Annotated in this window: 408 protein-coding genes, 5 tRNA genes and 4 pseudogenes (1 of these 417 only partly in view); 191 read left to right on the top strand and 226 right to left on the bottom strand. The window is 74.2% G+C overall.

Features of this window, described 5'->3' with window-relative positions:
* From VEW93_12375 to topA, 3 genes are all read right to left on the bottom strand, one after another.
* A protein-coding gene (locus tag VEW93_12375) for a hypothetical protein (GenBank protein ID HYI62588.1) crosses the window boundary here: on the bottom strand, positions 1-842 show its 5' portion. It extends 274 nt beyond the left edge of the window; the window shows 842 of its 1,116 coding nt (coding positions 1-842); the start codon lies at positions 840-842; the stop codon falls past the left edge of the window.
* A gap of 98 nt (positions 843-940) precedes the next feature.
* On the bottom strand, positions 941-1,552 hold the full coding sequence (gene tmk / locus VEW93_12370; protein HYI62587.1) for a dTMP kinase: 612 nt from the start codon (positions 1,550-1,552) through the stop codon (positions 941-943).
* Between the two features lie 10 nt (positions 1,553-1,562).
* Entirely contained in the window at positions 1,563-4,301 is a 2,739-nt protein-coding gene (gene topA / locus VEW93_12365; protein HYI62586.1) for a type I DNA topoisomerase, read from the bottom strand.
* A 105-nt stretch (positions 4,302-4,406) separates the two neighbouring features.
* Here topA and VEW93_12360 point away from each other — a divergent pair, with 105 nt between their 5' ends.
* On the top strand, positions 4,407-4,940 hold the full coding sequence (locus VEW93_12360; GenBank protein HYI62585.1) for a hypothetical protein: 534 nt from the start codon (positions 4,407-4,409) through the stop codon (positions 4,938-4,940).
* Between the two features lie 6 nt (positions 4,941-4,946).
* On the opposite strand, the gene arfB is transcribed toward VEW93_12360, so the two are convergent.
* A complete protein-coding gene (arfB, locus tag VEW93_12355) occupies positions 4,947-5,363 on the bottom strand; it encodes an alternative ribosome rescue aminoacyl-tRNA hydrolase ArfB (protein ID HYI62584.1) in 417 nt (138 codons plus the stop codon).
* Between the two features lie 51 nt (positions 5,364-5,414).
* Between arfB and VEW93_12350 the strand changes: the two genes are divergently transcribed.
* Entirely contained in the window at positions 5,415-6,626 is a 1,212-nt protein-coding gene (locus VEW93_12350; protein HYI62583.1) for an acyl-CoA dehydrogenase family protein, read from the top strand.
* 172 nt (positions 6,627-6,798) lie between these two features.
* Here VEW93_12350 and VEW93_12345 read toward each other — a convergent pair whose 3' ends face one another.
* Together VEW93_12345 and VEW93_12340 are read right to left on the bottom strand one after the other, a co-directional pair.
* Positions 6,799-7,257, bottom strand: coding sequence for an ATP-binding protein (locus tag VEW93_12345; protein ID HYI62582.1), 459 nt, complete (start codon positions 7,255-7,257; stop codon positions 6,799-6,801).
* A 45-nt stretch (positions 7,258-7,302) separates the two neighbouring features.
* Positions 7,303-7,644, bottom strand: coding sequence for an STAS domain-containing protein (locus VEW93_12340; protein ID HYI62581.1), 342 nt, complete (start codon positions 7,642-7,644; stop codon positions 7,303-7,305).
* 163 nt (positions 7,645-7,807) lie between these two features.
* On the opposite strand from VEW93_12340, the gene VEW93_12335 reads away from it, so the two are divergent.
* A complete protein-coding gene (locus tag VEW93_12335) occupies positions 7,808-10,108 on the top strand; it encodes a DEAD/DEAH box helicase (protein HYI62580.1) in 2,301 nt (766 codons plus the stop codon).
* A gap of 81 nt (positions 10,109-10,189) precedes the next feature.
* On the opposite strand, the gene VEW93_12330 is transcribed toward VEW93_12335, so the two are convergent.
* Positions 10,190-11,182 carry a glycerate kinase gene (locus tag VEW93_12330; GenBank protein HYI62579.1) on the bottom strand — a complete coding sequence of 331 codons (993 nt, stop codon included), beginning with the start codon at positions 11,180-11,182 and terminating at the stop codon, positions 10,190-10,192.
* Between the two features lie 127 nt (positions 11,183-11,309).
* On the opposite strand from VEW93_12330, the gene VEW93_12325 reads away from it, so the two are divergent.
* Entirely contained in the window at positions 11,310-12,677 is a 1,368-nt protein-coding gene (locus VEW93_12325; protein HYI62578.1) for a trehalose-6-phosphate synthase, read from the top strand.
* 149 nt (positions 12,678-12,826) lie between these two features.
* Here the strand turns inward: VEW93_12325 and otsB are convergent, their stop codons facing one another.
* Positions 12,827-13,579 (bottom strand): trehalose-phosphatase, encoded by a 753-nt coding sequence (gene otsB, locus VEW93_12320; protein HYI62577.1) that lies wholly within the window; start codon positions 13,577-13,579, stop codon positions 12,827-12,829.
* A 97-nt stretch (positions 13,580-13,676) separates the two neighbouring features.
* A complete protein-coding gene (locus VEW93_12315) occupies positions 13,677-14,219 on the bottom strand; it encodes a LytR C-terminal domain-containing protein (protein HYI62576.1) in 543 nt (180 codons plus the stop codon).
* 211 nt (positions 14,220-14,430) lie between these two features.
* Here VEW93_12315 and VEW93_12310 point away from each other — a divergent pair, with 211 nt between their 5' ends.
* The 3 genes from VEW93_12310 (at position 14,431) to VEW93_12300 (ending at position 18,440) form a co-directional block, all read left to right on the top strand.
* Positions 14,431-14,667: a CsbD family protein gene (locus tag VEW93_12310; protein ID HYI62575.1), complete on the top strand. Its 237-nt coding sequence runs from the start codon at positions 14,431-14,433 to the stop codon at positions 14,665-14,667.
* A 53-nt stretch (positions 14,668-14,720) separates the two neighbouring features.
* Positions 14,721-15,743, top strand: coding sequence for a hypothetical protein (locus tag VEW93_12305; GenBank protein HYI62574.1), 1,023 nt, complete (start codon positions 14,721-14,723; stop codon positions 15,741-15,743).
* Between the two features lie 162 nt (positions 15,744-15,905).
* On the top strand, positions 15,906-18,440 hold the full coding sequence (locus VEW93_12300) for an EAL domain-containing protein (GenBank protein ID HYI62573.1): 2,535 nt from the start codon (positions 15,906-15,908) through the stop codon (positions 18,438-18,440).
* 45 nt (positions 18,441-18,485) lie between these two features.
* Here VEW93_12300 and VEW93_12295 read toward each other — a convergent pair.
* A tRNA-Thr gene (locus VEW93_12295) sits at positions 18,486-18,558 on the bottom strand.
* Positions 18,559-18,768: 210 nt separating this feature from the next.
* Between VEW93_12295 and egtB the strand changes: the two genes are divergently transcribed.
* The gene (gene egtB / locus VEW93_12290) at positions 18,769-20,043 is read left to right on the top strand and encodes an ergothioneine biosynthesis protein EgtB (GenBank protein ID HYI62572.1); all 1,275 of its coding nucleotides are present in this window, start codon (positions 18,769-18,771) and stop codon (positions 20,041-20,043) included.
* A gap of 64 nt (positions 20,044-20,107) precedes the next feature.
* Complete coding sequence (gene egtD, locus VEW93_12285; GenBank protein ID HYI62571.1) at positions 20,108-21,157, top strand: L-histidine N(alpha)-methyltransferase; 1,050 nt, start codon at positions 20,108-20,110, stop codon at positions 21,155-21,157.
* A gap of 60 nt (positions 21,158-21,217) precedes the next feature.
* Here the strand turns inward: egtD and VEW93_12280 are convergent, their stop codons facing one another.
* The 5 genes from VEW93_12280 to VEW93_12260 all read right to left on the bottom strand — a co-directional run bounded on the left by VEW93_12280 (position 21,218) and on the right by VEW93_12260 (position 25,877).
* A complete protein-coding gene (locus tag VEW93_12280; protein ID HYI62570.1) occupies positions 21,218-22,009 on the bottom strand; it encodes a formate dehydrogenase accessory sulfurtransferase FdhD in 792 nt (263 codons plus the stop codon).
* Positions 22,010-22,633: 624 nt separating this feature from the next.
* Positions 22,634-23,281, bottom strand: coding sequence for a sigma-70 family RNA polymerase sigma factor (locus VEW93_12275; protein ID HYI62569.1), 648 nt, complete (start codon positions 23,279-23,281; stop codon positions 22,634-22,636).
* A gap of 276 nt (positions 23,282-23,557) precedes the next feature.
* Positions 23,558-24,298 carry a 23S rRNA (guanosine(2251)-2'-O)-methyltransferase RlmB gene (gene rlmB, locus VEW93_12270; protein ID HYI62568.1) on the bottom strand — a complete coding sequence of 247 codons (741 nt, stop codon included), beginning with the start codon at positions 24,296-24,298 and terminating at the stop codon, positions 23,558-23,560.
* Between the two features lie 410 nt (positions 24,299-24,708).
* Positions 24,709-25,182, bottom strand: coding sequence for a 2-C-methyl-D-erythritol 2,4-cyclodiphosphate synthase (gene ispF, locus VEW93_12265; protein ID HYI62567.1), 474 nt, complete (start codon positions 25,180-25,182; stop codon positions 24,709-24,711).
* The gene (locus VEW93_12260; protein ID HYI62566.1) at positions 25,182-25,877 is read right to left on the bottom strand and encodes a 2-C-methyl-D-erythritol 4-phosphate cytidylyltransferase; all 696 of its coding nucleotides are present in this window, start codon (positions 25,875-25,877) and stop codon (positions 25,182-25,184) included. The genes ispF and VEW93_12260 overlap by 1 nt, the downstream gene beginning before the upstream one ends.
* 72 nt (positions 25,878-25,949) lie before the next feature.
* On the opposite strand from VEW93_12260, the gene VEW93_12255 reads away from it, so the two are divergent.
* Positions 25,950-26,609, top strand: coding sequence for a Crp/Fnr family transcriptional regulator (locus VEW93_12255; protein ID HYI62565.1), 660 nt, complete (start codon positions 25,950-25,952; stop codon positions 26,607-26,609).
* Positions 26,610-26,657: 48 nt separating this feature from the next.
* Here VEW93_12255 and VEW93_12250 read toward each other — a convergent pair whose 3' ends face one another.
* Positions 26,658-27,467: an adenylate/guanylate cyclase domain-containing protein gene (locus tag VEW93_12250; GenBank protein ID HYI62564.1), complete on the bottom strand. Its 810-nt coding sequence runs from the start codon at positions 27,465-27,467 to the stop codon at positions 26,658-26,660.
* 358 nt (positions 27,468-27,825) lie between these two features.
* On the opposite strand from VEW93_12250, the gene VEW93_12245 reads away from it, so the two are divergent.
* Together VEW93_12245 and VEW93_12240 are read left to right on the top strand one after the other, a co-directional pair.
* Positions 27,826-30,990 (top strand): Ig-like domain repeat protein, encoded by a 3,165-nt coding sequence (locus VEW93_12245; GenBank protein ID HYI62563.1) that lies wholly within the window; start codon positions 27,826-27,828, stop codon positions 30,988-30,990.
* 219 nt (positions 30,991-31,209) lie between these two features.
* The gene (locus tag VEW93_12240; protein ID HYI62562.1) at positions 31,210-31,854 is read left to right on the top strand and encodes a dienelactone hydrolase family protein; all 645 of its coding nucleotides are present in this window, start codon (positions 31,210-31,212) and stop codon (positions 31,852-31,854) included.
* 17 nt (positions 31,855-31,871) lie between these two features.
* Here VEW93_12240 and disA read toward each other — a convergent pair whose 3' ends face one another.
* From disA to VEW93_12215, 5 genes are all read right to left on the bottom strand, one after another.
* Entirely contained in the window at positions 31,872-32,945 is a 1,074-nt protein-coding gene (gene disA / locus VEW93_12235; GenBank protein ID HYI62561.1) for a DNA integrity scanning diadenylate cyclase DisA, read from the bottom strand.
* 56 nt (positions 32,946-33,001) lie between these two features.
* Entirely contained in the window at positions 33,002-34,375 is a 1,374-nt protein-coding gene (radA, locus tag VEW93_12230; GenBank protein HYI62560.1) for a DNA repair protein RadA, read from the bottom strand.
* Positions 34,376-34,385: 10 nt separating this feature from the next.
* Positions 34,386-37,052 (bottom strand): helix-turn-helix transcriptional regulator, encoded by a 2,667-nt coding sequence (locus VEW93_12225; GenBank protein ID HYI62559.1) that lies wholly within the window; start codon positions 37,050-37,052, stop codon positions 34,386-34,388.
* 306 nt (positions 37,053-37,358) lie between these two features.
* A complete protein-coding gene (locus VEW93_12220; GenBank protein HYI62558.1) occupies positions 37,359-39,899 on the bottom strand; it encodes an ATP-dependent Clp protease ATP-binding subunit in 2,541 nt (846 codons plus the stop codon).
* Between the two features lie 190 nt (positions 39,900-40,089).
* Complete coding sequence (locus VEW93_12215) at positions 40,090-40,680, bottom strand: TIGR00730 family Rossman fold protein (GenBank protein HYI62557.1); 591 nt, start codon at positions 40,678-40,680, stop codon at positions 40,090-40,092.
* A gap of 61 nt (positions 40,681-40,741) precedes the next feature.
* On the opposite strand from VEW93_12215, the gene VEW93_12210 reads away from it, so the two are divergent.
* Together VEW93_12210 and VEW93_12205 are read left to right on the top strand one after the other, a co-directional pair.
* Complete coding sequence (locus tag VEW93_12210) at positions 40,742-41,827, top strand: ATP-binding protein (GenBank protein ID HYI62556.1); 1,086 nt, start codon at positions 40,742-40,744, stop codon at positions 41,825-41,827.
* A gap of 21 nt (positions 41,828-41,848) precedes the next feature.
* Positions 41,849-42,478: a response regulator transcription factor gene (locus VEW93_12205; GenBank protein ID HYI62555.1), complete on the top strand. Its 630-nt coding sequence runs from the start codon at positions 41,849-41,851 to the stop codon at positions 42,476-42,478.
* An 84-nt stretch (positions 42,479-42,562) separates the two neighbouring features.
* Here VEW93_12205 and VEW93_12200 read toward each other — a convergent pair whose 3' ends face one another.
* From VEW93_12200 to ccmA, 20 genes are all read right to left on the bottom strand, one after another.
* Positions 42,563-43,165: a methylated-DNA--[protein]-cysteine S-methyltransferase gene (locus VEW93_12200; protein ID HYI62554.1), complete on the bottom strand. Its 603-nt coding sequence runs from the start codon at positions 43,163-43,165 to the stop codon at positions 42,563-42,565.
* The gene (locus tag VEW93_12195) at positions 43,162-44,031 is read right to left on the bottom strand and encodes an alpha/beta fold hydrolase (GenBank protein ID HYI62553.1); all 870 of its coding nucleotides are present in this window, start codon (positions 44,029-44,031) and stop codon (positions 43,162-43,164) included. The genes VEW93_12200 and VEW93_12195 overlap by 4 nt, the downstream gene beginning before the upstream one ends.
* Before the next feature lie 100 nt (positions 44,032-44,131).
* Entirely contained in the window at positions 44,132-44,770 is a 639-nt protein-coding gene (locus VEW93_12190) for a hypothetical protein (protein HYI62552.1), read from the bottom strand.
* 89 nt (positions 44,771-44,859) lie between these two features.
* The gene (locus tag VEW93_12185) at positions 44,860-45,831 is read right to left on the bottom strand and encodes an NAD-dependent epimerase/dehydratase family protein (GenBank protein HYI62551.1); all 972 of its coding nucleotides are present in this window, start codon (positions 45,829-45,831) and stop codon (positions 44,860-44,862) included.
* A 1-nt stretch (position 45,832) separates the two neighbouring features.
* Positions 45,833-47,458, bottom strand: a complete 1,626-nt coding sequence (gene lysS, locus VEW93_12180) for a lysine--tRNA ligase (GenBank protein HYI62550.1) — start codon at positions 47,456-47,458, stop codon at positions 45,833-45,835.
* A 51-nt stretch (positions 47,459-47,509) separates the two neighbouring features.
* Positions 47,510-48,325 carry a type III pantothenate kinase gene (locus VEW93_12175; protein ID HYI62549.1) on the bottom strand — a complete coding sequence of 272 codons (816 nt, stop codon included), beginning with the start codon at positions 48,323-48,325 and terminating at the stop codon, positions 47,510-47,512.
* A 104-nt stretch (positions 48,326-48,429) separates the two neighbouring features.
* Complete coding sequence (locus tag VEW93_12170; protein ID HYI62548.1) at positions 48,430-49,305, bottom strand: amino acid ABC transporter permease; 876 nt, start codon at positions 49,303-49,305, stop codon at positions 48,430-48,432.
* On the bottom strand, positions 49,302-49,949 hold the full coding sequence (locus VEW93_12165) for an amino acid ABC transporter permease (protein HYI62547.1): 648 nt from the start codon (positions 49,947-49,949) through the stop codon (positions 49,302-49,304). The genes VEW93_12170 and VEW93_12165 overlap by 4 nt, the downstream gene beginning before the upstream one ends.
* Before the next feature lie 55 nt (positions 49,950-50,004).
* The gene (locus VEW93_12160) at positions 50,005-50,916 is read right to left on the bottom strand and encodes a glutamate ABC transporter substrate-binding protein (protein HYI62546.1); all 912 of its coding nucleotides are present in this window, start codon (positions 50,914-50,916) and stop codon (positions 50,005-50,007) included.
* A 22-nt stretch (positions 50,917-50,938) separates the two neighbouring features.
* Positions 50,939-51,679: an amino acid ABC transporter ATP-binding protein gene (locus VEW93_12155; protein ID HYI62545.1), complete on the bottom strand. Its 741-nt coding sequence runs from the start codon at positions 51,677-51,679 to the stop codon at positions 50,939-50,941.
* Positions 51,680-51,752: 73 nt separating this feature from the next.
* Positions 51,753-52,625: a carboxylating nicotinate-nucleotide diphosphorylase gene (gene nadC / locus VEW93_12150; GenBank protein ID HYI62544.1), complete on the bottom strand. Its 873-nt coding sequence runs from the start codon at positions 52,623-52,625 to the stop codon at positions 51,753-51,755.
* A gap of 149 nt (positions 52,626-52,774) precedes the next feature.
* Complete coding sequence (locus VEW93_12145; GenBank protein HYI62543.1) at positions 52,775-53,662, bottom strand: hypothetical protein; 888 nt, start codon at positions 53,660-53,662, stop codon at positions 52,775-52,777.
* 413 nt (positions 53,663-54,075) lie between these two features.
* Entirely contained in the window at positions 54,076-54,567 is a 492-nt protein-coding gene (locus VEW93_12140) for a cytochrome c-type biogenesis protein (GenBank protein ID HYI62542.1), read from the bottom strand.
* A complete protein-coding gene (locus VEW93_12135; protein ID HYI62541.1) occupies positions 54,564-55,226 on the bottom strand; it encodes a TlpA disulfide reductase family protein in 663 nt (220 codons plus the stop codon). Before VEW93_12135 ends, VEW93_12140 begins: the two co-directional genes overlap by 4 nt.
* Positions 55,223-57,310: a heme lyase CcmF/NrfE family subunit gene (locus VEW93_12130; GenBank protein ID HYI62540.1), complete on the bottom strand. Its 2,088-nt coding sequence runs from the start codon at positions 57,308-57,310 to the stop codon at positions 55,223-55,225. Before VEW93_12130 ends, VEW93_12135 begins: the two co-directional genes overlap by 4 nt.
* A gap of 37 nt (positions 57,311-57,347) precedes the next feature.
* The gene (locus tag VEW93_12125) at positions 57,348-57,890 is read right to left on the bottom strand and encodes a cytochrome c maturation protein CcmE (protein ID HYI62539.1); all 543 of its coding nucleotides are present in this window, start codon (positions 57,888-57,890) and stop codon (positions 57,348-57,350) included.
* Positions 57,881-58,054: a hypothetical protein gene (locus tag VEW93_12120; protein ID HYI62538.1), complete on the bottom strand. Its 174-nt coding sequence runs from the start codon at positions 58,052-58,054 to the stop codon at positions 57,881-57,883. Before VEW93_12120 ends, VEW93_12125 begins: the two co-directional genes overlap by 10 nt.
* Positions 58,024-58,842, bottom strand: a complete 819-nt coding sequence (gene ccsA / locus VEW93_12115; protein HYI62537.1) for a cytochrome c biogenesis protein CcsA — start codon at positions 58,840-58,842, stop codon at positions 58,024-58,026. The genes VEW93_12120 and ccsA overlap by 31 nt, the downstream gene beginning before the upstream one ends.
* A 94-nt stretch (positions 58,843-58,936) precedes the next feature.
* The gene (locus VEW93_12110; GenBank protein HYI62536.1) at positions 58,937-59,605 is read right to left on the bottom strand and encodes a heme exporter protein CcmB; all 669 of its coding nucleotides are present in this window, start codon (positions 59,603-59,605) and stop codon (positions 58,937-58,939) included.
* Positions 59,595-60,356: a heme ABC exporter ATP-binding protein CcmA gene (gene ccmA / locus VEW93_12105; GenBank protein HYI62535.1), complete on the bottom strand. Its 762-nt coding sequence runs from the start codon at positions 60,354-60,356 to the stop codon at positions 59,595-59,597. Before ccmA ends, VEW93_12110 begins: the two co-directional genes overlap by 11 nt.
* Positions 60,357-60,518: 162 nt before the next feature.
* Here ccmA and VEW93_12100 point away from each other — a divergent pair, with 162 nt between their 5' ends.
* Positions 60,519-61,643, top strand: coding sequence for a class E sortase (locus VEW93_12100; protein HYI62534.1), 1,125 nt, complete (start codon positions 60,519-60,521; stop codon positions 61,641-61,643).
* Between the two features lie 24 nt (positions 61,644-61,667).
* On the opposite strand, the gene VEW93_12095 is transcribed toward VEW93_12100, so the two are convergent.
* The 3 genes from VEW93_12095 to glnII form a co-directional block, all read right to left on the bottom strand.
* Positions 61,668-62,405 carry an enoyl-CoA hydratase-related protein gene (locus VEW93_12095; GenBank protein HYI62533.1) on the bottom strand — a complete coding sequence of 246 codons (738 nt, stop codon included), beginning with the start codon at positions 62,403-62,405 and terminating at the stop codon, positions 61,668-61,670.
* A gap of 213 nt (positions 62,406-62,618) precedes the next feature.
* Positions 62,619-64,055: a type I glutamate--ammonia ligase gene (gene glnA / locus VEW93_12090; protein ID HYI62532.1), complete on the bottom strand. Its 1,437-nt coding sequence runs from the start codon at positions 64,053-64,055 to the stop codon at positions 62,619-62,621.
* Positions 64,056-64,325: 270 nt separating this feature from the next.
* Positions 64,326-65,333 carry a glutamine synthetase gene (glnII, locus tag VEW93_12085; protein HYI62531.1) on the bottom strand — a complete coding sequence of 336 codons (1,008 nt, stop codon included), beginning with the start codon at positions 65,331-65,333 and terminating at the stop codon, positions 64,326-64,328.
* Between the two features lie 213 nt (positions 65,334-65,546).
* Here glnII and VEW93_12080 point away from each other — a divergent pair, with 213 nt between their 5' ends.
* Together VEW93_12080 and VEW93_12075 are read left to right on the top strand one after the other, a co-directional pair.
* Positions 65,547-66,890, top strand: coding sequence for a glutamine synthetase family protein (locus VEW93_12080; protein HYI62530.1), 1,344 nt, complete (start codon positions 65,547-65,549; stop codon positions 66,888-66,890).
* 14 nt (positions 66,891-66,904) lie between these two features.
* On the top strand, positions 66,905-67,585 hold the full coding sequence (locus VEW93_12075; protein HYI62529.1) for a response regulator transcription factor: 681 nt from the start codon (positions 66,905-66,907) through the stop codon (positions 67,583-67,585).
* A gap of 25 nt (positions 67,586-67,610) precedes the next feature.
* Here the strand turns inward: VEW93_12075 and VEW93_12070 are convergent, their stop codons facing one another.
* From VEW93_12070 to VEW93_12060, 3 genes are all read right to left on the bottom strand, one after another.
* Positions 67,611-67,769: a hypothetical protein gene (locus VEW93_12070; GenBank protein ID HYI62528.1), complete on the bottom strand. Its 159-nt coding sequence runs from the start codon at positions 67,767-67,769 to the stop codon at positions 67,611-67,613.
* A 79-nt stretch (positions 67,770-67,848) separates the two neighbouring features.
* Positions 67,849-68,193, bottom strand: a complete 345-nt coding sequence (locus VEW93_12065) for a RidA family protein (GenBank protein ID HYI62527.1) — start codon at positions 68,191-68,193, stop codon at positions 67,849-67,851.
* Between the two features lie 217 nt (positions 68,194-68,410).
* On the bottom strand, positions 68,411-70,051 hold the full coding sequence (locus VEW93_12060) for a 2Fe-2S iron-sulfur cluster-binding protein (protein HYI62526.1): 1,641 nt from the start codon (positions 70,049-70,051) through the stop codon (positions 68,411-68,413).
* Positions 70,052-70,316: 265 nt separating this feature from the next.
* On the opposite strand from VEW93_12060, the gene VEW93_12055 reads away from it, so the two are divergent.
* The 5 genes from VEW93_12055 (at position 70,317) to VEW93_12035 (ending at position 75,573) form a co-directional block, all read left to right on the top strand.
* Positions 70,317-71,282, top strand: coding sequence for a hypothetical protein (locus VEW93_12055; GenBank protein ID HYI62525.1), 966 nt, complete (start codon positions 70,317-70,319; stop codon positions 71,280-71,282).
* A gap of 165 nt (positions 71,283-71,447) precedes the next feature.
* Entirely contained in the window at positions 71,448-72,419 is a 972-nt protein-coding gene (locus VEW93_12050) for a hypothetical protein (protein ID HYI62524.1), read from the top strand.
* 97 nt (positions 72,420-72,516) lie between these two features.
* Positions 72,517-73,611, top strand: coding sequence for a hypothetical protein (locus VEW93_12045; GenBank protein ID HYI62523.1), 1,095 nt, complete (start codon positions 72,517-72,519; stop codon positions 73,609-73,611).
* Positions 73,612-73,862: 251 nt separating this feature from the next.
* Complete coding sequence (locus tag VEW93_12040; protein ID HYI62522.1) at positions 73,863-74,714, top strand: hypothetical protein; 852 nt, start codon at positions 73,863-73,865, stop codon at positions 74,712-74,714.
* Positions 74,715-74,847: 133 nt separating this feature from the next.
* Positions 74,848-75,573, top strand: coding sequence for a sigma-70 family RNA polymerase sigma factor (locus VEW93_12035; protein ID HYI62521.1), 726 nt, complete (start codon positions 74,848-74,850; stop codon positions 75,571-75,573).
* 31 nt (positions 75,574-75,604) lie between these two features.
* Here the strand turns inward: VEW93_12035 and erpA are convergent, their stop codons facing one another.
* A complete protein-coding gene (gene erpA / locus VEW93_12030) occupies positions 75,605-75,925 on the bottom strand; it encodes an iron-sulfur cluster insertion protein ErpA (GenBank protein ID HYI62520.1) in 321 nt (106 codons plus the stop codon).
* Positions 75,926-76,184: 259 nt separating this feature from the next.
* A complete protein-coding gene (locus VEW93_12025; GenBank protein ID HYI62519.1) occupies positions 76,185-76,973 on the bottom strand; it encodes a helix-turn-helix domain-containing protein in 789 nt (262 codons plus the stop codon).
* 162 nt (positions 76,974-77,135) lie between these two features.
* Between VEW93_12025 and VEW93_12020 the strand changes: the two genes are divergently transcribed.
* The 5 genes from VEW93_12020 to VEW93_12000 are packed head-to-tail and all read left to right on the top strand — an operon-like array spanning position 77,136 to position 82,353.
* On the top strand, positions 77,136-78,440 hold the full coding sequence (locus VEW93_12020; GenBank protein ID HYI62518.1) for an Mrp/NBP35 family ATP-binding protein: 1,305 nt from the start codon (positions 77,136-77,138) through the stop codon (positions 78,438-78,440).
* Between the two features lie 10 nt (positions 78,441-78,450).
* Entirely contained in the window at positions 78,451-78,801 is a 351-nt protein-coding gene (locus VEW93_12015; protein ID HYI62517.1) for a hypothetical protein, read from the top strand.
* On the top strand, positions 78,801-80,237 hold the full coding sequence (locus tag VEW93_12010; GenBank protein HYI62516.1) for a GMC family oxidoreductase: 1,437 nt from the start codon (positions 78,801-78,803) through the stop codon (positions 80,235-80,237). Before VEW93_12015 ends, VEW93_12010 begins: the two co-directional genes overlap by 1 nt.
* 11 nt (positions 80,238-80,248) lie before the next feature.
* Positions 80,249-81,307 (top strand): NAD-dependent epimerase/dehydratase family protein, encoded by a 1,059-nt coding sequence (locus VEW93_12005; protein HYI62515.1) that lies wholly within the window; start codon positions 80,249-80,251, stop codon positions 81,305-81,307.
* Positions 81,304-82,353 carry an NAD-dependent epimerase/dehydratase family protein gene (locus VEW93_12000; GenBank protein ID HYI62514.1) on the top strand — a complete coding sequence of 350 codons (1,050 nt, stop codon included), beginning with the start codon at positions 81,304-81,306 and terminating at the stop codon, positions 82,351-82,353. Before VEW93_12005 ends, VEW93_12000 begins: the two co-directional genes overlap by 4 nt.
* 75 nt (positions 82,354-82,428) lie before the next feature.
* Here VEW93_12000 and VEW93_11995 read toward each other — a convergent pair whose 3' ends face one another.
* On the bottom strand, positions 82,429-83,229 hold the full coding sequence (locus tag VEW93_11995) for an enoyl-CoA hydratase/isomerase family protein (protein HYI62513.1): 801 nt from the start codon (positions 83,227-83,229) through the stop codon (positions 82,429-82,431).
* A 104-nt stretch (positions 83,230-83,333) separates the two neighbouring features.
* Here VEW93_11995 and VEW93_11990 point away from each other — a divergent pair, with 104 nt between their 5' ends.
* Both VEW93_11990 and VEW93_11985 read left to right on the top strand, forming a co-directional pair.
* Positions 83,334-84,872, top strand: a complete 1,539-nt coding sequence (locus VEW93_11990) for an FGGY-family carbohydrate kinase (protein ID HYI62512.1) — start codon at positions 83,334-83,336, stop codon at positions 84,870-84,872.
* 44 nt (positions 84,873-84,916) lie between these two features.
* Complete coding sequence (locus VEW93_11985; GenBank protein HYI62511.1) at positions 84,917-85,198, top strand: hypothetical protein; 282 nt, start codon at positions 84,917-84,919, stop codon at positions 85,196-85,198.
* 31 nt (positions 85,199-85,229) lie between these two features.
* Here the strand turns inward: VEW93_11985 and VEW93_11980 are convergent, their stop codons facing one another.
* The gene (locus tag VEW93_11980; GenBank protein HYI62510.1) at positions 85,230-86,171 is read right to left on the bottom strand and encodes an alpha/beta hydrolase; all 942 of its coding nucleotides are present in this window, start codon (positions 86,169-86,171) and stop codon (positions 85,230-85,232) included.
* Between the two features lie 117 nt (positions 86,172-86,288).
* Between VEW93_11980 and VEW93_11975 the strand changes: the two genes are divergently transcribed.
* The 6 genes from VEW93_11975 to VEW93_11950 all read left to right on the top strand — a co-directional run bounded on the left by VEW93_11975 (position 86,289) and on the right by VEW93_11950 (position 93,424).
* Complete coding sequence (locus VEW93_11975; GenBank protein HYI62509.1) at positions 86,289-87,392, top strand: Zn-dependent alcohol dehydrogenase; 1,104 nt, start codon at positions 86,289-86,291, stop codon at positions 87,390-87,392.
* A gap of 113 nt (positions 87,393-87,505) precedes the next feature.
* Positions 87,506-88,096, top strand: a complete 591-nt coding sequence (locus tag VEW93_11970) for a TetR/AcrR family transcriptional regulator (protein ID HYI62508.1) — start codon at positions 87,506-87,508, stop codon at positions 88,094-88,096.
* 35 nt (positions 88,097-88,131) lie between these two features.
* The gene (locus tag VEW93_11965; protein ID HYI62507.1) at positions 88,132-89,835 is read left to right on the top strand and encodes a DUF885 domain-containing protein; all 1,704 of its coding nucleotides are present in this window, start codon (positions 88,132-88,134) and stop codon (positions 89,833-89,835) included.
* Position 89,836: 1 nt separating this feature from the next.
* Positions 89,837-90,814, top strand: coding sequence for an aminoglycoside phosphotransferase family protein (locus VEW93_11960; protein ID HYI62506.1), 978 nt, complete (start codon positions 89,837-89,839; stop codon positions 90,812-90,814).
* A gap of 51 nt (positions 90,815-90,865) precedes the next feature.
* Complete coding sequence (locus tag VEW93_11955) at positions 90,866-92,590, top strand: molybdopterin-dependent oxidoreductase (GenBank protein HYI62505.1); 1,725 nt, start codon at positions 90,866-90,868, stop codon at positions 92,588-92,590.
* A gap of 132 nt (positions 92,591-92,722) precedes the next feature.
* A complete protein-coding gene (locus VEW93_11950) occupies positions 92,723-93,424 on the top strand; it encodes a fasciclin domain-containing protein (protein HYI62504.1) in 702 nt (233 codons plus the stop codon).
* Positions 93,425-93,575: 151 nt separating this feature from the next.
* Here VEW93_11950 and VEW93_11945 read toward each other — a convergent pair whose 3' ends face one another.
* The 3 genes from VEW93_11945 to VEW93_11935 form a co-directional block, all read right to left on the bottom strand.
* Positions 93,576-94,820, bottom strand: coding sequence for a glycosyl hydrolase family 28-related protein (locus VEW93_11945; protein HYI62503.1), 1,245 nt, complete (start codon positions 94,818-94,820; stop codon positions 93,576-93,578).
* Positions 94,821-95,045: 225 nt separating this feature from the next.
* Complete coding sequence (locus tag VEW93_11940; GenBank protein HYI62502.1) at positions 95,046-98,348, bottom strand: Ig-like domain repeat protein; 3,303 nt, start codon at positions 98,346-98,348, stop codon at positions 95,046-95,048.
* 396 nt (positions 98,349-98,744) lie between these two features.
* Complete coding sequence (locus VEW93_11935; protein ID HYI62501.1) at positions 98,745-99,338, bottom strand: TetR/AcrR family transcriptional regulator; 594 nt, start codon at positions 99,336-99,338, stop codon at positions 98,745-98,747.
* A gap of 172 nt (positions 99,339-99,510) precedes the next feature.
* Here VEW93_11935 and VEW93_11930 point away from each other — a divergent pair, with 172 nt between their 5' ends.
* A complete protein-coding gene (locus VEW93_11930; protein HYI62500.1) occupies positions 99,511-101,148 on the top strand; it encodes an MFS transporter in 1,638 nt (545 codons plus the stop codon).
* Positions 101,149-101,265: 117 nt separating this feature from the next.
* Here the strand turns inward: VEW93_11930 and VEW93_11925 are convergent.
* The 3 genes and pseudogenes from VEW93_11925 to cysS form a co-directional block, all read right to left on the bottom strand.
* Positions 101,266-101,442: pseudogene (locus VEW93_11925) on the bottom strand (type II toxin-antitoxin system PemK/MazF family toxin).
* A gap of 463 nt (positions 101,443-101,905) precedes the next feature.
* Positions 101,906-103,141 (bottom strand): acyl-CoA dehydrogenase family protein, encoded by a 1,236-nt coding sequence (locus tag VEW93_11920; protein ID HYI62499.1) that lies wholly within the window; start codon positions 103,139-103,141, stop codon positions 101,906-101,908.
* A gap of 361 nt (positions 103,142-103,502) precedes the next feature.
* Positions 103,503-104,939 (bottom strand): cysteine--tRNA ligase, encoded by a 1,437-nt coding sequence (gene cysS / locus VEW93_11915; GenBank protein ID HYI62498.1) that lies wholly within the window; start codon positions 104,937-104,939, stop codon positions 103,503-103,505.
* 100 nt (positions 104,940-105,039) lie between these two features.
* On the opposite strand from cysS, the gene valS reads away from it, so the two are divergent.
* Positions 105,040-107,637 (top strand): valine--tRNA ligase, encoded by a 2,598-nt coding sequence (gene valS / locus VEW93_11910; protein ID HYI62497.1) that lies wholly within the window; start codon positions 105,040-105,042, stop codon positions 107,635-107,637.
* A 15-nt stretch (positions 107,638-107,652) separates the two neighbouring features.
* On the opposite strand, the gene VEW93_11905 is transcribed toward valS, so the two are convergent.
* The 5 genes from VEW93_11905 to VEW93_11885 form a co-directional block, all read right to left on the bottom strand.
* Positions 107,653-109,005, bottom strand: coding sequence for a family 43 glycosylhydrolase (locus tag VEW93_11905; protein HYI62496.1), 1,353 nt, complete (start codon positions 109,003-109,005; stop codon positions 107,653-107,655).
* A complete protein-coding gene (locus tag VEW93_11900; GenBank protein ID HYI62495.1) occupies positions 109,002-109,622 on the bottom strand; it encodes a hypothetical protein in 621 nt (206 codons plus the stop codon). Before VEW93_11900 ends, VEW93_11905 begins: the two co-directional genes overlap by 4 nt.
* A 217-nt stretch (positions 109,623-109,839) precedes the next feature.
* The gene (locus VEW93_11895) at positions 109,840-110,151 is read right to left on the bottom strand and encodes a hypothetical protein (GenBank protein ID HYI62494.1); all 312 of its coding nucleotides are present in this window, start codon (positions 110,149-110,151) and stop codon (positions 109,840-109,842) included.
* A 74-nt stretch (positions 110,152-110,225) separates the two neighbouring features.
* A complete protein-coding gene (locus tag VEW93_11890) occupies positions 110,226-111,212 on the bottom strand; it encodes a mechanosensitive ion channel family protein (protein ID HYI62493.1) in 987 nt (328 codons plus the stop codon).
* Positions 111,213-111,271: 59 nt separating this feature from the next.
* Positions 111,272-111,565, bottom strand: a complete 294-nt coding sequence (locus VEW93_11885) for a hypothetical protein (protein ID HYI62492.1) — start codon at positions 111,563-111,565, stop codon at positions 111,272-111,274.
* A gap of 118 nt (positions 111,566-111,683) precedes the next feature.
* Between VEW93_11885 and VEW93_11880 the strand changes: the two genes are divergently transcribed.
* Positions 111,684-112,286, top strand: coding sequence for a TetR family transcriptional regulator (locus tag VEW93_11880; protein ID HYI62491.1), 603 nt, complete (start codon positions 111,684-111,686; stop codon positions 112,284-112,286).
* A 120-nt stretch (positions 112,287-112,406) separates the two neighbouring features.
* Here VEW93_11880 and VEW93_11875 read toward each other — a convergent pair whose 3' ends face one another.
* Positions 112,407-113,177, bottom strand: a complete 771-nt coding sequence (locus tag VEW93_11875; GenBank protein ID HYI62490.1) for an FKBP-type peptidyl-prolyl cis-trans isomerase — start codon at positions 113,175-113,177, stop codon at positions 112,407-112,409.
* Between the two features lie 98 nt (positions 113,178-113,275).
* Positions 113,276-113,659 carry a hypothetical protein gene (locus VEW93_11870; GenBank protein ID HYI62489.1) on the bottom strand — a complete coding sequence of 128 codons (384 nt, stop codon included), beginning with the start codon at positions 113,657-113,659 and terminating at the stop codon, positions 113,276-113,278.
* A 129-nt stretch (positions 113,660-113,788) separates the two neighbouring features.
* On the opposite strand from VEW93_11870, the gene VEW93_11865 reads away from it, so the two are divergent.
* The gene (locus VEW93_11865; protein ID HYI62488.1) at positions 113,789-115,342 is read left to right on the top strand and encodes an NAD(P)/FAD-dependent oxidoreductase; all 1,554 of its coding nucleotides are present in this window, start codon (positions 113,789-113,791) and stop codon (positions 115,340-115,342) included.
* 26 nt (positions 115,343-115,368) lie between these two features.
* Positions 115,369-116,322, top strand: a complete 954-nt coding sequence (locus tag VEW93_11860; GenBank protein ID HYI62487.1) for a hypothetical protein — start codon at positions 115,369-115,371, stop codon at positions 116,320-116,322.
* Between the two features lie 36 nt (positions 116,323-116,358).
* On the opposite strand, the gene VEW93_11855 is transcribed toward VEW93_11860, so the two are convergent.
* From VEW93_11855 to VEW93_11845, 3 genes are read right to left on the bottom strand one after another with little or no spacing between them, the layout of a single operon-like run.
* Positions 116,359-117,402 (bottom strand): alcohol dehydrogenase catalytic domain-containing protein, encoded by a 1,044-nt coding sequence (locus VEW93_11855; protein ID HYI62486.1) that lies wholly within the window; start codon positions 117,400-117,402, stop codon positions 116,359-116,361.
* Between the two features lie 54 nt (positions 117,403-117,456).
* Positions 117,457-118,200 carry an acyl-CoA dehydrogenase family protein gene (locus VEW93_11850; protein ID HYI62485.1) on the bottom strand — a complete coding sequence of 248 codons (744 nt, stop codon included), beginning with the start codon at positions 118,198-118,200 and terminating at the stop codon, positions 117,457-117,459.
* 2 nt (positions 118,201-118,202) lie between these two features.
* Positions 118,203-119,084, bottom strand: a complete 882-nt coding sequence (locus VEW93_11845) for an acyl-CoA dehydrogenase family protein (protein ID HYI62484.1) — start codon at positions 119,082-119,084, stop codon at positions 118,203-118,205.
* A gap of 83 nt (positions 119,085-119,167) precedes the next feature.
* Here VEW93_11845 and VEW93_11840 point away from each other — a divergent pair, with 83 nt between their 5' ends.
* The 4 genes from VEW93_11840 to leuA all read left to right on the top strand — a co-directional run bounded on the left by VEW93_11840 (position 119,168) and on the right by leuA (position 128,456).
* Positions 119,168-119,617 carry a heme-binding domain-containing protein gene (locus VEW93_11840; GenBank protein HYI62483.1) on the top strand — a complete coding sequence of 150 codons (450 nt, stop codon included), beginning with the start codon at positions 119,168-119,170 and terminating at the stop codon, positions 119,615-119,617.
* Between the two features lie 48 nt (positions 119,618-119,665).
* Positions 119,666-122,887, top strand: coding sequence for a PD-(D/E)XK nuclease family protein (locus tag VEW93_11835; GenBank protein HYI62482.1), 3,222 nt, complete (start codon positions 119,666-119,668; stop codon positions 122,885-122,887).
* Positions 122,880-126,437 carry a UvrD-helicase domain-containing protein gene (locus VEW93_11830; protein HYI62481.1) on the top strand — a complete coding sequence of 1,186 codons (3,558 nt, stop codon included), beginning with the start codon at positions 122,880-122,882 and terminating at the stop codon, positions 126,435-126,437. The genes VEW93_11835 and VEW93_11830 overlap by 8 nt, the downstream gene beginning before the upstream one ends.
* Positions 126,438-126,740: 303 nt before the next feature.
* Positions 126,741-128,456: a 2-isopropylmalate synthase gene (gene leuA, locus VEW93_11825; GenBank protein ID HYI62480.1), complete on the top strand. Its 1,716-nt coding sequence runs from the start codon at positions 126,741-126,743 to the stop codon at positions 128,454-128,456.
* Between the two features lie 15 nt (positions 128,457-128,471).
* On the opposite strand, the gene VEW93_11820 is transcribed toward leuA, so the two are convergent.
* The 3 genes from VEW93_11820 to VEW93_11810 all read right to left on the bottom strand — a co-directional run bounded on the left by VEW93_11820 (position 128,472) and on the right by VEW93_11810 (position 131,507).
* Positions 128,472-129,959 (bottom strand): GGDEF domain-containing protein, encoded by a 1,488-nt coding sequence (locus VEW93_11820; GenBank protein ID HYI62479.1) that lies wholly within the window; start codon positions 129,957-129,959, stop codon positions 128,472-128,474.
* Positions 129,960-130,068: 109 nt separating this feature from the next.
* Complete coding sequence (locus VEW93_11815) at positions 130,069-130,698, bottom strand: sterol desaturase family protein (GenBank protein HYI62478.1); 630 nt, start codon at positions 130,696-130,698, stop codon at positions 130,069-130,071.
* A complete protein-coding gene (locus tag VEW93_11810) occupies positions 130,695-131,507 on the bottom strand; it encodes a TetR family transcriptional regulator (protein HYI62477.1) in 813 nt (270 codons plus the stop codon). The genes VEW93_11815 and VEW93_11810 overlap by 4 nt, the downstream gene beginning before the upstream one ends.
* Positions 131,508-131,682: 175 nt before the next feature.
* Between VEW93_11810 and VEW93_11805 the strand changes: the two genes are divergently transcribed.
* Complete coding sequence (locus VEW93_11805) at positions 131,683-132,576, top strand: LLM class F420-dependent oxidoreductase (protein HYI62476.1); 894 nt, start codon at positions 131,683-131,685, stop codon at positions 132,574-132,576.
* A 40-nt stretch (positions 132,577-132,616) separates the two neighbouring features.
* On the opposite strand, the gene ligD (VEW93_11800) is transcribed toward VEW93_11805, so the two are convergent.
* The 5 genes from ligD (VEW93_11800) to VEW93_11780 form a co-directional block, all read right to left on the bottom strand.
* Entirely contained in the window at positions 132,617-133,594 is a 978-nt protein-coding gene (ligD, locus tag VEW93_11800; GenBank protein ID HYI62475.1) for a non-homologous end-joining DNA ligase, read from the bottom strand.
* 171 nt (positions 133,595-133,765) lie between these two features.
* Entirely contained in the window at positions 133,766-136,090 is a 2,325-nt protein-coding gene (locus VEW93_11795; GenBank protein HYI62474.1) for a heavy metal translocating P-type ATPase, read from the bottom strand.
* 1 nt (position 136,091) lies between these two features.
* Positions 136,092-136,295, bottom strand: a complete 204-nt coding sequence (locus VEW93_11790) for a hypothetical protein (protein HYI62473.1) — start codon at positions 136,293-136,295, stop codon at positions 136,092-136,094.
* Complete coding sequence (locus VEW93_11785) at positions 136,292-136,501, bottom strand: cation transporter (GenBank protein ID HYI62472.1); 210 nt, start codon at positions 136,499-136,501, stop codon at positions 136,292-136,294. The genes VEW93_11790 and VEW93_11785 overlap by 4 nt, the downstream gene beginning before the upstream one ends.
* Positions 136,502-136,589: 88 nt before the next feature.
* Complete coding sequence (locus VEW93_11780) at positions 136,590-137,150, bottom strand: TMEM165/GDT1 family protein (protein HYI62471.1); 561 nt, start codon at positions 137,148-137,150, stop codon at positions 136,590-136,592.
* A 389-nt stretch (positions 137,151-137,539) separates the two neighbouring features.
* On the opposite strand from VEW93_11780, the gene VEW93_11775 reads away from it, so the two are divergent.
* Complete coding sequence (locus VEW93_11775; GenBank protein HYI62470.1) at positions 137,540-138,220, top strand: alpha-ketoglutarate-dependent dioxygenase AlkB; 681 nt, start codon at positions 137,540-137,542, stop codon at positions 138,218-138,220.
* Between the two features lie 61 nt (positions 138,221-138,281).
* Positions 138,282-139,091 carry a nitrilase-related carbon-nitrogen hydrolase gene (locus tag VEW93_11770; GenBank protein ID HYI62469.1) on the top strand — a complete coding sequence of 270 codons (810 nt, stop codon included), beginning with the start codon at positions 138,282-138,284 and terminating at the stop codon, positions 139,089-139,091.
* Here the strand turns inward: VEW93_11770 and VEW93_11765 are convergent, their stop codons facing one another.
* Complete coding sequence (locus tag VEW93_11765; protein HYI62468.1) at positions 139,092-139,874, bottom strand: SDR family oxidoreductase; 783 nt, start codon at positions 139,872-139,874, stop codon at positions 139,092-139,094.
* The gene (locus VEW93_11760) at positions 139,867-140,451 is read right to left on the bottom strand and encodes a carboxymuconolactone decarboxylase family protein (protein ID HYI62467.1); all 585 of its coding nucleotides are present in this window, start codon (positions 140,449-140,451) and stop codon (positions 139,867-139,869) included. The genes VEW93_11765 and VEW93_11760 overlap by 8 nt, the downstream gene beginning before the upstream one ends.
* Positions 140,452-140,678: 227 nt before the next feature.
* Here VEW93_11760 and VEW93_11755 point away from each other — a divergent pair, with 227 nt between their 5' ends.
* On the top strand, positions 140,679-141,224 hold the full coding sequence (locus VEW93_11755) for a DUF4214 domain-containing protein (protein ID HYI62466.1): 546 nt from the start codon (positions 140,679-140,681) through the stop codon (positions 141,222-141,224).
* 20 nt (positions 141,225-141,244) lie between these two features.
* Here VEW93_11755 and VEW93_11750 read toward each other — a convergent pair whose 3' ends face one another.
* From VEW93_11750 to VEW93_11730, 5 genes are all read right to left on the bottom strand, one after another.
* On the bottom strand, positions 141,245-144,328 hold the full coding sequence (locus VEW93_11750) for a UPF0182 family protein (protein ID HYI62465.1): 3,084 nt from the start codon (positions 144,326-144,328) through the stop codon (positions 141,245-141,247).
* A 107-nt stretch (positions 144,329-144,435) separates the two neighbouring features.
* A complete protein-coding gene (locus tag VEW93_11745; GenBank protein ID HYI62464.1) occupies positions 144,436-146,766 on the bottom strand; it encodes a DivIVA domain-containing protein in 2,331 nt (776 codons plus the stop codon).
* 88 nt (positions 146,767-146,854) lie between these two features.
* A complete protein-coding gene (locus VEW93_11740) occupies positions 146,855-148,429 on the bottom strand; it encodes a hypothetical protein (GenBank protein ID HYI62463.1) in 1,575 nt (524 codons plus the stop codon).
* Positions 148,426-151,125 carry an ATP-binding protein gene (locus tag VEW93_11735; protein ID HYI62462.1) on the bottom strand — a complete coding sequence of 900 codons (2,700 nt, stop codon included), beginning with the start codon at positions 151,123-151,125 and terminating at the stop codon, positions 148,426-148,428. The genes VEW93_11740 and VEW93_11735 overlap by 4 nt, the downstream gene beginning before the upstream one ends.
* A 12-nt stretch (positions 151,126-151,137) precedes the next feature.
* Positions 151,138-152,337 (bottom strand): PDZ domain-containing protein, encoded by a 1,200-nt coding sequence (locus tag VEW93_11730; GenBank protein ID HYI62461.1) that lies wholly within the window; start codon positions 152,335-152,337, stop codon positions 151,138-151,140.
* A 96-nt stretch (positions 152,338-152,433) separates the two neighbouring features.
* Here VEW93_11730 and VEW93_11725 point away from each other — a divergent pair, with 96 nt between their 5' ends.
* The 5 genes from VEW93_11725 to VEW93_11705 all read left to right on the top strand — a co-directional run bounded on the left by VEW93_11725 (position 152,434) and on the right by VEW93_11705 (position 157,092).
* Positions 152,434-153,126, top strand: coding sequence for a HEAT repeat domain-containing protein (locus VEW93_11725; protein HYI62460.1), 693 nt, complete (start codon positions 152,434-152,436; stop codon positions 153,124-153,126).
* Positions 153,123-153,767 (top strand): hypothetical protein, encoded by a 645-nt coding sequence (locus VEW93_11720; GenBank protein HYI62459.1) that lies wholly within the window; start codon positions 153,123-153,125, stop codon positions 153,765-153,767. Before VEW93_11725 ends, VEW93_11720 begins: the two co-directional genes overlap by 4 nt.
* A gap of 130 nt (positions 153,768-153,897) precedes the next feature.
* A complete protein-coding gene (gene bioA / locus VEW93_11715; GenBank protein ID HYI62458.1) occupies positions 153,898-155,208 on the top strand; it encodes an adenosylmethionine--8-amino-7-oxononanoate transaminase in 1,311 nt (436 codons plus the stop codon).
* A gap of 7 nt (positions 155,209-155,215) precedes the next feature.
* The gene (locus VEW93_11710; GenBank protein HYI62457.1) at positions 155,216-156,391 is read left to right on the top strand and encodes an 8-amino-7-oxononanoate synthase; all 1,176 of its coding nucleotides are present in this window, start codon (positions 155,216-155,218) and stop codon (positions 156,389-156,391) included.
* Positions 156,388-157,092 carry a dethiobiotin synthase gene (locus VEW93_11705; protein HYI62456.1) on the top strand — a complete coding sequence of 235 codons (705 nt, stop codon included), beginning with the start codon at positions 156,388-156,390 and terminating at the stop codon, positions 157,090-157,092. Before VEW93_11710 ends, VEW93_11705 begins: the two co-directional genes overlap by 4 nt.
* Positions 157,093-157,286: 194 nt before the next feature.
* Here the strand turns inward: VEW93_11705 and VEW93_11700 are convergent, their stop codons facing one another.
* From VEW93_11700 to VEW93_11665, 8 genes are all read right to left on the bottom strand, one after another.
* Positions 157,287-158,669: an ABC transporter substrate-binding protein gene (locus VEW93_11700; protein HYI62455.1), complete on the bottom strand. Its 1,383-nt coding sequence runs from the start codon at positions 158,667-158,669 to the stop codon at positions 157,287-157,289.
* Positions 158,666-159,751, bottom strand: coding sequence for a branched-chain amino acid ABC transporter permease (locus VEW93_11695; GenBank protein HYI62454.1), 1,086 nt, complete (start codon positions 159,749-159,751; stop codon positions 158,666-158,668). The genes VEW93_11700 and VEW93_11695 overlap by 4 nt, the downstream gene beginning before the upstream one ends.
* The gene (locus VEW93_11690) at positions 159,748-160,668 is read right to left on the bottom strand and encodes a branched-chain amino acid ABC transporter permease (protein HYI62453.1); all 921 of its coding nucleotides are present in this window, start codon (positions 160,666-160,668) and stop codon (positions 159,748-159,750) included. Before VEW93_11690 ends, VEW93_11695 begins: the two co-directional genes overlap by 4 nt.
* Positions 160,669-160,671: 3 nt before the next feature.
* Complete coding sequence (locus VEW93_11685; GenBank protein HYI62452.1) at positions 160,672-161,379, bottom strand: ABC transporter ATP-binding protein; 708 nt, start codon at positions 161,377-161,379, stop codon at positions 160,672-160,674.
* Positions 161,372-162,226, bottom strand: coding sequence for an ABC transporter ATP-binding protein (locus tag VEW93_11680; protein HYI62451.1), 855 nt, complete (start codon positions 162,224-162,226; stop codon positions 161,372-161,374). The genes VEW93_11685 and VEW93_11680 overlap by 8 nt, the downstream gene beginning before the upstream one ends.
* Positions 162,227-162,380: 154 nt before the next feature.
* The gene (locus VEW93_11675) at positions 162,381-163,385 is read right to left on the bottom strand and encodes a rod shape-determining protein (protein ID HYI62450.1); all 1,005 of its coding nucleotides are present in this window, start codon (positions 163,383-163,385) and stop codon (positions 162,381-162,383) included.
* A 3-nt stretch (positions 163,386-163,388) separates the two neighbouring features.
* Entirely contained in the window at positions 163,389-163,628 is a 240-nt protein-coding gene (locus VEW93_11670; GenBank protein HYI62449.1) for a hypothetical protein, read from the bottom strand.
* Positions 163,625-164,206 carry a molybdenum cofactor biosynthesis protein MoaE gene (locus tag VEW93_11665; protein HYI62448.1) on the bottom strand — a complete coding sequence of 194 codons (582 nt, stop codon included), beginning with the start codon at positions 164,204-164,206 and terminating at the stop codon, positions 163,625-163,627. Before VEW93_11665 ends, VEW93_11670 begins: the two co-directional genes overlap by 4 nt.
* Before the next feature lie 99 nt (positions 164,207-164,305).
* Between VEW93_11665 and VEW93_11660 the strand changes: the two genes are divergently transcribed.
* Positions 164,306-165,463: a trypsin-like peptidase domain-containing protein gene (locus tag VEW93_11660; protein ID HYI62447.1), complete on the top strand. Its 1,158-nt coding sequence runs from the start codon at positions 164,306-164,308 to the stop codon at positions 165,461-165,463.
* A gap of 42 nt (positions 165,464-165,505) precedes the next feature.
* Here the strand turns inward: VEW93_11660 and VEW93_11655 are convergent, their stop codons facing one another.
* Positions 165,506-166,570, bottom strand: coding sequence for an NAD-dependent epimerase/dehydratase family protein (locus VEW93_11655; GenBank protein HYI62446.1), 1,065 nt, complete (start codon positions 166,568-166,570; stop codon positions 165,506-165,508).
* Between the two features lie 112 nt (positions 166,571-166,682).
* On the opposite strand from VEW93_11655, the gene VEW93_11650 reads away from it, so the two are divergent.
* Positions 166,683-167,876 (top strand): zinc-dependent metalloprotease, encoded by a 1,194-nt coding sequence (locus VEW93_11650; protein HYI62445.1) that lies wholly within the window; start codon positions 166,683-166,685, stop codon positions 167,874-167,876.
* 19 nt (positions 167,877-167,895) lie between these two features.
* Here the strand turns inward: VEW93_11650 and VEW93_11645 are convergent, their stop codons facing one another.
* From VEW93_11645 to VEW93_11555, 19 genes are all read right to left on the bottom strand, one after another.
* On the bottom strand, positions 167,896-169,578 hold the full coding sequence (locus VEW93_11645) for an MFS transporter (GenBank protein ID HYI62444.1): 1,683 nt from the start codon (positions 169,576-169,578) through the stop codon (positions 167,896-167,898).
* Between the two features lie 132 nt (positions 169,579-169,710).
* Positions 169,711-170,409, bottom strand: a complete 699-nt coding sequence (locus VEW93_11640; protein ID HYI62443.1) for a response regulator transcription factor — start codon at positions 170,407-170,409, stop codon at positions 169,711-169,713.
* Positions 170,406-171,611, bottom strand: coding sequence for an ATP-binding protein (locus VEW93_11635; GenBank protein ID HYI62442.1), 1,206 nt, complete (start codon positions 171,609-171,611; stop codon positions 170,406-170,408). The genes VEW93_11640 and VEW93_11635 overlap by 4 nt, the downstream gene beginning before the upstream one ends.
* A gap of 2 nt (positions 171,612-171,613) precedes the next feature.
* Complete coding sequence (locus VEW93_11630; protein ID HYI62441.1) at positions 171,614-172,426, bottom strand: 5'/3'-nucleotidase SurE; 813 nt, start codon at positions 172,424-172,426, stop codon at positions 171,614-171,616.
* A 31-nt stretch (positions 172,427-172,457) separates the two neighbouring features.
* Positions 172,458-173,225 (bottom strand): phosphate signaling complex protein PhoU, encoded by a 768-nt coding sequence (gene phoU / locus VEW93_11625; protein HYI62440.1) that lies wholly within the window; start codon positions 173,223-173,225, stop codon positions 172,458-172,460.
* Positions 173,225-173,347: a hypothetical protein gene (locus VEW93_11620; GenBank protein ID HYI62439.1), complete on the bottom strand. Its 123-nt coding sequence runs from the start codon at positions 173,345-173,347 to the stop codon at positions 173,225-173,227. Before VEW93_11620 ends, phoU begins: the two co-directional genes overlap by 1 nt.
* 14 nt (positions 173,348-173,361) lie before the next feature.
* Entirely contained in the window at positions 173,362-174,234 is an 873-nt protein-coding gene (gene pstB / locus VEW93_11615) for a phosphate ABC transporter ATP-binding protein PstB (GenBank protein HYI62438.1), read from the bottom strand.
* Positions 174,235-174,275: 41 nt separating this feature from the next.
* On the bottom strand, positions 174,276-175,199 hold the full coding sequence (gene pstA / locus VEW93_11610; protein ID HYI62437.1) for a phosphate ABC transporter permease PstA: 924 nt from the start codon (positions 175,197-175,199) through the stop codon (positions 174,276-174,278).
* Between the two features lie 8 nt (positions 175,200-175,207).
* Complete coding sequence (gene pstC / locus VEW93_11605) at positions 175,208-176,128, bottom strand: phosphate ABC transporter permease subunit PstC (GenBank protein HYI62436.1); 921 nt, start codon at positions 176,126-176,128, stop codon at positions 175,208-175,210.
* Positions 176,129-176,245: 117 nt separating this feature from the next.
* On the bottom strand, positions 176,246-177,301 hold the full coding sequence (locus VEW93_11600; GenBank protein HYI62435.1) for a substrate-binding domain-containing protein: 1,056 nt from the start codon (positions 177,299-177,301) through the stop codon (positions 176,246-176,248).
* A 123-nt stretch (positions 177,302-177,424) separates the two neighbouring features.
* Complete coding sequence (locus VEW93_11595; protein ID HYI62434.1) at positions 177,425-178,456, bottom strand: substrate-binding domain-containing protein; 1,032 nt, start codon at positions 178,454-178,456, stop codon at positions 177,425-177,427.
* Positions 178,457-178,575: 119 nt separating this feature from the next.
* Positions 178,576-181,314: an FtsX-like permease family protein gene (locus tag VEW93_11590; GenBank protein ID HYI62433.1), complete on the bottom strand. Its 2,739-nt coding sequence runs from the start codon at positions 181,312-181,314 to the stop codon at positions 178,576-178,578.
* Position 181,315: 1 nt separating this feature from the next.
* Positions 181,316-182,047 carry an ABC transporter ATP-binding protein gene (locus VEW93_11585; GenBank protein ID HYI62432.1) on the bottom strand — a complete coding sequence of 244 codons (732 nt, stop codon included), beginning with the start codon at positions 182,045-182,047 and terminating at the stop codon, positions 181,316-181,318.
* Positions 182,044-182,589, bottom strand: coding sequence for a helix-turn-helix transcriptional regulator (locus VEW93_11580; protein HYI62431.1), 546 nt, complete (start codon positions 182,587-182,589; stop codon positions 182,044-182,046). Before VEW93_11580 ends, VEW93_11585 begins: the two co-directional genes overlap by 4 nt.
* A gap of 34 nt (positions 182,590-182,623) precedes the next feature.
* A complete protein-coding gene (locus VEW93_11575) occupies positions 182,624-183,037 on the bottom strand; it encodes an NUDIX hydrolase (GenBank protein ID HYI62430.1) in 414 nt (137 codons plus the stop codon).
* A 7-nt stretch (positions 183,038-183,044) separates the two neighbouring features.
* Positions 183,045-184,553: a CYTH and CHAD domain-containing protein gene (locus tag VEW93_11570; GenBank protein ID HYI62429.1), complete on the bottom strand. Its 1,509-nt coding sequence runs from the start codon at positions 184,551-184,553 to the stop codon at positions 183,045-183,047.
* Between the two features lie 64 nt (positions 184,554-184,617).
* Positions 184,618-186,756, bottom strand: a complete 2,139-nt coding sequence (locus VEW93_11565) for an RNA degradosome polyphosphate kinase (protein HYI62428.1) — start codon at positions 186,754-186,756, stop codon at positions 184,618-184,620.
* A gap of 40 nt (positions 186,757-186,796) precedes the next feature.
* Entirely contained in the window at positions 186,797-187,075 is a 279-nt protein-coding gene (locus VEW93_11560) for a hypothetical protein (GenBank protein HYI62427.1), read from the bottom strand.
* A gap of 100 nt (positions 187,076-187,175) precedes the next feature.
* The gene (locus tag VEW93_11555; protein ID HYI62426.1) at positions 187,176-188,234 is read right to left on the bottom strand and encodes a trypsin-like peptidase domain-containing protein; all 1,059 of its coding nucleotides are present in this window, start codon (positions 188,232-188,234) and stop codon (positions 187,176-187,178) included.
* Positions 188,235-188,974: 740 nt separating this feature from the next.
* Between VEW93_11555 and VEW93_11550 the strand changes: the two genes are divergently transcribed.
* The gene (locus VEW93_11550) at positions 188,975-189,235 is read left to right on the top strand and encodes a WhiB family transcriptional regulator (GenBank protein HYI62425.1); all 261 of its coding nucleotides are present in this window, start codon (positions 188,975-188,977) and stop codon (positions 189,233-189,235) included.
* A gap of 16 nt (positions 189,236-189,251) precedes the next feature.
* Here VEW93_11550 and tatA read toward each other — a convergent pair whose 3' ends face one another.
* Entirely contained in the window at positions 189,252-189,503 is a 252-nt protein-coding gene (gene tatA, locus VEW93_11545) for a twin-arginine translocase TatA/TatE family subunit (GenBank protein ID HYI62424.1), read from the bottom strand.
* Positions 189,504-189,574: 71 nt separating this feature from the next.
* Here tatA and VEW93_11540 point away from each other — a divergent pair, with 71 nt between their 5' ends.
* Positions 189,575-190,372, top strand: coding sequence for a hypothetical protein (locus VEW93_11540; protein ID HYI62423.1), 798 nt, complete (start codon positions 189,575-189,577; stop codon positions 190,370-190,372).
* Positions 190,373-190,391: 19 nt separating this feature from the next.
* On the opposite strand, the gene VEW93_11535 is transcribed toward VEW93_11540, so the two are convergent.
* Positions 190,392-190,691 (bottom strand): WhiB family transcriptional regulator, encoded by a 300-nt coding sequence (locus VEW93_11535; GenBank protein HYI62422.1) that lies wholly within the window; start codon positions 190,689-190,691, stop codon positions 190,392-190,394.
* Positions 190,692-190,838: 147 nt separating this feature from the next.
* On the opposite strand from VEW93_11535, the gene VEW93_11530 reads away from it, so the two are divergent.
* Positions 190,839-191,429, top strand: a complete 591-nt coding sequence (locus VEW93_11530; protein HYI62421.1) for a DNA-3-methyladenine glycosylase I — start codon at positions 190,839-190,841, stop codon at positions 191,427-191,429.
* 9 nt (positions 191,430-191,438) lie between these two features.
* Here the strand turns inward: VEW93_11530 and VEW93_11525 are convergent, their stop codons facing one another.
* Positions 191,439-193,445, bottom strand: coding sequence for a hypothetical protein (locus tag VEW93_11525; protein ID HYI62420.1), 2,007 nt, complete (start codon positions 193,443-193,445; stop codon positions 191,439-191,441).
* A gap of 96 nt (positions 193,446-193,541) precedes the next feature.
* Between VEW93_11525 and VEW93_11520 the strand changes: the two genes are divergently transcribed.
* Positions 193,542-194,900, top strand: a complete 1,359-nt coding sequence (locus VEW93_11520) for a hypothetical protein (protein ID HYI62419.1) — start codon at positions 193,542-193,544, stop codon at positions 194,898-194,900.
* Between the two features lie 61 nt (positions 194,901-194,961).
* Here the strand turns inward: VEW93_11520 and VEW93_11515 are convergent, their stop codons facing one another.
* Positions 194,962-196,365, bottom strand: coding sequence for a sigma 54-interacting transcriptional regulator (locus VEW93_11515; protein ID HYI62418.1), 1,404 nt, complete (start codon positions 196,363-196,365; stop codon positions 194,962-194,964).
* 84 nt (positions 196,366-196,449) lie between these two features.
* Here VEW93_11515 and VEW93_11510 point away from each other — a divergent pair, with 84 nt between their 5' ends.
* The 7 genes from VEW93_11510 (at position 196,450) to VEW93_11480 (ending at position 205,037) form a co-directional block, all read left to right on the top strand.
* The gene (locus VEW93_11510; protein ID HYI62417.1) at positions 196,450-198,627 is read left to right on the top strand and encodes a hypothetical protein; all 2,178 of its coding nucleotides are present in this window, start codon (positions 196,450-196,452) and stop codon (positions 198,625-198,627) included.
* A 64-nt stretch (positions 198,628-198,691) separates the two neighbouring features.
* Positions 198,692-199,264 (top strand): Uma2 family endonuclease, encoded by a 573-nt coding sequence (locus VEW93_11505; protein HYI62416.1) that lies wholly within the window; start codon positions 198,692-198,694, stop codon positions 199,262-199,264.
* Between the two features lie 44 nt (positions 199,265-199,308).
* Positions 199,309-200,850 carry a carotenoid oxygenase family protein gene (locus tag VEW93_11500; protein HYI62415.1) on the top strand — a complete coding sequence of 514 codons (1,542 nt, stop codon included), beginning with the start codon at positions 199,309-199,311 and terminating at the stop codon, positions 200,848-200,850.
* Between the two features lie 43 nt (positions 200,851-200,893).
* Positions 200,894-201,469 carry a GNAT family N-acetyltransferase gene (locus VEW93_11495; protein ID HYI62414.1) on the top strand — a complete coding sequence of 192 codons (576 nt, stop codon included), beginning with the start codon at positions 200,894-200,896 and terminating at the stop codon, positions 201,467-201,469.
* A 114-nt stretch (positions 201,470-201,583) separates the two neighbouring features.
* A complete protein-coding gene (locus VEW93_11490; protein HYI62413.1) occupies positions 201,584-202,327 on the top strand; it encodes a succinate dehydrogenase cytochrome b subunit in 744 nt (247 codons plus the stop codon).
* A gap of 20 nt (positions 202,328-202,347) precedes the next feature.
* On the top strand, positions 202,348-204,270 hold the full coding sequence (locus tag VEW93_11485; protein HYI62412.1) for a fumarate reductase/succinate dehydrogenase flavoprotein subunit: 1,923 nt from the start codon (positions 202,348-202,350) through the stop codon (positions 204,268-204,270).
* Entirely contained in the window at positions 204,267-205,037 is a 771-nt protein-coding gene (locus VEW93_11480; GenBank protein ID HYI62411.1) for a succinate dehydrogenase/fumarate reductase iron-sulfur subunit, read from the top strand. Before VEW93_11485 ends, VEW93_11480 begins: the two co-directional genes overlap by 4 nt.
* 4 nt (positions 205,038-205,041) lie before the next feature.
* Here the strand turns inward: VEW93_11480 and VEW93_11475 are convergent, their stop codons facing one another.
* On the bottom strand, positions 205,042-205,815 hold the full coding sequence (locus tag VEW93_11475) for a class I SAM-dependent methyltransferase (protein ID HYI62410.1): 774 nt from the start codon (positions 205,813-205,815) through the stop codon (positions 205,042-205,044).
* 257 nt (positions 205,816-206,072) lie between these two features.
* Between VEW93_11475 and VEW93_11470 the strand changes: the two genes are divergently transcribed.
* Both VEW93_11470 and VEW93_11465 read left to right on the top strand, forming a co-directional pair.
* A complete protein-coding gene (locus VEW93_11470) occupies positions 206,073-208,448 on the top strand; it encodes a sodium-translocating pyrophosphatase (protein HYI62409.1) in 2,376 nt (791 codons plus the stop codon).
* Between the two features lie 113 nt (positions 208,449-208,561).
* Positions 208,562-208,963: a RidA family protein gene (locus VEW93_11465; protein HYI62408.1), complete on the top strand. Its 402-nt coding sequence runs from the start codon at positions 208,562-208,564 to the stop codon at positions 208,961-208,963.
* A 19-nt stretch (positions 208,964-208,982) separates the two neighbouring features.
* On the opposite strand, the gene VEW93_11460 is transcribed toward VEW93_11465, so the two are convergent.
* Entirely contained in the window at positions 208,983-209,936 is a 954-nt protein-coding gene (locus VEW93_11460) for a hypothetical protein (protein HYI62407.1), read from the bottom strand.
* Positions 209,937-210,072: 136 nt separating this feature from the next.
* On the opposite strand from VEW93_11460, the gene VEW93_11455 reads away from it, so the two are divergent.
* The 3 genes from VEW93_11455 (at position 210,073) to VEW93_11445 (ending at position 212,679) form a co-directional block, all read left to right on the top strand.
* Positions 210,073-210,468 (top strand): SCP2 sterol-binding domain-containing protein, encoded by a 396-nt coding sequence (locus VEW93_11455; protein ID HYI62406.1) that lies wholly within the window; start codon positions 210,073-210,075, stop codon positions 210,466-210,468.
* Positions 210,468-211,304 carry a DNA-formamidopyrimidine glycosylase family protein gene (locus VEW93_11450; GenBank protein HYI62405.1) on the top strand — a complete coding sequence of 279 codons (837 nt, stop codon included), beginning with the start codon at positions 210,468-210,470 and terminating at the stop codon, positions 211,302-211,304. The genes VEW93_11455 and VEW93_11450 overlap by 1 nt, the downstream gene beginning before the upstream one ends.
* A gap of 316 nt (positions 211,305-211,620) precedes the next feature.
* Positions 211,621-212,679 (top strand): hypothetical protein, encoded by a 1,059-nt coding sequence (locus VEW93_11445; GenBank protein HYI62404.1) that lies wholly within the window; start codon positions 211,621-211,623, stop codon positions 212,677-212,679.
* 117 nt (positions 212,680-212,796) lie between these two features.
* On the opposite strand, the gene VEW93_11440 is transcribed toward VEW93_11445, so the two are convergent.
* Both VEW93_11440 and VEW93_11435 read right to left on the bottom strand, forming a co-directional pair.
* Positions 212,797-213,528, bottom strand: a complete 732-nt coding sequence (locus VEW93_11440; GenBank protein HYI62403.1) for a serine protease — start codon at positions 213,526-213,528, stop codon at positions 212,797-212,799.
* Positions 213,512-213,970, bottom strand: coding sequence for a hypothetical protein (locus VEW93_11435; GenBank protein HYI62402.1), 459 nt, complete (start codon positions 213,968-213,970; stop codon positions 213,512-213,514). Before VEW93_11435 ends, VEW93_11440 begins: the two co-directional genes overlap by 17 nt.
* A 553-nt stretch (positions 213,971-214,523) precedes the next feature.
* Between VEW93_11435 and VEW93_11430 the strand changes: the two genes are divergently transcribed.
* Positions 214,524-215,453: a GGDEF domain-containing protein gene (locus tag VEW93_11430; protein ID HYI62401.1), complete on the top strand. Its 930-nt coding sequence runs from the start codon at positions 214,524-214,526 to the stop codon at positions 215,451-215,453.
* A gap of 44 nt (positions 215,454-215,497) precedes the next feature.
* On the opposite strand, the gene VEW93_11425 is transcribed toward VEW93_11430, so the two are convergent.
* Together VEW93_11425 and VEW93_11420 are read right to left on the bottom strand one after the other, a co-directional pair.
* Positions 215,498-216,163, bottom strand: a complete 666-nt coding sequence (locus VEW93_11425) for an alpha/beta fold hydrolase (GenBank protein ID HYI62400.1) — start codon at positions 216,161-216,163, stop codon at positions 215,498-215,500.
* Positions 216,160-217,128, bottom strand: coding sequence for an alpha/beta hydrolase (locus VEW93_11420; GenBank protein HYI62399.1), 969 nt, complete (start codon positions 217,126-217,128; stop codon positions 216,160-216,162). Before VEW93_11420 ends, VEW93_11425 begins: the two co-directional genes overlap by 4 nt.
* Positions 217,129-217,228: 100 nt before the next feature.
* On the opposite strand from VEW93_11420, the gene VEW93_11415 reads away from it, so the two are divergent.
* The 4 genes from VEW93_11415 to VEW93_11400 all read left to right on the top strand — a co-directional run bounded on the left by VEW93_11415 (position 217,229) and on the right by VEW93_11400 (position 221,670).
* Positions 217,229-218,608: a hypothetical protein gene (locus tag VEW93_11415; protein HYI62398.1), complete on the top strand. Its 1,380-nt coding sequence runs from the start codon at positions 217,229-217,231 to the stop codon at positions 218,606-218,608.
* Positions 218,609-218,683: 75 nt separating this feature from the next.
* On the top strand, positions 218,684-219,499 hold the full coding sequence (locus VEW93_11410) for an RNA methyltransferase (GenBank protein ID HYI62397.1): 816 nt from the start codon (positions 218,684-218,686) through the stop codon (positions 219,497-219,499).
* A 90-nt stretch (positions 219,500-219,589) separates the two neighbouring features.
* On the top strand, positions 219,590-220,399 hold the full coding sequence (locus VEW93_11405) for a glucose 1-dehydrogenase (GenBank protein HYI62396.1): 810 nt from the start codon (positions 219,590-219,592) through the stop codon (positions 220,397-220,399).
* Positions 220,400-220,575: 176 nt separating this feature from the next.
* Positions 220,576-221,670: a DUF222 domain-containing protein gene (locus VEW93_11400; GenBank protein ID HYI62395.1), complete on the top strand. Its 1,095-nt coding sequence runs from the start codon at positions 220,576-220,578 to the stop codon at positions 221,668-221,670.
* A gap of 69 nt (positions 221,671-221,739) precedes the next feature.
* On the opposite strand, the gene VEW93_11395 is transcribed toward VEW93_11400, so the two are convergent.
* A complete protein-coding gene (locus VEW93_11395; protein HYI62394.1) occupies positions 221,740-222,972 on the bottom strand; it encodes an acyl-CoA dehydrogenase family protein in 1,233 nt (410 codons plus the stop codon).
* Positions 222,973-223,166: 194 nt separating this feature from the next.
* Here VEW93_11395 and VEW93_11390 point away from each other — a divergent pair, with 194 nt between their 5' ends.
* Entirely contained in the window at positions 223,167-224,678 is a 1,512-nt protein-coding gene (locus tag VEW93_11390; GenBank protein HYI62393.1) for an adenylate/guanylate cyclase domain-containing protein, read from the top strand.
* A 54-nt stretch (positions 224,679-224,732) separates the two neighbouring features.
* On the opposite strand, the gene VEW93_11385 is transcribed toward VEW93_11390, so the two are convergent.
* A complete protein-coding gene (locus VEW93_11385; GenBank protein HYI62392.1) occupies positions 224,733-225,122 on the bottom strand; it encodes an MmcQ/YjbR family DNA-binding protein in 390 nt (129 codons plus the stop codon).
* Positions 225,123-225,165: 43 nt separating this feature from the next.
* Complete coding sequence (locus VEW93_11380; protein ID HYI62391.1) at positions 225,166-225,720, bottom strand: sigma-70 family RNA polymerase sigma factor; 555 nt, start codon at positions 225,718-225,720, stop codon at positions 225,166-225,168.
* A 101-nt stretch (positions 225,721-225,821) separates the two neighbouring features.
* Between VEW93_11380 and VEW93_11375 the strand changes: the two genes are divergently transcribed.
* The 7 genes from VEW93_11375 (at position 225,822) to VEW93_11345 (ending at position 233,475) form a co-directional block, all read left to right on the top strand.
* A complete protein-coding gene (locus tag VEW93_11375; protein ID HYI62390.1) occupies positions 225,822-226,439 on the top strand; it encodes a hypothetical protein in 618 nt (205 codons plus the stop codon).
* Positions 226,440-226,600: 161 nt separating this feature from the next.
* Positions 226,601-228,256, top strand: a complete 1,656-nt coding sequence (locus VEW93_11370) for a copper resistance protein CopC (GenBank protein HYI62389.1) — start codon at positions 226,601-226,603, stop codon at positions 228,254-228,256.
* Positions 228,257-228,366: 110 nt separating this feature from the next.
* Positions 228,367-229,128, top strand: a complete 762-nt coding sequence (locus VEW93_11365) for a YcnI family protein (GenBank protein ID HYI62388.1) — start codon at positions 228,367-228,369, stop codon at positions 229,126-229,128.
* A 125-nt stretch (positions 229,129-229,253) separates the two neighbouring features.
* Entirely contained in the window at positions 229,254-231,290 is a 2,037-nt protein-coding gene (locus VEW93_11360; protein ID HYI62387.1) for a protein meaA, read from the top strand.
* A gap of 9 nt (positions 231,291-231,299) precedes the next feature.
* Positions 231,300-232,286, top strand: coding sequence for a methylmalonyl Co-A mutase-associated GTPase MeaB (locus VEW93_11355; GenBank protein ID HYI62386.1), 987 nt, complete (start codon positions 231,300-231,302; stop codon positions 232,284-232,286).
* A gap of 101 nt (positions 232,287-232,387) precedes the next feature.
* A complete protein-coding gene (locus VEW93_11350) occupies positions 232,388-232,933 on the top strand; it encodes a peroxiredoxin (GenBank protein ID HYI62385.1) in 546 nt (181 codons plus the stop codon).
* On the top strand, positions 232,933-233,475 hold the full coding sequence (locus VEW93_11345; GenBank protein HYI62384.1) for a carboxymuconolactone decarboxylase family protein: 543 nt from the start codon (positions 232,933-232,935) through the stop codon (positions 233,473-233,475). The genes VEW93_11350 and VEW93_11345 overlap by 1 nt, the downstream gene beginning before the upstream one ends.
* A gap of 111 nt (positions 233,476-233,586) precedes the next feature.
* Here the strand turns inward: VEW93_11345 and VEW93_11340 are convergent, their stop codons facing one another.
* Together VEW93_11340 and VEW93_11335 are read right to left on the bottom strand one after the other, a co-directional pair.
* Positions 233,587-234,348, bottom strand: a complete 762-nt coding sequence (locus tag VEW93_11340; GenBank protein ID HYI62383.1) for a redoxin domain-containing protein — start codon at positions 234,346-234,348, stop codon at positions 233,587-233,589.
* Entirely contained in the window at positions 234,345-234,899 is a 555-nt protein-coding gene (locus tag VEW93_11335) for a disulfide bond formation protein B (protein ID HYI62382.1), read from the bottom strand. Before VEW93_11335 ends, VEW93_11340 begins: the two co-directional genes overlap by 4 nt.
* Before the next feature lie 252 nt (positions 234,900-235,151).
* Here VEW93_11335 and VEW93_11330 point away from each other — a divergent pair, with 252 nt between their 5' ends.
* Together VEW93_11330 and hrpB are read left to right on the top strand one after the other, a co-directional pair.
* Positions 235,152-236,897: a PQQ-binding-like beta-propeller repeat protein gene (locus VEW93_11330; protein ID HYI62381.1), complete on the top strand. Its 1,746-nt coding sequence runs from the start codon at positions 235,152-235,154 to the stop codon at positions 236,895-236,897.
* A 49-nt stretch (positions 236,898-236,946) separates the two neighbouring features.
* On the top strand, positions 236,947-239,550 hold the full coding sequence (hrpB, locus tag VEW93_11325) for an ATP-dependent helicase HrpB (protein HYI62380.1): 2,604 nt from the start codon (positions 236,947-236,949) through the stop codon (positions 239,548-239,550).
* A gap of 23 nt (positions 239,551-239,573) precedes the next feature.
* On the opposite strand, the gene VEW93_11320 is transcribed toward hrpB, so the two are convergent.
* The 3 genes from VEW93_11320 to VEW93_11310 form a co-directional block, all read right to left on the bottom strand.
* Positions 239,574-240,176 carry a hypothetical protein gene (locus tag VEW93_11320; GenBank protein HYI62379.1) on the bottom strand — a complete coding sequence of 201 codons (603 nt, stop codon included), beginning with the start codon at positions 240,174-240,176 and terminating at the stop codon, positions 239,574-239,576.
* A gap of 98 nt (positions 240,177-240,274) precedes the next feature.
* A complete protein-coding gene (locus VEW93_11315) occupies positions 240,275-240,721 on the bottom strand; it encodes a hypothetical protein (GenBank protein ID HYI62378.1) in 447 nt (148 codons plus the stop codon).
* Between the two features lie 1,064 nt (positions 240,722-241,785).
* On the bottom strand, positions 241,786-243,156 hold the full coding sequence (locus tag VEW93_11310; GenBank protein ID HYI62377.1) for a Glu/Leu/Phe/Val dehydrogenase: 1,371 nt from the start codon (positions 243,154-243,156) through the stop codon (positions 241,786-241,788).
* 229 nt (positions 243,157-243,385) lie between these two features.
* Between VEW93_11310 and VEW93_11305 the strand changes: the two genes are divergently transcribed.
* From VEW93_11305 to VEW93_11295, 3 genes are all read left to right on the top strand, one after another.
* Positions 243,386-245,479: a RecQ family ATP-dependent DNA helicase gene (locus VEW93_11305; GenBank protein HYI62376.1), complete on the top strand. Its 2,094-nt coding sequence runs from the start codon at positions 243,386-243,388 to the stop codon at positions 245,477-245,479.
* A 135-nt stretch (positions 245,480-245,614) separates the two neighbouring features.
* The gene (locus VEW93_11300) at positions 245,615-246,781 is read left to right on the top strand and encodes a Fic family protein (GenBank protein HYI62375.1); all 1,167 of its coding nucleotides are present in this window, start codon (positions 245,615-245,617) and stop codon (positions 246,779-246,781) included.
* 100 nt (positions 246,782-246,881) lie between these two features.
* Positions 246,882-247,910 carry an oxygenase MpaB family protein gene (locus tag VEW93_11295; GenBank protein HYI62374.1) on the top strand — a complete coding sequence of 343 codons (1,029 nt, stop codon included), beginning with the start codon at positions 246,882-246,884 and terminating at the stop codon, positions 247,908-247,910.
* On the opposite strand, the gene VEW93_11290 is transcribed toward VEW93_11295, so the two are convergent.
* The 3 genes from VEW93_11290 to VEW93_11280 all read right to left on the bottom strand — a co-directional run bounded on the left by VEW93_11290 (position 247,898) and on the right by VEW93_11280 (position 249,659).
* Entirely contained in the window at positions 247,898-248,707 is an 810-nt protein-coding gene (locus tag VEW93_11290; protein HYI62373.1) for a family 1 encapsulin nanocompartment shell protein, read from the bottom strand. The genes VEW93_11295 and VEW93_11290 overlap by 13 nt on opposite strands.
* A gap of 27 nt (positions 248,708-248,734) precedes the next feature.
* Positions 248,735-249,142 carry a ferritin-like domain-containing protein gene (locus VEW93_11285; protein ID HYI62372.1) on the bottom strand — a complete coding sequence of 136 codons (408 nt, stop codon included), beginning with the start codon at positions 249,140-249,142 and terminating at the stop codon, positions 248,735-248,737.
* Between the two features lie 91 nt (positions 249,143-249,233).
* The gene (locus tag VEW93_11280; GenBank protein ID HYI62371.1) at positions 249,234-249,659 is read right to left on the bottom strand and encodes a PaaI family thioesterase; all 426 of its coding nucleotides are present in this window, start codon (positions 249,657-249,659) and stop codon (positions 249,234-249,236) included.
* A 120-nt stretch (positions 249,660-249,779) separates the two neighbouring features.
* On the opposite strand from VEW93_11280, the gene rsgA reads away from it, so the two are divergent.
* Positions 249,780-250,820 (top strand): ribosome small subunit-dependent GTPase A, encoded by a 1,041-nt coding sequence (gene rsgA / locus VEW93_11275; protein HYI62370.1) that lies wholly within the window; start codon positions 249,780-249,782, stop codon positions 250,818-250,820.
* A gap of 103 nt (positions 250,821-250,923) precedes the next feature.
* On the opposite strand, the gene VEW93_11270 is transcribed toward rsgA, so the two are convergent.
* The 5 genes from VEW93_11270 to VEW93_11250 form a co-directional block, all read right to left on the bottom strand.
* Positions 250,924-251,853: a DUF4214 domain-containing protein gene (locus VEW93_11270; protein ID HYI62369.1), complete on the bottom strand. Its 930-nt coding sequence runs from the start codon at positions 251,851-251,853 to the stop codon at positions 250,924-250,926.
* The gene (locus VEW93_11265) at positions 251,850-254,153 is read right to left on the bottom strand and encodes an Ig-like domain-containing protein (GenBank protein HYI62368.1); all 2,304 of its coding nucleotides are present in this window, start codon (positions 254,151-254,153) and stop codon (positions 251,850-251,852) included. Before VEW93_11265 ends, VEW93_11270 begins: the two co-directional genes overlap by 4 nt.
* Positions 254,154-254,283: 130 nt before the next feature.
* Positions 254,284-255,726 carry a sensor domain-containing diguanylate cyclase gene (locus VEW93_11260; GenBank protein ID HYI62367.1) on the bottom strand — a complete coding sequence of 481 codons (1,443 nt, stop codon included), beginning with the start codon at positions 255,724-255,726 and terminating at the stop codon, positions 254,284-254,286.
* A 112-nt stretch (positions 255,727-255,838) separates the two neighbouring features.
* Positions 255,839-256,417, bottom strand: coding sequence for an HD domain-containing protein (locus tag VEW93_11255; protein ID HYI62366.1), 579 nt, complete (start codon positions 256,415-256,417; stop codon positions 255,839-255,841).
* Between the two features lie 208 nt (positions 256,418-256,625).
* Complete coding sequence (locus tag VEW93_11250; GenBank protein ID HYI62365.1) at positions 256,626-258,185, bottom strand: amidase; 1,560 nt, start codon at positions 258,183-258,185, stop codon at positions 256,626-256,628.
* A 111-nt stretch (positions 258,186-258,296) separates the two neighbouring features.
* Here VEW93_11250 and VEW93_11245 point away from each other — a divergent pair, with 111 nt between their 5' ends.
* A complete protein-coding gene (locus VEW93_11245; GenBank protein ID HYI62364.1) occupies positions 258,297-259,274 on the top strand; it encodes an LLM class F420-dependent oxidoreductase in 978 nt (325 codons plus the stop codon).
* 12 nt (positions 259,275-259,286) lie between these two features.
* Here VEW93_11245 and VEW93_11240 read toward each other — a convergent pair whose 3' ends face one another.
* Complete coding sequence (locus VEW93_11240; protein HYI62363.1) at positions 259,287-260,741, bottom strand: MFS transporter; 1,455 nt, start codon at positions 260,739-260,741, stop codon at positions 259,287-259,289.
* 62 nt (positions 260,742-260,803) lie between these two features.
* Between VEW93_11240 and VEW93_11235 the strand changes: the two genes are divergently transcribed.
* The 8 genes from VEW93_11235 (at position 260,804) to VEW93_11200 (ending at position 268,423) form a co-directional block, all read left to right on the top strand.
* A complete protein-coding gene (locus VEW93_11235) occupies positions 260,804-261,721 on the top strand; it encodes an alpha/beta hydrolase (GenBank protein ID HYI62362.1) in 918 nt (305 codons plus the stop codon).
* Positions 261,722-261,801: 80 nt separating this feature from the next.
* The gene (locus tag VEW93_11230; protein ID HYI62361.1) at positions 261,802-263,277 is read left to right on the top strand and encodes a M1 family metallopeptidase; all 1,476 of its coding nucleotides are present in this window, start codon (positions 261,802-261,804) and stop codon (positions 263,275-263,277) included.
* Positions 263,278-263,371: 94 nt separating this feature from the next.
* Positions 263,372-264,481 carry a pirin family protein gene (locus tag VEW93_11225; protein HYI62360.1) on the top strand — a complete coding sequence of 370 codons (1,110 nt, stop codon included), beginning with the start codon at positions 263,372-263,374 and terminating at the stop codon, positions 264,479-264,481.
* The gene (locus tag VEW93_11220) at positions 264,478-264,885 is read left to right on the top strand and encodes a glutaredoxin domain-containing protein (GenBank protein ID HYI62359.1); all 408 of its coding nucleotides are present in this window, start codon (positions 264,478-264,480) and stop codon (positions 264,883-264,885) included. Before VEW93_11225 ends, VEW93_11220 begins: the two co-directional genes overlap by 4 nt.
* Before the next feature lie 48 nt (positions 264,886-264,933).
* The gene (locus tag VEW93_11215) at positions 264,934-266,328 is read left to right on the top strand and encodes an FAD-dependent oxidoreductase (protein ID HYI62358.1); all 1,395 of its coding nucleotides are present in this window, start codon (positions 264,934-264,936) and stop codon (positions 266,326-266,328) included.
* Positions 266,329-266,446: 118 nt separating this feature from the next.
* A complete protein-coding gene (locus VEW93_11210; protein HYI62357.1) occupies positions 266,447-267,166 on the top strand; it encodes a TetR/AcrR family transcriptional regulator in 720 nt (239 codons plus the stop codon).
* Positions 267,167-267,198: 32 nt separating this feature from the next.
* On the top strand, positions 267,199-268,077 hold the full coding sequence (locus VEW93_11205) for an LLM class F420-dependent oxidoreductase (protein ID HYI62356.1): 879 nt from the start codon (positions 267,199-267,201) through the stop codon (positions 268,075-268,077).
* 58 nt (positions 268,078-268,135) lie between these two features.
* Entirely contained in the window at positions 268,136-268,423 is a 288-nt protein-coding gene (locus VEW93_11200; GenBank protein HYI62355.1) for a DUF2277 domain-containing protein, read from the top strand.
* A 34-nt stretch (positions 268,424-268,457) separates the two neighbouring features.
* Here VEW93_11200 and VEW93_11195 read toward each other — a convergent pair whose 3' ends face one another.
* Positions 268,458-270,095 (bottom strand): hypothetical protein, encoded by a 1,638-nt coding sequence (locus tag VEW93_11195; GenBank protein ID HYI62354.1) that lies wholly within the window; start codon positions 270,093-270,095, stop codon positions 268,458-268,460.
* Positions 270,096-270,265: 170 nt separating this feature from the next.
* Between VEW93_11195 and VEW93_11190 the strand changes: the two genes are divergently transcribed.
* Positions 270,266-272,068 carry a DUF4214 domain-containing protein gene (locus VEW93_11190; GenBank protein ID HYI62353.1) on the top strand — a complete coding sequence of 601 codons (1,803 nt, stop codon included), beginning with the start codon at positions 270,266-270,268 and terminating at the stop codon, positions 272,066-272,068.
* A gap of 37 nt (positions 272,069-272,105) precedes the next feature.
* Here the strand turns inward: VEW93_11190 and VEW93_11185 are convergent, their stop codons facing one another.
* Positions 272,106-273,032: a hypothetical protein gene (locus VEW93_11185; protein HYI62352.1), complete on the bottom strand. Its 927-nt coding sequence runs from the start codon at positions 273,030-273,032 to the stop codon at positions 272,106-272,108.
* Between the two features lie 280 nt (positions 273,033-273,312).
* On the opposite strand from VEW93_11185, the gene VEW93_11180 reads away from it, so the two are divergent.
* From VEW93_11180 to VEW93_11165, 4 genes are all read left to right on the top strand, one after another.
* A complete protein-coding gene (locus tag VEW93_11180; protein ID HYI62351.1) occupies positions 273,313-274,143 on the top strand; it encodes an SDR family oxidoreductase in 831 nt (276 codons plus the stop codon).
* 68 nt (positions 274,144-274,211) lie between these two features.
* Positions 274,212-275,411, top strand: coding sequence for a sterol desaturase family protein (locus VEW93_11175; protein HYI62350.1), 1,200 nt, complete (start codon positions 274,212-274,214; stop codon positions 275,409-275,411).
* A 264-nt stretch (positions 275,412-275,675) separates the two neighbouring features.
* Positions 275,676-276,557, top strand: coding sequence for a hypothetical protein (locus VEW93_11170; protein HYI62349.1), 882 nt, complete (start codon positions 275,676-275,678; stop codon positions 276,555-276,557).
* Positions 276,558-276,622: 65 nt separating this feature from the next.
* Complete coding sequence (locus VEW93_11165) at positions 276,623-277,123, top strand: hypothetical protein (protein ID HYI62348.1); 501 nt, start codon at positions 276,623-276,625, stop codon at positions 277,121-277,123.
* A 21-nt stretch (positions 277,124-277,144) separates the two neighbouring features.
* Here the strand turns inward: VEW93_11165 and VEW93_11160 are convergent, their stop codons facing one another.
* Entirely contained in the window at positions 277,145-278,593 is a 1,449-nt protein-coding gene (locus VEW93_11160; GenBank protein HYI62347.1) for an NAD(P)/FAD-dependent oxidoreductase, read from the bottom strand.
* 244 nt (positions 278,594-278,837) lie between these two features.
* On the opposite strand from VEW93_11160, the gene VEW93_11155 reads away from it, so the two are divergent.
* A complete protein-coding gene (locus VEW93_11155; protein HYI62346.1) occupies positions 278,838-283,802 on the top strand; it encodes a PKD domain-containing protein in 4,965 nt (1,654 codons plus the stop codon).
* A 74-nt stretch (positions 283,803-283,876) separates the two neighbouring features.
* On the top strand, positions 283,877-284,641 hold the full coding sequence (gene gpmA / locus VEW93_11150) for a 2,3-diphosphoglycerate-dependent phosphoglycerate mutase (protein ID HYI62345.1): 765 nt from the start codon (positions 283,877-283,879) through the stop codon (positions 284,639-284,641).
* Between the two features lie 16 nt (positions 284,642-284,657).
* Here the strand turns inward: gpmA and nhaA are convergent, their stop codons facing one another.
* The 3 genes from nhaA to VEW93_11135 all read right to left on the bottom strand — a co-directional run bounded on the left by nhaA (position 284,658) and on the right by VEW93_11135 (position 287,735).
* A complete protein-coding gene (gene nhaA / locus VEW93_11145) occupies positions 284,658-285,911 on the bottom strand; it encodes a Na+/H+ antiporter NhaA (protein ID HYI62344.1) in 1,254 nt (417 codons plus the stop codon).
* Between the two features lie 188 nt (positions 285,912-286,099).
* Positions 286,100-286,438, bottom strand: a complete 339-nt coding sequence (locus VEW93_11140) for a P-II family nitrogen regulator (protein ID HYI62343.1) — start codon at positions 286,436-286,438, stop codon at positions 286,100-286,102.
* A gap of 28 nt (positions 286,439-286,466) precedes the next feature.
* Entirely contained in the window at positions 286,467-287,735 is a 1,269-nt protein-coding gene (locus VEW93_11135) for an ammonium transporter (GenBank protein HYI62342.1), read from the bottom strand.
* Positions 287,736-287,892: 157 nt separating this feature from the next.
* Here VEW93_11135 and VEW93_11130 point away from each other — a divergent pair, with 157 nt between their 5' ends.
* The 5 genes from VEW93_11130 to VEW93_11110 all read left to right on the top strand — a co-directional run bounded on the left by VEW93_11130 (position 287,893) and on the right by VEW93_11110 (position 293,443).
* Complete coding sequence (locus VEW93_11130; GenBank protein ID HYI62341.1) at positions 287,893-288,318, top strand: cyclic nucleotide-binding domain-containing protein; 426 nt, start codon at positions 287,893-287,895, stop codon at positions 288,316-288,318.
* 87 nt (positions 288,319-288,405) lie between these two features.
* Entirely contained in the window at positions 288,406-288,972 is a 567-nt protein-coding gene (locus VEW93_11125; protein ID HYI62340.1) for a winged helix-turn-helix domain-containing protein, read from the top strand.
* A gap of 60 nt (positions 288,973-289,032) precedes the next feature.
* Positions 289,033-291,282, top strand: a complete 2,250-nt coding sequence (locus tag VEW93_11120) for a (Fe-S)-binding protein (GenBank protein HYI62339.1) — start codon at positions 289,033-289,035, stop codon at positions 291,280-291,282.
* A gap of 293 nt (positions 291,283-291,575) precedes the next feature.
* Positions 291,576-292,559: a DUF1385 domain-containing protein gene (locus tag VEW93_11115; protein HYI62338.1), complete on the top strand. Its 984-nt coding sequence runs from the start codon at positions 291,576-291,578 to the stop codon at positions 292,557-292,559.
* Complete coding sequence (locus VEW93_11110; protein HYI62337.1) at positions 292,556-293,443, top strand: hypothetical protein; 888 nt, start codon at positions 292,556-292,558, stop codon at positions 293,441-293,443. Before VEW93_11115 ends, VEW93_11110 begins: the two co-directional genes overlap by 4 nt.
* Before the next feature lie 23 nt (positions 293,444-293,466).
* Here the strand turns inward: VEW93_11110 and VEW93_11105 are convergent, their stop codons facing one another.
* Positions 293,467-294,189, bottom strand: coding sequence for a DedA family protein (locus VEW93_11105; GenBank protein ID HYI62336.1), 723 nt, complete (start codon positions 294,187-294,189; stop codon positions 293,467-293,469).
* A 177-nt stretch (positions 294,190-294,366) separates the two neighbouring features.
* Between VEW93_11105 and VEW93_11100 the strand changes: the two genes are divergently transcribed.
* The 6 genes from VEW93_11100 to VEW93_11075 all read left to right on the top strand — a co-directional run bounded on the left by VEW93_11100 (position 294,367) and on the right by VEW93_11075 (position 299,320).
* Positions 294,367-295,452 (top strand): iron ABC transporter substrate-binding protein, encoded by a 1,086-nt coding sequence (locus VEW93_11100; protein ID HYI62335.1) that lies wholly within the window; start codon positions 294,367-294,369, stop codon positions 295,450-295,452.
* Positions 295,453-295,517: 65 nt separating this feature from the next.
* Entirely contained in the window at positions 295,518-297,035 is a 1,518-nt protein-coding gene (locus VEW93_11095) for an iron ABC transporter permease (protein ID HYI62334.1), read from the top strand.
* Positions 297,036-297,198: 163 nt separating this feature from the next.
* Positions 297,199-298,317, top strand: coding sequence for an ABC transporter ATP-binding protein (locus VEW93_11090; protein HYI62333.1), 1,119 nt, complete (start codon positions 297,199-297,201; stop codon positions 298,315-298,317).
* Between the two features lie 87 nt (positions 298,318-298,404).
* Positions 298,405-298,478 (top strand) — tRNA-Gly (locus VEW93_11085).
* Positions 298,479-298,688: 210 nt separating this feature from the next.
* The gene (locus tag VEW93_11080) at positions 298,689-299,162 is read left to right on the top strand and encodes a hypothetical protein (GenBank protein ID HYI62332.1); all 474 of its coding nucleotides are present in this window, start codon (positions 298,689-298,691) and stop codon (positions 299,160-299,162) included.
* 20 nt (positions 299,163-299,182) lie between these two features.
* The gene (locus VEW93_11075; protein ID HYI62331.1) at positions 299,183-299,320 is read left to right on the top strand and encodes a hypothetical protein; all 138 of its coding nucleotides are present in this window, start codon (positions 299,183-299,185) and stop codon (positions 299,318-299,320) included.
* A gap of 14 nt (positions 299,321-299,334) precedes the next feature.
* Here the strand turns inward: VEW93_11075 and VEW93_11070 are convergent, their stop codons facing one another.
* Positions 299,335-301,110 (bottom strand): hypothetical protein, encoded by a 1,776-nt coding sequence (locus VEW93_11070; protein ID HYI62330.1) that lies wholly within the window; start codon positions 301,108-301,110, stop codon positions 299,335-299,337.
* A gap of 589 nt (positions 301,111-301,699) precedes the next feature.
* On the opposite strand from VEW93_11070, the gene VEW93_11065 reads away from it, so the two are divergent.
* Complete coding sequence (locus VEW93_11065) at positions 301,700-302,176, top strand: hypothetical protein (GenBank protein ID HYI62329.1); 477 nt, start codon at positions 301,700-301,702, stop codon at positions 302,174-302,176.
* 119 nt (positions 302,177-302,295) lie between these two features.
* Here the strand turns inward: VEW93_11065 and VEW93_11060 are convergent, their stop codons facing one another.
* A complete protein-coding gene (locus VEW93_11060; protein ID HYI62328.1) occupies positions 302,296-303,210 on the bottom strand; it encodes a tyrosine-type recombinase/integrase in 915 nt (304 codons plus the stop codon).
* Between the two features lie 237 nt (positions 303,211-303,447).
* Positions 303,448-304,050 (bottom strand): hypothetical protein, encoded by a 603-nt coding sequence (locus VEW93_11055; protein HYI62327.1) that lies wholly within the window; start codon positions 304,048-304,050, stop codon positions 303,448-303,450.
* Positions 304,051-304,074: 24 nt separating this feature from the next.
* On the opposite strand from VEW93_11055, the gene VEW93_11050 reads away from it, so the two are divergent.
* From VEW93_11050 to VEW93_11025, 6 genes and pseudogenes are all read left to right on the top strand, one after another.
* Complete coding sequence (locus VEW93_11050; protein ID HYI62326.1) at positions 304,075-304,278, top strand: hypothetical protein; 204 nt, start codon at positions 304,075-304,077, stop codon at positions 304,276-304,278.
* Positions 304,279-304,600: 322 nt separating this feature from the next.
* The gene (locus VEW93_11045; GenBank protein ID HYI62325.1) at positions 304,601-305,704 is read left to right on the top strand and encodes an IS110 family transposase; all 1,104 of its coding nucleotides are present in this window, start codon (positions 304,601-304,603) and stop codon (positions 305,702-305,704) included.
* Positions 305,705-306,303: 599 nt separating this feature from the next.
* Positions 306,304-307,401, top strand: a pseudogene (gene mobF / locus VEW93_11040) (MobF family relaxase).
* A gap of 173 nt (positions 307,402-307,574) precedes the next feature.
* Positions 307,575-308,423: an AAA family ATPase gene (locus VEW93_11035; GenBank protein ID HYI62324.1), complete on the top strand. Its 849-nt coding sequence runs from the start codon at positions 307,575-307,577 to the stop codon at positions 308,421-308,423.
* 563 nt (positions 308,424-308,986) lie between these two features.
* Positions 308,987-309,739 carry a hypothetical protein gene (locus tag VEW93_11030; GenBank protein ID HYI62323.1) on the top strand — a complete coding sequence of 251 codons (753 nt, stop codon included), beginning with the start codon at positions 308,987-308,989 and terminating at the stop codon, positions 309,737-309,739.
* Positions 309,740-310,062: 323 nt separating this feature from the next.
* Positions 310,063-310,941, top strand: coding sequence for a DUF4231 domain-containing protein (locus VEW93_11025; GenBank protein ID HYI62322.1), 879 nt, complete (start codon positions 310,063-310,065; stop codon positions 310,939-310,941).
* 8 nt (positions 310,942-310,949) lie between these two features.
* Here the strand turns inward: VEW93_11025 and VEW93_11020 are convergent, their stop codons facing one another.
* The 6 genes from VEW93_11020 to VEW93_10995 form a co-directional block, all read right to left on the bottom strand.
* The gene (locus VEW93_11020) at positions 310,950-311,507 is read right to left on the bottom strand and encodes a TIR domain-containing protein (GenBank protein HYI62321.1); all 558 of its coding nucleotides are present in this window, start codon (positions 311,505-311,507) and stop codon (positions 310,950-310,952) included.
* A gap of 5 nt (positions 311,508-311,512) precedes the next feature.
* The gene (locus VEW93_11015) at positions 311,513-312,025 is read right to left on the bottom strand and encodes a hypothetical protein (protein HYI62320.1); all 513 of its coding nucleotides are present in this window, start codon (positions 312,023-312,025) and stop codon (positions 311,513-311,515) included.
* Positions 312,026-312,871, bottom strand: a complete 846-nt coding sequence (locus VEW93_11010; GenBank protein HYI62319.1) for an AAA family ATPase — start codon at positions 312,869-312,871, stop codon at positions 312,026-312,028.
* A 103-nt stretch (positions 312,872-312,974) separates the two neighbouring features.
* Positions 312,975-313,454, bottom strand: a complete 480-nt coding sequence (locus VEW93_11005) for a hypothetical protein (protein HYI62318.1) — start codon at positions 313,452-313,454, stop codon at positions 312,975-312,977.
* 28 nt (positions 313,455-313,482) lie between these two features.
* Positions 313,483-313,848, bottom strand: a complete 366-nt coding sequence (locus tag VEW93_11000; GenBank protein HYI62317.1) for a hypothetical protein — start codon at positions 313,846-313,848, stop codon at positions 313,483-313,485.
* A gap of 996 nt (positions 313,849-314,844) precedes the next feature.
* Complete coding sequence (locus VEW93_10995) at positions 314,845-315,435, bottom strand: dihydrofolate reductase family protein (protein HYI62316.1); 591 nt, start codon at positions 315,433-315,435, stop codon at positions 314,845-314,847.
* On the opposite strand from VEW93_10995, the gene VEW93_10990 reads away from it, so the two are divergent.
* On the top strand, positions 315,343-315,969 hold the full coding sequence (locus VEW93_10990) for an MGMT family protein (protein HYI62315.1): 627 nt from the start codon (positions 315,343-315,345) through the stop codon (positions 315,967-315,969). The two genes, VEW93_10995 and VEW93_10990, sit on opposite strands and share 93 nt — an antisense overlap.
* A 74-nt stretch (positions 315,970-316,043) precedes the next feature.
* Here VEW93_10990 and VEW93_10985 read toward each other — a convergent pair whose 3' ends face one another.
* The 4 genes from VEW93_10985 to VEW93_10970 form a co-directional block, all read right to left on the bottom strand.
* The gene (locus VEW93_10985; protein HYI62314.1) at positions 316,044-316,763 is read right to left on the bottom strand and encodes a class I SAM-dependent methyltransferase; all 720 of its coding nucleotides are present in this window, start codon (positions 316,761-316,763) and stop codon (positions 316,044-316,046) included.
* 409 nt (positions 316,764-317,172) lie between these two features.
* A complete protein-coding gene (locus VEW93_10980) occupies positions 317,173-317,418 on the bottom strand; it encodes a KTSC domain-containing protein (GenBank protein ID HYI62313.1) in 246 nt (81 codons plus the stop codon).
* A gap of 209 nt (positions 317,419-317,627) precedes the next feature.
* Positions 317,628-318,041: a VOC family protein gene (locus VEW93_10975; protein HYI62312.1), complete on the bottom strand. Its 414-nt coding sequence runs from the start codon at positions 318,039-318,041 to the stop codon at positions 317,628-317,630.
* Positions 318,038-318,571, bottom strand: coding sequence for a GNAT family N-acetyltransferase (locus VEW93_10970; protein HYI62311.1), 534 nt, complete (start codon positions 318,569-318,571; stop codon positions 318,038-318,040). The genes VEW93_10975 and VEW93_10970 overlap by 4 nt, the downstream gene beginning before the upstream one ends.
* 235 nt (positions 318,572-318,806) lie before the next feature.
* Here VEW93_10970 and VEW93_10965 point away from each other — a divergent pair, with 235 nt between their 5' ends.
* Complete coding sequence (locus tag VEW93_10965; protein ID HYI62310.1) at positions 318,807-319,613, top strand: VOC family protein; 807 nt, start codon at positions 318,807-318,809, stop codon at positions 319,611-319,613.
* Between the two features lie 112 nt (positions 319,614-319,725).
* Positions 319,726-320,460 carry an SAM-dependent methyltransferase gene (locus tag VEW93_10960; protein HYI62309.1) on the top strand — a complete coding sequence of 245 codons (735 nt, stop codon included), beginning with the start codon at positions 319,726-319,728 and terminating at the stop codon, positions 320,458-320,460.
* A 126-nt stretch (positions 320,461-320,586) separates the two neighbouring features.
* On the opposite strand, the gene clpB is transcribed toward VEW93_10960, so the two are convergent.
* From clpB to dnaK, 6 genes are all read right to left on the bottom strand, one after another.
* Positions 320,587-323,070 carry an ATP-dependent chaperone ClpB gene (gene clpB, locus VEW93_10955; protein ID HYI62308.1) on the bottom strand — a complete coding sequence of 828 codons (2,484 nt, stop codon included), beginning with the start codon at positions 323,068-323,070 and terminating at the stop codon, positions 320,587-320,589.
* A 69-nt stretch (positions 323,071-323,139) separates the two neighbouring features.
* Entirely contained in the window at positions 323,140-323,352 is a 213-nt protein-coding gene (locus tag VEW93_10950) for a hypothetical protein (protein ID HYI62307.1), read from the bottom strand.
* A gap of 23 nt (positions 323,353-323,375) precedes the next feature.
* Positions 323,376-323,747, bottom strand: coding sequence for a MerR family transcriptional regulator (locus VEW93_10945; protein ID HYI62306.1), 372 nt, complete (start codon positions 323,745-323,747; stop codon positions 323,376-323,378).
* Between the two features lie 18 nt (positions 323,748-323,765).
* Positions 323,766-324,905 carry a molecular chaperone DnaJ gene (dnaJ, locus tag VEW93_10940; protein ID HYI62305.1) on the bottom strand — a complete coding sequence of 380 codons (1,140 nt, stop codon included), beginning with the start codon at positions 324,903-324,905 and terminating at the stop codon, positions 323,766-323,768.
* 5 nt (positions 324,906-324,910) lie between these two features.
* Complete coding sequence (locus VEW93_10935; protein ID HYI62304.1) at positions 324,911-325,630, bottom strand: nucleotide exchange factor GrpE; 720 nt, start codon at positions 325,628-325,630, stop codon at positions 324,911-324,913.
* The gene (gene dnaK, locus VEW93_10930) at positions 325,630-327,492 is read right to left on the bottom strand and encodes a molecular chaperone DnaK (protein HYI62303.1); all 1,863 of its coding nucleotides are present in this window, start codon (positions 327,490-327,492) and stop codon (positions 325,630-325,632) included. Before dnaK ends, VEW93_10935 begins: the two co-directional genes overlap by 1 nt.
* Positions 327,493-327,626: 134 nt before the next feature.
* Here dnaK and VEW93_10925 point away from each other — a divergent pair, with 134 nt between their 5' ends.
* Complete coding sequence (locus VEW93_10925) at positions 327,627-328,109, top strand: glutathione peroxidase (GenBank protein HYI62302.1); 483 nt, start codon at positions 327,627-327,629, stop codon at positions 328,107-328,109.
* 375 nt (positions 328,110-328,484) lie between these two features.
* A complete protein-coding gene (locus tag VEW93_10920) occupies positions 328,485-329,657 on the top strand; it encodes a DUF4041 domain-containing protein (GenBank protein ID HYI62301.1) in 1,173 nt (390 codons plus the stop codon).
* A 209-nt stretch (positions 329,658-329,866) separates the two neighbouring features.
* Here the strand turns inward: VEW93_10920 and VEW93_10915 are convergent, their stop codons facing one another.
* Complete coding sequence (locus VEW93_10915; GenBank protein ID HYI62300.1) at positions 329,867-331,054, bottom strand: DUF222 domain-containing protein; 1,188 nt, start codon at positions 331,052-331,054, stop codon at positions 329,867-329,869.
* Positions 331,055-331,166: 112 nt separating this feature from the next.
* On the opposite strand from VEW93_10915, the gene VEW93_10910 reads away from it, so the two are divergent.
* Complete coding sequence (locus tag VEW93_10910; protein HYI62299.1) at positions 331,167-334,223, top strand: class I tRNA ligase family protein; 3,057 nt, start codon at positions 331,167-331,169, stop codon at positions 334,221-334,223.
* 132 nt (positions 334,224-334,355) lie between these two features.
* On the opposite strand, the gene VEW93_10905 is transcribed toward VEW93_10910, so the two are convergent.
* From VEW93_10905 to VEW93_10895, 3 genes are all read right to left on the bottom strand, one after another.
* Positions 334,356-335,585 (bottom strand): hypothetical protein, encoded by a 1,230-nt coding sequence (locus VEW93_10905; GenBank protein HYI62298.1) that lies wholly within the window; start codon positions 335,583-335,585, stop codon positions 334,356-334,358.
* Entirely contained in the window at positions 335,575-336,075 is a 501-nt protein-coding gene (locus VEW93_10900) for a SigE family RNA polymerase sigma factor (GenBank protein HYI62297.1), read from the bottom strand. Before VEW93_10900 ends, VEW93_10905 begins: the two co-directional genes overlap by 11 nt.
* 109 nt (positions 336,076-336,184) lie before the next feature.
* A complete protein-coding gene (locus VEW93_10895) occupies positions 336,185-337,564 on the bottom strand; it encodes an NAD(P)/FAD-dependent oxidoreductase (GenBank protein HYI62296.1) in 1,380 nt (459 codons plus the stop codon).
* Between the two features lie 102 nt (positions 337,565-337,666).
* On the opposite strand from VEW93_10895, the gene VEW93_10890 reads away from it, so the two are divergent.
* The 3 genes from VEW93_10890 to VEW93_10880 all read left to right on the top strand — a co-directional run bounded on the left by VEW93_10890 (position 337,667) and on the right by VEW93_10880 (position 343,543).
* Positions 337,667-340,330 carry a hypothetical protein gene (locus tag VEW93_10890; GenBank protein HYI62295.1) on the top strand — a complete coding sequence of 888 codons (2,664 nt, stop codon included), beginning with the start codon at positions 337,667-337,669 and terminating at the stop codon, positions 340,328-340,330.
* 77 nt (positions 340,331-340,407) lie between these two features.
* Entirely contained in the window at positions 340,408-342,954 is a 2,547-nt protein-coding gene (locus VEW93_10885; GenBank protein HYI62294.1) for an alpha/beta hydrolase, read from the top strand.
* Between the two features lie 121 nt (positions 342,955-343,075).
* A complete protein-coding gene (locus VEW93_10880; GenBank protein HYI62293.1) occupies positions 343,076-343,543 on the top strand; it encodes a VOC family protein in 468 nt (155 codons plus the stop codon).
* Positions 343,544-343,625: 82 nt separating this feature from the next.
* Here VEW93_10880 and VEW93_10875 read toward each other — a convergent pair whose 3' ends face one another.
* The gene (locus VEW93_10875; protein HYI62292.1) at positions 343,626-345,554 is read right to left on the bottom strand and encodes an ABC transporter ATP-binding protein; all 1,929 of its coding nucleotides are present in this window, start codon (positions 345,552-345,554) and stop codon (positions 343,626-343,628) included.
* 60 nt (positions 345,555-345,614) lie between these two features.
* On the opposite strand from VEW93_10875, the gene VEW93_10870 reads away from it, so the two are divergent.
* A complete protein-coding gene (locus tag VEW93_10870; protein ID HYI62291.1) occupies positions 345,615-346,772 on the top strand; it encodes a hypothetical protein in 1,158 nt (385 codons plus the stop codon).
* A gap of 55 nt (positions 346,773-346,827) precedes the next feature.
* Here the strand turns inward: VEW93_10870 and VEW93_10865 are convergent, their stop codons facing one another.
* From VEW93_10865 to VEW93_10835, 7 genes are all read right to left on the bottom strand, one after another.
* Positions 346,828-348,705 carry a DUF4214 domain-containing protein gene (locus VEW93_10865; GenBank protein HYI62290.1) on the bottom strand — a complete coding sequence of 626 codons (1,878 nt, stop codon included), beginning with the start codon at positions 348,703-348,705 and terminating at the stop codon, positions 346,828-346,830.
* A gap of 243 nt (positions 348,706-348,948) precedes the next feature.
* Positions 348,949-349,332, bottom strand: coding sequence for a hypothetical protein (locus tag VEW93_10860; GenBank protein ID HYI62289.1), 384 nt, complete (start codon positions 349,330-349,332; stop codon positions 348,949-348,951).
* Between the two features lie 260 nt (positions 349,333-349,592).
* Positions 349,593-350,528: a non-homologous end-joining DNA ligase gene (gene ligD, locus VEW93_10855; GenBank protein ID HYI62288.1), complete on the bottom strand. Its 936-nt coding sequence runs from the start codon at positions 350,526-350,528 to the stop codon at positions 349,593-349,595.
* Positions 350,529-350,665: 137 nt separating this feature from the next.
* A complete protein-coding gene (locus tag VEW93_10850; GenBank protein HYI62287.1) occupies positions 350,666-352,111 on the bottom strand; it encodes a hypothetical protein in 1,446 nt (481 codons plus the stop codon).
* A gap of 206 nt (positions 352,112-352,317) precedes the next feature.
* Positions 352,318-353,226 (bottom strand): haloalkane dehalogenase, encoded by a 909-nt coding sequence (locus VEW93_10845; protein HYI62286.1) that lies wholly within the window; start codon positions 353,224-353,226, stop codon positions 352,318-352,320.
* Between the two features lie 15 nt (positions 353,227-353,241).
* Entirely contained in the window at positions 353,242-355,533 is a 2,292-nt protein-coding gene (locus VEW93_10840; GenBank protein ID HYI62285.1) for an arylsulfatase, read from the bottom strand.
* 98 nt (positions 355,534-355,631) lie between these two features.
* Positions 355,632-356,246: a TetR/AcrR family transcriptional regulator gene (locus VEW93_10835; protein ID HYI62284.1), complete on the bottom strand. Its 615-nt coding sequence runs from the start codon at positions 356,244-356,246 to the stop codon at positions 355,632-355,634.
* A gap of 139 nt (positions 356,247-356,385) precedes the next feature.
* On the opposite strand from VEW93_10835, the gene pepE reads away from it, so the two are divergent.
* The 3 genes from pepE (at position 356,386) to VEW93_10820 (ending at position 359,717) form a co-directional block, all read left to right on the top strand.
* Complete coding sequence (pepE, locus tag VEW93_10830) at positions 356,386-357,171, top strand: dipeptidase PepE (protein ID HYI62283.1); 786 nt, start codon at positions 356,386-356,388, stop codon at positions 357,169-357,171.
* Between the two features lie 156 nt (positions 357,172-357,327).
* The gene (locus tag VEW93_10825) at positions 357,328-358,524 is read left to right on the top strand and encodes a DUF1611 domain-containing protein (protein ID HYI62282.1); all 1,197 of its coding nucleotides are present in this window, start codon (positions 357,328-357,330) and stop codon (positions 358,522-358,524) included.
* Entirely contained in the window at positions 358,524-359,717 is a 1,194-nt protein-coding gene (locus VEW93_10820; GenBank protein HYI62281.1) for an alanine/ornithine racemase family PLP-dependent enzyme, read from the top strand. Before VEW93_10825 ends, VEW93_10820 begins: the two co-directional genes overlap by 1 nt.
* 96 nt (positions 359,718-359,813) lie before the next feature.
* Here the strand turns inward: VEW93_10820 and VEW93_10815 are convergent, their stop codons facing one another.
* From VEW93_10815 to VEW93_10805, 3 genes are read right to left on the bottom strand one after another with little or no spacing between them, the layout of a single operon-like run.
* Entirely contained in the window at positions 359,814-360,671 is an 858-nt protein-coding gene (locus tag VEW93_10815) for a trypsin-like serine protease (protein ID HYI62280.1), read from the bottom strand.
* Between the two features lie 52 nt (positions 360,672-360,723).
* Positions 360,724-361,797 (bottom strand): macro domain-containing protein, encoded by a 1,074-nt coding sequence (locus VEW93_10810; protein HYI62279.1) that lies wholly within the window; start codon positions 361,795-361,797, stop codon positions 360,724-360,726.
* Positions 361,798-361,810: 13 nt separating this feature from the next.
* Positions 361,811-362,434: a DUF4433 domain-containing protein gene (locus tag VEW93_10805; protein HYI62278.1), complete on the bottom strand. Its 624-nt coding sequence runs from the start codon at positions 362,432-362,434 to the stop codon at positions 361,811-361,813.
* A 238-nt stretch (positions 362,435-362,672) separates the two neighbouring features.
* On the opposite strand from VEW93_10805, the gene VEW93_10800 reads away from it, so the two are divergent.
* Positions 362,673-363,371, top strand: a complete 699-nt coding sequence (locus VEW93_10800) for a response regulator transcription factor (GenBank protein ID HYI62277.1) — start codon at positions 362,673-362,675, stop codon at positions 363,369-363,371.
* Positions 363,368-364,708 carry a HAMP domain-containing sensor histidine kinase gene (locus VEW93_10795; protein HYI62276.1) on the top strand — a complete coding sequence of 447 codons (1,341 nt, stop codon included), beginning with the start codon at positions 363,368-363,370 and terminating at the stop codon, positions 364,706-364,708. The genes VEW93_10800 and VEW93_10795 overlap by 4 nt, the downstream gene beginning before the upstream one ends.
* Before the next feature lie 195 nt (positions 364,709-364,903).
* On the opposite strand, the gene VEW93_10790 is transcribed toward VEW93_10795, so the two are convergent.
* The gene (locus VEW93_10790; GenBank protein HYI62275.1) at positions 364,904-365,404 is read right to left on the bottom strand and encodes a hypothetical protein; all 501 of its coding nucleotides are present in this window, start codon (positions 365,402-365,404) and stop codon (positions 364,904-364,906) included.
* A 147-nt stretch (positions 365,405-365,551) separates the two neighbouring features.
* Between VEW93_10790 and VEW93_10785 the strand changes: the two genes are divergently transcribed.
* From VEW93_10785 to VEW93_10770, 4 genes are all read left to right on the top strand, one after another.
* Positions 365,552-366,049, top strand: coding sequence for a DUF2975 domain-containing protein (locus tag VEW93_10785; protein ID HYI62274.1), 498 nt, complete (start codon positions 365,552-365,554; stop codon positions 366,047-366,049).
* Positions 366,049-366,273, top strand: coding sequence for a helix-turn-helix transcriptional regulator (locus tag VEW93_10780; GenBank protein HYI62273.1), 225 nt, complete (start codon positions 366,049-366,051; stop codon positions 366,271-366,273). The genes VEW93_10785 and VEW93_10780 overlap by 1 nt, the downstream gene beginning before the upstream one ends.
* Positions 366,274-366,458: 185 nt before the next feature.
* Positions 366,459-366,854: a hypothetical protein gene (locus VEW93_10775; GenBank protein HYI62272.1), complete on the top strand. Its 396-nt coding sequence runs from the start codon at positions 366,459-366,461 to the stop codon at positions 366,852-366,854.
* Positions 366,855-366,955: 101 nt separating this feature from the next.
* Complete coding sequence (locus VEW93_10770) at positions 366,956-367,741, top strand: TIGR04086 family membrane protein (protein HYI62271.1); 786 nt, start codon at positions 366,956-366,958, stop codon at positions 367,739-367,741.
* A gap of 117 nt (positions 367,742-367,858) precedes the next feature.
* Here the strand turns inward: VEW93_10770 and VEW93_10765 are convergent.
* From VEW93_10765 to VEW93_10735, 7 genes and pseudogenes are all read right to left on the bottom strand, one after another.
* A pseudogene (locus tag VEW93_10765) lies at positions 367,859-368,026 on the bottom strand (SRPBCC domain-containing protein).
* Between the two features lie 368 nt (positions 368,027-368,394).
* Positions 368,395-368,676, bottom strand: a complete 282-nt coding sequence (locus tag VEW93_10760; protein ID HYI62270.1) for a metalloregulator ArsR/SmtB family transcription factor — start codon at positions 368,674-368,676, stop codon at positions 368,395-368,397.
* A 516-nt stretch (positions 368,677-369,192) separates the two neighbouring features.
* A complete protein-coding gene (locus VEW93_10755; GenBank protein ID HYI62269.1) occupies positions 369,193-369,579 on the bottom strand; it encodes a hypothetical protein in 387 nt (128 codons plus the stop codon).
* 116 nt (positions 369,580-369,695) lie between these two features.
* Positions 369,696-370,622, bottom strand: coding sequence for a hypothetical protein (locus tag VEW93_10750; protein HYI62268.1), 927 nt, complete (start codon positions 370,620-370,622; stop codon positions 369,696-369,698).
* 230 nt (positions 370,623-370,852) lie between these two features.
* Complete coding sequence (locus VEW93_10745; protein ID HYI62267.1) at positions 370,853-371,194, bottom strand: HepT-like ribonuclease domain-containing protein; 342 nt, start codon at positions 371,192-371,194, stop codon at positions 370,853-370,855.
* Complete coding sequence (locus tag VEW93_10740) at positions 371,184-371,489, bottom strand: nucleotidyltransferase family protein (GenBank protein ID HYI62266.1); 306 nt, start codon at positions 371,487-371,489, stop codon at positions 371,184-371,186. The genes VEW93_10745 and VEW93_10740 overlap by 11 nt, the downstream gene beginning before the upstream one ends.
* A 114-nt stretch (positions 371,490-371,603) precedes the next feature.
* Positions 371,604-371,873, bottom strand: coding sequence for a hypothetical protein (locus VEW93_10735; GenBank protein ID HYI62265.1), 270 nt, complete (start codon positions 371,871-371,873; stop codon positions 371,604-371,606).
* A gap of 327 nt (positions 371,874-372,200) precedes the next feature.
* Here VEW93_10735 and VEW93_10730 point away from each other — a divergent pair, with 327 nt between their 5' ends.
* A complete protein-coding gene (locus VEW93_10730) occupies positions 372,201-373,076 on the top strand; it encodes a TIR domain-containing protein (GenBank protein HYI62264.1) in 876 nt (291 codons plus the stop codon).
* Positions 373,077-373,183: 107 nt separating this feature from the next.
* Here VEW93_10730 and VEW93_10725 read toward each other — a convergent pair whose 3' ends face one another.
* Positions 373,184-373,390, bottom strand: coding sequence for a hypothetical protein (locus VEW93_10725; protein HYI62263.1), 207 nt, complete (start codon positions 373,388-373,390; stop codon positions 373,184-373,186).
* Between the two features lie 351 nt (positions 373,391-373,741).
* On the opposite strand from VEW93_10725, the gene VEW93_10720 reads away from it, so the two are divergent.
* Positions 373,742-374,032, top strand: coding sequence for a hypothetical protein (locus tag VEW93_10720; protein ID HYI62262.1), 291 nt, complete (start codon positions 373,742-373,744; stop codon positions 374,030-374,032).
* Between the two features lie 104 nt (positions 374,033-374,136).
* On the opposite strand, the gene VEW93_10715 is transcribed toward VEW93_10720, so the two are convergent.
* Positions 374,137-374,358 (bottom strand): helix-turn-helix domain-containing protein, encoded by a 222-nt coding sequence (locus tag VEW93_10715; protein ID HYI62261.1) that lies wholly within the window; start codon positions 374,356-374,358, stop codon positions 374,137-374,139.
* Between the two features lie 417 nt (positions 374,359-374,775).
* Here VEW93_10715 and VEW93_10710 point away from each other — a divergent pair, with 417 nt between their 5' ends.
* The 5 genes from VEW93_10710 to VEW93_10690 all read left to right on the top strand — a co-directional run bounded on the left by VEW93_10710 (position 374,776) and on the right by VEW93_10690 (position 379,518).
* Positions 374,776-375,273: a relaxase domain-containing protein gene (locus VEW93_10710; GenBank protein HYI62260.1), complete on the top strand. Its 498-nt coding sequence runs from the start codon at positions 374,776-374,778 to the stop codon at positions 375,271-375,273.
* Between the two features lie 14 nt (positions 375,274-375,287).
* On the top strand, positions 375,288-377,270 hold the full coding sequence (locus tag VEW93_10705) for an AAA family ATPase (protein ID HYI62259.1): 1,983 nt from the start codon (positions 375,288-375,290) through the stop codon (positions 377,268-377,270).
* A protein-coding gene (locus VEW93_10700) for an IS3 family transposase (GenBank protein ID HYI62258.1) occupies positions 377,159-378,354 on the top strand; the annotation gives its coding sequence in 2 pieces (ribosomal slippage) (positions 377,159-377,426 and positions 377,426-378,354; 1,197 coding nt in all). The genes VEW93_10705 and VEW93_10700 overlap by 112 nt, the downstream gene beginning before the upstream one ends.
* A 418-nt stretch (positions 378,355-378,772) precedes the next feature.
* Entirely contained in the window at positions 378,773-378,997 is a 225-nt protein-coding gene (locus tag VEW93_10695; protein ID HYI62257.1) for a hypothetical protein, read from the top strand.
* Complete coding sequence (locus VEW93_10690; GenBank protein HYI62256.1) at positions 378,994-379,518, top strand: hypothetical protein; 525 nt, start codon at positions 378,994-378,996, stop codon at positions 379,516-379,518. The genes VEW93_10695 and VEW93_10690 overlap by 4 nt, the downstream gene beginning before the upstream one ends.
* Positions 379,519-379,584: 66 nt before the next feature.
* Here the strand turns inward: VEW93_10690 and VEW93_10685 are convergent, their stop codons facing one another.
* The 7 genes from VEW93_10685 to VEW93_10655 form a co-directional block, all read right to left on the bottom strand.
* A complete protein-coding gene (locus VEW93_10685; protein ID HYI62255.1) occupies positions 379,585-380,109 on the bottom strand; it encodes a site-specific integrase in 525 nt (174 codons plus the stop codon).
* Positions 380,106-380,747, bottom strand: coding sequence for an Arm DNA-binding domain-containing protein (locus tag VEW93_10680; protein HYI62254.1), 642 nt, complete (start codon positions 380,745-380,747; stop codon positions 380,106-380,108). The genes VEW93_10685 and VEW93_10680 overlap by 4 nt, the downstream gene beginning before the upstream one ends.
* A gap of 134 nt (positions 380,748-380,881) precedes the next feature.
* Positions 380,882-380,958 (bottom strand) — tRNA-Arg (locus VEW93_10675).
* 68 nt (positions 380,959-381,026) lie between these two features.
* Positions 381,027-381,269, bottom strand: a complete 243-nt coding sequence (locus tag VEW93_10670) for a hypothetical protein (protein ID HYI62253.1) — start codon at positions 381,267-381,269, stop codon at positions 381,027-381,029.
* Between the two features lie 166 nt (positions 381,270-381,435).
* Positions 381,436-383,847, bottom strand: a complete 2,412-nt coding sequence (locus VEW93_10665) for a hypothetical protein (GenBank protein ID HYI62252.1) — start codon at positions 383,845-383,847, stop codon at positions 381,436-381,438.
* A gap of 515 nt (positions 383,848-384,362) precedes the next feature.
* A complete protein-coding gene (locus tag VEW93_10660) occupies positions 384,363-385,289 on the bottom strand; it encodes an acyl-ACP desaturase (GenBank protein ID HYI62251.1) in 927 nt (308 codons plus the stop codon).
* A 124-nt stretch (positions 385,290-385,413) separates the two neighbouring features.
* Positions 385,414-385,764 (bottom strand): transglycosylase SLT domain-containing protein, encoded by a 351-nt coding sequence (locus tag VEW93_10655; protein HYI62250.1) that lies wholly within the window; start codon positions 385,762-385,764, stop codon positions 385,414-385,416.
* 417 nt (positions 385,765-386,181) lie between these two features.
* Between VEW93_10655 and VEW93_10650 the strand changes: the two genes are divergently transcribed.
* Positions 386,182-386,493 (top strand): DUF4499 domain-containing protein, encoded by a 312-nt coding sequence (locus VEW93_10650; protein HYI62249.1) that lies wholly within the window; start codon positions 386,182-386,184, stop codon positions 386,491-386,493.
* A gap of 150 nt (positions 386,494-386,643) precedes the next feature.
* Here VEW93_10650 and VEW93_10645 read toward each other — a convergent pair.
* Positions 386,644-386,736 (bottom strand) — tRNA-Ser (locus tag VEW93_10645).
* 165 nt (positions 386,737-386,901) lie between these two features.
* Between VEW93_10645 and VEW93_10640 the strand changes: the two genes are divergently transcribed.
* Together VEW93_10640 and VEW93_10635 are read left to right on the top strand one after the other, a co-directional pair.
* Positions 386,902-388,014, top strand: a complete 1,113-nt coding sequence (locus VEW93_10640) for a DMT family transporter (GenBank protein HYI62248.1) — start codon at positions 386,902-386,904, stop codon at positions 388,012-388,014.
* A 28-nt stretch (positions 388,015-388,042) separates the two neighbouring features.
* Positions 388,043-389,674 (top strand): DUF4214 domain-containing protein, encoded by a 1,632-nt coding sequence (locus VEW93_10635; protein ID HYI62247.1) that lies wholly within the window; start codon positions 388,043-388,045, stop codon positions 389,672-389,674.
* 141 nt (positions 389,675-389,815) lie between these two features.
* On the opposite strand, the gene VEW93_10630 is transcribed toward VEW93_10635, so the two are convergent.
* A tRNA-Ser gene (locus VEW93_10630) sits at positions 389,816-389,900 on the bottom strand.
* A 66-nt stretch (positions 389,901-389,966) separates the two neighbouring features.
* Positions 389,967-390,944, bottom strand: coding sequence for a fatty acid desaturase family protein (locus tag VEW93_10625; GenBank protein ID HYI62246.1), 978 nt, complete (start codon positions 390,942-390,944; stop codon positions 389,967-389,969).
* A 75-nt stretch (positions 390,945-391,019) separates the two neighbouring features.
* Here VEW93_10625 and VEW93_10620 point away from each other — a divergent pair, with 75 nt between their 5' ends.
* The 3 genes from VEW93_10620 to VEW93_10610 all read left to right on the top strand — a co-directional run bounded on the left by VEW93_10620 (position 391,020) and on the right by VEW93_10610 (position 394,631).
* Positions 391,020-391,886, top strand: coding sequence for a hypothetical protein (locus VEW93_10620; protein HYI62245.1), 867 nt, complete (start codon positions 391,020-391,022; stop codon positions 391,884-391,886).
* Between the two features lie 59 nt (positions 391,887-391,945).
* On the top strand, positions 391,946-393,775 hold the full coding sequence (locus VEW93_10615) for an ABC transporter ATP-binding protein (protein HYI62244.1): 1,830 nt from the start codon (positions 391,946-391,948) through the stop codon (positions 393,773-393,775).
* A 139-nt stretch (positions 393,776-393,914) separates the two neighbouring features.
* The gene (locus tag VEW93_10610) at positions 393,915-394,631 is read left to right on the top strand and encodes an MBL fold metallo-hydrolase (protein HYI62243.1); all 717 of its coding nucleotides are present in this window, start codon (positions 393,915-393,917) and stop codon (positions 394,629-394,631) included.
* A 20-nt stretch (positions 394,632-394,651) separates the two neighbouring features.
* Here VEW93_10610 and VEW93_10605 read toward each other — a convergent pair whose 3' ends face one another.
* Complete coding sequence (locus VEW93_10605; protein HYI62242.1) at positions 394,652-396,541, bottom strand: APC family permease; 1,890 nt, start codon at positions 396,539-396,541, stop codon at positions 394,652-394,654.
* 206 nt (positions 396,542-396,747) lie between these two features.
* Here VEW93_10605 and VEW93_10600 point away from each other — a divergent pair, with 206 nt between their 5' ends.
* The gene (locus tag VEW93_10600) at positions 396,748-397,416 is read left to right on the top strand and encodes a TrkA family potassium uptake protein (GenBank protein ID HYI62241.1); all 669 of its coding nucleotides are present in this window, start codon (positions 396,748-396,750) and stop codon (positions 397,414-397,416) included.
* Between the two features lie 46 nt (positions 397,417-397,462).
* Positions 397,463-398,182 carry a TrkA family potassium uptake protein gene (locus VEW93_10595; GenBank protein ID HYI62240.1) on the top strand — a complete coding sequence of 240 codons (720 nt, stop codon included), beginning with the start codon at positions 397,463-397,465 and terminating at the stop codon, positions 398,180-398,182.
* Positions 398,183-398,210: 28 nt separating this feature from the next.
* Here the strand turns inward: VEW93_10595 and VEW93_10590 are convergent, their stop codons facing one another.
* From VEW93_10590 to VEW93_10570, 5 genes are all read right to left on the bottom strand, one after another.
* Entirely contained in the window at positions 398,211-398,561 is a 351-nt protein-coding gene (locus VEW93_10590; protein ID HYI62239.1) for an OB-fold nucleic acid binding domain-containing protein, read from the bottom strand.
* A 93-nt stretch (positions 398,562-398,654) separates the two neighbouring features.
* Complete coding sequence (locus tag VEW93_10585; protein ID HYI62238.1) at positions 398,655-399,569, bottom strand: L,D-transpeptidase; 915 nt, start codon at positions 399,567-399,569, stop codon at positions 398,655-398,657.
* Between the two features lie 128 nt (positions 399,570-399,697).
* Entirely contained in the window at positions 399,698-400,621 is a 924-nt protein-coding gene (gene gluQRS / locus VEW93_10580) for a tRNA glutamyl-Q(34) synthetase GluQRS (GenBank protein HYI62237.1), read from the bottom strand.
* Positions 400,622-400,664: 43 nt separating this feature from the next.
* On the bottom strand, positions 400,665-401,453 hold the full coding sequence (locus tag VEW93_10575; GenBank protein HYI62236.1) for an ABC transporter permease: 789 nt from the start codon (positions 401,451-401,453) through the stop codon (positions 400,665-400,667).
* Positions 401,450-402,406 carry an ABC transporter ATP-binding protein gene (locus VEW93_10570; GenBank protein ID HYI62235.1) on the bottom strand — a complete coding sequence of 319 codons (957 nt, stop codon included), beginning with the start codon at positions 402,404-402,406 and terminating at the stop codon, positions 401,450-401,452. The genes VEW93_10575 and VEW93_10570 overlap by 4 nt, the downstream gene beginning before the upstream one ends.
* A 136-nt stretch (positions 402,407-402,542) precedes the next feature.
* Between VEW93_10570 and VEW93_10565 the strand changes: the two genes are divergently transcribed.
* On the top strand, positions 402,543-402,980 hold the full coding sequence (locus VEW93_10565; GenBank protein HYI62234.1) for a hypothetical protein: 438 nt from the start codon (positions 402,543-402,545) through the stop codon (positions 402,978-402,980).
* 20 nt (positions 402,981-403,000) lie between these two features.
* Here VEW93_10565 and VEW93_10560 read toward each other — a convergent pair whose 3' ends face one another.
* The 6 genes and pseudogenes from VEW93_10560 to VEW93_10535 form a co-directional block, all read right to left on the bottom strand.
* Positions 403,001-405,703, bottom strand: a complete 2,703-nt coding sequence (locus VEW93_10560; GenBank protein HYI62233.1) for a replicative DNA helicase — start codon at positions 405,701-405,703, stop codon at positions 403,001-403,003.
* Between the two features lie 493 nt (positions 405,704-406,196).
* The gene (rplI, locus tag VEW93_10555) at positions 406,197-406,643 is read right to left on the bottom strand and encodes a 50S ribosomal protein L9 (GenBank protein ID HYI62232.1); all 447 of its coding nucleotides are present in this window, start codon (positions 406,641-406,643) and stop codon (positions 406,197-406,199) included.
* A 179-nt stretch (positions 406,644-406,822) separates the two neighbouring features.
* Positions 406,823-407,074, bottom strand: a pseudogene (rpsR, locus tag VEW93_10550) (30S ribosomal protein S18).
* Positions 407,074-407,592 carry a single-stranded DNA-binding protein gene (gene ssb, locus VEW93_10545; protein HYI62231.1) on the bottom strand — a complete coding sequence of 173 codons (519 nt, stop codon included), beginning with the start codon at positions 407,590-407,592 and terminating at the stop codon, positions 407,074-407,076. Before ssb ends, rpsR begins: the two are co-directional and overlap by 1 nt.
* 15 nt (positions 407,593-407,607) lie before the next feature.
* The gene (rpsF, locus tag VEW93_10540; GenBank protein HYI62230.1) at positions 407,608-407,952 is read right to left on the bottom strand and encodes a 30S ribosomal protein S6; all 345 of its coding nucleotides are present in this window, start codon (positions 407,950-407,952) and stop codon (positions 407,608-407,610) included.
* 184 nt (positions 407,953-408,136) lie between these two features.
* On the bottom strand, positions 408,137-408,598 hold the full coding sequence (locus tag VEW93_10535) for a DUF192 domain-containing protein (GenBank protein HYI62229.1): 462 nt from the start codon (positions 408,596-408,598) through the stop codon (positions 408,137-408,139).
* A 613-nt stretch (positions 408,599-409,211) separates the two neighbouring features.
* Between VEW93_10535 and VEW93_10530 the strand changes: the two genes are divergently transcribed.
* Genes VEW93_10530 through VEW93_10505 form a run of 6 tightly spaced genes read left to right on the top strand, consistent with a single transcriptional unit; the run spans position 409,212 to position 414,093 of the window.
* Positions 409,212-410,738 carry an AMP-binding protein gene (locus tag VEW93_10530; GenBank protein ID HYI62228.1) on the top strand — a complete coding sequence of 509 codons (1,527 nt, stop codon included), beginning with the start codon at positions 409,212-409,214 and terminating at the stop codon, positions 410,736-410,738.
* Positions 410,735-410,980: an acyl carrier protein gene (locus VEW93_10525; GenBank protein HYI62227.1), complete on the top strand. Its 246-nt coding sequence runs from the start codon at positions 410,735-410,737 to the stop codon at positions 410,978-410,980. Before VEW93_10530 ends, VEW93_10525 begins: the two co-directional genes overlap by 4 nt.
* A 5-nt stretch (positions 410,981-410,985) precedes the next feature.
* Positions 410,986-411,930, top strand: a complete 945-nt coding sequence (locus VEW93_10520) for an amidohydrolase family protein (protein HYI62226.1) — start codon at positions 410,986-410,988, stop codon at positions 411,928-411,930.
* Entirely contained in the window at positions 411,927-412,868 is a 942-nt protein-coding gene (locus VEW93_10515) for a hypothetical protein (GenBank protein ID HYI62225.1), read from the top strand. The genes VEW93_10520 and VEW93_10515 overlap by 4 nt, the downstream gene beginning before the upstream one ends.
* Positions 412,865-413,320, top strand: a complete 456-nt coding sequence (locus VEW93_10510) for a GNAT family N-acetyltransferase (protein HYI62224.1) — start codon at positions 412,865-412,867, stop codon at positions 413,318-413,320. The genes VEW93_10515 and VEW93_10510 overlap by 4 nt, the downstream gene beginning before the upstream one ends.
* Positions 413,321-413,334: 14 nt before the next feature.
* On the top strand, positions 413,335-414,093 hold the full coding sequence (locus VEW93_10505) for a 4'-phosphopantetheinyl transferase superfamily protein (GenBank protein HYI62223.1): 759 nt from the start codon (positions 413,335-413,337) through the stop codon (positions 414,091-414,093).
* A gap of 5 nt (positions 414,094-414,098) precedes the next feature.
* On the opposite strand, the gene VEW93_10500 is transcribed toward VEW93_10505, so the two are convergent.
* Positions 414,099-414,383, bottom strand: a complete 285-nt coding sequence (locus VEW93_10500; protein HYI62222.1) for an acyl carrier protein — start codon at positions 414,381-414,383, stop codon at positions 414,099-414,101.
* A gap of 77 nt (positions 414,384-414,460) precedes the next feature.
* Here VEW93_10500 and VEW93_10495 point away from each other — a divergent pair, with 77 nt between their 5' ends.
* From VEW93_10495 to VEW93_10465, 7 genes are all read left to right on the top strand, one after another.
* Entirely contained in the window at positions 414,461-415,678 is a 1,218-nt protein-coding gene (locus tag VEW93_10495) for a GNAT family N-acetyltransferase (GenBank protein HYI62221.1), read from the top strand.
* Positions 415,679-416,196: 518 nt separating this feature from the next.
* Positions 416,197-417,564: a hypothetical protein gene (locus tag VEW93_10490; GenBank protein ID HYI62220.1), complete on the top strand. Its 1,368-nt coding sequence runs from the start codon at positions 416,197-416,199 to the stop codon at positions 417,562-417,564.
* 13 nt (positions 417,565-417,577) lie between these two features.
* A complete protein-coding gene (locus tag VEW93_10485; GenBank protein ID HYI62219.1) occupies positions 417,578-418,273 on the top strand; it encodes a hypothetical protein in 696 nt (231 codons plus the stop codon).
* Between the two features lie 32 nt (positions 418,274-418,305).
* Entirely contained in the window at positions 418,306-419,598 is a 1,293-nt protein-coding gene (locus tag VEW93_10480; GenBank protein HYI62218.1) for a diaminopimelate decarboxylase, read from the top strand.
* A gap of 1 nt (position 419,599) precedes the next feature.
* Positions 419,600-420,436 carry a 2,3,4,5-tetrahydropyridine-2,6-dicarboxylate N-succinyltransferase gene (locus tag VEW93_10475; protein HYI62217.1) on the top strand — a complete coding sequence of 279 codons (837 nt, stop codon included), beginning with the start codon at positions 419,600-419,602 and terminating at the stop codon, positions 420,434-420,436.
* Positions 420,437-420,439: 3 nt separating this feature from the next.
* Entirely contained in the window at positions 420,440-421,720 is a 1,281-nt protein-coding gene (locus VEW93_10470; GenBank protein ID HYI62216.1) for an aminotransferase class I/II-fold pyridoxal phosphate-dependent enzyme, read from the top strand.
* Positions 421,713-422,621 (top strand): TauD/TfdA family dioxygenase, encoded by a 909-nt coding sequence (locus VEW93_10465; GenBank protein HYI62215.1) that lies wholly within the window; start codon positions 421,713-421,715, stop codon positions 422,619-422,621. The genes VEW93_10470 and VEW93_10465 overlap by 8 nt, the downstream gene beginning before the upstream one ends.
* On the opposite strand, the gene panB is transcribed toward VEW93_10465, so the two are convergent.
* Positions 422,603-423,481 (bottom strand): 3-methyl-2-oxobutanoate hydroxymethyltransferase, encoded by an 879-nt coding sequence (panB, locus tag VEW93_10460; protein ID HYI62214.1) that lies wholly within the window; start codon positions 423,479-423,481, stop codon positions 422,603-422,605. The genes VEW93_10465 and panB overlap by 19 nt on opposite strands.
* A gap of 135 nt (positions 423,482-423,616) precedes the next feature.
* Between panB and VEW93_10455 the strand changes: the two genes are divergently transcribed.
* On the top strand, positions 423,617-423,811 hold the full coding sequence (locus VEW93_10455) for a hypothetical protein (protein HYI62213.1): 195 nt from the start codon (positions 423,617-423,619) through the stop codon (positions 423,809-423,811).
* Here the strand turns inward: VEW93_10455 and VEW93_10450 are convergent.
* Positions 423,808-425,997, bottom strand: coding sequence for a PBP1A family penicillin-binding protein (locus tag VEW93_10450; GenBank protein HYI62212.1), 2,190 nt, complete (start codon positions 425,995-425,997; stop codon positions 423,808-423,810). The two genes, VEW93_10455 and VEW93_10450, sit on opposite strands and share 4 nt — an antisense overlap.
* 184 nt (positions 425,998-426,181) lie before the next feature.
* On the opposite strand from VEW93_10450, the gene VEW93_10445 reads away from it, so the two are divergent.
* Positions 426,182-426,595: a DUF5318 family protein gene (locus VEW93_10445; protein ID HYI62211.1), complete on the top strand. Its 414-nt coding sequence runs from the start codon at positions 426,182-426,184 to the stop codon at positions 426,593-426,595.
* 40 nt (positions 426,596-426,635) lie between these two features.
* Positions 426,636-427,421, top strand: a complete 786-nt coding sequence (locus VEW93_10440) for a class I SAM-dependent methyltransferase (protein HYI62210.1) — start codon at positions 426,636-426,638, stop codon at positions 427,419-427,421.
* A 22-nt stretch (positions 427,422-427,443) separates the two neighbouring features.
* On the opposite strand, the gene VEW93_10435 is transcribed toward VEW93_10440, so the two are convergent.
* Positions 427,444-429,000: an acetolactate synthase large subunit gene (locus VEW93_10435; GenBank protein HYI62209.1), complete on the bottom strand. Its 1,557-nt coding sequence runs from the start codon at positions 428,998-429,000 to the stop codon at positions 427,444-427,446.
* Between the two features lie 48 nt (positions 429,001-429,048).
* Complete coding sequence (locus tag VEW93_10430) at positions 429,049-430,440, bottom strand: FAD-linked oxidase C-terminal domain-containing protein (protein HYI62208.1); 1,392 nt, start codon at positions 430,438-430,440, stop codon at positions 429,049-429,051.
* Positions 430,441-430,621: 181 nt separating this feature from the next.
* On the opposite strand from VEW93_10430, the gene VEW93_10425 reads away from it, so the two are divergent.
* Complete coding sequence (locus VEW93_10425) at positions 430,622-431,035, top strand: hypothetical protein (GenBank protein HYI62207.1); 414 nt, start codon at positions 430,622-430,624, stop codon at positions 431,033-431,035.
* Positions 431,036-431,076: 41 nt separating this feature from the next.
* On the opposite strand, the gene VEW93_10420 is transcribed toward VEW93_10425, so the two are convergent.
* The 3 genes from VEW93_10420 to VEW93_10410 form a co-directional block, all read right to left on the bottom strand.
* Complete coding sequence (locus VEW93_10420; GenBank protein HYI62206.1) at positions 431,077-432,495, bottom strand: CCA tRNA nucleotidyltransferase; 1,419 nt, start codon at positions 432,493-432,495, stop codon at positions 431,077-431,079.
* A gap of 161 nt (positions 432,496-432,656) precedes the next feature.
* The gene (locus VEW93_10415) at positions 432,657-433,739 is read right to left on the bottom strand and encodes a PilT/PilU family type 4a pilus ATPase (GenBank protein ID HYI62205.1); all 1,083 of its coding nucleotides are present in this window, start codon (positions 433,737-433,739) and stop codon (positions 432,657-432,659) included.
* Between the two features lie 102 nt (positions 433,740-433,841).
* Positions 433,842-434,852, bottom strand: coding sequence for a histone deacetylase (locus tag VEW93_10410; protein ID HYI62204.1), 1,011 nt, complete (start codon positions 434,850-434,852; stop codon positions 433,842-433,844).
* A gap of 122 nt (positions 434,853-434,974) precedes the next feature.
* Here VEW93_10410 and VEW93_10405 point away from each other — a divergent pair, with 122 nt between their 5' ends.
* The 10 genes from VEW93_10405 to VEW93_10360 all read left to right on the top strand — a co-directional run bounded on the left by VEW93_10405 (position 434,975) and on the right by VEW93_10360 (position 444,939).
* The gene (locus tag VEW93_10405; protein ID HYI62203.1) at positions 434,975-435,733 is read left to right on the top strand and encodes a GNAT family N-acetyltransferase; all 759 of its coding nucleotides are present in this window, start codon (positions 434,975-434,977) and stop codon (positions 435,731-435,733) included.
* A complete protein-coding gene (locus tag VEW93_10400; GenBank protein HYI62202.1) occupies positions 435,730-437,817 on the top strand; it encodes a DUF6049 family protein in 2,088 nt (695 codons plus the stop codon). The genes VEW93_10405 and VEW93_10400 overlap by 4 nt, the downstream gene beginning before the upstream one ends.
* Positions 437,818-437,900: 83 nt before the next feature.
* On the top strand, positions 437,901-438,743 hold the full coding sequence (locus VEW93_10395; GenBank protein ID HYI62201.1) for a DegV family protein: 843 nt from the start codon (positions 437,901-437,903) through the stop codon (positions 438,741-438,743).
* Positions 438,744-438,821: 78 nt separating this feature from the next.
* The gene (locus VEW93_10390; GenBank protein HYI62200.1) at positions 438,822-440,414 is read left to right on the top strand and encodes a protein kinase; all 1,593 of its coding nucleotides are present in this window, start codon (positions 438,822-438,824) and stop codon (positions 440,412-440,414) included.
* Positions 440,411-441,022 (top strand): sigma-70 family RNA polymerase sigma factor, encoded by a 612-nt coding sequence (locus tag VEW93_10385; protein ID HYI62199.1) that lies wholly within the window; start codon positions 440,411-440,413, stop codon positions 441,020-441,022. Before VEW93_10390 ends, VEW93_10385 begins: the two co-directional genes overlap by 4 nt.
* Entirely contained in the window at positions 441,019-441,951 is a 933-nt protein-coding gene (locus VEW93_10380; protein ID HYI62198.1) for a hypothetical protein, read from the top strand. Before VEW93_10385 ends, VEW93_10380 begins: the two co-directional genes overlap by 4 nt.
* Positions 441,952-442,006: 55 nt before the next feature.
* Complete coding sequence (locus VEW93_10375) at positions 442,007-442,384, top strand: hypothetical protein (GenBank protein ID HYI62197.1); 378 nt, start codon at positions 442,007-442,009, stop codon at positions 442,382-442,384.
* A 109-nt stretch (positions 442,385-442,493) separates the two neighbouring features.
* Positions 442,494-443,453 carry a thioredoxin-disulfide reductase gene (trxB, locus tag VEW93_10370; GenBank protein HYI62196.1) on the top strand — a complete coding sequence of 320 codons (960 nt, stop codon included), beginning with the start codon at positions 442,494-442,496 and terminating at the stop codon, positions 443,451-443,453.
* A gap of 81 nt (positions 443,454-443,534) precedes the next feature.
* The gene (trxA, locus tag VEW93_10365; GenBank protein HYI62195.1) at positions 443,535-443,861 is read left to right on the top strand and encodes a thioredoxin; all 327 of its coding nucleotides are present in this window, start codon (positions 443,535-443,537) and stop codon (positions 443,859-443,861) included.
* A 55-nt stretch (positions 443,862-443,916) separates the two neighbouring features.
* On the top strand, positions 443,917-444,939 hold the full coding sequence (locus VEW93_10360; protein HYI62194.1) for a peptidoglycan-binding protein: 1,023 nt from the start codon (positions 443,917-443,919) through the stop codon (positions 444,937-444,939).
* 211 nt (positions 444,940-445,150) lie between these two features.
* Here the strand turns inward: VEW93_10360 and VEW93_10355 are convergent, their stop codons facing one another.
* The 8 genes from VEW93_10355 to rpmH form a co-directional block, all read right to left on the bottom strand.
* A complete protein-coding gene (locus VEW93_10355) occupies positions 445,151-446,041 on the bottom strand; it encodes a ParB/RepB/Spo0J family partition protein (protein ID HYI62193.1) in 891 nt (296 codons plus the stop codon).
* A complete protein-coding gene (locus VEW93_10350; GenBank protein ID HYI62192.1) occupies positions 446,028-446,783 on the bottom strand; it encodes an AAA family ATPase in 756 nt (251 codons plus the stop codon). Before VEW93_10350 ends, VEW93_10355 begins: the two co-directional genes overlap by 14 nt.
* A gap of 4,095 nt (positions 446,784-450,878) precedes the next feature.
* Positions 450,879-451,520, bottom strand: coding sequence for an RsmG family class I SAM-dependent methyltransferase (locus VEW93_10345; GenBank protein HYI62191.1), 642 nt, complete (start codon positions 451,518-451,520; stop codon positions 450,879-450,881).
* Between the two features lie 30 nt (positions 451,521-451,550).
* Positions 451,551-452,555 (bottom strand): RNA-binding cell elongation regulator Jag/EloR, encoded by a 1,005-nt coding sequence (gene jag, locus VEW93_10340; GenBank protein ID HYI62190.1) that lies wholly within the window; start codon positions 452,553-452,555, stop codon positions 451,551-451,553.
* Positions 452,556-452,559: 4 nt separating this feature from the next.
* On the bottom strand, positions 452,560-453,759 hold the full coding sequence (yidC, locus tag VEW93_10335) for a membrane protein insertase YidC (GenBank protein ID HYI62189.1): 1,200 nt from the start codon (positions 453,757-453,759) through the stop codon (positions 452,560-452,562).
* A complete protein-coding gene (gene yidD / locus VEW93_10330; GenBank protein ID HYI62188.1) occupies positions 453,759-454,022 on the bottom strand; it encodes a membrane protein insertion efficiency factor YidD in 264 nt (87 codons plus the stop codon). The genes yidC and yidD overlap by 1 nt, the downstream gene beginning before the upstream one ends.
* Complete coding sequence (locus VEW93_10325; protein HYI62187.1) at positions 454,019-454,351, bottom strand: ribonuclease P protein component; 333 nt, start codon at positions 454,349-454,351, stop codon at positions 454,019-454,021. Before VEW93_10325 ends, yidD begins: the two co-directional genes overlap by 4 nt.
* Positions 454,351-454,485 carry a 50S ribosomal protein L34 gene (gene rpmH / locus VEW93_10320; protein HYI62186.1) on the bottom strand — a complete coding sequence of 45 codons (135 nt, stop codon included), beginning with the start codon at positions 454,483-454,485 and terminating at the stop codon, positions 454,351-454,353. The genes VEW93_10325 and rpmH overlap by 1 nt, the downstream gene beginning before the upstream one ends.
* Positions 454,486-454,901: 416 nt before the next feature.
* Between rpmH and dnaA the strand changes: the two genes are divergently transcribed.
* From dnaA to VEW93_10295, 5 genes are all read left to right on the top strand, one after another.
* Positions 454,902-456,344: a chromosomal replication initiator protein DnaA gene (gene dnaA, locus VEW93_10315; GenBank protein ID HYI62185.1), complete on the top strand. Its 1,443-nt coding sequence runs from the start codon at positions 454,902-454,904 to the stop codon at positions 456,342-456,344.
* Between the two features lie 349 nt (positions 456,345-456,693).
* A complete protein-coding gene (gene dnaN / locus VEW93_10310; protein ID HYI62184.1) occupies positions 456,694-457,785 on the top strand; it encodes a DNA polymerase III subunit beta in 1,092 nt (363 codons plus the stop codon).
* Positions 457,786-457,808: 23 nt separating this feature from the next.
* A complete protein-coding gene (gene recF, locus VEW93_10305; GenBank protein ID HYI62183.1) occupies positions 457,809-458,888 on the top strand; it encodes a DNA replication and repair protein RecF in 1,080 nt (359 codons plus the stop codon).
* A gap of 56 nt (positions 458,889-458,944) precedes the next feature.
* Positions 458,945-459,295: a DUF721 domain-containing protein gene (locus VEW93_10300; GenBank protein ID HYI62182.1), complete on the top strand. Its 351-nt coding sequence runs from the start codon at positions 458,945-458,947 to the stop codon at positions 459,293-459,295.
* A gap of 221 nt (positions 459,296-459,516) precedes the next feature.
* On the top strand, positions 459,517-461,373 hold a 1,857-nt coding region (locus VEW93_10295), incomplete at its 3' end, for a DNA gyrase subunit B (protein ID HYI62181.1).

Here is a 461,373-nt window from a genome sequence, read left to right as displayed (position 1 = left end):
CGGGCCCCCGAGCCCCGCTGCCCGTAGCGCTCGATGCGGGCCGTGAGGTCGGCCACCTCCACCACCTGCCGGGCCTCCAGCGGCCGGGCGGCGTCGTCGAGGGCGGCCCGCAGCTCGTCGACCACGGCGGCCACCGTGGCCCCGGTGCCGTCGATACGGGACGGCACCGCCCGCCACTGCTCCATGCGCAGGGCGAAGCGCTCGTCGCCAGCCAGGAGGCGGGCCCGGTCGACGTCACCGTGGGCGGCGGCAGCCAGTAGGGCGGCCTGCGCCGGCTCGACGCCGTCGCCCTCGAGCACCGCGGCCACCACGTCGTCACCCAGGGCCGGGAACGGGACCCGGACGCACCGGGATGCGATGGTGACCAGCTCGTCGGGCACCTCGTCGGCCAGGACCACGAAGACGGTGCCGCCCGGGGGCTCCTCGACGGTCTTGAGCAGCTTGCCGGCCGCGGTGTCGGCCACCAGGTGGAACTCGTCGAGGACCAGCACCTTGCGGGAGCCCTCCACCGGCTTGAGCGACGACAGCCGGACGATCTCGACGGCCTGGGCCACCGTGATGGACGCCCCCTCCCGCCGCACGACCACCACGTCCGGGTGGCCCTCGGAGCCGGCCAGGTCGCGGTGGCGGTCGGCCTCCTCGGCGGTGGCGCTGGTGGCGGCCAGCACCTCGCCGGCGAAGACGCGAGCCGCCTGCTCCTTGCCGCTGCCCGGGGGGCCGAGGAAGAGGTAGGCGTGGACGGGGTCGGCCGTCGCGGCTCGCAGCTGGGCCACCGCCGCCTCCTGCCCGGGCACGGCCCGCCAGGGGTCGGTGGCGGGAGCGAGGGAGGGGGGGGCCGTCACCTCGCCATGGTGCCCCATCCCCCACCCCGCCGGGGACGGCCGCCCCGGGCCGGGTCCGGTGGCCTCTCGTCGCCGCGGTGCGGGATCGGGCGGCGGGGTCAGCCCAGGGCCAGGCGATCGGCCACCACGGCCTGCACCCGGGCGGTGACCTCGGCCACCGTGCCCCCGCCGGGCACCAACACCCACCGCTGGTCACCCTCGGCCAGGGCCCGGAAGCCGTCGGCCACCGCCCGGTGGAAGGCCGAACCGGCCTTCTCCAGGCGGTCGCGGGCCCGGCCGATGCGGGCCTGGGCCTCGGCCTCGTCCACGTCGAGCAGGACGACCAGGTCGGGCTCCAACCCGGCGGTGGCCCACAGGGACAGGCCGCGGATCTCGTCGACGGGCAGCCCCCGGCCGTGGCCCTGGTAGGCCAGCGACGAACCCAGGAAGCGGTCGGTCACCACGTGCCGGCCGGCGGCCAGGGCGGGGCGGATCACCTCGGCCACGTGCTGGGCCCGGTCGGCCGCCATGAGCAGGGCCTCGGCCCGGTCGACCAGGCCGTTCTCGTCGTGGGCCAGCACGATCTCGCGCACCCGGGCACCGATGGGCGTGCCCCCGGGCTCCCGGGTCAGCACCGCGCCCAGGTGCTCGGCCAGGATCCGGGCCTGGGTGGACTTGCCGGTGCCCTCCCCCCCCTCGAAGGCGACGAAGCGGCCCGGAGCGGTGCCCACCGCCGCCCGCTCAGTCGCCGGAAGGGGCAGCGGCCGGGGCCGCCTTCGCCGCCGGGACCTTCTCGGCCGCCGCCTTCTTGGTGGCCGACTTCTTGGCTGCCACCTTCTTGGCCGGGGCCTTCTTCTTGGTGGCCTTCTTCTTGGCCGCCTTCTTGGTGCCCTTCTTCTTGGACACCGGGCCCCGGTCGCGGCGGGCCTGGAGCAGCTCGGAGGCCCGCTCCGGGGTGATGGTCTCCACCTCGTCCTCCCGGCGGAGGCTGGCGTTGGTCTCGCCGTCGGTCACATAGGGGCCGAAGCGGCCGTCCTTCACCACCATGGGCTGCCCCGACACCGGGTCGTCCGCCCCCAGCTCCCGGAGGGGGGCGACCGGCGTGGCCCGGCCCCGCCCCTTCTTGGGCTGGGCGAAGATCCGCAGGGCCTGGTCGAGGTCGACGGTGAACATCTGCTCCTCGGCGTCCAGGCTGCGGCTGTCGTTGCCCTTCTTGATGAACGGGCCGTAGCGGCCGTTGCGGGCCGTGATCTCCTCGCCGGTGGCCGGGTCGACGCCCACCACCCGGGGCAGGGACAGGAGCCGCAGGGCCTCGTCCAGCGAGATGTCGTCGACGGTCTGGTCCTTGAGCAGCGAGGACGTCTTGGGCTTGTCCTTGGCCCCCTCCACCATCTCGCCCAGCTGGACGTACGGGCCGAAGCGGCCCGGCTTCACGTAGACCGTGAGGCCGCTCTCGGGGTCCGCCCCCAGCGGCTTGTCGCCCTTGGGGGCGGCCAGCAGCTCCAGGGCCTTGGGCACGTCGAGCTCGTCGGGGGCCAGGTCCTCGGGCACCGAGGCGGTGTCCTCGCCCCGTCGCACGTAGGGCCCGTAGCGGCCCGGCTTGACCACCACGGGGACGCCGTCGTCGTCGGCGCCGATGGTGATGGTGTTGATGGCGGCGGCGTCGATGGTCTCGAGCCCCTCCTTCACCAGCCGGTCGAGGCCGAGCTTGCTCTCGGGGGAGGGCGCCGTGGCGGTGCCGTCCCCGTCACCGTCGCCGAACCAGAACTGGCGCAGCCACGGCTCGCGCTCCAGCGAGGCGGCTGCGATCTGGTCCAGCTCGTCCTCCATGCGGGCGGTGTAGGCGTAGTCGACCAGGTCGGCGAAGTGGTCCTCCAGGAGCTGGACCACGGCGAAGGCCGTCCACGACGGGACCAGGGCGGTGCCCTTCTTCCACACGTAGCCCCGGTCCTGGATGACCTGCATGATCGAGGCGTAGGTGGACGGGCGGCCGATGCCCAGCTCCTCCAGCCGCTTCACCAGCGACGCCTCGGTGTAGCGGGCGGGGGGCGAGGTGGAGTGGCCCCGCACGTCGACCTCGGCCGCAGCCAGGGTCTGGCCCTCCTGCAGGTTGGGCAGCAGGCTCTCCCGGTCGTCGAGCTGGGCGTCGGGATCGTCCGCCCCCTCGACGTAGGCCCGCATGTAGCCGGGGAACAAGATGGTGCGACCCGAGGCCGCCCACTCGGTGGCCGTCGGCGAGGGCGCCCCGGCCTCGGCCGAGTCTGCGGTGAGGCGCACGGCCAGGCTGCGGCCCCGGGCGTCGGACATCTGGCAGGCCACGGTGCGCTTCCACACCAGGTCGTAGAGGGCCAGGGCATCGCTGCGCAGCTCGCCCCGGAGCGACTCGGGGGTGCGGAAGGTCTCGCCCGCCGGACGGATGGCCTCGTGGGCCTCCTGGGCGTTCTTGACCTTGCGGGCGTAGGTGCGGGGGGCCTTGGGCAGGTAGTCGGGCCCGTAGAGCGACTGGATCTGCGAGCGGGCCGCGGCCACCGCCGTCTCCGACAGGTTGGTGGAGTCGGTCCGCATGTAGGTGATGTAGCCACCCTGGTAGAGCTCCTGGGCCACCCGCATGACCTGGGCCGCCGACATGCGCAGCTTGCGGCCCCCCTCCTGCTGGAGGGTCGAGGTCATGAACGGCGGCTTGGGGCGGGACGTGAAGGGCCGCTCCTCCACGCTGCTGACCGTGAAGGTCGCGCCCCGGAGGCCGTCGCGCAGGGCGGTGGCCCGCACCTCGTCGAGCACGACCACGCCGTCGCGGCCCACGGTGCCGGAGGCGTCGAAGTCGCGACCCTGGGCCACGCGGGCGTCGCCCACGCCGACCAGGGTGGAGCCGAACGCCGGGTCGGAGGAGGTGAAGGTGGCGCTCAGGTCCCAGTAGGCGGCCGACCGGAAGGCCATGCGCTCCCGCTCGCGCTCGACCACCAGGCGCACCGCCGGGCTCTGCACCCGGCCGGCCGAGAGCCCGTGGTTGACCTTGCGCCACAGGACGCTGGAGACCGGGTAGCCGAACAGCCGGTCGACGATGCGGCGCGACTCCTGGGCGTTGACCAGGCCCATGTCGATCTCGCGCCACTGGTCCACGGCCTGCTCGATGGCCCCGCGGGTGATCTCGTGGAACACCATCCGCTTCACCGGGATGCGGGGCTTGAGCTCCTCCAGGAGGTGCCAGCTGATGGCCTCGCCCTCGCGGTCCTCGTCCGTGGCCAGGTAGAGCTCGTCCGCGTCCTTGAGCGCCGCCTTCAACCTCCGGATGACGTCCTTCTTGCCCGGATAGACCTCGTAGGTGGGGGTGAACCCGTGGTCGATGTCGATGCCCAGGCCCTTGGACGGCAGGTCGCGGATGTGCCCGATCGACGACTCCACGACGAAGTCGTCGCCGAGGATCCCCTCGATCGTGCGCGCCTTGGCGGGTGACTCGACGATCACCAGAGACCTAGCCATACGCGGGGAAGGGTACGGGTGCCGTCCGTCGCCTTGTCAAGCACGGGGTGCGCGGGGAGGGTCACGGCGCGCCGTGATCGGGCCGGCGTCGGCTAGGAATCGGGCATGCCGGCGCCCCGCCCCCACCCCGACGAGATCGTGGTCAGCACCTCGCCCACGGTCCGCCGCCGGCGCGAGGCGCGCCTGCTGGTCCTGGTGGTGGCCGCCTCCCTGCCCCTGGCCCTCATCCTCTGGCTGATCGTCAACCCGGCCGTGGCCGCCCTGTTCGTGGCGGCGTGGACGCTGTTCTTCTGGTTCGGCATCCGTCGCCGCGGCGAACCGGTCCTCCGCCTCTCGCCCGACGGCATCTCGTACGAGCCCGGCCAGTTCCACATCCGGTGCACGTGGGCCGACGTCGACGCCCTGGGCCCCGTCGACCTGCCCGACGGCCGGGTCGAGGCCCTGATCCTCTCCGAGGGCCACCTGCACTGGGCCACCGACGCGGCCATGCGCCGGCAGGTCCAGGCCCGGGGCTGGGACCGCATCGTGCCCATCGGCTCCTTCGAGCCCGAGTGGGAGTGGGGCCGCATCGGCACCGCCTTCCGCCAGTGGGCCCCCTGGGTGTTCGAGCTGGAACCTCCCGACGCGCCCCGGCCCTGAGCGCTCCTACTCCTCGGGGGCGGGGCGGCGGCGGGAGGACTTGCGCTCGGACTGCTGGCGCTTCCCGGCCAGCCGCCGCTCCTTGCTCCCCCGCGACGGCCGGGTCCGCACCCGGGGCCGGGGCGGGACCAGCGCCTCCCGGAGGGCGGCGGCCAGGCGCTCCCGAGCCAGCTCGCGGTTGCGGGCCTGGCTGCGCTCGTCGTCGGCCACCACCCGCAGGGCCGGCCCCAGCCGGCCCGTCACCCGCCGCTTCTGGGCCGGGCTGAGCGCCGAGGAGGAGGCCACGTCGAAGCGGAGCTCCACCCGGGTGCTGGCCTTGTTGGCGTGCTGGCCGCCGGGGCCGCCCGAGGTGGTGAAGGCCTCCACCAGCTCCCACCCGGGCACGGTGACCCGGTCGTCCACCCGGAGGTCGTCGGCGGCCATGGGCCCCATCGTCCCACCCCGGCCCGACCACCGAGGGCCTACCGTCCGGCCATGGACTTCGCCTTCTCCCCCACCTGCGAGCGCCTCCGCACCGAGCTCCTGGCCTTCATGGACGAGCACGTGCTCCCGGCCGAGGCCACCTTCGAGGCCCAGCTGGCCGAGGGCGGCGATCCCCACGGCCACCCCCCGGTGATGGAGGAGCTGAAGGCCGAGGCCCGCCGCCGGGGCCTGTGGAACCTGTTCCTCCCTCACCGCACCCAGTGGACCGAGGGCCTCTCGAACGTCGACTACGCCCCCTTGGCCGAGGTCATGGGCCGCTCCGGCATCGCCTCGGAGGCCTGCAACTGCTCGGCCCCCGACACCGGGAACATGGAGGTTCTGACCATGTTCGGCACCGACGAGCAGAAGGAGCGCTGGCTCCAGCCCCTGCTGGAGGGCGAGATCCGCTCCGCCTTCGCCATGACCGAGCCGGCGGTGGCCTCCAGCGACGCCACCAACATCGAGTGCCGCATCCGCCGAGACGGCGACGACTACGTGATCGACGGTCGGAAGTGGTGGATCTCGGGGGCCATGTCCGAGCGGTGCGAGGTCTTCGTGCTGATGGGCAAGACCGACCCCGACGCCCCCCGGCACCTCCAGCAGTCGCAGGTCCTGGTCCCGGTGGACACGCCGGGTGTCACCGTCGAGCGCAACCTGACCGTGTTCGGCTACACCGACGTCGAGGGCCACGCCGAGATCACCTTCGACGGGGTGCGGGTGCCGGCCACCAACGTGCTGGGCGAGGAGGGCGGCGGCTTCGCCATCGCCCAGGCCCGCCTGGGCCCGGGTCGCATCCACCACTGCATGCGCTGCATCGGGGCCGCCGAGCGGGCCCTGGAGCTGATGGTGCGCCGGGTGCAGAGCCGGGTGGCCTTCGGGAGGCCCCTGGCCGAGCAGGGCGTCATCCGGGAGTGGATCGCCGATTCCCGCATGGAGATCGAGCAGGCCCGCCTGCTGACCATGAAGGCGGCGTGGCTGATGGACACGGTGGGCAACAAGGGGGCGGCCACCGAGATCTCGGCCATCAAGGTGGTGGTGCCGAACATGGCCCTGCGGGTCATCGACCGCGCCATCCAGGCCCACGGGGCCATGGGCGTGGGGCCGGACACCGCCCTGCCCCGGCTCTACGCCGGCATCCGCACCCTGCGCCTGGCCGACGGGCCCGACGAGGTCCACCGCCGCCAGGTGGCCAAGCGGGAGCTGGGCCGGCACCCGGTGGCCTGACCCGCCACCACCGCCTCAGGACCATCCCCGTCCTCCGCGCCATCCGTTCTGAGGCGCCAGGGGCGACCGGAGCGTGCGGTGGCGCCCCAGAACCGCGGAGGTCCGCTTCTGAGGCGCCAGGGCCCGTGGACACGGGCCGGGGCGCCTCAGAACGGGAGCGGGCCCGCAGCGGTCAGCGGCTGGGGGTGGCGGCGTGGAGGGCCACCCGGACCAGGGTGCCCTCGGCCCCGGAGCGGATCTCGGACTCGTCGGAGAGGGCCCGGATCAGGGGCAGGCCCAGGCCCCGCTCGAAGCGCAGGCGGGCCGGGTCGGACGCTGCCGGCAGGGCCTCGAGGTCCTCGGGGTCGAACCCGGCCCCGGTGTCGGACACCAGCACCTCGACCTGGGCGTCGCTCAGGCGGCACTCGACGGTGATCATGGGGATGCGGCCCCGGTCGTCGAGGGGGGCGTGGCGCTCGGCCATGGCCTCCATGGCGTTGGTGCAGGCCTCGGACACGATGACCCGCAGGTCGTCGACCCGCTCGTCGTCCAGCAGGGGGTCGATCCGGGCCGTGCCGGCCACCACCATGCGCACCAGGGCCAGGTACTCCGGGAGGGCGGGGACCTCCAGGCGGACGACGTCGGCCCTCACCGCGTCACTCCGGCGGTGGGGGAGAGCACGGCCGGGGGGGTCGGGTCAGCCGACGCTGGTGGCGTCGTCGACGCTGCGGTGGATGGTGAACACCTTGGTCAACCCGGTGATCTCGAAGACCTTGAGGATGCGGGGACCGGTGCACACCAGGGCCAGGTCGCCGTCGTTGGTGCGCACCCGCTTGAGCGCCCCGACCAGGACGCCCAGGCCGGTGGAGTCGATGAAGTCCACCTGCTCGAGGTCGACCACGATGCGGGTCCGGCCCTCGCCCACCAGGCCCACCAGCCGCTCCCGCAACCGGGGCGCGGTGGCCACGTCGACCTCCCCGGACACGGACAGGACCGCCCAGGCGTCCCGCTCCACGACCTCCAAGCCCAGCTCGATCACGTCCTGCTCCTCCGGGGCCGGGCCCCTGACCACTGCACGTCGGCGCCACGGTACACCGCAGGCCCGGTCGCCCCGGTTGGACAGGGGTGTAGTTACGGGGATGTCGTTAGCATCGGGGGCGGACCGGTGTTCGCCCGACCCGCCGGCCCGCCCGGGACCCGCCGTGACGCTGCTCGTCGATGCCCACCCCGACTCGCTGCTCGACGTGCTGGACGGGCGCGCCGAGGGCCTGGTCCACGTGGAGCGCCTGGCCGCCCGCCCGGCCCGGCACGGCGCGCTGGCCACGCCCCTCCCCGACCGGGTGGCCGGCCACGTGGCCCACCCGCTGTGGTCCCACCAGGCCGAGGCCATCGACCGGGCCCGGGCCGGTCACCACGTGGCCATCGCCACCGGCACCGCCTCGGGCAAGTCGCTCTGCTTCCAGCTCCCCATCGCCGAGGCGGTCAGCGCCCCCATCGCCGCCGGCACCGCCCTGCTGGTGGGCCCGACCAAGGCCCTGGCCCAGGACCAGCTCCGGGCCCTGGCCGCCCTGGGCGTCGATGGGCTGGTGGCCACCACCTACGACGGCGACAGCTCGCCCGAGCAGCGCACCTGGGCCCGCCAGCACGCCAACGTGCTCCTGACCAACCCGGAGATGCTGCACTGCGGCCTGCTGCCCCACCACGACCGCTGGGCCACGTTCCTGCACCGCCTGCGCTACGTGGTGGTCGACGAGCTCCACACCTTCCGGGGCGTGTTCGGCAGCCACGTGGCCCACGTGCTGCGCCGGCTCCGCCGCCTGTGCGCCCGCTACGGCTCGGACCCCACGTTCGTGTTCGCCTCGGCCACCATCGGCGACCCGGCCGGGTTGGCCTCCGCCCTGTGCGGGGCCCCGGTGGAGGCCGTCACCGACGACGGCTCGCCCCGGGGCGAGCGGGTCGTGGCCCTGTGGAGCCCGCCGCTGCTCGACGCCGGCACCGGGGCCCGGGTGTCGTCGCACAAGGTCACCGCCGGCCTGCTGGCCGACCTGGTCACCGCCGGCCACCGGACCATCGCCTTCTGCCGGAGCCGGCGGGGCACCGAGGTGGTGGCGGCCGACGCCCAGCGCCGCCTGCCCCCCGACCTGGCCGGGGCCGTCCGCCCCTACCGGGGGGGCTACCTGGCCTCGGAGCGCCGGGAGATCGAGGCCGCCCTGTTCGGGGGCAGTTTGCGAGGCGTGGTGGCCACCTCGGCCCTGGAGCTCGGGGTCGACGTGGGCGGGCTGGACGCCTGCGTGCTCGACGGCTTCCCCGGCACCATCGCCTCGCTGTGGCAGCAGGCGGGCCGGGCCGGGCGCCACCAGCAGCGCTCCCTGGCCGTGCTGGTGGCCGGCGACGACGCCCTCGACCAGTACCTGGTGGCCCACCCCGACGAGGTCTTCACCCGGCCCCCGGAGCCGGCGGTGGTGAACCCGTCCAACCCCTACGTCCTCGACGCCCACCTGGCCTGCGCGGCCTACGAGACGCCGCTGTCGCCGGCCGATGAGCGCTGGTGGGGCGACGACCTGGCCGAGGGGGTGCGGCGCCTGGTGCTGGACGAGCGGCTCCGCATCCGGGCCGCGGCCCGGATGGGCTCTCGGTTCGACGACGGCCCCCGGGCGGTGTGGGCGGCCCGGGGCTACCCGTCCCACGGCGTCGGGCTGCGCAGCGGCGGCGGGCGGGAGGTCCGCATCGTGCGGGGCGACGGGTCGCTGGTGGGCACGGTGGACGAGGGCCGGGCCCCCGAGGTCGTCCACCCCGGGGCCGTCTACCTCCACCAGGGCACGGCCTGGAAGGTCGACCGCCTCGACCTGGACGACGCCGCCGCCTGGGTGGAGCGCACCGACGGGCGCGAGGCCACCCAGGCCCGCTCCACCGTCCAGATCCGGGTGCTGGACGACGAGGTGTCCCGCCCCGTGGGCGCCGCCCGGCTGCACCTGGGCGTCGTCGAGGTGACCTCGCAGGTCACCGGCTACCAGCGCCGGGACGTGGCCAGCGGCGAGGCCCTGGGCACCATGGACCTGGAGCTGCCCCCGTCCCGGCTGGTGACGCGGGCCTTCTGGTACGCCTTCGACGTGGGCCTCCTGCGGCGGGCCGGCCTGCCCACCTCGGCCTGGCCCGGCACCCTGCACGCGGCCGAGCACTGCGCCATCGGCATGCTGCCGCTGTTCACCATCTGCGACCGCTGGGACGTGGGCGGTGTGTCCACGCCGTGGTCCCCGGACGTGGGCGGCCCGGCGGTGTTCGTCTACGACGGCTACCCGGGCGGGGCCGGCATCGCCGAGCTGGGCTACCAGGCCGCCCACCGGCACCTGGCCGCCACCCTGGAGACCCTGCGCCGCTGCCCCTGCACCTCCGGGTGCCCGTCGTGCGTGCAGTCCCCCAAGTGCGGCAACCTCAACGAGCCCCTGGACAAGGCGGGCGCCATCGCCCTCCTCACCGCCACCCGCCTCCCCGACCCGACCTGACCTCCCCTCCGGGACGGGACGCCGTGTCAGCCGGCGGCGAGCCCGGAGCGGTCACCGGTGGTGCGCAGTGGGTGATCGCGCTCAGGACCCGAGGGCGCGGAGGTGGTCAGCCACCACGGATTCCACGGCGGCCGCGGTGTCGGCGTGGGCCCGCTCATCGCCCACCTGCTCCACCAGCGACACGGCGTCGACCCGGCCGCCGGCCCCGTCGAAGACCTGGCCGGCCACCACCAGCACCGGCACCGACAGGGCGGCGGCCATCTCGACCACGCCGCCCACGGCCTTGCCCTCGAAGGACTGCTCGTCGAGGAAGCCCTCCCCGGTGACCACCAGGTCGGCGCCCTCGATCTGCTCGTCCAGGCCCAGCTCGTCGGCCACCAGGTCGAAGCCCGGCACCAGCTCGGCCCCGATGGCGGCCAGGCCCCCGGCCAGGCCCCCGGCGGCACCGCTGCCCTCCAGGGCGGTCACGTCCCGGCCGTGGTCCTCCTCGTACACCTGGGCCAGGCGCTCCAGGCGCCGGCGCAGCAGCTCCACCTCGGCCGCGGTCGCCCCCTTCTGGGGCCCGAACACGGCGGCAGCGTCGAGGAACCGGGTGCGCACGTCGCAGGCCACCACCAACTCGATGCCGCGCATCCGGGGCACCGGGTGCAGGGCCCGCAGCGCCCCCAGGCCGCCGTCGGTGGTGGCCGACCCCCCGACGGCCACGATCACCCGCCGGGCCCCCAGCTCCACCGCGGCCCCGATCAGCTCGCCGGTGCCGTAGGTCGAGGCCGACAGGGCGTCGTTGCCCTCCGCCCCCCCGACCAGCTCCAGGCCCGAGGCCCGGGCCGACTCCACCACCGCGGTGCCCCGGTGGAGGCGCCAGCAGGCCTCGACCGGGTCGCCCAGCGGGTCGGTCACCAGGGTGGTGCGGTTGGCGCCGCCCAGGGCGTCGAGGGTGCCCTCGCCCCCGTCGGCCACCGGCACCTCGTCGCAGTCCCAGCCCGCGGCCCGCGCCGCGCGGCCCACGGCCGCCGCCACGTCGGCGGCGCTGGCCGTGCCCCGGAACTTGTCGGGTGCGGCGACGACGCGCATGGGCGCAGTCTCGCGGCTGGGGGCCGGGGCCGGGCCGCCGTCCCGATGCCGGCGGTCCGCCGGCCGCAACCCGGCCGCTCCGTCGCCTCGCGCCGCGGCCCCGCCGGCCACCACTACCGTCGGGCCCGTGGCCGAGCGACCCGTGGTGATCGTCTCCAACCGGGGGCCGGTGAGCTTCCGCCGGGACGAGCACGGCGCGCTGGTGGGCCGGCGGGGCGCCGGCGGGCTGGTCTCCGGCCTGGCCCCCCTCGTGGCCGGCAGCGACGCGCTCTGGATCGCCGCCGCCCTGAGCGACGACGACCGGGCCGCCGCCGCCGAGGGCGTGGTCGAGGCCGGGGGGCTGCGCGTCCAGGTCCTGGCCCCCGACCGATCGGACCTCGGCCTGGCCTACGACGTGGTCAGCAACGAGACGCTGTGGTTCGCCCACCACGGCATGCTCGACCACTACCGGACCCCCACCTTCGACCGGGCCTGGTACGAGGCGTGGGACGCCTTCGGCCGGGTCAACGCGGCCTTCGCCGCCGCGGTGGCCGAGGCCGCCCCCCGCGACGCCGCCGTCCTGGTGCAGGACTACCACCTCCCCCTGGTGGGCCCGGCGCTGGCCGCCGAGCGGCCCGACCTGCGGTGCGTCCACTTCAGCCACACGCCCTTCGCCCGGCCGGCCGAGCTGGCCGTCCTGCCCGAGGCGGTGAGGGCCGTCCTCCTGGGCGGCATGGCGGCCCACCGGGCGTGCGGCTTCCACTCCGAGCGGTGGGCCGGCGCGGCCCGGGGCGCGGCCCGGGCCGTGGGCCACGACCTGGCCACCTTCGTCGCCCCACTGGGCCCCGACCCCGACGACCTGGCCGCCACCGCCGGCTCCGAGGCCTGCGTCGCCGCCGGGGCCGAGCTGGACGAGCTGGTCGGGGACCGCCTGTTCCTGGTGCGGGTCGACCGCATCGAGCTGTCCAAGAACATCCAGCGCGGCTTCCTGGCCTACGACCACCTGCTGGAGGCCCATCCCGAGTGGCGGGAGCGGGTGACCTTCGGGGCCTTCGTCTACCCGTCGCGCCAGGACGTGCCCGCCTACCGGCACTACCGCGAGGACGTGGAGGCCACCATCGACCGGGTCAACGAGCGGTGGGGCACGGCCGGCTGGCAGCCCATCGCCTACGACCCCACCGACGACTACCCCCGATCCGTCGCCGCCCTCCGCCGGGCCGACGCCGTGCTGGTGAACCCGGTGCGCGACGGCCTGAACCTGGTGGCCAAGGAGGCGCCCCTCCTGTCGGACCGGGACGCCGTCCTCCTCCTCAGCGCCGGCGCCGGGGCGTGGGACGAGCTGGAGGGGGCGGCCCTGGCCGTCGACGCCTGGGACGTGGTGGCCGCCGGCGAGGCCCTGCACCGGGCCCTCTCGATGGGCCGGGCCGAGCGGGCCGAGCGGGCCGCGGACCTCCGCCGCCGGGTCACCCGGCACTCACCGGCCACGTGGCTGGCGGCCCAGCTGGACCAGGCCTGAGCGAGCACCCGGCCGGCCGGCCAACCCAGCACGGAACTGCCCGACATCCCGGCACATCCATGCCCGGTTCGGGGACGCGCCCAACCCAGCACGGAACTGCCCGACATCCCGGCACATCCGTGCCCGGTCGGGGGGGTCGGCGGCCGGTCTCAGAGGAGCGAGCGGAGCCAACCGATGGCCCCCTCGGGGCCCGCGACGCGCACGTCGGACCGGGCCAGCAGCTCGGGGGCCGACTCGGGGCTCTCGACCCCGACCTTGACCGTCGGCATCCCCCCCTTCTCGCGCAGGCGGTCCAGGGCGTCGAAGGCGGCCAGGTCGCCGACGTCGTCACCCAGGAAGCAGGCCGCGTCGCACCCGCGGGCCAGGTCCTCGACCACCACGCCCTTGTCCGGCGTCTCGGGCGGGTGCATCTCGATCGACAGGCGGGCCGGGCGGGCGGTGAGGGCGTGGCTGGCGGCCACCTCGTGGGCCAGGGCCTTCACCTCGGCCTCCAGCTCGGGCCGCCGGCGGTAGTGGACGGTGAGGGACAGGCGCTTGAGCTCGACCACCACCCCGGCCGGGGCCCGGCCCTCCAGCTCGGCGCCGGCCTGCGCCACCGGGGTGACCCAGCGCCGGGTCTCGGGCAGGTCGGTCACCGTGCCGTGGGCCCGTTGCTCCAGGCCGTAGAGGCCCGACAGGTGGATGCGGGGGTCGGGCAGGTGCCGGGCCAGCACCTCGACCGGGCGGCCGGAGACCACGCCCACCACCGCGGCCCGGTCGACCAGGGCCAGGAGCACGTCCACGGCGCCGGGGGCCGGCACCGCGGCCGCCGGGTCGTCGACCACGGCCGAGAGGGTGCCGTCGAAGTCGGTCAGGATGGCGGCGCGGCCCAGCCGGGCCCGCAGGTCGCTCGCCGAAGGCATGGCGCCCATCATGGAGCGTCAGGCCCCCGTCGCCGACATCTGGGCCGGTGGCCGGTGGAGCCCCCGCCGGGGTGGGCCGGGCGCACCTCGCCGGTGGCTAGGAGGCGTAGTCGGTGCCCAGCACCACCACGATGTCGGCCCGCTCGTCGCCGGTCCCGAGGGGCTCGGCCGGCTTGGCCGCCACGATGGCGTTGGGCAGGGTCAGCACACCCCTCATGGCCTCGGCGTCGGCCTCGAAGCCGGCGGCGGCGTAGATGGTGGTGGTGTCGGTGGACGCCGCGGCATCGGCGGGCGGCAGAGCCTCGTAACCCCCGGCGGACGCCTTGTCGCTGAACTCCCGGGCGATGCCCGGGATGCGATCCGGCGTGCCGTTGAACACGACGACGGCCACCAGGGCCGGGTCCTGGGTGCCGGTGGGGCCCTCGGGCACCGAGCTGGTCTCGATGGGGTCCAGGGCGCCGTCGGAGCTGGTGGTGGCGCCGAACTCCGTGGTGGTGGTGTCCCGAGTGGTGGTGGTGGCCGCGTCCTCGTCGCCCGTCCCGCTGCGCCACAGCAGGGCCAGGCCGATCACGATGGCGACGACCAGGACCACCGCGCCCCGGATGGTGGCGTCGTCGCGCCCTCGGGCCGGCGCCGTCACCGGCCGGTCCCCGCAGGGGCCGCCAGGGCTGCGGAGCGGGGCCCGGGCCGGGCGTCGCGCCGACGGTCTCGCTCGGTCAGGGACACGGATCCAACGTCGCTCACGACCCGAGAGCCTAGGCAGCCCCGTCCCGGGACACGCGGCAACGACGTTTGGCCCCCCTCGGCGCCGGGCAGCGGTCATCGTCCCCCACCCACCCCGAGGAGCACCCATGTCTGGATCCGACTCAGGCCCCGAGGCCGGCGCCAAGGGCGTCGTCGAAGGGGTCAAGGGCACCGCCAAGGAGGTCGCCGGAGCCGTCACCGGCAACGAGGACCTCGAGCGCGAGGGCGAGGCCCAGCAGGACAAGGCCCACGCCCAGCGCGACGTGGCCCGCAAGGAGGCCCAGGCCGACGCGGCCCGGGCCGAGGCCGAGGGCCACGAGGCCGAGGAACGGGCCCACCAGTAGGGCGCGTCCACCGGGGCCGGGGCAGCGTCGCTCCCGCCCCGGTGGCCCCGGCCATGGCTTCCTCCCGCCTCGACGACCCGGCCCAGGCGGCCCAGGACGCCGGGCTCCGCTACGCCTCCGACACCGCCCCCGGCCTGCGCCGCCTCCGGCGAGGCCGGGGGTTCTCCTACGTCGACCCCGAGGGCCGGCCGGTGGGCGCCGAGGAGCGGGCCCGCATCGCCGCCCTGGCCATCCCCCCGGCCTGGACCGACATCTGGATCAACCCCGATCCTCGGGGCCACCTGCTGGCCACCGGCCGGGACGACCGGCGCCGCAAGGTGTACCGCTACCACGACCGCTGGCGGGAGGTCCGCGACGCGGCCAAGTTCGACCGCCTGGCCGACTTCGCCGAGGCCCTGCCCGACCTGCGCGGCGAGGTCGAGGGCGACCTCGGCCGGCGGGGCCTCCCCCCCGAGAAGGTGGTGGCCCTGGTGGTGCGGCTGCTGGACGACACCCTGGTCCGGGTGGGCAACGAGCGCTACGCCGAGGACAACGAGAGCTTCGGGCTCACCACGCTGCGCACCGAGCACGCCGACATCCACGGGGCCACCGTCGAGCTGGACTTCGTGGGCAAGTCCGGGGTGGCCCAGCGGGTGGCGCTCCACGACGCCCGTCTGGCCCGCCTGGCCAAGCGGTGCCACGAGCTGCCCGGCAAGCACCTCTTCGCCTACGTCGACGACGACGGCACGGCCCGGCCCGTCACCTCGGCGGAGGTGAACGACTACCTGCGGGACCGCATGGGGCCCGAGGTCAGCGCCAAGGACTTCCGCACCTGGGGCGGGACGACGGCGGCGGCCGCCTGCCTGGCCCACCCGTGCCCTGACGACCAGCCCTGCGAGGGCCTGGTCCGGACCTCGTTCGAGGAGGCGGCCGCCCTCCTGGGCAACACCCCCACCGTCTGCCGCACCTGCTACGTCCACCCCACGGTGCCCGACGGCTACCGGGACGGCAGCCTGGCCGAGGCGTGGAAGGGGGCCCGGGCCACCCCGTCCATGGCCCGTTCGGAGCAGGCCGTCCGCCGACTCCTCACCCCTTAGGACCACGGCCGGGCGCCCACGAGCGGTCGCTCCCACTCTTTGGCGGGTGTTGGCGCGGAACCCTGGATCGGGGGGCGGACGCGCCGATGGGCCCCGCGACGGTGACTGCCGCCCTCGCCGAGTCCATGACACGCACCCCCATGACACGCACCGGAGGACCACGTGACCGCCGCTGCCCATGACCACGCCAGCCTGGCCGGCCAGCTGGCCGAGGCCGAGGAGCGCTTCACCCTGGCCTTCGAGGCCGCCCCCATCGGCAAGGCCCTCGTCGCCCCCGACGGCCGGTGGCTCCGGGTCAACCCCGCCCTGTGCCGCATCCTCGGCTACACGGAGGAGGAGCTTCGGGGCCTCACCTTCCAGGACGTCACCCACCCCGACGACCTGGAGAGCGACCTGGACCTCGTCCACCAGGTGATCGCCGGGCTCATCCCCCGGTACGCCATCGAGAAGCGCTACATCCGCCGCGACGGCCGGGTGGTGCGGGCCCAGCTCGACGTGGCCCTGGTGCGCGACGAGCTCGGCCACCCGCTCTACTTCATCTCCCAGGTCCAGGACATCACCGCCCGCACCGCCATGGTGGCCGCCCTGGCCCGGGCCGAGCGGACCCAGCGGGCCAGCCTCGACGCCCTGGAGCAAGGGGTGGTCCTGGCCACCGTGGACGGGGAGGTCGAGGTGGCCAACCCCGCCGCCGAGCGCATCCTGGGGATGACCCGGGAGGAGATGGCGGCGCGCTTCCTCTCGGCCGACTGGGTCACCTACGCGGCCGACGGCCACCGGCTCCACCCCGACGAGCGGCCCGTGCTGGTCACCTTCGCCACCGGGCAACCGGTCCACGAGCAGATCGTCGGCTCGCTGCACCCCGACGGCCGGGTCCGCCAGCTCCGGGTCAGCACCCAACCGGTGCGTGACGCCGAGGGCGCCGTCACCGCCGTGGTCGTCGCCTTCGCCGACATCACCGAGCAGCGCGAGGCCGAACGGGCCCGCACCGAGGCCGAGCGGGCCCTGCGGGCCACCAACGCCTGGTACGCGGCCCTGGTCGAACGCAGCTCCGACATCATCTGCGTGCTGGAGAGCACCGGCCACATCCGCTACGTCAGCCCCGCCGGCACCGCCCTGTGGGGGGCGAGCCTGGAGGAGGCCCAGGGCCGGGCCTTCTCCGAGGTCATCCACCCCGAAGACCGCGACGCGGTCCGGGCCACCTACATCGACCTGGTCGACCACCCCGGCCAGGCCCGCACCGCCGCCTGCCGCATCCGGACCAGCCGATCGACCTACCGGCAGGTCGAGATCGTGGCCACCAACCGCCTCGACGACCCCGACGTGGCCGGCATCGTGGCCAACGTGCGGGACGTCACCGAGCGGGCCGAGGCCGCCGCCCGCCTGGCCTGGCAGGCCTACCACGACCCCCTGACCGGCCTGCCCAACCGGGCCCTGCTGAACGACCGCCTGGGGCCGGCGGTGGAGCGCAGCCGCCGAAGGGGCGAGCGGCTGGCCGTCCTGTTCATCGACGTGGACCGGTTCAAGGTGGTCAACGACACCCTCGGGCACGATGCCGGCGACCAGCTCCTGGTCGAGCTGGCCGAGCGCCTGGTCCAGGCCGTGCGGGGCGGCGACACCGTGGCCCGCCTGGGTGGCGACGAGTTCCTCGTCGTCACCGAGACGGCGACCGGGACCGACGACATCACCCGCATGGCCGAGCGGGTGGGGGCCGCCCTGTCCCGGCCCGTGGCCCTGGCCCAGGGCGAGGTCCGGGTGTCGTCGTCCATCGGCATCGCCTTCGACGCCGGCGGCGACCCGGGCGCCCTCCTGCGCGACGCCGACATCGCCCTCTACCGGGCCAAGGAGAAGGGCCGGGACCGCTACGAGATCTTCGACGACTCGCTCCGGGTGGCCGCCCTGCACCGCCTCGGCGTCGAGCAGGACCTCCGCGACGCGCTGGCCGGCCACGCCCTCGACGTGCACTTCCAGCCGGTGGTCGACCTCGACACGGCCACCGTGCTGGGGGCCGAGGCCCTGCTCCGCCTGCCCGACGGCCACGGCGGCCTGCGGGCCCCGGCCGAGCACGTGGCCGTGGCCGACGAGTCGGGCCTGATCGTGCCCATCGGGGCCGTGGTGCTGGACCGGGCCTGCGCCGCCCTGGCCCGGTGGCGAGTCGAGCTGGGGACCGACGCCCCGGGCCACGTGGCCGTCAACATCGCCGGGCGCCAGCTCGGCTCCCCGGACCTGGCCGACGCCGTGGACCGGGTCACCGCCACCCACGGCCTGGCCCCCTGCGACCTGGTCCTGGAGCTCACGGAGTCGACCGTGATCGGGGCCGACCGGGCCACGCTCCGCACCGTCGAGCGACTGGACGAGATGGGGGCCCGGCTGGCCATCGACGACTTCGGCACCGGCTACAGCAGCCTGGCCTACCTCAAGCGCTTCCCCATCCGCATCGTCAAGATCGACCGGACCTTCGTCGCCGGCCTGGGCACCGACCGGAGCGACACCGAGATCGTGCGGGCCGTGGTCTCCCTGGGCGACGCCCTCGGGCTCGACGTGGTGGCCGAGGGCATCGAGACGCCGGCCCAGCTGGCCGCCGTCCGCGACCTCGGGTGCCGGCAGGGCCAGGGCTACCTGCTGGCCCGCCCGGCCCCGGCCGACCACCTCCCGGCCCAGCGGGCCACGGTGGCGGCCGCCCTGGGCCACGCCCCCTGAGGGGACGGGGCGCCGGGACGTGCCGGTGCGCGTGGATCTGGTCCGAGCCGGGTGCCGGGTTCGAACCGACGACATCTTCCTTACAAGGGAAGCGCTCTACCATCTGAGCTAACCCGGCGAGCCGCCGCGAGGAGGGTGGGGGGCGCGCCCACGGTACCTAGTTCGCCGCGCCACAGCCCCAGCCCTCCACCCCGCCGGTGCGGCGCGACGAGGGCCCCGGGCATGGGTAGCGTGGGGCCTCCGCAGCACCCAGCCGGTGCCCCGTCGAGCCCGATCGCAGTCTCCTCGGCACCGCCTCCCACCCGCCGGCCCCCCCGGAGGAGGCGCCATGACGCCACCGAGCACCCCCGTCGCCGAGGCCCCGACCGCCGGCCTCGACACGCACTACAGCGCGGTGCGCGACCTGACCGAGGCGCTGGCCGCGCCGCTGGGCCCGGAGGACCAGACGGTGCAGACCATGGCCGACGTCAGCCCGACCAAGTGGCACCGGGCCCACACCACCTGGTTCTTCGAGACCTTCGTGCTCGAGGCCCACCAGCCCGGCTACCGGCCGGTCGACGAGGCCTACCGGTTCCTGTTCAACTCGTACTACGAGGCGGTCGGGGCCCGGCACCCCCGGGCCGAGCGGGGCCACATCACCCGGCCCACCGTGGACCAGGTCGCCGCCTACCGGGCCGAGGTCGACACCTCCATGGAGGCCGTCCTCTCCACCGACATCACCGACGCGGTGGGGGCCCTGGTCACCCTGGGGCTCCACCACGAGCAGCAGCACCAGGAGCTGTTGCTCATGGACATCAAGCACGTGCTGGCGGCCAACCCGCTGCGCCCGGCCTACCTGGCCTCGGGCCCGGCCGCGGCCCCCGACCCGGGCCCGCTGCGCTGGGTCGACCGCCCCGGCGGCCGGGTCGAGGTGGGCCACGCCGGCCCGGGCTTCGCCTACGACAACGAGGGCCCCCGCCACGAGGCCCTGCTGGTCCCCCACCGCCTGGGCGACCGGCTGGTCACCAACGGCGAGTGGCGGGCCTTCATGGACGACGGCGGCTACCGGCGGCCCGAGCTGTGGCTGTCCGACGGCTGGGCCACCGTGGGGGCCCAGCGGTGGGAGGCGCCGCTGTACTGGGAGCAGGTGGGCGACGAGTGGCACGAGTTCACGCTGGCCGGCCGCCACGCCGTCGACCCGGCCCGCCCGGTGGTGCACGTCAGCCACTTCGAGGCCGACGCCTACGCCCGCTGGACCGGCGCCCGCCTGCCCACCGAGCAGGAGTGGGAGGCGGCGGTGGCGGCCCAGCCCCACGTCGAGCCGGCCTTCGCCCTCGACGGCCCCCACCCCCGGAGCGTGGCCCCCACCGACGGCGGGCCGGTGCGCCAGGCCTTCGGCGAGGTGTGGCAGTGGACCTCCAGCCCGTACGTCGGCTTCCCCGGCTTCGCCCCCGCCGTGGGCGCCGTGGGCGAGTACAACGGCAAGTTCATGAGCGGCCAGGTGGTCCTGCGGGGCTCCAGCTGCGCCACGCCCCCGGCCCACGCCCGGCTGACCTACCGCAACTTCTTCCCCCCCACGGCCCGCTGGGCCTTCTCCGGCGTGCGCCTGGCCGCCGACGCCTGATCCGCACCGCTCCGACTCCCCCCCGCTCCGACCGACCGCCCCCCGATCGCCCTGCCGAGGCCCCGTGACCGACCCGCCCCACCCCGCGTCCCCCGCCGCGGCCCCGTCCTCCCCGGCCGGTGCACCGGACCCCGGTCCCACCCCTGCCACCGCGCCGGCCCCGGCGTTGGCGTCGGCGGCCCGGGCCGAGACGCTGGCCGAGAGCGTGCGCCGGACCCTCACCGACGAGCCGCAACGCTGGCTGTCGCCCAAGTGGTTCTACGACGACCTGGGCAGCGTGCTGTTCGACGCCATCACCCGGCTGCCCGAGTACTACCCGACCCGCCGCGAGCGGGCCATCCTGCAGGCCCGGGCCACCGAGATCGCCACCGCCTCCGGGGCCGACACCCTGGTCGAGCTGGGGTCGGGCACCTCGGAGAAGACCCGGCTGCTGCTCGACGCCTTCACCGCCACCGGGCAGCTCCGGCGCTTCTGCCCCCTCGACGTCAGCGGCACCACCCTGGCCGCGGCGGCCGAGGTCATCGCCGCCGCCCACCCGGGGCTGGAGGTCCACCCCGTGGAGGGCGACTTCCTCCACGACCTGGACCGCATCCCGGCCGGGGGCCGGCGCCTGGTGGTGTTCCTGGGCGGCACCATCGGCAACCTCACCCCCGAGGAGCAGGGTCGCTTCCTGGACCGGGTGTCGGCCACCCTGGCCCCGGGCGACGGGCTGCTGCTGGGCACCGACCTGGTCAAGGACGTCGAGCGCCTGCTGGCCGCCTACGACGACGCCGTCGGCGTCACGGCCGCCTTCGACCGCAACGTGCTGGCCGTGCTCAACCGGGAGCTGGGCGCGGACTTCGACCTGCCCCACTGGCGCCACGAGTCCCGCTGGGACGCCGAGCGGGAGCGGGTGGAGATGCACCTGGTGGCCGCCGCCGGCCAGCTCGTGCACATCCCCGGGGCCGGGTTGGAGATCAAGGTCGAGGAGGGCGAGAGCATCCAGACCGAGATCTCGTCCAAGTTCCGGGTCGACCGCCTGCCCGCCCTGCTGGCCCCGGCCGGCTTCGACGTGGCCTCCACCTGGACCGATCCCGACGGGGACTTCGCCCTGACCCTGGCCGTCCGCCGTTGAGCGAGGGCCGGGCCGGGGCCCGGGCCGTCTCAGCCGGGGGCGGCCTCAGTCCCGCCGGCCTCAGCCCGGGGCGTAGACGTTGAGGCCGCCGGGCCGCAGGAAGGCGGCCAGGGTGAGGCCGGCCTGGCGGGCCACCTCGACGGCCAGCGACGTCGGCGCCCCCACCGCCACCACGGTGCCCAGCCCCGCGGCCCACGCCTTCTGCACGATCTCGAAGCCGGCCCGGCCCGACACGTAGAGCCCGAGGCCGGTGGCCGGCAGGGCCTCGTCGCGGCGGAGCCGGCCCACCACCTTGTCGACGGCGTTGTGCCGGCCCACGTCCTCGCGGACCACGACGGGCTCACCGTCGGGGGTGAAGGCGGCGGCGGCGTGGGTGCCGCCGGTGGCCGCGAACAGCTCCTGGGCCGGCCGCACCCGGTGGGCCATGGCGGCCAGCACCGGCACCGGGATGGCCGGCGTCCCCGAGAGGGGGGCCAGGCGGGCCAGGAGGGCCTCCACGTCGGCCGCCCCGCACACGCCGCAGGCCGACGTGGTGGGGGCCAGGCGGGGGGTGGGCACGGCTGCGGTGCCGCCGGTGGACACGTCGACCACGTTGAAGGCGGCCCGCTCGTCCAACCCGAGGCCGCAGGAGCGCACCCCGTCCAGCCGGGCCCCGTCCAGCAGCCCCTCGGCGTGGACGAAGCCGACGGCCAGGTCGTGGTCGTCACCCGGGGTGCGCATGGTGGTGGTCACCAGGTGGCCGTCGAGGCGGATCTCCAGCGGTTCCTCCACCGCCACCTCGTCGGGGGCCCGCCGGGAGCTCTCGCCGTCGTGGCGGCGGACGAGGACACGGCGCGTCCGGGAGTGGGCCACGCCCCCACCGTACCGAGCATGCCGCGACCTTCTCCTGGCCGGGCACCTTCCTGCCGCGCCCGGACCAGCGCGGCCTCCGGGGCCGGGCCGATCCGCCGGGCCGGCGGCGCTTCCCCGGGTCGGGCGCGGACCGAGCGCACACGCTCTCGGGCGGAGCGGCGCCACCGGCGGGGCCGAGGCACCTCCACTCCCGGCCCGAGGCGCGGGTCGGCCGCCCGCACCGGGGGGTGGTGCGGGCGGCCGGTTCCCTGAGCCGCTGGTGGTCCGGCGCCGGCAGGAACGCACGGACCGGGCTCGATCGGTGGACCGGCAACTGCAGGCCGACCCACCGAGATCGCATGGCCCCGACGTTCCCGGCACGGTTTCGTACTCATGCGGTACGGAACCGTGCCGGGTTCGACGGGGGGGCTCAGTCCTCGGGGTTGGGCAGGCCCTGGGCCCGGGTGGCGAACTCGTCGCTACCTGGCTGAAGGTGGCGTCGATGTAGACCGTCGCCTCGATCGGGTCGGTGATCTCCTGCTCGAAGGACACCGGCGGCGACGAGAACGACGCCGCGCTGATGGCCCCGGTGGCGTCGTCGACGGTGCCCGAGATCCACCGAGGGCGGCGAGGCCCGCCGGTCGGTCAGCAGAGGGCGGCGGCCTCGTACTGGACCAGGCTGCGGCCCAGCTTCCGCTTGATGCGCTGTACGGCGTTGTCGACCGACTTGGCGTGGCGGCCGACGTGGTCGGCGATCTCGACGTAGGAGCGGCCGGCCACGTAGAGGCGCAGCACCTCCAGCTCCAGCTCCGAAAGCTCGGCCACCATGGCCCCGGCCAGGATGCCGACCTGCTCGTCGCCCACCAGGCGCTCGGCCGGGTCGTCGGTGGCGGCCGGCCCGGGGAGCCGGTCCTCCAGGGCCCGCCCCTCGTCCTCGGCCCGGTCCCGGGTGCCGTGGAACGAGACCGACGTGTTGAGGGGCTGGTGCTTGTGGCGGTTGGCGGTCTTGATGGCGCTCAGGAGCTGGCGGGTGATGCACAGCTCGGCGAAGGGCCGGAAAGCCACCTCGTGGTCGGGCCGGTAGTCGCGCACGGCCTTGTACAAGCCGATCAGGGCCTCCTGCTCGAGGTCATCCGCGTCCCCGCCCACCAGGTAGTAGCTGCGGGAGCGGGACCGGGCGAAGCGCCGGTAGCGGGCCAGGAGCACGTCGAGGGCATCCGCGTCCCCCTCCTGGAAGAGACGGGCCAGCTCGGCGTCCGGGGCGACGGACAGGGAGGTGTGGCGGAACGACATCGGCGTGGTCCTTCAAAGGTGCGGCGAGTGATGTGGCGTAGTCCGTAGTGACTAGTGACCATTCGGCCACGACCCTGCGAGACGTGTCAACGGCCGTGCCGCTACTCGGCGTAACATCATCGTGACCAGCTTCGATGGCCGGCCCTCACGCACCGTGGCAGAGGGGTGGCCGTGGGCCCGGGAACACCCGCGCGTGGTCACCTGACGTTCCGTCAGGTGGCCACCGCTCTCCTCACCGTCAGTGACCAACGGGCTCGGGCCGAGGCCCGGGCCGGGTCACGTTCGACGGCGAGCCACCGCGAAGCAGGCCAGGGCGCCGGCGGTGGCCGCGTTGAGGCTGTCCAGCGGCCCTCGCATGGGGATGGCCACCACCTCGTCGCAGCGCTGGCGGACCAGGCGGGACAGCCCGGCCCCCTCGGCCCCCACAACCAGGGCCACCGGCACCTCCGGCACCGGTACCTCCCACACCGAGCGGGCCCCCTCGGCGTCGAGGCCCAGCACCCACACCCCGGCCTCCCGCAGGCGGGCCACCGCACTGGGCAGTCCGCCGACCACGGCCATGGGCAGGTGCTCGATGGCCCCGGCCGCGGCCTTGGCCACCGTGGGGGTCACGTGCACGGCCCGGTGCCGGGGCAGCACCACCCCGGTCACCCCGGCCGCCGAGGCCGAGCGCAGCAGCGCCCCCAGGTTCCCGGGGTCGGTCAGGCCGTCGAGCAGCAACAGGAACGGGGGCCCGTCGCCCGAGGCGGTGGCCCGCACCAGGCCCGAGGCCAGGTCGTCGAGCTCGTGCTCCTCCAGGGGGGCGGCCCGGGCCAACACCCCCTGGGGGGCCTCGGTGCGAGCCTGGGAGTCGAGGCGGCTGCGGCTCACCTCACGGACCGGCACCCGGTCGTCGGTGGCCAGCTGGAGGATCTCGGCCACCACCGGCGACGGGTCCAGGTCGGCGGCCACCAGCAGCTCGTGGACCCGGCGCCGCCCGGCCAGCAGCAGCTCCCGCACCGCCTGGCGGCCCTCCACCTGGTCACCCCCCAGGCCCCGGGGCGGCCCGGAGCGACGGGGGCCCGTGGAGGGGCCGGCCTCCTCGCGGTCGCGACCCGCGGCCGGGCCCCGGTCGGCCGAGGGCCTCGGCGCCGGAGCCGATCGACCCCGCCCACCGCTCGCCGGCCCGGGGCGGCCCCCACGGGAACGACCTCCGTCGCCCGCCTGGCCTCCGGCGCCGGCGCGACCTCCGCCCCCGGCCGGGCCGGCCCCGGTCCCCCCGCGACCTCCACCACCGGGCCCGGTCCCCCCGCGACCTCCAGCGCCGCGCCCTCCGCCGGTGCGGCCCGCACCGGGGCCGCCCGCACCCCGGCGCCCCGCGCCGCGACCCTCACCGGCCCGGCGCCCGTCGATGCGAGCCCTGCCGTCCTCGCGGCCGGTCCCGGTGCTCACGGGCGGGTCACCACCGCCACGGCCAACGCCACCACGCCCTCGCCCCGGCCCACGGCGCCGATGCCCTCGCTGCGGCGCCCGGTGACGGTGACCGGAGCCCCCACCGCGGCGCTCAACCGGTCCGCCATGTCGTCGCGCACGGGGGCCAGGCGAGGCGCGTCGAGCACCACCGAGCAGTGGACGTTGCCCGGCTCCCAGCCCTCGGCCCGGACCCGCCGGGCGGCCTCGGCCAGCAGGGCCACGCTGTCGGCCCCGGCCCACCGCGCGTCGGTGTCGGGGAAGTGCTGCCCGATGTCGCCCAGGCCGGCCGCCCCCAGCAGGGCGTCGGCGCAGGCGTGGGCCACGGCGTCGGCGTCGCTGTGGCCGGCCAGCCCCGGGCCCGGCAGCTCGACGCCCCCGAGGACCAGGCGCCGCCCGGGGTCGTCGCTCCACGGGTGGAGGTCGACCCCCTGGCCCACGCGCACCTGCATCAGGGCACCAGGCCCAGGTGGCGGGCGGCCACGTCGACGTCGGCCGGGTGCGTGACCTTGAGGTTGGCGGGATCACCGGGCACGACCACCACCTTCCCACCCGCCCGCTCCACCAGGGTGGCATCGTCGCTGGCCTCGCCGCCGGATGCGTGGGCGGCCCGCAGGGCGGCCGCCGCGAAGGCCTGGGGGGTCTGGACCGCCACCAGCTCGTCTCGGTCCACCGCCCCGCCGTCGCGGCGCCGGACGCTGTCGACCAGCGCCACGCCGGGCACGGCGGCATCGGCCCCGTCCCGCACCGCGGCCACCACCGCGCCGTAGAGCGACGGCCCGGCCAGGGGGCGGGCCCCGTCGTGCACCACCACCACCTCGGCCTCGGCCGGCACCGCGGCCAGGCCGGCCCGCACCGACGCCGAGCGGGTCGCCCCCCCGGCCACCACCACGTCGGCCCCGGGCTCGGCCGTGGCCGCCCGGTCGGGCGGCACCACCAGCACCACGCCGTCGGTGGCGGCCCGGGCCGCGCCCAGGCTCCAGTCCACCACCCGGCGGTCGCCCAGGGGGGCGTACTGCTTGGGCCCCCCGAAGCGGGTGCCCCCTCCGGCCGCCACCACCACGGCCCACACCGGCGCCGGCGCGGCGTCCGACGCGCCGCCCGGGCCGGTTCCGGCGCCGGGGGGGGCGGGGGGCGGGGCGGACATCGGCGGGACGCTACCCGGGAGGGCCCGACCGCTCGATCCTGGCCCCGGGAGCCACTTCTGTACGCTCCCGGAGTGGCCGAGATCCCCCTGCTCCGCGACGTCCCCCTCCTGACCGACCTCTCCGACGAGGAGATGGCCGAGGTCGAGGCGGCGACGACGACCACCGACCTGCTCCGCAACGACCTCCTCTTCGCCGAGGACGCCCCCCCGACCGACCTGCACGTGGTGGTCAGCGGACGCATCGCCATCTCCAAGCGCTCGATCGACGGCCGCGAGTCGATGGTGGCCCTCATGGAGCGGGGCGACCTGTTCGGTGAGATGGGCCTGTTCGACGGGTTGGGGCGCTCGGCCGAGGCCCGGGCCCTGGAGGCCTCACAGGTCCTGACCATCCCCTACACGCCGCTGCAGGCCATCTACGAGCGCCGGCCCGACCTGCTGTGGGGCGTGGTGCGGCTGCTGGCCGGCCGCCTCCGCAGCACCGACACCGCGCTGGCCGACTCGGTGTTCCTGGACGTCACCGGGCGCACGGCCAAGCGCCTGCTGGAGCTGGCCGGCGAGGACGACGAGTTCGTCCTGCCCATCACCCAGGAGGAGCTGGCCGGCATGGTCGGCGCCTCCCGGGAGAGGGTCAACAAGGCCATCGCCAGCTTCGTGCGCCTGGGGTGGATCGACCAGCGGGAGCGCCGCTACCGCATCCTCAACCGCGTCGAGCTCGAGCGCCGCGCCCGCTGACCGCGCCCGTCCCCCGGCGGCCCGGTCGGGCCTGGTGCCTCGGGCGGGTCAGGGCCCGTCGACGGCGGCGGTGAGCCGGCAGGCGGAGATGGGGTCCAGGCCCTTCAGCCGGTAGCGGCGGGCCCGGCCGAACCGGATGCCGGGCAGGTCGCCCACCGCCTGGCGGACGTCCACCGAGGCCAGCACCTCGCCCCCCTGGGCCTGCTCGGTGAGGCGGGCGGCCACGTTGACCACGTGGCCCACCACGTCATCGGCCGTGGCCAGGGCCTCGCCGTGGTGCAACCCGGCCCGCAGCCGCAGGGGGCCCGGCTCCTCGCCCACCAGCTCCACCGCGGCCAGGGCCGCGGCCTCGGCGGCGGGGAAGGCCAGCATCAGCCCGTCGCCCAGGCGCTTCACCACCCGGCCGCCCCGGCTCCGCACCACCGGGCCGACCCAGCGCACGTGGTCACCGACCAGGGCGGCCGCGGCGTCGTCGCCCTGGGTGGCGGTGAAGGTGGTGAAGCCCTCCAGGTCGGTGAACAGCACCGACACCTCGGTCGGGGGCAGGGGCCCGGAGCCCACCTCTCCGGCCAGGGACATGGCCTGGACGGCGCTGAGCCCCAACGAGGCCAGCACCGACGGGCGCTGCTCGGCCGTCCGCTCCAGGAAGCGCTGGAGCACCTCGCTGGGCGGGGCGATGCGGGCCGGGTTGCCCGAGGGGTCCTCCAGCCAGGCCCGGTCGACCAGGCCGACGTCCACGGCCTGGGCCGCCCACTCGGCGTCGGAGCGGATCAGCCGGGCCAGCCGCTCGCTGAGCGACTGCTGGAGGGAGGCCACGGCCCGGGCCCCGCGGTCCCGGACGTCGTCGGTGGAGGCCACCCGGGCATGGTACGGCCGCGGCCCCGCGGGGCGCCTGCTCGTTCCCCGCCATCCGGCGCGGCCGGTAGGTCAGGGGCTGGTGACAGCGACGGAAACTTCGCTGCGGAGACCATTACGCGCAGGTTCGGCAAGGTTGGCTCGGACATGGTGACTGCAGGCACTTCTCCCGGACTGTGGTTCCGGGAACGGTGTCGTGCGGAAGTGTTCATCGACCGGGGGGATCCCTCATCATGTTGTCCAGACGTTCGCTCGTTGCGTTGACCTTGGCGGTTGCTGCGACGTTCGCCTTCGCTTTTGTCCCCCCCCCCCAGGGCTTGCACAGGCTCCGGTAGCCCCACCTGAGGGCACCGCCCCCCGGGTGGCAGAGGCGTTCAGCCTCTCCCTGGTCGAGGGCGAGCTCCTCATCCGCGACGCCGACGAGCCCTACGCGCTGGAGAACCCCACCTCCATCGCCGGCACCGTGGACGGAGGCGCCGGGGGCACCGGTGCCATCACTGGAGCCGACTTCACCACCCCGACGGTGTCCTTCGAACAGGAGGCCCTCGGGCTCCCGGTGAAGATCGACGCCACCTTCACCCCGGTCGCCGCCACGTCGAGCACGGGGTCCATCGACGCCGAGGGCAACGTCCTGTTCCAGACCGCGCTCACCGTCGACCTCCACATCGACGTCTCCCACGGGGCCATCGTGACCGACTGCCGCTCGACGCCGGTCAACCTCACGTTCAACTCGACCGCTCCCCACGACTCCGACACCGGGCGAGTCACCCTGACCGACCCCGACTTCACCATCCCCCCTGTCGTCACGGGCTCCGGGTGCAACCCAGCGGTCGGTGATGCGGTCAACGAGCAGCTCGCCGGTGGGGGCCACTCCCTGACCCTCACCCTCCAGGGGCCCCTGGCCCGGCCCACCCCCCCGGAGTGCAGGACCCTCGCCACCCTCGCCGTCGACCCCGGCGGCGAGTCGCGGTTCGGCACGCCGGTCACCCTGACCGCCACCGTGGCCATCGACCCCACCCACGCCACCGACCCGGCCTGCGACGGCGCGCCGGCCCACCCGGCCGGGTTCGTGGACCTCTTCGACGGGACCACCATCGTCGGCACCGTCCCCCTCGCCGGCGGCACCGCGGTGCTGACCACCGACGACCTCCCGGCCGGCCCCCGCGCCCTCACCGCCGGCTACCGGGGCGAGGCCCCCTACGCCAAGGCCACCTCCCAGCCGGTCTCCCACCTGGTGGCCGCCGACCCCGCCCTGGTGCCCGCCCTCCCCGCCCACGTCGAGATCGGCACCCCGGCCGTCCCGTTCGACGTCGAGGTGACCAACACCGGCTTCGGCCGATCCCTCGCCAACGCCCGCCTCGACCTCACCATCCGACGCCCCCAGGGCAGCAGCACCTTCACCCCGAGCGAGGTGACGTTGGAGCACCAGGACGACGCCGGTGATTGGCAGCCGGTCACCCTCACCGCGTCCGCGGTCGTGACCGTGGGCGGCACCGTCGGCGAGACGACCGGCTTCCCGCTGGCCGTCGGGCAGACCAGGACCATCACCCTCCGGTTGGCCTTCGCGGCCGGCACCTCCCCGGGGCCACTCGACGCCACCTTCGAACTGGTGGAGGTCGACCCCCTCGATGGCGCCGAGGTCCAGACGCTGTCCACGGCCACCCTGGGCACCACCATGGTCGAGGCCGCTCGCCGGCCCAGCACCACCGGCTTCGGGAACCCACTCTCGCGAGGGCCGGTCGACCCCCACACGGTGAGCCAGGGCCACACCATCCTGGTGCCCAACCTGAACGTCGGGCCGCAGGTCGGCGGGGTCCGCCCCGCCGGGCACGTGGAGTACTTCATCGACGGGCGCCGCGTGCCGGCCCGCCCCTCGCTCGGCCTGCCGCTCGAGGCCGGCTGGCTCGACCGGGTGCCGCTGCCCACCGCCTCCCTGAACGCGGTGCTCAACGTGCCGGTCGACATCGGACTCGGCGCCCACGAGCTGCGGGTCAAGTACTCCGGCGACGCCCTCTTCCTGCCCAGCCAGAACGCGGCCACCTTCCACGTCGTCGCCGCGGTGGGCACCACCTACGCCTGCACCTACGAGGCAGTGGCGGTGAAGACCTTCAACGTCACCCTCACCGCCCAGGCCAACATGCCCCGCGTCGCCGCAGGGGGCACGCCGACCCCGCTCGACCACGTGGCGGTGCGGATGTCCACCGACCGGGGCCGCTCGGGCATCGAGACCTTCAACGAGGTGTTCTCCACCTCCAGCTCGACGGTCCCCGTCTCCAACCCCGGTGGGGTCACCGCGGTGGAGTACGACTTGGGCCCCGGCACCGGGACCGCCACCAGCACCACCCACACCCTGGGCACCCTCCTCCCCGCCAGCCCCAACCCGGCGGCGGCGGCCGACGTCAACCAGTGGGTCGACTTCGGGGGCTCCACCGGCTCCCTGACCCTCGACGGCGACCCGGGCCAAGCCCACGAGATCGCCCTCGAGTCCCTGATCGTCCGGGGCACCAACCCGTCCTCGAACCTGCCCCTGGTGGTCACCTGCCGCCCGGCCACCGAAGCCATCCCCCTCGGCACCATCACCCAGGCCGGCACCTCGCTCACCGTCGCCCCCGACGCCCCGGTCCGCCAGGGCACCGCCGTCACCCTCTCGGCCACGGTGGCCCCGGTGACCTCCGGCGGGATGGTCGAGTTCCGTGACGGTGACACCACCATCGGGGTCGTTCCGGTGGCCAGCGACGGCACGGCCACGATGTCCACTACCACCCTGGACGAGGGGATACGGAGCCTCTCGGCCCGGTACTTTGGCGGGCTCGCCGTGGCCCCCACCTCCGAGACCGTGCCCTATGCGGTGTTGCCCCGGCACGAGTGCACGACCTTCGCCGAGGAGGGCCACGGGCGCACGGTGCGTCTGGTGTACCTGGAGCTGCTGGGACGCTGCCCCGACCAGGCCGGCTACGACCACTGGGTGGCCCGCCTGGCCGGCGGCACCACCCAGGAGGCCTTCGCCCGCACCATCGCCCGCACCCCCGAAGCGGTGGGCCGAGTCGTCGACGACGCCTATGCGACCATGCTCGGCCGCCCCGCCGACACCGAAGGCCGAGCCTTCTGGACCACCCGCCTCCGCGGCCACGGCCGCTACGACCAGCTCCTCGCCGACCTCGGCGCATCCGGTGAGTTCCGCCGCCTGGCCGGCTCCACCGACAGCGGGTTCATCACCCGGGTCTACGAACGGCTCCTGGGCCGCGCCCCCGACGCCGCCGGGTTCGAGCACTGGAACGACCGCCTGGACGCCGGGGCCTCACCGAGGGCGCTGATCCTCACCATCGCCAACCTCGGTGAACCACTGCGCCGCCTCGTGACCTCGTCCTATGACGAGATCCTCGACCGGGCGCCGGTCGGCGCGGAGATCACCAGCGGCATCGCCCACCTCCGTGGCACCGGTGACCGCTCCGGCCTCTACGCCCAGCTCATCGGCACCCCCGAGTTCGCGCAGCGGGCCCAGGATCTCTCCAACCCCGAGGACTGACCCCACGTCCCTGATCGGCGCGGCGCCCCGACAGGCCGCCCACCGGCCCGGGCCACCCCACGGTCTCGGTGCCCCGGCCTGTCGTGCCGGGGCACCGACCGAGCCGGTCCGTGCGCACCTGCCGGCGCCGGACCACTGAGGCTCACGGACCGGCCGCTCGCTCCACCCCCCGGGGCGAGCGGCCGGTCCGCGCCGGTCACCGTGGGCCAAGCTGGCGGGATGCAGCTCACGCTCCCGTCGGGGACCGCCGCCTACCGGGCCGAGGTCCCCGATGCCGCCCGGGGGGTGGTGGTCATCCCCGACATCGGGGGGCTGCGGCCCCTGTTCACCGACCTGTGCGACCGGCTGGCCGCCGAGCACGGCTGGGCCGTGGCCTCGTTCGAGCCGTGGCCCGGCCGGGAGGGCCTGAGCCTGGACGAGCGCCTGGCCGCGGTGGGCACCCTGGACGACACGACCGTCCTGGCCGACGTGGCCGGCGCCGCCGACGCGCTGGGCGTCGAGCCGGTGGCCGTCGTCGGCTTCTGCATGGGCGGGATGTTCGCCCTCAAGGCGGCGGCCGCCGGGCGGGTCGACCGGGCCGTGTCGTTCTACGGGATGGTCCGCCTGCCCGAGCACTGGCGCTCGGCCACCGTGGCCGAGCCCCTGGAGACGCTGGCCGGCGGGGCCGTGCCCATCCTGCAGGTCACCGGCACCGAGGACCCGTGGGTGCCGGCCGCCGACGCCGCGGCCCTGGAGGGCACGGGGGCCGAGGTGGTCCGCTACCCCGGGGCCGACCACGGCTTCGTCCACGACCCCAGCCGCCCCACCCACCGCCCCGACGACGCCGCCGACGCCTGGCGTCGCGTCGCCACCTTCCTGGCCTGAGCCCTGGCCGTCCCGGCCTAGCTGTAGCGGTCGAGGATGCTGGCCTCGGCCATGTGGCTCAGGCCGTCCTTCACCGCTCGGGCCCGGAGCTTGCCCACCCCGGCCACCTGGTCGAGGTCGTCGATCGAGGCCCGCAGGATCTTCTGCAGGTCGCCGAACTGCTCGACGATGGCCTCGATCACCGCCTCCGGCAGCCGGGGGATGCGGGCCAGCAGCCGGTGGCCCCGGGGCGACATCGACTCGTCCAGGTCGGGCGGCCCGTCGGAGAGGTGCACCGCCGAGGCCACTCGCTTCAGGTCGACCAGGTCGTCGTCGGACAGGGCCGCCAGGGCGTCCAGGGCGTGGGCCAGGGGCCAGGTGTCGGCCTCGTGGAAGTAGTCGCGCACCACCAGGCGCCGGTCGTCGCCGATGCCGCCCATCAGCTCCTCCAGCTGGAGGCGCACCAGGCGGCCGTCGTCGCCCAGCTCCACGATGTAGCCCCCGATCTCCGAGGCGATGCGGGCCACCATCTCGTTGCGCTGGAGCACCGTCACCACGTCCCGCAGCGTGACCAGGTCCTCGATCTCCAGGGCGGAGAGGGCGATGGACACCTCGTCGAGGCGGGCCTTGTAGCGCTCCAAGGTCTGCACGGCCTGGTTGGCCCGGGCGATGACCCGGGGCACCGGGTCGATCTGGTGCTTCTCGTCGCCCACGTAGACGGAGATCACGTTCATGCGCTGCGACACCGAGATCACCGGCACGTTGATGGAGCGGGCCACCCGCTCGGCGGTGCGGTGCCGGGTGCCGGTCTCGGTGGTCGACACGTTGGGGTTGGGCACCAGGTGGACGTTCGACCGGGCGATGCGGCTGGCGTTGCCGGCCAGGATGATGGCCCCGTCCATCTTGGCCAGCTCCGAGAGGCGCTGCGGGCTGTAGGCCGCGTCCAGGAGGAACCCGCCCGAGCAGATGCTCAACACGTTGGGCTCGTCCCCGACCACGATCAGGGCCCCCATCCCGGCCTGGAGGACCCGGTCCAGGCCGTCCCGCAGGGGCATGCCCGGCGCGATCAGCGACAGCGCCTTGCGCATCGCCGCTCCGTGCGTCCCGGTCATGGGAGGAGCGTAGACGGCTCCCGGCGGACCCCTCGGCCCCGCCGCCGGGCCCGCGGTCAGCGGATCAGGCCCAGGGCAGCGATGGCCTCCATCAGGGACCGGACCCGCAGGGCGACCACGCCCTCGGGCGGGTCCGGGGCCGACACCGGCACCACCGCCCGGGTGAAGCCCAGCCGGGCCGCCTCGGCCAGGCGGCGCTCGGTGCTGGCCACCTGGCGGACCTCGCCCCCCAGGCCCACCTCGCCGCAGGCCACCACCTCGGCCGGCACCGAGATGCCGGTGGCCGCCGAGGTGATGGCCAGGGCCAGGGCCAGGTCGGCCCCCGGCTCCACCACCCGCACCCCGCCAGCGGCCAGGGCGTAGACGTCGAGCTTGCCCACGTCGATGCCGGCCCGCTTCACCAGCACGGCCAGCAGCAGGGCCACCCGGCCCCGGTCCAGGCCGTGGCTGGACCGGCGGGGCTCGGCCAGGAAGCTCGGCGCCACCAGGGCCTGGAGCTCGACCAGCAGGGGGCGATGCCCCTCGATGGTGGGCACCACGGTGGAGCCGGGCACCCCGGGCAGCCGGTCGGCCAGGAACAGGCCCGACGGGTCGGGCACGCCGTCGAGCCCGGCCTCGCCCAGCTGGAAGAGGCCCAGCTCGCTGGTGGAGCCGAAGCGGTGCTTGAGGGCCCGCAGCAGGCGGAGGGCGTGGTGGCGATCGCCGTCCAGCTCCAGCACGGTGTCGACCACGTGCTCCAGCACCCGGGGGCCGGCCAGGGCCCCGTCCTTGGTGACGTGGCCGATCAGCACGATGGCCAGGCCCCGGGTCTTGGCCTCCCGCACCAGGCGCTGGGCCACCTCGCGCACCTGGGTGACGCTGCCCGGGGCCGAGGACAGGTCGGGATCGGCCACGCTCTGGGCCGAGTCGACCACCAGGACGTCGGGCTGGACCTCGTCCACCGCGGCCAGCACCCGGGGGATCAACGACTCGCCCACCAGCCACAGCCGGTCGTGCAGGGCGCCCAGCCGCCGGGCCCGGTCCCGCACCTGGGCCGGGCTCTCCTCGGCGCAGGCGTAGAGGACGGTGGCCCCCGACCGGGCCAGGCCGGCCGCGGCCTGGAGCACCAGGGTCGACTTGCCGGTGCCCGGAGCGCCGCCGAGGAGGGTGACCGAGCCCGGGACCAGGCCCCCCGAGAGCACCCGGTCGAGCTCGTCGACCCCGGTGGGCAGGGGGGCCACGGCGTCGCCGGTGCCGTCGGTGCTGGGCCGGGCCGGGCTCACCGGGCCCTCCGTCCCCCACCCGGTCCAGGCCGGCGCGGCCTCGGCCGGGGGGGCCTCGACCACCTCGACCAGGGTGCTCCACTCGCCGCAGGTGGGGCAGCGCCCCACCCACTGGGGCGCGGTGGCCCCGCACTCGGCGCAGCGGTGGAGCGTCCTGGTGCGGGCCATGGGCGGAACCCTAGGGACCCCCCGCGACACCGGCCGGCGGATCGGCGCCCAGGGCCGCCACCAGACCCTCCCGGCCCCGCACCCCCAGCTTGCGGTACACCCGCTGGAGGTGGCTGTCGATGGTGCGGACCGAGACCACCAGGTGGTCGGCGATGTCCTGGCGGCTGGTGCCGGCGGCCACCAGCGAGGCGATCTCGGCCTCCCGGGCGGTCAGGACGGGCCGGCTGCCCACGCCGTCCAGGGCCGGGGTGACCAGCGGCTCGCCGTCGGCCCGCAGCTCGGCCACCCGGCGGCGGGCGTGGGCCCGCTGGCGGTCGTCGGCCGGGCGCCGGGCCACCTCGGCCCAGCACTCGACGGCGTCCAGGCGGGCTCCCATGGCCTCGTACGCCGGGGCCACCGCCACCAGGCCCTCGACGTCGCTGTCGGCCATGGCCCGGGCCCGAAGGGCGTGGGCCGCGAACAGCGGGCTGTCCGAGGACCGGGCCAGGCGCTCCAGCCCGGCCGCGGCCTCGGCCCGCGACGTCGGTCGCCCCACCCGGGACAGGGCGTGCAGGGCGTGGGCCTCGTACGGCACCGAGCCGTTGGCCGCGGCCGACGTCGCCGCCTCCCGGGCACAGGCATCGGCCCCGGCGGCGTCGCCCACGGCGGCCCGGTGGACGGCGTCGAGGCGCAGCTCCTCGGTGCGGAACAGCGACACCGAGTGGGCCGGGATGGCCAGCCACCGGGCCCGGGCCTCGGTCGCGGCGGCCAGGTCGCCGGCCACGGTGTGGGCCGCCACCAGGCCGGCGGCCGGGAACCCCAGCCAGCCCGGGCGGTGGACCCGTCGCAGGTCGTTCACCGACTCGCCGAACCAGCGGGCGGCGGTGACCGGACGGCCGGCAGCCAGGGCGGTGCGGCCCAGGTGCAGGGCCAGCCACCCGTGGGCGGTGGGGTCGTTGCTGGCCGCCACCTCGGGCTCGACGGCCAGGCCCCCCTCCAGGGCCTCGTCCAGGCGGCCCAGGTCGGTGCAGGCCGAGAGCCGGAACAGGTACGGCACGCCGAGCAGGGCGGGCAGCGGGTCGGGCAGGGACAGGGCCTCGGCCACGGCCTGGTCGAAGGTGGCCATGGCGTCCTCGAACCGGCCCTCGTTCAGGGCCACCGAACCCAGGACCTGGAGGGCCTCGGATCGCACCTCGGCGTCGGGGTCGCCGGCCCAGCGCCGGGCCAGGACGGCCGCCTCCTCCTGCTGGCCGGCGAAGGAGCGGAGGCGGCTCTCGGCCAGGTCGACGGGCGAGCGGGCCGCCGGGGGGGTGGCGGCCCGGGCCCGGGCGAAGGTGGCCCACGCCCCGGCCGCGTCGGCCAGGTGGAACTGCGAGACGGCGATGGTCTCGGCGTGGTGGACGGCGTCCTCGGGGGCCACGGCGGCCCCCTCCAGCTCGGCCCCCAACCGGCGGATGCCGTCGTGGTCGCCGAGCTGGGCGTAGGCCTGGGCCAGGACCCGCACGGCGTCTCCCCCCCGACCCTCCCGCCAGGCCCGCTCGGCCAGGGTCGCGGCCACGTCCCACCGGCTGCGCAGGTAGGCGGCCTCCGCCCCCGCCACCAGGGCCGCGACATCGGCCGCGGCCAGCGGCGGCCGGGCCCCGGCAAGATCCGCCGGGCCCGGGGACCGGCCGGCCAGGGCCAGGGCTCGCACGATGGCCACGTCGGGGTCGGTGGGCGGCTCGGCGGCCAGCACCTCGGCCACGCGGCCCCACCGGGCCATGGTCGTGGTGGCGTCGAGGCCGGCCCGGGCCGCGGTGGCCACCAGGTCGCTGGCCGGGCGGCACCACAGGCGCCCGTCGTCGTCGTCCTCGGCCACCACCAGGCCCCGGCGCTCGGCGTCGGCCAGGGCCGCAGGGCCGCCCAGGGCCTCGGCGGCGGCGATGGGGAGGCGGCCGGCCAGGGCCAGGGCGGCCAGGGCCGCCCCCACCTCGGCCGGGGCCCGGTCCACCTCGGCCAGGACGGCCGCGTCGACCAGGTCGTCGAGCTCGCCGACCAGGCTCCACAGCCCCGACGACCGCTCCCACGTCCCCTCGGCCCGCGTCGCCTCCACCACGGCCACCACCCGACCCGGGTGGCCCCGGGCGAAGGCCCACATCCGCTCCCGGCCGGCCGAGTCGACGGGGCCACCGACCAGGGCCTCCAGCAACCGGTCGGCCGGGGCCCGGTCCAGGGCGTCGAGGTGGACCCGGTCGACCAGGTCGCGCCACCAGGCCTCGGGGGCCGCGGCCGGGGCGGAGGCAGTCGGGGCGGGGGCGGGCTCGTCCGAGGCGGTGCCCAGGAGGGCCACCCGGCCCGCCACCAGGAGCTGGTGGAGCACGGCGGTCGACGGCCCGTCCAAGGTGTCGAGGTCCCTCGCCACCACCACCGGCCGCCCGGGCCCGATCCGCGCCCCCCGGGCCACCAGGGCCTCGCCCACCGCGGCCAGGGTGGCCGCATCGACCACGGCCGGAGGCGCTTCGGGCAGGACGGGCCGCAGAGCGGCGAGCGGCACCTCCGGCTCCCCGGCCTCCGTCCCGGCGGCCACGGCCAGCACCGGCACCCCGGCCTCGGCCAGGCGGTCGGCGGCCGCGGCCACCACCGTGCGCCGGCCCGAGCCGCGATCGCCGCTGACCACCGCCCCGGCCCCCGTGGTGGCGGCGGCCACCAGCCGGGCCACGACATCGTCCCTCCCCACCACGGGACCGCCCGCGCCGGGGGACGGTGACGGGTCCGGGCCGGGCGGCCCGCCGGGGGCGGTCACGCCGCGGAACCTACCCCCACCGGCCGTGGGCGGGCCTCCTTCAGCACCCTTCCAGACAGAACCTTGCTGAACATGCGCGATGTTGGTTCAGCACGAAAGAGACGGACACCGTCACCGCACGAAGGAGCGGCCTCGCCGTGTCTGTCCCCGGGACGCGACCGGGCCCCCGCCGTGGCGGGGGCCCGAGGGAGCGGGGGTGCGCTCGACGCCGCTGGTGTCGGCCTACTCGGCGGCCGGGCCGGTCTCGGCCAGCTCCACCGGAGGCGTGGGCTCGAAGCCCTCGACCGAGCGGAACACGATGGCCGGCTTGCCGTCGTCCTCGGGGTCGGGCTCGGCGTCGACGATGATGATCTCGCCGGCCCGGTAGCTCTTGTAGAGCAGGCGCTCCGACACCGGGTCCTCGACCAGGCGCTGGATGGCCCGGCGCAGGGGCCGGGCCCCGAGGGTGGGGTCGTAGCCCCGCTCCACCAGCAGCAGCTTGGCCGCATCGGTGAGCTCCAGGCCGATGCCCTGGGCCTCGAGCTGGGTCCGGGTCCGCTTGATCATGAGGTCGACGATGATGGTCACCTCGGCCTTGGACAGCTCGTGGAACACCACGGTCTCGTCGATCCGGTTCAGGAACTCGGGCCGGAAGTGCTGCTTCAGGGCCTCGTTGACCTTCTCCTTCATCTTCTCGTAGGTCACCGCCTCGTCGGACTTGCCGAAGCCCACGTTGGCCTTGCGCAGGTCCTGGGTGCCCAGGTTGGAGGTCATGATCAGCACCGTGTTGCGGAAGTCGACCGAGCGGCCCTGGCTGTCGGTCAGCCGGCCCTCCTCCAGGATCTGGAGCAGGGTGTTGAACACGTCGGGGTGGGCCTTCTCGATCTCGTCGAACAGCACCACCGAGAACGGCTTGCGGCGCACCGCCTCGGTGAGCTGGCCGCCCTCCTCGTAGCCCACGTAGCCGGGGGGCGAGCCCACCAGGCGGCTGACCGTGTGCTTCTCCATGTACTCGGACATGTCGAGGCTGATGAGCGAGGTCTCGTCGCCGAACAGGAACTCCGAGAGGGTCTTGGCCAGCTCGGTCTTCCCCACGCCGGAGGGGCCCAGGAAGATGAAGCTGCCCGAGGGGCGCTTGGGGTCCTTGAGGCCGGCCCGGGTGCGGCGGATGGCCTGGCTGACGGCCTTGATGGCCTGCTCCTGGCCGATGACCCGCTTGTGCAGCTCGTCCTCCATGCGGAGGAGCTTCTTGGTCTCCTCCTCGGTGAGCTTGTACACGGGGATGCCGGTCCAGATGGAGAGGACCTCGGCCACGGCCTCCTCGTCGACCTCGTCGAAAAGGTCGACGCCGGACGCCTTGATCTCGGCCTCCTTGGCCTCCCGCTGGCCGAGCAGCTCCTTCTCCTCGTCGCGGAGCTTGCCCGCCTCCTCGAAGCGCTGGGCCTCGACGGCCTCCTTCTTGCGCTTCACCACGTCGGCGATCTTGTTCTCGAGCTCCTTGTAGTCCGGCGGGGTCTGCATGCGCTTGATGCGCAGGCGGCTGCCGGCCTCGTCGATGAGGTCGATGGCCTTGTCGGGCAGGTGCCGGTCGGAGATGTAGCGGTCGGCCAGGTTGGCCGCGGCGACGAGGGCCTGGTCGGTGATGGTGACCCGGTGGTGGTCCTCGTAGCGGTCGCGCAGGCCCTTGAGGATCTCGATGGTGTGGGCCACCGTCGGCTCCTCGACCTTGATGGGCTGGAAGCGCCGCTCCAGGGCCGCGTCCTTCTCGAGGTGCTTGCGGTACTCGTCGAGGGTGGTGGCCCCGATGGTCTGCAGCTCACCCCGGGCCAGCATGGGCTTGAGGATGCTGGCGGCGTCGATGGCGCCCTCGGCCGCCCCGGCCCCGACGAGGGTGTGGATCTCGTCGATGAACAGGATGATGTCGCCCCGGGTGCGGATCTCCTTGAGCACCTTCTTGAGGCGCTCCTCGAAGTCGCCCCGGTACCGGCTGCCGGCCACCAGGGCGCCCAGGTCGAGGGTGTAGAGCTGCTTGTCGGTGATGGTCTCGGGGACGTCGCCACCGGCGATCGACTGGGCCAGGCCCTCGACGATGGCGGTCTTGCCCACGCCGGGCTCGCCGATGAGCACCGGGTTGTTCTTGGTGCGGCGGCTCAGCACCTGCATGACCCGCTCGGCCTCGCGCTCGCGGCCGATGACCGGGTCGAGCTTCTTCTCGCGGGCCAGCTGGGTGAGGTTGCGGCCGAACTGGTCGAGCACCAGGGAGCCCGACGGCGACGACTCGCCCGAGCCGCCGGAGGTGGCGCCGGCCTTCTCGGGGCCGCTGCCGCCCGAGGACCCGCCGGGGCCCGAGTAGCCGGAGAGGAGCTGGATGACCTGCTGGCGGACCCGGGACAGGTCGGCCCCCAGCTTCACCAGCACCTGGGCGGCCACGCCCTCACCCTCGCGGATGAGGCCGAGGAGGATGTGCTCGGTGCCGATGTAGTTGTGGCCCAGCTGCAGGGCCTCGCGCAGGCTCAGCTCCAGGACCTTCTTGGCCCGGGGGGTGAAGGGGATGTGGCCGCTGGGCGACTGCGTGCCCTGGCCGATGATCTCCTCGACCTGCTTGCGCACCGCCTCCAACGAGATGCCCAGGGACTCCAGCGCCTTGGCGGCCACGCCCTCGCCCTCGTGGATGAGGCCGAGGAGGATGTGCTCGGTGCCGATGTAGTTGTGGTTGAGGAGGCGGGCCTCCTCCTGGGCCAGGACCACGACTCGTCGTGCCCTGTCGGTGAAGCGTTCGAACACCTGGTTCCTCCCTCGTCAGGACCGGGCGGCCCGTCGCAGGATCGTGGGTCGGATCCTACCGCCCGGCCCCGCCGACCCGGCCCCCGGGACGACGGATGAGGACGGCACGCTCCTCCCGACGATGCCACCACCCCCTCCGTCGGCCACCGGCGGCCCGCCGCAAGGGGTGGCGGCCCCCCGTTTCCGGCGGTCAGAGGGTGACGTCGGTCTCGGTCCACTTGCCCCGGCGGGGACGGGACCAGTGGGCGAAGGCGTCGAGGGCGGCACCCACGTCGGGGGCGGTCACGATGCTGGCCCGGGACTCGGCGGTGAGGAACCCGGCGGCCACCGCCCCGTCCAGCAGGGCCACCGCCGGGGCCCAGAAGCCGGCCACGTCGACCAGCCCCACCGGCTTGTCGTGCACCCCGAGCTGGGTCCAGGTCATGGACTCGAACACCTCCTCGAAGGTGCCCAGCCCTCCGGGCAGGGCCAGGAAGGCGTCGGACAGCTCGGCCATGCGGGCCTTGCGCTCGTGCATGCTGGCCGCCACCTCCAGCCGGGTGATGTCGCGCTTGGCGATCTCGACCCGGTCGAGGAAGTCGGGGATGACCCCGATCACCTCGCCCCCGGCGGCCATGGCCGCGCTGGCCACCCGGCCCATGAGGCCGACGGTGCCGCCCCCGTAGACCAGGGCGATGCCCCGCCGGGCCAGCTCGGCCCCGGCGGCGTCGGCCGCGGCGGCGAAGGCCGGGTCGGTCCCCGGGTTCGACCCGCAGAACACGCACACCCGGGCCAGCTCCACGCCAGCATCCTGCCAGGCCCCTCCCCGGCCGGCGGCGGCTGCGGCTGCGAAGCTGGCCCCGATGGAGGCCCCCACGTCGCCGCTCGACCGGGAGGTCCTGGGGGGCCTGGCCGTGTTCCGGGCCGTGGCCTGGGTGTGGACCGCGGTGGTGCTGGTGGTGACCCGGGCCGACCTGGCCCACCCGGCGGTGGCCACCGCCCTGGTGGCCGCCGCCCTGGTCCTGACCGTGGCCCTGGGCGGGGCCTCCCGCCGGGCCCCCGGCCTGCTCCTGCGGCCCGGCGCCGTGGTCCTGGAGGTGGCGGTGGGCGGAGCCCTGCTGGTGGCCGACGAGTGGGTCTACGGCGGGGCCCACCGGGTGTCGCTGGGCACGGCCTGGCCCCTGGCCGGGGTGATGACGGCCGGCATCGCCCTCGGGCCCGCGGCCGGGGCCGCGGCCGGCGTGGCCGTCGGCCTGGGCCGCTACGGCGGCACCCACCTCGACGCCCTGGGCTCGCCCGGCGCCCTGTCGCTGCTGTCCACCACCTTCCTCTACGCCCTGGCCGGGGCGGCGGCCGGGCTGGTGGTGGGCCGCCTGCGCCGGGCCGAGGACGCCATCGCCGCCGCCCGGGCCCGCGAGGAGGTGGCCCGCACCCTCCACGACGGGGTGCTCCAGACCCTGGCCGTCGTGCAGCGCCGGGCCGCCGACCCCGAGCTGGCCGCCCTGGCCCAGGCCCAGGAGCGGGAGCTGCGGGCCATGCTGCTGGGCATCGACCGCCCGCCCGGGGACCTGCTGGCCGAGCTGCGGCGGGTGGCGGCCCGGGCCGAGGCCCGGCACGGCCTGGCCGTCGAGGTCACCGTGGTCGAGGAACCGGGTCCGTTGGCCGCGCCCCTGGTGCAGGCCGCGGCGGGGGCCGTGGGCGAGGCCCTGGCCAACGCGGCCAAGCACGGCGCCGCCGGGCGGGCCGTGGTCTTCGTAGACCCCGGCGACGACGGCTGGATGGCCATCTCGGTCGACGACGACGGCGACGGCTTCGACGTGGAGGCCACGCCCGAGGGTGTCGGCCTGTCCCGCTCCATCCGCGGCCGCCTGGCCGACGTGGGCGGCCGGGCCGAGGTCCGCTCGGCCGCCGGCCGGGGCACCGAGGTCCGCCTCCTCCTGCCCACCTGAGGGCGTGGGACACTGGCCGGCATGTCCGAGCTGGAGGCGGTGCGGGTCGTCGTGGCCGACGACCACCAGATCTGGCGATCCGGGGTGCGGGCCGACCTGGGGTCCTCGTTCCACGTGGTGGGCGAGGCCGGCGACGCCCAGGAGGCCATCGAGGTCATCGGCCGGACCCGACCCGACCTGGTGATCTGCGACCTGAACATGCCCGGCGGCGGGGGCCTGGCGGTGGCCCGGGCCTGTGGCCAGGACACGCCCATCGTCATGCTGACCGTCAGCGAGGCCGAGCGCGACCTGCTCGACGCGGTGGCGGCCGGGGCGGTGGGCTACCTGGTGAAGTCGACGCCGTCGGAGGAGCTGCGCCGGGCCCTGTGGAAGGCGGCCCACGGCGAGCCCGTCTTCTCCCCCAGCCTGGCCGCCCTCCTGCTCGGCGAGTTCCGGCGCATGAGCCGCGACGGCGGGGCCCAGCCCCTCTCCGACCGGGAGCGCGAGGTGCTCCAGCACGTGGCCCGGGGCCACCCCTACCGCCAGATCGGCGAGGAGCTGTTCATCGCCGAGAAGACGGTGGAGAACCACGTGCGCAACATCCTGGGCAAGCTCCACCTGTCCCGGAAGCAGGAGCTCATCCGCTACGCCCTGGAGCACGGCATCGAGTAGCGCCCGGGCCGCGCCCCCGACCGTCGGGCGTGGCCCCGCGACGAGGCCGCGGCGGCGCCCGTCCCGGGGCTGTGGCCCCTCCCGTCAGTCGAACAGGGTGGGCGGGCCGCCGGCGGCGGCCCCTTCGATGCGCAGCATGCGGAGCTTGGTGTCCACGCCGCCGTGGGCCGAGAAGCCCACCGGCCGGCCCCCGGCGCCCATGACCCGATGGCAGGGCACCACGATGGGCACCGGGTTGGTGCCCATGGCCCGGCCCACGGCCTGGGCCGCCCCCGGCTCGCCCACCGCCTCGGCCACCTGGCCGTAGGTGCGGGTCTGGCCGGGCGGGATGGCCCGGACGGCCAGGTACACCCGCCGGTCGAAGTCCGACGCCGAGGCCAGGTCGACGGCCACCCCGGTCAGGTCCACGGGCTCGCCGGCCAGCAGGGTGGTCATGGCCCGCACCGCCTCGACCACCGCGGGCGGGGGCGGGGCCGGCGCCGCCCCGGGGGCCCGGAGCCGCAGGCGGGCCTCGGTGCGGTCCCCGTCGGCCTCGGGCAGCTGCACGGCCTCGATCCCCTCCGGCCCCCAGGCCACCCCGCACGTCCCCAGGTCGGTCGGGAACAGCAGGTAGCCCCGGGCCGCCAGCCCGTCATCCGGCCCGGCGCCGTCCCGCGACGGGCCGGGGACGGGACCGGACCTGCTCACGCCTCCACCACGTCCTGGCGGGGCGCGGTCGCGGCCCGGTCGCCCGGAGCCGACGATGGTTCGGACGCCGCCGAGGCCGCGTCCAGGTGCTGCCGGACGATGCGGTTGAAGGTGCCGACGTGCTCCAACTGGAACAGGTGGGCGCCGCCCCGGACCACGACCAGCTCGGCCCCGGGGATGCGCTCGGCCAGCTCCTCCGAGTCGCCCCGGGGGGTCAGGATGTCCTGGCTGCCCACGGTGACCAGGGTGGGGGCGGTGATGGCGGCCAGCTCGTCGGCCATGGCGTCGTCGGTGGCCAGGATGGCGGCCACCTGGGCGGCGAAGGCGTGCGGGGGCACGTTGAGCACGAGGGGGGCGATGAGGGTGGCCAGCGGCCACACCCGCCGCAGCGAGCGGGGGCCCACCAGCCAGCGCATGTTGTCGCGCACGAACGTCCCCATGCCCTCGGTGGTGGCCACCTCGGCCCACTCGGCCAGCAGCTCCCGCCGCCACGGCAGGTGCCGGCAAGCGGTGCAGGCCAGGGTCAGCGACCGGACCCGCTCCGGGGCCCGGACGGCCACCATCTGGGCCAGGATGCCGCCCATCGAGACCCCGACCACGTGGGCCGACTCGTGGCCGCTGGCGGCCAGCACCCGCAGGGCGTCATCGGCCATGGCCTCCAGGTCGTAGGGACCGGGCGGCTTGTCCGACGCCCCGACGCCCCGGTTGTCGAAGGCGATGCACCGGTAGCGGCTCCCGAAGGCCCGGCGCTGGGGCAGCCAGCCCCGCAGGTCGGTGCCCAGGCCGTGCACCAGCAGCAGGGGCTCGCCCCGCCCCCACACCTGGTAGTGGAGGCGGGTGCCGTCCTCCGCCCTGACGTAAGCCATGCCCGGAGGTTACGGGCCCCCGCCGTTCTGAGACGCCTCTGCCCGTGGGGGTGGGCGCGGGCGCCTCGGAACGGCGACCCGGGAAAGGAGCCCGGGCGAGTCAGAAGCGGCGGGCCGCCTCGGCCAGGAGGGTCTCCACGCCGGCCCGGGCCTGGTCGACCACCTCGGCCACGGCCAGGGGGCCCCGATCGGGGGGGAGGGCCAGGGGTCGGCCCACCAGCAGGCGCCAGTTCCGCCCGACCACCGGGCCGACCAGGGCCACGGGGATCACCGCGGCGCAGGTGTCGAGGGCCGGGGCCAGGGCCTCGGGGACCAGGGGCCCGGCCCGGCGGGGCCGGCTCAGGTCGCGACCCAGGGGTAGGCCCACCAGCTCGCCGGCCCGCAGCAGGCCCCGCAGCTCGTCGGGACGGTCGACCACCGCCCCGAGGGCCCGGCCCACGGTGGCCAGGGGGGCCACGTCGACCAGGCCAGCGGTGCGGACGTGGCGCCCGGTGGCCCGGCGCACGCCCCGGGCCAGCACCACCAGCTCCGACAGGCCGATCCCCCGGTTGTGGACCAGCACCGCCGGGCCCGAGGCCGGGATGCGCTCGGTGCCCTGGGCCTCCACCGACCACCGCAGCCCCACCAGCGGGGACAGGAGGCGGACGGCATCGGGGTCCAGGCCCCACTCGTCGACGTGGTGGGTGCCCTCGAACCGGCGCCGCAGCAGCGCCCCGGCCGACGCCGGCCGCACCGGCACCGTCGGCCCGTCGCCGGGCTGGCCACCCACGGACCCCCCGGCCCGCCGGGACCCGGCCCGACTCGCGCTGCCGCGACCCGAGGCGCCGCTCACGCCGCGTCCCGATCGGCCACCGGGAGGTGCACCACCTCGGCCCACTCGTAGAGGTCGCGGACCACGGCCTCGGTGCTGCGCACAGGGGCCAGGCCCAGGACCTCCTGGCCCAGCGCCCCGTCGGCCGCCCGGCCCCGCAGCAGCAGCTCCACCACGTGGGCCGGCAGCGGCGCGCCGACCAGCTCGCAGGCCAGGCGGGCGGCCAGCCAGCCGGGACCGACGGTGGGCAGGGGCACCCGGCCCCCGAGGCGGACGGCCTGGGTGGGCGTCACCGCCCCGGGCCCCACCACGTTCACGGTGAGGTCGAGGCCGGAGGCCAGGGCCCGGACCACGGCGGCGGAGGCATCCTCCTGGTGCAGCAGCGAGAACGGCGGGTCGGCCACCGCCGACACCGGCACCGCCGGCAACCGCAGGTAGCGGCCCAGGGGGCTGGGGACGTGCGGACCCACCACCGGCGCCACCCGCAGGGTGCACAGGGGCACGTCCGCGGCCTGGGCGGCCCGTGTGGCCATCTCCTCGAGCCGGGCCAGGGTCCGGCCCCACGCCGTGGTGGGCCGGGGCTCGACGGTCTCGTCGGGGCGGTGCGGGCCGCCGCGGGGCCGGCCGTAGACCTCGATGCCGCTGCGGACCACGATGCGGTCGAGGGCCGGGCTGCGGGCCGCGGCGCCCAGGGTGGCCACCGACAGGGCCTCGGTCATGGTCGCGGCCTGGCGCCGGCCGACCCGGGCGTCGGGCTCGAAGGTGCCCAGGTGCACCACGGCGGTGGGCTCGACGTCGGCCACGATCCGGGCGATGCGGTCGCGGTCGTGGGCCGCCACCAGGTGGAACTCGGCCCGGGGGATGCGGTCCCGGGGCGGGGCCACGTCCAGGCCCACGATGGCCTCGACGGACGGGTCGGCCTCCAGCAGGTTGGTGACGCGCGTGCCCAGCTCCCCGCCCATCCCCGAGAGCAGCACGCGGGTGCCCACCTCAGCCCTCCCCGGGACCGGGCTCCGGCCCGGCCGGCCCGTCGCCGTCGGCCGGCGAGCCGTCGGCTCCGTCGGCGTCGGGCCCGGCCTCCGGGCGCAGGGTGGGGAACAGCACCACGTCGCGGATGGACGGCACGTCGGCCAGCAGCATCACCAGGCGGTCGATGCCCACCCCCAGGCCCCCCGTGGGGGGCAGCCCGTACTCCAGGGCCCGGATGTAGTCGAGGTCGACGGCCATGGCCTCGGCGTCGCCCGCGTCGCGCTGGCGGGCCTGGTCCTCGAACCGCTCCCGCTGGTCGACCGGGTCGGTGAGCTCGCTGAAGGCGTTGCACAGCTCCCGACCGGCCACGATGGCCTCGAAGCGCTCGACCTCACCGGGCCGCTCCCGGTGGGGGCGGGCCAGGGGCGAGACCTCCTGCGGGTAGTCGATGACGAACACCGGGCCCCACAGGGCGGCCTCGGTGGTCTTCTCGTAGATCTCCAGGATGACCTTGCCGGGGCCGGCGTCGTCGGCCACCTCCACGCCGTGCTCGGCCGCCACCGCCCGCAGCTCCTCGACCGGCTGGCGCACGTCGAGGGCGACGCCGATCTGCTCCTCGATCAGGTCGGTCATGCGGGCCCGGCGCCACGGAGGGGTGAGGTCGAGGGGCCGGCCGCCGTGGGCCAGCTCGGTGGTGCCGCACAGCTCGCGGGCCAGGTGGGCCACCAGCTCCTCGGTCAGGGTCATCACGTCGCCATAGTCGGCGTAGGCCTGGTAGAGCTCGAGCATCGTGAACTCGGGGTTGTGCCGGGGGGAGAGGCCCTCGTTGCGGAACACCCGACCGATCTCGAACACCCGCTCGATCCCGCCCACCACCAGCCGCTTCAGGTACAGCTCGGGGGCGATGCGCAGGTAGAGGTCGAGGTCCAGGGCGTTGTGGTGGGTGGTGAAGGGGGTGGCCGTGGCCCCGCCGGGGATGGGGTGCAGCAGCGGGGTCTCGACCTCGACGAAGCCCCGGTCCTCCAACCAGCGCCGGGTCAGCGACAGCAGCCGGCTGCGCAGCAGGAAGGTGCGCCGGGCCTCGTCGTTGACCCACAGGTCGGCGTAGCGCTGCCGGTAGCGGAACTCGGGGTCGTCGGTGGGCCGCCACTTGTCGGGGAAGGCCCGGGTCGGCTCGGCCAGGGTGACCCAGTCGCGGACCTTGACCGACAGCTCGCCCCGCCGGGTGCGCATCACCGTGCCCCGGGTGACGCCGATCCAGGTGCCGAGGGGCAGGGCCTTGAAGGCCTCGTAGCGGGGGGTGCCGTCCTCGGTGGCCATGAGCTGGATGCGACCGGGCTTGGCCGAGTCCGACCCACGTTCGGTGTCGTCGGGGGGTCCCGCCGGCCGGGCGCCATCGGTGTCGGCCGCCCGCACCAGGGTGACGAACAGGAAGTTCTTCGAGTCCCGGCGCAGGGCCAGGCGCCCGGCCAGGCGCACCTCGACCTCGGGTCCCTCGGGCTCCTCCCCCGCCTCCAGCCGGTCGGCGAAGGCCCGCTTGAGCGACTCCGGGGTGTGGGTCGGCTCGAAGCGGTACGGCACGGCGGGCACGCTCGGCGCGTCGGCGTCACCCTCGGGGCGCTGGGTGGGGTCGGCGGACGTGGTCACGGGGCGGCAGTGCCTCTCGGGGTCCTGGGCGGGGTCGGTCGGGGCGGGCTACTAGTTCTTGGCGAAGACGAGGCGAAGGCCGTGGAGGGTCAGCCACGGCTCGATGAGCTCGATCGACCGGGTGTAGGGGGCGATCAGCGCGGCCAGCCCGCCGGTGGCCACGATGGTGGCATCCCGGCCCACCTCGTCGACCATGCGATCCACGATGCCGTCGACCTGGCCGGCGAAGCCGTAGACCGCCCCGGCCTGCAGGGCGTCGACCGTGGTGCGGCCGATGACGCTGCGGGGCTCGGCCAGCTCGATGCGGCGTAGGGCGTCGGCCCGCTGGTACAGGGCGTCCAGGCTGATGTCGATGCCGGGGGCGATGGCGCAGCCCAGGAGCTCGCCGTTGCCCGACACCGCGTCGTAGGTGGTGGCGGTGCCGAAGTCGATGATGATGGCCGGCCCGCCGAACACGTCTATGGCGGCGATGGCGTTGGCGATGCGGTCGGCCCCGACCTCCCGGGGGTTGTCGGTGAGGACGGGCATGCCGGTGCGGACCCCGGGCTCGATGACCACCGGCCGGAAGCCGAAGTAGCGCTCGGTCATCTCCCGGAAGGCGGCCGTGGCCCGGGGCACCACCGACGAGATGACGATGCCGTCGATGTCGTCGTCGAAGGAGAAGCCGTGGAAGCCCAGGAACTCCTGGACCATGAGGGCGTGCTCATCCGCGGTGCGCTCGGCCTTGGTGGCGATGCGCCAGTGGTCGAGCAGGCCCTGCTCGCAGCGCGACCCCGAGGAGGCGGCCGACTCCTCGCCCACGGCGCCGGCCCCGGCGTACAGGCCGATGACGGTCTGGGTGTTGCCGATGTCGATGGCGAGCAGCACCGGGGTCCTCCTGGCCCACTCGGGCCTCGGCTGCCGGGGAGCAGATCGCCCTCAGCATGCTCGCCCCCGCTCCCCGCCCGAAATCTCGGTGTTGCCCGGAGGGCTCAGGCCCCACTCCCCGTCCCGCCGGGGACGCCGACGCCCAGCTCGGGGGGCAGCCGGGCCTCACCCCGGTCGCGGCGCCGTCGGCCCCCGCCCTGACGGCGCTCCAACCAGTTGGCCATGGCACTGAGGCTGAGGTTGATGGTGATGTAGATGGCGGCCACGACGATGGCGGTGGGGATGACGTTGCCCACGTTGGTGTAGATGCGCCGCCCACTGCGGAGCAGCTCCGGGAAGGCGACGATGAAGCCGAGGGCCGAGTCCTTGAGGAGCACCACCATCTGGCTCACGATCACCGGCATCATCGTGCGCACCGCCTGGGGGATGAGGACGAGGCGCAGCACCGCCGCCTTGCGCAGGCCGATGCTGTAGGCCGCCTCCACCTGGCCCCGGGGCACGGCGTTGATGCCGGCCCGGAAGATCTCGGCCAGCACCGAGCCGTTGTAGAGGGTGAGGCCGATGACCACCGACGAGTAGGGCCCGGTGTCGATGCCCAGCTCGGGCAGGCCGATGAAGGCGAACAGGATGAGGGTGACCAGGGGGACGGCCCGGAACAGCTCGACGACGGCGCCGCTGAGGATGCGCAGCACCCGGCGCTCGGAGAGGCGTCCGACGGCCAGCACGACGCCGAGGGCGATGGCCAGAACGAGGGCCAGGCCGGCGGCGCGCAGGGTGGCCAGCAGCCCCCGGAGCAGGATGCGCTGCACGCCGGCCCCGCCGAAGGGTGCCCAGTACTCGGACCGGAACTGGCCGGTGTCGTCGAGCCGCTTGGCGACGTAGGCCCCGAGGAGGAGGAGGGCGGCGGCGCCGATGACGCTCCCGACGAGGATGCGCCGCCGGGCCCGGGGGCCGGGCTCGTCGTAGAGGGCGACGGTCACCGCACCGCCGCCACGCGCCGCTCGACGAGGCGGGAGGCGCCGAAGAGGACGGCGGCGAGGACCACGTAGCCACCGGCCAGGGTGAGCAGGAGCGGGATGGTGGCGCTGCCGTCGAGGTTCTGGAGGCGGCGGTAGATGGCGTTGGCCTCGGCCACGTTGAAGGCCACCGCCACCGACGTGTTCTTCAGGAGGGCGTTGAACACCCCGGTGAGCGGGGGCACGATGGCCCGGAAGGCCTGGGGCAGCACCACCAGCGTGAGCACCTGGCGGAAGGACAGCCCCAGCGCCCGGGCCGCCTCGATCTCCCCGGCGGCGACGGAGTTGATGCCGGCGCGCACCGCCTCGCACACGAAGGCCGACGTGTAGGCGGTGAGGGCGACGATGGCGAAGGTGACGAACTCCAGCCGCACCTCCAGACGGGGTAGCCCGAAGGTGGAGAAGACGAAGACCAGGGTGAGCGGGGTGTTGCGAAGGACGGTGACGTAGGTGCTGGCTGCCCAGCGGACGGGCGGGATCGGGCCCACCCGCATGATCGCCAGCAGGGTGCCGGCGACCAGGGCGAGCAGGCCCGACACCGCGAACAGGCGCACGGTCATCGCGAACCCGTCGAGGATCAGGTCACGGTTCTCCCAGACGGTGTCCACCGCGGCCTACCGCGTGCCATGTCGGGTCATGGTCGACCGACCGTGCGCCGTCGCCTCAGTACCGGTCGACCTCCGGGGGCTCGGGGGCCTCGACGCCGCTGGCACCCAGGGTGGCGTCGAAGGCCGACTCCCACGACCCGTCCTCGTAGGCGCCCTCGATCACGTCGTTGAGGAAGGTCCGGAAGTCGTCGTCGCCCTTCTTCAGGCCGATGCCGTAGGGCTCCTCGCTGAACGTCTCGCCCACGACGCGGAACTCGCCCTCGTACTTCGGGTCGGCGGCGTAGCCGGCGAGGATGATGTCGTCGGTGCTCACCGCGTCGATCTGGTCGGCGAGGAGCTGGTCGACGCACTCGGTGTAGGTGTCGAACTCGACGGGCTCGGCCTCGGGGTAGTCGGTGCGGATGCGCTCGATCGGCGTGGACCCGCTGGCGGCGCACACTCGCTTGCCGGCCAGGTCGTCCGGACCGTTGATGGTCTCGTCGTCGGCACCCACGAGGAGGTCCTGGCCGGCCACGTAGTAGGGCCCGGCGAAGTCGACGACCTGCTTGCGCTCGTCGTTGATCGTGTAGGTGGCGATCACGACGTCGACGGTGCCGTTCTCGATGAACGTCTCCCGGTTGGCCGAGACCGTCTCGACGAACTGGATGCCGTCGGGCTCGATTCCCAGCTTGGCCGCCACCAGCTTGCCCATCTCGATGTCGAAGCCCTCGGGCTCCTCCGACTCCAGGCTCACCGAACCCAGGCCCGGCTGGTCGTACTTCACCCCGATCTTGATCGTGCCCGCCTCCTGGAGCCGGGCCATGGTGGATCCCTCCGGGAACTCGGTCTGCTCGACCTCGGGCTCGGGCTCGGTGGAGCCGCCCGAGTTGCTGTCCAGGCCCTCGTCGTCATCCCCGCAGGCGGAGAGGAGGAACGCGAAGGGCAACAGCAGGCAGAGGAGCGTGCGCAGTCGTGGGTGGCGCGTCATCGGAGGAACCTTCCGTCGGGGGTCAGTGGCTGAGGATCTTGGAGAGGAAGTCACGGGCTCGGGTGCTCTCCGGGGCGTCGAAGAAGGCGGCCGGGGGCTGGGTCTCGACGATCTCGCCCTCGTCCATGAAGGCGACGCGGTCGGCGGCTTTGCGGGCGAACCCCATCTCGTGGGTGACGACGATCATCGTCATGCCCGAGGCGGCCAGCTCGACCATGACGTCGAGCACCTCGCTGATCATCTCGGGGTCGAGGGCGGAGGTGGGCTCGTCGAAGAGGATGAGCTTGGGGTCCATGGCCAGGGCCCGGGCGATGGCCACCCGCTGCTGCTGGCCGCCGGAGAGCTCGGCCGGCATGGCATCGGCCTTCTCGGCCAGGCCCACCCGGGCCAGCAGCTCCCGGCTGTGCTCCTCGGCGTCGGCCTTCTTGCGGCCTCGCACCCGCATCGGGCCGAGGGAGACGTTCTGCAGGGCCGTCATGTGGGATAACAGGTTGAAGCTCTGGAACACCATGCCCACGTCGGCTCGCAGACGGGCCAGGGCCGCCCCCTCCTGGGGCAGAGGCTCACCGTCGACGGCGATGGTGCCCGAGTCGACGGGTTCGAGGCGATTGATGGTGCGGCACAGGGTGGACTTGCCCGATCCCGAGGGGCCGATGACGACCACCACCTCGCCCCGGGCCACCGTGAGGTCGACGTCCTTCAGCACGTGGAGGGGCCCGAAGTGCTTCTGCACGTCGGCCATCTCCACGAGCTGGTGGGCCATGGGGTCCTCTCACCGGGCCTCCCCACGGTTCCCGTCCCCGCCAACCCGAAACCCCCGGGCCTGTCAGCTCCCGTCAGTCGCGGTGGGTGACGACCACGTCGAGGCCGATGTCGAGGACAGGCGCCGAGCTCGTGAGCGACCCCGAGGACACCAGGTCAGCGCCGGTATCGGCGTAGGGGCGCACCGTCTCCAGGGAGATGCCGCCCGACACCTCCACCAGGGGACGGCGCTCCCCTCCGGCCGCGTGTTCCTCCACGGTGGCCACGCAGCGCCGCACCTCGGCAGGGGCCATGTTGTCGAGGAGCAGGGCATCGGCCCCGGCGTCGAGGGCCTCGACCACCTTCTCGTGGGTGTCGCACTCGACGTGGACGGTTCGGGCCGGGAACAGCTCCCGGGCCCGGCCCACGGCCTCGGCCACGCCGACCAGCTCCAGGTGGTTGTCCTTGAGCATCACCCACTCGGACAGGTTTCCCCGGTGGTTGGCACCCCCGCCGGCCCGCACGGCCGCCTTCTCCAGGGCGCGCAGGCCCGGCGTGGTCTTGCGGGTGTCCCACACCCGGAGGTCGGGGCCAGCGGCCTCCACGAAGCGGCGGGTGAGGGTGGCCACGCCCGAGAGGTGGGAGATGAGGTTGAGGGCGGTGCGCTCGGCCGTGAGCATCGAGGCCAGCGGGCCCCGCACCAGGGCCAGGGTGGCACCGGCGTCGACGGGGTCGCCCTCGGTGACCTGCCAGGCCGCGGCCAGGCGGTGGTCGACCTGGCGCAGGGTCTCATCCACGCAGGCGGTGCCGGCCACCACCCCGGCGGCCCGGGTGCGCAGCTCGGCCTCGGCCGTGGCTCCGGGGGGCAGGAGAGCGGAGCTGATGTCCCCCAGCGGGGTCAGGTCCTCGGCCAGGGCCCGGGCCACGATCTCTCGGACCGCGGTGACCGGTGGATCGAACGGTCCCATCGCCCTTCTCTAGCAGGAGCGACCGGTCCGCCGGCAGGAGGGTGGCCTCGCCGGACGGCCGACCGGAGCCGATGGCCGGATCGTGGGCCAGCTGCACGGTTCGGGCGGGCGCCGACTCGGGCGGGCACCGGCGCGGCTGGGCCCCTCGGTCAGGGCGGGGGCGACTCGTCGGAGCCCGGGGTGGGCTCCGTGGTCCCGGCCCCGCCGGACGGCCCGTCGTCGGTGCCCTCGGGGGCGTCGCCCGGTCCCTCCGTCGCACCGCCGCCTCCGGCCTCGGTGGCCAGGCCGTCGGCGATGGCCTGGCGCTGGGAGTCGACCTGGCGCTGCACGTCGGCGGGGGCGTCGAGCTCGTCGAAGAGGGCGAGCTGGCGCTGGGCCTCCTCGAAGCGGCCCTCCCACACGGCCAGGATGACCTGGAAGGCCCGGGCGTCGGCGTAGCGGGGATCGACCTCCACGGCCCGGTCGAGCTGGGTCCGGGCCTGCACGTACAGCTCGGTGAGCTGGTCGCCGGACAGGGCGTCGCCGGCCTGGCGGGCGGTCAGGACGAGGGTCCAGCCCAGGTAGGTGCGGGCCACCACGTTGTCGGGATCGTCGTCGAGCACCTCCTGGTAGCAGGAGAGGGCGTCGACGTACTCGCCCTGGGCGGTGAGGCCGATGCAGCGGCTGGCCTCCTGGGTGGGGGAGCTGGTCACCTCGCCGGTGACCCCCTGACCCTGGTCGCGACGGCCGACAGCCTGGGCCACCAGCACCCCGGACAGCACCGCGAAGCCGACCACGCCCAGCAGCACCAGGCTGCGCTGGAGCCAGGACCGGGGCCGGGAGGGTGGGACGGGAGGGGCCTGGCCCCGCTGCTCGGCCCGGAGGGCGGCGGCGGCCCGGGCGGTGTAGTCGTCGCGCAGGGCGGCGTAGTCGTCCTCGTCGATGTCGCCCGCCTCCCGCTCGCGGTCGAGGTCGCGCAGGCTCTGGAGCAGGAACTCCGTGCTCTCGTCCCGGCCCCCGGCGTCGACGCCGGGCTCGACCGCGACCGCGGCCTCCACCGCGGAGCGGGACGCGCCGGACCGCGCCGAGGGCGAGGCCGAGGGGCGAGCCGAGGTCGCACGGCGTGCCGAGGAGGCAGGGCCGGTCGAGGGAGCAGGGCGAGCCGAGGAGGCGGTCCCGCCCGGGGAGGCAGGGGAGGGCGAGGGGCCGGCGGACGGGGACGGCCGGTCCGACGCCTGCCGGCGCCCCCGGGCGGCGTCGGCCGCCGCCGCGCCCATCGAGGCGCCCCGGCGCAGTCGCGGGGTCTGGGCCGCGGCCCGCCGAGCGGCGGGCGACGGCCGGGCGACAGCCGGACCGGGTCGGTCGTCGCGGGAACGGCCGTCGGTGGCCCGGCGGGGCTTGTCGCCGTCGGGGCGGTCCTCCGGGGTCGCCCGGCGGGTCTCGTCGCCGTCGGGGCGGTCCTCCGGCGGGGTCACCGGCCCGAGCCCTCGCCGTGGGGGTCGTCGATCCCGTCGGCCTCGTCGGCCAGGGCGGCGGCCACCAGAGCCCGGTCCCGGCCCGAGGGGCCACCCGGCGCCTGCCGCTCCCAGCGGCGGAAGGCCAGGGCCAGGCCCCCGAAGGCGCCGACGACGGCGGCCACCGGGATCACCCACACCAGGCCGGCGAAGCCCGACCGGGGCGGGTTGAGCAGGATGTCCTCGCCGTAGCGGGCCACCAGCCGGTTGCGGATGGCGTCGTCGGAGCGCCCGGCGGCCACATCGGCGGCGATCAGGTCGCGGATGGCCTCGGCCGACGGGGCGTCGCTGGAGAGCACCGACTGGCCCGGGCACTTGGGGCAGCGCACCCCGCTGGCGATGGACTGGCGACGCTGGTCGGGCGTCCGGGCCCCGGAGCCCTGGGCGCCGACCACCACGGCCACCACCACCACGACGGCGAGGATGGCCCACATCAGGCGCCGGCTCATCGGGGAGCCCCCCGGGCGCCGTCGAGGAAGCGCTGCAGCCCCGCCGCCGTCACCCCACCCACCAGCTTGGCCCGCACCACGCCGGTCGGGTCCACCACGAACGACTCGGGCACGCCGGCCACCCCCCAGTCGGGGATGGTGGTGCCCTCGGCCAGGACCACCGGCCAGTCGCCGCCCTGGCGGGCGAAGAACCGGCGCACGGAGGCCTCGTCGTCGGAGAACACCACGCTGACCACGTTGGCCTCCCCGGCCTCGGCCTGGGTCCGCTGGAAGGCCATGAGCTCGGGGTGCTCCTCGATGCACGGGGCGCACCAGGTGGCGAAGAAGTTCACCACCAGCCACCGGCCGTCGTAGGCGGCGGAGTCGAAGGGCCGGCCCCGGATGGTGGTGCCCTCGATGCGGGGCGCGGCCCGGCCCAGCAGCGGGCTCTGCACCTGGCGCTCGCCGGCCGGGTCCCGCGACGCCAGCAGCACCACGAACAGCAGCAGGACCACACCGAGGGGCACGGCCACGGCCAGGGCCAGGCGCCCCCGAGCCCGGGGTGGGGCGCTCCCCGGGCCACCGCGCCGGTCGCCGGCGGGAGGGCCCAGGTCGTCGTCGCCGTCCCGAGCGTCGCGATCGTCCCGGGGGTCGGGGCCGGCGCCGGACCGCTCGCTCACGGCGCCCCCACCGGTTGCCGAGCGTCCCCGGCATCGGGGTCGCGATCACCGCCGCCGGTGGGGCTCAGGTCACCGGCAGGGCGGTCGCCGGCACCACCCCCGTCGTCGGCGTCGCCGGCGGCGCTGTGGCGCCCCCCGACCGGCCGCGAGCCGACCAGGTCGGCGGAGGTGGGATCGGTGCCCCGGCGGCGACGTCCGGGGAAGGCGGAGAGCGCCGTGCCCGCCACCATCACCAGGCCCCCGACCCACAGCCAGGCCACCATGGGCTGGACGATGATGCGGACCAGGATGGTGTCGTCGCTGGCCCGGGGGCCCTCCAGCAGGGCCAGGTACACCGTGTCGCCCACGCCGTAGCGCACCGCGGGCTTGCCCAGCTCCTGGCTGGCGTTGGGGAAGCGCTGGAGGCGGGGCGACAGGGCGGAGCCGTCGACGTCGAGGTGGGCCGCCCGGACCAGGCGGGAGGGATCGGCGTCGCTCTCGCTGAACGACTCGAAGCGGACCTCGTGGCCGTGCACCCGCCGGGTCTCGCCCGGGGCCAGGCGGGCCTCGGCCTGCTCGGCGAACGACCCGGAGGCGGCCAGCCCCACCGCGATCATCACCACCCCGAGGTGGACGATCATCCCGCCGTTGGTGCGGCCCACGAAGCCCCGCCAGCCGTGCCGACGGGTGGCCAGCACCACCTGGCGGACGGCGGCGGCAGCAGCGAAGGCGCCCAGGCCGAAGGCCACCAGGGGCACGACGCCCCGCACCCCGGCCACCACGCAGGCCACCAGCACCGCGCCGCCCGACCAGGCCGGCCACAGCAGCCGCTGCGACAAGGTCTCGGTCGAGGCCTTGCGCCAGGGCAGGGCCGGGGCCACGGCCATGAGGAACAGCAGGGCCAGGCCGATGGGGCCCGACATGCGGTTGAAGTAGGGCACGCCCACCGACACCCGCCGGTCGTCGAGGGCCTCGGCGATGAGGGGGAACACGGTGCCGAAGAGGACCACGAAGGCGAAGCCGGTGAACAGCACGTTGTTGGCCAGGAACGCCCCCTCCCGCGACAGCGGCGAGTCGATGCGCCCCGGGGCCCGCAGCACGTCGCCCCGCCAGCCGATGAGGCCCAGGGTCACCACCACGATCAGGGCGAAGAAGCCCAGGAACAGCGGCCCGATGGCCGACTCGGAGAAGGCGTGCACCGAGTCGAGCACCCCCGAACGGGTCAGGAACGTGCCCAGGATGGTGAGCGAGAACGTGGCGCACAGCAGCGACAGGTTCCAGACCCGCAGCATCCCCCGGCGCTCCTGGACCATCACCGAGTGCAGGTAGGCGGTGCCGGTGAGCCACGGCAGCAGGGACGCGTTCTCCACCGGGTCCCAGGCCCAGTAGCCGCCCCAGCCCAGCACCTCGTAGCTCCACCAGGCGCCCAGCACGATGCCGATGGTCAGGAAGCCCCAGGCGAACAGCGTCCAGCGGCGGGTCTCGACCAGCCACCCCTCCCCCACCCGGCCGGTGGCCAGGGCGCCGACGGCGAAGGCGAAGGGCACGGTGAAGCCCACGTAGCCCAGGTAGAGCATGGGCGGGTGGAAGGCCATCAGCAGGTGGTCCTGCAGCAGCGGGTTGGGCCCGGGCCCGTCGAGCGGGGGGTCGGCCACGGTGTGGAACGGGTTGGCCGGCCCGGCCATCAGCGCGAAGAAGAAGGCCACCACCAGGAACAGCACCAACATGGCCCAGGCCACCAGCGGGTCGCTCAGGCGGTCGCGGAACTTCCGGGCCACGGCCACCACGTAGCCCACCAGCACCAGGCCCCACAGCAGGATCGAGCCCTCCAGGGCCGACCACATGGTGGAGATGGTGAAGGGCAGGGAGGTGGAGCGGCTGCCGTTCTCGGCCACGAACCCCACCGAGAAGTCGCGGGTGATGAGGGCCCGCTGCATGGCCACGGTGGCCACCACCGCGCCGAGGGCGCAGAGGAACACGAACGACGGGACCTGGCGCAGCACCCTCCGCCGGCCCGTGGCCTGGGCCACCACCACCGTGGCCGCCCCGCCCAGGGCCGACACCAGGGCCAGGGCCACGCCGGCCGTGCCCAGCGCGGCGTTCACGTCGGGACCCCGTCCCGCCCGGGCTGCGATCGCCGCGTCACGGGGCCGCCGGGTCCACCCGGTCCGAGTTCTCTTCCTTGTACTGCTCGGAGTGCTTGATCACGATGCGGTCGGACAGGAACGTCCCGTCGGGGGCGAAGCGGCCCTCGACCACCGAGGGCACGTTGGCGTCGAACAGGGGCGGCGGCTCGGCCCCCTGGTGGCGCACGTCGATGGACGCCCCCCGGAAGGCGATGGTGAAGGTGACGGTCTCGTCGTCGACCTCGACCGGCTGGCCCACGACGGTGCCCTGGACCCGGACGCGGCGGTCGCCGATCTCGGGCCGCTCGGCCACCGCCTCGTCGGCGTTGTAGTAGTAGACGGAGGAGCCCTGGAGCTGGCGGACGGCCACGAAGCCGATGGCTCCCAGCAGGGCGGCGATGACCAGCCCGCCGACCACGGCCCGGCTCCGGGAGCGAGGGCGGCCGGCCCCCCCGTCGGGTCCGGTCCGGGGCGACAGGTCGAGCTCCGGGCCGGCGTCGCCGCCGGTCCCCGGGGCCGCGCCCGCGCCGTCTCCGCCTGCGGGGCCGGTCACATCCATCGGCGGCGGTCCTCCGGGACCTGCTGGGCCAGGCGGCGGCCCCGCTGGGCGCTGCGGACGGCCAGGGCCAGCAGCGAGACCAGCACGATGCCGTAGGCCAGGGCCACCGAGCCCCACTCGGCCAGGGCCAGCATCACGACGTGGCCCCCGGGGTGGGCGCCCAACCGGCGTCAGCCGACGCTGGCGGGACCGGCGGGGTGGCCTCGGCCCGGCGCTCGGCCAGGGCCGCGTCCAGGCCCATGTCCTCGACCCGGTTCTCCAGCCACAGCACCCGGAAGCGGTGCAGCAGCAGCCAGGCGTAGAGGACCAGGAAGGTGGCCATCCCGACCATCAGGCTGAACAGCATGAGCCCGTCGATCTGGGGGTCGAGGCGGCTGATGGTGGGGCCCTGGTGGAGGGTGCGCCACCAGGTGGTGGCGTAGTGGCACACCACGGTGGCCGGGGCCAGGAGCAGGCCGACCACGGCGGCGATGCGGGACCGGCGCTCGCGATCCATGGGCAGGCGGCGCACGGCCAGGTAGCCGAGCACCAGGAAGAACAGGATGGCGGTGGTGGTCAGGCGGGCGTCCTGCCACTCCCAGTACGTCCCCCAGGTGGGCTCGCCCCACAGGGCCCCGGTGACCAGGGTGGCGAAGATGAGCACCGCCCCCAGCTCGGCCGAGGCGTGGGCCAGCAGGTCCCACCACTCCGACCGGCGGACCAGGTAGCCGATGCTGCCGGCCACGGCCACGAAGAAGGCCAGGAAGGCGATGATGGCGGTGGGGACGTGGACGTACATGATGCGGACGATCTCGCCCTGGCCGATGCGGGCCCTGGGGTCCTCGGCGGCCTGGCTGACCGACACGCCGTCGGCCGGTGACAGGACGAGGCCGTAGAGGAGCAACAGGCCGAGACCGAGGAGGGCCAGGGCTCCGAGCACGCGCGTGGCCTTGGAGGCGGTCGTGGCGTTCATGGGCGGACACCAGCGCACACCGTGCTCCCCCTCCCTGGCAAGTCGGGAGGCCCGGGGCGTTTCAGGCGTGGGCCGGCCGCGGCGCCGGGCCTGGTCAGCCGTCGTCGAGGAGGACGCCGAAGGTGGCGATGCCGATGGCCACGTAGGCGGCGGCGAAGGCGGCCAGCAGGCCCAGCCAGCGGCCCCCGTCGGCCGCGGTGCCGTCCACCGCGGCCCCGAAGGCCTGGGTGGCGGCCAGCAGCAGGGGGGCCAGGGCCGGCAGCAGGAGCAGGGGCAGCAACGTCTCGGCCACCCGCTGGCCGGCCGACAGCACCCCGTACAGGCACCCCACCGCGGCCAGGCCGACGGTGGCCACCACGCAGGTCGGCACCAGGAGCAGGGGGGTGGCCAGCTCGGCGTCGTAGAGGGCCACGACGCCCAGGGCCAGCAGCAGCTCCAGGGCCAGGAGCTGCACCGTGACCGAGGCGACCTTGCCCAGGAAGATGCCGGCCGGCTGCAGGCCCGAGAGGCGCAGGGCGTCGCGGACCCCGTCCACCGCCTCCAGGGCGAAGGACCGCTGGATGGCCAGCAGGGCCGAGAGCAGCACCGCCACCCAGAACAGGCCGGGGGTGGCCCGGGACAGGACGGCCCGCTCGGAGTCCAGGGCGAAGGCGAACAGGAGCAGCACCAGCACCGCGAAGGGGGCGATCTGGTTGACGGCCACCCGGGTGCGCACCTCGATGCGGAGGTCCTTGGCCGCCACCAGCCACGCGTCACGCCACATCGCCGGCTCCTCGCTCGTGCTCCGGTCCTGCGCCGGTCGTCGGCCCCGCCGGTGGCTCGCCACCTCGGGGGCTGGCGCCGGCCGCCACGACGCCACCGCTCCCGGACACCGGGACGGGGCGGACCTGGCCACCGACCACCTCCACCTGGCGGTGGGCCACCGCGGCGGCGCGATCCAGCTCGTGGGACGAGAGCAGCACCGTGGCCCCGGCGTCGACGGCCTCGCCGATCAGGCCGTCGACCAGGTCGCGGCCGGCCTGGTCCAGGCCGGCGTGGGGCTCGTCCAGCAGCCACAGCTCGGGCCGGCGGGCCACCAGCACGGCCAGCGAGGTGCGGCGCCGCTGCCCGGCCGAGAGGCGGGCCACCGGCACCGTGCGCAGCCGGCCGGCCAACCCCAGGCGGTCGAGGGCGGCGGCCACGTCGACCGGCCGGGCCCCGGCGGCCCGGCCCCAGAAGCGGACGTTGTCCTCCACCGTGAGGTCGTCGTAGAGGCCGGTGGCGTGGGCCAGGAGGCCGACCCGGTGGCGCACGGGCCCGGTGCCGGCCCGGAGGTCGACCCCCAGGACCCGGGCCCGGCCGTCGACCACGGGCACCAGGCCGGCGCAGCACCGCAGGAGGGTCGTCTTGCCCGCCCCGTTGGGGCCCTGGAGCAGCACCACCTCGCCCCGCTCGACGGTGAGGTCGGCGCCGGCGAGGGCGGGGAAGCGGCCGACGAGGGCGACGGCGCCACGGAGGTCGACGGCGGGCTCCATGCGAGAGGCGCAGGTTAGGGGAGGCCGGGTCGCCGCCCGGAGCCCGACCGGACCAGGCGGAGCCCAGAGACCGCCGACCGCAGCCCGACCGGACCAGGCAGAGCCCGGGTGCGGCCCGCCGGCGCTCGCGCCGGGCCCGGCCACCGCCCCTACTGTGTCCGGGTGCTCACCTCGGACACGGAGGCCGCGCCGGAGGAGCCCGGTGGCCCCGCTGACGATCCCGACCGCGGGCCCGACCGCCCCCCTTCCCGGCACCGGGTGGCCCGGGTGGTGGGCGCGGTGGGGCGCCTGATGATCACCAGCGGCACGGTGATCCTGCTGCTGGTCGCCTACCAGCTGTGGGGCACCAACCTGCAGACCGACCGGTCCCAGGGGGAGCTGGCTGACGAGTTCTCCACCCTGGTCGACGACGGGGCCGCCCCGCCGCCCACCACCGAGCCGTCGGCCACCGCGTCGACCACCGCCCCGGCGCCCACCACCTCGACCACGGCCCCGACCACGGTCGGGCCCCCCGCGGTGGCGCCGGACATCGCCCCGCCGGCCCTGGGCCAGCCCATCGGCAACTTCTCCATCCCGGCCATCGGCGTGCACCGCTTCTGGACCGTGGAGGGCACCGGCACCGACCAGCTCGAGCGAGGCGCGGCCCACTACCCGGGCACGCCCCTGCCCGGCCAGGCCGGCAACGCCGCGGTGGCCGGCCACCGCACCACCTACGGGGCCCCGCTCCACAACGTCGAGGACCTGGTGGCCGGGGACGAGATCCTGTTCGAGACGCTCCAGGGGCGGTTCCGCTACGAGGTGCGGGAGATCCGGATCGTGGAGCCCACCGCCGTCGAGGTGGTGCAGCCCCAGAACGCCACCCCCGAGGATCCCGACGGCGAGGACCTGCTCACCCTGACCGCCTGCCACCCCAAGCACTCGGCCGACCAGCGCATCATCGTGGTGGCCGCCCTGGTGGGCACGCCGGTCCCCACGCTGCCGGGGCAGGAGGACGCGGCCCGGGAGGTCATCGAGGCCTCGGGCGGGGAGCACGGCCCGGACGAGGGGGCCATCGACGCCTTCGTCACCGAGCCGGCCCTGACCTTCCCCGGGGCCTGGTGGGGCCTGCTGTGCCTGGCCCTGTGGGCCGCCACTCGGGTGCTGGCGTACCGCCAGCGCCGCCGGGGCCTGGCCCGCCGAGCCGTCCCCTACCTGGTGGGGACGCCGATCTGCCTGGTGGTGCTCTACCTGTTCTTCGAGAGCTTCAGCTACGAGGGCCTGGTCCGCACCCTCGGCCTCTCGATCTGACCGCCGTTCGGCGGTCGGCCGCCCTCAGGCACCGCGGAACATGGGGAGGCGGCGCTCGGCGAAGGCGGCCTTGCCCTCAGCCAGGTCGGTGCTGGCCCAGGCCCGGTCGAAGGCCGCGGTGACGGCGGGGTCGGTGGGCAGGGTGGCGTCGAGCGTGTTGAGCATCAGCTTGTGGCCGGCGATGGTCAACGGGGCCTTGGTGGCCACCTCGCCGGCCCAGGCCACCGCCGCGTCCGGACCCCCGACCCGCTGGGCCAGGCCCAGCCGCACGGCGTCCTCACCGGTGAGGGTGTCGGCGGCCAGGAGCATGGCCCGGCCTGGCCCCTGGCCGGCCAGGGCGACCAGGCGCTGGACGGTCCACAGGTCGACCATGAGCCCGAGCTTGGAGGCCGGGATGCCGAAGGTGGCGTCCGGCGTCGCGGTGCGCAGGTCGCAGGCGATGGCCAGTTGGGTGCCCGCCCCCAGGGCGGCGCCCTCCACCCCGGCGATGCAGGCGAAGGGGGCGTCGCGCAGGGCGTGGAGCAGGCCCCGCAGGAGCACGGCGAACTCCGGCCCCTCGATGCCCTTGATGTCGGCGCCAGCGCAGAAGTGGCCGTCGACCCCCCGCAGCACCAGGGCCCGGGTCCCGGCCGGGCTGTCGGCCACCGCGTCGCGGAGGGCCTCGACGTGCTCGGCGTCGATGGCGTTGCGACGTTCGGGCCGATCGATGGTGACCACGCGCACCGCGTCGGCATCACCCTGCTGCTCCACGTGCACGGCCATGGCCGGCGACGGTACCCGACCCCGACGCCGACCCAGCTCAACGGGAGGCCGTGACCGCTCGTCTCGGCGGGGGACCTGCGCACCGGTCCGGCCCGGTGGGTTGCCATCGGTCATGCCGGTGGCCTCAGCGCGCCGGCGGCGCAGCTCGGCCCGGCGCTCGCACTCCACACGCGACCTCAGGAGCCAGTAAGACCTGGTCAGAGGGTCGCTCTGCTAGATGTCGTAGGTGAGGGTGAACTCGTAGGGGTGGGGGCGGAGGCGGAGGGCGTCGACCTCGCTGGTGCGCTTGTAGGCCACCCAGGTGTCGATCAGGTCGTCGGTGAAGACGTCGCCGGCGCGGAGGAAGTCGCTGTCGGCCTCCAAGGCGTCCAAGGCCGCCTCCAGCGAGGCCGGCACCTGGGGCACGCCGGCCAGCTCCTCGGGGGGCAGGTCGTACAGGTCCTTGTCCACCGGCTCGGGCGGCTCGATCCGCTTCTCGATGCCGTCCAGGCCGGCCAGCAGCATGGCGCTGAAGGCCAGGTACGGGTTGCCGGTGGAGTCCGGGCAGCGGAACTCCACCCGCTTGGCCTTGGGCGACAGGTTGGCCAGCGGGATGCGGCACGAGGCCGAGCGGTTGCGCTGGCTGTAGACCAGGTTCACCGGGGCCTCGTAGCCCGGCACCAGGCGCTTGAAGCTGTTGGTGGTGGGGTTGGTGAAGGCCAGCAACGCCGGGGCGTGGTGGAGCAGGCCCCCGATGTACCAGCGGGCCAGGTCGGAGAGTCCGGCGTAGCCGGTCTCGTCGTAGAACAGGGGCTCGCCCCCCTTCCACAGCGACTGGTGGGTGTGCATGCCCGAGCCGTTGTCCTCGAAGATCGGCTTGGGCATGAAGGTCAGGCTCTTGCCCGCCTCCCAGGCCGTGGACTTGAGGACGTACTTGAACGTCATCAGCTTGTCGGCCATGGCCAGCAGGGTGTCGAAGCGGATGCCGATCTCGCCCTGGCCGCCGGAGGCCACCTCGTGGTGGTGCAGCTCGACCGGCACCCCCACCTGCTCCAGGTTCAGCGCCATCTGCGATCGCAGGTCGTGGAGCTGGTCCATGGGCGGCACCGGGAAGTACCCCTGCTTGGTCCGGGGCTTGTAGCCCAGGTTGGGCCGCTCGTCCCGGCCCGTGTTCCACTGGCCCTCCACCGAGTCGACCTCGTAGAAGGCGCCGTTGGGCCGGGTCTCGAAGCGCACGTCGTCGAACACGAAGAACTCGGGCTCGGGCCCGAAGTACGCGGTGTCGGCCACCCCGGTGGCGAACAGGTGCTGCTCGGCCTTGCGGGCGATGTGGCGCGGGTCCCGGGAGTAGCTCTCACCGGTGACCGGGTCGGCCACGAAGCAGTGGAGCACGTAGGTGGGATGCGGCCGGAACGGGTCCAGGTAGCCCGTGTCCGGGTCCGGGACCAGGATCATGTCCGACTCCTGGATCTGCTGGAAGCCCCGCACCGAGCTCCCGTCGAAGGGGTGCCCGGTCTCGAAGTGAGCCTCGGTCAGCACCGCCGCCGGGATGGTGACGTGCTGCATCACGCCGGGGAGGTCCGAGAACCGGAAGTCGACGAAGGCGACCTCGTGCTCGGAGACGGCGTCGAGCACCTCGGCCGGGGTGCGCTGCTCCACGGGTCCCTCCACGGGTCGACGGTCACGGGTCCGGCGCCCGAAGCTACCCCTCCCCGGCGCCGCCACCGTTCGCCTGACACTTGTCTGGACGCCCGCCCCACCCCCTTCTGAGGCGCCAGGGCCCACGGGAGCGCGCCGTGGCGCCTCAGAACTGCGGCCGACGGTCGCACCAGAGGCCCACCGCCGCGCCACACCCGGACGGACGAGCGGACCCCGGGCGCGACGGAGGGCCGGCCCCCAGGGGAGCCGGCCCTCCGGTCCGAACGCCGATCGGCGCCCCGCTCAGAGAGCGGCGGAGCAGACCGTGTTGGTGATGAGGCGGGTCACCACGTAGGGATCCATGTTGGCGTTGGGCCGACGATCCTCGATGTAGCCCTTCTTGTCCTGGGCCACCTGCCACGGGATGCGGATGGAGGCACCCCGGTCGGACACGCCGTAACTGAACTCGTTCCACGGGGCGGTCTCGTGCAGGCCGGTGAGGCGGTGCTCGATGTCGGCGCCGTAGCCGGCCACGTGCTCCTCGACCTTGCCCGGGGCGCCCAGCGACTCGCAGGCGGCGATGATGGCGTCGTAGCCCTCGCGCATGGCCTTGGTCGAGAAGTTGGTGTGGGCCCCGGCGCCGTTCCAGTCGCCCTTCACCGGCTTGGGGTCGAGCGTGGCGGCCACGTCGAAGTCCTCGGCGATGCGGTAGAGCAGCCAGCGGGCCAGCCACATCTGGTCCGACACCTCCAGCGGCGACAGCGGGCCGACCTGGAACTCCCACTGGCCGGGCATGACCTCGGCGTTGATGCCCGAGAGGGTCAGGCCGGCCTCCAGGCACGCCTCCAGGTGGGCCTCGACGATGTCACGGCCGTACACCTCGTCGGCCCCGACGCCGCAGTAGTAGAAGCCCTGCGGGGCCGGGAAGCCGCCCTTGGGGAAGCCCAGGGGATGGCCGTCGGAGAAGAACGTGTACTCCTGCTCGATGCCGAACAGGGGCTCCTGGTCGCCGTACTGCTCCTCCACGGCCCGCAGCGCGGCCCGGGTGTTGGTGACGTGGGGGGTCATGTCGATGTAGAGGACCTCGCACAGCACCAGCACGTCGTCCCCGCCCCGGATGGGGTCGGGCACGACCGCGACCGGCTTCAGCACGCAGTCGGACGAGTCGCCCGGGGCCTGGTTGGTGCTGGAGCCGTCGAAGCCCCAGATGGGCCACTCGCTGGGCGCCTCGGCCACGACCTTGGTCTTGGAGCGGAGACGCGCCGTCGGCTCGGTGCCGTCGATCCAGATGTACTCGGCCTTGATCGCCACGGGCGATCTCCTTCACTTCAGAGAGGTGGACTGTGACGGCGGAACCCTGCCAGCAGGCGATTGCCCGGCCGTTTCCCAAATGTGAACGTGGTGTGAACGCCCTCGGGACCGCCGTCGAGGCTAGTCAGCGGCCCCCTCGCGACTCACGGCGGCGATGAACGCAATGTGAACTGGGCCCCCGCTGGGTTGCGGCCCCCTCCGCCGGAGACGACGATGCCCGGCGTGGATCCCCAGCAGGCATACGTGATGCGCACGGTCGAGGAGCGAGGGGTCCGGCTCATCCGGCTGTGGTTCACCGACGTGGTGGGCCAGCTCAAGTCCTTCGCCATCTCGCCGGCCGAGCTGGAGTCGGCCTTCCAGGAGGGCATGCAGTTCGACGGCTCGGCCATCGACGGGTTCAGCCGCATCCAGGAGAGCGACGTCCTGGCCAAGCCCGACCCGAGCACCTTCGAGCTCCTCCCCTGGGGCCAGTCGGACGAGACCGCGGCCCGCATGTTCTGCGACATCTCCAACCTGGACGGCACCCCCTTCGAGGGCGACCCCCGCCAGGTGCTGCGCCGCAACCTGGACCGGGCCCGGGAGCGGGGCTTCAGCTTCTACACCGCCCCCGAGATGGAGTTCTTCTACTTCGCCAACGGCGACGGCACCTCCGCGCCGGTCCCCCTGGACAGCGGCTCCTACTTCGACCTCACCACCGCGGACGTGGCCTCCGACCTCCGCAAGCGCACCATCCACACCCTGGAGGCCATGGGCATCCCGGTGGAGTACTCCTTCCACGAGGACAGCCCCAGCCAGCACGAGATCGACCTGCGCTACACCGATGCCCTGACCATGGCCGACAACGTGATGACGTTCCGGCTGGTGGTGCGCGAGATCGCCACCGAGCGGGGCGTGTACGCCACGTTCATGCCCAAGCCCCTGGCCGGCGTGCAGGGCTCCGGCATGCACACCCACATGTCGCTGTTCGAGGGCGACACCAACGCCTTCGCCGACCCCGGCGACCCCTACCGCCTCTCCAAGGTGGGCCGGGGGTTCATCGCCGGGCTCCTGCACCACGCCCACGAGATCACCGCGGTGACCAACCAGTTGGTCAACAGCTACAAGCGCCTCATCGTGGGGACCGAGGCCCCGGCGCACGCCTCGTGGGCCCGCAACAACCGCTCGGCCCTCATCCGGGTACCGGTGACCAAGGCCGGCAAGGACTCCTCGGTCCGCATCGAGTTCCGCTCCCCCGACCCGGCCTGCAACCCCTACCTGGCCTTCAGTTGCATCCTGGCCGCCGGGTTGAAGGGCATCGACGAGGGCTACGACCTCCCCGACGAGGCCACCGCCAACGTCTTCGAGCTCACCCCGGCCCAGCGGGCGGCCGAGGGCATGCGGGAGCTGCCGCAGTCGCTGGCCGAGGCCCTCGAAGCCATGGAGGGCTCGGAGCTGGTGGCCGAGGCCCTGGGCGAGCACATCTTCAGCTGGTTCCTCCGCAACAAGCGCAGCGAGTGGGCCGACTACAAGGCGCAGGTCACGCCGTTCGAGCTGGAGCGCTACCTGCCGGCGTGGTAGCCAGCGCCCCCGCCATGGAACCTTGGCTCGTCCACCCCGACCCCCCGCCGCCCGAGCTGGTGCAGACCCTCGAGCTGGCCGGCCACGCCTGGAAGGCGGTCACCGACGAGGTCGCGCTCGGCCGCATGGACGCCGACGTCACCTGGCGGGGGGCGGTGGTGGTGCTGGGCGACGCCCCGGAGACGGGCCTGGCCGTGTGCCGCGCCCTCCGCAAGCGGGACGTGCCCATCGAGCCAGTGCTGCTCCTGGTGCGGGGGTCCAGCCTGGCCGACCTGGAGCTGCGTGACGAGCTCTACGACGACTTCTGCCTCGACCCGTTCCACCCCCGGGAGCTGGAGGCCCGTCTGCGCCACCTGCTGTGGCGGGCCGGCACCGGCACGGGGCCGGAGATGATCGAGTACAGCGGGCTGGCCCTCAACCTGGAGACCTACCAGGCAGCCATCGACGGGCGCCCCCTCGACCTCACCTACATGGAGTACGAGCTGCTCAAGTTCCTGGCCCAGCACCCGGGCCGGGTCTTCACCCGCGAGACCTTGCTCAGCCGGGTGTGGGGCTACGAGTACTACGGCGGGGCCCGCACCGTGGACGTCCACGTGCGACGCCTCCGGGCCAAGCTGGGCGAAGAGCACGCCGGGCTCATCACCACCGTGCGGTCGGTGGGCTACCGCTTCGGCCAGTCCCGCTGGGGCTCCTGAGGCGCCTGGCCCGGCCAGGGCGGGCTCAGCGGTTGAGCTCGATGAGCTCGCTGCCCTCGTTCAGCTCCTCGCCGGTCCTCTTCAGGACGTGGCCCAAGACCCCGGCCCCGACGGCGCCGCTCAGGGCCACGCCCACGGGGATGACCAGCACGAGGATCACGGCGATGACGATGGCTCCGATCACCGGGCCATCATGCCCCGCCCCACCGGGCCGATCCCACCCCGAGGGTCCTGACGCCCGGCGGCCCGGATGCCCGGGCCGGTCAGGGGGCCAGGGCCCAGGCCTCGACCTCGAGGCGGACGTCGAAGGGCAGGCCGGCCACGGCCACGCAGCTCCGGGCCGGGCGGGGCTCGGGGAAGGTGGCCACCCATCGCTCGTTGAGCAGCGGGTAGTCGGCCATGTCGGTGAGGAACACCGTGGTCTTCACCACGTCGGCCAGGGTCGCCCCGTGCTCGGCCAGGCGATCGGCCACGTTGGCCAGCACCCCGTCGACCTGCTCGCCGAACGGGCGGTCGGACAGGAAGGCCCCGTCCCGCAGCGGCACCTGGCCGGAGACAGCGATCCAGCCCCCGGCGTGGACAGCGGGCGTGTACGGGGCGGAGCTCATGGGTGCGGGCCTCCTGACAGCGAGCGGCCGACAGGCTAGGCGCGGCCCCCGCAGCCCCCGCCCGCCCCCGAACCGGCGCGCCTTCACCCGGCCCCGACCGCCCAAACGCGCGCCAGTTCGACGCCGTCGCCCGACCCCTGGACACCCGCCCCGAACCGGCGCGCCTTCACCCGGTCCCGACAGCCCAAAGGCGCGCCAGTTCGGGGGTGGGGGGTGGTCAGGGGCCGGTGGGGAGGTCGGTGGGGGTGCCGGCGGCCAGCCAGGCCGCGGCGGCGGTGGCGGCGAAGACGGCATCGGAGACGTTCACCGGCTCGCCGGCGTCGTCCCCCTCGACCTCGACCTCCACCCGGGGCATGTCCAGGGCCCGGAGGATCCCGAAGGAGCGGATGGTCAGGTCCTCGACCACGCCCTCGGCCGTCACGGCCAGGCCCTCGCTACGAATCCACGACAGGCCCTGGTGGACGGCGCCCACGCAGTAGGAGCGCAGCACCGCCTCGTCCAACGGGTCCCCGGGCCGGACCCGGACGTGCACCGTGCCGTCGGCCGCCAGGGTCACCTCGGCCCGACCCCCGCCCGGGGCCACCACCGGTCCGCACCGGCCCGCGGCCCCGGCCTCCAGCACCACGGCCTCGGCCCACCCGGCGGCCCGCAGGCCGGCGTCGGTTGGCGGACCGGCCACGTCGACCTCCTCCACCTCCAGGCCCGGCGCGGCGGCGGTGATGGCGGCAGCGATGCCCGGCGTGGCCACCACCCGCAAGCGACCGGTGCCGTCGGCCCGGGCCCCCCCGGCCACCGGGGGCCGCTTGGGACCGAGGCGCACCGTGTCCTCCCGGGCCAGGAGGACCCGGACCGGGCGACCCCAGCGGTCGGCCAGGGCCCGGGCCGCCCCGGCCACCGGCGACGAGCGCTTGGCCCCGAAGGCCCCCCCGTTGACCAGGGGACCGACCGGGTCGCCCCCAGGGGCGCACCAGGCGGCGTCGGGCTCCAGATAGGCCGGTTCGACCCAGCACGTGCGCAGGGTCGCGGCCCAATCCCCCTCGGGCAGGGCCAACGGGGGCACCGGGTCGACGGTGGTCCGCCGGCCCTGGACCTTGCCCGAGCGGGCCCGCACCTCGGCCAGGGTCTCGCCCACCACCCAGCCCCCGGCCCCGTCGGGCACGGCCACCAGGGCGTCGGCCGGGGCGCCGTCGTCGGCGAAGCCCCCCTGGCCGAGGGCCACGTCCGGCCCCACCCGCTGGACGGCCCCGCCCTCCAAGGTGGCCCGCCGGGCCGCGGCCTCGAGGTCACGAGCGGGGGCGGTCCGCACCGAGACGGCCCGCCCCGCCGGCGTGGCCTCGGGCTCACCCTCCAGGGGCGGGCCGGCCAGGAGCGCGGCAGCCCGACCCCAGGCGTCCACCACGGGCTGCCAGCCGGTGCAGCGGCACAGGTGGGCGGCCAGGGCCCGGCCCACCGCGGCGTGGTCGTCGGGGGCCACGCCCTTGGCCCGGGCCCCCTCCAGCCGGCAGATGATGCCCGGGGTGCAGAAGCCGCACTGGCTGCCCCCGGTGGCCGAGAAGGCCTCGGCCCAGGCCGAGCGGACGTCGGGAGCCAGGCCCTCGGCGGTGGTGACCGACCGGCCGGCCACCCGGCGCAGGGGCGTCACGCAGGCCACCCGGGGCGCCCCGTCGACCAGCACCGTGCAACAACCGCACTGCCCCTGGGGGGCGCAGCCGTCCTTGGGGGATCGGAGCCCCAACCGGTCCCGCAGGGCCTCCAGCAAGGTGATGCCGCCGTCGGCCACCTCGACCTGGCGCCCATCCACCTCCAGCTGGACCGCGGTGCCCTCGACGGTCACCTCGCGGGGCGTGGGCTCGGACACCGGCCGGAGCATACGAGGGCCCGGGGCGGCCACCGTCCGAGCGCCCGGGCCACCTCCGGTGGCGACCCGCCCCGACGGCCCGGCGCCCACCCCGACGGCCACGCACCGACCCGACGACGGTGGGGAGCCACCGCCGCCGACAGCCGGGACAAGCCCTGGAGGCACCGCCACCCCCGACAGCCGGGACACCAACCAAGCCGTGGGCCCGTCACCCGCGTCGCCCCGGGAGGACCGGCCGGGGGCCCGGCTCCTAGGGTGCACGGCCGTGGCCGCCGACCTCCCGCCCCCGCCGCCTCCCACCCGGTCGCTCAGCCGCCGGGCCCTCCTGCAGGGGGCTGCGGCCCTGGGCGTGGCGGGGGCCGCCGGGGGCCTGGGCCTGGCCGCCTGCGGCGACGACGACGGCGACGGCGACGGCGACGGCACCGGCGACGGGCCGGCCGGCACCGGAGGCGCCACCCCGTCCCTGTCCCTGGTCACCCTGCTGAACCCGGCGGCCAGCCTGGCCGCCGGCACCGAGGCCCGCCTGCCCCTGGCCGTGGGGGACGAGCGAGGGGCCCTGGTGGACGACTCGCCGGACGAGCTCACCTTCGAGGTCCGGACGGTGGGCGGCCAGGTGGTGGAGCGAGCCCTGCCCGTGGCCCGCCGGTCCGACGGCCTGCCCCAGGCCTACTACCCCCTGGTGTTCACGCCCCCCTCGGCCGGCAACTACCTGGCCACCACCGAGGTCGACGGAGCGGCCCTGGAGGCCGCGTTCGCGGTGTCCCCGGTGGCGGCCATCACCATCCCCCGCCCCGGCCAGCCGTTCCCGTCGCTGTCCACGCCCACCACCGAGGCTCCGGGCCAGGTCGACCCGGTGTGCACCCGGGAGCCGGCCTGCCCCCTCCACGACGTGGACCTGGCCACGGTGCTGGGCACCGCCCCGGTGGCCCTCCTGGTCTCCACGCCGGCGTTCTGCCAGCAGGCCATCTGCGGCCCGGTGCTGGACGTGCTGCTGGCGGCCCGGGCCGAGGCCCCCGACGTCCGGTTCCTGCACCTCGAGGTGTACCGCACCGCGGCCGAGGTCGAGGCCCAGGGCCTGGAGGCGCCCCTGTCCCCGGCGGTGGAGGAGCTGGGCCTGCCCTTCGAGCCGTGCCTGTTCCTCATCGCCGCCGACGGCACGCTGGCCCGGCGGGTGGACGTGATCTTCGACCAGGGCGAGCTGGGCGAGCGCCTGGCCGAACTCACCGCCTGACCGACAGCCGTCCACGGGCGTCCCGTAGGGCCGAAGGCCGCCCTCACCTCGTCTGAGGTGTGAAATCCGTCACTCTGCTTAACCTCGCTGTCCTTCTCGGGGGCTGAGACCTCGGAAGCGCAGACACCCGAGGTCCCCATGAGACGTTCAGAAGTTCAGGATTGGATGGACGAGTCGTCGCTCTTCGACGGAGCGGGACGAGATCCGTTGCTGGGCAGCCCCCGACGCCGGGGCCGCACCAGCCGGACGACGTGGGTCGTGCTGGCCCTCGTCCTCGTCGTCCTCCTCCTGGCCGTAGCCGGCGTCGCCCGACTGTCCGATGACTCCTCGGCGGACTCGACGGCCGTCACCGCCATCCTGTACGTGGTCGACGTCTCAGGGTCGGACGGTGTCGAGTCCGAACGCCGTCTCCAGATCGATCGCGCCGCTCGCATAGGCGAGTTTGCCATCAGTCGCAAGATCCCCTTCATCGTCATGATCGTCGGCGGCAACGCGGCCGACGCCGAGGTCCTCATGCGCGTGCGGGCCGACAAGCTCCGTTGCGACGGGACCGACGAGTGCGAGCAAGTGAACCGCACCGCCCGCGCCAGCTTCCGGAGAGACATCGCGAACAAGCTCTCATTGGAGGAAGTTCCCCGCCGCACCGGCAGCCCGGTCGGGGAGGCCCATGCCGATGCCAGTCGCAACGCACGGCTGGTCGGAGGACCGGGCGCCGTCATCGTCTGGGACTCGGATATGGAGCAGGCAACGCTCGGCCCCAATGGCGAGCAGGAACCGACCGAGGAAGAAGCCATTCCTGGAACGGAGAAGCGTCGAGTCTGGCTCGAGAAGGTCCAGAGCTACACGCCTGAGCAGGCCGCAGCCGATGCCACCACGATCCTCGCTGCAACGCCCGCCAACCTCGAAGGCATGCACAGCCTCTATCTCGGTGTGGCAAACCGGGACATGAGTTCCCCCTCCAACTATCCGCAGGAAGACGGGCCTCAGGGCGAGGCGGAAGGACGACCTCTGAATAGGACCGCCTTGTGGTCCTTCGCTCACGCGCTCTGCACAAGGACCGAGGCCGAGTCCTGCATCCCCGTGATCGACATCGGCGAAGTCATCGCATTCATTGAAAACCTGGACAACGGGAGTTGACATGCCAAGACGATGGAGTTGGGGCCGCCAAAGAAGCCGCCCACTCATGATCAGCGGACCAAAGGGAAATGAGGCCGACCGCCTGCACCCGAGTGAGTTGGCGCAGCTCGAAGCGGTGGTCAGCGGCACGTACCAAGAGCTGGTTCACCGGCTGAAGGAGGTCGACACCGCGTTCCTTCAGACCGACTCTGAAGCCAGGGAGCGGGAGGCGATCCTCAAGGAGCAGGAGCCGGAGCTCCGCACCGACGTCACGTCGACGGCCACCGAGCTCGACGAGTTCGAGGCCCGTCACCGCGGGCGAGGCATCGAGTGGTGGAGGCGAGCGTTCCCCTCGTGGTCCCGCTGGCTCTCCCTGCCCGTGGTCACCGGCGCCGAAGGCGTGGCGACCTACCTCCTGCTCGAAGGCTTGACCTCGAGCACCGTCACCCGAGCCATCGTGGGCCTCATCATCGGTGCCGTCCTCGCCTTCACCGGCGATCAGACCGGCGGCGAGCTCTCGGAGTGGTGGCGGGGGTTCCGCATGTACCGCCTTGGCCTCCAGAACCACCCCCGCCCCATGCGCATGTTCACCGCCCTGGCCGCAGTCATGTTGATCGTAGGGCTCGGGGCGGGTGCGTTACGGGCGAGCGGCACCTTGGGTTCCTCGACGCAATCCCTCAGCGAGGTCGGCATCACCGTCGAGGAGGCCCCGGCCGACGAGCCTCTGGGTGTCGGGGACTGGGCGATCTTCTTCTTGTTGGGCGTGGTCCCCGCCCTCATCGGGGTCGGGGTGGCGCTCGGAGCGGTGAACGAGCTGGGCGATGCCCACGACGAGCTGGTCGGCTCCGCAGCCGACGCCGAACACGCCCTGCAGGAGAACAGCCGCGAGTACGAGGCCGCTCGACGGGCCCGCCAGAGGGCCGCCAGCAGGTTCCTCGTCGAGGCCAAGAGTTGGCCCTCGCACGTGGAAGCGCTCATCAGCCGGGGTCGAGAGGCGGTCTTCGCCCAGCGCGCCGCCGAGACCGAGCACTTCGGCACCTCGGTGTCGCAAGAGGTGATCGACGAGATCGACAGCCGGTTCGAACACCTGAGGGAGCTCGAGTTCCCGGAGGAGCACGTGGCCTACGCGCACACCGTCTTCAACGGTGACCTCGGCGAGCATGCCCACAAGCGCCCGCCGGAGGACCCGCCTGACCTGTCGATGGTCCAATGAGCGGGAAGGAGGAGTGGCTGCCCATTGCTGCAGGTGAGGGTCGGGATCCCCGGTCCTCTGCCATACTCGACCGCATGCCTCCGGGCTTGGCCAGCCGCAACAGCCGGAAGAGGAGCAGGATCACCGGCGGGGACGTGTGGTCGACCAAGACCGTCGGCGCCACCTTCGCCACCGGAGCGCCAGCCGTCCCCCAGCCCTTTGACGATCCCCTGTCGAACCCCCCAGGCCTCGTCCGACGAGCCGGGGGCTCGATGGCGATCGCCATCCTGTTCGCCGTCGTGGTCGTGTTCAGCCTCTCCCTGCTCACCCCTGCCCCGGGACGCCACTTGCTGTGGAGCGTCGGTGTGGTGGGGCTGGGCGGGCTGATCCAGCACGTCCTCCGGACGGGGCGAGCCCACGCCCCCTGGGAATCCGCCTATCAGCAGGCGGCCCTCCGCTTCCGGGAGTCCGGGTTCACGCCGGAGGCGGCTCACCGCCAAGCCATCACGGTCATCTGTGGCCTGCACGCCCGCCAGCAGCGGGTGATCCGCTCGAAGCGGCTCGATGCCGAGTTGGACCTCGAGATCGGACGCCACCTGGTCTTCCCCGATCACCCTGGCGAGGACGTCCGAAGGCAACACCTGCGCCGCGCTCTCGATCGTGGCGTCCTCAACTTCCTCACGCCCGAGCAGCAGGCGCTCCTCCTGGATCGCAGCGGCTCCGGTACCCGGGACGGGGATGGGTCGTCGACCCCTGGCGCCCCGCTGCGCCTCGTGACCTCGGCACCGGACGATCCTCGGGGGTCGGGGGCCACGGCCCGTCTCCGCTCCCGACTGAGGAGGGGACCAACACCACGGGCGACGGAGCACGACGAGCCCGAGGCGCTCTCGTGGACCGTCGTGCGAGATCGGTCCATCGCTCGTGCCCGGAACACGCACAAGAGGTCTCGTGACCAGGCCCATGATCTGGGGCTGCGAGTCATCGTCTCCCTCGCCTCCAGATACCCGCGCGGCCTCCCCGCCGATGGGTGGGAGCAGATCGCGGACCAGAGCCTCGATGCCCTCGTTGCCGAGCGGTCGCCGGCACCGAGACCCGAGCAGGGGCACAGCGAAACTCCCGGTTAGCGCGCCGCATCTCGTCGACGTCCATCCATGTCGACCAGCGCGATCCGCGCCCCTCACCCGATGCTTGGCGTATCGGAACTTTTGCCAAGAAGTAGACACATCCTGTTACGGTGAGAAGGGAGGGGAGGTAAAGATGAGTGAGCCGACGCCCCGGTCATCCCGCGATCCTGAAGACGTCCAAGCGATGGTCGCTCGAGTGGTCGATGAGGTCTTGCACCCTGAGACGCGGCACGAGAGGGCCGCATTGGTCCGATTGGTCATGTCGAGCCTGCGACACCGCAACCCCGACGACCTCGAAGAGGATATCCGGGACATCTGCCGGAGGGTCGTCCCTTCGATCCTCGGACCCCAGTACACCTGGCCTGACATCCGCAAGCACGTCGAGACCGCAGCGACCGCCATCCTCGGATCACGCCACCACCATCACTACGAAGAGCTCGTCGAGGTCACGCTCGAGAAGCTCCTGAAGCAGGGGCCCGGCGAGGAGAAGACCGTTCGCAAGCTCAAGAAGTTCATCAAGACGGTTTGCGTGGGCGAATGGAACCGCCTCTACAAGAAGAGCCAGCGCCTCAAGAGCAGCCCGTTGGAGGAACTCAACGGTGAGATCACATCCGACCGCGCGGACGACGCATTCATCGATGTCGACGAGGACGATGTCGTGGATCGCATCTTCGAACGCTTCGGACGTCGCTCAGCGAAACATCGACACTGGGCCGAGTTGCTCAGATCGCACTACGTCGACGGCCGGACGCAAGCCGAGATCGCCGAGCAGCTCGACATCTCAGCCTCGGCGGTGTCGCAACAGATGAAGAAGGCCAGAGCAGCCCTCGAGAGGTTCATGGACCGCGACGGCATGTGACGCCGGGTGATCGAGGTCCGACCCGAGTGGGTCAGGAGAAGCTGGAACCGCAGCCGCAGGTGCGCTGGGCGTTGGGGTTGTTGATCGAGAAGCCGGCCTGGGTCAGGCCGTCGGCGTAGTCGAGGGTGGCCCCGTCGAGGAGCATGGCGCTCGAGGCGTCGACCACCACCTTCACCCCCGAGTACTCGACGGTGAGGTCGTCGTCGGCCACCTCGCTGTCGAAGAACATGTCGTAGCTGAAGCCCGAGCAGCCCCCGGGGCGCACGGCGACCCGCAGGGCGAGCTCTCCCTCGCCCTCGGCGGCGATGAGCTCGGAGACCTTGGTGGCGGCCTTGTCGGTGAGAGCGATCACGTCGGCGTCCTCCTCGTCACGTCGGGGCCCAGCGGCCCGTCGGCAACTCTATCGGCGATCCCGTCCCGGACCCCCACCCCACGACCGAGAGCCTCCGGCCCGGTGTCCCTTCTGGCGCGGTCGGTGAACATCCCCGTCCTCCCCCCGCGCCGCAAGGCGACCCTCGGCACGTCTGGCGCGCTCAGACCACGTCGACGTTCACCCACCGCGCCAGAACGGCTGGGGTCAGCTGATGCCCGGATGCGGGCGGGTCAGGCGGTCAGGCGGTCAGGCGGTCAGGCGCCGACCGGACGGGCGAGCCGGTGAGGCGGATCTCGACCTGGCAGGGAGCCCGGTCGACCAGGGAGCCGAAGCCCGCCACCTCCCCGTCCCCGGCCGCCGCCACCACCCCCTCGATCAGGCCCCGGTGCAGGCTGCACAGCAGGTCGGGCCGCTGCTCGGCCAGGTCCCGGAACGGGCAGTGGGCGAAGGCGATGGTGACCAGGTCGGCCTCCCCAGCCACGCCGGTCCCGCCGTCGAGGTCATCGCCCACCACCGCGGGGTCGAAGCCCATGGCCTCGAGCTGGGCCACCACCGCGCTGAGGCAGCCCCGGCCCCCGAGGCGGACCCCATCCAGCCGGCCCTGGTCCCGGCCCACGTCGAGGGCGTCGGCGGCGTCGGCCCCGGTGGCCGCGGCCAGCCGCACCAGCATGCGGGCCAAGACGGGGAACGACGCCGGCTCCAGGCCCAGCGAGGGCGCCTCGGCAGCCAGGGAGTACAGGTGCTGGGGCCGGCCCACCCCGCCCCGGGACGCGCTCTGGACCTGCAGCAGGCCCACGTCCCGCATGCGCTCCAGGTGGGGCCGCACCGTGTTGGGGTGCAGGCCCAGGGTGGCGGCCACATCCGCGGTGGCCAGGGGCCGGGGGGAGCGGGCCAGCTCCAGGTAGATGGCGTAGCGGGTGTTGTCGCCCAAGGCCTTGAGCACGGCCAGCCGGCCGGTCTCCGACGCGAGGTCACCGGTCCCCGCCCCCTCACCCCCGTCGCCCTCCGGGGCGTGCGCCACGTCCACGGCCCGCGAGCGTACCGCCGCCCCGGACGGAACCGCCGGAGACCGACGACCGCGCCCCCATCGACCCGGGGGCCGCGGTCGACCCCTCGTCCACCGCCCACCCCAGATGCCCCCGCCGCCTCGGCCCGGGGTTCTCACCACCACCGCCGGTAGAATTCGACCATGCCCTCCCCCTCCGCCCCCCGACCGGCCGACGAGCCGGGCCACACCCCGGCGGTGGCGGTCGAGGAGCTGCGGGGCCTGCTGCGGGGCGTCATCGACCCCGAGCTGGGCAGCGACATCGTCGAGCTGGGCATGGTGCGCGACGTGGCCGTGGACCCCGCCGGTCGGGTGACGGTCACCATCGCCCTGACCACCGCCGGCTGCCCCCTCCGAGCCCAGATCCAGCGCGACATCCGCACCCGGCTGGGCTCGGTCCCCGGGGTCACCCACGTGGCCCTGGACTGGACCGAGATGACGGCCGAGCAGAAGACCTCGGCCATGGCCAAGGCTCGCTTCAACGTGGCTCAGCGACCGGAGGACACCGCGGTGGCCCCCACCACCAAGGTGATCCTGGTGGCCTCGGGCAAGGGGGGCGTGGGCAAGTCGTCGGTGACGGTGAACCTGGCCACCGCCCTGGCCGCCCGGGGCCTCACCGTCGGGGTGCTCGACGCCGACGTCTGGGGCTTCTCGGTGCCCCGCATGCTGGGCCTCGAGGGCCGTCTGGCCGGGCAGGTGCGGGACGGCCGCAAGGTCATGGTCCCCCACGAGAAGGCCGTCGGCCCCGGCACCCTGCGGGTGATCTCCATGGGCTTCCTGGTCGAGGACGAGGCGTCCGCCCTCATGTGGCGGGGCCTCATGCTCAACCGGGGCGTGCAGCACTTCCTCCAGGACGTCGAGTGGGGCGACGACCTCGACTACCTCCTGGTCGACATGCCCCCCGGCACCGGCGACGTGCAGATGGGCGTGGCCAAGCTCATCCCCCGCTCCGAGGTGCTGGTGGTCACCACCCCGGCCCTGGCCGCCCAGAAGGTGGCCGAGCGGGCGGTCAGCATGGCCCGCAAGAGCTACCTGCGGGTGGCCGGTGTGGTCGAGAACATGAGCACCTTCACCTGTGACCACGGCGAGAGCTACGCCCTGTTCGGCACCGGGGGCGGGGCCGCCCTGGCCGAGGCCTCCGGCGCCCCCCTGCTGGCCCGGATCCCCCTGGAGCCCGAGATCGTGGCCGGGGGCGACACCGGCCACCCCGCGGCCCTGGGCCACGGCCCGGCGGCCGACGCCTTCCGGGCCCTGGCCGAGGTCGTGGTCACCGAGGCCGTGCCCCCCGTGGCCATGGCCGGCTGCACGGCCCGCATGCTGGACGCCGCGGTGGCCGCCCTCGACGACCTGGACCGGGCCGAGGGCGCCGACGAGGGCCAGGCCGGGGACCAACCGGGCCGGGCCGACGCCGAGGGCCACGAGGCCGTGACCCCGACGGCCAGCATCTAACGTCGGTCCCGTGGTGCCCTTCGAGCGCCGGGTCGTGGCCTGCCTGACCCGGACCTCCGACCCCGAGCGGCGCGCCGCGGTGGCCGCCCACGTGGAGGGCTGCCTCGCGTCCATGCCCGAGCACCTCCGGGCCGGCGTGCTGGGCGAGTCCCTGGCCCTGGGCACGTGGCTGCGCCTGCGGGGCGCCGGCCGCCTCGACGACGACACCCTGCGGGCCCGGCTGGCGGCCTGGGAGCACCACCCCGTCGACGTGGTCCGCCAGTACGTGCGGCTCATGGGCTCGCTGGTGCTCTTCGCCGAGGTCGAGCTGGAGGACGCCACCGACCCCGCGCCGGCCCCCGTGCCCGCCGGCGCCTCGTGATGGGCCGGCCCGACACCACGCTCCACACCGAGGTCGCCGTGGTCGGCTCGGGCGCCGGCGGCGCCGTCACCGCCGCCCGCCTGGCCGCCGCCGGGCGCGACGTCACCGTGCTGGAGGAGGGGCCCCGCTCCGAACCCGACGCCGTGGCCCCCTTCTCCCTGGAGGAGATGGCCACCAAGTACCGCCACCGGGGCCTGTCGGCCAGCCTGGGCAGCCCGGCCATCGCCTTCGCCGAGGGCCGGTGCGTGGGGGGCAGCACCGAGATCAACAGCGGCCTCTACCACCGCCTGCCCGGCGAGCTGGCCGCCGAGTGGGCCCGGGCCTACGCCATCGACGGCTTCGACCCGGGCACCCTCGACCGCTACGCGGCCGAGGTGGAGGCCGAGCTGGGCGTCTCGCGCCTGCCCGGCCCCGCCCCCCGGTCCTCGGCGGTGCTGGAGGAGGGGGCCACCAAGCTGGGCTGGCGGGCTGTGGAGTTCGCCCGGGTCCACCGCTACGAGCCCGGCGGCCGGGCCGTGAAGCAGACCATGTCCCGCACCCTGCTGCCCCGGGCCGAGGCCGACGGCGCCACCGTCCTGGCCGACTGCCGGGTGCTGCGGGTCCGCCGCCGGGCCGGGCGGGCGGTGGGCCTCGACGTCGAGCGCACCCGCCCCGACGGCACCCGCCAGCGGGTGGCCGTGCTGGCCGACCACGTGGTGGTGTGCGCCGGGGCCATCCAGACGCCGACCCTGCTCCAACGCTCCGGCGTGCGGGGCGTGGTCGGCACCGGCCTCAAGGTCCATCCCACCATCAAGGTGGCGGCCCGCTTCGGCGAGCCCATGGAGCACGACGACGTCCCCATGCACCGGGTCACCGAGTTCTCCCCCCACCTCACCATCGGGGGCTCGGCCAGCCGGCGGGGCCACCTGGCCCTGGCCCTGGCCGAGACCGGGCTGGACGCCACCGAGGCCATGGCCGACTGGGAGCACGTGGCCGTGTACTACGCCGCCATCCGCAGCGAGGGCCGGGGCCGCATCACCGCCCTCCCCGGCGCCGCCGCCCCCCTGGTGACCTACGGCCTCACCGACGGCGACCTCAGCCGCCTGGCCCGGGGCCTGGTGCACGTGGGCGACGTGCTGCTGGCCGCCGGGGCCTTCGAGCTGCACCCGTCGATCGTGGGCGGGCCCGTGGTCCGGGACCGGGCCGGCCTGGTGCAGTGGTGGGACGCCGTGACCCGGCGCCGGGCCAACCTCATGACCGTGCACATGACCTCCACCGTGCGCATGGGCGAGGACCCCGACCGCACCGGCACCGACAGCTACGGCCGGGTGCACGGCCACGCCAACCTCTACGTCAACGACGCGTCGCTCCTCCCCGACGCCCCCGGGGTCAACCCGCAGGGCGCGGTGATGGCCATCGCCTCCCGCAACGCCGAGCACCTGCTCGCCACCCTCTAGCCGGAAGACCCATGACCGAGCCGTCCCCCGCCCCCGCCGCGCCGCGCCCCGAGCCCGCCCCCGACCTGGTCGTCACCGGGGCCGCGGGGTGGCTGGGCCAGAACCTGCTGCGGGCCACCCTGCCCGACCGGGCCCGCATCCGGGCCCTGGCCCACGACGACGACCAGGCCGCGGTGCTGGCCGTGCTCGACCCATCGGTGGAGCCGGTGGTGGGCGACGTGCGCGACCCGGTGGCCCTGGAGCGCCTGTTCGAGGGGTTGACGGCGCCCACCGTGGTCCACACCGCGGCGGTGATCCACCCCGAGGGCGGCACCCGGGCCTTCTTCGACGTCAACGTGGGCGGCACCGAGCTGGTCCTCGACGCCGCCCGCCGCGCCGGCGCCGGCCGCCTGGTCCACATCTCGTCCACGTCCCCGTTCGGGGCCAACCCCCGGCCCGGCGAGAGCTTCACCGAGGACTCCCCCCGCGACCCGTTCCTGGGTTACGGGCGCTCCAAGCACGAGGCCGAGCAGCTCGTCACCCGGGCGCAGGAGCGGGGCGACGTGGAGACGGTGATCCTCCGGGCCCCGTGGTTCTACGGGCCGTGGCAGCCGGAGCGCCAGGCCCGGTTCTTCACCGGCCTGCGCAAGGGGCTGTTCCCCCTCGTCGGCGACGGGAGCAACCGGCGCTCGATGGTCTACACCGGCCACCTGGTCCAAGGGGTGCTGCTGGCCGAGTCGGTGGCCGCCGCCGCCGGGCGCGACTACTGGATCGCCGATGCCGAGCCCTACCGGGTGGCCGACGTGTACGCCACGGTGAAGGAGGCCCTGGAGGCCGAGGGCATCACGGTGGCCGAGCGCCAGGTGCGCATCCCCCGGCTGGCCGGCGTGGTGGCCGAGCGCCTCGACCGGGCCGCCCAGGCCCGGGGCCGCTACCTCCAGCCCTTCCACGTGCTGGGCGAGATGAAGGACGAGATCGCGGTGGACGTCACCCGGGCCTGCACCGAGCTGGGCTACGACCCGTCCACCTCGCTCCTCGACGGCATGCGGGCCAGCATCCGCTGGTGCCTCGACCACGGGATCGCCCTGTGAGCGGGCCCACCGCCAGCGGGCGGCGCAGCCTGGTCACCGGCGGGAGCGGCTTCTTCGGCACCATGCTGGTCGAGCGGCTGCGGGCCCGGGGCGACCAGGTCCGGATCCTGGACGTGATGGTGCCCGACCAGGTGCCCGACGGCGTCGAGGTGGTCGAGGCCGACATCCGCGACGCCGAGGCCGTCCGGGCCGCCTGCCAGGACGTGGACGTGGCCTTCCACAACGTGGCCCAGGTGCCCCTGGCCAAGGACCGCCACCTGTTCTGGAGCGTCAACGTGGTCGGGACGGCGACCCTGCTCGTCGCCGCCCGCGACGCCGGGGTGTCCAAGGTGGTGTCCACCTCGACCAGCGCGGTGTACGGCATCCCCGAGCGCAACCCGGTGGACGAGGACACCCCACCCCGGCCCCTGGAGGCCTACGGCCGGGCCAAGCTGGAGGCCGAGCTGCTGTGCCGCGACGCGGCGGCCGCCGGCCTCGACGTCACCGTCGTCCGGCCCCGCACCATCCTGGGCCACGGGCGCCTCGGCATCATGTCCATGCTGTTCGAGCTGGTGGCCGAGGGGGCGCCGGTGCCGGTGCTGGGCCCGGGCGACAACCGCTACCAGTTCGTCCACGCCGCCGACCTGGCCGACGCCTGCCTGCGGGCCGGCGACCGCCCCGGCCCGGCGGCCTACAACGTGGGCGCCCCCGGGTTCGGCACCATGCGGGAGACGCTGGAGTCGCTGTGCGCCCACGCCGGCACCGGGGCCCGGGTGCGATCGCTGCCCCACCGGCCGGCCCGCCTGGCCATGGAGGCGGCGTCGCGGGGCCACCTGCTGCCCCTGGCCCCCTACCACTGGCTGCTCTACGGCGAGTCGCTGTGGTTCGACAGCGGCCGGGCCCAGCGGGAGCTGGGGTGGGAGGCCCGCTACGACACGCCCACCATGCTGGCCGAGACCTACGACTGGTGGCTGGCCCACCGCGACACCCTGGACGGCCGCACCGGCTCCCACCACCAGTCCCCGGCCCGCATGGGCGCCCTGGCCCTGCTCAAGCGCCTGCCCTGACCCTCCCCGTCTCCGTTCTGAGGCGCCTCGGCACGCTCCCACGAGCCGTGGCGCCTCAGAACGGGCGGACCGGTGTCAGCCGGGGGAGCTGGGCCAGGACGGCGGGCGCTTCTCGCGGAAGGCGGCCAGGCCCTCGGCGGCATCGGCGGTGGCGGCGGTGACGGTGAGCAGCGGGTGGAGGGCGGCCAGGGCATCGGCCGCGGCCATGTCCCAGGTGGCGTAGAAGGCGTCGCGCCCGAGGCGCAGCGCGGTGGGCGACTTGGCGGCCAGGGTGGCGGCCAGCTCGTCGGTGGCCGCGTCCAGCTCGTCGGTCGGGACCACCCGGTGCACGAAGCCGATGCGCTCGGCCTCGGCCGCGTCCACCCGGCGGCCGGTCATCATCAGCTCCAGGGCCCGCTTGGGGGGCATGGACCGCACCAGCGGGACGGTGATCATGTGGGGCCACAGGCCGACGTCGATCTCCGGCGTGCCGAAGGTGGCGTCCTCGGCGCACACCACCAGGTCGCAGGCCAGGGCCAGGCCGAAGCCGCCGGCCAGGGCGTAGCCCCGCACCCGGGCGATGGTGGGCTTGCCCACGGCCCACAGGTCGGTGAACAGGCCGGCCAGCTCGCCCCGGGCGGCGTGGACGGCGGCCGGGTCGGCATCGGCCCCGGTGGCCATCCCCCCCAGGTCGGCGCCGGAGCAGAAGGCCCGGTCGCCGGCCCCGGTCAGGACCAGCACCCGCACCGCGGGGTCGTCCCGGCAGGCGGCCACCAGGTGGCGGAGGGCGGCGATGGCGTCCCACGAGAGGGCGTTGCGCACCTCGGGCCGGTCGATGGTCAGGCGGGCCACCCCGTCGACCACCTCGGCCCGGATGTCCGGCGAGGGCGAGTCCACGGGCCGGGACGCTACCGGCCCGGCCCGGCGACGAGGGCCGGAGCCGGGTCGGGCACGGCGCGTAGGGTTGGCCGGCCCTGCACCAGCCCGCCCCGGGGGACACCGTGACCGCCGACCACATCCTCGCCATCGACCTCGGCACCGGGGGGCCCAAGGTGGCCTTCGTGGACCTGCGGGGCAAGGTGGTGGCCCACGAGATCGAGACCACCCGGCTCATCCTGGACCCGCCCGACGGGGCCGAGCAGGACCCCGACGACTGGTGGGCCGCCATCACCCGCGGCATCGGGCGCCTGGTGGCCAAGGCCCCCGACGAGGCCGCCTCGCTCATCGCCGTCGCCGTCACCTGCCACTGGTCGGGCACGGTGGCCGTCGACGCCGACGGCAAGGCCATCGGCAACTCCATCATCTGGATGGACAGCCGGGGCGCCCCCCAGGTGGCCAAGGCGGTCAGCGGCCGCATCAACGTCATGGGCTACGACCCCCGGCGCCTGGCCAAGTGGCTGCAGCTCACCGGCGGGGCCCCCAGCCACTCGGGCAAGGACTCCCTGGCCCACATCCTCTGGCTCAAGGACCAGCGCCCCGACGTCTACGCCGCCACCGAGCGGTTCCTGGAGCCGGCCGACTACCTGAACCTGCGGCTCACCGGGAAGGCGGTGACCTCGCACGACTGCGCGGTGTTGCACTGGCTCACCGACAACCGCGACCGCGAGGCCATCCGCTACGACCCCCAGCTCCTGTCCTGGACCGGGCTGGACAAGGCCAAGCTGCCCCCGCTGGTCCCGTCGGCCACGGTGGTGGGCGAGCTGCTGGCCGAGGTGGCCGCTGACTGGGGCATCGCCGCCGGCCTGCCGGTGACCACGGCGATGGGCGACGTGCACGCCGCGGTGGTGGGCTGCGGGGCGGTCAAGGACTACGAGCCCCACCTGTACCTGGGCACGTCGTCGTGGCTCAGCTTCCACCTGCCGGTCAAGCGCACCGACATCCGCCACAACATGGCCGCCTTCCCGGCCGCCCTGCCGGGCAAGTACTTCCTGGCCAACGAGCACGAGGCGGCCGGCGCCTGCCTGCTCCACGCCCGCGACCAGCTGAAGCTGGTGGGCGACCTGGACGAGCTGAACGAGGTGGCGGCCACCGCACCGCCCGGCAGCAGGAAGCTCATCTACCTGCCGTGGCTCAACGGCGAGCGCACCCCCGTCGACGACCACACCATCCGGGGCGGCTGGACCAACCTGAGCCTGGCCCATGACCGGGCCGACATGCTCCGCTCCATCCTGGAGGGCGTGGCCTACAACTCCCGGTGGCTGCTCCAGGTGGTGGAGGCGTTCACCAAGTCGCCCCTGGGGCCCATCGTGGTCATCGGGGGCGGGGCCCGCTCCGACCTGTGGTGCCAGATCCACGCCGATGTGCTCCAGCGCCCCATCCGACGGGTGGAGGACTACCAGCACGCCGGCACCCGAGGGGTGGCCCTGGTGGCGGCGGTGGCCCTGGGCCGCCTGACCGTGGACGACCTCGACGGCTTGGTCGCAGTCGAGCGCGAGTTCACCCCCGACCCCGAGGCCGGCCAGGTCTACGACGAGCTCTACGACGCCTTCCTGGCCACCTACAAGGCGACCAAGGACATCCACGCCACCCTCAACCACTGAGCCGGCCCGCGGCCCGAGCCCGGTCCCTGGGTAACGTCGCCGCCATGGCCGCAGAGGGCAGCGACGAGCGTGGCGCGGAGGATCCCGTGATGGAGCGGAGGCGCCGCATCGAGCGGTGGGTCAGCCTCGGGCAGGGCGCCGGCTACGGCCTCTTCGGCGTGGCCGTGGTCGCCTTCGTGGTCGGCTTCGCGGTCGGGTTCGCCGGGTGGGTCGTGAACCTCATCGTCACCAGCCTGGTGGTGGGCTCGATCGTCCTGGCCCCGGCCATCGTCTTCGGCTACGCCGTCCGGGCCGCCGACCGCGCCGACCGCGAGGGCAGCTGGTAGCCGGCCGGGCGAGCCGATCCGCAGGGGCGGCTCAGGCCTCGGTGTGGAGGGCGGTGCGGAGGCGGTCGATGGCCGCCGCCGTGGCCTTGTCGGCGTCGGGGGAGAACGAGCCCATGCTGAAGAAGCCGTGGATCAGGCCCGGGTGGGAGACGTGGTCGACGGGCACGCCGGCCTCGGCCAGGTGGGCGGCGTAGGCGTCGCCCTCGTCGCGGAGCGGGTCGTACTCGGCCGTCAGCACCTGGGCCGGGGCCACGCCGGCCACCTCGGCCCGCAGCGGCGACACCGCCGGTGAGGCCGGGTCGCCGTGCTGGCGGTCGGCCCCCAGGTAGTGGTCGGCGAACCACAGCATGGACGCCTCGGTGAGGAAGTACCCCTCGCCGTTCTCCCGGATGGAGGGGTGGCCCATGGCCAGGTCGGTGGCCGGGTACACGAGGAGCTGGTGGCGCAGGACGGGCCCGCCCTCGTCGCGGGCCCGGAGGGCGACCAGGGCGGCCAGGTTGCCGCCGGCCGAGTCGCCCCCCACGGCCAGCCGCTCGGGGTCGCCGCCGATCTCCGCGGCGTGGCCGGCCACCCACGACAGGGCGGCCCAGGCGTCCTCGGGGCCGGCCGGGTAGGGGTGCTCGGGGGCCAGGCGGTACTCGACCGAGACCACCACCACCCCGGCCTCGGCGCACAGGCGACGGGCGGTGGCATCCGAGGTGTCGACGTCGCCGATGACCCAACCGCCGCCGTGGTACCAGACCAGGACGGGGGCGGGGCCCTCGCCCTCGGGCCGGTAGACGCGCACCGGCAGCGGGCCCCCGGGCCCGTCCAGGTCGCGGCCCTCCACCGCGCCGACCTCGATCGTCTCCCCCCGGGCCGAGGCCACCACCTTGTACATCATCCGCATGGCCCCGGGGCTGACCGCGGTCATGTCGATGGGGTTGGCCGCCAGCTGGTCGAGCAGGGCCTGGATCTCGGGGACGACGGGCACGGCAACCTCCGGGCGACGGGGCCGCCAGCCTACGCCGGCCCGGCGGACCGCACTTGACCCACCGGTCAGTTTCCTGAGCTAGGGTCCGGGCCCCGTTCTCGTCACGAGGAGACGCTCATGAAGGCCGCCGTGCTCACCGGTGTGGGAACCCCGCTGGAGATCCGCGACGACGTCGAGCTGGCTCCGCCCGGCCCCGGCGAGGTGCGGGTGCGGGTGGAGGCCTCCGGCGTCTGCCACTCCGACCTGTCGGTCCAGAACGGCACCATCCCCCTGCCCACCCCGATCGTGCTGGGCCACGAGGGCGCCGGCGTGGTCGAGGAGGTGGGCGAGGGCGTCAGCACCGTCGCCCCCGGCGACCACGTGGTGCTGTCCTTCGTCCCCCGCTGCGGCGAGTGCGGCCCGTGCCGCCGGGGCCAGCCCTACCTGTGCGACCAGGCCGCCACCGCGGCCGCGGCCGGCATGCTGGACGGCACCACCCGCCTGACCTCGGGCGGGGCCGCCCTCCACCAGATGGCCTCGCTGGGCACGTTCGGCCAGCAGGCCATCGTCCCCGAGATCAGCACGGTCAAGATCCCCGCCGACGTGCCCCTGAACATCGCCGCCCTCATCGGCTGCGGCGTCCTCACCGGCGTGGGCGCCGCCCTCAACACGGCCGACATCCGCCCGGGCGACACGGTGGCCGTCATCGGCTGCGGGGGCGTGGGCCTCAACGTGATCCAGGGGGCCCGCATCGCCGGCGCCGAGCGGATCATCGCCATCGACAAGTTCGCCTCCAAGCTGGACATGGCCAAGCAGTTCGGGGCCACCGACCTGGTGAACCCCGACGACGGCGACACCGTGGGCCAGGTCATGTCGCTGACCCAGAAGGGCGTGCACGCCGCCTTCGAGGTCATCGGCCTCCAGGCCACCATCACCCAGGCCGTGGACATGCTGCGCCCCGGGGGCGAGGCCATCCTGGTGGGCGTGCCCCCCCTGGACGTGATGCTCACGTTCAACGCCGCCTTCACGTTCCTGTACCTGAACAAGACCATCAAGGGCTGCTGGTACGGCTCGGCCGACGTGCAGCGCGATGTCCCCAAGCTCATCGGCCTGTGGCAGGACGGCGAGCTCAAGCTGGACGAGCTCATCAGCCGCGAGATCTCCATCGAGGACATCAACGGGGCCTTCGAGGCCATGCAGTCGGGCGAGGTCGCCCGCTCGGTCATCACCCACCAGCACTGAGCGCCGACGGCTCCCGGGCCGCCCATCGGCGGGGCCGGGCCGGGCCCCCGGCCGCCACCCTCACCCCGTTCCCCGGACCCGAGCCGGGCCGCACCAGCCGGTAGCGTGCCGCCATGGCGCCCCGCCTCCCCGCCGCGGCCCGGCGCCGCCAACTCCTCGACGTCGCCCAGGCCGAGTTCGCCGATCAGGGCTACCACGGCGTGTCGATGGATCGGGTGGCCGAGGCCGCCGGGGTCACCAAGCCGGTGCTGTACCAGCACTTCCGGTCCAAGCGGGCCCTGTACCGGGAGCTGGTCGACGACGTGGCCGACCGGCTGGCCAGCGCCGTGCTCAAGGCCACCGCGGACGCCGACTCGCCCCGGGAGCAGGTCGAGGCCGGGTTCCGGGTCTACTTCCGCTTCGTGAGCGAGCACCGCGACGCCTTCCGCCTGCTGTTCATGGCCGACAGCCGCCGCGACCGGGACCTGACCGACGCCCTGGTACGGGTGGAGGATGCCTTCGCCCACACCGTGGCCGCGCTGATCGACGTGGAGGGCCTGTCCGAGCCCGACCGGCTCCTGTTGGCCCGGGGCATCGTGGGCATCGCCGAGGTGACCAGCCGCCACGCCCTCACCGACACCGTCCCCGACCCGGACCCGGATGCCACCGCCCACCGGGTGGCCAACCTGGCCTGGGCCGGCCTCCGGGGCATCCGCGGCGCCTGAGCGGACGGTCCCGGAGACCGGGGCATGATGGGGCGATGCCGGACGCCACCGCCTCCACCCTCCGGGCCCTCGCCGACGAGTACTGGGAGGCCCTCATGCGGGTCGCGCCCAGCTACGCCACGTTCCTCGGGGACCGTCGCTTCGACACCGAGATCGAGGACGTCAGCGTCACCGCCGAGAGCGAGCTGGAGGCCCGGTGGCAGGACCTGCGGGCCCGGGTGGCCGAGCTGCCCACCGACGAGATGGGCCTCCCCGACCGGGTCACCCGCGACCTCCTGATCGAGACCCTGGACGACGCCCTGGGCCACATCGCCCATCGCACGGTGGAGCTGCGCTACGACCAGATGGACGGGGTGGCCACCGGGCTCCTGACCGCCGCCCCCCAGGTCAACGCGCCCGAGCCCCAGAACGCCCTCGACCTGGTGGAACGCCACCGCAAGACCGACCAGCTCCTCGACGGGGCGGTGGAGCGCTTCCGGGCCGGGTTGGCCTCGGGCCGCACCCCGCCCCGCATCGTGGTCACCCGAGCCCTGAACCAGGTCGACGGCTACCTGGCCTCGCCCCTGGAGAGCGACCCCTTCACCACCTTCCCCGGGCCGGAGGGCTGGGACGGCGAGGACGCCTGGCGGGCCGACCTCCGGGCCGCGGTCCAGGACGTGGTGCGGCCCGCCTTCGCCCGCTACGCCGAGGTGCTGCGCACCGAGCTGCTGCCGGCAGCCCGGCCCGACGACTCCTCGGGCCTGAGCCACCTCCCGGGCGGCGACGAGCTGTACCGCTTCCTCATCCGGTCCAACACCGGACTCGACCTCGACCCCGGGGCCGTCCACCAGACGGGCCTGGACGAGCTGGCCCAGGTCGACGAGCGGACGGCCGAGGTCGGCCACCGCCTGTTCGGCACCACCGACCGGGCCGAGATCTTCGAACGGCTCCGCAGCGACCCGGCCCTGCGCTACGACCCGGACCGCCCCGACGAGCCCCTGGACGACGCCCGGCGATGCGTGGCCGCGGCCGAGGCGGCCATGGGCGACTGGTTCGGTCGCCTGCCCGTGGACCGCTGCGAGGTGAAGGCCGTGCCCGGGGTGCTGGCCGCCGACGCCCCCGCCGCCTACTACTTCCCCCCGGCGGCCGACGGCAGCCGCTCCGGCGCCTACTTCGTGAACACCCACGACGCCGGCGAGCGCAACCGCTTCGACACCGCCTCGGTGGCCTACCACGAGGCCATCCCCGGCCACCACCTCCAGCTGGCCATCGCCTCGGAGCTGTCGGACCTGCCCGCCTTCCAGCGCTTCAGCTTCGGCCACACCGCCTTCGTGGAGGGCTGGGCCCTCTACACCGAGCGGCTGGCCGACGAGATGGGCCTCTACGCCAGCGACCTCGACCGCATCGGGATGCTGGTCAACGACGCCTGGCGGGCCTGCCGCCTGGTGGTCGACACCGGCATGCACGCCCTGGGCTGGACCCGCCAGCAGGCCGTGGACCTCATGGCCGCCCACATGCCGGTCGGCGTCGACGAGATCACCGTCGAGGTCGACCGCTACCTGGCCATCCCCGGCCAGGCCCTGAGCTACAAGATCGGGCAGCGGGAGATCCTGCGCCTGCGCCAGCACGCCACCGAGGCCCTGGGCGACGCCTTCGACATCAAGGGCTTCCACGACGCCGTGCTCGGCTCGTCGACGGTGAGCCTGCCGGTGCTGGGCCGCATCGTGGAGGACTGGATCCGCTCCCGGTCGGCCCCCTGACGTGAGCCCCGGCCCGCCCGACGGTGGCCCGGCCGACGGCCCGGCCGGCGTGCCTGCGGGCGCTCCCCCGCCGGGCCTCGACGCGCTGGCCGCCACCTTCGGCCTCGACCCCGAGGACGCTCAGGAGATCCGGGCGGCCAGCCGCCACGTGGTGCGCTTCCCGGCCTCGCGGGTGCTGACCGTGGCCGGCCCCGACGGGCTGGACGGACCCCGCCGGGAGGTGGCCATGGCCGGGCTGTTGGCCGACGCCGGGGTCCCCGCCACCCGGTGCCTGGCCGGCCCGGCCCTGATCGACGGCTGGGCCGTGACGGCGTGGCGGGAGGTGGCGCCCGTCGACCCCGCGGCCGAGGTCGCCCCGGCCACCCTCGGCGCCCTGGCCGCCCGCTTCCACCGCTCGACCAGCGGCCTCGACCCCCGGGGCATCACCCTCTGCGACCCGGTGGGCGCGGCCCTGGCCCAGGTGGCCGTGGCCGTCGAGGTGGGCGCCACCGGCGAGGGCGAGCTGGCCGTCCTCCGCAGCCAGGCCACCCGCCTGGAGGACGTCTGGCGGGACGCCGCCGAGGCGATGGGCGGTGCCGACGCCGCCACCACCGGAGCCGGAGCCGACCACCTGCGCGCCGGCGCCGTCGTCCACGGCGACCTGCACGCCGGCAACGCCATCGTCGGCCGGGACGGCCCGGTGGCCATCGACCTGGAGCTGGCCGGCTGGGGGCCGCGGGCCTACGACGCCGCCCCCACCGTCGCCGGCACCCGCTGGTACGGGCGGCCCCCCTCGGACCGGGCCGCCTTCGACACGGCCTACGGCGCTCCCCTCACCGAGGTGGCCCGGGACCAGGGCCTGGACGAGGTGTGGGCCCTGTGGGCCACGGCCTGGGCGGTGGCCAACCGCCACCGGTCGCCCGAGGCCGAGGCCGAGGCCGCCGTCCGGGTGGCCACCCTGGCCACCGGGGCCGCCCCCCGCCCCTGGCGCCTGCGCTAGCCGACGGTCGACACGGCCAGTCCGCCGGGCCGGCGGCCACGAACCCCGGACGTGACCTCTCCGCGCCCCGACCCCGCCCACCCCCGCCTGGCCCGGCTCCGCCCCTCGCCGGGCACCGGGCGGGCCGTGCTGGCCGGCCTGCTGGCCGCGGCGTCCGGGGTGGCGGTGGGCGAGCTGGTGGGCGGGATCGTCACCTCGGCCGGGTCGCCGGTGGTGGCCGTGGGGGGCGAGGTGATCGACCGGGCCCCGAAGCCCATGAAGGACTTCGCCATCGACACCTTCGGCACCAACGACAAGCCGGCCCTGATCATCGGCACGCTGGTCCTGCTCCTCCTCCTGGGCATGGCCCTGGGCCCTCTGGCCCGGCGCCTCCCCAAGATGGCGGCCGGCATCGTGGCTGCGGTGGCCCTGCTCGGCGTCCTGGCCACCCGCCGCCAGGAGGCCATCTCCCTGGTCCTGGCGGTGTGGCCATCGCTGCTGGGGGCGATGGCGGCGGTGGGCGTGATCGCCGTGCTGTGCCCTCCGGCCCTGCCCCCCCGGGCCGGCGTCGAGGCCACGGCAGGGGAGGCCGGGGCGGCGCCGTCCACCACCGACACCGGGCCCATCCTCCCGGGCCCCGGCGGTGGGGCCGACGACCCGGACCGCGCCCCGGCCGTCACCGGCGTGCTGGTGGCCGGCGAGCCCGGCGTCCGCCCGCCGGACGAGCTCCCGCCCCGGCGCCGGTTCCTGATCGGGGCGGGGACCACCGTGGTCCTGGCCGGGGCGGCCGCCGCCGCCGGCCGCCGCCTCCAGGGCCGGAGCTCGGCCGCCGCCGATCGTGCCGCTCTCACCCTGCCCCGCCCGGCCGACCCGCTCGCCCCGGTGACCCGGGCGGTGGCCCCGAACCCCGAGGGCGTGGCCCCGTTCATCACCCCCAACCGCGACTTCTACCGGATCGACACCGCCCTGCGGATCCCGCAGCTGACCACCGACAGCTACCGGTTGAAGGTGACGGGCATGGTCGACGACGAGCTGGACATCACCTGGGAGGAGCTGGTGGGACGCGAGCTCCAGGAGTACGACATCACCCTCACCTGCATCTCCAACCAGATCGGCGACAAGTTGGTGGGCAACGCCCGGTGGCTGGGCTTCCCCCTGCGCGACCTGCTGGACGAGGCCGGGGTGCGGGCCGGCGCCGACCAGATCGTGGGCCGCTCCCAGGACCGCTACACCGGCGGCTTCCCCCTGGAGGCGGCGTACGACCGCGACTGCATCGTGGCCGTGGGCATGAACGGCGAACCCCTCCCCCTCAGCCACGGCTACCCGGTGCGGCTGGTCACCCCGGGCATCTACGGCTACCTCTCGGCGGTGAAGTGGCTGGTCGAGGTGGAGCTGACCACCTTCGACGCCTTCGACAGCTACTGGGTGCCCCGGGGCTACGCCGAGCAGGCCCCCATCCGCACCATGAGCCGCATCGACACCCCCCGCAGCCTGAAGACGTACCCGGCCGGCACCCTCATGATCGGCGGCGTGGCCTGGGCCCAGACCCGGGGCATCGAGAAGGTGGAGCTGCGCATCGACGGCGAGGAGTGGATCGAGGTGGAGCTGTCCGACGAGCTGAACAAGGACACCTGGCGGCAGTGGACCCACCGCTGGGACGACGCCCCTCCTGGGGGCCACACCCTGGAGGTGCGGGCCACCGACGGCCGCGGCGAGACCCAGCCGGAGGAGCGCCGCGCCCCCCTGCCCAGCGGGGCCACGGGGTGGCACAAGGTCCGCATGACCATCGGGGACTGAGGCGTCGAGCCCCGACATCCGCCCCGGACCCATCCGCGGCGTGTCGAGCCCCGAACCCACCCCAGCGCCCCCCGACGGGGACGCCGGATGTGACCAGAGGTCGCCCCCCACCCTCGAGAGGAACCCCTCCCCATGCGTACCAAGAAGCCCTTGCTCTCCCTCCTGGCCCTGCTGGCCTGCCTGTCCCTGGTCGCCGCGGCCTGCGGTGACGACGGTGGCGACGACACCAGCGCCGGCGACACCACCGAGCAGTCCGACGACGCCGCCACCACCGCTGGCGACTCCGGCTCCGAGACCACGGCCGGCGACGACATGTCCGGTGACGACATGAGCGGCGACGTGGCCGAGCCGGTGGGCGCTGCCTGCTCGGAGATCCCCGCCGACGGTGACGGCAGCAGCGCCGGCATGGCCCAGGACCCGGCCGCCACCGCGGCCAGCAACAACCCCCTGCTCTCCACCCTCGTCGCCGCGGTGACCGCCGCCGATCTGGGCGACGCCCTCAACGACACCTCGGCCGAGTACACCATCTTCGCCCCCATCAACTCGGCCTTCGAGGCCCTGCCCGAGGGCACGGTCGAGAGCCTGACCACCGACCCGGAGCAGATGGACACCCTGACCGACGTCCTCCAGATGCACGTGGTGGAGGGGAAGATGGACATCGACGAGCTGATCGCCGCCGGCGAGGTCACCGCCCTCAACGGCGCCACCGACACCATCGAGGGCGAGGGCGACACCTTCACCATCAACGGCGACGCCACCGTGGTGTGCGGCAACGTGGCCACCGCCAACGCCACCGTGCACCTCATCGACACGGTGCTGATGCCGGCGAGCTGATCCCCCGGCCCGACCCGTCGTGAGGGTGGGCCGATCAGCGAACAGGAGGCCGGGCCCCTCGGGGCCCGGCCTTCTCGCGTCCCCCTCGCCCGGTCGGGCGAGAGACGGTGAGCGTCCACCGGCGGGGCAGGGCGGACGTGTCCGACTGCGATCAGGTCACCAGGTGGGTGGTGCCGTCGGCGTTGCGGCCCTCGACCGCAGTGGGGAAGCCGTCCACCGTCCCCGACACCAGGCACCGGCTGGTGCCGGCCATGACCACCCCGGGGCCGCCGGGCTCGACGCCCTCCCGCACGAACGACGTGAGGCCGCTGAGCGACGAGGCCTCCACGCTGTCCAGGCGGAAGCCGGCCCCGGCGTTGGAGTCGGCCTGGCACCCGGCCAGGGACAGGCCTCGGACCGGCTCCCCCCCGTCGCCCAGGACGAAGCCGTCGCCGAAGCCGTCCTGGGCCTGGCAGTTGGCCAGCTGGTTGCGTGAGCCGGTGATGCGGAACTCGGTCCGGTTGAAGTAGGCCTTGCACCCGTCGAAGCGGTTGTTGGCCCGGACCACGTCGAAGCCCGGGCCCCCGCACCCGGCCACGTCGCAGGCCACGAACGACCCGTCGGAGCCGGCCACGAAGATGCCGGCCCGGTCGCCGCCCTCGGCCGCCTTGGCGCACTCGAACACGGTGACCCGATCGCCGCGGGCGCCCCGCACGTTGGCCGTGCCCCCCTCGGGGTCGACGCCGATGGCCAGGCCGTGGCCCCCGAAGTAGACGACCCACACGTCGGCCACCAGGGGGAAGGAGTCGCTGCCGGTGTAGGGCGTGCGCGACCCGCTGTTGTCGCTGCGGATGGCGATGCCGTGGCGGCCCTTGCTCTGGTCACCGGTGGAGCCGTCCAGGGTCAGGCTGCGCACCGCGGCGTAGGAGACGGGGGTGCCGTCGGCGTCGCTCTCGATGACGATGGCCGGCTCGTCAGGCCCGGGCAGGAGCCGGATCACGGTGGCCGGCCCCGCCCCCCACAGCGTCACGCCGGTGCGCAGGTGCAGGCTCCCGCTGATGGGGTAGACGCCGGGCCCCAGGTGGACCACGCCGCCCCGGGCCCGTCCCGTCCCCCCGCTGGCGGCGCCGTCGATGGCGTCCTGCAGGGCGGCCCGGTCGTCGCCCTCGCCGGTGCCCCGGGCCCCGTGGTCCCGGCTGGCGTCCCGCCACCCCCCGGGCGGCGTGCCCGCCGGCAACGGCGCCGGCCTCTCCGTCTCCCCGTCGCGCCCCAGGGCCAACCCCACCGCCGCGGCCACCCCGGCCCCGGCCAACCCCCCGGCCAGCACCGCTCGCCGGCTGGTGCCCGGCCCGGCCCCGGTGGCCGCCGGCACCTCCGCTCGCTGGCGGTCGTCGTCGGGATCGGAGACCTCGGCCACACCCCGAGCGTGGCACAGGTCCGAACGGACCGATGGCATGGGGCAGAACCGCGACCGCCCGCACCCGGGGGGACGGGTGCGGGCGGTCGAGCTGTGAGCCTGATCGGTTCGCTCCCGGCAGGAAGAGCAACCCGGGCTCAACCGGTGCACCCGCACGACAGGCCGGTGCACCGAACGCTGATCGGGACCGCCTCAGGGAGGCGGACCCGATCAGCAGAGCTGGCGTCAATCGAAGTTGGGAAGCCCCTGAGCGCGGTCCTGGAACGCCTGGCTGCCGATCAACCGGGCGTGGAGGCCAGACCGGCTCCCGGTGGCGCGCAGGTAGGCGATCCCCTCCGAACGCTCCGCGCTGGTCGGCACCCCGTCCAAGATCTCGGCGTAGGAATCGTCCACCAGGCGACCCAACGGCTCATCCAGGTTCACCAAGCGACTCACCAGAGCCCGACGCGCCATGCCACCCTCGAGACGACCCACCCAGTAGGCGAGGCCGTCGGGGTCCGCGGCCCGCAGCAGGATCCGCTGGTACACCCGCTCGACGAAGCCCTCGTCGGTGCTCCCGGCGAGCCGCCAGAACTCCTCCGACCCGCCGAGGCTGGCGACCAGCGCGTCATACCGGCCGTTCTCCCCCAACCACTGCACCCAGTAGGCCCGGCCCGGAACATCGGGTTGGCGACCCAGCATCATCTCGTAGGCGTCATCCACGATGACCCCGCGGGCCTCGGCCGAACTGGAGATGGCGCGGGCGAAGACGGCGCGCGGCGTGCCCGTGTCGAGTCGGGCCTTCCAGTGGTCGAAGCCGGCCTGGTCGGGGCAGCGGTGGAGCAGATCCATGTACACCAGGCGCACCACGTTGCCGTTGCCCGCCCCGACGAACGGCGCGCAGTCGATGGGCACGACCGTCAGAGCCACCACATCAGAGGTGGTGGACGGGACGGCGAAGCCACCGAAGTAGCGGGCGGTCAACGACCGCTCACCGGCGGCCAGCGCCGTGGTGACCATGGTGGCTTCGCCCTCGGCGTTCACCGGGACGACCCCGATGGTGTCGGTCCCGTCACGGAACTCGACCACGCCACCCGAGAAGGGCGCCGCCGCGGCCTCGAGGGTCACCGCGGCCCCGCTGCGCACCGGGCCGCCAGGGGTGACCGACAGGGTGGTGCCGGCGACGGTCACGGTGTCGACGAGGGCCGTGTCGCCCAGGGGCTTGCAGGTCAGCGCGGCCCCGATGCCATCGAACGTGATCCGGAACTCCTCGATGGTCACGGGGACGACCTCACCGGGGTCGCCGTCGATGGTGACGGCCATGGCCAGGCCCGGGAGCTCGATCACCTGGTCCGGGTCGCCCGCCGCGGTCATGCGAGTGTTGTTGGTGCGGGTGGCTCCCGTCGAGGTGCTGGTGCCGTCGACGTTGTAGACGACCTCGATGCCGGTGTACTCGCTGACCACCTCGTTCAGGGCGTTGGTCACGCTGGGCCCGCGGTCGAGCAGCATCCGCAGGGTGGGGTGGCTGACCGGGACGGTGTCACCCGCGGCCACGGTGGCCGGGAGCGAGCCTTGGACGACCACGTTGGCCCGGCCCACGTAGCTGACCCCGAGCAGGGTGCGCTCGCACTCGTAGATCGGGCCCAACGAGGGCGCCACCTGGAAGGTGAAGCTGTTGATGGCCGGGAGGAACATGTCGTTCCCCGAGTAGCGCAGCTCGAGGGTGTGGGCGCCCGCCGGGATGTTCCGCGGCACGGGAACCGAGTAGTTGGGGTTGCTGCAGCACGCCACCGACAGCTGGTAGCCGGCCGACAGCCCCGCCTGGGGGGGCAGCACGCCGACTGGCGTGCCGTCGATGCTGAAGCTCATCGTCCCGGTCGGGCCCACCCCGCCCACGTTCGGGCCCACGAACAAGGCGTTGAGGGAGATGTTGTTGCCGGCCCGCACGGTGTGGGGGGAGATGGCCGGGATGGGCGGGACGACCGGGGGGATGCCGACGTTGCCCGCGGCGATGGTGGCGACGCGTCGGGCGGCCTCGACCATCACGGTCTGTCCGGTCTCGGAGGCGACGGTGTCGGTGATCGCGCCCGTGCCGGGGTCGACCAGCTGGATGGCGAACGTGACCTTCAACGGGCCGGGGCACAGGCGGTTGGTGTTGCCGCAGGCGGTGGGCGACGCGGTGCCCACGTTCGGGAAGGTCAGCCGCAGCATCTCCTCGAGGGTGGTCCCGGGGGCGAGGGGCACACCGGTGCCGGCGCCGATGGACCAGGTGAGCGTCTGGTTCGAGCCGGTGCCCGCCACGGTCAGCGGGATGGGCGTGACCGTGTCGCCGTCGACCTGCTCGAGGACGATGCGAGGGTCCGTCCCCACCGGAGCGATGTTCTGGGTGCCCTGGGCCCGCTGAAGGGTGACGTCCAGGCGGGTGTTCGCGAGCAGTCGGCCCAGGCCGGTGTTGGTGGCCTCGACGGTGAAGTCCGTCGGTGCCCCGAACAGCTCCACCGTCGACGGCAGGTCCCAGGTCAGGGCCGGGTTGGCCGAGACGACGTGGGTCACGGGATCGGAGCCGCTGCGCCCGAAGACGGGGTCGCCCAGGTAGCGGGCGGTCAGTGAGAGGGTGCCGGCTCCGAGGCGGTCGGTGACCAGCTCGGCGGTGCCGTCGGCCTCCAAGGGGATGGTGTCGAGCACCTGGGCGCCGTCGCGGAACTCGACGATGCCGGTCGGGTCGTCGTCGACGGTGACGTCGGGACCGGGGGCGACGGTGGCGGCCAGCGTCACGTCCTGGCCCACGCGGGTGCCGCCCTCGGGCGTCACGACGAGGTCGGTGATGGTCTTCTCGCGCTCGTTCTCGGGCAGCGGGAGGTCGCCCTCGAGGGCGAGCGAGATGGCGTGGCCGGGGCCGGCCAGCTGCTCGTTGATGGCGCCCTGGACGTTCGCCTCGCAGTTGCCGAACTCGGGGATCGTGAAGTTGCCGTTCGACAGCGTGACCTGACCCGTCTCGGGGTTCCACGGCTGTCCGTCCGGCGAGCCGAGCGTCAGGTTGACCGGGGAGCTGGAGCAGTCGGTGGTGATCAGGGTGGGGTTGCGGCCCACCTCGACGTGCAGGTCGACGCGCAGCGCGGTCGACAGCGTGACGGTCCCCTCAGCGTCGACCGTGCCGGTGAGGTTGCCCGGCGTCACCTGGGTGAAGGTGGCGTCGATGTAGACCGTCGCCGTCACCGGATCGGGTGGCGCGGTGAGCCGCTGCTGGATGTGCATCTCGGGCGTCGTGAAGGAACCGTTGGTGACCGCTCCGGTGCCCGTGTCGAGGGCCTCGGGGTCGGCGGCGTCGACGGTGCCGGAGACGCTGGTGGGGTTCTCCAGCTGGCGGGGCTCGCCGCCCCGCAGGGTCAGGGTGCCCTCGCCCTCGACCATGGACAGCGTGAACGACTTGGCCGCCCGCGGCGTTCCGGAGCCGCTGGGGGCTGCGGAGGCGGTCGGCGTGGCGAGGGGCATCAGCACCAGGGCCAGCACCCCCGCCACCACTGCTGCGGCCGTCCTGGTCGTTCGCACCAACCGTCCGACCGACGGTTGGCGACGCTCTGCGTGAGCGCCTAGGCGACCTCTACGACCCGCTGGTGACTTTGGGGGGGGGGGGCAAAAGCGAAGTCATCAGTCGACGCGGACCCCACCGCCATCTCTGATGGCAACCGTCGGAACAACATGCTGAGGAAACCCCCCTATTGGTGAACAGAAAGACAACAAGGCCGAAACAGGCGCATACGAGCGCCCAGGTGCCACCAGCCACCCTGTCAGACGAAACCTTGCTGAACATGCGCGAAACCAACCCGGCGCCCACATTCCCATCACCAACCGCTCCAGCCCACCCCTCCGACGAAGGGTCCTGCCACGACCACCGGGCCCTGTTCGCCGCCGAGCCGAGGAGGCTGAGACCCAGGCGGCCCTACCTCAGGCCCGGGACGCGGCGTCGGGGAGGGCGGCGGTGGCGCGGAGGGCGGCGATGGCGCCGGTGAGGACGGCCTCGATGAACTCGGGGGTGGCCTCGCGACGCTCGACCAGGCGGCGGTAGCTGAAGGGGCCGATAACCATGGCCAGGGCGGTGTCGAGGTCGAGGTCGGGGCTGACCTCGCCCCGGAGCTGGGCCAGCTGGAGCACGGTGCGGATGGGCCGCTTGCGCTCGGCCAGCACCGAGGTCACCAGCTCCTCCAGGCCCGGGTCGCGCTTGGCCGCGTCGATGAGCAGGGGCATGAGGTCGGTCAGGCGCTTCTCGCCCTCGCTCTCGGAGAAGCGGCCGAACAGGTAGCGCAGGTCGCCGGCCAGGGAGCCGGTGTCCGGCGTGGGGTGCTCGACCACGCAGCACCGGGCGGCCTGGGCGATCAGGTTCTCGCGGGTGGTGAAGTGCCGGTAGAGGGTGGACTTGGCCACCCCGGAGCGGGCCGCCACCTCCTCGACGGTGACCCCTTCGACGCCGGCCTCCAGCAGGAGCTCGAGGGTGGCGTCCAGCGCCGCCCGATGGGCCTCTTCGCTACGCGGGCGAGCCATGCGTCGAACCGTAGCGAAAGTCGCATGGGTTCCCCCTCATGCCCTCCACACCGTGGCAAGAGTCACGCCCAAAAGCCGGAATTGCCGGAGTGCCGGCGCCCGTTGGCCCTCTACAGTTCAGAGACGCCGCCGTAGCGAAACCCAACGACGGGTGCGGCCGTGAGGAGACAACGTGCAGACCACCGACGCGGCGACGGCCGATGACCACGGCATCGACCCCGACATCTACGAGCGGCGCTGGAAGATCCTGGCGGTGCTGTGCACCAGCCTGCTGATCGTCATCATCGGCAACACCAGCCTCAACGTCGCCCTCCCGACGCTGGCCCGCGAGCTCGACGCCTCCACCAGTGCCCTGCAGTGGATGGTCGACGCCTACGCCCTGGTCTTCGCCGGCCTCCTGTTCACCGCCGGCACCATCGGCGACCGCTTCGGCCGCAAGGGCGCCTTGCAGGCCGGGCTCCTGGTGTTCCTGCTGGGGGCGGCGCTGGCCAGCCTGTCCGACAGCGCGGCCACCCTCATCGGGGCCCGGGCCGTCATGGGCATCGCCGCCGCCTTCGTCATGCCGTCGACGCTGTCGATCCTCACCAACGTCTTCCCGGCCCACGAGCGCCCCAAGGCCATCGGCATCTGGGCCGGCATCTCCGGCGGCGGTGCCGCCATCGGGCCCATCGCCTCGGGCTGGCTCATCGAGCACTTCTGGTGGGGCTCGGTCTTCCTCATCAACGTGCCCGTCATCACCATCGCCCTGGTGGCCGGGGCCATCCTGGTCCCCCGGTCCAAGGACCCCGACGACCAGCCCCTCGACTTCCTGGGCGCCGGCCTCTCCATCGTCGGCCTCGGCCTCCTGGTCTACGGGATCATCGAGGGACCGCACCACGGTTGGACCTCGACGACCAGCGCCCTGATCTTCGGCGGCGCCTTCCTGGCCCTGGGCCTGTTCGGGGCGTGGGAGTTGCGGGCCCGCTACCCGATGCTCGACCTGCGCCTGTTCCGTGATCGGCGCTTCAGCGTGGCCTCGGCCGGCATGTCGCTCACCTTCTTCGCCATGTTCGGCACGTTCTTCCTGGTGGCCCAGTACTTCCAGCTGGTGCTGGGCTACTCCCCGCTCCAGTCGGGCCTGCTGCAGCTGCCCATGGCCGCGGTGATCATGTCGGTGGCCCCCCAGGTGCCCAAGCTGGTGCAGCGCTTCGGCGCCGCCCGGGTGGTGCCCGTGGGCCTCAGCTTCACCGCCCTGGGGCTGGCCATCTTCTCCCAGGTGACGGTGGGCAGCTCGATCTGGGTGGTCTACACGTCGATCCTGCCCCTGGCCTTCGGCATGTCCATGACCATGACCCCGCTGACCACGCTCATCATGTCGGCGGTACCGCTGGGCAAGGCCGGCGTGGGCTCGGCCATGAACGACACCACCCGGGAGCTGGGCGGCGCCCTGGGCGTGGCCATCCTGGGTTCGCTGGTGACGTCCCGGTTCACCTCCAGCCTGAGCCCCGCCCTCACCGGCCTGCCCGAGCAGGCCCGCGGTGTGGCCGAGTCGGGCCTGACCGGGGCCCTCGAGGTGGCCCGGCAGCTGGGCGGGGCCCCGGGCCAGGCCCTGCAGGCCGCCGGCCAGCAGGCCTTCGTGGACGGACTGGGCCTGGCCGCCACCGTGGGCGCGGTGGTGGTGTTCTCGGCCGCGGTGGCCGCCTGGTTCCTGCTCCCCCGGGGGGCCACCGCCCCGGCCCACCCGGTGCCCGGCGCCACCGCCGCCGACGCCGCGGCCGGCGAGGTCATCGACGCCGGCGTCATGGAGCCCGCCCCCACCGCCGTCGACTGAACGAGGGGCCGAGGTCCGCCGAGCCGCCTCTGGCGGACCGGCCCTCGTCCCCCTGGCGGCACCGGTGCTGTGCCGAGCGGGCCTCCGACACCCTTGACCCGACGCTGGGCCCGCCGGTCAGCGAAGCCCGAGGACGGTGGTCAAGGCATCGTCGATGCCCCACAGCTCTTCCCGGCCGAGGTGTCCGACCAGGGCACCGAGCCGAGCCACGTCCACCGCACCGACCTGCTCGACCAGGACCCGGGTGGTCTCGCCCTCGACGTCGACCTCGGGTCGGAACGAGGCGGGCCGAGCGCTGCGGGAGGTGGCTCAGAACATGGCGGCGGTCGTAGGCCCAGGGCACCGTGCGCCTCGCAGGTCGGATGGTCAGTGGATCTAGCGGCACTGCCGGCCGACCATTTGGCCTCAGCAGTTCAGCCACCGCCGGTTCAGCTTGCATCTGGTGGCGACCGTTCGTGCACCGCGGCGTCTAGTTCGTCCCGCAGGCCGTCCAGGGTCACCAGGTTGAGGTTCAGCACCCTTGGCCGACCCCGGGACGGCCTGCCTTCGTGGACCGCGCCACCTGGCAGGCGGCGCGTGACGAGCTCCTAGCGGCCGCCAAACATCTGCTCGCCGCCTCGCATTGCTGGGAGGAGCCCTCCCAGAGGTCGGTCGAGGGGCCTGAGGAAGCTGTACCCCAGCCCTTCCATTCTCTGCGGTCGGAACATCCTCCATCCGACCCCACCGGCGTAGGAACCCAGGCCGGAGGCGAGACCGACTATTCGATCCTCAGGCCGCTGATGGCTCGGGCGATGACGAGCTGCTGGATCTGCTCGGTGCCCTCGAAGATGTCGTAGATCTTGGCGTCGCGGTGCCAGCGCTCCACGGGGTACTCGCGGACGTAGCCGTAGCCGCCCAGGATCTGGATGGCCCGCTCGGTGGCCCACACCGCCACCCGACCGGCCTTCAGCTTGGACTGGCTGCCTTCGGCGTTGACGTAGGTGCCGTTGCGGGACAGCCACGCCGCCCGCCACACCAACAGCCGGGCGGCGTCGATCTCGGTGATCATGTCGGCCAGCATGAAGGCGATGGCCTGGTTCTCGATGATGGCCTTGCCGAAGGCCCTGCGCTCCTGGGCGTACTGCAGCGAGTACTCGTACGCCGCCCGGGCGATGCCGATGGCCTGGGCCCCCACCGCCGGGCGGGTGGCCTCGAAGGTGGCCATGGCCGGCTGCTTGCCCGACCCGGCGGCCTTCTGCGGGTTGGCCTTGGCCTCGCGGGCCCGGGCCAGCTTCTCGTCCAGCTTCTCCTTGCCCCCGAGGAGGCAGTGGCCGGGCACCCGCACGTCCTCCAGCACGACCTCGGCGGTGTGGCTGGCCTTGATGCCGAGCTTCTTGTACTTCTGGCCCTGGGAGAGGCCGGGCGTGTTGGGCGGCACGATGAAGCTGGCCTGGCCCCGGCCCTTGAGCTCGGGGTCGACGGCCGCCACCACCACGTGGATGTCGGCGATGCCGCCGTTGGTGATCCACGCCTTGGTGCCGTTCAGCACCCACTCGTCCTTGGCCTCGTCGTAGACGGCCCGGGTCCGCAGCGACGACACGTCGGACCCGGCGTCGGGCTCGGACACGCAGAACGCCCCCAGGGCGATCTTCTCCGGGGTGCCGTAGCACTGGGGCACCCACTCGACCAGCTGCTCGGGCGTGCCGTTGCCGGCGATGCCCGCCGCGGCCAGGCCGGTGCCGAAGATGGACAGGCCGATGCCGGCGTCCCCCCAGAACAGCTCCTCCAGGGCCACCGGCATGGTCAGCCCGGTGGGGTCGCCCATCATGGCCTGGGCCATGAAGTCGAAGCCGTAGAGGCCGATCTTGGCCGCCTCCTCCACGATGGGCCACGGGAACTCCTCCCGCTCGTCCCACTCCTCGGCTGCCGGGCGCACGACGCCCTCGGCGAAGTCGTGGATCCACTTCTGGAGCTGGAGCTGGTCCTCGTTGAGGGCGAGGGAGAACTCGGACATCGGGCCCCTCCCGGGGTGGGGTGGCGAGACGGCGGATGTTACCGCTCGGTAACCGAGGCTAGGGCTCCCACGGACCGAGGCGCCAGCCGCGCTCTGCCCGGCCGGCCTCGACCGAACCGGGCCGTGGAACGCCGAACGGATTGGCAGGAGGCGCCCGGGGGAAGGCGAACCTCCCACCGGCCGTCCGTCCCGACCGCACCCGCCGACCCCCGGTGGGCAGTCGGGCCCCTGCCCCGGCGGCGGCCTCGTCCCCTAGATCCCGGATCCCCCCGGACCACCTCGGCGCCGTCGCTCCCGCGGCGGCGCCGAGGCGCGAACGCACCCGACGGGGGCGCCACGGGCAGGAGGGGACGGCGAGGGGTCAGCGACGGCGCCAGGTGGCGCCGGTCGGGGTGTCGACCACCTCGACGCCCTCGGCGGCCAGCTCGTCGCGGATGCGGTCCGAGGTGGCGAAGTCCCGGGCCGTCCGGGCTGCGGCCCGCTCGGCCACCAGGGCGTCGATGCGGGGATCGGACCCGGTGTCGGCCCCGGGGGCGGCGGCCTCGGCCAGGCCGAAGCCCAGGGCCCGGTCAGCGTCGACCAGGAAGGCCCACAGGTCGGCCGGTCCCAGGTCGTCCGAGCGGATCGCCTCCCACACCACGGCCAGGGCCTGGGGGGCGTTCAGGTCGTCGGCCAGGGCGGCCCAGAACCGGCGGCGGTACGGCTCGATCCGGGCCGGGTCCGTCTCGCCCCCGGCCTCCCGGGCCGCCACCGCGTGGCCCACCAGACGACGCAGGGCGGTCCCGGCTGCCTCCACCGCCTCGAAGGAGAAGGCCTGCTTCTGGCGGTAGTGGGCCTGGAGGAAGAAGTAGCGGTAGGCCAGCGGGTCGATGCCCCGCTCCACCAGCGAGTCGACCACCAGCACGTGGCCCTTGGACTTGGAGACCTTCTCTCCCCCCAGGTCGAGGAACTCGTTGTGGAGCCAGGTGCCGACCCAGGGGTGCACCCCGAGAGCGCACTCGCTCTGGGCCACCTCGTTGGTGTGGTGGACCCGCACGTGGTCGATGCCGCCGGTGTGGATGTCGAAGCGGGTGCCCAGGTACTCGGTGGCCATGGCCGAGCACTCGATGTGCCAGCCCGGGAAGCCCCGCCCCCAGGGCGAATCCCACTCCTGCTGGCGCCGCACGCCCGGCGGGGTCAGCTTCCAGAGGGCGAAGTCGGCCGGGTGGTGCTTGGCCTCGATGGCGTCGATGCGCCCAGTGGCCTCCAGGTCGTCCAGGCGGAGGCCGGCGAACTCGGCGTAGCGGGGGAAGGTGGAGGTGTCGAAGTAGACCCCGTCGTCGATGACGTAGGTGTGGCCGGCCGCCTCCAGGGCCTGCACCATGGCGACCTGCTGGGGGATGTGGTCGGCGGCCCGGGGCACCACGTCGGGCTCCAGGCAGCCCAGGCGGCGCCGGTCGGTGGCCCACTGCTCGGTGTAGCGGGCGGCGATCTCAGCCGCGGTCTCCCCCGAGGCGGCGGCGGCCCGCTCCAGCTTGTCCTCGCCCTCATCGGCGTCGGACACCAGGTGGCCCACGTCGGTGATGTTGGTGACGTAGGTGACCTGGTGGCCGGCGGCCGCCAGCACCCGGCGCAGCAGGTCGGGGTAGAGCTGGGGTCGCATGTTGCCCAGGGTCTGGGGGGCGTAGACGGTGGGCCCGCAGGTGTAGATGCCCACCCGGCCCTCGACCAGGGGCACGAAGGGGCGCACCTGGCGGGTCCGGGTGTCGTGGAGGCGGATCTCCTCCAACCCCGGCGGGGGCGTCCCCTCAGCAGCCATCCCCCGATCATGGCCCATCCCGCCACCACCGCCCGCCGCGGACCGGCACCCACCGGCAACCGGTTCGGAGGGGGTTCGGAGCGGTCGGTACGTTTGGCGGATGCCTGCTGCCGCCGAGCCGACGCCCCGACCCGGGCGCGCCGTCCCCGACAAGCCCGCCCTGGAGGGGCTGGAGGCCCGTTGGAGCCAGCGGTGGGAGGAGGACGGGACCTACCGCTTCGCCGGCGACCGGCCCCGGGACGAGGTGTACTCCATCGACACCCCGCCGCCGACGGCGTCGGGTTCGCTCCACGTCGGCCACATCTTCAGCTACACGCACACCGACGCGGTGGCCCGGTACCAGCGCATGCGGGGCAAGGACGTCTTCTACCCCATGGGCTGGGACGACAACGGCCTGCCCACCGAGCGCCGGGTCGAGAACTACTACGGGGTCACCTGCGACCCCACCGTCGCCTACGACCCCGACTTCACCCCCCCGGCCGAGGCGGCCAAGAAGCGGCAGGACTTCGTGGCCATCAGCCGCCGCAACTTCATCGCCCTGTGCCACGACCTCACGGCCGAGGACGAGAAGGTCTTCGAGCAGCTGTTCCGCCTGGTGGGCCTGAGCGTCGACTGGTCGCTTCAGTACACGACGGTCGGCGAGGGCACCCAGCGGATCAGCCAGCGGGCCTTCCTGCGCAACCTGGCCCGGGGCGAGGCCTACTCCCAGGAGGCGCCCAGCCTCTGGGACACGACGTTCCAGACGGCGGTGGCCCAGGCCGAGCTGGAGGACCGGGAGCGCCCGGCCGCCTACCACGACATCGCCTTCCAACGGTCCGACGGGGAGGGCGAGGTCGTCATCTCCACCACCCGGCCCGAGCTGCTGGTGAGCTGCGTCGCCCTGGTCGCCCACCCCGACGACGAGCGCTACCAACCGCTGTTCGACCGGACGGTGACCACGCCCGTCTTCGGCGTCGAGGTCCCCATCCGGGCCCACGCCCTGGCCCAGCCGGACAAGGGCACCGGCATCGCGATGATCTGCACCTTCGGCGACACCACCGACGTGACCTGGTGGCGCGAGCTCGACCTGCCGACCCGCGCCGTCATCGGCAAGGACGGGCGCTTCGCCTTCGAGCCGCCGGCGTGGCTGGAGGCCGACGGCGCCCGGGAGGCCTACGGCCGCTTCGCCGGCAAGGCCAGCGGCGGCGCCCAGCAGGTCATGGTCGAGCTGCTGCGAGAGGCCGACGCCCTCCAGGGCGAGCCCGAGAAGGTCACCCACCCGGTGAAGTTCTACGAGAAGGGCGACAAGCCGCTGGAGATCGTCACCACCCGGCAGTGGTACATCCGCAACGGCGGCCGCTCCCCGGAGCTGCGCGACGCGCTGGTGGCCCGGGGCCGCGACCTGGCCTGGCACCCCGAGTACATGCGACACCGGTACGAGAACTGGGTCGAGGGCCTCAACGGCGACTGGCTGGTCTCCCGGCAGCGCTTCTTCGGCGTGCCCGTCCCCCTCTGGTACCGGCTCGACGCCGGCGGCGCCCCCCAGCACGACGACCCGCTCGTCCCCGACGACGACGCCCTCCCCATCGACCCGCAGTCGCACGTCCCGCCCGGCTACACCGACGACCAGCGCGACCAGCCCGGCGGGTTCACCGGCGACCCCGACATCTTCGACACGTGGGCCACGTCGTCGCTCACGCCCCTGCTGGCCTGCGGCTGGGAGGACGACCCCGACCTCTTCGCCCGCACCTACCCCATGGACCTGCGCCCCCAGGCCCACGACATCATCCGCACCTGGCTGTTCTCCACCGTCGTCCGGGCCCACTTCGAGACCGACACCCCCCCGTGGCGCAACGCCGCCCTGTCGGGCTGGATCCTGGACCCCGACCGCAAGAAGATGTCGAAGTCCAAGGGCAACGTGGTGGTCCCCCTGGACCTGCTCCAGCAGCACGGCTCCGACGCCGTGCGCTACTGGTCGGCCAGCGGCCGGCCCGGCACCGACACCGCCTTCGACCCCGGGCAGATGAAGGTCGGTCGCCGCCTGGCCATCAAGATCCTCAACGCCAGCCGCTTCGCCCTGAACCTGGGGCCGGCCCCGGACGGCGCCACTCCCACCGAGGCCCTCGACCGCTCGGTCCTGGCCGCCCTGGCCGACCTGGTGGACGAGGCCACCCGGGCCTTCGACGGCTACGACTACGCCCGGGCCCTGCAGCGCACCGAGACGTTCTTCTGGTCGTTCTGCGACGACTACCTGGAGCTGGTCAAGACCCGGGCCTACGGCGAGGACCCCGACGACGCGGGAGCGGCGTCGGCCCGGGCCACCCTGGAGCTGGCCCTGTCGGTCCTGCTCCGGCTGTTCGCCCCCGTCCTGCCGTACGCCACCGAGGAGGTCTGGTCGTGGTGGCAGGAGGGCTCGGTCCACCGGGCCCCGTGGCCCGAGGCCGCACCCCTGCGGGCCGCCGCCGGCCCGGCCGACCCGTTGGTCCTGGAGGTGGCGGGGGCCGTCCTGGGCGAGGTCCGCAAAGCCAAGTCCGACGCCAAGCGCTCCATGCGGGCCGAGGTGGCCACGGTCGAGGTGGTCGACGACCCGGCCCGCCTGGCCGCCCTGGAGGCCGCGGCCCACGACGTCCGCGACGCCGGTCGCATCGCCGAGCTGGCCTGGCGTGCGGCCGCCGACGGCGCCGAGGCCACCGTCACCGCCACCCTGGCCCCCGAGTAGCCCGACCGGCTCCGGTCACGACAGGGTCGGGCCCTCCGGGGTGAGCTCGAGGGTGGCCACGTGCAGGCGCCGCGGGTTGGAGGGGCCGACGGCGCCGCCGTCCCAGCCGGCGTAGGCCACCTTCACCGCCCCGCCGGTGGCGCGGAACACCTCGGCCCCGCCGGGTCCGGCCACCCGCTCGGTGGAGCGCAACAGGACGTTGTCGCCCTCGGGCTTGGCGCACGGGCCCAGCGGGCCCAGGCAGGTGGCGTAGCCCACGGCGTAGCGGTCGGTGCTCCAGGCGTTGCCCGAGTAGAGCAGCAGCCAGGTGGCGCCCACCCGGACCATCGACGGGGCCTCCACCGTGCGCCCCTCCCACTCCCGGTCGGTGCCGACCAACAGGGCCGGCAGCCACTCCCGCCGGGTGCCGGTGGGGTCCAGGGGCTGGGCCCAGATCTGGGCCGTGCCGCCGATCGTCTCCCCCTCGCTCTTCCAGGTCAGGAACAGGTTGCCCTTCTCGTCCCGGTAGGTGCTGGCGTCGATGGCGCCGCCCAGGTCGGGCTGGCACAGCAGGGGGGCGGTGGACCGGTCGACGTACGGGCCCTGCGGGGTGGCCGAGGTGGCCACGCTCACGCACTGGAGGTTCGAGGCCACGTCACGCACGGCGTAGTACAGGGCGTAGCCCGATGCCGCCCGGGCCACCGACGGGGCCCACGTGTACCCGGGGCGGGCCCACGACGCCACCGCCATGAGGGCCGAGCCCCGGATCGACCAGTCGGCCAGGTCGGTGGAGGTGAGGACCTGCACGGTGCCGGCCGGCCCGTTGGTGGCGAAGGCGTAGTACGTGCCGTCGACCTCCACCACCGAGGGGTCGGGGAAGTCGAAGGGGTGGACGGCGTCGACGATGCCGTCGGCCAGCTCCTCGGCCTGCCGGCACCCCTGGCGGCCCTGCTCCAGGGCCACCGTGGACGCCGCCGGGTCGCCGGCCACCAGCGCGGCCCGGGCCGAGTCGAGGGTCTGCACGCAGGCCCGCAGGATGCCGATCTGGCGCAGCTGCTCGCCGCTGAGGGTGGTGAGCTCGATCAGGGCGGCCTGGGACCGCTCCAGGCGCCCCTGCAGGTCGGCCAGGTCGGCGATGGCGGTCTCGATGCGCTCGGCCCCGGCCCCGTGCCGCGCCGCCAGGGCCCGGTTGGCGGTGGTGAACGACTCGATGCGAGCCAGCCGGCCCTCGGCCCGGTCCGCCTCCCACCGGTCGGCCTGGGCCGCGGCCCGGTCCCCGTCCCGAGCCCCCTCGGCGTCGGCCCGCTGGCGCAGGCTGCTCACGGTGGCCGCGGTGGCCGCCACCACCAGCACGACGGCCACCACCTGGGCCAGGCGCCGCCGCCTCACCCGCCCTGTCCCTCGACCACCGCCAGCAGGGACCGGCAGGTGGGACTGATGCCGGGCACCACCGTGCCCGGGAAGACGGTGGCCAGGAAGGCGGCGTCGACCAGGGGTCGGACCTCGGCCAGGCAACCCTCCAGCTGGGGCAGGTCGACGGCCTGCTGCTCCACCTCGGCGCCGACGCCCCGCTGCTCGGCCTCGACCGCCTCGGTGGACCGCTGGGCCGCGGCCACCTCCTCCTCCAGGGCGTCCTCGGCCAGCTGGAGCTCGGCCAGGCGGGCCCGCTGGACGCTGCGGGCCGCGGTGGCCTCGGCGGCGGCGCCGTAGGACTCGTCCAGGGGGCCGAGCGCCCCCTCGACCTGCTCCTCGACCCGCGTCCGGTGGGCGGCCGCGGCACCGGCCTCGGCCCGGGCCAGGTCGGCCTGGCGGCGGGCGTCGGCCGCGGCCTGGCGGGCGGCCACCGGGACGGCCACCACCACGGCCAGGGCCAGCGCACCGGCCGCGGCGCGGGCCAGCCGGCGGAGCCGCGGCCGGCGGGGCGAGGCCGGGACCTGGCCCTCGGTCAGCTCGGGCGCCGGGCCGGACGGGTCCGGGGCCAGGCGCGGCTCATCGATCAGCGCCACCGCGCCACCGTCGTCCACCACGCCTCGCTCACCGTCCTCTCACCGACCCGTCGGGGCCAGTCTCGCCCACCGGGCCCGCCGCGGCGGCGCGCCCTGCCCCCCAATGGCGCCCGAAGGGCCGTTCCCTTGCTGGTGATCGCGTCCACATCCCCTCAGACGTTCGGGACGGCCCTCTGGTTCGACCCGGCGAGCAGAAGTCGCGCCGGAGAGAGGCGCCCTAGGTGGGCAGGGCCCCGGCCTGGAGCCCGAGCACGACGGCCACCACCAGGCCGACGACGGCCCCCACCACCAGGGGGGCCAGCACCCACTTGGGGTCCTCGACCGGGTGGTCGCCGTGGTCGTCGTGGCCGGCGTCGTGGTCCCCGTGGCCGTCGACGTGGTCGTCGGGGGCGTGGCCCTCCTCGGGCGCCGCCGGCGAGACGTGGCCGGGGCCGTGCCGGGCCTCGTCCAGGTCGACGTTGCTTGCCCCCACGTCCTCGACCGGCTCCTCGGCCTGGTCGGGGCGGGGATGGATCGTCTCGTCGGCCATCGCCGGGCGACGCTAGCGGCGGGGCCGCCGCAGGCGCACACCGGTCGGTGCCCCGGCGGGCCCCGCTCGACCGCTCAGGGGGGCGGCGGGCCGGGCATGGCCGGGAGGGTGGCCATCTCCACGCCGGCGTCGGTGAGCGCGGCCCGGATCTCCTGGCGCAGCGCCCGGAGCACCTTCCACTGCGAGCCCGGCGTCACCTTGACCACCATCCGGAGGGTGACGCCCTGGGGGGTCAGGGCCTCGACCCCCCAGATCTCGGCCTCGCCCGTCACGTCGCCGGCCAGGTCGGGCCGCCCCGCCACCCCGTCGGCGGCCTCCTTCATCACGCCCAGGGCTCGGTCGACGTCGGTCCCGTGGGCCACCACGATGTCGAGCACGGCCCGGGCCCACTGCTGGGACTGGTTGCCGACCCGCAGGATCTCGCCGTTGGGCACGTGCCACACGGTGCCGTTGACGTCCCGCAGGCGGGTCGTCCGCAGGTTGACCGCCTCGATGGTGCCCACCGCCTCGCCCAGGTCCACCGAGTCGCCCACGCCGTACTGGTCCTCGATGAGGATGAAGGTCCCGGCCAGGAAGTCCCGCACCAGGCTCTGGGCCCCGAAGCCCAGGGCGACACCGACCACCCCGGCCCCGGCGATGAGCGGGCCCAGGTTCAGGCCCAGGACGTCCAGGGTGTAGACGGCGGCGAAGACGTAGACCACGCCGGTCGAGACGCTGCGCAGGACGCCGCTGATGGTCTCGGCCCGGGCCGCCGAGCGCACGCTGGGGACCTGGGCGCTGACCAGGATGTTGGGGGCCCGCTCCCGGGCCCGCCGCAGCCGCCCCGAGTGGGCCGAGCCGACCAGCTTCTCGGAGAAGCGGCGGATCATGCGCCGCACCACCTTGGCGATGACCCAGGCCATGGCCCAGATGACCAGGATGCGCAACGGCTTGTCGACCAGCCAGCTGGCGACGTCGGACCACGCCTCGCTGCCGGTGCGCTCGAACACCGCCTCGCAGACGGCACCGGGCGACTCGCCGCAGGCGGCCTCCAGCCCTCCGTCGACCTGTCCGATCACCATGACCGCCGCGACCCTAGGCCGCCCGCGGCCGGAGGCGGACGACCGGGCACCGTCGCTCGTCAGGCCCCGGGGGGCGGGCCCGCCGGGCGACGCTCGAAGGCCCGGGCCACGGCGGCCACCAGCCGCACCGCCGGGTGGTAGCGCACGATGACCTCGACCACCCGGGTGACGGTGTCGGTCGCCGGGGGCCGGAGCAGGACGGCCCGGGCCTCGGCCGCCCGCCGGAAGGCGTTCGGGTCTCCGCCCACGTCGGGGTGGCGGCCCCGGGCGGCACGCCGGAAGGCCCGTTCGACGTCGTCGGCCGAGGCCCCCGCCGAGAGCTCCAGCTCACGTGCCGCTTCGAGCCGGTCCACAGGCCCGAACGGTAGCGGTGCGCTGGGCCGACGGCCGGTTGGGAGCGCCTGTCGGCGGCGGCAAGATGTCACCGCCGGTAGCACTTCGCGCGCGGAGAAGGCGGGTTACGGTGTCGCCATGGTTGCGACTCAGATGGGCCTTCGGGCGCGAAAAAAGCAAGCGACGGCGACTGCGCTTCAGCAGTCGGCGCTCGAGCTGTTCCTCGCTCGAGGCTACGACGAAACGACGGTGCAGGACATCACCGACGCCGCCGGGGTCTCGCAGCGGACCTTCTTCCGCTACTACCCAACCAAGGACGCCGTGCTCCTCACCGAGCACGCCCGGCGCGAGCAGTCGCTCCGGGAGCTCTTGGCGGGTCGGTCGGACGAGGCCGTGGGGGAGCTGGTCCGGGCGGCGGTGTCCCACTTGGTGGCCGACATCGAGGAACGGCGGGACCTGATGAAGGTCCAGAGCCAGGTGTTCCTCACCGTGCCGGTCCTGGCCGACCGCTTCGCCGGCCACCACGACCGGCTGGCGGCCATGCTGGCCGAGCACGTGGCCGGCACCCTCGGCGTCCGGGCCGGCGACGACCCCCGCCCCCACCTGGTGGGGGCCCAGGTGGTCCAGGTGTGGACGACGGCCACCACCATGTGGCTCGACGACGATCACGCCGGGGACCTGGCCGCCATCGCCGAGCGGGTGCTCACCGCCGCCCGCAACGATCCCGCTCTCATCGGCTGAACCCCGGCCTCCGGGCCGTGACACCGCCTCCCGAGCCCCCCTCTCCCCATCGGGTTCCCTCCCGGGAGGGCGAGGGGGCGTTCGGCGCGCCCGGCCCGAGGGCCGGCGCGCCCGCCTCCACTACTCGGCGGGACGCTCGCGGGGCGGGTCGGTCGAGCTGGTCGTCGTCGACTCGGGAGCCGTGGTGCCCGACCCCTCGGCCGGGGCCGTCGTGGCGCCCCCCTCGGCGGGAGCGGTGGTCGACCCGCCCTCGGCGGGAGCGGTGGTCGCGCCACCCTCGGCCGGGGCGGAGGTGGAGGTCGGGGTGTCGGTGACGTCCACCAGGTCGATCACGAAGACCAGGGCCTCGCCGGGGGGGATGCCCTGGTTGCCCTGCTCCCCGTAGGCCAGGTCGCCCGGGATGACCAGCATGCGCCGGCCGCCGACCTTCATGCCGGGGATGCCCTCGATCCAGCCCTGGATCAGCCCGCCCTCGGTGAGGGGGAACTCGGTGGGCTCACCCCGGTCCCAGGAGGAGTCGAACTGCGTCCCGGTCGAGCAGGCGATCCCGATGTAGTGGACCTTGATGGTCTTGCCCAGGGCGGCCTCGGCCCCGGTCCCGGGGGTGATGTCGGTGGACTCCAGCTCGGCCGGCACCTCGCCGACCGGCATCTCGACCTCGGGCTTGCCCTCGGCCTCCGGGACGTCGGTGGCCTCCTTGCACGGCTTGCCGCTGGCGTCGGCCAGGGTGGTGGGCGCCACCTGGGTGGGCAGCGACTTGTCCTTCTCGGCGTCGGCCACCACGTTGCCGCCGGAGTCGTCGCTGCAGGCGCCCAGCACGAGGGCCAGGGTGGCGGCGGCGGCCAGGGCGAGCAGGCGGCGGCGGGCGGGGTGGTGCGAGGTGGCAGGCATCGGCCCGGGACCCTACCGGCCGGCGCCGGCCGCCGGTAGGCGGGCGCCCGCCGGCGCCGGGGCCCGGGGGTCGCCGGTCGTGCGGCGGGGCCGGGCCCTCAGCCGGCCCGGCGCAGGCCCAGGGCGCTCTTCCAGCCCAGGGCGGCGGCCGGCACGGCGATGGCCACGGTGGCCAGCCGGCTCCGGCCGTCGAGGTCCCGGCGATAGGCCACGGCGGTGACGGCATCGGCCGTGTCGGCCAGGGCCCCCGCCTGCACCCAACGGGCCGCGGCCTCGTCGTCCTCGGAGGTGAGGGCCATGTAGGCCCCGGCGCCCAGGACGGCATCGCGGATGCCGAAGGCCCGCAGCCACCACACGTACGGGACCTGGGGGTCGCGGCCGTCGCCGGTGCGGCGGGTGAGGAGGCGGGGGGCGAGGAGCATGAGCAGCCCGAAGGCCACCCGGCTGAGCGCCACGCCCCGGGCGATGGTGCGGTCGTCCATGGGCGGGCATCCTAGGCCCGCCCCTGTGACATGGGTCCCGAGCCGTTGTCGGGGTCCGGCCCGCGGGGTATTACTAGCGGTAACACCTTGGCGCCGGCCCGGCGCCCGACTCCGGGAGCCCCCCTCACCGTGACCGTCACCGAGCGCCCCGCCCCGCCGCCCGCCGCCGCCTCCCCCCCGGACGGCGCCGGGGGCGGTGCCGGGCCCCGCCACCACCGGATCGCCATCGTCGGCACCGGCTTCGCGGGCCTGGGGATGGCCATCCGGCTGGCCGAGGCGGGCATCGACGACGTGGTGGTGCTGGAGCGGGCCTCCGAGGTGGGGGGCACCTGGCGCGACAACCACTACCCGGGCTGCGCCTGCGACGTGCCCTCCCACCTCTACTCGTTCTCCTTCGCCCCCAACCCGGACTGGACCAACACCTACTCGCCCCAGCCCGAGATCGAGGCCTACCTGCAGCGGTGCGCCGAGCGCCACGGCGTGCGCGACCGCATCCTGTGGGGCGCCGAGGTGCTCGAGGCCCGCTGGGACGAGGCCGGCCAGCGCTGGCACCTGGCCACCCCGGTGGGCGAGGTCACCGCGGACGTGGTCATCAGCGGCAACGGCCCCCTCAGCGAGCCCAACGTCCCCGCCCTGCCCGGCATCGAGCGCTTCGAGGGCACCGCCTTCCACTCGGCGGCCTGGGACCACGACCACGACCTCACCGGCCGCAAGGTGGCGGTGATCGGCACCGGCGCCTCGGCCATCCAGTTCGTGCCCCAGATCCAGCCCCGGGTCGAGCAGCTCACCGTGTTCCAGCGCACGCCCCCGTGGGTCATGCCCCACCCGGCCCGCGACGTCAGCGAGCGGGAGCGCCGGCTCTACCGGCGGGTGCCCCTGGCCCAGAAGGCGGTGCGGGCCGGCGTCTACTGGGCCCGTGAGCTGTTCGTCCTCGGCTTCCGCCACCCCCGGGTCATGGCCCTGGCCGAGAAGGCGGCCCGCGACCACCTCCGCAAGCAGGTGCCCGACCCCGAGCTGCGGGCCCGGCTCACCCCCGACCACTCCATCGGCTGCAAGCGCATCCTCCCGTCCAACCGCTGGCTGCCGGCCCTCTCCCAGCCCAACGTGGACGTGGAGACCAGCGGCGTGACCGAGGTGCGGGAGCGCTCGATCGTCACCGGGGAGGGCCGCGAGGTCGAGGTCGACACGCTCATCTACGGCACCGGCTTCCACGTCACCGACAACCCCTTCGCCGAGCGGGTCCGGGGCGTGGGGGGCCGCACCCTGGCCGAGGCGTGGGACGGCGGCGTGCAGGCCTACGTGGGCAGCACGGTGGCCGGCTTCCCCAACCTGTTCCTGCTCATCGGGCCCAACACCGGCCTCGGGCACTCGTCCATGGTGTTCATGATCGAGTCCCAGATCACCTACGTGCTCGACGCCCTGCGCCGCATGGAGCGCGACGGCATCGGCCGGGTCGAGGTCCGCGGCGAGGCCGTGGAGGCCTACAACGACGAGATCCAGAGCCGCCTGGAGGGCACGGTGTGGATGTCGGGCTGCGCCTCCTGGTACCTCGACGACACCGGGCGCAACACCACCCTGTGGCCCGGGTTCACCTGGCAGTTCCGCCTCCGCACCCGCCGCTTCGACGCCGAGGCCTACGACCTGGCCCCGGCCCGCCGGCCGGCGGTGGTGGCCGACGGCTGAGGCCGGCGAGCCGGCAGACTGGGGCCATGACGCTCACCGATCCCCCGGGCCCGGGGCTGGCGGTCGGCCCCGCGGTCGAGGACTGGACCGGCGACGCCCGCTTCCACGAGTACACCCGGGCCGCCAACCCGGTGGGCCGCACCACGCCCCTCGTCCCGGTGGCCACGTTCCCGGCCCGACTCCACCGCGACGCCCCCACCGGCGTCATCCCCCTGGACCTGTCCGGCCCGCTGGGCATCGACCGGGGACCGGCCACCAGCCCGGCCCTGCTGGCCAGCTTCGTGCGCATCCGGGCCGGCGAGGAGGTGGCCACCGCCCCGGTCGCCACCTCCGAGCTGTACGTGGTCATGGAGGGCCGCGGCACGTCCGAGATCGACGGCGGGAGCCTGGCCTGGGAGCGGGGCGACGTGATGGCGCTGCCTGCCGGCTGCCGGTCGACCCACCGGGCCGGCACCGACGCCACCCTCTACTGGGTCACCGACGAGCCGCTGCTGCGGTACCTGGGCGTGGCCCCCACCGAGCGGCGCCTGCGGCCCACCCTGTTCCCGGCCGCCCGGTGCGCCGAGGAGCTGGCCCGGGTGGCGGCCGAGCCCGGGGCCGAGCGCCGCAACCGGGTCAGCGTGCTGCTGGCCAACGCCGAACAGGATCAGACCCTGACCGCCACCCACGTGCTGTGGGCCATGGTCGGCCTGCTGCCGGTGGGCGCGGTGCAGCGACCCCACCGCCACCAGTCCGTGGCCCTCGACCTCATCCTCGACTGCGCGCCCGGCTGCTACACGCTGGTCGGGCCCCGCCTCTCCGCCGGCGGCGAGATCGTCGAGCCCCAGCGGGTCGACTGGGAGCCGGGCGGAGCCTTCGTCACCCCTCCGGGCTGGTGGCACGCCCACCACAACGAGTCCGGCGTCGAGGCCCACCTCCTGCCCGTCCAGGACGCCGGCCTCCACACCTACCTGCGCACCCTCGACATCCGCTTCACCTAGGGGGGCGGCCGGCCGGCGGTGGGCCCTGGCTGTCGCTCAGGGCACGACCACGGCCCGGCCGGTGAGGGTGCCGGCGTCGAGGGCGGCGTAGGCCTCGGCCACCCGAGCCAGGGGGTACTCGTCCACGTCGACGCGGACCCGGCCCTCGGCGGCCAGGGCCACCACCGCCTCGGCGTCGGCCCGGGCCGAGCCCTGCACCGTGCTGATGGTGGCCTCCCGGGGCAGGCCCCCGAACCAGGGCCGGGGGTACCCGCCGCCCGCCGCCCCGACCAGGACGAAGGCCCCGCCCCGGCGCAGGGCCCGCATCCCGGCGGCGATGGTGGCGTCGGTGCCCACCACGTCGATCACCGCGTCCACGCCGTCCAGCCCGTCGGCGGCGTGGCCCCGCAGCACCCGGTGCAATCGCTCCGCCGCCCCGTCCACCACCTCGTGGGCCCCCAGGGCCCGGGCCCGGTCCCGGCGGGCGGGGTCCAGGTCGACGGCCACCACCCGGGCGCCGGTGACGGCCCGGAGGATCTGCACCGCGAGGCCGCCCAGCCCACCGACCCCGATGACCACGGCCACCGCACCGGGGCCCAGCGCCGGGCCGACCCGGCGCACGGCGTGGAACGAGGTGGCCCCGGCGTCGGTCAGGGGCCCGGCGTGCCGGGGGTCGAGCCCGCCGAGGGGCAGCACCTCCCGGGGGTGGTCGACCCGCACGTAGCGGGCCAGCCCCCCGTCCCGGCCATAGCCCCGGCCGGTGTCGCCGTGCGGGCAGGCCGAATCGCGGCCGGCCCGGCAATGGGCGCAGGCCCCGCAGGACGAGGGCGAGGTGAGGGCCACCGGGTCGCCCACGGCCAAGCCCCCGACCCCGGCCCCCACGGCCGCCACCCGCCCGGCGGTCTCGTGGCCCAGGGTGAAGGGCACCCGCCAGCCCAGGGCCCGGCCCACCTCGGCCGGCATGGCCGCCATGGCCAGGTCGGAGTGGCACAGCCCGCACCCGGCCACCTCGACCAGGACCTGCCCGGGCCCCACCTCGGGCACCGGCACCTCGACCAGCTCGGGCGCCCGCCCCCAGGCCACGATGCGGTACGCCGCCATGGCCTCACCCACGACGACCGACCACCGCCCGCCCCGGCCGCCGGCGGGCCACGGTCACGCCGGCCAGGCGCGGGCCACGATGGCGCCGGTGTCGACCCCGGGCGGGAGGGTGCCCAGGGCCAGGCCACCGTCGCCGGCCAGGCGGGAGGCGCAGAAGGCGTCGGCCACCGGGCCCGGGGCGTGGCGCACCAGCAGGGAGCCCTGGAGGGCCAGGGCGGCCCGTTCCACGATGCGGCGGGCCCGGCCCTCCATCCCCTCCAGGTCGGCCAGCTCGGCGTGGAGGTCGGCCACCGCCCGATCCAGCCTGGGGTCGGCCCCCTGAGCCAGGTCCAGCTCGGCCAGCAGGGCCTCGACCGACTCGGGCTCGCGGGCCGCGGCCCGCAGCACATCCAGGCACATGACGTTGCCGGAGCCCTCCCAGATGCCGTTGAGGGGCGACTCCCGGAACAGGCGGGGCATGGGCGACTCCTCGACGTAGCCGGCCCCGCCCAGGCACTCCAGGGCCTCGGCCGTCACCATCGGGGCCCGCTTGCAGATCCAGTACTTGGCCACCGCGGTGGCGATGCGGGCGAAGGCGCCCTCGCCCCGGTCATAGGCCCCGGCCAGGCGCAGCATGGTGGTGGTGGCCGCCTCGGACTCGACGGCCAGGTCGGCCAGCACGTTGGCCATGAGGGGCTGGTCGGCCAGCCGCCGGCCGAAGGCCGAGCGGTGCCGGCTGTGGTGCACGGCCTGGCTCAGGCCGGCCCGCATCTGGCCCGTCACCCCGATCACGCAGTCGAGCCGGGTGTGGTTGACCATGGTCAGGATGGTGCGGATGCCCCGCCCCTCCTCCCCACCAGGGTGCCCAGGGCGCCGTCCACCTCGATCTCGCTGGAGGCGTTGGAGCGGTTGCCCAGCTTGTCCTTCAGCCGTTGGATGGCGATGGCGTTGCGGGTGCCGTCGGGCAGCCAGCGGGGCACCGCGAAGCACGACAGGCCGGCGTCGGTCTGGGCCAGCATGAGGAACAGGTCGCTCATGGGCGCCGAGCAGAACCACTTGTGGCCCACCAGGGCGTACTCGGCCCCGGGCCCGCCACCGTTGGTGGCCGTGGCCCGGGTGGTGTTGGCCCGGACGTCGGAGCCGCCCTGCTTCTCGGTCATGGCCATGCCGGCGATGGCGCCCACCTTGTCGCCCACCGGGCCGGGGGCCGGGTCGTAGGTGCGCGACGTCAGCTTCGGCTCCCACACCGCGGCCAGCTCGGGCTGGGCCCGGAGGGCGGGGACGATGGAGTAGGTCATCGACACCGGGCACCCGTGGCCGGCCTCCACCTGGGTCCACAGGGCGAACTTGGCGGCCCGGGTGACGTGCGGGGCGGGGCCCGGGTCGGCCCACGGCGCGCCGGCCAGGCCCTCGCCCACGGCCACCTCCAGCAGCTCGTGGTAGGAGGGGTGGTAGTCCACGGTGTCGACGCGGTGGCCGTAGCGGTCGTGGGTGCGCAGCTCGGGACCGAAGCGGTTGGCGGTCTCGCCGGCCCGGATCCAGCGGGCCTCGCCAGCCAAGGCGCCCACCCGCCGCACCTCGGCCCCCCGGTCGGCGGCCCCCTCCCGGGCCACCCCCTCCATCAGGGCCCGGTCGAGCTGGGCGGCATCGTGGCCCTCCAGGGGCGGTGGCTGGTTGAGCACCTCGTGGGTGGCGGTGGCCATGCCCCGTGTCTACCGCGGGTCCCTACGGCCGCGCCGTCGAGCCCACGTCTGCGGGGGGAGCCGAGCGGGCATACCGTCGAGCGATGGCACGACTGGGCCGGCTGCGGCGACCCCTCCTGATCGCCGCCGGTGGGATGCTGGTGGTGGTCCTGGCCCTGCAGCTGGTGCCCTACGGGTGGACCAAGTCCAACCCGCCGGTCACCGAGGACGCCCCCTGGCCCTCGGCCCAGGCCGAGGCCATCGCCCGGAGCTCCTGCTACGACTGCCACAGCAACGAGACCGACTGGCCGCCGTACTCGTACGTGGCCCCCATGTCGTGGCTGGTGCGCCGCGACGTGGAGGGCGGCCGGGAGGAGCTGAACTTCTCCGAGTGGGACCGCGACGACGGCGAGGCCGACGACGCCGCCGAGTCGATCGAGGACGGCTCCATGCCCCTGGCCAACTACACCCGCATCCACCGCGACGCCGGCCTCACCGACGCCGAAGCCGCCCTCCTGGTCGCCGCCCTGGAGCAGATGGACGACGAGGGCTGACGGCCCCGCCGGGCGGGCCTGTCCCACCCGCTGCATAGAGTGCGCGAGGTGGCCCCGATCGACCTGCGCCTGGTGCCGTACGGTCCCCCGGCGCTGGCCGCCCTGCGGGAGGCCGTGGCCCGGGCCAAGGTCGATGACCTGCTGGCCCCCACCACGGTCCTGGTCCCGTCCAACCACGTGGGCGTCACCGCCCGCCGGCGGCTGGCCGCCGGCCCGCTCGGGCCCCGGGGGCGGGGCCTGGCCGGTGCCACCTTCCTGACCCCCCACCGGCTGGCCGAGCTGCTGGGGGCGGCCACGCTGGCCGGCCAGGGCCGGCGCCCGGTCTCCACCCCGGTGCTGGCCGCCGCGGTGCGGGCCGCCCTGGCCACCGAGGCCGGCCTGTTCGCCGCCGTGGCCGACCACCCGGCCACCGAGGCCGCCCTGGTGGCCAGCTACCGCGAGCTGCGCGACGTCCCCCCCGCCGCCCTCTCGGCCCTGGCCGGGGCCGGGCCCCGGGCCGCCGAGGTGGTGCGCATCCACCGGGCGGCCCGCGCCGCCCTGGCCGAGCGCTGGTACGACGAGGAGGACCTGCTGGCCGCGGCCACCGACCGGCTGGCCGGCGAACCCCGGGCCGGGGCCGAGCTGGGCACCGTGGTCGTGCACCTCCCCCAGGCCCTCACCCTCCACGCCGCCGCCCTGCTCCGGGCCGTGGCCGCCGTGGCCCCCACCACGGTGGTGGCCGGCACCACCGGCGTGCCGGCGGCCGACGCCGAGGTGGCCGCCGCCCTGGCCCGACTGGGGCTCCCCGAGGTGGAGATCCCCACCGGCCCGCTCCCGGTGTCGCCCGAACGGACCCGGATCACCACCGCCTCCGACGCCGACGACGAGGTGCGGGCCGCGGTGCGGGCCGTGGTCGACGCGGCCCGGGCCGGGACCCCCCTCGATCGCATCGCCGTCCTGCACCCGGCGCCGGACCCCTACGCCCGCCTCCTCCACGAGCACCTGGAAGCGGCCGGCATCCCCCGCAACGGCGCCTCCCCCGCCCCCCTCTCGGCCCGGGCCGCGGGGCGCACCCTCCTGGGCCTGTTCGCCCTGGCCGACGCCGGCTGGCCCCGCAGCGGCGTCCTGGCTTGGCTGGCCGGCGCCCCGATCCTCCACGACGGGCGACCGGCGCCCGTCACCCGGTGGGAGCAGATGTCCCGGGACGCCGGGGTGGTGGGCGGCCGCGACCACTGGGACCGGCGCCTGGCCACCTGGGCCGACGAGCACGAGGCCGAGGCCCGGGCCCTGGCCGCGGCCCGGGGCGACGCCGGGCGCGTGGCCCAGCTCGAGCAGCGGGCGGGCCGGGGCCGGGCCCTGCGGGGCTTCGTCCTGGGCCTGATCGACGAGGTGACCCGGGCCGGGTCGCAGCCCCGCCCGTGGGGCGAGCACGCCCGCTGGGCCCGGCGCCTGCTCGACCGGCTGCTGGGCCCGGCCGCCCAGCGGGGCCCCTGGCCCGAGGGGGAGCGGCGGGCCGCCGAGCGGATCGAGGTGGCCCTCGACCGGCTGGGGGCCCTCGACGCGGTGGAGGGCCCGGTCCCCCTGGCCGTGGCCCGGCGCACCCTGGCCGTCGAGCTCGACACCGACTCCGGCCGGGTCGGTCGCCTGGGCGACGGCGTCCTGGTCGGCTCCCTGGCCATGGGCCTGGGCCTCGACCTGGACCTGGTGGTCGTGGTGGGGGGAGCCGAGGGCCTCCTGCCGGCCGCCCCCGGCGACGACTCGCTCCTGCCCGACGGCGAGCGCCGCGCCGCCGGGGGCACCCTGCCCCTGCGCCGGTCCGGCCTGGGGCGCCAGCACCGGCACCTGCTGGCCGCCCTGGCCGGGGCCCGGGCCCAGGTGCTGTCGGTGCCCCGGGGCGACCTGCGCCGCTCGGGCGAGCGGGTGCCGTCCCGCTGGGTGCTCGACGTGGCCTCCGCCCTGGCCGGCCAGCGGTGGTGGGCCGACGACCTGGCCGCGGCCGACGCCCCCTGGGTCCACCACGTGGCCTCCTTCGACGCCGGCCTCCGGGCCGCGGCCAGCCCGGCCACCGAGCAGGAGCACCGGCTGCGGGCCCTGCTGACCGCCGGAGCCGGCCCCCGCTCCCTCGACGCCGTGCGGGCCCTGGGCGACCCGGTGCTCTCGGCCGGGGCCGACCTGGTGGCGGGCCGGGCCAGCGACCGCCTCACCCGCTACGACGGCCGGCTGGCCGACCTGCCCGTCGCCTCCCCGGCCGACCCCGAGGGGGCCAAGGTGGCCTCGGCCACCGGGCTGGAGCGGTGGGCCCGCTGCCCCTTCGACCACTTCCTGCGCGACGTCCTGCGGGTGCGGGAGCTGGACAACCCCGAGGACGCCCTGGCCATCACCCCGGCCGACCGGGGCAGCGTCGTGCACGAGGTGCTGGAGCTGTTCGTGCGGGAGGTGCTGGCCCGGCCGCCGGCCGAGCGACCCGGCCCCGCGGACCGCTGGAGCGCGGCCGACCGGGCCCGGGTCCGGGAGCTGGCGGGCCAGGTCTTCGCGGCCTACGAGGCCATGGGCCGTACCGGCCGCACCCTGTTCTGGAACCGGGACCGGGAGCGGATCCTGGCCGACCTGGACGGCACCCTCACCTTCGACGAGGACGTGCGCCGGGTCCACGGCGGGCGGCACCTGGCCGCCGAGCTGGGCTTCGGCTTCGCCGACGACGGCGTCGAGGCCGTCGCCCTGCCCCTGCCCGACGGCCGCCACGTCCGGTTCCGGGGCAAGGCCGACCGCATCGACCTGACCGGCGACGGGGGCCTGCTGGTGGCGGACTACAAGACGGGCCGGGCCCAGGCCTACGCCGGCCTGTCCGAGGCCGACCCCGACCAGGGCGGCCGGCGCCTCCAGCTGGCGGTGTACGGCGCCGCGGCCCGGGCCGCCACCGGGCACCCCGACGGGCCGGTGCGGGCCGAGTACTGGTTCGTGTCCAGCCGCGGGCGGTGGGCCCGCCACGGCTACACCCTCACCCCCGAGGTCGAGGAGCGCATCAGCGACACCCTGGGCCTCATCGTGGAGGGCATCGAGGGCGGCCTGTTCGTCTCCCACCCCACCGACAACGACTCCTCCCCGTTCAACGACTGCTGGTCGTGCGACCCCGACTTCCTCGGCGTGGGCGACCTGCGCCGGGCCTGGGCGGCCAAGGCCGGCGACCCGGCCCTGGCCCCCTACCTGGCCCTCATCGACCCCGAACGCCGGACCGCCTCCGACACCAGCGGCGACGGCGACGGCGACGACCAGGGGAGCGACGGTGGCTGAGGCCCCGCCCCCCGACCAGGCCGCCCGCCACCGCATCGCCGGCGACCTGGGGCGCACCCTGTTCGTCGAGGCCGGGGCCGGCTCGGGCAAGACCACCGCCCTCGTCGACCGGGTGCGAGCCCTGGTCACCACGCCGGCCGACCCCGCCACCGGCCCCGACCCGGTGCCCCTCGGCGCGGTGGCCGCCATCACCTTCACCGAGAAGGCCGGGGCCGAGCTCCGCGAGCGGCTGCGCCAGGCCCTGGAACGGGTGGCGGTCGACGGGCCCGACCGGCCCGGGGCCGACGCCGCCCGCGCCGCCCTGGACGAGCTGGACGGGGCGGCCATCGGCACCCTGCACTCCTTCGCCCAGCGCATCCTGGCCGAGCACCCGGTGGAGGCCGGCCTCCCGCCCCGCATCGAGGTCCTCGACGAGGTCACCTCCGGCGTGCAGTTCGAGCGGCGCTGGGCCCGGTTCAGCGACGCGCTGTTCGAGGACCCGGCGTACGCCCGCACCCTGCTCCTGCTGTTCGCGGCGGGCGCCCGCGACAGCACCCCCCGGGCCCTGGCCCGGACCTTCGACACCAACTGGGACCTGGTCGAGGAGCGGGTGCCCGCGCACGCCGAGGCCCCGGGCCCGGTCACCGACCGGCTGGAGGCCGTGCTCGACCGCGTCGACACCGCCTGCCGGCAGGTCGAGCTGTGCCACGACCCCACCGACCTCCTGGCCGAGCGGCTGGGCCAGGTGGCCGAGTGGCTCCGGGGGGTGCGCGACGCGTCCGACGAGCTGGCGGCCCTGGAGGCGCTCCGGGCCGCCCGCGAGGCCAACCTGCCCAGCTTCCGGTGCCGGGGCGGCCGGGCCGGCAGCTGGTCCGTTCCGGTGGCGCGCGTGAAGGCCGACCTGGCCGAGGCGGGCGAGGCCATCGACACCGCCCTGGCCGGGGTGGCGACCGAGTGCGCCCACCACCTGGGCTCGGCCATCCGGGCCTTCACCCTGGCCTCGGCCGACGAGCGGCGCCGCGCCGGCCAGCTGGAGTTCCACGACCTGCTGGTCATGGCCCGCTCGCTGCTGCGCGACCCGGTCCACGGAGCCCGGGTGCGAACCGCCCTGCACCAGCGCTACCAGCGCCTGCTCCTCGACGAGTTCCAGGACACCGACCCCATCCAGATCGAGCTGGCGGTGCGCATAGCCGCCGCCGAGCCGGGCTCGGAGGCCGCCGGGTCCGCCCCCTGGGACGAGGTGGAGGTGGCGCCCGGCCGCCTGTTCGTGGTGGGCGACCCCAAGCAGTCCATCTACCGCTTCCGCCGGGCCGACGTGGCCCTGTTCCTGGCCGCCGCCGACCGCTTCGCCCCCCGGCCCGAGGGCCCGGTCTCCCTCACCGCCAACTTCCGCACCGGCGCCGGGATCATCGACTGGGTCAACACCACCTTCTCCGAGCTCCTCGACGAGGTGCCGGCCCACGACCTGCTGGTGCCGTCCCAGCCCGCCTACACCCCCCTCGACGCCGTCCGCCCCGACCCGCCGGTGGGCCCGGCGGTGGCCGTGCTGGGGCGTGCCGCCCACGAGCCCGGCACCCGCTCCGGGGCGGTGCGCACCGCCGAGGCGGCCGACGTGGTGGCCACGGTGCGGCGGGCCATGGCCGAGCGCTGGCAGGTCGACGACCGGCGGGGCGGGTGGCGGGACGCCACCCTGGGCGACGTCACCATCCTGGTGCCGGCCCGGACCTCGCTCCCCTACCTGGAGGACGCCCTGACCGAGGCCGGCATCGCCTACCGGGCCGAGGCCAGCTCGCTCGTCTACGCCACCCGGGCCGTGCGCGACCTGCTCATGGTGGCCCGGGCCGTGGCCGACCCCACCGACCACCTGCGCATCGTCTCGGCCCTGCGCACCCCCCTGTTCGGCTGCGGCGACGACGACCTGTTCCGCTTCAAGGTCGAGCGGGGCGGGCACTGGGGCTACCTGGGCCCCCAACCCGACACCGTGCCCGACGACGACCCGGTGGCCGCCGGCCTGGCCGCCCTGGCCCACTGGCACGACCGCCGGGCCTGGCTCAGCCCCTCGGCCCTGCTGGAGGACGTCGCCCGCCACCGGCGGGCCCTGGAGCTGGCCTTCGCCGAGGGTCGCCCCCGCGACGTGTGGCGGCGCCTCCGCTTCGTCATCGACCAGGCCCGGGCCTGGTCCGACGCCACCGGCGGCAACCTGCGCGACTACCTGGGGTGGATCGGGCACCAGACCGTGGAGGGGGCCCGGGTGGCCGAGGCCGTCCTGCCCGAGACCGACGACGACGCGGTGCGGATCATGACCATCCACGCGGCCAAGGGCCTGGAGTTCCCCATCACCATCGTGTCGGGCCTCTCGTCCACCCCCGGCTCCGGGCCCCGGGCCGGCGACGCCCGGTTCCCCCCCGAGGGCGGCGTGGCCTACTACCTGGGCAAGCACGCCGAGACCCCGGAGTTCACGGCCAGCCGCCCTCTGGACGAGCAGATGGGCTTCGACGAACGGGTCCGCCTCCTGTACGTGGCGGCCACCCGGGCCCGCGACCACCTGGTGGTCTCCCTCCACCGGGCCGGGCGGAAGCGGCCCCCGTCGTCGCCGGCGTCCCGGACCAACGCCGAGATCCTGGTCGACGGCATGGGCGAGCGCTTGGCCCGGCTGCCCGACGCCGCCGGGGACGGGCCCGCCCCGCCGACCCCTCCGGCCGCCCCCCCGGTGGCCCCGCCGGCCCCGTTCGCCACCTGGCGGGCCGAGCACCAGGCCGCCCTGGCCGCCGCCGGCCGGCCCACCACCGTGTCGGCCACCGCCCTGACCGAGGAGGGCGGGCCCGAGGTGGAGCCGCCCGAGCCGGCAGGGCCCGAGGACGAGCCCGCCCCGCCCCCACCGGCCGGGCCGGAGGGGCAGCTGGCCCTGGACTTCTCCGGGCCACCCCGCCCCCCCGACCTCGACCGGGCGCCCGACGGGGCCGACGCCGGCCTGCGCAAGCGGCCCGGCGACCTGGACCGGCCCCCCTGGCTGAAGGGCCGCTACGGCACGGCGGTGGGCCGGGCGGTGCACGGCGTCCTCCAGACCGTGCCCCTCGACGCCGCCCCCGACGACCCGGCGGTGGCCGCCGCGGTGGCGGCCCAGTGCCAGGCCGAGGCCGTGCCCGACCGGGCCGCCACCGTGCAGGAGCTGGTGGGGCGGGCCCTGGGGTCGCCGTCGGTGCGGGAGGCGGCCGCCCGCCCCCACTGGCGCGAGATCTTCGCCTGCACGCCCGTGGGCGACGAGGACCGCCTGCTCGAGGGCTACGTCGACCTCCTGTACCGGGGGCCCGACGGGCTGGTGGTGGTCGACTACAAGACGGCCGGCACGGCCGAGCCGGCCGAGCTGGACCGGCGGGTCGACGGCTACCGCCGCCAGGGGGCGTCCTACGCCCTGGCCGTGGCCCGGGCCACGGCCGAGCCCGTGGTGCGGGTGACGTTCTGCTTCCTCACCCCCGACGGCGCCGTCGAGCGCCACCTCGACGACCTGGCCGCGGCGGTGGCCGAGGTGGAGGCGGCCGTGCGGGCCGGCACCGCCCTGGAGCTGGCCTGACCGCGGCCCGGTCAGGTCCCCCGGAGGAGGGCCCGCCAGGCCGCCACGTCCAAGGGCAGGCCCGGCCGGCCGTCACGTCCCCGACCCGACCCGCCCGGTGCCGGCCCAGCCCTTGACAAGGGGGCGTGCCGGGGGGGAAGGTGCTCGGGATGCAGACGGCCACCACCCTCCTCCTGCTCATGTAGGCGAGCGCCCCACATAGGCGTCTCGTCAAGCTCCTGAGCCCTCGGGCCGGGAGCTTTCTTCGTTTTCCGGCCCCCGGCGGGGCCACCCCCACCACCCACCCGACCCGAGCGAGCCACCATGCCACCCGAGCCCGTCACCCCCCGGCCCATGCCCTTCGACCGGTACCGCCCCACCGTGCCGGTCGAGCTGGCCGACCGCACGTGGCCCGACAGCCGCCTGACCAAGGCCCCGCGGTGGTGCGCGGTCGACCTGCGGGACGGCAACCAGGCCCTGATCGACCCCATGGACCCGGCCCGCAAGCTGAAGATGTTCCAGACCCTGGTGGGCATGGGCTACAAGGAGATCGAGGTCGGCTTCCCGTCGGCCAGCCAGACCGACTTCGACTTCGTGCGCCAGCTGGTCACCGACGACCTGATCCCCGACGACGTCCACATCCAGGTCCTGACCCAGTGCCGGGACGACCTGATCGAGCGCACCTACGAGTCGCTGGCCGGCGCCCCCCGGGCCATCGTCCACTTCTACAACTCGACCTCCACCCTCCAGCGCCGGGTGGTGTTCGGCCTGGACCAGGCCGGCATCACCGAGATCGCCGTCAACGCGGCCCGCATCTGCCGCAAGCTGGAGCAGGGCATGGGCTCGACCGAGATCCGCTACGAGTACTCGCCCGAGAGCTTCACCGGCACCGAGCTGCCCTACGCGGTGGAGATCTGCGAGGCGGTGGCCGAGGTCATCGAGCCCACCGGGGACCGGCCCCTCATCATGAACCTGCCGGCCACGGTGGAGATGTACACCCCCAACCTCTACGCCGATGCCATCGAGTGGTTCCTGCGCACGGTGCGGGACCGCGACGCGGTGGTGCTGTCGCTGCACCCCCACAACGACCGGGGCTGCGCGGTGGCCGCCGCCGAGCTGGGGGTGCTGGCCGGCGCCGACCGGGTGGAGGGCTGCCTGTTCGGCAACGGCGAGCGCACCGGCAACGTCGACCTGGTGACCCTGGGCCTCAACCTGTTCAGCCAGGGCGTCGACCCCGGCATCGACCTCTCCGACATCGATGCCATCCGCCGGGTGGCCGAGTACTGCAACCGGCTGCCCGTGCACGAGCGCCACCCGTACGCCGGCGACCTCGTCTACACCGCCTTCTCCGGCTCCCACCAGGACGCCATCAAGAAGGGCTTCGCCGCCCTGTACGCCGGGGCCGAGGCGGCCGGCCGGGGCCGCGACTACGAGCGCTGGGAGGTGCCGTACCTGCCCATCGACCCGGCCCACGTGGGCCGCACCTACGAGGCCGTCATCCGGGTCAACAGCCAGTCCGGCAAGGGCGGCGTGGCCTACATCATGGAGGTCGAGCACGGCTTCGCCCTGCCCCGGCGGCTCCAGATCGAGTTCTCCAAGACCATCCAGACCATCGCCGAGGACACCGGCACCGAGATCCAGCCCGGGGCCATGTGGGACGCCTTCACCTCCACCTACCTGCCGGAGGACCCCCCGTTCTCCCTGCGGGCCAGCGAGGTGGCCACCGGCAGCGACGGGGTCAGCACCATCACCGCCCAGCTGGTGGTGGACGGCACGCCGACCACGGTGGCCGGCACCGGCAACGGCCCCATCGCCGCCTTCGTGGCCGCCCTGCACGACGGACTGGGGGTGGACGTCGAGGTGGTCGACTACCACGAGCACTCGCTGGGTGCCGGGGCCGACGCCACCGCGGTGGCCTACGTGGAGACCAAGGACGGTGCCGGCACGGTGCGGTGGGGGGTGGGCACCGACCCCAACATCGTCACCGCCTCGTTCAAGGCCGTCCTGGGCGCCGCGGCCCGGGGGCGGGCCGTGAGCTGACCGCGTCGACCGGCGTCAGGGGCCGGCGGGCGGCTCACGCTGGTCGAGGCCACCCCGGCTGGAGGTGACCACCACCCGGCCCCCACCGGACCCCTTGGCCATGGAGAGGGCGGTGTCGGCCCGGGCCAGCAGGTCGTCGACGGCCACCGGGCCGCCGACCCGATCGGCGATGGCCACCCCGATGCTCACCCCCACCTCGACGACGGCCTCGGCCACCGTCACGGGCCGGGCCATGGCGTCGATGACGGCGGCGGCCAGCTGGTCGGCTGCGGGGCGGGCATCGACGCCGGCGCACACCACGACCAGCTCGTCGCTCCCGACGCGGCCCAGCAGGTCGCCGGGCCGGAGCACGGAGGACACCCGGCGCGCCACCTCGACCAGCACGGCGTCGCCCACGGTGTGGCCCCAGGTGCCGTTCACGGCCTTGAACCGGTCCAGGTCGAGGTGGAGGACGGCGACGGGGCCGTCGCCGCGGGCCAGGGCGTCGTGCAGCCCGGACAGGACGTGGCCCCGGTTGGCCACGCCGGTCAGCGGGTCGCTCGTCGCGGCGCGCTCCAGGGCTGTGCGCTGGAGGTGCCACTCCAGCACCAGGGCGGTGGAGCGGGCCATCGACCGCACGCAGTCCTCCACCGCGGACAGGGCCGGGCCGGTCGGGTGGGTCCAGCCCACCACCACTGCCCCGGTCACCCCGTCGGCGGCCCGCACCGGCACGAGCACCCACTGCGACATCCCGCGCTCGACGGCCACGGCCCGGCCCACGCCGTCCAGCTCGGCCACCGTGCCCCGGACCGGCTCGCCCACGTGTACGCCGCGAGCGTCGTCCGGGCGGGGCGAGCGCGCCCACGGTTCCCCCGGCATCAGCACCCGGAACAACTCCTGGGCCACCGGGCCGCCGACCACCTGGCGGGCCAGTTGCAGGCCGTCGATGGCCACCGCGAAGGGCAGCTCGGGGAACCGCCACCCGCCGAAGGAGGGGATCAGGTCCACGACCCGGTCCACCGACGCCCCCTCGGTCAGGAGGTCGGTGATGCGGCGCTGCACGGCCTGGTCCTCGTCCAGGCGGCCGACGACCACCGTCCACTCCCGGCCCGGGCCCCCCAGGCGCCCGGTGGTGATCTGGACCGACCGCCACGAGCCGTCGCCGTGCCGCATCCGGAACACGGCCGGCACGGCCGGCGGGGCCGCCGCGGTGCCCGCCCGTCGCCCGGCGTGGAGGGCCCGCTCCACGTCCGCCGGGTGGAGCAGCTCGGTCACGCGCCGGCCCACCAGGCGGGCCCGGGAGCGGCCCAGCACGTGCTCGGCCACCGCGTTGGCGTACTCGACCCGCAGGTCGGGACCGACCACCACGACGAGGTCGTTGAGGTCCCCGAAGACGGCGTCGCCCCCTCCGGTGCCGAGCGACGCCACCAGATCGGCCACCAGGGGGCCGGTCGGGGAGGCGTCCACGGCGGCGGCGCCGGAAGGCGCGGCGGCGTCGTGCTCCGCCTGCTCGGCTTCGATCATCGGCGTCCCTCCGTGCGCGCCCCCGGCGCCCTAGTTCACCACGAGCGGGCGATTTCCTGTCGCTCCACCGCTCTCCGTGCCGACAGAGACCGGGCCCGGGCGGCTCCGGTCAATCGACCGGAGCGAGGGAGGCGAAGGCCCGGGCCCGGTCGATCTTGGCCAGGCGGTCGGTCATGTCCCGCTCGCCGACCAGGACGTAGTCGTCCCGGAACTCGGGGCGGACCTCACCGGCCTCGTCGACCAGCCACGACAGGGCCAGGCGGCGGGGCACCCGCACCTTCTCGGGGCGCTCGTAGGTGCCGAAGACCCGGTCCCACAGGGGGAGCGAGACGCCGTGGTTGGCCATCGGGGTGCCGAAGTGGTGGTGGAAGTGGTGCCGGCGGATCAGGCGCTGGTAGCGGTTGGAGGGCGGCCGCAGGTGCGAGGTGGCGTGCTGGTACTCGTAGAAGAAGTAGCCGAAGGCCCAGCCCACGGCCACGGTCACGCCCACGGCCGGGCCGGCCACCAGCCAGCCCAGGGGGGCCCACAGCACGGCGCCCACCAGCAGCATGCCGGTCCAGCTCAGGATGTGGTTCACGTCGAAGGACCAGCCGGCGGTGACGTGGTGCTCCAGGTGCTCGCGGCTCATGATCCCCTTGCCGTGCAGGTGGTGCATGGCGAAGCGGTGGAGCACGTACTCGGCGAGGGTCCACAGGGACCACCCGACGGGGAAGGCGAGGGCGACAGCGAGGAAGGTCATGGTGAGTCCAGGGTCGGGCCGGAGAGGCCGGGACGGGAGGGAGCGAGGGCGACGGGCAGGGAGGAGGCCAGGGCGCGGGCCCGGGCCAGGGCGGCCCCGTCGGCCCCCCAGCCCCGCAGCAGGGAGTCGGTGATCTCCTCACCGAGCAGGGCGCCGGTGGTGGGCAGGCCGGCGGCGATGCCGTCGACCATGAGGGCGCCGTTGAGGGCCACGATCCAGGCGAAGGTGCGCAGCAGGGCGCCCTCCAGGGGGTGGTCGAGGGGGTCGGCCACCGGGTCGTGGGGGGCGAGGGCGCCGGCCTCGACGGCGGCGGCCAGCAGCTGGCGGGGCAGGGCCAGCACCGCCATGGCCACCGGCACCACCTCGACCACGTCCGCGGTCTCGGCCACGCCCCGGGTGACGAGCATCTGCTGCTGGAGGTGGAACTCCCGGGCGTGGTGCTCGGGAGCGGTGAGGAACAGGCGGGAGAAGGCCAGCAGGCGGGCCAGGGCGGCATCGGCCTCGTCGGCCCCCGTCTCGGCCAGGGCCCGGTCCCAGGCCACGAGGTGCTCCTCGGCCACCCGGCCCAGCACGGTGAGGGCCTCCTGCTGCAGGGCGGCCAGGAGGGCCGACCGGGACGGGAAGTAGGTGTAGAGGGAGGCCGGGGCGTAGTCGGCCGCCTCGGCCAGGGCGGCCATGGTCAGCGCGTCGGGACCGTCGCGCTCGACCAGGTCGGCGGCCAGGACCAGGAGGGCGTCGCGGCGGGCGGCCCGCTTCCGGGTCCGGCGGTCACCCTGGAGGGGCGACATCTCGACGTTTTCCGAAGGCACGTCGGAAAACGTACGACGATCGGCTCCCGGCGTCAACCCCCGGTACGTCGGACCTCGGCTTCGGCCCCACCGGCGCCACCTGACCTGGGCGTCGACCCCGCCGGCCCGCCCGACCCCGGCGTGGACCCCGAGGCACGCCGGACCCCGGCGCCGATCCCGCCGGTACGGTCGGGCCATGGACATCGGTCGGTACGGCATCTGGACCTTCCAGCTCGACCTGGTGCCCTCGGCCCGGTCCGTCGAGCACGTGGACGAGCTGGACGAGCTGGGGTTCGGGGCGGTGTGGGTCCCCGAGGCGGTGGGCCGCGAGGCCTTCACCCACGCCTCCCTCCTCCTCCGGGGCGGGACCGACATCGTGGTGGCCACCGGCATCGCCTCCATCTGGGCCCGCGACCCCATGGCCGCGGCCGCCGCCCACCAGACCCTCACCGAGGCCCACCCCGACCGCTTCCTGCTCGGCCTGGGCGTGAGCCACCAGCCCATGGTCGAGGGGGTGCGGGGCCACGACTACACCCGGCCCTACTCGGCCATGCGGGCCTACCTCGACACCATGGACGACGCCCTGTTCCTGGCCGCCCGCCCGCCCGTCGCCCCCCAACGGGTGCTGGCCGCCCTCGGGCCCCGCATGCTGGCGCTGGCCCGGGACCGGGCCGCCGGCGCCCACCCCTACTTCGTCCCGCCCGAGCACACCGCGGCGGCCCGGGCCGTCCTGGGCGAGGGGCCACTGCTGGCCGTCGAGCAGGCCGTGGTGCTGGAGACGGACCCCACCCGGGCCCGGGAGAAGGCCCGCACCCACACCAAGATCTACACCGGCCTGCCCAACTACGCCGGCAACCTGCGCCGCCTCGACCCCACGCTGACCGACGAAGACTTCGCCGGGGCGGGCAGCGACCGGCTGGTCGACACCGTCGTGGCCTGGGGCGACATGGACACCGTCCTGGCCCGGGTGCAGGCCCACCACGACGCCGGCGCCGACCACGTCTGCATCCAGGTCGTCGACGGCACCACCGACGTCCCCGCCGCCGCCTGGCGGGACCTGTCCGCGGCCCTGGGCCTGGCCCGGCCCTGACCGACACCGCCTGGTCGCGCCGGACGCGGGCGCCCGGAGCTCAGCCCTCCCGGACGACGTCGGCGGGGTTCTTGTCGGCCCGCAGGCCGAGGTAGCGGGGGTGGCGCAGCCGACCGGCCCGGCTCCACTCGCCGAAGCCGACCTGGGCCACCAGCTCGGGCCGCACCCAGTGGGCCGTGGGCTCACGGGGCGGGTCGGGCACCGGCGGGGCATCGATCTCCAGCGGGTCGAGCCGGGCCCGCAGGGCCACGAGGGTGGGGTGGCTGAAGCCGGTGCCGACCTTGCCGCCGTAGCGGAGGCGGCCGTCCTCGTGGTAGCCGACCAGCAGGGCACCGAGGGCCGGTCGCCCACCGGTGGGCTCGGTGAAGCCCACCACCACCATCTCCTGCTGGCGGACGAGCTTCAGCTTGAGCCAGTCGCGGCTGCGGCGCCCCTGGTAGGCGCTGGCTCGCCGCTTGACGATGAGCCCCTCCCAGCCCTCCTCGACGGCCCGGGCCCGGGCTGTGTCCGGGTCACCGTCGAGCAGGTCCGACAGGGTCACGACGTGGCCGGGGTCCAGCACCTGTTCCAGGAGCTCCCGCCGCGAGGACAGCGGCAGGGCACGCACGTCCTGGTCGCCCAACCACAGGAGGTCGAAGGCCACGTAGGTCACCTTCACCCGCGACCGCCGGGACCGGGCCTCGTCGTGCACGTGCATCCGCTGCTGGAGTCGCTCGAAGCTGGACACGCCGCCGTCGAAGGCCACCACCTCCCCGTCGACCACGGCGTCGATGGCCAGGTCCTCCAGGGCGTCCACCACCTCGGGGTAGACGTCCTCCTGGTGGATGCGGTTGCGGGACAGGAGGCGGACCTCGCCCCCCACCACGTAGGCGACGACCCGCACGCCGTCGAGCTTGCGCTCCACCTGCCAGTCCCCGTCCGGGACCCGGTCGTCGCGGGCCAGGGTGGCGGCCATCGGCTCCAGCCACCGGGGCGGCGCACCGGGCGCCACCGGTCCGCTCTCGTCGTCCCGGGCCACCCCCGCTTGCTAGCCCAGCCCCCCCGCCCCCGCCCATCGCGCCCCCGCACCGGGAGCGCCGAGGGGGTGCCCCGACGCGTCGGCCCTGTTGGCGGTGCCCACCCACGCCGACCTGACCCCGGCCCGTCCTGCGCCGCTCACCTCGACGGGGTGTCCCGGCGGTGGGGTCGGTCAGGTGGCGGTGGGGGCGAAGCGGCGGAGGCGGAGGCTGTTGGTCACCACGAAGACGCTGCTGAAGGCCATGGCCGCGCCGGCCAGCATGGGGTTGAGGAGGCCGGCGGCGGCCACCGGGACGGCGGCCACGTTGTAGGCGAAGGCCCAGAACAGGTTGCCCTTGATGACGGCCAGGGTGCGCCGCGAGAGCCGGATGGCGTCCACCGCGGCCCGCAGGTCCCCCCGCACCAGGGTGAGGTCGCTGGCCTCGATGGCCACGTCGGTGCCGGTCCCCATGGCCAGCCCCAGGTCGGCCTGAGCCAGGGCGGCGGCGTCGTTGACCCCGTCGCCGACCATGGCCACCACCCGGCCCTCGTCCTGGAGGCGCCGGACCACGGCCACCTTGTCGGCCGGCAGCACGTCGGCCACCACCTCGTCGATGCCCACCTGGGCGGCCACGGACCGGGCCGCCCGCTCGTTGTCGCCGGTCAGCAGCACCGGCCGCAGGCCCAGGGCCCGGAGGCCGGCCACGGCGGCGGCCGAGCTGGGCTTCACCGTGTCCGACACCACCAGCAGGGCCCGGGCCGACCCGTCCCAGCCCACCACCACCGGGGTGCGCCCCTCGGCCTGGGCCGCGTCGCGGGCGGCGGCCAGCTCGGCGGGCAGGTCCAGCCCGCGCTCGACCAGGAAGCGCTCCCGGCCCACCACCACGTCGTGGCCCTCGACCACCCCGGCCACGCCCAGGCCCTCCGTGCTGGCGAAGGCGCCGACCGGGGCGAGGGCCAGGCCCCGGTCCCGGGCCCCGGCGGCCACGGCCCGGGCGATGGGGTGCTCCGAGGCGTCCTCCAGCGAGCCGGCCAGGCGCAGGGCCTCGGACGGGTCGGCGTCGGCCGCGGCCACCACGTCGACCAGGGCCATGGCCCCGGTGGTCACGGTGCCGGTCTTGTCCAGGACCACGGTGTCGACCCGGCGGGTGGACTCCAGCACCTCGGGTCCCTTGATGAGGACGCCGAGCTGGGCCCCCCGGCCGGTGCCGACCATGAGCGCCGTCGGCGTGGCCAGGCCCAGGGCGCAGGGGCAGGCGATGATGAGGACGGCCACGGCGGCGGTGAAGGCGGCCACCGGGGCATCGGTGGCCGCCGCGGTGAGCCAGAAGCCGAGGGTGGCGGCAGCCAGGGCGATCACCACCGGGACGAACACGGCCGAGATCCGGTCGGCCAGGCGTTGCACCGGGGCCTTGCCGGTCTGGGCCGCCTCGACCAGGCGGGCGATCTGGGCCAGGGCGGTGTGGGAGCCGACCCGGGTGGCCTCGACCACCAGGCGTCCGCCGGCGTTGACGGTGGCGCCGGTGACGGCGTCGCCCGGTCCCACCTCCACCGGCACCGGCTCGCCGGTGAGCAGCGAGGCGTCGACGGCCGAGGTGCCCTCGACCACGACGCCGTCGGTGGCGACCTTCTCGCCGGGGCGGACCACGAAGCGGTCGCCCACGGCCAGCTCGCCCACCGGGACCCGCCGCTCCTCCCCGTCCCGGACCACGGCCACGTCCTTGGCCCCCATCTCCAGCAGGGCCTCCAGGGCGGCCCCCGACCGCCGCTTGGCCCGGGCCTCGGCGTAGCGGCCGGCCAGGAGGAAGGTGGTGACCCCGGCCGCCACCTCCAGGTAGACCTGGCTCGACGCCATGCCCCGCTCGGGGCGCAGGGAGAAGCCGTGGCTCAGGCCGATCTCCCCCGCGTCACCGAGGAGCAGGGCGTAGAGCGACCAGCCGAAGGCGGCCGCGATGCCCACCGACACCAGGGTGTCCATGGTGGCGGCCCCGTGGCGCAGGTTGGCCCAGGTGGCCCGGTGGAAGGGCCAGGCCCCCCAGGTGACGACGGGTCCGGCCAGGCTCAGCGAGATCCACTGCCACCCGTCGAACTGGAGGGCGGGGACCATGGCCAGGAGCACCACCGGGACGGCCAGCGCCACCGTGACCAGCAGCCGCCGACGCAGGACGTCCACCGGCTCCAGGTCGTGGTGCTCGTGCCCGTGGGGGTCGGGTCCGTGGTCGTCGGGCCCGTGTTCGTCGGGCGGCTGGGGGTCGGTGGCGTGGGGGGCGTGCGACGAGGAGGGCACGGTGGCCCCGTAGCCGGCCGCCTCGACCTGGGCCACGAGCTCCTGGGGGGAGACGTCGCCCTCGACGGTGGCCCGGGCCTTCTCAGTGGCGTAGTTGACCGAGGCGGTGACCCCGTCCAGCCGGTTCAGGCGCTTCTCGATCCGGGCCGCGCAGGAAGCGCAGGTCATGCCGGTGATGGCCAGGGTGACGTCGCTGGACGCCTCGGCCGGGGGGCGATGGGTGGCAGCCATGTCAGCCCCCTTCCGACGGGTGGCCGGCGGGGTGGGTCGGCCCGGCCGGTTGGGTCGGCGCGGGCCGCTCGTGGGTCGGTTGCTCGTGGGCCGGCGGGCGGGCCTCGGGGCCCAGGGGGCCGACGGCGGCGCCCAGGCCGGCGCCCAGCGCTCCGGCCCCGGCCAGGGCGGCGAGGAAGGCGGCGATGCGGGCGGCGGGGCTCACGCGACGACCTCGTAACCCGCGTCGTCCACCGCGCCGGCCACGGCGGCGGGGTCGAGGGGGCCGTCGGAGGCGACGGTGGCGGTGCCGGAGGCCAGGTCGACCTCGACGCTGCGCACCCCGTCCAGGGCGGCCAGCTCACGGTGGACGGCGGCCACGCAGTGCTCGCAGGTCATCCCCACGACGGTGACGGTGGTCCGGGTACTCATGGCGTCCTCCAGGGTGGCGGTCGATCGGTCCCTCCCAACATACCCCCAGGGGGTATCGATGGCAAGTACCCCCTGGGGGTATTTGTGACTACAGGCTGGTGACCAGCAACACCAGGCCGAAGACGGCGAACAGGACGGCGGAGCCGATGCGGGTGGCCGCCTCCGGCAGGCGGGCCCCGAAGGCCCGGCCCAGCAGCACACCCAGCAGGCCGCTGGCGATGATGCCGAGGGTGGCGCCCACCCAGACCAGGACCGGGTCGCCCTTGGCGGCCAGCGTGGCGGTGGCCAGCATGGTCTTGTCGCCCAGCTCGGCCACGAACATGGCCACGGCCACGGACACCACGACCGAGCGGGAGCCGGCGGGTCGGGCCGCGTCGTCGTGCTGGTCGGGGCCCGACCGCAGGGTCCAGGCCGCGAAGCCCAGGAACAGGATGCCACCGGCGATGCCGATGGCCCGGGTGGGCAGGGCCTCGCCCACCAGCCCCCCGACCACCACGGAGAGCAGGTTGGTGGCGGCGTAGGCGGCCACCACCCCGGCGACCACGGGAGCCAGCCGGTGGCGGGCGCCGAGGCCCAGGGCCACCAGCTGGGTCTTGTCGCCCAGCTCGGCCACGAACACCAGCCCCAGCGCGGCCAGCAGCGATCCCATGGGCTCCCTTCGCCGCTGGCACGCTAGCGACCTCCGGGCGCCCTCTTAGCCCCTTCGGGCCCCATCCACCCCTCGAAGGGGTGGGTCGCGGATCTCTTCGCACCGCAACGACCGAGGTCACGCCGGTGTCGGGCCCACCGCCACCCGTCACATGGTGCCGGGGTGTCCCACAGCCCCGAACGCGCGTAGACTCCCTTCCATCACCCGGCCTGTCCGGGAACGGTGCGGTAGGTGGTTCCGCACCGGAGCGTTCGCCCGGCTTCGTGCCGGCATGATGCGGTACCGGCCGGGGACACCACCCCTCCCCCGTTCCCGGTCGGTGCCGCTCCCTCTCTCCCGGTTCCGGCCGCCGATGCGCCGGTCACCGAGCTGTCGGTAGCCTGGGCGGCGTGCCGCCCACCGCCGACCCGTCGGACGCCCAGGCGGCCACCCTGCGGCCGGACGCCACCTTCGAGCGCACGTGGCTGGACCGGCGATCGTGGGTGGACGTGGCCCGCGGCGTGGTCGAGGGCAGCGAGGAGCTGGCCCGGGCCCTGGCCGAGCGCCTGGCGTGGGGCGAGGGCCAGGTGTTCCGCTACGACCACTGGGTCGACGTGCCCCGGCTCACGTCCGTCTACCCCCTCGACCAGCCTCCCCACCCGGTCCTCTCGGAGGCCCATCGGGCCCTGCAGCACCGCTACGGCGTGCGCCTGGCCGCGCCGTCGGTGGCCTGGTACCGGGACCAGCGCGACAGCGTCGGCTTCCACCGGGACCGGGACATGAAGTGGCTGGACGACACCCGCATCGCCCTCCTGGTGGTGGGAGCCCGGCGGCCGTTCCTGCTCCGGCCCCGGGCCCACCGGCACGCTCACGACCTGCCCGAGCGGGGAGCGATCATCGACCTGGCCCCGGCCGGGGGCGACCTCCTGGTCATGGGCGGGGGGTGCCAGGCCGGCTGGGAGCACGCCGTCCCCAAGGTGGCCCACCGGGTCGGGCCCCGCTTCTCGGTGCAGTGGCGGTGGACCTCGGGCACCGGGCGCCAGGAGCAGGGCGGCTCCTACGGCGCCCCCCTCCACTTCTCGTCCCGCTGACCCACGGGCGCGGAGCGGACGTGCTCGACGCCACCGGCGGGGGGCTGGCAGGGTTGCGGGCGTGACCGCCACCAGCGCGCCGCCCGAGGGCACCCTGCGGGTGGCCGCCGTGCAGCACGACATCGCCTGGGCCGACCGCGACGCCAACTTCGCCCGCCTCGCCCCGCTGGTGGCGGCGGCGGCCGGGGCCGGGGCCGGCCTGGTGGTGCTGGCCGAGACGTTCTCCACCGGCTTCGCCGTCGACGACCCGGCCCTGGCCGAGCCCGAGGGCGGCCCCTCGGCCCGGTTCCTGGCCGCCCGGGCCGCCGAGCACGGCGTGTGGGTCGGGGGCACCTGCCCCGAGGTGCCGGCCGACGCCCCCGCCGACGACCGGCGGCCCCACAACGCCTTCGTGCTGGCCGCCCCCGACGGCACCACCCACCGCTACCGGAAGATCCACCCCTTCACCCACGCCGGGGAGGAGCGGTGGTTCCGGGCCGGCGAGGAGCTGGTGTCGGTGGAGATCGGCGGGCTCCGGGTCAGCCCGTTCGTCTGCTACGACCTGCGCTTCGCGGACGAGATGTGGCAGGTGGCCCGCGACACCGACCTGTACCTGGTTCCCGCCAACTGGCCCGACAGCCGGCGCCTCCACTGGCAGGTCCTCCTCCAGGCCCGGGCCATCGAGAACCAGGCCTACGTGGTGGGGGTGAACCGGGTGGGCCGGGGCGGCGGCCTCGACTACGTGGGCGACAGTCGCATCGTCGATCCCGGCGGCGAGCTGCTGGCCACCGCAGCGCAGGGCGAGACCATCCTGCTGGCCGACGTCTCGGCCGCCCGGGTGGCCGAGGTGCGGGACCGCTTCCGCTTCCTCCCCGACCGCCGCACCGGCTGATCAGATCAGGCTGAGCCCGCCGTCCACGGTGAGGGTGGTGCCGGTGATGTACGACGCCTCGTCGGACAGGAGGAAGACGGTGGCCGCCGCCACCTCCCACGCCGTCCCCTGACGGCCCAGGGGCACCGGGGTGCGACCTCGGGCCGGCCGGCCCCGGGTGGCGGCCCGCCCCAGCGGGGTGTCGATGAGGCCGGGGGCGATCACGTTGGACCGCACGCCCTGGCGGGCGCCCTCCAGGGCGACGTGGCGGGACAGGCCGATGAGGCCGGCCTTGGATGCGTCGTAGGCCGGCAGCTTGCTCCCGGGCCGGAGCCCGGCCAGCGACCCGACGAACACGAAGGAGCCGCCGGGCCCCAGGACGGGCAGGGCCAGGCGGGCCACCAGGAACGGGCCCCGCAGGTTGACGGCCAGGGTGGTGTCCCAGTCCTCGGCTGTGGTGCCGATGAGGCCGCCGGCCCCCGGCCCGATGCCGGCGTTGCAGACCACGCCGGTGAGGCCCGGGGCGGAGGCCACCATCTCCCGGCAGGCCTCCTCGTCGCTGACGTCCCCCTCGACCACCACGGCGGTGCCCCCCACGTCGCCGACCAGGGCGGCGGTGACCTCGGCGGCGGACCGGTCGCGATCGGCGCACACCACCCGCGCCCCCTCCCGGGCGCAGGCCACGGCGATGGCCCGCCCGTTGCCCACGGGGGCGTCGGGCTCGTCGGTGGGCTGCGACCCGGCCCCCACCACCAGCACGGTGTGGCCGGCCAGGCGCTCGGTCCGAGCCTCGCCCTCAGCCATCGGTGGCTCCTGAGGGGAAGCCGGCCACCCCGTCCTCCAACGGCACACCCAGGCTGTTGAGGGTGAAGGAGACCAGGTGGTAGTGGCCGACCACCATGGGGATCTCGATGAGCTGGGCCTCGTCGTAGTCCTCGGCCAGGGTGGCCCAGGTGACATCGGTGATGCAGGCGTCGGTGTGGAGCTCGTCGGCGGCCTGGAGCAGCACCGACTCCATGGGCGTCCAGCCCTCGGCCCCGGGCCCCTCCAGGGTGCGCTCGATCTCGGCGTCGCTCAGGCCCACCGACCGGGCCAGGGCCACGTGCTGGGCCCACTCGTACTCGGCCCGGCACAGCCACCCGGTCCGCAGGACCAGCAGCTCCCGGTCGCGGGCCGGGAGCTTGCCGGCCAGCAGCTTGCCCCCGAAGGGCAGCCACCGGGCGAACAGGCCCGGGTGGCGCACCAGGGTGGCGAAGATGTTTACCGTCGGCCCGCCCAGCCCGACCTGGCCCATGAGCTCGAGCTGGCGGGGGTCCATCTCGTCCTCGGCCAGCGGGGGGATCCGCGGGGCGGTGGGCCGGGGCCCGTGGATCTCGGTCACCGGAGCTCCCTCACGTCGTCTGCCATCGCCGGAGTCTGCCCGAACGCCGCCGACCGGGGGGACCGTCGCCCAGAGTGAGGACGGTCGGCGCTCAAGGGTACGGTCCGCCGCTCAGGGTGAGCACCGGAATGAGATCGGAGTGAAAGCTCGGAAGGAGGTGACATTGGCATTGCGTGCTGGCATCCTGATCCCACCCTGAGGAGGGGTGCAGTCAGGAGACACACGCCATGGAGATCGACTACAGCCGGGGCTCCGACATGATCGCCGAGGGGATCCGGCGCGGCGATCCGCCCCGACGCCGCGTGCTCTGGCTCATCATCGGCGCCTTCATCGCCGCCGTGGTGGGCTCGGCCATCGGACCCGTCCGCCAGAGCGCGGGTGCCACCGTCGCTCAGGCCTGGGGCGCCATCGGGTGGGGCGACGACCACGATCCCAAGGCGCGCCACGTCTTCGAGCGGGCGTACGCCGAGGTCCGAGAGCGTGGGGCGACCACCGACCCTGACGACATCGAGGACTGGGCCGAGCGGGCTCGACGCGACGGCGTGGGCCCGGCCCTGGTGGCCTTCATGAACACGCCCGAGATGCGGATCGCCTTCTTCTCCGCCGATTACGACTCCGACCGCGAGTACGTGGACATGCTGTTCCGCGTCCTGTTCGGCCGGACCGCCGACCTGGTGGGCGGGGCGTCCTGGGTCGACCAGCTGGAGAACGGCGCCGACCGCACCGAGCTGGTCCTGGCCATCGCCGCCGCCGCCGAGTACGCCGAGCGCTGAGCCGGCCCGCCCGGGCGAGCTCAGGCCGACGGGCGGGTGGTGGGCGGCGGGGCCGTCGTCGTGGTCGTGGTGGTCGAGCTGGTCGAGCCGCCAGAGGGAGCGGTAGTGGAGGACGGGGGGTCGCCACCGCCCGGGTCGTCACCGGTCCGGCGCTCGGCCAACTGGCGGGCCAGGGCCTCGGCCTCGTTCACGGCCTGGATCCAGGCCGCGGTGTCGCCCTCCTGGAAGGCGGCGTCGGCCTCGTCGAACTTGTCGGCCACGGCCTGGGCCAGCTCGTCGTCGGTGCCCTCGAAGGCGCTGGGCTCCTCCCCCGGCTCCTCGGGCGGGTCGGCCGGCTCCTCGGGCTCCGCGGTGGGGTCGTCGAGGATGTCCTCGATGTCGGCCTCGTCGGGGTCGGCCTCCAAGGTCTCGGGGGCCACGCCGAAGAGCCGCTGGAGGGCCCCGGCCAGCGTGGTGTCGACCTCCACCTCGGTCTCGCCGTCGCCCCGCTGGAAGTACACCACCACCGCCTTGATCTGCGGGTTGGGGTTGGCCGAGGCGGTCACGTACAGCGGGCGGACGTACAGGATGGACTGCTCGATGGGGATGAGCAGCGCGTTGCCGAACGACACCTCGTTGCCCTGGGTCCGCAGCCGGGTCTGCAGGTTGGAGACGCGGGGGTCCTGCTGCATGCCGGCGGCGGCCACCCCCGGGCCGTTGGGCAGCTCGCCCGACGGCATGTCGTAGCTCACCAGCCGGCCGTCCGGTGAGGCGGCCATGAACGAGGTGAGCTGCCCCCGGGACGCGGGCGTGAACGGCCGCATCAGCGTGAAGGACTCCTCGTCCTCGCCCGGCAGCCGCAACAGCTGGTACGACGGCTCGATGGCCCGGGCCCCGCTGGACCCGGTGGTGGGCACCGCCGTGCCCGGCGGGCCGCTGGCCGCGGTGGTGGTCGACTGGCCGTCGGGGTCGATGGCGTCCGGTGAGGCGGCCACCGTCCACCGGGCCTGGCCCAGGAGGAGCTGGTCCGGGCTCTCCACGTGGTAGCGGCCCCACATGGTGGTCTGCACCCGGAACAGGTCCTCCGGGTAGCGGAAGTGGGCCTGGAGGCCGGGCGGCGCCTCGTCCAGGGAGGTGAACAGGTCCGGGAAGGCGTGGCGGTAGGCCCGCAGCAGGGGGTCGACCTCGTCGGTGACGTACATGTCGACGGAACCGTCGTAGGCGTCGACCACCGCCTTCACCGGGTTGCGGATGTAGTTGAAGGACTGGCCCCGGAGGTCGCGGCCGGTCAGGTCGTCATCGGCGTCGACCCGCTGGGCGTTGGGGTAGCGGTCGGTGGTGGTGTAGCCGTCGATCACGTACACCAGGCGCCCGTCGAGGATCACCGAGTACGGGTCGGAGTCGAAGGTCAGGAACGGGGCCAGGCTCTCGACCCGCTCCACCACGTCGCGCTGGAGGAGGACCTTGGAGTCGGAGCGGATGCTGGAGGAGATGAGCGGCTCGATCTCCCCGAAGCGGAGGGCGAAGGCGGCCCGGCGCACCACGCTGTCGAGGGGCACGCCGTCGGCGCCCTGGTAGCTGCCGGTCCGGGTGGTGTCGTCCTCGTTCTGGAGGACGAGCTCGGGCCGTGACGTGTTGACGATCTTGTAGCCGCTCTGCTCCTCACCGAAGTAGATCGACGGCTGCTCCAGCACCGGGTAGCCCTCGTCGCTCTGCACCGGGATGTCGCGCATGACCAGGTCCGGCTGCCCGTCGCTGGTCTTGGCGTTGGCCGGGGCCATGACCGCCCCGTAGCCCGAGGTGTACACCAGCCGCGACGACTCCCACCCCCGCAGCACCTCGCTCGACTGGTTGATCTGGCGGGAGGCCACCATCACCTGCTCGGTGCGGCCCCCGACCGTGTAGCGGTCGACGTCCACGTCCCCGATGTCGTAGAAGGGGCTCAGGCCTTGGAGGCGCTGGTAGGTCTCCTCCAGCTCACCGGTGTCCCACAGGCGGATGTTGCGGACCGTGTCGGCGTTGTTCAGGAGCTGGTCGCCGGTGAGCTGCCCGTCGGCGTCGAAGGCCCGGGTCTCGATGCCCTCCAGGCCCAGCGCGGCCTTGGTGGCGTCCATGTTGCGCTGGACGTAGCGCTGCTCCAGGGCCGACTCCCGGGGCTCCACCCGGAACTTCTGCACGTACGCCGGGACCGCCTCGCCGGCCAGGATGGCCACCAGGCCCCACAGCCCCACGGCCAGCACCGGCAGCACCCACCCCCGCCGGAAGATGTTGAAGATGAACAGGGCGGTGGCGAACAGCGAGATGAGGACCAGCAGGTTGATGGACTTCATCTGCACGTTGACGTCGGTGTAGGTGGCGCCGTCGACCGGGCCCCGGGACGAGTACACGAGCTCGTAGCGGTCGAGCAGGTACTGGGCCGCCTTCACCAGGGCCAGGGCCGCGAACAGCACCGACACGTGGGCCTTGACGTGGGCGCTGACCCGCTCCCGGCTGGCCTGCATCCGGATGCCGCCGTTCAGGTAGTGGGCCACCACCGTGGCCACCAGGATCACCACCAGGGCCGAGAACAACCACCCGGCCACGAAGCGCAGGAACGGGAGCTGGAACACGTAGAAGCCGATGTCGATGCCGAAGGTGGCGTCGTCCTGGCCGAAGGGGACGTGGTTGCGGAACAGGATCCAGTTGTCCCACTGGCCCGCCGTCCCGCTGCCGGCGATGAGGGCCAGCAGGCCCGCCACCCCGGAGCGCACCGCCATCGACCGGCGGCCCACCAGCTCGCGGTAGCGCAGCACCAGCTCGTCCTCGTTCGACCCGCCGAAGCGGACCGCCCGGCCGCTCAGCCGCTCGGCCACGGTGAGGTTGACCCACGTCAGCACGAAGAAGGCCAGGGTGAAGATGGCGACCAGGCTCACCTTGGCGCCCAGCACCCCCCGCCACACCTCGGTCAGGCCCAGCGACTCGAACCACAAGTAGTCGGTGTAGAAGCCGGCCATGCCCCGCAGCGACGTGGCCAGCACGAACAGCACGACCAGGGCGACCACGAGGACGACCCGCCCCCGCCCGGTGGGCAGCCGGCGGCGGCGCGGCGGGCGAGCCGGCCGCGGCATGTCGGAGGGGGGGCGCATACCGGCCGCAGCCTACCGAGGGCGGTCGGGGGTCCCTTGTCGGGACGGGCCGATCAGGCTGGGTCGCTCGAGCGGGTCGCTCAGGCGGGTCGCTCAGGCGGCATCGTTCAGGCGGGGGCTGCCACCCGCTCCCCCACCACCAGGCAGCGGCACCCCGGGTGCGCCGGCGGGTGGACGTGGCCGGTGGGGAAGGCCTGGCCCGAGGGCAGAGCGCCGGCCAGGGCGTCGTCCTCGCAGTCCGGGCAGGCGGCCTGGGCCGGGTCCGGCACCCACCGCACCGGCACCCCGGCCGGCCGCACCGCGCACTGGCCCTCGCCGAAGGCGGAGAGCACCAGGTGGCGGGTGGCCTCGATGAGCCGGTCGGTCTTCCACTCGCGGTAGGCGGCCCGGAGGTGGTCGGAGGTGTCCTCGGCGTCCTCGCCGGCCTCGAAGCAGCGGGCCACCCGGGGACGGACCACGGCGGCCAGCTCCCGGGCCAGCTCCGCGGCCACCGTGTCGACCGCACCGGCGGCCGAGGCCGGCAGCGACGCCCCCTCGAAGGCGGCCCCCTCCTCGGCCGCGGCCCGCAGGTCGTCGACCACGGCCGCGGCGTAGGCGGCCGCCTGGTCCTCCGGGGCCAGGATGGCATCGAGGTCCGGGCGACCCCGGCCCCGGCGCACCCCGTCGAGCACCTGGCCCTGCTCGTCGGCCAGGGCCCGCTTGAGCCGCCGGGCGATGCGGGCCTCGATGGGCTCGATCACCCCGTCACGCCGCTCCAGCAGGCTCAACAGGGCCTCGTCGTCGGTGCCGGCGGGCTCGTCGTCGTCGAGGGCGGGCGGGGCCGGCTCCTCGTCGTCGAGGGGGCCGGCCGAGGCCGCCCCGGACGGCTCGTCGCCGTCCTCGTCCTCACCGTCGGGTGGGTCGTCGGCCACGGCGGCCGCCACGTCGCCCTGGGGCTCGGCCGTCGCCTCGTCGGGCGGGCCGTCGGACTCCGCCTCCGGCGCGGCCTGCTCGCTCTCGGCCTTGAGCCGGGCGAAGAGCTCGTGCACGTCGCCGTCCCGGCCGTCGACCGGCCCCGGCTCGACCGCCGGCTCGGGCTCGGGCCCGCCCGCCTCGGCGGCCACCTCGGTGGGCGAGGGCGGCTCCCCGGCGTCGGGCTCCTCCCAGCTCGGCTCCTGCTCGGCCGTCGCCTCGGGCGGGCCCCACAGGCCGGCCTCGGGCGCCGGTGCCGGCACCGCGGCGGCCGTGGCCGGCTCGGCCTCGGCCTCGGCCGCCTGGGGGTCGTCCTCGCCGGCCGGGGCCACCAGGGGCAGGCCGGCGGCCCGGGCCGCGGCGATCTGGGCCTCGAGCTGCTCGACGGTGGCCTCGGGCTCGGACTCGGCCCGGATGCGGGCCGCGTCGGCCGCGGAGCGGGCCGCCGGCAGGGCGGTGCGCAGGCCGGCGGTGGCCTCGTCCATGGTGCGCTGCACGGCCTCGTAGGAGTCGAGCAGGCGGTCGCGAGCGCCCTGGAGCTGCTCCAGCTGGACCCGGGCCGCCTTCCGGCGGCGGGCCAGGTCGGCCAGCATCCGCTCCCGCACCCGCTGGGCCTCGGCCACCATCTCCCGCCCCTCGGCCTGGGCTGCCTCCCGGTCCCGCTCGGCCCCGGCCCGGGTCTCGACGGCCGCCGCCTCGGCCTCGGCCCGGAGGGTGGCGGCGTCGGCCTCGGCGTCGGCGCGGATGCCGGCCGCGGCCGCCTCCGCCTCCTCGGTGCGCTGGCCCAGCACCTCCTCGGCCTCACCCCGGGTGCGGGCTGCGTCGACCTCGGCCGCGGCCCGCACCGCCACGCCCTCGGCCTCGGCCGCGGCCCGCTCGGCCGCGATCTGCTCGTGGGTGGCGGCCACCTCGGCCTCCACCTCGGCCCGCAGGCGCTCGCGCTCGGCGGCGGCCGCCGTGGCCGCGGCCTCGACCCGCTCTCGGGCCGCCACCCGTTCGGCCTCGACCTCGACCCGGATCCGCTCGGCCTCGGCGGTGGCCTCGGCCACCAGGGCGTGGCCGGCCTCGTCGGCCTGGACCCGGGTCCGTGCCGCCTCGTCCCGAGCCTGCTGGGCGTCGGCCTCGGCGGCCCGGCGAGTGGCCCCGGCCTCCTCGGCCGCCTCCCGCAGCATGCGGGCCACGCTCTCCTCGGCCCGCTCCCGCATCTCGCTGGCGGCGTGGCGGGCCGACGACAGCACCCGGGCCGTCTCCTCGCCCAGGACCGCGGTGAGCTGGTCCTCGTCGACCATGGGCCGGTCCTCGGCCGCGGCGCGCAGGTCGGCCACCGCGGCCCTGGCCTCGTCCCGCTCGACGGTGAGCCGGCCCACCACCTCGGCCAGCTGGCCGAGGTAGGCCCGGACCTCGTCGGGATCGGCGCCCTTGCGGCGCACGGCGAAGGCCCGTCCGGTGATCGAGGACGCGCTGTGGTCGGGAGCGGGGGAGGGCATCGAACCCGATGCTATGACCGGCGTCGCACCGGGACGGGGCAATCACGCGGCCCGGGACGGCCGGGGCCGCGCCCTCGACCGGGGCCGGTCAGAGCCCGCCGATCCCCAGGCCCAGGAGGCCTTCGGTCGAGGGGGCGGTCGAGGGGGCGGGGGCGGGCCCGCCGAGGGCGCGGCCCGCCACTCCCAGCAGGCCGTCGACCACGCCGCCCAGGGTGGAGCCGGCTCCCTCCACCACGCCGCCCACGGTGCCGCCGGCGCCCTCCACCACGCCGCCCACCGTCTCGCCGGCGCCCTCCACCACACCGCCCACGGTGCCACCCACCCCTCCCGGGTCGGGGAGGGGAGGGAGGGGGGCCGGGGGGGGCGGGACGGGGACCCCGCCGCTGGACCCGCCCGGGGGGGTGGCCCCGCCACCCGGGGGGGTGGCCCCGCCGCCGGGACCGGCCGGGTCGGGGGCCGGAGCGGGGGCGCCGGTGCCGGCGGGATCCGCGGCGTCGGGCCCGGGGGCGGTGGGCTCCGTGGCGGGCGGGGGCGCCCCGGCCCCGCCTCCGGTCTCGGCCGCCGCCGCGGCCACGTCGGGGCCGAGGCGGTCGAGGGCCTGGCGCACCCCGGCCAGCAACGCCGGGGGGGCGACCTCGCGGTCCAGGGCGACCAGCCCCCAGGGGGCGCCGTCGTCCCGGAAGCGCTGGACCGCCGCGGCCCGGGACGGGAACGTGCCCCCCGGGCCCAGGTCGGCCAGCACCGCGGTGACCAGCGCCGCCGAGCTGGAGGGGGCGGCGCGGACCAGCGCCGGCAGGGCCGCCGCCGGCAGGTCGGGCCGGGCGCGGCGCAGGCCGGCGACGGTGGCCGGGCCGGGGCCGGCGGTGGCGTCGAAGGCGGCCAGCAGGGGGGCAAGCTGGCGGTCGACGAGGAGGGCGCCGGCCAGGAAGCGCCGGTCCCACGGGTCGGACGCGGTGTACTCGATGGGCAGATCGCGCCGGCCCAGCGAGCCGGGGGCCGCCACCTCGATCCGGCGCAGGGCCGGCACCCGGGCCCCCAGGCCGGCCGAGTCGACGGCCACCGTTCCCCGGTAGGCGCCGACGCCCAGGCCCAGGCGCCGGTCGAGCCGGCCGGCGCCGTCGTCGCCGGCCGCCGGGCCCACGGTCACCTGCGAGCCCGCGGCCCGCAGCTCCACCGGCACCGGCGCCACCACCAGGAGGGGGCCGGCGAGCAGCTCGGGCACGGCGCCCATCTCGACGGTGGTGCCGGCTCGGCCGGCCACCGCCGGGCCGGCCCGTCCCTCGAAGGTGACGTCGTCGGACCGGGCGAAGCGGGCCGTGCCCTCGGTGACCTCGATGACATCACCCGGGCCGATGCGCACCGACGCGTCCTCGACCACCTCGGTGCCACCTCCGGCCCGGGCCACGGTGGCGGTGCCGTCCACCTCGACCTGGGCCTCGCCCGGGCCGGGGCCGTCGTCGCGCACCACCGGCACCAGGGCCAGCGCCCCGGCCACGACCACCGCCGCCGGCAGGATCCACACCCGGCGCAGGCGGCCGGGCGGGCGCCGGCCGGCCTCCCCCGGTGGCGGCCGGGACGGCTCGGGCTCCTCCAGCGGCGCGGCCTCGGGCTCGGTCCCCGGCGCAGGTGGCACCAGCCGGACCCGCCCGAGGACCGCGGTCACACGCTCGACCCGTCGTGCGGGTCGGGCCCGGTGGGGACCGGGTCGACGGACACGGGAGACCCCGTGGAGGCAGTGACCACGGGCACGAGGATAGAGACCGCCGTCCCGCCTTGGGAAGGGGAGGAGGTGACCAGGCGGCCGCCGTGGGCCCGGGCCACCCGGTCGACCAGGGCCAGGCCCAGGCCCAAACCCTGGTGACGGCGGGTGGCGGAGGGGTCACCCTGGGCGAAGGCAGCGACCACGTCGCCCAGCTCCTCGGCCCCCCGACCCTGGTCGAGCACGGTGAGGACGACGCCGGGCCGGCCATCGGCCAGGGCCCGCCCCTCGGCCGTGACCCGCACCGGCGACCCCGGCGGGGAGAAGCGGCCGGCGTTGTCGACCAGCTCCCCCAGGGCCAGCCGCAGGTGGGCCTCCTCGCCCGGCACCGGGGGCAGGCCCGCCTCCACCTCGACCTCGAGGGGGCGATCGAGACGGTCCCGCCAGTCCGCCACCACCGCCTCCACCACGGCCCCGACGTCCACCTCGCCGGCCGAGCCCGAGCCGGCGCCGGCCGGGCCGGCGGTCACGGCCGTGAAGGTCACCAGGCGCTCAACCAGGTGTTCCAGGCGCTCGACCCCCGAGGCGATGCCCTCGGCCCACTCCCGGGCCTGCTCAGGGCTGGGGGTCCGGCGGCGCAGGACCCCGGCGTAGCCCTTGATGGGCGTCAGCGGGGTGCGCAGCTCGTGGCCGATGTTGGCCAGGAAGTCCTGCTTGGCCTCCTCCAGGGCCTGCTCCCGGCGCACGTCGCGCAGCACCACCACGGTGCCGGCCCGGCCTCCGTCGAGGCCGTGGAGCGAGGCGATCGTGCCCACCACCGGCGTGGGGGCGGCGTCGGGGTCGCGGGCCGAGCGGACCGATCCGACGACCAGGCGGGGCCCGCCGGCGGGGGCGCTGAGGGCCACCGGGTCCCCGTCGGGCCCGACCAGAGGGACCAGGTCGTCGAGGACCCGACCGTCGAGGTCGTCCTCGTCCAGGCCCAGGAGGTCGAGGGCAGCCACGTTGAGCTCGGTCACCCGGCGGTCCTCGTCGGCGGCCACCACCGCCTCGGCCACGCCGGCGAACACGCTCTCCAGCCGGGCCCGCAGGCGCCCCTCGGCCGCCGCCGAGCGGCGCAGGTCGTCGGTCAGGTCGTGGACCGAGGCCGCCATGGCGTCGAAGGTCTCGGACAGCTCGCCCAGCTCGTCCTCCCGGTCGACGGCGGCCCGGGCCTCCAGGTCGCCCTCGCGGATGCGGGCCGCCGCCGCGGTCAGGCGCCGGATGGCCCCGCCGATGCGCTCACCCACCACGATCGACAGGGCGATGCCGGCCAGGCCGGCGGCCAGGGCCACCGCGAACAGGGACCGGTACAGGTCCTCGCGGGTCCGCCCCACCCGGTCGGTGGGGGTGGACAGCACCAGGGCCATCTGGGGCGGCAGGCCACCGGCAGCCACGGGCCGGGTCACCACGAAGCGCCCGGCCACGTCGCCGTCGAAGCCGCGGCCGGCCGAGTCGACCACGGCCCGGGCCCGGGCCCGGAGCTGGGCCGGGGACGGCTGCGGGCCGGCGGTGGCCACCACGCCGTCGCCGGCCACCAGGGCCAGGGACACGGCCTCGCCCTGGGCCGCCCGGCGCTGCAGGAAGGCGTCGTCGAGGGGGCTGGCCACCACCACCACGCCGACGGTGCCGCGGGTGCCCCCCGCCGCGGCCCGCACCGGCACCGCGGCCAGGGCGTAGGCGTCGCGGCCGACCACGGCCACGCCCTGGCGGGGGCCGTCGACGTCCAGGGCCTCGCGGACCACGGCGTCGCCCCCCAGGGCCAGCCGGGTGGCCGTGCCCAGGGCCTCGGGCACCGCCACCTCGGGCGCGCCGCCGGGATCGACGACCACCACCGGGCCGTCCACGGACAGGCCGTCGGGGCCCACCAGGGCGGCGACGGCGGTGGCCACCCGGGCCCGGGCCGCGTCGGCCACGGCCGGCTCGGCGTCGGGGTCGGCCAGCCGGCCCAGGTCGTCGCCCAGCCGGGCCCCGGCCGAGGCCGCCACCAGGTTGGCGGCGTCGAGCGCCCCCTCGGCCTCGGCCTGGGCGGCGTCGGCCTCGGCCGAGGCCCGGGCGCCGTAGCGGCGGAGGGCCTCGTCCTCGACGGTGGCACTGATGACGGCGGAGAGGGAGAGCGAGACCAGCAGCACCACGGCCAGGAGCACCCCGGCCACGCTGGTGCCGATGCGACCGGGGATGGTGTGGCGCCCGGCCACCACCAGGGCCGCGGCCATCAGGGCGGCGGCCGCCAGGACCAGGGGCTCGGCCCCCACCCGGTCGGCCCCCAGGTCGACGCCCCGGGCGTCGACCACGGCGGCGGCCACCAGCACCACCAGGCCGGCCAGCAGCAGCGGCCGGCCCCGCCGGCTGCCGGCCCAGCGCAGCGCGCCCAGGGCGACCAGGACGGCGCCGGCGACGCGCAGGGCGGCCAGGGCCGCCGGCTCCTCGGCCCGGTCCACGGCCAGCGACCCCACCGCGAAGGCGCTGGCGGCCAGGACGGCGAAGCCGAAGACCAGCAGCAGGCGGGCGGCCCGGTCCAGGCCCAGCAGGCCGGTGCGGACCGACAGGCCGGCCCCGGCCACGGCCACCACGAAGAGGGTCAGCTCGGCCGCCAGCTGGACGAGCGTCGCCGTGGTGGTCACGCCGGGCGTCCCTCAGCCGCCGTCGCGGGGCAGGTCGAGGGCGTTGCCCCCCAGGTCGTCCAGGGCCCGCAGGGCCTCGTCCAGGGTGGCCACCCCCACCACCGGCACGCTCCCGGCGTGGGCCCGGGCCTCGGCCGCCTCCTCGGCCGGCACCAGGATCAGGGCCACCCCGGCGGCCCGGGCGGCGGCGGCCTTCTGGGCCACGCCCCCCACCTGGACCACCTGGCCGTCGGGGCCGATCTCGCCGGTGACGGCGATGTCCCGGCCTCCGGTGATGCTGCCCGGGGTCAGGCGGTCCAGGATGCCGAGGGTCAGGGCCAGGCCGGCCGAGGGGCCGCCCACGTCCTCGGTGTCGATCTCCACCGGGAACGGCAGCTCGTAGTCCAGGCCCATGGTGAAGGTGGTGATGCCGATCACGGCCCGGGGGCGCCCGCCGGGGTCGGCGTCGGGCACCATCTCGACCACCACGGTGTCGACCTCGGGCTCCGGGGCGTCGTCCGGCCGGACCAGGGCCGCCCCCCGCCGCAGCTCCAGCTCGACGGTGTCGCCCGGCTGCTTCTCGACCAGCAGGTCCCGCAGCTCGCTGTCGAGGGCCACCGACCGTCCGTCGATCCCGATGATCACGTCGCCGGGCCGCAGCTCGGCCGCGGCCGGGGTGCCCTCGCTGACGGTGTTGACCACCGCGCCCTCGCCGGTGGCGGTGACCTCGTGGCCCAGGTGCTCGAGGGCCACCTTGGCCGCCAGGAGCTGCGAGCCCTGCATGAGCTGGAGGCTCTGCTGCCGGCTCTCGGCCCCGCTCTGGTCGCCCAGGATCTGGCGGCGGGGGAACACGTCCTGGTCGCCCCGGACCCACCCGTAGGCGGCCTCGGCGAAGCTGACCCGCCGCGACGCCCCCCGCAGCGACACCGTCAGGAACAGGACCGAGCCTTCGGTCTCGTACGACCGGCTGCCGGGCGTGGCGATGGCCGGCTCGGTCTCGATGGCCGAGCCCGGGGCGTACACCACGTACGGGGCCCGGGCCAGGCTGGCCCCCCCGATGGCGGTGAGGGCCAGCAGCAGGGCCGCGCCCAGCGCCACCCACACCGGGTGCCAGGGCAGGCGGGGCGGCGCCGCGGCCGCGCCGTCCCCGGACGCGTCCGGGGGCGGGCCGTGGTCGGGCGGAGGGGCGGGTGGGGCGGCCGGCGGGGGGCCCGGGGCGACGGACGGGTCCACGGGCTCCACGAGGGAGAGAGCCTGCCAGACCGGGAGCGGGCGGCGCTCGGCACGGTGGAGCGCGCCCCGCCGGCCGGGACGTGGTCGACTGGTCAGATGGGCCGCACCCCGCCGGCGGGCCCACCGCCCGCCGCCCCTCCCCCCACCACCGCCGATGTCGGCTCCGAGCCCGACGAGGGCGCCACCGCCCGGCGCACCGCGGTGGCCGAGGCCGGCCATCGCGGCGACGCCGACGCGGCCCGGGTGGGCCTGGACGACCCCCACCCGTCGGTGCGGGCCACCGCCCTGGGCGCGCTGCGCCGCGCCGGGGCCCTCGACACCGACGCCCTGCGGGCCGCGCTGGCCGACCGGGCGCCGGCGGTGCGACGCCGGGCCGCCGAGGAGGTGGCCGCCCTGGCCGGCCCGGACGGGACCGGCGCCGGGCCCGAGGGGGTCAGCCTCCTCCCCCTCCTCGACGACGAGGACCCGACCGTGGTCGAGGTGGCGGCATGGGCCAGCGGCGAGCGCCGGCCGGCCGAGCCGGGGGCCGTGGCCCGCCTGGCCGCCCTGGCCACGGGCCACGACGACGCCCTGGTGCGGGAGGCCGCGGTGGCCGCCCTGGGGGCCATCGGGGACGAGGCCGGGCTGCCGGCGGTGCTGGCCGCCACCGGCGACAAGGCCACCGTCCGCCGCCGGGCCGTGCTGGCCCTGGCCCCCTTCACCGGCCCCGAGGTCGACACCGCCCTTCGGCGGGCCACCGCCGACCGTGATTGGCAGGTCCGCCAGGCCGCCGAGGACCTCCTCCGATGACCGCCGTGCCCCCCGGCCCCCCGCCCGACCCACCGGACGGCCCGCCGCCCGGCCCGCCCGACGGGCTTGCGGCGGCGGCCACCGCGGGCGACGGCGGGTGGGCGGCCACCGCCTCGCAGGGCCTGGTGCTGGCCCGTTGGGTGGCCGCCGAGGTGGCCGCCCAACGGCTGGAGGGCTTCGCCGTGGTGGCCTGGATCGTCGGGCTCGCCGGCCTGGCCGTCGGGTTGGCCGGCATCCTGTTCTGGCCCCTCGTCGTGCTGGGGGTGCTGGTGGTGCTGGCCGCGGTGGCCGGCCGCCTGGCCCTGGCCGCCGGGGCCTGGGCGCTGCGGCGCCTGGCCCTGCCCCGCCGGGCCCGGCACCTGCGGGCCGAGGCCGCGGCGGCCCGGGGGCGGCTGAAGGAGGCCCTGGCCGCCGCCGGGGTGCCGGTGTCGCTGCGGGCGGCCCTGCGCTTCGTCGTGGCCCTGGCCCGGGGCCGGCGGCCCCAGGCCGGGGTGGCCACCAACCTGCGGGCCCTGTCGGGGCGCCTGGGTGAGGTGGCCGAGATCGAGCGCCTGCGCCGGTCGCTGGCCGATGCCGCCCCGCCCCCGGCCTGGCTGGCCCGACGCCCCGACGGCGACGCCAGCCCTCCCCCCGGGCCCTGACCCGGCCGGGCCACACGGCCGGGCCACGGATGGGCCGATCGGACGGGCCCGATCGGATGGGCGCGCCGGCCCCCACCGGGCCGGCAGGGATGTGGCCCGGTGCGGGGGGTGTCGGTAGCGTCGCTCCTCGATGTCCACCGCTCCCCCGGCCGGGTCGCACGACGACTGGGTGGCCCGCGACGAGGCGGTGGTGTGGCACGGCTTCACCCAGATGGCGGCCTTCGCCGGCAACCGCCCGGTGATCATCGACCGGGCCGAGGGGCGCGAGGTGATCGACGTCGAGGGGCGCCGCTACCTGGACGCCATCTCGTCGCTGTGGGTCACCACCCTGGGCCACCGGGTGCCCGAGCTGGACGACGCCCTGCGGGCCCAGATCGACAAGGTGGCCCACACCACCCTGCTGGGCAACGGCAACGTGGCCGCGGTCGAGCTGGCCGAGGCCCTGGCCCCCCGGGTGCCCCTCGACGACCCCCGCTTCCTGTTCGCGGCGGACGGGGCGGCGGCGGTGGAGCAGGCCCTCAAGATCGCCTTCCAGTTCTGGACCAACCAGGGGGTGGCCGGCCGCACCACCTACCTGGCCTTCGGCGGGGCCTACCACGGCGACACCATGGGGTCGCTCTCGGTGGGCGACGGCGGCTTCGGCACCGACGTGTTCGACCCGCTCCGCTTCGCCTGCCGGCGCACGCCCGGCCTCGACCAGCCCGGCGGGCCCGAGGCCGCGGTGGCCGCCATCGCCGCCCACGCCGACCGGTTGGCCGCGGTGGTGGTCGAGCCCCTGGTGCAGGGAGCGGCCGGCATCCGCACCCACCCGCCGGAGGCGCTGCGGGCCGTGGCCGACGCCTGCCGGGCCCACGGGGTGCTGCTCATCGCCGATGAGGTGGCCACCGGCTTCGGCCGCACCGGCACCCTGTTCGCCTGCGAGCAGGCCGGCGTCCGGCCCGACCTGATGTGCCTGGGCAAGGGCATCACCGGCGGCTACCTGGCCATGGCGGCCACGGTGGCGTCCGGCCCCGTGCACCGGGCCTTCCGGGGCGAGGACCTCTCGGAGAAGACCCTCTACCACGGCCACTCCTACGGGGGGAACGCCCTGGCCGCGGCGGTGGCCACCCGCCACCTGGCCCTCATCGACGAGTGGGACGTGCTGGCCAACGTGCGGGCCCGGGCCGCCCAGCTGGCCGCCGGCCTGGCCGCCCGGGTGGCCGGCCTCCCCGGCGTGGCCGAGGTCCGCCAGCAGGGGCTGATGGCCGGCGTCGAGCTGGCCCCGCCCACCGAGGGCCTGCGCTGGGGCCGGCGGGTCAGCGCCGGGTGCGTCGAGCGCGGTGTCCTGGTCCGGCCCCTGGGCGACGTGGTGGTGCTGGTGCCCCCGCTCACGACCACGGCCGGGGAGATCGACCGCATCGTCGACGCCGTGGCCGCCGCCATCGCCGATGTGCGCGCCTGATCCCACGGTGAGCACCGGCGGCCGTGAGGCGGGCAAGGTGGCCCCCGAGGTGGCCCGCCGGCTCGACGCCGTGCGGGCCGCCGGGCGGTGGCGGGACGTGCGCCCCTTCGACGCCCTGGGGCCCGAGGGCGTGCTGGCCGGCCCCGCCGGCGGCGACGGCCGGGTCGTCACCTCCTTCGCCTCCAACGACTACCTCGGGCTGTCGGCCCACCCCGCGGTGGTGGGGGCGGCCCACGACGCCCTCGACCGCTGGGGGGCGGGGGCCACGTCCTCCCGCCTGGTGGTGGGCTCCCGGCCGCCGCACCACGACCTGGAGGAGGCGGTGGCGGCCTGGAAGGGCACCGAGGCGGCGGTCGCCTTCCCCACCGGGTACATGGCCAACCTGGGCGTGCTGACCGCCCTGGCCGGGCCCGGGACCCGCGTCGTCAGCGATGAGCTGAACCACGCCTCCATCATCGACGGCTGCCGCCTGGCCCGGGGCGAGCTGGTCGTCGCCCCCCACCGCGACCTGGCCGCCCTGGACCGCCTGCTGGCCGACGACCACCGGCCCACCGTGGTGGTCACCGACACGGTGTTCTCCATGGACGGCGACACGGCCGACCTCGACGGCCTGGCCGAGGTCTGCACCCGCCACGGCGCGGCCCTGGTGCTGGACGAGGCCCACGCCGTGCTGGGGCCCGACCTCGACCCGGCCGACCACCCGGAGCTGCTGCTGGTCCGCGTCGTGACCCTGTCCAAGGCCCTGGGCGCCCTGGGCGGGGTGGTGGCCTGCTCGGCCCCGGTGCGCGACCTGCTGGTCAACGTGGCCCGCTCTTTCATCTTCACCACCGGCCTGTCGCCGGCCGACGCCGCCGCGGCCCGGGCCGCGGTGGAAGTGGTGCGCTCGGCCGAGGGCCAGGCCCTGGTGGACCGCCTGCGGGGCCACGTGGACCGGCTCCGCCCCGGCCACCCGTCGCCCATCGTGGCCGTGGTGCTGGGGGCCGAGGAGGCGGCCCTGGGGGCGGCGGCCACCCTGCTGGAGCGGGGCCTGCTGGTGCCGGCCATCCGGCCCCCGACCGTGGCCCCGGGGACGTCGCGCCTGCGGGTGGCCCTCTCCGCGGCCCACACCGACGCGCAGGTCGACCGCCTGGTGGCGGCCCTGGCCGCCCTGCCCGGGGCCGGTCCCGGCCGAGGGGTGACGTGACCGGGGCTCGCCCGACCCGGCTGGTGGCCGTCCTGGGGACGGGGACCGAGGTGGGCAAGACCTGGGTGGCGGCCCGGCTGCTGGAGCAGCTCCGGGCCGGGGGTGCGACCGTGGCCGCCCGCAAGCCGGCCCAGTCGGCCGAGCTCGACGACCCGGCTCCGTCCGACGCCGAGGTCCTGGCCGGGGCCACCGGCGAGGACCCCTTGGCCGTGTGCCCGGCCCACCGGCGCTACGGGGTGGCCATGGCCCCCCCCATGGCCGCCGCCACCCTGGGCCGCCCCCCGTTCACCGTGGCCGACCTGGCCGCCGAGGTGCTGTGGCCCGACCGGGGGCCGGAGAGCGCTCGGTCGGCCCCGAGCGGGACCACCGGTGCGGGCCAGGAGCCGGGGGTGGACGTGGGCCTCGTCGAGACGGCCGGTGGCGTCCTGTCCCCGGCGGCGGCCGACGGCACCAGCCTCGACCTGGCCCGGGCCCTGGGTCCCGACACGCTCCTGCTGGTCGCCGACGCCGGGCTGGGCACCATCAACGGCGTGCGCCTCGGCCTGGCCGCCCTGGGCCCCGATGGCGCGGCCGCCGTCGTGGTGCTCAACCGCTACGACCCCGCCGACCCGTTGCACCGGGCCAACCGGGAGGTGCTGGAGGGGGACGGCCTCGACGTGGTCGTCGACCTGGCCGCCCTGGCCCGACGCCTCCAGCCCTGACCGCCCCCTCCCGTTCCGAGCACGGGAGAACCCGACATCGCGGCTCTTTCGTGCTCGGTTCACCAACGTCGGCATCCGAGCATGGATGAGCCCGATGTCCCGGCACATCCATGCCCGGTTCGGGCGGGGGCGTACGCGGCGGGGCCCGGGGTCTGGCAACCCCGGGCCCCGGTGACGGGACGAGAGCTGGCCGGCTAGGCCGTGATCAGCTCCTCGGGGGTCAGGTCCGCGGTCTGGCCCTCCAGCTTGATCAGGTCACCGATCTCGCTGAAGTGGCCGGCGGCCGCGTCGTACTGCACCAGCACGAACGACTCGCCCATGAAGGCGTCGTCGGGCCCGGTGGTGAAGGTCACGCCCTCGTGGGCCAGGCTGGCCTCGTAGCCGTCGATGTTGCGGATGGCCTCCATGACCGCCAGGCGGGTGGGGGCCTCGGCGTCCTGCAGGGCCTGCACGAACAGCTCGGCCTGGGTGTAGCCGTAGGCGATGATGGCGTTGTCCAGGTCGAGCTCGCGGCCCTTGAACTCGCTGCGGTGCTCCTCGACCGTCTCGAAGAAGGCCTGCATGTCCGGGTCGTCCCCGTACTCGGGGTTCTGCGGGTCCTTGAGGTTGGTCATGCTGAGCACGTCGTCGCCGGCGGCGCCGGCGATGCCCATGAGGGTCTTGGAGATGCAGGTGCCCGAGACCCAGGTGGTGGCGTCCCAGCCCTCGGTCTGCTTGGCGGTGAGGGCCGACGGGCAGGCCAGCAGGGTGCCGCCGTTGAAGAAGGCGTCGGCCCCGCTGCCGGCCAGGGTGGTCATCTGGGAGCTCACCTCGTCGGAGCCCACCGGGTACGCCTCCACCGCCACCAGCTCGATGTCGGTGCCCTCGATGGCCCGGCGGAAGCCCTCCTCGTAGGTGGCCCCGAACTCGTCGGACTGCCGGAGCATGGCCACCTTGGCGTCGGGCTGGTTGTCCTCCAGGTAGGTGGCGAAGGCCTGGGCCTCCAGCGTGTAGGGCGACAGGGTCGACCCGATCAGCCACGGGTACTCGGGGTTGCCCCACGCCACCGACCCGGTGGCGGCGAAGACGTTGGGCACGCACAGCTCGCCCAGGAAGTCCCGGATGTTGATGTTGTTGGCCGTGCCCACCACGCTGAACACGGCGAAGGCGTCACCGCCGTCGGCGCCCACCAGCTCCTCGATGTTGGCCGCCGTCTGCTGGGGGTTGTACTCGTCGTCGGCGTCCTCGAACTCGATCTGGTAGCTCTTGCCGTCGATCTCCACCCCGCCCTCGGCGTTGACCTTGTCGAAGTAGGCGGCCCAGCCCCGGGCGATCTCGGCGAAGGCGCCGGTCAGGCCGGACTGGGGGTACGACGAGACCAGCTTGATGGTGTCGCCCTCGATGGGGACGGTGGGGTCGCTGCCGCAGTCCTCGGTGTCGATGCTGGACGCGCCACCCCCACCGTCCTCGTTGTCGCCCCCGGCCTCGGTGTCGTCTCCGCCGTCGCCGCTGGAGTCGTCACGGCTCGAGCAGGCACCGGCCAGCAGGGCGAAGACGGCCAGCACCGCCAGCAGACCTCGGATCCGGGATCGCTTCATGGTTTCTCCTTGGTAGTGGGGGCTCGGGTGTGCGGGCCCGCTCCGGCCCCGCCGGGGGTGGCCACCGCCTCGGGTTCGAGGGCGGCCGCCGCCACCGGGCCGGGGGGCTCGCCGTCCCGGGCCGGCAGGATCCGGTCGGTGAGCTTGCGCAGCCCGCCGACCACCCCGCCGGGCAGGACGTAGATCATGGCGATGAGGGCGGCGCCGAAGATGGCCGGCGACAGCACCTCCTTGCCCTCGATGAGGCCGTCGGTCTCCCGCCGGAGCAGGACCACGACCAGGGCCCCGATGGCCGGGCCGGCGATGGTGGCCGTCCCGCCGATGACCACGGCGACGAGGAACTCGATCGAGTTGCGGAAGGCCACGGTGGGATCGGTGGCATCGGCGGCCCGGTCCACCATCACCGACAGCGACCCGGCCACGCCGGCGTAGGCGGCCGACAGGGCGAAGGCCCCGACCTTGACCCGGGCCAGGTTCACGCCCACCGTCGAGGCCGCCACCTCCTGGTCCCGCACCGCCACCATGGCCCGGCCGATGCGGGAGCGGGTCAGGTTGTAGGCCAGGAGGAACAACACGGCGGCGATGGCCAGGCACTCGAGGTACTGCCACTGGTCGTTGGCCAGGGCGTCGAGGAGCGAGTCGAAGCCGTCGCGGTCGGGGCGGACCAGGGCCACCCCACCCCGGCCCTTGACGTACTTCTGGCCGATGCGGGGGAACAGCACGGCCAGGCCCAGGGTGACCAGGGCCAGGTAGAGGCCCCGGACCCGCAGGGCGGGGATGCCGACCAACACCCCCACCGCGGCGGCCAACAGGGCGGCCAGGGGGATGGTCAGCTCGAAGGTCATCCCGTGGCTGTCCATGAGGATGGCGGTGGTGAAGGCCCCCACCCCGAAGAAGGCCCCGTGGCCGATCGACACCTGGCCGTTGAACCCGGTCAGCAGGTTCAGCCCCATGGCCGCGACGGCGAAGTACAGGGCCCGGGACAGCTCCTGGTTCATGGTCGGCTGGAAGTAGTACGGGGCGTAGAGGGCGGCCGCGGCCACCACCACGCCGAGGGCGATGCGGAGGTGGGTCCGGCTCATACGCGCTCCACCACCTTCTTGCCGAAGAGGCCGGTGGGGCGCACCACCAGGACCAGGAGGATGAGGGCGAAGGGGACCACCAGCTCGATGGTGGACAGGGCCTTCACGTAGCCGGTGGTCAGGGCCTCGGCGATGGCCACGATCATGCCCCCCACCACCGCCCCCACCGGGCTGTCGAAGCCGCCCAGGGCGGCGGCGGCGAAGGAGTACACCAGGACCACGGCCATGAGCCCGGGGTTGACCGAGCCCCGGTCGGCGGCCACCAGGGAGCCGGCCAGGGCCCCCAGCCCGGCGGCCAGGGCCCAGCCCAGCATAAGCATGGCCGAGGAGTTGATGCCGACCAGGCGGGCCGAGGCGCCGTTGGAGGCCACCGCCCGCAGCTTCAGGCCCACCTTGGTCCGTTGGAACAGCACGTAGAGCAGGGCGCACTCGGCCAGCAGGGCGACGACCAGGCCGATCACCGACCACGAGAACCGCACTCCCAGCAGCTCGACGATGCGGTCGGCGCCGGTGGGGTCGCCGGGCGAGGACACCGAGGCCCAGGGCTTGGGCATGGGCTCGGCGTCGTCGCTGAAGACCAGTTGGGCCAGGGCGTTGAGGGCCAGGAACATGCCCAGCATCACGATCAGCACGTTGAGGGGGCTCTTGTCGGGCCCGTGCACCGGCCGGATGAGCACCCGCTCGATGACGGCCCCGCCCACCATGCTGGCCACCACGGTGAGGGGGATGGCCACGAAGACGGACAGGCCCAGGGAGGTGAGCTTCCAGGCGAAGTAGGTGGAGAAGAGCGCCATCTCGCCCTGGGCCAGGTTGAGCAGCCCGGTGGTGCGGAAGATGAGCACCAGGGCCAGGGCCACCGAGGCGTAGACGGCCCCGTTGCCGACCCCGTTGAGGACGTAGCGGATGAACAGGTCCACGGATCAGAACCCCAGGTAGGCCTTGCGGATGGCGTCGTCGCCGCGCAGCTCGTCGGCCGGGCCCGAGGCGACGATCTGCCCGGTCTCCAGCACGTAGGCCCGGTGCCCGATGTCCAGGGCCAGGTTGGCGTTCTGCTCGACCACCAGGACGGTGAGGCCGTCGTCGCGGTTGAGCTGGCCCAGGCGGGCGAACAGGTCCCGGGTGATGAGGGGGGCCAGGCCCAGCGACGGCTCGTCCAGCAGGAGCAGGTGGGGTCGCAGCATCATGGCCCGGGCGATGGCCAGCATCTGCTGCTCGCCGCCGCTCATGGAGCCGGCGGCCTGGTCGCGGCGCTCGCCCAGCCGGGGGAACACCTCGTACCAGTGGGCGATGTCGCGACGGATGTCGCCGTCGGAGCGCAGCACCGCCCCCAGGCGCATGTTCTCGTCGGTGGTCAGGTCCCCGAACGTGCCCCGACCCTGGGGCACGTGGGCGATGCCGGCCCGGGCCACCTTCTCCGGCGAACGGGCCAGGGCCTGGCCGGCGAAGCGGACGGCGCCCCCGGTGGCGATCTCGCCGGTGATGGCCCGCAGGGTGGTGGTCTTGCCCGCCCCGTTGGCCCCCAGGACCACCACCACCTCGCCCTCGGCCACGGTCAGGTCGATGCCCCGCAGCACGGTGACGGCGCCGTAGCCGCCGGTGACCTCCTCCAGCTCCAGCAGGTCAGCCACCGGGCGCCACCCCCTCGGCGTCGTCGGTGGTGCCCAGGTAGGCCTCGATCACCTTCGGGTCGTGGCGCACCACCTCGGGCGGGCCCTCGGCGATGCGGCGGCCGAAGTCGAGCACCACGATGTGGTCGGAGATGGCCATGACCATGGCCATGTGGTGCTCGACCAGGAGGACGGTGAGGTCGCGCTCGTCGCGCAGCTCCCGGATGGTCTCGGCCAGGTCGTCGACCTCGGCGTGGGTCAGGCCGTTGGCCGGCTCGTCCAGCATGAGGAGCCGGGGCCGGGCGGCCAGGGCCCGGGCCAGCTCGATGCGCTTCAGGGTGCCGAAGGGCAGGCCGGCGGCCGGGCGGTGGGCCAGGTGGGCCAGCTCCAGGCGCTCCAGCAGCTCCATGGCCTCGGCGGCCAGGCGCCGGTCCTCGGCCCGGCCCAGGCCCAGCAGGCCCCGCACGAAGCCCACGGTGCCCTCGGTGTGGGCGCCGACCCGCACGTTGTCGAGGACGGAGAGCCCGGGGAACAGGGCCACGTTCTGGAACGTGCGGGCGATGCCGGCCCGGGCGATGCCGTGGGGGGGCACCCGCAGGAGGTCCCGCCCGGCGAAGGTGACCTGGCCGGTGGTGGCGTCGTAGAGGCGGCTGATGACGTTGAACAGCGTGGTCTTGCCGGCCCCGTTGGGCCCGATGAGGGCGCAGATGGCCCCCTCGCCGATGGTGAAGCTGAGGCCGTCGAGGGCCACCACGCCGCCGAAGCGCACCCCGACGTCCACCACGTCCAGGAGCGGTGCCCCCGGCCGCGCCGGGCCCGCGCCGCCCGTCGGCCTGGCGTCCCCGGGGATGGCGGTGTCCTCGGTCATGTGGTCGGCTGCGTCTCCTGGGTGGGCCCCGGCGACGGGCTCGTCGCGCCCTGCTGTGGCGCCGGTCACCCGAGGGGCCGGCGGGGGTCATCTAACCACGTGCCGGCCGGCGACGCCGCGGACGGGCCGGCGCCTCACCCCCCGGTGGGGGGCGCTACATGCGCGCCCCCATGAACATGACCTTGAGCTGGTCGTAGGCCTCGATGCAGCGCCCGGCGCCGAGCACCACGCACTCCAGCGGGGCGTCCACCAGGTACACCGGGATCTCGGTCTCGTTCGCGATGCGCTGGCCCAGGCCGGCGAGCATGCCGCCCCCGCCCACCAGGTGCATGCCCCGCACGATCAGGTCGTGGGCCAGCTCGGGAGGGGCCTCGCCCAGGCAGGCGATCACCGAGTCGACGATGGCGGTCACCGGCTCGTCGATGGCCAGGCGGACCTCGCCCGGCGAGAGGATCACCGTCTTGGGCAGGCCGGTCATGAGGTCCCGGCCCCGCACCTCGGCCTTGACGTCGTCGCGCACCGGGAAGGCCGAGCCGATCGAGACCTTGATGTCCTCGGCCGTCCGCTCCCCGATGGCGATGCCGTACTCGCGGCGGACGAAGCCCTGGATGGCGGCGTCGATGTCGAAGGACCCGACCCGCACGGCTTGGAGGGCCACCACCCCGCCCAGGGAGATGAGCGCCGTCTCCGACGTGCCGCCCCCCACGTCGACCACCATGTTGGCCACCGGCTCGTTGATGGTGAGCCCGGCCCCGAGGGCGGCGGCCATGGGCTGCTCCAGGAGCTGGGCCTCGGCCGCCCCGGCCCGGCGGGCCGCCTCGGTGACGGCCCGGCGCTCGACCTCGGTGATGGCCGAGGGCACGCAGATCACCACCCGGGGGCGGTTGAAGCGGCTCACCCCGGCCCGGTGGAGGAGCAGGCGGATCATCCGCTGGGTGATGTCGAAGTCGGTGATGGCGCCCTGGCGGAGGGGGCGCACGGCCACGATCGACCCGGGGGTGCGGCCGATCATCTGCCAGGCCTCGTGGCCCATGGCCAGGACGTCGCCGGTGTTCTGGTTCAGGGCGATGACCGACGGCTCGTTGAGCACGATGCCCTGGCCCCGGGCGTAGACGAGGGTGTTGGCGGTCCCGAGGTCGATGGCCAGGTCGCGGGCCACGGGTCAGGCGTCCCGACCGGGCCCGGGAGCGGGGCTGGGGGCGTCGGGGGCGTCGGGCCCGCCCTCGGCGTCGAAGCGCCGGGGCCTGGGGCTGGCCGCCCCGGGGGACAGGGCGTCCATCTCCCGGCGGAAGCCGTGGATGCCGGAGTTGAGGGTCTGGGGCTGGCGGCCCCGGAGCCACATGACCAGCGACGCCAGCACCACGATGACCACGGGGATGAGGAGGAACACGAACGGGCTCATGAGGTGGCGGACGCCTCCGGTGCGGGGGTGGTGTGGTCGATGGGGGTGGCGTCGGTGCCCCAGTCCTCGCCGCCGGTCCACGCCTCCCGCTTCCACAGCGGGACGGTGGCCTTCAGGGTGTCGATGCAGTGGGCGGCGGCGGCGAAGGCCGGGCCCCGGTGGGGGGCGGAGACGGCGACCACGACGGCCACGTCGCCCACCACCAGCCGGCCGGTGCGGTGCAGGGCGGCCACCCGCCGGACCTGGGGCCAACGCCGACGGGTGTCCGCCACCACCTCGGCCATCCGGGCCCGGGCCGCGGTGGCGTAGGCCTCGTAGGTGAGCGACGTGACCCCGTCCCGGCCCTCCGCGTGGTCGCGGGCGGTGCCGCTGAAGGTCACCACCGCGCCCACCTCGGGCGTGCCGGCCCAGGCCGCCACCGGGCCCACGGACAGGGGGGCGGTGCTGAGGTCGACCCAGGTGTCGGCGGCGGGGGGGACGGGCAGGGCCGTGGCCCCGGGCGCGGCCGGGCCGCCCCCGGACGGGGCGGCGGTGGGCGCGGAGGCAGGGGTGGCGGGGATGGGTGACCCGGGGGGCACCCGCCCATCGTATTGGTCCCCGCCCCCGGGGTCCCGGGTCGCCTCGCCCTCGGGACCCCGCGGCACCCTCGGCGCCCGGCCTCGGTAGCCTGCGCCCCCGTGCGCGACGAAGCCGACGACCGGTCCGGTCCCCGAGCGCCCCTACCCCCCGAGGACCGGCTCTGGCGCCACCCCTCGGAGCTGGTCACCCCGGCTCCGGCGGTGCCGGTCGGCGCCGGGACCGGGGGCCGGAAGCGGGCCCTGGTCGCGGTGGCCGTGCTGTCCGGCCTCACCGGGGCCGCGGCCACGGTGGCCACCCTGGTGGCCATGGGCACGTTCTCGCCCCGGGTGGTGGAGCGGGTCGAGAACCGGCCCGTCACCGACGTCACCGCCACCACCGCGGTCCGCACCGCCCGGGCCGTGGCCGCCACGGTGGGCCCGGCCGTGGTCGAGATCACGGTGACCGTGGGCGACCAGCACCGCCGGGGCTCGGGTGTCGTGGTCCGGGAGGACGGCCTGGTCGTGACCAGCGCCCGCCTGGTGTCGGGGGCCACCGCGGTGGCCGTCACCTGGCCCTCAGGCCGGTCGGCCCCGGCCACCGTGGCCGGCCGCGACGACGTCACCGGCCTGGCCGCCCTCGACGTGGCCGGGACGGGCTACCCCACCGCCGACCTCGACACGACGGCGCCGCAGCCCGGCGAGCGGGCCATCACCGTGGCGGCCTGGTCGGGTCCGGGCGGCCCCACCCTGACCCAGGGGGTGGTGAGCGCCACCGGCACCCACGCCGATGCCGACGGGGGGCGCCTGGTGGGCCTGATCGAGGTGGACAGCGCCATGCCGGCGTGGGCCGACGGCGGGGCCCTGGTCGACGAGCAGGGCCTGGTGCGGGGCGTGTGCCTGTGGGTGGCCGAGGGCCTGGCCACCGGCTTCGCGGTGCCGGCCGACGTCGCCCTGCGGGTGGCCTCCGACCTCGACCGCGTCGGCCGGGTCGACCGGGGGTGGCTGGGCATCCGGGGCTCGGGCCGCGACCCGGCCCCCTCGGTGCCGGCCGGCGTCGTGGTCGAGGAGGTGACAGCGGGATCGCCGGCCGCCGAGGCCGGGATCGCCGCCGGCGACGTGATCGTGGCCGTGGGAGCCGACCGGGTCCGCGCCCTGGCCGACGTGCAGGCTGCCCTCACCCTCACCCGCCCGGGCCAGCAGGTCGACGTCGAGCGGGCCCGCGGCGGGCGCACCGCCTCGGTGGCGGTCACCCTCACCTCGCCGCCGACCGGGCCCTGACCCCGACCGGCGGCGCGCCGACCTCAGCGGCCGGCGCGGCGGTCAGCGACGGGCGGCGCGGGCCCGGCGGGCGACGGCCACCGCAGCACCGGCCAGGCCCAGGCCCAGCACCCCCCCGGTGACGCCCAGGGCGATCTCCTGGCGGCGACGGGGGCTGAGGGTGGCCAGGGCGGTGGCCGGGGTGCCGTCGACGAAGGCCTCGTCGTTGGCGTGGGCCGGAACCCAGCCGTCGGCCCGGAGGGCGTCGTTGGCCACCACCCAGGGGTGCCGGGCGTAGGGCTGCAGCCCCGGCGGGGTGGGGGCCAGGCGCAGCCACCACCGCAGGCGGGTCACCCGGTCACCCACCGGCCGGGGCAGCCGCACCTTGGGGGTGCCGGCGTCGAGGGCGGTGTACTCCGAGCCCCGCAGCCACCCGTCGGGGGCCACGTTGCGGGCCCCGTCGATGCGGGCGGTGACGGCCAGGGCCACCGCCGAGGCCAGGTCGTCGACGTGGAGGAACTGGGCCGGCGGATCGCCGTCGGGGTCGGCCACCCGGCGGGCCTCGTGCAGGGCCCGGGCCAGCCACCCCCCGGGGCCGTCGTCGCCCACCAGCGGGGCCGGGCGCAGGACCGCGGTGGTGGCCGCCGGGTGGTCGTGGCGCCACTCGGCCAGGCGGCGCTCGATCTCGGCCCGCTGCACGGCGAAGGCCATGTCGGGGGCGGGCCGGAGGGTGGCGTCCTCGGTGAGGGGCATGGCGTTGTTGGCCCACGCCCCGTAGACCGTGGCCGAGGAGAGCAGCACCACGTGGCTCACGCCCACGTCGCCGGCCGCGTCGAGCAGGCGCTGGGCCGTGGTGACGTCGTCGGCCCGCTCCACCGCCGGGTCGTCGTCCAGGGCCGGGCCGAACACCGAGGCCAGGTGGACCAGGGTGCCCACCCCCTCCAGGCGGGGCTTCAGGTCGTCGGCCAGCAGGTCGACCCCCTCGTCGAGGGCCACCACCCGGGCCACGGCCGGGTCGTCGGCCAGCAGGGCCACCACCGCCCGGCTCAGGGCGCCGCTGGCGCCGGTGACGGCCACCGCCCCCGCCACGGGACCACCGGCCGGGCCGCGGAGGGAGTCAGCTGCCATCCGCATACGATGCCGTCGTGCGCCCCCCCTCGCCACATCGCGGCTCGCCCCGCCCGCCGGAGCCCCCCGGGCCGGGGGCCCGATGAGCGGCGGCGGGGATCCCTTCGGGGGCGTGCCCTTCTTCGGCGACCTGGCCCGGATGCTGAGCCGCCAGGGCCCGGTGGCGTGGGACGCGGCCCGCCAGATCGCCCACAGCATCGCCACCGACGGCCAGGCCGAGCCCAACGTCGACCCCATGGCCCGCATCCAGCTCGAGCAGCTGGCCCGGGTGGCCGAGCTGCAGGTGGCCGGGGCCGGCGGGCTGGAGCCCTCGCACCGCGGCACCGGCGTGTCCATCGTGCCCGTCACCCGCACCCAGTGGGTGGCCCGCACCCTGGATGACCACCGCTCCCTGTTCGAGCGCCTGGCCCGGTCCCTGGGCTCCACCGGCGGCGAGACGGGGCCCGGCGCCCACCCGGCCACGTCCGGCCCGGAGCCCGCCGACCCCGACGACGACGACGACGCCTCGGCCTGGATCGGCCAGCTCATGGGGATGCTCCAGCCCATGACCCTGGGCATGGCCGCCGGGTCCATGGTGGGCCACCTGGCCACCCGGTCCTTCGGGCAGTACGACCTGCCCGTGCCCCGTCCGCCCGGGGACGAGATCATGGTGGTGCTGCCCGCGGTGGACGCCTTCGCGGCCGAGTGGAGCCTGGGCCTCGACGACGTCCGCCTGTGGGTCTGCCTCCACGAGGTGGCCCACCACGCCGTGCTGGGCGTGCCCCACGTGCGGGACGAGCTGCAGGGCCTGATCGAGCGCTACGTGGCCGGCTTCCGGCCCGACCCGGAGGGCTTCGAGCGGGCCCTGGCCGACATCGAGACCGGCGAGGGGGGCGGGCTGGAGTCGGTCCAGCGCCTCTTCACCGACCCCGAGGTGCTGCTGGGCGCCTCCACGTCCCCGGCCCAGGAGGAGATCCGCCCCCGGCTGGACTCGCTGGTGGCCGCCATCGTGGGCTGGGTCGACCACGTCATGGACAGCGTGGGCGGGGCCCTGGTCGGCAACTACGGGCAGGTCACCGAGGCCATGCGTCGCCGCCGGGTCGAGACCAGCCCGGCCGACCGCTTCGTCGAGCGGCTCTTCGGCCTCAACCTCACCCCGTCCCGGGTGGCCCGGGGCGAGACCTTCGTCGAGGGCGTGGTCGAGCGGGCCGGGGCCGAGGGCCTGGCCCGGCTGTGGGAGCGGCCCGAGCACCTCCCCACCCCGGCCGAGCTGGCCGCCCCCGGCCTCTGGCTGGCCCGCATCGACATCGACGCCGACCAGCCCTGATCCCGGGCCGCGGCCCGGGTCAGCGGACGCGGTGGGTGGGGTCGTCCTCGCCGGGCCAGGGCCGGGTGGCGTCGGGGGGCGGGGTCGAGGCCGGGGCGAACACGGTCGGGTCCTGGCCCGGGTCCGGGCGGGGCGGGGCCGGAGCGGGGGCGAAGACGGTGGGGTCGTCGGGGACCGGCGGGGCCGGGGCCGTCGCGGGCGGGCCGGGGGCCGGTGAGGGGGGGACGGCCGCCGTCGGGGCGGCATCGGCCGGGGTCGCCGTGCGGGCCGGCAGCGCCCCGCCCACACCCGGCCCGGCCCGCACGGGGGCGACCGGTGGGCGAGCCGGCCTCGGCGCCGCTCCCTCGCCCCGGGTGCGCACCCGGCGGACCAGGGCCCGGGACGAATCCCGCACCCGGCGCTTGGCCTTGTCCTGGGCCTCGGTCATGGCCTGGTCGATGAGCACGGCCTGGCGGCCGAAGGACGAGCTGGTGGCCCCGGTGCGGTGCCGCCAGGCGGCCAACCCCACCACGTAGGTGAAGGTGGCGAAGCCGGCCACCAGGGCCACCGCCCCGAACGGCACCCGCAGGGCACCGAAGGGCAGCAGGCCGAGCATGGCCCCCACCACCCAGATGAGCTGGAACCGGGTCTCGAACTTGGCGAACAACCGGCCCCGGTTGGCATCGGGGGCGTCGCGCTGGACGATGGAGTCGAAGGCCAGCTTGCCGGCGGTGGAGGACACGCCGACCACCGCGCCCAGCAGGGCGGCGCCGGGCACGCCCCCGACGGCCAGGGCCAGGACCCCCGCCGTGAACGTGAAGACCAGGACCGAGATGAGCATGCGCTCCTCGGGCCACACCTGGCGCAGGCGGGGTGCCGCCACGGAGCCCAGCAGGGTGCCCAGGAGGCTGACCGCGGCCACCACGGCGAAGGCGGCGAGCTGGTCGGCCTCGCGGAAGTGGAAGGCGTAGTAGACGGTGAGGAACCCGACGATGCCCCGCAGCAGGCCCATGGAGGCGGCGGCCAGCAGGACCCCGACGGTGCGCAGCTCGGCCTTCTCCTCCGGCCCGGCCGGGGTGGGCGCCACCGCCACCTTGGGCAGCAGCACGGCCAGGCCGGCGGTGCCGGCGAAGGTCAGGACGGCCAGGCCCAGGGCCGGGCCGGGGTCGTCGTCGAACAGCTTGAACAGCAGGGCGGCGGGGGCGACCCCCACGAAGCCCATGATCCCGGACAGGAGCTGGAGCTTGGAGTTGGCCTCCACCAGCTCGGCGTCGCTCTCGACCACGGCCGGGACCAGCGACGACCGGGCGATGCCGTAGCCCTTCTGGATGACCAGGATGGCGAAGGCGGCCGGGTAGAGCAGCAGGCTGTCGGTGCGCCCGATGAGGACGAGGCACAGCAGGGCCCGCAGGACGGCCGAGCCGATGACGATCCACCGCCGGCCGCTGCGGGCCCGGTCGAGGGCGGGGCCGATGAGGGGGGCGACCACCGCGAACGGCGCCATGGTGAGGGCCAGGTAGAGGAACGTCTTGTCCCGGGCGTCGGAGGCCGCGGCGCTGAAGAAGATGGTTCCGGCCAGGGCGGCGGCGACCATGGCATCACCGGCGGCGGAGCCGGCGTGGACCCGGGCCAGGCGCATGAACGGGGGCACCTGGAAGGCGGCGTTGGGCTCCCGCCCGCGCCGGGCCGAGGTCACGGACCTCCGGTCCCGGGTCGTCTCCACTCCTCCCATGCTACGAGCCCCCACCGACATCCCTCCGACCGTGCCCCGCCAGGCCGGCGCTCAACCAGACCCAGGGCCGGCGACCGACCGGCGGAGCCAGGCCCAGCGTCGACCCGGAGACCTCGGGGACGATCAGGCGGCGTACTTGTAGCCCAGGCCCCGGATGGTGGTGATGTGGACGGGGTGGGCGGGGTCGGGCTCGACCTTGGCCCGGAGGCGCTTGATGTGGACGTCCAGGGTCTTGGTGTCGCCCACGTAGTCGTGGCCCCAGATCCGGTCGATCAAGGTGTCGCGGGTCAGCACCCGGCCGGCGTGCTCCAGCAACAGGGCCAGCAGCTCGAACTCCTTGAGGGGCAGGCTCACGTCCTGGCCCCGGATGGTGACCTCGTGGCGCTCGGGGTCCAGGCGCACCTCGCCCACCTGGAGGACCTGGTCGCCCCCGGCCGGGGGCGGCTCCTGGCCCGGGGCCCGGCGCAGCACGGCCCGCATCCGGGCCACCAGCTCCCGGAGCCGGTAGGGCTTGGTCACGTAGTCGTCGGCCCCCACCTCCAGCCCGACCACGGTGTCGATCTCGGCCCCCTTGGCCGTGACCATGATGATGGGCACCTTGGAGCGGCTCCGCAGCTCCCGGCACACGTCGATGCCCGAGACCTTGGGCAGCATGACGTCCAGCAGCACCAGGTCCGGCTTGACCACGTCGAACAGGTCGAGGGCCTGGGCCCCGTCCCGGGCCACCTGGACCCGGAAGCCCTCGCGGGCCAGGCCCACGGTCAGCGCCTCGACGAAGCTCTCCTCGTCCTCGACCACGAGGACGGTGGTGGGGGCGCTCACGCGGACCTCCGGGGGACGTCGGGCGCGGGACGGGCCCCGGCCTCGGCCTGGGTGTCGGCCAGGGCCACGGGGCCGGGGCCGGCGGGCAGGTGGAGCGTGAAGGTCGAGCCCTGCCCCTCGACCGAGCGGACGGTGACCTCGCCCTCGTGGTTGGCCACCACGTGGCGGACGATGGCCAGGCCCAGGCCGGTGCCCCCGGTGTCGCGGCTGCGGGCCCGGTCGACCCGGTAGAAGCGCTCGAAGACGCGCTCCAGGTCCCGAGCGGGGATGCCCAGGCCGTGGTCGGTGACGTCCACGGTGACGGTGGTGCCGTCGGAGGCGGCCCGGACCTCCACCGCCGAGCCCGGGTGCGAGTACTTCACCGCGTTGTCGAGCAGGTTGGCCACCGCCGAGACCAGCTGGCGGCGGTCACCGGCGGCGCTGACCCGGGGGGCCACGTCGCCCACGTCGATGGTGATGTCGCGCTGCTCGGCCGCGGGGCGCATCCGGTCGGCGGCCTCGGCCAGCACCAGGTGGAGGGCCACCGGCTGGCGCACCACCTCGCCCCGGGCCTCGATGCGGCTCAGCTCCAGCAGGTCGTCGATGGTGCGGCTGACCCGGAACGACTCGCTCACGATGCGCTCCACCAGCCGGTCGGCCACGGCCCGGTCGGCCTCCCCCAGCAACGTCTCGGCCAGGAGGCCGATGGCCCCCACCGGGGTCTTGAGCTCGTGGCTGAGGTTGGCCACGAAGTCGCGGCGCACGGCCTCCAGCCGGCGGGCCTCGGTGACGTCGTCGGTGACGACCAGGGCCCCCCCGGGGAGGGGGCGGGCTGTCACCACCACCACCCGGTGGGGCGGGCCGAACAGCTCCAGGGTCCGCTCCCCGGGCGTGCCCCGCAGGGCGGCGGCCAGCAGCTCGTCGACGGCCCCGCCCACCAGGGCCTCGCCGTGGCGGGCCTCCTCCAGCTCGGTGGCCGCCGCGTTGCGGGCCACCACCCGCTCCTGCACGTCGGCCACGATCACCCCCTGGGGCACGGCGTCGAGCGCCTCCCGCAGGCGGGTGGCCACGTCGTCGGCCGCCGCGGCCCGGGACCGGGCCGTGGCCGCGGCCCGCTCGGCCTCGGCCCGCCGGGCGGCCTCGCCGGCCAGGACCCGCACCCGGTGGGCCAGCACCACCACGGCGACCCCGAGGGCCACGGCCAGGACGGCCAGCACGACCATGGTCAGGCCGTCTCCCCGGCCGGGGGGCGGTGGCGGCGGGCGGCGGGGCCGGCGGCCAGGCGGCGCTCGACCTCGGCGGCCACCGGCTCCCACTCGGCCGCCCGGATGGGGCTGAGGGTGGTGACGGCCACGTAGCCGGCGTTGACCAGGGCGGTGTCGGAGTCGGCGGGGAGCTCGACGGCCGTCTCCGCCAGGCCGAACTCCAACCGGTCGTCGCCCACGGGGTCGAGGGTGGCCCGCACCGTGCCGAACGGGGCCAGCTCGGCCCAGCGCACGCCCCGCACGTCGTCCAGGCCGGCGTGGGGGGCGTTGACGTTGAGGATGGTGCGGGCCGGGGCGGTGACCACCCAGCCCACGGCGGCCACGGCCACGGTGGCCGCCGCCGCGAAGTGGGGCTCGGGGTCCTCGGCCACGCTGACCGCCACCCCCGACACGCCCAGGTTGGCCCCGGTGAGCACCGCGCCCACGGTGCCGGAGTGGAGCACGGCCCGGCCCGTGTTGTTGCCGGGGTTGACCCCGGCCACCACCAGGTCGGGCGGGGCGCCGAAGCCGCCCAGGCGGGCCGCCATGACGCACAGGGCGGGGGGGCCAACCAGGCCCCAGGCCGGCAGGTGCTCGGCCCCGGGGACGGTGGCGGGGGCCAGCTCGAGCGCCGACCCCCCGGACCCCAGGTCGCCGATGGCGGCCCCGTAGCCGCTGTGGTTGCGGTCGGGCGCCACCACCAGGATGTCGTAGCCGGCCTCGTCCAGGGCCAGGGCCAGGGCGTGGAGGCCCGGGGCGTCGATGCCGTCGTCGTTGGTGACCAGGACGCGCATCACCGCGCTCCGGGGAGGCGGGCCCCGGCGGTCACGCCCCACCCCGGCCGTCGGCCCCGTCGGCAGCCGGCGCGTCGGGGTCCAGCTGCGACCGGCGGACGGCCTCCCGGGCCGCGCCGGTCTGCTCCGGGAGCCAGCCCGTGACCATGTAGCGGACCCGCTCGCCGATGTTGACGGCGTGGTCGCCGATGCGTTCGTAGTACCGGCCGATGAGGGCCAGCTGCACCGCGGCCTGGACCTCGAAGGCGCCCTCGCTGCTGGCCTCGAAGATCTCGGCGATGTAGTCCTGGTGCAGGTCGTCGAGACGGTCGTCGAGGTCGTCGAGGGCGGCGGCCATGGCCGCGTCGCCATCGGCGTAGGAGTCGATGGCCAGCCGGAACAGGCGGGCGGCCTCCTCGCCCATCTTGGTGATCAGGCCCCGCAGGCGGGGCGTGTACGTGGTGCCGTAGATGCGGCGGGCGCCCTTGGCGATGTTGACCACCAGGTCACCGCTGCGCTCGATCTCCGACACCATGCGCACCGCGGTGATGAGGCCCCGGAGGTCGCCGGCCATGGGCTGCTGGAGGGCGAACACGGCGTAGCAGTGCTCCTCGGTCTCCAGGGCCAGGGCGTCGAGCGGGTCGTCGCCGTCGATGATCTCCTGGGCCCCGCTGAGGTCGTGGTCCAGGAGCACCTGGGTGGCCCGGGGGATGCCCTCGGTGACCAGGGCGGCCATGCGGACGATGTCGGCCCGGATGCTGTCGAGCTGCTGGTGGTACGTGCGGCGGGTCTCCACCTGGGGCTCCTGGTCGTGGGCCATCACCGGATCTCGGCGGTCAGGGGGGCGGCGTCGCCGGTGGGCAGGTCCCGGAGCCGGGCCCCGATGATGGCGGCGTGGTCGGCGATGCGGTCGAACGACCGCCCGGCCACCAGCGTACGCACCGCGCCGCGCACCCTCAGCCGAACCGGCCGGTGACGTAGTTCTCGGTGCGCTCGTCGCCGGGGTTGGAGAACATGGTCTCGGTGGCGTCGTACTCGACCAGCACGCCGGTGCGGGTGTCGCTGGTCTCGTTCACCTCGGTGGTGAAGAAGGCGCAGCGGTCGCTGACCCGGGCCGCCTGCTGCATGTTGTGGGTCACGATGATGATCGTGTACTGGGCCTTGATCTCCTCCATGAGGTCCTCGATGCGCCCCGTGGCGATGGGGTCGAGGGCCGAGCAGGGCTCGTCCATGAGGATGACCTCGGGGTTGGTGGCCAGGGCCCGGGCGATGCACAGCCGCTGCTGCTGGCCCCCGGAGAGGCCCAGGCCCGAGGCCTTGAGCCGGTCCTTCACCTCGTCCCACAGGGCGGCCTGGCGCAGGCTGCGCTCCACGATCTCGTCCAGCGCCGCCCCCTTCCTGGCCATGCCGGCGGTGCGGGGGCCGTAGGCCACGTTGTCGTAGATCGACTTGGGGAACGGGTTGGGCTTCTGGAACACCATGCCGATGCGGCGGCGCACCTCGACCGGGTTGACCTGGCGGTCGTAGAGGTCGACGCCGTGGTAGGAGAGCCGGCCCTCCACCCGGGCCACGTCGATGAGGTCGTTCATGCGGTTGAAGCACCGCAGCACCGTCGTCTTGCCGCACCCCGACGGCCCGATGAAGGCGGTCACCTCGTGCTCGCGGACGTCGAGGTCCACGTTCCGCACGGCCCGGAACTGGCCGTAGTACACCGACAGGTCGTCGACCTCGAAGACCGGGGCCGCGGCCGGGCCGGGGGCCCGCTCGGCCGACGTGGGCGTGGGCGTGGGTGCGGGCACGGTGAGGTCCAGGGCGGGTCGGTCGGACATGGCGGTGGTCCCGAGGGAGGGGGCGGAGGGGGACAACGGGGTCACCTCGACTTCTCGTAGCGGTGGCGGAGGCCGATGCCGATGGCGTTGATGCCGAGGATGACGACCAGGGTGACGACGATGGCGGCCTGGAGGTCGTCGTCCCACTGGCCCGACGGGAGCTTGGCCCAGGCCGAGATCTGGAAGGGCAGGGACGTGAAGTTGCCCCGCAGGTCGCCGAACTCGCCGCCCCCGAAGGAGCTCTTCACGCCCAGGAGGAGGAGGGGCGCGGCCTCGCCCAGGCCCCGGGCCAGGGCCAGGATGGTGCCGGTGAGGATGCCGGGGAAGGCGTTGGGCAGCACCAGGGTGCGCACCACCTCCCACCGGGTCGCCCCGGCGCCGAAGCCCCCCTCGCGCAACGAGGCGGGCACGGCCCGGATGGCCTCGGCGGCGGTGATGACGACGATGGGCAGCACCAGCACGGCCAGGGTCAGGCCGGCGGCCAGCAGCGACTCCCGGCCCAGCACCCCCGACAGGCCGCCCCGGGCGAAGACGGCGGCGCCCAGGAGCCCGTAGACGATGGCGGGCACGCCGGCCAGGTTGCGGATGACCACGGCCACGGTCCGGGTGAAGATCGTGTCGGAGGCGTACTCCTCCAGGTACACGGCGGTGGCCACCCCGAGGGGGAAGGCCACGGCGGCGATGATGATCGCCATCTGGATGGTGCCGGCCAGCGGCTGGTACACGCCGGCGATCTCGGGACGGACCGAGTTGTAGCGGGTGAGGAAGTCGACCAGGCCCCGGTCGAGGAGGTACGGGACGCCCACGCTGGAGGTGGTCCAGAGCAGGGTGACCAGGACGGCCAGGACGAGGCCCAGGCAGCCGAGCAGGACGAAGCGGAAGGCGGAGCCGGAGACGTCGGCCTTCTCGCCCCGGAGCCGGGCGGCGACCACGTCCCTGGTGATCTGGGTGGGGATGGCGCTCACGGGCGACCTCAGTAGGTGGTGCGGACCCGCCGCACGAAGCGATCGGCGATCAGGTTGAGGGCCAGGGTCAGCAGGAAGAGCAGCAGGCCCAGGAAGAAGACGGACTGGTAGGCCTTGCCCCCGACGGACTGGTCGCTCCCCACCAGCACCCCGGTCATGGCCGAGGTGATGGTGATGCCGGGGTCCAGGGCGCTGTCGGGCCGGCCGGCCGAGCCGCCGGCGACCAGGAACACCACCATGGTCTCGCCGATGGCCCGGGACACGGTGAGGATCAGGCCCGCCACCAGGCCGGAGACGGCGGCCGGCACCACCACCCGCACCACGGTGGTGATCTTCTTGGCGCCGATGCCGTAGGAGGCCTCCCGCATGGCCCCGGGCACGGCCCGCAGGGCGTCCTCGGACACCGAGGTCATGAGCGGGATGCACAGCAGGCCCACACCGAGGCCGGCCACCAGCAGGTTCCGCTGCGGGCTGTCGGTGAAGATGCGCTGGGTCACCTCGGGGGCGATGAAGCGGAAGGCGAACACGCCGACCACCACCGACGGGATGCTGGCCAGGATCTCGATCACCGGCTTCACCGTCCGCCGGACGCGGGGGCTGGCGTACTCCGAGAGGTAGACGGCCGCTCCGAGCCCCACCGGCCCGGCCACCACCACCGCGATCAGGGTCACCCACAGCGTGCCCAGGACGGGGGCGAGGATGCCGTACTGCTCGGCTCGGGGCCGCCAGACGTCCGCCCCCAGCTCGGCCCAGCTGGTGTGGGCCAGGAAGCCGAGGGCGTCACGCAACAGCACGCCGATGATGAGCAGGCTGATGACGATGGCCAGCAGGCCGGCCCCGCCGAGGGCCCGTCCGACCATGGCGTCGACGGCGGTGCGGCCGTCCCGGCGGGCGAGGTCGTCCAGCGTCACGGGCGGTGCGTCGGGCACGAACCGCAACCTACGGAGCGCAGGTGTCGGCCCGCCCCGACGACGGTGAACCGCAGGTGAACGAGGGGCCAACGTTCGCCCGCCGGAACGGCCGGGCGGGACGGCCGGGCCGTCCCGTCAGCCGGCCTCGACCCGGGTGCCGGCGGTGCGGTCCTCCCAGGCGGCGTCGGTCGGGGCCTGGTCGTCGAGGGCCACGTAGTCGGCGCCCTCCACGAAGCCGGCCAGGCCGTCGAGGTAGAAGTCGACGAAGGCGGCCACGGCCTCGTCCTCCTCGGCCCGGGCCTTGTTGACGTAGATGTAGAGGCTGCGGGACAGCGGGTAGCTGCCGTCCTGGATGGTCTCCAGGGAGGGCTCGACGCACTCCTGGCCCGGCTCGGCGGCGATCGGCATGAGCCTCACGCCCTCGGCCCGGTCGGCGAAGGCGAAGCCGACCCAGCCCAGGCCGCCGGGCTCGGCGGCCACGCCCTCGACGATGGCGTTGTCGTTGGCGTTGGCCGAGTAGTCGGCGCGGGTGGCCTCGGCCTGGTCCTCGGTGATGTCACCGGAGGTGACCCGGGCCTCGGCCGGGCCGGCCAGGGCGATCTCGATGAAGCTGTCGTAGGTGCCGGACTCCTCGCCCGGAGCGGTGATCGTCAGGCTCTCCTCGGGCAGCTCGGTCTCCGAGCCCAGTGCGGTGGCCACCTCCTGGGCGCCGGCCCAGGTGTCGACGCCCTCGGCCTCCGGGCCGGCCAAGGCGTAGAGGTCGGCGAAGGTGAGGCACTCGACGGGGTTGTCCTCGGCGGCGATGACGGCGATGCCGTCCAGGCCGATCTCCAGCTCGACGAACTCCACGCCCTCGGCCTCGCAGGCCGCGACCTCCTCCTCGTCGATGGGGCGGGAGGCGTCGGAGATGTCGGTCTCGCCCCCGCAGAACTTCTCGAACCCGTCCCCGGTGCCCGGGCCCTCGACGGTGATGTCGACGGCGTCGTTCTGGGCCACGAACGCCTCGCGCACGGCGGCCGAGATGGGCTCGACGGTCGACGAGCCCGAGATGGACACCGAACCCTCGATGCCCTCGGGGACGGTGGCGTCGGTCCCGCTCTCCTCGCCGGAGTTGTCGTTGCCGCAGGCGGCGGTGAAGAGCAGGGCGGAAGCCACGGCGGCCAGTCCGGCCTTGCGGGCTCTGTGGTGCATGTGCGTCGGTCTCCTCGGAGGGTCCAGGAGAGCCCCGGGGTGGGGCCCGGCGCGCACGGTACGGAACGCAGGTGGACGGCTCCCCGGCCTGGCGTGACGCCACGGTGAACGACCTCCGAACGTTCAGCCCTCCGCCGGCTCGCCCTCCCGGGAGCCGACGACGCGGCCCTCCCAGACCTCCACGGTGGCCTCGGGGTCGGCCAGGGGCACGTAGTCGGACATGGCCACGAAGTCGTCGAGGCCGGCCAGGTAGAAGTCGACGAAGGCGGCCACGGCCGGGTCGTCGGCCCGACCCCTGGCCACGTAGAGGTACAGGGCCCGGGCGATGGGGTACCGGCCGCTCTGGATGGCCTCCCGGGTGGGGGCCACGCACCCCTCGGAGGGCATGCGGGCGACGGGCATCTCCCGCACGCCCTCGGCCTGCTCGGCGTAGGCGAAGCTGACCCACCCCAGCCCCCCGGGTTCGGCGGCCACCCCCTCGACGATGGTGTTGTCGTCGGCGCTGGCCGCGTAGTCGGCCCGGGCCGTCCCCGGGTCCAGGCCGGTCACCCCCTCGGCGATGCGCCGGGTGGTGACGGGGTCGAGGACCTGCTCGACGAAGCTGTCGTAGGTGCCGGACTCCTCGCCCGGCCCGGTGACGACCAGGCGGTCGTCCGGGAACCGGAGCTCGGAGCGGAGGTCGAAGGCCAGGTCGCCGGCGTCCCGCCACCGGTCGAACCCGCTGGACTCCGGGCCGACCAGGGCGTACAGGTCGACGAAGGACAGGCACGGGACCTGGTTCTCGGTGGAGACGATGACGGTGATGCCGTCCCGCCCGATGGGCAGCTCGATCACCTCGATCCCGGCCGCCTCGCACGCCGCCAGCTCCTCGGGCTGGATGGGGCGGGAGGCCCCGGCGATGTCGGCGCCGCCCTCGCAGAAGCGCTCGAGGCCGTCACCGGTGCCCGGGCCCTCGACCGAGATGTCCACGGCGTCGTTCTGGCCCCGGAAGGCCTCGGCGGCCACCGCGGAGACGGGCTGGACGGTCGACGAGCCGGTGACGGTGACCCGGCCCTCCACGGTGGTGTCGGCCCGGGCGTCGGTGAGCCCCGCAGCCCGGTCGGAGTTGTCGTTGCCGCACCCGGCGCTGGCCACCAGGAGCACCAGGGTGGCCATGACGGCGGCCCCTCCACGACGGGTGCGCGGCATCCTGCGGGTCCTCTCCGGTCGGCGGCGTCCGCCCGCAACCTATGGGATCGGCCCGGATCGACGCGCCCGTCGGCGGGCGGCGGCCGTCAGTCCGGGGCGAAGGTCGACATGCGCACCGGCCGCAGCCGGGTGGCCAGGGCACTGGCCGACCAGGCCATGAAGCCGGCCACCAGCGGCACCGCCCCCACCAGCAGGGCCAGGGCCACCCAGGGCACCGCCTCGGGCCGGTCGGGCCGGCTCAGCACCACCAGGGCCGGGGCCAGGCCGGCCGGCACGGCCAGGACCGCCCCGGTGCCGGCCAGGACCACCGCCTTGGCCCCGGCCAGGCGGCGCAAGGTGCGGGGCCGGGCCCCCACCGCCACCAGCACGTCGCGCTCGTCGCGGCTCTCGGTGGCCGACAGCGAGAGCCCCATGGCCACCACCAGGAGGGTGAGCAGCAGGGCGCCGCCCACCACCGCCGCCTGGAGGGCGAGGGGCGGGACATCGGTCCCCCCCTGCCACTGCCAGGTCAGCTCGCCCCCCAGCGCGGCCCCGCCGGGGGCGGCGGGACCGCCGGCGGCGGGCAGGAACGTGCTGTCCTGGCCCAGGCTCCGCAGCTCGTCGAGCTCCTCGACCTGCCGGTCGGTGAGCGGGGCGGGGGCCACCACGTAGGTCCCCGCCTCGACCACCTCCAGCCCCAGCCGGCGGGCCGCCTCCTCGGTGACCAGGGCGTCGGCCCCACCGAAGAGGGACCGGAGGTCGTCCTGCGGGAACACGGCCTCGACCTGGGTGACCCCCGCCCCCAGGGGCAGGTCCACCGGCACCGGGCCCTGCGGCCAGTGGCGCTCGTCGAGCGGGCGCCCGGCCCCGTCGAAGGCCAGGCCCGACCCCGCCACCATCACCCCGACCCGGTCGAGGCGCTGCCGGTCACCGGCGGACAGCCCGAACAGGTCACGCACCGCGTCGTCGGCCATCAGCAAGCGGGACGCCGGGCCGTCCATCGGGGGCAGGGCCCCGTCGCCGGCCGGGGCCGGGGCCGGGGCGGGACCGGCCGGGTCGGCGAGGTCGGCGGGAGTGGGCGCCCCCGCCGGGACGGCGACGCGCCGGGGCTGGAACCGGCTGCCGGGCAGGACCTCCAGGAGGGCGGCCCGCAGGCCGGACGGCAGTGGCGAGGAGCGACCATCGGGGGCCGACCCCGTCACCTCGACCACCTCGGGGGGCAGGTGGTCGAGGTCGGTGGACGGGGCGGAGGTGCGGGCCACCTCGGTGGCCATCGTCGTGGTCACCAGCACGGCCACCGCCCCGACCACGGCGATGGCGGTGACCACCGCGGCGCTGCGGCCCCGGGCCCGGCCCACGCTCCGGGCCGCCAGCCGGGCCGTCCCGCCCAGGCGGCCCACCACCCGAGCCACGGCGTCGACGGCCAGGGGGCTGGCGCAGCACGTCCCGAACAGCACGCCCAGGCCCCCGGCCACGGCCACCAGGGCGACCGCGGTGGTGCTCCCCCCGGCGGCGTCGCCGTTGGGGGGGGTGGCCAGGGCCACGGCCAGGGCGATCAGCCCGGTCCCCCCGCCGAAGAGGACCACCCCGGCCGGGACCAGGCGCCGGGGCACCCGCCCCACCGGGCGGCGACCGTTGAGGGCGGTCAGCACCGGGACCCGGGCCGCCGAGCGGGCCGGGACCAGGGCGGCGACGGTGCCGGCCAGCGCCCCGGTGAGGACGATGACGGCGATGTCGCTGGGCCGGACCACGAACCCGTCGATCCACCGGCCCGACAGCGACTCGAGCAGCCCGCGCCCGGCCACCGGGGCCCCGATCCCCACCGCGGCGCCGAGGGCGGCGCCCAGGAGGCCGGTCCACCACCCCTGCAGGGCCAGCATGCGCCGGACCACGCCGGGGGGCGACCCCTGGGCCCCGAGCTGGCCCAGGGTCACGAGCTGGCGGCGGGCGCTGGTGGCGAAGGCGGCGGCCACCACGATGCCCACCACCACCAGGCCGAGCACGCCGGCCACCCACCCCCAGGCGATGGACCGGGCCGGGACCTCGCCCCTGGCACCGGTCTGGTCGAGGCCGTCCCAGGCGGCCGCCGACCCGCCGCCCAGGGAGGCCAGCAGGGGCTCGACGGCGGCCGGCCCGGGCCGGCCCGGCAGGTCGACCAGCACCGTCTCGGTCCGGGCATCGGGCCGTACGGTGTCCCAGTCGAAGGTGCCGAACACCAGCCGGGGGTCGCCCCCCGATCGGGTGGTGCCGACCCCCGACACCCGCCAGGATCCGGCCGGGCGGGCCAGCCGCAGGGTGTCCCCCACCCCCACGCCGGCCCGGTCGGCCAGGTCCCGGGTCACCAGCACCTCGCCCGGACGGGGGGCCTGACCCGAACGGACCTGCACCATGCCCCCCACCACCGGGTCGGCGACGGGCAGGTCGGTGACCACGGCGTAGGTCACGAAGCCGTCGGGCCCGGCCACGCGGACCTGCCCGCCGGCCGACCGGTACCGGGTCCACCGCGACCCCTCCGGTAGGACGGCGGCCAGCCTCGTGTCGTCGGGTGCGGTCTGGGCCCCGACCTGGAGGTCGGCGACCTCGCCGTGGTCGGCGACGAACGGCTCGGCCCGCTGGTGGGCGTCGGTGCGGGCCAGCACCACCCCCACCGTCATGGCCAGGGTGGGCACCATGACCAGGGCGACGACCAGGGCGGTCCGCCCCGGGCGCCGGCGGACCTCGCGCCAGGCCAGGCGGGCCGCGCATCGCCAGGCGGCCAACGACGAGGCCCCGGGGGAGCCCCCGAAGTGGAGCCGGAAGGCCGGGGCCGGGGCTGACGGCGGAGCCGCTTCGGTGGTCACGGACACGTCAGGCCCCGGTGGCCGCGGTGAGGGTCTCGTCCACCGTCCGGCCGTCGCGCAGGAAGACCACGCGGTCGGCCCAGGACGCGAACCGGGGCTCGTGGGTGACCAGGACCACGGCGGTGCCCTCCTCCGCGGCCAGGCCGGCGATGAGCTCGATGACCTGGTCGCTGCTCAGGGTGTCCAGGGCGCCGGTGGGCTCGTCGGCCAGGAGGAGGCGCCGCTCCCCCACGGTGGCCCGGGCGATGGCGATGCGCTGCTGCTGGCCGCCGCTGAAGTCGTCGGGGTAGCGCCGAGCCGGCGCCTCGATGCCCACCCGGGCCAGGGCGGCCCGGGCCCGGTCGCGGGCCTGCCGGGTGGGCACCCCGTCCAGCTCCAGGGGGAGCATGACGTTCTCCACCGCGGTGAGGGAGGGGATGAGGTTGAGCCGTTGGAACACGTAGCCGACGTGGCGGCGGCGCAGCTCCGAGCGCTCGGCCGCCCCCAGGCCGGCCAGGTCGCGGCCACCCACCAGGACCCGGCCGGCGCTGGGCTCCTCCAGGGCGCCGGCCAGGTGGAGGAGGGTCGACTTGCCGCACCCCGAGGGGCCCATGACGGCCACCATCTCGCCGGGGCCGACGCGCAGGGACACGTCGACGACGGCCCGGACCTCGGTCTCGCCCCGGCCGTAGCTCTTGGCCACGCGCACCAGCTCGAGGGCCGGCACGTCACCTCCGGACGGCGCTCCGTGCTCGGTCATGGGACGTCCTTCCTCGCCGCGCCGGCGGCGGTGATCCGGGCCTCGCACAGGTCGAGCCAGCGGAGGTCGGCCTCGGCCCGGACCAGCAGGGCGTCGCCCACCAGAGCGGAGGCCAGGGCCTCACCGGCCCCGTGCCCGGGGCCGGTGTCGGGTCGCCGGCTCCGCCGGCGGCTGCGGAGCAGCGTGTGGAGGGCGGTGCGCTGCTGGGTGACGACGGCCAGGGCCCGCGCCGGGCCGTCGCCCACCGCCATCAGCACCTTGAGCATGAGCTCGTCGCGGGGCGGGGGATCGTCGGTGGGGGTCGCCTCCCACCACGCTCCCAGCTCCTCGACCCCGGCCCGGGTCAGCTCGTAGACCTTCTGGCCGTCCTCGTCCTGGACCGACACCAGCCCGTCCCGCTCCAGGCGCTCGAGCGTGGTGTACACCTGCCCCACGTTGAGGGGCCACACCCCGCCCGTGGTGGCCTCGAACTGGCGCTTGAGCTGGTAGCCGGGCCGGGCCCCACTCCGCAGGAGCGCCAGCAATCCCTCGCGTACGGCCATACCCAGTATGCATACTCGGTAAGGCGTCGGGTCGTCAACCTCCCGGGCGCGGGGCGGAGGTGACCAGGGCGACGTCGTGGTCGTAGGTGAGCAGGGCGGCAGCCTCCTCGGCCGCCACCCACCGGACCTCGTCGACCTCGTCGTTGGGGGTGAAGGCGCCGCCCTCCACCGTCATCTCCCAGTACCGCACCCGCTTCGCCCGGCCCTTGCGGTCGACGTAGCGGACCGGCGGCAGCTCCGGGCCCAGGCGGCAGCACAGGCCGGTCTCCTCCTCCACCTCCCGGCGGGCGCAGGCCTCGTCGCTCTCCCCGGGGCGGGCCTTGCCCTTGGGCAGGCTCCAGTCGTCGTAGCGAGGACGGTGGACCAGCAGCACCTCCACCCCGGCCCCGGACGGGCGGAGCACCAGGCCCCCACCGGCCCGGACCTCGACCGGTCCCTCGCCCGCCACCGTGCGCTCAGCCCAGCCAGGCCCACCGGTCGGCGGCCGAGGCCTTGGCCCACAGCTCCGGCCACCGGGCCCGGCACTCGGATCGGACGATCCGCTCGCCGGCCACCAGGCCCCCCAGGGTGAACACCGCTCCGGGCTCCAGGTCCCCGGCCACGGCCAGGTCGCGCATCCAGGCCTCGGCCACCACCGCGTCCTGGTGGTCGCCCAACAGGGTCTGGAGGCCCTTGGCCCCCCGGGCCGCCCGTCGGGCCCGCTTGCCCACCACCGGCGCCACGGCCTCGGCCGCGTAGCGGACCTGCTTGGCCCGCTTGCGCACCTCGTGGAGATCGGTGTCGGCGGGCTCCCGGCCCAGGGCCGCCACCTGCTTGCGCAGGCGGGCCCAGGGGTCGCGCACCAGGCCGGGCAGCACCCGGTCCGCGGGCCCGTCGGCTGCCGGGCGCAGGGGCGGGCCCTCGCCCAGCTCGACCAGGTCGTCCAGCAGCTCCAGGTAGCGGTCCGAGCCCAGCGCCCGGTGGAGGCGCTCGACCCCCGCGGCACGGTCGGTGTCCAGCCAGGCCAGCACGGCCGCCCCCGCCTCCCGGTCGGCCTCGTCGAGCCGGTCGAGGCCGGCGCGGACCCGGTCCCGGAGGACGTCGGGGTCCCGCACCGCGCCCAGGGCCCGGCCCAGCCAGCGCAGCTCCTCGCGCAGGCGGTCGGTGACGTCGCCGTCCAGCAGGGGGCCGAAGGTCCGCAGGTCCGAGCGCAGGCGCCGAGCCCCGACCCGCATCTGGTGCACGCCCTCGGGATCGGTGCCCAGGACGGCCGGGGCGTGGTGGTCGAGGATGCGACCCACCGAGCCGCGGATGGCCGCGGTGACCACGTCCGAGGCGGTGGGATCGTCGGGCAGGGGGGCGACGGCCGACTCGGGCGGGTCGAGGAAGCGGGGGCCGACGGCCCGGGCCACCTTGGGCAGGGTCCCGGCCGGGTCGGCCCCGTTGCGACGCAGGCGCTCGACCACGGCCCGGGCCACGGCCGGGGGGGCGTCGGGGGCGATCTCGACCTCCAGCTCGCGGAAGCGGGCCGCCACCCGGCCGCCGTCCATGACCGACACCTCGTCGTCGTCCACCTCGGCCAGGGGCAGGCCGTCGGGCCCGTCGACCACCGTGCGCCGTCGCACCGTCATGAGCCGGGCCACCCGCACCAGCGGGGCGGTGCGGACGTGGGCCGCCACCAGAAGGGCCAGCTCGGCCGGGACCTCGCCGATGGTGGCCGTGACCTCGATCTCGTCGCGGGAGGTCCCGCCGGCCACGGGCGTGTCGCCGGTCGGCAGCTTCACCGTCCAGGTCCCCCGGGCGCCCCGCTGCCGGTGGCGCAGGGTGATGCCCCGGCGGCCGAGGCGCAGGTCCGGCGTGTCGAAGTAGGTGGCGTCGAGGTCGATGGTCTCGCGCCGGCGCGTCCTCGCCCCGTCCGTCACCCCGTCGAGGTCCGGCAGCGTGAAGCCGGGCCAGGCCGAGAGCTTCACCTCGTGCTCGATCACCGCGCGCTCCTCCACCGGGCCGGACACCGGAGGGTACCCCCCGTCGCCGGCGCCCCCGGGCACCTCAGGCGTCGTCGTGGCCGTGGCGGCGGGTGCGGGCCAGGGCCAGGGCCCGGAAGCGGCGCTGGGCGTGGACCTCGCCCTCGCCCTTGACCGGCTGCCAGGCCCCGTCGGGCCCCAGCGACCAGGCCAGCGAGTCGTCGGCCAGGTTCACGTCCAGCACCTCCCGCAGGCGGGCCTCGACGTGGGGGTCGGTCACCAGGGCCATGGCCTCGACCCGCCGGTCCAGGTTGCGGGGCATGAGGTCGGCCGAGCCGAAGGTCACCAGCGGGCCGCCGTCGTCGGCCCCGTTGGCGAACCAGTAGATGCGGGAGTGCTCCAGGTAGCGGCCCACGATCGAGCGCACCCGGATCCGCTCCGAGAGGCCGGGCACGCCGGGCCGGAGGCAGCAGGTGCCCCGGATGATCAGGTCGACCTCCACGCCGGCCTCCGACGCCTGGTACAGCAGGTCGATCACCTGGGGGTCGACCAGGCTGTTCATCTTCATGACGATGCGTCCCCGGTCCGGGCCGGCGGCGATCTCGCCCCGGATGAGGTCGCCGATGCCGGGCCGCAGGGAGTGGGGCGCCACCAGCAGGGTGCGGTAGCGCACGTTGCGCCCGTACCCGGTGAGGTAGTTGAAGAGCTGGGTCAGGTCGGCCCCCAGGTCGGGGTCGCAGCTCAGGATGCCCAGGTCCTCGTACCGGGTGGCCGTCTTGGAGTTGTAGTTGCCGGTGCCGACGTGGCAGTAGCGCCGGATGCCGTCGGGCTCGTCCCGCACCACCAGGACCGTCTTGGTGTGGGTCTTGAGCCCCATCAGCCCGTAGGTGACGTGGACCCCGGCCTCCTCCAGCACCTTGGCCCACTCGATGTTGTTGGCCTCGTCGAAGCGGGCCTTCAGCTCGACCAGGGCCGCCACCTGCTTGCCCCGCTCGGCCGCTCGCACCAGGGAGCGGACGATGGGGCTCTCACCCGAGGTGCGGTAGAGGGTGATCTTGATGGCCAGGACCTTGGGGTCGCGCGAGGCCCGGTGGATGAGCTCCTCGACCGAGGTCACGAACGAGTCGTAGGGGTGGTGGACCAGGATGTCGCCCTCGGTGATGGCGGTGAAGATGTCGAGGTCCTCGCCCTCGGGGGCCGACAGCCGGGCCTGGGTGACCGGGGGCCAGGGCTCGTCCAGCAGGTCGGGGCGGTCGAGGGCGTGGACGGCCCACAGGCCCCCCAGGTCGAGCGGGCCCACGTGCTCGTAGACGGCCTGCTCGTCCACGTCCAGCTCGCGCATGAGCAGCTCGCGCACCTCGGCCGAGGCCCGGGCCTCGATCTCCAGCCGGACGGAGCGGCCGAAGCGCCGGCGCCGCAGCTCCATCTCCACCGCGGCCAGCAGGTCGTCGGCCTCCTCCTCCTCCAGGGTCAGGTCCGCGTTGCGGGTGACCCGGAAGGGGACGTGCTCCTCCACGACCATGCCCGGGAACAACTGGTCGAGGTGGGCGGCGATGACCTGCTCCAGGGGCACGAACCGCTCGCCGTCGGGCATGACCACGAAGCGGGACAGCAGGGACGGCACCTTGACCCGGGCGAAGCGGCGCTCGTCGGTGACCGGGTCCCGGACGGTGACGGCCAGGTTGAGCGACAGGTTGGAGATGTAGGGGAACGGGTGGCCGGGGTCGACGGCCAGCGGGGTCAGCACCGGGAAGATGCGGTCCTCGAACACCCGGACCATGTGGGCGCGGTCGTCGTCGTCCAGCTCCTCCCACGACGACAGCACCACGCCCCGGGCGCCCAGCTCGGGGACCACCTTCTCCAGGAACAGCCGCTCCTCCCGGTCCACCAGGGTGCGGGTGCGGGCCGTCACCTCCCGCAGCTGCTCGGCCGGCGTGCGGCCGTCGTAGCCCCGCAGGCGGATGCCGGCTGCCACCTGGTCGAGCAGGCCGGCCACCCGCACCTGGAAGAACTCGTCGAGGTTCTGGCTGAAGATGGCCAGGAACTTGGCCCGCTCCAGGGCGGCGATGGACGGGTCGTCGGCCAGGGCCAGGACCCGCTCGTTGAAGTCCAGCCACGACAGCTCCCGGTTGAGGAAGCGGTCGGGGTCGTCGACGGCGTAGCCGTCCCCGGGGCCGGGGCCCGGGTCGTCCCCGTCCGGGGGCGGCGCGACCGGCAGCGACATGGCCCGATGCTACCGGGGGGGCCGGCGGCGCGGCCGAGCCCTACGACTCGCCGTCGGTCTCGCCCAGGTCCCAGTCGAGGAGCAGGCCCTCGCGCTCGGCGTCGCGGATCACCCGCTCGCGGTTGCGGCGGAACTGGGGGTCGTGGGGGGGCACCAGCTGCAGCCGGGCCTGGACCCGGTCGCGGAAGGCGTCGATGAGGGCCCGGTCGCCGTAGTCGGATCCGATCTCCCAGTGCGGCGCGACCGGCCCGAGGTAGATGACGCGCGCGTGGCCCCGGGGGGGCTCGTTGGGGTCGCGCTCGTACTCGGTGTAGGTCACGGGGGCTCCTTGGACGGCCGGTCGGCCCCGGGGTCCGGGGTGCAGCAGCCCGGCAGCCTACCGGTGGGCCCCGGCGGCGCGCCTGCCGGCGTCGGGCCGCTCAACCCCCGCGACGGGCCAGGGTGGCGCTCACGGTGTCCTCCTGGCCCTCCCGCTCGTAGGTGATCTCCACCTGGTCACCCGGGGCCCGGCTCCGCACCACCTCGGTGAGGACGTCGGCGTTCTCGGCCGTCTGGCCGCCGATCGAGGTGATGACGTCGCCCACCCGCAGGCCGGCCTCCTCCGCCGCCGAGCCGGGCACGACGTTGCTCACCAGCACCCCGAAGGGGGTGGTGATGGCGAACTCGTCCAGCACCTCGGGCGGCACCGACGGGTCGTTCACGGCCACGCCCGAGACGCCCAGGAAGGCCTGGTCGGGGTTGACCTCGCCGTCGCCGCTGCGCAGCTCCTCGATGAGGGGCCGGATGGCGTCGATGGCCAGGGCGAAGCCCACGTTGGAGGCCCCCTGGATGATGGCGGTGTTCATGCCCACCACCTCGCCCCGGGCGTTCAGCAGGGGCCCGCCCGAGTTGCCGGGGTTGATGGCCGCGTCGGTCTGCAGCAGGTGCTGCATGGGCCCGGCGTCGGACTCGATGGTGCGGTCCTTGGCCGAGATGATGCCCTGGGTCACGGTCGGCTCGCCCCCCAGGCCCAGGGCGTTGCCGATGGCCACCACGTCCTCGCCCACCTCGAGCTGGGCCGATGAGCCGAGGGCGGCGGCCCGCAGGTCGCCCTTGCCCTCCACCCGGACCATGGCCACGTCGTCGGCCGGGAACGAGCCCACCAGCTCGGCCTCCACCGTGGAGCCGTCGAAGAAGACCACCGAGATCTCGGCCGCCCCCTCGATGACGTGGGCGTTGGTGAGGATCAGCCCCTCCTCGGCGTCGTAGACGAACCCCGACCCGGCACCGGCCTGGCCGCCGGAGCTGACGTTGATCTCCACCACCGACGGGCGGGCCACGTCGACCAGCTGCTGGACGTCGAGCTCCGCCCCCGGCGGCCGGGGCACCAGGGCGGTGGTGCCGGGCCCGCCGGCGCCCACGGTGGTGCCGTCGTCGGTGGCCAGCACCAGGCCGGCCGCCACCAGGGCCGCCACCACGGCCCCGACGATGCCGCCCACCACGGCCGAGGTGAGCCGCCCGCCGCGGTCGGGGGCGGGCGGGACCGGCGGGCCTCCGACGGGCGCCGGTCCGGCCCCGGGACCGGGCCGGACGGCGCCGTAGCCGGGTGGGTGGGGCGGGTAGCCGCCTCCGGCGGCCGGCGGCGGGCCGGCCGGGACACCAGGGTCGGGGGCCCAGGGTCGGGGGCCGGAGGGCGCCGCCGGCCCCGACGGGGGCGAGACCCAGCCCCTGGGGGGCGGGCCGGGCGGCGCCGGCCCCCAGGACCCGGTGGCCGGGCCGGCGCCGGGACGCGGTGCCCAGGCCTCGGGGGCCGCGCCGGGGGACGGGGCCGGTCGGTCGCGGTCGGGCCGGGGCCCCCACGACCCGGGAGCGGGGCGCCCGTCGTCGGGGCCGCGAGGGGCCCACGGCGTCGGCGCGCCGCCCGGGCCGGGCGGGGGCGTGGGGCCTGACGGCGGCTGGGGCACGGTCTCTCCTTCGGCGTCCGGCGGGTCCCGTCGGCCTGGGTGCGCGGCGCAGCCACGCTAACCGGGGCCAGCGCCCCTCCGGCGGGCGGGCCACACCGCCCCGGCCCGCCGGGGTGGCCTCCCCCAACCGGCGACGCCCCTCGTCAGCGCCGCTCCGGGACCGGTCCGACCACGCCCTTTACGCCACCTTGATCGGCAGAGTGGGATGACCCGTCCGGACCGCGTGGCCCGGCCTTGGCCCGGCGCCCGACGGAGGACCGACGAGGGGACCCACCGTGAACGAGTACGAGATCGCCGAGTGGATGCAGAAGGGGAGCTGTGCCCACCAGCCGCCGGGCACCTTCTTCCCCAGCGACGGGGTGGGCGTCGAGGTGGCTCGCCGCATCTGCGCCACCTGCCCGGTGAAGGAGCCGTGCCTCGAGTACGCCCTGGCCCACCGCATCGAGCACGGCGTGTGGGGCGGGTGCTCCGAGCGGGAACGGCGCCGCATCCTGCGCCGTCGGCGCCAGGAGGCGATGGCCCACCAGCCCGGCTGAGCCACCCGGGGGCGGTCTAGACGGTGTCGTCCTCGCCGCGGACGGCGTCCTCGCGGCGGCGGAGGTCGGCCTCGCGCCGGGCCAGCTCGTCCTCGCGCCGCTCCTCGGGGGTGCGGGCGACGGGACGGCCGTCGGCGTCGGTGGCCGACTTGAACTCCTTCTGGGCCTCGCCCAGGGAGCGGGCCAGCTTGGGCAGCTTGGCCCCGCCGAAGAGCAGCAGGGCGATCAGGAGGACGATGATGAGCTCGGGGGCACCGATGCCGGCCATGGGTCCACCCTACCGCCGCCACCCCTGACATGACAGGCGGAGCCCGCCCGGCGGCCTGCCACACTCCCCGGGTGCTGGAGTGCGTGGTCAACGTGAGCGAGGGCCGGGACGCCGACGTGCTGGCCGGCCTGGACCGGGCCGCCGGGCCCGGCCTGCTCGATCGCCACACCGACCCCGACCACCACCGCAGCGTGTTCACCCTGGTCGGCGAAGAGGGGCCCCGCGGCCTGGCCCGGGCTGCGGTGGCCGCCCTCGACCTCACCTCGCACCGGGGCGCCCACCCCCGCATCGGCGTGGTGGACGTGGTGCCCTTCGTCCCGCTGGCCGGCGCCTCCCTGGCCGAGGCGCTGGGAGCCCGGGACCGGTTCTGCGCCTGGGCCGCGGCCGAGCTGGGCCTGCCCTCCTTCGCCTACGGGCCGGAACGGGCCCTCCCGGCCGTGCGCCGGGACGCCTTCACCGCCCTGGCTCCCACCGCCGGCCCGACCGCCCCCCACCCCACCGCCGGCGCGGTGGCCGTCGGGGCCCGCCCGGTGCTGGTGGCCTACAACCTGTGGCTGGCCCGACCCGACCTGGAGGCGGCCCGGGACATCGCCCGGCAGCTCCGCTCCCCGGCCGTGCGGGCCCTCGGCCTGCAGGTGGGGTCGGGCGTGCAGGTGTCGATGAACCTGGTGGCCCCCGACCAGGTGGGCCCGGCCGCGGTGTGGGACGCGGTGGCCGCCCGGGCGCCGATCGAGCGGGCCGAGCTGGTGGGGCTGGTGCCCGAGGCGGTGCTGCGAGCCGTGCCCCGGGAGCGCTGGGCCCAGCTCGACCTGGGGGCGGACCGCACCATCGAGACCCGGCTGGCGACGGCCGGGGTGTCGCCGCCTTGAGCGGCGGCGCCGGGGAGGTTCAGGCGCCGCCCTGAGCGGCGGCCGGCCCCTGCTCCTCGGCTGCCCGGCGGACCAGGGCCCGCTGGCGACGGAGGCGGCGGCGCTCGCGCTCGCTCATGCCGCCCCAGATGCCGAACTTCTCACCGTTGTCGAGGGCGTACTCGAGGCAGTCCTCGCGCACGACGCAGCCCCGGCACACCTCCTTGGCCTCCCGCGTGGACGCGCCACGCTCGGGGAAGAAGAGGTCCGGATCGACTCCCAGGCAGTTGGCGAAGTCTTGCCAGCCCGGCGGCCCTCCGGCGTCGTGGGGGATGTGCATGACGACCTCCTGACCCTGGCGTCGCCAACGGCCCAATAGCACATGCGTAATTACAGTGGTGTGATCTTGGCCCGTTCGGCCGGAGAACGCAAGGGCGCGGCCGATTCTTCTGGCCCGGACCAGCCCCTGCGGTACGTTCCGGCCCGCATGGACGATCTCGTCACCGGCGCCGACGGGCGCCACCGCTGCGGGTGGGCCGGGACCGACCCGCTCTACGTCGCCTACCACGACGAGGAGTGGGGCCGGCCGGTCACCGACGACACCCGACTGTTCGAGAAGCTGTGCCTGGAGGGCTTCCAGGCCGGCCTGAGCTGGATCACCATCCTGCGCAAGCGAGAGGCGTTCCGGGCCGCCTTCGCCGGCTTCGACATGGCCACCGTGGCCGCCTTCGACGACGCCGACGTGGAACGGCTGCTGGGCGACGCCGGCATCGTGCGCCACCGGGGCAAGATCACCGCCGCCATCGCCAACGCCACCCGAGCCCTGGAGCTGGTGGATGAGGCGGGCTCGCTGGCCGCCCACGTCCGCTCCTTCGCCCCCGACCCCGGCCACCGTCCCCGGCCGGTGGCCCTGGCCGACATCTCGGCCACCACGGCCGAGTCGATCGCCCTCAGCCGCGACCTCAAGCGCCGGGGCTGGCGCTTCGTGGGCCCCACCACCGTCTACGCCTTCATGCAGGCCATGGGCCTGGTCGACGACCACGTCGCCGGCTGTTGGGTGGCCGCCGAGCGGGGCTGATCGGCCGCGTCAGCCGGCCCGGCGGCGGGTCATGGCCCGGCGCTGCTCGATGAAGTCGACCAGCACGTAGTCGCCCAGCGTCTCGGGGGTGGTGAAGAAGGCCCGGCCCCGGTTGAGCTCGGTGAGGCGCTCGATGAAGCGCTGGAGGTAGGGGGTGGCATCGAGCATGAAGGTGTTGATGCGGATGCCCTCCCGGGTGGCCCGCAGCACCTCGGTGAGGGTGGCGTCGATGGTCTCCTGCACCGGCGGGTAGTGGAACACCGGGTCGCCCGCCGCGGTCAGGTGGGCGGTGGGCTCGCCGTCGGTGACCATGATGATCTGCTTGGTGCCGCCCCGGCCGGCCAGCATCTTGCGGGCCAGCATGAAGCCGTGCTGCATGTTGGTGCCGTACACGAAGTCCCACGACACCTCGGGCAGCTCGTGGGCGGCGATGGGGCGGGCCACCTCGCTGAAGCCCACCAGGCCCAGGAAGTCCCGGGGGTACTGGGTGGAGATGAGGTGGTGGAGGGCCATGGCCACCTTCTTGGCCGGCAGGAAGTTGTCGCGCATGGGCATGGACAGCGACAGGTCCACCATCAGCACCGTCGAGGCCCGCACCGTGTGCTCGGTCCGCTCCACCTCGAAGTCCTCCGGGGTGAGCGATACCGGCGTGCCCCCGCCCTGGCGGCCCAGGGCGTTGCGGATGGTGCGCTCGATGTGGAGGTGGAACGGGTCGCCGAACTCATACGCCTTGGTCTCGTCGGAGCGCTCGTGGCCGTGGCCGGTGCGGTCGATCTGGTGGCGACCGAGCTGGTGGGGGTCGAGGCGCCGGAAGATGTCCCGCAGGGCGTTGCGGCCGATGCGGCGCAGGCCGTGGGGCGTCAGCTCCAGGCGGCCCTCCCGCTGCTCGATGAGGCCGGCCTCGGTCAGCATCTCCACCAGGTCGCCCATGCGCTCCAGGCTCTCGGCCGCCTGGTCGCCCAGGAGATGGCGGGCCCGGTCCAGGTCGACGTCGCCCAGCGCCCCGGGCGACGAGGCCCGGGTCAGGAGCTGCTCGAGCTGGTCCAGGTCGCCGAGCTCGTCCATGAGCCCGGCCGCCTCGGCGAAGCTCAGGGGATCGGTGCCGCTGAAGTCGTAGCGGCGGCCCCACCCGGCCTCGGGGAACAGCGAGCGCAGGTTGGCCCCGAGCTGGTCCATCTGCCAGCGCAGGTCCAGGTCGTCGAGCAGCGAGTCCGACAGGGACTGGAGCTGGGCCCGCTGCTCGGGGCTCATGGAGGCCAGCATCGACTGCATGGCGGCCATGCGCCGGGCCATGGCCTCCAGCAGGTCGTCGAGGTCCTGCGGGTTCTCCGGGAACATGTCCCCGAAGCGGTCCATGAACGAGGCGAAGTCGGGCTCCCGGCCGGCGGCCCGCTGGGCCAGCATCTCGTTGAGGGCGGCCAGCATGTCCTTCACCCGGGCCATCTGCTCGGGGTCGGGGTCGGACATGGCCTGCGACATGCCCTGGAACCAGGACTGCACCATCTCCTGGCGCAGCTCGTCGAGCAGCGCGTCGAAGGCGTCCCGGGCCTCGTCGGAGGTGAAGTCGTGCTCCTGCAGGGCCCGCACCTGGCCGGCCAGGTCGGGGGGCAGGGCGGCCAGGTCGTCGCGCCGCTGGCGGGCCACCTCCTCGGTCAGCTCCCGGCGGCGCTGGTCGCCGGAGTCGGCCGCCTCCTCCTCGAAGGCGTCGATGGCCTGCGCGTCCTGCTCGATCACGTCGCGCAGGCGCTGGGCGATGTCCTCGTAGGCGCCACCCAGGTCGTGCTGCTCCAGCCGCTCCCGGCGGGCCTCGCGCAACCGCTCCAGCACCTCCCGCAAGCCCTGCACCCGCTCGCCGGCCCGGTCCTCGAACCCCTGCTGCATTAGGCGCCGCAGGGCCGCGGCCAGGTCCCCGTGGTAGAGCAGGTCGTCGGTGACCTCGCCCAGCAGGTCCTCGGCGTCGAAGTCGAAGCCGGTCTGGCTCCCGTCCCACCGGGAGTAGCGGAAGCGGGACGTCACCTCCCCGACGCTACCGGTGGCCGGTCACGGCCGCTCCCCGCCCGGCGCCGGCCGCGGAGTCGGAGCCCGGGCCGAGCAGCAGGCGATGATGGCGCCGTGACCGACGCCCCGCCCGCCCCCTCCCCCGGCCCGCGGCGCGCCCGGGCGGGGGCCGGGCCCGACCGGGCCTGGGCGGTGGCCGGCGGCCTGGTGGCCCTGGCCCTGGTGCCGCTGGCCTTCCTGGGGCCGGGCACCGACCTGGACGTCGGGGCCGTGCTGCGCTCCGGCCGGGGGATCGTGGAGGGCACCTACGCCCCCAGCCGCAACCCCGGCGCGCCGGTCCACGAGGCGGCGGTCGGCGCCCTCCAGTGGTTGGCGGGGACGGTGGGGCCCAACCTGGGGTCGCTGGTGGCCGCAGCCGCCCTCACCGTGGTGCTGGCCCTGCTGCTGCGCCGGGAGGGGGTGGGCCGGGCCGGCCTGGCCGTCGCCGTGGTGGTGGCCAACCCGTGGTTCCTGGTCGCCGCCACCTCGACCGTGGACTTCCTGTGGGCCCTGGCCCTGTGGGCCGGGGCCGCCCTGGTGCTGCGGGCCCGGGCCGGCCTGGGCGGCGCGGCCGGGGCCGGGGTGCTGGGCGGCCTGGCCGTGGGGTGCCGGGCCTCGACCGCGGTGCTGGTGGCCGGCCTGGCCCTGGCCGAGGCCCTCGACCGGTCACCGCGACCAGGGGCCCGGGCCGACGGGGGCCGACCCGACGACCCGGGCCCGGCCGCGGCGTCGGGGCGCGACCGGGCCGGGGGCGATGGGCTCTCGGCGGGATCCTCGGCGCCGTCGGGCGGTGGCCCCTCGGCGGGGCCCGGCCCGCAGGTCCGGGCCCTGGTGCTGGCCGCGGTGACCGCCGTCGTCGGGCTGGTGCTGTTCCTCCCCGCCTTCCTGTCCTCCGACGGTTCGCTGGCCTTCGCCCAGAACGACGTGCCCACCTCGTCGGTGGCCGTGCAGGTCGGGCGGTTCCTGGCCAAGGACCTCTACTTCGTCGGCCCCTTCGCGGCCGTGGTGCTGGTGGGGGCCCTGCCCGCCCTGGCCCGGACCGCGGCCCGGTGGCGGGCCGACTGGCTGGTCCGCCTGGGGCTGCTGACGCTGCTGGCCTCGCAGCTCCTGTTCCTCCGCTTCCCCTGGAAGATGGGCCACCTGCTGCCCACCCTGGTGGGGCTGGCCCTGGTGGCGGCCCGGGCCCTGGGGCCCCGGCCCCGGCTGCTGGCCGCCCTGGTCGGGGCCCAGCTCCTCTACGCCGTGGTCAGCGTCCAGCTCCTGACCCCGAACACGCCCAACGCGGCCACCGGGGCCCGCCTCACCTTCGAGCCCCGGTGGGGGGCCCTGGTCGTCGACGTGCAGTGCCGCCTCGACGATCCCGAGGCCTGGGAGGGCCCGGGCATCGCCCGCCTCCACGCCGTGTGGGACTGCGCCAAGCCCTGGGCCGGCTGAGGTCTGCGTCCTGAGGCGGAGCCCACGCCCGGGCGTGCGGCGCCCCCGGGGTGGGAGGAGGTCAGCGGGCCCGGTAGGTGGCCCGGGCGCCGACGGCGTCCTTGTTGAGGCGCTTGGACAGGTGCAAGCCCTCGAGCACCAGCTCGGCGGCGCTGGCCCGCTCGGCCGGGCCCGCGCCCTCACCGGCCAGCTCGTCGACGATCTCGGCCAGGCCCGGTCGCTCGTCGAGGCGGGCCCGGTAGTCGGCCACGGTGACGTCCTCGCCCACGTGGAGGACCTCGCCCTCCTCGAACGACGACACCACCGGCCCCGCCGCCCCGGTGCCGACGCGGTCGCGGAACACGGTCAGCACGGCCTGCCGGAGGAGCTTCTCCACGATGTCGCCCTCGCGGCCCTCCTCGAAGGACTCGACCTCGACCTTGCCCATGGTCGAGGCGGCCAGGGCGTCGAGGTCGCTGACCCGGGGGGCGACCACGTCCTCGCCCAGGCGCAGGGCCCGGCGCACGGCGTTGGCCACCAGCGTCTCCCGGTTGGTGACGGTGAGGCGCACCGACACGCCGGAGCGCTGGCTGATGTTGCTGGAGCCCCGGGCCAGGTGGCTGAAGGTGGCCACGATCTCGTCCATCCACTCCGGCACCCGCACCTCGATGCCCTCGACCTGGAAGGGCCGGGCCTCCTGCTGGGCGATGGCCACCTCGGTGGCCACCTCCAGGGGGTAGTGGGTGCGGATCTGGGCCCCGAAGCGGTCCTTCAGGGGGGTGATGATGCGGCCCCGGTTGGTGTAGTCCTCGGGGTTGGCGGAGGCCACCAGCAACACGTCGAGGGGCAGGCGGACCTTGTAGCCCCGGACCTGGATGTCGCGCTCCTCCAGCACGTTGAGCAGGCCCACCTGGATGCGCTCGGACAGGTCGGGCAGCTCGTTGATGGCGAAGATGCCCCGGTTGGTGCGGGGCACCAGGCCGTAGTGGAGGGTGAGCTCGTCGGCCAGGTAGCGGCCCTCGGCCACCTTGATGGGATCGACCTCGCCGATCAGGTCGGCGATGGACGTGTCCGGGGTGGCCAGCTTCTCGCCGAAGCGGTCGTCGCGGTGGACCCACTCGACGGGCGTGTCCTCGCCCTTGTCGGCCACCAGGTCGCGGGCGGCCCGGGACACCGGGGCGTAGGGGTCGTCCAGGATCTCGCTGCCGGCCACGATGGGCAGCCACTCGTCCAGGAGCCCGGTGAGGGAGCGGATGATGCGGGTCTTGGCCTGGCCCCGCTCGCCCAGGAACACGATGTCGTGGCCGGCCAGGAGGGCGTTCTCCAGCTGGGGCAGGACGGTGTCCTCGTAGCCCATGACCCCCTCGACCAGCGGCTCGCCGGCCCGCAACCGGGCCAGGGCGTTGCGCTGGACCTCCTGCTTCACGGGCACGGAGCGCCAGCCCGACGCTCGCAGCTGGCCGAGGGTGGCGGGGCGCGACGACATGCCGGCCAACCTACCGGCGTCCACCGGAGCCGGCTCGGGAGCGCCGGAGGCCCCCCGCAGCCCGTCCGGTAGCGTCAGCGGCCCATGGACCTCTCGGGCCGGTGGCACGCCCTCCCCGCCGACGACGACGTCCGCCGCACCTGGCTGGACGACGGCGCCGAGGACCGGGCCTGGGAGCCCATCTCCGTGCCCGGGCACTGGCGGTCGACCCCGGCCTTCGCCGACTCCGACGGGCCACTGCTGCACCGCACCCGGTTCGACCACGCCCGGCCCGGCCCGGGCCAGCGGGACTGGCTGGTCCTCGACGGCTGCTTCTACCAGGGCGACGTCTGGCTGGACGGGGCCTACGTGGGCGACACCGAGGGGTACTTCTTCCCCCACGCCTTCGAGGTGACCGAGGCCCTGGCCGCCCGCTCCGAGCACACCCTGGGTGTCGACCTGACCTGCTCCCGGCCGTCGGACCGCACGGCCAAGCGCAACCTGACCGGCGTGTTCCAGCACTGGGACTGCCTGGACCCGGACTGGAACCCGGGGGGCATCTGGCGGCCGGTCCGCCTGGAGCGCAGCGGCCCGGTGCGCATCCGGCACCTGCGGGTGCTGTGCCGGGAGGCCACCGCCGAGCAGGCCGTGGTCGGCTTCCGGGCCGTGCTCGACGCAGCCGAGGCCGGGACGGCCACCGTGCGGGCCACGGTGGGCGGGGTCGACCACGAGGAGGAGCACACCCTGGCCGCCGGGGAGAACCAGCTCACGTGGAGCGTCACCGTGGCCGAGCCGGAGCTGTGGTGGCCCCACGCCCTGGGGGCCCAGCCCCTCCACGAGGTGACCGTCGAGGTCCTGGTCCCGGCGGCGGCCACCGACGGGGCGCCGGCCACCGAGGGCCCGCCCGACCCGCCCGGCCTCGTGGCCAGCGACCGGCGGGTGCGGCGCATCGGCCTGCGCCAGGTGGCCCTGCGGAACTGGATCGCCTCGGTCAACGGCGAGCGCCTGTTCCTCAAGGGCGCCAACCAGGGGCCCACCCGCATGGCCCTGGGCGAGGCCACCCCGGAGGAGGTCCGGCGCGACGTCGACCTGGCCGTCGAGGCCGGGCTCGACCTGCTGCGGGTCCACGCCCACGTCTCCCGGCCCGAGCTCTACGACGCCGCCGACGAGGCCGGCCTGCTGCTGTGGCAGGACATGCCGCTGCAGTGGGGCTACGCCCGCACCGTCCGCAAGCAGGCCGTGCGCCAGGCCCGGGAGGCCGTCGACCTGCTGGGCCACCACCCGTCGGTGGCCATCTGGTGCGGGCACAACGAGCCCCTGGCCCTCGACGTCGAGCCGGGGAACCTCGACGGGGCCGGCACCGCCCTGCGCTTCGTGGCCGCCCAGGAGCTGCCGACCTGGAACAAGTCGGTGCTGGACCGCTCGATCAAGCGGGCCCTCCAGCGCCACGACGGCACCCGGCCCGTCATCGCCCACTCCGGCGTCCTGCCCAGCCCGCCCCGGTTGGACGGGACCGACAGCCACCTCTACTTCGGCTGGTACCACGGCGAGGAGCGCCAGCTCCCGGCCTTCGCCCGCCTGCTGCCCCGCCAGGTCCGCTTCGTCACCGAGTTCGGGGCCCAGGCCGTCCCCGAGACCGACGGCTTCATGGAGCCCGAGCGGTGGCCCGACCTGGACTGGGAGCGCCTGGGCCGCACCCACGCCCTCCAGAAGGACCGGTTCGACCGCTACGTCCCCCCCGCCGGGCACGCCACCTACGCGTCGTGGAAGGAGGCCACCCAGCGCTACCAGGCCCTGGTGGTGCGCCGCCACGTCGAGGAGCTGCGGCGGCTCAAGTACCGGCCCACCGGCGGCTTCGCCCAGTTCTGCCTGGCCGACGGCCACCCGGCGGTGACCTGGTCGGTGCTCGACCACCGACGGGTGCCCAAGGCCGGGTGGGAGGCGCTGCGGGCCGCCTGCCGACCGGTGATCGTGGTGGCCGACCGGCTCCCCGCCGCGGTGGCCCCCGGTGACCCCCTGGCCCTCGACGTGCACGTGGTGAGCGATCTCCGGGAGCCCCTCCGGGGGGTCGAGGCCACCGCCCGGGCCACCTGGGCCGGGGGCGAGCACACCTGGCGCTTCGGCGGCGACGTGGGGGCCGATGCCTGCCAACGGGTCGGCACCCTCCAGCTGGTCGTCCCCGAGGCGGCCGGCCCCCTGGCCCTGGACCTCCGGCTGGTGGGAACCGACGGGGCCGAGCTGGCCACCAACGAGGACCGCACCGTCGTCGTCCCCCCGGCCTGAGGTGGCCACCCGTGGCCGTGAGGAACATGTGACACCCGAGGACGAGCTGGGTACCGTCCCGGCCATGTCCCTCGCAGCCCGGGACCACCCGGTGACGATGACGGCCGAGGAGTTCCTCGCCCTCCCTGAGCAGCTGCCGCGCGCGCAACTCATCGATGGGGAGCTCATCGTGGTGAACACGCCTGCGGCCCGCCACAACCGCATCATCTTCTGGCTGGTCCACAGCTACATGTCCTTCGCCAACAGGCGGGCCGGGCTCGGCGAGCTGGCCGCTGACGCCAGCGTGCTCCTCGACGAGCGCAACGTCTACGTCCCCGACCTCTACTGGGTGCCCGACGATCGTCGCCTGGACGACACCGAGGGCCTGTTCACCGCCCCGCCCCCGCTGGTGGTCGAGGTTCGGTCGCCCTCCACCTGGCGCTACGACGTGGGCACCAAGCTCCGGCACTACGAGGCCGCCGGGGTGGCCGAGGCGTGGCTCATCGACGGCGAGGCCGGTGTGGTCCACCTCCACCGGCGGAGCACCCCGGAGGCGCCCGGCTTCGACGTGCGGCGGGAGCTCACGGCGGCCGACACCCTCACCACCCCCCTGGTGCCGGGGTGGGAGATCGACCTCGGGGACCTGTTCGGGAGCTGAACGACACGAGGGCGGGGCGCCAGGGCCTCCGGTAGCGTCCGGCCGTGGGTGAGCGGAGAACCTCGCGGCGCACGCACCCGGTGGTGCGGGACGCCGTCGTCGAGCGGCGGGCCGTGCTGCGGGCCATGGGGTTCGGGGCCGCCGGCCTGGCCCTGGGCGGCACCGGGTTGCTCACCGCCTGCGGGGGGGACGGGGCGCCCACCGCCCGGCCCACCACCACCGCGGGCCGGGCCAAGGCCGGCCTCCCGCCTTACGATCCCGACGTGCCCTACTGGGAGCAGGGGGCGTTCGCGCCGGTCACCGAGGAGTCGACGGTCTCCGACCTGCGGGTCACGGGGACCATCCCGTCATCGCTCTCGGGGCTGTACGTCCGCAACGGCTCCAACTCCCCCACCGGCCGGTCGCCCCACTGGTTCCTGGGCGACGGCATGGTCCACAGCCTCCGCATCGAGCGGGGGAAGGCCAGCTGGTACCGCAACCGCTACGTGGCCACCACCCTGCACGAGCGGGGCCAGTCCTTCGCCGAGGCCGGCGTCCCCGGGGGTGACATCACCCAGAGCAACGTGGCCCTGGTCCACCACGCCGGGCACCTGCTGACCCTGGGCGAGGTCGGCTTCCCCTACGAGCTGGCCACGAAGGACCTCTCCACCGTCGGCCCCTACGACTTCGGCGGCCAGCTCACCACGTGGATGACGGCCCACCCCAAGATCGACCCGGCCACCGGGCAGATGCACTTCTTCGGCTACGGCTTCACGGAGCCACTGCTCACGTACCACGTGGCCGACGCGGAGGGCACCCTGCTCTCCAGCCAGCCGATCGACATCCCGGTGGCCACCATGATCCACGACTTCGCCGTGACCGAGACCGACGTCGTCTTCTGGCTCGGTCCGGTGCTGTTCGGGCGGGACGGCTCGGTGCCCGGCTTCCCCTACTACTGGGACCCCGAGGGCGGCCCCACCCGGGTCGGGGTCATGCCCCTGGGCGGGCCGACCTCGGAGATGCGCTGGGTCGACATGGACCCCAGCTTCGTGTTCCACGGCACCAACGCCTGGCGCGACGGCGACGACGTGGTGGTCCAGGTCAACAAGCTGGCCTCGGCCTTCGGCCCCGACGGCGACCTGGTCCCGTCCCGGCTCACCGAGTGGCGCATCGGCACCGGCGACGACGCGCTGACCCTGCACCAGGAGCAGCTCAACGACGTCGACATGGACCTCCCGTCCATCGACCGGCACCACACCGGGCGCCCCCACCGCCACGCCTGGTACGCCACCACCGACGAGGACGGGCCCTACGGCTTCGAGTTCGCCGGCACGCTGCACCGCGACACCCGCACCGGGCGCGAGCAGCGGTGGGAGCCGGGCCCCCTGGAGCGGGCCGGCGAGGTGGTGTTCGTGGCCGCCGGCCGGGGCGAGGGCGAGGGCTGGCTGCTCACCTTCGCCTACGACCGCACCACCGACACGTCGCACCTGGCCATCCTGGACGCCCAGGACGTGGCGGCCGGCCCGGTGGCCCGGGTCCACCTCCCGGTGCGGGTGCCCTTCGGCTTCCACGGCCTGTGGCTCGGCGAGGACGACCTGACGGCCTGAAACGGGCGCGGCCTCCCGGCGCGGGGCGTGGTGGGATGGGCCGGTGCACCCCCGGCCGCCCGAGCGCCTCCCCCTGGACGGAGTGATCCTGCGCCGGTACCGGGCCGACGACGCACCGGCGCTGGCCACCGCCTGTCGGGCCAGCCGGGCCGAGCTGGAGCCGTGGATGGCCTGGGCCACCGACGAGGGCCTCACCGAGGCTGCCCTGGCCGCCTTCATCGCCGAGACCACGGCCCGCACCGCCGCCGGCCACGAGGTGGTCTACGGCCTGTTCGACCCGGCCGACGGGACGTGCCTGGGCGGGTGCGGCCTCCACCACCGGGGTGACGCACAGGGCCACGTGGAGATCGGCTACTGGCTGCGGAGCGACGCCACCGGCCGGGGGCTCATGACCCGGACGGTGGCCGTCCTCTGCGACCTGGCCCTCGGCCTCGACGGCGTCACCGGGGTCGAGGTGCGCTGCGACGCCACCAACACGAGCAGCGCCGCGGTCCCCCGGCGCCTGGGCTTCACCTTCACCGGCCTGGTGGCCCGAGAGCCCACGGCCCCGGCCGACACCGACCACGAGATGGTCTGGCTCCGCACCGGCCCCGTCGGCGCGCTCTCGCCCCACCCCTGAGCCACGACGGTCGGGCCCGGCGCGACGAGGCGATCGGGGTCGACCTCCCGGCCCGGCGCGGCGACGGGTCTCCGGTTCTGCTCGGTTCGCCGGTCGGGGGTAGCTTCGGCCGCGATGGCTGCCACCACCGTGACCAGGGGCACCCCCCCCGGCGCCCCACGGAGCACGCGCAAGGTCCCCTTCCCCGTCGAGCTCTACCGTTCGGCCGTGGGCAAGAAGTACGTGATGGCCCTGACCGGCATCGCCATCATGGGCTTCGTCTTCATCCACATGGTGGGGAACCTGAAGATGTACCTGGGGGCCGAGGACTTCAACCACTACGGCGAGTTCCTGCGCGAGCTGCTGGTGCCGTTCCTGCCCCGGACCATGACCCTCTGGATCATGCGGGTCGGCCTCATCGCCGCCTTCGCCCTCCACATCCACGCCGCCTACGCCCTGACCCGCATCAACCACGCGGCCCGGCAGACCAAGTACCAGGGCAAGCGCGACTACGTGGCCGCCAACTACGCCAGCCGCACCATGCGCTGGTCGGGGGTCGTCGTCGGCCTGTTCCTGGTCTGGCACCTGTTCGACCTGACCTTCACCGGCACCGGCTACCACTACGTCCGGGGCCACCCGTACGAGAACGTGGCCCTGACCCTGGGCCGGGCCTGGAACGCCGGCCTCTACCTGGTGGCCAACGTGGCCCTGGGCTTCCACCTGTTCCACGGCGCGTGGAGCCTCTTCCAGACCATGGGCTGGAACAACCCCCGCTTCAACGCCTGGCGCCGGGGCTTCGCCGCCTCCTTCGCCGGCCTGGTCGTGGCCGGGAACGTGTCGTTCCCGCTGGCCGTCACGGCCGGCGTCGTGGCCACCTGATCGCCGAGAGGACCGGATCCATGACCATCAGCCTCGACGCCAAGGTCCCCGACGGCCCCATCACCGAGAAGTGGACGTCGTACAAGTTCGACCGCAAGCTCGTGAACCCGGCCAACCGCCGGAAGTACGAGATCATCGTGGTGGGCACCGGCCTGGCCGGGGGGGCGGCGGCCGCCACCCTGGGCGAGCAGGGCTACAACGTGAAGGCCTTCACCTTCCACGACTCGCCCCGCCGGGCCCACTCCATCGCCGCCCAGGGCGGCATCAACGCGGCCAAGAACTACAAGGGCGACGGCGACTCCGTCCACCGCCTGTTCTACGACACGGTGAAGGGCGGCGACTTCCGGGCCCGGGAGGCCAACGTCCACCGCCTGGCCGAGGAGTCGGTCCGCATCATCGACCAGATGACGGCCCAGGGGGTGCCCTTCGCCCGGGAGTACGGCGGCCTCCTCGACAACCGCTCCTTCGGCGGCGCCCAGGTGAGCCGCACCTTCTACGCCCGGGGCCAGACCGGCCAGCAGCTCCTGCTCGGCGTCTACTCCCAGCTCGCCCGCCAGGTCGGCCTGGGCCGGGTCGAGCTCTTCAACCGCACCGAGCTGGTCGACGTGGTGGTGGTCGACGGCGAGGCGGCCGGCATCGTGGTCCGCGACCTGCTCACCGGTGAGGTCTCCAGCCACTCGGCCCACGCCGTGGTCCTGGCCACCGGGGGCTACTCCAACGCCTTCTTCCTCTCCACCAACGCCATGGCCTGCAACGTCACCGCAGCGTGGCGGGCCCACCGGCGGGGGGCGGCCTTCGCCAACCCCTGCTACACCCAGATCCACCCCACGTGCATCCCCCAGAGCGACGACTTCCAGTCGAAGCTCACCCTGATGTCGGAGTCCCTCCGCAACGACGGCCGCATCTGGTGCCCGAAGGACCCCGACGACAACCGCCCGGCCGAGCAGATCCCCGAGGACGACCGGGACTACTACCTGGAGCGCCGCTACCCCAGCTTCGGCAACCTGGCCCCCCGCGACATCGCCAGCCGGGCGGCCAAGGTGGTGGTCGACGAGGGCAAGGGCGTCGGCCCCCTCAAGAACGGCGTGTACCTCGACTTCTCCGAGGCCATCAACCGGCTGGGCGAGGCCACCATCACCGAGCGCTACGGCAACCTCTTCGAGATGTACGAGCGCATCACCGACGAGTCGCCGTACAAGCAGCCCATGCGCATCTACCCCGCCGTCCACTACACGATGGGCGGGCTGTGGGTGGACTACGAGCTGATGACCACCGTCCCCGGCCTCTACGCCGCCGGCGAGGCCAACTTCAGCGACCACGGGGCCAACCGGCTGGGCGCCTCGGCCCTCATGCAGGGGCTGGCCGACGGCTACTTCGTGCTGCCCAACACCATCAGCAACTACCTCGCCCCCCGCCTCGGCACCCAGCCCGTGCCCACCGACCACCCCGAGTTCCAGGCGGCCGAGGCCCAGGCCCGCGAGCGCTTCGCCCGGTACCTCTCCATCGGCGGCACCCAGTCCCCGGACGCCTTCCACCAGAAGCTGGGCCGCATCATGTGGGACCACTGCGGCATGGAGCGCACCAAGGAGGGCCTGGAGAAGGCGCTGGCCGAGATCCCCGCCCTGCACGAGGAGTTCCGCACGGACCTGCGGGTCACCGGGAGCGGCGACAGCACCAACCAGACCCTGGAGAAGGCGGGCCGGGTCGACGACTTCTTCGAGCTGGCCCAGGTCATGTGCCTCGACGCCCTCACCCGCGAGGAGTCCTGTGGCGGCCACTTCCGGGCCGAGCACCAGACCACCGAGGGCGAGGCCGAGCGCGACGACGCCGAGTTCGCCCACGTGGCGGCCTGGGAGTGGACCGGCGACCCGGCCCGCCCGACCCGCCACGTGGAGCCCCTCGAGTTCAACGACGTCCACCTCGCCGTCCGGAGCTACAAGTGAGAACCCTGAACGTCACGCTCAAGGTCTGGCGCCAGGACGGGCCCCACGCCGAGGGGCACTTCGACGTCATCGCCGCCCCGGGCATCAACGACGAGATGTCGTTCCTGGAGATGCTCGACCTGGTCAACGAGCGCCTCATCAACGAGGGCAAGGACGCCATCGTCTTCGACCACGACTGCCGCGAGGGCATCTGCGGGACGTGCTCGCTGATGATCGACGGCCAGGCCCACGGCCCCCAGAAGGGCACTGCCACCTGCCAGCTCCACATGCGCACGTTCGCCGACGGGGCCGAGATCGTGATCGAGCCGTGGCGGGCCACCGCCTTCCCGATCGTCAAGGACCTGATGGTCGACCGCTCGGCCCTCGACCGCATCGTGGAGGCCGGCGGCTTCATCACGGCCGAGACCGGCGGCGCCCCCGACGCCAACCTGATCCCCATCCCCAAGCCGGTGGCCGACGCGGCCATGGACGCCGCGGCCTGCATCCAGTGCGGGGCGTGCGTGGCCGCCTGCCCCAACTCGGCGGCCCAGCTGTTCACCGCGGCCAAGGCCAGCCACCTCAACCTGCTGCCCCAGGGCCAGCCCGAGCGCTTCAAGCGCACCGAGGCCATGGTCGACACCATGGAGCAGTTCTTCGGGTCGTGCACCAACCACGGCGAGTGCCAGGAGGCCTGCCCGAAGGAGATCTCCATCGACTTCATCGCCGTGATGAACAAGGACTACTACAAGGCCAAGATCCGGAACCGCCGCCTCATCAGCCGCTCCTGACCGGTCAGGGGCGGCGGGCGCGCCAGATCTCCTCGACGGGCCAGCGGTGGGCCCACTCGGCGGGGACGTGGAGGTACTCGCTGTCGCCGGAGAGGAGGGTGCTGTCGGGGGCGCTCTCGGGGGCGTGCATCTCGACCAGGTCGAGGACCTCGAAGCCACTGGCTCGCAGGAGGCGGATCATCTCGCCGTGGCCGACGTGGTACTCGATCGACTCGTCGTCGGGGTAGTCGACCTCGTGGAGGTCCCGGTGGGAGCGGACCAGCGTGGGGCCGGCGGGGCCCTCGTCGGGGGCGCACAGCGTGTGCAGCACCGACCCGGTGAGGAACACCAGCTCGCCCCCCGGGCGGAGCAGGCGGGCCGCCTCCGGCAGCCACCGGCGGGGGTCGGCCCACAGGGCGGCGCCGTACTCGGAGACGACCAGGTCGCAGCACCCGGCGGCCAGGGGCACGTCCTCGCCCGCCCCCTGCACCAGGGGGAAGGCCGGCCCCACCTCGCCCTGGAGGCGCCGGGCGGTGGCCAGCTGGCCCTCGGTGGGGTCGATCCCCACCACCCGCCGCGCCCCCCGCCGGGCCAGCCAGGCCGAGACGTAACCGGTGCCGCACCCCAGCTCGACCACGTCGCGGCCCCGCACGTCGGGCAGGACCCGCACGTCGCTCTCGGGGATCGAGAAGACGCCCCAGGTCACCTCGTCGGTGGCCCACGACCGCTCCCCCGGTCCCACCCAGTGGTGGGCCATGGCGTTCCAGGTGGCCCGGTTGCGGGCGATCGATCCCTGCACGCCGCGATCCTGGCCCATCGGCGCGACGGCCACGTCCCCGGCGCCCGGCGGTTGACCGGCGGGCCGGGTCCGGGGCAGCGAACCCGGTGCCACCGTCCGCCGCCCACCGCGGGGAGGACGGATCCTGGGCTTTTGCACGGCTGTCGGTTCGGCGGGTAGCAAAGGCGCCGCTGCATGGGCGGCTGGGCAAACCGCGCCCCCGCCGCAGATCGTGCGTCCCGCTGGCCGGGACGCGACCCCCACGAGAGGTTGTCCGAATGTCCTACCTGCTGGCCGAGGGTGGTTACCAGGCCTTCGACCTGGGCGGCACCGACACGGTGGTGCTGCTGCTCGCGCTCGTCGTCGCCCTGGGGGCCCTGGGCGTCGCCTTCGCCATGATGCGCGGCGTGCTGGCCGCCGAAGACGGCAGCAAGGAGATGACCGACATCTCCGACGCCATCCACGAGGGGGCGATGGCCTACATCAAGCGCCAGTTCCGGACCATCGCCGTCATCGTGGTCCCCCTGGCCGGCGTGGTCTTCCTGACCTCCACCGCCATCGAGAAGGACACCGGTGAGGCCGCCCTCAGCTTCGTGGAATCGGGGCTGTTCCGCACCCTGGCCTTCCTGGTCGGCGGGACGGCCTCGGCCGCCATCGGCTTCCTGGGCATGTGGCTGGCCACCAAGGGCAACGTCCGCACCACCGCGGCCGCCGTCCGCTCCGACTTCGCCGGGGCCTTCCTGGTGGCCTTCCGCACCGGCGGCGTGGTCGGGCTGGCCACCGCCGGGCTCGGCCTGCTGGGCGCCACCCTCATCATCCTGGTGTTCCAGAACACGTCATCGGCCATCCTGGTCGGCTTCGGCTTCGGCGGCTCGCTCCTGGCCCTGTTCCTGCGGGTCGGCGGTGGCATCTTCACCAAGGCCGCCGACGTGGGCGCCGACCTGGTGGGCAAGGTCGAGGCCGGCATCCCCGAGGACGACCCCCGCAACCCGGCCACCATCGCCGACAACGTGGGCGACAACGTGGGCGACTGCGCCGGCATGGCCGCCGACCTGTTCGAGAGCTTCGGCGTCACCCTGGTGGCCTCGATCATCCTGGGCGTCACCGCCTTCTCCGGCATCGGCCTGGGCCCCGACGTGGCCGCCCGGGGCCTGGTGTTCCCGGTGGGCGTCATGGCCATCGGCCTGGTGGCCTCCATCATCGGGCTCCTGCTGGCCAAGGCCCGGCCCGGCGAGGACGACGCCCTCAAGATCATCAACCGGGGCATCAGCATCGCCCAGGCCATCTCCATCGTGGGCGCCGCCGTGCTGGCCTTCGGCTACGTGGGCGACCCCGAGGGGGCGTCCATCTCGCACCCCGGGGCCCGCATGTTCGGGGCCATCGTGGTCGGCGTGGCCCTGGGCTTCGCCGCCTCCAAGATCACCGCCTACTACACCTCCACCTCCCAGAAGCCGGTGCGCGACATCGCCAAGGCCAGCCGCACCGGCCCCGCCACCACCGTGCTGGAGGGCATGAGCCTGGGCCTGGAGTCGGCGGTGTGGGGCCTCATCGCCGTGGCCGTGGCCATCGGCGGGGCCATCGCCCTGGGCGGCGGCAGCTTCAAGTTCTCCACCTACCTGGTGGCCCTGGCCGGCATCGGCATGCTCTCGACCACGGGGATCATCGTGGCCGAGGACACCTTCGGCCCGGTGGCCGACAACTCGGCCGGCATCGCCGAGATGTCGGGCAACTTCGAGGGTGAGCCCGAGCGGATCATGGTCAGCCTCGACGCGGTGGGCAACACCACCAAGGCCGTCACCAAGGGCTTCGCCATCGGTTCGGCCGTGGTCGCCGCGGTGGCCCTGTTCGCCTCCTACGGCGAGACCATCATCGAGCAGATCGGGGGCTCGGCCGAGCTCGACGCCTCGTTCCCGATCAACGTGGCCGACCCCAAGGTCTTCATCGGCCTGCTGGTGGGCGGCTCCATCGCCTTCATCTTCTCGTCCCTGGCCATCCGGGCCGTGTCCCGCACCGCCGGCGTGGTGGTGCAGGAGGTCCGCCGCCAGTTCGCCGACGGCAAGATCATGCGGGGCGAGAAGCTGCCCGACTACGGCCCCGCCATCGACATCTGCACCACCGCCTCGCTGCGGGAGCTGGCCACGCCGGCCCTCATCGCCGTGCTCACCCCGGTCATCATCGGCTTCGGCCTGGGTCCCATCTCCCTGGGCGCCTTCCTGGCCTCGGTCATCGTGGTGGGCCAGCTCATGGCCAACTTCCTGTCCAACGCCGGCGGGGCCTGGGACAACGCCAAGAAGTACATCGAGGACGGCGCCGAGGGCGGCAAGGGCTCCGACCCCCACAAGGCGGCGGTCATCGGCGACACCGTGGGCGACCCGTTCAAGGACACCGCCGGGCCGGCCCTGAACCCGCTCATCAAGGTCATGAACCTGGTGTCGCTGCTGATCCTGCCGGCCATCATCGGCTTCTACGACGAGGACGCCCTGGGCGAGGCCGTCCCGCGCCAGCTGGTGGACCCGGCCGGCATCGCCATCGCCGTGTTGGCGGCCGTGATCGTGATCGGGGCCATCGCCTTCTCCAAGGGCGTGTTCACCAAGGACGCCGGCGAGGCGGCCGCCGAGACCGCGGCCGAGGCCGCGGCCGACGCCCGGGCCTGACCTCCCCCATTCCGAGACGACGACGGTGGGTGGCCTCCCGGGGCCACCCCCCGTCGCGCCCGGCCACCGATCCCCGACCGGGACGGGGCCCGTGGCGCCGTAGCCTGCGGGCCGTGGATCGCGGCCGGCGCACCATCTCGTCCGGGAGCCCGTGGGAGGCCGTGGTCGGCTACTCGCGGGCGGTGCGGGTCGGCGACCACGTGGTGGTGGCCGGCACCGCCCCCCAGAACCCCGACGGCACCGTCGACCCCGACGTCGAGGCCCAGGCCCACCGGTGCCTGACGATCATCCGGGACGCCCTGGTCGAGGCGGGCGCCGCCCTGGCCGACGTGGTCCGCACCCGGGTCTACCTGGTCGACGCCGGGGACTTCGACGCGGTGGCCCGGGCCCACCGCGCCGCCTTCGGGGACGTCCGCCCGGCCAACACGACCGTGGTGGTGGCCGGGTTGCTGGACGAGCGGTGGCGGGTCGAGATCGAGGCCGACGCCATCCTCCGGCCCGACCGGCCCCGCTGACCGGCGCCGGCCGGGTGGTTCAGCCGGGTGGAGGCTGGTTCCACTCGGTCCAGCCCACCCCGGTGCGACCGTCGGCCGCCGTGTAGCGGCACAGGGCCCGGGGGAACCGGGCCTCCCGGCCGTCGGGCGCGGTGAGCAGGACCGGGGCGAAGGCGACGGGGGCCACCGCCAGCTCCACGGGGGCGCCGGCCCCGCCGTCCTGGCCGCCCAGGTGGACCCAGCCGGCCGTGGGCAGACCCGTCGGCCCCAGGTCCTGGCCCCGCCGGACGCCGTCGACGGGCCGGGGCAGCCCGTCCGGGGCCTGGACGTAGCCGGTGGCGTAGAGGTCCTCGTCGCCCAGGGTGACGTGGGTGGCGTGGGTGCGGCTGCCGTCGTCCAGGGCGGCCGAGCTCCAGCACCAGCCGTAGGTCCACCAGTCGCGGGCGCCCCACGAGTGGTCGCGCTGGCCCGGCCCGTCGACCTCGATGCGCTCGGCGCCCACCAGGACCTCGCCGGTGACCCGGCACGGCACCTCGTAGCGGTCGACCCCGGGGTAGGCGTAGGCGCCGCCGTCGGTCTCCCACTCCAGGTCCAGGCCGAAGGGCACCCGGTCGCCCCGCAGGTCGCCGTAGACCTCGGTCGGGTCGTCGACCCCCACCGCGAAGGCCTCGCACCCCAGCGACCAGTGGTCGAGGGCGGTCTCCAGGTTGTGGTCGGCCCACAGCCCCTCGGACCGCACCTCCAGCCCGGTGCGGGGCAGGGGCACGTCGTGGTCGATCACCGTCACCAGCGGGCGCCCCTCGCCCACCAGGCAGGCCCAGTACCAGGCCACCCCCAGGTTGGGGTACAGGCCCAGGCGCACGTAGCCGCCCAGGCTCCCGTCGGCCGCCGCGAAGTCGAAGTACCACGACTCGTTCCACAACGGCTCGGGACCGGGTCGATGGCGCCCCTCGTCCCGGGCCGCGACAGGGGTGGTGCGCTCGGGCTCGGCCATCGGCCGAGCGTAGGGGCGGCCGCTCGCACCCCGCGTCGCGAGGCCGGCACCGCCCCCCACCGGCCCGGCCATCCGGCCCCGCCGAGGCGCCCCACAGGGGGCACCGAACCACAGGACGCACCGGTAGGGTGCGCGCATGCCGGAGCCGTGGTCCGAGGAGTGGGTGGCCGCCCTCGACACCGCGGCCCGGGCCGACCAGGACCTCCGCGCCGCCTCGGCCGGGCGCCGGGTGGTCATCGGCCAGGAGGTGGTGGACGGCGCCCGGCGAACCCGTTGGCACCTGGTGCTCGACGACGGCGACGTGGCGGTGCGACCCGGCCCCGCCGAGGCCCCCGACGTGACCTTCTCCCAGGACCGTGCCGTGGCCGAGGCCGTGGCCCGGGGCGAGATGGCGGCTCGCACCGCCTTCGTGCTCGGGCACATCCGGGTCGGTGGCGACGTGGCCGTGCTGCTCGACCTGGCCCCGGCCCTGGCCGGGCTGGGCGACGTGTTCGCCGCGGTCCGGGCCGTCGCCCCCTCCGGGGGGGCCTGATGCCCGAGCTGCCCGAGGTCCGGGCCCACGCCGAGCGCCTGGACCGGGACCTGGCCGGCGCCGCCCTCCAGCGGTTCGTGCCCCTGTCGTTCACCGCCCTCAAGACCTTCGACCCCGCCCCCGAGGTGGCCGTGGACCACCCCCTGGCCTACGTCGGCCAGCGGGGCAAGCACCTGCTGCTCGACTTCGGGGTGGCCACGTTCGTGGTCCACCTGATGCAGGGCGGCCGGCTGCGCCTCGACGCCAAGCAAGCAGCCAAGCCCCGCAACGGCGTGGCCCGGTGGGTTCTGGCCGACGGCCGGGCCCTGCTCCTCACCGAGGCCGGCACCGAGCGCAAGGCCGGCGTCTGGGTGGTGTCCGGCGACCCGGAGCCCCAGCCCCCCCTCGACCGGTTGGGACCCGACGCCGACGGGATCGGCGTCGACGCCATGACCGACCTCCTGGCCCAGCACTCCGCCCGCCTCCACGGGTTCCTGCGCGACCAGCACGTCCTGGCCGGCCTGGGCCGCCGCCTGGCCAACGAGGTCTGCCACCGGGCCCGCCTGTCCCCCTTCGCCCCCACGTCGAAGATGGGGCAGGGCGAGGCCGAGCGCATCGTGGAGGCCATCGCCGCCTGCGTGGCCGAGGGCCTGGCCTTCGAGCGGGGCCGGGACGACATGTCGGCCTCCAAGGAGCGGCCGGGGGCGGTGCACCACCGCAAGGACCAGGAGTGCCCCGACTGCGGCGACGTCATCCGGGCCGTGGAGTACCGCTCCTACGAGGTGGCCTACTGCCCGGCCTGCCAGACCGGCGGCAAGGTCCTGGCCGACAACACCACCAGCAAGTTCCTGAAGTAGCGCCGCCAGGGCGGGCCCCCGGGCTCGCGCCGTCGACCCGGGGTGGCGGCGGGCCAGCCCTGCGAGGCGGCCCGACCTGTGGTGGCGGCGCGGTGGCCGCCCACGGCCGGCCCGGCCGCGCCCCCTGGGTAGGGTGCCGGCCATGGCTCGGTGGTGGCGGAGACGAGACGAGACCGAGGGCTCAGGACCGGGTGACGGCGGCCCCGACGCCGACCCGGGGCCGAGGCCGAGGCCGGGCGGAGGCGATCCCCACGTCGACCCGGGGCCGGGGCCAGGGCCGGACGGGGACGACCGGCCGGCCGGGCCGGCCTGGGCGGTGGGACCGGCCCGGCGCACGCAGGACGGGCCGTGGCACGGCATAGAGGTCGACGTCGACGGGCGGGCCGTCACCTTCGAGCTGCTCGACCACCGGCCCTCCGACCGGGTCGAGGCCGTCCTCACCGCGTACGTCCCCTCGGCCCTGGCCGCCGGGGCCACCCTGGTCCCCCATCGAGCCGTCGACCCGGGGTGGGCCGCCGGCGTGGACCGGGCCGCCGCCCTCATGGCCACCTGGTGGGACCACGCCCCGGCCAGCCCGGTCCGGCCCCCGGAGCCGGCCGCCGGGGAGCCACCGCCCGCCCCGCCGCCGGGGCGGGGCACCGCCCTGTGCTTCACCGGCGGGGTGGACTCGTTCTGGGCCCTGCTCCACGGGGGGCACGACCCCACCCACCTGCTGTACGTCGTGGGCTACGACATCGACCGGGACGACACCGACCGGGTCGAGAGCCAGATGGGAGCGGTGCGGGCGGTGGCCACCGCCCTCGGCCTGGCCCCCCTGTTCGTCCGCACCGACCTGCGGGCCCAGCCGGCCATCACCGCCGCCAACTGGGGGCGGGACCACGGAGCGGCCATCGCCGCCGCCGGCCTGGTGGCCAGCGACGTGGTCGAGCGCCTGGTCGTCCCGCCCAGCTACGCCAACGGCCGCCTCATCCCCTGGGGGTCGCGGCCCGACCTCGACCACCTCTGGTCCGCCCCCGGCACCCTGGCCGTCGAGCACAGCCCCACCGACCTGCCCCGCTTCGACCGGGTCCGGGCCATCGCCGCCGAGCCGCTGCCCCAGCAGCACCTGCGGGTGTGCTGGGAGCACCGCACCGCGGACGCCAACTGCGGGCAGTGCGAGAAGTGTGTGCGCACCATGGCCATGCTGGCCACCACCCCCCACCTGGCCGCCTTCGCCACCATGCCGGGCCGGCAGGACCTGGCCGACCGCATCCGGGACCTCCACCCGCTGCCCGAGCACCACGTCCGCATGTGGCGCGACCTGCGGGGCACCGGCCTCCCGGCCGACGTGGCCGCGGCCGTGGACCACGTCACCGCCGAGCCGCCCCCACCCTGACCCGCCGGCTGGCGGCTGGCGGCTGGCGGCTGGCGGCTGGCGGCTGGCGGCTGGCGGCTGGCGGCTGGCGGCTGGCGGCTGGCGGCTGGCGGCGCGAGCGTCCCGCGCCCGGCGCGGTCAGCAGCCCTCGACCGGCTCCAGGCCCTCGTCGTTGGCCAGGAGGCGCTGGAGGGTCTCCACCGGGACCAGGAGGGACTTCTCGGTGGCCACCTCGATGGCGTACACCACGCCGACCACCCGATCCTCGTCGTCCACGGCCGGCCCGCCGGAGCTGCCGGGCTCGATGTCCACGTCGGAGCGGATGACCTTCGACAGGTTCCCCAGGCGGGGGTCGACCTGGTAGTCCTCGACCTGGCCGTCGGTGACGGTGAGGGGACCGCCGCCCGGGTACCCGAAGGCCTGCAGGTCGGTGCCGGGCTCCGGGTTGGCCGCGGCCAGCTCGGCCGTGTCCTGGCCCATGCCGGAGGCCATGGGTCGGTCCAGCCGGACGATGGCCAGGTCGGCCAGCAGCCCCTGGGAGGCCACCCCCACGGTGAGGTCCTCGCCCTCGGACGTCTCCACCTCCAGGCTGTCGGCCCCCTCCACCACGTGACGGTTGGTCACGATGGTGCTCTCGTCGATGAGGAAGCCGGAGCCCACGCCCAGGCCCTCGCAGGTCTGGCTGCGGATGCGGACGGTGTAGGTGCGGGGGTCGACCACGGGGGGCTCGTCCAGGAACGACGTGTCGACCACGGCGCCCTCCGGCGGGGCCACGCACCCGGCGGCCACCACGGCCACCGCCAGGGCCAAGGCGGCAGCCCGCCCCGACCGGGCCCACCGAGGGGCCCGGCTCTCAGAGGCCGAGCTCATCGATGGTCGCTTCCAGCTCGGCCGCGGCATCGAGGGCCTGGGCGCAGGTGTCGTTGACCTCGTCGACGCGCTCCTGGAGGGCGACCCGATCCGCGTTCGGGTTGCCCAGGTCGGCGAGGACGTCGTTGGCCAGCTCGGTGGTCTCCTCCTGGCACTGGCGCATGGCCGAGGTGACCTCGGGGGCGGCCGCCACCACCTCGGACAGGATGCGGTTCTGGTCGGTCTGGCCCGCGCTCTCGGCGGCCAGGTCGCGCAGGCGCTGGCGGGCGTCCTCGAGCAGGGCGGAGGTCGACTCCAGCCGGCCGATGCTGGCCTCCAGGTCGGCGTCGGCCGCCTCGCTGCGATCGCGCCACCGCTCGGCGCTGGACCGGTTGGTGAGGCCCCAGGCCGTGGTGCCGGCCAGCGCCCCGATGACCAGGAGGACCAGCAGGGCGCGGCCCACGATGCGCAGGGCGCCCCGACGTCGGGGGGGCGAGGCCGGAGGAGGGGCGGCCGGTCCCCCGGGCCACCCGGTGGCGGGCGGGGCACCGGCCGGGGCCGCGGGCCAGGCCGCGTGGGGCGGGGCGGGGGCGCCGCCGGTCGGCGCGGCCCCGGGGGGCGGGCCGGGGGGGCCGGCGGCCGGCGGCGGGCCGGGCACCACGGGATCAGGCGACGGGCCCGGCGGCGGAGGCAGGCGTTGGGTCGCCCCGCTCGGAGGGCCGGGTGCCACGGGGTGGGGTGGCGGGCCGGGGGCCACGGGATCGGGCGGCGGGCCCGGCGGCGGAGGCAGGCGCTGGGTCGCCTCGGGCGACGGGGCCGGTCCGGGAGCGCCGGGCGGGTCGGTCATCGCGTGTGTCCTCCCTCGGGCCGGGGCCCGGTCGCGGGCCCCCAGTGTGGCCCCTGGCCCCGGGCCGGCCCACCCGGCCGGGCCGGGGCGCCCCACCCGGCGCGCCGCCCGGCCCTAGCCTCCGATGCCGCATCCGCCCCCCGAGCGTCCAGGGGAAGGGAGGAGGGGCATGACGACAGGTGACCTCCCGAGCCCGGCGGGCCGCGGGATCGGGGCCGAGCGGGCGTGGGCCCGCCTGTCGCTGGTGCTGGCGTCCTCGCCCGACCTGGTGGCCCTGGCCCTCCGGGGCGAGGACCGGATCCTCTGCAACGCGGCCTGCGCCCGCACCCTCGGCCTCGGCCCCGACGCCACCACCGACCTCACCGGGCTGGTCGGCCGGCTGGCGCCGTGGGCTCGCCACCGGGCCCTCACCGAGCTGCTGCCCGCGGTGGAGGCCACCGGCACGTGGGAGGGCGAGCTGGCCGTGCACGACGTCGAGGGCGACGTGGTCGCCCTGTCGGTGGTGGTCGTCGCCCTCCGCGACGACGGCGGCGCCATCGACACCGTGGCCGCCATCGCCCGCGACGTCAGTGATCGTGCCGCCTTCGAGGACGAGCTGGAGCACCGGGCCACCCACGACGCCCTCACCTCGCTCCCCAACCGCACGCTGCTCCTCGACCGGCTCCGGGTGGCGGTGGGCCGGGCCGGACGGGGCCGGACCCTGGCCGCCCTGCTGTTCCTGGACCTGGACGGCTTCAAGGCCGTGAACGACGGCCTGGGCCACGCCGCCGGCGACGAGCTGCTGGCCCGCGTGGCCCGGCGCATCGACGGCGCCGTGCGACCCGGCGACACCGTGGCCCGGCTGGGCGGTGACGAGTTCGCGGTGCTGTGCGAGGACCTGGCCGGCCGGGACGAGGCGGTGGCCGTGGCCCGGCGCATCGAGGAGGCGGTGGCCGGACCCCTCCGGATCGAGGGCACCGAGCTCCGCATGACGGTCTCCGTCGGCGTGGCCACCTCCGACGGCACCCGGGAGGCCGAGGCCCTGGTGCGCGACGCCGACGCGGCCATGTACCGAGCCAAGGCCCGGGGCCGGTCCCGGGCCCCGATGGGGAGCGACTGACCCTCGCCGCCGGCCGGCGCGCCGGGCCGGGGGGCCGACCCCGCTCAGGCCGGGGCGGCGTAGGCGGCCAGGGCGTCGGCCAGCGAGCCCTCGGCCACGCCCGGGGCGCGGGCCACCGCTTCCAGCCACGGGGGGCGGACCACGGCGGCCACGGTGAGCGGGGTGTCCAGGCCCGAGAGCTGGACGGCCTGGTGGGCGAAGGAGACGGCGTAGTCGGGGGGCCGGACGTCGCGGCTGAGCTCGATCAGGGCGTAGGGGTCGGGCGGGCCGGCCGGGAGGCGGGCCCCGGCGATCATCAGCGGGGAGCCCGGCGCCGGCCCCCCGCCGGCCAGGCCCGGCCCGTCGAGCAGGACGGCGCCCCGGACCGCGGTGGGTCGGGCCCCGGCGGCCAGCAGGGCCAGGTAGGCGCCCAGGCCCCGGCCCACCAGCGTGGTGGGCCCGAGGTGGGTCAGCGCCTGGTCCACGTCGGCCATGAGGATCTCGGCCGTGTAGCCGCCGCCCACGGTGGGGCTGGAGGCGCCGTGGCCGGTGAGGTCCAGGCCCCACAGCGGGCCGGGCCACGCCTCCAGCCACGCTGGCGGCCCGTCGGGGGTCCGCTCGCCCAGGCCGTGGAGCAGCAGCAGGGGCCGGCCGTCGGGGCCAGTAGCCGGCCGCAGGGGGTGGAGGGCCAGGGCCACCCGGTTGTGGGTGAGGGTCACGGTGCCGGTCACGACAGGTGCTCCAGCACGAGGTCGGCCACCCGGCGGGGCTGCTCGATGTGGACGAAGTGGCCCACCCCGTCGAGGCCCACGAAGCGCCCGCCGGGCGGCAGGTGGGGCACCACGTCCTCGGGCAGCGTGCCCCAGCCCATCACCTCCAGGTCGAGGCCCAGCACGCACAGCACCGGCATGCCCAGGCTGGGCAGGCGCCACATCGACCACTCGGGGCGCCACGGGCCGAACCCGCCCATGCGCATGGTGGGATCGATCTTCCAGCGCCAGCCGTCGACGTCGCACCGAGCCCCGACGGGCACCAGGTAGCGCAGCCAGTCGGGGCCGAGGCGGGGGTTCATGCGGCCCCGGCGCTCGGCCAGCTCCTCCAGGGTGCCGGGCCGCCGAGCCTTGCCCGCGGTGCCGGCCCGGCGGTCGAGCCAGCCTCCCAGCTCCTCGGCCCGCAGCCGGGTCCGGTGGTGCTCGGGCACGTCGGGCCAGCTCCGGGCCGAGGGCAGGCCGTCCAGGTTCACCAGGCGGGCCACCCGGTGCGGGCAGGCCTCGGCCAGCTGGAGGACCAGGGCACCGCCCTTGCTGTGGCCGACGACGGGCACCGGGTCGGGGCCCAGGGTGGCCAGCACCGCGGCGGCGTCGCGGACGTCGGCCTCCCACGAGTAGAGGGTGGCGTGGTCGGAGTCGCCGTGGCCCCGCTGGTCCCAGGAGACGACCCGCCAGCCCCCGTCGACCAGGAGGGGGGCGAGGGTGTCGAACGTGCCGGCGAAGTCGAAGCCGCCGTGGGCCAGGAGCACGGGCGGGGCGTCGGTGGGGCCCCACTCCCAGACGCTGAGGCGTAGCCCGTGGCTGTCGACCCAGCGGTGGCGGTCGGGCCGGCGGGCCCCGGGGTGGGAGTGGTCGGCGGGGACCGGCGCCTCCGAGGCCAGGCGGGCCCGTCCGGTGGCGGGGGGAGCGGGGGCCGTCTCGGTCACCGGCGCAGGCTACCGCCGCACTTGACCGCGGGGTCAAGAGCGGTGGGCCCCGGCCGCCATTGCCCCCGCGCCACCGGGTGACCGGTAGCGTGGCGCCTTCGTGAAGCCTCCCGCCGCCCTCGCCCGCCTGCGCGGCGCCGGGCACCGCCACCTGCTCACCGGGTCGGCTCTGCTCGTGGTGGGGGCGGGCATCCAGGCCCTCTCGGGCGCCGTGTTCTGGCTCGTCGCCGCCCGGCTCGACGTCGAGGCCGACGTGGGGGCGGCGGCCAAGCTCTCGCAGTCGGTCCTGTTCGTGACCTACCTGGCCGGCCTGGGCCTGCCGGTGGCGCTGGCCCGCTACGCCGCCGGCCGCGACGACGACTCCGACACCACCTTCACCTGGGCCGCGGTGGCCACCGCGGTGGCCGCCAGCGTGATGGGGCTGGGCTTCGCCGTCGTGGTCCACGCCGCCAGCGACGAGTCGCCCATCGACGTGCTCACCGACTGGCACCCGGTGGGGGGGCCGGTGCTGTTCCTCCTCACCGTGGCCGGGGCCGCCCTGTCCATGATCGCGGATGTGCGGTGCATGACGGCCCGGCGCTGGAACCTGGTGATGGCCCGCATCGCCCTGGTGGGCCTGGCCCGGTTCCCGCTGCTGTTCCTGTTCCGGGGCCACGAGCACCGGGCCCTGTGGCTGTTCGTGTTCTCCTCGGTGCCGGTGGCCCTCTCCGGCTTCGCCGGGGCCACCCTGGCCCCCCGGTTCGCCGGCGGGCGCCTGCGCTTCCGGCCCCGGCCGGCCGCGGCCCGGGCCGCGGTGCGCTACTCGGCCGTCAACTACCTGTCGACCCTGGCCTACCAGGCCCCCTACTTCGCCCTGCCGGTCATCGTGCTGGCCTCGGTGTCGGGCGAGAGCTACGCCAGCTTCAACGTGGCCTGGGGCATCGTGGCCGTGGCCTTCTACGTGCCCACCGCCCTGGGCCAGGCCCTCCTGGCCGAGGGCGGCCGGGACGGCGCCCACCTGCGCTCGCAGGTCCGGCTGGGCCTGGGCCTGGCCCTGGGGCTGATGGTGGCCGGCGCGGCGGTGATGTTCGTCGGGCGCGACGTGGTCACCCTGGTCTACGGGGACGACTACGCCGATGCCGCCCGGGTCGTCCCGATCATGGTGGCGGCCGGGGTCCCGTGGGCCGTCACCTCGATGCTGCTGTCGGAGGTCCGCATCCTCCACCGCCACGTGGCCACGGTGGCCATGACCCTGACCCTGACCCTGGCCATCGTCATCCCGGCCCTGGTGCTGGTGCGCGACGACGGCATCGACGGGGCCAGCGCGGCGTGGTTCATCGGCAACCTGGTGGCGGCGGTCGTGGCCGTGGTGGCGTCGCGCCTCAGCCACCGGCTCATGGCCGCCGAGCCGGCCACCGACGACGACCCGGCCCTGGACGAGCCGGCCACCGCGGCCGACGCCGTCGAGGTCGGCATCATCGTGGCCGAGCACTCGGCCTGAGCCCGGGGGCCGGCGGTGGGACCGGAGCCGACGAGGCCCGACCGGACGGCGCCGGCCGGACCGGGGGGCGTCGACGTGGACGACCCCGACGACGAGCGGCTGGCCGTGTTCATGGGCCTGCGCGACCACGACCTGCGGCGCCGGCGGGAGGCCCCGGGCGGCGACATGGAGGGCGTGTTCGTGGCCGAGGGGGAGCTGGTGGCCGGTCGGGCCCTGGCCGCCGGCTACCGAGCCACCACTGTGCTGGTCGACCGGGCCCGCCGCGACCCGTTGCCCCCGAGGCTGGGCCCCGACGTGCCCGTCTACCGGGTCGGGCCGGCCGTGGTGTCCCGCATCACCGGCTACCAGACCCATCGGGGGGCCCTGGTGGCCTTCGCCCGCCGGCCCCTTCCGGACGTCGCCGCGGTGCTGGCCCCGGCCCGCCGGGTGATCGTCACCGAGGCCGTGGTGAACCCCACCAACATGGGCGTCATCCTGCGCAGCGCGGCGGCCCTGGGCATCGACGCCCTGCTCCTCGACCCGGCATCGTGCGACCCGCTGTACCGGCGAGCCAACCGGGCCTCCATGGGCGAGGGCTTCGCCCTGCCGCACACTCGCCTGGCCGACCTGCCCGGGGGGCTGGCCCCCGTGCGGGACGCCGGCTTCACCGTGGTGGCCCTGACCCCGGCCTCCGACGCCGTGGACCTCCACCGGTGGGCCGACGCGCTCGGCCCCGACGAACGGGTGGCCCTGGTGCTGGGATCTGAGGGGCCGGGCCTCACCCCGGCCACCGAGGCGGCCTGTGACGTGCGGGCCGGCATCCCCCTGGCCCCCGGCGTGGACTCGCTCAACGTCGGCGTGGCCGCCGGCATCGCGTGCTACGTCATCGGCCGGCCAGGGACGGGACAGTGAGCCCGGACCGCCATCGCCCCCGCAGGACGGCAGGGGCTCTCGCCGGGTCGTAACCTGACGACCCATCAGATCTCTGCCTCGGGAGGCGCCGTGATCCTCGACCGCTTCCGCCTCGACGGGCAGGTGGCCCTCGTCACCGGGGGCGGCCAGGGCATCGGCCGGGCCATCGCCCTGGCCTTCGCCGAGGCCGGGGCCGACGTCGTGGTGGCGGCCCGCACCGCGGCCGACGTCGAGGTCGTGGCGGAGGAGGCTCGGGCCCTCGGCCGCCGGGCCCTGGCCCTGCCCGCCGACGTCATGGACGACGAGGCCCTGGACGCCCTGGTGGACCGGACCGTCGCGGAGCTGGGCCGCCTCGACGTGCTGGTCAACAACGCCGGCGGCACGCCGCCCCGGGCCGCGGCCGACACCAGTCGCCGCTTCCTGGAGCGCGCCCTGCAGTTCAACGCCGTCAGCCCGTTCCTGCTCGCCCAGCGGGCGGCCCGGGCCATGGTCGACACCACGGGCGGAGGGGCTGTGGTCAACATCTCGTCCCGGTCGAGCCAGCAGGTGGTGCCCGGCTTCGCGGCCTACGGCACGGCCAAGGCCGCCCTCAACAAGCTGACGGTGGCCATGGCTGCCGAGTGGGCGCCCCGGGTGCGGGTCAACGCCCTGTCGGTGGGGGCGGTGGCCACCCGGGCCCTCGACGTGGTCATGGCCGACGACGAGATGCGCCGGGCCCTGGAGGTGGGCACGCCCATGGGCCGGGTGGGCCAGCCCGAGGACGTGGCCGCCGCCGCCCTGTGGCTGGCCTCACCGGCCGGGTCGTGGGTCACGGGGAAGGTGGTCGAGGTGGACGGCGGGGCCGAGGCCGCAGCCCTCTCGGTCCCCGTGCCCCCGTTCGAGCCCACCCCTCCCGGCTGACCGCCGACCACTGACGGCTGACGGTCGGGGGAGGCCGCGACAAGTCCAATGGATCGAACGTTTGTTCGTCAGCGGCTCGGGTACGTCGGCTCCATGCCGTTGGACGAGCTGCGCCGAGCGATCGAAGACGTGGACATCCCCGTCGACGGCGACGCCCTGGCTCTCAGGCGTTCCGGTTGTTGGATCGGTTGACGGCGAAGGTGTCCGAGGCTGCGGGGGCCTTCGATGCGGCGGAGCTGTGGGACGTGGAGGACGCGGCGTCGATGGCGTCGTGGCTCCGGGTGCGGGCCCGGCTCTCGAACCGGGACGCGACGCGCCACGCGGCGACGGCACGACGGTTGCAGGGGTGCCCGGTCACGGCTCGGGCCTGGACCGGCGGGGCGCTGTCGGGTGGTCAGGTGCAGGCCGTCGTGGCCAACGTGAACGACCGCACCGCAGGCCTCTACGCCGAGCACGAGGCCACCCTCGTGCCCGCGTTGGCCCCGTTGGACGTCCCCGAGACGGCGGCCGCCATGCGCGACTGGGCCGCCAAGGCCAAGGCCCTCCTGGACGAGAGAGACCCGATCGAGGAAGCGGGCCGGGCGCACCTGTCGCCGCTGATGGACGGACGAGGCCGCCTGGACGCGGACCTGACCACCGAGGGGTACGCCACCGCGCAGGCCGCCCTGCGCGTCGCGCTCGACCCCAAGCGGGACGACGACGCACGCACGCCGCCCGAGAAGCGCCACGACGCCCTGATCTCGGTGTTCCGGTTCTTCCTCGACCACCAAGGGATGCACGTCGCGGCCCGACACCGCCCCCACCTCAACATCACCATCGACCTGGACACCCTCACCGACCGCGCCGGCACTGCCCGCCTGCCCGAGGGAGCGACGATCGACGCCGAGACGGCCCGACGCCTGGCCTGCGACGCCGATGTCCACCGCGTCATCACCCGAGGCCGCTCCGAAGTCCTCGACTACGGCAGGGCCACCCGCATCGTGGCCGCCGCCCTCTTCACCGTTGTCGTCCTCCGAGACCGAGGCTGCCGATTCCCCGGCTGCGACCGCTCGCCTGATCGGTGCGACGCCCACCACGTCCGCCACTGGATCGACGGCGGACCCACCAACCCCCACAACCTCGTCCTCCTCTGCGCCTACCACCACCACGTCATCCACCGACCCGGCTGGTCCCTCACCATGGACCCCGACGCCACCGTCCGGGTCACCGACCCCGACGGCCGATGTCGCACTACCCGACCACCTCCCCCCACATCAGCCCTCGCCGCCTGACCCCGCGCAGAGCCGACGCGCGCCGGATCGAGCCCATGCGTTCCCGGAAACCCCAGCTCTGCGCCCCCGTCAGAGGGGCAGGTCGCCGGTGGCGGTGCGGGTGGAGCCGTGGTCCTTCCAGGCCGCGATGGTGCGCTGGGCGATGCGCATCTGGTGGACCTCGTCGGCCCCGTCGGCGAAGCGGGCCCAGCGGGCGTGCTGGTACATGGAGGCCAGCGGGGTGTCGGTCGAGTAGCCGAGGGCGCCGTGGACCTGGATCGACCGGTCGATGATGCGGCCCAGGGCGTTGGCCACGAAGTGCTTGGCCATCGACACCTCGCTCTTGAAGTCCACCCCGGCGTCGATCCTGGACGCGGCGTGCAGCACCATGAGCTTGGACTGGTACAGCTCCATGGTGGAATCGGCGATCATCCACTGGATGCCTTGCTTCTCGGCCAGCAGCGAGCCGTGGGCGAAGCGGTCGAGGGAGCGCTCGACCATCATGTCCAGGGCCGTCTCGGCCTGGGCGATCCACCGCATGCAGTGGGCCAGGCGGGCCGGCCCCAGCCGGTACTGGCCGAGCAGGTGGCCCTGGCCCCGGCCGCCCAGCATCTGGTCCTGGTGGACCCGCAGGTCCTCGATGCGGATCTCGGAGTGGCCGGTCGAGCCGTGCATGGTCTCGATCTGGCGCACCTCGGTCCACCCCTCGGACGGGATGTCGACGAGGAAGGCGGTGTTGGCCGCCTGGGGGAGGTCGGGGTCGTCCTCGGTGCGGGCCACCAGGATGGCGAAGCCGGCCCGGTGGGCGTTGGAGATGAACCACTTGTGCCCGTCGATCACCCACTCGTCGCCGTCCGGGTAGGCCCGGGTCTTGATGAGGGTGGGGTCCGAGCCGGCCACCTCGGGCTCGGTCATGGCGAAGCAGCTCATGACCCGCCCCTCGCACAGGGGCCGCAGGTAGCGCTCCTTCTGCTCGTCGGTGCCCCAGTGCAGGAGGGTGTGCATGTTGCCCTCGTCGGGGGCCTGGCAGTTGAGCACCCACGGCCCGTAGGTCGACTTGGCCGCCTCGGCCTGGACCATGGCCAGGCCCACGTGCCCCAGCTCCATGCCCCCCCACTCCTTCGGCATGTGGGGCAGCCACAGCCCCGCCTCCTGGGCCTGGCCCCGCATCTCGATGAGGGTGCGGACGTACTCGTCGCGCTGGTCGACGGTGTCGAGGCCGCCGATGCGGGCCTCCCCCGGCTTGACCACCTCGTCGACGAACGAGCGGACCCGCAGGCGGAGCTCCTCGATCTCGGGCTCGAGGGTGAAGTCGATGGCCATGGGGGCGCTCCTCCGGGGGTGGCGGGGGGCCAGTCTGCCCCGACCGCGCCCGCCCCGGGCCGGAGGTGCCACGCTGGGGCGGTGACGCCCGGCCGCCCCCCCGACCGGCCCCGACGCTGATGGGCCACCGGACCCGGGCCAGGACCCGACCGCCCGCCGAGGGGCCCCGCCTGGCCCGCCGGGTGACGGTGGGGGTGTCGTCCAGCAGCGCCGTCACCAACCTGGGGGCGGCCGCCGCCGCCTTCGCCTTCGTGGCCTGGGTCCTGCCCAGCGAGCCCCTCGACGACCCGGGCCGCGTCCTGCTGGTCAACACCGTGCTGGTCTCCGTGTGGGCGCCCCTGGCCGTGGCCGCGGGGACGGTGTGGGGGGCCCGGGTGCTGGCCCCCGCCCGTCGCTGGCTGGTCGAGGGCCGGGACCCGTCGACCGGCGAGGTCGGCGCCGTCCTGCGCACCCCCCGCCATCTGCTGCGGGTCCAGCTCCTCCTGTGGATGGCCTCGGCCGGCCTGTTCGGCCTGGTCAACGGCCTGTTCGACCCCCGGCTGATCAGCAGGGTGGCCTTCACCGTGGTCCTGAGCGGCCTGTCGGCCGGGGCCGTCACCTACCTGACCACCGAGCGGATCATGCGCCCGGTGGCGGCCCGGGCCCTGGCCCAGGGCGACGTCGACCGGCCCCGCCTGCCCGGCGTGGCCCTCCGGCAGGTGCTGGCCTGGGCCCTGGGCACCGGGGTGCCCCTGTTGGGCCTGGTGGTGACCGGCGTCTTCGCCCTGGCCGAGGGGACGGCCACCCGCACCTCGCTGGCCGTCACCATGGTCGTCATCGGCGGGGTGGCGCTGGGCGTGGGCCTGTGGGTCACCCTTCTCGGGGCCCGGGCGGTGGCCGACCCGGTCCGGGAGGTGCGCCAGGGCATGGCCCGGGTCGGCGACGGGGACCTGGACGTGGCCGTGGACGTCTACGACGCCAGCGAGCTGGGCCTGCTGCAGGACGGGTTCAACCGCATGGTCGACGGGCTGCGGGAGCGGGAGCAGCTCCGGGAGCTGTTCGGCCGGCACGTGGGCGAGGACGTGGCCCAAGAGGCCCTGGGTCGCGGCCCGGGGCTGGGCGGCGAGGTCCGGGACGTGGCCGTGCTGTTCGTCGACATCATCGACTCCACCGGCATCGCCGCCGGCCGGCCGGCCACCGACGTGGTCGACGTGCTGAACCGGTTCTTCACCGTGGTGGTGTCGACCGTCGACGAGCACGGCGGCTGGATCAACAAGTTCCAGGGCGACGCCGCCCTGGCCGTGTTCGGGGCGCCGGGCCCCCGGGCCGACCCGGCCGGCGCCGCCCTGGCCGCGGCCCGGCACCTGGCCACCCGCCTGGCCGCCGAGGTGCCCGATTGCCGGGCCGGGATCGGGGTGGCCGCCGGCCCCGCGGTGGCCGGCAACATCGGCTCCGAGGAGCGCTTCGAGTACACGGTGATCGGCGACCCGGTGAACGAGGCGGCCCGGTTGACCGAGCTGGCCAAGGACGTGCCCGGCCTGGTGCTGGCCTCGGGCGAGGCGGTGGCCGCGGCCGGGGGGACCGAGGCCGACCACTGGCGAGCCGGCGAGCGGGTCACCCTCCGGGGCCGGCGCCGGCCCACCGTGCTCCACGTCCCCGCCGGGGCCCCCTCGGGGGCGACGGCGCTCGGTACCGCCGTGGCCGGGGACGTCGCCGGTCCGGGCTGAACCCGGCGGGCGCAAATGGCAAGAGGCTGGAGCGAACTCGTCGACGGCCCCGCCTCACCCGTCGTCGGGACGCACCTGGCGAACCAGCGGGGCCGGGGCCACCGCGCAGTAGGCGTCGGTGACGATGTCGCGCACCTCGTCCCAGTCCACGTCGAGGTCCAGGCGGACGCCCAACCACCCCCGGTGCCCCACGTACGGCGGGACGAAGAAGCGCTCGGGCTCGGTGTCGACCAGGTCGGACTGGACCCCGGGCGGGGCCGCGCACCACAGGCCGAGGATGCCGTCGCCGTGGTGGTCGTCCAGGAACATCACGAACGTCTTCTTGCCCCGCACGAAGAAGGCGGGAGAGCCGTGGCTCGGTCGCTCCTCCACCTCGGGCAGGGCGTGGCAGGCCTCGCGCACCCTGGCGAGGACCACGCCGTCAGGATCGAACGGTCCGGCCATGCCCCGCAGTCTGCCTCGCCGCCGCCCTCGTCCGAGGCAGGTGTCAACCGTCGGTGCCGGCCGCCTCGTCCCGGGCCTCGTCCTGGACCGCGGTGGCCAGCTCGGCGCGGGCCCGGGCCACCCGGGAGCGGATGGTGCCCACCGGCACCCCGCAGGCCACGGCAGCCTCGGCGTAGGGCAGGCCGATCACCTGGGTCAGGACGAAGGCGTCGCGCCGGTCCGGGGCCAGGGCGGCCAGCAGGGCGTCCAGCTCCACGTCGCCGGTGGCCGGTGCGGCCCCCGCCTCACCGGCCGGGTCGGGCTGGGCCACCAGGCGCCGCCACAACCGCCGCTCGCGCCCCCGGCGGCGGATCACATCCGCGCAGGTGCGGCGAGCGATGCCGAGCAGCCAGGCCCGGGCCGGCGCCTCGGCCCGGTACCGGGCCAGGGCCGGGATGGCCCGCAGGTAGACCTCCTGGGCGACGTCGTCGGCCGACGGCCGATCGACCAGGTGGGCGGCCAGGCGCCAGACGTCGGCCTGCGAGGCCCGCACGAAGCCGGCCAGGCTGAGCTCGTCGCCGTCACGGGCCTCCAGGGCCAGGCGGGTCAGCGGGTCCACGACCCGCGAGCGTGGCGGCTGGCGACGGTCGTTGTCCACCACCCCGCGGGATCGTCGTTCAGGTTGGGAACCATCCTCGGCCCGGGAGCGACCTGGCCTCCATGCGCTGCCCCGACTGCCGCGAGGCCCTCTCCGCCCGGCTCGACCACGAGGCCCTCCCCCCCGGCGTCGACGACACCGCCGTCGACGTGCACCTGGATCGGTGCGGGGCGTGCCGGGCCTGGGCCGCCGAGGCCGCCCACCTCCACCGGGCCGTCCGGGTCCGCCCGGCCCAGGTGGTGGCCGACCGCACCGAGGACATCCTGGCCCGGGTGCCGGTGACGTCCCGGCCCCGGCCGGTGCGGGAGGCGGTGCGCTACGGCCTCCTGGCCATCGGCCTGACCCAGCTGGTCCTGGCCGTGCCGGCCATCTTCCTGGCCCAGGACGCGGAGGCCCCGGTGCACGTGGCCCGGGAGATGGGGGCCTTCGACCTGGCCCTGGCCGTCGGCCTGCTCAGCGCCGCCTGGCGGCCCCGCCTGGCCACCGGCCTCCTGCCCTTCGCCGGCGCCCTGGCCGGGGCCATGGCCGTGACCGCCGGGGTCGACATGGCCCAGGGGGCCACCCTGGCCTTCACCGAGGCCCACCACGTCCTGGACCTGGCCGGCGTGCTGCTGCTGTGGCTCCTCCCGGCCCGTCCGGGCCGGGACCTGCGGGGCGGCACCGCCCCGGCCCCGGCGTGAGCGCCCCCCCGACCGCCCCACCGAGGTCCCTCCTCGCCGGGCGTCACGTCACCCAGCCGCCGGCCGGCCCGCCGGGAGGGGCCGGCCGGGACACGGCGGATCCCGCCCGCCGCGGGCGAGCCCGGCGCCTCGTCCCCCGAGCCAGCCTCGCCCTCGCCGCCGTGGCCGCCCTGGCCGTCCTGGGGTTCGGGGCCGCCCCGGCCGGGGCCCACGCCCAGCTCCTCACCAGCACGCCGGCCGACGGCGGGTCCCTGGGCCAGGCCCCCACCGAGGTGACCCTGACCTTCAACGAGGGCGTGTCGGTGAGCGTGGGCCAGGTCCGGGTGCTCGACGCCGAGGGCGAGCGGGTCGACCGGGGCGGGGTCGAGGTCCGGGGCGACACCGTGACCGTGCCCCTGCGGGGCGACCTGGCCGACGGGGCCTACGTGGTGGTCTGGCGGGCCGTCTCGGCCGACAGCCACCCCATCGACGGGGCCTTCACCTTCGGCGTGGGCGACGGGGCCGAACGGCTCGACGACTCGGTGGTCGACGCCCTGGTCGGCTCCGGTGACGAGTCGGCGTGGCGGCTGGCCGGCACCGCGGCCCGGGTCCTGGCCTACGGGGGCGCCCTGCTGGCCACCGGGCTGGCCCTGTTCCTGGTGGCCGTGCACGACGGCGGGGCCGAGCGGGCCGGCCTGCGCCGGGTGGTGCGGGTGGCGGCCGGGGTGGGCGCGGTCGGCCTGGTGCTGGAGCTGCCCCTGCGGGCCGCCCTGGCCACCGGCCTGGGGCCCGACTCCATCACCGCCCCCGGGGTGTTGGGCCAGATCCTGGCCGACAACGTGGGCCTGGCCACCGCCGTGGCCCTGCTGGCCCTGCTGTTCGTGGCCGTCGACGCCGGGCGCGACCGGGTGGTGGCCGGGGCGGGGCTGGTGGCGGTGGCCACCTCGTTCGCGGTGGCCGGCCACACCGCCACCTCCTCCCCGGCGGCGGTGGCCATCGGCGCCGACGCCGCCCACGTGACCGCGGCCGCGGTGTGGCTGGGCGGGTTGGCCGGCCTGCTGGTGGTGGTGGCGGCCCGACGCCGGGCCGGCACCTCGCCGGCCCCGGCCGTGCTCCGCTTCTCGGGGGTGGCGGGCCTGACCCTGGCCGTCGTGGCCGTGGCCGGAGGCACCCTGGGCTGGACCCAGGTGGGCAGCACCCGGGCCCTGGTCACCACCCCCTACGGCCAGCTCCTGCTGGCCAAGGTGGCCATCGTGGGGCTGGTGGCCCTCCTGGGGGGCTGGAACCGCTACCGCCTGGTGCCCCTGGTGGAGCACGACCTGGACGGGCCCGCCACCGCGGCCCCGTCAGGCGAGGCTCCGTCGGGCGAGACCCCGGCCGCCGGCCGGGGGGCGACGGCCCTCTCGGTCCTGCGGCGCACCCTGGTGATCGAGGTGGCCCTGCTGGCCCTGGTGGTGGGGGTGACCGGTGCCCTGGTCGACATCACCCCGGCCCGCAGCGCGGTGGCCGCCCCCTTCGCCGACCGCCAGCCCCTGGGTGACGGCGAGGTGGCCATGGACATCGACCCCACCCGGGCCGGGCGCACCACCCTGCACCTCTACACCTACGACACGGAGGGCCAGCCCTGGGACCTGCCCGAGGGGGTGGAGGTCCGCTTCTCCCTCCCGGCCGCGGAGGTCGCCGGCCTGGAGCGGACGCCCGCCCCCACCGGGCCCGGCCACTGGACCCTGATCAGCGACGACCTCTCCATCGGTGGCACCTGGACCGTCGAGGTGGCGGCCCGGACCTCCCTCTACGAGGAGGAGATCGCCACCTTCCAGGTCCGCATCGTCGCCTGAGGCCACCTGCTCCCTCCCGCCCCCGCTGCTGGCCGGCCCGGCCGCTCTCCGCTCGTCTCCCCTTCGACATCTTCCCTCCACCCTCCGTCCCACCCACAGGAGATCCCACCATGACCACCCGCACCGCCCGCCTGGGGCTCGGCCTGCTCGCCGCCGGGGCCCTGGCCCTGGGCCTGGCCACCCCGGCCGGGGCCCACGTCACCGCGGACAAGGACACCGTGCCGGCCGGCGGCTCGACCACCCTCTCGTTCACGGTGGGCCACGGCTGCGAGGACTCGCCCACCCGCCAGATCGCGGTCCAGGTCCCCGAGGGCGTCCTCAACGCCGCGCCCCAGGTCCTGGCCGGCTGGGACGTCGAGGCCACCGAGACGGCGCTGGACGAGCCGGTGGAGAGCAGCCACGGCGAGCCCCAGACCGAGCGCGTCTCGGAGATCACCTGGACGGCCCAGGACGGCAACGAGCTCGACCCCCACTTCCGCCAGGTGTTCACCATCGGGTTCACGGCCCCCGAGGAGGTGGGCCAGCGCCTCCAGTTCGGCGTGATCCAGACCTGCGTCGAGGGGGAGACGGCCTGGATCGAGGACACCCCCGAGGGCGGTGAGGAGCCCGAGAGCCCGGCGCCCTTCGTCACCGTGGGAGAGGCCGAGGCCGGCGACGGCCACGACGCCACCGAACCGGCCGACGACGGCGACGCCGCCACCAGCAGCGACGCCGAGGCGGCGGCCGGTACCCCGGCCTCCTCCACCGGGTCGGACGACGGTGACGACAGCGACGGCGGCACGAACGGCCTGGCCATCGCCGGGATCGTGCTGGGCCTGCTGGGCCTGGCCGCCGGGGGCACCGCCCTGCTGCGGAGCCGCCCCGCCTCCTGACCGGCGGATCCCCTCCCCCGATCCGGTGTCGGGTCGGCTGCTCCGGCTGCCGGTCCGGCGCCCGCCCCCGTTCCGGGCCCGGCCCGGGCTGGGGGGTCCCGGTGGGGCGGGCGTAGCCTTCGGGCATGAGCGACGACACGCCGCAGGAGCGCCAGGCGCACCGCCTCCACGACGCCGACGGGGAGCCCGTCCGGGACCGGCCGTGGATCATCCGCACCTACTCGGGGCACTCCAGCCCTCGGGCCTCCAACGCCCTGTACCGGGCCAACCTGGCCGCCGGCCAGACCGGCCTGTCGATCGCCTTCGACCTGCCCACCCAGTGCGGCTACGACTCCGACGACCCCATCGCCCGCCCCGAGGTGGGCAAGGTCGGCGTGCCCATCAACAGCCTCGACGACATGCACGTGCTGTTCGACGAGATCCCCATCGAGAAGATGAACACCTCGATGACCATCAACGGCACGGCCATGTGGCTGCTGGCCCTGTACGTGGCCCTGGCCCGGGAGCGCGGGGTCGACGTGGCCCAGCTCACCGGCACCACCCAGAACGACCTCATCAAGGAGTACCTGGCCCGGGGGACCTACATCTTCCCCCCGGAGGAGAGCCTGCGGATCATCGCCGAGATGTACGAGTACTGCCTGGAGGAGATCCCCAAGTGGAACGCCTCCAACATCTGCTCGTACCACCTGCAGGAGGCGGCGGCCACGCCCACCCAGGAGCTGGCCTTCGCCCTGGCCAACGCCATCAGCCTGCTCGATCTCATCAAGGAGCGGGGCCACTTCACCGACGAGCAGTTCAGCCGGGCCGTGGGGCGCATCAGCTTCTTCGTCAACGCCGGCATCCGGTTCGTCGAGGAGATGTGCAAGATGCGCGCCTTCGGCGAGCTGTGGGACGAGTACTGCCGGGACCGCTTCGGCGTCGAGGACCCGAAGTACCGCCGCTTCCGCTACGGCGTGCAGGTCAACTCGCTGGGCCTGACCGAGAGCCAGCCCGAGAACAACGCCTGGCGCATCCTCATCGAGGCCCTGGGGGTCACCCTCAGCCGCGACGCCCGGGCCCGGGCCGTGCAGCTCCCGGCCTGGAACGAGGCCCTGTCCCTGCCCCGCCCCTGGGACCAGCAGTGGTCGCTGCGCCTCCAGCAGATCCTGGCGTATGAGACCGACCTGCTGGAGTACCCGGACCTGTTCGAGGGGTCGGTGGTGGTCGAGTCCAAGGTGGCCGAGCTGAAGCGCGACGCCAAGGCCGAGATCGAGGCCATCCTGGGCATGGGCGGCGTCATCCCCGCCATCGAGTCGGGGTACCTGAAGTCGGCCCTGGTCCGCTCCATGAGCGAGCGCATGACCGCCATCAACAGCGGCGAGCAGATCGTGGTCGGCCTCAACCGGTGGACCGAGGGCCTGCCCTCGCCCCTGCTGGCCGGCGACGACGGCGGCCTGTTCACCCTGGACGAGTCGGCCATCGCCGAGGCCCTGGGCAACCTGGACGCGGTCCGGGCCGCCCGGGACGAGGACCGGGCCCAGTCCGCCCTGGAGGCCCTCAAGGCCGCCGCCCGCGACGGCTCGTCGATGATGGAGCCGTCCATCGAGTGCGCCCTGGCCCGGGTCACCACCGGCGAGTGGGCCGGGGCCCTGCGCCAGGTGTTCGGCGAGTACCGCCCGGCCACCGGCGTCGAGGGCCAGAAGCTGGGCCTGGGCGGCGACCGGGTCGACGACCTGCGGGCCCGGGTGCAGGGCCTGGCCGACCGGCTGGGCCACCGGCCCAAGGTGCTGGTGGGCAAGCCCGGCCTGGACGGCCACTCCAACGGGGCCGAGGTCATCGCCGTGTCGGCCCGCCACGTGGGCTTCGACGTCGTGTACTCCGGCATCCGCCTCAGCCCCGGCGAGATCGTCCAGTCGGCGGTGGAGGAGGGCGTGGACCTCATCGGGGCCTCGGTCCTCTCCGGCAGCCACGTGGAGCTGGCCCAGCAGATCATCGACGGCCTGCGCCAGCACGGGGCCGACGTCCACGTCGTGTTCGGCGGGATCATCCCCCAGGGCGACGTCGAGAAGCTGAAGGCCATCGGCGTCGAGCAGGTGTTCACGCCGGCCGACTACGAGCTGATCGACATCATGGAGCGCTTCGTCGCCATCATCGAGGCCGGCGCCGCCTCCGGCGCGGCGTGACCCGATCCGGTGGGTGACCACGCCGAGGGGAGCGCGCTGGAGGAGCTGGTCGAGCGGGCCCGAGGCCTGGACAAGCACGCCGTCTCCCGGCTCATCGGGGTCTTCGAGGACTCACGGCCCGAGTCTGCGCCCCGCCGGGCCCGGGCCCTGGACCTGCTCGACACCGCGGCCGGGGGCGAGGCCTCGCCCTGCACGGTGCTGGGGGTGACCGGGACCCCGGGCTCGGGCAAGTCCAGCCTCCTGGCCCGGGTCACGGTGGAGATGCTGCGGGCCGAGCCCGAGCTCACGGTGGCCGTGCTGGCCATCGACCCGTCCAGCGCGGTGTCCGGCGGGGCCCTGCTCGGCGACCGGACCCGGATGCGCAGCCCCCTCGACGACCGGCGCCTGTTCTTCCGCAGCCAGGCCTCGGCCGCCGAGCTGGGGGGCCTGTCGCCCTCCAGCTTCCAGGTGTGCCGGCTGCTGACCCGCCTGTTCCGCTGCGTGCTGGTGGAGACGGTGGGCATCGGCCAGAGCGAGGCCGACGTCCGCCACCTGGCCGACCGGGTGTACCTGGTGCTCCAGCCCCTGGGGGGCGACGAGGTCCAGTTCCTGAAGGCCGGCATCGTCGAGGTGCCCGACGCCTTCGTGCTCAACAAGTGCGACGAACCCACCGCCGGGCGCAGCTACCACCACCTGACGGCCAGCCTGGGCCTGGCCCGCCCCTTCGACGCGGAGCCGCCCGAGGTCCACCGCACCAGCGCCCGCACCGGGCTGGGCGTTCCCGAGCTGGCCGCCGCCCTGCTCGACGAGGTGGCCACCGGCACGCCCCGATCCCATGCCGAGCGGGAGCCCCACTTCCTGGAGCGCTGGGTGGACGACGAGTGGGGGCGCCAGGGTCGTCGTCACCTGGCCGAGGCCCTGGGCGGGGCCGGCGCCGTGCTGGCCTCCGCCGGTGGCTTCGACCAGGCCCAGCAGGCCTTCGACTCCAGCCTCCGCGCCGCCCTGGCCGGCGGCTGATCCTCCCCGCCCGGGTTGGGAACCGAGATTGTGTCTGTAGTTTGATAAGCACACCTAACAACTGCACCGGGGCCGGTCCGCCGGCCCACACAGGAGGATCTATGAAGACCGTCGGAGAGACCCTCGAGCCATTCAAGGTCGTGGGCGTGAAGCCCGGCTTCAACGACCACGAGCAGGGGGGCGAGTCCGCCTTCGAGGACATCACCGAGGCCAGCTTCGAGGGCAAGTGGAAGGTCATCTTCTTCTACCCGAAGGACTTCACCTTCGTCTGCCCCACCGAGATCGCGGCCTTCGCCAAGCTCAACGCCGAGTTCGCCGACCGCGACGCCGTGGTCCTGGGCGGCTCGACCGACAACGAGTTCACCAAGCTGGCCTGGCGCCGCGATCACCCGGACCTGGACAAGCTCGACCAGTGGAGCTTCGCCGACAGCACCGGCTCGCTGGTCGACCAGCTCGGCGTCCGCTCCCCCGAGGGCGTCGCCCTCCGGGCCACCTTCGTCGTCGACCCCGACAACACCATCCAGCACGTCTCGGTCAACAACCTCAACGTGGGCCGCAACCCGTCCGAGACGCTCCGCATCCTCGACGGGCTCCAGACCGACGAGCTGTGCCCCTGCAACCGGTCCCTGGGCGGGGACACGCTCTGATGGCGACGCTGGCCGACGTCCTGGCCCCGGTCAAAGCGGTGATCCCCGACGAGGCCAAGGACCTGCGCCTCAACCTCGGATCGGTCATCGAGCGCAGCGCCCTCGACCTGGAGGAGGCCCTGGGGGCGGCGCTGGCCGCCGCCGTCATGGCCCGCTCCCGCGACCTGGTCGAGGCGTTCGAGGCCGCCGACGAGCTGCCGGCCACCCAGGCCGCCGGGGCCCGGACGGCGGCTGCCCTCATGGCCATGAACACCACGTGGTACCCGTTCCCCGAGCTGTCCGACGACGCCGAGCTCCAGACGGCACCGGCCGGCCTGCGGATGAACGCCTTCACCACCCACGGCGGGGTGGGCCGCGAGCGCTTCGAGCTCTACGCCCTGGCCGCCGCCATCGTGGGCCAGTGCCACACCTGCATCGCCTCCCACGTGGCCGAGCTGCGCAAGGCGGGGCGGAGCACCGAGGAGATCCGCGACGTGGGCCGCATCGCCGCCACCGTCACCGGCGTGGCCGTGGTGCTCGACACCATGGCCGTCCCGGGCTGAGCGGGTCCCGACGGGGCGACACCGGGCGGCCGCGCCCGGTGTCGCCCGCCATCGCTCCCGATCGGTGACCGGTCCGCACCTCGGGCGCTCCCCGACGGTCGGTGGCCCGGGTCAGGACGCCGAGGCGGCCTCGGCGAAGAAGTCGGCCAGGCCCTCGTCGCCCAGCTCCCCCGACGAGCGGGCCACGACGGTCCCGTCGCCGTCCACCGCCACCAGGAACGGGTAGCCGGTCACCCCGTAGGCCGCGGCGGCCGTCGCCTCCTCGGAGTCGAGCAGCACGGTCCCCGGCCACCCCTCGCCGGCCAGCCACGAGCCGGGCGGGTAGTTGGGGGCCCGGGGGTCGGTCCCGGTGGCCACCGCCACCAGCTCCACCCCCTGGATGTCGGCCTCGCCCCCGGCCAGCTCGACGATGCGGGGCACCTCGGCCTGGCAGTGCGGGCACCAGTGGGCCACGAAGGCGATGACGGCCGGGCCGGCGGTCGGCTCGACGGCGATCTCCGCCCCCCCGGGCGTCCGGCCCACCAACCGGGGGGCCGGCTCGCCCACCGCCGGGTCGTCGCCGTCCCGGGGCAGGCGCTCCAGGGCCGGGCCCTCCACGGCGACGGGCCCGAAGGCCTCCTCCCCGGGGGGCTCGTCCGAGGGGGCGTCGTCGGGCCCGGCCTCGGGATCGGTCACGGCCGCGGGGTCGGGGCCGGCGGTGGTGCCCCCGTCGTCGTCTCCCACCAGGACGATGGCCACGGCGGCCACCACGATCACCACCACCAGGGCGGCCACGGCCGCCGCCACCAGGGGGAAGCGGGAGCCGCCGCGGGCGGCATCGACGCGGCTGGGGCCCGGCGGGCCGGGTGGGTCGGGTGGGGGCAGGGTGCTCATGGGACGGGCTCCTCTTGGGACAGCGGACGGGGATCGGGGCCGGGGCTGGCGCTGGGGTGCCGGGCCGGGCGGTCGAGCACCAGCAGGGCCAGCACGAGGACGAAGGCCACGGTGGCCATGCGGGGGATGGTCCAGAACCCGAGCTCCTCGACCCAGCGGATGGAGCACGGGTTGGCCGGGTCGCACCCGCTGCCCTCCAGGCTGGGACGGATCTCCACCGCCCCGTGCCACAGGTTCACGGCCAGGCCCAGACCGGCCAGGACCAGGCCGGTGAGGCGGGCCCCGGCGTCGCGGCGCAGCGCCCCCAGGCCCAGGACGACCACCAACGGGTACATGGCGATGCGCTGGAACCAGCACAACCGGCAGGGCGGGAAGTCGGCCACCTCGCTGAGGTAGAGGCTGCCCAGGGTGGCCACCAGGGCCACCACGGTGGCGAGGGCCACGCCCTGGCCGGCCAGCTGGCGCCGCAGGCCGACCCGCAGCGAGGGCACGGCCACCCCGACCACCAAGCCGGCGAGCACCACCGAGCCCAGGAGGGCCAGCACGGCCATCAGGGCGGTAACGTCACCGGTGCTCACCGGGCCCGGTCCGAGCCCACGCCGGTCCGGTCGCCGGCCCGGTGCCGGAGGGCCCCGTGCGGCCCGTTCGGCCCGGGCGGGGCGACGATCCGGCGGCGATCCACGGCGTCGAACCTACGGCCTGGGCCACCGATCCGGGGATCGCTTCCCCGAGCCCACCGGCGGGCGGCGAGTAGCGTGGCCCCGGTCCCACCGGGCGGTGACGGACCGACGAGGAGCGCCCCCATGTCCCGTCCGTCGAGCTGCAACCGCTGCGGCGGGTCGCTGCCCCCACCTGACGACGACGACAACATCGTCTGCCCCGGGTGCGGCCTGTTCCACCACGTGGGCGACAGCGGTCCGGGCCTGCCCCCGCCACCGCCATCGCCGCCCCCGCCGACCCCGCTCGGGGGCCCGGGCGCCGCCGCTCCCGGGGGGCCGTTCGGGGCCGGGGCCGCGGTCGGAGCCGGGGTGCCCACCTTCGGCCCCACCGCGCCCCCGGCCGCCGGCACCACCCCGACGCCCGGCCGCCGGCGCCGGCGAGGGCCGGGCCTCGGGTGCCTGCTGGCCCTGGTCATCCTGGCCGCCACGCTGGTGCCCATCGGCTTCGCCGTCTACCAGGCCGGCCGGGCCGTCTCCCGGGCCGGCGGCGGCGACACCGACCTGGAGCTGACCGTCACCACGGGGGACAGCGAGGTCGTCACCGGCGCCGGGGGCCGGCCCACCGAGGTCGTGGGCCTGGCCCAGCCCGTGGGCTCCGGCGACCGCGTCGTGGCCCGCGTGGCCATCGACGGCGAGGTGGCGTGGACGGCCCCGGTGGTGCCGGCCGACGTCTACTCGGCCCAGTTCCGGGTCACCGACGACCTGGTCCTGGCCAGCCTGGGGGCCGAGGTGGTGGCCCTCGACCGGGCCACCGGCGCCTCCCGGTGGCGGGCCAGCGCGTCCGACGAGGTCGACCCCCGCTGCCGCCACTGCTTCGCCGTCCTGGGTGACACCCTGGTGGTGCTGGGGCGGGATGCCACCGTGACCGCCCTGGACGTGGCCGACGGCTCGGGCCGATGGAGCCGCCGGCTGGAGTCGCCCCGGGGGTCGACCCACGTGGTGGGCGGGACGTTGCTGGTGGTGGACCAGGTCGACCTCTCCGGCCCCGCCTCGCTGGCGGTGACCGACCCGGCCACCGGCGAGGTGGGCGGGCGCATCACCCCGTCCTGCCCCGACCCGGCCTACCCGGCCGAGCTGGCCCAGGTCATCGCCTTCCAGCCCGACTCCCCGGTGATCCCGGTGCCGGGCAGCGATGACGTGGTCCTCGCCTTCGGGTCCACCACCACCTGCGTGCAGCGGTGGACGCTCCCCGATCCCCGGATGCGGTGGTCCCGGGCGGCGGAGCTGGGCTCCGGCCTGACCGATCCCACCACCACCGCGGACGGCACCGACTTGGTGATCTCCGACTCCTCGGCGCTGGTGCACGTGGGCCTGTCCGAGGGCTCGATGACGGCCCTGCCCCTGCCCCGGGACACGGCCCCGGCCGGGCCCGCGGTGCTGGCCGGGGGCCGGCTGGTGACGGCGGTGACCTCCAGCCGGGGCACGGCCCGCCTCAGCCTGCTGGCTTTCGACCTGCGCCGGGGCGAGGCGCTGTGGGACCGGGCCCTGCCCCGGGGGGTAGAGGCCTTCGACCTGAGCCCCGATCGCTCCACCGAGACCCTGTTCGCCGGCGACGCCCGGTTCCTGCTGGCCCCGGCCGGCGCCGACGACGTCGCCCTGGTCACCCTGGCCTCCCCCGGGCAGCGGCTCACGGTGGAGCACGTGGCCGTGGCCACGGGCCGAGCCCGTCCGGTGGGGCGCGACACCTTCGCCCTCCGCTACGAGGGCAGCACCAGCCCGTCGGCCCGCATCGAGCGGGTGACCGGGGGGCGGGTGGTGTTCACCACCGAGTCCATCCCCCAGGTGCTCGACCTGGCCACCGGTCGCGTCACCGAGGGCTGGGCCGGCTGACCAGCGGGCCGGCCCGGTCCTCGGTGACGCGGTCCTCCACACTGGCGGGGTGACGGCGCCGCCCCCCACCGACCTGCCGGTCGAGGCCTGCGTCCCCGCCCTCCGCCGGGCCCTGGGCCAGCGGGGCGTGGCCGTGCTCCAGGCGCCGCCGGGCGCGGGCAAGACCACCGTCGTGCCCCTCCGGTTGCTGGACGAGCCGTGGCTGGCCGGCCGGCGGATCGTGGTCCTGGAGCCCCGCCGCCTGGCCGCCCGGGCCGCGGCCCGGCGCACGGCCGAGCTCCTGGGCCAGCCGGTGGGGTCCACCGCCGGCTACCGGACCCGGGACGAGGACGTCACCGGCCCGGCCACCCGCATCGAGGTGGTGACCGAGGGCATCCTGGTCCGACGGCTCCAGCGCGACCCGTCCCTCGACGGGGTGGGGTTGGTGGTCCTGGACGAGGTCCACGAGCGCAACCTGCACACCGACCTGGCCCTGGCCCTGCTGCTCGACGCCCGCACCGCCCTGTGCCCGGAGGTGCGGGTGCTGGCCATGTCGGCCACCCTCGACGCCGACCGGCTGGCCGAGGCCCTGGGCGACGCCGACGGGCCGGCGCCCACGGTGGCCAGCGAGGGCCGCCAGCACCCGGTGGCCCTCCGGTGGGCCCCACCCCGGGACCGCGAGCGCCCCGACGCCCACACGGTGCGGGTGGTGCGGGAGGCGGTGGCCGCCGAGGAGGGCGACGTGCTGGTGTTCCTGCCCGGGGCGGCCGACATCCGGCGGGTGGGTGACGGGCTGCGGGGCGATGCCCTCCCCCCCGCCGTCGACGTGCGCCCCCTCTTCGGCGCCCTGCCCCCGGCCCAGCAGGACCAGGCCCTGGCCCCCTCGCCCCCCGGGCGGCGGCGGGTGGTGCTGGCCACCGACATCGCCGAGTCCAGCCTGACCGTGGCCGGCGTGCGGGTGGTGGTCGACGCCGGCCGGGCCCGGGTGCCCCGCCTGGACCCCCGCCGGGGCCTTACCCGGCTCACCACCGTGACCGCCTCCAAGGCCTCGGCCGAGCAACGGGCCGGGCGGGCCGGGCGCACCGGCCCGGGGGTGGCCTACCGCCTGTGGTCCGAGGCCGACCACGCCCCCCGGGCCCGGTTCGCCACCCCGGAGATCGCCCAGGTCGACCTGGCCGGCCTGGCCCTGGAGCTGGCCCTGTGGGGGGCGGCCGAGGACGAGCTGCGCTTCCTGGACCGGCCGCCGGCCCCGGCCCTGGCCGCGGCCCGGGCCCTCCTGGCCACCCTCGGCGTCCTCGACATCGACGGGCGGCCCACCGCCACCGGACGGGCCGCGGCCGGCCTGCCCCTGCACCCCCGCCTGGCCCGGATGGTGGTCGACGGGGACCGGGCCGGCCACGGGTGGGAGGCGTGCCTGCTGGCCACCGCCCTGGAGGAGCGGGACGTGCTGCGGGGCCGGCCCGGCGAGGTCCCGGTCGACGCCGCCGAGCGGCTGCGGGTGCTGGCCGACGAGCGGGCCTCGCACCCGGCCGCCGACGACGGGGCGGTGGGGGGCGCCCGCCGCCGGGCCCGGCAGGTGGCCCGCCGGGCCGGGGTCCGCCCCCGGGGCGCCGTCGACCTGACCGCCTGCGGCCCCCTCCTGGGCCTGGCCTACCCGGACCGCCTGGCCCAGGCCCGCCCGGGAGGGCGGGTCCGGCTCCGGAACGGGACCGGGGCCGCCCTGCCCGAGGGCGACCCGCTGGCCGGCGAGCCGTACCTGGTGGTGGCCGACCTCGACACCGCCCCGGACGGCCCCGGGGCCCGGGGGCCGGGGGCGGGGCGCCGGGTCGGCGGGGGGCGACCGGGACCGGGGCCGGCGGTGCCCGGCGGGCACCGGGTGCGCATCGCCGCCGCCCTGGACGAGGCCGACGTGGTGGCCCTGGGGGGCGACGCGGTGGAGACGGTGACCGAGGTGGGGTGGGACGAGGGGCGCGACGACCTGCGGGCCCGGACCGAGCGGCGGCTGGGGGCCCTGGTCCTGTCGGCCCGCGATGTCGCCCCCCCGCCGGGGGCGACGACGGTGGCCGCCCTCCTGGCCCACGTCGGCCAGCGGGGCCTGGGCGTCCTGCGCTGGACCGAGGGCGCCCGCCGGTTCCAGCAACGGGCCACCTTCGCCCGCCGGGCCCGGGTCGGGGCGGGGGAGGAGTGGCCCGACCTGTCCGACGAGGCCCTGCTGGCCGACCTGGAGGCCTGGCTCGGGCCCCGGTTGGACCGGGCCACGGGGCGGGCCGGCCTGGAGCGTGTGGACCTGGCCCACACCCTCCGGGAGCGCCTGGGGTGGCCGTGGCTGGGGCGCCTGGACGAGGTGGCCCCCGACCGGGTGCCGGTGGCCTCCGGCCGCCAGGTGGCCGTCGACTACGCCGGGGAGGCCCCGGCCCTGCACGTCCGGGTCCAGGAGCTGTTCGGTACCGCGGTGCACCCGACGGTGGACGGGGGCCGGGTGCCGCTGGTGCTCCACCTGCTGTCGCCGGCCGGGCGCGACGTGCAGGTCACCGCCGACCTGCCCGGCTTCTGGGCCGGCACCTGGGCCGAGGTCCGCCGGGAGATGGCCGGCCGCTACCCCAAGCACCCGTGGCCGGCCGACCCCGCCACCGCCGAGCCGCCCCGCCCCCGGAACCGGCCCCGATCCTCATAGAGAGGGCTCGTGTCCTCGTGAGCTCAGTCGAACAACTCAGCAGGCGACATGAAGGCAGACCGCACAATCGAAGATGACAGCAGCATCTTGCGTCGCTCGCCCTCCACATGGAGCGCAACAACACACGAAGGGGCTGGGCGTCCGGCCATGACCAGGCATCCCACCCCCTCAGCCACGTGGAAGTCGACGAGTCGGCCATCAACTTCGACCTGTTCCACGGTCCACTCGGGATCGAAGGGCACACGTTCCGGACTGGCGATGAGCGATCTCACTTCGCGCACCAGACCGTCCCGCTCCATGCGGACGTGGTCGATCGCGGCAGATGGTCCGTACCAGCAGGTTCGTACCAGCACGTTGGCGGTGGCACGACCTGAAACTCCATTTCGACCGACAAGATCGACATGCCCACTGACGCCGTCATCGAGGAATGAGCTCAGATAGCGCATGCTCACATTGGAGGAATCGTCTTGCAGCCAATACATAGGGCGGTCGCTCTGAAGAAAAGCTTCGTACAGTGCCGCGGCTTCTGACTTCGCCGCCGCAATCGACCTCCTCCCAGCAAAGCGCGCGAGGGCGCTCTGTTGCTTCAGGCGCCGCTTCGCCGCCTTGTTCGGTTGATCAGGCATCTGCAGTCCCCATTTCCGCGCCCCAGAGTAACTGCGATCTCGGAGACCACAGCCGCCATCTACGGACCCAGTGCGCTTCAACTATTCACAGGGCGGAATCAACCAGGTTGAAACTGCATAAGATAGGAGGCCGTGGAATCCTCCTCCATGGCAGTAGGGTCAACGGTCCAAATACCAAACACTACTGCATAAAGGTTCTGATCCAGTGGTGGTACGGAAATCTGAACACTTGACGTGCCGTTCTGATACCCACTAAAAGGGCAGCTCGGTGGAACTTCAAACCCTTTCATTTCACACAAGATCTCATGGATCGGTTCCGCGACCGGCTCCCCCGTTACCGGATGCACGGAATCAAATAGCTGCACATGGAGAATGCTCGGGGGAGCAGGACTATCGAAGTAGAGCAAGCCCTGCTGATCTCCTGGAGGCAATGATGTGGCTGCGGGCCAATCGATGGGTAGCGAAGGCTCTTCTAAGAGAGTTGCCTGCGCATCGTGGTTACTACGCTGCTGCCCTGCGCGGGTTGACCAATCGGCAGCTATCACCTGTAGCGATGGCAGCGCCATGAGATCGTCAGATGCAGGGAAGGAAGTAGGCCCACCGGTCAGGCCGGCCTTAGCTGGGACACCAAGTGCGAAATGTGCGCTCGGCACACTTTCGGGCACCTCTGGCCACAACGTGGTGCCCGTCGCCCACGGACTCAGGGACGCTTGATCCCCTGAAGATAGAGCCCACGCTCTGCTCGTCGTAAAGATCAGCAAGGCAGTCACAACCCCACCGAGCGTCACCCACCAACGGAGGTACCTCCTTACGCTACTCGGCAAAGGCGCAACGGCCATCGTTCTCCTCCTCTATTCTCCTAGCAATGCTAGTGACACTCTGAGCTTGGTACGTTCGGCCGCCCTCTATGCTTGAGCCTTGCGCAGTCTGGCGGTAGTTGAAAGTGCCATCACACTCGTCACTCGCATGTGATTCAATGAAGGCACGGCCAAAGTTGGAATTACTGCCAGGAGAGCCGATCTTCTGCCAGCCCCACCACCGGTGTCGCCACAATTGGTTCTTGATTGCGAGCTTCGTCACAGGGATGCCGGTCCCACATGAGATGTCCGAGGTGGCGTTGATTCTGGTGCACTTTGGTACGACATGACCCGAAGGGTGAGGGTGATGGGCGCTCAGCTCACAGGATTAGGTGAATATTCACCGCCTCCGAGATTGCATCCACCGAACAACGCGGGAAACGCCATCAGTGCCGCTACGGCCAAGACTGGCATCGTGCGGCGCCGCCACAAATGCTTATCCGCAACATCTTCTCTGATGCCGGTCTGCATTACTGTCAGGCGCGCACATGAATGCGACATCTATAGTCCGTCCTCCCCGTCGGTTGATGCTCTAGTCCACCTCTAGATGGGCGAAGCTAAACACAGACAATTGCCCCACGTCAACCATTTCCTGATCGGCCTAGAGGCGCACCACGGTGAGGGGTAGATCGGAAGTACGGAGGACCTCAGACAGCCGGACGGGGGCCGACTCACTCGCAACCTCTTCCAGTTACCTCTCAGGCCCGAAGGCCTTCGGCGAGACACATGTGCCCGTCATCAATCCAAGGAGGTCAGGCCCGGCCGTCGTTGAAGTAGGCGTGGGTGCCGGTGGCCTCGACGGCGGCGGCGATGCGCTGGAGGGCGTGGACGTAGGCCGCGGTGCGCAGGTCGCAGCCCCGCTCCTCGGCCCGGTCGAGGATGTGGTCGGTCTCCCGGACCATGATCTCGTGCAGCCCGTCGTTGACCTGGTCCAGGCTCCAGGACAGACCGGAGCGGTTCTGGACCCACTCGAAGTAGCTGACGGCCACCCCGCCGGCGTTGGCCAGGATGTCGGGCAGGACGTCGATGCCCCGCTCGGCCAGGATGGTGTCGGCCCGGCTGGTGGTGGGCCCGTTGGCCACCTCGACCACCAGCCCGGCCCGGATGTCGTGGGCGTTCTCGGCGGTGATGACGCCCTCCAGGGCGGCGGGGATGAGCACGTCGACGTCGAGCTCCAGGAGCTGGTCGTTGCTGATCTCGGTGGCGTCGACCATCTCGCACACCGCCCCGTCGCAGTAGACGGCCCGCAGCTCGCGGCTCTCGTTCTTCTGCTGCATCAGGCTGGGCACGTCGAAGCCGTCGTCGGAGTGGATGCCGCCCTTGGAGTCGCTCACGGCCACGACGCGGTAGCCATCGGCGTGGAGGAGGCGGGCCACGTGCTGGCCGGCGTTGCCGAAGCCCTGCACCGCCACCCGGACCTCCCCCGGCTGCCAGCCCCGCCGGGCCTCGATCTGCTTGATGGCGTAGTAGGCGCCGCGCCCGGTGGCCTGGTCCCGGCCCAGGCTGCCTCCCAGGGCCAGGGGCTTGCCGGTGATGACGGCCGGCGTGCGGCGGCCCCGGGCCTTGGAGTACTCGTCCATCATCCAGCCCATCACCATCTCGTTGGTGTAGACGTCGGGCGCCGGGATGTCGGTGTCGGGGCCGATGAAGTCGCCGAAGGCCGAGACCACGCCCCGGCTGAGGCGCTCCAGCTCCATCCGGGACAGCTCCTTGGGGTTGACGATGACGCCCCCCTTGGCCCCGCCGAAGGGGATGCCCACCACCGCGCACTTCAGGGTCATCCACAGGGCCAGGGCCTTGACCTCGCTGAGGCTCACGTCGGGGTGGTAGCGGATGCCGCCCTTGCCCGGCCCCCGGGTGTCGTCGTGGCGGACCCGGTAGGCCTCGAAGGTCCGCAGGGAGCCGTCGTCGAGGCGGACCGGGACCGCCACCTGGAGGATGGCCTTGGGGTGGCGGAGGCGCTCGACCACCTCGGCGTCCACGCCGCCGAAGGCGGCGGCGTGGTCCAGCTTGCGCAGGGCGTCGACGAACACGTCGCCGTCATCGGCGGACGTGTCGGCCACGGGGGCGGCGGGCGGGTCGCCGCCGTCGAGGCCGGTGTCGGTGCTGGTGTCGTCGGCCACGGCGGCCTCCCTCGCTCGCCCACGGGCGGAAGCACCGGGTCGCGGCCCCGCTCCACCCCGCCAGGTGGCGGTCACCCGGCGCCGACAGTGTGGCGCGCCCCGGGCCGCCGCGCTGGGGGGACCGGCCCCCGGGCCGGCGCCGGCGCCGCGACCGCGGGCGGAGCCCGGCCCCGCCGTCGGACCGGGGCCAACCGGACCGGGTGTCCCACGGGGTGGCCATGATGGGGCGATGCCCCCTGCCCCCGCCGTCCCCCTGGCCGACCGGGCCCAGGAGCTCCTGGCCGCCCTGGCCGGCCCCGACGCCCGCCTCCGCCCCGAGCAGCTGGCCGCCATCGAGGTCACCGCCGGCCGGGACGGGCGGGCCCTGGTGGTGCAGCGCACCGGGTTCGGCAAGTCGGCCATCTACTTCATCGCCACCAAGCTGCGCCGCGAGGCCGGCCACGGGCCCACGCTGGTGGTGTCGCCCCTGCTGGCCCTGATGCGCGACCAGGTGGCGGCAGCCGAGCGGCTGGGCGTGCGCTCGGCCACCATCAACTCCACCAACATCGACGACTGGGACGCCATCGAGGCCGCGGTGGCCGCCGGTGAGGTCGACCTGCTCTGCATCAGCCCCGAGCGGCTCAACAACCCCGGCTTCGTGCACCGGGTCCTGCCCCGCCTGGCCGCCGGGCTGGGGATGCTGGTGGTCGACGAGGCCCACTGCATCAGCGACTGGGGCCACGACTTCCGCCCCGACTACCGCCGCATCCGCGACGCCATCGCCGGCCTGGCCCCGGGCACGCCGGTGCTGGCCACCACGGCCACGGCCAACGAGCGGGTGTGCGCCGACGTGGCCGAGCAGCTCGGAGCCGACGTCACCGTCATGCGGGGCACACTGGAGCGCGAGTCGCTGCACCTGGGCGTGGCCCAGCTCCCCACCCTGGCCCACCGGCTGGCCTGGCTGGCCCAGCGCATCCCGGCCGTCCCGGGCACCGGCATCGTCTACTGCCTCACCGTGGCCCAGACCGACCAGGTGACCGCCTTCCTCCGGGCCGAGGGCATCGACGCCGTGGCCTACTCCTCGGCCACCGACCCCGACGACCGGCTCCGCCTGGAGGCCGCCTTCAAGGCCAACCGGGTCAAGGCGTTGGTGGCCACCTCGGCCCTGGGCATGGGGGTGGACAAGCCCGATGTCACCTTCGTGCACCACCTGGGTGCCCCACCGTCACCGATCGCCTACTACCAGCAGGTCGGGCGGGCCGGCCGCTCCGTGCCCCGGGCCGAGGCCTGGCTCCTCCCCGGGGAGGAGGACCGGGCCATCTGGTCGTGGTTCGCGTCGGTGGGCCTGCCCCCCGAGCCGCTGGCCCGCCGGGTGCTGGACGCCGTGGCCGAGGCCGGCGGCGTGCCGGTGGGCGTGGTCGACCTGGAGCGGGCCGTGGACCTGCGCCGGGGCCGACTGGAGACCCTGTTGAAGATCCTCGACGTGGACGGGGCGGTGGCCCGCGACGGCCGGGGCTGGGTGCTCACGGACCGCCCGTGGACCTACGACACCGAGCGGGTCGAGCGGGTGCGGGCGGCCCGGTCCGCCGAGGCCGACGCCATGGTGGCCTACGCCGAGGGCCGGGACTGCCTCATGGCCTTCCTGCGCCGGAGCCTGGACGACCCGTCGGTGGAGGACACCGGCTGTGGCCGGTGCACGGTGTGCACCGGCGCCGGCGACCCGGTGGCCCTCGACCCTGCGGTGCTGCGCCGGGCCGTGGAGCACCTGCGGGGCATCGACGTGCCCCTGGAGCCCCGCAAGCAGTGGGCCCGGGGTTTGGCCGATCCCAAGGGCAACGTGAAGGCCGGCGAGCGGGCCGAGGAGGGCCGGGCCCTGTCCCGGGTCGACGACGCCGGCTGGTGGCCGGTGGTGGCCCGGGCCCGGGCTGCCGGCGCCCCCGACGACGAGCTGGTCGAGGGCCTGGCCGCCACCCTGAAGCGCTGGCCGTGGGCCGACCGCCCCACCTGGGTCACCTGGGTGCCCTCCACCCGCCACGAGGCCCTGCTGGCCGCCACCGCCGAGCGCCTCGGGGCCCTGGGCTCGCTGCCGGTGGCCAACGCCGTGGTCCGCCGCCGGCCCGCCGCCCCCCAGGCCGACCAGCAGAACTCGGCCCACAAGCTGGGCAACGTGTGGGGGGCCTTCTCGATCGAGGCCTCGGAGCTGCCCGGCGCCGAGGTCCTGGCCGGGCCGGTGCTGGTCCTCGACGACCTGTGGGACTCGGGCTGGACCATGACCGTGGTGGCCGCCCTCCTGCGCCGGGCCGGCGCCGGTGCCGTCCTCCCCCTGGCCCTGGCCCGGCGGTGACCTCGTCGGAGGCGGGGGCCGGCTAGCCCCAGCGCCGACGAGATGTTCGACCCTGTCGCTTACACCACCCATCAACAACGGGGTATGTCGCTTGATTATCGACATACATAGTTGATATCTGTACCCTGAACCAGGATGATCTACCGGTCCCCGCCCCTGGAGGGCGCCGACGAAGCTGTCATCGAGAAGATCGACGAGCTCCGCCATGCGCTGCGCTACTACGTGGTGGCCCCGCGCCGATGGATCGGAACGCTCCGCCGGGCCACCGTCGCTCGCGCCGTGCAGGGGTCGAACTCGATCGAGGGCTACCACGCCAGCGTCGAGGATGTGGCCGCCGTCCTGGACGACGAGGAGCCCCTGGACGCCAGCTCCGAGACCCGGGCCGCCATCGCCGGCTACCGGGACGCCATGACCTACGTCCTCCGCCTGGCCTCCGACCCTCCCGCCATCGACACCAGCCTGCTGCGCGCCCTGCACTTCATGATGCTGAAGCACGACCTGCCCCGGAACCCGGGCCAGTGGCGGCCCGGGGCGGTGTGGGTCGAGGACGGGGACGGTGAGGTGGTGTACCAGGCCCCGGATCGGGACCTCATCGACGGGCTGGTGACCGAGACCCTGGACCAGGTTGCCGCTGACACCGGCCCCGTGCTGGTCCGGGCGGCCATGGCCCACCTGAACCTGGCCCTGGTGCACCCGTTCTCGGACGGCAACGGGCGGATGGCTCGGTGCGTCCAGACCCTGGTCCTGGCCTCGGACGGCGTGGTCACACCCGAGTTCTCCAGCATCGAGGAACACCTGGGCCACAACACCCCGGCGTACTACGGGGTGCTCACCGAGGTGGCCCAGGGGTCGTGGTCCCCCGAGCGGAGCGCCCGCCCGTGGGTCCGCTTCTGCCTGGCCGCCCACTACCGGCAAGCCCAGACCGTCCTCCGTCGCGTGCGGGAGACCGAGGCCCTGTGGGATGCCTGCGAGCAGCTCACCCGTCGACACCGGCTCCCGCCCCGGACGGTCGACGCCCTGTGCGACGCGGCCCGGGGTCGCCGGCTCCGCCGGTCCCTCTACCTCTCGCTCACCGTGGCGGGCAGCGGGGAACCGATCACCGAGGCGACCGCCACCCGCGACCTCCGAGCCCTGGTGGCCGCCGGCCTCCTGGACCCCCAGGGCGAGAAGCGCGGGCGGCTCTACGGCCCGACGCCGGAGCTCCGCCAGGCCTGGCTCGACATCCGGGCCCAGCGCCCCCCGCGCCCGACAGATGACCCTTACGCCGAAGCCGGGCAACGGGTCTTGCCGGGCATCGGCTGACCGCGTTCGTTGCCCGATGGCCACCCGCGCGGTACAAGATGCGGATCGTGTTGCTCTGCTGCTCGTCGGTGAGTGACCGGTACCGACCTTCGGAGGCCCGATGACCACCACCGCCCCCTCCGGGAGAGCGTCCACCGGCGTCCTCGCCCTGCCCTCGGTGGGGTGGCGACCTCCCCTCCCCACCCCCGCCGAGCTGGCCGTGGGGCTGTCGGCCGGCATGAGTGGGCGCCTGGCCGCCCCCCTCCTGGCCGGCCCCCTCCAGGTCGCCTTCGGCCGGGCCCTGGGCGGCGAGCGGCCGGCCGAGAAGAGCGACGCCGACATCGAGGGCTGGGGCGACCCCGGCTGGTTCGGCCCCGGCAGCGCCACCTGGGCGGTCCACGGCGACCACTCCATGCTGGTGAGCGGGTTCGCCGCCTTCGCCCTCCAGGCCCTCCACCCCCGGGCCCTGGCCGGCGTGGTCGAGCACAGCGCCTTCGACGACGACTTCATGGGCCGGACCCGCCGCACCGGCGAGTACGTCCTGAACGTGAGCTTCGGCACCACCCGGCAGGCCGAGCGCTTCACGACCATGCTGCCCCGCATCCACGACCGGGTGGTGGGCACCGCCCCCGACGGGCGGCCCTACGCCGCCAACGAGCCCGAGCTGCTCGACTTCGTCCACGTCACCCAGTTCGTGGCCACCGCCGCGGCCCACCAGCGCTTCGGGAGCCACCCCCTCGACGACGCGGGCCTCGACCGCTACATCGCCGAGAACACGAGGGTGGGCGCGGCGGTGGGCGTCCTCGACCCGCCCACCACGTGGGACGAGGCCATGGCCGCCCTCGATCGCCACCGCCCCAACCTGGCCATCGGCGAGCAGGCCAGCGAGGGGTTGCGCTACCTGGCCTCGCCCCCGTTCCTGCCGGCGGCGGCCCGGCCCCTGTGGCGGGCCCTGCACACCGGGGCCCTGGCCTGCCTGCCCCCCTTCGCCCGCCGGCTCATGGGCCTGGGCCGGCCCAACCCGGCCGACGTGGCCCTGTGCCGGGGCCTGGTCCGCAGCCTGGGCGCGCTGCTCCCCCCGCCCGCCATCGCGGTGGAGGCCCGGCGCCGGCTGGCCCGGCCCCGGGTCGACGGGCCTCAGTCGGTGTAGCGGAGGGCGATGGCGGCCTCGGGGGAGGGGGCCTGGAAGGCCACGCTCTCCTGGAGCTCCAGGGTCACGGCCTCGGCGTCGTGGCTCACGAAGGCGATGGAGGTGTCCTGGCCCACGGTGAGCTGGAAGTCGCCGCCCCGCTGGCTGAGCACGATGGCGCCGTCGACGGCGGGGGCCCAGACCACCGGGCCGCCCAGGATGAGGTGGAGGTGCTGGAGGATCGGGTAGCCGCCCCGCTCCGTGGTCTCGATGACGCCGCGGTAGCAGCGGGGTCCCAGGGCCATGGCGTACGGCCCGCTCACGCCGGCCGCCTTCAGGGTGGCCACCGCCTTGGCCACGTGGTTCGGGTAGCGGTCGAACTCCTCGGTCAGCTCCACCGGCTGGTGGGGCGAGGCGGGGCCGATGCCGGTGATGCCCGCGGCCGGGTAGCCGTTGAACACCAGGGCGTCCTCGGCCAGGGCCAGGTCCCGGCCGGCGTCGTCCAGCGGGGCCAGGTCGGCGTCACTGGCCCCCCGGTCGACGGCCTCCAGCTCGGGCCGGGCCAGGGTGAAGCGGCGGCGCAGCTCCACCATGGGCAGCACCCGCCGCTGGGCCGCGGTGACCCCGTCGTGGAGCGAGGCCCCGAGGTCGTCGGCCCGCCCCAGGCTGACGGCCGAGTGCTCCCACCCGCAGGGGCCGACGAAGTCCACCAGCTTTCGGGCGGCGAGGAAGTGCTCGAGCGTGCGCTTGGCGTCGGAGTCGATCTCGGCCCACGCCGCGTCGGAGATGGGGGCGAGGTCACGGAAGAGGTGGTTCACGGGGAGGTCTCCAGGGGGGCGGTGCGGTCAGAACGAGGCGTCGTGGGCACGGAGGCTGCCGATGCCGAGGCTGCCATCGGACGGGGCGGCGGGCGGGGCCGGGTGGTCGTCGGCGGGCACGGCGCCGCCCTCGCCGGTGGCCTCCTCCTCGACGGCCAGGACGGAGCCGTCGGTGAACAGGTAGGTGCGCAGGTTCTGGTCGAGGCAGGGGTCGCGCCGTCGCAACCACTCCAGCGTCATGACCGCGTGCTCCTTCTCCTCGTCCCGGTTGTGGGCCAGGAGAGCGGCCAGCTCCTCGTCGTCGGTGGCGTCGACGCGCTGGTCGTACCAGTCGACCGCCTCCAGCTCCTCCATCAGCGACACGATGGCGCGGTGGTGGTCGAGCGTCCGGGCGCTGAGCTTGTCGAGCGGCTCGTGGTAGCCCTCGCTGGTCACGGGCGCTCCTCGGGGGGGTCGGGCGGCGGGACGGGTCGGAGTCTCCCTGCCCGGCCGCCGGCCTCGCAACCGGCGACCACCCGCATGCGGTTCACCGGACCGCCTCGGCCATGTTCTGCAGGCGGACCTGGCCCCGGGCCACCAGCTTGTCGGCCTCGTCGCGGACCTCGACCAGCCACAGCTGCTGGGTGCGGCCCCGGTGGACGGGCGTGGCCCGGGCCGTGACCTCCCCGTCGCGGATGGCCCGTAGGAAGTCGGTGTGGTTGGAGACGCCCACCACCTGGCCCCGGTCGCCGAGCCACAGCGCGGCGCCGATGCTGGCCGCCGTCTCCACCAGGGAGCACCACACGCCGCCGTGCACGATGCCGTAGGGCTGGTGGAGGTGGGGCGCCACCGGCAGGCGGAGCACGACCTCGTCCGGCCCGACCTCCTCGTAGGCCAGGCCCAGGGTCTCACCGAAGCCGCTCACGGGGGGCCCGCCGGCCGCCAGGTCGGCGAAGGGGTCGCTCTCGGCCACGGGGTCCTCCAGGGTCGGGCGGCGGGGGCCGCTGTCGGGGGCGAGGGTACCGACGAGAGGCGGGCGCGCCTCGGGGCGCTCCCCCATGGGCCCCGGCGCGGTGTGGCAGCCTCGGGGGCGATGCCGCTCCCGCCGACCTCCGACCCGGCCGGCCCCTTGGTCGGCTTCGGGTGGTCGGAGCGGTGGGCGACGCGGGCCGCGGCGGCCACCGGCGACCGGGAGGGGGTCCGGCCGGGGCGGGTGGTGCGCCACGACGGGCTGACCGTGACGGTGGCCACCGCCGAAGGGGTCGCGCCGCTGCCCGTCCTGGCCGCGGTGGAGCCGCGGCCGGTGGTGGGCGACTGGGTCCTGGCCGACGACGCGGTGTGCGCCACCCTGGAGCGCACGTCCCTGCTGCGCCGCCGCGACCCCATGCGCGACGCCGAGCAGCCCATCGCCGCCAACGTCGACATCGTGGTCATCGTGTGCGGGCTGGATCGGCCGGTGAAGCCGGGCCGCCTCCAGCGGGCCACCGCCCTGGCCCGCGACGCCGGGGCCGACCCGCTGGTGGCCCTGACCAAGGCCGACCTGGCCGCCGACCCGGACGGGGCCCGCGACGAGGTGGAGGCCGGCAACCCGGGGGTCGAGGTGGTGGTCACGGCGTCGGCCACGGGGCGAGGCATCGCCGCCCTGCAGGAGGCCTGCCGGGACCGGACGGTGGTGCTCATCGGCGAGTCGGGGGCCGGCAAGTCCAGCCTGGCCAACGCCCTGGCCGGGGTGGACGTGGCCGCGGTGGGGGCCGTCCGGGCCGGCGACGCCAAGGGCCGCCACACCACCACCTCCCGCCAGCTGCACGTGCTGCCCTCCGGGGGCGTCCTCATCGACACGCCCGGCATCCGGGCCGTCGGCCTGTGGGGCGACGTCGACGCCATCGCCGGCGCCTTCGAGGACGTGGAGGGCCTGGCCGGGGCGTGCCGGTTCTCCGACTGCGCCCACACCGGCGAGCCGGGCTGCGCGGTGGAGGCGGCGGTGGTGGCCGGGCACCTGGCCCGGGCCCGCCTCGACGCCTGGCACGCCCTCCAGGACGAGGCCGCCGAGGCCGAGGAGAGGGCGGAGGCCCGGGCCTGGCGGGCCGGCGAGGGCCGGCGCCCCACCCCGGCCCGCCGACCGCGGCGGGGCTGACCGGAGACCCGGGCCGACGGCGACGGTCGTCCGCACCCCGGGGGGAGGGGCGCGAACGACCGTCGGGAGCCTTTCGGGCCGGCGGCGGCAGGAACGCCAGCGGTCAGGCGCCGGGTGGGCACACCAGGGCGAGGGCGCCGCCCGCCAGCCACACGGGGTCGCGGCCCCACGTCGCCCAACGGTCGGTCAGGGTCTGGATCTGGTCGTCGGTGGCCGACGGGCTCCCGCAGGCGGCCACCAGCGCGGTGCGCACCGCCACCCGGGTGGCCTCGGGCGTGCGCCCGAACCGGAGGGCGATCCGGTACCGCCCGGCCGGGGTGTCGGCGGCGGCGATGCGGGACCGCCAGTAGGCCAGGTCGGCGGTGGAGGCGGCCCGGCCCAGGTGGACGCGGAACAGGGTGAGGGCCAGGCCCTCGGGGTCGCCCCCCGACCGCTGGTAGGCCTCGGCCGACGCCAGCAGGGTGGCGGTCAGCTCCTCGACGGTCATGTCCCCGGCCAGGCGCCCGGCCCAGTAGGCCCGGCCGTCGGCGTCGGCGGCGCGCCCCATCACGTCCACGTAGCGCCGGGCCACCACCAAAGCCCGGCCCTCGGGGGTGCGGGCCATGCGGGCCACGACCTGGTGGGTGGTGGCGCCCCCGTCGAGGACGGAGAGCCAGTACGCCACCCCACCGGGGTCGGCCGGGCGACCCAGGACGACCTCGAAGGCCCGGCGCACGAACGCCTCGTTCACGGTGTGGACGGTGAGGGAGGTGCTGGTCGAGGACGGGAACAGGTCGCCGTCACCGCTGTAGTCGGCGGTCACGGTGTGGTCCCCGACGGCCAGGCCGGTGAGGGTGGCGGTGGCCCGGCCCGACCCGTCGAGGGCGAGGGGGGCGCCCACCGGGGTGCCGTCCACCGCCACCTGTACGGTGCCGCCGGCCGGGACGGGGGTGACCTCCAGGTCGACCTCCACGTCCTCGCCCACCGCGGCGATGGCCGGGCGCACCTCGCCCACCGTGGTGGTGGAGGGGTTCCGGCTGACGGTGAAGGTCACCGGGGACGAGGTGGAGGGCAGTGGGCGTCGCCGCCCGAGTAGCTGGCCGACACGGTGTGGTCACCGGCGGGCAGGTCGGAGACGGGGGCGCTGGTGGCCGTGCCCCCGACCACGCCCACCGGCGCGCCGACCGGGTTCCCGTCCACCGAGAACTGGACCGCGCCCCCGGTGGGTCCGGGGGTGACCGTGGCCGTGAAGGTCACCTCGTCACCCCGCTGGGGGGCGGCCGGGGCCACGACCACCCCGGTGGTGGTGGTGCGGCGGGCCACGGTGAAGGCGACGGGGCCGGAGGTGGACATGGCCCGGGTGGCGTCGCCGGAGTAGGCGGCCACCACCACGTGGGCGCCGCGCTCCAGGCCCGAGGCCACCGGGCTGGTGGCCGTGCCCCCGGCGACGGCCACGGGGCCACCCAGGGCCACGCCGTCGAGCGTGAACTGCACGGTGCCGGTGGCCCCGGGCGGGGCCACCGTGGCGGTGAAGGTGACGCCCTCGCCGACCAGGGGGGCGGTGGGAGCCAGGGCCACCGTGGTGGTGGTCAGGGTCTTGCCCACCGACACGCCCCCGGTGCCGGTGGAGCCGGCGTGGTCCCCGTCACCGGAGTACACGGCGGTGACGGTGTGGTCGCCGGGGGCCAGGGAGGAGGTGGGGGGGCTGGTGGCGCTGCCGCCGGACACGGCCACCGGCCCCCCCAGGGGGGTGCCGTCGACCGAGAACTGCACCGTGCCGGTGGCCCCGGCCGGGAACACCTCGGCGGTGAAGGTCACGGCCTGGCCCACCGACGGGGCGGACGGGCTGGGCACCACCGTGGTGGTGGTGCCGATGCGCTCCACGGTGAGGGTGGCGGGGTCGGTGGTCGCCGTGGCCGTGCCGGTGGGGTTGGAGAAGACGGCCCGGTACTGGTGGCCGTCGTGGTCGCCGCTGGCGGTGACGGCGAGGGTGGTGGCGCTGGCCCCGGGCACGGGGTCCCACGTGGCCCCGTCGTCGGTGGAGACCTGCCAGGCCACGCTCCCGGCGCCGGTGGCGGCGGCGGTGAACACGGCCTGCTGGCCGGCGGTGACGGTCTCGTCGTCGGGGTCGTCGGTGACGGTGGGGGCGGGCTGGCCCGTCACCGTGACGTCCTGGGAGACGGTGGAGGAGCCCGGGATCAGCGACGACGCCACGGTGGCGGCGATGGTGCCCGTCCCGCCGGCCGTCCCGGTGGCCACCACGTCCCAGGTGACCGGGGAGCCGGGCTGGGTGGCGCCGCTGCTGGTGACGCGGAAGTTGCCGGAGGGCAGCTCGCCGACGGGCCGCATGCCGCCCACGGTGCCGGTGCTGTTCTCGGCTGCGATCCGGAAGGGCCGCGCCGGCGGGGTGGTCATGGTGGAGTGGTCGTAGGTGAAGTAGATGGTCTCGGCCGGAGCCGTGTCCGTGGCGCACTCGGGATCGTCGGCCTGGATCCAGAGCTGCGCCTTGCGCATCGTGTCGGTGCCGTACTCGAACATCTCCCACTGGACCACGATGAAGTACGGCCGGTTGCACGGAGAGAAGCCCTCTCCGGTCGGGGCCACGGTGGCCAGGCGGAGGGCGCCGCCGCCGGCCGGGGTCAGGTCGGTCCAGAAGGGGGCCAGCACGTTGTCGGGTCGGCCGGCGTTGGGCACGTCCTGGGGGGTGGCGGTGGCGTCCTTGGCCGTGTCGGCGCCGCCGACGACGATGTAGCCGTTGGCCGAGACGCCGAGGCCGACGTAGACGCCGCCGCTCCAGCGGAAGGGCTGGGTGGTGATGTTGAACATCTGGTCGTCCTGGATGGGCGTCGGCGGGATGGCCAGGCCGGGCGTCTGCAGCGGGTAGTAGCCGGCGAAGGTGGCGCCGGCGTTCACCTGGATCGGCGAGGAGCTCGCCGGGGGCAGGGGGGCGTCCTCGGCGGTGGCCGTCCCCCCGGACGTGGAGGCCCCCAGGGTGGCCCCGGTGACGGCCAGCTCGGCGTCGCCGGTGGCGCTCAGGTCGACCGTCGTCGCCGTGGTGGTGGTGTTCCGGGCCTGGAAGGAGCAGGTGGTCTGGGCGCCGTGGGCCACCGACGAGGGGGAGCAGCCCAGCGACTGGATGGTGACGTCACCGATGGCCCGGGGCGTGGCCGATCGGGACGAGGACGAGGGGCCCTTGGTGCCCGCGAACCGGGCCCCCACGGTGGGCTGGCCGACGGCCCGCCACGATGGCGGGGCCGGGTCCTGGGCCGAGGCCGGGACGGCGGCGGCCCCGAGGGTGACGAGGGCCAGGACGGCCCCCAGGACGAAGCGGCGGCGGCCATGAGCTCGAGGCATGGAGGTGCTCCCCGGGTGCTGGTGAGGGCACGACCCCCGCGGACCGTGCGACGACGCGAGATCCACCCCGGATCCTCGCCGGCGCCACCTTATCACTACGCAGAGGAGGTTTATGGGGGCCATCTCACCACTATGGGTGGGTGGCCGGAACCTCACGACAGGAGAGGGCCTGCACTCCGCCGGCCCGGGCCGGCAGCGCGGCCCGCCGGGCCCGGTGGGCCCGCTTGCGCTCGTACATGGCCTGGTCGGCCCGCTCCAGGACGTCGCCCGGCTGGTCGGACGGGAGGCTGGCCGCCACCCCCACCGACGCCGTGACCCGGATCTCGTCCTCGCCCACCAGGAAGGGACGGGCGATGGTGGCGGCGATGTCGCGAGCGGTGTCGTGCGCGTCGCCCTCCGACACCGGGGCGGGCAGGAGCACGCACAGCTCGTCACCCGACAGGCGGGCCACCAGGTCGGCCGGCCGGACCACGGCCCGGATGCGGTCCACCGCCTCGACCAGCACCGCGTCTCCGGTGGCGTGGCCGTGGCGGTCGTTGACGGCCTTGAACCCGTCCAGGTCGGCGTAGAGCAGGAACAGGCGCCGCGGCCCCCGCAGCTCGCGCTCCAGCCGGGCCAGCAGCCGCGACCGGTTGGCCGCCCCGGTGAGGGCGTCGTGGTCGGCCCGGTGGCGGAGCTCGTCCTCGGTCCGGCGCCGGTCGCTCACGTCCCGACCGATGACGTAGACCAGGCCGGCGTCCAGGTCAGGCTGGACCTCCAGCTCCAGCCACACCTCGTGGCCACGGCGGTGCAGGAAGCAGCGCTCGACCCGGCGCGGGGCGGCGGCCTCCGGGCTCCCGGGGGCTGGTGCGGGCCGGTCCTGCGGGCCGGGGGCCATGAAGGCGGCCCGGTCCTGGCCCACCATCTGCTCGGGGGTGTAGCCCAGGACCGCTTCGCAGGCTGGGTTGACCGAGCGGATCCGCCCGTCCAGGTCGAAGGAGGCGATCAGGTCGCTGGTGCCGTCGCAGACCACCGTGGCCAGGCGCTGGTGCTGCCGGACGGCGCTGACCGTGGAGCCCAGCAGGGCGCCGATCACGGTCACGATCAGGACGCGGACGGTGACGAAGGCGGGCTCCAGGGGGAGGTCGGCCCTCGTGTGGACCACCACCGACCAGGTGGCGGTCATCAGGCCGGCGCCCAGGCCGGCGGCGATGCCGCCCCGGCGCCCCCACCGCATGGCCCCCTCGGCCGCGATGACCAGCGGCAGCATCTGGACCGGGTCGGTGGGATCGCGCAGGAGGTTGGCCAGGACGAGGGACATGACCGCGACGTCGGCGGCCATGGAGGCGACACCCAGCCGGTGCAGGGCCCGGGGGGCGAGCGGCCGGCTCAGGACGGCGCCGGTGGCGGCCCAGGTGGCGGCGACCAGGGCGATGCCCAGCCACCCCAGCCAGGCCCGGTCCCCGGGGTAGAGGGCCGACTGGATCACGCCGACGGCCAGGCACCAGCCCCGGCACCGTTGGATGGCGGCCTCGGTGCCCCGGCGGGCGCCGTGGTCGGCCCGGGCCCGTCGCCACGCCAGGTCGATGTCCACTGGTTGTGTCGCCGCCCGTGCCACGAAGAACTGATCGTCGGAACCGGGCCCGATGTGAGCCCTGGCCCGCGACGAGCCGAGGATGCCCTGGTCCGGGCGGCGGGCGCGACCCCTAGAAGCTGTTGGGCATCTCCGTCAGGCGCCGCACCAGGGGCTCGAAGTGCTCCAGGGGCAGCGTCTCGGCGTTGGGGTCGAAGGCCACCTGGTCCCACTCGTCCGCGAACTGGGCGGCCAGGTCGAACCAGGGCTGGCCCTGGTGCTTGTCGCGCTCGTCGGGGCTCTTGCCGAAGTGCTCGTAGTAGTGCCGGCCCTGGAAGTCCTGGTGGTACAGGATGGCGTGGTACACCTCCGAGCGGACGTAGGGCTTGATCATCTCGGCGGCGATGGCCGGGTGGTTGAACACGCTGATGACCTTGCCGATGTCGTGGCACAGGGCCCCGAACACCATCTCGTCGTCGGCCCCGGACCGCTCGGCCAGGGTGGCCGTCTGGAGCACGTGGGTGAGCTGGTCGGTGGCGAAGCCGTCGGTGATGTCGGCCAGCTGGCGCAGCATGGTGAGGAACTGCTCGGCCACCCGGGGCTGGTTCTTCAGCGTCTCGCCGCCGATCACCGCCCACTGCTCGGCGGTGGACTCGTCCATCCGCGTGAACGTGGTGGGCTCCACCCGGCTCTCCGGCTCGGTCGTCGTCATGGCAGGCCTCCAACCTCCGCCCGGCCCGTGGCGGCCCGGCGCGGCACCGAGCCTACGACCGCGACGGCCCGCCCGTCTCCTCACGCGCCCGGACGACCACCGGCGTTGGCGCCTCCTGACAGGTCGCTACCACTCCGGGGTGTCCTCTGCACGGCCAGGGGGGCCGTCCGCCCTAGGCGCTCCGGTTGAGCGGCGACGGCGCGGCCGCTCAGGCCGGGGCCGGCTCCGAGGAGGCCGTGGTCGAGGAGCCCCCGGCCACCGCCACCGGCGGGGCCACCAGCGGCCACGGCCGCTCGCGCTCCACCGACAGGGCCACGTCGAACAGCAGGTCGTCGGTGTGGTGGCGGCCCAGCACCTGCAACCCCACCGGCAGGCCGTCCACGGTGCCGGCCGGGATGGACACCGCCGGGTTGCCGTAGATGTTGGCGATGATGGTCAGGGCGCCCATGTTCACCATGTCCGGGAACCGGCTGCTGAAGAAGTCCAGGATGCGGGTCGGGAGGGCGGGGGCGAAGGTGGTGGCCAGCCGGGTGCCCATCAGGGCGCCGCGGAAGGCGTAGCGGAAGGCCGGGTTGGAGCGGACCCAGTCGAGCAGGTCGTCCTCGGGGTTGCTGGTCACCGACTCGGCCGGGAACGCCGGCCCCGGGTTGGTGGCGGCGATGATCAGGTCCACCTCGGCGAAGGCATCGGCCATGGCCGTGTTGGCCTGCACCCGGAGGGCCTCGGCCGAGGCCGCGGTGTGGAGGTTGTAGAAGGCCTGCGACAGGAACAGGCCCAGGGCCACCTCGTCGGTGAGCTGCGACGCGCAGCGGGGCCACTGGTCGCCCAGCTCGGCCAGCAGGGTCGACAGGTTGCCCATCATCCACTGGGCGGCCAGGTTCGGGGGGCGCACGTCCAGGTCGACCTGGACCATGCCGTTGTCCCTGATGAGCAGCTCGGCCTGCTCGCGGATGCGCTCCTCCACCCCGGGCTCCAGGGTGACGCCGCCCAGGCCGGGCACCACCGCCACCTTCAGGCCGCGGAGGTCCTGGTTGCCGAGGCCGGCCTCCCAGCGCCCGGGCGAGGGCAGGCTGGTGGGGTCGTAGGGGTCGACGCCGGCGCACACGTCGTAGAAGCGGGCCGCGTCACGCACCGACCGGGCCAGGTTGCCCAGCACCACCGTGTTGGGGCGGCTCATGGCCGAGGGCCCGCGGGTGATGCGCCCGAAGGTGCCCTTCATGCCCAGCAGGCCGGTGTAGCCGGCGGGGATGCGGATGGAGCCGCCCCCGTCGCCGCCGGTGGCCAGGCTGACCAGGCCGCCCGACACCGAGGCCGCGGCGCCGCCGGACGAGCCGCCCACGGTGCGGCCGTGGCGCCACGGGTTGTGGGCCACGCCGTTGAGCTTGGTGACGCTCACGTTGAGGCCGCCGAACTCGCTGGAGGTGGTGAGGCCGACGGGCACGGCCCCGCCCTCGTCGAGGAGGCGCTGCACGCTGTGCATCGTGTGGTCGGCCACCCGGTCCTTGAACACCAGGGAGGCTCCCGTGTCGGGCCAGCCCTCCACCGCCTCCAGCTCCTTGATGCCGGTGGGCACGCCACCGAAGGGCAGCGACAGGTCAGCGGACCGCGCCGCCGCCCGGGCCCGCTCCGGGTCGAGGAAGGAGAAGCAGTTCAGGTCCGACGCCTCGATGGCGGCCAGGGTGGCGTCCAGCTCCTCGACCGGGGATCGCTCCCCGGCTCGGAAGGCGTCGACCAGGGAGCAAGCATCGTTCTGCCATGGGGTGTCCACGCTCTCCATCATCGCTCGCGGGCCGGCCCGGCCCCAAGAGGAACGGACCCTTCGCTCCGTTCCCCGGGCGCCCGGTGCAGCGGGTCCGGGACGCCCGTACGGTGGCCGGCCGTGACCCGCCTCGGCTACCAGATCCCCAACTTCACCTACGAGGGGGTCGCCCCGGCCGACCTCTTCCCCACCGTGGCCCGCCAGGCCACCGAGGCCGACACCTCGGGCTTCGACACGGTGATGGTGATGGACCACTTCTACCAGCTGCCCATGCTGGGCCCGCCGGAGCTGGAGATGATGGAGTGCTACACGCTGCTGGCGGCCCTGGCCCAGCACACCTCCACGGCCCGGCTCTCCGCCCTGGTCACCGGCAACACGTACCGGAACCCGGCGGTGCTGGCCAAGACCGTCACCACCCTGGACGTGGTGTCGGGGGGCCGGGGCCAGCTCGGCATCGGGGCCGGGTGGTTCGAGCTGGAGCACGACGCCTTCGGCATCGAGTTCGGCACCTTCACCGACCGGTTCGAGAAGCTGGAGGAGGCCCTGCAGATCATCACCGGCATGCTGGCCGGGGAGCGCCCCAGCCTGGACGGGCGGTGGTACCAGGTCACCGAGGCCATCAACTCGCCGGCCCCGCTGTCGGCCATCCCGGTCATGATCGGCGGCGGGGGCGAGAGGAAGACCCTGCGCCTGGTGGCCCGCTTCGCCACCGACTCCAACCTGATCTGCGGGGCCGACGAGATCCCCCGCAAGCTCGACGCCCTGGCCGGCCACTGCGCGGACTTGGGCCGCGACCGCTCGGAGATCACCGTGACCTGGCAGGGCCGGGCCTGCGTGGCCCCCACCCACGACCAGGCCGTGGCCGAGCTGGACGCCTTCCTGGCCTCCCGGGGCCTGGACGTGGCCTCCATGGACCCCGAGCAGGCCGCCGGGGTGCGGGCCATGGTCCCCCACGGCGATCCCGACGAGATCGGCGAGCTGTTCTCCGAGCAGATGGCCACCGGCATCGACGGCTTCACCGTCAGCGCCCCGGCCAACGGCCACGTCGAGGGCCGGGTGGCCCTGCTGGGCCAGACCCTCAGCCGCGTGGTGCCCTGAGCCGGCGCCCGGTCAGGGCGCGGTGTCGGGGTCGAGCACGCCCAGGGCCCGGCGCTCGGCCTCCAGGAGCTGGTTCTCCTCCATGATGGCGGTGATGATGGCCTGGGCGTCGTCGGCCAGGGTGTGGCGGGCCCGCAGCAGCAGCAGGAGCCCCAGGATCACCGGCGGGAAGACGATGTAGAAGGCCACCACCAGCGAGCCGGTGGCGCTGGAGATGGCCCCCACCAGCACGGGGGCCAGGGCCTGGCCGAAGATGGACGAGGTCAGGGCCAGGGCCGAGGCGCCGACCCCGCGGGACTCGGGGGGCACCACGTCCAGCATCACGGCCCGCAGGCCGGGGGCGGCCCCGGCGGCGGCGGTGACGCCCACGAACTGGAGGGCCAGGCGGAGCGGCACCGCGTCGACGGCGAAGGAGGCCATGAACAGCGCCGCGCTGGCCACCGCCGACCAGACCACGATGACGATGCGGCCCCCCATCCACCGGTGGTGGTACCGGTCGGAGAAGGCTCCGCCGCCCAGGGTGCCGAGCAGCCCGCCGATGCCCAGCAGCCCGCCGGTGACGGCAGTGGCCTGGGTGGCCGACATGTCGGAGTAGCGCTCGTGGTAGATGGCCAGCCAGGTGCCGATGCCGGCCACCGTGAACAGCAGGGCCGCCACCCCGACCAGCACGTAGCGCATGGTGCGGATGCCGAAGATCATGCGCATCTGGCTCACCAGCTCGGTGCCGGCCAGGCGGGTGAACTGCCGGAACGACAGGCCCCCGGCGCCGGAGAGCCGGTCGGTGGCCCGGGGCGGCAGGGCGTCGACCTCGGCCTGGGTCATGGCCGCGGGGAGCTCGGCCTCGCCCCGGCGGGGCTCGCGGAGGCGGAACACGGCCAGCGCCACCAGGGCGCCCGGCACCCCGACCAGGGCGAAGGCCCAGCGCCAGCCCAGCCACTCGCCGATGGCCCCGCCGGCGGCCAGCCCGATGCCGCCGCCCAGGAAGAAGCTGACCTGCTGGAACGAGAACACCCGGGCCCGCATCCGGGCCGGGTAGCTGTCGCCCAGGTACGAGGTCGAGGCCGGGTCGTCGACGGCCTGGCCCACGCCCATGAGGGCTCGGGCCACCAGCAGGTTCACGTAGTTGACGGCGGTGGCCGAGAGCAGGATCAGGCCGCTCCAGGACAGGAGGGTCCACCCGATGACCCGGGTGCGCCGGTAGTGGTCGGCCACGTAGCCGGCCGGGATGGTGGCGATGGTGCTGACCACGATGAACACCGAGGAGATGAGGCCCAGCTCGGTGTCGCTGAGGCCCCACTCGTCCTCCAGCACCGGGAGCACGCCCCGGGCCACCGACACGTCGATCTGGTCGACCAGGGCCACCAGGGCCATGACCATCAGCGGCCACAGCGGGAAGGCGCGGGCCTCGGGGGCCGGCGGGGCGTCCACCGGGGCCTCGTGGTGGCGGTCACCTCCCGGGGTGGGCATCTTCCTACACTAGGCGTGCAAGTTTGTCGGCTGGCCAGTGGCGGGCCCTAGGTTCGGGGACCGTGACCGCCGAGGTGCCCCTCCACCCGGACGCGCCGGGTTGGTTCCGCCGGGCCCTGGCCGTGCCCTTCACCGACGAGCAGGTCGAGGTGGCCGGCTGCCCCATCCACTACCTGGCCTGGGGTGAGCGGGGCCGCCGGGGCCTGGTCTTCGTGCACGGCGGCGGGGCCCACGCCCACTGGTGGACCCACGTGGCCGCCCCCTTCGCGGAGGAGCTGCGGGTGGTGGCCATCGACCTGTCGGGCCACGGCGACAGCGGCCACCGCCCGGTCTACGACTTCGAGCAGTGGACCGACGAGGTCATGGCCGTCACCGAGGACGCCGGCATCGAGGGCCTGCCCACCATCGTGGGCCACAGCATGGGCGGCTTCGTCACCATCGCCACCGCCGCCCTCCACCCCGACCGGGTCTCCGGCGTGGTCATCTGCGACTCGCCGGTCACCGAGCCCGACCCGGAGGTGGAGTCGTACCGGCTGAAGGAGGCCTTCGGCCGGCCCCGGACCTACCCGACCGAGGCCGAGGCCCTGGCCCGGTTCCGCACCGTGCCGGCCCAGGAGCGCTACCTCGACTACGTGATGGACCACGTCGGCCGCCGGTCCCTGGTGGCCGGCGACGAGGGCTACCGCTGGAAGTTCGACCGCACGGTGTTCGCCCAGTTCGCCGGCGGGTCGATCCGGGCCATCGCCCTGCCCCACCTGCGGCGGGTGGTGGCCCGCTTCGCCCTCCTGCGCTCGGAGAACGGCCTGGTGACCCTCGACATCGGCCAGTCGATGAACGAGGCCCTGGGCCGGGTGGCCCCGGTCATCGAGATCCCCGAGGCCGGCCACCACCCCATGCTCGACCAGCCCCTCATCCTGCTCACGGCCCTCCGCACCCTGTTGGCCGACTGGGAGCACTCCGAGCCCCACCGCCGCCGTTGAGCCGTGGTGACCGCCCCCGCGGCGCCGAGATGGCAGCCCTTCCGGCCCGTCCTCGACCCGGCCCCTCGATGAGGGCCCCGATGCCCCTCGCCGCCGGCCGCCCGGCCCGCCGGGCCCGCACCGCCCCGGCTTTCGCCGTTCTCGTCCTGGCCGCCGCCCTGGCCTGCGGAGGGGGGGACGGTGACGGGGACGGCAACCGTTCGGCCCCGACGACGGCGCCCCGCTCGGCCCCCACCACGGCCGGCCCCCCGGGCAGGTCGGGCGGCCTCCCAGCCACCGGGCTGGGCGACCCGTACTTCCCCGACCTCGGGGCGCCGGGCATCGACGTCCGGCACTACGACGTGGACCTGGACGTGGACGCCGACCTGCTGGCCTCGGGCACCGTGACCCTCACCCTGCGGGCCACCGAGGACCTGCCCCGCCTGGCCATCGACGCCCGGTCCATGGACGTCGAGGAGGTGACCCTCGACGGCGAGCCGGTGGCCTTCACCCTCGAGGACCCGGAGCTGCTGGTCACCCCGGACCGGCCGGTGGCCGCCGGCGCCACCGTCGACCTGGCCGTGACCTTCACCGACGACCCGACCCCCGTCGACAGCGAGGGCAAGCTGGGGCCGGGCTGGGTGGTGGCCGAGGACCACGCCTTCACCATCAACGAGCCCGAGGCCACCCGGGACTGGCTGCCCTCCCTCGACCACCCCTCCGACAAGGCCACCTGGCGCATCGCCGTCACCCCCCCGCCGGGCACCATCGCCGTGGCCAACGGGGTCCGGGTGTCGTCCCCGCCCGAGGGCCAGGCCGGGGCCTGGGTGTGGGAGATGGACGACCCCATGGCCACCTACCTGCTGCAGGTGCTGGTGGGCGACTTCGTGCTGGTCGAGGGGACGGCCCCCGGCGGGCTCCCGCTGTCCAGCGCCGTGCTGCGCGACGACGCCGAGGCCCTGGCCCCCTTCCTCGACCGGGTCGGCGACCAGGTGGCCTTCTTCGAGGAGGCCTTCGGGCCCTACCCCTTCGCCGCCTACGGGGTGGCGGTGGTGGGCCAGCCCCTGGGCCTGGCCCTGGAGCAGCAGGGCCGGTCGGTCTTCGGCCGCGACGCGGTCGACCTGCAGGTGGCGGCCCACGAGCTGGCCCACCAGTGGTTCGGCGACGCCGTGACCGCGTCCCGCTGGGACGACATCTGGCTGGCCGAGAGCTTCGCCACCTACGGCCAGTGGCTGTGGCTCGACCACACCGGCGAGCGGGCCCTGGCCACCTCGGCCACCCAGGCCCTGGCCGACCGGGTCGAGCGGGGCGGCCCGCCGACCGGGGCCCCCACCCGGGACGAGATGTTCGGCCCCACCGTCTACGAGGGGGGCGCGGTGGTGGTCCACGCCCTGCGCCGGGAGGTCGGCGACGAGCCCTTCTTCACCCTCCTGCGGCGCTGGGTGGCCGAGAACGCCGGCACCAGCCGCGCCACCGAGGACTTCGTGGCCCTGGCCGAGGAGGTGGCCGGTCGCGACCTGGCCGACTTCTTCGCCACCTGGCTGGAGGCCGAGGTGCCCCCGTCGAGGTTCCCGTAGCGCGACCTGAGCAGGCGGGCGCCGGTGCCGCGCCCCGGTGCTGCGGGCCGGCCAGCGGGTCGGGAGGTTGCCGCCTCCCCGTAGCCTGGATCCCATGAGCGATCCGGTGCTCCAGACCATGCCCCTCGGCGCCCAGTGGCCCACGATGGACCCCTTCCTGTTCTGCGCCCACCACGACGACGCCTACCCGGCCGGCACCGCCGAGCTGGGCCCCGACGCCCCCCTCGACGGGCGGGACATCGGCATGGACTTCGAGGGCCGGGACGGCTGGCGCATGTACCACGGCCGGCGGGTGCCGGGCTTCCCACCCCACCCCCACCGGGGCTTCGAGACCGTCACCTACGTGCGCACCGGCATCATCGACCACGCCGACTCGCTCGGGGCCGCCGCCCGCTTCGGCCTGGGCGATGTGCAGTGGCTCACCGCCGGCGCCGGCATCCAGCACTCCGAGATGTTCCCCCTGCTCGACCGGGACCGCCCCAACCCCTTGGAGCTGTTCCAGATCTGGCTCAACCTCCCGGCCTCGGACAAGCTCGTGGAGCCGTACTTCACCATGTTCTGGGACGCGGACGTCCCCCGCCTCCGGCACCGGGCCCGGCCCGACGGCCCCGTGGCCGAGGTGACCGTGATCGCCGGCCGCCTGGGCGACGCCGAGCCGCCGTCGCCGCCGCCGAGCTCGTGGGCCAGCCGCGCCGAGGCCGACGTGGCCATCTGGCACGTCCGGCTGGAGCCGGGCGCGGCCTGGACGATGCCGCCGGCCGCCGGGCCCGACACCGTCCGCACCCTGTACGTGTTCGACGGCCAGGCCCTGGAGGTGGCCGGCCACGACGACCCGCTGCCCATCGAGGTCGGCGCCGTGGTGCGGGCCGACCGGCCGGTGGAGGTGTCGAGCCCGGGCGGGGCCGACGTGCTGGTGCTCCAGGGCCGCCCTATCGGCGAGCCGGTGGCCCGCTACGGGCCGTTCGTCATGACCACCCGGGCCGAGGTCCAGCAGGCCTTCGAGGACTACCGGCGCACGCAGTTCGGGGGCTGGCCCTGGGCCGACGAGGATCCGGTCCACCCGGCGGAGCGGGGCCGCTTCGCCCGCCACGCCGACGGCCGGCTCGAGGAGGTCGGCCCCGATGGCCGGGTCGAGGATGTCGACCCCGAGGACCGGCCCGTCCCCGGCGCCCCGTCGCCCGCCTCCGCCCCCTCTCGCCCGTGACCGACCCGGACCCCCAGGACGAGGCCGGCGAGGCCTGGCCCGGGCCTGCGGGCAGCCCGCAGGAGGCCGAGGCCGCGCCCGCCGGTGGGCCGGAGGTCGAGGAACCGCCGGTCGGCGGGCCGGAGGTGGTCGTCTACTGGCGGCCGGGGTGCCCGTTCTGCACCACCCTGCTCCGGCGGCTGGCCAAGGGCGGGCTGGCCCCCCGGGAGGTGAACATCTGGGACGACCCCGACGCCGCGGCCCAGGTGCGGGCGGTGGCGGGCGGCAACGAGACCGTCCCCACCGTGCACGTGGCCGGGCGCTTCCTGGTCAACCCGTCGGCCCGCGCCGTCCTGGCCCTGGCCGCCGAGGCCGGCATCCCGGTGGAGGCGCCCCCCAGCTCCGGCCGGCTCTGGCGTCGCTGAGCCCGGCCCGGCGGGCCCGGACCCGGCCGCCGGCGTAGCCTGCCGGCCGTGCAGCGCAGGACGGTGAAGGTCGACGTCGCCGTCCTGGGGGCGGGGACGTCGGGGGCCAACGTCGCCTACCAGCTGGCGGCTCAGGGGTCCTCGGTGGTGCTGGTCGAGCGGCGGGCCCTGGACGAGGGCGGGGCCCAGTGGCACAACGGCCTTCTCGACTGGCAGGTCGCCCGCGCCCACCTCCCCCTGCCGGCGCCGCCCGAGCGGGTGTCCGACGGGGGAGCGCTCCACCTCTTCGATCCGGACGGCCGCCGGGGGGTGACCGTCACCCACAACCCGGTGCCGAGCGTCGACATGGCCCGCCTGGGCGCCCGCCTGCGGCGCCTGGGCGCCGAGGCCGGGGTCGAGATGTGGGAGCGGGCCTCGGACCTGGAGGTGGAGGAGCGCGACGGGCGGATCGTGGCCCTCGACCTCCGGGCCGCACCGGTGGGTGGGGCGCCCGTCCCGCTCCGCCTGGAGGCGGCCCTGTTCGTCGATGCCTCGGGGCGGCGCGGGGCCCTGCGCCGTGAGTCCTCGGTGCTGCACCGGTGGTGCCCGCCGGTGCGCAAGGACGAGCTGTGCTCGGCCAGCGACTCCCACCTGCGGATCGGCGACACCGACGGGGCCAAGCGCTTCCTCAACCGGTTCGGGGTGGAGGCCGGCGACGCCGTCAACGTGGTCGGCACCAACGGGGGCTTCTCCACCCGGTCGATCAAGGTGGCGGAGGACTTCGAGCACGTGTCGGTGCTGGTGGGCTGCCTGGCCGACGGTCGTCACGGGCACGCCCCGGCGATGCTGGCCGCGGTGCGGGCCCAGGAGCCCTGGATCGGCGAACCGGTCCAGAGCGGCACCGGTGTCATCTCCCTCCGCCGGCCCTACGCCCGCCTCACGGCCCCCGGCCTGGCCCTGGTGGGCGAGGCCGCCGGCCAGGTCTTCCCGGCCCACGGCTCGGGGATCGGGGTGGGCCTCATCGCCGGGCGGGTGCTGGCCGAAGCGGTGGCCGGGGCCGACGACCCCGGCGACGAGGCCGTCCTGTGGGGGTACCAAGCCCGCTTCCAGCGGGAGCTCGGGGGCCTGCTGGCCGCCTACGACGGCCTGCGCCGCCTGAGCTCGGCCCTGGGCGGCGAGGGCGTCCGCACCATGCTGCGGGCCGGGCTGGTCACCGAGCGGATGACCCACAGCGGCCTGGACCAGCGCTGGGACGCCGTGCCCGTGGCGGAGCTACCGGCCCTGGCCTCCCGCCTGGCCCGCCACCCGCGCCTGGCCGCCACCATGCTGCCCCGCCTGGCCGGGGCCCAGGGGGCCGAGGCCATGGGCCGTCGCCACCCCGCCACCATCGACGAGAGGGCCCTGGCCCGCTGGGACCGGCGGGTGGCGTGGCTGGTCGGCGACAGGGCGCCGATGCGCTCGTGATCAGTCGGCGGGACTGAACACCTCTACCACTCACATTGGTTTAGAGACTTCGATGTGACCATCGATGCTCCTCCCATGACAGGCTGGGGCCCGACGACGGGCCACGACCGGAGGACAGATGGCCACTGGCGACACCGAGCCTCGAGGGAGAGACCGGCGCACCCTCAGCCGCGAGGCGATCATCGCCACCGCCATCGCGGTGATCGACGAGCGGGGCCTCGACGGCCTGACCATGAGGAACCTGGGCCGGGCCCTGGCCGTCGACCCCATGACCGTCTACGGGTACTTCGAGGACAAGGCCGCCCTGTTCGACGCCATCGTCGACCACGAGGCCGCCCGGCTCCACGCCGTGCCCGAGCCCCTGCCGACCGAGCCCATGGAGATCATGGTCCACGTCGCCCTCCACCACCGGCGCGTCCTCCTGGAGCACCCCAACCTGGCGCCCCTGGTGGCCAGCCGGCCCCTCCCCAAGGGCAACTGGGCCGAGGTGGTGCGGGTCGCCTTCGACCTGTGCCGGGCCGCGGGCGTGGCCGACGAGGACATCCCCCAGGTGACCAACACCATCACCCGGTTCAGCATGGGCTTCATCGTCCAGGAGGCCGGCGAGGTGCGCTACCGGGAGCGGATGGGGGAGCGGCCCGAGGCTTACCGGACCCGCCTGCTCAGCACCGACTGCGCCCCGGCCGATGCCCCGGAGCTCGGCGTCCGCACCTTCACCCACCGCTTCGACCCCACCGAGGCGGCCCAGGACTTCGAGCTGGGCATCCGGGCCCTGCTGCGGGGACTGGGCGTCTCCGCCACGGGCACCTGGCCGCGGGACCCCGACACCGCGGCCTAGGGTCGCCGGGCCGTCGAGCTCCGGGAGGCCTCGTGAAGTTCGGGATCGTCTTCTCCAACACCATGCGCTTCGCGGGCCGCGACGGGCTGGTCGAGCTGGCGCAGGGCGCCGAGGCGGCCGGGTTCGAGTCGCTGTGGACCGTCGAGCACGTCATCTTCCCCGACGGCTACCAGAGCGAGTACCCCTACGACCGCTCCGGCAAGATGGTCATGGCCGCGGAGACCGACCTGCCCGACCCCCTGATCTGGCTCACCTGGGTGGCGGCGGTCACCGAGCGCATCCACCTGGGCACCGGCATCCTGATCCTGCCGCAGCGCAACCCGGTCATCCTGGCCAAGGAGCTGGCCACCCTGGACGCCCTGGCCGGCGGCCGGGTGGAGCTGGGCATCGGGGTGGGCTGGCTCCGGGAGGAGTTCGACGCCCTGGGCGTGCCCTTCGAGGGGCGCGGTGCCCGCACCGACGAGTACGTGGCGGTGATGCGGGCCCTGTGGGACGGCGACCACGCCGAGCACGCCGGCGAGCACGTCCGCTTCACCGGGGCCAGCGTCAACCCGAAGCCGCCCCGCGGGCGGGTGCCGGTGCACGTCGGGGGCCACAGCCGCCGGGCCGCCGAGCGAGCCGGGCGCCTGGGCGACGGCTTCTTCCCCGGCAAGGGCGACCTGGGGGAGCTCATCGACATCGCCCGGCAGACCGCGGTGGCCTGCGGGCGCGACCCCGACGACCTCGAGGTGACGGCCGGCAGCGCCGGCCTCATGGGCGAGGACCCGGTGGGGGCGGCCGAGGAGCTGGCCGCCCTGGGCGTCGACCGGGTGGTGGTGCCGTCCTTCGCCTTCCTCTCGGACCCGGCCGCGTCGCTGGCCGCCTACGGCGAGCGGGCCATCGCCCCCACCGCCGACCTCGGGCGGGGCTGACACCGGCCCGTCGGGCCCCGGGGGCGCGGACCGGCGTCGCGGCTGCGAGGCTGGGGGCATGTGCCGCAACATCACCACCCTGCGGGGCCTGGAACCTCCGGCCACCGCCGAGGAGATCGACGCCGCCGCCCTCCAGTACGTGCGCAAGGTCAGCGGGGTGCGAGCCCCCACGCCCGCCACCCAGGAGGCCTTCGACGAGGCGGTGGCCGCGGTGGCCCACGCCACCGGCCACCTGCTGGCCCAGCTGCCCGACCGACGTCAGCCGCCCAAGACGGTGCCGCCCTTGCGCCGGCCCGAGGTCCGGGCCCGCATGGCGGCCCGGGAGGCCGAGGGCCGGACCGGCTAGGGCCCGGCCCCCTCGGCCGCCGGAGAGGGGCTGCTCAGCCCCCGTCGTTGCTGATGGGCTCGGTGGCCAGCGCCTCGCCCATGTCGTAGCGCTGGCGGACGCCGCTGGCCGAGCAGCCCCCGTCGTTCTGGCCCGACTCCTCGGGCAGGGCCCCGTCGAGGGTCGGGCTGGCGGCGCTGAACACGCCCCACGGGCTCTCGCAGCCGGGCACCACCCAGGCGTGGGCCATCCAGCCCTTGGAGCCGTTGGCCTTGGTGCCACCCCGAGCGGCGCAGTCCTCCTCGGTGGTGGTGCTGTCGCCGATCACGCCGCCGGCACCGACGCACAGACCGACGTGGCGGTGGTAGTGGTCGTTGGCGCCGGTGAAGCCCTGGGTGGGCTCGGCCGTGCCCTCCTGGTTGATGTAGTAGCTCAGGCCGACGATGTGGGCGTCGGGCTCGTTGCCGTCGTAGAGGAGCATCTCGGGCCCCTCGATGTCGAAGGTGCCGTCGACCAGGTCGAAGTTCATGTAGTGGGCGGCGATGCCGGCCACGTAGGGCGTGACCCGCATGTAGCCGGCCTCGACGGCGTCGGCCGCCGTGGGGTGGCGGAGGGCGGTCTCGCGGGCCAGGTCGATCTCGTCCTCGAGCTGGGCGCACTGGGCCGGATCGGTCATGGCCGCCCACGGCTGGGGGCCGGCGTGGCCGCCGTGGCCGCCGGAGTCGCCGGGCGCCGCGGAGGCGGCGTGCTCGTGGCTGCCGCCGACGGTGCCGGAGCTGCGGAGCCACCACAGCCAGGCGTCGTAGGTCTCGTCGTCGACCTCGCCCAGGGCCGCCACCAGCTGGGCGGCGGCGATCTCGCCGCCGGAGGCGAGGGTGGTCAGGCCGACGAGGCGGTCGAGGTCGGGCGAGCCCTTGCCCTCGGTGGGGTCGGGCTCGGCGGTCGCCCCCGCGCTGTCGTGGGCGTGCTCGTCACCGGCCATGGCCCCGCCCTGGTAGGTGTCGATGCCCAGGTAGCTGGTCTCCTCCCAGTAGGCCGGGATGTTGAAGCCCTCGTCGCAGCGGCTCTGGTCGATCTCGGTCATGAGGGTGGTGTGGGCCGCGGGGTCCTCGCCGTGGGCGTGGCCGGCGGCCGCCTCCTCGCCGTGGCCGTGGTCGGCGCCGCCGTGCTCGGCGGCGTCGGTGGAGGTGATGGCGGTGGTGGCCAGCCCCAGGGCGGCCACCGCGGCCAGCACCGGGGCGATGCGGCCCCGGGCCACCCGCTGCCCGGCGGGGGCCAGCAGGATGCGGGCGGCCACCAGGATCACGCCCACCTCCAGGAGGGCGGTGATGCCGTCGACGGTGCCGAAGTCCTCGGCCGTGCCCGAGTGGGACCCGACCGGCAGCCCGGCGGTGCGGCTCCAGAGCCACAGGCCCAGGACGGCCAGGTTGCCCACCACCGCCACGCGGTAGAGGTTGCGCCCGGCCCGGTCGGCCATGATGGCCGCGGCCACGAGGAGCTGGAACCAGCCGACCACGGCGAAGCCGATGGGGTCGACCAGGCTGCCGTCGGCGTGGCCCGGCACCATGGCGAAGTGGATGGCGGCGGCCCCGGCGGACAGGCCGGCCACGGCCCAGCCGAGGTGGGGGCCCGCCGTCCCGGTCTCGCCGTCGGCGTGATCCGGGCTCGGGGCATCGGTGGTCAGAACGCTCATTGTCACGGCCCTCCAGTGGTGTGACGTGCGCCATGAGCGTACGGCAACTCGCACGGGCCGTGCAGATTGCCCTTTCAGGTGGGGGTCAGGTTTGCCGGCCGCCCACCGTCGTGTGATAGGCAAGCCTTACACGCCTGGGTGGCTCAGGCGACGAACCCATCAGGAGATCGATGACCATGCTGCACCCCACCGACCGCCGATCGGCGCCCCGGGCCCTCGGCGCCCTGCTGGCCCTGGCCCTGGCCACGGCGGCGGCCCTGGTGGGCGCGGCCCCGGCGCCCTCCGGCGCCGCGGTGCCGGTCGGGCTGACCTGGAAGGTGTCCGCCCACGCCTTCACCAGCAGCAGCCTGGCCCCGGCGCAGGCGACCACCGCCCCGGCCACCAAGACCGCCGACGGGTTCGTGTTCCCCACCGTCACCTCGGCCCAGTACAACGCCGCGACCGGCGCGGCCCGGGTCGCCTACTCCGGCGCCTTCGAGCTGGGCAACATCGCCCAGGGCAACTACCGCGTCAAGGTGGCCGACCCGGTGGTCGTCGTGGACGCCGCCGACACCGGCCGGGTCGAGGCCACCGTGTCCTACGCCCTGTTCACCTCGGGCAGCCACGTGTGGTCCACCCCGGCGGAGGGCACCACCGTGGCCACCTTCACCGTCGCGGACGCCAGCGTGGCCGAGGAGGGCACCAACGTCAGCTTCACCGTCACGCCCGACTTCGTGCTCCGCACCGACAACCCTCCCAACCTGGCCGGATGGCGCCGGTTCCCCCAGCCCTTCCTCGACGTCCTCCCGGCCTCGCTGGACGGCCACTTCCAGGAGACCGGCTCGGTCGCCGCCGATCCCAACAAGGCCCCGGCCCCCCTCACCGTCAGCTTCGACGCCAGCCCGGCCACCATCTCGGTCACCGGCCTGGACCAGGCCTACGACGGCACGCCCCGCCCGGTCACCGTGACCACCGACCCCTCGGGCCTCGACACCGTCGTCACCTACGACGGCGGCTCCACCGTCCCCACGGACGCCGGCACCTACGCCGTGTCGGTCGCCCTGGACGAGGAGCTGACCTCGGCCACCCCGTTCTCGGGAACCCTCACCATCGCCCAGGCCGACCAGGCCATCAACTTCGATCCCCTCCCCGACCGGATCGAGGGCGACCCACCCTTCACCGTCACCGCCGAAGCCTTCTCGGAGCTGGCCGTCGACCTCACCGCCGAGGGGGCCTGCTCCATCGACGGTGACGAGGTCACCCTGGAGGGGTCGGGGACCTGCGCCGTCACCGCCAGCCAGGGCGGCGACGACAACTGGGAGGCGGCCGAGCCGGTGACCCGCACCTTCCGGGTCGTCAGCCACGACGAGGTCTTCGTGCGCCGGGCCTACGACGTGCTCCTGGGCCGGGGCGTGGACGCCGGCGGCCTGGCCCACTGGCTCGACCGGCTCGACCGCGGCGCCGCCCGGGCGGCCGTGGCCGATGCCGTGGCCCGCAGCGGCGAGGCCCAGGGCCGCGTCGTCGACCAGGCCTACGCCGCCGTCCTCGACCGGCCGGCCGACCCGTCGGGCCGCAGCTACTGGGCCGGCCGGCTGGCCGGGGGCCTGGCCGCCGAGGACCTGCTGGCCCGGCTCGTCGCCACCCCCGAGGCGGGGGTCCACAGCGGTGGCGCCCCCGAGGGCCTGGCCGAGCTGCTCTACCGGACCTACCTGGGGCGGGCCGGCGACGCCGCCGGCGTGGCCCACTGGGCCGCCCGGCTCGAGGGGTCCGACGGCGCCGCCACCCGCCGGGCCGCCCTGGCCTTCGGGCGCACCGGCGAGGCCACCGCCGTCGGCGTCCGGGCCGCCATCAGCCGCCCCTGCGGCGCCGAGGTGCCGGTGTCGAGCGACCAGCACGCCGTGGTGACCAACCGGTGGCTCTCCAGCGGCCACCACCCGCTCCGGACCGCGGCCCGGGCCCTGGCCCGGATCTGCCCCGTCGCCACGCCGGGCTGAGGACGGGGGCGGCCGAGGGCCTCGGTCGCCCCTCCGCTCAGCGCACGGCGATGCCGGTGCGGGTGGCGAGATCGGCGGTGGCCGCGGCCCAGTCCGGGTGCTCGGTCAGGGTCACCTCCCCCTCCCACACGGCGTCGGGGCCGGCCCGCCGCCACTCTCGCACCGCGCACCCCCCGCCGCTGTGGGTGTGGGCGTCGACGGCCAGGTCGTCCCGCCACAGCCCGGCGAACGGGGTGGGGGGCACCCCGGAGTGGACCACCGAGATGGCGCAGCAGGCCCGCACGTCGCCCCGATCCAGGGCGGGCCCGAGCACGCGGTAGCGCAGCCGGTGGCGCCAGCGCCCGTGGCCCACCTCGTAGGTCCACCGGCCGTCGGCTTCGTCGGTGCGCTGGGCCCAGACCCCCAGGTGGGCCCGCTCCCGCTGGGGGGTGCCGGGACCGCCCACGACGGCGGCGAAGTAGGGGTCGCAGAGCAACGTCGCCCCGGCGTGGGGGACGAGGACCACCGAGTGGAGGTCGACCTCGGGGGCCCGCCCGTCGATGCGGCGCAGGGCGACGACCCGGGCGCCGCCCCCGCCCATGGTGTCGACCAGGGCGGCCAGGACCGTGCACAGGGCCCAGCACGACCAGGCCGGCGTGGGCCGGCCCTCGACCCGGTCGGTGACGATCTGCCGGGCGATGGCCTCGGGGTCGGCCCCCGGTGGCACCTGGCCGGCGGCCACGGCCGCCAGCTTGGCCGTCGTCCCCGCCGGGACCCGGGCGGCCAGGGCGGCCACCAGGGCGCCGGGGCCGTCGCCGGGGTCCCAGCCGACCAGCTCGGCCAGCTCCCGGGCCAGCCCGGCATCGACGCGCCACGGTGGCGCCCCGCCCCCACGGACCGGGCCGCCCCCGCCGGCGGGGCTCGGCCCGCCCGGACCGATCCCCCCACCATCCACCGACCCACCGTCGCTCCGCTCGCCGGTCACCGGCCCATGGTCGCGCCACCGGGCCCGCCGGGTGGCCGCCGGGTGGCCGGGCCCCGGTGGCGGCGCGGCGCGGGAGGCCGCGTCCGCCCCGGGGGTGCCCGGGATCCGGTGAGGACCGGCAGGCGATGACGGGGCTGCGCCTCGCCGTCACCGCCCGGGTCGGTCACCGGACCGTGCGGGGCACCGTACGCGCCCCCGGGCGCGCCCCGCCCCCGATTTTCCCGGGGAGCCGACCCCGGCCAGAGTGCACCGGCCGGTCCCCGAACCTGGAGGTCGCCCGGTGAAGCACTTCGACGACAGGGTGGCCGCCGTCACCGGGGCCGCCTCCGGCATCGGGCGGGCCCTGGCCCTGGACCTGGCCCGGCGAGGCGCCCACCTCGCCCTCTCCGACGTCGACGAGGCCGGCCTGGCCGAGACGGCCGATCGGGCCCAGGCCCGGGGCGTGACCGTGACCACCGCGGCGGTGGACGTGGCCGACCGCGACGCCGTCCACGCCTGGGCCGACGACGTGGTGGAGGGCCACGGGCGGGTGAACCTGGTCGTCAACAACGCCGGCGTGGCCCTGGGGGCCACGGTGGAGGCCATGCCCTACGAGGACATCGAGTGGCTCATGGGCGTCAACTTCTGGGGCGTCGTCCACGGCACCAAGGCGTTCCTGCCCCACCTGAAGGCGTCCGGCGAGGGGCACGTGGTCAACGTCTCCAGCGTCTTCGGGCTGATCGGCATCCCCTCGCAGTCGGCCTACAACGCGGCCAAGTTCGCGGTGCGGGGCTTCACCGAGGCCCTGCGGCTGGAGCTCGACATGGCCCGCTGCGGCGTGTCGGCCACCACCGTGCACCCGGGGGGCATCAGGACCAACATCGCCCGCAACGCCCGGATGCACGCCAGCCTGGTCGACATCGGCTCCGATCCCGAGCAGGCTCGCCAGGACTTCGAGAAGCTGTTCATCACCAGCCCCGAGAAGGCGGCCCGGGTCATCGTCCGGGCCGTCCAGCTCGACAAGCGTCGGGCCATGATCGGCCCCGACGGCCACGCCATCGACGTGCTGGCCCGCCTGCCCCCGACCGTCTACCAACGCCTCATCGGCCTCGGCGCCCGGCGACGCCCCTAGGGCGCCCCTGGGTCCGGGGCGGCGGGTGGTGGCACCATGGACGCCGGTCCGTTCACCAGGGGGACACCGTGGATCTCACCGTCGCCGCCATCCCGTTCTACTTCGGGAGCATGGGGGCCGAGCACCTCTACCTCAAGCGCCAGGCCGCCGCCGGCCGGCCCCCCAGCGCCGGCGACTACGAGCGGCGCGACACGCTGGCCAGCCTGTCCATGGGCGTGGGCAGCCTGGTCGTGCCCCTCGCCCTGGGGAAGGTGCTCTCGCCCGTGGTCCCCGGCAAGGGCCGCTACGGCAAGGCCCTGGTGGCCACCGCCGTGGGGGCCGCCGCCGTCACCACCGTGGCCGACGTGCTGGCCCGCCGGGGCACCGACGGCCTGCCCGAGGCCGGCACCCTCCCCCCGGCCCGCGGCGACGAGGCGGCCGGCGCTGCCGAGCTCGCCCCCCCGGGGGAGGGCGAGCTCCCGCCCGGGCGCGACCGGCGGCGGCGCATGGCCCGCCTGGCCCGGAAGGTGGCCTCCTCGGCCGGCGCCACCGCGGTGGCGGCCGGGGTGACGGCGGGAGCCACCACCTGGGCGTCGCGCACGGCCGCCACGCGCCTGTGGTCGCGCCACGGGGCCCGGCGCGACCTCGGCACCGGGCCGCTGGCGGTGGCCGGCGCCATCCTGGCCTGGGACTTCATCTACTACTGGAACCACCGGCTCATGCACGAGACGCGGTGGCTGTGGGCCATCCACGTGGTCCACCACTCCAGCGAGCGCTACAACCTCTCCACCGCCCTCCGGCAACCGGTGGCCGACGTCTTCGGCATGTTCGTGCCCTACGGGGTGATGAGCCTGCTGGGCGTCCGCCCGGCGGTGATCGAGACGGCCCGCGGCGTCAACCTCATCTACCAGTTCTGGATCCACACCGAGGCGGTCCCCAAGCTGGGCCCCGTCGAGGAGGTGTTCAACACCGCCTCCCACCACCGGGTGCACCACGGGAGCAACCGGCAGTACCTGGACCGCAACCACGGCAGCATCCTCATCCTCTGGGACCGGCTGTTCGGCACCTTCGAGCGGGAGGGCGAGCCCGTCACCTACGGCCTGACCAAGAACGTGGACACCTTCAACCCGGCCCGCATCGCCACCCACGAGCACGTCGACATCCTGCGCGACGTGGCTCGGTCGGAGACCTGGTCGGACCGCCTGGGCTTCGTGTTCCGGGGCCCGGGCTGGGCCTATGACCGCCACGCCCAGCGCCACGAGCCCCAGCCCACGGCCGGCGTGGCCTGAGGGGGCATCGGAGGGGCCACCCGGGCCGGCGGGGCGGGGCGGGCCCCGGGCGGGGGGCTCACTCCCGGGTGAGACCGCATGACAAGGGACCATCGTTGTGCTCTGATGGTCGAGGACGAGTGGTGGGGGTCTGGGTCGGGCAAGGGGTGAACGGGTGCACACCGCCAGAGGGGCAAGCGCGGGGACGGTTCGCGCCGCGCGGCGCGGGCCGCCATGATCGGCCCCCGGCGACGCCGACCGACCAACCACGACGACGACGGCCAGATGGCGCCCGAGGTCGAGGACCGCATCTGGGCCGAGGTCCAGCGGCGCATCGACATGGGCCCGGCCGGCCGGCCCGGCCTGCGACCGACCCCGGACCGCCGTCCGCTGGTCGCCTCCCTGGCCGTGGTGGCCTGCGTCCTGCTGGTCGCGCTGTTGGTCGTCCAGCGGCACCCGGCCGGCGAGGACGAGCTGGCCACGGCCACCACCGCGGAGCCGGGGGCCCGCGTCACCCTGGCCGAGCTGGGGGCTGTGGCCCGGGACCAGCCGGGGTCCCGCCTCTCCGAGGGCGAGGTCCTCTACGTCTGGGTCGACCTCCTCCGCAGCCCGGAGCAGTCGCCCGACGACGTGCCGGAGCAGCGCCAGGTCCAGCAGATCGCCGGCGACGGGCAGGGCCGCGTCGACGTCCTCGCCACCTCGGACCCCCCGGGCACCCCGAGCCCCGACCCGGAGGTCTACGACACACCACGCGACCTGCTCGTCGGCGGCCTGACCCCCGACGAGGTCTCCGCCCTGCCGGAGGACCCCGCCGCCCTGCTCGACGCCATGCGCCAGCAGGTGGCCCCCCGGCCCAGCGGGCTCACCCTGGTCCGGTACGTCCTGGAGGTGCTCACCACCCCCCTGCCGCCGGGGCCCACACGGGCTGCGCTCTTCGACATCCTGGACTCCCTGGGGGTGGAGGTCCTCGGCTCGGCCCCGGGCCGCGCCGGCAGCCCCTCGGGGGTCGTGATCGTCGCCTCGGCCCCTGACGGCGGGCAGCTGGAGGCCGTGGTCGACCCGGCCACCGCCACCGTCCGCTCGATCACCCGCAAGGGCGCCGGCGCCAGCATCGCCGACCCTGCCCTCACCGTGTACCAAGAGGTCGCCATCCGCCCGGCCCAGTGACCGCCGGGGCCCAGCTCCTCCTCCCAGGTCCCCCACATCACCCGCCGACCCACCAAGGAAGCCACATGTCCCGAACCGCCCGCACCCGCCCCACCGTCGCCCGCATCGCCGCCGTCGCCGCGGTCAGCGCCACCCCGGTGGCCGTCGTGGCCCAGGCCCCGGCCCCGGCCGCCTCCTTCGACCTGGTCGAGCTGTGCACCACCGAGACGCTGGCCATCGAGGACGTGCAGAACGGGGCGACCTCCACCCTCGACTGCGACTGGGTCGACCCCGAGGAGCTGTCCAACCGCTCGCTCCTGAGCGTGGTCGCCACCCACTACGCCAACAGCGGGGGGGCCGGCGCCATCCTGGACGTGGGCGGCAGCTGCGACGGCAGCATCGCCTTCGCCACCAACGACCCCTGGAACAACCTCATCAGCTCCACCCGTCAGCGGTCGTGCGGCGTCATCAAGCACTTCGACAACATCAACCTGACCGGCGACAACGAGGCCCACGACGGCGCCGGCGGGACCCTCCTCAACCTGAGCTCCATGGACAACCGGGCCTCGTCGGTCGGCTACGCCTGAGCGACGCCCGGAGCCTCGCCGTCACGCCACGTGATCGTCCGCCCCGGCCCGGTCCCCCTGGCGCAGGTGGCGGAGGGCGGTGGCGGCGGCGTGGAAGCCGCTCATGCCGTGCACGCCACCGCCCGGCGGGGTGGCGGCCGAGCACAGGTACACGCCCGGGATCCCGGTGGCGTAGGGGTCGCCGCCGATCCGGGGCCGGAACACGACCTGCAGGGGGTCGTTGGCGCCGGTGGCGATGTCGCCGCCGACGTAGTTGGCGTTGTCGGCCTGGAGGGCCGTGGGCCCGGCCGCGTGGCGGCCCACGATGCGCTCACGCGCCCCGGGGGCGAACCGCTCGAGCTGGGCCAGGATGGCCTCGCTGATGTCCCCGTCGTAGCCGTGGGGCACGTGGGCGTAGGTCCACACCGGGTGGACGTCGCCCACCGACCGGGTGGGGTCGGCCACGTGCTGCTGGGCCACCAGCACGAACGGCCGCTCGGACACGCGCCCGAGGTGCACCTCGGCCTCGGCCGCGGCCACCTCCTCAAACGTGCCCCCCAGGTGGACGGTGCCGGCCCGGCGGGCGACCTCGGCCGTCCAGGGCACGCCCCCCTCCACGGCCAGGTCCAGCTTGAACGAGCCGGGACCGTAGCGAAAGCGCTGGTAGGCCCGGCGCACCCGGGGCGGCAGCGCGTCGCCGGCCAGCTCCACCATCGACCGGGGCGACACGTCGAGCAGGGCGATCCGGTGGGGCGGCAACTCGGCCAGCGACCGGACCGGCGCGCCGGTCCGGATGGTGCCGCCCAGGCTGCGGAGCAGGCCGGCCAGGGCGTCGGTGATGGCCCGGGAGCCGCCCTCGGCCACGGGCCAGCCCCGGTGGTGGCCGGCGGCGGCCAGCAGCAGGCCAGCCGCCGCGGTGGTGGGTCGATCCAGCGGCTGGATGACGTGGGCGGCGATGCCGGCGAAGAGCCCGCGGGCCTCCTCCGTCTTCCACCGGCGGGCCAGGGTGGTGGCCGGGAGCAGGGCCTTGGTGCCGAAGCCGGCCAGGGCCAGCGGGTGGCGGGGAGCGTGGACGATGGGCTGCAGGACGTCGAGGGCCAGGGCGTCGAAGCCCTCCGACAGGCGCCGGAACGTGCGGTGCCAGGCCGGGCCATCTGGCCCCAGGCCGGCGGCGGTGCGGTCGAGGTCCTGCACCATCACCGCCACCCGCCCGCCGTCGAGCGGGTGGGCCAGGTCGACCTCGGGCCACCGCCAGCGGAGGCCGTGGGCGTCGAGGGGGAGGGAGGCGAAGAAGGGCGACGTCACGCCGAGCGGGTGCACGGCCGAGCACACGTCGTGCAGCAGGCCGGGGACGGTCAGCTCCTCGGTGCGGGTGCCGCCACCGATGGCCTCGTGGGCCTCCAGGACGGTGACCTCGAGGCCCTGCTGGGCCAGGGCCACGGCACCGGCCAGGCCGTTGGGCCCGGCCCCCACCACCACGGCATCGACCACGTGCCTCTCCTCGTCTGCCCGGCGACCGGGGGCGCGTCCCCCGGTCCGGTCGACGCTACCGGCCGGTGCCTCAGGGGCGTGACGGGACGAGGCCCCTCCCGGGCGATGACGGGGGCGTCGCGCCAGCACGGGTGCACGGCGGGATCTTCACTGGACGTGACGTCCCGTGGGCCCACGGCGCCCCGACACAGTACCTTTCGTCGGGCGACACCTGTCGCTTGCGGCGCGGATGTGGAGGAAGTACATGCGGGAACGGGGGACCGAGGTCCGTCCCACCAGGTCGCGTCCGGGGCACCTGCTGCGGGCCACCGCGGCCGCCACCCTGGCGGCCCTGGCCGCCACCCTGCTCGTCCTGGGGGTCCCGCCGGCGCCCGCCGGGGCCGCCACCCAGACCGTCAGCAACACCACGTCCATGGCCATCCCGGCTGGTGGGACGGCGGCCCCCGACCACAGCCCCGCCAGCCTGTACCCGTCGCCCGTGACCATCAGCGGGTTGACCGGTGTGACCACCAAGGTGACGGTGAAGCTCAACAACCTCAGCCACACCCTTGGCACCGACCTCGACGTCCTCCTGGTCGGCCCGGGCGGCCAGACGGTGGTGGTGGTCTCCGACGCCGGCAGCAACGCGCCGATCAGCAACACCTCCCCGACCTTCGACGACGCCGCCGCCGGCACCGTCCCCGCCGCCGTGAACAACGTCAGCGGCATCGGCTCCGGCACCTACAAGCCGACCAACAACGCCACGGGCTTCACCGGCGACGACTGGGACCCCCCGGCTCCCGCCGGCCCCTACGGCACCACCTTCGCCTCCTTCAACGGCACCAACCCCAACGGCACCTGGAACCTGTACGTCTCCGACGACGCCAACGGCGACGCCGGCACCCTGGCCGGCGGCTGGACCCTCACCGTCGAGACCGGCGTCTCCACCTTCCCGGGCCAGCTCCAGCTGAGCGCGGTCGAGTACCGCGGCACCGAGGGCGGCGGCGTGGCCACCGTGACCATCAGCCGCGTCACCGGCGACGACGGCCCCGTGGGCGTCACCTTCGCCACCGGCGCCGGCTCGGCCACCGCCGGCTCCGACTACACCCCGGTGGCCACCACCGTCTCCTTCGCCGACGGCCAGACCAGCCGCACCGTCGACGTGCCCATCACCCAGGACGCCGTGGAGGAGAGCACCGACGAGCTGGTCCCCATCACGCTCAGCTCCCCCACCGGCGGCGCCACCCTGGGCTCGCCGACCACGGGTGAGATCCGCATCCAGGACGACGACTCCCGGGCCAACACCTTCCCGATCACCGTCCCGGCCAGCGGCCCCACCCTCGGGGCCTCGTACCCGTACCCGTCGAACATCGTCGTGGCCGGGGCCGGCGGGGTGGTGACCGACGTCGACGTGACGCTGACCGGCCTGTCGCACACCCTCATCCGCGACCTCGACGTCGTGCTGGTGGCGCCCAACGGGGCCGACACCCTCCTCATGGGCGATGTCGGGCCCGGTGGGAGCAGCCCGACCTCCAACGTGAACCTGACCTTCAGCGACGAGGCCGCAGGCGGCATCGGCCAGTCCGCCCCCATCACCACCGGGCCCTACAAGCCGTCCCGGTTCGACGACGAGATCCCCGACAACCTCCCGGCCCCGGCCCCGGCCGAGCCCTGGGGCACGACCCTGGCCACCCTCGACGGCACCAGCCCCAACGGCACCTGGAGCCTCTACGTCTACGACGACGCCGGCGGCGACATCGGCCAGATCGCCGGCGGCTGGTCCCTCTCGCTGACCACGGCCACGGCCAGCGCCGGCGGGCCCTACACCGCCGCCGAGGGCTCGCCGGTGACCCTGGCCGGCTCGACCACGCCCGACGTGTCCGGGGCCACCTACGAGTGGGACGTCGACGGCGACGGCCAGTACGACGACGCCACCGGCCAGAGCCCCACCGTCAGCGCCGCAACCCTGGCCGGCATCGGGCTGGGCGACGGGCCCGACTCGTCGTCGGTCCGCGTCCGGGCCACGGCGGGGTCGGCCGTCATCACCTCGACGGCCACCACCCTGACCATCACCAACGTCGTCCCCACGGCCACCTTCGGCGACGGCGGCGACGTCGTCCTGGGCGGCGACGGCACGGTGTCCTTCGCCGGCCAGGCCGACCCGTCGGCCGCGGACGTCACCGCCGGGCTCCGGCACTCCTACGACTTCGAGGACGACAGCGACTTCGAGGTCGGGAACGGGACCTACGCCGGCGGCTCGACCTCGGCCTCGGCCACGGTGCCGGCCTCGTACCTGTCCACCCTGGGCGACCACGTGATCCGGGGCCGCATCACCGACAAGGACGGCGGCCAGACCACCTACACCACCACCATCGCCGTGGTCCCGCCGCCCAACGCCGCGGCCCAGGCCGACGCCGGCGAGGACCAGCTGGTCAACGCCGGTGACGAGGTCGACCTGGACGGCACCGGCTCCAGCGACCCCGAGGACGACCCCTTCACCTACAGCTGGGCCCAGACCGGCGGCAGCCCCACCGTGACCCTCACCGGGGCCGACACCGTCGCACACTCCTTCGAGGCCCCGGCCGGACCGGCCACCCTCACCTTCACCCTCACCGTCGACGACGACGGGGTCGGCCCCCACACCGACACCGACACCGTGACCATCACCGTCAACGGCCCGCCCGAGGCCGACGCCGGGCCCGACCAGACCGTCCTGGCCGAGTCCACGGTGACCCTCGACGGCAGCGGGTCGAGCGACCCGGACAGCGGCACCGTCCTCGCCCACTCCTGGGTGCAGACCGGCGGCAGCCCCACCGTGACCCTCACCGGGGCCGACACCGACAGCCCCACCTTCACCGCCCCGGCGGCGTCGACCACGCTCACCTTCACCCTCACGGTGGACGACGGCGACGGGCGCACCGACACCGACACCGTGGCCATCACCGTCAACGAGCCGCCCGAGGCCGACGCCGGGCCCGACCAGGTGGTCAACAAGGACGACCTGGCCGAGCTGGACGGCACCGGGTCGTCCGACCCCGACCCCCTCGACGTCCTCGGCTACTCGTGGGTCCAGACGGCCGGCCCGGCTGTGACCCTCACGGGCGCCAACACCGACACCCCGAGCTTCACCGCCCCCGAGGGCCCGGCCACCCTGACCTTCGAGCTCACCGTGGACGACGGGCGGGGCGGCACCGACACCGACACCGACACCGTGACCACCCGGGTCAACGGCCCGCCCGACGCCGACGCCGGTCCCGACGAGCTGGCGGTCCAGGGCGAGACCGTGACCCTGGACGGCACCGGGTCGTCGGACCCCGACGCCGGGGACACCCTCACCTACGCCTGGACCCAGACGGCCGGGCCCACGGTCATCCTCATCGGGCCGGACACGTCCTCGCCCACCTTCACCGCTCCGGCGTCGGCCGTCCCGCTGACCTTCAGCCTCACCATGTCCGACGGCGAGGGGCGCACCGACACCGACACGGTGGAGATCTCCATCAACCGCCGACCCACGGCGGCGGCCGGGGGTGACCAGCTGGCCAACACCGGTGACACCGTGAACCTGAGCGGTGCCGGCTCCTCCGACCCCGATGTCACCGACGTCCTCGGCTACTCGTGGGTCCAGATCGCCGGGCCCGCCGTGACCCTCACCGGGGCCACCACGGTGACGCCGAGCTTCACCGCCCCGGCCGGGCCGGCCACCCTCACCTTCGAGCTCACCGTGGACGACGGGCGGGGCGGCACCGACACCGACACCGTGACCACCCGGGTCAACGGCCCGCCCGAGGCCGACGCCGGGCCCGACCAGGCCGTCAACGACGGAGCCGCCGTCACCCTCGACGGCCGCGGGTCGTCCGACCCGGACAGCGGCACCACCCTCGGCTACTCCTGGGTCCAGACCACCGGTCCGGCCGTCACCCTGAGCGGTGCGACCACCGCCCAGCCCACCTTCACCGCCCCGACCGGGCCGGCCACGCTCACCTTCGAGCTGACCGTCGACGACGGCCAGGGCCGCACCGACACCGACACCGTGCAGGTCACGGTGAACTCCATCCCGAACGCCGACGCCGGCCCCGACCGGCTGGTGAACCTGGGTGACACCGTCACCCTCACCGGCGCCGGCTCCACCGACGGCGACGTCGGCGACGTCCTCGGCTACTCGTGGGCCCAGACCGGCGGCACCCCCACCGTCACTCCCACCGGCGCCACCACCGCCTCGCCCACCTTCACCGCCCCCGACGGCCCCACCACCTTGACCTTCACCCTCACCGTGTCCGACGGGCGGGGCGGAACCGATACCGACACCGTGGCCATCCGGGTCAACGGCGCCCCGACCGCCGGTGCCGGGGACGACGCCGACGCGGTGGAGCGCACGGTGGTCACCCTGGACGGGACCGGCTCCGCCGATCCCGACGACGGGACGACCCTGGGCCACAGCTGGACCCAGACGGCGGGGCCGGCGGTGACGCTGGCCGGGGCCACCACGGCGCAGCCCACCTTCACGATGCCCGACACCCCGGCCGTCCTGACCTTCGAGCTCACCGTGGACGACGGCCAGGGACGCACCGACACCGACACCGTCACCGTCACCTCCCTGCCCCGGTTCACCCCCGACGAGGCCGCGGTGGACCACACCTACGAGTCGCTGCTGGGCCGGGAGTCGGACCCGGAGGGCCTGGCGTACTGGTCCGGCCTCCTGGCCGACGGTGCCTCCCCCAAGGACGTCGCCACCCTGATCGCCTTCTCCACGGAGGGCACGAGCTGGGTCGTGGAGCAGCGCTACCAGGCCTGGCTGGGCCGCCCGGCCGATGCCGGGGCGCTGGCCTACTGGGTTCCCCGCCTCCAGGGCGGCCGGCCCCTCCTGGACCTGGAGCTGGCCATCCTGTCCTCCGGTGAGCTCTACCAGCGGGCCGGGGGCACCAACGGCGGCTACGTCGCCCTGCTCTACGAGCTGCTCCTGGGCCGGGCCCCCGAGCCGGCCGCCCTCACGTACTGGCAGGGACGCCTCGACGCGAGCACCAGGCGGCGCACCGTGGCCAACCTGTTGCTCGACACCGACGAGGTCGAGCGCCGCCGGGTCCGGGACGCCTACCAGCGCATCCTGGGCCGCCCGGCCGACGCCGGCGGGCTGACCTTCTTCGCCGGGGTCCTGGACAGCACCCGCGACCTCCGCCGGGTCGAGATCCGCCTGGCCGCAGCGGGGTTCGACCAGCCCGGCTCCTCGAGCTGAACACGACCGATCGGTCCCGTCCCGTGTGGGGGCGGGACCGGGCCGGGCCCCGGGCTCTCCTACGCTGGCCGGCCATGACCGCCACGCTCGTCCTGGTCCGCCACGGCCAGAGCACCTGGAACGCCGAGAACCTCTTCACCGGGTGGTGGGACTGCCCGCTGTCGGAGAAGGGCGAGGCCGAGGCGGTCGAGGCCGGCCGGCTGATGGCCGAGGCCGGCCTGGCCCTCGACGTGGTCCACACCTCGCTGCAGACCCGGGCCATCCGCACCGCCGAGCTGGCTCTGGGGGCCATGGGCCTGTCGTGGCTGCCGGTCCGGCGCCACTGGCGCCTCAACGAGCGCCACTACGGCGACCTGACCGGCCGCGACAAGGCCGAGACGGCGGCCCGCTACGGCGCCGAGCAGGTGCACGTGTGGCGCCGCAGCTACGACGTCTCGCCGCCGCCCATCGCCCCCGACAACCCGCACGACCCCAACGCCGATCGCCGCTACGCCGCCCTCCCGCCCGACGTGCTGCCCACCGCCGAGTGCCTGGCCGACGTGGTGGCCCGCATGCTGCCCTACTGGTACGACGGCATCGTCGCCGACCTGGCCGCCGGGAGCACGGTGCTGGTGGCGGCCCACGGCAACAGCCTCCGGGCCCTGGTGAAGCACCTCGACGGCATCGGCGACGACGACATCGCCGGGCTCAACATCCCGACCGGTGTCCCCCTCGTCTACGCCCTCGACCCCGCCACCATGCTCCCGGCCGAGCCCGGCGACCCCCTCAGCCGCAGCCTCGGCGACCAAGCCGCGGTGGCCGCCGCCGCAGCCGCGGTCGCGGCCCAGGCCCGCACCTGAACGAGCCGAGCCGGCGTCACGGCGCGGCGGGGTCGGCCTCCTCCGATCGCCCGGCGGTCCACAGGACGGCTGCGCCCACGGCGGCGGCCACGAGCGAGGCGGCCAGGATGCCCACCTTGGCCTGGCCGGCCAGGACCGGGTCGGGGAAGGCGCGCCCGGCCACGAACAGCGAGACGGTGAAGCCGATGCCGGCCAGGGTGCCCAGGCCGACGACCTGGCGGGTCGAGAGGCCGGGCGGCAGGTGGCCCAGGCCCAGCCGGGTGGCCAGCAGGACGGCGGCGACCACGCCCACCGGCTTGCCCAGGACCAGGCCCACGACCACGCCGAGGCTCACCGGTGAGGTGGCGGCGTCCCCCAGGGCGTCGGCCGAGAGCTCGATGCCGGCGTTGGCCAGCGCGAACAGGGGGACGACCACGAAGCTGGTCCACGGGTGCAGCCGGTCCTGGAGCCGCTGGGCCACCGAGGGGGCCTCGGCGCCGTCCGGCCCGGCCTGGGGCCGGGCCGGGGTGAGAAGGCCCAGGGCCACCCCGGCGATGGTGGCGTGCACGCCCGAGCGCCACGTCGCGAACCACACCACGGTGCCCAGGACCACGTAGGCGGGGACGATGCGGAGGCCGGCGACCCGAGCGGCCACCACCACCCCCAGCCCGGCCAGGGCGACCAGCGCCCAGCGCAGATCGAGCCCCTCGGAGTAGAAGGCGGCGATCACCACCACGGCGCCGATGTCGTCGACGATGGCCAGCGCGAGCAGCAGGACCTTGAGCTCGGTCGGCGCCCGGGACCCGAGCAGGGCCAGCACCCCGACGGCGAAGGCCACGTCGGTGGCCATGGGGATGCCCCAGCCGTGGGCGCCCTCGCCCCCGGCGTTGACGGCCAGGTAGGCCAGGGCGGGGACGACCATGCCGCCCACCGCCCCCAGCGCCGGCACCGCTGCGGCCCGGACCGACGCCAGGTGCCCGTCGGTGAGCTCGCGCCGGATCTCCAGGCCGATCACGAAGAAGAACAGGGTCATCAGCCCGTCGTCCAGCCAGTGCCGCAGGTCGGTCCCGATGCTGTGGCCGCCGACGCCGAGGGCCAGCTCGGTGGTCCAGAGCCGCTCGTAGGACGACGACCACGGCGAGCTGGCCCACACCAGGGCGACCACGACGGCGGCGGCCAGCACCGCCCCGCCGGCCGCCTCGACCTGCAGGAAGCGCCGCACCGGTGCCCACACGGTCTGGGCCAGGCGGACCGGGGCAGCGGGCCGGGAGGGGGTCGGGCGGTGGGGCACGGGCGTCCTCGGGGTCGACGATCAGGTCGCCGACCAGACTTCCCGGCACGCCACGGCCAGGGTACCCGCCACCGGCGGACGGGCGGGCCAGCGGGCGCCGGACGGTGCGGGCCGGTGCGACCGGGGGGCGGGCGCGACGACGCCCCCGGGCGGACCCGGGGGCGTCGTGGCGGGGAGGACCGGGGCGCCTAGAGGGCGTCGCTGCCCTGTTCCCCGGTGCGGATGCGCACGATGCTCTCGACGGGCGTGACCCACACCTTCCCGTCGCCGATCTTGCCCGTGGCCGCCGCGGCCACCACGGCCTGGACGACCCGGTCGACCTCGGCGTCGTCGATGACGACCTCCAGCTTGACCTTGGGGACGAAGTCGATCTTGTACTCGGTGCCCCGGTAGGTCTCGGTGTGGCCGCCCTGGCGGCCGAAGCCCTTCACCTCCGTGACGGTGATGCCGACGACGCCGGCATCCTTGAGGGCGCTCTTGACGTCGTCGAGCTTGAACGGCTTGACGATGGCCGTGACGATCTTCATGGCTGTGTCTCCTCTGTCGGTCGGGTGCTCAGGCGCTGGCGGTGCTGTCGTGGTAAGCGGTCTCGCTGTGCTCGGCCAGGTCGAGGCCGGCCTCCTCGATCTCGTCCGAGACCCGGACACCGATGGTGACCTTGAGGGCGTACATGATGGCCGCCGTCACGATGAACGAGTACACGATGGTCACACCGTTGGCCAGGGCCTGCTCCCCGAGGAGCCCGAGGCCACCGCCGTTGAACAGCCCGGCCTTCACCTCGGTGCCGAAGAACTCGGGGTCGGAGAACAGGCCGATCAGGAGCGAGCCCACCAGGCCGCCGACGAAGTGCACGCCCACCACGTCGAGGGCGTCGTCGTAGCCGGCCTTGGTCTTGAGGCCGACGGCGAAGCAGCAGATGGCCCCGGCGATGAGGCCGATGTAGATGGGCGACATGCCGGCCACGAAGCCGGCGCCGGGGGTGATGGCCACCAGGCCGGCCACGATGCCCGAGGCCACGCCCAGGTTGGTGAAGTGCCCGTCCCGGAGCCGCTCGATGAGGGCCCAGGCCAGGCCGGCGGCCGCCGCGGCCAGGAAGGTGTTCATGAAGGCCTGGACGGCGGTGCCGTTGGCGGCCAGGGCGGAGCCGGCGTTGAACCCGAACCACCCGAACCACAGGATGCCGGTGCCGATCATGACCAGGGGCATGGAGTGCGGCGGGTGGCCCTCGCTGGGCCAGCCCTTGCGCTTGCCCAGCACCAGCACGGCGGCCAGGGCGGCGATGCCGGCGTTGACGTGGATGGCGGTTCCGCCGGCGAAGTCCAGCGAGCCCCGGTCGCCCAGGAAGCCGCCGTAGACCCAGCGGAAGACGGGCACGAACACCAGGAGCATCCACACCGGGGCGAAGATGGCCCACGCCGCGAACTTCATGCGGTCGGCCACCGCCCCCGAGATCAGGGCCGGGGTGATCACCGCGAACATGCCGAGGAAGGCGATGCTGATGAGGAACGCCCCCCCGTCCTCGCTGACCCCGATGTCCTTCAGGCCGAAGTAGTCGAAGTTGCCGATGAAGTTGTTGGCCCCCGTCTCCAGCAGCGGGTCCCCGCCCTGGGCCAGGGAGAAGCCGACGACCACCCAGAGGATCGGGATGGTGATCAGGCACCAGAAGTTCATCATCAGCATGTTCAGGACGTTCCGGGACCGGTCCATGCCTCCGTAGAAGAAGGCCAGGCCCGGGGTCATGAACAGCACGAGGGCCGCAGAGATCAACACCCACGCCACGTTGCCGTCGACTGCGGCTGCACTGAGCAGCTCTTCCTCGCTCATCAACTCACCCTTCGCGTCTGGGCCCCAGAGGGCCTCCGATGGCGGGGCACCGTAAGGAGGGACTGTTTCGCCAACATTTCGCGGCCTTGACGGCCGCGTGACACGTGTGGGGGGCGTCGCCAGCGCCGCGCCCGGCCCGGCCGTATGCTCCCGGCCCATGGCCCGCCGTGAGACCTACCTCGACCACCTCGCCTCCGTGCCGCTGTTCTCGGCCTGCTCGCGCCGGGAGCTGGGCAAGATCGCCAAGGCCGGCGACGAGCTCACCGTCGACGACGGCCACGTGCTGGTCAGCCAGGGCGACGCCGGCCGGGAGTGCTTCGTGGTCATCGAGGGCAAGGCGGTGGTGAAGCGGGGCACCCGCAAGGTCGCCACCCTCGGCCCCGGCGACTGCGTCGGCGAGCTGGCCCTCCTCGACCACGGCCCCCGCACGGCCACGGTGGTGGCCGACGGCCCCATGACCGTGTTCGTCCTGGGGGCCCGGCAGTTCGCCGGGGTGCTGGAGGACGTGCCCAGCCTGTCCCGGAAGGTGATGGCCGCCCTGGCCAGCCGGGTGCGGGAGCTGGACTCCAAGCTGTTCTCCTAGGCGGCGACGGCGCGCCGCCCGGGGGGCGGGCTCCCGTTCACAACTGCGAAACAGGAGCGAAACGTCGCCTGCGTACGGTGCGGCGCCATGGTCGATGACCTCGCCGGCGTGCGTCCCGAGATCGCCCTCGTCCGCTGGCCCGAGCAGGAGTCGACCCGCGCCGCCCTCCGGGAGTCCGGCCACCCCCGGGTGCTGCTCCTCCACCCCAGCACCCCGGCCCCCGAGCCCGGCGACGCGCTGGAGGACTGGGTCCGCATCCCCGTGGCCGAGGCCGACCTGCGAGCCCGCGTCCGCTGGCTGGCCCACCGGGTGGCCTCGGCCGGCCCGGGCCGGGCGGGCGCCGGGGCCGAGGGCGGCGAGCCGGTCCTCGACGACGACGGCCTCGTCCGCGTCGGCGACCGGTGGGTGGCGCTGCCCCCGGTCGAGCACCGGCTGGCCCAGGCCCTCCTGGCCAGGATGGGCACGGTGGTCACCCGGGAGGCCCTGGCCCGGGCCGGCTGGCCCGAGGGGGCGCCGGGGCGCAACGCCCTCGACGTGCACGTCTTGCGGCTCCGGCGGCGCCTGGCCCCCCTCGACCTGACCATCCACACGGTGCGGAGCCGGGGCTACCTGCTGGAGGCCGGCGCCCCGGCCCAGGGCCGGGCCAGCAGCTGACGTCAGGACGCCGCCACGAGTGGGCCGCTTCCCGGGGTCGGAAGTAGCGTCAGCCGCACCATGGAGACTTCAGAGGTCGCCTCCTCCCAGGCGAAGCGGATCCGCCCCCACCACCTCGTGATCGGCCTCGGGGCCGGCGTCGCCGTCGCCGCCGCCGTGGTCGGCGGGGGCCTGCCCCTGCTGACCCAGTGGCACGACGACTCCCCCGTGCGCCGCGAGGTCTGGCACAACGTCCCCAGCGCGGTGAAGCTGGCCTTCTACCTGGTCGTCCCGGCGGCCATCCTGGCCGGCTCGATCCTCTTCGCCCAGCGCACCAAGAACTGGCAGCGGGGCGGCCCCGACAACCGGGCCACCACGGCCAAGAACGTGAAGCGGCGCATGGCCGACTTCCGGGCCGGCGTCTACATGAAGACCCTGCTGCGGGACCCGGCGGCCGGGATCATGCACTCGCTGATCTACTTCAGCTTCCTGATCCTGCTGGCCGTGACGCTCATCCTCGAGGCCGACCACCAGGTCCCCGAGTCGATGAAGTTCCTGCACGGCGACGTGTACAAGGCTTACTCCCTGGTCGGCGACCTGGCCGGCCTGGCCCTCTTCGCCGGGGTGGCCTGGGCCATCCTGCGGCGCTACGTGCAGCGGCCGTACCGCATCCGCATCAAGTCCAAGCCCGAGCACGCCCTGGGCCTGGGCACCCTGCTGTCGCTGGCCGTGACCGGCTTCGGGGCCGAGGCGTGGCGCATCGCCCTCGACGGGCGGCCCGCCTTCGAGCGGTGGTCGGTCATCGGCTACCCGCTGTCGGGCCTCATCGAGGGCAGTGGCACCCTCTCGGGCGGGCACCAGATCTGGTGGCTGGCCCACGTGGGCACGTTCGTGCTGTTCCTGGCCATCCTGCCGGTGACCATGCTGCGCCACATGTTCACCTCGCCGCTGAACATGTACCTGCGGGACAAGGAGCGCCCCAAGGGGGCCATGAAGGCCATGCCCAACCTGATGGAGACGGAGATGGAGAGCTTCGGCGCCTCGGTCGTCTCCGACTTCACCTGGAAGCAGCTCCTCGACACCGACTCCTGCACCATGTGCGGGCGGTGCACCAGCGTCTGCCCGGCCCATGCCACCGGCAAGCCCCTCGACCCCCGGGAGATCGTCCTCAAGACCGGCGAGGTCATGGCGGCCACCGGCGACCCCAAGGTCTCGCCCCCCATCGGGCTGGACTCCGACATCACCATCGGGGCCGACTCGCTGTTCGAGCGGATCACCCCCGAGGAGGTGTGGGCCTGCACCACCTGCAAGGCCTGCGACGAGATCTGCCCGGTCAACATCGAGATCCTGGACAAGATCCTCGACATGCGGCGCTACCTGTCGCTCATGGAGTCGAACTTCCCCACCGAGCTGGGCAGCGCCTATCGGGGCATGGAGAACAGCGGCAACCCGTGGGGCATGAGCCAGACGGAGCGGGCCAAGTGGACCGAGAAGCTGGGCGACGTGCCCATCGTGGACGGCACCTCGGCCCTGGAGCACGAGTACCTGTACTGGGTGGGCTGCGCCGGCAGCTTCGACGACAAGAACCAGAAGGTCACCCAGGCCATGGCCAAGCTGCTCCAGCGGGCCGGCATCGACTTCGCCATCCTGGGCCCGGCCGAGAACTGCACCGGCGACCCGGCCCGCCGCTCGGGCAACGAGTACATCTTCCAGATGCTGGCCATGCAGAACATCGAGACCCTCGACGGCATGGGCGTGAAGAAGATCATCACCCAGTGCCCGCACTGCTTCAACACGCTGCTCAACGAGTACCCGCAGCTGGGCGGGAACTACGAGGTGCTGCACCACTCGCAGCTCCTGGAGGACCTGACCGAGAGCGGGCAGCTCGACCTCAGCCGGGCCCGGCTGGAGGACCGCATCGTGTACCACGACTCCTGCTACCTGGGCCGCCACAACGACGTCTACCTGGCCCCCCGGCAGGTCATCGGCCGCCTGGGCGGCGTCGAGGTGGTCGAGGCGCCCCGCAACGGCACCAAGGGCATGTGCTGCGGCGCCGGTGGGGCCCGCATGTTCATGGAGGAGACCATCGGGACCAAGGTCAACGACGCCCGCTCCGCCGAGCTCATCGAGACCGGGGCCAGCCGGGTCGCGACCGCCTGCCCGTTCTGCTACATCATGATCGACGACGGCGTGAAGGGGGCCGGTAAGGACGAGGAGGTCAAGGTGGCCGACATCGCCCTGCACCTGGTCGAGGCCCTGGAGAACGGTGAGCGCCTGGACGCCGCCGCCGTCCACGCCGCGCCCCCCTCCACCACCGCTCCCACCTCCTGAGCCCGACCGCCTCGGCGCGGGGCGCCCGCGCCTGATGCACCTGAGGTCCAGCGACTCTGCTGGCCGTCTGGGCGGCGCGTGCTGGCGCCCGAGGCCTTCCTGGAGATCGCCGAGGAGAGCGCCCTCGCTCGTGACTCAGAGTGATCCGTAGGCCGAGCCAAAGCACGATCCGTGACGAAAAGTAGGCCGTTCGACCTAGACAGGTCGGCTCCGAGTCCGTACAGTGCCGGGCGTTGCCACCACTGAGGGTGGCTGATGCCCGGCGGCGCCCGGGTGCGTCCAGGAGGAACCCCGTGCCCGCCACGCCATCGCCCACGGCCACGTCGGCGGCCGCCGACCACCCGCCCCGCCTGGTCGAGGACCTCGGCCCCATCGGCGGCCAGGCCCTCATCGACGGGGTGATGATGCGCCGGGCCGGCGCCTGGGGGGCCGCCGTCCGCCGCAGCGACGGCACCATCGCCACCACGGTCACCGCCCTGCCCGGCGACGGCGACGGCGTCCGCCGCATCCCGCTGCTGCGGGGCTCGGTCGCCCTGTGGGAATCGGTGCGCCTCGGCACCCGAGCCATGCTGTGGGGCGCCCAGGAGCGCGGCACCGAGGACGGCAAGGGCTACTCGAAGGGCGGGCTGGCTCTCACCACCGCCATCGCCGGCGCCCTGGCCGTGACCTTCCTGGTGCTGCTGCCCGCGGCGGTGCCCAAGCTCCTCGGCCTCGACGGCCGGTGGGCCTTCAACCTGGTGGAGACCGGGGTCAGGCTGGCCGTCCTGGTCGGCTACATGGCCCTGCTGTCGCTGTCGCCGGAGGTGCGGCGCACCTTCGCCTACCACGGCGCCGAGCACATGACCATCCACGCCTACGAGCACGGCGTGGCCCTGGAGCCGGCGGCCATCCGCCGCTTCGATCGCCGCCACCCCCGGTGCGGCACCGCCTTCCTGCTGCTGGTGGTGCTGGTGGCGCTGCTGGCCCACGTGATCGTCGGCTCGCCGAGCTGGCCGGTGCTGGTGGCCAGTCGCCTGGTGGGCCTGCCCCTGGTGGCCGGCGTGGCCTACGAGGCCATCCGCCTGGCCGGGACCCGTCGCCACCAGCTGGTGGGGCGCATCCTGATGGCCCCCGGGTCCTGGTTGCAGGGCCTCACCACCGCCGAGCCCGACGACGACCAGATCGAGGTGGCCATCGCCGCCCTGCGGGCCACCACGTCCCTGGAGGACGGTGCGGCGAGCCCCGCCGGCACCGCCCCCGGCCCGGCCGCCGCCGTCCCGGTGGGGGTGGGGGCATGAGCGCGCCACCGGCCGCCGGCCGGCCCGCCCCGCTGTTCCGGGCCTCGTCCCTGGTCCGCACCAAGCCGGGCCGGACCGTGGTCCTGAGCCTGGCCATCGTCACCATGACCGTCGAGATGGGGTGGCTGCTGCTGCGCCCCGACGTCCACATCGGGAGCCTGGCCCTGTCGGCCTCGATCGTCCCGTCGCTGGCCCTCCTGCTGGCCCTCGGCACCCGGTCGGTGGGCACGCCGGGTGACCGGGATCGGCTGGTGCCGTTCTGGATCGCCATCCTGGCCGGCCTGGCCCTGGGGGCGGTGCTCTTCGCCCGCACCGGCGACCTGGCCGACCTGCTGGGCCTGGTGGTGGCGGCGGCCAACGAGGAGGTCGTCTACCGGTTCGCGGTGCCGGTGGTGATCGCCACCGCCCTGATGGTGGTGAAGGTGCCGGCCTCGCCGGCCCGGGTGGTGGGCTACCTGGCCGCCGGCGCCTGGTGGGTGCTGCTCCCGGGGCACCAGGCCCAGACCGACTCGGTGGCCGAGCTGCTCACCTTCGCGGCCTTCGCGGTGATCAGCGCCCTGGTGGTGTCCCGGTCGCGGGGCCTGCTGCCCATGAGCGCGGCCCACTGCGTGCTCAACGTCATCACCATCGCCCACACGAGGGGCGAGATCAGCGCCGGGGGTCGCAGCGCCCTGAGCGCCTGCCTGCTGTTCCTCCTGGTGGGCACGTTCGCCTGGCCGGGGGACCGGGTGGCGCGCCCCGCCGGCGCCGAGCGGGTCGAGGACGAGGACCTGGTCACCGACACCGTCATCGACCTGCGCGACGGCCAGCGACCGTCGGTGCGCCGCGGCGACCAGGTCACCTGGCTGGACGACGACGACCGGGAAGACGCCAGCCGGCGGTAGCCACGGCCAGCGGACTCGGCGGGTCAGCGGGTGGAGCCGGGGACCTCGTCGCGGACCTCGGCACCGGTCGGGCCGGTGTCGTCGCCGTGGTCGGGGTGGAGGCGGGCCCTGATGATGCGGCGCCACACGAACCACCCCACGGCGACCACGATGGCCAGCACCACCACGTACTGGACGTAGCCGATGATGGTCTCCACCTCGTCCTGGTAGGAGGAGGCGGCATAGCCGACGAGGATCAGCGCCGTGTTCCACACCAGGGAGCCGAGGGCGGTGTAGAGGGTGAAGCGCGCCTTGGGCATGCGGCGGAAGCCGGCCGGGATGGACACGACGGAGCGGACCAGCGGGATGCACCGGCAGACCAGCACGGCCAGGTCCTCGCGCCGGTCGAACCAGCCCTCGGCCTTGTCCAGGTCGCCCTCCTTGACCCCGAACCAGCGGCCCCGGCGGACCACGAAGGCCCGCAGCCGGTCGGGCCCGACCCAGGCGGCCACGGCGTAGAGCACCCAGGCGCCAGCCACGGAGCCGGCGGTGGCGGCCAGAACCATGCCGATCAGGGGGAGCACGCCGCCGTTCTTCTCGGCGTAGAGCCCGGCCGCCGGCAGCACCACCTCGGAGGGGATGGGCGGGAAGACGTTCTCCAGGGCGACCAGCAGGGCCACGCCGAGGTAGCCGATGGCATCGATGACGTCCTCGACCCAGCGGGACAGGTCCCCGAAGACGAAGTCGCTGAGGCCGGCGAGGATCATCGGCCGATCTTCGCCCCTGGCCGTCGCCGGGGCCAAGCCCTCCCCCGCGAGCGACGGCCGGTCGGCCGGGATCGTGCCGGCGCATCGATCGTCACCGAGCTGGCCGTCTCGTGTTCGGGATGCCTACCATCGGCCCGTCCGGCTCCCTCCGGACCGCCCCCACCCCTGGAGACACTGATGCCCACGCGTCGCTGGCGGGCCGCCTCCGCCGTCCTGACCCTCCTCGTGCTGCTGGCCCCGGCCTGCGGCGGCGACGACGGGTCCGCCTCGGGCTCGGGCCCGGTGCCCTCGTCGGTCGGCGACGGCACCGACCGCGAGCTGGAGGGGACGACCATCACCGTCTACAGCGGCCGGGACGAGGAGCTGGTCCAGCCCCTCATCGACCGGTTCGAGGCCGACACCGGCATCACCGTCGAGGTCCGCTACGGCGACTCCGCCGAGATGGCGGCCCAGATCCTGGAGGAGGGGTCCGAGACCCCGGCCGACGTCTTCTACTCCCAGGAGGTGGGGGCGGTGGGCGCCCTGGCCAAGGCCGACCTCATGGGCCGGCTGCCGGCGGAGGTGCTGGAGCGGGTCGACGAGCGGTTCCGGCCCCACGAGGGCACGGCGTGGGTCGGCGTCACCGGCCGGTCCCGGGTCATCGTCTACAACCCGGACCTGGTCGACGACCCGCCCGAGAGCGTCCTCGACCTGACCGATCCGCAGTACGAGGGCCAGGTGGCCTGGGTGCCGGGCAACGCCAGCTTCCAGTCCTTCGTCACCGCCTTCCGGGTCACGCGGGGCGAGGATGCGGCCCGGCAGTGGCTGGAGGACATGCAGGCCAACGGGGTCGACGGCGACTACGAGAGCAACGTCGACGTGCTCGACGCGGTGTCCAACGGCGACATCGCCCTCGGCCTCATCAACCACTACTACTGGGCCCGGGCCCTCCCCGAGGTGGGCGGGGCCGAGAACATGGGGTCGCGGCTGATCTTCCCCAAGGGCGACGACCCCGGCGCCCTGGTCAACGCCACCGCGGTCGGCGTGCTGGCCGGGGCCGAGGACGAGTCGGCGGCCCAGGCCTTCGTGGAGTACCTGCTGTCGGAGGCCGGCCAGTCGTACTTCGCCGAGGAGGTCTTCGAGTACCCGTTGGTCGAGGGGGTCGACGACCCCGAGGGCGTGCCCCCCCTCGAGGAGCTGGAGGGCCCGGCCATCGACCTGACGGACCTCGACTCGCTGGAGGAGACGCAGTCCCTGCTGTCCGAGGTGGGGCTGATCAGCTGACCGCCACCGCCACCCCCGTCGACACCGCGGGCCCCGGCTCGGCGGGTCCCGACCGGCCCGGGCCGGTGCCGGCCCGTCGTCGGGCCCCGGCCGGCCTCACCGTGCTGGCGGCGGCGGTCGGCGTGGCCGTGGTGGCCCCGCTGGGGCACCTGGCCCTGCGGGCCACCGAGCGGGGGTGGGACGAGGTGGAGGCCACGGTGTGGCGGGCCCGCACCCTGGAGCTGGTGGGCCGGTCGCTGGGCCTGGCCGCCGCCGTGACCGCCGCCTCCCTGGTGATCGGGGTGGCCGGGGCGTGGCTGGTGGTGCGCAGCGACCTGCCGGGGCGGCGGGTGTGGCAGGTGGTCTTCGGCCTGCCGCTGGCCCTGCCGTCGTACGTGGCCGCCTGGGCGTGGATCGGCTGGCGGCCGGGGCTGGCCGGCTTCTGGGGGGCGTTCGTGGTGATGACCTCGGTCAGCTACCCGTACGTGTACCTGCCGGTGCTGGCCGCCCTGCGGCGGGCCGACCCGGCCCTGGAGGAGGTGGCCCGCTCGCTGGGGCGAGGCCCGGTGCGGGTGTTCCTGGCGGTGACGCTGCGCCAGGTGCGGGTGGCGGCCACCGGCGGCGCCCTGCTGGCCGGGTTGTACGCCCTGAGCGACTTCGGGGCGGTGTCGATCATGCGCCACCAGACCCTCACCCAGACCATCTACCGCTCGTACCGGGCCTCGTTCGACCGCACCCCGGCCGCCATCCTGGGCTGCGTGCTGGTGCTCATCGCCCTGGTGGTGGTGGCCGGCGAGGCGCGGTGGCGGCGGGCCGAGCGCCAGGACCGGGTGGGGGCGGGCACCGACCGGCCGCTGACGCCGGTGCGGCTGGGACGGGCCACGGTGCCGGCGTTGCTGGGATCGGCGGCCATGGCCGGCCTGGCCCTCGGGGTGCCGGCCTGGAACCTGGTCCGGTGGCTGCACCGGGGCACGTCGGTGGCCGGCCACGGCGAGCTGGCCTCGGCCGCCGGCACCACCCTGGGCCTGGCCGCGCTGGCCGCGGTGGTGACCGTGGCCCTGGCCCTGCCGGTGGGCGTGTTGTCGGCCCGGCACCCCGGCCGGTTGCCCCGGGCGGTGACCAGCGCGGCCTACGCCGGCCACGCCCTGCCGGGGATCACGGTGGCGTTGGCCATGGTGTTCTTCAGCATCCGGGTGGTGCCGGGGCTCTACCAGCGGACACCGGTGCTGATCGCCGCCTACGTGGTGCTGTTCCTGTCCCTGGCCGTGGGGTCGGTGCACGCCTCGGTGGCGTCGGTGCCGCCGGGCCTCGACGAGGTGGCCCGGTCGCTGGGCCGGTCCCGCTGGGGGGCGTGGCGGGCCGTCACCTTCCGCCTGGCCTCGCCCGGCATCGGGGCCGGGGCGGCCCTGGTGTGCCTGACGGTGATGAAAGAGCTGCCGGCCACCCTGCTGCTGCGCCCCCTCGGGGTCGACACCCTGGCCACCCGGCTGTGGGGCCTGACCGGCGCCTCCTCCTACGCCGCAGCCGCCCCCTACGCGGCGGCCATCGTGATCCTGGCCGCCGTCCCCACCGCGCTCCTCACCCTCCCCGGCCGGTCCCGCTGATGCCGGCCCCCCTCCACCCGTCGGCGCGGCCCTCCCCGCCCCGCCCCGTGCCGTCCGACGCTGGGTCAGCCACCGCCAGTCACTCCCGTCCCGGCATGACCCGCACGGACTCCGCTGCCCACGCCCCGTCCTGCAGCCCGCCGGACCCGATGGTGGCCCGGGCATGACCGAGGTCGCCGTCCGGTCCCTGAGCCGGACCTACGCGGCCCGGCCCCCGGTGACGGCCCTCGGCGGTGTCGACCTCGACGTGCCCGGCGGGTCGCTCACGGCCGTGCTCGGACCCTCGGGCTGCGGCAAGACGACGCTGCTGCGCATCCTGGCCGGCTTCGACCAGCCCGACGGCGGGACCATCACCTTCGACGGCGAGGAGGTCAGCCGGCCCGGCCGAGCGGTCCCGCCCGAGCGCCGCCGCGTCGGCATCGTCCCCCAGGAGGGTGCCCTCTTCCCCCACTTGGATGTTGCCGCCAACGTCGCCTTCGGTCTCCGGGGCCAGCGCGGGAGCCGGGTGGCCGAGGTGCTGGAACTGGTGGGCCTGGCCGGGTTCGAGCGTCGGCGGCCCCACGAGCTCTCGGGGGGACAGCAGCAGCGGGTGGCCCTGGCCCGCGCCCTGGCCCCCCGACCAGCGGTGGTGCTCCTGGACGAGCCGTTCACCGCGCTGGACGCCAGCCTCCGCGATGCCCTGCGCCGGCAGGTGGCGGCCACGTTGAAGGCGGCGGGCACCACCGCGGTGCTGGTCACCCACGACCAGGGCGAGGCGCTGGCCATGGCCGGCCACTTGGCCGTGATGCGCGAGGGCCGCATCGTCCAGGCCGGCCCACCCAGCGAGGTGTACCACCGACCCGTGGACGTGGACGTGGCCCGTTTCCTGGGCGAGGCCGTGCTGCTCCCGGCCCAGGTGGTGGGGGGACGCCTGGAGTGCGCCCTGGGCCCGGTGATCCCCATGGCCTCGCCCACACACGCCGGCTCGCCGGCCTCTGGTAGCGGCCCATCCGACCTGGACGCCCCAATCGCCGCCATCGAGGCCGGGGCCGAGGCCGAGACCAACGGGATCGGGCTCACCGTGTGCCTGCGCCCCGAGCAGGTGGGCCGAGACGACGCCTCCCCTCAGCGAGCCACGGTGACCGCCGTGCACTACCTGGGCCACGACGCCCTGATCGACCTCGTCGTCACGCCTGACGCCACCCCAGTGCGGGCCCGGTGGGTCAGCCTCGACCTCCCCCGCCCCGGCGATGACGTGGGCCTCGCCGTCCTCGGCCCCGTCGTCACCTTCCCCTCGACCTGACCCCGGGCGGTCATGGCTCTGGGCGGGCGTCGCTTCCGGACCCACCGCTATGCTCGCCCCTCACGCATCCGGCTCCGGCCGACACCTGCGGGTGTAGTTCAGAGGCAGAACATCAGCTTCCCAAGCTGAGAACGCGGGTTCGATTCCCGTCACCCGCTCCAAGCAAACCCCCAGGTCAGAGGCGTAGAGCGCCTCCCTGGAACCTCTCCGGAGGCCCGTCGGAGCCCCGCCCTGCCAGATCCGTGCCAGATCGGCTCGCCCATACCCAAGGCAGACCGAGGCTCGGCGGCGACGGACGCTGGCTGGCTACCTGAACATCCCCCTGCGGGATGACCATTGAGGTCCACACCCACCTCCCTTAGTCTGCGTTCATGGCCGCGACGCGGGAGGAAGTGCTGTCGACGCTCGCCTACGAGGCTGCACTCCGAGGCCAAGCAGTCGTATCGAGATCGGTGGAAGCCTTTCGCAGCCACGTAATCTTCGTCGTATCCGGCGGGAGCGTAACGCTCGGCTTCTTCGCAAACGCAGCTCTCAAAGCTCCAGATGTGGAGGACTGCTGGGTTGTTGCGAGCGCTTCCGCAACCGGAGCATTCCTTATAATGGCCATGGTTGCCCTCCGCCTTCGATCCGGCCTCGGGAAGGAGTTGGATCCGGGTTCGCTGCTGAGTCTTCCGCCCGCAGACGGTCCGTCAGTCCGGATGGCAGTAGCCCAGAAGGTCGCTAGCAACGTCAAGAGTTCAAACAGCACGCTTCGCGCCGCACAGAAGGAACTCTACTGGACGGTGGCGCTACTCGGCCTCTCCATCCTATTGTGGGTTATCACTGTCCTCGTCGGACAGCCTTAGCCCACAGGGAGGCGACTTGAGTGACCGATGTTCAGCCCGATTCGCCTGACGAGCCCATCGAAACTTCGGAGGACGAAGCCGAGCGCGACGAAGTTTGGAACTTCGTCGATCTAGACTTCGAGAATTTGGACGACATCGATCTACTCGGCGGGCCGTAGCGCTGAGCCCGTCGTCAGATCTCCTTCCCCCGTTCGGCGGAGGCTTGGGGAGACGTCAACCATTCCCGATAGTGGTTCCAGCGGCACGTGTAACGGGGCGCGTCGGTGACTTCCTCCCAGTCGGACCGATAGGTCGACAGGTGACCTGGAAGGTGGACCGCTAGGACTGAGATGCGCTCGGTTCCCCAGCCGGAATGGGCGACTGCAGATCCGTCGACTATAGCGGTGGCAACCACTGCTGGGCGGGGCTGATCGTTCGGGCCCGGACGGAGTGAGCGGTCGAGTATCTCGACAACCCAGACGAACTTCGGAAGTTGGATCTTGCTCACTGCCCGCGCTGCTCGCTCGTCCTCCACCACTTCGGAGTAGCTGCGTTTGAAATCGGTGCCGGTCATGGCGAAGCTACGGACGGCATAGCCGGCCGCCGTGGTCGTCTCGTTTGCCCGCCGAGTTCGAATGAATTCAAGCAGCGCCTGGGCCGCGTCGCTCATCGACGCCTCGTGGCCGGCTGCCCAGGTCTCCAACTGCTCGCAAGCTCCCGCGATAGCGTTGGCTCCCGCAGCTTCGGCGAGACCTCCTTCAAGCCACAGACCACGCGGCAGTGGAACTAGAAGCGAGAAGGGCCAAGACTTCGCCTCAAGGCGTGGACCGTCCAGCGTGTCGGAAATCAACTCATCGATTGACTCAAGTTGGAAGGGGCCGACTAGATCGTCGTTGACCAAAAAGGCGGAGACATCAGAGTGTGATGGATCGAGATCGGCATTCGCGTTTCCGGCTAGGTCTTCGTCACGGACGTAGCCGCATATGACCTGAGCGTGACCGCGATGGTTCCTCGCGAGAACCAAAGGCAATCCAGAGTTCAGGTATCGACATGCCGTTGCCGTCAAACTTTCTCGCAACCAAAACTCCAGGTCATCCCTGGACCTCCGCTCTCCAGGTACGTCCGGGGTCATGGCGTGCTCGTACATCGCAGGGCGATCAGTCCACAGTGCCGGACGACGTTTGATGAGTGTTCCTACGGTGATGGCCTCGGCGGGGAAACCAATGTTGCGGAGAACCTTCGCCAGCATCACATCGGTGAGCCCTGTAGAGGGATACCTCCGACTGAGGCTGGGATGCGGACCCTTAGACGGATTGAACTCGGCAGTCCGGAGACGATGGGCCAAGCCTCTGAGCACTGCGGTGTAGTGACACATCCAGGCAGCGACGTGGGCGCACCTCAGAAGTCGCCCGTCTTGCTCCATGAATGGCACGCCGTATGCCTGCGCTTGCAGGCCGAAGATGTCGACGGGCTCACGAACGATGGTCCGCACTCGCGTCTCGAGCGCCTCGCCTTCGGCCAGCTCCACCCGCTCTTCTACCGGCGACACAATTGACCGGCCAATTGTGCCGGGTGATTGGGGGCGCACAATGACGTAACCGAGGTATCGGCTCCGCGGGCGCTGTAGACCCTCATTCGCCACGTCGGCACGGTCTGTTGCTTCAGCCTCGTACGGCGTAAGCGCTGCCTCGAGACAGACTCGAAGGTCGACCTCTGCTGCGGGATCCTCGGTGTCTCGGAAGAAGTGCAGCCGTGCTGTGCGGTGATCATCTACACCGAAGGAATCCTCAAGGACGGCGCTGAACTCACTCCGATAGTCGATATCGAAGTACTCGAGTTCGAGCACAATGAGGCTCACGGTGCCGAAGGCCCGAAGGGTAGCCCTGGTAACGTCGGTGTCGCGTATCTGCTGGTCTTCGAAGAACAGCGTTAGGAGGTGCTCGTGAAACGCCGGACAGGGCTGTATCACCCGCGCGAGGTCCGCGTCTGTGCCCTTCGTTCGGTCTTGGCACACGACAAGCCCTCCCCGGGCCTCCGTCGGTCAGGAAGCGGCGGAGTGGGGGTCCTGTTCGCCTTGGAGGAGCACCAACGAGTCGGCCGAGTCGGTGTCGCCAATCGCGAACGCACCGGTCTCAGCGACCACGTCCTGACTCACGAACGTGTCGAGGCGACGACCGCGCGGGGCTCGGAAGATGCTGGGATGAGGGGCCATAGGTATCCCTGATTGCCGACCAGGGACGTCGGGTCGCTCGGTCTGGGGTGAGGTGAGCTTGCCCATGTCGGGTTGCTCCAAGCGGTCGACAGTAGCCGTGCCCCTTCGGTCGTGCAATAGCACATCTTGAGGGCTGGCTGAGGGATGCTGACATCGGGCCGCTGACGCAGTTTCGCACATATGTTCGTGTGGGTCAAACGGCGCAGTTGTAATATACCGATTTTTGGTATGTTGTCTAGTAGGTTCTTTTTCGAGACTGGATATGGCCCGTCGTCTTTCCCAGCACCAGCCGGTCGCACCGAAGGCGCGGCTTCAAGACGTCGATGGCGGCGCTCCGCGAGCCGTCATGTTCCCGAACGAGGTCGCCAGCGCCCTCTCGATCCGGGCGATCGACTACGCCCAGCTCCGCGCCTTCTATCGGCTCGTGAGAGATCCGGACGGCACGCAAGGCGTGCCGTCCGGGTGGTCTCGGTACACGATCACTGACATGGCGGCCCTGGTCGTAGCCCTCGACCTGTGCGGAGGTCGAGGTGCCTTGGCACCAGGAAAGCACCTGGTGCGGAGCCGGCTAGGCAGGACGTGCGCTGCGCTCTTCCGCCAGGGAGTCGACACCCCACTGCTCACCACGCGGCTACGTCGAGTCGGGCAGAGCTTCCTCGTAGATGTGGATGGCGTGTTGCTAGATCCCATCTCGGGTCAGCTGCGGCTAGCGGTGGCCGTGAGCCACGCGGACGACTACTTCGACGGTGCTCTGCTCAAGGATCCGGCAGTGGCCAGCGCCTTGAGGGTCGAAGTCGAGCGACACCGATCGTCGACGCTCTGATCGTCGGCCTGCGCTCTGCACTTCCAAAGCACCTCGCAAACCGTGGACGGTCCCCGGGACACCTGGGTCAGCCCGCCCAGGGCCTTCCGGGCAGTCCTTCGACCGTGCCCGCATGCGTGTCAGCGAGCGGTCGGCAATGTGCTCTCGATCATGGCGCTGAGCGCGCCTGCAATCGCCCGATCTCGTTCGGCGGTGGCGTGCTGGTAGATCAGCGCCGCTCTGGGGCTGGCGTGGCCCATGCGTGCCATCAGCTCCTTGGTGCTGGCACCCGTCGACGCGGCGAGTGTGTTGCCCGTGTGGCGGAGGTCGTGGGATCGCATGCCCTCGATGCCCACGATTCGGGTGGCGTTCTTCCATTCCGTGTAGAAGGTCCCCCGCCGGAACGGAACGCCACCGGGGCCCGGTATCACCAGTCCCTCGGGCCCAGGCACCGAGTGCTCATCCATGTGGGCAGCGAGGTCCGGCAGGATGGCGGCTGGGATGGCGACCGTGCGGACCCCGGCGTCGGTCTTGGGCGGGCCGGTGATGAGGGTCCCGTCCTTGAGCAACTGGGTCTGCTCGACCACCCGGAGCGAGCCGTGCTCGAGGTCGACTCGCCGCCGCTTGAGTGCCTGCAGCTCGCCGAGGCGCAACCCCGTGAAGGTGGCGAGGAGGATGAGGATGCGGAACCGCGGATGGATGGTGTCGGCGATCTCGTACACCTGCGCCACCGTGGCGATGGGTCGCTCGGCTGGACGTTCGAACCCCGCCTTCTTGAGGATGCACGGGTTCTTGATGATCAGCTCGTCCTCGACGGCGGTGCGCATGATCGTGCTCAGGAGCCGGTACGCCTTCGCCACGGTCGACCGTCCTGGCTTGCCGGCTGCGATCAGGCCGGCGTGCCAGGCCCGGACCCGGGCCGTCGAGAGGCTGCCCAGCTCGACCTCGCCCAGGGTCGGAAGGATGTGCAGCCGCAAGTAGCCCTCGTACAGCTCCTGCGTGCGAGGGCGCAGCTCCGGGCGCAGGGCGAGCCAACCCCAGGCGTAGTCGGACATGGTCATCTGCCCGGGCCCGCGGGTCGATCCAGGCCCCCCGGTCCTGGTCGGTGCGGATCTGGTCGAGGTACCGACCGGCGTCAGCCTTCGTGGCGAACGTCGTCGGCGCCGGGATCAGCTGCCCGACCGCGTCGGGGTAGCGCCTGGTACTTCCCGGACGGGAGCTTGCGGATGCTCCCGAACTGACGCTTGCCTCCCACGCTTCACCGCCTTCCTGCCCGGTGCCGGAGCGCGCACCTAGCGAGGCTCGGTCCAGGTGCGCGGCGGTCGCCCCTCGTAGAGCACGAAGCCGGCCACGCTGTCGCCCTGGTCGATCAGCTCGACGCCGACGTAGGGCGGGTCGGTCTCATCGCCATCGAGAGCGAACACCTCCACCTGGGTCGTCCCACCGTCGGCGGAGGGGCTACTCAGCGTCACGGTGCCGCGCCCGGGTACGCCAGCGATCCGGATCTGCGGGAACCCGTCGGCACCGAGCAGGTCGACGCGGCTCTCGCCGGCGTTCGAGGAGATGCGGACGCGGCCGAAACCGGTCTCGTCGACCACGACGACCCGCCGTGTCCGCACCTCGTCGGCAAGCTGAAGCCGGAGGTCAGTCACCTCGGCACGCAGGCGCGCCACCGCTTCGGCATCGCTACTGGCTCGTTCCCTGCCGCCGCTGGCAGTCGACCGTTGCACCCGGCTCGGGTCGTCTCCGCTGTCTTCAGGGGGACGCGTAATATCACTCATCGTCGGGACCTCCTCGGGGGTTCCGGCCACGGCCCCGGGCAGCACCACCTGCGCCGGGGCCACCTTGATTTTCAATGGACGCCCCATGACAGCACCGGCAAAGGAAATAGTCAACAGCGGACGCCTACCGTGACCCCGATGGGCAGACGGGTCGATGCGGACGACCTGGTGGGCGCAGGGGAGATCGCCGAGCGGCTGGGCCTGGCGCATGTGCCATCCGCGCACAACCTGTTCCGCCGTCATGCCGACTTCCCCGAGCCGGTGGCGACCGTCGGGCGCGTTCGCATCTGGGCGTGGCCCGACGTCGAGAAGTGGGCGAAGGCCACCGGCCGACTCCCCTAGCGCCGTCCCGCCACGGGCGGGCGTCCCGGCCGGATCGGCGGTCGCTGGATGGTGTTCTCCTTCATCCACCGCTGGACGTCTGCCGGGTCGAAGCGGATGAGGTGGCCCCACTTGATTTGTGAGGATCACCGGCGCAGCTCATCCGTTGCGCTGGGCTGCGGGTCGGTGATTGCGAGCGTGACCCGCCACTTGATTGGCTTCGTGCCCTTCGTTCGACTTGTCCGCTCGTGATCGCCGGCCCCGGCCCGGGTCGAGGTGCTGGCCTGATCAGGAGCTTGACCGTCCCGGTGGCAGCCGGGACGTGTCCCATCACAGTCCTGCCGTGCTCGACCCGGACCGGAACCGACTCACGTCCCTTCCGGAAAAGGAGAAACGCATGGCCAGCCTCGCAGACCTCGTCGAGGTCGTCATCGGCGTCGACACCCACAAGCACACCCACACCGCCGCGGTCATCGCCGTGGGCACCGGCGGCCAGCTCGATGAGCTGACCATCGACACCGACCCCAACGGCTACCGCGCCCTCGTCTCGATGGCCGAAGGCCACGGCGGGCTGAGAGCGTGGGCGATCGAAGGGACCGGCAGCTACGGCGCTGGCCTGGTCCGCCACCTCCGTGACCTCGGCGAGTGGGTCATCGAACTGGACCGCCCGAGCCGCGTCGCCCGCCGACACGGCGCCAAGTCCGATGCCATCGACGCGGCCCGTGCCGCCCGCGAGGCGCTGGCACGCGACAACCTGGCCGAACCGCGAGCCCCCGGCGAGCGAGCCGCGCTGGCGGTGCTGCTGGTCGGGCGCCGCTCCGCAGTCGAGGGCGCCGCGGTGGCCAACCGTCAGCTCCAAGCGCTCGTCACCGCTGCACCGGAATGCCTCCGAGCCAAGTTCCGGGGCCAGACCGGCGTCGTCATGGTCGCCACCGCCGCCCGACTCCGCAGCTCGAAGCACTGGGACCTCGAGACCGCCACCACCGCCGACATGCTCCGCTCCCTCGCCCGGCGCTGGCAGGACCTCACCACAGAGGCCGCATCCCATGAGCGCCAGATCCGCGCCATCGTCGCTGACTGGCGACCCGAGCTCCTCGCCGAGTGCGGCGTCGGCCCGATCGTGGCCGCCGTCGTGCTCTGCGCCTGGTCTCACCCCGGCCGGGTCCGCAACGAGGCCGCCTTCGCCATGCTCGCCGGCACCTGCCCCATCCCCGCCAGCAGCGGCCTCACCACCCGATACCGGCTCAACCGCTCCGGAGATCGTCAGCTCAACCAAGCCCTGCACGTCGTGATGCTCTGCCGGCTGCGCTACGACCCCAACACCCGGGCCTACGCCGAACGCCGACGAGCCGAGGGCAAGACCAACCGAGAGATCCAACGCTGCCTCAAGCGCTACATCGCCCGCCACCTCTACCGACAACTCCAAGCTGACCCGCCACCGGCTTGACGATCCATAGGAGCGTCGAACGGGATCCGCCGCTCGTACACGAGCCTCCGGACGTGGCGGACGTTCACGCCGAGATGGTCGGCCACCTGGGTGATGTTGAGCAGCCGAGGCAGCTCCGAGGTGGTCGGTGTGTCGGTCGATGCGCCCATCGGGATCGTCCTTCCGTCGAGTGCGTGCGCCGGGTCGATCGGCGAGAGGTGCGCGCTGGGCACCTGTACGTCTTGACCCACTCGCCTAGGTCCGTTTCGTTGCAGATCCCCTACATGGAGATCCCGAGAACGACCGCTGGCGCCAGCCCGACGACGCCAGCCCGAGGCACTCGGCCCAACCTCGCCGGACCCATGACCCGACCACGTCGACGCAGACGACCACGCCCGATCTGACCGCCAGAGTCCACCACTCACCAGCCATCGCGAACACCTGGACCACGATCCTCATCCCGGTCCACAACGACCCCAATGGCGAACAAGATTGCAACCTTCGGCTGCACGATCCCGGGCACGACGGGCTGATGGCGTGGTTCCGCCCGATGGGCGTGAACGAGGTGGCGTACCACCAGAAGAACGGTCGTCGGCCGGGCCGACGACCACCCCGGCGCCGCCCTCGACTACTACGGCTCCCGAGGCGAGACGCCGTTGCGGTGGGGCGGCGCCGGCGCCACTCGGCTCGGCCTACACGGCGAGGTCACGCCGGGGGCCTACGAGGCCGCGTTCGGTCCGGGCGGCTTCATCGATCCGGTCACAGGACGCCGGCTGGCGGCGACGAAGCGGCCGGGGTTCGAGCTAGTGGTGAGCGCCCACAAGTCCGTCGCCGTCCTCGGCGTCATCGACCGGGCCGACGACATGCACTCGATCCTCGACGTCGAGACGCAGTCGACGAGGGACTGGCTGGACGAGTGGTTCCAGCAGCGAGGCGGCCGCCGAGGCCGAGCGCAGGTCCGCACCCAGACTGGTGGGCTCGTCTACGCCCGGACCCGCCACGGGACCTCCCGGGCGGGCGATCCGATGCCGCACGATCACGTGCTGGTCGCCAACGTGGCCGAGATGCTCGACGACCGAGGCGGGCACAAGGGGCTCGACTCCACCGCCCTGCGCGACACCGGGGAGGCAGCGACCATGGTCGGCCGGCTGCACTCCGCTGCTCGGGCCGTCGAACTCGGCTTCAAGATCGAACCCGACAACGGCCCGTCCGGGAAACTGCGGCACTGGCGCATCGTGGGCGTTCCCGAAGACGTGTGCGACCTGTTCTCCAAGCGCTCGGACGAGATCAGCGCATACCCCGCCGCGACCGGCCACGACAGCTACCGGGCCCGAGCCGTCGCAGCACGGGAGAGTAGCGCGGCGAAGCGGGACACCGGTGTCGACGAGCTGATGCCGCGATGGCGGGCCGAACTGGACTCCGTCGGCTGGTCGGTCGACCGCCTGCTCGAGACACTGGAGACCGCTCGCCGTCCGGACGGGGCGCTCCCCTTCTGGCTGACCGACCAGCAGGTCGAGGACCTGGCGGCCGAGGTCCTTCACACCGACGGGGACCTGATGGCGCGCCACAAGGTCTTCACCCGCACCCAGCTGGTCGCCGTCCTGGCGCCGAAGCTCTACGGCCGGGACCCGAGGGAGCTCGACCGCATCGACCAAGTCCTCGCTGGCCATTCGGTCGTTCCGCTCATCGGCGCCGGGGCTCTGCACGAGCAGGCCTAGGCCACGGTCGAGGTGCTGGCCGCCGAGCAGGCGATCGCCGTCGCCGTCGAGCGACTTGTCACCGCGCCGGGACCGACCATCCCGACGGCCGACGTCGACACGGCCATCGGGGCCAAGGACGATGAGATCGGCCACTTCCTCACACCCGGCCAAGTCGACGCCGTCCGGGCCGTCTGCTCCTCGGGACGGTCGGTCGAGGTGATCGTCGGCGTCGCCGGAGCGGCAAGACCACCGCCCTCGACGCCGCCGCCCCGGCGCTCGAGATCGACGGCTATCGGGTCATCGGGACCTCGACCAGCGGCCAGGCCGCCCGGACCCTCGGGACCGAGGCTCACATCGAGAGCCGCACCATCGCCTCGCTGCTCTGGCGGATCGACCACGACCGGATCGGACTCGACGATCGCACCGTCGTCGTCGTCGACGAGGCCGCCATGACCGCCGATGGTGACCTGCTCCGTCTGGTCACCTCCGTCGAGCGGGCGAGGGCGAAGGTCGTCCTCGTCGGCGACCCACGGCAGCTCTCGGCCATAGGACCCGGCGGTGCGGTCGCCTCACTCCTCGACCGGCACCCGGAACTGCTGACCACACTCGACCGCAACGCCCGCCAGCGGGACCCGGCCGAGCGAGCTGCGTTGGCGGAGCTGCGCCATGGCTCGGTCGAGCGGGCCGTCGATTGGTACTTGGCCCGGGGTCGCACGACCCTTTCGACCAACCGCACCGAAGCCCTCGCGGGGATGGCGGACGCCTGGGCGACCGACGTCGACGCCGGGCACGACACCGCCCTGATGGCTTGGCGACGGGACGACGTCCGCGACCTCAACCGGCTCGCCCGGGACCTGCACCGGGACCGAGGCCGGGTGTCGGGACCTGAGCTGACCGCTCCCGGAGGCCGCCGCTACGCCGAAGGCGACCAGACCGTCGTCCTCGCCCCGCTCCCGGATCACGGCCTGGTCACCAGTGAGCGCCTCACCGTCACCGCCGTCGACGTCCGTACGTCACGCCTTGGGCGCGGTAAACGGTGACGGCGTCGACGCCGACCACCTCGACCACGGCTACCTCGCCGCCGAGACGAAAGATGGACGCGAGGACGTGGGCTCGGTCGTAGGTGGCGCGCCGCTGGCGGCGGTCGAGAGCTCGCCTACGTGGCGATGAGCCGCGCCCGCCACGGCACCACTCTCCACGCCGTCGCCGACGACTTCGATCAAGCCCGCCACGACCTCGGCGCCGACTGGAGCACGCACGCCATCAGCGCTGGATCGCAGAGTCAACCGCCCCTCCTTCGCGCGATGTCCCAATCGCCGGGAGGGTGTCGAGGACGCTCAGCGCCGACCAGGGCATCGGGCTCTAACTACAGCGCTGGTTCATGGCGCCAGAGCCCGGGGATCGGTACGACGTCGTTCGCCAGATCTCCCCGATGCAGTCAAGGAAGGTCATGCGAAGGTCGGTCGGCTCCGTCGAACTCCCCGGACACCAGATGTATGCTCCATAGATGCAGCCGGGGGCGACAAAATCGTGCTTCGTAGTTATGCCCATCTCGGTCGCGCCCCATCTCTCTGATCGGTATGGGAGTCGCATTGATCACTTCGTGAAGATTGCTGACGCTCTCATCGCACCGGCAGTAGAGAAGGCGGGTCTTACGCTGATGCCGACGGTGAGGTCGGGAACTGAGAATATTCAGGCGGCTATCATCAACGACCTAAGAGATGCAGATTTGGTCCTTGCGGACCTATCAGCACTCAACCCAAATGTCTTCTTAGAATTGGGTATCAGGTCGGCGCTGGATAAGCCAGTCTGTCTCGTGTGGGATGGCCTTGACATCCTGCCCTTCGACACTGCGACGCTCAACGCGCACAAGTACGACCCGCGACCAGTCTACGAACTGAACCAAGAGATCGATCGACTGTCGGATTTTATAATTGCCACGCTCGAGAAATCCGATGGACGCAATGAGCTATGGCGCTTCTTTGGGACGGCGTCGGATGCTCTACCGGCTGCCGAGTTGGACCCATCGGACGCCTCCCTTCACTCAAAGGTAGACCGCCTGGCGGAGATCGTCGAACGGTATGCCGAAATCAGTTCTCCGAGCGTCGACGCCGGTCTCATCGCGAGTCTTGTGCGAGAGCTGCGGATCGAACTAGAGGAGTCCGGCCCGCACGGAGTCCACGGGAGTCTAGTTCGTAGGCGCTTTCGGCGCGAGCTGGGGGCAAGTTACGAGGTGTTTCTCCAGGGCCTTCCACTTCACAAAGCGCTAATTGAGCAAGGCCTGCCTGTCAGGGCTGACGGCAGTGGCAACTTCATCCTCGTCCATCACCTTTCAACAGGCGACGGCGATGAGTAGTCAATTCAGATGACAAGCCAATCTCATCAGCGTTGAAGCTGATCAGTCGAGTCGGCGCTCCACCGACGGGCGCACAGGTTCACGGTCTCGGACCTGTTGCGCGAGCGCACCCGGTGGATGAGATCGATGCATTCACTCGCGTCCGCCTGCTCGTCGTCCGTCTTCCCAGACCTCGAACCGGGATCTGATAGGGCGGTGGGGCGCAGACGTCGCTAGACGGCGAAGGCGCCCTCGTCCCAACTTCAGGTGAATCGTGGGAGCAGCAAGCGGAGGCGGCCGGGCGCACCCACATCACGCGTCCCATCTGATGGCATGCTGATCATGTGAACGCCGAGGATCTTCCAGCACTTCATCGAGCAGCCGACGAAGTGTCGCAGCGAGAGCAGGATCGATTCCTGCGCCTCCAGCAAGCAGAACTTGGGGCTCTTCTCGCCTCAGCCGCAGGAGGGGCCCTCTCGTGGCACACCGGGAGCATCAACATCGCAGCGTTAGTGGGCGCCACAGCCCTCCTGATCGCGGTCGCTGTGCGAGGCTACGTCGCAACCGCTCATCCGGAGCGCAGGTGGTACGACGCCCGGGCGCTAGCAGAGTCGGCGAAGACTCTCTGCTGGCAATACGCCGTCGGCGGAGAGGCATTCCATTACAACGATGAGACCGCCCGCAGCCGATACCTCGAGCGCATGAGGGCTCTCCTCGAGAAATTCCCTCACCTTGATATCCCTGCCGGGGCCTCCCCGGCGGCCCAACTCTCACCGGCAGTCGAGGACCTTCGACAGTCCGACCGCAGCGTTCGTCAGGCGAGCTATCGAGACGATCGTGTGCTCGACCAGCAGCAGTGGTATTCGAACGAGGCGAACCACAATCGTAAGCGCGCACGGCAGTGGGGCAGCACCCTGTTCGCTGCGGAGGGCGCAGCCGCGCTCCTGGGCCTCTTGCGAGGTCTCGGGCTAATCGATGTCGACTGGTCGGGAGTGTTTGTCACCTTGGCTGCGGCAATCCTCGCCTGGCGACAGACTAAGCAGTTTGAGTCTCTGGCCGAGTCTTACTCAGTGACGAGTCATGATGTGTCGGCGCTACTAGCGTCAATCGACACCGCAACGTCCGAAGACACCTGGGCGACCATCGTCCACGACAGCGAGGCGGCATTCAGCCGAGAGCACACTGTCTGGCTAGCCCGACGTCAAAGCGCGTCTCAGGATTGACACCGCCGTCAGGAACACGGCGAACTCCTGACGCGCAGAGCGGATGTCGATCCCTCGGCGGGTTCCATCGAGTCGCGCCGGCGGGCCGCAGCCTCGACCCAGGCGGCGATCGTCCCATCGCTGGGCGGAGGACCGTACGACCGCGCATAGCCGGCATCGGTACCGCCCTCCTCGTTCATCACCAGGTTGAGTTCTAGGCGTGGTGGCAGCCTCTCGAACCCATTCTCGGCAGCAGTCGGGAGTTGCACAGCAATGAGACCCCCTCGCGGATCACCTGTGTTGGTCTTGAGGGTGGCTGCAATTTCCCAGTCGACGTAGCGCCGGGCCCACGTGCACTTGCCGATCAAGACCACAGTGCACGAGGTGCCGGCAAGCTTTCTCTCGCGAATCCGCCGCATCACGTAGTCGCTGTCGCCGCTTTCGATCTTCTCTGCGTAAGTCTCGCCCTCTTCGGCAATTCCCAAGGTCCGAATCTCAGAGAAGTACTGCGCGTAACGCCTGCAGAAGACGGTGACCTCGAGTTCATCGTCGGCGTGGTAGGCGACGAAGATCTTCCGCTTAGCCATAGTTGCTACCTTGCGTCCCGTAGGGAGGCGTGAGCCTCAGTCATATCCTGCAGCACAATCCGCTGCACTTGCGGCGCAACCCTCCAGGCCGGGGCATCAGCAGTGAAGCCCATTTGTACTCGCCGTTGCTGGTACAGGGCTTCGTTGTTGCGGATCGCCGGCGTGAAGCGAACCCAGACGCTCACCGGCAGGCCGGACTCAGCTGCAAATGCGGCCAGTCGCTTGGCGATGATCCTCAACTCAGGCGCAGCACCACCCTCCCATCCAGGGAGGTCAGAGGAAACGGTCAAGTCCGCGTGATCGGAGTGCAAGGACCAGCTGATCTCGACCGATCCCTCTAGAACTCGCTTGCCATTCTTGGCAACATAGATGCCAACCTCATCAAGCCACCTAGCGCCGACAGCGTCGATGACCGTCTTGCGAAGGCCTTCATCGATTCCGGCCAACGTCAGGAAGATGTCAACTTGATCGAGTAGCGCCTCGGTGCGGGTGTAGGTGTAGGTGCGAGGAGGGGACACTCAATCCTCCAGATACGACATGTTCGAGGCGAGCCGTTGCTGCCAGCTCGCTGAGGCCAATTCGACAACTGATTGGCCACCCTTGCGAGATCCAGATCGCAGGTCCTTATGAAGCTGTGCCCCGGCCGACCCAGGGTCCTTGACGAGCGAGGCCAGGTCGGCGGCGAGACGCGCAATGCTCCTTCGCGCTCGGCTCGCCTGGATCTCGGCCCGGAATTCAGCGAAGAACGCCACCGGCGCACCGGGACAGGCGGTCAACAGCTCCTCTACCTCCGCTTCGTTGATCAGGTCGGCAAGCATGGTCACCACGATCGCAAGGCGCTCGTTCTCCGTAGGGTCCCATGTGAACGGCCGCATGCGACCTGGACGGCGCAGCGGAGGGTAGAGCTTGCCAAGGTCGTTACCGGTGACGATCACGGGCACTCGGCGAACTTCGCTGTCTGCAGTCTCCGTGGGTGAGTCAGCCAGGTGCATCACCTGCGCCAGCACCTGCTGATGGTTGACCGTCCCGGTGCTGTGCTCCCACTCCCCGACGGTCGTGTCGAAGTCGTCGATCAGGAGGACCGCGGGCAATCCTTCCCTCCCCCAGTTCCCAGCCTCGACATACTTGGCCAGCACCATTTTGCCGGGCTGACCAGCACGATCGCTCTCGAGATCGGCAGCGTTGATGGAGATGACTTCCACTCCTCGCCTCTCCAGGTGGGTGCGGGCCTGGAAGCTCTTACCGTCACCGGGGCGACCGAAAATGCCGAGAACGAGCGGCCAGCTCTGCACCTCGGCGAGGTTCATCACTAGGTGCTGATCGATCTCGTCGGCGAACCGCTCCGGTACGTGCACCTCGGTCACAAGAATCTCCGTCCGTCCTCAAGCCGCTTCGACCATACAGGGGGGGTGTGACAGTCAGCGGACGAGATCGACCGACTCGGGCAACCTCGGAGCGGCTGCGCAGTCAGTCGCCGGCCGTGGCGCGAGGTTCGATTAGGACGTCGTAGGACCACAGCCGCTGCACGGCGCCTTCACGGACGGGGTACCTGGATGAATGGACGTCCACGGGTCGCTCGATGAAGTGGCCCCGCGCCCTCTCCGTGGGTTGATCCTTGCCATCGACTCGCTCGAGGTAGCCGGTACGGCGCAACTTGGCGAGAACCGTGCTAGTCCCCATCGGCGGGTCCGTCACCGCACCGAGGTCGGACACCTTGATCCACTCGGGCTGATCGCAGGGATCATCTGGCGAGGAAGAACTAAACGCCGGCGGCCGGCCGCTCAGGACCGTCCAGAGGAGCGCGTCGTCGCAGTGGGCGTGCAGCTCACCTGAGACGCCCCAGTACCACTCCAGCCGCTCTCCTCGAGACGCCTCTCGATGTCGCCGCTCCTGCCGGGCACGGCCCGGAAGTAGCGGCTCACCTTTGAGGGCGAGAAGCTCACCCAACCTGTCGCAGGGTCATATCCCGACATGGCTACGGACGCCGCATGCGGCTTCGTCGGCGCTGGATGCCCCATTGCTTGCATCCCTCGACCTGAGCGCCCCAGAACATCAACGCCTCATCCGCTCTGGAGCGAGAGCCGCCTCGTCCGTAGGGATCCGGGAGGCCGTTCACCTTGAAGTACCCACCGCCTGGTCGCGCCTCACGTGGTGGCCCAACGTGCACCACCAGTGCGTCCATCGGCGGCAACTCTCGCTCGATGCATCGGTCGTGGAAGGCCTTCATGAACTGGGTCACCGAATCCGGGTCCTTTGTGTAGGAGACGGTGCTGCCGCGGTCCTCGGCGGCGGTGGTCACGAACGCGATCGCATCGTCGACCTGCTGATCAGTGAAGTCCATGGTCCCTCCCCTCCTCGCCGCACAATTCTTGCACGCCGACCTGTCCCGTCGCGACGGGTGAAGGCGACCATCTGGGGCCACAGGCGTGCCAGATGCGTGCCAGATCGGACGGAGAACAGTGGTCTTTCACGGGTAGGGGCGGACAGCGCTCACCACGTCTGACCTGGGGATACTCGCGTCGGAGGTGGTCAGGAGCCCGTCGGCCTAGTTCCCAAGCTGAGAACGCGCAGGCGCTCGGCACATGCATGGGACCTCCAGGATCACGAGCCAGTCCCAGCACGTGGATGAGGGGCCGCGACGAATGAGCACAGCAATTGCGAGACCAGGTCAGGGGGTCACAAGCGTGGCCGCGAGCGCCATCCGATGGTCCTTCGATCATGGCGGCCCAGCGTTTTCCGGGGGCCGCGGAGGACCTCCTCGCTCGCTTGCCCAGCACGCGGGCTGCTTCGGCTTCAACGTCGTCCTTGGCTTCGTATAGGTGGACGTCCAAGCTGCGCTCATGGGCCAGGTCGACCAGCACCTGGCGATACATGACGGAGTCGGCGCGGCTCTCGTAGGGCACCCGGCGTTGGGTGGCGATGTCGTCGGGGAAGTCGGCGGGCCAGGCTCGGAGCGAGATCGAGACGATCGGTTCGGGCAACGCGGTCGCGAGCTCGTCCACTGCTGCTGAGGTTGCTCGGACCGCGGAGGCTCGCACGTCCGCCACCAACGCGGCGAGAGCGTCATCGTCGAGAGGGTCACCCTGCCGGTGGAGGAGGTGTGGGCCGCCCTCGTGGTGGATCGGTGCCGTCGGCATGCCGGGTTCGATCAGCTCGATCCGGCGACGGTCCACGACCTGGTGGTCGGCCGAGGCCGTGACGGCTACGGCCCAGCCGAGGTGATGGGCGATGCCGAGACGCACGCCCCGATTCTGCCTCGGCCCATCCGACGAGACAGCCTGAACGCCAGCGTTGGGATCCATCGCCCGTCGGTGGGGCCACGACGCAGCCCGGGGGGTCAGCCGGCGGGGCGGTAGGTGCAGATGTGGACGCCGGTGTCACTGGTGATGGTCGACACCAGCTCCAGGGGGCGAGCTTGGCCGTCGTCGGGGAAGAGGCGCTTCCCGCCGCCCAGGGTCACCGGCTCGATCATCAGCCGGTACTCGTCGACCAGGTCGTGCTCGATCAGCGCGCCGGCGAGCGTCGGGCTGCCCATCAACTGCAGGTTGCCACCCTCCTTGGCTCGCAGGTCGCGTACGGCGCCGACCAGGTCGTCGGCCGGCAGCAAGGTCGAGTTCGACCATTGGAGGTCGGCCTGGGTCAGCGTCCGGGAGGCGACGTACTTGGGGATGGCGTTCATCTTGTCGGCGAAGGGGTCGCCGGCCCGGTCCGGCCACGCACCGGCCATGGTCTCCCACGTCCGCCGGCCGAAGAGCAGCCCGTCGGTCTGCTGCATGACCTCGTCGAGCACGGGCCCCATGACCTCGACGTCGAAGTAGGGCATCGACCAGCCGCCGTGCTCGAAGCCACCGTCGGTGTCCTCCTGCGCCCCACCAGGGGCCTGGACCACGCCGTCGAGACTCATGAACTCACTGATGACGATCCGCATGTCTCGCTCCTTGGGTACCGATGTCGGGGGCTTCGACGGTTCCGCCCCCAGGATCTCATCGGGGGCCGGTTGCGACGAGGGCCCGGGAGCGAGTGGGCTGCCCTCGTGGAGGACGCCGAGCCGATCACGACCGCCTCGAGGGGCACCGCCACCGGCCGCTCCCGCTCCCGCCGCGGACCGACCACCGGTGGACCGACAACCGGTCCTCCGCCGCCTCGGGGCGCGCCCTGGCCTGACGACCACGAGCCGACGCCGTTCCAGCGGGCGGTGGTCGCCGCCGTGGCCGCTCTGGAGCCGGGGGAGCTGGTGACCTACGGCGAGCTGGCCGAGGAGCTGGGCCGCCCGGGCGGAGGCCAGGCCGTGGCCAACGTCCTCCGCTCCGCACCCGGCCTGCCGTGGTGGCGGGTGCTCCCGGCCGAGGGCCGCCTGTACCGGACCCACGCCCCGAGCCAGGCCCCCCTCCTCCGGGCCGAGGGGCACGAGGTGGACGAGCACCGGCGCGTCCACGCCGGGCCCGGTCGATCAGGGCGGTGAGGGCTGGGTGAGCTCGACCACGTTGCCGTCGGGGTCGCGGTAGCGGGCGCTGGTGCCCCACGGCTCGGGTCGGGTCAGGTCGGCTGGGCGAGGATGACGTGCTCGAGGCCGGGGCGGTCGGGGGCGTCGCGCACCTCGATCACCTCAAGGCCGGCGGTGGCCAGGTCAGCCTCGATCTCGGGGAGGGAGCGGAAGCGGAGGGTGGAGTCGGAGATCAGGGTGGCGTCGTCGGAGAAGGCGCAGTGGTGGCGGAACGACACCAGAGGGAGGTCGACGGCGGTGAGCTCGACCCACGTCTCGACCGACCCCTCGGGCAGGGCCACGCGACGCCGGGTCGCTTCCGGGGTCCAGTCCTCCCACGCCCGGCGCTCGGGGCGGCGCACCTCGAAGGCCAGCGATCCGCCGGGCGCCAACCGGGAACGGGCCCCCGCCAGGACCGCTCGCCACTCGGCATCGTCCAGGAAGACCATGGCCACGTTGCCGGTCATGGTGACCAGGTCGACCTCCATCTCCGGGACGTTCGCCAGGTCCCCGAGCACCCACCGCACCCGCGACGCGTGAGGCTTCCGCTGAGCCACCGCCAGCGAGGCGGCGGCCGGGTCGACCCCCACCACATCGACACCCCGTCCGGCGAGGAGCGACGCGAAGCTGCCGGTCCCGCACCCGATGTCGAGCAGTTGTTGAGCACCCCGCTCGGCGACCACCGCCAGGTAGAGGTCGAGATCGGAGCGGTCGTCGTCCACCGCGTCGTAGATCTCGGCCAGCCGGGGATGGGCGAAGATAGCGTCGGCCACACCACATCCTCCTGGATGCTCCCCTGGCTCGGGCTCACTCGCCTCCCAAGTCATGCGGGAGGAGCGGGTCGAACTACTCGCTTGCGGGCCAGGAGGTAGGCCTGATCCTGAGGCTCGGGGGGGATCGGGTTGCGCGTCATCCTGGCGATGACGTCGAGCCCCGCCGTGTCGAGCGCATCCGAGACCGCATCGGGCGACAGGTGGTAGACGTCGTACGAGACGGCGTGGCCCTAGGCATGCTCCAGGTGCACCCGCTCGATCTCGATCGGAGCGATGGGAACCAGGTGACCCACGGCCCAGATCAGCCACGGGTGGCAGAGTGCGTCGGTCCGGAGGATGCGTACTACCGTGAAGAGTGAAGCCGACGGGCGGTCGGCTCGGGGAGGCCCAGCGACGTCGGGCGAGGTGCTCAACCGCATCGGGTGACGGGATGGTGGGGTTTGATCACCTCGTTGACGAAGGCGCCCACCGACTCCGCGGCGCGTAGCGCCGTGTACGTCGCCTCCTCGACGCCGGCGTAGGCGTACAGGCCGGGGCCGACGAACCGGACGAAGAGATCCTGGGTCCTGGGGTCGTACCCCACCGCGGCCACGGCTGAGGAGTCGACCGGGTGCATCGTCGGCACGGCGCGGAGCCTGCGGTCGGGACCAGCCACGGGCCCGCCCTACCCGCGGCGGCCGGCGTCACGCCTGGCGGCGGTGCCGTCCACGTCCGTGCCCGCCCCGCTGCCACCCCCGCGGCGCCCCCTGGCTGGAGGGCCTGGCCGAGCGGACCGACCTGCGTCACCCTGGCCGTGGGTGACCCCGCAGACCTGGGCCCCGCCCTCGACGCCGGAGGCCAGGCCCTGGGGCCGGGTGTGGGCGGTCAGGGCGACGGCGGTTGGGTGAGCTCGACCACGTTGCCGTCGGGGTCGCGGTAGCGGGCGCTGGTGCCCCAGGGCTCGGCCCGCGGCGGGTGGAGGACCTCGGCCCCGGCGGCCACGGCCCGGCGGTGGGCCGAGTCGATGTCGTCCACGGCCAGGCTGACCTGGGCCCCCGAGGTCCGCCCGCCCTGGCGGGACTCGTACAGGGCAAAGTGCAGGAACGCCCCGTCCCGCCAGGTGACCGCGGCGTGGCGGCCGCTGATCCACCGGTCGTCACCGCCGTGATCGCCGCCCTGGTGGTCGGAGAGGTGCAGGTCGAGGCCGAAGCCGTCCCGGTACAGGGCCATCGAGCGATCGAGGTCGGCCACCTCCAACACCACGGTCACCAGCCGGCCACCCGCCTCCCCGGCGGTCACAGGAACGGCTCCGACAGCTCGTGCTGGAGGAAGACCAGGTCGAGGCGACGACCCCACTTCTCCCCCACCCCGGGCATGCGAGCCACCTCCCGGAAGCCGAGCCGCTCGTGGAAGGCGATGGAGTCGGTGTTGGTGCCATCGGCGCCAGCCACCATGACCCACCGACCCTCGGACCGGGCCCGATCAGCCAGGGCCTCCAGCAGGGTCCGACCCACCCCCCGGCCCTGGTGGCTGGCAGCCACATGGAGGGTGTGCTCGACCGTGCACCAGTTGCCCGGGTAGTGGGCGTTGTCGCGGAACGGGCCGTAGGTGGCCCACCCCACCACCTGCCCGCCGTCCACCGCCACCAGCACCGGCCACCCGTCGGCACGCTTCTGCCGCAGCCACTCCGCCCGCTCCTCCACGGTGTGGCGCACCTCGGTCCACTCATAGGTGGTGGTGTCGAGCAGGGCGTTGTGGATCTCGGTGATGGTCGGGAGGTCACCGTCGGTCGCCGGCCGGATCTCCACGTCCGATTTGCTGCTGCCCATGGCCCCTCCCTCCGGCTGAGCGGATGGTACCCAGCCCCTCCCGCCCCATGGTGGCCTCGCGAACGCCAGGACGGCCGGGCCACCCGACCACACCCGGTCATGAGCCAGTCGCGCCGAGGGCGGTGACGCCACGGAGCCGCCGCCGCTCGGCCGTCCGCTTCAGCACCACCGACGCCGGGCTGGACACGCCACGACCGCGACAGTCGCGATGAGTTCGGGGCCGGCATCCCGTCGGATGGACGACACCCTGTCGACCATCCACCTGAGGAGACGACCATGCCCGCCCGCGACGCCCGCACCCGAGGGTGCCCCCTGTTGGATCGACCTGTTCACCTCCGATCCCGACGCCAGCCGCGCCTTCTACGGCGAGCTGTTCGGCTGGACCTCGGAGGTCGCCGGCGAGGAGTACGGCGGCTACATCACCTTCGCCCGGGACGGCGTGGCCGTCGCCGGGGCCATGGCCAACGACGGCACCTCGGGCACGCCGGACCTGTGGTCGGTGTACCTGGCCACCGCCGACCTCGACAGCACCGCCGAGAAGGCGGCCGCCCACGGGGGCGGCGTGATGGTGCCGCCCATGGACGTCGGCGACCAGGGCCGCATGGCCGTGCTCACCGACGCCGGGGGAGCGGCCGTGGGGGCCTGGCAGCCCGGGGCCCACAAGGGCTTCGGCGTCTGGGCCGAGACGGGGGCGCCGAGCTGGTTCGAGCTCCACACCCGCGACCACGCCGCCACCGTCCGCTTCTACCAGGACGTCTTCGGCTGGGACACCCACATCACGAGCGACACCGACGAGTTCCGCTACGCCACCCTCGGCCAGGGCGACGGGCAGCTGGCCGGGGTCATGGACGCCAGCGCCTTCCTGCCCGAGGGCGTGCCCGCCCACTGGTCGATCTACTTCGGGGTCGACGACGCCGAGGCGTCCCTGGCCCGCATCGAGGAGCTGGGGGGCAAGGTGGTGCTCCCGGCCGAGGACACCCCCTACGGCGTCCTGGCCCAGGCCGCGGACCCCACCGGGGCCCTGTTCAAGATCGTCCAGTGACCCGGCCGGGGACCCGGGCGCCCGCCCCGGTCCCCGGCCGTACGCTCGGTCCCGTGACGCGAGCCGAGCTCTCCCCCGCCGCCCCCGGGACGGGCCGGGCGGGGCCGCGCTGATGGCCGCCCGCCGGGCGCTCACCGCCGTGCTCCTCACCCGCCACCCCGACCTGGACGACATCGAGGCGGCGCTGGCCGCCGGGCGGGTGCGGGTCGACGGCGTGGTCATCACCAACCCCCGCTCGCAGGTCCGCCCCGACGCCCGCATCGAGGTGGCCACCCCCCGCACCCTCCAGGGCACCCGCAAGCTGGGCTTCGCCCTCGACCACTTCGGCGTGGACGTCGCCGGCCGGGTGGCCCTCGACGTGGGGGCCTGCACCGGGGGGTTCACGGTGGCCCTGCTGGAGCGGGGGGCCCGCCTGGTCCACGCCGTCGACGTGGGCTTCGGGCAGCTCCTCGGCTCGCTGCGCCAGGACCCCCGGGTGCGGAACCTGGAGCGCACCAACCTGGGGGTGCTGACCCGGGACCACCTCGACGAGCAACCCGACCTGATCGTGGTCGACGTGTCGAACCTGGCCCTCGCCGCGGCAGTGGCCCAGCTCACGGCCAACCTGGACCCCGCCCCCGGCACCGAGCTGGTGGGCCTGGTGAAGCCCATGTTCGAGCTGCGCCGGGCCCAGCCCCCCACCGACGAGGCCGAGCTGGCCGAAGCGGTGGCCCGGGCCGCGGCCGGCGCCGAGGAGCACGGGTGGGACGTGCTCGGGTCGGTGCGCTCGGCGATGACGGGCCACCGGGGCGCCGTCGAGCACCTGCTGCACCTCCGGTCCCGCCCCCGCCCGGAGCCTGACGCCTGACGGCCGGGATCTGACGGCCGCCCGCCGGGACCCTGACGACCTGACGGCCGGTCGGGCCTGACGGACCTAACGGACCTGACGGCCAGTCGGCCGGGCGGCAGGGAGGCAGGGAGGCAGGGAGGACGATCAGCTGGCGACGGTGAGGCTGCCGTCGGGGGCGGTGTCGACCTTCACGGTGTCGCCGTCGGCCACGTCGCCCTCCAGGATGGACACGGCCAGGCGGTCGCCCACCTCCCGCTGGATGACCCGCTTGAGGGGGCGGGCGCCGAAGGCCGGGTCGAAGCCCTCGCGGGCCAGCGTGGTGAGGGCGTCGGGCGTGACCTCCAGGCCGATGCGCCGCTCCTCCAGGCGCTTCCGCAGGCTCTGGAGCTGGATCTCCACGATGGCGCCCAGGTCGTCCTCGGTCAGGGACCGGAAGCGCACGATGTCGTCGATGCGGTTGACGAACTCGGGCTTGAAGAACTCCCGCGGGTCGCCGGGGATGTTGGAGGTCATGATCAGCACGGTGTTGGTGAAGTCGACCGTGCGCCCCTGCCCGTCGGTGAGGCGCCCGTCGTCGAACACCTGGAGCAGCACGTTGTACACGTCGGGGTGGGCCTTCTCGATCTCGTCCAGCAGCACCACCGAGTAGGGCCGGCGGCGCACCGCCTCGGTGAGCTGGCCGCCCTCGCCGTAGCCCACGTAGCCGGGCGGGGCGCCGATGAGGCGGCTCACGGTGTGCTTCTCCATGTACTCGCTCATGTCGATGCGGACCATGGCCTTGGCGTCGTCGAACAGGAACTCGGCCAGGGTGCGGGCCAGCTCCGTCTTGCCCACGCCGGTGGGACCGAGGAACAGGAACGAGCCGATGGGCCGGTCGGGGTCGGACAGGCCGGCCCGGCTGCGGCGGATGGCGTTGGCCACCGCGCTCACGGCCTCGTCCTGGCCCACCACCCGGCCGTGCAGCACCTCCTCCATGCGGACGAGCTTGGCCACCTCGCCCTCCATCATCCGGCTGACCGGCACGCCGGCCCAGGCGCTGACGATGTCGGCCACGTCCTCCTCGTCGACCTCCTCCTTCAACATCCGCTGGGTCTCCTGCAGGCCGGCCAGGCGGTCGGTGGCCGCGTCGACCTGCTTCTCCAGGGCGGGGATCTGCCCGTAGCGGATCTCCGAGGCCTTCTCCAGGTCCGGCTCGCGCTCCAGCTCGGAGCGCCGGGCCTCCAGGGCCTCCTTGAGCTCCCGGATGTCCTCGATGGCCTCCTTCTCGGCCTGCCAGTGGGCCTTCATGCCGCTGGCCTGCTCGGTCAGGTCAGCCAGGTCCCGGTCGAGGGCCTCCAGCCGCTCCTTGGACGCCTCGTCGGTCTCCTTGGCCAGGGCCACCCGCTCGATCTCCAGCTGGCGGATGCGGCGCTCCACCACGTCGATCTCGGTGGGCAGGGAGTCGATCTCGATGCGCAGCTTGGACGCGGCCTCGTCCATGAGGTCGATGGCCTTGTCGGGCAGGAACCGGCCGGTGAGGTAGCGGTCGGACAGCACGGCCGCGGCCACCAGGGCCGAGTCCTGGATGCGGACGCCGTGGTGGACCTCGTAGCGCTCCTTGAGGCCCCGCAGGATGGCGATGCTGTCCTCGACCGAGGGCTGGCCCACGAACACCTGCTGGAAGCGGCGCTCCAGGGCGGCGTCGGTCTCGATGAACTTCCGGTACTCGTCCAGGGTGGTGGCCCCGATGAGGCGCAGCTCGCCCCGGGCCAGCATGGGCTTGATCATGTTGCCGGCGTCCATGGCCCCCTCGGCCTTGCCGGCGCCGACGATGGTGTGGAGCTCGTCGATGAAGGTGATGACCTCGCCCTCGGCGTCGGTGATCTCCTTGAGCACGGCCTTGAGCCGCTCCTCGAACTCGCCCCGGTACTTGGCCCCGGCCACCATGCCCCCCAGGTCCAGGGAGATGAGCCGGCGGTTCTTCAGCCCCTCGGGCACGTCGCCCTCGACGATGCGGCGGGCCAGGCCCTCGACGATGGCCGTCTTGCCGACGCCAGGCTCGCCGATGAGGACCGGGTTGTTCTTGGTCCGGCGGCTGAGCACCTGGATGGTGCGGCGGATCTCCTCGTCCCGCCCGATGACGGGGTCGAGCTTGCCCTGGCGGGCGGCCTCGGTGAGGTCGCGCCCGAAGCGCTCCAGCGACTGGAACGTGTCCTCGGGGTTCTGGGTGGTGACCCGGTGGCTGCCCCGGACCTCGCGCAGCGCGGTGAGCAGCGCCTCCCGGGCCACGCCGAGCAGGTCGGCCAGGGCCAGCAGGATGTGCTCGGTGGACAGGTACTCGTCGGTCAGCTCGACCCGGGCCGCCTCGGCCTGGTCCATGACCCGGGTGAGGGCCCCGGACATGCGGACCTCGCTGCCGTAGGCCTTGGGCAGCTTGGCCAAGCGCTCCTGGGTGGCGTTGCGCAGGGCCAGCGGGGCCAGGCCGACCTTCTCGATGATGGGCAGCACCACACCCTCGGCCTGGCCCAGGAGGGCCAGGAGGAGGTGGTCGGAGGTGACCTCGGGGTTGTTGGCGGCCCGGGCCGCCTCGGTGGCGGCGGTGAAGGCCTCTTGGGTCTTGAGGGTCCAGCGGTTCGGGTCCATCGCCATGGGCCCAGGATACGCCCGCCTCCCAAACTTGCCAATGTCACCATCAAGTTTTCTCTGCGGCGATCCGCGTCAGCCCAGGATGTGGCGCCCGCCGGGGCGCTCCTCCAGGTCGCGCAGGATCAGCGCCCACGAGGCCAGCCCGTGCTCGCACCACCCGTCGACGGCGGCGACGCAGTCGTCGGGGCAGCGGGACAACCCCTCGGCGGCCCAGTCGGCCATGGTGTCCGGGTCCGGGGGCGCCCACCCGCTGGTGCGCTCGAACCACTCGTGCGCGGCGCGCACCGCCCGCCCCGCATCCATGGAGGTCAGCGGCGGCGGCCCTGGTAGAGGACGATCGACCGGGGCACGGGGACCAGGTCGGCCCGGCGCCGGGTGGCCTCGGCCACCTCGCGTCGAGCGGCCCGCTCCACGTCGTCCAGGCGGTCCCGCAGGCGGCGGACCTCGTCCTCCAGGGCCAGCACCCGCTGGACGCCGGCCAGGTTGAGGCCCTCGTTGGTCAGCTCGGTGATGCGGCGCAGGAGGGCGATGTCGTCGTCGCTGTAGCGGCGGCTCCCGCCCGGGGTGCGGGCCGGGTCGACCAGCCCCTTGCGCTCGTAGATGCGCAGGGTCTGGGGGTGGACGCCGGCCAGCTCGGCGGCCACGGAGATCACGTAGACGGCGCTGGTGGGACCTCGCATCTCAGCCTCCGCTCCCCATCATCGCGCCGACCCGTCCATGTGGGCGCGAGGGGACTCGTCCGCCGTCAGGGCGGCCAGCTCCTCGACGGCCTGGCGCTGGGCGGCGCTCAGCCGGGCCGGCACCGCCACCTCGACGGTGGCCAGCAGGTCGCCGGGCCCCTTGGTGTGGGGCACGCCCCGGCCCTTGACCCGGAAGGTGCGCCCGGTGGGGGTGCCCTCGGGGATGCGCACCGTGACCGTCCCCCCGTCCAGGGTCGGCACCGGGACGTCCGCCCCCAGCGCCGCCTCGGGGAAGGTCACGGGCAGGGTGAGGGCCAGGTCCCGCCCCTGGATCCGGAACAGCTCGTGGGGCTGGACCCGGCACACCACGTACAGGTCGCCGGCCGGCCCGCCGTCGCGCCCGGGGCCGCCCCGGCCCTTGACCTTGATGCGCGTCCCGTCGGTGACCCCGGCGGGGATGCGCACCTTCACGTCGCGGCGGCGGCGCTCGACCCCGCCGCCCTGGCAGGTGGGGCACGGGTCCTCGATGATCGAGCCCCGCCCGCCACACCGGGGGCACGGCGTGCTGAACGAGAACGGTCCCTGGTCCTCGGCCACGGAGCCCTGGCCCCCGCACCGGGGGCAGACGGTGGGCGTGGTGCCGGGTCGGGCGCCGTCGCCGTGGCACGTGCCGCACACGGCGTCGGCCAGGAGGCTCACCGCGGTGGTGACGCCCTGGACGGCGTCGACGAACGAGAGGTGGAGCTCGGTCTCCAGGTCGGGGCCCCGGCGGGGTCCGGGACCGGCCGGGCCGCCGGGCCGGCCGCCGCGGCCCCGGCCGAAGAGGTTGCCGAACAGCGAGCCCAGGTCGCCGACGTCGCCGGTGAAGCCGAAGCCGCCCGGGCCGCCCGGGCCGCCGGGCCCGAAGCCACCGCCGGCGGCGGCCATGGCCCGGACCTCGTCGTACTCCTTGCGGCGCTCGGCGTCGCCGACCACGTCGTAGGCGGCGGAGACCTCCTTGAAGCGCTCCTCGGCCCGGCTGTCGCCCGGGTTGGCGTCGGGGTGCAGCTCGCGGGCCAGCTTGCGGTACGCCTTGGTGAGGGCCTTGGGGTCGGCGTCGGACGGCACGCCGAGGACGGCGTAGTAGTCCTTCTCCAGCCACTCGCGCTGCGGCGCCATCGGCCCTAACCCCTGACCTTCACCATGGCCGCCCGGACCACGCGCCCCTTCCAGGCGTACCCGATCCGGAGGACGTCCAGCACGACCGACAGGGCCGGGTCGTCGCCCTCGCCGGCGGGCTCGTGCAGCACCGCCTCGTGCCGGGTGGGGTCGAAGACGTCCCCGGCCGGGTCGATGCGCTCCAGGCCGTTCTTCTCCAGGGTCTGGAGCAGGGCCGCGAACACCGGCTCCACACCGCTCTCGCCGTGGGCCAGGGCCGCGTCGCAGGCGTCGAGCACCGGGAGCAGGTCCTCGACCAGTCGGCCGGCGGCGGCGTCGGCCCGATCCTGGGCGTCGCGCTGGAGGCGCTTCTTGGCGTTCTCGAACTCGGCCTGGGCCCGCTGGAGCCGATCGAAGTGGGCGTCGCGCTCGGTGGTGAGGCGCTCGACGTCGTCCAGCAGGGCCTCGACGGACAGGTCGGCGGGCGGCCCGCCGGCCGGGGCCGGGGGGGCGTCGGCCAGCGACGACAGGTCGTCGGGGACCCGGTCGCCGGGGACCGGGTCGCCAGCCGGCGCCCGGGGGGCGGCGCCCGCCGGCGGGGCCGGGGCATCGCCGTCCGGGGGCCCACCGGGGGCCGCCTCGGGGGTCGGGGCGTCACCGTCCCGGGGGCCGCCGGGGGCCGCGTCCGGGCCGGGGCCGCGTCCGGGGGTCGGGCCCTCGTCGGGCTCGGGGGTGGGATCGGACATCAGACCGCCTTGCCGGCGCCGTCACCCTCGTCCTCGACCACCTCGGCGTCGACCACGTCGTCGTCGGAGCCGCCGTCGGTGGCCCCCGTCCCGCCGGCCCCGGCGTAGGCGCCGTCGCTCTCGGACTTGCTGGCCTCGTAGAGCTTCTGGGTCAGGGTCTGGCTGGCCGTCATGAGCTTCTCGGTGGCCCCCTTCACCGCGTCGGTGTCGGAGCCCTCCAGCGCCGTCTTGAGCTCGGCCAGGGCGGTCTCGGCGGCCTCCTTCTCGGAGCCCTCCACCTTCTCGCCCTGCTCCCGGAGCACCTTCTCGGTCTGGTACACGAGGGTGTCGGCCTGGTTGCGGACCTCGGCCTCCTCCTTGCGCTTCCGGTCCTCCTCGGCGTGGGCCTCGGCGTCCTTGATCATCTGGTCGATGGCGTCCTTGTCGAGCGACGACTGGCCGGTGATGGTCATCGACTGCTCCTTGTTGGTCGCCCGGTCCTTGGCCGAGACGTGGACGATGCCGTTGGCGTCGATGTCGAAGGTGACCTCGATCTGGGGCACGCCCCGGGGCGCCGGGGGCAGGTCGACGAGCTGGAACTTGCCCAGGGTCTTGTTGTACTGAGCCATCTCCCGCTCGCCCTGCAGGACGTGGATCTCCACCTGGGTCTGCATGTCGTCCGCGGTGGTGAACACCTCGGTCTTGCGGGTGGGGATGGTGGTGTTGCGCTCGATGAGCTTGGTGGTCACGCCGCCCTTGGTCTCGATGCCGAGGGAGAGGGGGGTGACGTCGAGGAGCAGCACGTCCTTGACCTCGCCCTTGAGCACGCCGGCCTGGATGGCGGCGCCCACGGCCACCACCTCGTCGGGGTTGACGCCCTTGTTGGGGTCCTTGCCCGTCATCTCCTTGACCAGCTCGGTCACCGCCGGCATGCGGGTCGAGCCGCCCACCAGGATGACGTGCTCGACCTGGCCCTTCTGGAGGCCGGCGTCGGTGATGGCCTGCTCGAACGGGCCCTTGCACCGGTTGAGGAGATCGGCGGTGAGCTCCTGGAACTTGGCCCGGGTGAGGGTCTCGTCCAGGTGCAGCGGGCCGTCGGCCCCGGCGGTGATGTAGGGCAGGTTGATCTGGGTCTGCTGGGTGGACGACAGCTCGATCTTGGCCTTCTCGGCCGCCTCCTTGAGGCGCTGCTCGGCCATCGGGTCCTTGGACAGGTCGATGCCGTGGGCGCCCTTGAAGCTGGCCACCATCCAGTCGATGACGGCCTGGTCCCAGTCGTCGCCGCCCAGGTTCACGTCGCCGTGGGTGGACTTGACCTCGAACACCCCGTCGCCGATCTCCAGCACCGACACGTCGAAGGTGCCGCCGCCCAGGTCGAACACCAGCACCGTCTCCTCGGCCCCCTCGTTCTCCAGGCCGTAGGCCAGGGCCGCGGCGGTGGGCTCGTTGATGATGCGGAGGACCTCGAGGCCGGCGATCTGGCCCGCCTCCTTGGTGGCGGTGCGCTCGGCGTCGTTGAAGTAGGCCGGGACGGTGATGACGGCCTGGCTGACCGTGTCGTTCAGGTAGGCCTCGGCGTCGGCCTTGAGCTTCATGAGGGTGCGGGCCGAGATCTCCTGGGCCGTGTAGTCCTTGCCGTCGATCTCGATCTTCCAGTCCGTGCCCATGTGGCGCTTGACGGAGCGGATGGTGCGCCCGGGGTTGGTGATGGCCTGGCGCTTGGCCACCTCACCTACCAGGACCTCGCCCGCCTTGGAGAAGGCGACCACCGACGGGGTGGTGCGCGACCCCTCGGCGTTAGGGATGACGAGCGGGTCGCCGGCCTCGAGGACGCTGACGACCGAGTTCGTGGTGCCGAGGTCGATTCCGACGGCCTTGGGCATGGGGGGCTCCTTGGGGGAGGACGGCTCTGTGTTGGAGTGCAGGATAAAAGTTGAGTCTGCTCTTATCAACTCCGGTCGCTGTGGCGCGCGCCACACGTCCCCGGCCGGTGGGCCGTGCGTGGGAGCATCGGCCCATGACCCGCCTGCAGGACTTCACCGCCACCGCCATCGACGGCACCGAGGTCGACCTCTCGGAGTACGAGGGGAAGGCCGTGCTGGTGGTCAACACCGCGTCCAAGTGCGGCTTCACCCCGCAGTACCAGGGCCTGGAGGAGATCTACGGTCGCTACCGCGACCAGGGGCTGGTGATCCTGGGCTTCCCCTGCGACCAGTTCGGCCACCAGGAGCCCGGGGACGAGGGGGAGATCCAGGAGTTCTGCCAGGTCAACTACGGCGTCTCGTTCCCCCTGTTCGCCAAGGTCGAGGTCAACGGCGACGACGCTCACCCTCTGTACCGATGGCTCCGTTCCGAGCAGGGCGGCGTGCTGGGCGACCGGATCAAGTGGAACTTCACCAAGTTCCTGGTGGACCGGGACGGCCGCCCCGTGAAGCGCTACGGCTCCACCACCAAGCCCGAGAAGCTCACCTCCGACATCGAGAAGCTCCTCGAAACCTGACCCCCTCGGGGCTTCTGGTCCGGGGCCACGTGGCATGATCCGCCATGTGAACCTGGCATCGCCCGCCCCCGCCGACCGACCACGACCCCGACGGTGACGGGGGCCCCCGAGCCGGGCTGGCATCCGGACCCCTACGGCCACCCACTCCTCCGGTGGTGGGACGGGTCGGTGTGGACCGAGCACACCCACGAGGTCGAGGGCCGATCGGCCCTCACCCCCGACCCGATGCCCACCCCCGGCCCGGCGACCGCACCCATCCCCGCTCAGGCCCCGCCCCCCGCGCCCTATCCGGCTCCGACGACGACGCCTGGCACCGCTCCGGCTCCTGTCATGTACCAACCCGAGGCCAGCGATCCAGGCTGGGTGGCCCGGAAGATGGCCGCGCGCGAGCACCAGCGAGTACTGGCCGAGGCCGAACAGCTCAGGGTCGAGGTCGCCGACCTCCGTCGGCAGCTGGTGGCGACCGAGGACGCCGTGCTCCTCCAGGAGGCGGGCCTCTACTCCTACCGCCACCCCCTGCACGACGCCCTGGCCTACAAGGCGCGCCTGGCGGACGTGCAGGACAAGATGAAGGCCGCCGTGCGCCAGGGCCAGGCCATCCAGTCGGCGTCAGGGTGGACGGTGAACGGCTCGACCACCGAGGGCCAGAAGATGGTCACCGACTTCTCCAAGCTGATGATCGGGGCCTACAACGCCGAGGCCGACAGCCTGGTGCGAGCCCTGAAGCCCCACGGCCTGGCCCGAGCCATCGAGCGGCTCGACAAGGTGGCGACGCGGATCTCCAAGCTCGGCCGCTCGATGAGCATCGCCATCACCGAGTACTACCACCAGCTCCGCATCTACGAGCTGGAGCTGACCGCCGACTACGCCAGCAAGGCCGCCGAGGAGAAGGAGCGCGAGCGGGAGGAACGCGCCCGCCTGCGCGAGGAGGAGAAGGTCCGTCGGGAGATCGCCAAGGCCAAGGAGAAGCTGGCCAAAGAGGCAGAGCACCGTCGGCGGGTCCTGGAGACCCTCCGGGCCGGGGCGGCCAGCGCCGACGAGATCGCACGGGCCGAGGCGGAGCTGAGCGCGGTCGAGGACTCGATCGAGGGCCTGTCCGAGAGGGAGGCCAACACCCGGGCCGGCTACGTGTACGTAATCTCCAACGTCGGCGCCTTCGGGCCCGGCGTGGTCAAGGTGGGAATGACCCGGCGGCTCGAGCCCATGGACCGGATCCGTGAGCTGGGTGACGCGTCCGTCCCCTTCCGCTACGACGTCCACGCCATCGTGTTCAGCAACGACGCCGTCGGCCTGGAGGGGACCCTCCACCGGGCGCTGGCCGACCACCGCCTCAACCAGGTGAACCTGCGGCGCGAGTTCTTCTTCGCCACCCCCTCGCAGGTACGGGCCCTGCTGGAGGGCACCGAGGTCAACCTGTTGGAGTTCGTGGAGGAGGCCGAGGCGCTCGAGTGGCACCAGTCGCAGCACGCTCGGGGCCTGACCACGGCGCCCGCCGCGCCGGCCGCGCCGGCCACGGCCGATCTCGCCTCCTCGGCCAGCCTCCCGTAAGCGCACACGCCCTCACCCAGCGTCCTCAGGCGCGCGCCTGGACCGTGGGGAAGCACTCGTCCTCACCCGAGTACCGCTAGCGGTTCCGGTGGACGCCGAGAGCGGGGCCCCCGACATCACGGTGCGACATCGAGCGCGACGCCCCGACGTTCGTCGCTTCGACGCTCGGCCTCGGTGGGCATGTCGGGTCGCCTTGGGACGGACCCGGGTCAGGCCGCGAAGGCGTCCGTGGACCCCGGAGGTGGCCGGCTGGAACGACATCGGCCATCGGCGTCGGTGACCCGGATGGTGGCATCGGCGTCCATCGCCAGTGACCAACCCGGTCGGTGGATCACGTGGTGGTGGTAGGCGCAGAGCAGGCAGAGGTTGCCGGGGTTGGTGGGTCCTCCGTCGATCCAGTGGCGGACGTGGTGGGCGTCGCAGCGATCGGGGGGGCGGTCACAGCCCGGGAACCGGCAGCCCCGGTCTCGGAGGACGAGGACGGCGAAGAGGGCGGCGGCCACGACGCGGGTGGCCCGTCCGTAGTCGAGGACCTCGGAGCGGCCTCGGGTGATGACGCGGTGGACATCGGCGTCGCAGGCCAGGCGCAGGGCCGTCTCGGCGTCGACGGTGGCCTCGTCGGCGAGGCGGGCCACCCCGGTGCGGTCGGTGAGGGTGGCGAGGTCGACGGTGACGTTGAGGTGCGGGCGGTGCCGGGCGGCGGCGTGGGTGGACTGGTGGTCGAGGAAGAACCGGAACACCGAGACCAGGGCGTCGTGGCGCTTCTCGGGCGGCGTGCGCTCGTCTTCGTCCCGCTTGGGGTCGAGCGCGACCCGCAGCGCGGCCCGGGCCGTGGCGTAGCCCTCCGCGGTCAGGTCCGCGTCAAGGCGGCCCCGCCCGTCCATCAGCGGCGACAGATGCGCCCGGCCCGTCTCCTCCACCGGATCCCGCTCGTCCAGGAGGGCCTCGGCCCGCGCCGACCAGTCGCGCATGGCGGCGGCTGTCTCCGGCACGTCCAGAGAGACCAACGACGGCACGAGAGCGGCCTCGTGCTCGGCGTACAGCGGCACCGTGCGGTCGCTCACGTTGACCACCACGGCCTGCACCTGACCACCCGACAACGCCCCGTCGACCCAGGCCCGCCTCGTGACGGGGCAGTCCCGCAGGCGTCGCGCCGTCGACGCGTGGCGCGTCGCGGCCCGGTTGGAGAGCCCCGCCCGCACCCGGAGCCACGACGCCAGCGACGCGGCGCCCTCTCCGTTCCACAGCTCCGCCGCGTCGAAGGCCCCCGCAGCCTCGGACACCTTCGCCGTCAACCGATCGAGCAGGCGGAACGCGCCGGCGAGGACGTCACCATCGACAGGCAGGTCCAACCCGTCGATCGCCTCATTCAGCTCGTCCAGCACACCGCCAGCCATGCACTCCATCATCACCACGAACATGTGTTCGCAAACGACTACGCCGACCAGAGTGACAGCCGCCCCCAACCGCAAGAGGGGCGGCGAACGGCATGGGGTAGCGTCGGCCGCCGTGTTCGAGGCCCTGCCGGACAAGCCGGACCACCAGCAGATCGAGGCCGACGTCCTGGCCCTGTGGGCCGAGCGGCGCACCTTCGACCAGGTCAGGGCCAAGAACGCGGACGGGCCGCGCTTCAGCTTCATCGACGGTCCGGTCACCGCCAACAAGGCCCTGGCCGTCCACACCGCCTGGGGCCGCACCCTCAAGGACGTGTTCCAGCGCTACAAGGCCCTGCAGGGCTTCCACCAGCGCTACCAGAACGGGTTCGACTGCCAGGGCCTGTGGATCGAGGTCGGCGTCGAGAAGGAGCTGGGCCTCGACTCCAAGCGCGACATCGAGGAGTTCGGCCTAGCCGAGTTCGCCCGCCGGTGCCGGGCCGTCGTGGAGTGGTCCTCGGCCGAGCTGACCCGGGGCTCGATCCGCCTGGGCCAGTGGATGGACTGGGACAACAGCTACTTCACGTTCTCCGACACCAACATCACCTACATCTGGCGCTTCCTCCAGGAGGTCGAGCGCCAGGGCCGCCTCTACCGGGGGCACCGGGCCACCGAGTGGTGCCCGCGCTGCGGCACGTCCATCTCGGCCCACGAGCTGGTGGGCAGCTACGTCGACCAGGAGGACCCGTCCCTGTCGGTGCGGTTCCCGCTGCTCGACCGGGCCGGCGAGGCCGTCGTCATCTGGACCACCACCCCGTGGACCCTGCCGGCCAACGTGGCCGCCGCCGTCTCCCCCACCGCCCGCTACGGCCTCCGCGGCGGCGACTGGGTGGCCGTCGAGCGCACCGGCCTGGACGACGACGCCTTCGACCGGATCCTCACCGGCGCCGACATGGTGGGCTGGCGCTACGAGGGCCCCTACGACGAGCTGCGCCCCCAGCACGGCATCGAGCACCGGGTGGTGGCGTGGGACGAGGTGTCGATGGACGACGGCACCGGCATCGTCCACATCGCCCCCGCCTGCGGCACCGACGACTTCGGCCTGGCCGCCGAGCTGGGCCTGCCCCACGTGGCCCCGGTGGACGAGGCCGGCCTCTTCTACCCCGACTTCGGCTGGCTGGCCGGCAAGCCCGCCCGCGGCGTGGCCGACGAGGTGATCGCCGACCTCCGGGAAAGGGGCCGCCTGGTCGAGGCCGGCACCATCGAGCACCGCTATCCCGAGTGCTGGCGCTGCCACACGCCCCTGATCTTCCGCCTGTCGGACGACTGGTTCATCCGGGTCGACGACGAGCTGCGCCAGGGGTTGCGCGACGCCAACGCCACCGTGGAGTGGACGCCGGCTTACATGGGCAAGCGCATGGACGACTGGCTGGTGAACATGGGCGACTGGAACATCTCCCGTCGCCGCTACTACGGCCTGCCCCTGCCCTTCTACCCCTGCGCCTGCGGGCACGTGACGGTCATCGGCTCCAAGGAGGAGCTGACCGAGCGGGCCGTCGACCCCCTCGACGGGCTGGAGGAGCTGCGCCGTCCGTGGATCGACGACATCCGCATCCGCTGCGCGGCCTGCGGGGACGTGGTGAGCCGCATCCCCGAGGTGGGCGACGTGTGGCTCGACGCCGGCATCGTCCCCTTCTCCACCCTGGGCTGGGAGAACCCCACCGCCGTCCCCCAGGGCTACGCCACCGGGGCGGCGAAGGGGCTCACCACCGCGGAGCTACCCGACCACACGTACTGGGAGGACTGGTTCCCGGCCGACTGGGTGTCGGAGATGCGGGAGCAGATCCGCCTGTGGTTCTACTCCCAGCTCTTCATGTCGGTGGTGCTCACCGGCCGGGCCCCGTACCGCAAGGTGCTGGGCTACGAGAAGATGCTGGACGAGACGGGCCGGGAGATGCACGGCTCGTGGGGGAACATGATCACCGCGGACGAGGCGTTCGACCGCATGGGCGCGGACGTGATGCGGTGGCAGTACTGCGCGCAACCCCCCAACCAGAACCTGCTGTTCGGCTACGGCCCCGCCGAGGCCATCGAACGCAAGCTGCTGACCCTCTGGAACAGCGTCAGCTTCTTCGTGCAGTACGCCACCGTCGAGGGCTTCACCCCGGCCTACGCCGATCTCGACACCCCGCCGTCAGGGGGCGAGGCGCTGGACCGTTGGCTGGTGGCCCGCACCGACCAGATGGTGACCGAGGCCGCGGCCGGCTACGACGCCTACCTGACCGTCAACGTGCTGCGGGCCGTCGAGGCCTACGTGGACGACCTGTCCAACTGGTACATCCGCCGCTCCCGCCGCCGCTTCTGGGACGGGGAGGAGGCCGCCCTGCGGGCCCTGTGGCGCGGGCTGGCCCAGGTGGTGCGGGTGGTGGCCCCGATCATGCCGTTCCTGGCCGAGCACCTGTGGCAGCGCCTGGTGGTGCCGGTGGGCGACGCGCCCGAGTCGGTGTTCCTGGCCGGGTGGCCGGCCGCCGGCGCCGTCGACCCCGAGCTGCTGGCCGACGTGGCCGCCATCCGCCGGGTGGTCGAGCTGGGCCGCCAGGCCCGGGGCGCGGCCCAGCTCCGGGTGCGCCAGCCCCTGCGCCGCCTGGTGGTCGAGGGGGCCGACCGGGTGGCCGGCCACACCGACGAGATCGCCGGGGAGCTGCGGGTCAAGGAGGTGGTGGTGGGCCCGGTGGAGGCCACCCAGCTCCGGGTCCGGCCCAACCTGCCGGTGCTGGGGCCGCGCCTGGGCCCCGACGTGGGCCGGGTGCGGGCCGCCCTGGCCGCCGGGGAGTTCGAGGAGCTGCCCGACGGGGGCTTCCGGGTGGCTGGCCACGACCTGGCCGCGGCCGACGTGCTGGTCGAGCGGACCGAGAAGGAGGGGTGGGCAGTGGCCGCCGACGGCGGCGTCACCGTGGCCCTGGACACCGAGCTGGACGACGAGCTGCGCCTCGAGGCCCGGGCCTACGACCTCATCCACGGGGTCAACACCATGCGCAAGGACGCCGGCCTGGAGATCACCGACCGCATCGTCCTGGCCCTCCCGGCCTCCGACGCCGACCTGGCCCCCCACCAGGACTGGATCGCGGCCGAGACCCTGGCCGTCGAGGTCACGGTGGGCACCGTCGACGCGGTGACCGTCACCAAGGCCTGACCCCCCGCCTGCCGGCGCGAGCCCGCGCCGCGGGACAGCACCGTCCGGCGGGACCGGCCGTCGGAGCCCCGACGCCCCGCGATCAGCCGCCGGGCAGCGGGACGAGCGTCGGAGCCGGGACGACCTCGGCGGTCAGCCTCCGGCCGGCGGGGACGTGGGTTCGGGCGAGGACGGAGGTGCGGCCGGGGCCGTGCTGGGCTCGGCCGACCCGGCGACCGAGGTCTCGGTGGTGGTCGACGCCGGAGGGGCAGACGTGGTGGGCTCCGACCCGTCCTCGGGGACGGGCAGCACCGGCTCGGGTTCACCGGCCGGGGCCGTGGTCGACGGGGGCGGGATCTGGTCCGCGGCCAGGGGGGCTCCCGGGCCGAAGGCCAGGCCCACCGGCTCGGCCTGCGGGGCCGAGGTGGCCCCCTCGATGCCGACGCCGATGATGCGCAGGGTGCAGGCGTCCCCGCACTCCACGGGCTGGCCGTCCTGGTACACCACCGAGTTGACGATCACGTCGAAGGCGAAGGCGCCGTCGGGGGCGGTGAAGCCCCGGGCCAGGGGCACGCACACTTCGCCGGCGCACTGCTGCACCTGGTTGAGCCGCCCCGGGATCATGTCCCGGCCCTCGACGTGGACCGTCTGGCCCGGCGTGTACGGCCCCTCGGGGGTGACGGCCATGGTCGGCTGGGGGAACGGCGGGGCGCCGGCGAAGTTCACGTAGGTGCCGCCGGAGCGGTCGTAGTTGGCGGCGGCGCCGATGGCCACGATGCACCGCTCGGCCTCCGAGGCGCAGTCGACGGGCCCGGTGGCCGGGGTGACGATGTGGCGCCTGACCGCGAACTCCTGCACCACGGTGCCGTCCTCGTAGGCGTTGGCCGAGGTGACGTGGGCGAACTGGTAGCTGGCATCACCCAACATGCAGGCCCCGACGCCCTCGGACTCGGCCTCCCGGGCGCACATGACCACGCCCAGCAGCTCGTTGGGCTCGAAGCCCCGGGCGTAGACGGTGACCGTCTCCCCGTCGCCCACGTCGGCCTGGGGTTGGGCCAGCACCGGGAGCCGCCACGAGTCGCGGCCGTCGATGGGCGACCGGGGCATGTCCCCCAGGATGGCCATGTCGGCGGCGTCGCGGCCGGAGTCCACGCCGTCGGGCGACCGGTTGAAGCCCGGGGCATGCAGCGACAGCGCAGCCAGGCCTCCCACCACGGCCAGGCAGGCGGCGGCCAGGCCCACGCCGGCAACCACCGAGCGCCGGGCCCGGCGCCGGGCCGCGCCGTGGGCCACGGCGTGGCGGGCGCCCTCCACGTCGAGCGTGGGCTCGACCTGCTGGCGGAGCGAGGAGGCGGCACGGGCGCCGCGGGCGTCAAGGTCCATCGGGGGCCTCCGGGAGGTCGAGTCGGCGGGCCAAGGCGGCCCGCCCCTTGTGCAAGTGGGCTTTGGCCGTGCCCTCGGCGCAGCCCAGGACGGCGGCCACCTCGGCCACGGGCCGGTCCTCCAGGTAGTGGAGGGCGACCGCCGCGGCCTGGCGCCGGGGGAGCTGGCGGACGAGCGACCAGAAGTCGTCGTCGGAGTAGTCGTAGGGGGCCAGAGGGGGCCGCTCGGCCCCCAGCCGGTCGAGGGTCCGCTGCTCGCGGCCCCGACGGGCCCGGGCGCTGGTGGCCAGGTTGATGGTCACCCGGCGGACCCAGGCCCCGGGCATGTCGTAGGAAGCGATGCGGGCCCACCGCTTGTGGGCCCGCAACAGCGCCTCCTGGGCCAGTTCCTCGGCCATCCGCCGGTCGCCGGTCATGGCCGAGGCCAGGGTGACCAGGCGGGGGTACTCGGCCCGGAAGAAGGTCTCGTAGTCGCCCGGGGGGCCGTTCACCGTGGCCCTCGCCCCGGGAGGTCGCCGCCCGGCGCCGGGCTCCACCACGTCGATCGACAGATCCCTACACACCCGCCTCGCCCCGGAAAGGTTTACCGGAGCGAGGATCTCACGCGTCGAGGTCGCGGAGGGCGTCCTCGATCCCCCGGTGGAACGTGGGGTAGGCGTAGATCATCGAGCGCAGGGTGGCCAGGGGGACCTGGGCGTGGACGGCCAGCACCAGCAGGCCCAGCACCTCGCCCCCGGCCGGGCCGGCGCTGGTGGCCCCGACCAGGACGCCCCGGTCGGTGTCGGCCACCAGCTTGATGAGGCCCTCGTTGCCGGCCTTGTGGATCCACCCCCGGGCCGTGGACGGGACCGGGGTGGACCCCACCGCCACCGGGATCCCCTGCTCCCGGGCCGCGGCCTCGGACAGGCCGACCGAGCCCACCTCGGGGTCGGTGAAGGTCACCCGGGGCAGGGCCCGGTACTCGGCGGGGTGGTGGTCGCGGCCCAGGATGTCGGCCACCGCGACGTGGGCCTGGTACATGGCCACGTGGGTGAAGGCCCCCTCACCGGTGACGTCGCCCACGGCCCACACCCCGTCGGCCACCCGCTGGCGCTCGTCGGTCGGCACCCGGCGGGCGCCGGGGTCGACGCCGACGGTGTCGGCCCCCACCGCGGCCGGGTCGGCCCGGCGCCCGGTGGCCACCAGGAGGCGCTCGGCGGTGAGGGTGCGCCCGTCGGCCAGGGTGACGGTGACGCCGTCGTCGCTGTGGGCCACCCGGGCCGCCCCCACCCCGGCGATCACGGTGATGCCGTCGGCGGCGAAGGCCTCGGCCACCACGGCGCCGGCCTCGGGCTCCTCCAGCGGGAGCAGGCGGTCGGCCGCCTCCACCACCGTGACCTCGGTGCCGAAGCGGGCGAAGGCCTGGGCCAGCTCGGCGCCGACGGCCCCGCCGCCGAGGACGACCAGGCTGGCCGGCGCCTCGGGGGCAGCGATGGCCTCCCGGTTGGTCCAGTAGGGCACGTCGGCCAGGCCGTCGATGGGGGGGATGGAGGCGGTGGTGCCGCTGGCCAGGACCACGGCCCGAGCGGCCTGGAAGGCCAGGCGCTGGCCGTCGGCCCCCTCCACCTCGACCCGCCCGGGCCCGGCCAGGCGGCCCCGACCCCGGACGAAGCGCCCACCCTTGCCCACGAAGCGGTCGACGGCCACGGTGTCGTCCCAGGTGTCGGTGGCCTCCTGGCGGATGCGGGCCGCCACCGGGCCCCAGTCGGGCTCCACGGTGGCGGTGCCGGCCATGCCCGGGATGCGGCCGGCCTCGGCCAGCAGGTGGGCGGCCCGGATCATCATCTTGGACGGGATGCAGCCCCAGTACGGACACTCGCCCCCCACCAGCTCGGCCTCCACACCGACCACGGCCAGGCCGGCCTCGGTCAGCTTCCCGGCCACCTCCTCGCCACCCGGGCCCATGCCGATGACCACCACGTCGACCTGCTCGCTCTCCATGGCCGGAGTCTGCCCGTCCACCGGCTCTCCCGCCGGAGCCGCGGACGCCGGGGCGATGAGCCAGGTCAAGGCCCGGCACCGCGACCTCTAGGGTCGGCGGCCATGCCGACCACCACCGGCGAGCTGGCCGAGCGCCTCACCCGCTTCTGCGTCGAGACCCTGGAGGCGCTGGAGCGCCACCACCTGCCGGGGTGGCAGATCCCCCGGACCTTCGCCGGCCACGAGGTGGGCGCGGATGTCCGGGCCGACGCGTGCTTCACCCTGGCCCACCTGGCCGACGCCGGGGTGGCCGAAGTGGCCGGCGAGCCGGTCGACACCGTCCTCACCCGCCTGCTGGGCCGGGTCGACGGGCGCTCGACCCACACCTTCTTCTCCTACCGCATCGCCGAGACCCTGCTGCGGGGCGGCCCCTTCGCCGGCAACCGCCTGGCCGCCGGCCTCGACGACGGCCAGCGGGCCGAGCTGGAGCGGGCCGTGGACAGCTCCGACTGGCTGGAGCTGCTCGACGCCAAGGTCCTGCCCCGCAACTACGCCGCCGTGCTGGCCCGCTGCGAGCTGGGCCGCCATCGCCTGGGCCTGATCGACGACACCGCCACCCTCGACCGCCTGGTCGACCGCGCCCGCAAGGTGCTGGCCGGCAACCCCCGGCGGGCTCTGGACGACTCCAACGACCGCATCGGCCGCTACGACATCTACACCGCGGACGTCTGGCTGTTCTGCGAGCCGCTGGCCCCCCTCCTCGGCCCGGTGTGGGGCGAGGGCCTGGCCGCCGCCCTCGACCTGGTGCTCCTGGTCGGGGCCCGGGACGGCTCGGCCGTGGCCTGGGGCCGCTCCGTGGGCGACCTGTCCGCCGCCCTCACCCTGGAGCTGGGGGCCCTGGCCCTGAGCGAGGGCCACGCCGGCGAGCGGGACGGGGTGTGGCTCCGCCGGGCCACCGACGCCGCCGCCACCGTCATGGCCGGCTTCGACCCCGACGGGGTGTCCACCGCCCACCGGGGCCGCAACCAGGACTCCTACCGGGGACCGGCCCGGCGCCTCCAGCTCACCCTCGACCTGCTGGGCAAGGTGGCCTGGGCCGCCGGGGCCCTGGGCCGGGCCCCGGCCGACCTGCAGGCCGCGCCCATCGCGGAGGCCTACCCCGAGGGCGACCACTGGGTCTCCTTCGAGGACGGGCGCCCGGCCGGGGTGTGGGCCCACCGCTCGACCGGGGTCGACACCGTGGTCCCGTTCGTGGGCACCACCCGCAGCCACTACCTCCCGGCCCTGCACCAGCCCGGCACGTGGGAGGTGCCCGTCGACCGCGACCTGCCGTGCTGGACCCCCCTGGTGGTGGCCGGCTTCCGCCGCCACACCGCCGGCGGGGTGCCCACCTCGGTGGTCCACGAGCCGGGCGCCGTCACCGTGGCCTGGGACGGGTTCCCGGTCTCGGGCAAGGGCCTCGACGGCGACGACCCCGGGCCCCCGCTGCCCGGCACCCGCACCGTGCGCCTGGCCGTCGAGGGCCGCACCGTGGTGGTCGAGGATCGGCTCACCTTCGAACGCCCCCCCACCGCGGTGGGCCTGGCCGTCCCCGAGGTGGCCGGCCGTCCCCTGCGGGTCGAGTGGGACTGCGCCTCGCCCCACCTGGCCACCGCCGTCACCGTCGAGGGCCTGGGCGAGTGGCGCACCCCCACCGGCGAGATCGGCCGGGTCCACCAGATCGACCTGGAGCCGGCCACCGAGCTGGCCTACACGGCCCGGGTCACGCCCCTGCTGCGGGTGGCCTCGACCGAACCCGACCACCACTACAGCCGCTCCCTCTACCGGCCCCTGGCCGATCGGGCCGTCATCGCCCGGCGACCGCCGGTGGGCTGGCGGGCCCGGCCCACGGACCGGCTGGCCGACGCCGACGTGCTCCACCTGCACTGGCCGGAGTGGCTGGCCTTCGACGACCTCGACACCCACCGGGCCGTCATCGACCGGTTGGCCGACGCCGACGTGCCCGTGGTGTGGACGGCCCACAACCTCACCCCCCACGAGAAGCGGCCCGAGGCCTTCGACCCCATCTACCAGGCGTGGGCGGGAGCGGTCCGGGGCGTCATCCACCACAGCGCCTGGGGCCAGGAGCGCATGCGGGACCGCTACCGGTTCCGGGACGACTGCCTCCACCAGGTCATCCCCCACGGCCACTTCGGCGGCCTGTGGGCCCGGGCCGGCCTCCCCAGCCGCGACGAGGCCGAGGAGCGCCTCGACCTGGCCCCCGCCGCCCTGCGCATCGGCGTGGTCGGCGCCCCCCGGGCCGAGAAGCTGGTCCAGGTGGTGATCGACGCCGTGGCGGCCTGCCGGCGCGACGACGTGGAGCTGGTGTGCTGGTCGCTGGGTCCCGGCGACACGGTGCCGGATGACCCCCGCATCACCATCGCCGAGCCCTACGCCATGGTCGAGCCGGCCGCCTACGCCACCCGGCTGGCCACCTGCGACGTACTGGCCCTGGTGTTCGACCCCGACGGCGAGATGCTGGGCACCGGGGCCGCAGCCGACGCCGTGGGGCTGGGCCTGCCCGCCCTGCGCAGCGACTGGGGCTACCTGGTCGAGGCCCTGGGCGACGCCGGCCTGCCCGCCGGCCACACCGTGGACTCGGTGGCCGCCGCCATCGACGCCCTCACGCCCGAGACCCTCGACCGGGCCCGGGCCGCAGCCCTGGCCCGCCGGGCCGACCTCGACTGGGCCGCCCTGGCCGACGACACCTTCGCCCTGTTCGAGCAGGCTGTCCTGTCCCGCCACTGACCGCCACGTCCTCAAAAATGGCAGTGGGAGACTAGGGTCGAGCGTTCACGGATGGGGAGGCCAGGACCGTGCCATCGATGAGCACCCAGGGTCGCGACGCGGACGACGCGTTCAAAGGGGGCGAGCGAATCCGAGCCGCCCAATTCCCCACCGCCGAACGCGACTACCAGCTGGGGGACGGACTCTGGAAGATGACCGAGGAGTGGTCGCGCCTTGACGGACCCGAGCAACCTCCGTCGCGCCTGATCCCCCCGTCGCTCTCGGGCCGACAAGCGCTGCGGGAGTGGCTGCTGGGCTTTCCGTCGGCCCCGATCTACCGCACCAACCGGCTGGTGGATCACCAACTGCAGGTCGCCAAGCCACAGCCGAAGTTCCACAGCTACCGAATCCTGGCCCGCAGCGACTTCAAGCCCCCCGCCTCCGATGTCTACCTCCTGCTCCATGGGCTCAACGAGGTGGACGAGATGCGTTTCTTCTACGACTTCGCGTCCAATCTGATGGCCAGCGACCAGGCGAAGAACACGATCTGCATCGTGAGGCCGTTCCCAGGGCACCTGACCCGACACCCCTTCAGCGGGCCATTTTCCCAGACGCCTCTGGACCGCTACCTCACCGATGCGGGAGATCTCTTCCGCCAGTTCCTCCGGTACATGGTCGAAAGTCGCTGGATGCTCTCAGCGATCGCCCCAGTGACCAACTACCAGACGCCGATCGGCCTCGACCTCCTCTGCGCGCCAGCCAACGGTGAGCGGTCTCGCCGCTCACCGACGGACATCGCTGTGGAGATGCGTGAGGAGTGGACCAACCTCCAAAGGGCCAACCCGCCAGCGCGACACGCCAGCAACAGAGTCGCCAGGCCCCCGCGGGACCCTCCTGATCTTAAGGACTTCCGCCGCTCGGTCGACCGCCTGCGGGACTTCACTGGCGAGCCCATCACCTGCGAGGAGGAGACGCCCGACGGGGTACACCGCGTCTTGGACGAGGCCACCCCTCGCATTCACGTGGTTGGTTACAGCCTGGGGGGGTTCGTGGCTCAGTCCATCTTCTTCGCCTGGCCCTACCTCATAGGAGGGTGCACGACCCTCCTGTCTGGCGGCGCCCTCCGCACCCTGACGCCTACCGCCTTCGCCAACCCGGAGGAGTGGCAGACCGTCCTCCACGCTCTCCGCTACGAGCTGGACGGCAGCTTGCTTGAAAAGCGCATCCAGAGGTCCAGCCCCACGGCCGGCTTCACCCTCGGACTGCCGGATCAGCACTTCGAGGCGATGCTGCGTGTGTTCTACGACGTCTTCCAGCAGGAGTATCGGAACGCCTACCAGTCACGCGTCGAGGAGTTCAGCCGTCGTCTGCTCTTCGTCGTCGGGGGGAGCGACGAGATCGTCAGCACCCAGAACGTCATCGACGCAGCCCCCGAGAAGGCTGGGGTGAACCTCCTGCAGATCGCCAACCTCTCTCACTTCCTTGGCCACAAGGCAAAAGGGGTGGAGCAACAGCAACGCGAGTACTGGCTGCCGGAGATCGGCCGCCTCACGCGTCGCTTCAGCAACCAATCCGACGAGGCGCGCCGAGAGGACCTGACGTGCGGGTGGCTTCGAGACCTGGTGACCCCCTGGGAGAACGTCTCGGATCGTCTGAAGGACGCGGATCTGCCGGCAGTGGGCGCCGATCTCCCAAGCCCCCAGTTCGAGAAGTTCCTGGACGAGACGATCTCCCGTCTCGACCGGCCTCGGGGCCCCCAACGACGTGATGTCACGGAGTGGCGCCGCGGGGCTCTGTTCATTGCCCAGAGCACGCTGCCCGCCTTCCTCCTCGGACCCGAAGGCATGCGTGAACGAGCGATCGCACTCCACCACTCGGACAACGCCGTCGTGGCCTACCTCGCCGGGCTCCGCGACCGCCGTGTCGCGCTGCGAGACAACGAGGGAGACGACGACAGGAACGTCTGCGTGCTCCTCCCTGGCAAGGGACCGAAGTGGCACAGGGACCGAGGACCTGGTCACCCGTCGAGGAGCGAGACCCTTCCCGGTCTCCTGGGCTCCCAGATCAATCGCACGGAGGAGTGGAAGAACATCGTCCGGGAGTGGGGACCCCAACTCCGCTACTTCGTCCCTCCACAGTGGGAGGACCCTATCGACGATCTAGACGTACGGGGGTTCGACTCTAAGCTGGTGAGGACGGCCGCGGCCTTCTGGTCGGGCGAGGCAGCGAGGACGGCGCCCACCCTGCCCCATGCTGTCACGGACCTGCCGAACCTATGGGTCTGGATCGACGGCTCCAAGCTCGCCGATGCCGGCCGCACGCAGCCGGGTGACCAGGCTGACACCATCCTGGTGCGCAGGCTGATCAAGACCCTGGACAACTTCCGCAGCGCAGCTATCGACGACGTGGAAGGGAGCAAGAAAGGAGCCGGTCAGACGTGGGAGAAAGCCCTCCGACGACGCCTGGCAACCGAGGTGCAAGAGGATCGACTGGTCTGCCTCAGGGTATCGCCAGCCCACTTCAACCCGCGTCATCGCGGCAAGGTGATCCAGAAGGGCAAGCAGCTCCACGAAGCTCTGGCCTTCCTCGGCCTCTGCCTCGCGCTTTCGGTCGACAACGAACCTGAGGTCCCGGCAACGCCTTAACCGCCGCCGAGTCACCAACACCGTTGCCGTGACCTGGTCCGGAACCATCCGGACGGTCAGCGCCCGGCCGTCGAGGCTGGTTCACTGGGGCCGACACCACCCCCCACCCGAGGAGCCGACCGTGGCCGTGAACCCCATCCCCGAGGGCTATCCCCGCCTGTCCCCCTACCTGGCCGTGGACGGGGCCACCGACGCCATCGCCTTCTACTGCGACGTGCTCGGCTTCGAGTCCCGGGGCGGGGTGATGACCGGTCCCGACGGCCGCGTCGGCCATGCCGAGCTGGCCCTCGGCAGCTCGGTGCTGATGCTCAGCGACGAGGCGCCCGAGGCCGGCGCCCTGAGCCCCCGGTCACTCGGCGGTTCGCCGGTGCTGCTCCACCTGTACGTGGAGGACGTGGACGCCCTCTTCGCCAAGGCCGTCGAGGCCGGCGCCACCGTGGAGCGCGAACCGTCGGACCAGTTCTACGGCGACCGCATGGCCGTCATCGCCGACCCGTGGGGCCACCGCTGGAGCATGTCCTCCCACATCGAGGACGTGTCGATGGAAGAGATGGAGCGCCGGGCCACCGAAGCCATGTCCGAGGGCTGACACCGGCCGGCCAGCGCCTCCGGGGGCGGCGGACGTCGACCACGGTGCGAGCCGAGGACCGACCTCCCCCGCCTCCGGCTGCTCAGGCCAGCGACTCGACCGGGGTGGCGTCGTCGCCACCGGCCTCGTCGTCGGCGGCGGCGGTCGGGTCGGAGCCGGCCAGCTGGGTGCGGTGGAGCTCGGCGTAGCGCCCTTCGGCGGCCAGGAGGTCGGCGTGGCTGCCCCGCTCCACGATGCGGCCGCCCTCCACCACCAGGATGGTGTCGGCCCGGCGGATGGTCGAGAGCCGGTGGGCGATGACGATGGCCGTCCGGCCCTCCAGGGCATCGGCCAGAGCGGCCTGGACCGCGGCCTCCGAGGTCGAGTCGAGCGAGGCGGTGGCCTCGTCCAGGATCACCACCCGGGGCCGGGCCAGCAGCACCCGGGCGATGGTGAGGCGCTGGCGCTCGCCGCCGGAGAACCGGTACCCGCGCTCGCCCACCACCGTGCCCAGGCCGTCGGGCAGCCCGGCCACCAGGCCGTCGAGGCGGGCCCGGCGCAGGGCGTCCCACAGCTCCTCGTCGGTGGCCTCGGGCCGGGCCAGGCGCAGGTTGTCGCGCACCGACTCGTGGAACAGGTGGCCGTCCTGGGTGACGAAGCCCACCGTCTCCCGCAGGGACGCGAACGTGAGGTCCCGCACGTCGACCCCGGCGATGCGCACCGCCCCGCCGTCCACGTCGTAGAGCCGGGCGGCCAGCGACGCGGTGGTCGACTTGCCGCTGCCGGAGGTGCCGACCAGGGCCACCATCTGGCCCGGCTCGACCCGGAACGAGATGCCGTGCAGCACCTCCACGCCACCCCGGGTGTCCAGGGTGGCCACCTCCTCCAGGGAGGCCAGCGACACCTTGTCCGCCGCCGGGTAGGCGAAGCGGACGTCGTCGTAGGTGATCGACACCGGGCCCTCGGGCACGGCCCGGGCGTCGGGCCGCTCGGCGATGAGGGGCTCCAGGTCCAGCACCTCGAAGATGCGCTCGAAGCTGACCAGGGCGGTGGAGGCGTCGACCCGGGCGCTGGCCAGGGCGGTGAGGGGGGCGTAGAGCCGGGTGAGCAGCAGGGCCAGGGTGACGATGGTGCCGGCGTCCAGGGAGCCCCGCAGGGCCAGCCAGCCCCCCAGGCCGTAGACCAGGGCCAGGGCCACAGCCGACACCGAGGCCAGGGCGGTGAGGAAGATGGACTGGCCCATGGCCGTGCGCACCCCGATCTCGGCCACCCGCTGGGCCCGGGCCCCGAACTCGGCCTCCTCCTGCTCGGGCCGGCCGAACAGCTTCACCAGGGTGGCGCCGGGGGCCGAGAACCGTTCGGTCATCTGGCTGGTCATGGCCGAGTTGTGGTCGGCCGCCTCCCGCTCCAGGTGGGCCAGGCGGGCCCCCATGCGCCGGGCCGGGATCAGGAACACCGGCAGCAGCACCAGCGACAGCAGGGTGATGGGCCACGACAGGGTCAGCATCACCCCCAGGGTCAGGAGCAGGATGATGAGGTTGCTGACCACGTCGGAGAGGGTCCAGGTGAAGGCCCGCTGGGCCCCGATGACGTCGTTGTCCAGCCGGCTGACCAAGGCACCGGTGCGGGTGCGGGTGAAGAAGGCCACCGGCATGCGCTGCACGTGGCCGAACACCGCCCGCCGCAGGTCGAGGATCAGGCCCTCGCCGATGCGGGACGACTGCCAGCGCTCGGCCACGCCGGTGATGGCCTCGGCCACGGCGATGGCGGCGATGAGCAGGCCGAGGCGGATGACGGTGCCCTCCGAGCCCCGGCCCACGATCTCGTCCACCACCCGGCCGGCCAGGACCGGGGTGGCCACCGTGAGGACGGCCCCGATGGCACTGAGGACCAGGTAGGCCACGATGGCCCGCCGATGGGGGCGGGCGAAGCGGGCCACGCGGCGCAACGTCTCTCGGCTGATGCGGCGGCCGCTGCGGTCGCCGTGCACCGCGCTCTCCAGAGCCATCCAGTGGGTGAAGTCCATCTGCATGCCGACAGCTTCACACCTCGAGAGAAGTCGAGGTCAAGCGCCAGGCGTAGGTTGCACGGCGTGCCCCTGCCCACCGTTCACCCGCCCGCCGCCTCAACCGGCCCTCGCCGTCCGGCGCCGCGCCGGGCCGCGGCGCTGGCCCTGGCCGGGCTGCTGCTGGTGGCCGGGGCGGGCTGCTCCTCCGACCCCGGCGACGGGACGGCAGCGTCGGGTGCGACCACCACCGCCCCCGGCGACCCCGACGGCGGCGCCACGACCACCACGCCGGCCGACCCGTCCACCCCGGGAGACGGCACGACCACGGCTCCGACGGTCGAAGCCGTCGGGACCTACGCCGTGGGCTCCCACGAGGAGACCCTGGTGGACGACACCCGGACCACCCAGGCCCACGGGGGCGAGGCCGAGAAGCCCGACCGCACCCTGCCGGTGCTGGTGCTCTACCCCACCGACGGCGGCACCGCCCCTGACCCCGAGGCCGACATCGTGGTCGACGCCCCTCCCGCGCCGGGGCCGTGGCCGCTGGTGGTGTTCTCCCACGGGCTGAGTGGCAACGGCCCCGCCTACACCACCACCCTCCGGGTCTGGGCCTCGGCCGGCTACGTGGTCGTCGCCCCCACCTACCCCCTGGCCAACGACGAGACGCCGGGCGGCAGCACCCCCAGCGACATCCCCGAGCAGACCGCAGACGTGGCCTTCGTGATCGACTGGGCCCGCCAGGCGTCGAGCGCTGACGACGGGCCGCTGGCCGGGCTGATCGACGGCGAGCGCGTCGGCCTGGCCGGCCACTCCCTGGGCGCCATCACCTCGGTGGCCGTGGGCTACAACCCCTGCTGCCAGGACCCGCGGGTCGGCGCCGTGGCCGAGTGGGCCGGTGGGTACGCCACCGACCTGGGCCAGGGCGGCGGAGAGCCGGTGGCCGACGGGCCGCCCCTCCTGATCGTGCACGGCGACGCCGACGACACCGTGCCCTACGACCGGGCCGAGGATGCCTTCGCTCGCATCGACGCGCCGCGCACCCTGGTGACGCTGATCGGCGGCGCCCACACCCCGCCCTACGTGCAGGGCCTGGCTCACCCCGACACCACCGTGGTGACCCTGTCCGCGCTGGCCTTCTTCGACCAGCACCTCAAGGACGACCCCGACGGCGCCGACCGCCTGGCCGCCGTGGTGGACGACGCCGGCCCCACCGTGGCCACCCGAGAGGACGCCCCGGCCTGATCGGGGCCTCGACGTCGTCAGGTGGCGGTCCGCCGCCGTCTTCCTGGCCGTCGCGCTACGGGGTGGCGAACCAGTTGGAGTTCAGGCCCAACAGGGACCGGACCTGGTCGCCGGTCAGGGTCACGTTCTCGCCGGTGAAGCGGGCCCGCACCGACAGCACCCGGCCGCCCTGGTCGCCCAGGCCGTTGCGGACGTAGGAGTCGAAGCCCAGGAAGGCGCCCACGTCGTGACCCTGGCGCCCGTCGAAGGCGGACTCGACCGCCGACGCCTCCAGGTCCACCGTCCACGTGTGCCGGCTGTTGCGGCTGGTGTCGTCGCCCTCGTCGATCACCGCCGGGAAGTCCCCGCCCGCGGTCCAGCCCCCGGTGGAGGAGGAGAACTCGGTGCGGGCCACGGCGCCCCCGGACCGCTGGCGCACCTGCCGGGCGGTGGCCGCCACCGCGGCGTCGCTGCGGCTGTCCTCGGACCGGGTCACCGCCCCGCCGATCGACGAGCGGGACCCGTAGCCGGCATAGGCCTGGCACTGGGTGGTGTCGCAGCTGGTGGCCCAGGCCACGCCCCCGTCGGTCCAGCGGGTGTCGCCGGCCAGGAGGTAGGACCGGGCCGCCACCGCCTGGACCCGCAGGGCCGCGGCCCCGGCCCCACCGGCCAGGTCGGCCCACGAGGCCGGCATCTCGGCCGGCACCACCGAGCGCAGCATCGACTCGGTGTCGACCTCGTTGACCGTCACGATGGTCCGCCCTCCGCCCACCGTGGTGTCCACCGCCCGCAGGTTGCCCCGGTAGTAGCGGGCGCTGGCCCCGGTGCAGCGCTGCAGCATCAGGCTGGCGTCGTCACCCTGGGCCAGGCGGGAGTGCACGGCCACCTCGGAGGCCAGGCGCTCGCCCCGGCTGGCCCACGGCCCGCTGCACCCCGGCCCGGTCCACACCTGGAACCGGTCGGCGCCCAGCCGGGCGATGCGCACCGCGGCCACGTCGGCGCCGTACCCGTCCACCCGCAGCACCCCGGCCCCCTGCTGCACCACCAGCTCCTGGCCCCTGCTGGCCACCAGGTAGACCCGCTGGTTGACGTTGGTAGGACGGGTAGCGGTGCTGGTGCCGCCGTAGAAGTGGTTCAGGATCTGGGTGCCGCTCCACCCGTGGTCGATGGCGTAGCCCAGGGCGCCGTACTGGCCCATGCCCCGACCGTGGCCCCAACCGTGGCCGGTGAAGGTGACCACGCCGGGCGGCGGCAGCTCGCACCCGACCTGGGCCCGGGTGAAGAACTCGCCGCTGGAGGCCAGCTGCACGGCCAGGCGCACGTCGTTGACGGTGCGGAGCTGCTCGGCCCAGAAGGCCAGGCCCTCGGCGTCGGGGGCGCGGCCCAGCACCTCGTTGTAGAGCCGGGTGACCCGATCCCGGCGCGACTCCGACGAGGCCAGGAAGTCGGCCGCCACCCGCGGGCGCCCCCGGGTGAGCACCTGCGGCCGCCAGAACTCGAGGCCGGCGGCGTCCGGGGCCCGGTGCAGGATCCGGGCGTACAGGTCGGTGACGAAACCGTCGTCGGTGCCACCGGCTCGGGCGTAGAACTCGTCGGAGCCGTAGATCTGGCTCCCGATGCGAGTGACCATCGCCCCCCGGCGCAGCCGGTCGATCCAGTAGATCCGCCCGGCCTCGTCGGGGTTCCGGTCGAGGGCCTGCTGGTACAGGGCGGTGACCTCCACCGAGAGCCACTCGTCGCTGGTGGCCAGCGCCTCGGGCAGGCGGCTCCGGGGCACGGCGGCATCGAACAGCGCGGTCCAGCCGGCGATCTCCGACGCGGTGGCATCGCGGTCCAGGAAGACCTGGTGGCCGCGCTGGACGAAGCAGCCCTCCTCGTCGGGCGCCGCCCCGGCGGGGCCCGAGCCCACCCCGGGGAGCAGCGCGCCGGCCACCAGCACGACGGCCAGCAGCACCACCGCCACGGGGAGGGGCGGGCCCGATCGCCGGACGGACGCCGGGCCGCCTCGTCCCGTGAGCGGCGCTCTCCTGTCCATGCGTCACCGTCCCATCGGCCGTGCCCGCGGCTCGCCTCGACGCTAGGCCAGCGGCCAGCGCCGCCCGGGCCGCCAGCCAGTTCCCCTGGCGTCGCGGCCGGGACGCGCCGCGGGGGCGGCCCGATGGGCCGCCCCCGCGGGCATACCGAAGGAGGGCGATCCTCAGCCGGGGCCGATGCCGCTGAGGTCGGTCTGGCAGCCCTGGAACCGCTCCGAGTCCTCGGGGGTGAAGTTGGGCATCTCGGCCGCCAGCTCCGCGCCCTGGGTGCCCAGGTCGGTGGAGAGCTGGGTGACCTCCTGCTGCAGGTCGGAGTTGGTGGGGTCGTCCTGGAGCTCGGCCGACTTGTCGACCAGCTCCTGCACCGAGTCGCAGAAGGCCTCGATGGCCTCGTTGCCGCCGGCGTCGCCACCGTCACCGGAGTCGCCGCCCTCGTCGGTCTGCTCCGTGGTCGTGGTGTCGCCACCATCGCCGTCGTCGTCACCGCACGCCGCTGCTCCTCCGACCAGCAGCGTCAGCACCAACAACCATCCCAGCTTGCGTCGCATCTGATACGTCCCTTCGCCCGTGGCGTCTCGGCGGCCCGGGGTGAACCGCGCCGTCATGGTGCGGGCCGACGGCCGGCCTGTCCTGAGTGGCCCCTACGCAAATGTCGGCCCGCCACCCGGGTGCCCCTCCCCGGCCCGCCGCCGGGGCCGCCCCCAGGGAGGCCGCCGAGCGCCGTGACCAGCGGGATCACCCGCGCCAGCCGGGCCAGCACCGCGGCACGTCCCGCACGACCGGGGCACGAGCGAAATGCCCGGCCGGGTCAGGCGCGGCCGTCCTCGGAGTGGGCCAGGGTGTCGAGCTGCTGCCACCGCGACCGCAACGACCGGGCGTGGCGGGCCATCCCGGCCCACGGGTCGCCGTGGGCGGCCAGCCGGTCGGGCACGGTGGCCACCGTCCACCCGTCGGGCCGCAGGTCCGGGTCGTCCAGCTCGTCCCAGGTGATGGGGGTGGCCACCGGGGCGCCGGGCCGGGGGCGTACGGAGTACGGCGCCACCGCCGTCTGGGCCCAGCCGTTGCGGGCCACGTCCACGTAGAGGCGGCCCTTCCGCTTGGCCTTGCGCCCGGCGTCGGTGAGCTCGTCGGGGTGGCGGAGGGCCAGCACCCGGGCCAGGGCCTGGGCGAAGGCGCCCACCGCCTCGGTGGGGGCGGACCGGTCGACGGGCGACACCACATGGATGCCCCGCGACCCGGTGACCTGCAGGTAGGAGGCCAGGCCGAGCTCGTCCAGCAGGTCCCGGGTCCAGTGGGCGGCCCGGCGCACGCCGTCGAAGTCGTCGTCGGAGGGGTCGAGGTCGACCAGGATCAGGTCGGGGTGCTCCAGGTCCGGGGCCCGGCTGGGCCACCGGTGGAACGACACGGTCCCCAGGTTGGTGAGGGCCAGCAGAGCGGCCTCGTCGTCGACCACGGGGTGGCAGACCGTCCCGCCGGCCTTGCGGGCCTCGACGGTGCGGATCCACCCCGGCGTCCCCCGGCCCACGTCCTTCTGGTAGAAGCCGTCGGCCCCGATGCCCTCGGGGAAGCGCTGGAGCATCAGGGGCCGGCCGGCCAGGTGGGGCACCAGCACGTCGGCCACGGCGTGGTGGTACGCGGCCAGGTCGGCCTTGGTCAGCCCGTCGTCGGGGAACAGCACCCGGTCCGGGTGGGTGATCTCCACCTCTCGGCGCCCGGCCCGGTACGTCGTCGCCGACTCCTCCACCCCCCCGATCTACCCGACACGGCCCACCGGAACCGGGACCCCGCCGGCCGGCCGTCGCCTGGTCCTCCCGGGCAGGGCCACGGCGAGGCCGGAGGCGACCACCAGCGCGCCGCGCTCCGAGCCTGGCACCGGCGGCCTCAGGTCCCGGACCCGCGCCGGGCCACGACCCGGGCCTCGCGCCAGAGGGCGAGCACGGTGGCGGCGTCGGGCAGGCCCGCGGCCCGGAGCCGAGCCGGGTCGGCGGATCGCTGCGAGGGCGGGAGGGGGGCGTCCTCCGGCAGGCGGCTCGCAGCACGGCGGAGCACGGCCCCGACCAGGCGGGGTGACTGCCCCCGGCACCAACGGACCACGTCGGCGCCGAGGTCGGCGTGACGGTCCTCGTCCCGGGCCATGGCCCGCAACACCGGCCCGACGCTCGGATCGACAGCGGTGGCCGCACCGGCCCGGAGGCGGGCCGCGGCCGAGCGCTCCCCCACCACCCCGTCGGCCCATGACTCGACGGCCAGGCCGACCACCTCGGCTCGCCACCGCAGCCCTCGGCCCGGGACCCTGGCGCCGGGCCGGGCCCCGACGGACCCGGCCCCGGGCGCGTCGAAGGGGTCGCGGGGCGCTCGACGATGCACCGGGGCGGTCGGGGCCCCGCCGGCCAGGCGGAGGCAGGCCCGCGCGTGGCGCACCTCGTCGGTGGCCGCGGTCCGGGCCCGCTGGGCCAGCTCGGACGGGCCACCGACGGCCTCCAGGCGGGCGGCCAGGTTCTCGAAGGCCGCCACCGAGGCCGCCTCCTCGACCGCGGCCTCTTGCCACCACGTCGCCGGGTCACCGGCCACCGACACCGGCCCGGGGGCCCGACCCGGCCCGTCCGCCGAGGTCGTCCCGATCACGTCGAGATCGACGGCGTCGACCGCTGCCACCCCGGGCCCGCTCGCCCCGGCCGCCGTCACCCTGCCCCCCGACGTCGCCCGGACCGGGGTCGCCGGCTGGCGCCGGCCCCGGCGGCGCTCGGGCCGACCCGAGATGAACGAGTAGCCGGTCACCTCCCGCAGCACCACGGCGATGGCCACGATGCCCCCGGCCAGGGCCACGCACGCTCCGACCACGGCCCGGACCCGGACCCGATCGTCCACGCCGAGGGCCGGGCGCCGCTCGACCCAGGCCACCACCACGCCCGCCGCCACAAGGGCCAGGCCCAGGACGACCACCGGCCACCACGTCTGCAGGATGCGCTGGGAGGAGCCCGACAGGCCATCGGGGGCGAGGACCAGCGAGACCCGGCGGGCCCGGCCCACCCCGCTGCCCACCGCCACCACGGCCACGCCCCCCAGGGCCAGCAGGAGCCCCGGTGCGACCCGGCCCCGGGCCCGGCCGGCCAGGGCGGCCAGGGCGGGGAGGCTCGCGGCTCCGACCACGGCGGCGAGCAGCGCCTCCCCGTCGCCGGGCCGCGTGGCGGCTTCGCCGTGGGCCAGGATCACCAGGACGACGACCGCGGCGGCCCCGGCCAGGGTGGCCCGGAGCCGCCATGGGGCGGGGCGGCCGGGTGCGGCCCACCGCTCCGGCTCGGTGGTGGTGCCCGCCTCGGTCTCCATGGCGCCTCCCGACGTCGCTCGGACCCTATGACGCCGCCGAGCCGGCCGAGGTTCCGCGGGGTCGGGCCGACCTCCGCCGCGCCCGCCCGCCCGATCACAGGTGAGGGTCACGTCGTCCCGTGCCTCGGGCGCGGCGTGCAGCCGCTGGTCCTTGGTGACGAGGGGCAGGCGCCCGAGGAGCGCGGTGGCGTGGACCAGCGCTCGGTTCAGGTGGCGGCGATGACGTCGATCAGCACCTGGGCCAGCTCGGGGCCCCGGTCCTCCTGGAGGAAGTGGCCGCCGCCCTCGATGGTGGTGTGGGGCTGGCCGGCGGCTCCGGGGACCTTGGCCCGGAACGGCGCGTCGCCCCCGGTGGTGATGGGATCCTTGTCGCTGAAGGCGCACACGAACGGCTTCTCGAAGCGGGACAGCACCTCCCAGGCCGCCTGGTTGTCGGCCGAGGCCGGGTCGTCGGTGGAGGTGGGCACCAGCGCGGGGAAGATCCGGGCCCCGGCCTTGTAGCTGTCGTCGGGGAACGGGGCGTCGTAGGCGGCGATCACCTCGGGGGCCAGGTCGGTGGCGCAGCCCCCGTTGATGATGGCCCCCACCGGGAACGACTCGGCCTCCTGCGAGAAGGCCTGCCAGGCCAGGAAGGCGTCGCTGGGCCGGCCGTGGCCGGTGGGCAGCCCGGTGTTGCCGACCACGACGCGGGTGTAGCGGTCGGGGTCGGCGGCCACCAGGCGCAGGCCGATCAGGCCGCCCCAGTCCTGGCCGAAGAAGGTGATGTCGCGCAGGTCGAGGTGGTCGAAGAGGAGCTGGCGCACCCACTCCACCTGGCGGGCGTAGGTGTGATCGGCCATGGCCGTGGGCTTGTCGCTGCGCCCGAAGCCCACCAGGTCGGGGGCGATCACCCGGTGCCCGGCGGCCACCAGGGGCGGGATCATGTGGCGGTACAGGTAGCTCCACGACGGCTCGCCGTGCAGCAGCAGGACGGGGGCCGCCTCCGGGGGGCCCTCGTCCAGGAAGTGGACCCGCAGGGAGCCGCCCTCGCCGTCGTCGATCTCGGCGTGGTGGGGGGCGAAGGGGTAGCCGGGGAGGTCGGCGAAGCGCTCGTCGGGGGTGCGGAGGGTCTGCATCGGTGCTCCTCGGGTCTACTGGCGGGACATGGTCCGGCGCTCGGCGGCGGCGGCGTCGCCGTCGTCGGCGCGGGGCGGGCGGACGAGCGCGATGTCGACGCGGCGCAGGTCGCCGGCGAAGGGGTTCGGCGCCTGGTAGAGGTCGCTGACCGCCGAGCCGTGGTCGAAGCCCACGCTGGGACCGATGCTCGACATCACCGACATCACGAAGGGGATGGCCACCGAGCCGGCCTCGGCCCCGTCGACCACCAGGGTGGCCTGGCCGGCGCGCCCCTGGCGCCGGAACTGCACGCCGACCACCGACGGGCCCTCGGGCACCGGCCGGTCGGAGCGCACCACCTGGTGGTCGCCGAAGCAGTTGTAGTCGAAGGTCAGGTGGTCGTCCTGGACGAACAGGCTGAGCCCGGAGTTCTCGGTGCCCGAGGCGTAGAGCACGCCGCCGGCCCCGGCCGGGCGGTCGATGGTGGCCTCCAGGTCCCAGCTCCGGCCGCCCAGGGCCGGGGCCACCTGGGCCGGCAGCGGGGTCATGGGCGGGTGGTAGGTGTAGCGCCGGCTGGCGGGGTGGGGGGAGCGGTCGCGGAAGCGGGTGCCGAACAGCTCGATGGTGCGGTCGTCGAGGGGCAGCACGCCGTGGGCCTCGGCCTCCTGCCACCACCGCTCGACCAGCTCGGCCACCTTCTCGGGTCGCGCGGCGGCCAGGTCGTGGCACTCCGAGCGGTCCACCTCCACGTGGTACAGCTCCCAGGTGTCGTCGTCGAAGGAGGTGCCCGGCTGGTGGCGGGTGACGACCTTCCAGCCCTCGGCGTAGAGGCCGCGGTGGCCCATCATCTCGAAGTACTGGACGTGCTTGCGGCTGGGCGCCTCGGGGTCGGTGAACGTGTAGGTCAGGGGGACGCCGGTGACCGGCATCTGCTCCCGTCCCCGGTACACCTCCGGCGGGGTGACGCCGAGGATGTCGTAGATGGTGGGGGCGATGTCGTTCACGTGGTGGAACTGGTGGCGCAGGGACCCGCCATCGGCGATGCGTGACGGCCAGCGCACGATGAGGGGCACGTGGACGCCGCCCTCGTGGGTGTTCTGCTTGTACCACTTGAACGGGGTGTTGCCGGCCTGGGCCCAGCCCCACGGGTAGTTGGTGTGGCTGTGGGGCCCGCCGATGTCGTCGATGTGGTCGATGGCCTCGTCGGGGGCCTCCACGATGAAGTTGAAGAACTTCATCTCGTGCAGCACCCCGAAGGGCCCGCCCTCCTGGCTGGCCCCGTTGTCGGAGAGGAAGACGACCAGCGTGTCGTCGGTGAGGCCGAGGCGGTCGAGGCCGGCCAGGAAGCGGCCGATCTGGTCGTCGGTGTGCTCCAGGAAGGCGGCGAAGGCCTCCTGGAGGCGGGCGGCCAGGCGGCGGTGGTTCTCGGGCAGGTCGTCCCAGGCCTCGACCCCGGGGTTGCGGGGGGCCAGCGCGGTGCCCGGCGGGACCAGGCCCATCTCCTGCTGGCGGGCGAACCACCGCTGGCGGGCCGCGTCCCACCCGTCGTCGAAGCGGCCCCGCCACCGCTCCCGATAGGCCGCCGGGGCCTGGTGGGGGGCGTGCATGGCCCCCAGGGCCAGGTACAGGAAGAAGGGCCGGTCGGGCCGGATCGACACCGTGTCGTGGATGAAGCCCAGCGACCGGTCGACCAGGTCCTCGGTCAGGTGGTAGCCCTCGTCGGGGCCGGCCGGGGGGTCGACGGCGTGGTTGTCGTAGACCAGCTCGGGGTGGAACTGGTCGGTCTCGCCCTCCATGAACCCGTAGAAGCGGTCGAAGCCCCGCTGGCACGGCCACTGGTCGTAGGGCCCGGCGGCCGAGGCGTCCTCCATGGGGCACAGGTGCCACTTGCCCGCCGCGAAGGTGGTGTAGCCCTCGTCGCGCAGCACCTCGGCCACGGTGGCGGCGTGGTCCGAGACGTGGCCCCGCATGTGGGGGTAGCCGCTGCTGAAGTTGGACACCGCCCGCATCCCGACCTCGTGGTGGTTGCGCCCGGTCAGCAGGGCGGCCCGGGTGGGCGAGCACAGCGGGGTGACGTGGAAGTTGGTGTAGCGCAGGCCCTGGGCGGCCAGGCCGTCGATGTGGGGGGTGGCCAGGTCGGAGCCGTAGCAGCCGAGCTGGGCGAAGCCGGTGTCGTCGAGGAGGATCACCACCACGTTGGGGGCGTCCTCGCCCGGGTGGGATCGGGTGGGCCACCAGGGCGTGGACTCGGCCTGGGTGCGCCCGATGCGGCCCTCGAAGGCCTCACCGCGGGCCGACACCGCACCGCCCGTCCGGGGTCGGCTCATCTTTTGGCTCCCCACATGACAGAAGATCGTAGACAGGAACCCCCGGGGGCGCCAGGGGTGCCGTCCGGGACGCCGGCCGGCCGTCGGCCGGGGGCGCCTCAGCCCGGGACGGCCAGGAGGGAGCCGACGGCCCGCACCAGCACCCGCCGGCTGGCCGGCTCGTCCAGGTCCCGCACCTGGACCAGGTGCTCGAGGGCCTCGAACCCGAGCAGCACGTCGAGGGCGGCGGCCACGTCCTCGGCCCCGTCGGCCGGCAGGGCGGCCAGCTCGGGGGCGAACATGGCGCCGACCTGGTCCCGCAGCCGGGCCCGCCCCTGGCGCAGGCGCTCGGCGATGAGCGGGTTGGCCCGGGCCCGCAGGAGGGCGGCCCGAGCCATGGGGGCGACCGCCTCGTAGAGCCGGAGGCGGGCGTCCACGATGCGCTCGATGCGTTGCGGGAGGGGGCCCACACCCACGTCCTCCAGGGCGAACAGGTGCTCGACCCGCTCCAGGTGGCGGACCATGGCCGCCCGCACCAGGGCGTCCATGTCGTCGAAGTAGCGCTGCACCGAGCGACGGGACACCCCGGACCGCTCGGCCACGTCGGCGGGCGAGGGCGTCAGGGGGTTCTCCCGGAACAGTTCGAGCACGGCGTCGAGGACCGCCTCCCGGTTCCGGTCCCGCCGGGCGGTGCGCCCGTCCTGGGGTGGGGCTGCCCCCGCAGGCTCGGTCATGTCCTGTCGCTGGCCGGCACTCATCGCCGTTGCACCATCACTGTCCGCATGGCCACAAGCTACCGACGACGCCGCTCCCCGGGCGGGCGGGTCGGGCCGGCGCCGATGGGTGGCGGTGGGGCCGGTGACGGCGCCTAGGGTGCGCGCCCACGACGGCAGCTCGAGCGATCGGTCGGTGCACGTGGAGCTCCTCCTGCTCTCCAACTCCACCAACCACGGGGAGGAGATGTTCTCCCACGCCGCCGCGGCCTTCGCCGAGGTGGCCGCCGGGGCCCGGGTGACGTTCGTGCCCTTCGCCCTGGCCGACTGGGACGGCTACGCCGACCGGGCCGCCGCCGCCCTCGGGCGGTTCGACATCGAGGTCACCTCGGCCCACCGGGCCACCGCCCCCGACCAGGCCATCCTGTCCGCCGAGGTGATCATGATGGGCGGGGGGAACTCCTTCCGCCTGCTCGACGCGCTGTACGGGCTGGGCGTGGTGGAGGGGCTGGGGCAGCGGGTCCGGGACGGGGCGACCCGGTACATGGGGGCCTCGGCAGGCACCAACATGGCCTGCCCCACCATCCGGACCACCAACGACATGCCGATCTGCCGTCCCCCGAGCTTCACCGCCCTCGGCCTGGTGCCGTTCCAGATCAACCTCCACTACGTCGACGCCGACCCGCTCTCGACCTACATGGGCGAGACCCGCGAGGAGCGCATCGAGGAGTTCCTGGAGGAGAACGACTGCCCGGTCCTGGCCCTCTACGAGGGCACCTGGCTACGGGTCAGCGGCGAGCGGGCCACGGTGACCGGGCCGGCTCGCCTGTTCCGCCGCCAGGGCTGCGAGGCCTTCGCCGACGGGGTCGACGTGTCCTCCCTCCTGGACCTGCGCCCCGTCTTCGACGGCGGAGCCCGCCCGCGACGGGGCCCCCGGCCGAGCTGAGGGGCACCGAGCCCGCACCCAGCAAGAGGCCACGAAGCCCCCGCTCCAGTACTCTCGGGGCCCCACCTGACTTAGTGGACCTCCGTCCTTGACGGTCGACCCGACCAGGGTCGACACGATCCGTCGCCTCCTCTGAGCCCGATCTCGAGGAGCGTCATGTCCGTCGTCCCCACCCCCCGGTTGTCGCTCGTCCCCAACGGTGACGGCGACCATCGAGCGGCCCGCCCCGCCCCGGCGACCGGAACCGCCCCCCGGGCCGCGGCCGGCCACCGCCGGCCCACCGCGGTCGTCTACTGCGAGGCCAACCTCGGAGCCATCGACGGGAAGACGGCCAACGGGCTCGTCCGCCACTCCGAGACCTACGAGATCCTCTCGGTCATCGACAGCGAGAAGGCCGGCCAGGACGCCGGGGCGGTGCTGGACGACGTCCCGAACGGCATCCCGGTGTGCCAGGACCTGGATCGGGCCGTGGCCCACGCCGGCCACGTCCCCGACCACTTCATCTTCGGGATGGCCCCCTCCAGCGGGATGCTGTCGCCGAACGAGCGGACGGTCGTTCTGGGGGCCATCGGCCGGGGGATGAACATCGTCAACGGGCTCCACGAGTTCCTGAACGACGACGCCGAGCTCGCCGCCGCGGCCGCGGCCTGCAACGTCGAGATCCTCGACGTGCGCCGGCCCCGGGCCAAGAAGGACCTGCGGATGTTCAGCGGCCGCATCACCGAGGTCACCTGCCCGGTCATCGCCGTGCTGGGCACCGACGGCGCCATCGGCAAGCGCACCACCGCCACCATCCTGACCCGGGCCCTCAACGACCAGGGCATCAGGGCCGTCATGGTCAGCACCGGCCAGACCGGTCTCATCCAGGGGGCCCGCTACGGCATCGCCCTGGACGCCATCCCGTCGCAGTTCTGCTCCGGGGAGATGGAGGCGACGGTGCTGGCCGCCTTCGAGGGTGAGCACCCGCAGGTGATCGTGGTCGAGGGCCAGGGGGCGCTGAGCCACCCCGCCTACCTGACCTCGACCTTCATCCTCCGAGGCAGCCGGCCCGACGGGGTGATCCTCCAGCACGCCCCCGGGCGCACGCACCTGGGCGACTTCGGGCAGGTCACCATGCCCACGCCGGCGTCGGAGATCGACCTCATCGAGACCTTCGCCGACACCCGGGTCATCGGCCTGACCGTCAACCACGAGAACATGAGCGACGCCGAGGTCGACCAGGCCATCGACGGCTACGCCGAGGAGCTCGGCATCCCGGCCACCGACGCCCTGACCCGGCCGCCCGAGCAGCTGGTGGAGATGGTCCTGGCCGCCTTCCCCGGCCTCCGGAAGGCCTCGGCCCTCGACGCCTGATGCCCGCTCCGAGGCCGACGCCGGCCCCGCGACTGGACATCGACCTCGGCAAGGTCCACCACAACGCCCGGACCTTGGTCGAGGCCCTGGGGGCACGGGGCATCTCGGTCACCGGCGTGACCAAGGCGGCGCTCGGCTCCCCGGAGATCGCCCGGACGCTCCTCCGGGCCGGGGTGCGGGCCCTGGGGGACTCCCGCGTGGAGAACCTGGAGGGGCTGCGCCGGGCCGGCGTGACCGCCCCCCTGGTCCTGGTGCGCTCACCCATGCCCAGCCAGGTGGACCGGGTGGTGCGGGCCGCGGACGTCAGCCTGAACACCGAGCGGGCCGTGGTCCGGGCCCTGTCCGGCGCGGCGCAGGCCGCAGGGCGGGAGCACGGGATCGTGCTCATGGTCGAGCTCGGGGACCTGCGCGAGGGCCTCCTGCCCACCGAGCTGGAGGCGGCGGCGCGGGAGGTGTTGCAGCTCCCCCACCTGGTGCTGCGGGGCATCGGCACCAACCTGGCCTGCCAGAGCGGGGTCGTGCCCGACCCGGCCAACATGGGCGAGCTGTCGGCGCTGGCCCGGGCCGTCGAGGCGGCCTGCGGCGTGACCCTGGACGTGGTCTCGGGGGGCAACTCCGCCAACCTGGGCTGGGCCCTCTCCGGTGCCGATCCCGGACGGGTCGACGACCTGCGGCTGGGCGAGGCCATCCTCCTGGGGCGCGAGCCCCTCCACCGCCGCCCCCTCGACGGGTTGCACGCCGACGCCTTCACCCTGGTGGCCGAGGTCATCGAGGCCAAGGTCAAGCCGTCGCAGCCCCGGGGCGAGCGGGCCCAGGCCGCCTTCGGCCCGGTGCCGGCCCATCCGGGCACCGGGTCGGCCGACGGGGACAGCGGCGCGGGCCGGAGCGACGGGACGGGCCCCGAGGGGCGGGACGGCGACGAGGTCGGGCCCCGGGTGATCGTCGCCCTCGGGCACCAGGACACCGATCCCGCCGGCCTGCTGCCCCCACCCGGGGTCACCGTCCTCGGAGCCAGCAGCGACCACCTGGTGCTCGACCCCGGTCGCCACACGCTGGCGGTCGGGGACGAGGTGCCGTTCCAGGTGGGCTACGGCGCCCTGGTCCGGGCCATGACCTCCCCCTTCGTCACCCAGGTCCTCACCGGGGGCGTCGAGGTGCCGCCCGCCGCGACCTCGGGGGCGAGGCCGGCCTGAGCCGGCGGCTCAGAGGGGACGCCACACCCCGACGGGGACCACCCGGCGCACCCAATCCTGCGGACCGCCGGCTGGCCGAGCGCCTCTGACCGGCCTCTAGCGTGGATAGCCGGAACAGGTCGCAGTGTTGGCGATGCAGCGTCGCACCCAGACGTAGCCGGGCGAGCTCGCCAGCGAGCCCCGGGAACCCACCTTCATGTAGATCGCACCCCGAGAGCCATCGCAGGCGTAGCTGTAGGTGGCGGAGGTGATCCCGACCAGGCGCTCGCCCTTGGCCGTCTTCTTGACCGCCGGTCCCCCGCTGTCCCCCGGGCACACGTGGCGCCCCGTCCACGTGGCGGTGAAGAAGTGGTGGGCCCGGAAGGAACGGGAGAGGCCCGTGGGCCTCCACGGCGAGAAGGTGTTGATCCGGAAGACGGCCTGTCGCTGGTACCGGGACGGGGCGCCCCCACCGGCGGTCGGGCCGTAGCCGTAGACCCGGATGTCCTTGCCGGGGCCCCAGTCGCCGGTGACGGAGGAGTCGGCCAGGGGCAGGGCCGGCAGGGTGGACGGGGTGGACAGCTGGAGGAGCGCCAGGTCGCTGCTCACCGCGTAGATCCCCGAGGCCGACGACGCCGTGGCGTACTCGGGCATTGGGTAGATGTGCTTGATGGCCCGGACCTGGCCCTGTCCCCCGCTGCGAACGTCCCGCCGGCCGATGACCACCTTGGTCCCGGCCTTGCTGATGTCCCTGAGGCAGTGCCGCGCCGTGAGCACGTAGGAGCGGTGGACGAGCACGCCGGAGCAGACGTAGCGACGGATCGAGTCAGGCGTGCCCTGAGTCGGGGTGCCGTTGACCAGGCTGACGACCCACGGCTTCGAGGACGGCGTCCCCCCGTGGATGGCCCCGACCGGGTCCGGCCGGGCGACGGCCACGCAGGAGATGAGGATGGCGCAGAGGATCAGGCGACGCATCGCCTGACCGTAGCAACAGAGCCGGCAGGGACTGCCATCGGGGGTGGGCCGGTCAGGCCGGCGCGGAGGCGGGGACGAGGGGGCGGGGGCCGAACCAGCCCCGCGCCGCCAGGTGCCCGGAGGCCGAGGCCACATGGGCCTCGGTGAACATCCGGCCGGGACGGGAGCTGCCCACCAGGGCCACCGCCCGCTGCGGGTCGTCGGCGGCGGCCGGGTCGTCGCGGGTGGCCACCCAGTGCACGGTGGCCAGGAGCTCCAGGCCGTAGGGCGACTCGTAGCCCCGGGCCAGGGCCAGGACCCGCTCGATGCGGGCGGCCAGCCCCGGCACCGTGGCCACCACCGCGGCCGCGTCGTCAACCGCGCCGGGGAGCACCTCGATGGGCCCGGCCGAGGCGGCCGGCTCGGAGCCGTCGCCGTAGCCGGCCACCAGCGACCCCTCCAGGGGGACCAGGGCGTGGCGGAGGTCCTCGGCGTCGGGCCCGTGGCGGTCCCGGACGTAGGTGAGGCGCAGGTCGTGGCCCGCCTCCTGGAGGAAGTACAGGAGCTTCTGGACCTCCATCATCGTCACCTCGGGGGCCACCGCGGCGTAGCGGTCGACCAGGGTGACCAGGGCGGCCCGGGCCGGGGTCATGGGCACCCGGCGGGCCTCACCCGTCCCGGCGTCGCGGCCCGGCCGGCCACCGGGGCCGTAGAGGCGGACGTCCACCTCGGGCACCGCGGCCAGGGCCCGCTCCAGGAGGGGCCGCACCTCCGACCACGCCAGACCGCCGCTCCCGCAGCCCAGGGCGGGCACGGCCAGCGAGGTGATGCCGTGCTCGGCCACCACCCGCACCAGGTCGTCCAGGCCGGCCTCGATGTCGGCCGGGCGGACCTTGGACCGCCAGTGTCGACGGGTGGGGAAGTTGACGACCAGCCGGGGGGCGGTCCCGCCGGTGGCCCACACGTGCATGCGCCCCAGGTCCAGCTCGCCCCGGCGGGCGGCCCGCTCGTAGTCCTTGAACATGTCCGGGTGGCGCCGCTTCACCGCCAGGGCCAGGCCCTGGACCATCACCCCGACCAGGTTGACCGGGTTGACCAGGGCGTCGGCGTCGTCGTCGAGGAGGTCGCCGTCGGTGTCGGTGATCATGGGGGTCCGCCTCTCAGAAGTACCAGTCGCCGGTGGGGGCGACGGGCGGTCGGTGGGGAGCGTCGGCCAGGAGGCTGGACACCTCGGCGGACCGCTCCGCCGTCTTGGTCACGATCCCGTCGATGGCCGTCCAGGGGACCGAGCCGTGGACCAGGCACTCGGCCATGCGCCGCTCCTTGCGGTCCGGCTCCTCCGGGGTGTCGTTCCAGAACATGGCCCGCATCAGCTCCCAGTCGACGATGTCGTCCAGGCGCTCCAGGTCGTCGGTCTGGTCGGCGTAGGCCAGCACCGCGTTGCGGTCGGTGACGACCAGCTCGCCGCCGCCGGCGACGAGGCCCTCGATGGTGGTCGTCAGGTACACCAGCATGTCGCTGCCCCCCTGGAGCCCCGGGACCGCGCCCCGGTGGATGACGTACATCATGGGGCTTCTCGGCGCGAAGTAGAAGGGGACGTAGTCGGAAACCACCCCGCCAGGGCCGACGCGCACCTCGGTCTCCCGCCGGTAGGTCTTGATCTCGGGCTTGCCCACCTCGACGCCGGCCACGGTGCCCTGGGCCCGGGTGTCCGACAGGAGCCCGTGCTCGACGATGGACGGGAGGTTGGACTGGTGGGTGAAGTGCAGGATGCGGGTCGACACGGGCGGACCGTTCCGAGAGCGGGCGCCCCCGGCACGAGGGGCGGCGTGCGTCGGGACCACTGGAAGGGGTTGCGCCGGGTCGAGACCCTAGGCGCACGCTGGCCCTCCCGTGCGGGCCCCGCCCGCCTCGGCCGTCCTGCGACACCGGTCACCCCGCCAGCGGCCAGGATGGGGGGATGGCGCGACCAGCGACCCCCCTGCCGGTGCGCCCGGCGGGGCTCCGGCCCGGGAGCGGGCCGTGAGGGTCCTGGTTGTCGAGGACGAGCCCGGGGTGGCCCGCGGCGTGACCCAGGCCCTGGAGGCCGAGGGCTTCTCGGTCGACCACGAGGCCGACGGAGCCGACGGCCTGGCCGCGGCCCGGTCCGGTTCCTACGACGTGATCGTGCTCGACATCCTGCTGCCGTCCCTGAACGGCTACCGGGTGTGCGCCGCCCTGCGGGAGGCGGGTGACTGGACGCCGGTCCTCATGCTCACGGCCAAGGACGGCGAGCACGACGAGGCCGAGGGGCTGGAGCTGGGGGCCGACGACTACCTGACCAAGCCGTTCCACATGGTGGTGCTGGTGGCCCGCATCCGGGCCCTGATGCGCCGGCCCCGGTTCGCCGGGTCCGTGCCCTTCACCGTGGGCGACCTGCGCCTCGACCCGATCCGCCACCGGTGCTGGCGGGGCGAGGTGGAGATCGCCCTCACCGCCCGGGAGCGCGACGTGTTGGTCCAGCTCATGACCCACAGCGGCCAGGCCGTGTCCAAGGCCCGGCTGCTCGACAACGTGTGGGGCGAGGACTTCGCCGGCGACCCGAACATCGTCGAGGTCTACGTCCGGCACCTCCGCCGCAAGGTCGACATCCCCTTCGGGTGCGAGACCATCGAGACCATCCGCAACGTCGGCTACCGCCTCCGGGCCGCCCCGGATCCCGCCCCCCGGAGGGCCCGGTGAGGCTCCGCCGCTCGGCCCGGCTGCGCATCACCGCGGTGGCCACCATCGGCGTGGCCGTCACCGTGGGCGCCGTGGCCCTGTGGCTGGCCGGCTACACCGCCGAGCGCCAGGTGGCCGAGATCGACGGCCAGCTCCGCTCCGACGCCAAGGTGGCCCAGCGGCTGATCCTCTCCGGCGAGCCCATCCCCGACCTGGGGCCCATCGGTCGCATCGTCCAGGTGGTGGACGACGAGGGGGCGGTGATCGGCACCAACGAGGACGGCGAGGGCTACGGGCCGTTGCTGCAGGCGCCGTTCCCGTGGGAGGACGACCCGACCACCGCCCTCACCATCGACGACCCCACCCTGGGGCAGATGCGGGTGTGGGTGACGCCCCTGGTGGGCGACGCGGCCCCGTGGATCGTGGTGGCCCGCTCCACCGACCCGGTGCAACGGTCGACCGACTCGCTGCGGGCCACCCTGGCGGTGGTGGTGCCGCTCCTCACCCTGGTGCTGGGCGGGCTGATCTGGCTGGTGGTGGGCCGGTCGCTGCGCCCGGTGGAGCAGATCCGCTCCACGGTGAGCGAGATCACGGAGCGGGACCTGTCCCAGAGGGTGGTCACCTCGGGCACCGACGACGAGGTGGACCGCCTGGCCTCCACCATGAACGCCATGCTGGCCCGCCTGGAGCAGGCCGCCGAGCGCGAGCGCCGACTGGTGGCCGACGCCAGCCACGAGCTGCGCAGCCCGCTGGCCGCGGCGCAGGCCCTCATCCAGTCCCGGCCGTCGGACCCCGACGAGGCCCGCCGCCACGACGCCATGGCCCTCGACGCCCTGGCCCGGCTCCAGGCCCTGGTGGACCAGTTGCTGGAGCTGGCCCGCCACGACCTGCCCGACACCCCGCCCAGCCGGCCCGTCGACCTGGACGAGCTGGTGCTCCAGCACGCCGATGTCCTGCGCCGGACCAGCGCCCTGGCCGTCGACACCTCCACCGTGTCGGGGGGGCAGGTGCTGGGCAGCGAGGAGGCGCTGGGCCGGATGGTCGAGAACCTGGCCTCCAACGCCGCCCGCCACGCCGGCTCCGAGGTGCGCTTCACCGTACGGGAGGGCGACGGCCGGGTGGAGCTGGTGGTGGCCGACGACGGGCCCGGCATCCCCGAGACCGAGCGGGCCGCGGTGTTCGAGCGCTTCACCCGCCTGGACGACGCCCGGGCCCGGGACCGGGCCGGGGCCGGGCTGGGCCTGGCCATCGTGGCCCGCATCGTCGAGCGCCACGGCGGCACCGTGGAGGTCGGCACCGGCCCCGCCGGCCGGGGTGCCGCCTTCACCGTGTCGCTCCCCTCCACCGGCGCCGGCTGACGGGCCGGCGGCGAGCGCGGCTGACGGGGCCAAGCGACAGGCGCCGGGGCTGGCCGACGAGCGGCGGCGGCGGGACCGGCGGCGGGCGCCCCTCGGCGGGGCCAGTCGGCGCCGTTCGACGGGCCGATCGACGAGATCCGCCAGCGGGCGTGCCGGCGGGCATCGCCGGCGACGCGTCGCCGGCGGGACCGTCGCTCAGGGGCCGAGGTGGGTGGCCACCAGGGCGGCCAGCTCCCGGTCCGGCGAGGTGTGCCGCGCGTAGAGCGGGGTGCACGGGATGCCGGCCAGGTAGACGGCCAGCTCGACGTGGTCATGGACGCCGAGGCGGCTCCGGCGGTGGGCGGCGAAGTGGGTGAACTCGTTCATGATGCCGATGACGCTGCGGCTGGCGGTGCGGGCGTAGCGGGGCCCGGTGGTGGCCGCCACCTCGGTGGCCACGAACCGGGCATCGGTGCCGAGGGCGTCGAGCACCCGGCCCAGGGCGTCGGGGAGCCGGTCGGCCACGGTCCGGGCCGGCGCCAGGGGTAGCAGGACGGGCAGCAGCGTGGCCTCGTTGACGAACAGGGCGACCTGCGGCTTCCACGGCAGAGAGGTGGCGTACCAGTTGCCCAGCACGTTCGTCGGCTGGTCGACGGGGTCCTCCACCGCCGCCCCCACCCGTTCCAGCAGCTTCTTGGTGGCGTGGACGGTGAACATGCGCCTCCGAGCGTCGCACCCCGACGGGACGGCGACACCTTCTGGGGCGAGGTCGGATCCCTCGGTCGCCCCCGGGGAGGGGTCGCTTCTTGCGTTACTTATCGTTATTCGATAGATTCCTGCCGTGACTCGATCGAAGGAGATGCCGTGGGACGCCTGATGGTCCTGGCGCTGCGCGCCGTGATGGCGATGATGCTGGCCGGCTCGCTGTTCGTGCAGGTGGCGATGGTGCCGCTGATGGCCATCGACCTGGAGGAGGCTGACTCGGACCTGGCGCACCTGCAGATCCCGTTCGCCGTGGTCATGATCCTGGTCATCCTCACGGCCCAGGTGACCCTGCTCTGCGTGTGGCGGCTGGTGACGATGGTGCGCCGGGGGACGCTCTTCTCGCCCGACGCCTTCCGCTACGTCGACGTCGTGATCGGCGCCGCCGCCGCGGCCGCGGTCCTCACCTTCGCCCTCGCCGTCATCCTCGCCCCGGGCGAAGCCATCGCCCCTGGTGTGGTCCTCCTCGTCTGCGGAGGGACCGTGGGAGCCGTCGGGATCGGGCTCATCGTGCTGGTGATGCGGACGCTGCTGGCCCAGGCCATCTCCCGTGAGGCCGAGGCCCACGAGCTGCGGGCCGAGCTGGACGAGGTCATCTGATGCCGATCGTGGTCGACGTCGACGTGATGCTGGCCAAGCGCAAGATGTCCGTCGGCGAGCTGGCCCAGCGGGTGGGGATCACGCCCGCCAACCTGGCCGTGCTCAAGAACGGTCGCGCCAAGGCGGTGCGCTTCACCACGCTCGCTGCGCTGTGCGAGGTCCTCGAGTGCCAGCCCGGCGACCTGTTGCGGTGGGAGGCGCCAGATCGACCGGAGGGCTCCTGACGGGGTCCGACCCGAGCGGAGGCGTCGCCCTCCAGGAGGGGGTCGGCGGACCACGTGCATCGGCCGGGTGACCACGAGCCCGCGCGACACTGAGCCCGGCCGACGAGGCGGGGAGGACGAGAGCGATGGACGCGGAGGAACGGAGAGCGATGAACGCGGAGGAACGGAACCGCATCATCCGGTCGATGGTCCAGCACGAGGACCAGCTGCGCGACCACCGACTCGGCTGGCTCCTGACCCTGAACGGGTTCATGTTCGCCAGCGTGGGGTTGGCCTGGCAGCACCCCGAGACCGGGGGGCTCCTCGCCGGCCTGGCCGGCCTCGGGGTCGTGGTGGGGATCAGCGCCGTCGCCACCATGCGGGTGAGCGACGAGGCGATCAGGCACCTCGACGAGCTGTCGGCGGCCGATGTGATCGACGGGCAGCCGCCGCTCCCGCCGGTTCGGGCCGTGGACAGCGCCCACTTCCGGGGCTTGCCGGGCTGGGAGAGGTACCTGCCGCACCTCTACATCTGGAACCTCGTGCCCTGGGCGCTCGTCCTGGCCTGGGCCGTCGTGCTGGTCGCCCTCGTCCGGCGGTAGCGCCGGCGACGACTCGACCATCGGCGGGTGTGTCAGGGGCCCGGGCGTGGGCAGCGGAGGATCCCGGGCCTCGTCGAGGCCCCCGACCCTGGAGGTCGACCATGGAACGCCACGCACCCCGTCCGTCCAAGGAGCATCGGGAGGTCGCCCGGGAAGCCGGAGTGGGCCAGGTCTCCCTGGTCAGCATCATCGCCGGGGTGGTCACCGCCTACGGCACGTTCGCCGTGGTGGCCGCCGTGGTCGGCGCCCTCCTGGCCGCCGCCGACGTCGACACCGAGTTCCGGACCGACGACTGGACCAGCAGCGGGGCCGGAGCCAGCCTGGCATCGGCCGTCGCGCTGTTCGTCGCCTACCTCTTCGGGGGCTACGTGGCCGGCCGGATGGCCCGCCGCGCCGGCCTCCTCCACGGCGCGGCGGTGGTCGTGCTCAGCCTCATCATCGGGGCGGTCGTCGGCGCGGTGGTGAGCTTGGGCGACAGCAGCGCCATCGAGGACAACCTGCGCAGCATCGGCGTGCCCACCACGACCGACCAGATCGAGGACGTGGCCGTGGCCGGCGCCCTGCTCTCGTTGCTGGGCCTGGTGGTCGGCGGCCTGCTCGGCGGCGTGCTGGGCGAGCGGTGGCACACCAAGCTGGCCCGGCGGTTCGCCGATCCCGAGATCGGGCCGGCGGCCGAGGCCCGGGCCGAGGCCGACCGGCTCGACCGTGAGCGCGACGGCCGCTTCGACGATGCCGTCCTCCGGCACGACGCCGGAACCGAGCGGGTTCGCGCCACCGCGGTCGACAGCGACGCCCCGGCAGCGGGGCGGGACGACGCGGCCCGGGGCGACGTAGGCCAGGACGGCCCCCCGGTCATCAACCCCGAACCGCCGTCTCCCCGACGCTGAGGCCGGCCCCCATCTCGGCCGGGGCGGCCGCGCCGTCATTCCACGACGCCCTGGTGTCTGGTCCGGATGCGTCGGTCGGGCCAAGGCGGTGCGCTTCAGCACCCTGGAGGCCCGGGCTCAGCCCTCCTTCACCAGGGCGACGAGCTGGTCGAGCACCGTGCCCCAGCCCTCGTGGAAGCCCATCTCGGCGTGGCGGGCGCAGACCGCCGCCTCGCTGTGCAGGGCCACCACGGTGTAGCGGGTGCCCGACGGGGTGGGCTCCAGGGAGATGATGGCGGTGAAAGGCGAGGTCCTCGGCCGCCTCGGGGCGGAAGCCCGGGCCCAGGGCCGAGGTCCACGTCAGGCGCTCGTTCTCGACCACCTCCAGGAAGCAGCCGGCCCCGTCGGACTCCTCGCCCTCGGGCGAGCGCATGACCGTGCGGAAGATCCCGCCCGGCCGCAGGTCGATCTCGCAGGCCGACGTGGTGTACGGGGCGGGGGCGAACCAGCGGGTGAGCAGGTCGGGCTGCGTCCACGCCGCCCACACCTTCTCGGGCGGCACGTCCACCTCCCGTGCGAGCACCAGGTCGAGGTCGGGGTTCGGCGTGAAGCCGGTCGGGAGGGTCACTGCGGTCGCTCCTTCAGGAAGGTGTCGAGCTGGTCGAGCCGTCGGGTCACTGGTCGTGCTGCACGGCCATCCAGCCCTGCGCGGCCTGCAGGGGCGTCTCGACCAGGTGCCAGGTCCGCACCCGGCCCCGCTTGTGCGAGCGGACGACACCGCTGCGCTCGAGGACGTCGAGGTGCTGGGTGAACGACGGGAGGGCCATGGCGAAGGGGCGGGCCAGCTCGCTGGTGGTGGCGGGGCCGCGCCCCAGCCGCTCGACGACGGCCCGCCGGGTGGGGTCGGCCAGCGCCTGGAACACCAGGTCGAGCTGCCCTCTCGATCGCTTAGGCATATGCCTAACTGTTCCACACCGGAGGGCGCCGGTCAACCAGGCCGTCAGCGACCGGGCAGGTCGAGGAGGGCGGCGGCATGGCGTCGAAAGCGTCGAACCAGATCACGTTGACGCCGAGCTCGGCCAACGTCGGCACCTGGAGGGCGTGGTGGATCCCGAGGAAGCGCTCCCGGGCGGCGCGGGCACGGACCGGGTCCGCTCGTCGCCGTCGACCAGGGCGGCGTCGTCCAGACGGGGCAGGAAGGCGTAGTGGCGGGCCGGGTGCTGCCCCGCCCGCCGATCTCCAGCAGGCGGCGCAGGTTCGCGTCGGTGAGGAGGGACTCGAACCCCCAACCTTCTGATTCGTAGGTCTGTTTCAATGTATTTCCGCCACTTACCTTCAGAGCCGTTTCTGACCCCTGAGCAGCCGATTCGGGCTATCCCGAGCGACCGCCAGAACCCTTGAGTAACCCGGTTAGTCCGAGTTTGCTTCTCACCCTGCTTCTCACGGCGGACCCACTGGAGCCCACCCCCCCGTCAGACGCTCTGGAGCGATGCTCGGTCCACGTAGACCCCGTGACGTGCGAACTCCTCGGGGGTCTGCTCCCGGATCGAGGGGTGCAGTCGTTCGTAGGGCGAGACGACCCAGCCGGGAGCGTCGAGCTTCCATCGAGCACCACTCGTCCAAGCCGGTGCCGGCCAGTGGCGAACAGACGACACCCAATCGACAGCAGCGGCGATGAGCGCATCCCACCGAAGGTCTCCGGTCGTCGGAGGCTCCTCCTCGACGGCGGCGCGGCTCATCTCGGGGTCGAAGGCAGCGAAATCGTCGACGAACTGGACGACCTCACGAAACGCCGCGGCGTGCTCGGCAGCCATCAGGCGATGCCGCACCCGCTCGGCGAGGGCCGTCGGCGTCGCCATCCCGCCAGGCTTCTGTCCAACAACCGGCATGCCCGAGGACGGTAGCCACGACCCTGGACGTCAGCGCAGGCCGTTGAGCGAGACGAGGAGATCGGTGAGGAACATGGGCCGAATCGTCAGCCGGCAAGATCGACGTTCACCCACTCATTCACTCGATCCCTGATCGACCGCTCGATTGTGAACATGTCGAACGGCTTGTACAGGTGACCTATCACATCGCTCGGCAGAGCGGCGAGCCTCTGCTCCTTAAGAATCAGGGTTCGCTTGCGCCTGGCCATCATATAGCCGAGCTCCAGAGCAACGTTCGGGTTGAGGGGCTCTGCGTCGATGTCTTCGAATACGGCGATGCCGAAGCGACAGCCAAGGGCGTACACCTGAATGTTGGACCAAAGCTCGTCCACGTAGGCCTTGTCATCGGCCCGGACAGCGTCGTAGCCGTTGGCAGCCAGGCTCGCTCTAATCGTCTCGATAATCGCACGGTGCTGGGCAGTCGGCTTGAAGCGCATCATCACGAACACGTTCCGGTCAAACGTTGGGTGGTCAGCTAGGAACGCCCTCAGGGGCGTTTCGAGATGAGTGAGCCCGGTGAGGTCACCTAAGGCGCCCAGAGCGATAGCTCGCTCGATATCCCGAAGAGCACCGTCAGCGATGGCTTGAACGACAGCTCCTCGATCCCGATGATCGTCCTGGAGAACAACGCTCTTCGGTGCCGCCAGGGTGCCAAGTGCCGGTCCGCCCTTCCGCAGCTGCACCTCGTTCTGCCACACGTCAGGTGGCTGATCAGCGTCAGGTAGGTCGTTCCAGATCGAGTCAGGCAGGCCGCCCGGTGATGGAAGGAAGACCGCCGTCATTACATCTCGTCCGAGGATCACGTAGATCGAGAACGGCCGAAAGAGAAATGACACCTCCCGCCGTAGGCCTCGTCCGACAAGGAGCGCTTCCAGGCCGTCAACGACCTCGTCGATGAACTGCTGACACTGACGCTCAACGGCACCGTCCATGTTGCCGCCATGCATGCAGCTTCTCTCCCAATCAATCGGCATCCAAGGAGCCTTGCATGAAGCGACCGCTCCCTGAGGGACGAAGCAGTCGTCGTGAGGAGCGCCAGGCGACGGGGACGAACCGGGCTCATCGAACTGCGAGGGTCCTCACCAGCGTGGTCGTCAGCTGTCCTCCACCGACATGGCGGCCAACGGCCGCAGCTAAGCCTGGAGGGACCGCCAGAACCCCTGAGTAACCCGGTTGGTCCGAGTTTTGCTTCTCACCCCGCTTCTCACGCAGTGGTCGTTGGTGGCCGGGGGATGACGGCGAGGAGCGCTGGGAGATCGATCATGACCGTGCTCCACAGCACGTCCAGGTCGATGTCGAAGTAGTGGTGGACCAAGCGGTCCCGCATGCGAGCGGCGGCCGACCACGGGACCGTCGGATGGTCCTGCCGGGTCGCCCCCGTGACCTGCTTGGCCGCCTCGCCGACGATCTCGACCAGCTTGGTCAATGCCAGTCGCAACATCTCGTCGTCATCGAGGTCGGAGCGGGATCGTCCCTCCACGAACTGCATCGCCGTCTCGGCCGCCTCGATGAGGTGCCGAAGGCGAGCATCGTCGTCAGGCGGCATACAGCGCTCGGGCGGTGTCGCGGACGGTGTCCCGGAAGTACCGGCTCAGGTCGGCGTAGGTCCGAAGATCGACCTCTCGGCCCAGAAGCTCGCCCAGGTCGATCTCCATGGCGGCAAGGCCCAGGAGTCCCGGCGTTCGACCACGTTCGAACTCGACCAAGAGGTCGATGTCGCTGTCGGGCCCGAAATCGTCGCGCAAGGCGGATCCGAACACCGCCAGATGCCGGATCCCATGACGCGACGCGAAGGCGGCCACCGCCTCGTCGTCGATACCAAGCCCTGGGCGAATCTGCATACCTCTCATCATCGCCCACAGACCGCACCTGGTGGGCGCTGCCACGTTCCGGACACGACTACGGCGGCGATTGCCACCAGAGCTACAGGGTCGCCGGCCCGAACGGACGAGCAGCTAGGCAGACTTGACGGCTCGGTCCAAGTACCCGGCAACCTTGGCATCGAACGCCTCGTGTGCCGCCAACATCGCCATCGCGCCGAGAACTCCGGCCTTGGTGCCGAACAGCTCCTTGAGGCCCCACCCGGTGCCCAAGGTCACGATGGCCTTGGCGGCGACTTTGGTGAGATTCGACGTCTCCATCCTCCTACTTCCGATCGCGAGGCGGATGAGGGTCGTTGCCTGGCGCCACCGTGTCGGAATCGCGGATGCGACCGTCTCGGCCATGGATCACAACCTCGCCACCGCCGAGGTTCTGCACAATCTCACGCGCTCGGTCGATGGCGTCGGCTTGGGTGGGAGCGACGGCTGAGGCGCGGTCCGCGCTGGGGGCGACGACCTGCCAGCCGTCCTCGTGGGGGGTCACATGTCGTTCATTGCTGGGCGCCACGGCGAACTCCTTCGGATCTTGGTCGAGGCTGTCCACGACCTCTCCAGTATGAGGAGAAGGTGTGACAGTGAGTTCGACCCCGATCATCCTCAGTGAGGCACCCCCCACCGCCGGCGACTCGACCGAGCATTTCGCTGTCACACCTCCGCTGTACCTTCGTTGCCGTGCAGCGCCCACGCTGCTGCCTGGACGACCGAGAGGCGATCATGGGTGCCGAGTCCGATGTGAGACGTCACCGGAGCGCGGTACTCGACCTCCAGAAGAAGATCGGCCAAGAGTCGACCAAGGTGGCGACGGCGCGGAAGAAGGCAGCCAGCGCGCTCCAGTCGGCACAGCGAGCGACCTCGGCCTCCACCCAGACGAGCAGGTACCGAGAGGCCGAACGGGAGAACGAGAAGGCGAACAAGGCTGAGGCCGAGCGGGCCAAGCTCGAAGGTCAGCTCGCTGCGCGCAACAAGCAGCTCTACGACGCGGAAGCAAAGCTCATCAAGGAACAGGCCGCTACCCAGCAGCGGAACCTTCGACAGCTTGACGATGCCATCCGACGTTCCGAACGACAGTTCCGACCCACCCGGCCAGCCATACGCCCCGCGCCACCACTCAACACCCGCCTCTCCGCGACCGCCCCCGACTGCGATCTATTCGTCTCCCACGCATCGGAGGACAAGGAGGAGATTGCCCGTCCGCTGGCTGATGCGCTTATCCAGGCTGGGTTGAACGTGTGGTTCGACGAACTCACGCTGCAAGTCGGCGACAGCCTCCGACGAAAGATCGACGATGGCCTCGCCCGTTCGCGATTTGGTGTGGTCATCCTGTCGCCACACTTCTTCGAGAAGGAGTGGACCCAGATCGAACTCGACGGCCTCACGGCCAAGGCCACGACCACCGGGGAGACCGTCATCCTGCCGATCTGGCATCACCTCTCGAAGGACGACGTACTGGCACGCAGTCCATCCCTTGCCGGGGTGAAGGCCCTGAACACGGCCCTCATGACCATCGACGAGATCGCCGAGGCCCTGGTCGTCCGCGTCCAAGCGTGATCCGAGCACCTATTCAGTCACACCGCCACTGGCCTGCAAGCCCGTCGGTGGCCTGCAAGAGTCGAAGCAACGATCACCGGTGGGCGACAGGCACCTAGGAAGAGTGCCTACTTGCGAAGGCGGCCCGTCGAGCGGAGCCAGGCTTCGACGTCGGGCCAGTACCAGATGCGGATGCGGCCCCACTCCCGAACCGGTGCGGGGAAGTCGGGATGGCGGGTGCGCCAGGAGTGGACCTGCTGGTAGTGGGCCAGGTCCACGCGGTCGGCGATGTCCTGAGCGAGCACCAGGTCGTCAGCGTCGATCTTTCGGCCCATGCGAGCGACACGCTACGCGCCGATGCTTGACTATTGGGATACGCAGTGGTACTGCTGGGTGGGCCGCCGCTCTGGCGGTACACAAACCGATGAGTGGCCCCGGCGCAGCCCTAACTGCCCGGGGCCGTGGCCGGAACCCCCGAGGAGGTCCCGACGATGGCTGACGATACGCGCCCACGCCCAGGAGGTGTGGACGACACAGAAGAATCTGGAAGTCCTGTCCCAGACGGCGAGAGCATCACGGTCGACGCGGCAGTGCTCTCCCGGCTCCGCCGCGAGGTCAGCGATCTCCGGCTGCAGATCGAAGAGGGGGTGAGGACGCGGCAACTCGTCGTTGTCGATGATGCCGGCGTGGCTCGCGCTCGCATCACGGCGGAGTCGGGTGGGGACTGTGGCTTCGTCCTGCTCGACGAGGACGGCTTCGAGCGCATCCACCTCGTCTCCAAGCCCAACATCGGGCTCATCAACATCGCCGGCCGCCCCCCGGGGGACGAGGTGACCCAAGTCGAGATGTTCGCCCTCGACGCCGAGGACAGCGACAGCATCTACATCGGTGTCGAGCTGGTCGACAGAGGCAACAGCATCGCTGGCTTCGCCATGCACGAGGGAGAACCGGGCCGCTTCTGGACGATTGACGACTAACCCACCCTGCGCTCACAGGCCAGGGCGCCAACCCGGCACGAGGCGCCCGCTCAAGATCCCAGCCTGCGTCGCAGGCCAACGTCGGGTGACGACGACAACGCACCTCATCGAGGGCCACCGCCGACATAGCGGTGGCGGTCGAGCCACTCGGCGATCTCATCCGGATCGAACCGAATGAGGTGGCCCCACTTTATGAAGGGGATGCGTCGTTCATGGATGAGGCGACGGACGTGACGAACGTCCACACCGAGCGTCTCGGCGACCTGGGTGACGTTGAGCAGTCGAGGTAGGTCCTTCGGCGAGGACGGCAGGCAGGGCTGGGACATCGTTGCCCCTTTCAGGTTGGCGATCGGTCGGTCCGACGGCGGGTCGCCGGCAGGTCCGGCGAGGGCTCATCAGTGAGCTCTACGACTGAACCCACGCCACTAGGCCGGTCTCGTTACCGATCTCTCTCACCTGATCCGAGGTGACGCCCACCCGTCCGTTGCTGCGTCGTGGCCTTCGGCTCGGATCGGCCTCAAACACGACTCGATCGCCGCCAACGAAGCCCTCCGCACTCAAGCACGACCTACCCATCACGACCCCAAGAACCCTGACCACTGCACCCCGCCAGTTACCGGCCATCACGAAGTCCTGGACCAGCCCCACTGATCCGTAGGACACCTGGACCCGATGAGGAACATGATTGCAACCGTTGGTTGCGGGACCTTGCCCGGGACGTCGTGATGGCCTGGTTCCGGCGCATGGGTGTCGACGAGGTCGCCTACCACCAGGCGACCATCGTCGGCCGGGCCGACGACCACCCCGGCCAGGCACTGGACTACTACGGCACCCGAGGTGAGACGCCCCTGCGGTGGGGCGGCGCCGGAGCCGCACGGCTCGGTCTGCACGGTGAGGTGACCGCCGAGGCGTATGAGGCGGCGTTCGGGCCGGGCGGGTTCCGCGACCCGGCCTCTGGGGTACGGTTGGTGAGGACGAAGCGCCCGGGGTTCGAGTTGGTCGTGAGCGCGCACAAGTCCGTCGCTGTCCTCGGGGTGATCGATCAGGCCGACACCATGCACGCCCTCTTGGATGTGGAGACCCAGGCCACGATGGACTGGCTCGATGACTGGTTCCAACAGCGCGGTGGTCGTCGGGGCCGGGCGCAGGTCCGCACCGGCACGGGCGGTCTCGTCTATGCCCGGACGCGGCATGGCACGTCCCGGGCCGGTGACCCCAGCCGCACGATCACGTCCTGGTAGCGAACGTCGTCGAGATGCTCGATCGCACCGGCGGCTACAAGGGCCTCGACAGTGCGTCGCTCCGAGACACCGTCGAGGCGGCCACGATGGTCGGCCGTCTCCACTCCGCAGCCCGAGCGGCCGAGATGGGGTTCGTGATCGCCCCTGATCCGGGGGAGTCGGGGAACCTGCGCCACTGGCGCATCGTGGGCATCCCTGACGAGGTGTGCGAGATGTTCTCGAAGCGCAGCGACGAGATCACCGCCTACCTAGCCGAGTCCGGTCACAACGACAGCCACCGGGCCCGATCGGTGGCCGCCCGGCAGAGCCGGGCGGTGAAGCGCCACACCGGCATCGACCAGCTCATGCCCGTGTGGTGTGCCGAGCTGGAGTCCATCGGATGGACTGTCGAGCGCCTCACTGCCGCGCTCGATGCCGCACGCACAGAACCGGGCCTGCCGGCGCTGCTGTCCGAGCAGAAGGTCGAGGACCTTGCGGCCGAGGTCCTGCATGTCGATGGCGATCTGATGGCCAAGCACAAGGTCTTCACCGGCACCCACCTCGTCGCCGCGGTCGCGCCTCTGCTCTACGGCCACGATCCGGCCGAGTTGGACCGGGTCGTCGCAACCATCCTCGGTGGGCGTCACGTCGTTCCGCTCCTTGGCTCCGGTGCGGTTCATGAGCGGGCCTACGCGACGGTCGAGGTTCTGGCCACCGAGCAGGCCATCGCGGATGGCATCGAGCGTCTCACCCGCCAGCCTGGCCCCGCTCTTCCCGAACACGACATCACCAACGCCTTCGTTGCCAAGGGTCGTGAGATCGGCCGGTCGCTCACGCCAGGCCAGTGGGACGTCGTCGAAGCCGTCTGCGGTTCCGGGCGGGCGGTCGAGGTCATCGTCGGGGTCGCCGGCTCAGGGAAGACCACCGCCCTGGACGCCGCCACCACCGCCCTCGACCGGGCCGGCTACCGGATCGTCGGCACGTCCACCTCGGGTCAAGCGGCCAGGACCCTCGGCGCCGAGGCTCACATCGAGTCCCGCACCATCGCCTCGCTCCTCTGGCGCCTCGACAACCACCAGATCGTCCTCGACTGCCACACGGTCCTGATCCTCGACGAAGCGGCCATGACCGCCGACCGGGAGCTCCACCGGGTCATCGGTCATGCCGAACAGGCCGGGTCGAAGCTCGTCCTCGTCGGCGACCCCCGCCAGCTCTCATCCATCGGCCCCGGTGGCGCCCTCGCCGCCCTCCTCGAGCGCCACCCCGAGGTTCTCACCACGCTCGGCCAGAACGTCCGCCAACGCGACCCGGCCGAACGCCGCGCTCTCGCCCAGCTCCGCAACGGGGATGTCCATGAAGCGATCGACTGGTACCTCGGGCGTGGTCGCACGTCCCTAAACGCCAACCGCACCGACGCCCTCATCGAGATGACCCAAGCCTGGGCCCGGGACGTCACGAACGGGCACGACACTGCGTTGCTGGCGTGGCGCCGGGACGATGTCCGGGACCTCAACCGTCTCGCCCGCCAGCACATGCACCGATCGGGACGACTCTCGGGACCCCACGTGGTCGCTCCCGGGGGGCGGGCCTACGCCGCCGGGGACCAAGCCGTCGTCCTCGCCCCACTCCCCGACCACGGCCTCGTCACCAGCCAACGCCTCACCATCACCCGCGCCCACCCCCAAGAACACGCCCTCGAAGCCAAGACCACCGACGGCCGTCGAGTCCTTCTCACCGGCGACGCCATCGACAGCCAGCACCTCGACCACGGCTACGCCCTCACCGTCCACCGCGCCCAAGGCGCCACCTACGACCACGCCCACGTCCTCACCAACGGCGGCGTGGAGTTCCCCCGTTCTTCCGGACACCTACCGTTCGCGGCTGAGGCCGCGGGAAGGAGTCCGTCATGCCGCCTCCGCATCCGCCGGAGTTCCGTCGTCGAGCTGTCGCGTTGGCCCTCGAGGTCGACGAGGACGGCAACCGCAAGCACCCTGTGGCGCAGCTCGCTCGGGATCTAAAGATCTCCGAGTCGTGTCTGCGGAACTGGGTGGCCCAGGACCAGGTCGAGACCGGCGAGCGGCCCGGGTTGACCAAGGCCGAGCGGGAGGAGCTGGTTCGCCTTCGCCGGGAGAACAGGGTGCTCAAGGCGGAGCGTGATCTGCTCTCTCGAGCCGCGGCCTTCTTCGCCCAGGAGAATGTCCTGCCGCCTCGGCAGTGACGTTCGCGTTCATCGACGCGGAGAAGGCCACCAACCCGAACCTGAGCATCGCGTGGGCCTGTCGGACCCTCGGGGTGTCGACCAGCGGCTTCTATGACTGGCGCCGGGCCCAGGCCCAGCCGTGCCGTCGGCGCTGCGCCGACGCCGAGCTGACCGAGACGATCATCGAGATCCACCGCCAGTCCCGGGGCACCTACGGCTCGCCGAGGGTGCACGCCGAGCTCCGGTTGGGCCTCGACATCAGAGTCGGACGCAAACGGGTCGAACGCCTGATGCGGGCCGCAGGGATCACCGGCGTGACCCGCCGACGCCGCAAGTCCAGCCGCGCCGCCGACGCGGTGTCCTCCGATGACCTGGTGGCCCGCCGGTTCCGACCAGACGGGCCCAACAAGCTGTGGGTCGCGGACATCACCGAGCACCCCACCGCCGAGGGCAAGGTGTACTGCGCGGTGGTGATCGATGCTTGGAACCGCCATGTCGTCGGACACTCCATCGCCGATCACCTCCGCGCCGAGCTCATCATTGATGCCCTCGATGCGGCCTGCTGGCGACAGCGCCCCGTGGCCGGTCAGACGATCCACCACAGCGACCACGGCTGCCAATACACGTCATGGGCCTTCGGCCAACGACTCCGCTCAGCGGGCCTCCTCGGCTCCATGGGCACCGTCGGCGACGCCCTCGACAACGCGGTCGCCGAGAGCTTCTTCGCCACCTTGCAGACCGAGCTGCTCGACCGGCACCGCTGGGCCACTCGAGCCCAGCTGGCACAAGCGATCTTCGAGTGGATCGAGGTCTTCTACAACCAGCAACGCCGCCACTCAACCCTCGACATGCACCCGCCCATCACCTACGCCGCAGCAGCCCACACCGGCTCTGCGGCATGATCCTGACCACCACACCCACCCCGTCCGGACAAGCAGGGGAACTCCAGGCGGCCGAGAACTCGTCTACGTCGCCCTCAGCCGCGCCCGCAACGGCACCACCCTCCACGCCATCGCGGATGACCTCCCCCAACTCCGCCACGACCTCGCCACCGACTGGACCACCCCCACCCACCAACGCTGGATCACCGATACCACGCAGCCTCGTGGGCCTGCCACCCAGGAACGAGCTGAGCCTGACGACATCGAAACCACGCTGAACCAGGACGCCGCCAGAATCATCAAGCAACTCGACGCCCTACAGGCACGCAACGCCTCAAGGAGCATCGATGACGACTTCGGCCTCGGGCTCTAACAGCTCGGCAGGGAGAACGACGATGGACAGTTGCCCCCTCGGACTCGTCAAGATAACTTGACGGCAGTGGATCCCGTCATCCTGCCGAGCGCTCGACGACACGGAATCACCGACGACGACATGCTCCACGCCCACCGACACCCCATCCGCGTCTTCAAGGTCGATGACCTCACGATGATCGTCGGAGGAGATCGGGCCGGCCAGCTCCTAGAGGTCGGCCTCGCCACCGCCGATGAAGGCACCGAGTTCATAGTCCACGCCATGACCGCACGACCCAAGTACCTGAGGTGATCCAGATGCCCCGATCCCTACAGGAGATCCTCGACCACGCAGACGAGCTGGCCCGGAAGCTGGAGGACTACGAACCTTCCCCTGACGATGAGGTGGATGTCGCCGAGTACCTCCTCCGCCGGGCCGCTCTCGGCCGGGCACGCAGCGAGCGCCAGGTGGCCGAAGCCGTCGCCGCCGCTCGAAGCGCCGGCCTCTCCTGGAAGCACATCGGAACTCAGATCGGCACCTCAGCCCAAGGCGCCCAGCAGCGATACGGGCAGCCGAAGTGGAGCGCCGGGAGTACGGCACTTGTCACCAAGCAGGGAAGGACGGGTTATGCCAGGATGTCCGGCGCCGACCGCCAGATTGGCGGTTCGAGCATCGGAGGGACCATGCCAAGGAAGCGCCAGGGCTCTGACACCGTTCACTTCTGCACCAACTGCTCGAATTGGCCGACGAGCAACTACATCGAAAGCAACAGTGGTGAGCGCTGCAACGAATGCCTTGCCAAGCGGAACGCTGGTACCTGTAGCGCCGGCTGACCCACTCGCGTTACATCGAGGGCCGCAGTGAGGGCGGCCGGCTCCCCCTCCTCAACGAGGTTGCTATCAGCCCCTAGCTGGTCCAAACAGGGCTTGGCCGAGTTTGTCGGCGGCTTCGCGCTGCATGGTGGGGGTGACGTGGCTGTAGAGGTTCATGAACAGGGAGGGGTCGCTGTGGCCGAGGCGTTCGGCGGCGACCTTGGGGGGGATACCGCTGGCGAGCATGAGGGTGGCGCTGGTGTGGCGGAGGCCGTGGGCGGTGAGGCGGGGCAGGCCGGCGTCGGTTGAGGCTTGGCCCAGGGCCTTGGAGATCACCTGCGGGTGGTAGTAGCCGCCGCCGGGCTTGGTGAAGGCGTAGTCGGACTCCACATAGTCCTCCTGACGGGCCTCGAAGCGCTGCATCTCTCGCTGCTGCTTGAGGACGGCCACGAGGCCGGCGTCGAGATCGACGGTGCGGGTGGCCGTGGCGCTCTTGCCCTGCGACTCGACCAGGTCCCAGCCGAGGGTCGAGGCGAACTCCACGATCCGGGCGTGCTGGCGGACTATGTCGACGTTCTCCCACCGCAGCCACACCAGCTCGCCGATCCTCAAGCCCGAGCGAGCAGAAAGGCCCACAGCGGGTAGAGACGGTCGCCGTTCTGGCTGTCGAGGAACTGGCGAGCCTGCTCCGGGCTCCAGTGCTTCGGCACCGACCGCTTCGTCGGGGGGCGGGCCACCGACGTCATCGGGTTCGTCCGGATCACGCCCTGCTCGACAGGGAGCTTGAGCGCACCCGTGAGCGGTGAGCGGGCCAGGCGCACGGTGTTGGCCGCCAGCGGCTTGCCGCTCTTCGTCCCTCCACCGGCCAGGAGCTGGCGCTGCCAGGCCAGGACAACCTCGGGCGTCAGCTCCCGTACCCGCTTCTTGCCGAGCCACGGCCGCACGTACGACGCCGCGTTGTGGCGGTAGTCGAACCTCGTCTTGGCCGAGAGCTTCTCGTCGGCGTCGAGGCCGTCGAGGTACAGGTCGAGCAGGTCGTCGACCGACAGCGTGGCCGGCAGGGTCGCGGCCCGGGGGCGCTCGTCCACCTCGTCGAGCACCTTGCGCCGGGCTCGGGCCGCATCGGCGGCCGTGACGAACCCGCGCTTGGTCACCTGCTGCTGGCGGCCCGTCAGGGGATCCCGACCGAGCCAGACCTTGAAGTACCAGCGGCCCTTGCCGTCCTGGTACACGCCGTCGTACTTCGGCATGACGCCTCCCGTGAGAAGCAAGCGTGAGAAGCAGCGAACCCCAGGATTCCCGGGCTTCTGCTTCTCATATGCTTCTCACGGAGCGGGTCCGGCGCAAGAGCCTCCACCAAATAAGGCCCTGACCTGGACGTACGTGGCGCGCTCGGAGGGACTCGAACCCCCAACCTTCTGATCCGTAGTCAGATGCTCTATCCAATTGAGCTACGAGCGCAGGGACGCTGACCCTACCGCTCGCCGATCGGTGGCTCCAGCCCGTTCGCCCGGGCTGGAAGTGAACGATCAGTCGAACCCGTCGTCCTCCGCCCCAAGCGCCCGCCGGGCCACGAGAACCAGGCCGACCAGGACCGCGAGGACGCCGAACCCCACCAGGGTCGGGCCCCAGTCACGGTCGCCGTCGCGCAGGCCTGCCAACGCGGACAGCAGGCTCACCACCGGCACCGCGAAGAACACGGCCGCCAACACCAGGGCTGCGATCCGCCCTCGACGACCGGAGCGGATCGGCAGGTCGTCGTCGTCCTCCACCGTCGAGACGCTACCGCCGGTGTTCGGGCCGGCGAGGCCGGCGCAACCTCGTCCCGGAGGCGACCCCGACGCGATGCCGGGCCAGGACGTCCGGCCCCGGCTGCCAACTGCGACACCGGCCGCCCACACGACCGGTGTCGCAGTGCTCCGCCCGATGGGTCGCCGGTCAGCCCAGGCGGGAGAAGGTGTCACGGGCGTGGCGGACGTCCTGGCGGCGCTGCTCGAACGTGGCGCCCAGGGCCACCAGCACCACCCCGGCCACCGCGAAGACCAGGTAGCGGGGCAGGTCCGAGGCCACCGGGCCCAGGTGCCGCAGCGCCAACGCACCAAGCACCGCCGCTCCCACCCCCAGGGGGGCCTGGAGCCGACCCACCGCCCCCCACACCACCAACGCCAGGCCCGCGCCCACCGCCACCGCGGTGCGGCCCAGGCCCCCACCGACCAGCGCCGCCATCGTCGTCGGCCCCACAGCCACGGCCAGGCCCGGCCCCAGCCTGGTCCACGAGCCCACCTGCTGCCCGCGGGTCGCCACCGCTCCGGCCACCAGCAAACCAGCCGCCAGCAGGAGCGAGTAGGCCTCGGGGACGTCCACCTCGGCGGCCGCCAGGCGCAGCCAGCCGAACAGCACCGCGCAACCCAGCGCCGCGATCACGGCATCCCGCCTCGTCGGGCGGAGCGCCGAGGCCGCGAACGTCAGGCCGGCCACGGCCACCACCCCGCTCACGGCGTCGAGCGAACTGCACGCCACCCCGGCCAACACCAGGCCGATGGCGGCCACCACGTCCGCGCTCCCGGCCACGGCGGCCGCCCGGACCTCGCCCCGGCGCTCGACCAGGGGGCCGACCCCGGCGCCCAAGGCGGCGGCCACGGCCACCGCCAGAGCCGGGCGGCTCCCCCCGGCCCCCACCAGCACCGAACCCACGGCCACCGCGCCCAGCGCGACGGCCAGGGCGCCACCGACGTGGGTGTCGGCCCGCGGCTGGTCCCGCACCACGGCGACCACGGCACCGGTCACCGCCCCGGTGGCCACCACGACCAGGGCCACCAAGCCCAGCTCCTCCGACGGCAGGGCCAGGGCGACGGCCAGACCGGCCAGTGCCCCCACCACCGCCTGGGCGAGCGGCGAGGTCTGTCCCCCTCCGTAGAGAACCTCGACGGGCCGCAAGGGACGACCCGGCCACGGGCCCGGCGTCGAGCCCGGCTCACGGTCGGTCTCCCTCCAGGGAGCACCACGCCCCCTCCCCACCGACCAGGGCGCCCGAGCCACGGGTCGAGTGCTCCACCACGACGGAGGCTGCTCGCCGGACGGTGAAACCGAGGCCGAGGCGACGGGACGGGCGGCGACCGGGAGCACGGCACCCACCCCGGCGATCACGAGGAGAGCGACCACCGTCGTCCCCACCGCCAACCCCACGGCCGGCGGCACGGCCACGGCCGACGCCACGGCGAGGAGGCCGAGCGGTGCCCGGGCCCAGCGGTGGCCCAGCGCACGGGCCGCCGCCAGCGCGACCGCACCGGTCATCAGGACCCACAGGGTGGTGCCGTCGGCCAGCAACACCTCGTCGGGGAGGGCGCGGCCCAGGCGGGCCGCCACCGACTCACCGGCCGTCCCACCCCCGAGCTCCACCGATCCGGCCACGGCCGTCGCCGTGGCCACCACCTGGATGCCGGCCCACGTCCCGGCCGCCAGGGTCACCAGGGCGGGCAGGAGCGCGGACGCCGACCACGGCCGGCCTCGGTCGAGCCGATCCAGGAGCCCGGCGGCGACGGCCGCCGCCGCCGAGCCGACCACCAGCGCCGCGGCCCACGTCTCGGCGTCGTCCGCCCACCACGCCGTGCCCAGGCCCAGGGCCGCCAGCGCGGGGAGGGGGGCGAGAGCCAGGAGGGCGGCGCCCACTGGGTGGCCTGGCGGCACCCGCATGGCGCCGATCGTCGTCACCACGGCCAGGGCCAGCAGGAGAGCGGCCGACCCGCCCGGGGCGACCATGCGGTCCGACACCAGCCCCTCGACGCCGAGGCCCAAGGCGATGGAACCGGCCAGGGCCCAGCACCCTGCGGTGGCCATCACCACCACCGCCCGCTCGAGCCGCCACCGACCGAGGAGCCCGGCGGCCACCAACCCGAGGCCGACCTGGGCCACCAACACACCAGCCACCGCCATGAGCGAGCCGGAGCCCGCAGCCAGGAGAGGGCCGGGCAGGAAGGCCACCGCCGCACCCGCCGCGGTCAAGCTCCGCACGCCTGCCGAACGGCCCAGGCCGATGGCCCCCGCGGCGACGGCGGCCAGACCGGCCGCCGTCACCACCACCGGATCGCCCACGCCAGCCAACGCCACCCGCAACACCTGGACATCGGCCAGGCCCAGGGCCACGCCGACCGCCCCCAGCGCCTCGGCGGTGGCCACCAGCCCCCGCCGCCGGGCCAGCACGGCGACGGCCAGCACCAGCCCGGTCACGCCGACCAGCACCATCCCCTGCACCGCGGCGTCCAGGCGGTCCCAGGTCACGGCGGCGAACACAGCCACCGCGGCGACAAGGCTGGCCGCCCCCAGCCCGACCAGGAGCTCGGCCAGGCTCACGTCCCGGCTCGGCCGAACCCCGTTGCCGCCCGACGGCCACCGCGGCTCGGCCCCGCTCGGCGGGTGTCCACCCGGTACCCGGCCGGCGGGCCCCGGGGCGGCCACCGGAGCGCATGGCGTCGTATCGGGGCCGGGGGAAGTCGGCGCAGCACTGCCGAGAGGAACACCGCCTGGCGACGCCGGGGCAGTGGACCGCGGCCCAGACGTCACAGGCACGGAGAGGAGGCGGTCGACGGCTTCGTTGCGGACCCGGGACAGGTCGGACAGGTCGTGGTCGACCCGCCAGAGCAGGGCGCCGTCGCGGGAGTCGAGCTTCACCGCGCACCGGGGGCAGCGCGGGGACGTGAGCGGCCCGTCACAGACGGGACAGCGGTCGGCGGCCGGAACAGGGAACGACACGGTGCGGGGCATGACCCCACCCTCCGCTCCGGGGCGATCAGGCGGCACCCGGGGCGCCCCCCACCGTCCCCTGGGGCCCACCCAGGCGGGACGCACGTCCCACCGGGGCACCAGGGTCAGGCCGGCATGGCCTCCGCCGACGAGGAGGCGGTCTCGGCCCAGCGCTCGGCCAGGCGACGACCGGCACGGCCCACCCGCTCGATGCGGCGCACCAGGCGCCGGCGGGCCTCCTCGGCGGCCGGCGACAGGCCCTCCAACCCCTCGACGTCCCAGTGCCGGAGGACGACCGGCACCAGGATCTGCTCGTGGTGGACCACCAGGTCGTAGATCCCGGCTCGGGCGATGGCCAGGGCGTGGCGGTCGAAGCCGATGATGCCCGTCCCCGGCATCTCAAAGTCGGTGACCTGGCGCTCGATGGCCTCGACCACCGGCGACGGGTCCCGTTCCAGGGCCGCACTGACCAGGTCGCGGTACAGGAGGTAGTGGAGGTTCTCGTCGGCGCCGACCCGGGCCATCACCTCGTAGCCGGCCCGGTCGTCGAGGAGCTTGCCCGTGGCCCGGTGGGCGATGCGGGTGGCCAGCTCCTGCAGGGCCACGTACACCAGGCCGTCCAGCGGCGACGGTGGGACCGGCACCACGCCGTGGGACACCTGGTGCATGCGGGCCCGCTCGAGGGCCACGGGGTCGACCATCCCGGTCACCGTGAGGTAGTCGCGGATGGCGATCGAGTGCCGCCCCTCCTCCGCGGTCCAGCGGCGGGCCCACTCGCCCCAGATCCCGTCGGCGCCGAACATCCGGTCGATGGTGGCGAAGTAGTAGGGCAGGTTGTCCTCGGTGAGCAGGTTGACGAACAGCGCGCTGCGCACCGCGTCGGGCACCGGGGCGCGCTCGGGGTCCCACTCCCGCGACCGGGTCTCGGGGCCGGCCCGCTCCCAGGGCACGACCTCGTGGGGGAACCACTCCCGGCTGGCGGCCAGGTGGCGCTCGACCAGCTGTTCCAGCGTGGGCGTGAGGTCGGTCAGGAGTGAGGTGTCCGGCAGCACGGACTCAGCCTACCGACCGGTCGGTAGGCTGGCGACGCGGTCGGGCATCTTTCTCCCACGCAGTCCGGGCGCGGCGGAGGCGGCGCCCGCAGGCGCCGCCTCCACAGACGTCAGGTCAAGCGCCTCAGCGGGCGTGGCGGCACGACCAGGGGCCCCAGCCGCCGGCGCTGTCGTACAGCCGGCGGGCGACCCTGGTGTTCACGTACGGGTCCCTCATCTGGGCCCACTGGTAGCCCATCCGCTGGACCATCGGCTGGTGGACCGAGTTGATCTGGAACAGGCCCACGTTGCGGCCCCCGGGGCTGACCGCCTCCGGGTTGAGGCCCGACTCGCACCGGGCCACGGCGATGGCCTTGTCGGACGCCTCGGGGAACTGCTGGCGGATCGCATCCTTCGAGACCTCCTGCTGGTTGCAGGCGCTGAGTCCGAGGACGACGCCGGCGACGCACACGAGGCTGAGGAGGATTCGCTTCACTGATGAGCTCCTGGGTCGATCGGCCCGCCTACACGCGCTCGTGCCCTGCGGGCAGAGACGAGGGCACGGTGCGGGGATTCCGGCGGGAGCGGCACTGCTCCGAGGAAGTTCGGGACGGGACCCCGTGGCGGCTGGAGCACGCAAGATATGACAGACCGGTTACGAAACGCAAGAACTCGTGACGTGAACGCTGTCACAGGGCCCTCGGCGGAGCCCGCCGACGACCGCGCGGAGGCTCCCATGGGGCCGGCTCAACGGTGGCCCGGCCCGTCCAGTTCTGCACGCTGGAACGCGTCTGCGGCCCGCCCCGCGTGCTGGTGCCGAGGCGAGGCCGGCACAGCGCCGACCCCGGCTGGGCCAGGTCCGGCGCACGGCCGGGCGGCGAGGGCCCCGGCCCGGGGCCGTACGCTCCGCACCATGGCCTCCCGCCCCGCCGTCACCCGCCCCTCCCTGGCCTGGTTCCTGGTCCTCGACGGGGGCATCGCCGCCCTGGCCGCCCTGGCCCTCAACGACCGGGCCCACCGGGCCGCGGCCGAAGCCCTCCCGCTCCCGCCCCGGCCGGTCCTGCAGAAGCTGCTGGCCGGGACCGCCGCCGCGCACGTGGCCGAGGGCCTCTACGCCCATCGCCTGGCCCGCCGCCACGGCCTGCCCGCCGGACGCTGGGCCGGCCAGACCCTGCTCGTCGGCTTCCCGTCGACCCTCGCCCTCTGCCGCGTCGTGCGGGCCTGAGCGCCGTCGCCGTTCCGCAGCGAACGTCACCGCTCCGTCATCTCGTCCGCCCCGGGCCGAACCGAGGCAGAGCAGCCGCCACCGACCATGCGAGGCGCGCCACGGCCGGACGCGACCGGGCCCGGCACCGACGTGCCGGGCCCGAGCGACTGGCGGAGAGGGTGGGATTTGAACCCACGGACGAGGGTTACCCGTCACCTCCTTAGCAGGGAGGCCCGATCGACCAGACTCTGGCACCTCTCCGTTCCGGCAGAGAGTACCGCGCCGGGCTGAGACGACCCGACGGATCCCGTCTCTGAGCGATGCCTGCGGTCGGTCAGGCCATCACGTTTGACGCACCACCACGGCCGGTAGGTGTGCCGGGCGCACCAGCACGGCGGCGACGGGCCCGGCTGCGATGATCGGCGGGTGCCAGGCCGCCCGCTCCGGAACGGCGCCACGACCCGGGTGCGTTCTCGCCCGGGTCGGCGTCGGGGCACGACCACCGACGGGGCGCCCCCGGCCTCGGTCCTGGCCGTTGTGCTGGCCTGTGGCGTGGCCGCGGTGTCGACCGGCGCCCTCTTCAGCCGGGCCGCCTACGACGCCGCCGGGTCCGGCACCCTGGGCGGCGGGATGCTGCTGGCCCTGGTGCGCCTCTCCCTGGCCTGTGCCCTCACCGCGCCGGCGTGGCTGCGGCACCGCCCGGGGCGCCCGGCGACCCCGCCCACCGGGCCGGACCGGCCGTCCGAGCCTCCGTCGGAGTCCTTGCCGTCCGAGCCCGCCGACGTCGATCCGGGGCCCGGCCCCCTCCCGGCCGGGACCGGGCGCCGCACCGCGCTGGCCGGCCTGCTCCTCGGCGTGCACTTCGCCACCTGGCTGCCGTCGCTGGCCTTCACCTCGGTGGCGGCCAGCGTGACCATCGTGACCACCGGGCCGGTGTGGATCGTCCTCTTGCTGTGGCTCCGGGGCGAGCGGCCCCGGGCCCGCACGGCGGTCGGCATCGGCGTGGCGTTGCTGGGGGGCGCGCTGGTGGCCTTCGGTGACGTGGGGGGCCTGGACCAGGGATCGAACCCGCCGCTGGGCAACGCCCTGGCCCTGGTCGCCGCCATCACCTACGCCGGCCACCTGCTGCTCGGCCGGGAGGTGCAGCACCGGGGCCTGGGGCTCTGGCGGTGGACGGCCGTCGTGACCGGGATCGGCGCCGTGGCCGTGCTCCCCCTGGCGGTGCTGACGGCGCCGGGTGACGGTCCCTACCCGGCCGGCTTCTGGCTGGGCGCGGTGGCCCTGGCCCTCGTCCCCCAGATGGTGGGCCACTCGTCCTTCACCTGGGCGGTGCGATGGATGAGCCCCACCCTGGTGTCGGTGGTGATCCTCCTCGAGCCGCTGGCTTCCACCACGGGCGCCGTCGTCCTCTTCGACGAGGTCCCCGGGGGCCTGGTCGTCGTCGGGGGGCTCGTCCTGGTGGCCGGCGTGGCCCTCACCACGCTGGCCGAGCAGGACCGGGCCCCGACGATGGCCGAGGACCCCGTCGCCCCCACCTGATCGGGCCCCGGCGCCCCGGCCGGCGCCGGTGGCGCTCGGCCCGCCGAGCCGCACCGACCCGACCCGCGACGCCGAGCCCGAGCCCGAGCCCGAGCCCGAGCCCGACGATGCCGACGCCGCCCGCCGGAGCGCCGCTCACGGGCACCGTGCCTGGCTCGACCCACCCCCACCTGCTTTCCTTGCCGCCACCGTGCGACCGACCCACCACTCCCGTCTCCTGGCCACCGCGGCCCTCCTGTTGGTCCCCGTCCTCGTCGCCTTCACCGGGGGCGCCGCCGGGGCTGCCGTCCCCCCGACCGACGCCCCGCCCGGCACGTGGCGCGGCCAGGTCGAGGCCTGGGTCGGCACCCAGGCGTACCCGGCGCTGCTGGGCCGGCCGGCACCGAGCGGCGACCGGCGCTACCACGCCCACCAGGCCGTGCTGACCAGCCCCGGCCACGTGGCCCGAGCCCTGGCCGGGTCACCCGAAGCCCGGCGCCTCCAGGCCGGCTGGGCCTACGAACAGGGCCTGGCCCGCCCGTCCTCGGACGCGGATCGGAGGTGGTGGGCGACCCGGCTGGCCTCGGGCTGGACGCACGACCGCATGGTGGCGCACCTGCTGGGCTCACCCGAGGCCTCGGCCCGGCGCCCCGCGGATCCGGCCTGGGTCGCCTGGGCCTACCAGCAGGCGCTGGGTCGGGGCGTCGACGCCCCCGGATCGGCCTTCTGGGTGGCCCGCCTGGGGAGCGGCACGCCGCGGTGGGTCCTGGCCCGCCAGGTCCTGGCCACGCCCGAGGCGCGCCGCCGGACCGTCACCGCCATCTACCTCGCCGTCCTGGGCCGCGCCCCCGGCGCCACCGAGCGCGACCGGGGCGTCGCCACCCTGGCCGCGGCGGGCGGCAACCCCCAGCGCCTGCGGGCCGAGGTGGTGGCCGCCCTGGCCCCCGGCGGCCTCCGGGTGGCGGTGGCCGGCGACTCGGTGGCCTTCTCGCTGACCGAGAAGGCGGTGGGACAGGCCCTGCCCGCCGTGGTCACCGGCGCCGGGCAACGGCCCCGGCTCGGCGGCCGCCTGGCCTGCGGCGTGATCTCCGCCCGGGCCGGCTACGACCTGCCCCCCGGAGCGACCTACTTCCCCGACCACACCGGCTGGGGGCTCCCCGGCGACGGCTTGTGCCCCCAGGAGGTGTCCCGCATCGAGCGGGCCATGCTCGACTGGGGCGCCCAGGTGGTCATCTGGCCCATCGGCGCCTGGGAGGGGACGGCGGTGCGCCGCCCCGACGGCACGGTCCTCCCGGCCCGGTCCCCCGCCCTGCGCAGCGAGCTGGCCGCCGAGATGGTGCGCCGCATCGACATCTGGACGGCGCGCACGGTGCGGAAGGTGGTCCTGCCCGAGTGGGCCTGCGTCGGTCGCCAGACGCCGGCCGACCTGCGCAGCACCACCCACGTCCGGTGGGTCCGGTCGATCCTCGACGAGGTGGTGGCCCGACGGCCGGCCGTGGCCGTCATCGCCGCCACGCCTCCGGAGCTGTGCGTGGGGGGCGACCCCGAGGGCCTCCCCACCCCCGCCGGGTCGGCCGCCAGGGAAGGCGCCTTCCACTGGGCCGAAGGCCCGCGGGGAGCCGCCTGGGGGTGGCGCACGTGGTTCGCCCCCGCCGTCGCCGACCTGCCCTCCGGCCCCTGAGGCACCCGGCCGTCGCTCCCCGGACCTCTCCGCGCCGCCGTCTGCACCCTCCGGCCGCCGGCGGCGGCCCTGCCCCACCGAGCCCGACTGAGCGCCTCTGGCAGCGGTCAGCGGTCGGTGCGCCACCTGGGACCCGGGGAGCGGAGCGGGGGGGATTCGAACCCCCGGGGCCGTGAGGCCCGGTCGCTTTCAAGGCGACTGCATTCGTCCGCTCTGCCACCGCTCCGGGGCGGAACCTATCGCGGTCCCGGCCCGGGCTCCCGGGGGATCGGAGCGACCGGAGGCCGGTGGTTCAGGCCGCCGGGCGCTCGGTGCCCCGGGCCAGGGCCCGCCACAGGGCCAGGTAGCTCGGGTGCTCCAGCTCGTCGGGCACCCACCCGCTGGCCCGCAGCTCGCGGTGCATGGCCGGGAGGTGGAGCCACGGCACGCCCATGTCCACGTGGTGGGCGAGGTGCCAACCGATGTTGTACGGCACCAGGAAGAACCGGGCCACCGGGTGCTGGCGCACCGAGTGGGTGGTGCGGCGGCGGTCCTTGGAGCGCTCCATGCCCCCGTGCTCGGCGATGGCCCGCAGCCGGTTGATGACCCGCCACGACGTCATCCACGGCACGAACCAGAGGGCCAGGTACAGCTCGGGCCGACCCAGCAGGGTGGCCACCAGCAACAACCCGGCCTGGACCGCGAGGATGCGCCGGGCGTGGGTGCCGTAGCCCTTCAGCCGCGCCCCCCGGAGGATGCTGCGGAGGTTCTTCCACCCGGAGAGGCCCAGGGCGTCGCGGGTGAGCTTGCGCCGCAGCGACGCCCGGCTCACCGGGTACCCCACGTAGAGGTTCATGTCGGGCTCGTGGGGCCCGAACTCCTCCTTGTGGTGGGCGATGTGGCCCCGGCGGTAGACGTCGGTGGAGATGAAGCCCGGATAGCCCACCAGCCAGCGCCCGACCCAGTCGTTGACCTTCTTGTTGGGGAACAGGAGCCGGTGGGCGGCTTCGTGGGACAGGGCGGCGAAGGCGGCCAGGGTGCGGCCCATCCACACGAAGGCCACCAGGTAGGCCAGGGGGTGGGCGATCCAGGCGGCCAGGGCGACGAGGCCCACCGACTGGGCGTACACGCTGACGACGGCCAGGACGTTGCGGGCCACGGGGATGCGGCGCAGCTCGGCCCGGATGGGGGGCACGGCCTTGCCGGTGGGGCCGAGCCGGTCGGTGGGCAGCACGTCGGGCAACAGCTCGGGCGCCGGGGCCATCGTCGGGCGGGTGGTGGTCGTCTCCACACCGTCATCTTACGCTGATGACACGCTCGTTGCCACACCGTAATGAGGCCGACCCACCCGGTAGGCTCGGCGGCCGTGACCTCGCCCGACCGCCCCGTCCCCTCCGGTGAGGACGGATCGGTGTGGAGCCCGGCCGAGGAGCCGGCCCTCCCGGCCCGCTCGGTCATCGCCTCGACCCTCCTCGGCGTCCGCCCCTCCCGGCTGCCCACCAGCCTGCTGGTCCGCTCCTGCGGCCTGTTCGGCATCAGCGACGGCACCGCCCGGGTGGCCATCTCCCGCATGGTGGCGGCTGGCGAGCTGGTGGCCGACGACGGGGGCTACGCCCTGAGCGGCGGCCTCCGCGCCCGCCAGGAGCGCCAGGACCTCAGCCGCCGGGCCGCCACCCGACCCTGGCGGCCCGGCGGCGACGGGTGGCGCACCGCGGTCGTGGTGGGCGAGGCCCGGCCCGCTCCCGAGCGGGCCGCCCTCCGCCGGGCCGCCTCGGCCCTCCGTCTGGCCGAGCTGCGGGAGGGCCTGTGGCTGCGGCCCGACAACCTGCCGCCCGGCACCCTGCCCGAGGACGAGGCCGTGGTGGCCGCCCAGTGTCGGGCCTTCCGGGCCCACCCCGAGGACGACGAGGCGGCGCTGGCCGCGTCGCTGTGGGACCTGGACGGCTGGGCCCGGCGGGCCCACCGCCTGGGCGCCGCCCTCGGCGGGAGCCGGCCGGCCCTCGACGCCGGCGACCGCGACGCCCTGCCCGACGCCTTCGTCCTCTCGGCCGCGGTGCTGCGCCACCTGCAGTCCGACCCCCTCCTCCCCCCCGCCCTGCTGCCCGACGGCTGGCCCGGCGACGACCTCCGGGCCCGCTACGAGGCCTGGGACCGGGCCTTCAGCCAGGTGTGGGCCGACTGGTACCACGCCGCACGCCACCGGGCGCCCCGCGAGGCCGGTCGGCCGGCCTGAGGACCGCGGGCCCGGGAACCGGCTCGGAGCGGCCCGGAGGGCCGCCGTAGCCTCCGGCGGTGGACGTCCCCCGCCCCGACGTCGCCCGGGCCGCCGGGGCGGACGAGGTCGATGGCCGATCGCCCCTGCGTCGGCTGTGGGCCTACTCGCGGGGCCATCGGCGCACGGTGGTGGGGGCCATCACCTTCACCGTCCTCAACAAGGGCGCCGACGTCATGCCCGAGCTGCTCATCGGCGTGGCCGTGGACATCGTGGTCCGCCGGGGCGACTCGTTCGTGGGCCAGCTGCTGGGCATCGAGAGCCTGACCGGGCAGCTCACCGCCCTGGCCCTGGCCAACGTGCTGGTGTGGGTGGTGGAGTCGGCCACCGACTTCGTGGCCCACGTGCTGTGGCGCAACCTGGCCCAGACCATCGAGCACGAGGCCCGCATGGACGCCTACCGCCACGTGCAGGACCTGGAGCTGGCCTGGTTCGAGGACCAGTCCACCGGCGGGCTGCTGTCGATCCTGAACGACGACGTCAACCAGCTGGAGCGCTTCCTGGACGTCGGGGCCATGGAGATCCTGGCCGTGGCCGTGAACGTGGTGTTCGTGGGGGCCGTGTTCTTCGCCGTCGACCCCGTCCTGGGCGCCGTCGCCTTCCTGCCCATCCCCCTCATCATCTGGGGCTCGGTGCTGTTCCAGCGCCGCCTGGAGCCCCTCTACACCAGGGTCCGGGACGCGGCCGGCGACCTGGGCGGCCTGCTGGCCAACAACCTCTCGGGCATCGCCACCATCCGGGCCTTCACCGCCGAGGACCGGGAGCTGGACCGGGTCCGGGCCTCCAGCCAGGCCTACCGGGACGCCAACGGGCGGGCCATCCGCCTGTCGTCGGCCTTCATCCCCATCATCCGCATGGCCATCCTGGCCGCCTTCACCACCACCCTGCTGACCGGCGGGCGGTCCGCCCTCCGGGGCGACCTGGAGGTCGGCGTGTTCTCGGTGCTGGTGTACATGACCCAGCGCCTGCTGTGGCCCCTGACCCGCCTGGGCGAGACCTTCGACCTGTACCAGCGGGCCATGGCCTCGACCCGGCGCATCCTCGACCTCCTGGCCGTGGCCCCCACCATCACCCCGGGGGCGGCGGCCCTGGCCGAGCCGGTGCGGGGCGACGTGCGCTTCGACGGGGTGCGCTTCGCCTACGCCGACGGGCCGCCGGTGCTCGACCGGCTCGACCTCCACGTCCCCGCGGGCGAGACCCACGCCATCGTGGGGGCCACCGGCGCCGGCAAGTCCACGGTGGTGAAGCTGCTGCTGCGCCTCTACGAGCCGACCGGGGGCAGCGTCACGGTGGACGGCACCGACGTCCGCACCCTCCGCTTCGCCGCCCTGCGGGGAGCCATGGGCTACGTGGGCCAGGACGTGTTCCTGTTCCAGGGGACGGTGCGGGAGAACATCGCCTACGGCCGGCCCGACGCCACCGACGACGAGGTGGTGGCCGCGGCCCGCCAGGCCGAGGCCCACGAGTTCGTCGTCGGGCTGCCCCGGGGCTACGACACCGTGGTCGGCGAGCGGGGCCAGAAGCTGTCGGGGGGCCAGCGGCAACGGCTCTCCATCGCCCGAGCGATCCTGCGCGACCCGCGGATCCTGGTGCTGGACGAGGCCACCTCGGCGGTCGACAACGAGACCGAGGCCGCCATCCAGCGATCGCTGGAGGCGGTGGGGGCCGGCCGGACGGTGCTGGTCATCGCCCACCGCCTCTCCACCGTCCGCCACGCGGAACGCATCCACGTCCTGGAGCGGGGCCGGGTGGCCGAGGCCGGCACCCACAACGAGCTGGTGGCCGGCGGCGGCCTCTACGCCGCCCTCTGGCGAGTGCAGACCGGCGAGGCGGCCACCCCGGTCGACTGAGGCTCGCGGACCGAGCCGCCTCGCCGGGCCCTCAGGGCGGTGGGCGGGGTCGGAGGACGTGGGTGCAGACCGGCGAGGCCGCCACCCCGGTCGACTGAGGCGGCGGCGGGCCGGGGGAGGTCGTGCCAGCATGGCGGCCATGGCCGACGACCGCCTCTACTTCCGCCAACTGCTCGCCGGGATGGACGTGGCCGAGGACGACCACATCGCCCAGCAGATGGTCAACTTCGTGTACCTGGTCGGCGACCGGGAGACCGGCGAGGCCGTGGCCGTCGACCTGGCCTACGACGTGGGCGGCGTGCTCGACGTGCTGGAGGCCGACGGCATGCGCCTGGTTGGCACCCTGGCCACCCACTACCACCCCGACCACGTGGGCGGCTCGCTCATGGGCCACCCCATCGCCGGCCTGGCCGAGCTGCTGGAGCGGGTCCAGGTGCCGGTGCACGTCCACGCCGACGAGGTGCCGTGGGTGGCCCGGGCCACCGGCGTGGGCGAGGAGCACCTGGTGGGCCACGCCAGCGGTGACACCGTCACCGTGGGCGACGTCCCCATCACCCTCATCCACACCCCCGGCCACACCCCGGGCAGCCAGTGCTTCCTGGTCGGGGAGCGCCTGCTCGGGGGCGACACCCTGTTCCTGGACGGCTGCGGCCGCACCGACCTGCCCGGCAGCGACCCGGAGCAGATGTACCTGTCGCTGACCCAGCGCCTGGCCAAGGTGCCCGACGACACGGTGCTCTTCCCCGGCCACCTCTACTCCGAGAAGCCGGCCGCCCCCATGGGCGAGGTCCGCCAGCGCAACGTGGTCTTCCGGCCCGAGACCCAGGAGCAGTGGATGGCCATGTTCGCCCGTTGAGGCGGCGCCGCGGCCGGGACCTACTGCGGGGTCCCCACCACCTCGACCCCGCCGCCCCGGAGGTGGAACGGCACCGAGGTGACGACGGTGTTGGGCCGGGTGCGGAGCCGGGCCCGCAGCACCAGGGCGCTCTGGTTGTGCAGCACCTGCGAGTACCAGTGGTCGAGCACGAACTCGGGCAGCACCACGGTCAGGAAGTCGTCCTCCACTTCGGCGTCGTACTCGTCCACGAACCGCATGATCGGGCGCGACAACTCCCGGAACGGGGAGTACAGGGTCCGCAGCTCCACCGGGATCTCGTGCTCCTCCCAGGACCGGGTGATGGCCTCCTGCTGCTCGGCCGAGGCCACCACCGACACGGCCAGCAGCCGGTCCGGGCGCAGCGACCGGGCGTAGGCGATGGCCTCCAGGGAGCCCTTGGTGACCCGGCCCACCAGCACCACCACGGTGTGGGTGCGGCGCCGGGCCTTGTAGCCGGGGGGCACGGCCAGGGCCCGGTCGACCCGGGCGTAGTGGCGGTGGATGGCCGCGAACAGGGCCACGATGAGCGGGATCACCACCGCTGGGATCCATGCCCCCTGGAAGAACTTGGACGTCACCACCACCAGCAGCACCACCGAGGTGGCCACGCAGCCCACGGTGTTGATGACCAGGCCCTTGCGCCACTGCGGCTCCCGTTCGCGCAGGTGGTGGCGGATCATCCCCGCCTGGCTGAGGGAGAACCCGGTGAACACGCCCACCGCGTACAGGGGGATGAGCGAGCTGACCTCGGCCCGGAACACGATCATGAGCACGCCGGCCATGCCGGCCAGGACGATGATGCCGTTGGAGAAGGCCAGGCGGTCGCCCCGGGTGGCCAGCTGCCGGGGCAGGTAGCCGTCCCGGGCCACGATGGAGCTGAGCTGGGGGAAGCCGGCGAAGGCGGTGTTGGCCGCCAGGATCAGGATGGCGAAGGTGGCGATCTGGAAGCCGTAGTACACGATGTTCTCGCCGAAGACGGCCTTGCCCATCTGGGACAGCACCGTCTCGCCGTCGTGGTCGACCACCGGCCGCAGGTGGTGGGCCAGCACGCCCAGGCCCAGGAAGCCGGCGCCCAGGATGAGGCCCATGTAGGTGAGGGTGGTCGAGGCGTTGCGGGACTCCGGCTTGCGGAACGTGGGCACGCCGTTGGAGATGGCTTCCACCCCCGAGAGCACCACCGCCCCCGACGAGAAGGCCCGCAGCAGGACGAAGAGGGCGGCGCTGGAGGCCAGGGCGTGCTCCGCGGCGAACGTCTTGGCCAGCTCCGGGCTGCTCTGGATGGGCCCCAGGTCGAAGGCGAACACCCGGGTCAGGCCGAACACCAGCAGCGAGCCCAGGAGCAGGACGTAGACGTAGGTGGGGACGGCGAAGACCTTGCCCGCCTCCTTCAGGCCCCGCAGGTTGGCCAGGGTCATCAGCACCAGGAAGCCCAGGCACAGGGCGATGCGGTACTGGTCGGGGCGCAGCGACGGCACCGCCGAGGCGATGGCCAGCACCCCCGAGGAGATGGAGACGGCCACGGTGAGCGTGTAGTCGACCAGCAGCGAAGCCCCGGCCACCAGGCCGGCGGTGGGGCTCAGGTTCTCCTTGGCCACCACGTAGGCCCCGCCCCCGTTGGGGTAGGCGTGGATGGTCTGGCGGTAGCTGGTGAGGACGATGAACAGCAGGGCCACGGCGGCGATGCCGATGGGCACCAGGTAGGAGTGGGTGTGGGGGAACTGCACCGCCATCAGCAGCACCAGGAGGATCTCCTCGGTGGCGTACGCCGTCGACGAGATGGCGTCGGAGGCGAACACGGCCAGGGCCACCGGCTTGCTGATGCGCTGGTTGTGCTCCTCGCTGGACGCCAGGGGCTGGCCCACCAGCACCCGCTTCAGGACCGACGCCATCGCCACCTCTCTCCACTCGGCCCTCGGGGGCCACGGGCGGGCAGCCTACGAGGCCGACCCCTGGCGTTCGGCCACGGCGGCCGCCGGGCGGGACGGGGCTCGGGCCGCTCCCCCGGCCGGTCGGTGGTGGAGACGAGCGGGGGCCGGGGGTAGGGTCCGCGGCCGCTGTCCGCCACCGGGGCCGACGGCAGGCCGGAGGTGACCAGGTGCACGTCGTCGTCGTGGGCTGCGGCCGGGTCGGGGCCGGGCTGGCCGGGGCCATCGAGGCCGAGGGCCACTCCGTCGCCGTCGTCGACCGGCGGTCCAAGGCCTTCACCCGCCTGCCCGAGGGTTTCAGCGGCCGGGCGGTGGTGGGCGTCGGGTTCGACCGCGACCGGCTCCGGGTGGCCGGCATCGAGGAGGCCGGCGCCGTCGCCGCCGTGACCAGCGGGGACAACTCGAACATCCTGGTGGCCCGGGTGGCCCGCGAGACCTTCGGCATCCAGCGGGTGGTGGCCCGCATCTACGACCCCCGCCGGGCCGCCATCTACGAGCGCCTCGGCATCCCCACCATCGCCACCGTCCAGTGGACCACCGAGCGGGTCCTGCAGCGGGTCCTGCCCGAGCGGCCCACCGTGGACTGGATCGACCCCAGCGCCAAGGTGGTCCTGGTCGAGCGGACCGTGCCCCCGGCGTGGGCCGGCCAGCGGGTCCTCGACCTCGACACCGACGGCCGGGCCCGCGTGGTGGCCGTGACCCGGCTGGGCGTGGCCCAGGTCCCCGCCTCCGACCTCCTGGTGCAGGACGGCGACACCATCCACGTGGCCCTGGCCGGCGACGCCGTCGACCCCTTCGACCAGCGCCTGGCCACCCCCCCGTCCGAGGGCGGCCACTGATGGCCGGCCTCCCCCCCGTCACCCCGCTGCGAGAGGGCACCTGCTCATGAAGATCGTGATCGCCGGCGGCGGCAACGTCGGCACCTTCATCGCCTCGGACCTGATCCAGGCCGGGCACACCGTCACCATCGTGGAGGTCGACGGCGACCGGGCCACCACCGCCGAGGCCCAGGACGAGGCCCCGGGCGCCACCTGGGTGGTGGCCGACGCCTGCGAGGTCACCGAGTTCGCCAAGTCCGAGGTCGGCCAGGCCGACGTGGTGGCCGCCGTCACCGGCGACGACGAGGACAACCTGGTCATCTCCCTGCTGGCCAAGCAGGAGTTCGCCGTCCCCCGGGTGGTGGCCCGGGTCAACAACCCCCGCAACGAGTGGATGTTCACCGAGGCGTGGGGCGTCGACGTGTCGGTGTCGACCCCCCACCTGCTGACCGCCCTGGTCGAGGAGGCCGTCTCGGTCGGCACCCTGGTGCGCCTGCTGTCCTTCGAGGGAGGGCGGGCCCGCCTGTCCGAGGCCACCCTGACCGACGCCTCACCCAGCGTGGGGCAGGACCTGGCCGAGCTGCCCCTCCCCCGGGACTGCACCGTGGTGGCCGTCCTGCGCGACTCCCACGTGATCGTCCCCCGGGGCGACACCGTGCTGCGGGAGGGCGACGAGGTCCTGGTCCTGACCACGCCCGAGGTGGAGGACGAGGTGGTGCGGGTGCTGCTGGGCGTCCGCGACCCCGACGCGGCCGAGGACGAGGCGGCCATCGGCCTCGAGAGCTGACCCGCCCGCCCCGGCACCGGGGCGGGCCTCAGGGCAGCAGCGTGTAAGCCGGGTTGAGCAGCACCAGGCGGCCCCGCTCCCGGCGGGCCACCCCCTCGATCCGCACCGGCCGGCCGGGGTCGAGCCCGCCCACCCGCTTGCGCCCGGTGAAGACGGCCACGGCCCGGCCGGTGCCATCGTCCACGGTGACCTCCAGCGAGGGCGCCCCGGCCCGGGGCACCACCTGGAGGCCGGCCACCTCGCCCCGGATGCGCACCACCCCCCGCTCGGTCACCTCGCCGATGGCCGAGCACGTCTCGTCGGCGAAGCGGGTCTGGAGGCTGGCGGCGTGCAGCTCCTCGTTGGTCCGGGTCAGCCGGCGGCGCAGTCCTTCGAGCACGGGCCCAGCGTCGCACGCCACCACCCGGCCCGCACCTCCCGCACCACCCGGCGCGCCCGATCCCGGTCACCGTCCGACCCGGGCCGGCTCGGCCTAGGCCACCACCTCCACCGGGGTGCCGGTGGGGGCCAGCAGCATCATGGCCTCGATGTCGGCGTTGCGCATGCGCACGCAGCCGTTGCTGGCCGGCGTACCGACGAGGGCCGGGTTCTGGGTGCCGTGCATGGCCACCTGGCCGACCCCGCCCCCGAAGCTCTGGTACACCTCGGAGAAGCCGGTGAAGCTCACCTGGCCGGTCCCGTAGGCGCGGTGCGGGGGCGACAGCGGCACGATCCCGTCCACGAAGAAGGTGCCGAGGGGGGTGGGTGAGCTGTCCTTCCCGGTGGCCACCGGGACCTGGAGCACCACCTCCTCGGCGGCGTACACGGTGGCCCGCCGGGCCCCGCGCTCGATCACCACGTGGTGCTCGACCTGCCGCTCGGTCACCTGGTCGGACCGGATCCAGGCCAGAGCCGAGTTGGGCCGGGACATGATCTGGGCCTGGAGCCAGTCGGGCCCCTGGCGGCCCCGGACCAGGAAGGTGAGGGCCAGGCCCTCCCCCGTCGGGTTGGCCATGGCCCGGCCGCTGGGCACCCGCACACCGGGGCTGGTGTGGAGCTCGACGGTGGGGCCGGTGGCGTCGGCCACGGTGAAGCGGCTGGCCCAGGGCCGGGGCAGCGGGGGGGCGATGGCCAGCCCGTCCCCGGCCGGGGTGGCGGGCACCGTGGTCGTCGTGGTGGTGGGGGCGGCGGTGGTGGTGGTGGTCGTGGCCGGCCACCGCCCCTCGACCTCGGTCCCGCCCGCCGTCGACGGGCCCGACACCCGAGCCGTCACCGTGTCGCCCCCGCACCCGGCGACGACCACGGCGACGGCCAGGAGCGCCAGCGCCAGCGGCCGGACGGGCCCGCGGCCCGGCCACGCCGGGCGGGTCGAGGATCGGCTCACGCCGGTGGGAGGGGGAGCACCCACCGCCCCGAGGCTACCGACGCCGAGCCGCGGCCGCCCCGGCGCGGCCGGTCTCCGGCTGCGGGCCGAGGCCAGGGCCACTCCGGGCCCGACCCTGAGCCGTCGCTGGCCCGGCCGGGCCGCGCCGGGGCTCAGGGCCGACCGGTGGTCCCCGGCACCGGCGGGGCCCACCGCCACGGCTGGCGGGGCAGGCGGGCGGGGGCGAAGGAGGCCACCTCCGGCTCCCCGTCGGCGGCCAGGGCCACGGCCGGCGCCAGCGAGCGCAGCAGGGCCGCCCGCACCGGGCCGGCGCCCACCCCCCGGGCTGCCAGGTCGGCCAGGGTCACGGCGCCGTCCCGCTTGGCCAGGCGTTGCCCGTCGGCCCCCACCACCAGCGGGACGTGGAGGTGCGCCGGGGACCGCAGCCCCAGCAGGCCGGCCAGGTGGACCTGCCGGGGGGTGGAGCTCAGCAGGTCGTCGCCCCGCACCACCTCCTCCACCCCCTGGTCGGCGTCGTCGACCACGCTGGCCAGGTTGTAGGCCGGCACGCCGTCGTTGCGCCGCAGGACCAGGTCGTCGACCACCCCCTGGTGGCGGCCCACCAGGCCGTCCTCCACCACCACCCGGGCCCCGCCGGCCCGCAGGCGCAGGGCCGGCGGGCGGCCCCCGGCGGCGCGGGCGGCCCGCTGCCGGACGGTGAGCTCCCGGCAGGTGCCCGGGTAGGCCCCCTCGGGCGCCTCACCGTGCGGGGCCCGGGTGGCCTCCTGGATCTCCCGCCGGGTGCAGAAGCACGGATAGGTCAGGCCGGCCGCCACCAGGTCGGCGAGGGCGTCCTCGTAGAGGTGGCGCCGGGCCGACTGGCGCACCACCGGCCCGTCCCAGTCCACGCCCACGGCCCGCAGGTCGGCCAGTTGCCCGGCCTCGTGCTCGGGCCGGGCCCCGGGGTCGAGGTCCTCGCTCCGCAGCAACAGGGCGCGGCCGGTCGAGCGGGCCGCCAGCCACGCCACCAAGGCGGTGCGCAGGTTGCCCACGTGGAGGGGGCCCGTGGGACTGGGGGCGAAACGTCCGACCGCCACGCCCAGATCCTCACACAGCGCCCCCCACCCGGGGACGACCGGGTCAGGCCCAGGAGACCTTGGCGTCCTCGACCTCGAAGCGCACCAGGGCCACCACGGTGAAGGCCACGGTGAAGCCGGCCAGCACGGCCAGGGGCAGCAACACGTCGCCGATCCCCCCGCTGTCGATGGTGACGGCCCGGAAGCCCCGCATGGCCCAGTAGGCCGGGGTGGCCGGGGCCACGGCCTGGGCCCACCCGGGCAGGAACTCCACCGGGGTGACCGCCCCGCCCAGGCCGCCCAGGAGCATGGCCCCGGCGTTGGACAGGGCGTTGAGCTGCACCACCGACCGACAGATGGCCAGCAGCATGAACCCCAGGGCCAGCTCCATGAAGGCCAGGGCCACGCCCACGGCCACGAAGGCCGGCAGCGACCCCCGCAGCTCCATGCCGAACAGGAGAGCCCCGCCGCCCAGCAGGACGGTGAGCTGGATGGCCAGGCACAGGATGGGCACCAGGCTCTTGCCCAGGATCAGCTCCACCGGCGAGAGGGGCGACGAGCGCAGCCGCTCCCAGGTGCCCCAGCCGTGCTCGCGGAAGATGCCGAAGCCCACGTTGCCGACCAGGAACCCGCTGAACAGCACGGTGGCGCTGGGCACGGCGTAGGCGGCGCCGTTGACGTCCCGGCCGGGGAACTCGACGGAGAGGGCGGCGCCGATGGAGCGCTCGCTGAAGGCCATGAAGGCCAGTGGCATGAGGGTGAAGATGAGCAGGAACGCCGGGTCGCTGCGGAGGATGCGCAGGTCGTGGCGGGCCACGGCGGCCACCCGGCTGGGGCTGAGGCGGTCGCTCACGCGGGTTCCTCCACGGTCTCGGGGGCGGCCTCGCCGTCGCTGGCGTAGGCCCGGCCGGTGAGGGCCAGGAAGACGGTCTCCAGGCTGGGGCGGACCAGGTCCACCGAGACCAGGCGCTCGGCTGCGGCGCCGAGCGAGCCGAGCACGGCGGCGGCCACCGGCCCCGGGTTCTGGTCGGTCACCACCCGGGCCACGGTCCCGTCGACCTCGGCCCCGGGCAGGGCCGGCGCCGGCCCCTCGAAGCTCAACTCCACCACGCCGGACCCGTGGGCCGCCACCAGCTGGTCGAGGCTGCCCCGCACCAGGATGCGCCCGTGGTCGAGGATGGCCACCGACGCCCCCAGCTGCTCCACCTCGGGCAGGTAGTGGGTGGAGTACAGCACCGCGCAGCCGTCCTCGCGGGCCAGGCGGGAGATGGCGTCCAGGAGGCGGGCCCGGGTGGCGATGTCCACGCCGGTGGTCGGCTCGTCCAGCATCAGCAGGCGGGGCCGGTGGACCATGGCCATGGCCGTGTGGAGCCGGCGCTTCTCGCCCCCGGAGAGCTGGCGGGCCTGGCGGTCGAGCAGGTGGTCGAGCTCCAGGACGGCCGACGTCTCGGCCAGGCGGGCCGCCGTGTCGCGGGGGGAGAGCCCCGCCAGGCCGGCGAAGAGCTCGATGTTCTGCCGCACGGTGACGGTGGGGTAGATGCCCGTCTCCTGGGCGGCCAGGCCCACCGCCGAGCGGACGGCCCGGCCGCCGCCGGCCGCGTCGCGCCCGTCGACCCGGACGACGCCCGCATCGGGGGACCGCAGGCCGGCGATGATCGACACCAGCGTCGTCTTGCCGGCGCCGTTGGGGCCCAGCAGGCCGCACACCTCGCCCGGCGCCACGGTCAGGGACACCTCGTCCAGGGCCACCCGATCGCCGTAGCGCTTGGTCAGCCCCTCCACCTCCAACACCATGCCGCCCGTCACGCCGAGGAGTCTGGCCCACGGGCGCGGGCCCGGCGCCACGGTTTACGACGGGCGGCGGCCCGGGCGCCGGGGACGGGCCGGGCGGGTCCGGTAGCGTCGGCGGCGGGCGCGACGAGGCGACGCAGGGAGGGCCACCATGCGAGTCGACGTGATCCTGGCCGATGCCGCACACGCCGCCGAGGGCAAGGTCTCGATGCTGGGCGCCGGGTGGAGCCTGAGCCGGGGCGTCACGGCCATGGCCGTCGTGGTCTTCATCGAGGTGCCGTGGGACCAGACGGACCCCGACCGGCGCTTCACTCTCGAGCTGCTCGACGCCGACGGCCAGGCGGTGCGGCTGCGCGGGCCGAAAGGGACCCAGACCATCATCGTCGAGGGCACGGTCAAGGCCGAGCGGCCCGCCGATCTCCCCCACGGCATCCCCATCGCCCTGCCGCCGCTGGCCCTCCAGATCGGGCCGCTGCCGCTGGAGCCGGGACGCTACGTGTGGCGGTTCTCCCTAGACGGGGAGACGCACGAGACCTGGCAGCGGAGCTTCACCAAGGTGGCGCCGCGACCCGAGGCGCAGAACGGCTGATCGAGCGGCGGCCGGGGCCGTCACTCCTTGGGCAGCGACTCGAACCGGGTCAGGTGGCCCAGGAAGCTGAGTCGGGCCACGCCGGTGGGCCCGTTGCGCTGCTTGGCCACGATGACCTCGGCCAGCCCGGCGTTCTCGGGGGTGGGCTCGTAGACCTCGTCCCGGTACAGGAACATGACCACGTCGGCGTCCTGCTCCAACGAGTTGTGGGCGACGATGCCGTTGGCCACGAAGTTGTGCGTGCCCAGCACCGTCGCATCGAAGACCGGCTCGACGCCGACGGGCTCGATGGCCACGATCCGGTCCCAGAGCACGTCGGAGAGGGCGAGGTCCGCCAACTCCTTGTCGCCGGTGATCTCGGCGATCGAGGCCAGGCGGGCCCGGCGCATGGCCCGAGGACGAGCCGTCGTCCCCAGCATGTAGGACCCGCAGTACTGCTCCCCCAGCTCGGCCGCCAACCGTCGGTGGCCGATGCCGGCCTCGGCCATGGCGGCCACGACCCGGGAGCGCGCCTCGTGAGGGATGGTGTCGACGTTCGGGTTGCCCTCGACGCCCTCGAGCAGGTGGAGGGCGGGAGCGACCCGCTCCCCCCGGGCCCCGTGGACGCCGATCTCGGTGAGGAACCGGCGCTGGTGCTCCACCCCCTCGATCCGCACGTGGTGCGACGGCCGATGCCTGCCCTGCGGCACCACGGTGATGCGGGCCTGGATCCCGCACCGGAGCAAGAGCCGTTGCACGTCGTCGGCCAGGCGCCGTGACGTGGTGGCGTACACCAGCCGCACCCTCGGTCCCCGGTCGCTGCGGCGTACCACCACCGTCCCGTCGGTGGCCCAGAGGTGGCGCAGGAAGGTCCGCACCTGTCGCACCGGAGCGGCGTCGACGGCGGCGGGCACGAACTTCTCGCCACTGCGACAGTCGTGCAACCCGAGGGCGTCCCACCAGACCGAGATGGGGTTGCGCACCCCGTGGGTGAGGTGGGTCGGAGCGGGCAGGTAGCTGTGCCACCACGCCTTCTGGGCCACACGGCGCGGGGTGATGCCGAACCGGCGCCGAGCGGCCTCCTCGACCACGTCCAGGTTGGCGGGGTCGTTGCTCGTGTAGTGGATCGGCTGGCGAGGGAGGACGCAGCCGTCGCCCAGGAGGTGCGCGAGGAGGACGAGCTCGTCGTCGTCCATCGGGACCTCGTCGATCGGGGCATCGAGGTACCGCGGGACCGCGAGCCGGGACCCGGCCTCGAGCTCACCGAGCGACACCCAGCCGTCGAGGGTGCGAAAGCGGTGGTTGGCGGTGGCCTCCACCGCACGCCCCGAGGCCAACGTCATGCGGAGCACGGGCTTGGTGCCACTGGGGAAGGCGTGGGTGAGCGTGGCCGGAACCAGGCGCCAGCGATCGTCGAGGCTCCACACCGGGACGTCTCGCTCGCCGGACTCGACCAGCTCGCCCAGGGTGACCTCGGCCCCGGTGTCGGCCCGGAGCAGACGGGTGCCGGCGGTGAGGCACCCCGACTCGCGCAGGTCCGAGAGCATGGGCCGCTTGTCGGCCCGCTGCTCCAGGCTCCGGTTGAGCTGGGCCAGGGCCACCACCGGGCACTCCAGCTCGCGGGCCAGGAGCTTGAGGCCCCGGGAGATCTCGGCCACCTCGACCTGGCGGCTCTCGGCGTTGGTGCGCCCGGTCATGAGCTGGATGTAGTCGACCACCACCATGCCCAGGTCGCCGACCTCGCTGCGGAGCCGGCGGGCCTTGGAGCGGATCTCCATGATGGAGACGTTGGGGTTGTCGTCGATCCAGATCTTGGCGTCGCCCAGGCGCCCCATGGCGTTGCTGATGTTGATCCAGTCGCTGTCGTTGAGGCGGCCGTTGCGGATCTTCTTGGAGTCGACCCGGGCCTCGGCGCACAGGATGCGCTGCACGAGCTCGACCTTGCTCATCTCCAGGGAGAACATGAGGATGGACTTGTCGTGGCGCAGGGCGGCGTTGGTGGCCATGCCCAGGGCCAGGGCGGTCTTGCCCATGGCGGGCCGGGCCCCCACCACCACCAGGGCGCCGGGCTGGAGGCCGGCGGTCATCTCGTCGATGTCGTAGTAGCCGGTGGCCGTGCCGGTGATCTCCGAGCCCCGCTCGTGCAGCATCTCGATGCGATCGAGGGTCTCGCTCAGCAGGTCGGTCATGCGGGCGGTGGTGCCCTCGCCCTCGTGCCGGGCGATGTCGAAGACCAGCGACTCGGCGGCGTCGACGGTCTTGCGGACGTCGTCGGGCACGCCGTAGGCCGTCTCGGCGATGGTGCCGGCCGCCCCGATGAGGCGCCGGAGCAGGGCGTGGTCCCGCACGATGCGGGCGTAGTGGGCGGCGTTCGCCGTGCCGGGGGCGTCGGCCTGGAGCTCGACCAGGGCTGCGGTGCCGCCGGCGGCGTCGAGCAGGTCGCGCCGGCGCAGCTCGTCGGCCACGGTGATGGGGTCGGCCACCTCGCCCCGGGCGGTGAGGATGGTCACCGCCTCGTAGACGTGGGCGTGGGCCGGCCGGTAGAAGACGTCGGCCCCCGGCACCACCTCGGCGGCCGAGGCCACCGCGTCGCGCGACAGGAGCAGGGCCCCGAGCAGGGCCCGCTCGGCGTCGAGGTTGTGGGGGGGGACGCGGGTCCCCGACGGGGCCCGGACCGGGCGGGGGCGCCGGGGGCCGTCGTCGAACGGCGGCTCGTCGTCGAACACGGGGGCGGCGTCGCTCATGGAGACCTTCGGGGGGCGGGGCGCCGTGGGGAGGCGGTGGCGGTCGATGGGGCGGGGCGCGACGGGTCTCGTCCTCCGGCACCGTGGCCCGCACCGGAGGGCGCGTGCGGCACGCACCCCAAGGGCACCCACCCTCGCCGATCCGGCCTGGGGAAGAACAGGGGCGCGGCCCGTGGATTGCCCTGTGGAGGAGAGGGCGGTCCTGGGGATGACCGGCCCGGGGCCGGGGAGCGGGCTGTGGACGGGGCCGCCGAGCGGGCCCCACCCCGGGCGACCGGCCGGGTCCGCTGTGGACGGCGGGCCGGAGCTGTGGACAGCGCCACCACGGCCGGCCCGGCCCCCTCCGCCCCGCGGGGCCACGCCGGGCCGGGGGCCGACGCGGTGGGCACGGGTCCCCGGGCCCGGGGGCGCGACGAGGGGCCCCGGCGCGCGCCGGGGCCCCTCGTGGTGGTCTCTGCGGTCGGGGCCGGCACCAGGCGGTGCCGGCGGGCCATCAGGCCCCCACGACCTCGATGCGGACGGGGAACTGCACGTCCGGGTGGAGCCGGGCCGTCACCTGGTGCTCGCCCGTCTCCTTGATGGGTTCGTCCACCACCAGCCGGCGGCGGTCAAGGATGATGCCGGTCTGGGCCTCGATGGCGTCAGCCACCTCGTGGGTGCCGACCGAGCCGAACAGGCGCCCCTCGGGGCCCGCCTTGGCGGTCACGGTGATGGTGGCCGGGACGAGGGTCTTGGCCACCTCTTCGGCCGAGGCCCGGTCGGTGGCGTCGCGCACCGCCCGGGAGCGGCGCATGGCCCGAGCCTGGGCCTCGGCCCCGGGGGTGGCCTTGACGGCCCGCCCCGTGGGCAGGAGCAGGTTGCGGGCGTGGCCGTCGGCCACGTCGACCACCTGGCCCTTGGTGCCGACGCCCTCGACGTCGGTGTGCAGGACGACGCGCATCAGGCCTCGACCTCCTGCACCTCGACCTCGGGCCCGGCCTCGACCTCGGCGTCACCGCCACCCGTGGGCGGCGGCGCGGTCGGGCGGGGCGGCGGCCCGTCGGGGCGCAGGCCCCGGTCACCGCGATCGCCTCGCTCGCCCCGGTCACGGCCCCCGCCACCCCGTTGCTGGGTGATGCGGTTGGTGTAGGGCAGCAGAGCCATCTCCCGGGCGTTCTTGATGGCCATGGCGATGTCGCTCTGCTGCTGGGCGTCGTTGCCGGTGACACGGCGGGCCCGGATCTTGGCCCGGTCGGACATGAACCGCTTGAGGAGGTTCACGTCCTTGTAGTCGACGTAGTCGATCTTCTCCTGGGTGAGGACGGAGATCTTCTTCTTGCTGCGCCGGGCGTTGTCCTTGTTCTTGCCCCGCTTGGGCTTCGCTGCTGCCATCAGAACGGCTCCTCGTCCATGTCGTTGCCTCCGCCGCCACCGCTGGGACTGCCGCCGCCACCGGACGGGCGGTCACCGCCGCCCCCGCTGGGGCTGCCCCCACCGGATCGGGGGGCGCCACCTCCGCCACCAGCGCCGCCCGCACCGTCGCCGTCGCGGCGCTCGTTGCGGGTGATGTTGGCCGTGGCCCAGCGCAGGCTGGGGGCGATCTCGTCGGCGACCACCTCGACCTTGGAGCGCTTCTCGCCCTGGTCGGTCTCCCACGAGCGCTGCTCCAGCCGGCCCGAGACCACGACGCGCGAGCCGCGGCCGAGGGACTCCGAGACGTTCTCGGCCATCTGGGCCCAGCACTTCACGTCGAAGAAGGAGGTCTGCTCCTCCCACTCGCTGGTCTGGCGGTTCTGCCACCGGCGGTTCACGGCGAGGCCGAAGGTGGCCACCGCCTGCCCGCTGGGGGTGAAGCGCAGCTCGGGGTCGCGGGTGATGTTGCCCACGATCGTCACGTTGTTGTCAGGCATGTGTCGTCCTCCGATCTAGGCCCCGGCCTCGGCCGGAGCGGGCTCGCCGGACAGGCCGCGGCGGGCGGCCTCGTGCACGGGGAGCCGCATGAGCTTGTGGCGGACGACCTCGTCCGCGAGCCGGAGGGAGGTCTCCAGGCGGTCGAGGGCGCCGGGCTCGGCCCGGATCTCGAACACCACGTAGAACCCTTCGTTCTTGTGGTCGATCTCGTAGGCGAAGCGGCGCCGGCCCCACTTGTCGGTGGTGACGGTGGTGGCGCCGGCCTCCTCGACCTGGACGTGCAGGCGGTTGATGCTCTGCTGGACCGTGGATTCGTCGAGGTCACCGCCGTAGATGACCATCAGCTCATAGGCACGCATCAGCGTGTGCTCCTCCCTCTGGACCCGGTGAGCACCGGGGCCCCGGTCGGTCCGGAGCAGGGGTCGATTGGACGAGGAACCCTACCGGGCCCCCCGGCCGGGCACCCAAAGGGGTCGGGGGCCGAGGGAGGGGAGCCATGGCCTCCATCATGGGAGGGGGGTGTGACAGCGGGGCCGGGGGCCGCTAGGGCGGGGCGCGGCAGGGGCCGGAGACCTGGAGGCGAGCCGGCGAGCCGGCGGCCAGGCCCAGCGCGTCGAGGCCGCCCTGGGGCACCTCCAGGGTGGAGCGGTAGGGCCCGGAGGGGGGGTAGGTGGGGCAGCGGGCGCCCCGGTCCAGGCACGGCTCCATGTCGGCGGTGTCGATCGTGGCCCCCTCGGCGTCGAGGTAGGCGATGGACAGCGGCAGCGGGGTGTCCTTCATGTAGAAGCCGCCCGTGCTGTCGGTGTCGAAGGTGAACAGCATCCCGTCGTAGCCACCGAGGGCGGGGTCGGTCACGTCCATGAGGCCACGGGCCCGCTGCTCGGGGGTCTCGGCCAGCAGGACGCAGAGGACCAGGGGCTCGCCGTCGGGGCCGGGGACGATGCGGACCTCCACCTCGCCGAAGCCCGGGAGCCGGGTGCGCCCGGGAGCGAAGGGCCCGGTCACCTCGGGCAGGGTCGAGCTGGACGCAGTGGCCACACCCGGGGACCCGGTCGAGGGCGTGGTGGGCGAACCGGCGGGCGGCGCGCCCGTCCCGCCGTCACCGCCCCCCGAGCACGCGGCCCCGCCCAGGAGGGCGACGGCCAGGGCGGCCACCGCCCACCGCCGGGCGCGAGGGCGACGCCGCGCCGCCGGGCGCGGGGCCCGAGAGGCCGGCGCAGGCGGTGATGTCCGGGACACGGCCACCATCTTGGCCGGTCCGCCTCTCATCAGTCGTCTCGCCCATCGAGGTGGTCACCACACCGAAAGAAGGACTGACCTGATTCGCGCATGGGTTGCAATGTGAGGCGTGCAACTCTCGCTCCAAGAGGCCGTAAACGGCACAACTGCCTTACGACTTCATCATCGAGCGATTTGGAGGGACCGCACCCATGGACACGTCCTCGTGTCGTCGTTCATCGGCGTCGGTGCCGGTCTGCTCCCCACACGTTCCCGTGACCGTTCCTCCCGCGTCCTCTGGGTTGGTGGCGTCGCGTTCCCATACGGAGAAGGATCCGTCGTGCCCTTAAACGCTTTGTACAAGAAGTTGTCGGCTCATCCCGATCGCCGGTTGCGAGTGATGACCCGAGACGGGAAGCTCCTCGTCAAAAGCTACTCAGAAGTCCGCACCGACGTAGAACAGCTCATGTCGGACCTGCGCGACTGCGATCTGGGAGCGGGTGACCTGGTGGGTGTCCTCGGCCCGAACTCCTATGAGTGGGCCGTGGCCGACCTCGCCCTCCTGGGGCTGGGGTGCGTCTCGGTGGCCGTGCCCACCGAGCCCTCCAACCGGCCCGTCGACATCCGCGGCATCTCCGAGCGCTACCAGCTCTCGGCCGTGCTCGTCACCGGCCCGCTGCGGGTCGACGGCGACCTCCCGCCGGAGGCCGCCGTCCTCGGCGACGGCCGGTCGACCCTGCGCAAGCGGATCGTCGCCGACCCGCCGTCCCTGCCGGAGGAGGTGTTCACCATCGCCTTCTCCTCGGGGACGGCCGGCACCACCAAGGGCCTGATGGTCTCCCAGCTGGGGATCTCGAACACCATCCAGCAGACCGGGCTGGCCTGGGAGGTCACCCCCGACGACGACGTGCTCATCGCCATGCCGTTCTCGAGCCTCCAGCAGCGGGTGATGCTGTACGTGGCCATCTGGTTCGGGTTCGACGCCACCGTGGTGGCCCCGGAGCGCATGTTCCAGAAGCTGCGGGACCTGGCGCCGACCATCATCCTCGGCCCACCGTCGTTCTTCGAGATCGTCGAGACCCGCCTGCGGGCGGCCAGCGCCCGCGAGGCCCTCCCCCGCCACCTGGCCGCCGCCCTCCACCTGGTGCCGGGCGACGCCAGCCTGCGCCTGCGGCAGCGGCTGGGGCGCCGGTGGACCGACATCTACGGGCGCCGGGCCCGCCTCCTGCTCACCGGCTCGGCCCCCGTGTCGCCCCGCCTGGTGGCCCTGTTCCACCAGCTGGGCCGGCCCCTGTACGAGATCTACGGGTGCACCGAGGTGGGCTGGGTCACCTCCAACCTCCCCGGCGCCTACCGGATCGGGACGGCCGGCCGCCCCGTGAAGGGCGTGGAGGTCACCATCGGGTCCGACGACGAGATCCTGGTCGACGCCCGCTGCCCCCAGGTCCTGGGCTACGTCTTCGACGGCGTGGAGACCCAGGACGCCGTGTTCCGGCCCGACGGCACCATCGCCACCGGCGACCTCGGCCACCTCGACGGCGACGGCTACCTGCAGCTGGTGGGGCGCAAGAAGAACGTGATCGTCACCCGCAGCGGCGTGAAGATCAACCCGGAGGAGCTCGAGCACGACATCGAGGCGTCCTGCCAGGTGAAGAAGGCGGTGGTGGTGTCCAACGGGCACGGCAGCTCCCTGAGCTGCGTGGTGTGGCTGGACGAGTGGCAGGAGGCCGAGCGGGTGCAGGCCATCGAGACCTACATCAGCAACGCCAACGCCAAGAAGGACTCGGCCCACAAGATCTCCAACGTGGTGTTCCGGCCCGACCAGGAGCTCACCCCCGAGACCGGCCTGCTGACCCGGAACCTCAAGGTGGACCGGAACGCGGTGATGCAGAAGGTCTTCGCCGACGGCGAGCGGGTCGCCCAGTGACGTCCTCGACCCTGGACGAGGGCGTCTGCCGGATCATCGGCAGCGCCATCCCGGGCGCGGCGGCCAGGGGCGTGACCCCCTCCATGCGGCTGCGGGGCGACCTCGACATCGACTCGATCGGCCTCATGAGCATCGTGTTCCTCCTGGAGGAGGAGACCGGCATCGACGTCCTCGACCGGGTCGACGACGTGATCGGGGCCGAGTACGTGTCCGACATCATCGAGATCGTCCGGCAGGCGTGAGCACGATGGTCGAGAGCGAACCAACACCCATCGTCGACTTCCACTGCCACGTCGCCTCGGAGATGTGCTTCCCCCGCTCCTTCCAGGACGGCGTGGTCGACAACGTCACCCTGGCCCTGGCCAGCAAGGGCATCCCCATCCCCCGGGAGAAGGTGGCCCGGGCCCAGGCCGGCACCCTGCAGGACCCCCTGTGCGACCAGCTGGTCAAGGAGATGGACGACGCCGGCATCGGCGAGGCCGTCCTGCTCCTGCCCGACTTCACCTGGGCCCTGCGCGACAGCACCCACACCATCGAGGAGCTGGTGGCCCACCACGGCGTGGTGCAGGAGCGGCACCCCGGGCGGTTCCACGTCTTCGTGGGCGTGGACCCCCGCTGGGGCGACGACGGCATCGCCCTGTTCGAGGGCGAGGTGCGGGCCGGCCGGTGCGCCGGCCTCAAGGCCTACCCCCCGTGCGGCTACACGCTGGCCGACAAGGCCCTCTACCCGTTCTACGAGGTCTGCGCCGAGTACGGCCTCCCGGTGCTGTCCCACATCGGGGCCACCTCCCCGGTGCTCGACTTCGAGCTGGCCCAGCCCATCCACGTGGACCGGGCCGCCCGCGACTTCCCCGGGGTCGACTTCGTGCTGGCCCACGGCAGCGTCCACTACCCCGACGAGTGCGCCATGCTGTGCACCAACCGGCCCAACGTCTACCTCGACGTCAGCGGGTACGAGACCATGGCCATGACCGGGCTCCAACAGCTGTTCCGCCGGGGGATCACCCACAAGGTCCTCTTCGGCACCGACTGGCCCATCTTCCGCCTCCAGGGCCACCAGGCGGACTTCGTGGCCCGGCTGGAGGCCGAGGGCGCCTTCCCCGACACCATGACCGCGGCCGACCGCGCCCTGTTCTTCCACGGCAACGCCCGGCGGCTGCTGGACAAGCGCACCCGGAAGGCGTCGGCGTGAGCGGGTCGGCGGCCCCGGTCGGCATCGGCTCGTTCGCCTGCGAGGTGGGCGACGTGGAGGTCGAGGCCCAGGACCTGCCCGGCTTCGAGGAGACCTGGGCGGCCGAGTCCCCGGGTGCCGACTTCGCCAAGATGGGGTGCGGCACGTTCCGCCGGCTGACCGGGCCCATCGAGGAGGCCATCGCCGCCAGCACGGCCCGCACCCTGGCCGCCGCCGGCGTCGGTGGCGACTCGGTCGACCACGCCATCTTCGCCACCACCGACGCCGGGCTGGGCCGCCTCGCCCCCACCCTGGCGGTGGGGGCCCTGGACGCCGCCGGCCTGGGCCGGGCCGTGCCGGCCATGGTCTCCTTCCAGCAGTGCTGCAGCTCGCTCACCGCCCTGCGCCAGGCCTGGGACCTCTTCGCCGACCCGCGGGTCGACACCGTGCTCCTGGTGGCGTTCGACCGGTGGCCCGACGACCGCGAGCGGATCAGGTCCTTCGCCCTGTTCGGCGACGCGGTCACCACCTGCCTGCTGCGCCGCGGCGGGGACGGCTTCGGGCTGGCCGCCTCGGCGGTGGGCGTCGACCCCGAGGGCCTCCACAGCCGGGACACGTTCCAGTCCCGCCAGCAGGTGGCCCGGTCCACCCTGGCCACCGTGCTCGACGCCGCCGGACGCACCACCGACGACGTGGTCAAGGTGTTCCCCACCAACCTGTTCGCGCCGCTGGCCATCTTCAACGCCTCGGCCGCCCGCCTCCACCGCAGCAAGCTCCACTTCGCCAGCACCCTGGCCACCTACGCCCACTGCGGCAACTGCGACTGGATGCTCAACCTGGCCGACCACGGCCGCGTCGAGGGGTTCGTGCCCGGCGGGGCCTACCTGGCCCAGGGCTCGGCCCCCGGCTTCTCGGCCTCGGCCCTGCTGGTGGCCCGGGACGGGGAGGCCGAAGCGTGAGGATCGTCGTCGACGACCTGACCGGCCCCGAGATCGCCGCCTTCCTGGAGGAGCACGTCGAGGAGATGCGGGCCGTCACCCCGCTGGAGAGCAAGCACGCCCTCGACCTCGACGGGCTCCGGGGACCGGACGTGGCCTTCTGGTCCGTCCTGGACGCAGGGACACTGGTGGGCTGCGGCGCCATCAAGGCCCTCGACGCCCACGACGCCGAGATCAAGTCCATGCGCACGGCCCGGACATCCAAGGGGTCCGGCGTGGCCTCGCTGCTGCTGCAGCACATCATCTCGGAGTGCCGGCGGGTGGGCCTGGCCCGGTTGAGCCTGGAGACGGGCTCGGACGACTTCTTCGCGCCGGCTCGCCGGCTCTACCTGCGCCACGGCTTCCGCTACAGCGGCCCCTTCGCCGACTACCGCGAGGACCCCAACAGCGTGTTCATGACCCGAGCGCTCTGATCGGGGCCGTAGTGGTGGGATCCGGACGGTGCACAGGTCGACCCCTGCTGGAACAGCTCCTGCCCCCGGCCGTGGTGGCCGAGGAGCGCTACGGCGACGCGCCCGGCCCCGCCCCCTACCCCGAGGAGGCCGCGGTGGTGGCCGGTGCCGTGGAGCGCCGGCGGCGCGAGTTCACCACCGTGCGCCTCTGCGCCCGCTCCGCCCTGGCCCGCCTGGGGGCGCCGCCCGGGCCGGTCCTGCCCCAGGGGTCCGACGGGCCCCGCTGGGCCCGGGGCGCACCCCGCTGGCCCGACGGGGTGGTCGGCAGCATGACCCACTGCGAGGGCTTCCGGGCGGCGGCGGTGGCCCACCGGGCGGCGGTGGCCTCGGTCGGGGTCGACGCCGAGCCCCACGAGGTGCTGCCCCGGGGGGTCGAGTCCGTGATCGCCGGCCCCGAGGAGCGCGACGCCCTGGCCCGGGCGGCCGCCGCCCACCCCGGCGTGGCCTGGTCCCGGGTGCTCTTCAGCGCCAAGGAGAGCGTCTACAAGGCCTGGTTCCCGCTCACCGGCCGCTGGCTGGGCTTCGACCAGTGCCGCATCACCCTCCAGCCCCGGGACGGCACCTTCACCGCCGACCTGCTGGTGCCCGGCCCGGTGGTGGGCGGCCGGCGGGTCGAGCGCTTCACCGGCCGGTGGCGGGTCAGCGGGGCCGTGGCCCCCCACCACGGCCGGGGCCACATCGTCACCGCGGTGGCGGTGCCGGCCCACGCCGGCCCGGGGGGCGGCGCCCGATGAGGGCCTCAGCGAGCCGGGGCGGCCTCGTCGCCCAGCGACCGGACCAGGGCCACCACGTCGCCCAGCGTCTGGACGTCGGCCAGGTTCACATCCGGCGAGGCCAGGTCCAGGCCGAACTGCTCGGAGAGGTCCAGCAGGATGGTGACCAGCACGATCGACTCCAGCCCGAGGTCATCGAGCAGGTGGCTGTCGAGCGGGAGGTCGTCGGTGGTGTCCAGGTAGCGCTGGAACTCCCGGACCACGGTGGCCTCCACGTCCGTCGGCGGGCCCTGGTCTTCGAAGGACGTCATCCGCGCGCTTCCCCTCATGACAGCAGATATGGACGGTCGCCCATGCTGACCGGTGCACACCCCGGGGGCAAGGGCCCATGACCGCCGACGGCGACGCCGGGCCCGGGGCCCCGCCCGAGGAGGCGCCGGCGGCCCCGGGTCGCGTCGAGCGCCCCGACGGGCCCTGCCCCACCGAGGTCAAGGTGGAGCTCGTGCTCCGCTCGCTGCGGGGCGAGGTCCTGGCCGACCTGGCCCGCGAGACCGGCCGCCCTCGCAAGCAGATCTCGACCTGGCGCCGGCGCTTCCTCGAAGGGGGCGAGGCGGCGCTGGACGGTCGGGCCGACGCGGCCGAGACCGAGGCGCTGCGCCGGGCCCGGGACGAGCTCACCGAGAAGGTGGCCACCCTGGAGGCCGAGAACCGGGACCTCGACCGGCGGCTGACGCTGCTCCAGCGGGCCGGGGCGGCCGGCGCCCCGCCCCACCCGTTCTGCTCCGAGGCCTACGGCCGCGCCATGGAGGAGCCCGGGGCCCGGGCCCTCCACGTGCCCGGGTGGGACACCTACGTCCTGGTGCGCGACGCCGCCGGCGGCCGGCGCCAGGCCGCCGGTGTCCGGCCCCTGGCCCCCCTGGCCCCCGGCTGCGACCTGCAGGCCGGCCTCGACGCCCTCCGCCAGGAGGGCGTCACCTCGGTCTCGCTGATCACCGACCCCATGTGGTGCCCGGAGCTGCCCGCCCTCCAGCAGGCGTTCCCGATCTGCCGGCCGTTCAAGGAGAACTACTTCATCGACCGGGAGAAGGGGGCGGCCCACCTCCGCAAGCGGCACCGCAACATCGTCAACAAGGCCCGGCGCACGGTGGAGATCCGCGACGTGGAGCTGGCCGACACCCTGAGCCGGTGGTTGGAGCTCTACCAGTTGAACGTGGACAACCGGCAGATCGCCCAGCCCTTCAGCGCCACGTACTTCGAACGCCTCGCCCAGGTGGCCGGGCTGCGCACCATCGCCGTGCTGGCCGACGGCGAGATCGTCTCCATGACCATGTGGATCCGCCACCAGGACGTCCTCTACTACCACGACGGCGCGTCGAGCGAGACCGGGTTCGAGGTCTCGGCGTCGTACACCGCGTTCGCCCACGCCATCGACGACACGCCGGACTGCCGCTACGTGTTCTTCGGGGGATCGGCGCACTTCCGGGACGACCCGCTGGACGGCCTGGCCGTGTTCAAGCGCGGCTTCTCGAACTCGTCGGCCCACAGCTACCTGTGCAGCGCCACGCTCAACCGGTCCGAGCGAGCGGCCCCCGCCCCGACGGCCTGAGGGGGACCGCCCCCGGCGGCCCCCCTCCTCGTGCCTCGACGTGCGCCCGACGGGATTCGAACCCGCAACCTTCGGAGTACAAGGCCGATGCTCTTCCGGCTGCGCTGTCGGCGGATAGCTCGGCCGTCCACTGCGAGACGCAGTTGCCTGCCCCTCGCGTGATGATGCGACAAGTTCATGACCTGCCTCCCACGCCGTCGCATGTGCGGGGCGTGGCCATCGATGGTCGGTGTCTGCTGGGTGCCTCGAGCCTGACCGTTGACCATTGAGCTACGAGCGCTCGATGTCGTCGCCGAAGCGGCGACGGGAGGGACAGTACTGCACATCACCGATATCGGCAATGGTGATCTGAGGGGAAAGGTGACCTCTGAAGCGTCTCTGGATCGCGCAGAAGTAGACCACTTCATTGCCAGTCCCAATCACGGCAATTGAGTGCAAACAACCGGCAATGAAATGGTCCGATAAAAGTTGGTCACCCCCCTATCTCGGTGTCCATTTGAGGATTACCCTGCCGACCGATGACCGGGAGCCGCTTCGACTACGCCGCCAACCTCGGCCGAGCCGGGACCTACCGCGCCCACCGTGGGGCCTTCTGGCCCCCGGCCGAGAGCCACGTCGTCTCCTGCCTCGACCTGGCCGCCACCGCCCCCGAGCTGGGCCACGACGCCCTGCGGGGCCTGACCGAGCTGCGCGACGCCATCGACGCCGAGTGGCGCCGCACCAAGGAGGCGGGGGCACCGGGCCGCACCCGCTTCACCGACCCGCGGCCGGTGGCGGCCGCCCTGCGGGCCGTCGGCCAGCACCTGCGGAGCGAGGTGGACCGCCACGCCGTCACCCTGCGGGCCGCGGCCATCGAGGACGGCTACGACGACGACATCCTGAAGGCCCTGGCCGACGTCGAGGAGGACGTCGCCGTGGTCGCCGGCCAGATCGCCACCTGGTACGGCAAGCAGCTCGGGGGCCTGCCCACCGCCTTCGCCTGCCGGCGCGACGACACGCACCAGGCCAAGGTCCAGGCCGCCACCGGCGAGCTCGGCGACGTGTCGGCCTACCTGGCCGGCCTCCACGCCGACCTGCGCCTGGGCGACACCCCGGCCTTCCTGGCCACCCAGCTCTTCTTCATGGCCGGCGAGGGCAACCTGCACCCGAAGCACATCGCCTACTTCCTCCCCGAGGACGAGGGCGTGAAGTACTCGCCGTTCAAGAAGACCTACTACTTCGCCAACACCCACCGAGGCCTGCTGGCCAGCCAGTCGGCCCCCCTGGCCGCCCGCTTCCTCGACATCGGCGTCGATCGCCTGCCCACCGGCAGCGCGGACGTGGTGCCCACCCTCGGGGTGCTGGGCCACGAGCTGGGCCACTGCGTCCACCGGCCCACCACCGCCTACAAGCCCCTCAACACGTCCGACCGGTGGGCATCGGTCGTCCTCCAGGAGACGGCGGCCGACGTGTTCGGCATCCTGATCCTGGCCGACGTCTGGTGCGAGCGGCTGGGCCTCGACCCGGCCGACACCATCGCCTACTACCTGTCCGAGTGCCTGCGCTACGTGAACCGGGGCCTGGGGCACTTCCCGGACAGCGACGGCATGTTCCTCCAGCTCTCGTACTTCGTGCAGCTGGGCGCCCTCACCATCGAGCGGGACCACGGGCCGCGCCTGGTCGGTGACCCCGACGTCGTCCGGGCCGGCCTGCGCTCCCTGGCCCGGGTGCTGGGCGACACCCTCCTCGCCCCCGAACCCGGACCCGCGGTCGCCCTGCACCGCGCCTTCGGGCCCACCTCCGCCGACCCGCTGCGGGCCTTCGTGGACGAGATGGCCCGGCACCCCGCCGGCTCCATCGAGTACACGCAGGAGCACGTCCACGCGCCGGTCGGCTCCGCGACCTGACCAGGAGACAACGATGACCGACACCCGCCAGGACCTGGACCAGGTCCACGACTACTACTGCGTGCCCCGCCCGGCCGGGGCCGACGACCGGACGATCTACCAGATCTGGGAGGACGGCGGCGCCTTCAACGACTCGGTGACCCCGTCCACCTACAACCCCGAGTACCGGGACTACATGGCCCGCAAGATCCTGTCCCTGGCCCCGGCCGGCGCCCGGGTCTTCTCCTTCGGCTGCGGCAACGGCTTCGTGGAGGGCGACCTGGTGAGCGCCGGGCTCGACGTGCGAGCCATCGACTGCAACGAGGAGGCGGTGGCCCTGACCCGCAGGAAGGGCGTCGACGCCTTCGCCGCCGACTACTACGCCCTGGAGCCGGCCGACGTGGCCGGCACCGACATCATCTACGCCGACGGGTTCCTCGGGCACCTCTTCGACGCCGACGAGGAGCTGCGGCCGGTGCTGGGCAAGCTGGCCGACCTGCAGCCCCGCTCCGGGGCCACCCTGGTGTTCTCCAACGACGCCCCGGGCGACGGGCGGGCCGCCTTCGCCTCCCACCCCGCGGTCGAGGGCTTCTGGTTCATCTCCAAGGGCCACCTGAGCAAGAGCCTGGCCGCCGTGGGCTTCGAGCCGCTGGAGAGCTACTACTTCCCCTACAGCCGGCCCGTGAGCGGCGTGCGCTACCGCACCATCTGCACCGCCCGGGTGCCGTGACCGGCCGCGGCGGGGCGCGGGGAGGCTGAGGCGTGCCGCTCTCGGACGACTTCGCGCGCCGGCTCCTGCCCCTCCTGCCCGAGACGGTGGCCAGCTACGGCACCCCGTTCCACGTCTACGACGAGCGGGGCATAGTGGCCACCCACCGGGCCATGGTGGACGCCTTCGAAGGCACGCCGTTCCGCCAACACTTCGCGGTCAAGGCCCTGCCCAACCCGCACGTCCTGGCCCTGCTCCAGGGCCAGGGCAGCGGCCTGGACTGCTCGTCGACGACGGAGCTGGTGCTGGCCGGCCGGCTCGGCGCCACCGGCGACGACGTGGTGTTCACGTCCAACAACACCTCCCTGGAGGAGTACCACCTGGCCCTCGACGCGGGGGCGCTGATCACCTTCGACGACCGGTCCCTGCTCGACAAGGTCGACACGCTGCCCGAGGTGGTGGCCTTCCGGGTCTCGCCCAACGGGCTGGCGGCCCGCTCCACCCTCATGGGCGATGCCGCCCACTCCAAGTTCGGGGTGCCGGTCGACGCCCTGGCCGACGCCTACCGGGCCGCCCGCCGCAGGGGCGCCACCCGGTTCGGCATCCACGGCATGACCTGTGCCAACGAGCTCGACACCGACCGGGCCGTCCAGGCCGCGGTGGGCGTGGTCGAGATGGGGGCCCGGGTGGCCCGCGACGCCGGGGTCGAGCTCGAGTACGTCAACGTGGGCGGCGGCCTGGGCATCCCCTACCGGCCGGAGGACCGGCCGCTCGACTTCGGCCGCTACGCCCAGGCCATCGCCACCGCCCGCCGGCGCTGCTTCGGGCCCGACGGCCCCCGTGTCCTCACCGAGCTGGGCCGCAGCGTCACCGGCCCCCACGGCGTGCTGGTGACCCGGGTCGTCACCCGGTGCAGCAAGGGCCACGAGATCGTCGGCCTCGACGCCTCCATGTCGTCGCTCATGCGCCCGGCCATGTACGGCGCCTACCACCACGTGAGCCTCCCCTTCGCCGGCGACCGCCCCCTCTCGCCCTTCGACGTCGTCGGGTCGCTGTGCGAGAACATGGACAAGTTCGCCATCGACCGGCCCCTGCCGGACCCCCAGGAGGGCGACATCGCCCTGGTGCACGACACCGGCGCCCACGGCCACTCCATGGGCTTCACCTACAACGGCCGCCTGCGGCCGGCCGAGCTGCTGCTGACCGGTGACGACGACCTGGTGGAGATCCGGCGGGCCGAGACCGTCGAGGACTACCTGGCCACCGTCCAGCCGGTCCCCGTCCCCGTGGGGGGTGCCGGCGACCAGCGCCAGCTCCTGGCCCACGGGACCACCCGAGGAGCGTGACGTGACCGACACCGACCTGGACCTGCCGACCGTGGTGGACGGCGCCTACGACCGGCGGGCCGAGCTGTCGCCGGCGGAGCTGGCCGCCCTGGCCCCCCACGTCGAGGCCGGCCTGGCCGCCCTGGACCGGGGTGACCTGCGGGCCGCCCGCCCCGAGGGCGACCGCTGGGTGGTCGACACCTGGGTCAAGAAGCTGATCCTGCTCTCGTTCCTGACCCACGACACGGTGGTGGCCGACTCCGGCCCGGGCCGGCCCCGCACCTTCGACAAGGTGCCGCTCAAGTTCGAGGGCTGGGACGACGCCGCCTTCCGCGCCGCCCGGGTCCGGGTGGTGCCGGGGGCCGTGGTCCGCTTCGGCGCCCACGTCGCCCCCGGCGCGGTGCTGATGCCCTGCTTCGTGAACATCGGCGCCCACGTCGGGGCGGGCACCATGGTCGACACCTGGGCCACCGTCGGCTCCTGTGCCCAGGTCGGCGAGCGGTGCCACATCTCCGGCGGGGCCGGCATCGGCGGCGTGCTGGAGCCCATCGGCGACCAGCCCGTGGTCATCGAGGACGACGTCTTCGTCGGCGCCCGCAGCGAGATCGCCGAGGGGGTCCGGGTCCGGACCGGCGCGGTGATCGGCATGGGGGTCTACCTGGGCCGCTCCACCCCCATCGTCGACCGGGCCACCGGCGAGGTCACCCACGGGGAGGTGCCGGCCAACGCCGTGGTGGTGGCCGGCTCCCGCCCCGACCGGATCCGCCCCGAGATCTCCGTGTACTGCGCGGTGATCGTCAAGTACGCCGATGACCGCACCCGGGGCAAGACCGCCCTCAACGACCTGGTGCGGGACTGACCGATGCGGGCCGCCCCGAGCGCCTTCGCCCGCCTGCGGGCCCTGCTCGAGGACATCGACGCGCCGGCCGGGCGGGAGCCGGTGGCCCTCCACCTGGGTGAGTCCCGCCTGGTGACCCCCCCTCTGGGCCCGGCCCTGGCCGCCGACCTCGACGGGTGGACCCGGTACCCGCCCCTGGGCGGCACCGACGAGCTGCGGGCCGCCTACACCGGGTGGCTGGAGCGCCGCTTCGGGCTCCGCACCGCCTTCGGCGACCGCCGGGTGACGGTGGAGCCCACCCCGGGGGCCAAGCAGGCCGTGGCCGCCGTCATCGCCCTGGCCGCCACCGCGGCCCGGCAGGACGGCGTCGCCCCCGTGGTGGTGCTGCCCGATCCCGGCTACCCCACCTACCGGGCCGGCACCGCCACCGTTGGGGCCCGGGCCGTGCCCTACCACCTCGACGACCCGGGCGACCCGGGCCCGGTGGCCGCCGCCGTGCAGGCCGCCGGGGGCCGGGTGGCCGCCATCGTGGCCTGCACCCCCGGCAACCCCCAGGGCGACGTCCTCCCGCCCCGGACCCTCCGCCGGCTGAGCCGCATCGCCGCCGACGCCGGGGCCGTGCTCATCGTGGACGAGTGCTACGTCGACCTGGCCGTGGGCCCGGAACCCACCGGCTACCTCTCCCTGGTGGAGCGGGGCCTGGCCGGCCCGGGGGCCTTCGTCGTCGTCCACACCCTGTCCAAGCGCTCCGCGGCCCCCGGCCTGCGCAGCGGGTTCGTGGCCGGCGACCCGGCCACCGTCGGCACCTACGCGGCCCACAACCGCTCGTGCGGCGTCTCCACCCCCACCCCGGTGTGCGCGGCGGCCGCCGCCCTGTGGGCCGACGACACCCACGTGGCCGAGCACCGGGCCGCCCTGGCCCGCAACTGGGAGGTGGCCGACGCCGTGCTCGGGCACCTGCCGGCCTACCGCCGGGCCGACGCCGGGTTCTTCCTCTGGCTCCCCGTCGTCGACGACATCGAGACCACCCGGGCCCTGTGGCGGGACCAGGGCCTCTCGGTCATGCCCGGCCGCTACCTGGCCACCCCCGACGCCATCGGCGACAACCCCGGCCGCGACCACCTGCGGGTCGCCCTGGTCCACGACGAGGCCACCCTGCACGACGCCCTCACCCGGCTCCGGGCCGTGGTGGCCCCCCGACCGGGCGAGGGCGGCGTGAGCAGGCACCCCACCCACCGAAGCGACCCCCGGCTGACGGGCCACCCGGCCCCGGCCGGCCGCCCCAGCGAGGCCCACCATGCTTGACCTGGTCCCCATCACCGACACCATCGGCACCGAGGTGCGCGGCGTCGACGTCAACGACGTGAGCGCCAAGGACGTGGAGCGCATCTACGAGGCGTGGATCGACACCACCATCCTGCTCATCCGGGGCCAGTCCATGACCCCCGCCCAGCACGTGGCCTTCACCCGGTGCTTCGGGGAGGTGGTGTCCTACACCCGCTCGGAGTTCAACGAGGAGGAGGCCCCCGAGATCCTGGTGCTCTCCAACATCACCAAGGGCGGCAAGCTGATCGGCTCACCGGTCAGCGGCCGGGTGTGGCACACCGACGGGCACTACCTGGTCGACCCGCCGGCCGGCTCCATGCTCTACGCCCTCGAGGTGCCGCCCGTGGGCGGCGACACCTGGTTCGCCAACATGGTGGCCGCCTACGACGCCCTGCCCGAGGTGACCAAGGAGCGGATCGAGGACCTGGAGGTCGTCATCAGCCGGGTCCAGTCCCGGCCCTACAACTACCCCGACCGGCCGCTGCCCACGGCCGAGGAGCGGGACGAGTGGGACGACATCATCCACCCCATCGTGCGGCGCCACGAGGTGAGCGGGCGCAAGGCCCTCTACGCCGGCGGCAACGTCCCCTGGCGCATCGACGGCATGCCCGAGTCGCAGAGCGCGCCGCTGGTCACCTTCGTGCAGGAGCTCTCGGTCCGGCCCCAGTTCACCTACCGACACCGCTGGCAGCCCGGCGACATCGTCCTGTGGGACAACCGCAGCGCCATGCACCGGGCCACCTGGTACGACGGCACGCGCCACCGCCGGTGGATGCACCGCACCAACGTCAAGGGGCTGACCGCCACCGGCCGGGCCGTGCCCGCCCCGGAGCCGGCCCCCGCCGGCCAGTCCCTGGCCCTTCAGCCCTCCGAGCCGTAGAGGCCCAGCGTCTCGGCCACCTCGGCCGAGAGGTGGTAGCTCTCGGCCGGGCCCGGGAAGGCACCGGAGCGCACGTCGTCGGCGAAGCGGCCGATGGCCTCGACCGATGCCGTGCCCACCTCCGCGTAGCGGCGCACGAACTTCGGGGTGATGCGATCCTCGATGCCCAGCACGTCGTGGTACACGAGCACCTGGCCGTCGCAGTGGGGACCGGCGCCGATGCCGATGGTGGGCACGTCGACCGCCTCGGTGACCAGGCCGGCCACCTCCTCGGGCACCCCCTCCAGCACCACCGCGAAGGCCCCGGCGTGAGCCAGGGCCTTGGCCGCCCCGACGATCTGGGTGGCGGCCTCGCTGGTCCGACCCTGGACCTTGAACCCGCCCATGGTCTTCACCGACTGCGGCGTGAGCCCCACGTGGCCCATGACCGGGATCTCGGCGTCGACCAGGGCCTCCACCATGGGCAGGCGCTTGCGGCCGCCCTCCAGCTTGACCGCGCCGGCGCCGGCCCGGATGAGGGCGGCGGCGTTGCGGACGGTGTCGGCCCGGTCGACGTGGTAGCTCATCCACGGCAGGTCCCCGACAACCAGGGCCGAGGGCCGGGCCCGGGCCACCGCCGCGGTGTGGTGGGCCATGTCCTCCACCGTGACCTGCAGGGTGTCGTCGTAGCCCAGGACCACCATGGCCAGGCTGTCGCCCACCAGGATCAGGTCGACCCCGGCGGCATCGGCGATGCGGGCGCCGGGGGCGTCGTAGGCGGTGACCATGACCAGCGGTTCCGCCCCGTCGCGCACCTTGCGGGACCGGATGGCCGGCGCGGTGAGGGGTCGACGACGGGCGTCGGGATCGGTGGGGCCCATGGGGCGTCCTCCTCGTCTCCGTCCAGCGCCAGGTGGCTGCCAGCGGTTGCCTGCAGCGTACCGACCCGGGGCCGTCTCCTCCAGCCCGGGACGGGTTCGACCCGGCCGGGGCGGGCCGAGCCGTAGCCTCGCGGCGTGGACACCGGGACCTGCGACAGCTGCGGCGACGAGGGGCGCGACGACCTCACCGCCCTCCACCGCCTCTACGTGACGCCCGAGGCGTGGGACGCCGAGGGCAAGGTGACCGAGGTCGAGGGGGTGGAGCGCTGGTGCGTGCCGTGCCGCACCCACTACCCCCACCGCCTGCTGGCCGCCGGCGACGAAGCCTAGGGACCCGCCCCCGCGCCCCCGGGCGGGCCGCCTCCGTCGGGGTCGGCCGGGTCCACGGGGAGCCCGGGGCCCGAGCCCGGCGTGGGCGCCGTGCCCCCCGGGGACGGGCCCTCGGGCACCGACGGGTCGGTGGGGCCGGTGGGGTCCGCCGAGCCGGGGGAGGTCCCGGGGGTCGGGCCCGTGCCGTCGGGCGCGCCGCCGGACGGGCCGTCGCCCGCGTCGCCGGCCGCCCCCAGCCCCTCGTCGAGCGGACGCCCCACGGACAGGTCGGCGGGCGCGGTGAAGGCCCCCGTGTCCACCCCGGCGGTGGCCAGCTCCATGAACCGGCGCCAGATGCGGGCCGGGAGGTTGCCGCCCTGCACCGTCTCACCGTGGACGCTGTCCATCACCGCCGGGGTCACGTAGCCCATCCACACCGCGGCGGTGAGCTTCGGGGTGTAGCCCACGAACCAGGCGTCCTTGTTCTCGGTGGTGGTGCCGGTCTTGCCGGCCGCCGGCCGGCCGAAGTCGGCCTCCTCGCCGGTGCCGTCCTGGACCACCTTCTCCAGGGCGTAGGTGACCCGCGACGCCTGGTCGGGGGTGAGCACCTGCTGGGTGGAGGCCGTGAACTCCTCCACCAGGGAGCCGTCGGCCCGCTCGACCCTGGTGATGACCCGGGGTTCGATGCGGGTGCCGAGGTTGGCGAAGGTCGAGTAGGCGGCGGCCATGTCCAGCACCGAGACGTCCGACGAGCCCAGCACCACCGACGGCACCACGGCCGGGAAGTCGGAGGCGACCCCCAGGTCGCGGGCCATCTGGATGACGTTCTCGATGCCCAGGTCCAGTGCCAGCTGGGCGTAGGCGGTGTTGGACGAGGCGGCCGTGGCCTCCACCAGCGTGGCCGTGCCCCCGCAGCAGCCCCCCACCACGTCCCAGTCGCTGCCGTCGTTGGCGTCGGGGAAGATCTTCCGGGACGGCGACGGGATGAGGGACTCGATGGAGTAGCCCTCCCGCAGGGCCTGGGCCAGGGCGAAGGCCTTGAACGTGGACCCGGGTTGGCGGCCGCTGCCGCCCCCCTCGTCGCCCACGGCCAGGTTGACCGACTGGTTGGCGTAGTCGGTGCCGCCCATCATGGCCCGGACCTGCCCGGCCTCGTCGATGGCCACCAGCGAGCCCGCCGGGTCACCGAGCTGGTTCAGGGTGGTGGTCACCGCCTCGAAGGCGTTGGCCTGCAACCGCATGTCGAGCGTGGTGTAGACCCGCAGGCCGCCCCCGAACACGGCGTCGTCGCCGTAGCGGCGGGCCAGCTGGGCCCGCACGTACTCCACGAAGTACTCGCCGCCGACGGCCCGGGCGTCGCCTCGCACCTCGACCCCGTCGCTGGGGCTCCACAGGGCCAGGCCGTGGGCCAGGTCGAAGGGCCAGGCGTCGGAGAGGTCCCGCTCGTCCTCGGTGATCATCTGCTCCTCGAGCATGGCGTCGAGCACCGTGCGCCGGCGGCGGCGGGCCTCCTCGGGGAACGTGTAGGGCTCGGCCCGCTGCGGGGAGCGGATCAGACCGGCCAGCAGGGCCGCGTCCGGCAACGTGAGCTGGCCCACGTCCTTCACGAAGTAGGCCCGGCTGGCGGCCTGGATGCCGTAGGCCCCGCGCCCGAAGTAGATGGTGTTCAGGTAGTTCTCCAGGATCTGCTCCTTGGAGAGCTCCTGCTCCAGCTTCACCGCCATCACCGCCTCGCGGACCTTCCGCGACAGCGTGCGCTCGTTGGAGAGGTAGACGTTCTTGACGTACTGCTGGGTGATGGTCGAGCCACCCTGCTGCGACGCCGAGCTGTTCCGGATGTCGCTCCACGCCGCCCGGCTGATGCCCACCGGGTCGACGCCGCCATGGGCGAAGAAGTCCCGGTCCTCGGCGGCGATGACGGCATCGATGACCACCTGGGGCACCTGGTCGAGCGTGACGTTGACCCGGTCCTCCTCGCCGTGGAGCTGGGCGATGGCGGTGGACTCGTCGCACTGGCCGGCGGCCACCTCGATGGTGCAGATGAACGTGGTCTGGTCGGCGGCGGCCGGGGCCTCGGGCAACTCGATCTGCGACACCACGAAGCCCACCCCGGCCACGGCCACCACCAGGACCAGGGTGGCCAGGTAGAACAGCCGGCGCCAGCGCCAGAAGACGTTCCGCCGCTTGACCGCGCCCGAGCGCGTCACCTTCAGGTTGTGGGCGGGAACGGTGCGGCGTCGACGCAGGGCCATGAGCGGGGGGCGGCAGGGAGGGTCCGCGGCGGAGGGGCCGGCGGGACCCGGGCCGACGGCAGAGCGTACCGGCCGGGCCCGGCGGGGGCGATGCCGGGGAGCCGGCGCAGGGCCCGGAGACCGCCGCTAGCCTCGGGCCGTGCCCTTCCGCCCCGACGAGATGCGGGGCGCCCGACCAGGTGGGCAGATCGACTACCGCCTGGCTCGGCGCCACCTGATCGCCGAGCACAAGCGCGGCCGCCTGGCCCGCAACGAGGTGTGCGACGCCCACCCCGAGCTCCTGCGGGCCGCTCGCCAGGTCGGCGACGTCACCCGGGCCGACTGCCCGATCTGCGAGGAGGAGAAGCTCGTCCTCGTCTCCTACGTGTTCGGCCCCCGGCTGCCGGCCTTCGGCCGGTGCATCACCACCAAGGCCGAGCTGCGCCGGTTCAACAACCAGGCCGGCACCTACACCTGCTACGTGGTCGAGGTGTGCCCGGGCTGCGGCTGGAACCACCTGGCCCGCACCTGGGCCCTGGGCCGCGGCGACCAGGCCCGGCGCGCCGCCCCCTGACATCCGCGCCACCGGCCGGGGGCGGGGCGAGACTCGGGTGATGGCCGACCTCTCCCCCGGATCCCCGTCACCCGGCGCGTCCCGCCCCCCCTGGTCGCGCTTCACCACCGCCACCCCCGACGGGGCGAGCCTCCCCACCGACGTGGCCACCTACGGGCCCGGCCTGCCCACCGAGGCCGAGCTGCGCCTCTTGGGCTCGCTGGAGGGCAAGCGGGTGCTGGACCTGGGGTGCGGGGCCGGGCACGCCTCGGTGGCCTTCGCCCGGGCCGGGGCCAAGGTCATCGCCGTCGACCCCGCCCCCGAGCAGGTCGAGGCCACCCGACGGGCGGCCGAGGAGGCCGAGGTCCGGATCGAGGTCCAGCAGGCCAACCTGGCCGAGCTGGCCTTCGTGCGGGCCGACGGCATCGACGTGGCCTTCGCCGCCTACTCCCTGGCCGAGGTACCCGACCTGGACCGGGTGTTCCGCCAGGTCCACCGGGTGCTGCGCCCCGAGGCGCCCCTGGTGTTCTCGCTCCCCCACCCGGCCCTCACCATGTTCGTGGCCGGCCCCACCGCCCTCCAACCCTCGTCGGGGTCGCCGCCGGCGCCGGTCCGCACCTACCACGACGACACCCCCTACGTCGTGGACCGGGGCGGCGACCGGGTGACCGACGTACCCCGCACCACCTCGGGGGTGTTCACGTCGCTGCTGCGAGCCAACTTCCGGGTCGATCAGCTCCTGGAGCCCCCGGCCCGCCGCGAGCAGGTCCCGGCCGCCCAGTGGACCGAGGCCATGGCCTGGGTCCCCCCCACCCTCCTCCTCCGCGCCCGCAAGCACGGCACCTGATCGCCGGTCCCGGATCGAGGGGTTACAGGGTCGGGGGGAGGATGGCTTCGACCAGGGCAGGGCCGGGGTGGGCCAGGGCGCGGGCCAGGGCGGCGGTGAACTCCTCGGCCGTGGTGGCCCGCTCGGCGGTCACGCCCATGCCCTGGGCCAGGGCGGTGAAGTCCATGTCCGGGTTGCTCAGGTCGAGCATGGACAGGGCCGCGGGGCCGGGGTCGGTGGCGCCCACCCGGGCCAGCTCCAGGTTCAGGATGGCGTAGCTGCGGTTGTTGAGCAGGATGGTGGTGACGTCCAGGTCCTCGCGGGCCATGGTCCACAGGGCCTGGAGCGTGTACATGGCCGAGCCGTCGGCCTGGAGGCACACCACCTTGCGGTCGGGGGCGCCCACCGCCGCCCCGGCGGCCAAAGGCAGGCCCAGGCCGATGGAGCCGCCGGTGAGGGTCAGCCAGTCGTGCGCCGGGCAGCCGGCGGTGGCCCCCGAGACGAACAGGCCGGCGGTGTTGCCCTCGTCGGCCACCACGGCCCCGTCGGGCAGCAGGTGGCCCAGGGCCTCGGCCATGGTCTGGGCGGTCAGGGCCCCGGTGGGGGCCTCGGGGCGGGACGGCTCGGCCCGGGCCACCTCGTGCGGCGCCCCCAGGGCCTCGGCCACCGCCTCCAGGGCGGCCACCGGGTCGACCGCCCCCTGGGCCAGGACGTGGACCTCGCAGCCCTCGGGCACCAGCTCGCTGGCCTTGCCCGGGTAGGCGAAGAAGCTCACCGGCACCTTGGTGTCCACCACCACCAGGTGCCGCAGGCCGGCCAGCTGCATCTCGGCGAACTCGGCCAGGTAGGCCAGGCGGTCGACGGGGGGCAGGCCGGCGCCCCGGGCCAGGCGGGCCGGGAACGTCTCGCACAGCAGGGTGGCGCTCCCCGCGGCGGCGACCCGGGCGGCGGCCACCAGGCCGGCCTCGGCCACCACCACCCGGCCCCCGACCAGCAGGCCGGCCGGCTCGTCGCCCCGCAGGACGTCGACCACCCGGGCGATCACCTCCGCGTCAGGAGCGGGCACGGCCGGGGCCGAGGCCGGCTCGGCCGGGCCGCGGGCCTCGCCCCACGACACGTCGGCCGGGAGGATGAGGGTGGCCACCTGCCCCGGCGGCCCCATGGCGGCGCGCACGGCCTCGGCCGCGTCCTGGGCCAGGTCCTCGGTGGCGCCGGAGGTGCGCACCCAGCCCGACACCGCGCCGGCCACGGCCTCGATGTCGCTCTCCAGGGGGGCGTCCAGCGGCTTGTGGGGCAGGGCGTGGTCGCCCACGATGTTCAACACCGGGGTGTGGGCCCGACGGGCGTTGTGGAGGTTGGCCCAGCCGTTGGCCAGGCCCGGCCCCAGGTGGAGGAGGGTGGCGGCCGGCTTGCCGGCCATGCGGGCGTAGCCGTCGGCGGCCCCGGTGACCACCCCCTCGAACAGGCCCAGCACGCCCCGCATCTCGGGCACGTCGTCCAGGGCAGCCACGAAGTGCATCTCCGAGGTCCCCGGGTTGGTGAAGCACACCTCGACCCCACAGGAGACGAGCGTGCGGATGAGAGCCTGAGCGCCGTTCACGGCGCTCAGGATGACAGGTCGGCGCCGCCGACACCGCCAGGGCGGGCCTCAGCCCAGGAGGGTGCCGGGGTTGAGGGTGCCGTGGGGGTCGAAGGCAGCCTTGACCCGGCCCATGAGGGCCAGCTTGGCCGGGTCCTCCAGATCCAGGAACAGGTGCTGCTTCTCGGTGCCGATGCCGTGCTCGCCGGAGATGGCGCCCCCCAGGTCGATGCCGGCCTGGAACACGTCCCGCAGCGCCGCGGTGCGCACCGCGTCGTCGGCCTGGAAGATCGAGAGGTGGACGTTGCCGTCGCCGGCGTGGCCGCAGCCGGCGATCCACGACCCGGTGGCGCCGGCGACCTCGCTCACCCGGGCCAGGTAGGCGGGCATGGAGGCCCGGGGCACGACCACGTCCACGATGTCGTTGGCGCCGTTGGCCTTGGCCACCCAGAACGCCTTCTCCCGGGCGTCGATCAGCCCGGGCCCGGCCGTCGCCGGCAGCACGTAGACGTCTATGGCCCCCGCCCCGCCCAGCATCTCGGCCACCAGGGCGGTGTCCTCCTCGACCCGCTCGGCGGTGCGGCCCTCGACCACGATGACCAGGTAGGCCAGGGCCTTCTCCTTGACGTCGGTGGGGATGCCCAGGTCCAGGCCCACGAAGGCGGTGGCCGCCGCCATGGTCAGCAGGTCGATGTACTCCACGATCATGGGCTGGATGCCGCTGCGCACCACCTCGGGCACCACCGCGGTGACCTCGTCCAGGGTGGCGAAGGGGGCCAGCACGGTGGCCGAGTGCTCCAGGCGAGGGTGGAGCTTGAGGGTCACCTCGGTGACCAGGGCCAGGGTGCCCTCGGATCCGATGACCAGCTGGGTCAGGTCGTAGCCGGAGGTGGCCTTCACCACCTTGCCGCCGGTGCGGAGGACCTCGCCGGAGGGCAGCACCATCTCCAGGCCCAGGACGTGGTGCCGGGTCACGCCGTACTTCACGGCCCGCATCCCACCGGCGTTGGTGTTGACGTTGCCGCCCAGGCTGGCGCTGTTCTCACCGGGGAACACCGGGTAGACGAGGCCGTGGGGCCGGAGGGCGTCGTCCAGCTCGGCCAGGGTGAGGCCGGGCTGGACCACGGCCATGTGGTTCTCGGTGTCGATCTCCAGGACGGCCTTCATGCGGTCGAAGGCCACGACGATGCCGCCCTCCACCGGCACCGCGGCCCCGGAGAGGCCGGTGCCCGAGCCCCGGGCCGTGACCGGCACCCGGGCCTCGTCCGCGGCCCGCAGCACGGCCGCCACCTCGGCCGTGGTGGCCGGCCGGACCACGGCCAGGGGGGTGACGGGGGTGACGGTGAGGGCCTCGTCGTGGGTGTCGTCCTCGGCGATGGCTGCGCCGGTGGCGACGTGGGCCTCGCCCACCACCGCGACCAGCGCGTCGATCAGGTCGGGGCGGACGGTGGTGTCGGCCATGCTGCTCGGTCCCCCTGGACTCGGCGTCGGCGGCGGGGCCGATCATGGCACGCCCCATCCTCCGGGCCGTCCCGGGGTGGGTCGCGGCTCGGGGAGCCTCACCGCCGGCCCCACCTTCTCGCCGGCCGTGTCACCGATGGCCGGCGGTGGTGCGTGTCAGGGTCGTGCCCGTGACCGACGGGTGAGCACCGACCGGGGGCCGCGGGCGGCCGAGCCCGACCAGCCCGCGGAGACCGCGGGCCCCCGCACCGACCTCGACCCGGAGCCCCCCAGCCCGGAGGAGCTCGCCCGGTTCTGCTCGACCGCCGACGCCCTGGCCGGCGAGAAGCCCGAGGCCTACGTCGGCTCGGCCGAGCACGTGGCCGACATCACCGCTCTGCGCGACGTGGCCCCCGCCGAGATCCGGACCTCGTTGGAGGCCTACCGGTCCTTCCTGGCCGAGGGAGGCGTCGACCCCGACGACCCGGGCTCCAACCTCACCGAGAGCTGGCCGCCGGAGATCCAGGCCGCGGTGGAAGCCATGACCGACTACATCACCACCCACTGCTGGCCGTCCCACCGGCCGCAGCGTGGCCCGACCTCGCACCGGCGGTGAGGCGGCCCAGCCTCCGCCGTCGGCGGACGGCCGCCCGATGGTCAGCCCGGTGGGGGTGGGGGCTGCTGGGCCGCCCACCACTGGTCCAGGCGGCGGCCGGCCTCGTCGGGACTCAGTGGACCCTCCTCCAGGCGCAGCTCCATGAGGAAGGCCATGGCCCGGCCCACCACGGGACCGGGGGGGACGCCCAGGCGCTCCATCACGGCCCGGCCGTCCAGGTCGGGGCGCAGGGCCTTCAGCTCCTCGGCCTGCTCCAGCTCGGCGATGCGCTCCTCCAGCTCGTCCATGCGCCGGGCCAGGGTGGCCGCCTTGCGCTGGTTGCGGGTGGTGCAGTCGCAGCGGGTGAGCTCGATCAGCTCCGGCAGCAGGGGCCCGGCGTCGCGCACGAAGCGGCGCACCGCCGAGTCGGTCCACCCCAGCCGGTAGGTGTGGAACCGCAGGTGCAGCTCCACCAGTGAGGTCACCGCCTCGACGTCGTCGTTGGAGTACTTGAGGGCGGTCATGCGCTCGCGGGTCATGCGGGCCCCGACCACCTCGTGGTGGTGGAACGACACGCCCTTGCCCTGGGCGTAGGAGCGGGTCTTGGGCTTGCCCACGTCGTGGAACAGGGCGGCCAGGCGGGTGATGCGGTTGGGGGTGCCGTCGTCGTGCCGGGCCCGCACCTTGCCGACCACGGCGAGGGTGTGGGCCAGCACGTCCTTGTGCCGGTGGATGGGGTCCTGCTCCAGGCGCATGGCCGGCAGCTCGGGGAAGAACTGGTCGGCCAGGCCGGTGTCGTGCAGGAACCACAGCCCGGCCGCCGGGTCGTCCACCACCATCAGCTTGTCCAGCTCGTCGCGGATGCGCTCGGCCGAGACGATCTCCAGCCGGCCGGCCATGGCCCGCACCGCCTCCAGCAGGTCCGGGTCGGGCTCCAGGCCGTAGCCGGCGATGAACCGGGCCGCCCGCATCATGCGCAGGGGGTCGTCGGAGAACGAGACCTCGGGGGCCAGCGGGGTGCGCAGCCGGCCGCCGGCCAGGTCGGTGGCCCCGTCGAAGGGGTCGACCAGGCGGGGCTCGGGCACCTCCAGGGCCATGGCGTTGACGGTGAAGTCCCGGCGGGACAGGTCGGCCTCGATGGCGTCGGAGAACGTGACCTCGGGCTTCCGGCTCTCCGAGGTGTAGGCCTCGGCCCGGTGGGTGGTGACCTCGAAGGCGCGCCCGCCGATCCGGCAACCGATGGTGCCGAAGCGGGCGCCCTGCTCCCACACGGCGTCGGCCAGGGGGCGGACCAGGTCCAGGATGGCGTCGGGCCGGGCGTCGGTGGTCAGGTCGATGTCGGCGTCGGGGCCCAGGTCCCGGCCCAGGAAGTGGTCGCGCACGATGCCACCGACCAGGTAGAGCCGGTGGCCGGCGGCGGTGAAGGCGTCGGCCAGGGGCCGCACCTCGGCGAGGGTGGCCTGGAAGCGGTCCGGGGTCACCGGCTCACGGTAGGCGCCGACCTCCGGCCGATCCTCCTCCGATGCCCGTCACCCGGGGGGCGCCAGCGGCCCTCGGCCTCGTCGGTGCAGGCCGAGGTCGGCTGGGCCCCGGCCCCGCCCGTCCCGTCGACCAGGACCCGCCGGCTCGCCGGCTGGCCCTCTCAGTAGGCCGCGGCCATGCCGGCGTGCTGCATGGCGATGCGCAGGTCCTCGGGGCGGGCAGCGGCGTGCACGGCGTCGCGCACGCTGATGACCGAGTCCTGGTAGAGGCCGAGCAGGGCCTGGTCGAAGGTCTGCATGCCGTGGTACTCGCCCTCGCGCATGAGGCCCTCCAGCACCGACTCGTCGGCTCCGGCGGAGATGGCCTCGCTGACCTTGGGCGTGCCGATCAGGACCTCGACGGCCGGGACCCGGCCCCGCCCGTCGACCCGGTCCAAGAGGCGTTGGGCCACCACGCCCCGCAGCACCTGGGCGATCGAGTAGCGGGCCTGGCGCTGGAGGTGGGGCGGGTAGAAGTCGACCAGCCGGGTCACGGTCTCGGCCGCCGAGAGGGCGGGCATGGTCACCACCACCAGGCGACCCGACAGGGCCTCGGAGACCAGTCGCTCGGCCGCTGCGGTGTCGGGGATGTCGCTCACGAAGATGACGTCCGCGTTCTGCCGGCCCACCCGGTGGAGGGCGTCGGAGACGGTCAGGGCGTCGCTGCCGATCTCCCGCTGGCTCACCAGTGAGCGCTTGTCGGCCAGGAGGACCTCGATCGGGTCCTCGATGGTCACGATGTGGCGGGCCCGGGTGGCGTTCACGTGGTCGAGGAGGGCGGCCACCGTGGTGGTCTTGCCCGACGCCGCCGGGCCGGCCACGACGATGAGGCCGGCGTCCTCCATGGCCAGCTTCTCCACCACCCCGGGCAGGCTGAGATCGGCGATGGCCGGCGCCCCCGGGACCACCCGGCGCACTGCGAGGCTGAGCGAGCCCCGCTGCCGGAAGACGTTGATGCGGAAGCGGCCCACGCCGGCCAGGCCGTGGGCCACGTCGACCTCGCCCCGCTCCAGGAGCTCCTCGGCCTTGGCCACCGGCAGCAGCTCGGTGAGGATCGCCTCGATCTCCGTCGGGCCCAGGGGGGCCATGTCGGTGGCGTGCAGGTGACCGTCGATGCGGAGGTGGGGCGCCGAGCCGACCTTCACGATCAGGTCGGAACCCCGGCGCTCGGCCAAGTGGTTGAGGAGCTGGGCCAGGTCGGGCACGGGATGGGTCTCCGCTCGGAGGGGTCAGCGACCCGGTGCCAGCGCACCGGACCCCTGTCCCGTCGGCGGATGCCGGCCCGATGTGAGGAGCCGACGGGCCGCTCAGGCGCCGGCCCGGGCGTGGACCGCCTGGGCCGCCCCCACGACCTCGGCCCCCGGGCCCCCGGACGTGGGGCGCTCGGGCCGGTGGTCGAGGCCCAGCACCCGTCCCAACGTGGCCCCCACCGACGCCGCCAACCCGTCGAGGTCGTAGCCGCCCTCCAGGAACAGCAGGCGGCGCCCGGGCGGGGCCAGGGCCAGCAGGTCGCCGGTGACATCGGCGAAGTCGGCGGCCGTGAGCCCCAGGCCGGTCAGGGGGTCGGCCCGGTGGGCATCGAAGCCGGCGGAGACGAGCAGCCACGTGGTGCCGTGGGCCTCGGCGGCCGGGGCGATGAGGTCGGCCACGGCCTGGCGGTACACGTCGCCGGTGGCCCCGGCGGGCAGGGGCACGTTGATGGTCGACCCGGCGCCGGGCCCGGCGCCGGTCTCGTGGAGGGCGCCGGTCCCCGGGTACAGCGGCCACTCGTGCAGCGATGCGTACAGCACCCGCCCGTCGTCCCAGAAGGCGTCCTGGGTGCCGTTGCCGTGGTGGGCGTCGTAGTCGACGATCGTCACCCGCTCGCCCGCCGCGGCCAGGGTGGCGGCCACCACGGCCACGTTGTTGAACAGGCAGAAGCCCATGGCCCGCCGGGGCGTGGCGTGGTGCCCGGGAGGGCGCACGGCGCAGAAGCCGGCCTCGCCGTCGCCGGCCGACAACCGTTCGGCCAGCACCAGGCCGGCGCCGACGGCCAGGCGAGCCGCGCCCATGGACCGCGGGCCGATGGCGGTGTCGGCGTCGATCGCCCCCCCGCCGGCCTCGCCGAAGCGGTCCAGCGCCGCCACCAGGGCCGGATCGTGGACCCGGGCCAGCTCCTCGTCGGTGGCGGGCCGGGGCGCCACCCGGGTCACCGCCTCGGACAGGCCGGCCGCCTCGATGCCCCGCTCCACGGCGTCGAGCCGGGCCGGGCGCTCCGGGTGCCCGGTGCCGGCCTCGTGCTCCCAGAACCGGGGGTCGGAGGCGACGAGCAGGGTCACACCTCGACGCTACGGCCCTGTCCCGGGACCCGCTACCGGGCCGCCTCGCCACCCCCACCGGTGGCCGGCCCGGGCCGGGTGATCCCGCCCTCCCGGGCGGGCGCCTTTAGGCTTCGGAGGGCGTGGACGCCGCCGATGCCCTCCCTCCGCCCCGGCTCCACGGCCCGGGGGCCGCGCCACCGGTGCCCACGGGGGTGCCGCGGGGCGTCCGGGTGGCGGCGTGGCGGGGCCGGAACGACGTGGCCCTGGTGGCCGTCCGGCCCGGCGCCGCGCCCACCCCCGGCGACCTCCGGGTCGCCGTCGACCTCGCCGCCCGGCGGGGGGCCCGCCGGGTGGTGACCGGGGCCCTGGCCCAGGCCGAGGTGGAGCCGTTCCTGGCCGCCGGGTTCGCCGTGCACGAACGCCTGCACCTGCTGCGCCACGACCTGGTCGAGGTGGACGCCGTGCCCCCGATCGCCGGTGGCCCGCGCCGGGCCCGGCGGCGCGACCAGGATGCTGCCCTGATGGTGGACGCCCGGGCCTTCGAGCCCTTCTGGCGCCTCGACCGGGCCGGGCTCGACGACGCCGTCCGGGCCACCACCACGGCTCGCTTCCGGGTGCTGGCCGATCCCGACGTGGTCGGTTACGCCGTGACCGGCCGGTCCGGTGACCGTGGCTACCTGCAGCGGCTGGCCGTGGACCCCCACCGCCGCGGCCAGGGGCTGGGCCGGGCCCTCGTCCTCGACGGCCTGCACTGGCTCCGCCGGCGGCGGGCCCTGGACGTGGTGGTCAACACCCAGGTCGGCAACGAGGGGGCGCTCCACCTCTACCGGCGCCTCGGCTTCGTGCTCCAGCCCGACGGCCTGACCGTGCTGACCCGTCCCGTGGACGGGCCCGGGTGAGCGCTCGGACGGCCGGGGCCGGTGCCGGCCCCGGCCGGCGCGCCGCCGGGGCCGTGCTGGCCGTCCTCGTCCTGGCCGCGGTGGCCCTGGCCCGGCCGGCGGCCGCGGCGGCCCAGGACCCGGCCGCGTCCGAGGTGCGCCTGACCGGGATCGAGGCGTCGTCGTGGGTGCCCCGGACCGGCACCTGGACCCTGGACCTGCGGGTCCAGGGCGCGCCGGCCGACGGGCAGGTGCGGGCCGTGATCCGCGACGGGCTGGCCGACCGGGAGGCCTTGGACCGCGCCCTGTTCGGGGTGGTGGAGGGGGACCGCAAGGCCACCATCCCGCCGGTGGACCTGGCCACCCAGCCCACTGCCGAGGGCGGCGGGCGGCGGGTGTCCCTGGCCGTGACCCTGGAGAGCGAGGCGGCCGACATCCCGGGCTGGAAGTTCCTGCCGGACGGTTTGCGGCCTGGCGTCTACCCGGTCGAGGTGGAGGTGCGCGACGGCGACGGCGGCCGGGTGGGGGGCACGGTCGCCTTCCTGACCCGCGTGCCCAGCGGGCGCGAGCAGGGCGCCGACCGCTCACCGCTGCTGGTGGCCCCGGTCCTGTCCTTCGGGGCCGAGCCGACCGTCGGAGCCGACGGCACCGCCCGGCTGCCCCCGGAGGTGGTGGACGAGGGCGAGGTCATCGTCGACGGGCTGTCGTTCAGCGCCGACCTGCCGGCCACCCTGGCCCCCCGCCCCGAGACCATCGAGGCCCTGGCCCGCGATGGCGCGGGCACGGAGCTCCTGGCCGACCTGCGGCGCGCCTCCCGGGACCGCCAGGTCCTCGACGCCCCCTACGTCGACGTGCCGCTGTCGGCCTGGGTCGAGGCCGGCCTGGGGGAGGAGCTCACGCGCCAGCGGGTCCGGGGCAACGCCGTCCTCACCGACCGGTTGGGACCGGTGGACAGCAGCACGTTCCTGAGCCGGAGCGGCCTGACCCCGCCGGCCGTGGCCGAGCTGTGGAACGTGGGGGTCCGCACCGTGGTCTTCGGCCCCGGCGCCCTCGACACCTCGGTGCCCGAGGTGCCCTTCACCGTCTCGGCCGGCGAGGGCCGTTCCGTGGTGGCGGTCCCGGCCGACACCCACCTGACCACCCTGTTGACCTTCCGGGGCGACCCGGTCCTCGACCGGTCCGGGCTGGCCGCCCAGCTCGCCCTCCTGGCGGCGAGGGAGGAGCGCCCGGCGGGGGTCACGCTGGTGGCCCCGCCCGGGTGGCCGGGCCGGGGCGAGGAACTGGCCGGGTTGGCCGACCTCCTCCTCGACCCCGCGGCCCCGGTCCAGCCGACCACGATCACCGACCTGGTGGCCCGGGTGGCGGTCGGTCCCGAGCGAGCCCTGCCCGGGGTGATGCTGGAGGACCTCGGTGACCAACCCGAGGCCCTGCGCCGGGCCCGGGCCCGCCTGGCCTCCTACGCCTCTATGACCGGGGCCCGCAACGGGACCGTCCTCGCCCTCGACCAGCGCCTCCTGCTGTCCGGGGCGGCGACGTCGACCGCGGCCGAACGCCGCCGCTACGTCGAGCGGGTCCTGGCCACCGTCGACCGCGGCCTCACCGGCATCGAGGCCCCGCCCCGGCAGACCATCACCCTCACCGCCAGCGACGGCACGGTGCCGCTCCACTTCCGCAGCGGGTTCGACGAGCCGGTGCAGGTCCTGGTCGAGATCGACGCCAGCAGCCACATCGAGCTGCCCGACGGCGCCCGCCAGCTGGTGACCCTGGAGCCGGGCACGACGCGGGTCCCGGTGGCGGTGCACGCCCGCGCCCCGGGCGACGCCGCCTTCGACATCACGGTCCGGACGCCGGACGGCGTCGAGGTGCTCGACGAGGTGCGCTACACGGTGCGCTCGACCGCCATCTCCGGCATCGGCCTGTTCCTGTCGGTGGGGGCGGTGGTGTTCCTCGTCCTGTGGTGGGCCCGGCACTGGCGCCGCAGCCGGCGGGCCCGGCGCGAGGCCGCGGCCCGGGCCGCGGCCGACGCCCTGGTCGAGGGGCCCCGAGGGGCCTCGGCCGGGCCCGGCGCCGAGGTCCCCGTCACCCCCGGGTCGGGCCGGAGGTAACCCGGAACGCCGCCCGGCGGTCGAAGGCCGGATCGGCCGGGTCCCCCGCCGCCACCCCACCCGCCCCACCCGAAGGGAACCCCATGGCTGGAGTCCGCCTCGTCACCGACAGCGCCAGCGACCTCCCCCAGGACGTCGTCGACGCCCACGGCATCGTGATCGTGCCCCTCAACATCCGCTTCGGCGACGAGGAGCTCGTCGACCGCGAGGACATCTCGGCCGCCGAGTTCTACGCCCGCATGGCCACCTTCGACGGGCTGCCCGAGACCTCGGCCCCCAGCCCCGGTTCCTTCGAGGAGGCCTTCCGGAAGGCGGCGGCCGACGGGGCCGACGCTGTCGTGTGCGTGACCATCTCGTCGGACCTCTCGGCCACCATGGCCTCGGCCCAGAACGCGGCCCGGGCCCTGGAGGGCAAGCTCGACGTCCGGGTGGTGGACTCCAAGTCGATCACCTCGGGCCAGGGCACCCTGGTCACCCTGGCCGCCGAGGCTGCGGCCGGCGGAGCCGGCGCCGACGAGGTGGTGGCCCTGGTCGAGCGGACCCGGCCCCGCACCCGGGTCCTCGGCGGCCTCGACACCCTGGAGAACCTGAAGAAGGGCGGCCGCATCGGCGGGGCCCAGGCCATGCTGGGCACGCTCCTGTCGATCAAGCCGCTCATCGACATCAGCTCCGGCGCCGTCGAGGAGGCCGGCAAGGTCCGGACCCGCAAGAAGCAGATGCTCTTCATCCGCGACCGCCTGGTCGAGGCCGGGGACGTGGAGCAGCTGGTGATCTGCGACGGGCAGGCGCCCGACGCCGAGGAGTTCGTCGACCTCATCGCCGAGGTGGCGGGGCGCGGCAACTACACCCGCAGCACCATCGGCCCGGTCATCGGCACCCACGGCGGGCCCCGGATGATCGGGCTCACCTGGTTGGACCCGGCCTGATCGCCCGGCGGGCGACGACCGGGCGCCGGCCCCTCCGGCGACCACGGCCGCCCGCCGCCGGCCCCTATCGTCCTCCCGATGGGTTCCCCACCTCCTGACCTCGGCGCGCCCGGTGCGGCCCGCCCGGGGACCCTCCTGGCCGGCCGCTACCGGCTGGAGCGACCCCTGGCCAGCGGGGGCATGGCCCGGGTGTGGGTGGCCCGGGACGAGGTGCTGGGCCGGCCGGTGGCCGTCAAGGTGCTCCACGAGCACCTGGCCCAGGACAGCTCGTTCGTCGCCCGGTTCCGGGCCGAGGCCCTGGCCGCCGCCCGCCTCGGGCACTCGGCCGTCGTCTCGGTGTACGACACCTGCTCCGAGGACGGCCTGGAGGCCATCGTCATGGAGCTCGTCGACGGGACCACCCTGCGGGACCGCCTCGACCAGGAGGGCCGGCTGGCCCCGGCCGAGGCGGCCCGGATCGCGGCCCGGATCGCCCAGGCCCTGACCGTGGCCCACGCCGCCGGGATCGTCCACCGCGACATCAAGCCGGCCAACGTGCTGCTGGCCGTGGGCGGGCGGGTGGTGGTGACCGACTTCGGCATCGCCAAGGCCACCGAGACCGGCGACATCACCACCGGCCGCCAGATGCTGGGTACGGCCAAGTACCTGGCCCCCGAACAGGTCGAGGGGACCAGGGTCGACGGTCGGGCCGACGTCTACGCCCTGGGCGTGGTCCTGTTCGAGATGGTGTGCGGACGGGTGCCGTTCCACGCCGACACCGAGGCGGGCACGGCCCTGGCCCGCCTCCACCACGACCCGCCGGCCCCCCGCTCCCTGCGGCCCGACCTGGAGCCCTCCTACGAGCAGGTCGTCCTGCGGGCCCTGGCCCGACGGCCCGAGGACCGGTGGGCCGACGCCACCACCCTGGGCCGGGCCCTGGCCGCCCTGGCCGCCGGGCGGGCCGCGGTCGTCCCCGCCTCGCCGGCCGGGGACCGGGCACCGGGTGGCCCCCCGGCCCACGACTGGCGCTCGCCGGAGCCCCCGACCGCCTCACCGCCGGCGCCCTCTCCCCCATCCCAGTCCCCGGCCCCCTCCGGACCGTCCCCCACCGGCCACGCGCCGGCCCCGGTCCCGGCCCGGGCGGCCCGCCCCCGGCGGACGGTCCGGTCGGCGCTCCTCCTGGGCGTGGTCGTGGTGGCCGTGGTGGTCGCCGGCGCCCTGGCCTGGCAGGTGGTGGGCCCGTCCGACGAGGCCGCCGAGCTGGCCGGCGCCACCACCTTCGACCCGTTCGGCACGGGGCCGCCGGGCGAGAACGACGGGGATGTCGGGCTGGCCGTCGACGGGGACCCGGCCACGGCGTGGCACACCGAGCGATACCGCGACCCCGACATCACCGTCCGGAAGCCCGGGGTGGGGCTGTTGCTCGACCTGGGGACGTCGCGCACCGCCGAGGCCTTGGCCCTCACCTCTCCCAGCTCCGGTTGGACGGCCGAGGCCTACGTGCTCGACGATCGGCCCGGTGCGGACGTCACGACGTGGGGCGAGGCCCTCGGCCGGTCGGAGGGGATCGACGGCGACATCCGCCTCGACCTGGGCGGCACCGGCGGCCGCTACGTCCTGCTGTGGATCACCCGGGCCAGCGAGGACGGCACCGTCCAGGTGGCCGAGGCCGTGGTGACGGTGCGCTCGTGACCGCGGCAGACCCCGACGCCGACCTGCTCCCGGCGGCCCGGGCCGGTGACCGCGATGCCCTCGACGCGCTGCTGCGCCGGCACGAGCAACAGCTCCACGCCCTCTGCCGCCGGGTCACCGGTGATCCCACCGACGCCGTCGACGCCCTCCAGGAGGCCATGATCGCCATCGTGCGGGGGCTCCCCCGCTTCGACGGCCGGTCCAAGGTCTCGACCTGGATGCACCGCGTGGCCACCAACGCCTGCCTGGACGAGCTGCGCCGTCGGGGGCGGCGTCCGGCCGACGCCCTCCCGGAGCAGGAGGCCCCCGACCCGGCCGGGCCGCCCGGCGTGGCCGACGGGGTGGCCGACCGCACCGACCTGGACGCCGCGCTGGCCTCCCTGGCCCCGGAGTTCCGGGCCCCCGTGGTGCTGCGCGACGTCCTGGGCCACGACTACGCGGAGATCGCCACCCTGCTGGACCTGCCCCCCGGCACGGTGCGCTCGCGCATCGCCCGGGGCCGGGCCCACCTGGCCCGGGCCCTGGGCGCCGCCGCCGCCGCCGACCCCGGCTCCCCCACCGCCGGGAACCAGACCCCGGCCCCCGATCGTCCCAGCCTCCAGCCATGACCGCTCCCCTCCCGCCCGACGGCCCCGACGCCCTCGATCCCGACGACGACGCCGTCCTGGCCGTCCTCGACGACACCGCCAGCCCCGAGCAGCGCCGCCGGGTGGCTCGCGACCCCGCCCTGCGGGACCGGTTGGCGGACCAGAGGGCGGCCCGGGCCGCCGTGGCCGCCCCCGTCCCACCCGTGGCCGAGTCCACGCTGGCCGAGCTGCGGGCCCGCGCCCTGGACACCGCCCTCGGCTCGCCCGACGCCGCCCAGGAGGACCCGGCCGACCCGTCGCCGGACGAGGTTCCCGACGAGCCCGGTGCCGTCGTGCCCCTGGCCCCGCGCCGCCCGCGCCGCCCGAGCCGGCGCCTGCCGGCCTGGCCGGCCGTGGCCGCCGTGGTGATCCTGCTGGTGGGGGTCGGCCTGGCCCTGATCGTGAACGACCGCAACCGGGACACCGCCGCGGAGCTGGCCACGGCGGACGAGGCCCGGACCGAGGACGAGGCCCGAGCCGAGGAGCAGGCCCGGGACCTGGGGGCCGAGGCCCAGGACAGGCCCTCTGATGCCGGGTCGGCCGAGGACAACGCCGCCGCCACCGTCCCCTCCACCGCCGAAGGCGCCCTCCCCCGCTTCGCCGACGAGGCCGCGCTGCGCCGGGAGCTCGAGGCCGTCGACCCGCGGACCCTCCAACCGCCGGGGGCGGCCGATGCCGCCGATGGCCGCCTCGACCGGGCCCCCGACGCCACCGCCCTCTGCGACCAGGGCCTGCGGTCGGTGGAGCCGGCCCTGGAAGCGGTCCAGGCCTCCCGGCTGGTCATGGTCGATGACCAGGAGGTGCTGGTCATGAGCAACCCGGTCTCGGCCACCCCGGAGGCGCCGGCCTCGACGCGCCTCACGGTGTTCGAACCGACGAGCTGCACCCCCCTCTTCGCCGTCCAGCGCTGAACCGCGGCCCGCGGGCCGAGGCCCGGGCGAGCCGCCGCGGATAGGGTGCACGGCCGTGACCGCGCCCACGCCACCGTCCCCGGCTGGCCCCGACCGCACCGGCCCCGCGACCGACTGGCCGGCCCAGGCCACCGACGCCATCGTCGGCCTGGTCGACTCGGTGAAGGACCGCACCACCGGGCCCGCCACCACCCTCGCCCGGGGCCTCGTCTACGGCACGCTGGCCACCCTGGTCGGCACCGCCGCCCTGGTGCTGGCAGTGGTGCTGCTGGTGCGGGCCATCGACGTGGGCGTCGACGCCCTGCTCGACCTGGCCGACATCGACGACCCGGGCCGGTCCACGTGGATCGCCCACGCCGTCACCGGCCTGCTCTTCCTGGTGCCGGGGCTGGCCCTCTGGCGCCGGGGCACCCGAGCCGCCGCCGCCGACTGAGACCTCCGGCCGGAATACCCCGGGGGGGTGTCGTGTTCCTGCTCACGGGCCCTCACGCCCGCCCTGTCGGCGAGGTGACCGGCCCACCGACCCCGCACCGGGAGACAGCGTGCCGAACCAGACCCACAAGCTGATCATCGTCGGCTCCGGCCCCGCCGGGTTGACCGCCGCCATCTACGCCGCTCGGGCCAGCCTGGAGCCCCTGCTCCTGGAAGGCGAGCCGTCGTCCACCACCGACCAGCCCGGTGGCGCCCTCATGACCACCACCGAGGTGGAGAACTTCCCCGGCTTCCCCGAGGGGATCATGGGCCCCGACCTCATGCTCCGCTTCAAGGAGCAGGCCGCCCGCTTCGGCACCGACGTCCGCATGGAGAAGGTGAGCCGCATCGACCTGTCGGCCCGGCCGTTCTCGCTCTGGGTCGGAGACCCGGAGGCGGCCGAGCCCACCTACCGGGCCGAGGCGGTCGTCATCTCCACCGGCGCCCGGCCCGTCATGCTCGGCCTCCCCGGCGAGCAGGAGCTGGTCGGCCACGGGGTCTCGACCTGCGCCACCTGCGACGGCTTCTTCTTCCGGGACCACGACATCGCCGTCGTCGGCGGCGGCGACTCGGCCCTGGAGGAAGCCCTGTTCCTGACCAAGTTCGCCCGGTCGGTCACCGTCGTGCACCGCCGGGACGAGCTCCGGGCCTCGAAGATCATGCAGGAGCGGGCCCTGGCCCACGACAAGGTCCACTTCGCCTGGAACCGGGTCGTCGACGGCATCGAGGGCGACGGGACCCTCAGCGCCATCACCCTGCGCGACGTGCAGACCGGGGCCCTCGAGCGCCGGGCCGTGACCGGGCTCTTCGTGGCCATCGGGCACCGCCCCAACACCGACATCTTCAAGGGCCAGGTGGCCATGGACGACGGCGGCTACGTCCGCACCGGCCCGGGCACCCGCACCGACGTGGAGGGCGTCTTCGCCTGCGGCGACGTCCAGGACACCGTCTACCGCCAGGCCATCACCGCAGCCGGCTCGGGCTGCATGGCCGCCATCGACGCCGAGCGCTGGCTCGAGGCCCAGCACTGACGGCGGAAGTCTGAGCGCCCCGCCGGCGTTGCAGGCACCGCACCCCCTGATCGCCCAACACGTCCGACCCTAGGAGACACCATGGCCAACGGCATCGACACCCTCAGCACCACCACCTTCGACGAGGCCCTGGCCGGCGCCGAGAAGCCCGTCCTGGTCGACTTCTGGGCCGAGTGGTGCGGCCCCTGCAAGGCCATCGCCCCGATCCTCGAGGAGATCGCCGACGAGCACGGTGAGCAGGTCCAGATCGCCAAGCTCAACGTCGACGACCACCCCGACATCGCCCGCCGCTTCGACGTGATGAGCATCCCCACGCTGATCCTGTTCAAGGACGGCCAGCCCCAGGCCCGCCTGGTGGGGGCCAAGGGCAAGGGCCAGCTGGTCGAGGAGATCAGCCCCTACCTGTGAGGGTCCGCCCGCCCGGCCGGGGCGGCGCGCCAGGGTGACCATCTAGCCTGCGACGGTGACCCTCGGTCCCCCGTCCGGCGACCCCCGAACCCCCGACTCGGCTCCCGACGGCCTGCCCCTCCGCCCGGGCACCGACGGGCCCGCGGTCGAGGACCTCCACCACCGGTTGCGCCGCATCGGCCTCCTCCCCGACGACGACGGGCGCTACGGCCCCGTCACCGAGGAGGCGGTGCGCCGGTTCCAGGGCCACCGGGGCATCAGGGTCGATGGCGTGTGCGGCCGGCAGACCTGGAGCGCCCTGGTCGACGCCGGTTGGCGCCTCGGTGACCGGCTCCTCTACGAGCGGGCGGCCATGCTGCGGGGCGACGACGTCGCCGACCTGCAGTCCCGGTTGGGCGGCCTCGGCTTCCTGGACGACCGGGTGGACGGGATCCTCGGCCCGCGCACCCGCCGGGCCCTGGAGGACTTCCAGCGCAACTCCGGCCTCACCGTGGACGGCATCTGCGGGCCGGAGACCATCGGAGAGCTGGAGCGGCTCGGGGCCCGCACCCCCACCGCGGTCAAGGCCGGCGTGGTCGAGCGGGAGCGCCTGCGGGCGACGCCCCGGGAGCTGGCCGGGCGCCGCATCCTGGTCGGTGACCTGGGCGGGGTCGGCGCCCTGGCCTCGGCGGTGGAGCGGGGCCTCCACGCCGCCGGCGCCGCCGTCACGGTGACCTCCCACCCCGACGGATCGGCCCAGGCCCAGGAGGCCAACGCCCTGGGGGCCGACCTCTACATCGGCTTGGTCGTCGGCGACACCGCCCGCTGCGCCTACTACGCCACCGAGGGCTTCACCTCCGAGGGCGGCCAGCGCCTGGCCACCCTCCTGGCTGCCGAGCTGGCGGGGGCTGTCGCCCTGGCCGGACCGGTGGCAGCCGAGGGGATGCGCCTGTCGGTGCTGCGGGAGACGCGCATGCCCGCCGTGGTGTGCGAGCTGGCGCCGGCCCGAGCCGTGGTCGAGCACGCACCCGCCCTGGCCACCATCGTGCGCGACACGGTGGGCCACTGGGTCGTCGACCCACTCCCCTCGGCGCACTGACACCACGTCAGGGAGGGCGGTCGTCAGGCGCTGGTGGCCCCGCCGGCCCCGGAGGGAGTCGTTCCCAGGCCGGGTGCGTCCTGGACCTCCATCGAGCGCTAGATGAGAGTCAACCTTTTCCACCAGTTTGTCCACAGCCTGTGGCAAACCGGGAAGGTGAGGTTCAACCCCACCGCCCGGGCGACGGGCCCGCCATCGGCGATCGTGAGCCTCAAGCTGTCAGGGTCGGGTCGGTCAGCAACCGGTAGATGCGCTCGAGATCCTCGACGTCGGCGAAGTCGATCGTGACCCGGCCCCGCTTGGAGCCCATGGTGACCGACACCCGGGTGTCGAGCCGATCCGACAGCAGGCCTTCCAGCTCCAAGAGGCCGGCTGGGCGCGTCGTCCCTGGTGAGGCCGGCGGCGGGGCAGGTTCCGGGTCGGCGTGGCGGACCCGCACGGCCTCTTCCACATCGCGCACCGTCATGCCCTTCTCGAGGCAGGTCCGGGCCAGCACCTCCTGGAAGGCGCGATCAGGGCTGGCCAGCAGGGCCCGGGCGTGACCGGCGCTCAACTGCCCGTCGCGCACCATCCGCTGGACCGAGGGTGGGAGCTGGAAGAGGCGGAGGATGTTGGCCACCGCCGACCGGGATCGACCGACCCGGCGGGACACCTCCTCCTGGGTCAACCCGAAGTCCTCGATGAGCTGCTGGTAGGCGCCAGCCTCCTCCAAGGGGTTGAGGTCCTGCCGGTGCAGGTTCTCGACCACCGCCTGCTCCAGGGACGCCCCGTCATCGACGGTGCGCACCACGGCGGGGATGCGGGCCAGGCCGGCCCGGCGAGCGGCTCGCCACCGGCGTTCCCCGGCGATCAGCTCGTAGCGCTCCCCCACCGGACGCACCAGGACGGGCTGCAGGACGCCCAGCTCCCGCACCGACGCCGTCAGGGCAGCCAGGTTCTCGTCGTCGAAGTGGACCCGGGGCTGGTGGGGGTTGGGCTCGATGTCCTCGATGGGAAGCTCGGCCAGACCAAGGCCGGCGGCCGGCTCGGCCGGCGGGTCGGCCGCGCCGGACCCGGGGATCAGGGCGTCGAGACCCCGCCCCAGGCCGCTACGTCGGGCCATGGCTCACCTCCCGGGCCAGCTCGCGGTAGGCCAGAGCACCCCGCGAGGAGGAGTCGAACGTGATGATCGGCTGGCCGTAGGACGGGGCCTCGGACAGCCGCACCGTCCGGGGGATCACCTGCCGGCAGACCTTGTCACCGAAGTGCTCGCGCACCTCACGGGCCACCTGGTCGCTGAGCTTCGTCCGGGCGTCGTACATGACCAGGACGATGGTCGACACGCGTAGTTCGCGGTTGAGGTTCTTCTGTACCAGGGAGACGTTGCGGATCAGCTGGCCCAGGCCCTCCAGGGCGTAGTACTCGCACTGGATGGGGACCAGCACCTCCTCAGCCGCGGCCATGGCGTTCACCGTGAGCAGGCCGAGCGAGGGAGGGCAGTCGATGAGCACGTAGTCGAAGTCGTCGCGCACCTGGTCCAGGGCGTTGCGGAGGCGCATCTCCCGGCTGAAGGCCGGGACCAGCTCGATCTCGGCCCCGGCCAGGTCCAAGGCGGACGGGGCTACCAGCAGGTTGCGCACCGCCGTCCCCTCGAGGCAGTCCTCCATGGGGGCGTCGTGGAGGATCACGTCGTACATCGAGGTCTGAAGCTCCCGGACGTTGATGCCCAAGCCGGTGCTGGCGTTGCCCTGGGGATCCAGATCGACCACCAGGACCCGGTACCCCATCTCGGCCAGGCAGGCGCCGAGGTTCACCGACGTGGTCGTCTTGCCCACGCCGCCCTTCTGGTTGGCGATGGCGATCACCCGGGGCAGGCCATCGCGAGGTAGGTCGTCAGCGGCGTCGCGGACGACCGGCGCGGGGTCCGGGACTTCGGTCGCCGGGGCCGGCGGCGACGCGGGCGGCTCCCCCGCGGCCCGCAACTGCTCGAAGATGGCCCGGCCCGGATCAGCCACGGCCCCCTCCGGTGAAGTGGATGGCACGGCGCCATCCTCGCAGCCTCTCGCCCCCGAAGGCAAGGACCCTCGACCTCCGATCGCGACTGTTCCACGTGAAACGTCTTTAGGCAACGACCGGGCAGTGGGCGGCATCAGCCGATTCCCTGGCCCTGCGCTTCGTGCGCTCTGCCTCGGCTCGCCTCGCAGTCGCTTGAGTCAGCGGCGGGCGGCCTGGTGCTCCGGGCGACGGCGCCGCCCAGAGGGGCCACATTGGCGCCGGGGTGCCGATCGGTCGCCGGTCGGTGAATGGCGTGCCATACCGTCGCTAGAACGGTCGCCGCTGGTCAGACTCGAGCTGACCGGGAACGGCCAGGATGCGCTGCAACCACTGCAGGTCGGGCCTGCCGACCAAACCAGGCCAGCCGGGGGGGCTAGACGACCCACAGGCGCCCCCGCTCGGGCTCTCCCAGTACGGGTGGCCGAGTCACCGGGCGCGCTTGGGTGCCCAGGGGAGGCGGCCGGCGGTGGCTTCGAGCCCGGCCCCGATGGTCATGGTGGCAGCGATGTGGTCCCCCGTGCGGTGTGGCCAGGCCTCAGCGGCCGGGGGAACCGCCCTGGGGGAGGCTATGCGGACCGTCGAGACGCTCCGGCCCTGCCCCGCCGATGTCGACCTCCTCGACTCCTGAGTGTCAGCTCCCCACCACTGATAGTCGAGGAGGAGCGCTCACCGGTGCCCTGGGTTTCGGCGATGGCGGAGCGGTGCGGAGCCTCTCCGCTCCCCCACCAGCTCGGTTCGTCGACCTTGGCCATGTCGACATCGGTCCTCCCATCACCCAGGTCAGGGCCGTCATCGACGGGCCCGCGGGCACCCACATCAGCGCCGGGGCCAGCGACCGACCGGGAGCGGGCGGCCCCGTCGCTGTCACGCCATGGCCACCGGTCGGCGGTCGGCGGTCGGCGGTCGGCGGTCGGCGAGCCAAACCCGTCTCCACCGCCCAGACGGCGGGCCCCATGGAGATGGCCGCCGGCGCCCGCCCGTGCGGTCCGGGTACCGCACCCTCCCCGGGCCGACCCCTGGATCCCGCCATGCGGAGAGCATCGACCATTCGTGCCGAGCAGGCCGAGGGCGAGGCTCACAACCTCCAGAGACGATGCCGTCGCACTCGCTCCCATCTGGCTCGCAGGTCAGAGTCATCCGGGCTGCCGGACGCGGGGCCAGACCACGGGAAGGGGGTGACCATCGTTCTCCAACCGCACCTGGCGCGGGGCGCCACGCCCGGCGCGCGCCCGCTCCTCGCCCTGCCACCACAGGCACTTCAGCGCCCAGACCAACCCCAGCCCCCCGGCGCCCGGCACCCGGCACCCGGCACCCGGCACCCAGACCCCCTCGAGCCGCCAGGGCGTGCACCACCGTCCCCCCAAGGCCGGCAGAAGCGGCGCACGCGGAGCCGAGGCCCGCTGATCCTCCCGACCCGTGGGCAGCCACCGATTCCTGGCGATCTCGGCTGGCGACCCCTGGCGATCTCGGCTGGCGACCCCTGGCGGTCTCGGCTGGGTATCGGTACGAGGCCCGAACGGCCATGGGGCCGACGCTGCCCCGGAACGGGCAGCAGCAGCGGCGGTGACGCCCGGGGGCCGCCGCCGGGGGAGCGGGGCGGCGGGCCCGCCAGGCCGGACGAGGCCGAGCCGGCGGTGACGCACCCCCACCATTCGCATCAGGCCATGCCTGCCTCGACACCGCTTGGCGCAGCACTCGTCTCCACCTCCAGCACGGACGGCCCGTGGAAGGGCATCGGTTCGAACTCGCGGGGACGGCCAAGGGGGTGGTACTGCGGCAGACCAGGAGGAACGGTGGAGGAGCCACTGGTCGGCGTTCGACCGCAGCCTCGGGCGCCAGCGGTGACGGTGGGCCGTCAGCCCTCCGTCGAGCCCCGGCACCGGGCCCTCCGCCGCGGAGGGCCAGGACGCTCCGGGCCAGACAGGGCCTGGCTCACCCGCGAACGGTGCCATACGGAGCCGTGAGCGGGGCGCACCGGTCTCCCGTCGGCGCCCCGCCGACAAGGCCGGGATCGACCGGGCCCAAGGCGACGGCGGCGCGGCGGCCTGAGCGCCGCCAGGCGTCGTCCTCACTTGAGCTTGCCGGCTCGACGACATCGCTGCCAGCCTGCGCTCGCCCCACCTTCTCCCTTGGCGGCCACGGACCCGCCGGAAGATGCCGCCTCCGTTTCACGGTGTCCTGCTGGCGTGAACGATCGAGAAGGCGCCGCCGACGGCTACATCGTTGCGGGGGCTGGGACGAGTTCTTCCAGCATGGGGTCGGACTGCCTCTCCGCAGGCCCGGCGGAGACGCGGAGTGAGCCGGGGGGAGAACAGGCATCGATCGGGGTGTCATCGACTCGGGGACTCGACGAAGGCCTGGGACGCGGCGTCGGGGGCCTCCGCCACTTCGCTGTCTGTGGCGGCGACCTGGACCGGCGCTGCCTCGGCCAAGAACCTGTCGGGTAGACCTGCCCGAGCTGCCATGCCACCCGGACTCGCTCCAGACCAACGGCGACTTGTCATGTTTCCCGTGGAACATGGGCCGGGGCCAGCGGCCCGCCGGACGGCCTCCGCGGGCCGATGATCTGGCCCGACGGGCTCTCAGCCCGACTGCACATGTCCACGTCGGCGGCGGTCCTGTCGCCAGAAGCCCCGGAAGCACCTCGGGGCTGGCCCCCGTTCCGAGCTGACAAACGATGCATGCGCCACTGGGCGGCACGGCTTCGTCATCCACTGGGAGGGCCACACAGTGCAGGGCCCGGCGACCCACCGACAGGCCCAAAGCAGGCCGGGTTCGCCTGGCCCGCCGAGGCCTTCGGCTTCCTCGTCCCGGAGTCCACGCCGCGTCGGAGGCGCCGCACGATTCCGGGCACGGCCCCCGGTGGCCCGCGCGCTGACGCCCACTGGGTGGTCGGGCGCCGTGCGCGGGGGTGCCCTCGGTCGCTGCGCCCCGAGCACCGACCGGGCGCGGTCGACATCGCTGGGCCATCAGCAAGGCGCTCGCCAGCGCCTTGCCAGGGACCCTCAGCAGCGACGCCGCGGCTTCACCCCGCGTGCACCCGCTCAGTGCACGAGGGCGCATCCGACGTCGTCTCCTGGCGTCGGACCGCCAACGCGGCCGCCCGAACACGCCCCCACCCGCTTGCCGTCGAGCGGACGGGCCGGTCCGAGCTCGGGGGGGGGCGGCCGCGCCCTGGCCGTCGTCTCCTGGCCGACATCTCGCTCCGGCACCGCCGCCGCCGGGCCTCGGCGCGCCACAGCGCGCCTGGCCGCTCCCTCGCTCCCCACTCGCGAGGGGACCCGTCGTCCTAGCCCTGACAAGGCAGGTCGGGACGGTCGCGGCTCGCGCCGCGGGACCGGGTGCCGGCCCGCTCGGTCCGGGTCGCTCGCGTGAAGAGGCGGGTCGGTGGCCCGGACCGCTCGGCCAACTCGCCTGGGTGGGCACAACCGACGCCCTCGGCCCCGGTCACTCGGCTCGGGGGCCGGTGCCCGGCCCACTCGGCCCAACTCACCCGGAGGGGGGAGCAGGCCCGGCACCGGCTCCCTCGGCCCGGTCGCCCGGGTCGGGGGTCGGTGCCGAATCGCTCGGATGGGGCACGGCGCGGCCACGACTGCGGGCTGCGGGGCCCAGGGGGACGGGCGCGATGCGGGCGGCCCGTTGCCGACGCCTCGGGGGGAACGGGCCTCCCCCGACGGCGTCTCGTCGTCGGAGAGCTCGGTCTTTCAATCCACCGATGCCGCAGATGGCGGTTTGTCAGTAGCGATGTCCGCTCAAGCCAGGGAGCGACATGAACTGTCCTGTTGGGCATCGCTCAGGATGGCTCGAGAGCCGTTCTCCACAGGTACCCGGACCCGTGGGGGCGCTGGCCCCGGATCGCCACGCTCACGGCATCTCAAGGCGGGCCCGTCGCCGTGGATCAGAGGTCAGAACAGGGGACGGCGGGCGGGGAGGCCAGGGCGCCGGGGGAAGCGGTCGGGGCAGGGACCGTCCTGGCGGAGCCGGGCGTAGTGAGCACCGCCCTCGGCCACCACCGCTGCGGGCACCAGGCCGAGGGGAGCGAGGCCGGCCGGCGGCCAGCGCTCCGCCGGCGCCTCCGGGGGTTCGCTCACCACCAGGTGGCCGCCGGGCCGCAGCAGGGGAGCGGCGCACTCGGCCACCACGGCCGGGGGGCCGAAGCTGCGGGCCACCACGGCATCGGCGCCGGCCCGCCAGGCTGGGTCGCGGCCGAGCTCCTCGGCCCGGGCCCACCGCACACCGACCCGGGGGGCGAGGCCCAGCTCGTCCACCACCAGCTCCAGGTAGGTGCACCGGCGCTGGCTGGCGTCGACCAGCACCACCTCGGTGTCGGGCCAGCACATCAGGGCCAGGACCAGGCCCGGGAGGCCGCCGCCGCTGCCCAGGTCGAGGGCCCGCCCCGGCGCCCGCCCGAGGGCGGTGGCGAACCCGAGGCTGTGCCCGACCTGGGCCTCGATCGGATCGGAGCCGACCAGGTCGCGCTGGCGCTGGCGGCCCAGGGCGGCCGCCAGCGCCGACGGCACGTCGACGGGATCAGGCTGCTCGGTCACGCCCCGCGCCAGCCACCGAGCGGGCCCGGCTCAGTCGTCGGGATGGACGACGACCCGGCGGCGGGGCTCCTCGCCCTCCGACGAGGTCCGGACGCCGTCGATGCCGTTGACGGTGTCGTGCACGATCTTGCGGTCGGGTGGGGACATCGGCTCCAAGGCCTTGGCCCGGCCCGCCTCACGCACCGACTCGGCCACCGACGTGGCGAAGCGCTCCAGGGCCTCGCGCCGCCGCTCGCGGTAGCCGCCGATGTCGATCCGCACCCGGCCGTCCTGGCCGTCGGGCGCGGCCCGGTAGACGACGGTGCGGGCCAGCTCGTGCACGGCCTGGAGCGTCAGCCCCCGCGGGCCGATGAGGAGCCCGAGGTCGTCACCGATCACCCGCACCTCCCGGGTCTCGTCGTCGACCTCGACGACCTCGACGGTGCCATCGAGCCCGAAGGCGTCGACCAGCCCGGCCACGAAGGTCTCGACTATGGCCACGTGCTGGTCGAGCGGCATGGTCTCGGTGTCCACGGTGTCTCCTTGCTGGGGGCCGGTCGGCCCGTCGGTCGCGGTTGGGGCCGCCTCGTTGGAGGGTCGCGACGGACGCCGTCCGGCGTCGCCCCGGCCGGAGCCGGACCCGGAGCCCGAGCCCGAGGCGGAGCCGGAGCGGCGGCGCCGACGACCACCGCCCGGGCTGCTCGAGTCGTCGGAGCGCGGGGTGCCACCGCGGGCCTCGGCCTCGACGGGCGGCGAGGGGGCCCGGTCGTCGGCCGGCGCCGCGTCGTCGGCGGTGTCGCTGGCGCCGTTCCGGCCGCCGGAGCGGCCACGGTTGCCCGTGGATCGCTTCCGATCGCGCCTCTCCTGCTTGGGGCGGTGCTGCCGGGGGACGACGCGGGCCTTGACCCGGGCCGTGCCCTTGGTGCGGCCGAACAGCCCCGCTCGGGGCTCCTCCAGCACCTGGACCTCGGCATCCGACTCGTCGACGCCGAGCTCGTCCAGGGCCAGCTCGGTGGCCTCCTTGACGGTACGGCCAGTGATCTCAACCCATTCCAAGGCTCTAGTTCCTCTTCCTCTTCTTCTTCGATCGGTTCTGGTTGGACGGAGCGGTGCGGCTGGGCGCCTGGCGCGCCGGGGCCGTGGCCTTGGTCGTCGTGCCCGACGGGCCTCCGCCTCCCTTGGCCGGGCTCTTGGCGGGGCTCTTGGTGCCCCCCTTGGCCGGGGTCTTCGCTCCGTTGGTGGGGGCACGACCGGCCCCGCCCTTGCCCGACGGGCGGCTGCTCCCCTTCGGGGGGGCGCCGTCATCGGCCGAGGCGTCATCGGCCGGGGTCCGGCCGGGCCGCGAGAGCAGGCCTCCGAGGAGGCCGGCGCCGGCCGACCCGTCGGACCCGGACCCGACGGGGCCACGGCCCTTGCCGCCGCCCTTGCCCTTGGCGCTGCCGTCCTTGTCCCCGGAGTACATGGTGCGGGTGATGAAGGCCTGCTGGCCGATCCGGTACAGGTTGGACACCAGGAAGTACAGGACGATGCCGGCCGGCAGGGTCAGCGAGATCAGCGGCAGGAAGAACGGCAGGACCTTCATCAGCATCTGCTGCTGCGGGTTGATCTGCGGCTGGTTGCCGGAGTTGCGGGCCTGGATCTGGCGCTGCTGGTACCAGGCCGTCACCCCGATGAGCACCACCAGGATCAGGTAGGGGATGGCGTGCAGGAGCCCCTCGGAGAGGCGGTTGGTGAAGGTGTCGGCCAGGTCGAGCCCGAAGGAGTTCATCTCCCGGGCCACGTTGAGCGCCTTGTAGAGGGCGGTGCTGTGGTCGAGGTAGCCGGGGTCGAAGGTGCCGAAGCCGCTGAAGGTGCCGCCCCCGGAGGGGTTGCGGGCGGCCAGGCCCACGGCGCTGCCCATGTCGTAGCCGTAGGAGGGCGGCTTCACCATGCCCACCAGCACCCGGTAGAGCACGAAGAACACCGGCATCTGCACCACCAGGGGCAGGCAGCCGCCCAGGGGGTTGATGTTGTGCTCCTTGTAGAACGCCATCATCTCTTCGTTGAGCTTCTGGCGGTCGTCCTTGTACTTGGCCTGGAGCTTGCGCAGCTCGGGCTGCAGTCGCTGCATGGCGATCATCGAGCGCGTGCTCTTGAGGGTCAGCGGCGTGACCACGACCATGACCGTCAGGGTCAGGAGGAGGATCGCCCCCCCGAACGACGAGGTGAGGTCGTAGAAGAAGGCCAGGACGCTGGCGATGGTGTCGAACAGGAAGTCCATCAGGCGGTCCGTTCAGCGGTCGGGCGGACGTCGGGGACGGGGTCCCAGCCGTGCCCGCCGAAGGGGTGGCAACGGCCGAGGCGCCGGAGGGCGTACCAGGAGCCGCGCCCGGCGCCGTGGCGGGCGACGGCGTCGGCGGCGTAGGTGGAGCAGGTGGGCTGGAAGCGGCAGGGCGACGGGCGCCCGGCCCGCACCGCCTGGTAGGCCCGGATGAGGCCCAGCACCAGGCGGGCCGGTGGCGAGGGAGCCGGGGCGGCGGTCACGAGCGGGACGTGGCCCGGGCGATGGCCCGGGCCAGGTGGGAGCGGAGCTGGGGGAAGGGCGCGGTGGCGGCCGGGGCGCCGGCGGTCACCAGCAGGGCGACGGGTGGGACGCCGCCGTCGCGGGCCAGGTCGTCGAGCGCGGCCCGGAGGCGGCGCCGGATGCGGTTGCGGACCACGGCGGTGCCGGTGCGGCGCCCGATGGCGAACGCGACGTGGCACCCGCCGTCGGGGGACGGGCCGGTGGCGCGGACCATCACCGGGCCGGACCGGCCTCGGTGGCCCTCGGAGCGCACGAGGCGCAGGACGCGACGATCACGGAGCGGCGCGATCAGGCCGACAGACGGGCCCGGCCCTTCTGGCGGCGGCTCCGGATCACGGCGCGACCGGCTCGGGTCGCCATCCGCTTGCGGAACCCGTGACGCTTCGAGCGACGACGGACGTTGGGCTGGTAGGTGCGCTTCACTGCTCTCCTCCTCGGACACCGCGGGGTTCCTCCCGGGCCCGACCCGCCGAATGGCGACGTCGAGCACCCTGGACCGGACACGATCCACCAGGACCGCAGCCCCGGCGCCGACCAGACCGGTGGGCGGGCGCGGCAGCCCCGTGACATCACGGGACCGCCGACAACGGTAGATCCCGCCCGGGAACAGGGGCAACACGCGGCCCCGGCGGCCCCGCCGGACCGGGGCACGGAGCGCCGTCCGCGCTCGTGTGACGGGCCACGATCGCGGTGGTACGGTCCGCTCCTCGTCACCGGCCGATCCCGCCACGACCGGTGGCACCCAGCGACCAGACTCGGGGCCCTCGGGCCTCCAACAGTCGTTGTCCACATTCTGTGGATCCCCGTGTGGACGAGGAGAAAGAGAAGGCACCCGAGCCGTGGGCGACGCCGAGAGCTTGTGGGGTACATGCTGCGATTTCCTGCGTGAGCAGGTCACCGACGGGGTGTGGAAATCGACCTTCCACGGGATCCAGGCCGTCTCCGCCGACACCGACACCCTGGTCATCGCCGTGCCCAGCGGCGTGGTCGCCGACCGGGTCCAGGGGCGCTACCGGTCCCTGGTCACCGAGGCCCTCGAGGCGGCCAACGGCGCCCCCGTCAACCTCGTGGTCGAGGTCCGAGCCGGGCCCGACGTGGTGGCCCAGGAGCGCGCCGCGCAGGACGCGGCCGCCGACCGGGCCGCGCCGGACGGATCCGGGGCGGCCACCGGCCGCGACGACCAGGGCACCGTCAACCTGGCCCGGTCCCCGGTGTCGGCCCCGTTCCCGGTGGCCGGTGGCGCCGGGGCCGAGGCCGGTGGCGACATCGTCTACACCTTCGACGACTTCGTCATCGGCCAGTCCAACCGGTTCTCCTACGCGGCCTCGATGGCGGTGGCCGAGACGCCGGGCCGGGCCTACAACCCGCTGTTCATCTACGGCGACGCCGGGTTGGGCAAGACCCACCTCCTGCAGTCGATCCGCACCTACGTGGCCCAGAACTACCCCGGCAAGGTGGTGCGCTACGTCTCCACCGAACGGTTCCTGAACGACTTCATCGAGTGCATCCGGCTGAAGACGATGAACGACTTCAAGCGGCGCTACCGCCAGCTCGACGTGCTCCTGGTGGACGACATCCAGTTCATCGAGGGGGCCGAGCGCTTCCAGGAGGAGTTCTTCCACACCTTCAACGAGCTGCACTCCCGGCGCAGCCAGATCGTCCTCACCTCCGACCGGGCCCCGGACTCCATCGCCACCCTGGAGCACCGCCTGCGCAGCCGGTTCAAGATGGGCCTGATCACCGACATCCAGCCCCCCGACGTCGAGACCCGCCTGGCCATCCTGCGCAAGAAGGCCGAGCGGGCGCCCCTGGACGTCCCGGACGACGTCCTCGAGTTCATCGCCACCAACATCACCGACAACATCCGGGAGCTGGAGGGCGCCTTCACCCGGGTCACCGCCTACGCCAACCTCTACCAGCGCGACCTGGGCGTCAGCATGGCCGAGCAGGTGCTCTCCGACATCCTCGGCGACAACGCCAGCCGCACCGTCAGCCCCGCCCTGATCCTGGAGAAGGTCTCGCAGCGCTACGGCTTCAGCATCGAGGAGATCACCGGCAAGAGCCGGCGGCGCCCGCTGGTGACGGCCCGACAGGTCGCCATGTACGTCATCCGGGAGCTCACCGACCTCAGCTACCCGGCCATCGCCCGGGAGTTCGGCGGCCGCGACCACACCACGGTGATGCACGCGGTCAGCAAGATCGAGAACTTGATGGCCGAGCGGAAGCCCATCTTCCACCAGGTCCAGGCCATCGTGCAGGAGCTGAAGAAGGGCTCAGTGTGAGGGGCGGCGCGGGCCGGTGGCGTCACCAGCGGCCTGTGGGCGACCGGTGGACGACCGTGTGGGCCAGCTCCGGACCGGGCGTGGACGCACCGGTGGACGACGGGGCCCCGCGGTGGACGACGGAGGGGCCATCCGCGGGCGCCGGCCGCCGACTGTGGAACGCTGTGGACGACGGGGGACGACGGCGACCGGGCCTGACCAGGGCCGACGGTGAGTTGTCCACCATCCACAGGCACCCCTACTCCAATGACCTGATGTTCCACCATGTTGTGGGAGATTGCACCCCACCCCCCGGGCCGCCCCTCTGCCCGACGACGACTGCACCCCGCAGAGAAAGCGAGCCACGACGGTGAAGTTCCGTTGCGAGCGTGACGAGCTGGTGGAGGCCCTCGGCACCGCGGGGCGAGCCGTGGCCAACCGCGGTGGGGCCCTCCCCGTGCTGTCGGGCGTGCGCCTGGAGCTGGAGGGCGACACCCTCCGGCTGACCGGCAGCGACCTGGACCTGACCGTGTCGGTCACCACCCAGGTGGCGGGCCAGGCCGACGGCGTGGCCGTCATGCCGGCCAAGATCGCCTCCGACGTGGTGCGGTCCCTGGACTCGGGCCGGGTGGAGATCGCGGTGGAGGGCGACGAGGCCCAGATCACCTCCGGGCGCTTCACCTCGTCCATCCGGCTGCTCCCCGCCGACGAGTTCCCCCGGCTGGGCGCCCCGGCCGAGCACGCCGTCACCCTGGCCGGCGCCGACCTGTCCGAGGCCCTGTCCCAGGTGGTCCCGGCGGCCAGCTCGGACGACGCTCGCCCCATCCTCACCGGCGTGCTCATGGCCGCCGAGAGCGGGGGCCTGCGCCTGGTGGCCACCGACTCCTACCGCCTGGCCGTCCGCGACCTGGAGGGCCGCGCCGTCCTCGAGGAGGGCCAGAGCGTCCTGGTGCCGTCCCGGGCCCTGCGGGAGCTGGTGCGGGCCCTGGACGACGACAAGGACGTGACCCTCCGGCTGGGGGAGCGCGAGGCAACCTTCGAGGTGGGCTCCACCCGGGTCACCACCCGGCTCATCGAGGGCGAGTTCCCCAACTACCGGGGCCTCATCCCCTCCAGCTACCCCAACCGCATGGTCGTCTCCCGCGCCGCGTTGGGCGACGCCGTGCGCCGGGTGCGGCTCATGGCCCGGGAGGCCACCCCGGTGCGGCTGACCATGGGCCCCGGCGGCCTGGAGCTGGACGCCGTCACCCAGGACGTGGGCCAGGCCAGCGAGGCGGTGGAGGCCACCTTCGACGGCGCCGAGCTCACCGTGGGCTTCAACCCCGAGTACCTGCTCGACGGCATCGAGGTGGCCCCCGGCGACGAGGTCGCCCTGGAGACCACCGACGCCAACAAGCCGGCCGTCCTGCGGGCCACCGGTCGCTCGGACTTCCTGTACCTGCTCATGCCCGTCCGCATCTGACGACCTGAGGGGCCCGGCGACCGGTGCAGCTCGATCGCGTCTGGCTGGCCGACTTCCGCAGCTACGCCGAGGCCGACGTCACCCTGGCCCCGGGCCTGACGGCCGTGGTGGGGTCCAACGGCCAGGGCAAGAGCAACCTGTTGGAGGCCATCGGCTGGCTCGGTGGGCTCCGTTCGTTCCGGGCCGCGCCCACCGAGGCCCTGGTCCGGGTGGGCGCCGAGCGGGCCGTGGTGCGGGGCGAGGGGCGGCGGGGGGAGCGGTCGCTGCTGGTCGAGTGCGAGATCGCCCCCGGGGGCCGCAGCCGCACGCTGGTCAACCGCCAGCCCGTGCGCCGGGCCCGTGACGGCCTGGACGCCTTCCGGGCCGTGGTCTTCGCCCCCGACGACCTGGAGCTGGTGAAGGGCGGCCCCGGGGAGCGCCGCCGCTTCCTCGACGACCTGCTGGTGGCCCTGGACCCGCGCCTGGAGGCCACCCGCAACGACCTGGACCGCGTCCTCCGCCAGCGGGGGGCCCTGCTCAAGCAGTCCGGGGGCCGGCTCACCCCGGAGGTGGAGGCCACCCTCGACGTGTGGGACGAGCGGCTGGCCGGGGCGGGGGAGGCGCTGGCCGACGCCCGGGTGGCGCTGGTCTCCGCCCTGGGGCCCGAGGTCGACGTGGCCTACCGGGACCTGGCCGGCGCCGGTGACGTGGGCCTGGCCTATGCCCCCCCGTGGCGGGCCGACGGCCTGCGCGCCGCCCTGGCCGCGGTGCGGGTCGACGAGCTGCGCCGGGGGGTGAGCCTGGTCGGCCCCCACCGCGACGAGCTGGGCGTGGACCTGGCCGGCATGCCGGCCCGGACCCACGCCTCGCAGGGCGAGCAGCGCAGCCTGGCCCTGGCCCTGCGCCTGGCCGCCGCCCGCCGCGTGGCCCAGGTGCTCGACACCCCGCCGCTCCTCCTCCTCGACGACGTGTTCTCCGAGCTCGACCCCGACCGCTCGGCCGGCCTCCTGGCCCACCTGCCGCCGGGCCAGACCATCATCACCACCGCGGCCGTGCTCCCCCCCGACAGCCGCCCCGACCTGGTGCTCCGCATCGCCGCCGGGCAGGTGGTGGCCGACGGTTGATCCGTTGCCGGGCGCCCCAGGACGGGATGGGGGCGGGGCGTGCGAGACTCGCTCCCGTGCCCCCACGGACGAGCCGAGCCGGTGACGGCGCCGGGTCGCGCCCGGCCCGCCTGTCCGAGGCGCTGGACCGAGTGCTGGCCGGGCTGGGGGCCCCGCCGGCCACCACCCTGGAGGTGGTGGCCCGGGCCTGGCCCGACCTGGTGGGCCCGGCGGCGGCCCGGGCCCTGCGCCCCACCGCGGTGCGGGACGGGGTGCTGGTGGTCCAGGCCAGCGACCCGGTCTGGACCGGGCAGGCCCGGTGGCTGGAGTCGGCCGTGGTCGAGGGCCTGGCCCCCCTCCTCGGGCCCGGTGTCGTCACTGCCCTCCAGGCCCGGACGGCACCTCCCGGGAGCCCTCCCGGGGCCTGACCCGGCCCTGGTCAGCGGGCCCGGGCCGGGGCCGCCGGAGCGCTGCGGATGCACCCCGCGACCGGCCCCTCCTGGTAAGCTGCCCGCATCGTGATCGCCAGTCCCCACAAGGCCTCGCACCCTGGTCAGGCCCCGGTGGACAGCGGTCAGACCGGGTCCTGGCGACCCCGCACGCTCCGTGTGAGCCGCCTGCTCACCCCCATCTCCTGAGAGGTCGCGCCGTGGCGCAGAACGAGGGCTCCTACGGGGCCAAGGACATGACCGTGCTCGAGGGCCTCGACCCCGTGCGCAAGCGCCCCGGCATGTACATCGGCAGCACCGGCCCCACCGGCCTCCACCACTGCGTGTGGGAGGTGGTCGACAACTCGGTGGACGAGGCCATGGCCGGCCACGCCACCCGCATCGACGTCACCCTGCTGGCCGACGGCGGCTGCCGGGTGGTCGACGACGGGCGGGGCATCCCCACCGACATCCACCCCCAGCACAAGATGTCCGGCGTCGAGATCGCCCTCACCAAGCTGCACGGGGGCGGCAAGTTCGGCGGCGAGGGCTACAAGGTCTCCGGTGGGCTCCACGGCGTGGGCGTGTCGGTGGTCAACGCGCTGTCCCGGCGGGTGGTGGTCGAGGTCGACCGCGGCGGCCAGCACCACCGCATCGAGTTCGCCGACGGCGGCAAGCCCCAGGGCAAGCTGCTGGTGGTGGGGGAGTCGCCCCGCGGCCGCACCGGCACGGCGGTGACGTTCTGGCCCGACGGGACCGTGTTCGAGACCCTCGAGTTCAGCAGCCGCACCATCCTCGAGCGCCTGCAGATGATGGCCTTCCTCAACCGGGGCCTGGAGATCCGCTTCCACGACGAGCGGCCCGAGCACGACCCCACCCCGGTCACCTACTGCTACGCCGGCGGCATCGTCGACTTCGTGAAGCACATCAACAAGACCAAGGAGGCGCTGTTCTCCAAGGTCGGGTCGTACGAGGACGGCAGCGACGACTCCGAGGTCGAGGTGGCCTTCCAGTGGAGCAACGGCTACAACACCGACGGCATCCACTCCTTCGCCAACGGGATCAACACCCCCGAGGGCGGCACCCACGTGGAGGGCTTCCGGGCCGCGCTGACCACCGCGGTCAACAAGTACGCCCGGGCCCGCAACACGCTCAAGGAGAAGGACCCCAACCTGATGGGGGAGGACATCCGCGAGGGCCTCACCTGCATCATCTCGGTCCGCCTGCGCGACCCCCAGTTCGAGGGCCAGACCAAGGCCAAGCTGGGCAACACCAGCATCAAGACCCTCGTCCAGAAGGCCACCAACGACCACCTGGCGGCCTGGCTGGAGGAGAACCCCACCGAGGCCAACAAGGTGGTCAAGAAGGCGGTGGCGGCCAGCCAGGCCCGCATGGCGGCCAAGAAGGCCCGCGACGTCATCCGGTCCAAGACCCTGCTCGACGGGGCCGGCATGCCCGACAAGCTCAAGGACTGCTCGGCCAAGGACCGCTCCGAGCGAGAGCTGTTCATCGTGGAGGGCGACTCGGCCGGCGGCTCCGCGGTGGACGCCCGCGACCCCCGCACCCAGGCCATCCTCCCCATCCGGGGCAAGATCCTCAACGTCGAGCGGGCCCGCCTCGACAAGATGCTCAAGAACAACGAGATCCAGGCCCTGATCTCCGCCATCGGCGCGGGCTTCGGCGCCGACGAGTTCGACGTGGAGAAGATCCGCTACGACCGGGTCATCCTCCTGTGCGACGCCGACGTCGACGGCAGCCACATCCGCACCCTCCTGCTCACGTTCTTCTTCCGCCACATGAAGGACCTGGTCGAGCACCGCCACGTGTACATCGCCCAGCCCCCGCTGTACTCCACGGTCGTGGGCAAGGAGAAGGTGTACCTGAAGGACGACGCGGCCAAGGCCGGGTTCCTGGCCGAGAACCCCGGCCACAAGAAGGAGTTCGCCCGGCTGAAGGGCCTGGGCGAGATGGACTGGCAGGAGCTCAAGGCCACCACCATGGACGTCTCCAGCCGGACCCTGCTCCAGGTCAACGTCGAGCAGGCGATGCTGGCCGACACGGCCATCTCCACGCTGATG

Source organism: Acidimicrobiales bacterium, from assembly GCA_035630295.1.
Lineage (GTDB): Bacteria > Actinomycetota > Acidimicrobiia > Acidimicrobiales > Iamiaceae > Iamia.
The sequence above is the reverse complement of the archived record's forward strand: the minus strand, read 5'-3'. Positions and strand labels throughout refer to the sequence as shown.

What these genes read in the sequence shown, in the direction of transcription:
- VEW93_10735 (HYI62265.1), bottom strand. Translation starts at nt 371,873, where the DNA reads ATGGCCGAGACGGTCGCATCCGCGATTCCGACACGGTGGCGCCAGGCA.
- VEW93_10520 (HYI62226.1), top strand. Translation starts at nt 410,986, where the DNA reads ATGGTCGAGAGCGAACCAACACCCATCGTCGACTTCCACTGCCACGTC.
- VEW93_10680 (HYI62254.1), bottom strand. Translation starts at nt 380,747, where the DNA reads ATGCCGAAGTACGACGGCGTGTACCAGGACGGCAAGGGCCGCTGGTAC.
- VEW93_11985 (HYI62511.1), top strand. Translation starts at nt 84,917, where the DNA reads ATGGCCGCAGAGGGCAGCGACGAGCGTGGCGCGGAGGATCCCGTGATG.
- gpmA (HYI62345.1), top strand. Translation starts at nt 283,877, where the DNA reads ATGACCGCCACGCTCGTCCTGGTCCGCCACGGCCAGAGCACCTGGAAC.
- VEW93_10815 (HYI62280.1), bottom strand. Translation starts at nt 360,671, where the DNA reads ATGCGTCGCCTGATCCTCTGCGCCATCCTCATCTCCTGCGTGGCCGTC.
- VEW93_11795 (HYI62474.1), bottom strand. Translation starts at nt 136,090, where the DNA reads ATGGCTGCCACCCATCGCCCCCCGGCCGAGGCGTCCAGCGACGTCACC.
- dnaK (HYI62303.1), bottom strand. Translation starts at nt 327,492, where the DNA reads ATGCCCAAGGCCGTCGGAATCGACCTCGGCACCACGAACTCGGTCGTC.
- VEW93_10820 (HYI62281.1), top strand. Translation starts at nt 358,524, where the DNA reads ATGCCCGCTCCGAGGCCGACGCCGGCCCCGCGACTGGACATCGACCTC.
- VEW93_10775 (HYI62272.1), top strand. Translation starts at nt 366,459, where the DNA reads ATGGTCCAGCACGAGGACCAGCTGCGCGACCACCGACTCGGCTGGCTC.
- VEW93_10605 (HYI62242.1), bottom strand. Translation starts at nt 396,541, where the DNA reads ATGGCGTCGGTCCTGAAGCGGGTGCTGGTGGGCCAGCCCCTGGCGTCC.
- VEW93_12155 (HYI62545.1), bottom strand. Translation starts at nt 51,679, where the DNA reads ATGGCCCACCAGCTCGTGGAGATGGCCGACGTGCAGAAGCACTTCGGG.
- VEW93_11510 (HYI62417.1), top strand. Translation starts at nt 196,450, where the DNA reads ATGGACCTCTCGGGCCGGTGGCACGCCCTCCCCGCCGACGACGACGTC.
- VEW93_11875 (HYI62490.1), bottom strand. Translation starts at nt 113,177, where the DNA reads ATGCCTGCCACCTCGCACCACCCCGCCCGCCGCCGCCTGCTCGCCCTG.
- VEW93_11120 (HYI62339.1), top strand. Translation starts at nt 289,033, where the DNA reads ATGGAGACTTCAGAGGTCGCCTCCTCCCAGGCGAAGCGGATCCGCCCC.
- VEW93_11230 (HYI62361.1), top strand. Translation starts at nt 261,802, where the DNA reads ATGCCCCTCGCCGCCGGCCGCCCGGCCCGCCGGGCCCGCACCGCCCCG.
- VEW93_11295 (HYI62374.1), top strand. Translation starts at nt 246,882, where the DNA reads ATGACCACCACCGCCCCCTCCGGGAGAGCGTCCACCGGCGTCCTCGCC.
- VEW93_12040 (HYI62522.1), top strand. Translation starts at nt 73,863, where the DNA reads ATGGCGATCGCCATCCTGTTCGCCGTCGTGGTCGTGTTCAGCCTCTCC.
- VEW93_12195 (HYI62553.1), bottom strand. Translation starts at nt 44,031, where the DNA reads ATGGCTTACGTCAGGGCGGAGGACGGCACCCGCCTCCACTACCAGGTG.
- VEW93_11680 (HYI62451.1), bottom strand. Translation starts at nt 162,226, where the DNA reads ATGACCGAGGACACCGCCATCCCCGGGGACGCCAGGCCGACGGGCGGC.
- VEW93_11870 (HYI62489.1), bottom strand. Translation starts at nt 113,659, where the DNA reads ATGGACGACCGCACCATCGCCCGGGGCGTGGCGCTCAGCCGGGTGGCC.
- bioA (HYI62458.1), top strand. Translation starts at nt 153,898, where the DNA reads ATGTCCACCGCTCCCCCGGCCGGGTCGCACGACGACTGGGTGGCCCGC.
- VEW93_11000 (HYI62317.1), bottom strand. Translation starts at nt 313,848, where the DNA reads ATGGACTTCACTGATCAGCAGGTCGACGATGCGATCGCGTTCGTGACC.
- VEW93_12310 (HYI62575.1), top strand. Translation starts at nt 14,431, where the DNA reads ATGTCTGGATCCGACTCAGGCCCCGAGGCCGGCGCCAAGGGCGTCGTC.
- nadC (HYI62544.1), bottom strand. Translation starts at nt 52,625, where the DNA reads ATGGGACCGTTCGATCCACCGGTCACCGCGGTCCGAGAGATCGTGGCC.
- rplI (HYI62232.1), bottom strand. Translation starts at nt 406,643, where the DNA reads ATGCGCGTCGTCCTGCACACCGACGTCGAGGGCGTCGGCACCAAGGGC.
- VEW93_12240 (HYI62562.1), top strand. Translation starts at nt 31,210, where the DNA reads ATGCAGCTCACGCTCCCGTCGGGGACCGCCGCCTACCGGGCCGAGGTC.
- VEW93_10740 (HYI62266.1), bottom strand. Translation starts at nt 371,489, where the DNA reads ATGCAGATTCGCCCAGGGCTTGGTATCGACGACGAGGCGGTGGCCGCC.
- VEW93_10390 (HYI62200.1), top strand. Translation starts at nt 438,822, where the DNA reads ATGGGTTCCCCACCTCCTGACCTCGGCGCGCCCGGTGCGGCCCGCCCG.
- dnaJ (HYI62305.1), bottom strand. Translation starts at nt 324,905, where the DNA reads ATGGCGCCGCAGCGCGAGTGGCTGGAGAAGGACTACTACGCCGTCCTC.
- VEW93_10530 (HYI62228.1), top strand. Translation starts at nt 409,212, where the DNA reads ATGACCCGAGACGGGAAGCTCCTCGTCAAAAGCTACTCAGAAGTCCGC.
- rpsF (HYI62230.1), bottom strand. Translation starts at nt 407,952, where the DNA reads ATGCGTGCCTATGAGCTGATGGTCATCTACGGCGGTGACCTCGACGAA.
- VEW93_11515 (HYI62418.1), bottom strand. Translation starts at nt 196,365, where the DNA reads ATGTCGTCGCGCCCCGCCACCCTCGGCCAGCTGCGAGCGTCGGGCTGG.
- VEW93_10960 (HYI62309.1), top strand. Translation starts at nt 319,726, where the DNA reads ATGGCCGCCCGCCGGGCGCTCACCGCCGTGCTCCTCACCCGCCACCCC.
- ssb (HYI62231.1), bottom strand. Translation starts at nt 407,592, where the DNA reads ATGCCTGACAACAACGTGACGATCGTGGGCAACATCACCCGCGACCCC.
- VEW93_12305 (HYI62574.1), top strand. Translation starts at nt 14,721, where the DNA reads ATGGCTTCCTCCCGCCTCGACGACCCGGCCCAGGCGGCCCAGGACGCC.
- VEW93_10485 (HYI62219.1), top strand. Translation starts at nt 417,578, where the DNA reads ATGACCGACACCCGCCAGGACCTGGACCAGGTCCACGACTACTACTGC.
- VEW93_12360 (HYI62585.1), top strand. Translation starts at nt 4,407, where the DNA reads ATGCCGGCGCCCCGCCCCCACCCCGACGAGATCGTGGTCAGCACCTCG.
- VEW93_11240 (HYI62363.1), bottom strand. Translation starts at nt 260,741, where the DNA reads ATGCCCACCCCGGGAGGTGACCGCCACCACGAGGCCCCGGTGGACGCC.
- VEW93_11815 (HYI62478.1), bottom strand. Translation starts at nt 130,698, where the DNA reads ATGACCTTCCTCGCTGTCGCCCTCGCCTTCCCCGTCGGGTGGTCCCTG.
- valS (HYI62497.1), top strand. Translation starts at nt 105,040, where the DNA reads ATGCCTGCTGCCGCCGAGCCGACGCCCCGACCCGGGCGCGCCGTCCCC.
- VEW93_12210 (HYI62556.1), top strand. Translation starts at nt 40,742, where the DNA reads ATGGAGGCCCCCACGTCGCCGCTCGACCGGGAGGTCCTGGGGGGCCTG.
- VEW93_10935 (HYI62304.1), bottom strand. Translation starts at nt 325,630, where the DNA reads ATGTCCGATCCCACCCCCGAGCCCGACGAGGGCCCGACCCCCGGACGC.
- VEW93_11860 (HYI62487.1), top strand. Translation starts at nt 115,369, where the DNA reads ATGACGCTCACCGATCCCCCGGGCCCGGGGCTGGCGGTCGGCCCCGCG.
- VEW93_11065 (HYI62329.1), top strand. Translation starts at nt 301,700, where the DNA reads ATGTTCCCGAACGAGGTCGCCAGCGCCCTCTCGATCCGGGCGATCGAC.
- VEW93_12260 (HYI62566.1), bottom strand. Translation starts at nt 25,877, where the DNA reads ATGTCCGCCCCGCCCCCCGCCCCCCCCGGCGCCGGAACCGGCCCGGGC.
- VEW93_11350 (HYI62385.1), top strand. Translation starts at nt 232,388, where the DNA reads ATGAAGACCGTCGGAGAGACCCTCGAGCCATTCAAGGTCGTGGGCGTG.
- VEW93_11880 (HYI62491.1), top strand. Translation starts at nt 111,684, where the DNA reads ATGGTTGCGACTCAGATGGGCCTTCGGGCGCGAAAAAAGCAAGCGACG.
- VEW93_12020 (HYI62518.1), top strand. Translation starts at nt 77,136, where the DNA reads ATGCCCTCCCCCTCCGCCCCCCGACCGGCCGACGAGCCGGGCCACACC.
- VEW93_10610 (HYI62243.1), top strand. Translation starts at nt 393,915, where the DNA reads ATGGCCGACGACCGCCTCTACTTCCGCCAACTGCTCGCCGGGATGGAC.
- trxA (HYI62195.1), top strand. Translation starts at nt 443,535, where the DNA reads ATGGCCAACGGCATCGACACCCTCAGCACCACCACCTTCGACGAGGCC.
- VEW93_11485 (HYI62412.1), top strand. Translation starts at nt 202,348, where the DNA reads ATGACCATCAGCCTCGACGCCAAGGTCCCCGACGGCCCCATCACCGAG.
- VEW93_11130 (HYI62341.1), top strand. Translation starts at nt 287,893, where the DNA reads ATGGCCCGCCGTGAGACCTACCTCGACCACCTCGCCTCCGTGCCGCTG.
- VEW93_11430 (HYI62401.1), top strand. Translation starts at nt 214,524, where the DNA reads ATGACGACAGGTGACCTCCCGAGCCCGGCGGGCCGCGGGATCGGGGCC.
- VEW93_11720 (HYI62459.1), top strand. Translation starts at nt 153,123, where the DNA reads ATGACCGCCGTGCCCCCCGGCCCCCCGCCCGACCCACCGGACGGCCCG.
- VEW93_11330 (HYI62381.1), top strand. Translation starts at nt 235,152, where the DNA reads ATGTCCCGTCCGTCGAGCTGCAACCGCTGCGGCGGGTCGCTGCCCCCA.
- VEW93_11395 (HYI62394.1), bottom strand. Translation starts at nt 222,972, where the DNA reads ATGGCCATCGACTTCACCCTCGAGCCCGAGATCGAGGAGCTCCGCCTG.
- VEW93_11655 (HYI62446.1), bottom strand. Translation starts at nt 166,570, where the DNA reads ATGGCAGCTGACTCCCTCCGCGGCCCGGCCGGTGGTCCCGTGGCGGGG.
- VEW93_10790 (HYI62275.1), bottom strand. Translation starts at nt 365,404, where the DNA reads ATGTTCACCGTCCACGCCACCAAGAAGCTGCTGGAACGGGTGGGGGCG.
- tatA (HYI62424.1), bottom strand. Translation starts at nt 189,503, where the DNA reads ATGGCCGGCATCGGTGCCCCCGAGCTCATCATCGTCCTCCTGATCGCC.
- VEW93_10395 (HYI62201.1), top strand. Translation starts at nt 437,901, where the DNA reads ATGGCTGGAGTCCGCCTCGTCACCGACAGCGCCAGCGACCTCCCCCAG.
- VEW93_10710 (HYI62260.1), top strand. Translation starts at nt 374,776, where the DNA reads ATGGGTGTCGACGAGGTCGCCTACCACCAGGCGACCATCGTCGGCCGG.
- VEW93_11855 (HYI62486.1), bottom strand. Translation starts at nt 117,402, where the DNA reads ATGGCGGCGTACCGCATCGTGGCCTGGGGGCGGGCGCCCGAGCTGGTC.
- cysS (HYI62498.1), bottom strand. Translation starts at nt 104,939, where the DNA reads ATGGCTGCTGAGGGGACGCCCCCGCCGGGGTTGGAGGAGATCCGCCTC.
- ccmA (HYI62535.1), bottom strand. Translation starts at nt 60,356, where the DNA reads ATGGAGCCCGCCGTCGACCTCCGTGGCGCCGTCGCCCTCGTCGGCCGC.
- VEW93_11335 (HYI62382.1), bottom strand. Translation starts at nt 234,899, where the DNA reads ATGGCCGTGCTGGCCCTCCTGGGCTCGGTGGTGCTCGCCGGCTTGGTG.
- VEW93_11300 (HYI62375.1), top strand. Translation starts at nt 245,615, where the DNA reads ATGATCTACCGGTCCCCGCCCCTGGAGGGCGCCGACGAAGCTGTCATC.
- otsB (HYI62577.1), bottom strand. Translation starts at nt 13,579, where the DNA reads ATGCCTTCGGCGAGCGACCTGCGGGCCCGGCTGGGCCGCGCCGCCATC.
- VEW93_10890 (HYI62295.1), top strand. Translation starts at nt 337,667, where the DNA reads ATGCCGACCACCACCGGCGAGCTGGCCGAGCGCCTCACCCGCTTCTGC.
- ccsA (HYI62537.1), bottom strand. Translation starts at nt 58,842, where the DNA reads ATGAACGCCACGACCGCCTCCAAGGCCACGCGCGTGCTCGGAGCCCTG.
- VEW93_11505 (HYI62416.1), top strand. Translation starts at nt 198,692, where the DNA reads ATGTCCCTCGCAGCCCGGGACCACCCGGTGACGATGACGGCCGAGGAG.
- VEW93_11585 (HYI62432.1), bottom strand. Translation starts at nt 182,047, where the DNA reads ATGACCGAGCACGGAGCGCCGTCCGGAGGTGACGTGCCGGCCCTCGAG.
- arfB (HYI62584.1), bottom strand. Translation starts at nt 5,363, where the DNA reads ATGGCCGCCGACGACCTCCGGGTGGACGACCGGGTCACCGTGCCCGGG.
- VEW93_11165 (HYI62348.1), top strand. Translation starts at nt 276,623, where the DNA reads ATGTCCCGAACCGCCCGCACCCGCCCCACCGTCGCCCGCATCGCCGCC.
- VEW93_10565 (HYI62234.1), top strand. Translation starts at nt 402,543, where the DNA reads ATGCGAGTCGACGTGATCCTGGCCGATGCCGCACACGCCGCCGAGGGC.
- VEW93_12275 (HYI62569.1), bottom strand. Translation starts at nt 23,281, where the DNA reads ATGTCGTTCCGCCACACCTCCCTGTCCGTCGCCCCGGACGCCGAGCTG.
- VEW93_11895 (HYI62494.1), bottom strand. Translation starts at nt 110,151, where the DNA reads ATGGCCGACGAGACGATCCATCCCCGCCCCGACCAGGCCGAGGAGCCG.
- VEW93_11565 (HYI62428.1), bottom strand. Translation starts at nt 186,756, where the DNA reads ATGTCGCTGCCGGTCGCGCCGCCCCCGGACGGGGACGACCCGGGCCCC.
- VEW93_10895 (HYI62296.1), bottom strand. Translation starts at nt 337,564, where the DNA reads ATGGAGAGCGAGCAGGTCGACGTGGTGGTCATCGGCATGGGCCCGGGT.
- VEW93_10650 (HYI62249.1), top strand. Translation starts at nt 386,182, where the DNA reads ATGGCCTCCCGCCCCGCCGTCACCCGCCCCTCCCTGGCCTGGTTCCTG.
- VEW93_11700 (HYI62455.1), bottom strand. Translation starts at nt 158,669, where the DNA reads ATGAAGCGATCCCGGATCCGAGGTCTGCTGGCGGTGCTGGCCGTCTTC.
- VEW93_11050 (HYI62326.1), top strand. Translation starts at nt 304,075, where the DNA reads ATGGGCAGACGGGTCGATGCGGACGACCTGGTGGGCGCAGGGGAGATC.
- VEW93_12010 (HYI62516.1), top strand. Translation starts at nt 78,801, where the DNA reads ATGGGCCGGCCCGACACCACGCTCCACACCGAGGTCGCCGTGGTCGGC.
- VEW93_10875 (HYI62292.1), bottom strand. Translation starts at nt 345,554, where the DNA reads ATGCAGATGGACTTCACCCACTGGATGGCTCTGGAGAGCGCGGTGCAC.
- VEW93_10430 (HYI62208.1), bottom strand. Translation starts at nt 430,440, where the DNA reads ATGGCCGACACCACCGTCCGCCCCGACCTGATCGACGCGCTGGTCGCG.
- VEW93_11440 (HYI62403.1), bottom strand. Translation starts at nt 213,528, where the DNA reads ATGAGCTCGGCCTCTGAGAGCCGGGCCCCTCGGTGGGCCCGGTCGGGG.
- VEW93_11265 (HYI62368.1), bottom strand. Translation starts at nt 254,153, where the DNA reads ATGCCTCGAGCTCATGGCCGCCGCCGCTTCGTCCTGGGGGCCGTCCTG.
- VEW93_12075 (HYI62529.1), top strand. Translation starts at nt 66,905, where the DNA reads ATGGAACCTTGGCTCGTCCACCCCGACCCCCCGCCGCCCGAGCTGGTG.
- VEW93_11530 (HYI62421.1), top strand. Translation starts at nt 190,839, where the DNA reads ATGGACGATCTCGTCACCGGCGCCGACGGGCGCCACCGCTGCGGGTGG.
- VEW93_12140 (HYI62542.1), bottom strand. Translation starts at nt 54,567, where the DNA reads ATGAGCCGGCGCCTGATGTGGGCCATCCTCGCCGTCGTGGTGGTGGTG.
- VEW93_12095 (HYI62533.1), bottom strand. Translation starts at nt 62,405, where the DNA reads ATGGCCGTGCACGTGGAGCAGCAGGGTGATGCCGACGCGGTGCGCGTG.
- VEW93_11255 (HYI62366.1), bottom strand. Translation starts at nt 256,417, where the DNA reads ATGACGACGACCGAGCCGGAGAGCCGGGTGGAGCCCACCACGTTCACG.
- VEW93_10905 (HYI62298.1), bottom strand. Translation starts at nt 335,585, where the DNA reads ATGGACCTTGACGCCCGCGGCGCCCGTGCCGCCTCCTCGCTCCGCCAG.
- VEW93_11060 (HYI62328.1), bottom strand. Translation starts at nt 303,210, where the DNA reads ATGTCCGACTACGCCTGGGGTTGGCTCGCCCTGCGCCCGGAGCTGCGC.
- VEW93_10725 (HYI62263.1), bottom strand. Translation starts at nt 373,390, where the DNA reads ATGGGCCGAAAGATCGACGCTGACGACCTGGTGCTCGCTCAGGACATC.
- VEW93_11090 (HYI62333.1), top strand. Translation starts at nt 297,199, where the DNA reads ATGACCGAGGTCGCCGTCCGGTCCCTGAGCCGGACCTACGCGGCCCGG.
- VEW93_10715 (HYI62261.1), bottom strand. Translation starts at nt 374,358, where the DNA reads ATGTCCCAGCCCTGCCTGCCGTCCTCGCCGAAGGACCTACCTCGACTG.
- VEW93_11850 (HYI62485.1), bottom strand. Translation starts at nt 118,200, where the DNA reads ATGGTCAACCACACCCGGCTCGACTGCGTGATCGGGGTGACGGGCCAG.
- VEW93_11345 (HYI62384.1), top strand. Translation starts at nt 232,933, where the DNA reads ATGGCGACGCTGGCCGACGTCCTGGCCCCGGTCAAAGCGGTGATCCCC.
- VEW93_10780 (HYI62273.1), top strand. Translation starts at nt 366,049, where the DNA reads ATGCCGATCGTGGTCGACGTCGACGTGATGCTGGCCAAGCGCAAGATG.
- VEW93_10495 (HYI62221.1), top strand. Translation starts at nt 414,461, where the DNA reads ATGACCGCCGACGGCGACGCCGGGCCCGGGGCCCCGCCCGAGGAGGCG.
- VEW93_10885 (HYI62294.1), top strand. Translation starts at nt 340,408, where the DNA reads ATGAGCACCCAGGGTCGCGACGCGGACGACGCGTTCAAAGGGGGCGAG.
- VEW93_11140 (HYI62343.1), bottom strand. Translation starts at nt 286,438, where the DNA reads ATGAAGATCGTCACGGCCATCGTCAAGCCGTTCAAGCTCGACGACGTC.
- VEW93_11225 (HYI62360.1), top strand. Translation starts at nt 263,372, where the DNA reads ATGAGCGATCCGGTGCTCCAGACCATGCCCCTCGGCGCCCAGTGGCCC.
- VEW93_10465 (HYI62215.1), top strand. Translation starts at nt 421,713, where the DNA reads ATGCTTGACCTGGTCCCCATCACCGACACCATCGGCACCGAGGTGCGC.
- ispF (HYI62567.1), bottom strand. Translation starts at nt 25,182, where the DNA reads ATGCAGGTGCGCGTGGGCCAGGGGGTCGACCTCCACCCGTGGAGCGAC.
- VEW93_11340 (HYI62383.1), bottom strand. Translation starts at nt 234,348, where the DNA reads ATGAGCACCCTGCCCCCACCCGACCCACCCGGCCCGCCGGGCCCCAGC.
- VEW93_11765 (HYI62468.1), bottom strand. Translation starts at nt 139,874, where the DNA reads ATGGCTGAGGGCGAGGCTCGGACCGAGCGCCTGGCCGGCCACACCGTG.
- VEW93_12050 (HYI62524.1), top strand. Translation starts at nt 71,448, where the DNA reads ATGGACGAGTCGTCGCTCTTCGACGGAGCGGGACGAGATCCGTTGCTG.
- VEW93_11670 (HYI62449.1), bottom strand. Translation starts at nt 163,628, where the DNA reads ATGAGCCCGTTCGTGTTCCTCCTCATCCCCGTGGTCATCGTGGTGCTG.
- VEW93_11785 (HYI62472.1), bottom strand. Translation starts at nt 136,501, where the DNA reads ATGAGTACCCGGACCACCGTCACCGTCGTGGGGATGACCTGCGAGCAC.
- VEW93_10840 (HYI62285.1), bottom strand. Translation starts at nt 355,533, where the DNA reads ATGAGCCGACCCCGGACGGGCGGTGCGGTGTCGGCCCGCGGTGAGGCC.
- VEW93_10945 (HYI62306.1), bottom strand. Translation starts at nt 323,747, where the DNA reads ATGCGAGGTCCCACCAGCGCCGTCTACGTGATCTCCGTGGCCGCCGAG.
- VEW93_11200 (HYI62355.1), top strand. Translation starts at nt 268,136, where the DNA reads ATGTGCCGCAACATCACCACCCTGCGGGGCCTGGAACCTCCGGCCACC.
- VEW93_10770 (HYI62271.1), top strand. Translation starts at nt 366,956, where the DNA reads ATGGAACGCCACGCACCCCGTCCGTCCAAGGAGCATCGGGAGGTCGCC.
- phoU (HYI62440.1), bottom strand. Translation starts at nt 173,225, where the DNA reads ATGGCCCACGACCAGGAGCCCCAGGTGGAGACCCGCCGCACGTACCAC.
- VEW93_11755 (HYI62466.1), top strand. Translation starts at nt 140,679, where the DNA reads ATGGAGATCGACTACAGCCGGGGCTCCGACATGATCGCCGAGGGGATC.
- yidC (HYI62189.1), bottom strand. Translation starts at nt 453,759, where the DNA reads ATGGACTTCCTGTTCGACACCATCGCCAGCGTCCTGGCCTTCTTCTAC.
- VEW93_10925 (HYI62302.1), top strand. Translation starts at nt 327,627, where the DNA reads ATGACCCGCCTGCAGGACTTCACCGCCACCGCCATCGACGGCACCGAG.
- VEW93_11360 (HYI62387.1), top strand. Translation starts at nt 229,254, where the DNA reads ATGAGCGACGACACGCCGCAGGAGCGCCAGGCGCACCGCCTCCACGAC.
- VEW93_11725 (HYI62460.1), top strand. Translation starts at nt 152,434, where the DNA reads ATGGGCCGCACCCCGCCGGCGGGCCCACCGCCCGCCGCCCCTCCCCCC.
- clpB (HYI62308.1), bottom strand. Translation starts at nt 323,070, where the DNA reads ATGGCGATGGACCCGAACCGCTGGACCCTCAAGACCCAAGAGGCCTTC.
- VEW93_11695 (HYI62454.1), bottom strand. Translation starts at nt 159,751, where the DNA reads ATGAGCCGGACCCACCTCCGCATCGCCCTCGGCGTGGTGGTGGCCGCG.
- VEW93_11080 (HYI62332.1), top strand. Translation starts at nt 298,689, where the DNA reads ATGGCCGCGACGCGGGAGGAAGTGCTGTCGACGCTCGCCTACGAGGCT.
- VEW93_12350 (HYI62583.1), top strand. Translation starts at nt 5,415, where the DNA reads ATGGACTTCGCCTTCTCCCCCACCTGCGAGCGCCTCCGCACCGAGCTC.
- VEW93_10760 (HYI62270.1), bottom strand. Translation starts at nt 368,676, where the DNA reads ATGCCTAAGCGATCGAGAGGGCAGCTCGACCTGGTGTTCCAGGCGCTG.
- egtB (HYI62572.1), top strand. Translation starts at nt 18,769, where the DNA reads ATGACGCCACCGAGCACCCCCGTCGCCGAGGCCCCGACCGCCGGCCTC.
- VEW93_11320 (HYI62379.1), bottom strand. Translation starts at nt 240,176, where the DNA reads ATGCCTGATCAACCGAACAAGGCGGCGAAGCGGCGCCTGAAGCAACAG.
- VEW93_11635 (HYI62442.1), bottom strand. Translation starts at nt 171,611, where the DNA reads ATGGTCGTGCTGGCCGTCCTGGCCGTGGCCCTCGGGGTCGCCGTGGTG.
- VEW93_10835 (HYI62284.1), bottom strand. Translation starts at nt 356,246, where the DNA reads ATGACCGAGCCTGCGGGGGCAGCCCCACCCCAGGACGGGCGCACCGCC.
- VEW93_11020 (HYI62321.1), bottom strand. Translation starts at nt 311,507, where the DNA reads ATGGCTAAGCGGAAGATCTTCGTCGCCTACCACGCCGACGATGAACTC.
- leuA (HYI62480.1), top strand. Translation starts at nt 126,741, where the DNA reads ATGCCACCCGAGCCCGTCACCCCCCGGCCCATGCCCTTCGACCGGTAC.
- VEW93_11375 (HYI62390.1), top strand. Translation starts at nt 225,822, where the DNA reads ATGCGCTGCCCCGACTGCCGCGAGGCCCTCTCCGCCCGGCTCGACCAC.
- VEW93_11820 (HYI62479.1), bottom strand. Translation starts at nt 129,959, where the DNA reads ATGATCGAAGCCGAGCAGGCGGAGCACGACGCCGCCGCGCCTTCCGGC.
- VEW93_11490 (HYI62413.1), top strand. Translation starts at nt 201,584, where the DNA reads ATGGCTGCCACCACCGTGACCAGGGGCACCCCCCCCGGCGCCCCACGG.
- radA (HYI62560.1), bottom strand. Translation starts at nt 34,375, where the DNA reads ATGGCCCGCACCAGGACGCTCCACCGCTGCGCCGAGTGCGGGGCCACC.
- VEW93_10995 (HYI62316.1), bottom strand. Translation starts at nt 315,435, where the DNA reads ATGCGGATCGTCATCAGTGAGTTCATGAGTCTCGACGGCGTGGTCCAG.
- VEW93_12035 (HYI62521.1), top strand. Translation starts at nt 74,848, where the DNA reads ATGAGTGAGCCGACGCCCCGGTCATCCCGCGATCCTGAAGACGTCCAA.
- VEW93_10965 (HYI62310.1), top strand. Translation starts at nt 318,807, where the DNA reads ATGGACGACACCCTGTCGACCATCCACCTGAGGAGACGACCATGCCCG.
- VEW93_11365 (HYI62388.1), top strand. Translation starts at nt 228,367, where the DNA reads ATGACCACCCGCACCGCCCGCCTGGGGCTCGGCCTGCTCGCCGCCGGG.
- VEW93_11745 (HYI62464.1), bottom strand. Translation starts at nt 146,766, where the DNA reads ATGCCCTCCCCCGCTCCCGACCACAGCGCGTCCTCGATCACCGGACGG.
- VEW93_10560 (HYI62233.1), bottom strand. Translation starts at nt 405,703, where the DNA reads ATGAGCGACGCCGCCCCCGTGTTCGACGACGAGCCGCCGTTCGACGAC.
- VEW93_10705 (HYI62259.1), top strand. Translation starts at nt 375,288, where the DNA reads ATGCTCGATCGCACCGGCGGCTACAAGGGCCTCGACAGTGCGTCGCTC.
- VEW93_11805 (HYI62476.1), top strand. Translation starts at nt 131,683, where the DNA reads ATGGACATCGGTCGGTACGGCATCTGGACCTTCCAGCTCGACCTGGTG.
- VEW93_10490 (HYI62220.1), top strand. Translation starts at nt 416,197, where the DNA reads ATGACCGGGAGCCGCTTCGACTACGCCGCCAACCTCGGCCGAGCCGGG.
- VEW93_11840 (HYI62483.1), top strand. Translation starts at nt 119,168, where the DNA reads ATGGCACGACTGGGCCGGCTGCGGCGACCCCTCCTGATCGCCGCCGGT.
- VEW93_11110 (HYI62337.1), top strand. Translation starts at nt 292,556, where the DNA reads ATGAGCGCGCCACCGGCCGCCGGCCGGCCCGCCCCGCTGTTCCGGGCC.
- VEW93_10500 (HYI62222.1), bottom strand. Translation starts at nt 414,383, where the DNA reads ATGACGTCCTTCGAAGACCAGGGCCCGCCGACGGACGTGGAGGCCACC.
- VEW93_11935 (HYI62501.1), bottom strand. Translation starts at nt 99,338, where the DNA reads ATGGCTCGCCCGCGTAGCGAAGAGGCCCATCGGGCGGCGCTGGACGCC.
- VEW93_10915 (HYI62300.1), bottom strand. Translation starts at nt 331,054, where the DNA reads ATGGCTGGCGGTGTGCTGGACGAGCTGAATGAGGCGATCGACGGGTTG.
- VEW93_11750 (HYI62465.1), bottom strand. Translation starts at nt 144,328, where the DNA reads ATGCGCCCCCCCTCCGACATGCCGCGGCCGGCTCGCCCGCCGCGCCGC.
- VEW93_12080 (HYI62530.1), top strand. Translation starts at nt 65,547, where the DNA reads ATGCCCGGCGTGGATCCCCAGCAGGCATACGTGATGCGCACGGTCGAG.
- VEW93_11470 (HYI62409.1), top strand. Translation starts at nt 206,073, where the DNA reads ATGTCCTACCTGCTGGCCGAGGGTGGTTACCAGGCCTTCGACCTGGGC.
- VEW93_10860 (HYI62289.1), bottom strand. Translation starts at nt 349,332, where the DNA reads ATGCGACGCAAGCTGGGATGGTTGTTGGTGCTGACGCTGCTGGTCGGA.
- VEW93_11630 (HYI62441.1), bottom strand. Translation starts at nt 172,426, where the DNA reads ATGCGCGTCCTGGTCACCAACGACGACGGCATCGACGCCCCGGGCCTC.
- VEW93_10810 (HYI62279.1), bottom strand. Translation starts at nt 361,797, where the DNA reads ATGATCACCGACACCGACGGCGACCTCCTCGACGACGACGCCGACGCC.
- VEW93_11965 (HYI62507.1), top strand. Translation starts at nt 88,132, where the DNA reads ATGCCGGACGCCACCGCCTCCACCCTCCGGGCCCTCGCCGACGAGTAC.
- VEW93_11460 (HYI62407.1), bottom strand. Translation starts at nt 209,936, where the DNA reads ATGGCCGAGCCCGAGCGCACCACCCCTGTCGCGGCCCGGGACGAGGGG.
- VEW93_11385 (HYI62392.1), bottom strand. Translation starts at nt 225,122, where the DNA reads ATGGCCGGACCGTTCGATCCTGACGGCGTGGTCCTCGCCAGGGTGCGC.
- VEW93_10470 (HYI62216.1), top strand. Translation starts at nt 420,440, where the DNA reads ATGCGGGCCGCCCCGAGCGCCTTCGCCCGCCTGCGGGCCCTGCTCGAG.
- VEW93_11890 (HYI62493.1), bottom strand. Translation starts at nt 111,212, where the DNA reads ATGGTGATCGGACAGGTCGACGGAGGGCTGGAGGCCGCCTGCGGCGAG.
- VEW93_12205 (HYI62555.1), top strand. Translation starts at nt 41,849, where the DNA reads ATGTCCGAGCTGGAGGCGGTGCGGGTCGTCGTGGCCGACGACCACCAG.
- VEW93_11975 (HYI62509.1), top strand. Translation starts at nt 86,289, where the DNA reads ATGAAGGCCGCCGTGCTCACCGGTGTGGGAACCCCGCTGGAGATCCGC.
- disA (HYI62561.1), bottom strand. Translation starts at nt 32,945, where the DNA reads ATGACCGGGACGCACGGAGCGGCGATGCGCAAGGCGCTGTCGCTGATC.
- VEW93_12110 (HYI62536.1), bottom strand. Translation starts at nt 59,605, where the DNA reads ATGTGGCGTGACGCGTGGCTGGTGGCGGCCAAGGACCTCCGCATCGAG.
- VEW93_12125 (HYI62539.1), bottom strand. Translation starts at nt 57,890, where the DNA reads ATGGATGTGACCGGCCCCGCAGGCGGAGACGGCGCGGGCGCGGCCCCG.
- VEW93_10970 (HYI62311.1), bottom strand. Translation starts at nt 318,571, where the DNA reads ATGGGCAGCAGCAAATCGGACGTGGAGATCCGGCCGGCGACCGACGGT.
- VEW93_10745 (HYI62267.1), bottom strand. Translation starts at nt 371,194, where the DNA reads ATGCCGCCTGACGACGATGCTCGCCTTCGGCACCTCATCGAGGCGGCC.
- VEW93_12160 (HYI62546.1), bottom strand. Translation starts at nt 50,916, where the DNA reads ATGACGCGCCACCCACGACTGCGCACGCTCCTCTGCCTGCTGTTGCCC.
- VEW93_10920 (HYI62301.1), top strand. Translation starts at nt 328,485, where the DNA reads ATGGCCGCGCGCGAGCACCAGCGAGTACTGGCCGAGGCCGAACAGCTC.
- VEW93_11125 (HYI62340.1), top strand. Translation starts at nt 288,406, where the DNA reads ATGGTCGATGACCTCGCCGGCGTGCGTCCCGAGATCGCCCTCGTCCGC.
- VEW93_10750 (HYI62268.1), bottom strand. Translation starts at nt 370,622, where the DNA reads ATGCCGATTGATTGGGAGAGAAGCTGCATGCATGGCGGCAACATGGAC.
- VEW93_11100 (HYI62335.1), top strand. Translation starts at nt 294,367, where the DNA reads ATGCCCACGCGTCGCTGGCGGGCCGCCTCCGCCGTCCTGACCCTCCTC.
- VEW93_12330 (HYI62579.1), bottom strand. Translation starts at nt 11,182, where the DNA reads ATGCGCGTCGTCGCCGCACCCGACAAGTTCCGGGGCACGGCCAGCGCC.
- VEW93_11580 (HYI62431.1), bottom strand. Translation starts at nt 182,589, where the DNA reads ATGGCCGTACGCGAGGGATTGCTGGCGCTCCTGCGGAGTGGGGCCCGG.
- VEW93_11135 (HYI62342.1), bottom strand. Translation starts at nt 287,735, where the DNA reads ATGAGCGAGGAAGAGCTGCTCAGTGCAGCCGCAGTCGACGGCAACGTG.
- VEW93_10380 (HYI62198.1), top strand. Translation starts at nt 441,019, where the DNA reads ATGACCGCTCCCCTCCCGCCCGACGGCCCCGACGCCCTCGATCCCGAC.
- VEW93_11170 (HYI62349.1), top strand. Translation starts at nt 275,676, where the DNA reads ATGGCGCCCGAGGTCGAGGACCGCATCTGGGCCGAGGTCCAGCGGCGC.
- VEW93_10355 (HYI62193.1), bottom strand. Translation starts at nt 446,041, where the DNA reads ATGGCCCGACGTAGCGGCCTGGGGCGGGGTCTCGACGCCCTGATCCCC.
- VEW93_11305 (HYI62376.1), top strand. Translation starts at nt 243,386, where the DNA reads ATGCCCCCTGCCCCCGCCGTCCCCCTGGCCGACCGGGCCCAGGAGCTC.
- VEW93_11535 (HYI62422.1), bottom strand. Translation starts at nt 190,691, where the DNA reads ATGCACATCCCCCACGACGCCGGAGGGCCGCCGGGCTGGCAAGACTTC.
- VEW93_11450 (HYI62405.1), top strand. Translation starts at nt 210,468, where the DNA reads ATGCCCGAGCTGCCCGAGGTCCGGGCCCACGCCGAGCGCCTGGACCGG.
- VEW93_11190 (HYI62353.1), top strand. Translation starts at nt 270,266, where the DNA reads ATGACCATGCTGCACCCCACCGACCGCCGATCGGCGCCCCGGGCCCTC.
- panB (HYI62214.1), bottom strand. Translation starts at nt 423,481, where the DNA reads ATGGGCCCCACCGATCCCGACGCCCGTCGTCGACCCCTCACCGCGCCG.
- pstB (HYI62438.1), bottom strand. Translation starts at nt 174,234, where the DNA reads ATGTCCGACCGACCCGCCCTGGACCTCACCGTGCCCGCACCCACGCCC.
- VEW93_11950 (HYI62504.1), top strand. Translation starts at nt 92,723, where the DNA reads ATGCGTACCAAGAAGCCCTTGCTCTCCCTCCTGGCCCTGCTGGCCTGC.
- VEW93_11455 (HYI62406.1), top strand. Translation starts at nt 210,073, where the DNA reads ATGCCGGAGCCGTGGTCCGAGGAGTGGGTGGCCGCCCTCGACACCGCG.
- VEW93_10440 (HYI62210.1), top strand. Translation starts at nt 426,636, where the DNA reads ATGGCCGACCTCTCCCCCGGATCCCCGTCACCCGGCGCGTCCCGCCCC.
- VEW93_10825 (HYI62282.1), top strand. Translation starts at nt 357,328, where the DNA reads ATGTCCGTCGTCCCCACCCCCCGGTTGTCGCTCGTCCCCAACGGTGAC.
- VEW93_11595 (HYI62434.1), bottom strand. Translation starts at nt 178,456, where the DNA reads ATGGCCACCCTGGTGCTCCTGGTGGCCAGCGCCGGGTGCGGCAACGAC.
- rsgA (HYI62370.1), top strand. Translation starts at nt 249,780, where the DNA reads ATGCCGCTCCCGCCGACCTCCGACCCGGCCGGCCCCTTGGTCGGCTTC.
- VEW93_12005 (HYI62515.1), top strand. Translation starts at nt 80,249, where the DNA reads ATGACCGAGCCGTCCCCCGCCCCCGCCGCGCCGCGCCCCGAGCCCGCC.
- VEW93_11780 (HYI62471.1), bottom strand. Translation starts at nt 137,150, where the DNA reads ATGGGATCGCTGCTGGCCGCGCTGGGGCTGGTGTTCGTGGCCGAGCTG.
- VEW93_10850 (HYI62287.1), bottom strand. Translation starts at nt 352,111, where the DNA reads ATGGAGACCGAGGCGGGCACCACCACCGAGCCGGAGCGGTGGGCCGCA.
- VEW93_10595 (HYI62240.1), top strand. Translation starts at nt 397,463, where the DNA reads ATGAAGATCGTGATCGCCGGCGGCGGCAACGTCGGCACCTTCATCGCC.
- VEW93_11105 (HYI62336.1), bottom strand. Translation starts at nt 294,189, where the DNA reads ATGATCCTCGCCGGCCTCAGCGACTTCGTCTTCGGGGACCTGTCCCGC.
- VEW93_11155 (HYI62346.1), top strand. Translation starts at nt 278,838, where the DNA reads ATGCGGGAACGGGGGACCGAGGTCCGTCCCACCAGGTCGCGTCCGGGG.
- VEW93_11600 (HYI62435.1), bottom strand. Translation starts at nt 177,301, where the DNA reads ATGCACCACAGAGCCCGCAAGGCCGGACTGGCCGCCGTGGCTTCCGCC.
- VEW93_11970 (HYI62508.1), top strand. Translation starts at nt 87,506, where the DNA reads ATGGCGCCCCGCCTCCCCGCCGCGGCCCGGCGCCGCCAACTCCTCGAC.
- VEW93_11845 (HYI62484.1), bottom strand. Translation starts at nt 119,084, where the DNA reads ATGGCCACCGCCACCCACGAGGTGCTCAACCAGCCACCGCCCCTGGAG.
- VEW93_12065 (HYI62527.1), bottom strand. Translation starts at nt 68,193, where the DNA reads ATGAGCTCCGCCCCGTACACGCCCGCTGTCCACGCCGGGGGCTGGATC.
- topA (HYI62586.1), bottom strand. Translation starts at nt 4,301, where the DNA reads ATGGCTAGGTCTCTGGTGATCGTCGAGTCACCCGCCAAGGCGCGCACG.
- VEW93_11210 (HYI62357.1), top strand. Translation starts at nt 266,447, where the DNA reads ATGGCCACTGGCGACACCGAGCCTCGAGGGAGAGACCGGCGCACCCTC.
- VEW93_11195 (HYI62354.1), bottom strand. Translation starts at nt 270,095, where the DNA reads ATGAGCGTTCTGACCACCGATGCCCCGAGCCCGGATCACGCCGACGGC.
- VEW93_10845 (HYI62286.1), bottom strand. Translation starts at nt 353,226, where the DNA reads ATGCAGACCCTCCGCACCCCCGACGAGCGCTTCGCCGACCTCCCCGGC.
- VEW93_11920 (HYI62499.1), bottom strand. Translation starts at nt 103,141, where the DNA reads ATGTCCGAGTTCTCCCTCGCCCTCAACGAGGACCAGCTCCAGCTCCAG.
- VEW93_10755 (HYI62269.1), bottom strand. Translation starts at nt 369,579, where the DNA reads ATGGCGACGCCGACGGCCCTCGCCGAGCGGGTGCGGCATCGCCTGATG.